Origin of the sequence: Variovorax sp. V15 (genome assembly GCF_041154425.1) — a bacterium.
GTDB lineage: Bacteria > Pseudomonadota > Gammaproteobacteria > Burkholderiales > Burkholderiaceae_C > Variovorax > Variovorax guangxiensis.
In genome coordinates this window covers 6,039,034-6,487,951 of record NZ_AP028659.1, presented here as the reverse complement: position 1 = coordinate 6,487,951, position 448,918 = coordinate 6,039,034, and the positions used below count along the sequence as shown (strand labels likewise).

General features: G+C 68.8%; 393 protein-coding genes and 3 pseudogenes (2 of these 396 running past the window's edge). 215 read left to right on the top strand and 181 right to left on the bottom strand.

Translation table 11 applies throughout. The features are described from left to right. The 3 genes in view from ACAM57_RS30655 to ACAM57_RS30645 are tightly spaced (at most 58 nt apart) and all read right to left on the bottom strand, a layout consistent with a single transcriptional unit that may run on beyond the window. Positions 1 to 482 carry the 5' portion of a PP2C family serine/threonine-protein phosphatase gene (locus ACAM57_RS30655; protein WP_369660047.1) on the bottom strand. 343 nt of this gene lie to the left of the window's left edge, so 482 of the gene's 825 nt are visible here — the first part of the coding sequence; the start codon lies at positions 480 to 482; the stop codon falls past the left edge of the window. Further along, the gene (gene tagH / locus ACAM57_RS30650) at positions 475 to 2,523 is read right to left on the bottom strand and encodes a type VI secretion system-associated FHA domain protein TagH (protein WP_369660046.1); all 2,049 of its coding nucleotides are present in this window, start codon (positions 2,521 to 2,523) and stop codon (positions 475 to 477) included. The genes ACAM57_RS30655 and tagH overlap by 8 nt, the downstream gene beginning before the upstream one ends. A 58-nt stretch (positions 2,524 to 2,581) precedes the next feature. Beyond that, positions 2,582 to 2,881: a TssQ family T6SS-associated lipoprotein gene (locus ACAM57_RS30645; protein WP_311737037.1), complete on the bottom strand. Its 300-nt coding sequence runs from the start codon at positions 2,879 to 2,881 to the stop codon at positions 2,582 to 2,584. Positions 2,882 to 3,129: 248 nt separating this feature from the next. Here ACAM57_RS30645 and tssJ point away from each other — a divergent pair, with 248 nt between their 5' ends. From tssJ to ACAM57_RS30615, 6 genes are all read left to right on the top strand, one after another. Beyond that, positions 3,130 to 3,648: a type VI secretion system lipoprotein TssJ gene (tssJ, locus tag ACAM57_RS30640; RefSeq protein WP_093206787.1), complete on the top strand. Its 519-nt coding sequence runs from the start codon at positions 3,130 to 3,132 to the stop codon at positions 3,646 to 3,648. Between the two features lie 172 nt (positions 3,649 to 3,820). After that, a complete protein-coding gene (tssK, locus tag ACAM57_RS30635; protein WP_126022475.1) occupies positions 3,821 to 5,200 on the top strand; it encodes a type VI secretion system baseplate subunit TssK in 1,380 nt (459 codons plus the stop codon). Positions 5,201 to 5,208: 8 nt separating this feature from the next. Next, complete coding sequence (locus ACAM57_RS30630) at positions 5,209 to 6,594, top strand: DotU family type VI secretion system protein (protein WP_369660045.1); 1,386 nt, start codon at positions 5,209 to 5,211, stop codon at positions 6,592 to 6,594. Continuing rightward, on the top strand, positions 6,594 to 10,256 hold the full coding sequence (tssM, locus tag ACAM57_RS30625; RefSeq protein ID WP_369660044.1) for a type VI secretion system membrane subunit TssM: 3,663 nt from the start codon (positions 6,594 to 6,596) through the stop codon (positions 10,254 to 10,256). The genes ACAM57_RS30630 and tssM (ACAM57_RS30625) overlap by 1 nt, the downstream gene beginning before the upstream one ends. A gap of 130 nt (positions 10,257 to 10,386) precedes the next feature. Next, positions 10,387 to 11,100 (top strand): type VI secretion system-associated protein TagF, encoded by a 714-nt coding sequence (gene tagF / locus ACAM57_RS30620; protein WP_126022472.1) that lies wholly within the window; start codon positions 10,387 to 10,389, stop codon positions 11,098 to 11,100. A gap of 118 nt (positions 11,101 to 11,218) precedes the next feature. Then, the gene (locus tag ACAM57_RS30615) at positions 11,219 to 13,282 is read left to right on the top strand and encodes a serine/threonine protein kinase (RefSeq protein WP_369660043.1); all 2,064 of its coding nucleotides are present in this window, start codon (positions 11,219 to 11,221) and stop codon (positions 13,280 to 13,282) included. A gap of 88 nt (positions 13,283 to 13,370) precedes the next feature. Here the strand turns inward: ACAM57_RS30615 and ACAM57_RS30610 are convergent, their stop codons facing one another. Continuing rightward, a complete protein-coding gene (locus ACAM57_RS30610) occupies positions 13,371 to 14,915 on the bottom strand; it encodes a YifB family Mg chelatase-like AAA ATPase (RefSeq protein WP_369660042.1) in 1,545 nt (514 codons plus the stop codon). A 214-nt stretch (positions 14,916 to 15,129) separates the two neighbouring features. On the opposite strand from ACAM57_RS30610, the gene ACAM57_RS30605 reads away from it, so the two are divergent. The 9 genes from ACAM57_RS30605 (at position 15,130) to ACAM57_RS30565 (ending at position 24,496) form a co-directional block, all read left to right on the top strand. After that, positions 15,130 to 16,008, top strand: a complete 879-nt coding sequence (locus ACAM57_RS30605) for a TorF family putative porin (protein WP_126022469.1) — start codon at positions 15,130 to 15,132, stop codon at positions 16,006 to 16,008. Between the two features lie 67 nt (positions 16,009 to 16,075). Next, on the top strand, positions 16,076 to 16,414 hold the full coding sequence (glnK, locus tag ACAM57_RS30600; RefSeq protein ID WP_007833403.1) for a P-II family nitrogen regulator: 339 nt from the start codon (positions 16,076 to 16,078) through the stop codon (positions 16,412 to 16,414). Positions 16,415 to 16,443: 29 nt separating this feature from the next. Continuing rightward, the gene (locus ACAM57_RS30595; RefSeq protein ID WP_126022468.1) at positions 16,444 to 17,880 is read left to right on the top strand and encodes an ammonium transporter; all 1,437 of its coding nucleotides are present in this window, start codon (positions 16,444 to 16,446) and stop codon (positions 17,878 to 17,880) included. A 212-nt stretch (positions 17,881 to 18,092) separates the two neighbouring features. Next, on the top strand, positions 18,093 to 19,025 hold the full coding sequence (locus ACAM57_RS30590; RefSeq protein ID WP_369660041.1) for an SMP-30/gluconolactonase/LRE family protein: 933 nt from the start codon (positions 18,093 to 18,095) through the stop codon (positions 19,023 to 19,025). Positions 19,026 to 19,050: 25 nt separating this feature from the next. Beyond that, positions 19,051 to 19,935: a LysR substrate-binding domain-containing protein gene (locus tag ACAM57_RS30585; RefSeq protein ID WP_369660040.1), complete on the top strand. Its 885-nt coding sequence runs from the start codon at positions 19,051 to 19,053 to the stop codon at positions 19,933 to 19,935. A gap of 127 nt (positions 19,936 to 20,062) precedes the next feature. Continuing rightward, positions 20,063 to 21,565: an FAD-linked oxidase C-terminal domain-containing protein gene (locus tag ACAM57_RS30580; protein ID WP_369660039.1), complete on the top strand. Its 1,503-nt coding sequence runs from the start codon at positions 20,063 to 20,065 to the stop codon at positions 21,563 to 21,565. 8 nt (positions 21,566 to 21,573) lie between these two features. Then, positions 21,574 to 22,686, top strand: a complete 1,113-nt coding sequence (glcE, locus tag ACAM57_RS30575) for a glycolate oxidase subunit GlcE (RefSeq protein ID WP_369660038.1) — start codon at positions 21,574 to 21,576, stop codon at positions 22,684 to 22,686. A 17-nt stretch (positions 22,687 to 22,703) separates the two neighbouring features. Beyond that, entirely contained in the window at positions 22,704 to 23,939 is a 1,236-nt protein-coding gene (gene glcF, locus ACAM57_RS30570; RefSeq protein WP_369660037.1) for a glycolate oxidase subunit GlcF, read from the top strand. Positions 23,940 to 24,040: 101 nt separating this feature from the next. After that, complete coding sequence (locus ACAM57_RS30565; RefSeq protein WP_369660036.1) at positions 24,041 to 24,496, top strand: carboxypeptidase-like regulatory domain-containing protein; 456 nt, start codon at positions 24,041 to 24,043, stop codon at positions 24,494 to 24,496. A 22-nt stretch (positions 24,497 to 24,518) separates the two neighbouring features. Here the strand turns inward: ACAM57_RS30565 and ACAM57_RS30560 are convergent, their stop codons facing one another. From ACAM57_RS30560 to lplT, 3 genes are all read right to left on the bottom strand, one after another. Beyond that, entirely contained in the window at positions 24,519 to 25,007 is a 489-nt protein-coding gene (locus ACAM57_RS30560) for a glutathione peroxidase (RefSeq protein ID WP_369660035.1), read from the bottom strand. 12 nt (positions 25,008 to 25,019) lie between these two features. Further along, the gene (locus ACAM57_RS30555; protein WP_369660034.1) at positions 25,020 to 25,913 is read right to left on the bottom strand and encodes a DMT family transporter; all 894 of its coding nucleotides are present in this window, start codon (positions 25,911 to 25,913) and stop codon (positions 25,020 to 25,022) included. A gap of 111 nt (positions 25,914 to 26,024) precedes the next feature. Further along, a complete protein-coding gene (lplT, locus tag ACAM57_RS30550; protein ID WP_126022459.1) occupies positions 26,025 to 27,329 on the bottom strand; it encodes a lysophospholipid transporter LplT in 1,305 nt (434 codons plus the stop codon). A 199-nt stretch (positions 27,330 to 27,528) separates the two neighbouring features. Between lplT and alr the strand changes: the two genes are divergently transcribed. Continuing rightward, positions 27,529 to 28,632, top strand: coding sequence for an alanine racemase (gene alr / locus ACAM57_RS30545; RefSeq protein WP_369660033.1), 1,104 nt, complete (start codon positions 27,529 to 27,531; stop codon positions 28,630 to 28,632). Positions 28,633 to 28,645: 13 nt separating this feature from the next. Then, a complete protein-coding gene (locus ACAM57_RS30540; RefSeq protein WP_369660032.1) occupies positions 28,646 to 29,410 on the top strand; it encodes a hypothetical protein in 765 nt (254 codons plus the stop codon). Here the strand turns inward: ACAM57_RS30540 and ACAM57_RS30535 are convergent. Further along, a complete protein-coding gene (locus tag ACAM57_RS30535) occupies positions 29,364 to 30,317 on the bottom strand; it encodes a LysR family transcriptional regulator (RefSeq protein WP_369660031.1) in 954 nt (317 codons plus the stop codon). The genes ACAM57_RS30540 and ACAM57_RS30535 overlap by 47 nt on opposite strands. Positions 30,318 to 30,435: 118 nt before the next feature. On the opposite strand from ACAM57_RS30535, the gene ACAM57_RS30530 reads away from it, so the two are divergent. Continuing rightward, on the top strand, positions 30,436 to 31,374 hold the full coding sequence (locus tag ACAM57_RS30530) for a DMT family transporter (RefSeq protein ID WP_369660030.1): 939 nt from the start codon (positions 30,436 to 30,438) through the stop codon (positions 31,372 to 31,374). 22 nt (positions 31,375 to 31,396) lie between these two features. After that, entirely contained in the window at positions 31,397 to 32,122 is a 726-nt protein-coding gene (locus ACAM57_RS30525) for an alpha/beta hydrolase (RefSeq protein ID WP_369660029.1), read from the top strand. Here ACAM57_RS30525 and ACAM57_RS30520 read toward each other — a convergent pair whose 3' ends face one another. The 28 genes from ACAM57_RS30520 to ACAM57_RS30385 form a co-directional block, all read right to left on the bottom strand. Continuing rightward, positions 32,123 to 32,797 carry a phytanoyl-CoA dioxygenase family protein gene (locus tag ACAM57_RS30520; RefSeq protein ID WP_369660028.1) on the bottom strand — a complete coding sequence of 225 codons (675 nt, stop codon included), beginning with the start codon at positions 32,795 to 32,797 and terminating at the stop codon, positions 32,123 to 32,125. It lies immediately after the preceding gene. A gap of 35 nt (positions 32,798 to 32,832) precedes the next feature. Continuing rightward, positions 32,833 to 34,089 (bottom strand): lipopolysaccharide biosynthesis protein, encoded by a 1,257-nt coding sequence (locus tag ACAM57_RS30515; RefSeq protein ID WP_369660027.1) that lies wholly within the window; start codon positions 34,087 to 34,089, stop codon positions 32,833 to 32,835. Between the two features lie 4 nt (positions 34,090 to 34,093). Next, positions 34,094 to 35,365 carry a hypothetical protein gene (locus tag ACAM57_RS30510; RefSeq protein ID WP_369660026.1) on the bottom strand — a complete coding sequence of 424 codons (1,272 nt, stop codon included), beginning with the start codon at positions 35,363 to 35,365 and terminating at the stop codon, positions 34,094 to 34,096. After that, the gene (locus ACAM57_RS30505; protein ID WP_369660025.1) at positions 35,362 to 36,444 is read right to left on the bottom strand and encodes a glycosyltransferase; all 1,083 of its coding nucleotides are present in this window, start codon (positions 36,442 to 36,444) and stop codon (positions 35,362 to 35,364) included. Before ACAM57_RS30505 ends, ACAM57_RS30510 begins: the two co-directional genes overlap by 4 nt. Before the next feature lie 21 nt (positions 36,445 to 36,465). Beyond that, positions 36,466 to 37,614 carry a polysaccharide pyruvyl transferase family protein gene (locus ACAM57_RS30500; RefSeq protein ID WP_369660024.1) on the bottom strand — a complete coding sequence of 383 codons (1,149 nt, stop codon included), beginning with the start codon at positions 37,612 to 37,614 and terminating at the stop codon, positions 36,466 to 36,468. Beyond that, entirely contained in the window at positions 37,611 to 38,711 is a 1,101-nt protein-coding gene (locus ACAM57_RS30495) for a hypothetical protein (RefSeq protein WP_369660023.1), read from the bottom strand. Before ACAM57_RS30495 ends, ACAM57_RS30500 begins: the two co-directional genes overlap by 4 nt. A gap of 131 nt (positions 38,712 to 38,842) precedes the next feature. After that, positions 38,843 to 39,622, bottom strand: coding sequence for a sugar transferase (locus ACAM57_RS30490; RefSeq protein WP_276312254.1), 780 nt, complete (start codon positions 39,620 to 39,622; stop codon positions 38,843 to 38,845). Positions 39,623 to 39,891: 269 nt separating this feature from the next. Continuing rightward, positions 39,892 to 42,153 carry a polysaccharide biosynthesis tyrosine autokinase gene (locus ACAM57_RS30485; protein WP_369660022.1) on the bottom strand — a complete coding sequence of 754 codons (2,262 nt, stop codon included), beginning with the start codon at positions 42,151 to 42,153 and terminating at the stop codon, positions 39,892 to 39,894. Then, entirely contained in the window at positions 42,150 to 42,605 is a 456-nt protein-coding gene (locus tag ACAM57_RS30480) for a low molecular weight protein-tyrosine-phosphatase (RefSeq protein ID WP_126022450.1), read from the bottom strand. The genes ACAM57_RS30485 and ACAM57_RS30480 overlap by 4 nt, the downstream gene beginning before the upstream one ends. Beyond that, the gene (locus ACAM57_RS30475; RefSeq protein WP_126022449.1) at positions 42,602 to 43,786 is read right to left on the bottom strand and encodes a polysaccharide biosynthesis/export family protein; all 1,185 of its coding nucleotides are present in this window, start codon (positions 43,784 to 43,786) and stop codon (positions 42,602 to 42,604) included. The genes ACAM57_RS30480 and ACAM57_RS30475 overlap by 4 nt, the downstream gene beginning before the upstream one ends. A 944-nt stretch (positions 43,787 to 44,730) precedes the next feature. Next, positions 44,731 to 44,934 (bottom strand): hypothetical protein, encoded by a 204-nt coding sequence (locus ACAM57_RS30470; RefSeq protein WP_026346788.1) that lies wholly within the window; start codon positions 44,932 to 44,934, stop codon positions 44,731 to 44,733. Positions 44,935 to 45,140: 206 nt separating this feature from the next. Next, positions 45,141 to 46,130: a 2-dehydropantoate 2-reductase gene (locus tag ACAM57_RS30465; protein WP_369660021.1), complete on the bottom strand. Its 990-nt coding sequence runs from the start codon at positions 46,128 to 46,130 to the stop codon at positions 45,141 to 45,143. Between the two features lie 18 nt (positions 46,131 to 46,148). Continuing rightward, on the bottom strand, positions 46,149 to 46,949 hold the full coding sequence (locus ACAM57_RS30460; RefSeq protein WP_184640418.1) for a class II aldolase/adducin family protein: 801 nt from the start codon (positions 46,947 to 46,949) through the stop codon (positions 46,149 to 46,151). Between the two features lie 146 nt (positions 46,950 to 47,095). Beyond that, positions 47,096 to 48,091 (bottom strand): Bug family tripartite tricarboxylate transporter substrate binding protein, encoded by a 996-nt coding sequence (locus ACAM57_RS30455; protein WP_184640416.1) that lies wholly within the window; start codon positions 48,089 to 48,091, stop codon positions 47,096 to 47,098. 37 nt (positions 48,092 to 48,128) lie between these two features. Then, positions 48,129 to 49,865: a dihydroxy-acid dehydratase gene (ilvD, locus tag ACAM57_RS30450; protein WP_369660020.1), complete on the bottom strand. Its 1,737-nt coding sequence runs from the start codon at positions 49,863 to 49,865 to the stop codon at positions 48,129 to 48,131. Between the two features lie 36 nt (positions 49,866 to 49,901). After that, positions 49,902 to 50,372 (bottom strand): nuclear transport factor 2 family protein, encoded by a 471-nt coding sequence (locus ACAM57_RS30445; RefSeq protein WP_184640412.1) that lies wholly within the window; start codon positions 50,370 to 50,372, stop codon positions 49,902 to 49,904. A 25-nt stretch (positions 50,373 to 50,397) separates the two neighbouring features. Continuing rightward, the gene (gene hpaI / locus ACAM57_RS30440) at positions 50,398 to 51,219 is read right to left on the bottom strand and encodes a 4-hydroxy-2-oxoheptanedioate aldolase (RefSeq protein WP_369660019.1); all 822 of its coding nucleotides are present in this window, start codon (positions 51,217 to 51,219) and stop codon (positions 50,398 to 50,400) included. Between the two features lie 12 nt (positions 51,220 to 51,231). Next, complete coding sequence (gene hpaH / locus ACAM57_RS30435) at positions 51,232 to 52,035, bottom strand: 2-oxo-hept-4-ene-1,7-dioate hydratase (RefSeq protein ID WP_369660018.1); 804 nt, start codon at positions 52,033 to 52,035, stop codon at positions 51,232 to 51,234. A gap of 27 nt (positions 52,036 to 52,062) precedes the next feature. Further along, complete coding sequence (locus tag ACAM57_RS30430; RefSeq protein WP_369660017.1) at positions 52,063 to 52,470, bottom strand: 5-carboxymethyl-2-hydroxymuconate Delta-isomerase; 408 nt, start codon at positions 52,468 to 52,470, stop codon at positions 52,063 to 52,065. A 13-nt stretch (positions 52,471 to 52,483) separates the two neighbouring features. Further along, positions 52,484 to 53,311 carry an extradiol ring-cleavage dioxygenase gene (locus tag ACAM57_RS30425; RefSeq protein WP_369660016.1) on the bottom strand — a complete coding sequence of 276 codons (828 nt, stop codon included), beginning with the start codon at positions 53,309 to 53,311 and terminating at the stop codon, positions 52,484 to 52,486. Next, positions 53,308 to 53,643 (bottom strand): aromatic ring-opening dioxygenase subunit LigA, encoded by a 336-nt coding sequence (locus ACAM57_RS30420; protein WP_184640402.1) that lies wholly within the window; start codon positions 53,641 to 53,643, stop codon positions 53,308 to 53,310. The genes ACAM57_RS30425 and ACAM57_RS30420 overlap by 4 nt, the downstream gene beginning before the upstream one ends. A 3-nt stretch (positions 53,644 to 53,646) precedes the next feature. Next, positions 53,647 to 54,615 (bottom strand): tripartite tricarboxylate transporter substrate binding protein, encoded by a 969-nt coding sequence (locus ACAM57_RS30415; protein WP_369662498.1) that lies wholly within the window; start codon positions 54,613 to 54,615, stop codon positions 53,647 to 53,649. Between the two features lie 74 nt (positions 54,616 to 54,689). Next, positions 54,690 to 56,156, bottom strand: coding sequence for a 5-carboxymethyl-2-hydroxymuconate semialdehyde dehydrogenase (gene hpaE, locus ACAM57_RS30410; protein WP_369660015.1), 1,467 nt, complete (start codon positions 56,154 to 56,156; stop codon positions 54,690 to 54,692). A gap of 29 nt (positions 56,157 to 56,185) precedes the next feature. After that, the gene (locus ACAM57_RS30405; RefSeq protein WP_184640398.1) at positions 56,186 to 57,166 is read right to left on the bottom strand and encodes a tripartite tricarboxylate transporter substrate binding protein; all 981 of its coding nucleotides are present in this window, start codon (positions 57,164 to 57,166) and stop codon (positions 56,186 to 56,188) included. A 69-nt stretch (positions 57,167 to 57,235) separates the two neighbouring features. Next, positions 57,236 to 58,006, bottom strand: coding sequence for a fumarylacetoacetate hydrolase family protein (locus ACAM57_RS30400; RefSeq protein ID WP_369660014.1), 771 nt, complete (start codon positions 58,004 to 58,006; stop codon positions 57,236 to 57,238). After that, complete coding sequence (locus tag ACAM57_RS30395; protein ID WP_369660013.1) at positions 58,003 to 58,641, bottom strand: fumarylacetoacetate hydrolase family protein; 639 nt, start codon at positions 58,639 to 58,641, stop codon at positions 58,003 to 58,005. The genes ACAM57_RS30400 and ACAM57_RS30395 overlap by 4 nt, the downstream gene beginning before the upstream one ends. After that, positions 58,638 to 59,075 carry a homoprotocatechuate degradation operon regulator HpaR gene (gene hpaR / locus ACAM57_RS30390; protein ID WP_369660012.1) on the bottom strand — a complete coding sequence of 146 codons (438 nt, stop codon included), beginning with the start codon at positions 59,073 to 59,075 and terminating at the stop codon, positions 58,638 to 58,640. Before hpaR ends, ACAM57_RS30395 begins: the two co-directional genes overlap by 4 nt. 116 nt (positions 59,076 to 59,191) lie before the next feature. Continuing rightward, complete coding sequence (locus ACAM57_RS30385; protein WP_369660011.1) at positions 59,192 to 59,704, bottom strand: MarR family winged helix-turn-helix transcriptional regulator; 513 nt, start codon at positions 59,702 to 59,704, stop codon at positions 59,192 to 59,194. Positions 59,705 to 59,809: 105 nt separating this feature from the next. Here ACAM57_RS30385 and ACAM57_RS30380 point away from each other — a divergent pair, with 105 nt between their 5' ends. Next, entirely contained in the window at positions 59,810 to 60,820 is a 1,011-nt protein-coding gene (locus ACAM57_RS30380) for a Bug family tripartite tricarboxylate transporter substrate binding protein (protein WP_369660010.1), read from the top strand. A gap of 35 nt (positions 60,821 to 60,855) precedes the next feature. Continuing rightward, positions 60,856 to 62,247, top strand: a complete 1,392-nt coding sequence (radA, locus tag ACAM57_RS30375; RefSeq protein ID WP_126022430.1) for a DNA repair protein RadA — start codon at positions 60,856 to 60,858, stop codon at positions 62,245 to 62,247. A gap of 52 nt (positions 62,248 to 62,299) precedes the next feature. Here the strand turns inward: radA and ACAM57_RS30370 are convergent, their stop codons facing one another. Further along, positions 62,300 to 62,755 carry a hypothetical protein gene (locus ACAM57_RS30370; RefSeq protein ID WP_369660009.1) on the bottom strand — a complete coding sequence of 152 codons (456 nt, stop codon included), beginning with the start codon at positions 62,753 to 62,755 and terminating at the stop codon, positions 62,300 to 62,302. A gap of 184 nt (positions 62,756 to 62,939) precedes the next feature. On the opposite strand from ACAM57_RS30370, the gene ACAM57_RS30365 reads away from it, so the two are divergent. After that, the gene (locus ACAM57_RS30365; protein ID WP_369660008.1) at positions 62,940 to 63,308 is read left to right on the top strand and encodes a VOC family protein; all 369 of its coding nucleotides are present in this window, start codon (positions 62,940 to 62,942) and stop codon (positions 63,306 to 63,308) included. Positions 63,309 to 63,343: 35 nt separating this feature from the next. Then, the gene (locus tag ACAM57_RS30360) at positions 63,344 to 63,769 is read left to right on the top strand and encodes a glycerate kinase (RefSeq protein ID WP_184640386.1); all 426 of its coding nucleotides are present in this window, start codon (positions 63,344 to 63,346) and stop codon (positions 63,767 to 63,769) included. On the opposite strand, the gene ACAM57_RS30355 is transcribed toward ACAM57_RS30360, so the two are convergent. Then, entirely contained in the window at positions 63,766 to 64,710 is a 945-nt protein-coding gene (locus tag ACAM57_RS30355) for a LysR family transcriptional regulator (protein WP_184640384.1), read from the bottom strand. The genes ACAM57_RS30360 and ACAM57_RS30355 overlap by 4 nt on opposite strands. Before the next feature lie 201 nt (positions 64,711 to 64,911). Between ACAM57_RS30355 and ACAM57_RS30350 the strand changes: the two genes are divergently transcribed. Both ACAM57_RS30350 and ACAM57_RS30345 read left to right on the top strand, forming a co-directional pair. After that, on the top strand, positions 64,912 to 66,231 hold the full coding sequence (locus ACAM57_RS30350) for an MFS transporter (protein WP_369660007.1): 1,320 nt from the start codon (positions 64,912 to 64,914) through the stop codon (positions 66,229 to 66,231). A gap of 38 nt (positions 66,232 to 66,269) precedes the next feature. Beyond that, the gene (locus ACAM57_RS30345; RefSeq protein ID WP_369660006.1) at positions 66,270 to 67,481 is read left to right on the top strand and encodes a M20 aminoacylase family protein; all 1,212 of its coding nucleotides are present in this window, start codon (positions 66,270 to 66,272) and stop codon (positions 67,479 to 67,481) included. A gap of 165 nt (positions 67,482 to 67,646) precedes the next feature. Here ACAM57_RS30345 and ACAM57_RS30340 read toward each other — a convergent pair whose 3' ends face one another. Further along, positions 67,647 to 68,636 (bottom strand): recombination-associated protein RdgC, encoded by a 990-nt coding sequence (locus ACAM57_RS30340; RefSeq protein ID WP_126022424.1) that lies wholly within the window; start codon positions 68,634 to 68,636, stop codon positions 67,647 to 67,649. A 134-nt stretch (positions 68,637 to 68,770) separates the two neighbouring features. On the opposite strand from ACAM57_RS30340, the gene ACAM57_RS30335 reads away from it, so the two are divergent. Together ACAM57_RS30335 and ACAM57_RS30330 are read left to right on the top strand one after the other, a co-directional pair. Continuing rightward, positions 68,771 to 69,724, top strand: coding sequence for a branched-chain amino acid transaminase (locus ACAM57_RS30335; protein ID WP_369660005.1), 954 nt, complete (start codon positions 68,771 to 68,773; stop codon positions 69,722 to 69,724). 29 nt (positions 69,725 to 69,753) lie between these two features. Continuing rightward, positions 69,754 to 69,963: a zinc-finger domain-containing protein gene (locus ACAM57_RS30330; protein WP_013538728.1), complete on the top strand. Its 210-nt coding sequence runs from the start codon at positions 69,754 to 69,756 to the stop codon at positions 69,961 to 69,963. A gap of 41 nt (positions 69,964 to 70,004) precedes the next feature. Here ACAM57_RS30330 and ACAM57_RS30325 read toward each other — a convergent pair whose 3' ends face one another. The 6 genes from ACAM57_RS30325 to ACAM57_RS30300 form a co-directional block, all read right to left on the bottom strand. Continuing rightward, positions 70,005 to 71,276, bottom strand: coding sequence for an O-antigen ligase (locus tag ACAM57_RS30325; protein WP_240650658.1), 1,272 nt, complete (start codon positions 71,274 to 71,276; stop codon positions 70,005 to 70,007). 77 nt (positions 71,277 to 71,353) lie between these two features. Beyond that, entirely contained in the window at positions 71,354 to 72,553 is a 1,200-nt protein-coding gene (locus tag ACAM57_RS30320; protein WP_126022423.1) for an ATP-binding protein, read from the bottom strand. 11 nt (positions 72,554 to 72,564) lie between these two features. Next, positions 72,565 to 73,287 (bottom strand): response regulator, encoded by a 723-nt coding sequence (locus ACAM57_RS30315; RefSeq protein ID WP_126022422.1) that lies wholly within the window; start codon positions 73,285 to 73,287, stop codon positions 72,565 to 72,567. Between the two features lie 117 nt (positions 73,288 to 73,404). After that, positions 73,405 to 74,262: a beta-ketoacyl synthase chain length factor gene (locus ACAM57_RS30310; RefSeq protein ID WP_369660004.1), complete on the bottom strand. Its 858-nt coding sequence runs from the start codon at positions 74,260 to 74,262 to the stop codon at positions 73,405 to 73,407. Positions 74,263 to 74,267: 5 nt separating this feature from the next. Then, positions 74,268 to 75,470, bottom strand: coding sequence for a beta-ketoacyl-[acyl-carrier-protein] synthase family protein (locus ACAM57_RS30305; RefSeq protein ID WP_369660003.1), 1,203 nt, complete (start codon positions 75,468 to 75,470; stop codon positions 74,268 to 74,270). 162 nt (positions 75,471 to 75,632) lie between these two features. Continuing rightward, positions 75,633 to 77,237, bottom strand: a complete 1,605-nt coding sequence (locus ACAM57_RS30300) for a hypothetical protein (RefSeq protein ID WP_369660002.1) — start codon at positions 77,235 to 77,237, stop codon at positions 75,633 to 75,635. Positions 77,238 to 77,314: 77 nt separating this feature from the next. On the opposite strand from ACAM57_RS30300, the gene ACAM57_RS30295 reads away from it, so the two are divergent. From ACAM57_RS30295 to ACAM57_RS30225, 15 genes are all read left to right on the top strand, one after another. Next, a complete protein-coding gene (locus tag ACAM57_RS30295) occupies positions 77,315 to 78,178 on the top strand; it encodes a M48 family metallopeptidase (protein ID WP_126022419.1) in 864 nt (287 codons plus the stop codon). Positions 78,179 to 78,417: 239 nt separating this feature from the next. Next, positions 78,418 to 80,148 (top strand): allophanate hydrolase, encoded by a 1,731-nt coding sequence (gene atzF / locus ACAM57_RS30290; RefSeq protein WP_369660001.1) that lies wholly within the window; start codon positions 78,418 to 78,420, stop codon positions 80,146 to 80,148. 14 nt (positions 80,149 to 80,162) lie between these two features. Continuing rightward, positions 80,163 to 81,170 (top strand): ABC transporter substrate-binding protein, encoded by a 1,008-nt coding sequence (locus ACAM57_RS30285; RefSeq protein WP_126022417.1) that lies wholly within the window; start codon positions 80,163 to 80,165, stop codon positions 81,168 to 81,170. Between the two features lie 5 nt (positions 81,171 to 81,175). Further along, the gene (locus ACAM57_RS30280; RefSeq protein WP_369660000.1) at positions 81,176 to 82,003 is read left to right on the top strand and encodes an ABC transporter permease; all 828 of its coding nucleotides are present in this window, start codon (positions 81,176 to 81,178) and stop codon (positions 82,001 to 82,003) included. Further along, positions 82,000 to 82,833, top strand: a complete 834-nt coding sequence (locus tag ACAM57_RS30275; protein ID WP_369659999.1) for an ABC transporter ATP-binding protein — start codon at positions 82,000 to 82,002, stop codon at positions 82,831 to 82,833. Before ACAM57_RS30280 ends, ACAM57_RS30275 begins: the two co-directional genes overlap by 4 nt. Positions 82,834 to 82,855: 22 nt before the next feature. Next, positions 82,856 to 83,062, top strand: a complete 207-nt coding sequence (locus ACAM57_RS30270; RefSeq protein WP_126022414.1) for an AtzG-like protein — start codon at positions 82,856 to 82,858, stop codon at positions 83,060 to 83,062. Continuing rightward, positions 83,059 to 84,534, top strand: a complete 1,476-nt coding sequence (locus ACAM57_RS30265; protein ID WP_369659998.1) for an AtzE family amidohydrolase — start codon at positions 83,059 to 83,061, stop codon at positions 84,532 to 84,534. Before ACAM57_RS30270 ends, ACAM57_RS30265 begins: the two co-directional genes overlap by 4 nt. Continuing rightward, the gene (gene hpxZ / locus ACAM57_RS30260) at positions 84,531 to 84,914 is read left to right on the top strand and encodes an oxalurate catabolism protein HpxZ (RefSeq protein ID WP_369659997.1); all 384 of its coding nucleotides are present in this window, start codon (positions 84,531 to 84,533) and stop codon (positions 84,912 to 84,914) included. The genes ACAM57_RS30265 and hpxZ overlap by 4 nt, the downstream gene beginning before the upstream one ends. Before the next feature lie 61 nt (positions 84,915 to 84,975). After that, a complete protein-coding gene (locus tag ACAM57_RS30255) occupies positions 84,976 to 86,100 on the top strand; it encodes a BMP family ABC transporter substrate-binding protein (RefSeq protein ID WP_369659996.1) in 1,125 nt (374 codons plus the stop codon). A 22-nt stretch (positions 86,101 to 86,122) separates the two neighbouring features. Further along, positions 86,123 to 87,187, top strand: a complete 1,065-nt coding sequence (locus ACAM57_RS30250) for an ABC transporter permease (protein ID WP_369662497.1) — start codon at positions 86,123 to 86,125, stop codon at positions 87,185 to 87,187. Continuing rightward, positions 87,184 to 88,107 (top strand): ABC transporter permease, encoded by a 924-nt coding sequence (locus tag ACAM57_RS30245; RefSeq protein WP_369659995.1) that lies wholly within the window; start codon positions 87,184 to 87,186, stop codon positions 88,105 to 88,107. Before ACAM57_RS30250 ends, ACAM57_RS30245 begins: the two co-directional genes overlap by 4 nt. A gap of 5 nt (positions 88,108 to 88,112) precedes the next feature. Next, complete coding sequence (locus ACAM57_RS30240) at positions 88,113 to 88,814, top strand: cysteine hydrolase family protein (protein WP_126022409.1); 702 nt, start codon at positions 88,113 to 88,115, stop codon at positions 88,812 to 88,814. 5 nt (positions 88,815 to 88,819) lie between these two features. Continuing rightward, positions 88,820 to 90,415 carry an ABC transporter ATP-binding protein gene (locus ACAM57_RS30235; RefSeq protein WP_369659994.1) on the top strand — a complete coding sequence of 532 codons (1,596 nt, stop codon included), beginning with the start codon at positions 88,820 to 88,822 and terminating at the stop codon, positions 90,413 to 90,415. Between the two features lie 36 nt (positions 90,416 to 90,451). Next, the gene (locus tag ACAM57_RS30230) at positions 90,452 to 91,123 is read left to right on the top strand and encodes a cysteine hydrolase family protein (protein WP_369659993.1); all 672 of its coding nucleotides are present in this window, start codon (positions 90,452 to 90,454) and stop codon (positions 91,121 to 91,123) included. Beyond that, the gene (locus tag ACAM57_RS30225) at positions 91,120 to 91,893 is read left to right on the top strand and encodes a GntR family transcriptional regulator (RefSeq protein ID WP_369659992.1); all 774 of its coding nucleotides are present in this window, start codon (positions 91,120 to 91,122) and stop codon (positions 91,891 to 91,893) included. The genes ACAM57_RS30230 and ACAM57_RS30225 overlap by 4 nt, the downstream gene beginning before the upstream one ends. A 12-nt stretch (positions 91,894 to 91,905) precedes the next feature. Here the strand turns inward: ACAM57_RS30225 and ACAM57_RS30220 are convergent, their stop codons facing one another. Beyond that, positions 91,906 to 92,874, bottom strand: coding sequence for a Bug family tripartite tricarboxylate transporter substrate binding protein (locus ACAM57_RS30220; protein ID WP_369659991.1), 969 nt, complete (start codon positions 92,872 to 92,874; stop codon positions 91,906 to 91,908). A 42-nt stretch (positions 92,875 to 92,916) separates the two neighbouring features. After that, a complete protein-coding gene (locus ACAM57_RS30215; protein ID WP_369659990.1) occupies positions 92,917 to 94,155 on the bottom strand; it encodes a flavin-dependent oxidoreductase in 1,239 nt (412 codons plus the stop codon). A gap of 104 nt (positions 94,156 to 94,259) precedes the next feature. On the opposite strand from ACAM57_RS30215, the gene ACAM57_RS30210 reads away from it, so the two are divergent. After that, positions 94,260 to 95,153: a LysR family transcriptional regulator gene (locus tag ACAM57_RS30210; RefSeq protein WP_184640342.1), complete on the top strand. Its 894-nt coding sequence runs from the start codon at positions 94,260 to 94,262 to the stop codon at positions 95,151 to 95,153. Positions 95,154 to 95,156: 3 nt separating this feature from the next. On the opposite strand, the gene ACAM57_RS30205 is transcribed toward ACAM57_RS30210, so the two are convergent. The 4 genes from ACAM57_RS30205 to ACAM57_RS30190 are packed head-to-tail and all read right to left on the bottom strand — an operon-like array spanning position 95,157 to position 100,004. Beyond that, positions 95,157 to 97,136, bottom strand: coding sequence for a DUF4034 domain-containing protein (locus ACAM57_RS30205; protein ID WP_369659989.1), 1,980 nt, complete (start codon positions 97,134 to 97,136; stop codon positions 95,157 to 95,159). 41 nt (positions 97,137 to 97,177) lie between these two features. Then, complete coding sequence (locus ACAM57_RS30200) at positions 97,178 to 97,954, bottom strand: DUF1266 domain-containing protein (RefSeq protein ID WP_369659988.1); 777 nt, start codon at positions 97,952 to 97,954, stop codon at positions 97,178 to 97,180. Further along, complete coding sequence (locus ACAM57_RS30195) at positions 97,948 to 99,183, bottom strand: hypothetical protein (RefSeq protein ID WP_369659987.1); 1,236 nt, start codon at positions 99,181 to 99,183, stop codon at positions 97,948 to 97,950. The genes ACAM57_RS30200 and ACAM57_RS30195 overlap by 7 nt, the downstream gene beginning before the upstream one ends. Before the next feature lie 17 nt (positions 99,184 to 99,200). Further along, positions 99,201 to 100,004 carry an exodeoxyribonuclease III gene (locus ACAM57_RS30190; RefSeq protein ID WP_126022399.1) on the bottom strand — a complete coding sequence of 268 codons (804 nt, stop codon included), beginning with the start codon at positions 100,002 to 100,004 and terminating at the stop codon, positions 99,201 to 99,203. 12 nt (positions 100,005 to 100,016) lie between these two features. Between ACAM57_RS30190 and pyrE the strand changes: the two genes are divergently transcribed. Next, positions 100,017 to 100,706: an orotate phosphoribosyltransferase gene (gene pyrE, locus ACAM57_RS30185; RefSeq protein WP_369659986.1), complete on the top strand. Its 690-nt coding sequence runs from the start codon at positions 100,017 to 100,019 to the stop codon at positions 100,704 to 100,706. 92 nt (positions 100,707 to 100,798) lie between these two features. Continuing rightward, the gene (locus ACAM57_RS30180; RefSeq protein ID WP_126022397.1) at positions 100,799 to 101,428 is read left to right on the top strand and encodes a DUF4124 domain-containing protein; all 630 of its coding nucleotides are present in this window, start codon (positions 100,799 to 100,801) and stop codon (positions 101,426 to 101,428) included. Positions 101,429 to 101,529: 101 nt separating this feature from the next. Here ACAM57_RS30180 and gatB read toward each other — a convergent pair whose 3' ends face one another. The 3 genes from gatB to gatC are packed head-to-tail and all read right to left on the bottom strand — an operon-like array spanning position 101,530 to position 104,835. Beyond that, positions 101,530 to 103,020: an Asp-tRNA(Asn)/Glu-tRNA(Gln) amidotransferase subunit GatB gene (gene gatB, locus ACAM57_RS30175; protein ID WP_369659985.1), complete on the bottom strand. Its 1,491-nt coding sequence runs from the start codon at positions 103,018 to 103,020 to the stop codon at positions 101,530 to 101,532. A gap of 1 nt (position 103,021) precedes the next feature. Beyond that, a complete protein-coding gene (gene gatA / locus ACAM57_RS30170) occupies positions 103,022 to 104,536 on the bottom strand; it encodes an Asp-tRNA(Asn)/Glu-tRNA(Gln) amidotransferase subunit GatA (protein ID WP_369662496.1) in 1,515 nt (504 codons plus the stop codon). Beyond that, the gene (gene gatC, locus ACAM57_RS30165) at positions 104,536 to 104,835 is read right to left on the bottom strand and encodes an Asp-tRNA(Asn)/Glu-tRNA(Gln) amidotransferase subunit GatC (protein WP_126022394.1); all 300 of its coding nucleotides are present in this window, start codon (positions 104,833 to 104,835) and stop codon (positions 104,536 to 104,538) included. Before gatC ends, gatA begins: the two co-directional genes overlap by 1 nt. A 215-nt stretch (positions 104,836 to 105,050) precedes the next feature. Here gatC and ACAM57_RS30160 point away from each other — a divergent pair, with 215 nt between their 5' ends. From ACAM57_RS30160 to mrdA, 4 genes are all read left to right on the top strand, one after another. After that, positions 105,051 to 106,094, top strand: a complete 1,044-nt coding sequence (locus ACAM57_RS30160; protein WP_007833435.1) for a rod shape-determining protein — start codon at positions 105,051 to 105,053, stop codon at positions 106,092 to 106,094. An 86-nt stretch (positions 106,095 to 106,180) separates the two neighbouring features. Then, positions 106,181 to 107,140, top strand: a complete 960-nt coding sequence (gene mreC / locus ACAM57_RS30155) for a rod shape-determining protein MreC (protein ID WP_369659984.1) — start codon at positions 106,181 to 106,183, stop codon at positions 107,138 to 107,140. Beyond that, the gene (gene mreD / locus ACAM57_RS30150; RefSeq protein ID WP_019655414.1) at positions 107,137 to 107,658 is read left to right on the top strand and encodes a rod shape-determining protein MreD; all 522 of its coding nucleotides are present in this window, start codon (positions 107,137 to 107,139) and stop codon (positions 107,656 to 107,658) included. The genes mreC and mreD overlap by 4 nt, the downstream gene beginning before the upstream one ends. A gap of 56 nt (positions 107,659 to 107,714) precedes the next feature. Next, the gene (gene mrdA / locus ACAM57_RS30145; RefSeq protein WP_184640322.1) at positions 107,715 to 109,685 is read left to right on the top strand and encodes a penicillin-binding protein 2; all 1,971 of its coding nucleotides are present in this window, start codon (positions 107,715 to 107,717) and stop codon (positions 109,683 to 109,685) included. 131 nt (positions 109,686 to 109,816) lie between these two features. Here the strand turns inward: mrdA and fahA are convergent, their stop codons facing one another. The 6 genes from fahA to ACAM57_RS30115 all read right to left on the bottom strand — a co-directional run bounded on the left by fahA (position 109,817) and on the right by ACAM57_RS30115 (position 116,522). Further along, the gene (gene fahA / locus ACAM57_RS30140) at positions 109,817 to 111,082 is read right to left on the bottom strand and encodes a fumarylacetoacetase (RefSeq protein WP_369659983.1); all 1,266 of its coding nucleotides are present in this window, start codon (positions 111,080 to 111,082) and stop codon (positions 109,817 to 109,819) included. A gap of 31 nt (positions 111,083 to 111,113) precedes the next feature. Further along, positions 111,114 to 112,088 (bottom strand): Bug family tripartite tricarboxylate transporter substrate binding protein, encoded by a 975-nt coding sequence (locus ACAM57_RS30135; protein ID WP_369659982.1) that lies wholly within the window; start codon positions 112,086 to 112,088, stop codon positions 111,114 to 111,116. Continuing rightward, positions 112,085 to 113,398 (bottom strand): homogentisate 1,2-dioxygenase, encoded by a 1,314-nt coding sequence (gene hmgA / locus ACAM57_RS30130; protein WP_369659981.1) that lies wholly within the window; start codon positions 113,396 to 113,398, stop codon positions 112,085 to 112,087. The genes ACAM57_RS30135 and hmgA overlap by 4 nt, the downstream gene beginning before the upstream one ends. Positions 113,399 to 113,570: 172 nt before the next feature. Continuing rightward, positions 113,571 to 113,768: a DUF2783 domain-containing protein gene (locus tag ACAM57_RS30125; RefSeq protein ID WP_126022388.1), complete on the bottom strand. Its 198-nt coding sequence runs from the start codon at positions 113,766 to 113,768 to the stop codon at positions 113,571 to 113,573. A gap of 12 nt (positions 113,769 to 113,780) precedes the next feature. Then, positions 113,781 to 115,418 carry an FAD-dependent oxidoreductase gene (locus tag ACAM57_RS30120; RefSeq protein WP_369659980.1) on the bottom strand — a complete coding sequence of 546 codons (1,638 nt, stop codon included), beginning with the start codon at positions 115,416 to 115,418 and terminating at the stop codon, positions 113,781 to 113,783. Between the two features lie 144 nt (positions 115,419 to 115,562). After that, on the bottom strand, positions 115,563 to 116,522 hold the full coding sequence (locus ACAM57_RS30115; RefSeq protein ID WP_369659979.1) for an MBL fold metallo-hydrolase: 960 nt from the start codon (positions 116,520 to 116,522) through the stop codon (positions 115,563 to 115,565). 146 nt (positions 116,523 to 116,668) lie between these two features. On the opposite strand from ACAM57_RS30115, the gene ACAM57_RS30110 reads away from it, so the two are divergent. Continuing rightward, entirely contained in the window at positions 116,669 to 117,526 is an 858-nt protein-coding gene (locus tag ACAM57_RS30110) for an IclR family transcriptional regulator (RefSeq protein WP_369659978.1), read from the top strand. Continuing rightward, the gene (locus ACAM57_RS30105; RefSeq protein WP_369659977.1) at positions 117,523 to 118,290 is read left to right on the top strand and encodes an NAD-dependent deacetylase; all 768 of its coding nucleotides are present in this window, start codon (positions 117,523 to 117,525) and stop codon (positions 118,288 to 118,290) included. The genes ACAM57_RS30110 and ACAM57_RS30105 overlap by 4 nt, the downstream gene beginning before the upstream one ends. Before the next feature lie 6 nt (positions 118,291 to 118,296). On the opposite strand, the gene ACAM57_RS30100 is transcribed toward ACAM57_RS30105, so the two are convergent. The 6 genes from ACAM57_RS30100 to ACAM57_RS30075 form a co-directional block, all read right to left on the bottom strand. Beyond that, positions 118,297 to 118,518: a hypothetical protein gene (locus ACAM57_RS30100; RefSeq protein ID WP_126022383.1), complete on the bottom strand. Its 222-nt coding sequence runs from the start codon at positions 118,516 to 118,518 to the stop codon at positions 118,297 to 118,299. A 37-nt stretch (positions 118,519 to 118,555) separates the two neighbouring features. Next, positions 118,556 to 119,221: an ABC-type transport auxiliary lipoprotein family protein gene (locus ACAM57_RS30095; protein ID WP_369659976.1), complete on the bottom strand. Its 666-nt coding sequence runs from the start codon at positions 119,219 to 119,221 to the stop codon at positions 118,556 to 118,558. 27 nt (positions 119,222 to 119,248) lie between these two features. Continuing rightward, on the bottom strand, positions 119,249 to 120,208 hold the full coding sequence (locus ACAM57_RS30090; protein WP_126022381.1) for an MlaD family protein: 960 nt from the start codon (positions 120,206 to 120,208) through the stop codon (positions 119,249 to 119,251). Between the two features lie 9 nt (positions 120,209 to 120,217). After that, positions 120,218 to 121,042, bottom strand: coding sequence for an ABC transporter ATP-binding protein (locus tag ACAM57_RS30085; RefSeq protein ID WP_369659975.1), 825 nt, complete (start codon positions 121,040 to 121,042; stop codon positions 120,218 to 120,220). 163 nt (positions 121,043 to 121,205) lie between these two features. Next, a complete protein-coding gene (locus ACAM57_RS30080; protein ID WP_369659974.1) occupies positions 121,206 to 122,372 on the bottom strand; it encodes an MlaE family ABC transporter permease in 1,167 nt (388 codons plus the stop codon). A 148-nt stretch (positions 122,373 to 122,520) separates the two neighbouring features. Continuing rightward, a complete protein-coding gene (locus ACAM57_RS30075; RefSeq protein ID WP_369659973.1) occupies positions 122,521 to 123,450 on the bottom strand; it encodes a LysR family transcriptional regulator in 930 nt (309 codons plus the stop codon). 120 nt (positions 123,451 to 123,570) lie between these two features. On the opposite strand from ACAM57_RS30075, the gene ACAM57_RS30070 reads away from it, so the two are divergent. Both ACAM57_RS30070 and ACAM57_RS30065 read left to right on the top strand, forming a co-directional pair. After that, positions 123,571 to 125,079 (top strand): CoA-acylating methylmalonate-semialdehyde dehydrogenase, encoded by a 1,509-nt coding sequence (locus ACAM57_RS30070; protein WP_369659972.1) that lies wholly within the window; start codon positions 123,571 to 123,573, stop codon positions 125,077 to 125,079. Between the two features lie 170 nt (positions 125,080 to 125,249). Continuing rightward, positions 125,250 to 126,878 (top strand): GMC family oxidoreductase, encoded by a 1,629-nt coding sequence (locus ACAM57_RS30065; RefSeq protein ID WP_369659971.1) that lies wholly within the window; start codon positions 125,250 to 125,252, stop codon positions 126,876 to 126,878. A 6-nt stretch (positions 126,879 to 126,884) separates the two neighbouring features. On the opposite strand, the gene tetR is transcribed toward ACAM57_RS30065, so the two are convergent. Continuing rightward, positions 126,885 to 127,538, bottom strand: coding sequence for a tetracycline resistance transcriptional repressor TetR (tetR, locus tag ACAM57_RS30060; RefSeq protein WP_369659970.1), 654 nt, complete (start codon positions 127,536 to 127,538; stop codon positions 126,885 to 126,887). Between the two features lie 80 nt (positions 127,539 to 127,618). Between tetR and tet the strand changes: the two genes are divergently transcribed. Next, positions 127,619 to 128,836, top strand: coding sequence for a Tet(A)/Tet(B)/Tet(C) family tetracycline efflux MFS transporter (tet, locus tag ACAM57_RS30055; RefSeq protein ID WP_369659969.1), 1,218 nt, complete (start codon positions 127,619 to 127,621; stop codon positions 128,834 to 128,836). A 123-nt stretch (positions 128,837 to 128,959) separates the two neighbouring features. On the opposite strand, the gene ACAM57_RS30050 is transcribed toward tet, so the two are convergent. The 7 genes from ACAM57_RS30050 to ACAM57_RS30020 are packed head-to-tail and all read right to left on the bottom strand — an operon-like array spanning position 128,960 to position 135,638. Beyond that, positions 128,960 to 130,009 carry an ABC transporter substrate-binding protein gene (locus tag ACAM57_RS30050; RefSeq protein WP_240650655.1) on the bottom strand — a complete coding sequence of 350 codons (1,050 nt, stop codon included), beginning with the start codon at positions 130,007 to 130,009 and terminating at the stop codon, positions 128,960 to 128,962. A gap of 21 nt (positions 130,010 to 130,030) precedes the next feature. Further along, positions 130,031 to 131,185: an NAD(P)/FAD-dependent oxidoreductase gene (locus ACAM57_RS30045; RefSeq protein ID WP_369659968.1), complete on the bottom strand. Its 1,155-nt coding sequence runs from the start codon at positions 131,183 to 131,185 to the stop codon at positions 130,031 to 130,033. Continuing rightward, positions 131,182 to 132,603: an FAD-dependent oxidoreductase gene (locus tag ACAM57_RS30040; RefSeq protein ID WP_369659967.1), complete on the bottom strand. Its 1,422-nt coding sequence runs from the start codon at positions 132,601 to 132,603 to the stop codon at positions 131,182 to 131,184. Before ACAM57_RS30040 ends, ACAM57_RS30045 begins: the two co-directional genes overlap by 4 nt. Beyond that, positions 132,600 to 132,905 (bottom strand): (2Fe-2S)-binding protein, encoded by a 306-nt coding sequence (locus tag ACAM57_RS30035; protein WP_369659966.1) that lies wholly within the window; start codon positions 132,903 to 132,905, stop codon positions 132,600 to 132,602. Before ACAM57_RS30035 ends, ACAM57_RS30040 begins: the two co-directional genes overlap by 4 nt. Further along, positions 132,906 to 133,700, bottom strand: a complete 795-nt coding sequence (locus tag ACAM57_RS30030; protein ID WP_369659965.1) for an ABC transporter permease — start codon at positions 133,698 to 133,700, stop codon at positions 132,906 to 132,908. It abuts the gene before it with no gap. A gap of 4 nt (positions 133,701 to 133,704) precedes the next feature. Beyond that, positions 133,705 to 134,568, bottom strand: a complete 864-nt coding sequence (locus ACAM57_RS30025) for an ABC transporter permease (RefSeq protein ID WP_184640282.1) — start codon at positions 134,566 to 134,568, stop codon at positions 133,705 to 133,707. After that, on the bottom strand, positions 134,565 to 135,638 hold the full coding sequence (locus tag ACAM57_RS30020) for an ABC transporter ATP-binding protein (RefSeq protein WP_369659964.1): 1,074 nt from the start codon (positions 135,636 to 135,638) through the stop codon (positions 134,565 to 134,567). Before ACAM57_RS30020 ends, ACAM57_RS30025 begins: the two co-directional genes overlap by 4 nt. A gap of 217 nt (positions 135,639 to 135,855) precedes the next feature. Here ACAM57_RS30020 and ACAM57_RS30015 point away from each other — a divergent pair, with 217 nt between their 5' ends. The 6 genes from ACAM57_RS30015 (at position 135,856) to ACAM57_RS29990 (ending at position 142,812) form a co-directional block, all read left to right on the top strand. Further along, positions 135,856 to 136,746 (top strand): IclR family transcriptional regulator, encoded by an 891-nt coding sequence (locus ACAM57_RS30015; RefSeq protein WP_369659963.1) that lies wholly within the window; start codon positions 135,856 to 135,858, stop codon positions 136,744 to 136,746. A gap of 14 nt (positions 136,747 to 136,760) precedes the next feature. After that, complete coding sequence (locus ACAM57_RS30010; RefSeq protein WP_184640276.1) at positions 136,761 to 137,180, top strand: MAPEG family protein; 420 nt, start codon at positions 136,761 to 136,763, stop codon at positions 137,178 to 137,180. 150 nt (positions 137,181 to 137,330) lie between these two features. Next, positions 137,331 to 138,869: an aldehyde dehydrogenase family protein gene (locus ACAM57_RS30005; protein WP_369659962.1), complete on the top strand. Its 1,539-nt coding sequence runs from the start codon at positions 137,331 to 137,333 to the stop codon at positions 138,867 to 138,869. Between the two features lie 100 nt (positions 138,870 to 138,969). Then, entirely contained in the window at positions 138,970 to 139,878 is a 909-nt protein-coding gene (locus ACAM57_RS30000; protein ID WP_369659961.1) for an amino acid ABC transporter substrate-binding protein, read from the top strand. Next, on the top strand, positions 139,875 to 141,104 hold the full coding sequence (locus ACAM57_RS29995) for a pyridoxal phosphate-dependent aminotransferase (RefSeq protein WP_369659960.1): 1,230 nt from the start codon (positions 139,875 to 139,877) through the stop codon (positions 141,102 to 141,104). Before ACAM57_RS30000 ends, ACAM57_RS29995 begins: the two co-directional genes overlap by 4 nt. 37 nt (positions 141,105 to 141,141) lie before the next feature. Next, entirely contained in the window at positions 141,142 to 142,812 is a 1,671-nt protein-coding gene (locus ACAM57_RS29990; RefSeq protein ID WP_369659959.1) for a thiamine pyrophosphate-binding protein, read from the top strand. Positions 142,813 to 142,819: 7 nt separating this feature from the next. Here the strand turns inward: ACAM57_RS29990 and ACAM57_RS29985 are convergent, their stop codons facing one another. Together ACAM57_RS29985 and ACAM57_RS29980 are read right to left on the bottom strand one after the other, a co-directional pair. Next, the gene (locus ACAM57_RS29985; RefSeq protein ID WP_026346475.1) at positions 142,820 to 143,113 is read right to left on the bottom strand and encodes a hypothetical protein; all 294 of its coding nucleotides are present in this window, start codon (positions 143,111 to 143,113) and stop codon (positions 142,820 to 142,822) included. Between the two features lie 35 nt (positions 143,114 to 143,148). Further along, positions 143,149 to 144,405 (bottom strand): ammonium transporter, encoded by a 1,257-nt coding sequence (locus ACAM57_RS29980; RefSeq protein ID WP_369659958.1) that lies wholly within the window; start codon positions 144,403 to 144,405, stop codon positions 143,149 to 143,151. A 356-nt stretch (positions 144,406 to 144,761) separates the two neighbouring features. Here ACAM57_RS29980 and ACAM57_RS29975 point away from each other — a divergent pair, with 356 nt between their 5' ends. Then, the gene (locus ACAM57_RS29975; protein WP_093206951.1) at positions 144,762 to 145,520 is read left to right on the top strand and encodes a TSUP family transporter; all 759 of its coding nucleotides are present in this window, start codon (positions 144,762 to 144,764) and stop codon (positions 145,518 to 145,520) included. A gap of 20 nt (positions 145,521 to 145,540) precedes the next feature. Beyond that, on the top strand, positions 145,541 to 146,905 hold the full coding sequence (gene chrA / locus ACAM57_RS29970) for a chromate efflux transporter (protein WP_369659957.1): 1,365 nt from the start codon (positions 145,541 to 145,543) through the stop codon (positions 146,903 to 146,905). A gap of 3 nt (positions 146,906 to 146,908) precedes the next feature. Here chrA and ACAM57_RS29965 read toward each other — a convergent pair whose 3' ends face one another. The 5 genes from ACAM57_RS29965 to ACAM57_RS29945 all read right to left on the bottom strand — a co-directional run bounded on the left by ACAM57_RS29965 (position 146,909) and on the right by ACAM57_RS29945 (position 150,380). After that, positions 146,909 to 148,420 (bottom strand): tripartite tricarboxylate transporter permease, encoded by a 1,512-nt coding sequence (locus ACAM57_RS29965; protein ID WP_126022357.1) that lies wholly within the window; start codon positions 148,418 to 148,420, stop codon positions 146,909 to 146,911. A gap of 12 nt (positions 148,421 to 148,432) precedes the next feature. Then, complete coding sequence (locus ACAM57_RS29960) at positions 148,433 to 148,921, bottom strand: tripartite tricarboxylate transporter TctB family protein (RefSeq protein WP_126022356.1); 489 nt, start codon at positions 148,919 to 148,921, stop codon at positions 148,433 to 148,435. A gap of 189 nt (positions 148,922 to 149,110) precedes the next feature. Next, positions 149,111 to 149,545, bottom strand: a complete 435-nt coding sequence (locus ACAM57_RS29955; RefSeq protein ID WP_369659956.1) for an RNA recognition motif domain-containing protein — start codon at positions 149,543 to 149,545, stop codon at positions 149,111 to 149,113. Positions 149,546 to 149,740: 195 nt separating this feature from the next. Beyond that, on the bottom strand, positions 149,741 to 149,977 hold the full coding sequence (locus tag ACAM57_RS29950; protein WP_369659955.1) for a DUF3820 family protein: 237 nt from the start codon (positions 149,975 to 149,977) through the stop codon (positions 149,741 to 149,743). A gap of 7 nt (positions 149,978 to 149,984) precedes the next feature. Further along, positions 149,985 to 150,380, bottom strand: coding sequence for a translation initiation factor Sui1 (locus ACAM57_RS29945; protein WP_126022353.1), 396 nt, complete (start codon positions 150,378 to 150,380; stop codon positions 149,985 to 149,987). A 59-nt stretch (positions 150,381 to 150,439) separates the two neighbouring features. Between ACAM57_RS29945 and ACAM57_RS29940 the strand changes: the two genes are divergently transcribed. Then, entirely contained in the window at positions 150,440 to 151,714 is a 1,275-nt protein-coding gene (locus tag ACAM57_RS29940; RefSeq protein WP_369659954.1) for a DEAD/DEAH box helicase, read from the top strand. A gap of 10 nt (positions 151,715 to 151,724) precedes the next feature. Here the strand turns inward: ACAM57_RS29940 and ACAM57_RS29935 are convergent, their stop codons facing one another. The 11 genes from ACAM57_RS29935 to argE all read right to left on the bottom strand — a co-directional run bounded on the left by ACAM57_RS29935 (position 151,725) and on the right by argE (position 165,626). Further along, on the bottom strand, positions 151,725 to 152,027 hold the full coding sequence (locus ACAM57_RS29935; RefSeq protein ID WP_184640258.1) for a Dabb family protein: 303 nt from the start codon (positions 152,025 to 152,027) through the stop codon (positions 151,725 to 151,727). A gap of 171 nt (positions 152,028 to 152,198) precedes the next feature. Continuing rightward, positions 152,199 to 153,365, bottom strand: coding sequence for an acyl-CoA dehydrogenase family protein (locus tag ACAM57_RS29930; protein ID WP_369659953.1), 1,167 nt, complete (start codon positions 153,363 to 153,365; stop codon positions 152,199 to 152,201). Positions 153,366 to 153,380: 15 nt separating this feature from the next. Continuing rightward, positions 153,381 to 154,541: an acyl-CoA dehydrogenase family protein gene (locus ACAM57_RS29925; protein ID WP_184640254.1), complete on the bottom strand. Its 1,161-nt coding sequence runs from the start codon at positions 154,539 to 154,541 to the stop codon at positions 153,381 to 153,383. Between the two features lie 38 nt (positions 154,542 to 154,579). Then, positions 154,580 to 155,890, bottom strand: coding sequence for a hypothetical protein (locus tag ACAM57_RS29920; RefSeq protein WP_369659952.1), 1,311 nt, complete (start codon positions 155,888 to 155,890; stop codon positions 154,580 to 154,582). Continuing rightward, a complete protein-coding gene (locus ACAM57_RS29915) occupies positions 155,887 to 156,813 on the bottom strand; it encodes an SDR family oxidoreductase (RefSeq protein WP_369659951.1) in 927 nt (308 codons plus the stop codon). The genes ACAM57_RS29920 and ACAM57_RS29915 overlap by 4 nt, the downstream gene beginning before the upstream one ends. Positions 156,814 to 156,850: 37 nt before the next feature. Next, complete coding sequence (locus ACAM57_RS29910) at positions 156,851 to 158,812, bottom strand: acetyl-CoA carboxylase biotin carboxylase subunit (RefSeq protein ID WP_369659950.1); 1,962 nt, start codon at positions 158,810 to 158,812, stop codon at positions 156,851 to 156,853. After that, the gene (locus tag ACAM57_RS29905; protein WP_369659949.1) at positions 158,809 to 160,419 is read right to left on the bottom strand and encodes an acyl-CoA carboxylase subunit beta; all 1,611 of its coding nucleotides are present in this window, start codon (positions 160,417 to 160,419) and stop codon (positions 158,809 to 158,811) included. Before ACAM57_RS29905 ends, ACAM57_RS29910 begins: the two co-directional genes overlap by 4 nt. 75 nt (positions 160,420 to 160,494) lie before the next feature. Further along, entirely contained in the window at positions 160,495 to 161,271 is a 777-nt protein-coding gene (locus ACAM57_RS29900) for an MHYT domain-containing protein (protein ID WP_369659948.1), read from the bottom strand. Between the two features lie 136 nt (positions 161,272 to 161,407). After that, positions 161,408 to 163,069, bottom strand: a complete 1,662-nt coding sequence (locus tag ACAM57_RS29895) for a hypothetical protein (RefSeq protein WP_369659947.1) — start codon at positions 163,067 to 163,069, stop codon at positions 161,408 to 161,410. A gap of 135 nt (positions 163,070 to 163,204) precedes the next feature. Then, positions 163,205 to 164,467, bottom strand: coding sequence for a DUF445 domain-containing protein (locus ACAM57_RS29890; RefSeq protein WP_369659946.1), 1,263 nt, complete (start codon positions 164,465 to 164,467; stop codon positions 163,205 to 163,207). After that, on the bottom strand, positions 164,460 to 165,626 hold the full coding sequence (argE, locus tag ACAM57_RS29885) for an acetylornithine deacetylase (protein ID WP_369659945.1): 1,167 nt from the start codon (positions 165,624 to 165,626) through the stop codon (positions 164,460 to 164,462). The genes ACAM57_RS29890 and argE overlap by 8 nt, the downstream gene beginning before the upstream one ends. Positions 165,627 to 165,732: 106 nt before the next feature. Between argE and ACAM57_RS29880 the strand changes: the two genes are divergently transcribed. From ACAM57_RS29880 to ACAM57_RS29865, 4 genes are all read left to right on the top strand, one after another. After that, complete coding sequence (locus ACAM57_RS29880; RefSeq protein WP_369662495.1) at positions 165,733 to 166,932, top strand: glycerophosphodiester phosphodiesterase; 1,200 nt, start codon at positions 165,733 to 165,735, stop codon at positions 166,930 to 166,932. A 22-nt stretch (positions 166,933 to 166,954) separates the two neighbouring features. Next, complete coding sequence (locus ACAM57_RS29875; protein ID WP_369659944.1) at positions 166,955 to 167,470, top strand: nucleoside deaminase; 516 nt, start codon at positions 166,955 to 166,957, stop codon at positions 167,468 to 167,470. Positions 167,471 to 167,573: 103 nt separating this feature from the next. Further along, positions 167,574 to 168,776 (top strand): M20 aminoacylase family protein, encoded by a 1,203-nt coding sequence (locus tag ACAM57_RS29870; RefSeq protein WP_184640240.1) that lies wholly within the window; start codon positions 167,574 to 167,576, stop codon positions 168,774 to 168,776. 45 nt (positions 168,777 to 168,821) lie between these two features. Further along, positions 168,822 to 169,916 (top strand): M14 family metallopeptidase, encoded by a 1,095-nt coding sequence (locus ACAM57_RS29865; protein ID WP_369659943.1) that lies wholly within the window; start codon positions 168,822 to 168,824, stop codon positions 169,914 to 169,916. Positions 169,917 to 169,934: 18 nt separating this feature from the next. On the opposite strand, the gene ACAM57_RS29860 is transcribed toward ACAM57_RS29865, so the two are convergent. Further along, entirely contained in the window at positions 169,935 to 171,059 is a 1,125-nt protein-coding gene (locus ACAM57_RS29860; protein ID WP_165909629.1) for an ABC transporter substrate-binding protein, read from the bottom strand. Positions 171,060 to 171,110: 51 nt separating this feature from the next. On the opposite strand from ACAM57_RS29860, the gene ACAM57_RS29855 reads away from it, so the two are divergent. From ACAM57_RS29855 to ACAM57_RS29845, 3 genes are read left to right on the top strand one after another with little or no spacing between them, the layout of a single operon-like run. Beyond that, entirely contained in the window at positions 171,111 to 173,174 is a 2,064-nt protein-coding gene (locus tag ACAM57_RS29855; RefSeq protein ID WP_369659942.1) for a molybdopterin-dependent oxidoreductase, read from the top strand. Continuing rightward, positions 173,171 to 174,310 (top strand): aminopeptidase, encoded by a 1,140-nt coding sequence (locus ACAM57_RS29850; RefSeq protein WP_369659941.1) that lies wholly within the window; start codon positions 173,171 to 173,173, stop codon positions 174,308 to 174,310. Before ACAM57_RS29855 ends, ACAM57_RS29850 begins: the two co-directional genes overlap by 4 nt. After that, on the top strand, positions 174,303 to 174,620 hold the full coding sequence (locus ACAM57_RS29845) for a polyhydroxyalkanoic acid system family protein (protein WP_184640232.1): 318 nt from the start codon (positions 174,303 to 174,305) through the stop codon (positions 174,618 to 174,620). Before ACAM57_RS29850 ends, ACAM57_RS29845 begins: the two co-directional genes overlap by 8 nt. A 12-nt stretch (positions 174,621 to 174,632) precedes the next feature. Here ACAM57_RS29845 and ACAM57_RS29840 read toward each other — a convergent pair whose 3' ends face one another. From ACAM57_RS29840 to ACAM57_RS29810, 7 genes are all read right to left on the bottom strand, one after another. Then, positions 174,633 to 175,370 carry an SDR family oxidoreductase gene (locus tag ACAM57_RS29840; protein WP_369659940.1) on the bottom strand — a complete coding sequence of 246 codons (738 nt, stop codon included), beginning with the start codon at positions 175,368 to 175,370 and terminating at the stop codon, positions 174,633 to 174,635. Continuing rightward, a complete protein-coding gene (locus ACAM57_RS29835) occupies positions 175,367 to 176,893 on the bottom strand; it encodes an FGGY-family carbohydrate kinase (protein WP_369659939.1) in 1,527 nt (508 codons plus the stop codon). The genes ACAM57_RS29840 and ACAM57_RS29835 overlap by 4 nt, the downstream gene beginning before the upstream one ends. Further along, positions 176,890 to 178,047 (bottom strand): alcohol dehydrogenase catalytic domain-containing protein, encoded by a 1,158-nt coding sequence (locus tag ACAM57_RS29830; protein ID WP_369659938.1) that lies wholly within the window; start codon positions 178,045 to 178,047, stop codon positions 176,890 to 176,892. Before ACAM57_RS29830 ends, ACAM57_RS29835 begins: the two co-directional genes overlap by 4 nt. Before the next feature lie 133 nt (positions 178,048 to 178,180). Beyond that, positions 178,181 to 179,164 (bottom strand): ABC transporter permease, encoded by a 984-nt coding sequence (locus ACAM57_RS29825; protein WP_369659937.1) that lies wholly within the window; start codon positions 179,162 to 179,164, stop codon positions 178,181 to 178,183. Then, positions 179,161 to 180,669 (bottom strand): sugar ABC transporter ATP-binding protein, encoded by a 1,509-nt coding sequence (locus ACAM57_RS29820; RefSeq protein WP_369659936.1) that lies wholly within the window; start codon positions 180,667 to 180,669, stop codon positions 179,161 to 179,163. The genes ACAM57_RS29825 and ACAM57_RS29820 overlap by 4 nt, the downstream gene beginning before the upstream one ends. A gap of 25 nt (positions 180,670 to 180,694) precedes the next feature. Further along, on the bottom strand, positions 180,695 to 181,624 hold the full coding sequence (locus ACAM57_RS29815; protein WP_369659935.1) for a substrate-binding domain-containing protein: 930 nt from the start codon (positions 181,622 to 181,624) through the stop codon (positions 180,695 to 180,697). A gap of 124 nt (positions 181,625 to 181,748) precedes the next feature. Then, positions 181,749 to 182,639, bottom strand: a complete 891-nt coding sequence (locus tag ACAM57_RS29810) for a helix-turn-helix domain-containing protein (protein ID WP_369659934.1) — start codon at positions 182,637 to 182,639, stop codon at positions 181,749 to 181,751. Between the two features lie 264 nt (positions 182,640 to 182,903). Here ACAM57_RS29810 and ACAM57_RS29805 point away from each other — a divergent pair, with 264 nt between their 5' ends. The 4 genes from ACAM57_RS29805 to ACAM57_RS29790 all read left to right on the top strand — a co-directional run bounded on the left by ACAM57_RS29805 (position 182,904) and on the right by ACAM57_RS29790 (position 187,083). After that, positions 182,904 to 184,154 (top strand): CaiB/BaiF CoA transferase family protein, encoded by a 1,251-nt coding sequence (locus ACAM57_RS29805; RefSeq protein WP_369659933.1) that lies wholly within the window; start codon positions 182,904 to 182,906, stop codon positions 184,152 to 184,154. A gap of 67 nt (positions 184,155 to 184,221) precedes the next feature. After that, the gene (locus ACAM57_RS29800) at positions 184,222 to 185,853 is read left to right on the top strand and encodes a S8 family serine peptidase (protein WP_369659932.1); all 1,632 of its coding nucleotides are present in this window, start codon (positions 184,222 to 184,224) and stop codon (positions 185,851 to 185,853) included. Continuing rightward, on the top strand, positions 185,850 to 186,101 hold the full coding sequence (locus tag ACAM57_RS29795; protein WP_126022327.1) for a hypothetical protein: 252 nt from the start codon (positions 185,850 to 185,852) through the stop codon (positions 186,099 to 186,101). Before ACAM57_RS29800 ends, ACAM57_RS29795 begins: the two co-directional genes overlap by 4 nt. A 67-nt stretch (positions 186,102 to 186,168) precedes the next feature. After that, entirely contained in the window at positions 186,169 to 187,083 is a 915-nt protein-coding gene (locus ACAM57_RS29790; protein WP_126022326.1) for a DNA/RNA non-specific endonuclease, read from the top strand. A 19-nt stretch (positions 187,084 to 187,102) separates the two neighbouring features. Here the strand turns inward: ACAM57_RS29790 and ACAM57_RS29785 are convergent, their stop codons facing one another. The 6 genes from ACAM57_RS29785 to ACAM57_RS29760 form a co-directional block, all read right to left on the bottom strand. Next, positions 187,103 to 187,360 carry an acyl-CoA-binding protein gene (locus tag ACAM57_RS29785; protein ID WP_184640215.1) on the bottom strand — a complete coding sequence of 86 codons (258 nt, stop codon included), beginning with the start codon at positions 187,358 to 187,360 and terminating at the stop codon, positions 187,103 to 187,105. A 71-nt stretch (positions 187,361 to 187,431) separates the two neighbouring features. Further along, on the bottom strand, positions 187,432 to 188,274 hold the full coding sequence (locus ACAM57_RS29780) for a hypothetical protein (RefSeq protein WP_184640213.1): 843 nt from the start codon (positions 188,272 to 188,274) through the stop codon (positions 187,432 to 187,434). 3 nt (positions 188,275 to 188,277) lie between these two features. After that, complete coding sequence (locus ACAM57_RS29775) at positions 188,278 to 188,991, bottom strand: TetR/AcrR family transcriptional regulator (protein ID WP_184640211.1); 714 nt, start codon at positions 188,989 to 188,991, stop codon at positions 188,278 to 188,280. A 148-nt stretch (positions 188,992 to 189,139) separates the two neighbouring features. After that, positions 189,140 to 189,628 (bottom strand): phasin family protein, encoded by a 489-nt coding sequence (locus ACAM57_RS29770; RefSeq protein ID WP_126022323.1) that lies wholly within the window; start codon positions 189,626 to 189,628, stop codon positions 189,140 to 189,142. A gap of 108 nt (positions 189,629 to 189,736) precedes the next feature. Further along, the gene (locus ACAM57_RS29765) at positions 189,737 to 190,186 is read right to left on the bottom strand and encodes an acyl-CoA thioesterase (RefSeq protein ID WP_369659931.1); all 450 of its coding nucleotides are present in this window, start codon (positions 190,184 to 190,186) and stop codon (positions 189,737 to 189,739) included. Positions 190,187 to 190,292: 106 nt separating this feature from the next. Next, on the bottom strand, positions 190,293 to 191,189 hold the full coding sequence (locus tag ACAM57_RS29760) for a LysR family transcriptional regulator (protein WP_126184069.1): 897 nt from the start codon (positions 191,187 to 191,189) through the stop codon (positions 190,293 to 190,295). Between the two features lie 122 nt (positions 191,190 to 191,311). Between ACAM57_RS29760 and gtdA the strand changes: the two genes are divergently transcribed. The 11 genes from gtdA (at position 191,312) to ACAM57_RS29705 (ending at position 201,932) form a co-directional block, all read left to right on the top strand. After that, a complete protein-coding gene (gtdA, locus tag ACAM57_RS29755; protein WP_369659930.1) occupies positions 191,312 to 192,373 on the top strand; it encodes a gentisate 1,2-dioxygenase in 1,062 nt (353 codons plus the stop codon). A gap of 64 nt (positions 192,374 to 192,437) precedes the next feature. Beyond that, a complete protein-coding gene (locus ACAM57_RS29750; protein ID WP_369659929.1) occupies positions 192,438 to 193,142 on the top strand; it encodes a fumarylacetoacetate hydrolase family protein in 705 nt (234 codons plus the stop codon). 27 nt (positions 193,143 to 193,169) lie between these two features. Beyond that, positions 193,170 to 194,435, top strand: coding sequence for a 3-hydroxybenzoate 6-monooxygenase (locus tag ACAM57_RS29745; RefSeq protein WP_369659928.1), 1,266 nt, complete (start codon positions 193,170 to 193,172; stop codon positions 194,433 to 194,435). Positions 194,436 to 194,492: 57 nt separating this feature from the next. Further along, positions 194,493 to 195,470, top strand: a complete 978-nt coding sequence (locus tag ACAM57_RS29740) for a tripartite tricarboxylate transporter substrate binding protein (RefSeq protein WP_184640201.1) — start codon at positions 194,493 to 194,495, stop codon at positions 195,468 to 195,470. 96 nt (positions 195,471 to 195,566) lie between these two features. Then, positions 195,567 to 196,544, top strand: a complete 978-nt coding sequence (locus ACAM57_RS29735; RefSeq protein ID WP_369659927.1) for a Bug family tripartite tricarboxylate transporter substrate binding protein — start codon at positions 195,567 to 195,569, stop codon at positions 196,542 to 196,544. 126 nt (positions 196,545 to 196,670) lie between these two features. After that, positions 196,671 to 198,017: an FAD-dependent oxidoreductase gene (locus ACAM57_RS29730; RefSeq protein ID WP_369659926.1), complete on the top strand. Its 1,347-nt coding sequence runs from the start codon at positions 196,671 to 196,673 to the stop codon at positions 198,015 to 198,017. Positions 198,018 to 198,058: 41 nt separating this feature from the next. Then, positions 198,059 to 198,772 carry a hypothetical protein gene (locus tag ACAM57_RS29725; protein WP_369659925.1) on the top strand — a complete coding sequence of 238 codons (714 nt, stop codon included), beginning with the start codon at positions 198,059 to 198,061 and terminating at the stop codon, positions 198,770 to 198,772. Between the two features lie 112 nt (positions 198,773 to 198,884). Beyond that, positions 198,885 to 199,784 (top strand): acyl-CoA thioesterase II, encoded by a 900-nt coding sequence (locus ACAM57_RS29720; RefSeq protein WP_184640193.1) that lies wholly within the window; start codon positions 198,885 to 198,887, stop codon positions 199,782 to 199,784. Between the two features lie 37 nt (positions 199,785 to 199,821). Further along, positions 199,822 to 200,430 carry a glutathione S-transferase gene (locus tag ACAM57_RS29715; RefSeq protein ID WP_369659924.1) on the top strand — a complete coding sequence of 203 codons (609 nt, stop codon included), beginning with the start codon at positions 199,822 to 199,824 and terminating at the stop codon, positions 200,428 to 200,430. Between the two features lie 163 nt (positions 200,431 to 200,593). Then, positions 200,594 to 201,307 carry an SDR family oxidoreductase gene (locus tag ACAM57_RS29710; protein ID WP_369659923.1) on the top strand — a complete coding sequence of 238 codons (714 nt, stop codon included), beginning with the start codon at positions 200,594 to 200,596 and terminating at the stop codon, positions 201,305 to 201,307. A gap of 7 nt (positions 201,308 to 201,314) precedes the next feature. Next, entirely contained in the window at positions 201,315 to 201,932 is a 618-nt protein-coding gene (locus ACAM57_RS29705; protein WP_369659922.1) for a class I SAM-dependent methyltransferase, read from the top strand. Positions 201,933 to 201,960: 28 nt separating this feature from the next. On the opposite strand, the gene atpE is transcribed toward ACAM57_RS29705, so the two are convergent. The 7 genes from atpE to ACAM57_RS29670 all read right to left on the bottom strand — a co-directional run bounded on the left by atpE (position 201,961) and on the right by ACAM57_RS29670 (position 212,918). Continuing rightward, on the bottom strand, positions 201,961 to 202,200 hold the full coding sequence (gene atpE, locus ACAM57_RS29700; RefSeq protein ID WP_012745530.1) for a F0F1 ATP synthase subunit C: 240 nt from the start codon (positions 202,198 to 202,200) through the stop codon (positions 201,961 to 201,963). Positions 202,201 to 202,462: 262 nt separating this feature from the next. After that, positions 202,463 to 207,169, bottom strand: a complete 4,707-nt coding sequence (locus ACAM57_RS29695; protein ID WP_369659921.1) for an RICIN domain-containing protein — start codon at positions 207,167 to 207,169, stop codon at positions 202,463 to 202,465. A gap of 229 nt (positions 207,170 to 207,398) precedes the next feature. Continuing rightward, on the bottom strand, positions 207,399 to 208,250 hold the full coding sequence (locus tag ACAM57_RS29690; RefSeq protein WP_369659920.1) for a class I fructose-bisphosphate aldolase: 852 nt from the start codon (positions 208,248 to 208,250) through the stop codon (positions 207,399 to 207,401). Between the two features lie 54 nt (positions 208,251 to 208,304). Further along, complete coding sequence (locus ACAM57_RS29685; protein WP_240650653.1) at positions 208,305 to 209,318, bottom strand: aldo/keto reductase; 1,014 nt, start codon at positions 209,316 to 209,318, stop codon at positions 208,305 to 208,307. Continuing rightward, on the bottom strand, positions 209,315 to 210,355 hold the full coding sequence (locus ACAM57_RS29680; RefSeq protein WP_126022307.1) for an ABC transporter permease: 1,041 nt from the start codon (positions 210,353 to 210,355) through the stop codon (positions 209,315 to 209,317). Before ACAM57_RS29680 ends, ACAM57_RS29685 begins: the two co-directional genes overlap by 4 nt. Further along, on the bottom strand, positions 210,352 to 211,866 hold the full coding sequence (locus ACAM57_RS29675) for a sugar ABC transporter ATP-binding protein (protein WP_369662494.1): 1,515 nt from the start codon (positions 211,864 to 211,866) through the stop codon (positions 210,352 to 210,354). The genes ACAM57_RS29680 and ACAM57_RS29675 overlap by 4 nt, the downstream gene beginning before the upstream one ends. Before the next feature lie 5 nt (positions 211,867 to 211,871). After that, the gene (locus ACAM57_RS29670) at positions 211,872 to 212,918 is read right to left on the bottom strand and encodes a substrate-binding domain-containing protein (RefSeq protein ID WP_369659919.1); all 1,047 of its coding nucleotides are present in this window, start codon (positions 212,916 to 212,918) and stop codon (positions 211,872 to 211,874) included. Positions 212,919 to 213,098: 180 nt separating this feature from the next. Between ACAM57_RS29670 and ACAM57_RS29665 the strand changes: the two genes are divergently transcribed. From ACAM57_RS29665 to ACAM57_RS29655, 3 genes are read left to right on the top strand one after another with little or no spacing between them, the layout of a single operon-like run. Next, on the top strand, positions 213,099 to 214,631 hold the full coding sequence (locus ACAM57_RS29665) for an FGGY family carbohydrate kinase (protein WP_369659918.1): 1,533 nt from the start codon (positions 213,099 to 213,101) through the stop codon (positions 214,629 to 214,631). Then, positions 214,628 to 216,397 carry a glycerol-3-phosphate dehydrogenase/oxidase gene (locus tag ACAM57_RS29660; protein ID WP_369659917.1) on the top strand — a complete coding sequence of 590 codons (1,770 nt, stop codon included), beginning with the start codon at positions 214,628 to 214,630 and terminating at the stop codon, positions 216,395 to 216,397. Before ACAM57_RS29665 ends, ACAM57_RS29660 begins: the two co-directional genes overlap by 4 nt. Beyond that, complete coding sequence (locus ACAM57_RS29655) at positions 216,394 to 217,149, top strand: GntR family transcriptional regulator (RefSeq protein WP_126022303.1); 756 nt, start codon at positions 216,394 to 216,396, stop codon at positions 217,147 to 217,149. The genes ACAM57_RS29660 and ACAM57_RS29655 overlap by 4 nt, the downstream gene beginning before the upstream one ends. A gap of 15 nt (positions 217,150 to 217,164) precedes the next feature. On the opposite strand, the gene ACAM57_RS29650 is transcribed toward ACAM57_RS29655, so the two are convergent. From ACAM57_RS29650 to ACAM57_RS29640, 3 genes are read right to left on the bottom strand one after another with little or no spacing between them, the layout of a single operon-like run. Continuing rightward, positions 217,165 to 218,055, bottom strand: coding sequence for a DMT family transporter (locus ACAM57_RS29650; RefSeq protein WP_369659916.1), 891 nt, complete (start codon positions 218,053 to 218,055; stop codon positions 217,165 to 217,167). Between the two features lie 49 nt (positions 218,056 to 218,104). Then, on the bottom strand, positions 218,105 to 221,218 hold the full coding sequence (gene uvrA / locus ACAM57_RS29645; RefSeq protein ID WP_369659915.1) for an excinuclease ABC subunit UvrA: 3,114 nt from the start codon (positions 221,216 to 221,218) through the stop codon (positions 218,105 to 218,107). 18 nt (positions 221,219 to 221,236) lie between these two features. Continuing rightward, positions 221,237 to 222,628: a chloride channel protein gene (locus ACAM57_RS29640; RefSeq protein WP_369659914.1), complete on the bottom strand. Its 1,392-nt coding sequence runs from the start codon at positions 222,626 to 222,628 to the stop codon at positions 221,237 to 221,239. A 108-nt stretch (positions 222,629 to 222,736) separates the two neighbouring features. Here ACAM57_RS29640 and ssb point away from each other — a divergent pair, with 108 nt between their 5' ends. Beyond that, the gene (ssb, locus tag ACAM57_RS29635; protein ID WP_184640175.1) at positions 222,737 to 223,276 is read left to right on the top strand and encodes a single-stranded DNA-binding protein; all 540 of its coding nucleotides are present in this window, start codon (positions 222,737 to 222,739) and stop codon (positions 223,274 to 223,276) included. A gap of 346 nt (positions 223,277 to 223,622) precedes the next feature. Here the strand turns inward: ssb and ACAM57_RS29630 are convergent, their stop codons facing one another. Continuing rightward, positions 223,623 to 224,276, bottom strand: a complete 654-nt coding sequence (locus ACAM57_RS29630) for a hypothetical protein (RefSeq protein WP_369659913.1) — start codon at positions 224,274 to 224,276, stop codon at positions 223,623 to 223,625. Next, positions 224,273 to 224,728: a phage integrase family protein gene (locus tag ACAM57_RS29625; RefSeq protein WP_369659912.1), complete on the bottom strand. Its 456-nt coding sequence runs from the start codon at positions 224,726 to 224,728 to the stop codon at positions 224,273 to 224,275. The genes ACAM57_RS29630 and ACAM57_RS29625 overlap by 4 nt, the downstream gene beginning before the upstream one ends. Positions 224,729 to 224,916: 188 nt before the next feature. Between ACAM57_RS29625 and ACAM57_RS29620 the strand changes: the two genes are divergently transcribed. The 7 genes from ACAM57_RS29620 (at position 224,917) to ACAM57_RS29590 (ending at position 235,029) form a co-directional block, all read left to right on the top strand. Beyond that, positions 224,917 to 225,918, top strand: a complete 1,002-nt coding sequence (locus ACAM57_RS29620) for a LysR family transcriptional regulator (protein WP_369659911.1) — start codon at positions 224,917 to 224,919, stop codon at positions 225,916 to 225,918. A gap of 158 nt (positions 225,919 to 226,076) precedes the next feature. After that, positions 226,077 to 227,624 carry an AMP-binding protein gene (locus ACAM57_RS29615; RefSeq protein ID WP_369659910.1) on the top strand — a complete coding sequence of 516 codons (1,548 nt, stop codon included), beginning with the start codon at positions 226,077 to 226,079 and terminating at the stop codon, positions 227,622 to 227,624. A 1-nt stretch (position 227,625) separates the two neighbouring features. Further along, the gene (locus tag ACAM57_RS29610) at positions 227,626 to 228,849 is read left to right on the top strand and encodes an acyl-CoA dehydrogenase family protein (protein ID WP_369659909.1); all 1,224 of its coding nucleotides are present in this window, start codon (positions 227,626 to 227,628) and stop codon (positions 228,847 to 228,849) included. Positions 228,850 to 228,910: 61 nt separating this feature from the next. After that, positions 228,911 to 229,897 (top strand): Bug family tripartite tricarboxylate transporter substrate binding protein, encoded by a 987-nt coding sequence (locus ACAM57_RS29605; RefSeq protein ID WP_369659908.1) that lies wholly within the window; start codon positions 228,911 to 228,913, stop codon positions 229,895 to 229,897. 68 nt (positions 229,898 to 229,965) lie between these two features. Then, the gene (locus ACAM57_RS29600) at positions 229,966 to 230,679 is read left to right on the top strand and encodes a response regulator transcription factor (protein ID WP_184640163.1); all 714 of its coding nucleotides are present in this window, start codon (positions 229,966 to 229,968) and stop codon (positions 230,677 to 230,679) included. 61 nt (positions 230,680 to 230,740) lie between these two features. Continuing rightward, positions 230,741 to 232,567, top strand: a complete 1,827-nt coding sequence (locus ACAM57_RS29595; protein ID WP_369659907.1) for a hybrid sensor histidine kinase/response regulator — start codon at positions 230,741 to 230,743, stop codon at positions 232,565 to 232,567. 209 nt (positions 232,568 to 232,776) lie between these two features. After that, positions 232,777 to 235,029 carry a LamG-like jellyroll fold domain-containing protein gene (locus ACAM57_RS29590; protein ID WP_369659906.1) on the top strand — a complete coding sequence of 751 codons (2,253 nt, stop codon included), beginning with the start codon at positions 232,777 to 232,779 and terminating at the stop codon, positions 235,027 to 235,029. 25 nt (positions 235,030 to 235,054) lie between these two features. On the opposite strand, the gene ACAM57_RS29585 is transcribed toward ACAM57_RS29590, so the two are convergent. Continuing rightward, positions 235,055 to 236,086: a LacI family DNA-binding transcriptional regulator gene (locus tag ACAM57_RS29585; protein ID WP_369659905.1), complete on the bottom strand. Its 1,032-nt coding sequence runs from the start codon at positions 236,084 to 236,086 to the stop codon at positions 235,055 to 235,057. A 217-nt stretch (positions 236,087 to 236,303) separates the two neighbouring features. Here ACAM57_RS29585 and ACAM57_RS29580 point away from each other — a divergent pair, with 217 nt between their 5' ends. The 3 genes from ACAM57_RS29580 to ACAM57_RS29570 are packed head-to-tail and all read left to right on the top strand — an operon-like array spanning position 236,304 to position 240,305. Then, the gene (locus ACAM57_RS29580; protein WP_369659904.1) at positions 236,304 to 237,656 is read left to right on the top strand and encodes a GntP family permease; all 1,353 of its coding nucleotides are present in this window, start codon (positions 236,304 to 236,306) and stop codon (positions 237,654 to 237,656) included. Between the two features lie 11 nt (positions 237,657 to 237,667). Continuing rightward, the gene (gene gntK / locus ACAM57_RS29575; RefSeq protein WP_369659903.1) at positions 237,668 to 239,227 is read left to right on the top strand and encodes a gluconokinase; all 1,560 of its coding nucleotides are present in this window, start codon (positions 237,668 to 237,670) and stop codon (positions 239,225 to 239,227) included. Positions 239,228 to 239,279: 52 nt separating this feature from the next. Then, on the top strand, positions 239,280 to 240,305 hold the full coding sequence (locus tag ACAM57_RS29570) for a helix-turn-helix domain-containing protein (RefSeq protein WP_369659902.1): 1,026 nt from the start codon (positions 239,280 to 239,282) through the stop codon (positions 240,303 to 240,305). Between the two features lie 37 nt (positions 240,306 to 240,342). Here ACAM57_RS29570 and ACAM57_RS29565 read toward each other — a convergent pair whose 3' ends face one another. Next, a complete protein-coding gene (locus tag ACAM57_RS29565; protein ID WP_369659901.1) occupies positions 240,343 to 240,744 on the bottom strand; it encodes a GFA family protein in 402 nt (133 codons plus the stop codon). Positions 240,745 to 240,749: 5 nt separating this feature from the next. Beyond that, positions 240,750 to 241,463 carry a YebC/PmpR family DNA-binding transcriptional regulator gene (locus tag ACAM57_RS29560; RefSeq protein WP_126022283.1) on the bottom strand — a complete coding sequence of 238 codons (714 nt, stop codon included), beginning with the start codon at positions 241,461 to 241,463 and terminating at the stop codon, positions 240,750 to 240,752. Between the two features lie 104 nt (positions 241,464 to 241,567). Here ACAM57_RS29560 and ACAM57_RS29555 point away from each other — a divergent pair, with 104 nt between their 5' ends. Further along, positions 241,568 to 243,274, top strand: a complete 1,707-nt coding sequence (locus ACAM57_RS29555; protein WP_369659900.1) for a M14 family zinc carboxypeptidase — start codon at positions 241,568 to 241,570, stop codon at positions 243,272 to 243,274. A 27-nt stretch (positions 243,275 to 243,301) separates the two neighbouring features. On the opposite strand, the gene ACAM57_RS29550 is transcribed toward ACAM57_RS29555, so the two are convergent. Then, entirely contained in the window at positions 243,302 to 244,219 is a 918-nt protein-coding gene (locus ACAM57_RS29550; protein WP_369659899.1) for a LysR substrate-binding domain-containing protein, read from the bottom strand. Positions 244,220 to 244,315: 96 nt separating this feature from the next. Between ACAM57_RS29550 and ACAM57_RS29545 the strand changes: the two genes are divergently transcribed. From ACAM57_RS29545 to ACAM57_RS29515, 7 genes are all read left to right on the top strand, one after another. After that, positions 244,316 to 245,728, top strand: coding sequence for an aspartate aminotransferase family protein (locus ACAM57_RS29545; RefSeq protein ID WP_369659898.1), 1,413 nt, complete (start codon positions 244,316 to 244,318; stop codon positions 245,726 to 245,728). Continuing rightward, positions 245,725 to 248,064: a N,N-dimethylformamidase beta subunit family domain-containing protein gene (locus ACAM57_RS29540; protein ID WP_369659897.1), complete on the top strand. Its 2,340-nt coding sequence runs from the start codon at positions 245,725 to 245,727 to the stop codon at positions 248,062 to 248,064. Before ACAM57_RS29545 ends, ACAM57_RS29540 begins: the two co-directional genes overlap by 4 nt. Further along, positions 248,061 to 249,356 carry an MFS transporter gene (locus ACAM57_RS29535; RefSeq protein ID WP_369659896.1) on the top strand — a complete coding sequence of 432 codons (1,296 nt, stop codon included), beginning with the start codon at positions 248,061 to 248,063 and terminating at the stop codon, positions 249,354 to 249,356. The genes ACAM57_RS29540 and ACAM57_RS29535 overlap by 4 nt, the downstream gene beginning before the upstream one ends. Positions 249,357 to 249,428: 72 nt before the next feature. Beyond that, positions 249,429 to 250,271: an isocitrate lyase/phosphoenolpyruvate mutase family protein gene (locus tag ACAM57_RS29530; protein ID WP_369659895.1), complete on the top strand. Its 843-nt coding sequence runs from the start codon at positions 249,429 to 249,431 to the stop codon at positions 250,269 to 250,271. Between the two features lie 42 nt (positions 250,272 to 250,313). Beyond that, on the top strand, positions 250,314 to 251,060 hold the full coding sequence (locus ACAM57_RS29525) for an energy-coupling factor ABC transporter ATP-binding protein (RefSeq protein ID WP_369659894.1): 747 nt from the start codon (positions 250,314 to 250,316) through the stop codon (positions 251,058 to 251,060). Further along, a complete protein-coding gene (locus ACAM57_RS29520) occupies positions 251,053 to 251,646 on the top strand; it encodes an energy-coupling factor transporter transmembrane protein EcfT (RefSeq protein ID WP_369659893.1) in 594 nt (197 codons plus the stop codon). Before ACAM57_RS29525 ends, ACAM57_RS29520 begins: the two co-directional genes overlap by 8 nt. Before the next feature lie 38 nt (positions 251,647 to 251,684). Continuing rightward, on the top strand, positions 251,685 to 252,278 hold the full coding sequence (locus ACAM57_RS29515; RefSeq protein WP_126022274.1) for a biotin transporter BioY: 594 nt from the start codon (positions 251,685 to 251,687) through the stop codon (positions 252,276 to 252,278). Between the two features lie 10 nt (positions 252,279 to 252,288). Here the strand turns inward: ACAM57_RS29515 and ACAM57_RS29510 are convergent, their stop codons facing one another. Continuing rightward, positions 252,289 to 252,768 carry a DUF6314 family protein gene (locus ACAM57_RS29510; RefSeq protein ID WP_369659892.1) on the bottom strand — a complete coding sequence of 160 codons (480 nt, stop codon included), beginning with the start codon at positions 252,766 to 252,768 and terminating at the stop codon, positions 252,289 to 252,291. A 186-nt stretch (positions 252,769 to 252,954) separates the two neighbouring features. Between ACAM57_RS29510 and ACAM57_RS29505 the strand changes: the two genes are divergently transcribed. After that, positions 252,955 to 253,335 (top strand): helicase SNF2, encoded by a 381-nt coding sequence (locus ACAM57_RS29505; RefSeq protein ID WP_369659891.1) that lies wholly within the window; start codon positions 252,955 to 252,957, stop codon positions 253,333 to 253,335. A gap of 82 nt (positions 253,336 to 253,417) precedes the next feature. Here ACAM57_RS29505 and ACAM57_RS29500 read toward each other — a convergent pair whose 3' ends face one another. Beyond that, complete coding sequence (locus ACAM57_RS29500) at positions 253,418 to 254,074, bottom strand: hypothetical protein (RefSeq protein WP_369659890.1); 657 nt, start codon at positions 254,072 to 254,074, stop codon at positions 253,418 to 253,420. A 244-nt stretch (positions 254,075 to 254,318) separates the two neighbouring features. On the opposite strand from ACAM57_RS29500, the gene ACAM57_RS29495 reads away from it, so the two are divergent. The 5 genes from ACAM57_RS29495 to ACAM57_RS29475 are packed head-to-tail and all read left to right on the top strand — an operon-like array spanning position 254,319 to position 260,100. Beyond that, on the top strand, positions 254,319 to 254,924 hold the full coding sequence (locus ACAM57_RS29495; protein WP_126022271.1) for a hypothetical protein: 606 nt from the start codon (positions 254,319 to 254,321) through the stop codon (positions 254,922 to 254,924). After that, the gene (locus ACAM57_RS29490; protein WP_369659889.1) at positions 254,921 to 256,714 is read left to right on the top strand and encodes a VanW family protein; all 1,794 of its coding nucleotides are present in this window, start codon (positions 254,921 to 254,923) and stop codon (positions 256,712 to 256,714) included. Before ACAM57_RS29495 ends, ACAM57_RS29490 begins: the two co-directional genes overlap by 4 nt. 16 nt (positions 256,715 to 256,730) lie before the next feature. Next, a complete protein-coding gene (locus ACAM57_RS29485; protein WP_369659888.1) occupies positions 256,731 to 257,327 on the top strand; it encodes a hypothetical protein in 597 nt (198 codons plus the stop codon). Positions 257,328 to 257,376: 49 nt separating this feature from the next. Continuing rightward, complete coding sequence (locus ACAM57_RS29480) at positions 257,377 to 259,062, top strand: FxLYD domain-containing protein (RefSeq protein ID WP_369659887.1); 1,686 nt, start codon at positions 257,377 to 257,379, stop codon at positions 259,060 to 259,062. Positions 259,063 to 259,107: 45 nt separating this feature from the next. Further along, positions 259,108 to 260,100, top strand: coding sequence for an LLM class flavin-dependent oxidoreductase (locus ACAM57_RS29475; protein ID WP_369662493.1), 993 nt, complete (start codon positions 259,108 to 259,110; stop codon positions 260,098 to 260,100). A 6-nt stretch (positions 260,101 to 260,106) separates the two neighbouring features. Here ACAM57_RS29475 and ACAM57_RS29470 read toward each other — a convergent pair whose 3' ends face one another. After that, positions 260,107 to 261,837, bottom strand: coding sequence for a long-chain fatty acid--CoA ligase (locus ACAM57_RS29470; protein ID WP_369659886.1), 1,731 nt, complete (start codon positions 261,835 to 261,837; stop codon positions 260,107 to 260,109). Between the two features lie 188 nt (positions 261,838 to 262,025). Here ACAM57_RS29470 and mnmA point away from each other — a divergent pair, with 188 nt between their 5' ends. Then, on the top strand, positions 262,026 to 263,138 hold the full coding sequence (mnmA, locus tag ACAM57_RS29465; RefSeq protein ID WP_369659885.1) for a tRNA 2-thiouridine(34) synthase MnmA: 1,113 nt from the start codon (positions 262,026 to 262,028) through the stop codon (positions 263,136 to 263,138). 14 nt (positions 263,139 to 263,152) lie between these two features. Here the strand turns inward: mnmA and ACAM57_RS29460 are convergent, their stop codons facing one another. The 3 genes from ACAM57_RS29460 to ACAM57_RS29450 all read right to left on the bottom strand — a co-directional run bounded on the left by ACAM57_RS29460 (position 263,153) and on the right by ACAM57_RS29450 (position 264,882). Continuing rightward, on the bottom strand, positions 263,153 to 263,641 hold the full coding sequence (locus ACAM57_RS29460; RefSeq protein WP_126022264.1) for an NUDIX hydrolase: 489 nt from the start codon (positions 263,639 to 263,641) through the stop codon (positions 263,153 to 263,155). A gap of 11 nt (positions 263,642 to 263,652) precedes the next feature. After that, entirely contained in the window at positions 263,653 to 264,087 is a 435-nt protein-coding gene (locus ACAM57_RS29455) for a DUF4019 domain-containing protein (protein WP_369659884.1), read from the bottom strand. A gap of 78 nt (positions 264,088 to 264,165) precedes the next feature. After that, positions 264,166 to 264,882 (bottom strand): response regulator transcription factor, encoded by a 717-nt coding sequence (locus tag ACAM57_RS29450; RefSeq protein ID WP_126022262.1) that lies wholly within the window; start codon positions 264,880 to 264,882, stop codon positions 264,166 to 264,168. A 444-nt stretch (positions 264,883 to 265,326) separates the two neighbouring features. On the opposite strand from ACAM57_RS29450, the gene ACAM57_RS29445 reads away from it, so the two are divergent. From ACAM57_RS29445 to ACAM57_RS29400, 10 genes are all read left to right on the top strand, one after another. Further along, a complete protein-coding gene (locus ACAM57_RS29445) occupies positions 265,327 to 266,457 on the top strand; it encodes a Re/Si-specific NAD(P)(+) transhydrogenase subunit alpha (RefSeq protein WP_184640116.1) in 1,131 nt (376 codons plus the stop codon). 32 nt (positions 266,458 to 266,489) lie between these two features. Further along, complete coding sequence (locus ACAM57_RS29440; protein ID WP_093203732.1) at positions 266,490 to 266,822, top strand: NAD(P) transhydrogenase subunit alpha; 333 nt, start codon at positions 266,490 to 266,492, stop codon at positions 266,820 to 266,822. Then, the gene (locus ACAM57_RS29435; RefSeq protein ID WP_126022259.1) at positions 266,819 to 268,243 is read left to right on the top strand and encodes an NAD(P)(+) transhydrogenase (Re/Si-specific) subunit beta; all 1,425 of its coding nucleotides are present in this window, start codon (positions 266,819 to 266,821) and stop codon (positions 268,241 to 268,243) included. The genes ACAM57_RS29440 and ACAM57_RS29435 overlap by 4 nt, the downstream gene beginning before the upstream one ends. Positions 268,244 to 268,343: 100 nt before the next feature. After that, complete coding sequence (locus ACAM57_RS29430; protein ID WP_126022258.1) at positions 268,344 to 270,023, top strand: long-chain-fatty-acid--CoA ligase; 1,680 nt, start codon at positions 268,344 to 268,346, stop codon at positions 270,021 to 270,023. 75 nt (positions 270,024 to 270,098) lie between these two features. Then, a complete protein-coding gene (locus tag ACAM57_RS29425) occupies positions 270,099 to 271,103 on the top strand; it encodes an ABC transporter permease subunit (protein ID WP_184640114.1) in 1,005 nt (334 codons plus the stop codon). An 8-nt stretch (positions 271,104 to 271,111) separates the two neighbouring features. After that, on the top strand, positions 271,112 to 272,026 hold the full coding sequence (locus ACAM57_RS29420; protein WP_369659883.1) for an ABC transporter permease subunit: 915 nt from the start codon (positions 271,112 to 271,114) through the stop codon (positions 272,024 to 272,026). A 131-nt stretch (positions 272,027 to 272,157) separates the two neighbouring features. After that, complete coding sequence (locus ACAM57_RS29415) at positions 272,158 to 273,183, top strand: ABC transporter ATP-binding protein (protein ID WP_369659882.1); 1,026 nt, start codon at positions 272,158 to 272,160, stop codon at positions 273,181 to 273,183. Continuing rightward, the gene (locus ACAM57_RS29410; protein WP_369659881.1) at positions 273,180 to 274,217 is read left to right on the top strand and encodes a dipeptide ABC transporter ATP-binding protein; all 1,038 of its coding nucleotides are present in this window, start codon (positions 273,180 to 273,182) and stop codon (positions 274,215 to 274,217) included. The genes ACAM57_RS29415 and ACAM57_RS29410 overlap by 4 nt, the downstream gene beginning before the upstream one ends. Before the next feature lie 67 nt (positions 274,218 to 274,284). Beyond that, a complete protein-coding gene (locus ACAM57_RS29405; protein WP_184640108.1) occupies positions 274,285 to 275,916 on the top strand; it encodes an ABC transporter substrate-binding protein in 1,632 nt (543 codons plus the stop codon). 116 nt (positions 275,917 to 276,032) lie between these two features. Further along, positions 276,033 to 276,815, top strand: coding sequence for a 5'-methylthioadenosine/adenosylhomocysteine nucleosidase (locus ACAM57_RS29400; protein ID WP_369659880.1), 783 nt, complete (start codon positions 276,033 to 276,035; stop codon positions 276,813 to 276,815). Positions 276,816 to 276,817: 2 nt separating this feature from the next. Here ACAM57_RS29400 and ACAM57_RS29395 read toward each other — a convergent pair whose 3' ends face one another. Both ACAM57_RS29395 and corA read right to left on the bottom strand, forming a co-directional pair. After that, positions 276,818 to 277,582: a YoaK family protein gene (locus tag ACAM57_RS29395; protein ID WP_369659879.1), complete on the bottom strand. Its 765-nt coding sequence runs from the start codon at positions 277,580 to 277,582 to the stop codon at positions 276,818 to 276,820. A 67-nt stretch (positions 277,583 to 277,649) separates the two neighbouring features. Next, entirely contained in the window at positions 277,650 to 278,636 is a 987-nt protein-coding gene (corA, locus tag ACAM57_RS29390) for a magnesium/cobalt transporter CorA (RefSeq protein ID WP_057593823.1), read from the bottom strand. A 239-nt stretch (positions 278,637 to 278,875) separates the two neighbouring features. On the opposite strand from corA, the gene ACAM57_RS29385 reads away from it, so the two are divergent. The 4 genes from ACAM57_RS29385 (at position 278,876) to hprK (ending at position 283,392) form a co-directional block, all read left to right on the top strand. Beyond that, positions 278,876 to 280,996, top strand: coding sequence for an ATP-dependent helicase (locus ACAM57_RS29385; protein WP_369659878.1), 2,121 nt, complete (start codon positions 278,876 to 278,878; stop codon positions 280,994 to 280,996). A gap of 351 nt (positions 280,997 to 281,347) precedes the next feature. Further along, a complete protein-coding gene (raiA, locus tag ACAM57_RS29380) occupies positions 281,348 to 281,677 on the top strand; it encodes a ribosome-associated translation inhibitor RaiA (RefSeq protein WP_125948955.1) in 330 nt (109 codons plus the stop codon). A gap of 191 nt (positions 281,678 to 281,868) precedes the next feature. Further along, positions 281,869 to 282,336 carry a PTS sugar transporter subunit IIA gene (locus ACAM57_RS29375; protein ID WP_019655574.1) on the top strand — a complete coding sequence of 156 codons (468 nt, stop codon included), beginning with the start codon at positions 281,869 to 281,871 and terminating at the stop codon, positions 282,334 to 282,336. 96 nt (positions 282,337 to 282,432) lie between these two features. Next, positions 282,433 to 283,392 (top strand): HPr(Ser) kinase/phosphatase, encoded by a 960-nt coding sequence (gene hprK, locus ACAM57_RS29370; RefSeq protein ID WP_019655575.1) that lies wholly within the window; start codon positions 282,433 to 282,435, stop codon positions 283,390 to 283,392. A 104-nt stretch (positions 283,393 to 283,496) separates the two neighbouring features. Here the strand turns inward: hprK and fur are convergent, their stop codons facing one another. Further along, the gene (gene fur / locus ACAM57_RS29365) at positions 283,497 to 283,916 is read right to left on the bottom strand and encodes a ferric iron uptake transcriptional regulator (RefSeq protein WP_126022248.1); all 420 of its coding nucleotides are present in this window, start codon (positions 283,914 to 283,916) and stop codon (positions 283,497 to 283,499) included. A 95-nt stretch (positions 283,917 to 284,011) separates the two neighbouring features. Between fur and ACAM57_RS29360 the strand changes: the two genes are divergently transcribed. The 4 genes from ACAM57_RS29360 to ACAM57_RS29345 all read left to right on the top strand — a co-directional run bounded on the left by ACAM57_RS29360 (position 284,012) and on the right by ACAM57_RS29345 (position 286,785). Beyond that, positions 284,012 to 284,578, top strand: a complete 567-nt coding sequence (locus ACAM57_RS29360; protein ID WP_184640104.1) for an outer membrane protein assembly factor BamE — start codon at positions 284,012 to 284,014, stop codon at positions 284,576 to 284,578. A gap of 143 nt (positions 284,579 to 284,721) precedes the next feature. Further along, a complete protein-coding gene (gene dapB, locus ACAM57_RS29355; RefSeq protein ID WP_369659877.1) occupies positions 284,722 to 285,567 on the top strand; it encodes a 4-hydroxy-tetrahydrodipicolinate reductase in 846 nt (281 codons plus the stop codon). A 24-nt stretch (positions 285,568 to 285,591) separates the two neighbouring features. Further along, entirely contained in the window at positions 285,592 to 286,287 is a 696-nt protein-coding gene (locus ACAM57_RS29350) for a MotA/TolQ/ExbB proton channel family protein (RefSeq protein ID WP_369659876.1), read from the top strand. Between the two features lie 27 nt (positions 286,288 to 286,314). Further along, positions 286,315 to 286,785, top strand: a complete 471-nt coding sequence (locus ACAM57_RS29345) for a biopolymer transporter ExbD (protein ID WP_184640097.1) — start codon at positions 286,315 to 286,317, stop codon at positions 286,783 to 286,785. Between the two features lie 19 nt (positions 286,786 to 286,804). Here the strand turns inward: ACAM57_RS29345 and ACAM57_RS29340 are convergent, their stop codons facing one another. From ACAM57_RS29340 to ACAM57_RS29315, 6 genes are all read right to left on the bottom strand, one after another. After that, positions 286,805 to 289,288: a glycogen/starch/alpha-glucan phosphorylase gene (locus ACAM57_RS29340; protein WP_126022243.1), complete on the bottom strand. Its 2,484-nt coding sequence runs from the start codon at positions 289,286 to 289,288 to the stop codon at positions 286,805 to 286,807. Positions 289,289 to 289,312: 24 nt separating this feature from the next. Further along, the gene (gene glgA, locus ACAM57_RS29335) at positions 289,313 to 290,782 is read right to left on the bottom strand and encodes a glycogen synthase GlgA (RefSeq protein ID WP_184640095.1); all 1,470 of its coding nucleotides are present in this window, start codon (positions 290,780 to 290,782) and stop codon (positions 289,313 to 289,315) included. An 11-nt stretch (positions 290,783 to 290,793) separates the two neighbouring features. Further along, positions 290,794 to 292,107 carry a glucose-1-phosphate adenylyltransferase gene (glgC, locus tag ACAM57_RS29330; protein WP_126022241.1) on the bottom strand — a complete coding sequence of 438 codons (1,314 nt, stop codon included), beginning with the start codon at positions 292,105 to 292,107 and terminating at the stop codon, positions 290,794 to 290,796. A gap of 92 nt (positions 292,108 to 292,199) precedes the next feature. Continuing rightward, the gene (gene glgX, locus ACAM57_RS29325) at positions 292,200 to 294,305 is read right to left on the bottom strand and encodes a glycogen debranching protein GlgX (RefSeq protein ID WP_369659875.1); all 2,106 of its coding nucleotides are present in this window, start codon (positions 294,303 to 294,305) and stop codon (positions 292,200 to 292,202) included. A gap of 823 nt (positions 294,306 to 295,128) precedes the next feature. Next, positions 295,129 to 297,300: a 1,4-alpha-glucan branching protein GlgB gene (gene glgB, locus ACAM57_RS29320; protein ID WP_369659874.1), complete on the bottom strand. Its 2,172-nt coding sequence runs from the start codon at positions 297,298 to 297,300 to the stop codon at positions 295,129 to 295,131. 17 nt (positions 297,301 to 297,317) lie between these two features. After that, on the bottom strand, positions 297,318 to 298,994 hold the full coding sequence (locus tag ACAM57_RS29315; RefSeq protein ID WP_369659873.1) for an alpha-amylase family glycosyl hydrolase: 1,677 nt from the start codon (positions 298,992 to 298,994) through the stop codon (positions 297,318 to 297,320). Positions 298,995 to 299,124: 130 nt separating this feature from the next. On the opposite strand from ACAM57_RS29315, the gene ACAM57_RS29310 reads away from it, so the two are divergent. Genes ACAM57_RS29310 through ACAM57_RS29300 form a run of 3 tightly spaced genes read left to right on the top strand, consistent with a single transcriptional unit; the run spans position 299,125 to position 301,714 of the window. Then, a complete protein-coding gene (locus tag ACAM57_RS29310) occupies positions 299,125 to 300,594 on the top strand; it encodes an NAD(P)-binding domain-containing protein (protein ID WP_369659872.1) in 1,470 nt (489 codons plus the stop codon). A gap of 14 nt (positions 300,595 to 300,608) precedes the next feature. Beyond that, complete coding sequence (locus tag ACAM57_RS29305) at positions 300,609 to 301,112, top strand: CMD domain-containing protein (RefSeq protein WP_369659871.1); 504 nt, start codon at positions 300,609 to 300,611, stop codon at positions 301,110 to 301,112. Then, on the top strand, positions 301,109 to 301,714 hold the full coding sequence (locus ACAM57_RS29300) for a peroxidase-related enzyme (protein WP_369659870.1): 606 nt from the start codon (positions 301,109 to 301,111) through the stop codon (positions 301,712 to 301,714). Before ACAM57_RS29305 ends, ACAM57_RS29300 begins: the two co-directional genes overlap by 4 nt. On the opposite strand, the gene ACAM57_RS29295 is transcribed toward ACAM57_RS29300, so the two are convergent. After that, positions 301,709 to 302,794: an NAD/NADP octopine/nopaline dehydrogenase family protein gene (locus ACAM57_RS29295; RefSeq protein WP_369659869.1), complete on the bottom strand. Its 1,086-nt coding sequence runs from the start codon at positions 302,792 to 302,794 to the stop codon at positions 301,709 to 301,711. The two genes, ACAM57_RS29300 and ACAM57_RS29295, sit on opposite strands and share 6 nt — an antisense overlap. Next, complete coding sequence (locus tag ACAM57_RS29290) at positions 302,787 to 303,761, bottom strand: Bug family tripartite tricarboxylate transporter substrate binding protein (RefSeq protein WP_369659868.1); 975 nt, start codon at positions 303,759 to 303,761, stop codon at positions 302,787 to 302,789. The genes ACAM57_RS29295 and ACAM57_RS29290 overlap by 8 nt, the downstream gene beginning before the upstream one ends. 206 nt (positions 303,762 to 303,967) lie before the next feature. On the opposite strand from ACAM57_RS29290, the gene leuS reads away from it, so the two are divergent. The 6 genes from leuS (at position 303,968) to ACAM57_RS29260 (ending at position 313,132) form a co-directional block, all read left to right on the top strand. Beyond that, complete coding sequence (gene leuS / locus ACAM57_RS29285) at positions 303,968 to 306,598, top strand: leucine--tRNA ligase (protein ID WP_369659867.1); 2,631 nt, start codon at positions 303,968 to 303,970, stop codon at positions 306,596 to 306,598. 35 nt (positions 306,599 to 306,633) lie between these two features. Beyond that, positions 306,634 to 307,152, top strand: coding sequence for an LPS assembly lipoprotein LptE (gene lptE, locus ACAM57_RS29280; protein ID WP_369659866.1), 519 nt, complete (start codon positions 306,634 to 306,636; stop codon positions 307,150 to 307,152). A gap of 19 nt (positions 307,153 to 307,171) precedes the next feature. After that, a complete protein-coding gene (gene holA / locus ACAM57_RS29275) occupies positions 307,172 to 308,245 on the top strand; it encodes a DNA polymerase III subunit delta (RefSeq protein ID WP_369659865.1) in 1,074 nt (357 codons plus the stop codon). 88 nt (positions 308,246 to 308,333) lie between these two features. Beyond that, the gene (locus ACAM57_RS29270; protein WP_369659864.1) at positions 308,334 to 309,635 is read left to right on the top strand and encodes a glutamate-5-semialdehyde dehydrogenase; all 1,302 of its coding nucleotides are present in this window, start codon (positions 308,334 to 308,336) and stop codon (positions 309,633 to 309,635) included. A 119-nt stretch (positions 309,636 to 309,754) separates the two neighbouring features. Then, complete coding sequence (gene gshA / locus ACAM57_RS29265) at positions 309,755 to 311,086, top strand: glutamate--cysteine ligase (protein WP_126022228.1); 1,332 nt, start codon at positions 309,755 to 309,757, stop codon at positions 311,084 to 311,086. Between the two features lie 177 nt (positions 311,087 to 311,263). After that, positions 311,264 to 313,132: a potassium transporter Kup gene (locus ACAM57_RS29260; RefSeq protein WP_184640069.1), complete on the top strand. Its 1,869-nt coding sequence runs from the start codon at positions 311,264 to 311,266 to the stop codon at positions 313,130 to 313,132. A gap of 13 nt (positions 313,133 to 313,145) precedes the next feature. Here the strand turns inward: ACAM57_RS29260 and ACAM57_RS29255 are convergent, their stop codons facing one another. Continuing rightward, a complete protein-coding gene (locus ACAM57_RS29255; protein ID WP_369659863.1) occupies positions 313,146 to 314,069 on the bottom strand; it encodes a polysaccharide deacetylase family protein in 924 nt (307 codons plus the stop codon). Positions 314,070 to 314,079: 10 nt separating this feature from the next. Next, positions 314,080 to 314,508, bottom strand: a complete 429-nt coding sequence (locus ACAM57_RS29250) for a nuclear transport factor 2 family protein (RefSeq protein ID WP_176665962.1) — start codon at positions 314,506 to 314,508, stop codon at positions 314,080 to 314,082. Positions 314,509 to 314,783: 275 nt separating this feature from the next. Between ACAM57_RS29250 and gshB the strand changes: the two are divergent. Then, positions 314,784 to 315,741: pseudogene (gene gshB / locus ACAM57_RS29245) on the top strand (glutathione synthase). An 18-nt stretch (positions 315,742 to 315,759) separates the two neighbouring features. On the opposite strand, the gene ACAM57_RS29240 reads toward gshB, so the two are convergent. From ACAM57_RS29240 to ACAM57_RS29225, 4 genes are all read right to left on the bottom strand, one after another. Continuing rightward, entirely contained in the window at positions 315,760 to 317,976 is a 2,217-nt protein-coding gene (locus tag ACAM57_RS29240; RefSeq protein WP_369659862.1) for a TonB-dependent receptor, read from the bottom strand. A 110-nt stretch (positions 317,977 to 318,086) separates the two neighbouring features. Continuing rightward, positions 318,087 to 318,854 carry a class II glutamine amidotransferase gene (locus ACAM57_RS29235; protein ID WP_126022222.1) on the bottom strand — a complete coding sequence of 256 codons (768 nt, stop codon included), beginning with the start codon at positions 318,852 to 318,854 and terminating at the stop codon, positions 318,087 to 318,089. A 53-nt stretch (positions 318,855 to 318,907) separates the two neighbouring features. Next, entirely contained in the window at positions 318,908 to 320,047 is a 1,140-nt protein-coding gene (locus ACAM57_RS29230) for an ABC transporter substrate-binding protein (protein ID WP_126022221.1), read from the bottom strand. A gap of 73 nt (positions 320,048 to 320,120) precedes the next feature. Continuing rightward, positions 320,121 to 321,608 carry a DHA2 family efflux MFS transporter permease subunit gene (locus tag ACAM57_RS29225; protein ID WP_369659861.1) on the bottom strand — a complete coding sequence of 496 codons (1,488 nt, stop codon included), beginning with the start codon at positions 321,606 to 321,608 and terminating at the stop codon, positions 320,121 to 320,123. Between the two features lie 134 nt (positions 321,609 to 321,742). Here ACAM57_RS29225 and ACAM57_RS29220 point away from each other — a divergent pair, with 134 nt between their 5' ends. Then, positions 321,743 to 323,035 (top strand): putative zinc-binding metallopeptidase, encoded by a 1,293-nt coding sequence (locus ACAM57_RS29220; RefSeq protein WP_369659860.1) that lies wholly within the window; start codon positions 321,743 to 321,745, stop codon positions 323,033 to 323,035. Here ACAM57_RS29220 and ACAM57_RS29215 read toward each other — a convergent pair. Genes ACAM57_RS29215 through ACAM57_RS29200 form a run of 4 tightly spaced genes read right to left on the bottom strand, consistent with a single transcriptional unit; the run spans position 323,026 to position 325,798 of the window. Further along, positions 323,026 to 323,268 (bottom strand): cysteine-rich CWC family protein, encoded by a 243-nt coding sequence (locus ACAM57_RS29215; protein ID WP_369659859.1) that lies wholly within the window; start codon positions 323,266 to 323,268, stop codon positions 323,026 to 323,028. The genes ACAM57_RS29220 and ACAM57_RS29215 overlap by 10 nt on opposite strands. Beyond that, entirely contained in the window at positions 323,265 to 324,521 is a 1,257-nt protein-coding gene (locus tag ACAM57_RS29210) for a 6-phosphofructokinase (RefSeq protein WP_369659858.1), read from the bottom strand. The genes ACAM57_RS29215 and ACAM57_RS29210 overlap by 4 nt, the downstream gene beginning before the upstream one ends. 57 nt (positions 324,522 to 324,578) lie before the next feature. Then, entirely contained in the window at positions 324,579 to 325,394 is an 816-nt protein-coding gene (locus ACAM57_RS29205) for an enoyl-CoA hydratase-related protein (RefSeq protein WP_369659857.1), read from the bottom strand. 32 nt (positions 325,395 to 325,426) lie between these two features. After that, positions 325,427 to 325,798, bottom strand: coding sequence for a DUF2917 domain-containing protein (locus ACAM57_RS29200; protein ID WP_369659856.1), 372 nt, complete (start codon positions 325,796 to 325,798; stop codon positions 325,427 to 325,429). Positions 325,799 to 325,880: 82 nt separating this feature from the next. On the opposite strand from ACAM57_RS29200, the gene ACAM57_RS29195 reads away from it, so the two are divergent. Continuing rightward, positions 325,881 to 326,816 (top strand): LysR substrate-binding domain-containing protein, encoded by a 936-nt coding sequence (locus ACAM57_RS29195; protein ID WP_369659855.1) that lies wholly within the window; start codon positions 325,881 to 325,883, stop codon positions 326,814 to 326,816. Positions 326,817 to 326,832: 16 nt separating this feature from the next. On the opposite strand, the gene ACAM57_RS29190 is transcribed toward ACAM57_RS29195, so the two are convergent. Continuing rightward, positions 326,833 to 327,345 (bottom strand): fasciclin domain-containing protein, encoded by a 513-nt coding sequence (locus ACAM57_RS29190; protein WP_369662492.1) that lies wholly within the window; start codon positions 327,343 to 327,345, stop codon positions 326,833 to 326,835. Positions 327,346 to 327,813: 468 nt separating this feature from the next. Between ACAM57_RS29190 and ACAM57_RS29185 the strand changes: the two genes are divergently transcribed. The 3 genes from ACAM57_RS29185 to ACAM57_RS29175 all read left to right on the top strand — a co-directional run bounded on the left by ACAM57_RS29185 (position 327,814) and on the right by ACAM57_RS29175 (position 329,311). Then, the gene (locus ACAM57_RS29185; protein WP_126183986.1) at positions 327,814 to 328,032 is read left to right on the top strand and encodes a hypothetical protein; all 219 of its coding nucleotides are present in this window, start codon (positions 327,814 to 327,816) and stop codon (positions 328,030 to 328,032) included. 2 nt (positions 328,033 to 328,034) lie between these two features. Next, positions 328,035 to 328,796: a hypothetical protein gene (locus tag ACAM57_RS29180; RefSeq protein ID WP_369659854.1), complete on the top strand. Its 762-nt coding sequence runs from the start codon at positions 328,035 to 328,037 to the stop codon at positions 328,794 to 328,796. Positions 328,797 to 328,873: 77 nt separating this feature from the next. After that, positions 328,874 to 329,311, top strand: coding sequence for an EamA family transporter (locus tag ACAM57_RS29175; protein WP_126022213.1), 438 nt, complete (start codon positions 328,874 to 328,876; stop codon positions 329,309 to 329,311). Here ACAM57_RS29175 and ACAM57_RS29170 read toward each other — a convergent pair. Then, positions 329,301 to 330,572 carry an MFS transporter gene (locus ACAM57_RS29170; RefSeq protein WP_369659853.1) on the bottom strand — a complete coding sequence of 424 codons (1,272 nt, stop codon included), beginning with the start codon at positions 330,570 to 330,572 and terminating at the stop codon, positions 329,301 to 329,303. The two genes, ACAM57_RS29175 and ACAM57_RS29170, sit on opposite strands and share 11 nt — an antisense overlap. 134 nt (positions 330,573 to 330,706) lie before the next feature. Continuing rightward, positions 330,707 to 332,881 (bottom strand): malate synthase G, encoded by a 2,175-nt coding sequence (locus ACAM57_RS29165; RefSeq protein ID WP_369659852.1) that lies wholly within the window; start codon positions 332,879 to 332,881, stop codon positions 330,707 to 330,709. A gap of 213 nt (positions 332,882 to 333,094) precedes the next feature. Here ACAM57_RS29165 and hisC point away from each other — a divergent pair. Beyond that, a pseudogene (gene hisC / locus ACAM57_RS29160) lies at positions 333,095 to 334,078 on the top strand (histidinol-phosphate transaminase); the annotation flags it as partial. Between the two features lie 29 nt (positions 334,079 to 334,107). On the opposite strand, the gene ACAM57_RS29155 reads toward hisC, so the two are convergent. Next, a complete protein-coding gene (locus tag ACAM57_RS29155; RefSeq protein ID WP_369659851.1) occupies positions 334,108 to 334,848 on the bottom strand; it encodes an IclR family transcriptional regulator in 741 nt (246 codons plus the stop codon). Between the two features lie 119 nt (positions 334,849 to 334,967). On the opposite strand from ACAM57_RS29155, the gene ACAM57_RS29150 reads away from it, so the two are divergent. From ACAM57_RS29150 to ACAM57_RS29115, 8 genes are all read left to right on the top strand, one after another. After that, the gene (locus tag ACAM57_RS29150) at positions 334,968 to 335,903 is read left to right on the top strand and encodes a hydroxymethylglutaryl-CoA lyase (protein WP_369659850.1); all 936 of its coding nucleotides are present in this window, start codon (positions 334,968 to 334,970) and stop codon (positions 335,901 to 335,903) included. Further along, complete coding sequence (locus tag ACAM57_RS29145) at positions 335,896 to 337,098, top strand: CaiB/BaiF CoA transferase family protein (RefSeq protein WP_369659849.1); 1,203 nt, start codon at positions 335,896 to 335,898, stop codon at positions 337,096 to 337,098. The genes ACAM57_RS29150 and ACAM57_RS29145 overlap by 8 nt, the downstream gene beginning before the upstream one ends. Positions 337,099 to 337,102: 4 nt before the next feature. After that, a complete protein-coding gene (locus tag ACAM57_RS29140; RefSeq protein WP_126022207.1) occupies positions 337,103 to 338,083 on the top strand; it encodes a tripartite tricarboxylate transporter substrate binding protein in 981 nt (326 codons plus the stop codon). 37 nt (positions 338,084 to 338,120) lie between these two features. Beyond that, complete coding sequence (locus ACAM57_RS29135) at positions 338,121 to 339,092, top strand: Bug family tripartite tricarboxylate transporter substrate binding protein (protein ID WP_369659848.1); 972 nt, start codon at positions 338,121 to 338,123, stop codon at positions 339,090 to 339,092. A gap of 8 nt (positions 339,093 to 339,100) precedes the next feature. Then, positions 339,101 to 340,045, top strand: a complete 945-nt coding sequence (locus ACAM57_RS29130) for an SMP-30/gluconolactonase/LRE family protein (protein ID WP_369659847.1) — start codon at positions 339,101 to 339,103, stop codon at positions 340,043 to 340,045. Between the two features lie 48 nt (positions 340,046 to 340,093). Beyond that, complete coding sequence (locus ACAM57_RS29125) at positions 340,094 to 341,020, top strand: LysR family transcriptional regulator (RefSeq protein ID WP_126022206.1); 927 nt, start codon at positions 340,094 to 340,096, stop codon at positions 341,018 to 341,020. A 61-nt stretch (positions 341,021 to 341,081) separates the two neighbouring features. After that, the gene (locus ACAM57_RS29120; RefSeq protein WP_093203932.1) at positions 341,082 to 341,534 is read left to right on the top strand and encodes a DUF2214 family protein; all 453 of its coding nucleotides are present in this window, start codon (positions 341,082 to 341,084) and stop codon (positions 341,532 to 341,534) included. A gap of 7 nt (positions 341,535 to 341,541) precedes the next feature. After that, positions 341,542 to 343,584 carry a spermidine synthase gene (locus ACAM57_RS29115; RefSeq protein WP_369659846.1) on the top strand — a complete coding sequence of 681 codons (2,043 nt, stop codon included), beginning with the start codon at positions 341,542 to 341,544 and terminating at the stop codon, positions 343,582 to 343,584. A 60-nt stretch (positions 343,585 to 343,644) separates the two neighbouring features. On the opposite strand, the gene ACAM57_RS29110 is transcribed toward ACAM57_RS29115, so the two are convergent. After that, complete coding sequence (locus ACAM57_RS29110) at positions 343,645 to 343,989, bottom strand: hypothetical protein (protein WP_184640027.1); 345 nt, start codon at positions 343,987 to 343,989, stop codon at positions 343,645 to 343,647. 131 nt (positions 343,990 to 344,120) lie between these two features. Here ACAM57_RS29110 and argS point away from each other — a divergent pair, with 131 nt between their 5' ends. The 7 genes and pseudogenes from argS (at position 344,121) to ACAM57_RS29075 (ending at position 352,319) form a co-directional block, all read left to right on the top strand. Continuing rightward, positions 344,121 to 345,806, top strand: coding sequence for an arginine--tRNA ligase (gene argS / locus ACAM57_RS29105; protein WP_369659845.1), 1,686 nt, complete (start codon positions 344,121 to 344,123; stop codon positions 345,804 to 345,806). An 11-nt stretch (positions 345,807 to 345,817) separates the two neighbouring features. Beyond that, complete coding sequence (locus ACAM57_RS29100) at positions 345,818 to 346,597, top strand: SPOR domain-containing protein (RefSeq protein ID WP_369659844.1); 780 nt, start codon at positions 345,818 to 345,820, stop codon at positions 346,595 to 346,597. A 175-nt stretch (positions 346,598 to 346,772) separates the two neighbouring features. After that, positions 346,773 to 347,420 carry a thiol:disulfide interchange protein DsbA/DsbL gene (locus ACAM57_RS29095; RefSeq protein WP_369659843.1) on the top strand — a complete coding sequence of 216 codons (648 nt, stop codon included), beginning with the start codon at positions 346,773 to 346,775 and terminating at the stop codon, positions 347,418 to 347,420. Between the two features lie 151 nt (positions 347,421 to 347,571). After that, positions 347,572 to 348,291 (top strand): lipopolysaccharide transport periplasmic protein LptA, encoded by a 720-nt coding sequence (lptA, locus tag ACAM57_RS29090; RefSeq protein ID WP_126022200.1) that lies wholly within the window; start codon positions 347,572 to 347,574, stop codon positions 348,289 to 348,291. Continuing rightward, positions 348,288 to 349,082: an LPS export ABC transporter ATP-binding protein gene (gene lptB, locus ACAM57_RS29085; protein WP_369659842.1), complete on the top strand. Its 795-nt coding sequence runs from the start codon at positions 348,288 to 348,290 to the stop codon at positions 349,080 to 349,082. The genes lptA and lptB overlap by 4 nt, the downstream gene beginning before the upstream one ends. 21 nt (positions 349,083 to 349,103) lie before the next feature. Then, positions 349,104 to 350,704, top strand: a pseudogene (rpoN, locus tag ACAM57_RS29080) (RNA polymerase factor sigma-54). Positions 350,705 to 350,714: 10 nt separating this feature from the next. Continuing rightward, the gene (locus ACAM57_RS29075; RefSeq protein WP_369659841.1) at positions 350,715 to 352,319 is read left to right on the top strand and encodes a phospholipase D family protein; all 1,605 of its coding nucleotides are present in this window, start codon (positions 350,715 to 350,717) and stop codon (positions 352,317 to 352,319) included. A 10-nt stretch (positions 352,320 to 352,329) separates the two neighbouring features. Here ACAM57_RS29075 and ACAM57_RS29070 read toward each other — a convergent pair whose 3' ends face one another. The 5 genes from ACAM57_RS29070 to ACAM57_RS29050 form a co-directional block, all read right to left on the bottom strand. Then, a complete protein-coding gene (locus ACAM57_RS29070; RefSeq protein ID WP_369659840.1) occupies positions 352,330 to 352,977 on the bottom strand; it encodes a LysE family translocator in 648 nt (215 codons plus the stop codon). Between the two features lie 16 nt (positions 352,978 to 352,993). Then, complete coding sequence (locus ACAM57_RS29065) at positions 352,994 to 353,641, bottom strand: YceI family protein (RefSeq protein WP_126022195.1); 648 nt, start codon at positions 353,639 to 353,641, stop codon at positions 352,994 to 352,996. 79 nt (positions 353,642 to 353,720) lie between these two features. Continuing rightward, positions 353,721 to 354,326 (bottom strand): YceI family protein, encoded by a 606-nt coding sequence (locus tag ACAM57_RS29060; protein WP_369659839.1) that lies wholly within the window; start codon positions 354,324 to 354,326, stop codon positions 353,721 to 353,723. Next, entirely contained in the window at positions 354,323 to 354,919 is a 597-nt protein-coding gene (locus ACAM57_RS29055; RefSeq protein ID WP_369662491.1) for a cytochrome b, read from the bottom strand. Before ACAM57_RS29055 ends, ACAM57_RS29060 begins: the two co-directional genes overlap by 4 nt. Before the next feature lie 87 nt (positions 354,920 to 355,006). Then, on the bottom strand, positions 355,007 to 356,821 hold the full coding sequence (locus ACAM57_RS29050) for an ATP-binding protein (protein WP_369659838.1): 1,815 nt from the start codon (positions 356,819 to 356,821) through the stop codon (positions 355,007 to 355,009). 91 nt (positions 356,822 to 356,912) lie between these two features. On the opposite strand from ACAM57_RS29050, the gene ACAM57_RS29045 reads away from it, so the two are divergent. Beyond that, positions 356,913 to 358,166 (top strand): class I SAM-dependent RNA methyltransferase, encoded by a 1,254-nt coding sequence (locus ACAM57_RS29045; RefSeq protein ID WP_369659837.1) that lies wholly within the window; start codon positions 356,913 to 356,915, stop codon positions 358,164 to 358,166. Here ACAM57_RS29045 and ACAM57_RS29040 read toward each other — a convergent pair. Beyond that, entirely contained in the window at positions 358,152 to 358,619 is a 468-nt protein-coding gene (locus ACAM57_RS29040) for a surface-adhesin E family protein (RefSeq protein WP_184640007.1), read from the bottom strand. The genes ACAM57_RS29045 and ACAM57_RS29040 overlap by 15 nt on opposite strands. Before the next feature lie 116 nt (positions 358,620 to 358,735). Here ACAM57_RS29040 and ACAM57_RS29035 point away from each other — a divergent pair, with 116 nt between their 5' ends. From ACAM57_RS29035 to ACAM57_RS29015, 5 genes are all read left to right on the top strand, one after another. Continuing rightward, complete coding sequence (locus ACAM57_RS29035; protein WP_184640005.1) at positions 358,736 to 359,164, top strand: putative toxin-antitoxin system toxin component, PIN family; 429 nt, start codon at positions 358,736 to 358,738, stop codon at positions 359,162 to 359,164. A 145-nt stretch (positions 359,165 to 359,309) separates the two neighbouring features. Further along, complete coding sequence (locus ACAM57_RS29030) at positions 359,310 to 359,792, top strand: T6SS effector amidase Tae4 family protein (protein ID WP_369659836.1); 483 nt, start codon at positions 359,310 to 359,312, stop codon at positions 359,790 to 359,792. A gap of 26 nt (positions 359,793 to 359,818) precedes the next feature. After that, entirely contained in the window at positions 359,819 to 360,034 is a 216-nt protein-coding gene (locus ACAM57_RS29025) for a hypothetical protein (protein WP_311737034.1), read from the top strand. A 32-nt stretch (positions 360,035 to 360,066) separates the two neighbouring features. Then, positions 360,067 to 360,315 carry a hypothetical protein gene (locus tag ACAM57_RS29020; RefSeq protein ID WP_369659835.1) on the top strand — a complete coding sequence of 83 codons (249 nt, stop codon included), beginning with the start codon at positions 360,067 to 360,069 and terminating at the stop codon, positions 360,313 to 360,315. Positions 360,316 to 360,454: 139 nt separating this feature from the next. After that, positions 360,455 to 360,697: a hypothetical protein gene (locus ACAM57_RS29015; RefSeq protein WP_184639998.1), complete on the top strand. Its 243-nt coding sequence runs from the start codon at positions 360,455 to 360,457 to the stop codon at positions 360,695 to 360,697. Here the strand turns inward: ACAM57_RS29015 and ACAM57_RS29010 are convergent. Then, positions 360,694 to 361,614, bottom strand: coding sequence for a hypothetical protein (locus ACAM57_RS29010; RefSeq protein ID WP_369659834.1), 921 nt, complete (start codon positions 361,612 to 361,614; stop codon positions 360,694 to 360,696). The two genes, ACAM57_RS29015 and ACAM57_RS29010, sit on opposite strands and share 4 nt — an antisense overlap. After that, positions 361,611 to 363,308 (bottom strand): FMN-binding glutamate synthase family protein, encoded by a 1,698-nt coding sequence (locus ACAM57_RS29005; RefSeq protein ID WP_369659833.1) that lies wholly within the window; start codon positions 363,306 to 363,308, stop codon positions 361,611 to 361,613. The genes ACAM57_RS29010 and ACAM57_RS29005 overlap by 4 nt, the downstream gene beginning before the upstream one ends. A 55-nt stretch (positions 363,309 to 363,363) precedes the next feature. Between ACAM57_RS29005 and ACAM57_RS29000 the strand changes: the two genes are divergently transcribed. After that, positions 363,364 to 364,158: a UPF0149 family protein gene (locus ACAM57_RS29000; RefSeq protein WP_369659832.1), complete on the top strand. Its 795-nt coding sequence runs from the start codon at positions 363,364 to 363,366 to the stop codon at positions 364,156 to 364,158. Positions 364,159 to 364,210: 52 nt separating this feature from the next. Further along, positions 364,211 to 365,395 (top strand): nitrate/nitrite transporter, encoded by a 1,185-nt coding sequence (locus tag ACAM57_RS28995; RefSeq protein ID WP_369662490.1) that lies wholly within the window; start codon positions 364,211 to 364,213, stop codon positions 365,393 to 365,395. Between the two features lie 103 nt (positions 365,396 to 365,498). Here the strand turns inward: ACAM57_RS28995 and ACAM57_RS28990 are convergent, their stop codons facing one another. From ACAM57_RS28990 to ACAM57_RS28980, 3 genes are read right to left on the bottom strand one after another with little or no spacing between them, the layout of a single operon-like run. Further along, the gene (locus tag ACAM57_RS28990) at positions 365,499 to 365,822 is read right to left on the bottom strand and encodes a GNAT family N-acetyltransferase (RefSeq protein ID WP_126022184.1); all 324 of its coding nucleotides are present in this window, start codon (positions 365,820 to 365,822) and stop codon (positions 365,499 to 365,501) included. Continuing rightward, entirely contained in the window at positions 365,819 to 366,313 is a 495-nt protein-coding gene (locus tag ACAM57_RS28985; RefSeq protein ID WP_126022183.1) for a nuclear transport factor 2 family protein, read from the bottom strand. The genes ACAM57_RS28990 and ACAM57_RS28985 overlap by 4 nt, the downstream gene beginning before the upstream one ends. Positions 366,314 to 366,351: 38 nt before the next feature. Continuing rightward, on the bottom strand, positions 366,352 to 367,248 hold the full coding sequence (locus ACAM57_RS28980) for a LysR family transcriptional regulator (RefSeq protein ID WP_369659831.1): 897 nt from the start codon (positions 367,246 to 367,248) through the stop codon (positions 366,352 to 366,354). Between the two features lie 78 nt (positions 367,249 to 367,326). Here ACAM57_RS28980 and ACAM57_RS28975 point away from each other — a divergent pair, with 78 nt between their 5' ends. After that, positions 367,327 to 368,511, top strand: coding sequence for a twin-arginine translocation pathway signal protein (locus ACAM57_RS28975; RefSeq protein ID WP_369659830.1), 1,185 nt, complete (start codon positions 367,327 to 367,329; stop codon positions 368,509 to 368,511). Between the two features lie 9 nt (positions 368,512 to 368,520). Here the strand turns inward: ACAM57_RS28975 and ACAM57_RS28970 are convergent, their stop codons facing one another. Both ACAM57_RS28970 and ACAM57_RS28965 read right to left on the bottom strand, forming a co-directional pair. Further along, entirely contained in the window at positions 368,521 to 369,033 is a 513-nt protein-coding gene (locus tag ACAM57_RS28970) for a CinA family protein (RefSeq protein ID WP_369659829.1), read from the bottom strand. Positions 369,034 to 369,070: 37 nt separating this feature from the next. Then, entirely contained in the window at positions 369,071 to 369,598 is a 528-nt protein-coding gene (locus ACAM57_RS28965; protein ID WP_184639985.1) for a phosphatidylglycerophosphatase A, read from the bottom strand. A 203-nt stretch (positions 369,599 to 369,801) separates the two neighbouring features. Here ACAM57_RS28965 and ACAM57_RS28960 point away from each other — a divergent pair, with 203 nt between their 5' ends. After that, entirely contained in the window at positions 369,802 to 371,274 is a 1,473-nt protein-coding gene (locus tag ACAM57_RS28960) for an MFS transporter (protein ID WP_369659828.1), read from the top strand. A gap of 10 nt (positions 371,275 to 371,284) precedes the next feature. Here the strand turns inward: ACAM57_RS28960 and ACAM57_RS28955 are convergent, their stop codons facing one another. Both ACAM57_RS28955 and ACAM57_RS28950 read right to left on the bottom strand, forming a co-directional pair. After that, complete coding sequence (locus tag ACAM57_RS28955; protein WP_369659827.1) at positions 371,285 to 373,000, bottom strand: FAD-dependent oxidoreductase; 1,716 nt, start codon at positions 372,998 to 373,000, stop codon at positions 371,285 to 371,287. 18 nt (positions 373,001 to 373,018) lie between these two features. Then, positions 373,019 to 374,062 carry a tripartite tricarboxylate transporter substrate binding protein gene (locus ACAM57_RS28950; RefSeq protein ID WP_369659826.1) on the bottom strand — a complete coding sequence of 348 codons (1,044 nt, stop codon included), beginning with the start codon at positions 374,060 to 374,062 and terminating at the stop codon, positions 373,019 to 373,021. A 97-nt stretch (positions 374,063 to 374,159) separates the two neighbouring features. Between ACAM57_RS28950 and ACAM57_RS28945 the strand changes: the two genes are divergently transcribed. Next, positions 374,160 to 375,056, top strand: coding sequence for a LysR family transcriptional regulator (locus ACAM57_RS28945; RefSeq protein ID WP_126022175.1), 897 nt, complete (start codon positions 374,160 to 374,162; stop codon positions 375,054 to 375,056). Positions 375,057 to 375,090: 34 nt separating this feature from the next. Then, positions 375,091 to 375,801: a DUF3053 domain-containing protein gene (locus ACAM57_RS28940; protein WP_369659825.1), complete on the top strand. Its 711-nt coding sequence runs from the start codon at positions 375,091 to 375,093 to the stop codon at positions 375,799 to 375,801. 120 nt (positions 375,802 to 375,921) lie between these two features. Here the strand turns inward: ACAM57_RS28940 and thiL are convergent, their stop codons facing one another. The 5 genes from thiL to apaG form a co-directional block, all read right to left on the bottom strand. After that, positions 375,922 to 376,878 carry a thiamine-phosphate kinase gene (thiL, locus tag ACAM57_RS28935; protein ID WP_184639977.1) on the bottom strand — a complete coding sequence of 319 codons (957 nt, stop codon included), beginning with the start codon at positions 376,876 to 376,878 and terminating at the stop codon, positions 375,922 to 375,924. A 31-nt stretch (positions 376,879 to 376,909) separates the two neighbouring features. Beyond that, positions 376,910 to 378,118 (bottom strand): YbdK family carboxylate-amine ligase, encoded by a 1,209-nt coding sequence (locus tag ACAM57_RS28930; RefSeq protein ID WP_184639976.1) that lies wholly within the window; start codon positions 378,116 to 378,118, stop codon positions 376,910 to 376,912. After that, entirely contained in the window at positions 378,115 to 379,386 is a 1,272-nt protein-coding gene (locus tag ACAM57_RS28925) for a cation:proton antiporter (protein ID WP_126022169.1), read from the bottom strand. The genes ACAM57_RS28930 and ACAM57_RS28925 overlap by 4 nt, the downstream gene beginning before the upstream one ends. Continuing rightward, complete coding sequence (locus ACAM57_RS28920; protein WP_369659824.1) at positions 379,383 to 381,368, bottom strand: site-specific recombinase; 1,986 nt, start codon at positions 381,366 to 381,368, stop codon at positions 379,383 to 379,385. Before ACAM57_RS28920 ends, ACAM57_RS28925 begins: the two co-directional genes overlap by 4 nt. Before the next feature lie 120 nt (positions 381,369 to 381,488). After that, positions 381,489 to 381,884, bottom strand: coding sequence for a Co2+/Mg2+ efflux protein ApaG (gene apaG, locus ACAM57_RS28915; RefSeq protein ID WP_369659823.1), 396 nt, complete (start codon positions 381,882 to 381,884; stop codon positions 381,489 to 381,491). Positions 381,885 to 381,953: 69 nt separating this feature from the next. Here apaG and rpe point away from each other — a divergent pair, with 69 nt between their 5' ends. Then, a complete protein-coding gene (rpe, locus tag ACAM57_RS28910) occupies positions 381,954 to 382,649 on the top strand; it encodes a ribulose-phosphate 3-epimerase (protein WP_126022166.1) in 696 nt (231 codons plus the stop codon). Here rpe and ACAM57_RS28905 read toward each other — a convergent pair. Next, the gene (locus ACAM57_RS28905; RefSeq protein WP_126022165.1) at positions 382,639 to 382,905 is read right to left on the bottom strand and encodes a hypothetical protein; all 267 of its coding nucleotides are present in this window, start codon (positions 382,903 to 382,905) and stop codon (positions 382,639 to 382,641) included. The two genes, rpe and ACAM57_RS28905, sit on opposite strands and share 11 nt — an antisense overlap. 179 nt (positions 382,906 to 383,084) lie before the next feature. Between ACAM57_RS28905 and ACAM57_RS28900 the strand changes: the two genes are divergently transcribed. The 3 genes from ACAM57_RS28900 to ligD all read left to right on the top strand — a co-directional run bounded on the left by ACAM57_RS28900 (position 383,085) and on the right by ligD (position 387,791). Next, on the top strand, positions 383,085 to 384,104 hold the full coding sequence (locus ACAM57_RS28900; protein ID WP_369659822.1) for a succinylglutamate desuccinylase/aspartoacylase family protein: 1,020 nt from the start codon (positions 383,085 to 383,087) through the stop codon (positions 384,102 to 384,104). Between the two features lie 75 nt (positions 384,105 to 384,179). Continuing rightward, positions 384,180 to 385,181, top strand: coding sequence for a Ku protein (locus tag ACAM57_RS28895; protein ID WP_184639966.1), 1,002 nt, complete (start codon positions 384,180 to 384,182; stop codon positions 385,179 to 385,181). A gap of 21 nt (positions 385,182 to 385,202) precedes the next feature. After that, positions 385,203 to 387,791 carry a DNA ligase D gene (ligD, locus tag ACAM57_RS28890; RefSeq protein WP_369659821.1) on the top strand — a complete coding sequence of 863 codons (2,589 nt, stop codon included), beginning with the start codon at positions 385,203 to 385,205 and terminating at the stop codon, positions 387,789 to 387,791. Positions 387,792 to 387,827: 36 nt separating this feature from the next. Here the strand turns inward: ligD and ACAM57_RS28885 are convergent, their stop codons facing one another. Beyond that, on the bottom strand, positions 387,828 to 388,646 hold the full coding sequence (locus tag ACAM57_RS28885) for a transglutaminase family protein (RefSeq protein ID WP_369659820.1): 819 nt from the start codon (positions 388,644 to 388,646) through the stop codon (positions 387,828 to 387,830). Between the two features lie 224 nt (positions 388,647 to 388,870). Between ACAM57_RS28885 and ACAM57_RS28880 the strand changes: the two genes are divergently transcribed. Together ACAM57_RS28880 and katE are read left to right on the top strand one after the other, a co-directional pair. Next, entirely contained in the window at positions 388,871 to 389,020 is a 150-nt protein-coding gene (locus ACAM57_RS28880; RefSeq protein ID WP_019655668.1) for a hypothetical protein, read from the top strand. Positions 389,021 to 389,054: 34 nt separating this feature from the next. Continuing rightward, on the top strand, positions 389,055 to 391,280 hold the full coding sequence (katE, locus tag ACAM57_RS28875) for a catalase HPII (RefSeq protein ID WP_369659819.1): 2,226 nt from the start codon (positions 389,055 to 389,057) through the stop codon (positions 391,278 to 391,280). Positions 391,281 to 391,293: 13 nt separating this feature from the next. On the opposite strand, the gene ACAM57_RS28870 is transcribed toward katE, so the two are convergent. After that, positions 391,294 to 391,521, bottom strand: coding sequence for a hypothetical protein (locus ACAM57_RS28870; protein ID WP_184639960.1), 228 nt, complete (start codon positions 391,519 to 391,521; stop codon positions 391,294 to 391,296). Positions 391,522 to 391,955: 434 nt separating this feature from the next. On the opposite strand from ACAM57_RS28870, the gene ACAM57_RS28865 reads away from it, so the two are divergent. The 3 genes from ACAM57_RS28865 to ACAM57_RS28855 all read left to right on the top strand — a co-directional run bounded on the left by ACAM57_RS28865 (position 391,956) and on the right by ACAM57_RS28855 (position 401,319). Continuing rightward, the gene (locus ACAM57_RS28865; protein ID WP_369659818.1) at positions 391,956 to 394,010 is read left to right on the top strand and encodes a CHAT domain-containing protein; all 2,055 of its coding nucleotides are present in this window, start codon (positions 391,956 to 391,958) and stop codon (positions 394,008 to 394,010) included. 1 nt (position 394,011) lies between these two features. Next, on the top strand, positions 394,012 to 395,751 hold the full coding sequence (locus ACAM57_RS28860) for a ShlB/FhaC/HecB family hemolysin secretion/activation protein (protein ID WP_369659817.1): 1,740 nt from the start codon (positions 394,012 to 394,014) through the stop codon (positions 395,749 to 395,751). Between the two features lie 162 nt (positions 395,752 to 395,913). Beyond that, on the top strand, positions 395,914 to 401,319 hold the full coding sequence (locus tag ACAM57_RS28855) for a filamentous hemagglutinin N-terminal domain-containing protein (protein WP_369659816.1): 5,406 nt from the start codon (positions 395,914 to 395,916) through the stop codon (positions 401,317 to 401,319). 15 nt (positions 401,320 to 401,334) lie between these two features. Here the strand turns inward: ACAM57_RS28855 and ACAM57_RS28850 are convergent, their stop codons facing one another. After that, positions 401,335 to 401,973 (bottom strand): cysteine hydrolase family protein, encoded by a 639-nt coding sequence (locus ACAM57_RS28850; protein WP_184639952.1) that lies wholly within the window; start codon positions 401,971 to 401,973, stop codon positions 401,335 to 401,337. A 100-nt stretch (positions 401,974 to 402,073) separates the two neighbouring features. Between ACAM57_RS28850 and ACAM57_RS28845 the strand changes: the two genes are divergently transcribed. Continuing rightward, positions 402,074 to 403,048 carry a GlxA family transcriptional regulator gene (locus tag ACAM57_RS28845; protein ID WP_184639951.1) on the top strand — a complete coding sequence of 325 codons (975 nt, stop codon included), beginning with the start codon at positions 402,074 to 402,076 and terminating at the stop codon, positions 403,046 to 403,048. A gap of 13 nt (positions 403,049 to 403,061) precedes the next feature. Here the strand turns inward: ACAM57_RS28845 and ACAM57_RS28840 are convergent, their stop codons facing one another. The 3 genes from ACAM57_RS28840 to ACAM57_RS28830 form a co-directional block, all read right to left on the bottom strand. Further along, entirely contained in the window at positions 403,062 to 405,065 is a 2,004-nt protein-coding gene (locus ACAM57_RS28840) for an ATP-binding protein (RefSeq protein WP_369659815.1), read from the bottom strand. Beyond that, positions 405,062 to 406,132 (bottom strand): ABC transporter substrate binding protein, encoded by a 1,071-nt coding sequence (locus ACAM57_RS28835; RefSeq protein ID WP_369659814.1) that lies wholly within the window; start codon positions 406,130 to 406,132, stop codon positions 405,062 to 405,064. Before ACAM57_RS28835 ends, ACAM57_RS28840 begins: the two co-directional genes overlap by 4 nt. A 174-nt stretch (positions 406,133 to 406,306) precedes the next feature. Continuing rightward, positions 406,307 to 408,196 (bottom strand): ATP-binding protein, encoded by a 1,890-nt coding sequence (locus tag ACAM57_RS28830; protein ID WP_369659813.1) that lies wholly within the window; start codon positions 408,194 to 408,196, stop codon positions 406,307 to 406,309. 161 nt (positions 408,197 to 408,357) lie between these two features. Between ACAM57_RS28830 and phnD (ACAM57_RS28825) the strand changes: the two genes are divergently transcribed. The 30 genes from phnD (ACAM57_RS28825) to ACAM57_RS28680 all read left to right on the top strand — a co-directional run. Further along, positions 408,358 to 409,395: a phosphate/phosphite/phosphonate ABC transporter substrate-binding protein gene (gene phnD / locus ACAM57_RS28825; RefSeq protein ID WP_369662489.1), complete on the top strand. Its 1,038-nt coding sequence runs from the start codon at positions 408,358 to 408,360 to the stop codon at positions 409,393 to 409,395. Then, on the top strand, positions 409,392 to 410,450 hold the full coding sequence (gene phnD, locus ACAM57_RS28820; RefSeq protein WP_184639945.1) for a phosphate/phosphite/phosphonate ABC transporter substrate-binding protein: 1,059 nt from the start codon (positions 409,392 to 409,394) through the stop codon (positions 410,448 to 410,450). The genes phnD (ACAM57_RS28825) and phnD (ACAM57_RS28820) overlap by 4 nt, the downstream gene beginning before the upstream one ends. 162 nt (positions 410,451 to 410,612) lie before the next feature. Beyond that, positions 410,613 to 411,944, top strand: a complete 1,332-nt coding sequence (tssK, locus tag ACAM57_RS28815; protein WP_184639943.1) for a type VI secretion system baseplate subunit TssK — start codon at positions 410,613 to 410,615, stop codon at positions 411,942 to 411,944. A 31-nt stretch (positions 411,945 to 411,975) separates the two neighbouring features. Beyond that, positions 411,976 to 413,340, top strand: a complete 1,365-nt coding sequence (locus ACAM57_RS28810; RefSeq protein WP_369659812.1) for a DotU family type VI secretion system protein — start codon at positions 411,976 to 411,978, stop codon at positions 413,338 to 413,340. Continuing rightward, positions 413,337 to 416,939 (top strand): type VI secretion system membrane subunit TssM, encoded by a 3,603-nt coding sequence (gene tssM / locus ACAM57_RS28805; RefSeq protein ID WP_369659811.1) that lies wholly within the window; start codon positions 413,337 to 413,339, stop codon positions 416,937 to 416,939. The genes ACAM57_RS28810 and tssM (ACAM57_RS28805) overlap by 4 nt, the downstream gene beginning before the upstream one ends. After that, complete coding sequence (gene tagF, locus ACAM57_RS28800) at positions 416,936 to 417,580, top strand: type VI secretion system-associated protein TagF (protein ID WP_369659810.1); 645 nt, start codon at positions 416,936 to 416,938, stop codon at positions 417,578 to 417,580. Before tssM (ACAM57_RS28805) ends, tagF (ACAM57_RS28800) begins: the two co-directional genes overlap by 4 nt. Positions 417,581 to 418,267: 687 nt before the next feature. Further along, complete coding sequence (locus tag ACAM57_RS28795) at positions 418,268 to 420,202, top strand: protein kinase (protein WP_369659809.1); 1,935 nt, start codon at positions 418,268 to 418,270, stop codon at positions 420,200 to 420,202. Between the two features lie 54 nt (positions 420,203 to 420,256). Next, on the top strand, positions 420,257 to 421,885 hold the full coding sequence (locus ACAM57_RS28790) for a murein transglycosylase A (RefSeq protein ID WP_184639933.1): 1,629 nt from the start codon (positions 420,257 to 420,259) through the stop codon (positions 421,883 to 421,885). A gap of 166 nt (positions 421,886 to 422,051) precedes the next feature. After that, on the top strand, positions 422,052 to 422,801 hold the full coding sequence (locus ACAM57_RS28785) for a hypothetical protein (RefSeq protein WP_126025720.1): 750 nt from the start codon (positions 422,052 to 422,054) through the stop codon (positions 422,799 to 422,801). Between the two features lie 27 nt (positions 422,802 to 422,828). Beyond that, positions 422,829 to 424,010, top strand: coding sequence for a hypothetical protein (locus ACAM57_RS28780; protein ID WP_369659808.1), 1,182 nt, complete (start codon positions 422,829 to 422,831; stop codon positions 424,008 to 424,010). Next, complete coding sequence (locus ACAM57_RS28775; protein WP_369659807.1) at positions 424,007 to 426,067, top strand: caspase family protein; 2,061 nt, start codon at positions 424,007 to 424,009, stop codon at positions 426,065 to 426,067. Before ACAM57_RS28780 ends, ACAM57_RS28775 begins: the two co-directional genes overlap by 4 nt. A gap of 62 nt (positions 426,068 to 426,129) precedes the next feature. Continuing rightward, positions 426,130 to 426,687 carry a type VI secretion system tube protein Hcp gene (locus tag ACAM57_RS28770; RefSeq protein ID WP_126025723.1) on the top strand — a complete coding sequence of 186 codons (558 nt, stop codon included), beginning with the start codon at positions 426,130 to 426,132 and terminating at the stop codon, positions 426,685 to 426,687. A gap of 37 nt (positions 426,688 to 426,724) precedes the next feature. Next, positions 426,725 to 427,564 (top strand): type VI secretion system accessory protein TagJ, encoded by an 840-nt coding sequence (locus ACAM57_RS28765; RefSeq protein WP_369659806.1) that lies wholly within the window; start codon positions 426,725 to 426,727, stop codon positions 427,562 to 427,564. Continuing rightward, positions 427,557 to 428,072 (top strand): type VI secretion system baseplate subunit TssE, encoded by a 516-nt coding sequence (gene tssE / locus ACAM57_RS28760; protein WP_126025725.1) that lies wholly within the window; start codon positions 427,557 to 427,559, stop codon positions 428,070 to 428,072. The genes ACAM57_RS28765 and tssE overlap by 8 nt, the downstream gene beginning before the upstream one ends. Positions 428,073 to 428,079: 7 nt before the next feature. Beyond that, entirely contained in the window at positions 428,080 to 429,972 is a 1,893-nt protein-coding gene (gene tssF, locus ACAM57_RS28755; protein WP_369659805.1) for a type VI secretion system baseplate subunit TssF, read from the top strand. Next, a complete protein-coding gene (gene tssG, locus ACAM57_RS28750) occupies positions 429,969 to 431,087 on the top strand; it encodes a type VI secretion system baseplate subunit TssG (RefSeq protein WP_369659804.1) in 1,119 nt (372 codons plus the stop codon). Before tssF ends, tssG begins: the two co-directional genes overlap by 4 nt. Next, complete coding sequence (tssH, locus tag ACAM57_RS28745) at positions 431,084 to 433,798, top strand: type VI secretion system ATPase TssH (protein ID WP_369659803.1); 2,715 nt, start codon at positions 431,084 to 431,086, stop codon at positions 433,796 to 433,798. Before tssG ends, tssH begins: the two co-directional genes overlap by 4 nt. Positions 433,799 to 433,823: 25 nt before the next feature. Beyond that, positions 433,824 to 436,889: a type VI secretion system Vgr family protein gene (locus ACAM57_RS28740; protein ID WP_369659802.1), complete on the top strand. Its 3,066-nt coding sequence runs from the start codon at positions 433,824 to 433,826 to the stop codon at positions 436,887 to 436,889. 19 nt (positions 436,890 to 436,908) lie between these two features. Further along, positions 436,909 to 439,503, top strand: coding sequence for a DUF2169 domain-containing protein (locus ACAM57_RS28735; RefSeq protein ID WP_369659801.1), 2,595 nt, complete (start codon positions 436,909 to 436,911; stop codon positions 439,501 to 439,503). Beyond that, on the top strand, positions 439,500 to 440,552 hold the full coding sequence (locus ACAM57_RS28730; RefSeq protein WP_369659800.1) for a pentapeptide repeat-containing protein: 1,053 nt from the start codon (positions 439,500 to 439,502) through the stop codon (positions 440,550 to 440,552). Before ACAM57_RS28735 ends, ACAM57_RS28730 begins: the two co-directional genes overlap by 4 nt. A 27-nt stretch (positions 440,553 to 440,579) precedes the next feature. Continuing rightward, positions 440,580 to 441,224, top strand: coding sequence for a DUF3540 domain-containing protein (locus ACAM57_RS28725; RefSeq protein ID WP_369659799.1), 645 nt, complete (start codon positions 440,580 to 440,582; stop codon positions 441,222 to 441,224). A 21-nt stretch (positions 441,225 to 441,245) separates the two neighbouring features. Further along, complete coding sequence (locus ACAM57_RS28720; protein WP_126025731.1) at positions 441,246 to 441,641, top strand: DUF4150 domain-containing protein; 396 nt, start codon at positions 441,246 to 441,248, stop codon at positions 441,639 to 441,641. A 69-nt stretch (positions 441,642 to 441,710) separates the two neighbouring features. After that, positions 441,711 to 442,685 (top strand): type VI secretion system Vgr family protein, encoded by a 975-nt coding sequence (locus tag ACAM57_RS28715; protein ID WP_369659798.1) that lies wholly within the window; start codon positions 441,711 to 441,713, stop codon positions 442,683 to 442,685. Further along, entirely contained in the window at positions 442,619 to 444,088 is a 1,470-nt protein-coding gene (locus tag ACAM57_RS28710; protein WP_369659797.1) for a type VI secretion system Vgr family protein, read from the top strand. The genes ACAM57_RS28715 and ACAM57_RS28710 overlap by 67 nt, the downstream gene beginning before the upstream one ends. Before the next feature lie 30 nt (positions 444,089 to 444,118). Further along, on the top strand, positions 444,119 to 444,613 hold the full coding sequence (locus tag ACAM57_RS28705) for a DUF6484 domain-containing protein (RefSeq protein WP_369659796.1): 495 nt from the start codon (positions 444,119 to 444,121) through the stop codon (positions 444,611 to 444,613). Between the two features lie 15 nt (positions 444,614 to 444,628). Continuing rightward, a complete protein-coding gene (locus ACAM57_RS28700) occupies positions 444,629 to 445,756 on the top strand; it encodes a DUF2169 domain-containing protein (RefSeq protein ID WP_369659795.1) in 1,128 nt (375 codons plus the stop codon). Further along, the gene (locus ACAM57_RS28695) at positions 445,753 to 446,796 is read left to right on the top strand and encodes a hypothetical protein (RefSeq protein ID WP_369659794.1); all 1,044 of its coding nucleotides are present in this window, start codon (positions 445,753 to 445,755) and stop codon (positions 446,794 to 446,796) included. Before ACAM57_RS28700 ends, ACAM57_RS28695 begins: the two co-directional genes overlap by 4 nt. Before the next feature lie 10 nt (positions 446,797 to 446,806). Then, entirely contained in the window at positions 446,807 to 447,955 is a 1,149-nt protein-coding gene (locus ACAM57_RS28690) for a PAAR-like domain-containing protein (protein ID WP_126025736.1), read from the top strand. A 13-nt stretch (positions 447,956 to 447,968) separates the two neighbouring features. Then, a complete protein-coding gene (locus tag ACAM57_RS28685; protein ID WP_369659793.1) occupies positions 447,969 to 448,856 on the top strand; it encodes a hypothetical protein in 888 nt (295 codons plus the stop codon). A gap of 10 nt (positions 448,857 to 448,866) precedes the next feature. Next, positions 448,867 to 448,918, top strand: partial view of a TIGR02270 family protein gene (locus ACAM57_RS28680; RefSeq protein ID WP_369659792.1) — the start only. 1,244 nt of this gene lie beyond the right edge of the window; only the first 52 of its 1,296 coding nucleotides appear in the window; its start codon is at positions 448,867 to 448,869; the stop codon falls past the right edge of the window.

Genomic DNA, 448,918 nt, shown 5'->3' with positions numbered 1-448,918 from the left:
GCGGCCGCATCGCCCGAGCGCTCCGACAGGCTGTGGTCCTCCGTGCGCTGCATCAGCGCGCCGCGACGGAACCAGTAGAGGCGGCTGTCGCCCACGTGCGCCCAGCAGGCCTGGTTGGTGATGCGGTCGACGAACAGCGACACGAAGGTCGCGCTCATGCGGCTCTGCTCGGTCAGCTCGCGCTGCTTGGCAAGGATGGCGTCGTTCGCCGCCTTCACGCAGCGCTGGATGTTGTCGGCCGCCAGCGAGGGCGCAGCGACGAAGGTGTCGAGTGCGGTGTCGACCGCGATGCGCGAGGCCAGCTCGCCGCCCGCGTTGCCGCCGACACCGTCGCTCACCACGAAGCAGCCGTTGCGTTCGTCGAGGTGGTAGCCGATGGCGTCCTGGTTGCCGCTGCGCTCGCCGACGCAGGAGAACTGCGAGGTCGAGATCGGCACGGCGAACGAGGAGGAGGACGAGGAAGAGCGTGTGGCTTCAAGCACGGCGCATCTCCTTCAGCCGTTCCATCTCCTTGTCGTAGGCCTGCTGGAAGGCCCGGCCGAACACGGCCTGGAAGTCGTCCTCGACGGCCGCCGTGGTCTCGGTGTGCAGCTGCTGCAGCTCGCGCCACAGGCGCGCTTCGCGGCCGCCAGGCAGCAGCTTCTCGCCGAGGCTGCCGTCGTGAGGGGTGTCGCGGCTGAGAGCGGCGGGGTCGAAGCGCTTGAGCAGCGTGAGCAGCGCCGCGCGCATGCCCGCGACCATGCCGAGCTGGTGCGACTGCAGGTCGCCGAGCGCGTCGTGCACGGCGGCCTCGGGCGGCAGGAAGCCGGGCATGCGCGCACCGAACATCTGCATCAGCACGGCGCGGCCATTGGGCAGGATCTTGAAGGGGTTGTTCTCCTCGTCCACGATCATCGTGATCTCGGCGCGCACCTCGCGCTTGAGCATGGCGCGCGAAGACAGCAGTTCGATGGTGCCGTCGGTGAAGGCACGCATGATGCGGCCGAGCCGCTGCATGGCTTCGATGTCGAGCGGCTGCTGGCCGGCGACTTCCGGAACGCCGGCGCCCTCGAGGAAAGCCCTGAAGAGGGCTTCCGATGACGACGATGGAAGCGCTGCTGTCCCGGGCTGCGGCGTGCTTGCTGGCGAGGGTGCTGACGTCGCCGCTTCGGGTGCCGGGACAGGTTCTGCCACCGGCGGCGGCTCCGTAAGGAGGGGCGGCTCGGGTCTTGTCTCCTGCATCACGGGCGCAGGCGGTGGCGCGGGAGGAGAGGGCGGCGGAGGTGGTGGGGGCGGAACCGGCGCGGGCGGAGGCGGGGGAGGCGGGGGCGTTGCTTCCACTCGCGGCGGCTCGACGACAGGTGCCGGCGCAGGTGCCGGCATCGCCACCGGATTCGGCGGACGGAACTGCGCCGCCACTTCGCGCGCATGGTTCGAATGACTGTAGCCCGGTGGGGCCGGCCTGTTGTTGTGCAGCAGGTCGACCGCCGGGTGCGTGTCGCCCGGCAGCAGCGGATCGGTATGGGTCAGTGCCGTGGGGCGCGGGTCGGAGAGCGGCGAATGCGCGCTCTCGTCGGACGCGAAGAAGGACAGTGGATCGACGCCGCGCTTGAGCGCAACGTCAGACATGTCCCTGGTCGCGTCGGGATTCAGCTCGGCGAGCGGGTCGACCGGATTGCGGCGTGCCTGCGACGGCAGCTCGAAGGGCTCGTGCGCCATCGGGTCGGGCATCGGCGCGGGCGTTGTGTCGACACGGCGCGGTGCGTTGGCGAGGATGGCGTCCCAGTCGGCCGCGGAGGGCATCTGCGACGAACTGGCGTTCGTGCCCTGGCTCTGCGTGGGCGGAGTCGATTGCGAAAGCGTCGCCCAGGGATCGGGCTGAGGCGCGGGCGCAGGCGGCTGCTGGTATTGCTGCTGCAGCGGTGGAACAAAAGCCTGGCTGGGTGGCGACGGGGCGAAAGCAGCAGGTGGCGGCGGCGCCGGCACCGCCTGGCGCGGCGGCGATGGCATTGCCACCGTGGGCTGCGTGTCTCCGATGGGCAGGGCCCCTTCGCCGAACAGGTCGGCGAAGACGTCGGATGCGCCGGAAGACGGAAGCAGCGCGTCGATGGGGCCTGCTGCCGATATCGGTGGCGCGGCCATCGGCGGCGGTGGCATGTACTGAGCCGGCGCCGCTGCCGGTGGCGGGGGAAAGGGCGGGGGTGGTGGTGCAACAGGGCGCGCGGCATGCTGAGCGCTAGAGGCCTCCAGCACATAGCTGCCGATCGTCACCCGGTCGCCATCGGCCACGCGCGATTCCTGCTCGTGCGCGAGCGGGCGTCCGTTCACGCTGATGGGCAGCACCGCGCTCATGTTGCGCAGCACCGCGGCGCCGTCGTCGTCGAAGCGCACGGTGGCCTGCAGGCGCGAGATCTGGCGCTGCTCGTCAGGCAGCACAAGATTGTTGTCGGGGCTGCGTCCGATCGTTCCTCCGGGCGCGGCGAGCAATGCCGAGGGGCCCGTGGCCACCGGCCTGCCTGCGTGTTCGATCACTGTCCAACGCATGGCTTCTCCGTGTTGGTCTTCTCGCGCCGCAGTGCCGGTGCGGCCGCGATGTTCTTCATCAACGCTTCATTCGCTTGGCGGCCTCGAACGCGGGGCCCCACACCGGATGCTTGCGCTCCGCCACGTTGAGCTCGAAGGTCGGGAACGCATCGAGGATCTTGCGGAACTGCAGCCGGCATTCGGGGATCTGGTTGGCCACGCAGTAGCTGAAGGCCTCGAGCTTCATCGCATCGAGGCGCGTGGCCGGCTCCGCGGCTTCGAACACCGAGACGCCGCCGCTCTTGAGCGTGCTGAGTGCCTTGGCATAGTCGCCTTCGTCATACGCCTGTTGCGCCTTCTCGAGCGTGGTGCGCGCCACTTGCTGGCTCAGTCGTTCGGGTTGGGGCGCGGGCTCCGGCGGCGGTGTGGTCGTGCAACCGGCGACCGCAAGAACAGCTAACGCCAGAGCAGGCAGACATGACTTCAATCTTCTCTCCTACCTTGCAAAGGGCAATGAAAAGGCAATGCTTGAGATAGTGTGCCGCTCAGTCGCGACATGCACGCCATGCGCCATCGTAAGGGCGCATGACTTCGATAATATAAGCCGCGAACCCTCGGGAGATTTCAATGCATCGACGAAGCTTGCTACAAGGCGCACTCGCAACCACACCGTTGTTTGCGGGCCTCATCAGCGGATGCGCATCGACGGCCAAGTCAATGCCCACGCCCTACGCCGTCACCATCAGGATCGACGACGGCGTCAATCCGGACGGGCGAGGACAAGCCGCTCCCATCCTGGTGAAAGTCTTCGAATTGAAATCTTCCGGTAACTTCGAGACAGCAGACTACTTCGCATTACAAGACCGTGACAGGGAAACGCTGAGCACGGAACTGGTCAACGCCGACCAGGCGATCATGCGCAGCGGCGAGGAGCGGGTGTTCAAGCGCGAGGCCGGTCTGGACTCGCGCGCCATAGGCATCATCGCCGGTTATCGCAAGCTGGAGGCCGCTCGCTGGCGCATCGTGCTGCCGCTGAAGGAGCCCAAGCAAACCAACCTGTACAAGGTGTGGCAGTTCTCGCCGAGCGAGCAGGCCGTGCATGTCGCTGTGCGCAAGACAGGCATAGAGCTGCTACCAAGTCGTTAACTTTGGACCGAAGGTATTGATTCGCTAGTACCAAAGTGCGAGAAATTCATAAGCGAAATGCGGTGCAAAACGTAAGACTCGACGTGTAGCATCGAGAGCAAAACAAGTGGACCGGGAGGCCGCTCTCCAGCGCATCTCCCGCTCCGGCGTGAGCACTCCCCAGGAGGACTTTTTGGTGACAGTTCGCAATCGGGGCGCCGCAAAGAACGGCGCTCATCCGCAGGCATTGGCGAATCGCGTTGTGTGGTCCGAGGGCATGTACCTGCGCCCGCAGCACTTCCAGCAAATGGAACGCTATGTCGAGCAGTACGTGACCCGGCGCACCGCGGGCCTGCAAGGCGCCTACTGGGGCTGGCTGCACCTGGACATCGATCGCGACGCCTACGCGCTGGGCCGCGTGTCGCTGCTCGGCGGCGCGGGCGTGATGCCCGACGGCACGCCCTTCTCGTTCGGCGCCGAAGACGCGCCGCTTCCTTATGAAGTGCCCAGCGATCTCACCGACGAACTCATCGTTCTCGCGCTGCCCTTGCGCAGGCCCGGCAGCGAGGAAGTCATCTTTTCGGAAGACGAAGGCTCCGCCGCGCGCTTCGGCGTGATCGAACGCGAGGTGAACGACGGCAATGCCGTCGCCTTGGGCCCGGCCGTGCTGCAGCTCGCGTCACCACGCCTGCGCCTTGCCCGTGCGTCTTCCCTCACTGCCGAATGGCAGGCCATCGGCGCGGTCCGCGTGATCGAGCGCCGCACCGACCACAAGCTGGTGGTCGACGCCAACTACATCCCGCCGGTGCTCGACGCCTCCGCGCACGCCATGCTGCGCAGCATGATCGCGGAGCTGCACGGCCTGCTCACGCAGCGCTCGGAGGCACTGGCCTCGCGCCTCTCGCAACCCGGCCGCGGCGGCGTGAGCGAAGTCTCCGACTTCCTTCTGCTCGAGCTGGTCAACCGCTATCTCGCGCTCACCTGGCATGCGCAGCAGGCCGTGCAGGTGCACCCCGAAGAGCTTTTCGTCGACTGGCTCAAGCTCGCCTGCCACCTCGCCACGCACACTTCGCCCACGCGCCGGCCGGTGCTGTGGCCGATCTACGACCACGACAACCTCAACGAATGCATTCGCCCGCTGCTCGAAGAGCTCCGGCGATCGCTCTCCGCCGTGCTCGAGCAGAGCGCGATCGCCATCGAGCTCGAGGAGCGCAGCCACGGCGTGCGCGTTGGCCGCATGCCCGACCCGGTGCTGGTGCGCAACGCGGGCTTCGTGCTCGCGGTGCATGCCGACCTGCCGGCCGACGCCATCCAGCAGCGCTTCCCCACGCAGGTGAAGATCGGCTCGGTCGAGCGCATCCGCGACCTCGTGCAGCTGCAGCTGCCGGGCGTGGTGGTGCGTCCGCTGCCGGTGGCGCCGCGGCAGATTCCGTACAACGCGGGCTACCACTATTTCGAACTCGACAAGAGCGGCGACATGTGGCGCCAGCTCGAGAAATCGGGCGGCGTCGCGATGCACCTGGCCGGTGACTTTCCCGGTCTGGCCATGGAGTTCTGGGCCATCCGTCCGTGAGGGACTCTATGAACGGTGTCAACGACATGGCCGTCGGCCCGGGGGGCTTCGTGCCGCCGAACCCGGGTGGCGGCAACGCCGATGCGGGCGGCATGCCCGCCGCGCAGCGCGGACTCGGTGCGCAACCCGACTCCTTCACCGCATGGCATGACGCGCGGCGCCCGCATGCGGGCGACACGGCGCTCGCGGGCAACAACCCGCTGGTGGCCGCGGCCAACCCGCTGCTCGACCTGATCCCGCAGATCCGCGCCACCGGCCACCATCCCGCACCCTCGCAGCTGCGCGAGCACCTCGTCGACGAGGTCCGCCGCTTCGAGACGCGCGCGCAGCAGGCGGGCATCGCGCCTGAAGTCATCATCGGCGCGCGTTATTGCCTGTGCACCGCGGTCGACGAGGCCGCGGCGCTCACGCCGTGGGGCGGCAGCATCTGGTCGTCGCAGAGCCTGCTGGTGATGTTCCACAACGAGACCTGGGGCGGCGAGAAGTTCTTCCAGCTCCTGTCGCGCCTGGTGCAGAACCCGCAGCAGCACCTGCACCTGATCGAACTCATCTACTTCTGCCTGGCCATGGGCTTCGAGGGGCGCTTCCGCGTCATCGACAACGGCCGCTCGCAGCTCGAGACGCTCAAGCAGCGGCTGCTGCAGATCATCCGGCAGACGCGCGGCGAGATCCCGGTGCCGCTGTCGCCGCACTGGCAGGACGGCAGCGCACCCGTGCGCCGTTCGCGCAACTGGCTACCGGTGTGGGCCGTCGGCGCGGTCGCAGCGGTGCTGCTGGTGGGCGTGTTCGCGTTTCTCACCTTCAACCTCGCGGGCCACTCCGACGGCGCCTTCGCGGCCGTCAATGCGGTGCGCCTGCCGCAGGCCGAGCGTGCCGTCGTCATGCCGGCGCCGGTGCCGCGCCTGCAGCGCTTCCTCGAGCCTGAAATTCGCGAAGGACTGCTCACCGTGCGCGACGAGGCGGATCGCAGTGTCGTGGTGCTGCGCGGCGACGGCCTCTTCGCCTCGGGCTCCGACCGCGTGCTCGACCGCTACGCGCCGGTGCTCGCGCGCGTGGCCGATGCGCTCAATTCCGTGGAAGGCAATGTGCTGGTCAGCGGCTTCAGCGACGACCAGCCGATCCGCAGCGTGCGCTTCCCCTCCAACTGGCAACTCTCGCAGGCCCGCGCCGACGCGGTGAAGAAGATGATCGCAGCGCGCATTGCGCGGCCCGAGCGCCTGCGCGCCGAAGGCCGCGGTGACGCCGACCCGCTGGTGCCCAACGACTCGCCCGCCAACCGCGCCCGCAACCGCCGCGTCGAGGTGACGCTGCTGGTGGCGCCGGTGGCTCCTGCGCCGCTCGTTGCGCCCGCACCCGCACCTGTGCCCGCACCGCGCTCCGGAGGCACCCGCTGATGCTGCGCGCCATCTTCCGTTTTCTCATCAGCCGCGACCTGTGGGTCTTCCTGGGCCTGGTCGCGCTCGCCTTCCTGATCTGGGTCATCGGCCCGGCCATCGCGGTCGGCCGCTACCGTCCGCTCGAGGACGAGATCGTGCGCATCGTGGTCATCGTGCTGATGTTCACGATCTGGATCGTGCGCGTCATCTACCGCAAGTGGCGCGAGCGCCGGCTCAACGCGCAGCTGCTCAACCAGCTGCGCACGCCCTCCAAGAGCGAGAAGGAGGCCAAGCCCGAGGACGCGCCCGAGATCAAGGAGCTGCAAAGCGGCTTCACCGACGCCACCAACATCCTGAAGAACATGCGCTTCGGCGCGGATGCCGACGGCAAGCCCGCGAGCCGCTTCTCGCTGTTCGACCGGCAGTACCTGTACCAGTTGCCCTGGTACATCTTCATCGGCGCGCCGGGCTCGGGCAAGACCACCGCGCTGGTCAACTCCGACCTCGACTTCCCGCTGGCCGACCAGCTCGGCAAGGCGGCGGTGCGAGGCATCGGCGGCACGCGCAACTGCGACTGGTGGTTCACCAACGAGGCGGTGCTGATCGACACGGCCGGGCGCTACACCACGCACGAGAGCAACCGCGAGACCGACGAGGGCGAGTGGAAGGGCTTCATCGAGCTGCTGAAGAAGTTCAGGCCGCGCCAGCCGATCAACGGTGCGATCCTCACCATCAGCATCGCCGACCTGCCGCTGGCCGACGACGCGCAGCGCGCGCGCCACGCGATGGCGCTGCGCAAGCGGCTGCTGGAGCTGCGCAACGACCTTGGCATCGACTTCCCGGTGTACGTGCTGGTCACCAAGACCGACCTGCTGGCCGGCTTCAACGAATACTTCGGCTCGCTGGGCCGCGCGGAGCGCCAGCAGGTGTGGGGCTTCACCTTCCCGATCCAGGGCAACCCGGCGAAGGCCGGCAAGGGCAACAAGGGCGCGGCGCCCGTGGGCGGCGACCTGCGCGAGCGCTTCCACCAGGAATACAAGCTGCTGCACCAGCGCCTGGACGAGCGACTGCCCGAGCTGCTGGCGGCCGAGTCCGACCCGATGCGCCGTGCGCAGGCCTACCTGCTGCCGCAGCAGTTCGCGAGCTTCGAGGACATCCTCGGTACCTTCCTGGCCGACGTGTTCAACCCGTCGAAGTTCGAGGCCGCGTCGATGCTGCGCGGCGTGTACTTCACCAGCGGCACGCAGGAGGGCACGGCCTTCGACCGCGTGATGGGCGCCATCAAGCGCTACCTGCAGGTCAACGCGCCGCCGGCGCCGCCGCCGGGCCCGGGCAAGAGCTACTTCCTGAAGGAGCTGCTGCAGCAGGTGATCTTCCGCGACGCTGGCGTGGCCGGCACCAACCTGCGCTGGTACCGGCGCAAGCGGGCCATCGACATCGCGGGCTACAGCGTGATCGGCGTGCTGCTGGTGCTGCTGCTGGGCGCTTGCGTGAACAGCTGGCGCAACAACAAGGAGTACGTGGCCGAGGTCGACACCAACGCCAAGGCCTTCAACAAGGCCGCCGCGCGCGGCGAGCTGCCCACGGTGGTCGACACCAGCGGCGACATCGCCAGTTCTCTGCTCATCCTCGACAGGCTGCGCGACCTGCCGAAGTCCAGCCACTTCGACATCGGCGATCCGCCCACCTCCTACCGCTTCGGCCTGTACCAGGGCGAGAAGCTGCAGGCGGCGACCGACGGCGTCTACCAGCGCGCGCTCGAGACCGTGCTGCTGCCGCAGGCCGCGCAGCGCGTGGAGCAGTCGCTGCGCGAAGCCGCCAAGAACGACGCCGAATACAGCTACGAGGCGCTCAAGGCCTACCTCATGCTGTACGACGCCGAGCGCTACGACGCCGACTTCCTGCAGGCCTGGCTGCTCACCGACGTGGACCGCAAGATCGGCGCCTCGCTCACGCGCGAGCAGCGCGCCAACCTGGAGTCGCACCTGAAGGCGCTGTTCTCGGGCCGCGTGGTGACCTCGCCCTTCGCGAAGGACGACAGGCTCATCACGCAGACGCGCGAGCGCCTGGCCGGCGTGCCGCTGGCGCAGCGCTCGTATGCGCGGCTGCGCCGCATCCTGCTGCAGACCAGCCAGCCCAATGCCTTCACCATCGCCGAGGCAGGCGGCGCCGAGTCGGCGCTGGTCATCCGCCGCGCGAGCGGCAAGCCGCTGACCGACGGCATCCCGACGCTCTTCACCTACCGCGGCTACTGGGACATCTTCGACAAGCGCATGGCCGAGACCGCGCTGTCGCTCGAGCAGGAAGACCGCTGGGTGCTGCAGATCCGCGCACCCGGCATCGCCGACATCACCTCGCGCGAGCTGCTGCTGCGCGAGGTGCGCCGGCTCTACCTCACCGACTACATCAAGGTGTGGGACGACTACCTCGTCGACATCCGCCTGGCCGACAGCCGCTCGCTGCTGCAGAGCATCCAGATGACGCGCGTGCTCTCGACCGCCGAGTCGCCGATGTCGCGCATCATCCGGGGCGCCGCGCGCGAGACCGACCTCCTGCGCAACCACGACGAGGCCGCGCGCAGCCTGCTCGACCAGGCGCAGAACCGCGTGCAGAGCACGCGCGAGCGCATCGAGCAGCTCATCGGCCAGCCCGACGGCAGCCAGCGCCGCAACACGCGCGTGGACCGCCCCGAGTCGCTGGTGGACAACCACTTCGAGCCGCTGCGCCGCATGGTCACCGCGCCCAAGCAGGGCGGGCAGGCGCCCATCGACGCGACGGCCGCACTCATCAACGAGCTCTACAACTTCCTCACCGCCACCGACACGGCGCTGCGCAGCGGCAACATCCCGCCGACCAGCGACGCGGTCACCAAGGTGCAGGCCGAGGCGGGGCGCCTGCCGGTGCCTTTCCAGGGCATGCTGAACGACCTTTCCGCCACCGCCTCGTCGAAGGCCGCGGCGGTGACGCGGCAGAACATCGGGCAGAGCGCGGCGGCCAGCATCGGCACCTTCTGCAACCAGGCGATCGCGGGGCGCTACCCCTTCACGCGCGGATCGAACCGCGACGTGGCCTCGGGCGACTTCGCGCAGCTGTTCGCGCCGGGCGGGATGATGGACGACTTCTTCCAGAAGAACCTCATCACGCAGGTCGACACATCGGTCAACCCGTGGGCCTTCAAGCGCGGCGTGGACGGCAGCGCGGCGGGACGCTCGGCCTACCTCGATTCCTTCCAGAAGGCTCAGGCCATCCGCGACGTGTTCTTCTCGGGCATGGCGGGCGGGCGCACGCCCTCGTTCACCATCGACATCCGGCCCGAGGACATGGACGCGGCGCTCACGCAGTTCACGCTCGACGTCGACGGCCAGACGGTGCGCTACGCACACGGCCCGCAGGCGCCCAGCACCATCAAGTGGCCGGGCCCGCGCAACAGCAACCAGGTGCGCCTGCAGGTGACCACCGCCAACGGCACGCCGGCCGGCGGCATCGTGACCGAGGGGCCGTGGGCGCTGCACCGGCTCTTCGACAAGGCTTCCATCTCGGCGGGCAGCTCGCCCGAATCCTTCAACGCCAGCTTCGACCTGCAAGGCAAGAAGGTGGTGCTCGCGGTCACCGCCAACAGCGTCTACAACCCGCTGCGCCTGCCGCAGATGAACAGCTTCTCGTGCCCCGGGAAATCATGAACACCCCCAGGCTTCGCGCACTTCGTGTCGCTTCTCCAACCCCCTTGCAGGGGGCAACACCAGCGGCCCGGCAAAGCCGGTTCCGCGGTGTTCCTGGCATATGCCGCGATGTTGTTTCGAGGCACATGCAATGAACAGCAGCATTCCTCCACAGGCATGGGTGCCGGTCGACGAGCAGATCGGCTGGTACGGCAAGCTGCCCTCCGCCGGCGACTTCCTCTATCGCCGCATGCCGCGCGAGCTGCAGGCCTGGTGGGACCGCTGGATGCAGAACGGCCTGGGCAGCTTCAAGCGCTGGCCCGACGCGATGACGCGCCACTACGCGGTGGCGCCGGTGTGGAACTTCGCGATTCCCGCCACGCAGGGCGTCGACGCGGTGCAGTTCGGCTGCATCGCACCCAGCTGCGACCGGGTGGGCCGCTATTACCCCGTGTGCATCACCCTGCAGGTGGCCGCGCGCAATTACCGCCCCTCGGTGCTCGAAGGCTCGGCCGAGTGGTACTGGCAGTGCGGCAGCGCGATGCTGCAGGCCATCCGCCACGGCGTGGCGCCCGACCAGTTCGACAGCCAGGTGCTGGCGGCCGGCCGCGCGGGCTTCCAGACGGCCAGCGGCGGTTCGGACGACATCCTTTCGATCCTCGGGCCTACGGCCGGTGGCGCCAGCGCCCAGCAGCGCCTGGGCTGGCCAGAGCTTCCACTGTGCTTCGACCCTTTCGGCAGCACCAGCTACTGGTGGACCAACCAGGCCGACGGGTCTCCGTTGCGCACCGCGGCCCATGGCGGCGGGCTCAACACGCCGCTGTTTTCCAAGTTGTTTTCGCAGGGACATGTGCCATGGGCATGAACAAGAAGAGCCATATCGGCCGGCAGGCCCGGAGGGGCCGAGAGGGTCATGGGGGCCGTGAGGACCATGAGGACCGTGAGGATCATGTGGGCGGCCGTCCCGCAGGAGGAAAAGAAGCATGACGACCACGCACGGCATCGGAAGCCCGGCGGCCGACGCGCAGGACGAGCGCCCGCATCCCCTGGGCGTGAACCACCGCCTCGACGAGTTCGAGCTGCTCGAGGTGATCGGCGAGGGCGGCTTCGGCATCGTCTACCGCGCCTACGACCACTCCCTGCAGCGCGAAGTCGCCATCAAGGAATACATGCCCGCGATGCTCGCGCGCCGCGTGGGCGACAACAGCGTGCACGTGCGCTCCGAGCGGCTCACGGCCACCTTCCAGGCGGGCCTGCGCAGCTTCATCAACGAGGCGCGCACGCTCGCGCAGTTCAGCCACCCGGCGCTGGTGCGGGTACACCGCTTCTGGGAGGCGAACTCCACCGCCTACATGGCGATCCAGCTCTACAAGGGCCGCACGCTGCGCCGCCTGGCAGAAGACGAGCCCGGCAAGGTCACCGAGCCCTGGCTGCTGGGCATGCTGGGGCCGCTGCTGGGTGCGCTGGAGACGCTGCACCGCAGCCAGTGCTTCCACCGCGACATCGCGCCCGACAACATCTTCATCCAGCAGGACGACCTGCCGGTGCTGCTCGACTTCGGCGCGGCGCGCAAGTCCATCGCCGACCTCGTCGACGAGGTGGCGGTGATGGTGAAGTCGGGCTACTCGCCCATCGAGCAGTACGCCGACGACAACACCCTGCTGCAGGGCGCATGGACCGACCTGTACGCGCTGGGCGCGGTGCTGTACCGCGCGGTCACCGGCCATCCGCCGCCTTCGGCCGTGGTGCGCAGCGTGCAGGATGCCTACGTGCCGCTGTCGTCCATGGGCCGCGACGACCTGAGCCCGGCCTTCTGCGCCGCCATCGACCACACGCTGGCCGTGCACAGCAAGGACCGCACGCAGACCGTGGCCGCCTTCGCCGCCGAACTCGGGCTGGTGAAGCTGGGCGATATCTACGTGAGCGGCATGGGCGTGCCGGCGGTGATCATTCCCGCCGCCCCCGTGTCGGCCACGCCGCCGCCTCCGCAGCTCACGCCGCAGCAGTTCTCGCCGGTGTCGGCGCCCGCGCCGCTGGAGCCGATGTCGATGCCCATGCCGGTGGCCGCGCCCGAACCGGTGCGCGCTCCCGCGCCGGCGCCCGCACCGCGTGCGGCGCAGGACGAGCGCGACAGCCGCGCCAAGGCCCGCAAGGCCGTGGCTGCCGCGCCCGCGCAGAAGCAGAAGCTCAAGCGCCCGCCCTGGGGCATGGTCGGCGTGCTGCTGATCGCGCTCGTCGCCGTGGGCGCGTGGATCGGCCTGCGCCTCACTTCGGGCATGCAGCCGCAGGAGCCCAAGACCGCGATGGTGCCGGTGCCGCCGCCCAGCGATCCGATGTCGACCAGCACAGCGCCGCCGGCAGCGATGCCGCCAGCGGCCACGACCGGTACCGCCACGTCGCCCGCCACCGACGGCGTGCCGCCGGCGGTGGCCGGCGGTGCCGCGGCGCTGCCCCCGGCCGCGGCGGCCAGCGCGCCCGCAGCATCCACCGGGCCTCTGGCGCCGCTCGAGAACGTTCCGGTCACCACGCCCGGGACTACGCCGGCGACGCCCGCAACACCGGCCACGCCGCCCGAATCCGCATTGGCCACCGCCGAAGCCGAGGACTGGAACCTCGCGCAGAGCGAGAACACGCGCGAAGGCTACGAGGCCTACCTGCGCCGCTACCGCCGCGGCCTGCACGCCCGGGAGGCGCGCAACGCCATCGCCGAGATCAACCGCGTCTCGCCGCCTTCGGTGCCCGTTGCCCCCGGCACACAGCCGCCCGGAACCACCGTGGCCGGCGCCACGCCCGGCACGCCTGGCGCCACCGCCACTCCGCCCGCGGCGGCGCCCGGCATGGGCCGTGTGCTGTTCAACGTGCGGCCTTGGGGCCAGGTGTTCGTCGACGGCGCCGACCGTGGTGTCAGTCCGCCGCTGAAGTCGCTGTCGCTGCGCCCCGGCATCTACAACATCGAAGTGCGCAACGGCGACCTCGAGGTGTACCGGCAGCGCGTGACGGTGCAGGACAGCAAGTCGGCGCCCGTGGTGAGCCACGAGTTCAAGTAGCCGGATCCTGCGGCCCTGCCGGCTCCGGGCCGCGACCCGCCTCGGGGTTACGTGCGCGAGGCGGGAGCGCGCTCTTGCATATCTCGCTTTAGGCGGCTCCTCGCAACGCCCTTCGATACTGCACCGCCTCCGCCAGGTGCCCGACCTGCACGGCCTGCGACCCGGCCAGGTCCGCGATCGTGCGCGCCACCTTCAGCGCCCGGTGCGTGCTGCGCGCCGACCAGCCGAGCTTGGCGGCCGCGTTGAACATGAACGCGCGCGCCGCGTCGTCGAGTGCCGCATGACGGTCGATGGCCGCGCCTTGCAGCGACTGGTTGGCATGGCCCTGGCGCAGCATCGCGCGCTCGCGCGCGGCGACCACGCGTTCGCGGATGCTGTCGGTCGATTCGCCCGCGGGCGCTTCGAGCAGCAGCTGCGCGGACACCGGAGGCACTTCGATGTGCAGGTCGATCCGGTCGAGCAGCGGGCCGCTGAGCTTGCTCTGGTAGCGCGAGACTTGCTCGTGCGTGCAGCGACAGGGCCTGGATGACGAGCCGAGATAGCCGCAGGGACATGGGTTCATCGCGGCGACGAGCTGGAAGCGCGCCGGGAATTCGGCGCGCCGCGCGGCGCGGGCGATGGTGATGGTGCCGGTCTCCAGCGGCTCGCGCAGCGCTTCGAGGGCGGATCTGGCGAACTCGGGAAATTCGTCGAGAAAAAGGACTCCATGGTGCGCGCGGGAGATTTCACCGGGCCGTGGCGGTGAGCCCCCGCCGACCAGTGCCACCGCGCTCGCCGTATGGTGCGGCGAGCATGTCGGCCGCACCCGCCATCGCTCGGTCGCGAAGCGCCCACCCAGGCTGGCCACGGCCGCGCTCTCCAGTGCCTCCTCGATGTGCATCGACGGCAGCAGCCCCGCGAAGCGCTGGGCGAGCATCGACTTGCCCGAGCCCGGCTCGCCCACCATCAGCAGGCTGTGGCCGCCCGCCGCGGCGATTTCGAGCACGCGCTTGACGCCCGTGTGTCCCTTCACTTCCGCAAGATCGGCGTAGCGGGGCGGGTTCGTGTCGGGCGCGGCCCGGATGCGCGCCCAGCCGTCGTCCGTGGTGTCGGGCAACTGTGAAGCTTCGTCATCGGTGGCCACGAACTGGCGCACCACGTCCAGCAGATGCCTGGCGCCGTACACCTCGCCGCCTGGTACCAGCGCCGCCTCCTGCGCACTTTCCAGGGGCAGCACCAGCCGCGTCGCGACGCCGCGCGTGTGCAGCGCGAGCGCCATGGCCAGCGCGCCGCGCACGGGCCGCAACTCGCCCGAAAGCGAGAGCTCGCCGGCGAACTCGTGGCCGGCGAGCTTCGCGTTGTCTATCTGGCCGCTGGCCGCGAGGATGCCCAGCGCGATGGGCAGATCGAAGCGTCCGGAGTCCTTCGGCAGGTCGGCCGGCGCGAGGTTGACCGTGATGCGCTTGTTGTTGGGGAACTCCAGCCCCGCGTTCTGCAGCGCCGAGCGCACGCGCTCTCGCGCCTCCTTGACCTCGGTCTCGACCAGGCCGACCAGCGTGAAGCTGGGCAGGCCGTTCGCCAGATGCACCTCAACCGTGACACTGGCCGCTTCAAGACCCAGCAAGGCGCGGCTTTGCACCAAAGACAGTCCCATTTCTCTCCCTCTCCCCAAGATGGTGCGCATTTTTTGAGCATTCCCGCGGTGGTGCGGCGCACCGTGCATCTGCAACCACTCGCAACAGCTGTTGTAACGATTTGGCTCTCAACCGCGCCGCGGACATGGCTGCAAGGGGCGGCATTCGTGCACTTTGGCACGCTCCCTGCTTTGAGCCTTCCGGTCCAACCACACACTTGCGAGGAGTTCCCTGATGACGCACCGTACCGCCGCCCAGGCGCTGATCGTTCTGGCCACCGCATTGACCGCGTCCGGCGCGGCCCTGGCGCAGACTGCAACGACCGACGCCGCAGCAGCGCCTGCGGCAGCTCCCGCCCCGAATCTGACCGGCAACGTGTCCATCACCACGAACTACAAGTTCCGTGGCCAGGACCAGGACATGATCGGCAAGAACGACTACGCCAAGACCAAGGGCTTCAAGCCCGCGATCCAGGGCGGCCTCGACTACGCCTTCGGCGACAGCGGCTTCTACGTGGGCAACTGGAACTCGAGCGTCAACTGGCTCAAGGGCAACAGCATCGAGATGGACGTGTACGGCGGCTACAAGTTCAAGGCCGGCCCGCTGGACATGGACGTCGGTGCGCTCACCTACATCTACCCGGGCAACTCCTCGGGCAACACCACCGAGCTGTACGTCGGCGCCACCTACGCGAACGACAGCTTCGGCTCCTTCACCGCCAAGTACTCGCACACCGTGTCGAAGGATTACTTCGGCTACGCCGGCAACAAGGCCGGCTCGGGCCTGAAGGGCACGAACACGGGCTACCTGAACCTGTCGTACAGCAAGGAGATCGTGCCCAAGGTCACGCTGAAGGCCGCGGTGGGCTTCACCAACATGTCCAGCGACATCCGCAGCCTGGGCTACAAGAGCTACGTCGACTACAACATCGGCGCGAGCTACGACTTCGGCAACGGCCTGTCGCTGACGGGCTCGGTGCAGGGCGCCAACAAGAAGAACTCGTACCTCGCGGTGAGCAACCCGGGCGTCGACTACGGCTTCGGCACCTTCGGCACGACCTACTACTCGCCGAACAAGGCACGCTTCATCCTCACGCTGACGAAGACGCTGTAATCCATACAACAACGAGGTGCGGCCCAAGCTGCCGCGCCATTTCATTTCCATCCGAAGGAGAAAACTCATGAAGCTGGTCACAGCCATCATCAAACCGTTCAAGCTCGACGAAGTGCGCGAGGCGCTGTCGGCCATCGGCGTGCAGGGGATCACCGTCACCGAGGTGAAGGGCTTCGGCCGCCAGAAGGGCCACACGGAGCTCTACCGCGGCGCCGAATACGTGGTCGACTTCCTGCCCAAGGTCAAGATCGAAGCGGCCGTCTCCGACGACCTCGTCGATCGCGTGATCGAGGCGGTGGAAGGCGCTGCGCGCACCGGCAAGATCGGCGACGGCAAGATCTTCGTCTACAACCTCGAACAGGTCGTTCGCATCCGCACCGGCGAAACGGGCCGCGAAGCCCTCTGATCGAGTCCTGGCCCGAAAGAACAACGACTATGAAAAAACTGCTTGTCTCTCTTGCGCTCGGCTTGAGCGTGCTGGCCGCCGGTACCACCGGCTTCGCGCAGACTCCCGCCGCGGCCACGGCCGAGGCCCCGGCCGCGTCGGCGCCCGCTGCCGCCGCGCCCGCCCCGGCTGCGGCGCCCGCAGCTGCAGCCCCCGCCGCCGCCGATGCAGCTCCCGCTGCGCCCGCCGCGGCTCCCGCTCCGAAGATCGACTCCGGCGACACCGCCTGGATGCTGACTTCGACCCTTCTCGTGATCCTGATGACCATCCCCGGCCTCGCGCTGTTCTATGGCGGCCTGGGCCGCTCGAAGAACATGCTGTCGGTGCTGATGCAGGTCTTCGTGATCTTCTCGCTGATCAGCATCCTGTGGGCCGTCTACGGCTACAGCCTGGCCTTCTCGGGTGACGGCAACTTCTTCGGAGGATTCGACAAGATCTTCATGAAGGGCATCACGCAGGAGACCTTCGGCGCGCTGACCACGATTCCCGAATACGTGTTCGTCGCCTTCCAGGGCACCTTCGCGGCCATCACCGTGGCGCTGATCGTCGGCGCCTTCGCCGAACGCGCCAAGTTCTCGGCCGTGCTGCTGTTCTCGGTGCTGTGGTTCACCTTCAGCTACGTGCCGATCGCCCACATCGTGTGGGGCGGCGGCCTGCTGGGCAAGGACGGCGCGCTCGACTTCGCCGGCGGCACCGTGGTGCACATCAACGCCGGTGTGGCCGGCCTGGTCGGTGCCTACATGGTCGGCAAGCGCGTGGGCTACGGCAAGGAAGCCTTCACGCCTCACTCGCTCACGCTCACCATGGTCGGCGCATCGCTGCTGTGGGTCGGCTGGTTCGGCTTCAACGCCGGCTCGGCCGGTGCTGCCAACGCCGTCGCCGGCCTGGCCTTCGTGAACACGGTACTCGCCACCGCCGCCGCGGCCCTGTCGTGGATCCTGGGCGAGAGCCTGCACAAGGGCAAGGCCTCGATGCTGGGTGCGGCATCCGGTGCCGTCGCCGGCCTGGTGGCCGTCACGCCCGCCGCCGGTTTCGTCGGCCCGATGGGTTCGATCGTGCTGGGCCTGCTGGCCGGCCTGGTCTGCCTGTGGGGCGTGGGTGGCCTGAAGCGCATGCTCGGTGCCGACGATGCGTTCGACGTGTTCGGCGTGCACGGCGTGGGCGGTATCCTGGGTGCCATCCTGACCGGCGTGTTCGCTGCCAAGGGCCTGGGCGGCACCGGCGGCGCGACGCCCGACACCTTCGCGATGGGCGCACAGGTCTGGATCCAGATCAAGAGCGTGCTGCTCACCGTCGTGTGGTCCGGCATCGTGGCCTTCATCGCCTACAAGATCGCCGACCTGACCCTCGGCCTGCGTGTGTCGGAAGAAGAAGAGCGCGAAGGCCTCGACATCTCCTCGCACGGCGAAACCGCATATAACAGGTAAACCCCCAGGCTACGCGCACTTCGTGTCGCTACGCCAACCCCCTTGCAGGGGGCAACACCTGCGGCCCGGCAAAGCCGGTTCCGCGGTGTTCCCCGACTGAAGAAAAAGTTTCAAGCGAGGTCTCCTTTGGATGTTCAGCCCGCCAGCGCTTCGGCGCCAGCGGGCATTTTTTTGTCCGGAGCCCCGGTGGCCGGGAGCAGAATCTCGCCACCATGTGGACCTCCATCGAAGACAGCCTCTGCGAGCTCGGCGAATCGCCGTTCTGGCACCCCGAAGAACGATCGCTCTACTGGCTCGACATTCCCGGCCGCGCCGTGCTGCGAACACGCGGCGAGATCGGATCGCCCGATGCGAAGGTCGAGCGCTGGCCCCTGCCCACCGAGCCCGGCTGCATGGCGCCCGCGCGCAGCGGCGGCCTGGTGATCGCGTTGCGCGACGGCATCTACCGTGCGCGCGAATGGGGTGGCGAACTCGCCGCGATGGCGCGCGTTGAGCACGACGTGCGCACCATGCGCTTCAACGACGGCAAGTGCGACCCGCTGGGCCGCTTCTGGGGCGGCTCGCTCAACGAGGCGAAGGACCGCGCCAACGCCGCGCTCTACTGCTTCGACGCGCGCCCCGGCACCGGCGTCTCGCCCACGCTCACGCAGATGGCCAATGAGTCCACCACCGCCAACGGCCTTGCCTTCTCGCCCGATGCGCGCACCCTCTACTGGGCCGACACGGCCGCGCACGTGGTCTGCGCATGGGACTGGGACGCCGAAGCCAACTCGCTCTCGCGCGCGCGCGTGTTCCACCAGTTCGACGCCAAGCCCGAGGGTTGGAGCGCCGATGCACCGCTGGGCTACCAGGGCCGCCCCGACGGCGCCACCGTCGACGCGCAGGGCCACTACTGGGTTGCCATGTTCGAGGGCGCGCAGCTGCTGCGCTTCGCACCCACGGGCGAGATCGTGGCTTCGGTGCCCGTGCCGGTGCAGTGCCCGACCATGCCCTGCTTCGGCGGCGACGACCTGAAGACGCTGTTCGTCACCAGCGGCCGCAAGGGCCGGCCTGCAGCCGAGCTCGCGCAGCGGCCGGCATCGGGCACGGTGATCTCGATGCGCGTCGACACGCCCGGCCTTCCGGTCAACTTCTTCGAAGACTGAAGAGAAGCCGGAGACCCGGGCGCGCATGGCCCTGCAGCACATCCCGCCGATCCAGTGCCTGCTGACCTTCGAGGCCGTGGCGCGGCTGCGGCATGCGGGCCGCGCGGCCGACGAGCTGTGCGTGACGCCCAGCGCCGTGAGCCACCGCATCCGGCAGCTCGAATCGCACGTCGGCTTCAAGCTCTTCGGGCGCGGCGACTTCAGCCTCACGGCCGACGGCGCGGCCTACCTCGCGAACGTGCGCACGGGGCTCGCCGCGCTGCAGGCGACGCCTCTGGGCGGCAGTGCTGCGCAGCGCGCCACGCGGCTGCGTATCGCGGTCACGCCCACCTTCAGCCGGCAGTTCCTCATGCCGAGGCTGGAGCTGTTCCGCAACATCTACCCCGACATCGAGCTCGTGCTGCAGGTGTCGATCCCGCTGCTCGACGTGACGGCAGAGCAGGCCGACCTCGAGGTGCGTTACGGCCCCGGCGGCTATGCCGACTGCGAGCACCGGCTGCTGATCGGCGAGCAGGTGGTGCCCGCCTGCAGCCCGAGCTACCTCAACGAGTTCGGCCCCTTCACTGGTTTCCGCAGCGCGGCCGAGATCGCCGCCGCGCGGCTCATCCGAAGCCCGCTCGAGCCCTGGGGCACCTGGTTCGCGAGCTGCGGCATCGACCAGCCCGAGCCCGCCATCGGCTCGCAGTTCAACGACCTGGGGCTGATGTACGACGCGGCCGCCAGCGGCTTCGGTGTGGCGCTGGTGCGGCAGAAGCTGGGCGCGGAGTGGTTCGAATCGGGGCGGCTGGTGGCGCTGTCCGACCAGGCCGTGACTTCGCCGCACCGGCACTACATCTGCTGGCAGACCGGCACGCTCGAGCGCTGGGAATGCGCAGCTTTTGCCGACTGGCTGGAACAGAGCCTGCGCTGAACCGGACGGCCTGGCGCGAAGTTCTTTCAAGCGGCCGGCAAAAATCCATCAACCCGGGGCTGCCGCAATGCCCGTAGAGTGCGGTACACCCGAGACATCCGCGAACAGAAGAAAAAGAGGCCGCCGCATGAACGCGCCGCTGACCCCCACGCAACACGATTCGCTACAGAAAACGCAGCGCCAGGCGCAGATCGTTCGCGCGCTGCAGCCGCACCTGCCGGCCCACGCGCTGATCTGGCACGACGAGGACACCACCCCTTACGAGTGCGACGGCCTCACCGCCTACCGCGCCCGCCCGCTGGTTGTGGCCCTGCCCGAGACCGAGGCGCAGGTCGCCGCCGTGCTCAAGGCCTGCCATCGGCTCGGCGTGCCGGTGGTCGCGCGCGGCGCGGGCACCGGGCTCTCGGGCGGCGCGATGCCGCACACCATGGGCTTGACGCTGTCGCTCGCCAGGTTCAACCGCATCCTGAAGATCGATCCGGTGAGCCGCACGGCCGTGGTGCAGTGCGGCGTGCGCAACCTCGCCATCAGCGAGGCGGCCGCGCCCTTCAACCTCTACTACGCGCCCGATCCGTCGAGCCAGATCGCCTGCACCATCGGCGGCAACGTGGCCGAGAACTCGGGCGGCGTGCACTGCCTCAAGTACGGGCTCACGCTGCACAACGTGATGCGCGTGCGCGGCTTCACGGCAGAGGGAGAGCCCATCGAGTTCGGCGGCGAGGCGCTCGACGCACCGGGGCTCGACCTGCTCGCGCTGGTCATCGGCAGCGAGGGCATGCTGGCCGTGACCACCGAGGTCACCGTCAAGCTCGTGCCCAAGCCTCAGCTCGCGCGCTGCATCATGGCCAGCTTCGACGACGTGCGGAAGGCCGGCGACGCGGTGGCCGCGGTGATCGCGGCCGGCATCATCCCGGCCGGGCTGGAGATGATGGACAAGCCCATGACCGCCGCGGTCGAAGACTTCGTGCGCGCGGGCTACGACCTCGACGCCGCCGCCATCCTGCTGTGCGAGTCCGACGGCACGCCCGAGGAGGTGGAGGAAGAGATCGGCCGCATGACCGCCGTGCTGCGCGCCTCGGGCGCTACCGCCATCGCCTGCAGCAACAGCGAGGAGGAGCGCATGCGGTTCTGGAGCGGGCGCAAGAACGCCTTTCCCGCCTCGGGCCGCATCAGCCCCGACTACATGTGCCTGGACTCCACCATCCCGCGCAAGCGCCTGGCCGACATCCTGCTGGCCATCCAGGAGATGGAGAAAAAATACGACCTGCGCTGCTGCAACGTGTTCCACGCGGGCGACGGCAACCTGCACCCGCTGGTGCTGTTCGACGCCAACGACCCCGACGAGCTGCACCGCTGCGAGCTCTTCGGCGCCGACATCCTGGAGACCAGCGTCGCGATGGGCGGCACCGTCTCGGGCGAGCACGGCGTGGGCGTGGAGAAGCTCAACAGCATGTGCGTGCAGTTCACGGCGGCCGAGAACGAGCAGATGCTCGGCGTGAAGCGCGCCTTCGACCCCGAGGGCATGCTGAACCCAGGCAAGGTGATTCCCACGCTGCAGCGCTGCGCCGAGTACGGCAAGCAGGTGGTGCGCGGCGGCAGGCTGCCGCATTCCGATCTGCCGAGGTTCTGAGGATGGCGATGGACAACAACGACAACGCCCTCCGCCAGACCGTCGAGCGCATCCGCACCGCTGCAGCCGACGCTACCCCGCTGTGCATCCGGGGAGGCGGCACCAAGGATTTCTACGGCGAGGCGCCGCAGGGCGAACTGCTCGACATGCGGGCGCTCGCCGGCATCACGAGCTACGAGCCGAGCGAGCTGGTCGTCACCGTGCGCGCGGGCACGCCGCTGGCCGAGCTCGAAGCGGCGCTCGCCGAGAAGGGCCAGTGCCTGCCGTTCGAGCCGCCGTGCTTCGCAAGCGGCGGCACGGTGGGCGGCATGGTTGCAGCGGGCCTCAGCGGCCCGGCGCGCGCCAGCGTTGGCTCGGTGCGCGACTACGTGCTCGGCGCCACGCTGGTCAACGGCCGCGGCGAGCTGCTGAGCTTCGGTGGCCAGGTGATGAAGAACGTCGCGGGCTACGACGTCTCGCGCGTGCTCGCCGGCTCGCTCGGCACGCTGGGCGTGATCGCGGAGGTCAGCCTCAAGGTGCTGCCGGTGCCGCCCGCCGAGGCCACGCTCGAATTCGCCTGCAGCCAGGCCGATGCGCTGCGGCTGCTCAACGAGTGGGGCGGCCGGCCGCTGCCGCTGAACGCGAGCTGCTGGTTCGAATATGCCGGTGCTGGCGCGCTCTACCTGCGGCTGCGCGGTGCGGTCGCCGCCGTCGAAGCCGCGTGCGAACACCTGGGCGGCGAGCGCAAGGACAACACGCGCGCCGCCGCCGACTGGCAATCGCTGCGCGACCAGCAGCTGCCCTGGTTCGCCATCGGCGAGGGGCCCGACGCGCTGTGGCGCGTGTCGGTGCCGCAGACCGCGCCCGTGCTCTCCATCGACGGTGCCGCGCCGCTGATCGAATGGCACGGCGGCCAGCGCTGGTACAAGGCGCCGCCCTCGCAGGCTGCGCGCATCCGCGAGATCGCGCGCGCGGCGGGCGGCCACGCCACGCTGTTCCGGCTGCCGGGTTCGGGCATGTACGAAGGGGTGCCGCGCTTCGATGCGCTGAGCGCGCCGGTCGAGCGCATCCAGCGCGCGCTGATGCGCGAGTTCGATCCGCATGGCATCTTCAATCGCGGCCGCCTGCTGAGCGCCAACTGAGAACAAGAACGCAAGACATGCAAACCGAGCTCGCTCCCGAATTCAAAGGCACCGACGAAGGCCGCGAGGCCGAGGCCATCCTGCGCAAATGCGTGCACTGCGGCTTCTGCACCGCCACCTGCCCGACCTACCAGCTGCTCGGCGACGAGCTCGACGGCCCGCGCGGGCGCATCTACCTCATCAAGCAGGTGCTCGAAGGCAAGACGCCCACGCGCAGCACGCAGTTGCACCTGGACCGCTGCCTCACCTGCCGCAACTGCGAGAGCACCTGCCCGAGCGGCGTGCAGTACGGCCACCTGGTCGACATCGGCCGAAAAATCGTCGACGAGAAGGTGCCGCGCCCCGCGATGGAATCGGCCCAGCGCTGGGTGCTGAAGGAAGGCCTGCCGTCGCCGCTCTTCGGCCCTGCGATGAAGCTGGGCCAGTCGGTGCGCGGCCTGCTGCCCGATGCGCTGAAGGCCAAGGTGCCTGAGAAGCAGGATGCCGGCGCTTGGCCCACCGCCACGCATGCGCGCAAGGTGCTGATGCTCGCGGGCTGCGTGCAGCCGTCGATGATGCCCAACATCAACAGCGCCACCGCGCGCGTGCTCGACGCGGCCGGTATCCAGGCCGTGATCGCGCCCGAGGCCGGCTGCTGCGGTGCGGTGAAGTTCCACCTGAACGACCAGGAGGGCGGCAAGGCGCAGATGCGCGCCAACATCGACGCGTGGTGGCCCTACGTGGAGCGCAACGAGGTCGAGGCCATCGTCATGAATGCATCCGGCTGCGGCGTCACCGTGCGCGAGTACGGCCACATCCTGCAGCACGACGCGGCCTATGCGCTGAAGGCTGCGCGCATCAGCGAGCTCACGCGCGACCTCAGCGAGCTGCTGCCCGACCTCGTGCCTGCACTCAAGGCCCGCGTGAAGGCGCCCGAGGGCGTGGTGGCCTACCACCCGCCTTGCACCCTGCAGCATGGCCAGAAGCTGCGCGGCGGCGTCGAGACGCACCTGCGCGCGCTGGGCTTCGACATGCGCGTGGCGATGAACGAATCGCACCTGTGCTGCGGCTCGGCCGGCACGTACTCGGTGCTGCAGCCCGAGCTGGCCTATCCGCTGCGCGACCGCAAGCTGGGCCACCTGAAGCAGCTGCGCCCGGTGGCGATCGCCTCGGCCAACATCGGCTGCATCACGCACCTGCAAAGCGGTAGCGACGACACGCCGGTACGGCATTGGGTCGAGCTGCTGGACGCTGCACTGCGGCAAAAGGCCTGAACGCAGGCGCCATCGGACAAGCAGGAGGGGGTTGGTCCGACTCGCGCGGGGCCGGTTCGGGGCGCATCATGGCTGCATCGAACCTGCAAGGAGCCAGTGCCATGCCTCGTGTTCTCGCACCTTCCATTCCTTACATTCCTTCCATTTCCGCCTCGCTGCGGGTCGTGCTGCTGGCCTGCGCCTGCGCGGCCGGCGCCACCGCCGCGCAGGCCCAGGGCGCCATGCCGCCCTGGCAGGGCGCGGGCCCGGCGCGCTACGTGTGCGGCGGCATCGGCTCCGACGAATCGACGGCCATGCGCGCCGCGATGAAGGAACATCCGCTCGCGCTGCTGTTCGCTCGCGCCGATGGCGCTTACCTGGCGAACGTCGACGTGACGATCAAGGGCGGCGACGCCGGCAATGCCGCCGCGCTGGCGTTCCGCGCGAGCGGCCCGGTCTGCCTGGTCGACGTGCCGAACGGACGCTACGTGATCGACGTCGCGGCGCCCGGCGGCGCCACCAAGAGCCAGGCCGTGACGGTGGGCGGCGGGCCGAAGACGGCCGATTTCAGGTTCTGAACAGGCCGGAGATCGAAGGCGCTCAGGCGGCGGCCAGCGCTGCCTCGACGTCGCGCTCGAGCGAGGCCGGCGTGTCCAGCGGCGCGTAGCGCTTGAGCACCGTGCCGTCGCGGCCGATGAGGAACTTCGTGAAGTTCCACTTGATGGCCGTGCTGCCCAGCAGGCCCGGCTTTTCCTTCGTGAGCCACTGGTAAAGCGGCGCTGCGTTGCTGCCGTTGACGTCGATCTTCTCCATCATCGGAAAGCTCACGCCGTAGTTCGTGGTGCAGAAGGCGCCGATCTCCTCGTTGGTGCCCGGGTCCTGCCCGCCGAACTGGTTCGAGGGAAAGCCCAGCACGGTGAGGCCCTTGCCGGCGTACTTCTCGTGCAGCGCCTCCAGCCCCGCGAACTGCGGCGTGAAGCCGCACTTGCTGGCGGTGTTGACGATCAGCAGCACCTTGCCCTTGAAGGCGGAAAGCTTGACCGGCTTGCCGTCGATCAGGTTGGCTTCGAAGTCGTAGACGCTGGTCATGCTGTGTCCTCGTCAGGAAGGAGAAGAAGAGGCGCGATCATCGCGCCGAGCGGGCGTTCGCGCAAACGCCGCCCAGACGGCGCCCAGCACGATCAGTGCACCGCCCACGAGGATGCGCGGGTCCATCTCGGCTGCGCCCAGCGCCACCGAAGACACGCTTGCGAACAGCACCTCCGACAGCATGATCACCGAGGTCGCGGAGGCCGTGAGCCGCGCCGCGCCGTACTGCAGGCACACGTTGGCGAAGACGAAGGCCGTGCCCAGCAGCGCGGCCCAGCCGAGCCAGCCCGGCGAGGCGCGCAGCGGCGAATCGAACACGCCCAGCGCGGTACCGATCAGCGCCGCGACGCCGGCCACGAAGGTGCAGCCGCAGAACATCGCCAGCGCGCGCGATTCGCCCGGCGCCTCGCGCAGGTGGCGCAGCGCGATGTTGGTGACGGCGAAGCCGAAGCCCGCTGCCACGCCCAGCCAGTCGGGCAGGCTCGAAGGCACGGGCCAGTCGGTGCCGGGCGCCTTCAGCACCACCGCCACGCCGGTGAGCGCGAGCGCCACGCGTGCCAGCGCGCCGCCGGTGGGCCGCTCGCCGAGCAGCAGCCAGGCCAGCAGCACACTCCACAGCGGCATCAGGTAGAACAGCAGCACAACGCGCACCACATCGCCCTGCGTGACAGCCCAGTTGAAGCCCACGTTGGTGAAGCCGGCCGCCAGGCCCAGCACCACCAGCATCGGAAAGGCCGCGAAGCCCTTCCACGCATGCCGGCGCAGCATGCCCATCAGCACGGCGATGGCCAGGTAGATCAGGCAGGTGGTCCACAGCGGATGCAGCCCGTGGCCCGCGATCTGGCGGAAGGGAAACCAGGACACGCCCCAGACGAAGGCGTTCAGTAGCAGGGCGAGTGCTGGCATGGTGGCGGAGTTTTCGTGGGGCACCGAGGAACCGGCTTTGCCGGGCCTCCGGTGTCGCCCCCGGCGAGGGGGTTGGCGCAGCGACACGAAGTGCGCGCAGCCTGGGGGAGGTCAATGATGTTTATCGCTACGGGCAATAGCCAGCAGGTGCTCCACTTCCTCGGGATATTTCTTGAGGTTGTTCTCGTGCCAGCGCTTGATGATCCACATGCAGCCGGCCACCACGAGGCCGAAGGCGCTGATGGCACCGTAGGCCGAGAGGCCGAGGCCCGTGCACACGCTGTAGAAGCCGCCCAGCAGAAGGATGCAGGCCTGCTCGTTGAAGTTCTGCACCGCGATGGAGCGGCCCGCGCCCATCAGGTTGTGGCCGCGGTGCTGCAGCAGCGCGTTCATCGGCACCACCAGGAAGCCGCCCAGGCCGCCCAGCAGGATGAGGAAGGGCACCGCCAGCCACACGTTGCCGATGAAGTTCATGCAGATCACCATCAGGCCCATCGCGATGCCCATGGGGATCACGCGAGTGGCCATGTCCAGGCGCATGCGCATCGAGGCGACGATGGCGCCCACGGCGGTGCCGATGGTCACCACGCCGGTCAGCGCAGAGGCCTGCGTGGTGTTGTAGCCCAGCGCCAGCGACGCCCATGCCAGCACGATGTACTTGAGGTTGCCGCCCGCGCCCCAGAAGAGGGTGGTGGTGGCCAGCGAGATCTGGCCGAGGCGATCGCGCCACAGGCGCGCGTTGCAGTGCCAGAAGTCGGGCAGCAGCGCCGCGACATTGCGCAGCAGGCCTTGTTCGGGATTGGCGCGCAGCGGGCGCATCTCGACGCCGGTGTGCGGGATGCGCGTGTTGAACCAGGCCGCCAGCATGTAGACGAAGATCAGCACCGCGAGGGCTGCTTCGGCCGGCGTGTCGATGCCGGTGTCGATGAGCGGGAGGTCGAAGGCCAGCAGCTTGCTGGAGACCGCATGCCCCACCAGCGCGCCGCCGAGCACGATGCCCAGCAGGATCGACGCGATGGTCAGGCCTTCGATCCAGCCGTTGGCCTTGACCAGTTGCGAGGCCGGCAGCAGCTCGGTGAGGATGCCGTACTTGGCCGGCGAGTAGGCCGCGGCGCCCAGCCCCACGATCGAGTAGGACAGCAGCGGATGCGAGCCGAAGAGCATCATCACGCAGCCCAGCACCTTGATGGCATTGCTGATGAACATCACCTTGCCCTTGGGCAGGGCGTCGGCGAAGGCGCCCACCAGCGGGGCGAGCACCACATAGAAGACAGCGAAGATGGGCACCAGCGCCGCGCGTTGCCATTCGGGCGCGCCCGAACTGCGCATGAGGTCGACCGCAACAACGAAAAGCGCTTGGTCGGCCAGCGACGAAAAGAACTGGGCCGACATGATCGTGTAGAAACCGCGCTTCATCGATGGGCTGGCTGGCCAGAGGAATAGGTCTGCTGGCGGTAGTGAAAAAGTGTCGCGTAGAGGGCGAATGGGCGGTTATAGCACGGGGGTGCGACGCGCAATCCCGCATCCCCACCGTGTTCGACCCCATTCCCGAAGATGCTAAAACGTGGTCTGCATTGTCCCCGAGCTCCCACCGAGCCTTCTCCGGAAACCCTTCATGCCGCGCCCGATCCTCGCCACCGTCCACACCGAAGCCCTGCGCCACAACCTCGAGCGGGCGCGCCGCTCGGCCCTCGAAGCCCGCGTCTGGGCCGTCGTCAAGGCCAACGCCTACGGCCATGGCATCGAGCGGGTCTATGAGGGTTTGCGAGGCGCCGATGGCTTCGCGATGCTCGACCTGGCAGAGGCCGAGCGCGTGCGCGCCCTCGGCTGGCGCGGCCCGGTGCTGCTGCTGGAGGGCGTCTTCGAGGCCCGCGACCTGGAGCTGTGCTCGCGCCTCGATCTCTGGCACACCGTGCACTGCGACGAGCAGATCGACATGCTCGCCGCCCACAAGACCCTCAAGCCGCAACGCGTGTTCCTGAAGATGAACTCGGGCATGAACCGCCTGGGCTTCACCCCCGAGCGCTTCGGCTCCGCCTGGACCCGCCTCAACGCGCTCACCCAGGTCGACGAGATCTCGCTCATGACCCATTTCAGCGACGCCGACGGCGAACGCGGCATCGCCCACCAGTTGGAGGCCTTCGAGCGCGCCACCCGCGACCTGCCGGGCGAGCGCTCCATCGCCAACAGCGCGGCCACGCTGCGCCACGCCGACCTCACGCGCGGCGACTGGGTGCGCCCCGGCGTCATGCTCTACGGCGGCGCGCCCGACTTTCCCCAGCACGACGCGGCGCACTGGCAGCTGCAGTCCACCATGACGCTGTCGACCCAGCTCCTGTCGGTGCAGACGCTGCAGGCAGGAGACACCGTCGGCTATGGCTCCAACTTCACCGCCGAGGTCCCCATGACCATCGGCGTGGCGGCGGTCGGCTATGCCGACGGCTATCCGCGCCACTGCGGCACCGGCACGCCGGTGCTGGTGAACGGCGTGCGCACCCGCATGGTCGGACGCGTGAGCATGGACATGATCACCGTCGACCTCACCAACGTGCCCGACGCGAAGTTCGGCAGCGAGGTCACGCTGTGGGGCAGGTCGGCGAAGACCGGCGCCGTGCTGCCCATCGACGAGGTCGCCAGGGCCGGCGGCACCATCGGCTACGAACTGATGTGCGCGGTGGCGCAGCGCGTGCCGTTCGCCGACATGGCGGACGCTGCCTGAACACCCTGAAGCCGTGAAGATCCTTTCCAACTGGCGCTCCGTGCGTCTTTGGGAAACGCAGGTTGAGCGCGAGCTCCACCGCAAGTACAGCCTGCGCACGCACGGCATTCTCATCGGCAGCTTCACGCTGCTGCTCATGTGGGGCGTGTCGGCGCTGCAGATGCACCTGCTGCACGTCGATTCGCTCGCGGTGCGCTACTTCCTCACGCTGGGCGTGGGGTACCTGGGCTACCTGCTGGTGCTGCGCTGGTGGGCGAAGCGGCTGGTCGAGGAACGCGGGCTCGATCTCAACGTCGATGCGCCCGACTTCGAGTTCGGCGGCGGACGAGGCGGCAGCGGCTCGCACGGCCACACGGGCATCGGCGAAGCCCGGGGCGACGGTGGCGGCGGCAGCGGCAGCGGCCTCTCGGACATCGCCGGCGGCGCGCTCGACGTGGCCGGCGGCGCCGACGAGGGCGCGGTCGTCGTCATCCCGGTGATTGCCATCTTCCTGATCTGCGCCGCCATCCTGTTCGGCGCGGGCTCGCTGGTGTTGCTGTATTTCAGCTGGGACGCGCTGCTGGCCGTGGCCATCGAGATCGCCTTCTCCTACGTCTCGGCTCGCGCCGCGGTGCGCGTGGCGCGCGAGGGCTGGCTCATGGCCGCCGTGCGGCTCACCTGGAAGCCGCTGCTTGGCGCGGTAATCTGCGCGGTGGCGCTGGGCGCGCTGCTCGACCACTTCATGCCGCAGGTCAACTCCCTGCCCGAGGCCGTGCGCGTCCTGCTGAAGAAGCACTGAGCGCGCCCATCAGGTGATCGACCAGCGCCCTGCACTTGGGCGCCATGAAACGGTTGGGCGGGTGGAGGATGTAGGCGTGCCCCTGGTAGTTGCCCCGGTACTCCCAGCCGGGAAGCACGCGCACCAGGCTGCCTGCGGCCAGAGCCTCGCGCGCGACGAAGGCCGGCACCACCGCCACGCCCAGGTCCGCCAGCGCGCCTTCGAGCCGCACTTCGCTGTGGTTGGAGACGTAGCGGCCGCGCACGATGATTTCCGTCTCCTCTTTCTCTCCTTTCTTGCCGAACCGCCAGTGGTTGTCCCGCTCGTGCTCGCCCAATGACAGGCAGCTGTGCGCCGCAAGGTCGCCCGGGTGCTCGATGGCCGCATGCGCCGACAGGTAGCGCGGAGAAGCGCAGAGGATGTGCCCCACCGGCATCAGCCGTCGCGCCACCAGGCCCTCGGGCGGCTTCGTCGTCAGCCGCACCACCAGGTCGACGCCCTCGCGGATCGGGTCGACGTCGCGGTCGGCCACGATGAGCTGCACGTCCACCTCGGGATAGCGCCGCAGGAACTCGAGGATGTGCGCGTGCAGCACGCGACGCGCAAAGGCCTTGGGCGCGCTGATGCGCACCAGCCCGCTGGGCCCGGCCGCGAACTGCTCGCCGATCTCCATTGCGCCCTGCGCCGCCAGCACCAGCTCGCGGCAGCGCGCGAAGGCCTCGGCGCCGGGCTCGGTCAGCCGCAGCTGGCGCGTGGTGCGCTGAAGCAGCTGCACGCCGATCTCCTTTTCGAGCCGCTTCACCTGCCGGCTCGCGGCCGACGGCGTCATGCCCAGCAGGTCGGCCGCTGCCGAGAAGCTGCCCAGCTCGGCGACCCGCACGAAGGTCACCATCTCCGGCAGCACCTTGAGAAATGAATTCGTTCCCACCACGCAATAGTCCTGTTCCGGCCGACGGCTGTGCGGCCCGGGTGCTGCCCGGAACAATTTCCTGCCCGGCGGATGTACCGGGTTTGTTTGAAATGTTCACGAACGGCGCAGGCGGAGTATGGATTCAAAGCGGAACAACAAGCTGGCGGGCATCGGCCTCGCCGAAGTCATGCTGCTGCTCGTGGCGGCGGTGTGGGGCGGCAGCTACGCGGTGGCCAAGCAGGCGACGCAGCAGTTGCCCGTGCTGGAATTCATCGCGCTGCGCTTCGGCCTGACCTTTCTGGTGCTGCTGCCCGCGCTGAGGCCACTCTTCGGCGCCGGGGCGCGGCGGGGCCTCGCGGTAGGCGGCCTGCTCGGCGCGAACCTGCTGGCCATCTTCGTGTGCGAGACCTTCGGCGTGTCGCTCACCACCGCCAGCAACGCCGCCTTTCTCATCAGCCTGTGCGTCGCGCTCACGCCTTTCGTCGAATGGTGGCTGCTGGGCCAGCGGCCGGCGCGGCGCATGTTCTGGGCGGCCGGCCTCTCGGCGCTGGGCGCGGCGATGCTGTCGGCCACCTCGCCCGCAGAGCTCTCGGTGGGCTGGGGCGACGGCCTGATGGTGATCGCCGCCTTCCTGCGCGCAGTGATGGTCTGCATGACGCGGCGCCTCGCCGGCCAGCACGCGATGCCCGCGCTGACGCTGACGGCTGTGCAGTCGGGCGTGATGGCCCTCGGCGCGGCGCTGCTCGCGCTCGCCGCCTCGCCAGCCGGCGGCGCGTGGCACATGCCGCCTGCCACCGCTTCGTTCTGGTGGGGCATGGCGTACCTCGTGCTGCTGTGCACCGTCTTCGCCTTCTTCGCGCAGAACCACGCCGCCTCGCGCTCGAGCCCGAGCCGGGTGTCGCTGCTCATGGGCAGCGAGCCGGTGTTCGGCGCGCTGATCGCGGCCTACGGCTTCGGCGAACGCATCGGGCCATGGGGGTGGGCGGGGGGCTTGCTGATCGTCGGTGCGGCGTTGTGGGTGACGATGCCGGTGAGGGAAAGGGCGGGCCGCGCCGCCGTCGGCGATACCGCCTGAGGCCGCGGCCACAGGCTGTGTCATGCTCGCGCCGATGGACGACGACTTCTCCGTGCCCTCGGGCGCTCACACGCTGCGCGGCACGATCACCGGCAACGCCGCGGGCGATGCACCCCGGCTGCTCGCGCTGCACGGCGGCGGCCAGTCCTCGCGGCGGGGCATCCAGTACCTTCTTGCGGGGCTCGCGCGCGCAGGCCTGGCCAGCGCTGCCTTCGATTTCTCCGGCCATGGAGAAAGCACCGGTCAGGTCGAAGGCTCCAGCCTGAACGGGCGCGTGGCGCAGGCGATGGCGGTGGCCGGGCATGTGGCGCCGGGGCGGCGGCTTTCCCTGATCGGCACGAGCATGGGCGGGCACGTCGCGTGCTCCCTCGTCGAGCGGCTGCGGCCGCCTGCGCTGATGCTCTTCTGTCCGGCTGCCTACGTGGCCGAGGCACAGGACGCGCCCTTCGGGCCGAGCTTCCAGGGCATCCTGCGCTCGACCGTGGACTACGCGAGTTCGCCGGCCTTCACGGCGCTCGAGAGCTACGAAGGCCGCCTGCTGCTGGTGTACGGATCGGAGGACGCGGTGATTCCCGCGCAGGTGCTGGCCCAGTACGAGCGCAGGGCCCGCAGGGCGAAGTCCGTCGAAGTGGTGCGGCTCGAAGGCGCGGGGCACAAGCTGCACGACTGGCTGCAGGCCCATCCGCGTGACCATGAACGCGTGCTCGGAGCCATGCTGCGAGCGCTGGAGGCCGTGCCTGCCGGCTGATCAGGAAGCGGCGCGGAATGCCTCGGGCGCAGCCAGCTGCCGGTTCAGTTGTCCCAGCGCCAGCAATTCATCGTCCGCGCAGAGGATGGCGAAGGCGCGGTGCTTCTCTCCGAAGCTCATGACGGGCCCCGAGTGGTGCAGCGATCGGTGGTTGAAGGCCACCACGTCGCCCGGGTCGACCTCGTAGCCCACGATGTCGAAGGCGCCGCGGTTGGACTCGATGTCGGGCAGCTCGATGGCCGGCGCTTCACCGGACTGGCCTGCGATCCGGTAGCCCGTCTTCCACAGGTGCGAGCCGCGCACCACTTCCGGCGCGGTTTCGCGCGGCATGTGGTCCACGGGCATCCACAGGTGGACGATGCGGTGGCTGTCGGCCAGGCCGCAGGACATGTCCTGGTGCCAGGGTGTTGCGGTCGCGGCGCTCACGTCCTTGTCGAAGAGCAGCTGGTCGCAGATCCAGCGCAGCCGCCGGGTCACGGTGAGCTGGCCGGCGATCTCGCTGGCACCCGATTCGGACACCACGCGCTGCAGCAGGCCGTCGCGGCGCTGCTCGATGCCGTCGCGCGCCAGCTCTATCCACCCGGGCGAGACGATCCCGCGCAGGCACACGACGCCGTCCCGCAGGAACCGGAGGCGCTCGTCGAAGCTCACGCCGCGAAGCAGTGGGTTGCTCATCAGGATCTCCTCGTCCGGCGCCGGCCCTTCGGGCATCAGGCGCGTTGCTCCCCTTTGTTCCCATCCACCCCGCTCGCCCGCACCAGGAAGAGCAGCCAGCCGACCATCAGCGCGGCCATGCAGGCGAAGCCCCAGGTCATGGCGTGGATGGTCTGGATGTAGGAGACGGGCCGTCCGGCAGCGAGCATCGCGGCAGCGAACACCACGGCGCCGACCACCGAGCACAGCAGCAGGGCGCCGGGTTTCGAAGCGGCCCTGAAGCCGGTGCGCAGGCACATGGTCAGGCCGAAGATCGCGGGCGCGTAGAAAAAGGGCGAGAAGTCCATGTCCCTGTAGTTCGCGCCGAAGGCCAGCACCACGAGGTGCGGCCCCAGCAGGCCCAGCGCCACGCCCACGGCCTCGGCGACCAGGAAACCGAGCAGCACGAAGCCGGTGAAGTCGCGAAAGGACTTCTTCCTCTGCGCTGCGTCCGCCGACTTCCAGCTGGCCGCCAGCTGCGGCAGCAGGTAGTAGCCCAGCGCCGACAGCACGTACTGCATCGGCAGCAGGAAGGTGATGTAGATCTTGAGCAGGCCGCCCTGCTCGGCATCGGCCGAGGAGCCCAGCAGCAGGATGGCGCCGCCGGTCATGATCCAGCTCATGAACTGCGAGAGGCTGGCCTTCCAGCCGTAGGCCATCGATTCACGCGTCGTCAGGCCCCGGTCGTCCTTCGCGGCCGGCAGCGGAAGAACCGTGTGGCGCGTGTTCGCGAGCACCAGGTAGAGAAACGGAAGCTGCAGCACGGAAACCAGCAGTAGGGCCTCCTTCCAGCTCGCGGGCCGTTCGGCGTTCAGCACGACGACATAGCCGATCGCGATCAGCGCGCCCGAAACGCAGAGCACGCCATAGCGCCGCCCCGCGAGCAGCAGGCTGCGCGAGATCCAGAAGATCTCGTAGCCCACGATCAGCGCCACGCCCACCCACTGCAGCTGCCCCGGGAACGCGGCGATCTGCCACGCGAGGAAGCCCAGCAGCGAGAACAGCACAACCAGCGCCCACGTCAGCCACGCCGTGGAGCGGTCGGCGTAGTAGCGCCGGATGAGCAGGGGCTCGTGCACCATGGCCATGTGCAGGATGTACTGGAAGCTGATCACCGCGAGGAACGCGGAGGCCACGCCGAAGTCGGCGGGCGAGAGCACGCGCGCCAGCGCGAAGCTGAGCAGCAGCTGGCTGGCGCTGTAGATGCACTGGTCGGCAACGGCATAGATGGGACCGCCGAGGCGTTTCCTGAGTCCTGACAGTCGCTGCTTCATCCACCTAGCCCGAGATGGAAAGCAGGACCGGACTGGAGGTCGCCTTCACGGTGAAGCCCTCACCCGAACGGCTGCCGCAGCTGCCTTCGCGCATCTGCGGGAAGAAGTCGACGCGGGTGCACTTCGCGCCGGCGCCCGCGGGCACCGACACGCTCTGCTGCGCACCCTGCGTCCAGACCACGTGCAGCATCGATTCGCCACGGCGCAGCACCAGCCGGCTCGCGCCGCGCGCGTCGTCGTAGGACACCTTCTGCGAGTGCCGCGCGATCTTCAGGAACTCGGTGAGCGCCGAGTAGGCCTCCTTCTTCTCGCCGGCCTTCGACTTGATGCCGAAGTTGTCTTCCTTCGAGAAGTACGACTGGCCGCGGTCGCGCCACGAATAGAGGTTCAGCAGCTTGATGCCGGCCGCGGCGTTGATCAGGTACTCCCTGAAGATCAGCGACGCCTGCGCGCCCTGGTTGCGCACGGGCATGTACGAGGCGTAGCCCCATTCGGAGGCGACGATGCCGGTCTTGTTCAGCTGGCGGCGGTCGAGCTGCGCGCGCAGCTTCTGGTAGTCGGCCAGTGCGGTCTCGGGCACGGAGCGGTAGGGGTGGATGGAGATGTCCGTCAGGCAGTCGCTGCGCGCGGCCGAGACGAAGGCATCTTCCAGCTCCGAGGGCACCTTCCCCGCACTGCCGCCGACGAAGGGCAGCTTCGCGAAGCCGAAGCCGACGATGATGTCCGGGCGGATCTGCTGCTGCGCGAGCTTCTCGCACAGCGCCGACGAGGCGGCGCCGAAGTCCGGCACCAGGGCGGGCTGCAGGAAGGTCTTGTTGTCGGGCTCGTTCCACACTTCCCAGACCGCGACGTCGGCCGAGTGCGCCTTGATGAACCCGGCCGCGAAGTCGGCGAAGCGGCTCTCCTTGCTGGCGGTGTCGCCGCCCCCGCCGCTGCGCATGTCGCCGGGCTCGTGGCCCCAGATCTCCTTGCCGCCGAAGAGCGTCACGATGGCGTTGAGCTTCGCCTTGCGCACACGCTGGATCAGCTTCGGATAGTCGGTCATCGCGGGGTTCACGCTCTTGATCGGCGGACGCACGCCGAAGCGCACGAACTCGAAGCCGGCGGCGCGGATCTCGTGCAGGTCCTCGTCGGTGATGGTCGCGGGGTCGATCTGCACGCTCAGCGAAACCGGGTATTCGGAGCTCAGGGTGCCGATGCCTCGCGCGTGGGCCGGGCCGATCGGCGCTGCGGCGAAGAGCAGGGCGCCCAGCAGGCTGGTGATGGTCTTCTTCATGGCAGTACCGACTCCTTGTACAGATCGACGATGGCGGTGTTCATGCGCTGCGAAGTGAACTTCTCCTCGAAGATCCTTCGCCCGGTCCGGCCCATCTGGCGCAGGGTCTCGACGGGCATGCGGTCGATCTCGCGCAGCATCTGGTCGATGTGCTCCAGCTCGAAGAGCCGGCCGCTGCGATCGTTCTCGACGATGTCCACGAGGCCGCCGACGGCGGACGCGAAGACGGCCTTGCTCCTGGCCATGGCCTCGACCGCGACGAGGCCGAAGCCCTCCCAGCGCGAGGGCACGACGATGGCGTCGCAGGACTGGTAGACCGCATCCAGCGCGTCCTTCTCGAGCCAGCCCTTGAACTCGACCCGCTCGGGCTGCGCGAGCTGCAGGTCCTTGCGCACCGCGTCGCCGACCACGATCAGCCTGAAGTCGGGCCGCACGCGGGCGTAGGCGTCGAGCAGCAGGTCGATGCCCTTCTGGCGGTCGAGCCGGCCGACGAACAGGATGGTCCGCGGCGCGGGCTTGCCGGCATCCGCAGGCGGCGGCTCGAAAGCGGGGGCTGGCGCCGGGTTCACCGAATCGATGCCGTTGGGAATGCAGGTGCAGCGCCTGATGCCCGATTCGGCAGCGATCCGCACCTCGTGGCGGCTGATGCAGATGATGGCGTCGCTGCGCGAGGACAGCAGCCGCTCGATCCAGCGGTAGGCCGACTTCTTGTAGCTCGACGCCGCCTGGTCGAAGGCCCAGCCGTGCGAGCAGTAGACGATCTTCACCTCGCGCGGTATCTGGCCCAGCAGCGCCATCGAGCGCACGATGCCGCCGGCGATCGAGCTGTGCAGGTGCAGCACCGAGGGCCGCTCCGACTCGATGATCTTCTTCACCCGCTTCGCATAGCCCACCAGCGAGAGCGGGCTGCGCGCGGTGGGCACCACGTGCGCGCTCTCGGGGCCCAGCCAGTCGACCTGCCCGGGCAGGATGAACTTCACCTGGCTGATCTCCGGCGAGTTGCGCTGGAAGTTCGAGACGATCCGGAGATAGGTCTCCAGCCCGCCCTTGAGCGTTTCCGCGACGTGCAGGACTTTCATGGCTTCTTCGCTCCTGGCTGCTCAGATCATTGCGTGGGTGCCGGCGATGACTTCGGCCTGGAGCTCGTCCAGCCGGCGCGGATCGTTGCGTTCCCGAAGCAGGTTCAGGACGGATGCCTTCAGCTCGTCGTGGCGCGGCGATAGGCCGAACAGGAACTCGGTGCGGTTCGTGAGCCGGAAGAAAGACTCGACCTTCTTGTCCCAGTTCATGCCGATGGACGGGATGCTCAGGCTGTAGGCGACGATGTTCGCGTGCAGCCGGTGCGCCGCGATGCAGGAGCAGGCACTGATCAGCGTGACCAGGTCGTCGGGGCGCCTCGGCACGGCGAAGGAGAAGTCGTCCGCGGCGGCGGTGCGCTCGGAGATCTCGGCGAGCACCCGGTTGTCTTCCGCCGCGCCGTTCGTGAAGTACAGCACCCGCGCGCCCTCGGCCCGCAATGCCTGCGCGAGGCCCGAGAAGAATTCGGCCGAACCGCCGGCTCGCTTGCCCCCGTATTCGGAATTCATCACCAGCGCGTCGAGGCTGCTGACGCAGATGCCCACGTCCCACTTCTTCTCGGGGGAGAGTTCTTCCGAGAAGGCGCTCGCGCAGACCAGCGCCGGATCGGGCACCACGTTGATGCGGCTGCGCGGAATGCGGAAGAAGGCGTGCAGGTTGTTCGCCGAATCCACGTCGCGCGTCGCGTAGAAGACCGGCGCGGCGTTCTTGAGGAACTTGCCGACGAGCCACTGTCCCCAGTAAGACCATTTGCCGGTGACGCCGACCGACACCACGGCCACCCTCTTTCCGCGCAGCAGCCGGCCCAGGAAGAAGAGTTTCGACGGGAAATTCAGCGCCACGTCGCAGAAGAGCTGCCCGCCGCCGATCAGCACCAGGTCGGCATCGGCCACCGCCGCCTGCCATTGCCTGCGCCAGCTCAGCAGGTAGTTCTTCAGGCAGTAGGCGAAAACGATTGCCGAACGCAGCAGCGAAGGCAGCTTCTGGAAGACGCCGAAGGCGCCGCCGCCGCGCAGGTTGGATTCGTCGAAGGCCACGCGCCCGGCGATGTCGAGGAACTCGACCTTCGCGTCGGGATACTTCATGGCCGCGATATGGGCCAGCGAGGCCGCGATGACCCCGTCGCCGAGGTTGTCGCTGAACGGCACCGCGCAGATCAGGATCTTTTTCATCTTTGAATACCCCGAATAAGCCTTTTATTTCCCGCGACCTTGATGGCGATCAGATAGAGCATCACGGAGGTCAGATGCCGGGTGAAACTGCCGAGGTCCGGTTCGAAAATCAATTGAACGAGGATGTGCGCGACGAAAAGACTTCCGAAGAAGCGTGGCTCGAATTGCGTCGGATCGCGCTTCGACCATCGCCGCGCCTTGTAGAGGATGATCAGCATCGCCGCGATCATCAATTGCATGAATGCGTCGCTAGGTGTCTGGAAATAGAGAACGGGCGTGATCAGCACCGTCGCGGCGTACACGTAATTCACCAGAAAGCCCGGGCCGGTGGCGGGCGAGGCGATATTGGTGAAGGCCGTGCGGTTGTCGCTGCCGATCTGCTCCGCATAGGCATTGGAGGTGTCGCGCGGCGACTGCAGCGTCTGCAGGATATTGGAGGGTGCCGCCATGATCGCGCCGGCAGCCAGGATTGCCGCCAGGAAATGGTATTTGAGCGGCCGCCGCCAGAGATAATGAACGGCGAAGAATGCGCCGACGATCAGCAAATAATAATTCCGGACGAAAACTCCGTAGATTGCGTATAGGCCGAGAAATGCGCCGACGGTGAGAAATCTGGAGGTGCGGAAATAGATCGTCGTCACCGTGATGCACATGGTCATGATGAGTACCACCGTCTCCTTCGACGGTGCGAACATGTTCAGCATGATGCAAGGCGCGATCAGCAGCAGCCTGGAGAAGAAATCGCCCGCCCGGCGGATATTGCGTGTCGCGAAGAAAAGAAATATCGCGCTGCTGATGCAGGTGAAAACGTCGAGATTGTCCGACCCGATGATGCTGAAAAGCGCGGCCGTGACGGCGAACGAATTGTCCATTTCGTCCGTTCCGCCGTAATTCAGGATCTCGAGGATCTTCGCCGAGTCCACGCTCCATTTCTCGGGGAGCATTTCCCGGAAATACGCATAGATGATCACGTAGACGAACACGATCAGCACCCCGGCAACGGAGTACTGGTTGAAGCGGCGCGTGCCCCTTCTTCCTGTCGTTGTCGTCGCGGGTGCCCGTGCCGGCGCCGCCGGAGCGGGAATGGCGTGGCTCATCGGCATGTGGATTCCGATCCGATCAATTCCAAAGCGAAAGAAGTTCTGTCCGGCCCGGTGGCGTGGACTTCATGAAAGGCGTACTCCGGCCGGCGCGGCCGGAGCCGGTCACCCGGGACCGGCGGTGGAATTCACCGCGACCCGTGACCGGCGGCAACCACCCAGATGGTTCTGAAGAAGATGTCCACGTCCTTCCCGACGGAAAGGGTTTCGACATACCTCACGTCTAGCGCGACGCGCGCGTTGTAGGTCAGCTGGTTGCGCCCGCTGACCTGCCAGAGGCCGGTGATGCCGGGCCGCACGGCGCAGTAGTGCGACCAGCTGTGGCCGTAGAGCTCCTTCTGCTCCAGCATGCAGGGGCGAGGGCCGATCAGGCTCATGTCGCCCACCAGCACGTTCCAGAATTGCGGCAATTCGTCGAGGCTGGTCTTGCGGATGAATTTGCCGAAACGGGTGATGCGCGGATCGTCGTCCAGTTTCTGGTATTCGTCCCATTGGCGGCGCGCCTCGGGATTGTTCTTCAGGTGCTCTTCCAGCACCTGCGCCGAATTGGCGATCATCGAGCGGAATTTGTAGAAGCGGAATACGCGTCCGTTCTTCCCGTACCGCGGCTGGTAATAGAGCACCGGTGCTCCCGAACTCGCGAAGACGCAAAGTCCGAGCAATACGAAAAGCCAGCCGAATGCGATGAAGAAAAAAAGAGCGGCGCCGATGTCCACCGATCTTTTCGCGACCTTCAGCAATGGGGAATGGTTGATTCCGGATTGCGATCCGCCGCGGGACATTTCGGCACCTGCGTCGGCAAGGTCCCAGCCCTGCGGTACGAGCGATTCTTCGGGATGGAGATTTCCCATGGGATTTTTCCATCCGGGTTTGAAGCGCGACAAGATTTCCCGTCGAAATGCTTTCATTTTTGACGCACCTTTCCTCATGCGGGCAATTGCCCGCAGATCCTCGGTTATGGCCCTTTGTTTTTGGCCGACACTACCCGCACAAATGCCTCTTTAGCGTCTGCAATGCAGAAACTATTGCGCGGCCAAATGACTCGATGAAGGCAGTACCAATGAATTAAAGATCATTTGTAGTGCCTTTTTATGCTGAATACTATTTGAGTATTTAATCGATGCGGGAGGTTGGAGGCCCACCGCATGATTTTGAATTTAACTCCAATTCAGGCGGTCTAAGTGGAATCCCTGTTGGTATTGTATGTGTATTGCAACTGCTTGTAAGCGCCGTATTTGTAACCCCCGCTTCCAGCGTGGCGGCGGCTTAAATCAATAGCATTCAGAATTACGCCATTTACCGTTCTGCCCGCATGGGCGAGCCTTCTGACGGTTTCATTCAATTCGCCGAGCTGGGTTTTCTCGGCGCGCGCCACCAGCAGCAGGGTGCTCGCCAGCGGCGCCACCGAGGCGGTGTCGGCGGCCACCAGCACCGGGGCGGTGTCGATGACGACCAGGTCGTACAGCGGCGAGAGCTGTTCCAGCACCTGAACGAAGGACTCGCTGGTGAGCAGCTCCGCCGGATTCGGCGGCAGCACCCCCGTCGTCATGATGTCCAGGTTGGGCAGCACGCCAGGGCGGATGGCCTGCTTGAAGTCCAGCGTGCCGGCGATCAGCTCCGACAGGCCGGATGAGCGCGGAATCGAGAAGAACTGGCTGACCCGGCCCTTGCGCAGGTCGGCGTCGATCAGCAGCACTCGCTTGCCGGTGGCCGCGGTGATCGCCGCGAAGTTGACCGAGACGAAGGTCTTGCCAACGCCGGGTGTCGCGCCCGAGATGAGCAGCCGGTTGTTGGTCGCCTCCAGCATCGCGAACTGCAGCGCGGTGCGCAGGCTGCGCAGGCTTTCCACCGCCGGGTCTTCCGGCTGCAGGTGCGCCAGCACGTGCTTGCCGGCCACCTTGTTCTCGATGTTCCTGTCGATGGTGCGCTGCGCGGCGCTCAGCGGAACGCTGCTGTAGACGTTGAGGCCGGTATGGCTCTCGATCTCGGCCGGATTGCGGATGCCGCCGAAGAAGGAACTCCGCGCGACCGCCGCGCCGAAGCCGGCGGCCAGCCCGAGGATCGCCGCCAGCGCGATCACCAGCGGCCGCTTCGGCCACACCGGCTCTTCCGGAACGATGGCCTCGTCGAGCAGGCGCACGTTGCCGACCTTGCCTTCCTTGGCCAGCCGCATCTGCAGCGAGCTGTTGAGCAGCGACACGTAGAGGTCGGTGTTTACCTTGATGTCGCGCTGCATGCGCACCGTGTTCTGCTGCAGCTCGGGCATCTTGCGGATGCGCGCGTCGACTGTGGCGAGCGCGCTCTTCCATGCGGCGACCTGCGCGTCGAGCGTCTGCACGTTGGGGTGCTCGTTCGTGAAGCGCGACGTGAGCTCGCGCCGCTTCTGCTCGGCCTCCAGCAGCTTGGACTGCAGGTCGACCGTCTGCGTCAGCGCGTTCTTCGCCTCGTCGTCGAGGCTGACGGTGCCGTTCTGGTTGCGGTAGCGGTTGTAGATGTCTTCCGACTGCTCCAGCTGCTTCTTGAACTGCGGCAGCGCGCCGTCGAGGAAGCCCAGCGTCTTCTCGGCCTCGGCGGCCTTGCGCTCCATGTTCTGGCGCACGTAGAGCCGGCCGATCTCGTTGAGCAGCTGCGTGAGCTTCTCGGGGTCGGGGTTCTTCCAGCTCACGTCGAGCACGCCCGACTGCTTGCCCTTCTCGACGACCTTGAGCGCGTCCTGCAGCGCCAGCAGCGTGAGCTGGCTGGACGAGCGCACGAGCACGAACTGCGCGCCGGGCCTGGCCTCGATGCTGGTGACCATCAGGCTCAGGCTGCCGTTGGGAACGCCCGGCACCTTGGCCTCGAGCAGCGTGCCGACGCGGCCCTTCATCGGCGTGTCGATGTCGGGGTTGCCCAGCTCGTATTGGCCGTCGGTGCCCAGGGTCAGCGTGAACTGCTTGTCCTCGAAGTCGGCGGGCACGTCGAACCTGGGCACGAGGATCTTCTCGGTGCCCGTCACGTAGCCGGACAGGCCCATGAAGCCGGGGTCGGACAGCTCGGTGGCGCGGCGTGCGAGCCAGCTCCCCACGAAGGGCGCGTAGCGCGGCCGCGCGCTGATGTAGAGCTTGGTGTTCTCCACCGCCTTGCCGAGGATGGCGCGCGAGCGCAGGATCTCGATTTCGCCCGCGGCCGGCGTCTTCACGCTCAGCAGGGAGGAGGCTGCGTCGCCCAGGAAGCTTCCGGCCGAGTTGCCGGTGTCTTCCACCTGCACGGCGACGTTGCCTTCGTAGACCGGCTTGCCGAGAAAGGCGTACGCCGTGCCCAGCAGCACGGCGACGAGCGCGATGGCCGCGACCAGCCAGCGGTTGTCGATCAGGATGTCCAGGTACTCGGCCAGGTTGATGCCATCGCCATCCTCTTCCATGGCTTGCAGCGGCAGCGCGGCTTGCTGGGGTGCGTTCATGTCGGTTGCTGCTCGGGTTTCGTGATTTTCAGAATGCGGTCGATCCACGCGCGCGCGCCGGCATCGATCAGCGCCAGGGCGTGCTCGAACGCGGCCTCGTCCTTTCCGTAGGGGTCGGGCACGTCGTGCCCCTCGAACTCGGCGATGCGGAACACCTTGCCGCGCACGAAGGGATAGGTCGACTCGAGGTAGCGGCGCTGGTCGCGGTCCATCACCAGGATCAGGTCGGCCTGCCGGCACAGCAGCTGGCTCACCTGCTGCGCGACGTGGCCCGAGATGTCGACGCCGCGCTCATGCATGAGCTTGCGCGCGGTGGCGTCCGCAGGCCGGCCGACGAGCGCGCCGGTGCCCGCGGAGAACACGCGCAGCCCCGGCAGTCCTGCTGCGAGCAGGCCTTCGGCCATGGGGCTTCGGCAGATGTTGCCGATGCAGACGGTCAGCACGGATCTCATCGGTGGTTCATGTAGACCTGGTCGGTGTTGTAGAGCGCCTGCGTCGCCGGCAGGATCAGGCTGGCCACGCGGTTCCAGGTGACCAGCGGCACGGAGTCGATGTAGACCACGTCGCGCGGCTGCAGCGGAAAGCGGTCGGCCAGCGCGAGCGCGGCTGGGTTCTTCGCGTTGAGATGGAAGATGGCCGGCGTGCTCCTGGCACTGCCGGCGTCATTGCTGCCGCCGCCGGTGTTGCGCACGACATAGATCTGCCCCGTGTTGGCAGTGCCCAGGTTCGCGCCGCCGGCTTCACCCAGCGCCTCGCTGAGGCTGAGCCTGCCGTTGTGCATGGTCAGCGCGGAAGGCTTGAGCACTTCGCCGGTCACGAACACCTTGCTCTCGTCGCGGTTGCGCACCTGCACCACGTCGCCGCTGTGCAAGGGGATGCGGCTGGCGCCGACGCCGATGTCCTGCAGCTTCGGCAGGTCGATGAGCGTGGTCTTGTCGCCGCGCGTGAGCGTGATGAACGAGCGGTCGCCGGCGGCCGTGATGCCGCCCGCGCGGTTGAGTGCCTCGGCCAGCGTCATCGGCACGTCGGTGAAGATCTGCAGCCCCGGCGAGTTCACCTCGCCTTCGACGAAGGCGCGGCGGCTCCTGAAGGACTGGATGCGCACCGTCACCTGCGGGTCCTTGATGTACCTGGCGATCTGCCTGGCGATGAGGTCGGAGGCCTCGATCTCGGTCAGGCCCTGCATCTTCACGCGCCCGATGTACGGGAAGCTGATCTGCCCCGAGGCGTCGACGATGAAGCCGGGCGCCACGCTGATGCCGGTGGGATCCACCTGCTGGGAGATCACCGCACCGGCGTGGGGCAGCAGCTCCGGATGGTCGTAGACGACGACGCCCACCACGTCGCCGGGCCCGATCGTGTAGACCGGCGCCTCGCCGAACAGCGCCTTCACGTCCGGCGGCACCGCCGTCGGCCGCGCATCGGCCATCGCCCGGATGAGACCAGGCGAGATCGGCACCAGCCCCCCTTCGGCCGGCATGCCGTCGGCCGACAGGGCCGGCGCCGGACTCTGGTCGGGCTCGTAGGCCACCACCGAGCCGAAGCCCGGCGCGCAGCCCTGAAGCGCCAACGCCCCGGCGAGGGCGGCACTCCAACCCGTCAGGTACAGGTAGCGTGACAAATGGAACTCCATTGCGAACTTGGTTATTTCAATAACTGCGATTGCCCATGCAAAGCCCGAGCCTGATTTGCGTCGATTGCGCCGGTTAATTCTTTTTATTGAGGAAGAGTTAATCCGGGCATCGGCGATTTATCGGCGAGCCAGCGAGAGCGCGAATTGTCGCTGCCTTCGCAAGGCGACTTTTTGGTGGAGTAGACGCAAATGACGTGTCTATTCGTGCGTCGACCACGCCATGCACAGGGTTATGCGGAGGCGAGTTGCCCGCAGCCCTGTTTTCACTGGGGAAAGGGGGGGCGGAATGCCTGTTTTTCAGGCACTCCGGAAAGCCGAAACTTGCGACCTATTTATTACCCCGGACAGCCGGGAGATTGTGGTTTTCGCTCCACAAAGTCAGGTTCCATAGGGTTTTTGATATTGCGTTCAATTTTGTAAAGAAATGTGTCCCGGTAGGAGATGGCTGACAAGCCGTGGGGCGGGAGCATCAATGTGCCTGCCGGAGGCAACAAACTACTTCGAAACGGCGTCGCGGCCGTACATAACTCGGAGGCAGGCGCGGAAGTACGTTTTTCTGATTAATCCTGAAATCGGGCGCCCTGCGCCGGGGCTTCGGGCACCAAGTACGTGCAATGCCGTTCCATCGGGGTCGGAATGATTTCAGGCTAATTGGGCGCGTATTTCGTGCAGGTTCCGATTTGCCCAGAGACAGGCAAGACTTTCGTATTGCCCTGCAATTTCAGGAATTCCGGGTGACGGAGAATGTTTCATATTTCGATCATTGAAACCGGCCCGGATTGCCGCAAAGATCGGAATAAATCAGAAAAAAGAGTTCATGAGCGGCCGGGCAGGGCCGCACAAAGGTGCGAATCAGGGAGAAATATTGTGCCGAGCGTCGGCGAATTGAATGCGAATGTTTCTGTGCCGCCGGTGCGGCGGGCAGGCCCGTTGCAGGCCCGCGCTCATTCTTCGCGGTCGTCGCCCGGGTGGCCGAGCTGCTTCTTGGCGGAGCGCACGCCCCGCACCACCAGATAGAGAGCGCCGCCGGCAACCACCACGAAGCCAGCCACCGCGAGGCCGCCCATGCCGAAGGCCCACCACCAGAACAGGCCGCTGATGGGCAGCAGCACCAGCGCCACCAGCAGCTCGATGAAGATCAAACGCATCCGTCTCCCCTTGTTCTCGGACATGCAGGCAGCCTTGGTGGTGTGTAATAAATCGCTACGTGCATTTTGAGTGGCGAGAGGATAGCCCAAGAAGAAAAGCGGGGGTACAGGGTTTGCGGCCCCCGCAACCCCACCCCCGTCTCTTCTTCAGTCTGCGGGCCGAACCTGTGCGCGGCCTGACTCTGGCCGGCGGACCGGCTCGGTACTCAGTACAGCCCGAGCTTGCGCGTGCGCAGCCGCGCCAGGCCCAGCAGCGCATCGGTGAAGGGCGTGGCCACCGCCGTCAGTTCGCCCAGTTCGCGCACCACCGTGACCAGCGCGTCCAGTTCCACCGAGCGCCCGGCCTCCACGTCCTGCAGCATGGAAGTCTTGAACGCGCCCAGCTTCTTCGTGATCTCGTGCCGGTCTTCGGGGCTCTGCGTGATCTCGATCCCGATGCGCCGGCCGATTTCCTTGGCTTCCAGCATCACCGCCGAGATGAAGCCGCGCACGTAGTCGTCGCCCATGATCAGGTCGGTGGTGCAGCCGGTGAGCGCGCTGATCGGGTTCACCGTCATGTTGCCCCACAGCTTGAACCACACGTCCTTCTGGATCTGCGGCGACAGCGTGGTGTCGATGCCGGTGCTCTTCAGCAGCGCCAGCAGTTTCTGCACGCGCGGCGTGGCCTCGCCCGAAGGCTCGCCGATGATCAGCCCGTTGCCGAAGTGGTGCCGCACCACGCCCGGCCCGTCGAGCGAGCAGCTCGCATGCACCACGCAGCCGATCACGTTGCGCGACGGGATCGCGCGCGCGATGGCCCCGTCGGGGTCCACGGCGGCGAGCCGGTGGCCGGTGATCTCGCCGCCGAAGCCGCCTTCCAGGAACCACCACGGCACGCCGTTCATCGCCACCAGCACGACGGTGTCGGCGCCGATCAGCGGTCCGATGCGCTCGGCCACGCCGGCCAGCGCGGGCGCCTTCACGGCGATGACCACCAGGTCCTGCACGCCGAGCGCCTCGGGGTCGGCCACCGCGTTGACCGGCACGCGCGTGCGCACCTCCCCACCCGCGCTGCCGCGCATCAGCGAGAGGCCGTCGCGCTGCAGTGCTTCCAGGGTGGCGCCGCGCGCCACCACGTTCAGCCGTTCGCCCGCCTGCGCGAGGCCGACGCCGATCCATCCGCCGATCGCGCCGGCGCCGTAGATGCAGATCTTCATGAGCTAAGCCGTTCCGGTTCAGTTGCGGTAGGAGGGATCGATGCGGTCCACCTGCCGCACCAGCGCGTTGAACACGTCCTGCCCCGCGCCGTGCTCGGGGCTGAACTGCAGCGCGTCGCGCGTGCAGCGCCGGGCGATCTCTTCGCTCACCGGAATGGCCTGGCCCATGGAGAAGGTGGCCATCTGGATCTCGCAGGCGCGCTGCAGCGTCCACAAAATCGCGAAGGTCTGCGGCAGCGTCTGTCCCCAGGCCAGCAGGCCGTGGTTGCGCAGGATCACCGCGTTGCGCTCGCCGATGCTCTTGAGCAGGCGCGGGCCCTCGTCGGCATGGATCGTGATGCCCTCGAAGTCGTGGTACGCCACCATGTCGTGCAACTGCGCCGTATAGAAATTGGTCTGCTGCAGGCCGCCCTGCAGGCAGGCCACGGCCACGCCGGCCGTGGTGTGCGTGTGCATCACGCAGTGCGCGCCCTCCAGCCCGTCGTGGATCGCGGCATGCACCGTGAAGCCGGCCGGGTTCACCGGGTACGACGAACCGTCGAGCACCTTGCCCTGCAGGTCGATCTTCACCAGGTTGCTGGCCGTGACCTCGCTGTAGTGCAGGCCGAAGGGGTTGATGAGGAACTGCTTCTCGCCGCCCGTCACGCTGTCGGGCAGCCGCACCGTGATGTGGTTGTAGATCATCTCCGTCCAGCCCAGCATCGCGAACACGCGATAGCAGGCCGCGAGCTCCTCGCGTGCGGCGCGCTCGTCGGGGTGGATCGAGGGATGGACCAGCGCAGACGTGGAAGACGGCGCGGTGGTGGCGATTGCGTTCATGGCAGTTCCTTCTATCTAGATGGCTTGCCCACCGCGCCGGCCGGCGCCCTTCGCGGGAAACACCGCGGAACCGGCTTTGCCGGGCCGCCGGTGTTGCCCCTTCAGGGGGATTCGGCTACACGAAGCGGGCAAGAAACGGGGTGGTCCTATCCCTCCGCCGTGAAGCCGACTTCCTTGACGATCGGCGCCCACTTGGCGGTGTCCTTCTTCAGCAGTTCCGTCAGCTCGGCCGGCGTGGAAGACATCGCTTCCAGGCCGAAGGTGCCGAGGCCGTCGATCACGTCCTTCTGCGCGAGCGCGTTCTTCATCGCGGTGTTCAGCTTCGCCACCAGCTCGGGCGAGGCCTTGGCCGGCAGGAAGAAGGCGAACCACTCGCTGTGCGCCATGTCCTTCAGGCCCTGTTCGCCGAAGGTGGGCACTTCGGGCGCGAAGCGGCTGCGCTTGGCGCCCGACACGCCCAGGATGCGCACCTTGCCCGTGGGCAGGTGCTGCGTGATGTCGCCGATGGGGCCCGAGACGGCCGAGATGTTGCCGCCCAGCAGGTCGAGCATGGCCGGCTGCGTGCCGCGGTAGGCCGCGTGCTTGAGCTCGACGCCGCCTTTCTTGCCCAGCAGCGCGCCGATGAAGTGGGGCGTGGAGCCGGCGGCCGGCGAGCCGTAGTTGGCGCCCGCCGGGTTGGCCTTGGCCCAGGCCAGGAACTCGGGCACGCTCTTCACGCTGGCCGGCACCGCCGGGCCCACCGCGAAGCCGAAGTCGAAGATGCAGGCCAGGCTCACCGGCGTGATGTCGACCATCGGGTCGTACGGCAGCTTCTTGTAGATGTGGGGGTAGATCGTGAGGATCGAGGTCGGCGTCTGCAGGATGGTGCTGCCGTCGGCCGGCTTGCCCTTCACGTAGCCCACGGCGATCTGGCCGCCGGCGCCGGTGCGGTTCTCCACCACCACTGTCTTCGCGTAGTCGCCGCCGAGCTTGGTCGCCAGGCGCCGGCAGGTGGTGTCGGAAGTGCCGCCGGCCGCGAAGCCGGTGACGATGGTGGCGGTCTCGATGTTCGTCGTCGCCTGCGCGAAGACGTTCTGGCCGATGCTTGCCAGCAAGGCGGATGCGCTGGTGGTCTGCAGGATCTGGCGGCGCGTGAAGCTCATGGTGTCTCTCTCCGGACGGTGGTTGTGGAGGGTTCGATCAAGACTCGTCGCGCAGCCAGGTGACCGCGCCCGAGTGGGTCACGGCGCCCTGGTGGGCAGGGCGCACGGTGAGCGCATATTTTTCCAGCAGGCCGCCGCGCGCGACCCCCGCGTTTACCTCACGTCCGGCAAGCCGCGACGCGATTTCCCCGGCCGTCAGGTCGACCGTGATGGAGCGCGCTTGCGCCCGCGCGTCGATGGACACCATGTCGCCGTCGCGCAGCGCCGCGATCGGGCCGCCGTCCGCCGCCTCGGGACCCGCGTAGCCGATGCACAAGCCGCGCGTGGCGCCCGAGAAGCGCCCGTCGGTCAGCAGCGCCACCTTGTCGCCCATGCCCTGGCCGTAGAGCAGGGCGGTGATGCCCAGCATCTCGCGCATGCCGGGGCTGCCCTTGGGTCCCTCGTTGCGGATCACGATCACGTCGCCTGCCTCGTAGCGGCGGTTCTGCACGGCGGTCTGCGCTTCTTCCTCGGAGTTGAAGACGCGCGCCGGGCCGCGATGCACCAGCGTCTTCAGCCCCGCGGTCTTCAGCAGCGCGCCGTCGGGGCACAGGTTGCCCTTGAGCACCGCCAGCCCGCCGTCGCGCGTGATCGGGTTGCCGGCTTCGCGCACCACGCGGCCGTCGGGTGCGAGCGCGCCGGCCAGCTCCTCGGCCATCGTGCGGCCGGTGAAGGTGAGGGCGTCGCCGTGCAGGAAGCCCTGCTCCAGCAGCGTGCGCAGGATCACGCCCGCACCGCCGATGTAGAACACGTCGCGCGCCAGGTACTTGCCGCCCGGGCGCAGGTCGGCGATGAGCGGCGTGCGCGCGAAGATCTCGGCCACGTCGTCGAGATGGAACCTGATGCCCGCCTCGTGCGCGATGGCCGGCAGGTGCAGCGCGGCATTCGTCGATCCGCCCGTGGCCGAGACCACGGCGCAGGCGTTCTCCAGCGCCTTGCGCGTGACGATGTCGCGCGGCAGCGGCCCGTCGCCCATGACCGCCTTCATGAGCTGCTTCGCGGCGCGGCGCATCAGCGGCGCCCGCTCGCTGAACACGGCCGGCACCATGCTGGAGCCGATGGGCGCGAGGCCCAGCGCTTCCGAAACCATGCCCATGGTGTTGGCGGTGAACTGCCCCGCGCAGGCGCCGGCCGTCGGCAGGCAGGCGCGGCTCATCGCGTCGAGCTCGTCGTGCGTGGCGGTGCCGGCCAGCACCTTGCCGATGGTCTCGTAGGTGTCGACCACGTTCAGGTCCTGCCCGTCGGGCCCCGGCATCTGGCCCGGCAGCGCCGAGCCGCCGTGCACGAACACGCTGGGCACGTTGCAGCGGACCATGCCCATCATCAGCCCCGGCAGGTTCTTGTCGCAGGCGCCGATGGCGAAGATGCCGTCCCACTGGTGGCCGCGCGTGGAGGCTTCCACGCTGTCGGCGATGAGCTCGCGCGAGATCAGCGAGAAGCGCATGCCCGAGTGCGCCATCGTCAGCCCGTCGCTGATCGACACTACCGGGCACTCGTGGGGCGTGCCGCCGCCGGCGTAGATGCCGGTCTTGGCGTGCTGCGCCTGCTCGCGCAGGTTGAGGTTGCACGGGCTCATCTCGCCGCCCGTGTGGAACACGCCGACGTGCGGTCGCGCGATGTCCTCGTCGTCCTGGCCCAGCGCGTGCAGGAAGCTGCGCGTGGTCGCGCGGATCGTGCCCTCGCGGATGGTGGCGGAGCGGAAGCGCTTGCTGTTCGGGTCGGTCGGCGTGGTCATCGGCTGGCGTGGGGCTGGCTGGGTTTCAGGAGGAGGTCAGAACATGCCGTTCTTGTTCGCGGCGGTCTCTGGCACCGGCTGCACCACGTCCCAGTGCTCGACGATCTTCCCGTTCTCGAGCTTGAAGATGTCGACGATGGCGCTGCCGCGCGTGCCCGGCTCGCGAATCGCGTTGACGTGCAGGATCACGTAGTCGCCGTCGACGAAGCTGCGCTTGATCTCGCTGCGCGAATTCGGGAACTTCTCGCGCAGGAAGGCGATGAACTTGCGGAAGCCCTCGGGGCCGTCGGCCGCCGTCGGGTTGTGCTGCACGTAGCGGTTGCCCACGTACTGCAGCGCCGCGTCGGCGTCCTTCTGGTTCAGGCCCTTCTCGTAGAAGGCGAGCACCGCACGGCGGTTGGCCTCCTGCTGGGCGGTGGCGTCCTGCCTGCCGGAGCCCATGGGCGCGCAGGCGGCGAGGAACAGGGTGGCTGCCGCGGCCAGGGCCGCGAGGGTGGTGCGTTGCATGGCGAGTGCTCCCGGGTGAAGAAGATCAATAACCGTTGGGTGTGGCCGCGCCCGGCGCTGCCTTGTACTTCGCCAGCAGCTGCTTCGCTGCCGCCGCCAGCACGACCGTGTCCACGCCCACTGCCACGAACAGTGCGCCGGCCGCGAGCCACTTGCGCGCCTGTTCCTCGGTGGTCGAGAGGATGCCCGGCGCCTTGCCGGCCTTGCGGATGCGCTCGATGGCGTCGGCGATCACCGCCTGCACCTCGGGATGGTTGGGCTGGCCCACGAAGCCCATCGAGGCCGACAGATCGGCCGGGCCGATGAACACGCCGTCCACGCCGGGCGTGGCTGCGATGGCGTCGAGGTTCTTCATCGCCTCCACCGTCTCGGCCTGCACCAGCAGGCAGGTCTGCGCGTTGGCTTCGTGCAGGTAGTTGGGGTAGGCCTGCCAGCGCGAGGCACGCGCCAGCGCGCTGCCCATGCCGCGGATGCCTTCGGGCGGATAGCGCATGCCCTGCACCAGCCGCGCGGCCTGCTCGGCGGTATCGACCATCGGCACCAGCAGCGTCTGCGCGCCGATGTCGAGGTACTGCTTGATCAGCGTGGTGTCGCCCACCGGGATGCGCACGATGGGGTGCGAACGGTCGGCCTCGGCCTGCGCCGACCATGCGCTGGAAATGCCCTGCAGTTGCGCGAGCACCGAGCGCACGTCGTTGGGCGCGTGCTCGCCGTCGACCAGCAGCCAGTCGTAGCCGGTGCCGGCCAGGATCTCGGCCGCGTAGCCGTCGGCCAGCCCGACCCACAGGCCGATCTGGGGCTTGCCGGCCGCGAGGGCCTGCTTGAAGGTGTTGATGGGTGTGTGCATGGCGGTTTTCTTTCAGGCAAGGCGAAACGAGATGGAGCCTAGCGGGCCGTAGTCGGCGTGGAAGGTGTCGCCGGGCACGGCCGTCGTGGGCCGCGTGAACGAGCCGCCCAGCACCACCTCGCCGGCCTCCAGGCACTCGTCCCACGGCGCGAGCTTGTTCGCGAGCCAGGCCACGCCGGTGGCCGGGTGGTTGAGCACGGCGGCGGCCACGCCCGATTCCTCGATCACGCCGTTCTTGAACAGCAGCGCGCTCACCCAGCGCAGGTCCACCGCGTCGGGCTTCACGGGGCGCCCGCCCATGACGATGCCGGCGTTGGCCGCGTTGTCGGAGATGGTGTCGAACACCTTGCGCGGCGCTTTGGTGTGGCGGTCGAACTGCTCGATGCGCGCGTCGATGATCTCGATGGCGGGCACCACGTAGTCGGTGGCGGCGAGCACGTCGAACATGGTCACGTTCGGGCCCTGCAGCTTCCTGCCGAGGATGAAGGCCAGCTCGACCTCGATGCGCGGCGCGATGAAGCGGTTGAAGGGGATGTCGCCGCCCTGCTCGAAGAACATGTCGTCCAGCAGCGTGCCGTAGTCGGGCTCGTCGATCTGGCTGGACTGCTGCATGGCGCGCGAGGTGAGGCCGATCTTGTGGCCCTTGACGGTGCGGCCCTCGGCGATCTTGGTCTTGACCCACTCGCGCGAGATGGCGTAGCCGTCCTCGACGGTCATCTCGGGAAAGCGCTTGGAGAAGTGCTCGACCTGCACGCGCGACTTCTCGCTTTCGTGCAGCTCGGCGGCCAGTTGGGCGATGGTGGCTTGGGAGAGCATGTGGGTCCGTTTTTCTCTTGTCGTCGTTCAGCTCTTGTTGAACAGCGGATGCAGGTTGCTGTGCTTGCCGTCGTACACCTGCCCCGGGCTTTCGTCGATCTGCAGGGTGATGCCGATGTGGCGCTTGTCGAAGATCGGCGCGAAGTGCGCGCGCACGGCCGCCAGCAGGTCGTCGCCGGCCCTCTTCTTCACGGCCTCCGAGCGCCCCGCGGCCATGCGCAGGTTGAGGTACACGAAGGCGTAGTCGGCCTCGCCGTCGGCCACCGCGTAGTGCGCGGCGGGGTAGGCCAGCACGCGCGTGCCGCCGGTGGGGTACACCGGCTTGTCCGCTTCGTCGCGCTGCGCGAGCATGGTGTCGGCCAGCGAGCGGCACAGGGCCTGCATGTCGGTCTCGGCCTCGATGTTCGGCGTGTAGAGGATCACCAGGTGGGGCATCGTCTTTGCTCTTTCATTCGACGGACATCACGGCGGCCGTGCAGGTCACCGCGAAGATCGGGATCGCCTTCATGTGGAAGATCTCGCCCTTGCCGCGCGCGGCCGCTGCCACGCTGATGAAGGTGCGGATCTCGAAGCCGCCCTGGCCCGCCTCGCGGTAGGTGGCCTCGTCGCCGTAGTCGTCCTGCGAGAGCAGGGCGTCGCGGTCGTTGGCGCACCAGCGGCGCATGAACTCGGCGTCCCACTCGGCGTTGACCTTGCCCGAATCGGGCGTGGCCGGCCAGTGCGAGATGCCGCCCGTGCCCACCAGCGCGATGCGCTCGGGCACCTTGTCGCAGGCGCGGCGCAAGGCCTCGCCGAAGGCCCAGGCGCGGTGCAGCGGTGTGAGCGGCGGGCCTTGGCAGTTGATGTTCACGGGGATGACCTTGGTGTCGAACTTCGGCGTGAGGAAGTTCAGCGGCACCATGATGCCGTGGTCGAACTTCCATTCCTCCGCGTAGGCCACGTCCACCGTCTGCATCACTTCGCGGATCAGCCGCTGCGAGAGCGCGGCGTCGCCGGGAATGCGGTGCTTCTCGATGCCCAGCCACTTCGGGTCTTCGATCGGGCCTTCGTAGCTGTCGGCCATGCCGATCGCATAGGCCGGCATGTTGTTCATGAAGAAGTTCGCGAAGTGCTCGGCGGCGATCACGATCACCGCGTCGGGCTTGGTCGCGCGCATCGCCTCGCCGAAACGATGGAACTGCGCGTGGAACTCGTCCTTCACGGCCGGGTCGGCCAGGTGCGCGCGGCCGGTGATGCCGGGGGCGTGGCTGCACACGCCTGCGAATACGAGACTCATACGCCCGCCACCTTTTCGTCTGTGCCTGTCGTCATTGCGTAGATGCCGGCGCGCACGGGACCGTACTTGCGCACGCCCTCGCGCATGGCTTCGAGGTAGTCGGCCCACGGAATGCCCAGCAGCGGCGCGAAGTGCATCAGCAGCTGCCCGTTGCAGCCGAGCACGTAGAGCTTGCCGATGTCGCCGGCGTCGATGGCCTCGCGTTCCTCCTCGGTGAAGTCGTAGGCGCCCAGCAGCGCCGCGCGCGTCTCGCCGCCTTCAGCATAGCGGCGCTGCACCTCGGGCTCGCGGTTGAGCGCGAAGAGGAATTTCTGCATCGCATAGAGGCTCATGGTTCAGCCCTCGATCTGGATGTTGGCCTTGCGGATCACCTCGGCGTACTTCGCGATCTCGCTCTGGATGAAGGCCGCGAAGCGCTCGGGCGTGCCCGACAGCGACGCGATGCCTCCCTTCTGGAAGGCCTCGGTCACCGCGGGGCTCGCGAGCGCGCGGTTCACCTCGGCGTTCATGCGCTGCACGATGGCGTCGGGCGTACCGGCGGGCGCCAGCAGGCCGTTCCACGAATTGGACTCGATGGGCACGCCCTGTTCGGCCAGTGTGGGTATGGCGCTCGCGTACTGCGAGCGCTGCGCGGTCGCCATGCCCAGCGCCACGAGCTTGCCGCTCTGGATGTGGCCGCGGAACTCGGGCCAGTTGCCGAACATCATCGTCACCTGCCCGCCGAGCAGGTCGGTGAGCGCGGGGCCCTGGCCCTTGTAGGGCACGTGCACGATGTCCAGCCCCATCTGCAGCCTGAGCATCTCGCCCGAGAGATGGGCCGAGGTGCCGTTGCCGAAGGATGCGAAGCTCAGCGTGCCCGGCTTGGCCTTGGCGGCGTCGCGCAGGTCGGCCAGCGTCTTCAGGCCGCTGCCCGGATGCGTGGCGAGCACGTGCTCCGACATGCCCATGAGCGCGACCGGGCGCAGGTCCTTCTGCGTGTCGTAGGGCAGCTTGCGGATCAGCGTCTGGTTGGCCGTGAAGCTGTTGGCCACGCAGACGAAGGTGTAGCCGTCGGGCGCTGCCTTGGCAGCGGCATCGACGCCGATCACCGTGCCCGCGCCGGGCTTGTTTTCGACGATCACCGACTGGCCCAGCGTCTTCGACAGCTCCGTGCCGACGAGGCGCGCGACGAAGTCGGTGGTGCCGCCGGGCGTGAAGGGCACGATCACGCGGATCGGCCTGGCAGGCCAGGTGCCCTGCGCGCGTGCGAGCGAGGGCAGGGCCGCCAGGGCGGCGGCGCCCTGCAGCAGCGCGCGGCGTTGCATGCTCACGCCACGCCCTTGCACGACTGTCGGATCGTGGCTCACGCCACGCCCTTGCACGACTGTCGGATCGTGGCTCACGCCACGCCCCAGTGCGGAATGTGGTGCGAGCCCAGCGACACCGCCACGTTCTTCGGCTCGCAGAACACTTCGTAGCTCCAGGTGCCGCCTTCGCGGCCGGTGCCCGAGGCCTTGGTGCCGCCGAATGGCTGGCGCAGGTCGCGCACGTTCTGGCTGTTGACGAAGCACATGCCGGCCTCTACTGCGGCGGCCACGCGGTGCGCCTTGCCGATGTTCTCGGTCCACACGTAGCTGCTGAGGCCGTACTGGATGTCGTTGGCCAGTTCGATGGCGTGGGCCTCGTCCCTGAACGGAATGAGGCAGGCGACGGGGCCGAAGATCTCGTCCTGCGCGATCTTCATGCGGTTGTCCACGTCGGCGAAAACGGTGGGCGCCACGTAGTTGCCCTTCTTCACGCGCTCGGGCAGGCTCGAGGGCGCTTCCAGCCCGCCGCACAGCAGCGTCGCGCCTTCCTTCGGGCCCAGCTCGATGTAGCTGCGCACCTTGGCCAGGTGGGCCTGCGAGATCATCGGGCCGACGATGGTCTTCTCGTCCAGCGGGTCGCCCACGGTGATGCGCTTCGCGCGCTCGGCGAACTTCGCGGCGAAGTCGGCGTAGATCGACTGCTGCACCAGGATGCGCGAGCCTGCGGTGCAGCGCTCGCCGTTGTTGCTGAAGATCATGAACACGGCCGCGTCGAGCGCGCGGTCGAGGTCGGCGTCCTCGAAGATCACGAAGGGGCTCTTGCCGCCGAGCTCCATGCTGAACTTCTTGAGGCCCGCGCTCTTCACGATGCGGTTGCCGGTGGCGGTGGAGCCGGTGAACGAAATGGCGCGCACGTCGGGGTGCGCCACCAGCGGCTCGCCGGCTTCCTTGCCGTAGCCGTGCACCAGGTTCAGCACGCCCGGCGGAATGCCGGCTTCCAGCGCCAGTTCGCCCAGGCGCGCAGCCGTCAGCGGCGAGAGTTCGCTCATCTTCAGCACTGCAGTGTTGCCGAAGGCCAGGCAGGGCGCGACCTTCCAGGTGGCCGTCATGAAGGGCACGTTCCACGGGCTGATGAGCGCGCACACGCCCACCGGATGGAACAGCGTGTAGTTCAGGTGCGTGGGCGTGGGGTAGGTGTGGCCGTCGACGCGCGTGCACATCTCGGCGAAGTAGTAGAAGTTGTCGGCCGCGCGCGGCACCAATTGCTTGCCGGTCTGGGCGATGACCTGGCCGCAGTCGTTGGTCTCGGTCTGCGCGATCTCGGGCACGTTCTTCGCGATCAGGTCGCCGAGCTTGCGGATGAGCTTGGCGCGCTCGGGAGCGGGCATGCCGGCCCACCTTGGAAAGGCTTCCTTGGCGGCAGCCACGGCGGCGTTGACTTCGGCCTCGCCGCCCGAGGCGACTTCGGCCAGCACTTCCTGCGTGGCGGGGTTGACGGTCTCGAAGTAGTCCGAGCCCTTGACGGACTTGCCGCCGATGAGATGGTCGATCTGTTGCATGGAAAAAAGTCCAAAAAGGTCCGGTTCAATCAGTCCAGTTTGATGTCGCGCGCCTTGATGAGCGCGTGCCATTTCTTGCGCTCCGAGTCGGTGTAGCGCGTCATTTCGGTGGCATCGGCGGGGCGTGCCTCCCAGCCGGCGTCGTAGAGCTTCTGCTTCACGCTGGCGTCGGCCATGGCCTTCTGCAGCTCGCTGCCCAGCTTCGCCTGCACTTCCTTCGGCGTGGCCGCGGGCGTCACGAGGCCCTGCCATGTGTAGGCCTCGACGTTGGCGAAGCCGAGCTCCTTGGCCGTGGGAACGTTGGGCAGCTGCGGCACACGCTCGCCCGACATGGCCAGCAGCGGGATCACCTTGCCGGCCTTGACCGCGCTCACGCCGCTGGGCAGGTCGAGCATCATCAGCGCGACCTGGCCGCCCATCAGGTCCTGCAGCGCCGGGGCGCCGCCCTTGTAGGGCACGTGCAGCATCGACACGCCGGCTTCGCGCTGGAACAGTTCGTAGGCGAGGTGGTGCGGGCTGCCGGTGCCCGGCGTCGCGATGCTGTACTTGCCCGGCGATGCCTTCAGCGCGGCCAGCAGCGCCTTCGCGTCGGCGATGCCTGCGTTGGGCGCGGCGGTGATGATGAGCGGCGAGCGCCCCATCATGCCGACGAGGGCGAAGTCTTTCTCGGCGTCGTAGGGCAGCTTCCTGTAGAGCGCGGGGTTGTAGACCAGCACGCCGTTGTCGGCGGAGAACACGGTGTAGCCGTCGCCCGGCGAGCGGGCCACGTTCTCCGACGCGATGATCGCGCCCGCGCCGGGGCGGTTGTCCACCAGCACCGGCTGGCCCATCTGCTGCGAGACCTGCGCGCCCACGGTGCGCGCGAGGAAGTCGGTACCGCCGCCGGCCGGGTAGCCGACCACCCAGCGCACGGGCTTGGCGGGGTAGGCAGTCTGCGCGAGGGCTGCGGCCGAGACGGCCAGCGCCAGGGCGGCCGCGGTGAACTGGAGGAGCTTTCTGCCGGTGATCATGTCGTGTCGTCTCCGCTGATCTGGTTTTGGATATGGCAAGGAAAAGGTGCGCTGCGACGGCGCACCGGCTCAGGCCGCCGCGATGGTGTTGACCAGCGCGCCGATGCCTTCGATCTCGGTGACGACCACGTCGCCCGGCTTGCAGTCGACCACGCCGTCGGGCGTGCCGGTGAGGATCAGGTCGCCCGGCGAGAGCGTCATGAAGCGGCTGAAGTACTCGATGAGGAAGGGCGCGTCGAAGATCATGTCGCGCGTGTTGCCTTCCTGCGTGACGGTGCCGTTCACCGTGGTGCGCAGCGCGAGCGCCATCGGGTCGGCGATGTCGGCGGCGTCCACGAACCACGGGCCCAGCGGCGTGCAGGTGTCGCGGTTCTTCACGCGCAGGTTGGGGCGGTACCAGTTCTCCAGGTAGTCGCGGATAGCGTAGTCGTTGGCCACGGTGTAGCCGCCGATGAAGTCGTAGGCGTCGTCGCGCTTCACGTTCCTCGCGGTCTTGCCGACCACGATGGCGAGCTCGCACTCGTAGTGCATGAACTGCACGCCGGCCGGGCGCCGCGTGTGCTGGCGATGGCCGATGAGCGCGCTCTGGCCCTTGACGAACACCAGCGGCTCCTCGGGCGCCTTGAATTCGAGTTCCTTGGCGTGGTCGGCGTAGTTGAGGCCCAGCGCGAGGATGGTGCGCGGGCGCGCAGTCGGTGCAAGCGGCGGCAGCCACACGAGCTGCTCCTGCGGCACGACGCGGCCGTCGTCCAGCCGCACGGCCGCGTCGGGCCGGCCGTCGAATTCGTGGCTGGTGCCGGTGTGCTCGCGGCCTTCGAAGATGACGCGTGCGTGCTTCATGCCGTGGCTTCCTTCACCAGCGTGTTGCTCAGGGTCTCGAAGCCCGGCGCGGAGATGTCGATGCGGTCGCCCGCGCGGGCCAGCGGACGGCCGGCGCCGCAGCCGAGCATCAGCACGTCGCCGTGCGCGAGCGTCATGAATTCGCCGACGTCGGCGAGCAGCTGCTGCGCCGGGCGCACGAGCTGCGAGAAGTCGAGCGACTGCCTGAGCTCGCCGTTGATGCGCACCTCGGCGCGGAAATTCGCGGGGTCGGCCACTTCCTGCGCGTCGCGCAGCACGGGGCCGATGCCGAGGAAGCCGTCGACGCACTTGAACTTGACCGGCGGGCGGAAGAAGCTCGCGTGGGGAATCGACAGGTCGTTCATCAGCACGAAGCCTTCGACGTCGCCCTCGGCGCCGATCACCATGCCGATGCTTGCGCCGACTTCGACCTCGGGTACGCCGGCCGGCACCGTGATGGCGCTGCCGTGCGGGCTCCAGGTGTTGGCCGTCTTCACGTAGAGCACGGGCGCCTTCGGCGGAGCCTTGTAGGGCGGTTGCATCATCTGCGGCGCGAGTGCCTCCACCTCCGCGCGGAAGTTGAGCAGGGTGCCGTACACCGTGCCCGTGGGCAGGAAATGGGGAGTGCTGCTCATGGCGAGGGTTGCTCCAGTGCGATGAGTTCGTCGAGCAGCCCGTAGAGCTGCGCGAGCTTGGCCTTGCCGAGGGACTGTTCCATCCAGTCGTAGTGGGCCTCGATGCTGCTGCCCAGCCGCTTCACCAGCTTCATGCCGTGCGGCGTGGCCTCGACCACGGTGCGGCGCTGGTCGGCCGGATCGCGCGCGCGGGTGATGAGGTTGTCGCGCTCCATGCGCGCGAGCACGCCGGTGAGGCTGGGCCCGAGGATGAAGGCCTCGCGCGCCACGCGGCCGGTGTCGACCGCGCCGTGCTCGCCCAGCACGCGCAGCACGCGCCATTGCTGGTCGGACAGCGCGTGCTCCCGCAGGCTGGGCCGCGTGTGGGCCATCACGGCCTCGCGTGCCTGCAGCAGCAGGCGCGGCAGGTTGCGATGAGTGAATGTGGTGCTCAAGGCTTGTCTCTTCCGAAATTACTTAACATGTTAAATGAATCGTCGCGGCTTTCCTAGCCGATTGCCGGGTCGATTCGCAAACCTAGGGTATGCACGGATACGCCGTGCGATGCGCTTCAGCGCGCGGCGGGTGCTTCACGGCGGCGCCGGTCGGCCTTGGGCAGGTCGGCTGCGGCAGCCACCATCGCCTCGCCGCGCGCATGCAGGCGCTGCAGCATGTCGTCGAGCAGCGCCACTTCGTCGGTCTTCAGCGCACCCAGCAGTTCGGTGTTGATCGCGCAGACCAGCGGATAAAGCTCCGAATGCAGCTTCGTGCCTCGCGCGGTCAGTCGCAGGAGCACATGGCGCCGGTCGCCCGCGGGCTGCTCGCGCGAGATCAGATCCTTTTCGACCAGCGAGCTCACGGCGCGCGACGTACGTGCCCGGTCGAGCTGCGCGTGCTCCGCCAGTTGCGACGAGCCCAGCGCGCCGTGCCCCGCAAGCGTGGCGATGAGCCGCCATTCACGCCGCGTGATGCCGAAGCGCCCCTCGCACAGCCGGATGACCATGCTGCCCGCGACCGACAGCAGCCGACTGGTGCGGTAGAGCAGCAGGTCGTCGAGCGTGCGGGGCTGCGCTTGCATCGGCATAGGGTTTGCCCGGGCAATGATTGATTAGATGAACCAATTGTCGGCGCTCTACAGTGGCCGCGACCCATCGCGCTGCGCAGACAGCAAGCAACGGAGACAAGACAGATGACGACAGACCCGCAGTTCCTGCATCTTCACAGGCGCCGCCGCATGCTGGCCGCGCTCGGCGGCATGGCCCTCGCGCCGCTGGCGACGGCCGTGCGGGCGCAGCCGGCAATCGCGCCGGGAACCCCCATCCGCGTGCTGATCGGCGTGCCCGCCGGCGGCACGCAGGACGTGCTCACCCGCGCCATCGCGCAGGAAGTGCGCGAGTCGCTCGGCCCGCTCATCGTGGACAACCGTTCCGGCGCCGCGGGGCGCATCGCGGTCGACGTGGTGAAGACCGCCGCGCCCGACGGCCACACGCTGCTGCTGGGCACCGCGAGCATGATGACCATGTTCCCGAGCGCCTACAGGAACCTGACCTACGACCCGGTCAAGGATTTCCAGCCGATCATCAACGCGGCCCGCTTCGAGCTCGCGCTGGTGGTGCACAAGGACGTGCCGGCCAACACGGTCGCCGAATTCATCGCCTGGGCCAAAAAGCAGCCCGGCGGCGTGAGCTTCGCGTCGTACGGCGCGGGCACGCCCTCGCACTTTCTCGGCGAGATGCTCAACCGATCGGCGGGGCTGTCGATGGTGCACGTGCCCTATCGCGGCTCCACGCCGGCGCGCCAGGACGTGATGGGCGGCATCGTTCCCGCCTACTTCGACACCGTCGGCGGCGCGCTGCAGCTGCTGCCCACCGGCCGCGTGAAGGTCATCGCCACCAGCGGCGAGAAGCGCTCGCCGCTGATGCCCAGCCTGCCCACTTTCGTGGAGAGCGGCCTGAAGGACGTGGTGGCGACCGCCTGGTTCGCCTACTACGCGCCGCTGAAGACGCCCAAGCCTGTGGTCGACCAGCTGCGCGCCGAGTTCACGCGCGCGGTGAATTCCCGCGAGGTGCGCCAGCAGCTGCTGCAGAACGGCATGTACCCGGTCGGCGATGGCCCCGAGGCGCTGCTGAAGACCATGCGCGAGGACACCGCGCGATGGGCGGCGATCATGAAGGCGGTGAACTTCCAGGCCAACGACTGAAGAAGCAGCATCGCCCGGCCACCTAAACTCGAAGGATGGCCAAGGACAAATCACTTTTCGTCTGCAGCGAATGCGGCGGCACCAGCCCGAAGTGGCTGGGCAAATGCCCCAGCTGCGGCGCATGGAACACGCTCGTCGAGCAGGTCGCGGGCGCCGGCAGCGGGCCCGCCAACAACCGCTTCGGCACACAGTTCGCGTCGCTTGCGGGCGCATCGGAGCTCGCGACGCTCTCGGAGATCGAGGCGACCGACGTCGCGCGCACGCCCACCGGCATCGACGAGCTCGACCGCGTGCTGGGCGGCGGCATCGTCTCCGGCGGCGTCACGCTGATCGGCGGCGACCCGGGCATCGGCAAGTCGACGCTGCTGCTGCAGGCGGTCGACGCGCTGCAGCACGCCGGGCAGAACGCGCTCTACGTCACCGGCGAGGAAAGCGGCTCGCAGGTGGCGCTGCGCTCCAGGCGGCTGGGCCTGGACCACTCGCAGGTGCAGGTGCTGGCGGAGATCCAGCTCGAGAAGATCATCGCCACGCTCGACGCCACGCGCCCGGCCATCGCGGTGATCGACTCGATCCAGACCGTCTACTCCGACCAGCTCACCTCGGCCCCGGGCTCGGTGGCGCAGGTGCGCGAATGCGCCGCGCACCTCACGCGCTTCGCCAAGACCAGCGGCACGGCGGTGGTGCTGGTGGGCCACGTCACGAAGGAGGGCGCGCTCGCCGGTCCGCGCGTGCTGGAGCACATGGTCGACACGGTGCTGTACTTCGAGGGCGACACGCATTCGAGCTTCCGCCTCGTGCGCGCCATCAAGAACCGCTTCGGCGCGGTCAACGAGATCGGCGTGTTCGCCATGACCGAGCGCGGCCTGAAGGGCGTGACCAATCCGAGCGCGATCTTCCTGAGCCAGCATGCCGAGCCCGTGCCTGGCAGCGTGGTGCTCGTCACGCTCGAAGGCACGCGGCCGATGCTGGTGGAAATCCAGGCGCTGGTCGACAACGGCGGGCCGAGCCCGCGCCGCCTCTCGGTGGGCCTGGACCGCGACCGCCTCGCGATGCTGCTGGCGGTGCTGCACCGCCACGCCGGCGTGGCATGCATGGACCAGGACGTGTTCGTGAACGCGGTGGGCGGCGTGCGCATCAGCGAGCCCGCGGCCGACCTGGCCGTGATGCTGGCCATCACCTCCAGCCTGCGCGGCAAGCCCATGCCCAAGGGCTTCATCGCCTTCGGCGAAGTGGGCCTGGCCGGCGAGGTGCGCCCCGCGCCGCGCGGGCAGGAGCGCCTGCGCGAGGCCGCCAAGCTGGGCTTCAGCGTGGCGGTGGTGCCGAAGGCGAACGCGCCCAAGAAGGGCGCGAAGGAAATCGAAGGGCTGACGATCCACGCGGTGGACCGCATCGAGGAGGCGATGGACGTCGTCCGCCGCCTCGACTGAAACCGGGAAAAAATGACCCGGCGCGCACGCTGTCGCGCCGGGCCTACCCTCCCTATCCCCCGATGTGCATCGTGAACGCCGGTCCGCTGTTGAGCACGCATTGGCCGCTACCCAGCGTGGCCGAGTTCATCGAATACTGGCAACTCAGGTTGCCGCCGCGGCTGCCCGTGGCGTTCGCCACGCCGTTGGCACGCGAGCCGGCGACCCGGGTTGCCTCTCCCTGGAACTGTTCTCCGCCGATCTGTGCGTTGAAGTGGCCGCGGCCGTTCATGTCGTTGGTCACGGTGCCGGCGACGACGCCGTAGCGCGAGGCCTCGGCATTCGACGGGTACAGCCGCGCGTTGAAGGTCTGTGCGACCGGGCCCGGCGCGACGGCGTAAGCCTGCGAAGGCGGCGCCGAGGGAGCGGGTTGCCCGAGCGGCACGACGTAGCAGCCGCTGAGCGCGGCGGCCGTGAGCGTGGCGGCGAGGGTGAGACGAACGAATGTGACGGAGCGCGGGATGGTCATACGCTTTTCGGTGGCCCGGGCGGATGCCCGTGCGGCGAAATGTGCCGCCTCTCGCCGCCGCCGTACGTGCCTTTCGCTGCGAGTACCGCCTTGCGCGCCCGGCGGTAGCCACGGCCGCTACCGCGATCGCTGCGGATGGGCCGGCACAATCACGCCCCTACCAACCGTTCGCCGAATGAAGCCGATGCCGTTCCCGATTGCCGCCGTCATGGTCCATGTCGCTGACGTGGAGGCGGCGCTGCGCTGGTACGAAGCGGCATTCGGGGGCGAGGCCGTTCGCGTCCGCATCGGGACGCCGGTGTTCGAATGCCTGTCGGTGCAAGGGGTCCTGCTCGAGATCGTGCCGAGCGACGGGAAGGTCGGTTCGGGCGCTTCGGGCTCGGTCGTGTACTGGAGCGTCGACCGTTTCGATGCCGCGCTGCGCCGCTTCGAATCGGCCGGTGCTGTGCTGTACCGGGGGCCGCTACGGCTGGACGACGCGCAGGGCGTGCAGTACATGTGCCAGGTGCGCGACCCCTGGGGCAACTGCATCGGCCTGCGCGGCCCGGCCTGAGGTCTTTGCCGGCCGCGATGTGCCGGGCGGCGACAATGCACGCCATGAATTTCAAGAACTTTCTGCTGCCCGTGGGCGCCATCGTCGTCATGGCGCTGGCCTGGCGCGCTGGCGGATGGGGCGGTGTCGCCCTGGCCGGTGGCGCGATCGTGATGTTCCTGCTGCTGCACTTCAACCGCGCCATGCAGGTGCTCAAGCGCGCGGCCGAGCGGCCGGTGGGCTACGTGGCCAGCGCGGTGATGCTCAACGCCAAGCTCAAGCCGGGCGTGACGCTGATGCATGTGATCGCGATGACGCGCGCCCTCGGCGAACTGCGCTCGCCCAAGGACGAGCAGCCCGAGCACTACCGCTGGACCGACGGCGGCGGCTCGTATGTCGATACCGTGTTCAACGGCGGCAAGCTGCAGAGCTGGACGATGACGCGGCCCGAGACGCCGGCCGACGAAGACAGCGCAGCCTAGGACGCACTCCCCTTGCGCCGGGGCTGCCGCCACGGCGGATTGGCTTTCGCCTGGTGGCGCGCCTCCTTCGCGAATTCGGCGCATGCGTGCGTCATCAGGTCGGCCGAGCGGTAGACCAGGAACACGTCGAAGTCCGGCAGTTCGTCGGTGATCGGCAGCTTCTCCAGCAGATGGGGCTGCAGCCGCAGCGGCCCCGCGCCGTGGAACACGAAGTCCGACCACATGCTGATCAGGTCGGTCTGCGTGGCCAGCTGCAGGCCCAGCAGGTTCGAGGCGCTGTGCACCATGCGCCTGGGCATCTCCAGTCCGTGCATGTTCATCATGCTCACCAGCGGGCTGCCCGCGTCGTCGATGGGGTCGAGCACGAGCCAGTCGGCGTCCACCAGCGGCTGCAGCCTGCGCACACGCCTAAGCGGATGGCCGGTGCGCACCGACAGGTGCATGGCCACCGAGAACAGCGGCTCCCACTGGAATGCGTTGGTTCCCGGCCCGTTGCAGGTGGAGACCATCCCCAGGTCGAGCCGGCCTTCGCGCAAGCCCTCGAAGATCTGCTGCGGCCGCAGCTCGAAGCCGCGCAGCGCCACGTTGGGAAAGCGCCTGCGGAAAGACGCCATCGCATCGGGCAGCGGCCCGCTCGATGCCACGGCGGTGAAGCCGATGTTGAGCTGCGCCTCGTCGTGCCCGCGTATCGCCTCGATGTCTTCCAGCGCGTGGCGCAGCTCCTGCTCGACCACGCTCGCGCGCTTGACCAGCGCCGTGCCGTAGGCCGTGAGGCTCACGCCGCGCGTGGAGCGCGACATCAGCGTCACGCCGAGTTCGCGCTCCAGCTCCGAGATGGTCTTCGACAGCGCGGGCTGGGTGGTGTGCAGGCTGCGCGAGGCCTCGTGGATGCTGCCGTGCTGCGCCACGGCCAGCAGTACGCGCAACTGTTGCAGCTTCATCGTGGTGCGCCGCTCCCGGAAAGAGGCCTCTTGGGGGTTGTCCCGATGGCCTCCGGCGCCTGTTTATGACGGGGATGCCGTTTGGTTATCAGCATGAAAATTTGTGATTCTTCGCCGCAGCGCTTTGCCTGAATACTCCGCCGCGAACGGGCCCGCAGTCGATGCACGCCCCCTCGCAACCTGTACGTGGAGTGACATTAGATGAGCGAAGCCGCATTGCCCGCAAGCCCGATCGGGGCCTCTTCACCGGCTGCCGTGGTGCAGCACGGCAAGGGAAAGAAGCAGAGCCAGTTCCGCCTGATCGCAGCCTGTTCGCTGGGCAATGCGCTGGAGATGTACGACTTCACCGTCTACAGCTTCTTCGCGCTGCTGATCGGCAAGCTGTTCTTTCCCTCCGACAGCCCCTACGGCTCGCTGCTGCTGGCGGTGGCCACCTTCGGCATCGGCTTCGTGATGCGTCCGCTGGGCGGCGTGATCATCGGCAACTACGCCGACCGCAAGGGCCGCAAGGCGGCGATGACGCTGACCATCGGCCTCATGGTGCTGGGCACGCTGTGCATCGCCTTCGCGCCCACCTATGCGTCGGCTGGCGTCTTCGGCTCGCTGATGATCGTGCTGGGCCGGCTGCTGCAGGGCTTCTCGCTCGGCGGCGAGGTGGGGGCCGCCACGTCGATGCTGATGGAAGCGGGCGGTGTGAAGGGCCGGGGCTTTCGCGTGAGCTGGCAGCTTGCGAGCCAGGGCGTTTCGGCATTGCTGGGCGCGCTCACCGGCGCCGCGCTCTATGCCGCGTTGCCGCAGGCCTCGCTGGAGAGCTGGGGCTGGCGCCTGCCGTTCCTGCTCGGGCTGCTGATCGCGCCGGTCGGGCTCTACATCCGCGCGCACCTGGAAGAGACACACGTCGCCGAGAACCACGAGTCCAGTCCCATCGGCCGGCTGCTGCGCGAGCACGGCGGACTGGTGCTCAAGGGCATCCTGGCCACCACCGCCGGCACGGCCACGATGTACCTCGTGGTGTTCTTCATGCCCACCTACATGATCCGCGTGCTGCACATGCCGCCGTCGCTGTCGCTGCTGTCGGGCTGCGTCACGGGCATCACGCTGTTCGCGGTGTCGCTGGTGGCGGGCCGGCTGGCCGACCGGCTGCCCAACCGCAAGCCGCTGGTGGTCGGCTCGCTGCTCTTCAGCGTGATCGCGGTGTGCCCGGTGTTCTGGCTCATCGGCCAGTACCCGAGCGTGCCGCTGGTGCTGGCGCTGTCGGCGCTGCTCACCGCGAGCGTGAACATCGGCACCACGCCCATGTTCCTGATGCTGCTGGAGATGCTGCCGGCCGGCGTGCGCGCCAGCGGCATCTCGGTGATCTACAGCGTGGGCGTGACGGTGTTCGGCGGTTCCTCGCAGTTCATCGTGACCTGGCTGCTCGCGAAGACCGGCAACCCGATGTCGCCTGCTTTCTACATGATGGTCTGCGGCGTGCTGAGCCTCGGCGCGCTGCTGAGCCTGCGCGAACGTAAGGCGGCCTGAACGCCATCCGCAGACGACGAAAGGAACAGATTTCTCAGATGACCCGCCAACTCAGCCCCCAGACCACCAAGCTCCTGTCGCGCCTGCTGCCGCAGGCCGACGTCGACACCCAGGCCTTCGTCGACATCCGCAGGCAGATCCACGCCAACCCCGAGCTCGGCTTCGAGGTGAACGCCACCAGCGAGCTGGTCGCGAACCTGCTGCGCAGCTGGGGCTACGAGGTGCACACCGGCATCGGCCGCACCGGCATCGTGGCGCAGCTCAGGCTCGGCAGCGGCACGCGCCGCCTGGGCATCCGCGCCGACATGGACGCGCTACCCATCACCGAGGCCACCGGCCTGCCGTACGCGAGCCGCAACGCGGGGCGGATGCACGCCTGCGGGCACGACGGCCACACGGCCATCCTGCTGGCGGCCGCCAAGGCGCTGGCGAAGGCGCGCGACTTCGACGGCACGCTGAACCTGATCTTCCAGCCCGACGAAGAGAACCTCTGCGGCGCGCGCGCCATGATCGAGGACGGCCTGTTCGAGCGCTTCCCCTGCGATGCGGTGTACGCGCTGCACAACGCGCCGGGCGTGCCGGTGGGCACGATGATGGCGATCGAAGGCCCGGTCACGCTGTCGTCCGACGTGGCCGACGTCACCATCAAGGGCGTGGGCGGGCACGGCGCCATGCCGCACCGCGCGCGCGATCCGGTCGCGGCAGCCGCGGCGGTGGTGACGGCCCTGCAGACGGTGGTGGCGCGCAACGTGGCGCCGGACGACACGGCGGTGGTGTCGGTCGGCTTCATCCGCGGCGGCGCCACGCACAACGTGATCCCGCAGTCGGTGTCGCTGGGCCTGAACGTGCGCGCGGCGCGGCCCGAGACGCGCGCGCTGGTCGAGCAGCGCATCCGCGAGATCGTGAACCTCACCGCGCAGGCGCACGGCGTGGAAGCCGAGATCGACTATCGCCAGCTCGTGCCGCCAGTGGTCAACACCGCCGCCGAGACCGAGCTGGCGGCGCAGGTGTGCGCCGAGCTGGTGGGCGAGGAGAACGTCGTCAGGCAGGCGCCCAAGGGCTTCTCGGGCAGCGAGGACTTCGCCTGGATGCTCTCCGAACTGCCGGGCTGCTACCTGCTGCTGGGCAACGGCGAGGGCGAATTCGGCGGCTGCATGGTCCACAACCCCGGCTACGACTTCAACGACGAAGTGCTGCCGCTTGGGGCCGCCTGTTGGGTGCGGCTGGCGCAGACCTATCTGGTGGCCTGATCGCAAGCTGCTGGAATGCGGGAGTGGGCAGCCGGACGCAGAGGACGCGAAGGTTTCGCGAAGGTCGCGAAAGGAAAACCAGAAATTTTTTCCTTGGTTTCTTTTGCGACCTTTGCGTAGTTTTTGTATTTCTTCTGCGTTCGGTTGTCCGTGTTCCTGACGGCCTTAGAACGGCGCGTCTTCCGTTTCGGCCCCTGCCGTAGCCTCGGATTGGGCGGCGGCAGGCTTGGCCGCTTCGTCCTGCGGCGCGGCGGTGAAGGCTGCCTCGCCGCCCAGCGCGTCGAGCAGCGCGGGCACCAGCTGGCCCAACTCGCCGGTGGCGATGGCCACGTCGGCGTCGAAGTTGTCTTCCTTCTTGCCGCCCGCCGCGCCGTCGCCCGTGCCTTCGAGGAAGGCGATCTTGCGGATCAGCAGGCCGTGCGTGAGCTCGAAAGACACGCGGTCGTCCCAGGTCAGCGCGAGACGGGTGGGGCGCTTGCCGTCGGTGATGTGCTGCTTGACCTCGTCGATGTCCAGCGGGTGCTTGGCGTAGCGCACCACGGCCTTGGAGTCGTCGCTGGCCTTGAGCTCGCACTCGCGGTCGATGGTGAAGCCGGCCGGCGGCTCCTGCGTGAGCAGCCAGTTGGCCATGGCGGCGGCGGGCTCGACCTGGGTGTTGATGAGGGCCACCGCGAAGCCGTCGAGCGACTTCACGAGGCTGGTGACCACTTCGTCGGCGCGCGAGGCGTTGCCGGTGTTGATCACCAGGCGGTTCTCGGCCTTGTCGATCCACACCGTGACGCGGGCGCTGCGGGTGAAGGCCATGGGCAGCAGCTCGAGGGTGATGTCTTCCTTGAGCTCCTTCTTTTCCTTCTTGCCGGGCTTGCGGCCGGTGGTGGCCTCGATGTGGGCGCAGCGCTCGTCGACCTTGCGGCGAACCACCGAGCCGGGCACCTGCTTGCTTTCGATCATGTATTCGACCAGCCACTGGCCGTCGATGGACTCCACCAGCGGGCCGTTGGCCTCGCCGCGCGGCTCGATCCAGCCGGCGGACTTTTCCTGCGAGGGGCCGCAGGGCTCGAAGCGCTGCCTGCCCAGGCCTTCTTCCGCCTCGGCCAGTGTCTGGGACCAGGCGGGTTCGATGCGATAGACGATGACGTTCTTGAATACGGACACGGAAACCCTTTTTCCAACGGTTTGGACAGCCGGCCATTGTCGGGCAGGCCGTTCGGCCCGGCGCCGTAAAATCGCAAGCTTTTGCGACTTCCCTTCCTGTCGCACCCCCACACCGATCCCAAAGGAATCAGGAAATGAGCTCGATCCCCCCCTCGCTGGACGACCGTGACGGCAAGATCTGGATGGACGGCGAACTCGTGGACTGGCGCGACGCCAAGATCCACGTGCTGAGCCACACGCTGCACTACGGCTGCGGCGCCTTCGAGGGCGTGCGCGCCTACAGGACGGCCGACGGCAGCACCGCGATCTTCCGCCTGGCCGAGCACACCGAGCGCCTGTTCAACAGCGCCAAGATCCTGCGCATGAAGATCCCCTTCACCCAGGAGCAGCTCAACGAGGCCCAGAAGCAGGTGGTGCGCGAGAACAAGCTCGAGAGCTGCTACCTGCGCCCCCTCATCTGGATCGGCTCCGAGAAGCTGGGCGTGAGCCCCAAGGGCAACAAGGTGCACGCCATGGTCGCGGCCTGGTCCTGGGGCGCCTACCTGGGCGAAGAGGGCATGAAGCGCGGCATCCGCGTGAAGACTTCGAGCTACACCCGCCACCACGTCAACATCACGATGACGCAGGCCAAGACGGTGAGCAACTACACCAACTCGATCCTGGCCAACATGGAAGCGCTGGACGACGGCTACGACGAGGCACTGCTGCTCGACGCGAGCGGCTTCGTGTCCGAAGGCGCGGGCGAGAACATCTTCGTGGTCAAGGGCGGCGTGGTCTACACGCCCGACCTGTCGGCCGGCGCGCTCAACGGCATCACCCGCAACACCATCCTGCACGTGTGCAAGGACCTGGGCCTGGAACTGGTGCAAAAGCGCATCACGCGCGACGAGGTCTACGTCGCCGACGAAGCCTTCTTCACCGGCACGGCCGCCGAAGTCACGCCGATCCGCGAGCTCGACCGCATCGAGATCGGCAACCGCGGCGACGGCGGCGCGCGCGGCCCGATCACCGAGAAGATCCAGGCGGCCTTCTTCGACATCGTGAACGGCAAGAATCCCAAGTACGCCCACTGGCTCACGAAAGTCTGAGCAGAAGAAGAGAACGAGAGAACGACCCCATGTCCACCAATGCAGTAGTCGAACTCCTGGCCAAGGAGCTCAATCATCAGGGCGGCGTGTTCTGCCCCAGTCCCAAGGCCGACATGAAGCTCTGGAACAGCCACCCGAAGGTGTACCTCGACGTGGCGCGCACCGGCGAGGCCAAGTGCCCGTATTGCGGCACGGTGTACCGGCTGAAGGCCGGCGAGGCGGTGTCGGCGCGGCACTGAGCCACGGCTGAACCACCCGGCCCCGGCCGCCAGGTGCCTCTTCAGGCAGCCGGGCGGGCGGGGTCTTTTTCCAGGCTCTCCAGGCCTTTCAGGCGCGAGGACAGCAGTCCGCGCCACGGATTCGGGTCGTTCTTCTCCTGCGCGAGCCGCAGGTAGACCATCGCGATGAACAGCAGCGCCAGGCCGATCTGCGCGTCGCGCATGGCCGAGTTCACGCTCGAGGCGATCAGCGCGATCAGCGTGGCCGCCAGCGCGTAGCGGCCCGCGATGTCGGGCCTCTTCCATGCCTGCCAGACGGCGGCGACCATGATGAAGAGCAGGCTCAGCAGCGCGGGCAGGCCGCCCTGGGCGCCGACCCAGAGGAAGTCGTTGTGGGGCATGTTCGAGTCGGCCAGCAGCGCCGGGCCGCGCTTGTGCCACTGGTCGGTCCAGCCGCCGATGCCCCAGCCGGTGAACGGGCGGTCGGCGATCATGAGGCCGGTGTCGCGGTACATGTAGTAGCGGATGGCCCAGCTGCCCTTGAAGACCGCGCCGGCCTGCGCCTCCTCGAGTTCCTGCACGCCCACTTCCACCTTGTGCTGCAGTTGCGGCAACTGGTAGAGCCCGGCGCCCATCACCACGGCACCCAGCACCAGTGCGCCCACCAGCATCTTCAGGTGGCTGCGCCACTGATGGATGCACACCACCGGGACCACCAGCAGCAGCGCGAGCACCGAGGTGCGCGAGGTCAGCGGCAGCGCCACCACCAGGCCCAGCCCGAGCATCAGCACGAAGGCGGGAACGGCGCGCAGCGGCTTGTGGGCGGCGATCTGCGCGATGCCCCACACGGCGGCGGTGGAAGCCACCACGCTGAACAGCAGCGCGTTGCTGATCGACTTGTTGCCCACCTCCATCACCACCGCGCGCAGCGGCGACCAGATGTTGAAGCCGCCGACCGCGTAGAAGACGATGACCAGCACGATGTTGAGCGCCGCCACCAGCAGGAAGCCGCGCAGCGCCCAGATGGCCTCCTCGCGCGTGAGCGCCATCGCCATGAGCATCGTGAGGCCGATGCGGATGCCGTGGAAGAGGTTGGAGCCAGTCTCGGGATAGTGCTGCCCGATGGCCAGCACGATGAAGGTCCAGGCGAAGTAGGCCATCACCGGCCACCACAGCGGGTTGGCGCGCAGCCGCGCATAGCGCTCGCCCAGGCCGCCGGCCACCAGCATGGCGAGCAGCAGCACGATGGCCGAAAGATAGGTGACGCCGACCGGCATGAACACCACCAGCCCCCAGAACATGGCCGCGGGCCGAACGATGTGCGATCTCTGCATAGGGGCGGGATTTTAGGTTGGCGTCCTCGGGCCAACCTGACCACGACCCCGCGCGGGCGGGGGTGGGCGGTGCGCGCTCAGTGGCTGCGTGCGGCGGCCGGCAGGCGGATCACGAAGCTCGCACCGCCGCCGGGGCGGTCCTCGCAGCGCACGGTGCCGCCGTGCCGCTCGGCGATCGACTTCACCAGCGCCAGCCCCAGGCCCACGCCGCCGTTGCGCTCGCTGGCGCCGGGCAGGCGGTAGAAGGGCTCGAAGATGCGCTCGCGCAGGGCGGGCGGCACGCCCGGGCCCCGGTCGTTCACACGCACGGTGGCGTAGCCGTTGGCGCTGCCCAGCTCCACCGCGATCTCGCCGGCGCCGTAGCGGCGCGCGTTCTCCAGCAGGTTGCGGATGGCGCGGCGCAGCAGGCGCGACACGCCCGGCACGGTGAGAGTGGCGTTGTCGGTGCCGTCGGCCAGGTCGAGCTCGGCGTTCACCTGCGAGCATTCCTCGGCCGCCAGGCCGGTCAGGTCGACCGGTTCGATGGTGCCCATGTCGGCCTCGCTGGCGTCGAGCCGGCTTGCCAGCAGGATCTCGTCGATGAGCTGGTCGAGCTCGCCGATGTTGCGCGAGATTTCCTCGCGCGCCGACTGGCTCGGGTGCTCGCCCATCAGCTCCAGGCCCATGCGGATGCGGGTGAGCGGCGAACGCAGCTCGTGCGAGGCGTTGGCCAGCAGCGACTTGTGCGAACGCACCAGCTGCTCGATGCGTTCGGCCGACGCGTTGAATCGTTTGGATAGATCAGCCACTTCGTCCTGCCCTTCTTCTGTCACGCGCACCGAGAGATCGCCCTCGCCCCACCGCTGCACGCCGCGCTGCAGCGATTCCAGCCGCTGCGTGATGCGCCGCACGATCGGGTACACACCCAGCGCCACCGCCACGCCCACCAGCGCGATCATCCAGCCCAGCCCGAAGGGCGTGCGCCACGGCGCGAAACCGCCGGTGCCGGTGGGCCGCTCGCGCGGCGCCACGCGCAGCGTGATGGCCTTGCCGTCGCTGAGCGTCACGTCGAACTCCAGGCCCTGGCCCGGCACGCGCAGCGCGGTGCCCGCGCCTATCGGCTTGTCCTGTGCGTCCAGCACCACCACGTTGCGCGGCACCGGCGCCAGCCGTTCGCGCTCGGCCTCGGCGGCCTCGCGCACGATCCAGTTGGCCATCAGCGTGAGGATGACGACCCCGCCTACCACCGCGAGCCAGATGCGGACGTAGAGGTGGCGCGAATAGAGACTGCGCAGCATTGGCGGTCAGCCTAGTCTTGCTGCTTGGCGAAGACGTACCCGACGCCGCGTACCGTGAGGATTCGCTTCGGGTTCTTCGCGTCGACCTCGATGGCGGCGCGGATGCGGCCCATGTGCACGTCGATGGAGCGGTCGAAGGCTTCGAGCTCGCGGCCGCGCACGGCCTCCATGATCTGGTCGCGCGTGAGCACGCGGCCCGCGCGCTCGGCCATCGCCGTCAGCAGGTCGAACTGGTAGGAGGTGAGGTCGGCCACCGCGCCGCCCACCGACACGGTGCGCGCGTTGCGGTCGATCTCCAGCGTGCCGAAGCGCATCACCGACGAGGCCTCGGCCTCGGTGGCGCTCTCGGCGCGGCGGCGCAGCACGGCGCGGATGCGCGCGAGCAGCTCGCGCGGCTCGAAGGGCTTGGGCAGGTAGTCGTCGGCGCCGATCTCCAGGCCGATGATGCGGTCCATCGGGTCGCCCTTGGCCGTGAGCATCAGCACCGACACCTTCGACAGCGGACCGGGCAGCGCGCGGATGCGGCGGCAGACTTCGAGGCCGTCGGTGTCAGGCAGCATCAGGTCGAGGATCACCAGGTCGGGCGCGTGCTGCTGCAACTGCTCGAGCCCGGCGGCGCCGTCGCCGGCATGGTTGAACGCGAAGCCCGACTGCGTCAGGTACTCGCCCACCATCTGCGCCAGGCGGGCGTCGTCTTCGATCATCAGGAGTTGGGGGGTGCTCATGCGCTTCATGGTCGTCCACCGGGAGCAAGAGGGCTTGAACGCTCCGTAAAGTTGGGTAAACCTCGGCAACCCCTGTCAACCGGCCATGCTGCGAAAAGCATAGCGCCGGTTGCAGTGGCCGTGGGCTCAGCCCCGTGCGAACGGCCGCAACTGCAGCCGCAGCGACAGGGTGGCGGAAAGCGGCAGGTCGACCGGCGAGCCCACGCCGCCGACATTGCCGTCATCCAGATGTGCCAGCGATTCGAAGAGGCCCAGCGACTGGGCCATGGGGTTGATCTCGGCCAGCGACTTCGCGGCTTCGGAGCGCGGCGGCGTGGCTGCCACAGCCTTGCCGTCTTCGCTGACCAGCGACCAGTCGAGCGCCGCCACGGTGCGCTCGCCGGGTTCGCTCGCGATCACCAGCGCCACCGCGAGCAGGCCGCGGCTGTCGGTGACGGAAGTCAGCGCGCCCAGCGTGGGGGTGTCGTAGCCCACCAGCAGAACAGGCTCCTGGTCGCAGGCGGACTGCACGGCCGCCTCCAGCAGGCCCGAGGCGAAGCTGTGCTCGTAGGCCGAAACCGCGTTGCTTGCCGCCATGCAGCCGGTGCCGATGGTCCAGTAGCCCACGGCCGCGTTGTGCACCGAGTTGTGGAACTTGGTGGGCGACAGCCCTTTCGGATCGCTCGCGAGCGTGCTGCACATGTAGTCGTTGATCGACAGGTCGCCGTGCGCCGACGTGAACACGCAGGGCACGTCGGCCGCGTTGCGGCCCGAGCCGGCAAGGGCGGCGGCCGCCACTTCGAGCGCCAGCGCCACGGTGTCGGGCGCGCGGCGGCGCTCGGCCGGGGCCAGCACCTGCGGCGACGGGCGCTTCGCGGGCGGATCGGCCAGCGCGCCTTCGCCGCGGAAGGCGGCACGGGCGGCGTCCCAGCCGGGCAGCGTGGGAGTCCAGAAGGCCGGGCCTTCGATGTAGAGGGTGGGGGGCTTGGGTGCGGCCTGGTTCATGTGGTTCATGCCGCCTTGCCGAAAACGAGGGAGCAGTTGTTGCCGCCGAAGCCGAAGGAGTTGCTCAGCGCATAGCGCACTTCGCCGCGCGCGGGCTCCAGCCGGATCTGCGGGCCGAAGCCCTCGTCCAGCGTGTGCGTGTTGACCGTGCCCGGCATCAGGCCGCGCTCGATCGCCAGCAGGCTGATGACCGCCTCGACGATGCCCGCCGCACCCAGCGTGTGGCCCATGAAGCCCTTGGTCGAGCTGGCGTGCGTGCGTGCCGGGAAGCGGCGCGCCACCAGCGCACCCTCGACCTCGTCGTTCTTCTGGCTCGCGGTGCCGTGCATGTTGATGTAGTCGATCGCCTCGGGTTCGAGGCCGGCGCGCGCCAGCGCCTCGTCGAGCGCGCGCTCGGCGCCCAGGCCCTCGGGGTGGGGCGTCGACATGTGATGCGCGTCGCTCGCTTCGCCGTAACCCAGCAAATGCAGCGGCGCGGCATCGGCGCCGGTCTGCACGCGCTCGACCAGCGCGAAACCCGCGGCCTCGCCCAGGCTGATGCCCTTGCGCGCGGCGTCGAAGGGCCGGCACGGCTCGCTCGATACAAGTTCGAGCGAGTTGAAGCCGAACAGCACGCTGCCGCACAGCGTGTCGGCCCCGCCGACCACGGCCGCGTCGGCCAGGCCCAGGCGAATGAGCCGCTCGGCCGAGGCGAACACCTTCGCGCTGGACGAGCAGGCGGTGGAAATCGTTTCGCTGGGTCCGCTGATGCCCAGCAGCTGCTGCGCGAACATGGCCAGCGAATGCGGTGTGTGCACCTCGGGGCGGCGCTGTCCGGGCGGGAACATGCCGTGCGCGTCGAGCTGCGTGTAGGCCAGCTCGGTCTCGCCGATGCTCGCGGTGGAGGTGCCCAGCACCAGCGCGATGCGCGATGCGCCGTATTTCTCGCGCGCCGCGGCAACGGCATCGATGAAGCCGTCGGCCTGCAGGCCCATCCAGGCCAGCCGGTTGTTGCGGCAGTCCCACTGCGCGAGCGATTCGGGGAGCCGGACCTCCTCGACGCCTTCGACGCGGCCGATCCAGGTGGGCAGCGGCGCATCGCCGAAATCGTTGGCGCGCAGCCCGCTGCGCGACTGCGCGAGCGCGTCGGCCAGCGCTTCCTTGCCGACACCGACGGCGCTGGTGGCCGTGTAGGCACTTATCTGAAGAGGAGAAATTCGGGACGGCACGATCTTGTAGGTGTTGGGCTGTCGGTCAGGCGGACGATGGACGCCGGCAGGAAGCGAAGCGCGCGGCGGGGAAAGAAAATTGAAAGAAACGAATGTATACCGGCACAGCCTACCAGTTGCGCGGCCCGCGCACCGTCGGCCGTTTCCTATAAGGCCCAGGCCCTATTGACGGCCCTGTGGGCTTGTGGTCGCCGTCAGCCGCGAGGCCAGCGCCACCAGCAACAGCACCGGCGCGCCCAGCAGGGCGGTGCCGACGAAGAAGCTGCTGTAGCCGTAGGCGTCGACGAAGGCACCCGAGTAGCCGGCCAGGAACTTTGGCAGCAGCAGCATCAGCGAGCTGAAAAGGGCGTACTGCGTGGCCGAGTAGCTGATGTTGGTGAGGCTCGACAGGTAGGCGATGAACGCCGCCGAGGCGATGCCGCCGGCGAGGTTGTCGGCCGAGACCACCGCGATCAGCGCAGTCAGGTCGTGCCCGCGCGTGGCCAGCCAGGCGAAGAGCAGGTTGCTGGCGGCGCTGAGCACGGCGCCGAGCATCAGCACGCGCATCACGCCCAGGCGGGTGGACAGCACACCGCCGATGAACGTTCCGGCAACCGTCATTACCACGCCGTAGATCTTGCTCACGGATGCAACTTCGCTCTTCGTGAATCCCATGTCCACGTAGAAAGGATTGGCCATGATGCCCATCACCACGTCACTGATGCGATAGATGGCGATCAGCGCCAGGATAAGGACTGCCTGCCACATATATCTGCGGAAGAAGTCGGCGAACGGCTGATAGAAGGCTTGAATGAACCAGGCCACCAGGGAGGCGAGGAACGGTGGCACCGGGACGCGCCAGCCCAACCTGGCCAGGCCCCGCAGTCCCAGGCCGAACAGCAACAGGACAGCCAGGACTTGCGCGAGGCCGATCAATGTCAGGCGAGCATCCGAAAGGCTGAATTCCACCAGGATGCCCAATGCTGGAAGCACGGCGACGGTCAGCAGTGCTCCCCAGAGCGAAATGCCGGTGCTGAGCACTTGCTCGCGCACCAAGAGGCTTGCAGCCGCTTGCTTGCTCCGGTCGACGGGCACCGGCTCGGGCGAAAGCAGCACCGTGACCACGCCGATGGCCATCGATGCCGCCATGACCAGGTAGGCCGTCTTCCAGGCGCCGTTCTGATAGGCCGCCGCGCCCGTGGCCGCTGCAGCGGGCGCCACCTCCGCCCAGGCCGCGACCCACAGCACGCCGGCGCCGGCCCAGATCATCGCGAGCCGGTAGCCTGTCTGGTAGGCGGCGGCCAGCGCGGCCTGCTTGCGTGCCTCGGCCGATTCGATGCGGAAGGCGTCGAGCGCGATGTCCTGCGTGGCCGAGCCGAAGGCCACCAGCAGCGCGCACCACACCAGCGGTGTGAGCCCGTGGCGCGGATCGTTGACCGCCATGCCCGCCAGCCCGGCGATGACCATGCACTGCGCCAGCAGCAGCCAGCCGCGGCGGCGTCCCAGCAAGGTGGTGAGCGGCGGCAGCGGCAGCCGGTCGACCAGCGGCGCCCAGACCCACTTGAAGCCGTAGGCCAGCCCGACCCAGCTCAAATAGCCGATGGTGGTGCGGTCGATGCCCGCTTCGCGCAGCCGGAAGCTCAGCGTGCCCAGCACCAGCAGCAGCGGCAGCCCGGCCGAGAAGCCCAGCGCCAGCATGCGCAGGGTGGCGGGCTCCAGGTAGACCTTCAGCGCGTCGCGCCAGGGCGGTGAGGTGGGCGTGGGGGTTTCTGCGGGCGAGGCGGACATGTGCCCTGGATTGTCCATGAGCGACGGTCCGGGTTCCCGGGCTTCTTGTCTTCATTTGTTCCTATCATCCCGCTCCTATGTGCACACGATGCGATCGCCCCTTCACCGACGTTCCCGCCCCCTCCGCAGCTTCCGCGTGGCATCCGCGGCGAGCCTTCCTGCTGGCGGCGGCCGGCGCGGTTCTCGCGAAGCCGGCCCTGGCGCAGGTCGACGTGGGCAAGGCCTCGGTGGCCCGGAACATCGTGCCGGTCGAGCAGATCGAGACGGCCGGCGTGCAGCAGTACGGCCAGCTGCTCGAGCAGGCACGCGCCAAGGGAGCGCTCGCGGGCGAGAGCAATCCGCAGCTGCAGCGCCTGCGGGCCATCGCCAGGCGGCTCATTCCGTTCGCGATGCCGTGGAATTCGCGCGCCCGAGACTGGAAGTGGGAGGTCAACCTGATCGGCAGCAAGCAGATCAACGCCTTCTGCATGCCCGGCGGCAAGATCGCCTTCTTCACAGGCATCCTCGACCAGCTGAAGCTCACCGACGACGAGGTCGCGATGGTGATGGGCCACGAGATGGCCCACGCCCTGCGCGAGCATGCACGCGCCCGCCTGGCCAAGAGCGCGGGCACGGGCGCCGCGCTCTCCATCGGTGCGCAGCTGCTCGGCTGGGGGCAGGTAGGCGACCTGGCCGCGCGCGCCGGCACGCAGCTCATCACCCTCAAGTTCAGCCGCAGCGACGAGACAGAGGCCGATCTCGTCGGGCTCGAACTGGCGGCGCGGGCGGGCTATGACCCGAAGGCGTCGGTCTCGCTGTGGCAGAAGATGGCCACGGCGTCCAGGAATCAGGGCGGCCTGAGCTTCCTCTCGACGCACCCGAGCGGTCCGGACCGCATCTCGAAGCTCGAAGCGAACCTGCCGAAGGTCGAGAAGCTCTACCGCGACGCAAGGAAGAGCTGACTTGCATGACTCCCTCTCCCCCGTGGGGAGAGGGCGGGGGTTAGGGCTACGGCCTCTAGATAAGAGTCGCGCTTCATCTTCCGCACCTGCCCTCACCCCAACCCTCTCCCCGAGGGGGAGAGGGAGCCAAGCCCGAGGGGAGCGGGCCAATCCCCGCACGATTCCGATCTGCGCCACGGTGCGCTTGCGCTGGCATGCCGCTTGCATCTCAACTTGTACACATGTTTGGATGCCTGAAGATGGTGCACGAAGAAAACCCGAAAAGCGGAACGCCAGAAGCGGCCTGGATCGCCAGGTTCGCCTCGCCTGTGGCACACACGCACGCCGCCGTGGCGCTGGATTTCGCCCTGCCGCTCGCGGGCCTGCGCTTCGCTGTCAAGGACAACATCGACGTGGCCGGCGTGCCCACCACCGCCGCCTGCCCGGCCTTCGAGCGCCTGCCCGAGGTGCACGCGACCGTGGTGCAGCGCCTGCTCGAAGCCGGTGCATTGCTGGCCGGCAAGACCAATCTCGACCAGTTCGCCTGCGGCCTGAACGGCACCCGCTCTCCTTATGGCGAGGTGCCCAACGCTTTCGACGCGCGCTATGTATCGGGCGGCTCCAGTTCGGGCTCGGCCTGTGTGGTGGCCACGGGCGAGGCCGACTTCGCGCTGGGCACCGACACCGCCGGCTCCGGCCGCGTGCCGGCCGGGCTCAACAACATCGTCGGCCTGAAGCCTTCGCGCGGCCTGCTGAGCGCCTTCGGCGTGGTGCCCGCCGCGCAGAGCGCCGACTGCGTCTCCATCTTCGCGCGCACCGTCGCCACCGCGGTCGACGTGCTGCTGGCAGCCGCCGGCCACGACGCGCGCGATCCGTACTCCCGCGAGATCGACTTGCGCCGCGAGCCGCTGCCCGCGCGCTTCCGCTTCGGCGTGCCCGACCGGCTGAGCTTCTTCGGCGACGCCGCCGCCGAGCAGGCCTTCGGCGATGCGGTCGCGCGGCTGCTCGCCATGGGCGGCACGCCCGTCACCATCGCCTACGCGCCGCTCGCGGAAGCGGCCGGGATGCTCTATGAGAGCGCATTGGTCGCCGAGCGCTACGCCGCGGTGCGCGAGTTCTTCGATGCGCATGCGGACGAAGTCGTCGAGCCCGTGCGCGGCATCCTCGCCAGCGGCCGGGGCTACAGCGCCGCCGACCTGTTCGACGCACAGACCAGGCTGCGCGCCATCGCGCAGAAGGTCGAGCCGATGTGGCGCGACATCGACCTGCTGCTCGTGCCCACCGCGCCCACGCACTACACGCGCGAGCAGATGCGCGCCGATCCGGTCGCGCTCAACCGCAACCTCGGCGCCTACACCAACTTCGTCAACCTGCTCGACTACGCCGCGCTCTCGGTGCCCAGCAGCCTGCGCGCGGACGGCCTGCCTTTCGGCATCACGCTCATCGGCCCCTGCGGCAGCGATCTCGCACTCGCCGAGCTGGGCCAGCGCTTCCACCACGCCACCGGCCTTGCGCAGGGCGCGACAGGCGAGCCTCTGCCGCCGCCGCGTGCGATTCCGGGGCTCGCGGCGGCGGGTGCCGGCACCTTGCCGATCGCCGTCGTCGGTGCGCATCTCTCGGGCATGCCGCTCAACAGCCAACTGACCGAGCGCGGCGCGACCCTGGTGCGCGCCACCACCACCTCGCCCGCCTACAGGCTGCACGCGCTGCCGGGCACCGTGCCGCCCAAGCCCGGACTGCGTCGCGTGGCCGAAGGCGATGAAGGCGCCGCCATCGCGCTGGAGGTGTGGGCCGTGCCGCTCGCGCAGGTCGGCAGCTTCCTCGCGCTGATCCCGCCACCGCTGGGCCTCGGCAGCGTGGAGCTGGCCGACGGCAGCTGGGTGAAGGGCTTCATCTGCGAAGGCCACGCGCTGGACGGCGCGCAGGACGTGAGCCATCACGGCGGCTGGCGCGCATACGTCGCGAGCCGCGCCACCCCGAGTTCCAACTGATCAGAGGAGTTCCGATGAGCATCCAACAACACTCTCCCGCCGCACGCCGGCGACGCCAGCTGCTGCAGGCCGGCGCCGCGGGCATGGCAGTGCTGGCCGCGCCCGCCATCGTGCGCGCGCAGGGCGCGGCTGCGAAGCTGCGCATCGGCTTCTGGCCGGTGGCCGCCGGCCTGCCGTTCTTCGCGGCGGTCGACAAGGGCTACTTCAAGGAAGCCGGCCTGGACGTGGAGCCGCTGAAGTTCGCCGGCGCGCAGCAGGTGATGGAAGGCATGCTCGCGGGCCGCTGCGACGGCAGCGCCAACGGCACGGGCTCCGCCAATCTCGCGATCGGCGAGATCGCGCAGCCCGGGCTGTTCAAGATCTTCTGCACCAACCCGAGCAACGCGAAGTACGTGCTCGACGAATTCATCGTCGCCAAGGACAGCCCCGTCAAGTCGGTGGCCGAGCTGGCCGGCAAGAAGGTCGCCTCGGGCCCCGGCATCCAGAACGTCACGCTGTGCAAGACCATGCTGGAGCGCGCGGGCGCCAAGGGCGCGACCGTGAGCGAGCTGCCCATCGGCCAGCACGTGGCCGCGCTGGTCGCGGGCCAGGTCGATGCCTGCTACACGCTGGAGCCCACCGGCACCGTGGGCCGCATGAACGGCACCACGCGCGTCGTCGAGGCCGGCGTGGTCGCGAAGTACATCCTCGGCGACCCGATGGCGCCGTGGCACGGCGGCGCGGCCAGCCTCACCAGCGACTTCATCAGGAAGAACCCCGAGGTCGCGAAGAAGTACATCGCCGCCTACGCACGCGGCGTGGAGCTGGTGCGCAGCAAGCCCGACGAGGCACGCCAGTTCATGAAGGGCTACACCGCCATCGAAGGCAAGCTCACCGCCGAGGTGCCGCTCGCGTCGTACATGCTCTACAACGAGTTCAAGCCCAGCGACGTCGCGTACTTCCAGAAGTTCTACGACCTGTTCACCGAGAAAGGCATCTTCGAGAAGAAGGTCGCGGTGGACACGCTGCTCTACAAGGCCTGAAGACCATGGCCGACGCAAGCTCGACCACGGCCGCGCCGTGGACCCCGCCGGCCAGCGCGGCCACGGCCGCGCCGAAGCCGCCGCTGCGCGACCGCCTGCTGCCCTTCATCGGACCGGTGGTGCTGTTCATCGTGTGGGACCTGGCGGTGCGGCTCGGTTTCATCAAGCCGATCCTGCTGCCCACGCCGGCCGACACCGTCGCGGCGCTCGTCACAGGCCTGGCCGGCGGCCCGCTGCTCACCGACTTCGCCATGACCGTGTGGCGCACCGTGCAGGCCTTCGTCATCGCGGCGGCCATCGGCGTGCCGCTGGGGGTGCTGCTGGGCAGCAACGAGCGCGCCTACCGCAGCGTGGAGTTCCTGATCGACTTCTTCCGCTCCACGCCGTCGTCCGCGCTCATCCCGCTGTTCCTGCTGATCTTCGGCGTGAGCGACGTCAACAAGGTGGCCATCGCCGCCTTCGGCGCGCTGCTCATCGTGGTGTTCAACAGCGCCTACGGCGTGATGAACGCGCGCAAGCAGCGCGTGATGGCGGCGCGCGTCATGGGCGCATCGCGCTGGCAGATCTTCAAGGACGTGCTGGTGTGGGAAAGCCTGCAGCCCAGTTTCGTGGGCCTGCGCTCGGCGGTGTCGATGGCGCTGGTGATCGTCATCGTGGCCGAGATGTTCATCGGCTCCGACACGGGGCTCGGCCACCGGATCATCGACGCGCAGCAGGTGCTCAACGTGAAGAGCATGTACGCGGCGATTCTGGCGGCGGGTGCGCTGGGCTATGCGCTGAACATCCTCTTCCTGGTCGCCGAGCGCCGCATCGTCCACTGGAGCGGAAGATGAAAGTCACGCAGGACATCGTCGTCAACGGCCCGGTGTACGCCGACGTGCCCAGGCCCGTGTTCAGGCCCGGCCCGGCAGGCACGCACATCACCATCCGAGGGCTCACCAAGTACTTCGCGGGCTGGCCGCTGTACGAGAACTTCGACCTCGACATCCCGAAGCACGCGATCGTCTCGGTATTCGGCCCCAACGGCTGCGGCAAGTCCACGCTCATCAACATGATCGCGGGGCTCATTCCCATCGACTCTGGCGAGATCCTGTTCGACGGCAAGCGGCGCTCGGACACCAAGATCGGCTACGTGTTCCAGAACTATCGCGAGGCGATGTTCCCGTGGATGCGCACCATCGACAACATCGCCTATCCGCTGAAGCTCGAAGGGCGCAGCAAGGCCGAGGTCGACCGGCGCATGGAAGAGCTGGTGGCCTCCTTCGACGTGAAGTTCGACCTCGCGCGCTACCCGTACGAACTCTCGGGCGGCCAGCAGCAGACGGCGTCGATCATGCGCGCGCTCGCGCCCAACCCGGAGGTGCTCTTTCTCGACGAGCCCTTCTCCGCGCTCGACTTCGAGATGACGCTCTTCATCCGCGAGAAGCTGCAGGAGGTGTTCATGCAGACCGGCACCACGATGCTGCTGGTGTCGCACGACCTCGAGGAGGCGGTGTACCTCGCCGACGAGGTGCTGCTCCTGACCAAGCGGCCCACCAAGGTCGCGGAGATCCTGCGCTACGGCGATGCGCGCCCCCGCACGGTGGAAACGCTCAGCACCGGGAGTTTCGTCGCCATGAAGAAGCTCAGCCTCGACATCTTCCAGCGCGAAGTCCGCCGCTAGGCATCGACCCGAGGAACCGTCCATGACACCCACGCAGATCGAGAGCTACGTCGACGCCGCCGCGGCGGCGCTCGCGTTGCCCCTGTCGCCCGCGCACCGCCCCGGCGTGCTGCGTTACTTCGCGCTCGCGGCCGAGTTCGCCGCGCTGGTGGAGTCGGTACCGCTGGCCATGTCGGCCGAGCCGGCGGTGCATTTCGCTCCGGTGGCGCCCGAGGAGAAGGACGCATGAGCGCCGCGGACCTGCTCCTGCGCGATGCGACCGCCATGGCCGAAGCGGTGCGCGCGGGCGCCGCGAGCGCCACCGCGCTGGTGCAGGCCAGCCTCGAGCGCGTGGAAGCCACCGACGGCCGGGTCAACGCATTCACTGCCGTGCTGGGGGAACGTGCGTTGCGTCGCGCGGCACAGGTCGATGCCTCGCTGGCTTCGGCGAACGGCGCGCGCACCCGCGAACTGCCGCTGCTCGGCGTGCCGTTCGCGGTGAAGAACCTGTTCGACATCGCCGGCCTGCCCACGCTCGCGGGCTCGAAGATCGAGCGCCAGACCGCGCCCGCGCGCGCCGACGCCGCGCTGGTGCGAAGGCTGGAGCGTGCGGGCGCCGTGCTGGTGGGCGCACTCAACATGGACGAGTACGCCTACGGCTTCACCACCGAGAACAGCCATGAAGGCCCCACGCGCAACCCGCACGACCTCCGGCGCATCGCGGGCGGCTCGTCGGGCGGCTCGGGTGCCGCGGTGGCCGCGGGGCAGGTGCCGCTCGCGCTGGGCTCCGACACCAACGGATCGATCCGCGTGCCCGCGTCGCTGTGCGGCGTGTTCGGCCTCAAGCCCACGTTCGGGCGGCTGCCGCGCACCGGGAGCTTCCCGTTCGTGTCCAGCCTCGACCACCTCGGCCCGTTCGCCCGGTCGGCGCGCGACCTGGCCTTGGTCTACGACGCGCTGCAGGGCCCCGAAGACGCCGGCCACCCGCACGACCCCGGCTGCGCGCAGCGGGCCGTCGAACCTGTATCAGGCGTGCTGGCGCAGGGCGCGCGCGGCCTGCGCATCGGCGTGCTCGGCGGTTATTTCCACCAGCGCGCAGGCGCCCAGGCTCTGGCCGCCGTCGATCTGGTCGCCGATGCACTGGGCTCGGGCGTCTCGCGGGCCAGCGTGGAACTGCCGCTGGTCGAGGCCGGGCGGGCCGCCGCCTTCCTCATCACCAACGCCGAAGGCGCCGCGCTGCACCTGGATGACCTGCGGCGCCGCGCGCATGACTTCGAGCCGCTGTCGCGCGACCGCTTCCTGGCCGGAGCGCTGCTGCCGGCCGCCTGGGTGGCGCGCGCGCAGCGCGTGCGCCGTGTGTATGCCGAGGCGGTGGCGCGCCTGTTCGCGCGCTACGACATCCTGCTGGCCCCGGCCACGCCCAGCGCGGCCACGCCCATCGGCGCGGAAAGCTTCGAGGTCAACGGCCAGGTGCTGCCGGTACGGCCCAACATGGGCCTGCTGACCCAGCCCTTCTCGTGCATCGGCCTGCCAGTGTGCGCCGTGCCGGTATGGGGCACGCACGCCAGCCAGCCGAACCAGCCCGACCTGCCGGTCGGCGTGCAGGTGATCGCCGCGCCGTGGCGCGAAGACCTCGTGCTGCGCGTGGCCGCGGCACTCGAAGCCGCGGGCGTGGCGCATGCGCCGGTCGCCGCACTCAGTTCGGAGGAAACACCCGCATGAACGCGAGCGACATCAACCTGCCCGACGTGCTGTCCGAAGTGCAGGCCGCCTTCGCCCGCTACGAGGACGCGCTGGTGAACAACAAGGTCGAGGTGCTCGACGAGCTGTTCTGGAACAGCCCGACCACGCTGCGCTATGGCGCCACCGAAAACCTCTACGGCTACGACGAGATCCGGGCCTTTCGCGCATCGCGCCCTTCACAGGGCCTTGCGCGCGAACTGCTCGTGACCGTCATCACCACCTACGGGCGCGACTTCGCCACCGCGAACTGCGAGTTCCGCCGCGAAGGCGCCGAGCGAAGCGGCCGCCAGAGCCAGACCTGGATGCGCACGCCCGAGGGCTGGCGCGTGGTCTCGGCGCACGTCAGCCTGCTCGGCTGAGCGCCCAGGCACTTCTTTTTCCTTCAGTCCTTCAACCTGTTTTCCAGCAACGGAGTACGTCATGACCAGCCAATTCAATCGCCGCGATTCCCTCAAGACCCTGGCCGCGCTCGGCGCGGCGGGCGGCCTCGGAAGCTGGAGCGCGCTTGCCGCCGCCCAGGCCAAGCCCAAGCCGCTCACCGTCGGCGTGATCTACGTCGGCGCGCGCGACGACTACGGCTACAACCAGGCGCACGCCATGGCCGCCGCCGAGATCAAGAAGCTGCCCGGCGTGAAGGTGGTGGAGGAAGAGAACGTGCCCGAGACGGCGGCCGTGCAGAAGACCATGACCGGAATGATCTCGCAGGACGGCGCGGGCCTGCTCTTTCCCACCTCGTTCGGCTACTTCGATCCGCACATCCTCGCGGTCGCGCCCAAGAACCCCGACGTGCGCTTCTCGCACTGCGGCGGCCTCTGGACCGAGGGCAAGCACCCCAAGAACGTCGGCAGCTTCTTCGGCTACATCGACGAGTGCCAGTACCTCAACGGCGTGATCGCCGCGCACATGACGAAGAGCAACAAGGTCGCCTTCGTCGCCGCCAAGCCCATTCCGCAGGTGCTGCGCAACATCAACGCCTTCACGCTCGGCGCGCGCTCGGTCAAGCCGAACATCACCTGCAGCGTGATCTTCACGGGCGACTGGTCGATGGCGGTGAAGGAAGCCGAGGCCACCAACAGCCTGGCCGACCAGGGCTGCGACGTGTTCACCATGCACGTGGACGGCCCCAAGGTGGTGGTCGAGACGGCCGCCAAGCGCGGCAAGATGGTCTGCGGCTACCACGCCAGCCAGGCCAAGCTCGCGCCCAATGCGTACCTCACCGGCGCCGAGTGGAACTGGCTTACCGCCTACAAGACCGCCATCGAGGCCGCGCAGACCGGCAAGCCGCACCCCAACTTCCTGCGCGGCGGCCTGAAGGAAGGCTACGTGAAGATGTCGGCCTACGGCCCCATGGTGCCGGACGCCGCGAAGAAGCACGCCGACGAGATCAAGGCGAAGATGATCGCGGGCAGCTTCGACATCTTTAAGGACGGCATCAAGGACAACAAGGGCGCCGTGGTGGTGCCGGCGGGCAAGGTCCTGAAGCAGACCGACCTGGAGCTCGAGAAGATGAACTACCTCGTCGAAGGCGTCGTCGGAAGCGTCTGACCGACACCCCGGTACCGTCATGCTGCGCCCCGCGCTCTTCAAGGAACTGGCCCTGCCGGTGTTCGCCATCGCGGCGGCGCTGCTGCTGTTCGGGCTGGTGGTGGCCTTCGCCGGCATCGATGCGGTGGAGGTGTGGGCCACGCTTTTCAAGGGCGCGTTCGGCGACTGGTTCTCGTGGCAGAACACGCTGCAGCGCGCAGCGCCGCTGATGCTCACCGCGCTGTGCGTGGCGCTGCCCGCGCGCGCGGGGCTCATCGTGATCGGCGGCGAGGGCGCGCTGGTGCTGGGCGGGCTGGCCTGCGCGGCGCTGGCGCATGCGGTGCCGCTGCCGGGCAATGTCGTCGGCACCGTGGCCGTGTGCATTGCCGGTGCGCTCGCGGGCGCGTTGTGGATCGTGCTCGCGGGCTGGCTGCGCCAGTATCGAGGCATCAACGAGACCATCAGCAGCCTGCTGCTGGCCTACATCGCCATCGGCATCTTCAAGCATCTGGTCGAAGGGCCGCTGCGCGACCCGGCCAGCCTCAACAAGCCCTCGACCTACGCGCTGGGCGACGGGCTGCTGATCGGCGGCATCGGCGGTTCCGACGTGCACTGGGGCCTGGTGGTCGGCATCGTGGCCTGCCTCGGGCTCGGCTGGTGGCTGCGCGCCACGGCCTCGGGTTTCTCGGTGCGGGTGGTGGGCGGCAATCCGCGCACCGCGCAGCTCGTCGGCTTGCCGGCCACGCGGCTCATTCTTTCGGCCTGCGGGCTCGGTGGCGCATGCGCGGGGCTCGCTGGCGCCATCGAGGTTGCGGCGGTGCACACCAACGCGAACGCATCGCTGATCGCGGGCTACGGCTACGCGGGCATCCTGGTGTCGTTCATCGCGCGGCACAACCCGGTGGCCATCGTGCCGGTGGCGATCCTGTTCGGCGGCTTCGGCGCGGCGGGCAGCCTGCTGCAACGGCGGCTGGGCCTGCCCGATGCATCGGTGCTGGTGCTACAGGGCATCGCCTTCGTGCTGATCCTCGCGAGCGAAGGCCTGCGCACGGTCGACTGGAAGAAGTTCGGCGACCGCATGCTTCCGGAAGCAAGGAGCTACACATGACGGCCGACCAATGGATCGCGCTGGTCGCCGGCATCATCGGCGGCGCATTGCGCGTGGGCGCGCCCTTTCTCTTCGTGAGCCTGGGCGAGTGCCTCACCGAGAAGTCGGGCCGCATCAATCTCGGGCTGGAAGGCGTGCTGGTGCTGTCGGCCATGGCGGCCTTCGGCGGCGCCTATCTCACCGACTCCGCATGGCTCGGCGTGCTGATCGGCGCGCTGGCCGGTGCCGCGCTCGCGCTGCTGCACGGGCTGCTGTGTTCGCTCGACCGCGTGAACGACGTGGCGACCGGCATCGCGCTGATGCTGCTGGGCACGGGGCTCGCGTTCTACCTGGGCAAGCCGCTGATCCAGCCGCAGGCGCCGCAGATCCCGGCGATCCCGCTGGGCTTCTGGAGCGGCAACCCCGTCGTGCGCTCGGCCCTGCAGCTCAACGCGCTGGTGCCCGTCGGCGTGGCGCTCGCGGTGCTGTTGTGGTGGGGCTTTGCGCGCACGCGTGCAGGGCTGCTGGTGCGCATGGCGGGCGACTCGGCACAGGCCACGCGCGCGCTCGGCTATTCGGTCTCGGGCCTGCGCATCGCGGCCACCACGGCGGGCGGCTTCATCGCCGGGCTGGGCGGCGCGTCGCTCACGCTCTTCTATCCGGGCAGCTGGAACGAAGGCATCTCCAGCGGCCAGGGCCTGATCGCGGTGGCGCTGGTGATCTTCGCGCGCTGGAGCCCGCTGCGCTGCGTCGGCGCGGCGCTGCTCTTCGGCGGCGCTGGCGCCATCGGCCCGGCGCTGCAGTCCATCGGCATCGGCTGGGGCTACCACCTCTTCAACACCGTGCCTTACGTGCTCACGCTGGTGATCCTGGTGTTCACCTGCAGGCCGGGCAGCGCCGCCGCAGGCAGCCCCGGCGAACTCTCATCGACAAGGAACTGAACGCCATGACGACAACGACAACAAAGACCGTCGCCGCCGAGCCCTACGCCTGGCCCTACAACGCGAACATGCGCCCCGACAACACGGCGCTCATCGTCATCGACATGCAGACCGACTTCTGCGGCAAGGGCGGCTACGTGGACGTGATGGGCTACGACCTCTCCCTGGTGCAGGCGCCCATCCAGCCGATCGCGCGCACGCTGGCGGCGCTGCGGCCGCTGGGCTATCACATCATCCACACGCGCGAAGGCCACCGGCCCGACCTCGGCGACCTGCCGGCCAACAAGCGCTGGCGCTCGCGGCAGATCGGCGCCAACGGCGTGGGCATCGGCGACGACGGGCCGTGCGGGCGCATCCTGGTGCGCGGCGAGCCCGGCTGGGAAATCATTCCCGAGCTGGCGCCGCTGCCGGGCGAGGTGATCATCGACAAGCCCGGCAAGGGCTCGTTCTATGCGACCGACCTCGAGCTGATCCTGCGCACGCGCGGCATCGAGAACATCATCCTCGCGGGCATCACCACCGACGTGTGCGTGCACACCACGATGCGCGATGCCAACGACCGCGGTTTCGAATGCCTGCTGCTGTCGGACTGCACGGCGGCCACCGACTACGGCAACCACCTCGCCGCGCTGAAGATGATCACGATGCAGGGCGGCGTGTTCGGCGCGCACGCCACCTCGCAGGCGCTGCTGGCGGCGCTCGGCTGACCGCCATGGGCGCCGCGTCTTCTTCCTCTCACGCCATCGGTGGCCTGCCGGCGGGCAGCGGCGCGCTCGCGCTCGACACCTACGAGCTCACCAAGCGCTTCGGCGACTTCACCGCCATGGACCGCGTGACGATGCGCGTCGAGCCCGGCACGGTGCATGCGCTGCTCGGCGAGAACGGCGCGGGCAAGAGCACGCTGGTGAAATGCGTGGCGGGTTTCCAGCGCGCGGAGGAGGGCAGCATCCTCATCGACGGGCGCGAGCAGGACATCGCCAACCCCATCGTGGCGCGCGCCCTGGGTATCGGCATGGTCTACCAGCACTTCACGCTGGCGCCGGGCATGACGGTGGCCGAGAACCTGCTGCTCGCCGGCGGCAAGACGCCCGCCGTCATCGACTGGAAGAGCAAGCGCGCGGAGCTGGAGGCCTTCCTGGCGACCACGCCGTTCAGCCTCGACCTCGACGCGCGGCCTGCCGAACTTGCGGCGGGCGAGAAGCAGAAGCTCGAACTGCTCAAGCAGCTCTACCTGAAGCCGCGCCTGCTGATCCTCGACGAGCCGACCTCGGTGCTCACGCCGCAGGAGGCCGACGAAGTGCTGGGACATGTGCGCGAGTTCGCGCGCGGTGGGCTGTGCACGGTGCTGATCATCACGCACAAGTTCCGCGAGGTGATCGCGTACGCCGACAGCGTGACGGTGCTCAGGCGCGGCAAGGCGGTGCACCATTGCCACGTGGCCGACACCAGCCCGGCGCAGCTGGCGCAGGCCATGATGGGGGGCGAACAGGTGGCTGCCTCGCCTGCGGCGCAGGCTTGCGTTGCAAGAACGCCCATGCCCGCCGGCGCGCCGGTCGCGCTGGAGGTCCAAGGACTGAAGGCGCAGGGCGATCGCGGAACGCTGGCGCTGCACGAGCTGAGCCTGTCGGTCCGCGCCGGGGAGATCCTCGGCGTGGCCGGCGTCTCGGGCAACGGGCAGCGCGAGCTGGTCGAAGCGCTGGTGGGGCAGCGCCCGCGCCTTGCAGGCAAGGTCACGGTGATGGGTCAACCATACGCTGCACGCCGCGCCGAGAACCACGAGCTCAAGGTGCGCAGCCTGCCGGAGGAGCCGCTGCGCAACGCATGCGTCGGCGACCTGAGCGTCGCGGAGAACATGGCGCTGCGCGACTTCGACCTGCCGCCGCTGTCACGAGCCGGCGTGCTGAGCTTTCCGTACTGGCGCAGCAGGGCGCGCGAGTGGATCGCCGAATACGGCGTGAAGACGCGGGGCGAGGGCGCGCCGATCCGCAGCCTCTCGGGCGGCAATGTGCAGCGTGCGGTGCTGGCGCGCGAGCTGGCGGGCGACATCAATGTGCTGATCGCGGCGAATCCGGTGTTCGGGCTGGACTTTGCCGCGGTCGCGGAGATCCATTCGCGCATCGTGCAGGTGCGGGAGAAGGGCGGGGCTGTGCTGCTCATCAGCGAGGACCTCGACGAGTTGCTCGAGCTGGCGGACCGCATCGTCGTGATGAGCGAGGGGCGGATCGTGTTCGAGACATCGGCTGCTGGAGCGCAGCGGCATGTGATCGGGGCGCATATGGGCGGTGGGCATCACGAAGGTGCGGCCTAGCCGCTGGCCCGATCCGGAACATTCTTGAGAACCAGCATGCACATCGACGAAGCCAACCCCTTTCCCTATGAGTTCCACGTTTCACGCACGGCGCTCGTGCTGATCGACATGCAGCGCGACTTCATCGAGCCCGGTGGCTTCGGCGAAACGCTTGGCAACGACGTGTCGTTGCTCGAAGCCATCGTTCCCGCGACGAAGGCTGTGCTGCACGCATGGCGGCAGGCCGGCGGGCTTGTCGTGCACACGCGCGAGGCCCACAAGGCTGACCTTTCCGATTGCCCGCCGGCCAAGCGCAATCGCGGCAACCCCACGCTGCGCATCGGCGACGAAGGGCCGATGGGCCGCATCCTCGTGGCGGGGGAGCCGGGCAACCAGATCGTCGAGGCGCTCGCACCCGTCGAGGGCGAGGTCGTGATCGACAAGCCGGGCAAGGGCGCGTTCTACGCCACCGGCCTGCACGAGCTGCTGCAGGCGCGCGGCATCACGCATTTGCTGTTCGGCGGCGTCACCACCGAGGTCTGCGTGCAGACCAGCATGCGCGAAGCCAACGACCGGGGCTACGACTGCCTGCTGCTGGAGGACTGCACCGAGAGCTACTTTCCCGCGTTCAAGGCGGTCACGCTCGACATGGTGCGCGCGCAGGGCGGCATCGTCGGCTGGACGGCGCCGGGCACGGCGTTGCTTTCCGCGCTGAAGAGCCTTCGATGAAGCGGGCGCCTGCGACTAACATTCCAGCCGTGTCCACAGCCCGATCCAGCCCAGAAACTCCCGTTGCCGCGCCCGACGCGGCGGTCTTCCGCACTCGGGCCGACGAGGTCTACGCGCAGCTCAAGCGCGACGTGGCCGATTTCATCCTGGTGCCGGGCGACCGCTTCACCGAGAGCGAGATCAGCGACCGGCTCGGCGTGTCGCGCACGCCGGTGCGGCAGGCGCTGTTCAGGCTGCAGCAGGAGGGGTTCGTCGAGGTGCTCTTCCGCAGCGGATGGCGCGTGCTGCCCTTCGACTTCGACCAGTTCGAGCAGCTCTACGACTTGCGCATGGTGCTGGAGACCACCGCCGTGCACCGCCTGTGCGAAACCGACCGCCACATCGACCGCCGCCTGCTGGAGATGCTGGCCGACATCTGGCTGGTGCCCGCGGCGCAGCGCAGCACCGACATGGCGCAGGTCGCGCAGTGGGACGAAGCCTTCCACTGCTCGCTGGTGGCCGCCGCCGGCAATGCCGAGATGGCGCGCGTGCACGGCGACGTGACCGATCGCATCCGCATCATCCGTCGCCTCGACTTCACCAAGCAGCCGCGCATCGACGCCACCTACGACGAGCACGCCAAGATATTGAAGGCGGTGCGCGCGAACCGCGGCGACCAGGCCGCGATGCTGCTGCGCGCGCACATCGAGACCAGCCAGGCGGAGGTGCGCAAGATCACGCTGCACCAGGTGCATCTGGCGCGGCATGCGGGGAAGGTGGCGCCGCGCTGAGCCGGGTCTGGCTCAATCCGCGGTGATATTGCCGCGCTTCACCACCGCGGCCCAGCGGTCCGCATCCTTCTTCAGCAGCGTGCCGAACTCCGCCGGCGTCGAGCTCGCCGGTACCATGCCCTGCGACTCGAACGACTTCGCCACGTCGGGCTGCTTCAGCACCGCCGCGATCTCCTTGTTGAGGCGCGCCACCACCTCGGGCGGCGTGCCCTTGGGCGCGAGCACGCCGTACCACATGTCGACGTTGTCGGCCGTCACGCCGGCCTCGGCGAGCGTGGGCACGTCGGGCAGCTGCGGCAGGCGCTTGCCGCTTCCGGTGGCGATGGCCTTGAGTTTGCCGGCCTGGATGTGCTGCAGCGCCACGTGCACCGGCAGGAACATGTAGTCGATGCGTCCGCCGAGCAGGTCGGTCACCGCGCCGGCCGTGCCCTTGTAGGGTACGTGCAGCATCTCGGTGCCCGTGCCCTGCATGAAGAGCGCCATCGACAGGTGGTGCGGCGTGCCCACGCCCGGCGTGGCGTAGGTCAGCTTGCCGGGTGCCGCCTTGGCCGCGCTCACCATCTGCTGCACCGACGAGGCCTTCTGCACGTTCGGGTTCGTCACCAGCAGCAGCGTGCCCCAGGAGGTGAGGGACACCGGGGCGAAGTCGGCCACCGGGTCGTAGCTCAGCGAGCGATACAGGCTGCGGTTCATCACCAGCGTGTTGACCTGCACCAGCAGCGTGTAGCCGTCGGGCTTGGCGCGTGCAACGCGCTCGCTGCCGATGTTGCCGCTGGCGCCGGCCACGTTCTCCACGATCACCGGCTGGCCCAGCTTGGCGGGCAGTCTCGCCGAGAGCTGGCGGGCGATCAGGTCGATGCCGGTGCCGGGGGTGTAGGGCACCACCAGCGTGATGGCCTGCTCGGGCCATGCGAATGCGGTGGTAGCGGTGCCTGCCATGACGAGCAGGGCGGCGAGGGTCTTCTTGATCAGCGATCGCATGGTCTTTTCAGTCTCCGTGTTCTTCCGGGGTTGCCTGTCGGTTCAAAGGTAGGAGGAGCGCGCCTTCAGGGCGGCAGGGTCGTAGCCCGCCACGCGCTTGTAGTTGTCCGAGATGGCCTGCAGCTCGGCAACGGGCACGACCTGCTCGATGCTCTCGAAGCGCTTTCCGCCCGAGCGCTCGAACACTTCGCGCAGGATGGCGTCGGGCGGATTGCTGCGGTTGGTCAGCACCACGTCGGTGGTGGCCTTGACGCGCACGCGGTCGTAGTCTTCGAGCGCGGCCGCTCCGACGCCCATCTTCTTCAGCGCACCCGCGAGGTAGCGCGCGTCGATGATGGCCTGCCCCGCGCCGTTGGAGCCGCGCGGAACCATCGGGTGCGCGGCGTCGCCCAGCAGCGTGAGGCGGCCGTGCGTCCAGCGCGGCAGCGGGTCCTGGTCGACCATCGGATATTCGAGGATGGTGTCGGAGGCGAGGATCAGCGCGGGCACGTCGAGCCAGTCGAAATGCCAGTCGGCGAAGGCCGGCAGGAAGTCTTCGAGCCGGCCCGCGCGGCTCCAGTCGCGCATGGCGGGCTGCGGCGCGTGGATTTCGGCGACCCAGTTCACCAGCTGGCGGCCCTCGGCGTCGATGTTGTCGCGGATCGGGTAGATCACCATCTTGCCGACCGACAGCCAGCCCGCGCGCACCATGCTGCCGCCGGAGAGGAAAGGCTTCCAGCGCGCGGTGCCCCGCCACATGTTGATGCCCGAGTAGCGCGGCGCGCCTTCGTCCGGATAGAGCTGCTTGCGCAGCGCCGAGTGGATGCCGTCGCAGCCCACGGCGACTGCGCCGCGCACAGGTGGCGCATCGGCGAAATGCACGGTGACGCCGTCCGCGTCCTGCTCCACGTGCGTGCAGCGGCGGCCGCACACCACGCTGTCGGGGCCGAGGCGCTTGAGCGTCTCTTCGTACAGCACCGTCTGCAGGTCGCCGCGGTGGATGGAGAACTGGGGCCAGTCGTAGCCCGCATGCTGGCCCGCCGCCTCGCGGAACACCAGCTGGCCGTGCTCGGTGAAGAACACGGCTTCCTTCGTGCGCACGCCCACCTTGTCGAGGGCCTCCAGCAGCCCGAGTTCGGTGAGTTCGCGCACCGCGTGCGGCAGCAGGTTGATGCCCACGCCCAGCGGCTTGAGTTCGGGCACGGCTTCGTACACGCGGCAGGGAATGCCGGCCTGGTGCAGGCTCAGCGCGAAGGTCAGGCCGCCGATGCCGGCGCCCAGGATGATGACTTCGTTGCTCATGATGATCGGTCGTTGCGACGCGTTGCTTTGTCTCGGCCCGCATTAGGAACGCAGACGGATCATTTGGGAAATTTAGATGTGATATGGATTTATCATGAATCAATATGAATCTATCGACCCGCCAGCTGCGCGCTTTCCTCCAGGTGGCGCGCGTGGGCAACTTCACTCGCGCGGCCGAGCAGGCGCACATCACGCAGGCGGGGCTCAGCATCCTGATCCGCGAGATGGAAAAGCAGCTGGGCTGCCGGCTCTTCGACCGCACCACGCGCGTGGTGAGCCTCACGCCCGCGGGCCGGCGCCTGCTGCCGGTGGTGGAGCGGATGGTGACCGACCTCGACGACGTGGCCGCCGAGCTGGGCGCCGAGGGCGACGCGGCACGCCAGACGCTGCGCATCGCGGCCACCCCGCTGGTGTCGTCGAACCTTCTGCCGCAGGTGTTCGCCAGCTTCCGCGCCGCGCATCCGCAGGTGAGCCTGCGCCTCTTCGACGCCGACCTGCGCGACGTGGAGGCGATGGTGGCCGCCGGCGAGGCCGATGTGGGCCTGGGCTTCTTCTTCAAGGCCGCGCCGGGGCTGTCGCGCGAGCCGGTGGGGCGCTTTCACCTGATGCGCGTGGAGGCCGGAGAGCCGCAGGCCACAGGCACCGCGCCCTGGTCGGCATTGCGCGGCGCCGAGCTCGTCGGGCTGCCGCCGGGCAACCCGATCCAGAAGGTGATCGACCAGCATCTCGCCGCCATCGGCCGCGCCGATGCGCAGCGCACCGCATTCAACTTCTTCGGCACGCTGATCTCGATGGTGGAGGCCGGCTTCGGCACCGCCGTGATGCCGACCTTCGCGCTCGCCGCCTGCCGCCGCCACCGCGTGCGCACCGACGTGCTGACCAAGCCGAAGGTGGGGCTCGACTTCTACCGCATCACCAAGCGTGGGGCGTATGAGACGGAAGCGATGCAGGCCTTCGTCGCCACGCTGGAGAAGGCGCTGCCGGAGCTGTCGCGCTGAAGCTCAGACCATCGCGTTGTCGGCGCCGGGAATCTCGTGTGCCTTGATCTGGCGCCGCGTGAGCTTGTAGAGCGTGGACGACAGGAAGCCGTCCTGGTGACAGGTCTTCGTCACGTTCCGGACGTATTCGCTTTCGGGGGCGACGGCCTGCGCGCCCATGATCCATCGCACGCTTTCGCGGTAGTCGTAGAGCTTCTTGTCGTCGCTGTCAGCCAGCAGCACCGACATCGTGGCCATGGCGGTGGCATCGCCTTGCTGTGCGTGTTCGCGTACCAGCTCGAGGTATTCATGGCGCGCGGGAACGTCCTCCAGTGCGCCGACGAACATCAGCATGCTTTCGAGGCCCTCGGAGTGCCCCAGTTCGTGTGCCTGGCGAGCGGCTTCCACGGCCTGCCGCAGGAGACGTGAACGCTCGGCCGGTTCCCGGGTGACCTGGCCGAGGTTGTAGCTGGCGTAACCCAGCTTGTATGCACCCATGTTGCCGCCGCCTTCGGCCGTCTGGCCGTAATAGCGAATGGCCTTGCCCAGGTCGGGCGCGACGTGCACGCCTTCCTCGTGGAACAGGCCGAGCAGGTAGTCGCAGGAATCGCCGCCCGCGGCCAGGCCCATGGTCGCCAGTTCGAATGCATCCGCTTCGCGATTGCCCCTGCGGAACGCGTAGGACACCTTGTTCCATGCGAGTGAGCCGGGGGCGTGCCGGCGCGCGGCCTCGAGCCAGGCTTCTGCGGCCTCCGCGTTCGGAACAAAGCCCAGCACGCCCTTCAGGCTGCAGTACCCGTGGAGGATCATCGCGGCAGTGCATTCCCCGGCATTGGCGCTGCGCACGATGGCCTGGCCCAGCCACGTCGGATCCTGCGGCTCGAGCTGGAACGACAAGAACACAGCCCGGACCATCGCGTCGTCGTCTTCGATGGGCCAGTGCGCCTCCGCTTCCTTGAGGAAGGCGAGAGCCTGCGGCTGATCACCGCGTCCGTAGTGGGCGCTGGAAATCCAGTACAGGGTCTCCCAGCGGTGATAGGGGTACAGGGCCTCTTCGGCGCGCTTGCGGGCGGCTTCGATCCACTGGCGAACGTCTTCGGGATCGTCGTCCTCGTCCACTTCGTTCCCCAGATGGTCGTCGCGCCAGATTTCATGGCGCAGCCGGTCTTTCTCTACCTCGTCCAGGTGCGCGCAAGTGGGCGAAGCGATGAAGGCCCGCACCCGGTCGTGGCTGCCGCCCCAGCGCGGCTGCATGAACCAGATGCATTGGCGCAGGAAGAAGAACAGGCGCGGATGCAGATGGATCGTGGCGTGCATCCAGTACTGCCTGCCGCTCAGCAGCTTCTTGCCTTGCATCGGTGGTGGCAGGGACTCGGGTACGGTCTGAGGACAGGCAATGCGTTCGTCGGCGCGGATGCCGGAGCGCGCGAGCATGGCCAGCAATTCGTCGCGCGCGTCGGTAGGCATGCCTTCGAGCGCCAGGTCGTGCGCCAGCTCGCCGGCCGGGCCGCGGCCGCTGCGCACCAGTTCCGACAGCCATGCGGGCTCCTCGAAGGCGGCCACGCTCTGCATCAGCAGGGCGGGCGCGCTCCACAGCGTGGGGCTTCGCTCCAGCGCCCGAATGGCGCAGACCGCCGCGTGCATGCAGCAGGCGTGGGCGCAGGTCCATCCCAGCTCGGTCACCGTGTTCGACCAGCCGGAGCCCCGGTACTCGTAGGCCCAGTGGAACCAGTAGTGCGCCTCGCACAGCCATGCGTGCGCCGACTCCGGTCGGGCCGCCTGCCAGGCGCGCAGAAGCGCCAGTCCTTCGGAGCCCGAATCGATGCAGTCCTTCAGGTCGGCGGGCAGTGCGGCGTAGTACCGCTCTTCGCTGGTGCGATCGTGAAAGCTCGCGGCGAGCGCCTCATCGAAGAGCTGGTCGAGCGTGTCGTAGTCGCCTGCGCGCAGCAGCGCACTGGCGTCGCAGACTTTCCACGGCGAAGGAATCGGGGCGATCGTGGTCATGGCGTGAGTTGCAAAAAAGGAAACGGAGACGCCAGCACTCGTCAGGTGGGCCGAGGCTGGGGGTCGAAGATGCGATAGTGCTTCCAGGGCAGCGCGAGCCAGCTGCCTTCGGCGTTGCGAAGGTGTTCGTGCACTTCCATCATGGCGCGTGTCGAGGCGGGGCCGTCCTGGTTGCTCATGCGCAGCCAGTACTCGCGCGCCCGGGCGTAGGCCAGGCCGAAGTCTTCCCAGCTCTCGAAGCTGTCCTGCGCGCGCTGCGCGTTGAGAAAGAGCACCAGCCAGGCGCGTGCCTCCGGCACCCAGCCGAGGTGGGCGATGCAACGCACCAGGAAGGCCGTGCGCGCGCAGTCGAACGCCAGCGCGTCGCGTACGCGGCCTTGTGCCGCGAGCTGTTCGTAGAAGCCGTCGTGCGAGCGCCCCAGGCCCCCGACCCAGCCGTCGAGCGCTTCCTGCATGCGTGCGCCGATGGCCGGAGCGGGGAGGTCGGCGGCGATGTTCATTTCGCGCAGCACCTGGCGCCCGAGCTGCTCGCGCCTGTCCGCGGGAAGGTCGAGCGCCAGCGTGTCGCCGTTGCATGGAAGGCCGTTGCGAATCGACAGAATGTCACAGAGCGCAAGAGCCCAGCGGCGGCGATTGGGCGGCGCGGCTTCGGCCCTGGCGCGGAGGGCTCGCAGCGCGGGATCGTCCCTGGCGGGCAAGGCCGTGTTGCTGCCGTCCTGACCGTCGCCTTCGCGCACCACGCCCCACAAGACGGCAGCTGTGCGCAGCACGATGAAGAGCACCACCAGGCCGGCGAGCCACGCGAGCGCCGTCAGCATGCGGCGCCTTTGCGGACGAGATCGAGCGGAATGCCCTCGATCTCGCAGGCCCCCGCGGGCATCTCCCGCAGTGTGGCCGGCAGCGCGTCTTGCGGCAGCGTGAGGCGCGCGGCTGCAGCCACTCCCGGGTCGATCTGCCGAAGCCGCGCCAGCTCGCCTGGCGCAATGCGCAGCAACAGCCATTGCAGCGCGGCCGGCGGTTGTTCGAAGTGCTCGGCCAGATGGAAGTTGGCGCTCATCACGCTGAGCAGGTAGTTGGCGTCGCCCACCTCGGTGACGAACTTCCATTGGCCGCCGGATGGGCCTTGCGCGGTCGCCTGGGGCTCGAACACCAGGCCCATGCCTTCGCAGTCGGGATGCCGTTCGCCCCGTGGCGCGACGGTGCGCAGGAACTGCAGCACGTCGTCCGCGTACTTGCGGATCGGGTGGCGGTTCTGCTTGCCCTTGATCTGGTCCACGCGCAGGCCGTCCGGATGCACGGCGAGGCTGATGGTCACGTGCGGCATGTTGCCCGCGCTGCGCAGCGTGAACAGGCGCAGCCGGCCGTCCTGCGCCGCCTGCGCGTACTGCTCTCCGTAGCCGCCGCTGAGCTTCTTGAGGCTCGCGAACTGGCCCAGGCAGTGCTGCATGTGGTAGGACTCGTACGCCATTTCCTCGCGCAGCGCGGCGTGCCGGCCGTCGAATTCGAAGATCACGCCGTTGGGCGTGCGCAGTACTTCGCGCAGGGCCAGACCGCTGCTGGGGACCCAGCCCTTGCTGCGGCGCGACTGCATGCGCTGGTGCTCCTGCTCCCACATCGTCAGCGCCATGAAGCAGTTGATGCGTTGCAGCTTCTGTTCGAGCCGCGTGCCACGCCGCGAACGCAGGAACTCGACCAGCACGCGCTCGCGTTCGATCAGCAGGAGATGCTCGGGGTCGAGATACCAGCAGTCCTTGCCGGCCCCGGCAGCGGACGGCCGCAGGAGCCTGGCCAGCCACTCCGGCACCGGATCGCCGGTGCCGGTCACGGCCTGATAGTCGGCAATCGATCGCAGCGGCACCACATGCTCGAAGCTGCCGATCGCCCAGCGGAAGAAATGGTTGCGCAGCCACGCCTGCATGTCGGGCTCGTCGCCCCGTTCGGTGCTGCGCCGGGTGATCGCTGCCTTGACCTCGGGCGCGTTGACCACGTCGCGTGGCAGATAGGCGTTGGCTGGCGAAGGATTGGGTGTGGGTGCTGGCAGCGGCATCGGACCCGGATGATGACCTACAGCTTGAAGTCGTAGTCCACCGTGATCGGCGCATGGTCCGAAAACTTCACGGTTTTGTAGATTTGCTCGGTGCGCGCCAGCGCCGCGATCTTCGGCGTGGCCAGGTGGTAGTCCAGCCGCCATCCCACGTTGTTCGCATAGGCCTGCCCGCGGTTGCTCCACCATGTGTAGGCCTCGGCCGTGGTGTCGGGCTTGAGCATGCGGTAGACGTCCACCAGGCCCGCGCCCTCGGCGCCGGCATCGAGCAGCTTCGTCATCCAGGCGCGCTCCTCGGGCAGGAAGCCGCTGTTCTTCTGGTTGCCGCGCCAGTTCTTCAGGTCGATCTCCTTATGGGCGATGTTGATGTCGCCGCACAGCACGAACTCGCGCTCCTTCTTCAGGGCCACCAGGTGCGGGAAGAAGCCCTTGAGGAAACGGAACTTGGCCTCCTGCCGTTCCTCGCCCGAGCTGCCGCTCGGGAAGTAGCAGCTGATCACGGAGAACTTGCGTTTGGGCGTGTCGAAGCGCAGTTCGAGGTAGCGGCCCTCGGCGTCGAATTCGGCGTCGCCCCAGCCCACCACGACCTGGCTCGGAGCGTGCTTGGTGTAGACCGCGGTGCCGGCGTATCCCTTCTTCTCGGCGAAGTGGAAATGGCCCTTGAGGCCGGCCATTTCCTCGAACCGGCCCTCGATGTCGCTGGCCTGGACGCGGATCTCCTGCATGCAAATACAATCCGGCGCAAGTTCGGCCACCCAGTCGGCCACGCCTTTGGTTGCGGCCGAACGCAGGCCATTGAGATTGAGACTGGTCAGTTTGAACACAAGGAATTTCCGATGGCTGTAGATGGTGAGAAAAGCAAAGGCAGCGCGATCGCCCAGGATTTCGTCCAGTTCGCCCTGGACGCCGGCGTACTGCGCTTCGGGGAGTTCAAGACCAAGGCCGGTCGGATGAGCCCCTACTTCTTCAACTCGGGGCTCTTCGACGACGGCGGCAAGATCGCCCGGCTCGCCGGATTCTATGCAGACCGCCTGATCGAGAGCGGCCTCGAGTTCGACATGATCTTCGGCCCCGCCTACAAGGGCATTCCTCTGGGCGCCACGGTGGCGGCCGAGCTTGCCCGCCGGGGCCGCAACTATCCCTTTGCCTACAACCGCAAGGAAGCCAAGGCGCATGGCGAAGGCGGCAACCTCGTGGGCGCGCCGCTCAAAGGACGCGTGCTGATCGTCGACGACGTGATGTCCGCCGGCACCGCGGTGCGCGAATCCATCGCCGCCATCGAGGCTGCAGGCGCCACGCCGCATGCCGTGGCCATCGCGCTCGACCGGCAGGAGAAGGCCACCGAGAACGGCGTCGACGTGGACCACAGCGCCGTGCAGTACGTGCGCAACCAGCTCGGCCTGTCGGTGATCGCCATCGCCACGCTGGACGACCTGCTGAGTTATCTCTCCGGCGACGCCGCGGCCGACCTGGGTGCTCACCGCGAGCGCGTGCTGGCCTACCGCGCGCGCTACGGCGCCAGCTGAAGACGCAGGGCCGCCGAATGCACCATCCTCATCCCGCACGCGACGCTCACGGTTCACCGGCCCGCCTGCTGGCGGCGGCATCATTTCTTCTAATGGCTTCCTCGTTTTGCGGCGCGCTGCAGGCGCAACCGCAGAAAGTGGAAGGCGCCTCTCCCGGCATCTACACCTGCACCGACGCCCGTGGCCGCACCCTGACGGCCGACCGGCCCATCGCCGAGTGCAGCGACCGCGAGCAGCGGGAGCTCAATCCGAGCGGCTCGACCCGCCGCAAGCTGGAACCCACCTACACCGCGCGCGAACTGCAGGAGCGCGAAGACCGCGCCCGCGAGGCCGCCATCGTGGCGGCGCGCCAGACCGACGAGCGGCGCCGCGAGCGGGCGCTGCTGGTGCGCTACCCCAACAGCGCCACGCACGACCGTGAACGCGCCGAGGCGCTGTCGCAGATCGATGCCGTGTCGGAGGCGGCGAAGAAACGCATCTCCGAGCTCAGTGAAGACCGCAAGAAGATCGACGAGGAGATGGAGTTCTACAAGCAGGACCCCACCAAGGCCCCGGCCGCGCTGCGCCGCAGGATCGACGAGAACACGAAGAGCGTGGCGGTGCAGAACCGCTTCATCGCGGAGCAGGAAGACGAGAAGAAGCGGGTGAATGCGCGCTTCGACGAGGAGCGCACTCGCTTGAAGGCGCTGTGGACTCCGCAGAACGGCGGAAATCCCAGGTAACCCGCCAGGCTGCGCGCACTTCGTGTCGCTTCGCCAACCCCCTGCGGGGGACAACACCTGCGGCCCGGCAAAGCCGGTTCCGCGGTGTTCCCCGAAAAGACTTAGCTGAGCTTGGCCTTCAGCAACTCGGTGACCTGCGCCGGGTTGGCCTTGCCGCCGCTGGCCTTCATGACCTGACCCACGAGGGCGTTGAGGGCCTTTTCCTTGCCGCCGCGGTATTCCTCGACGTTCTTCGCGTTCTTCGCGATCACCTCGTCGAGGATCTTGTCGAGGGCGCCGGCGTCGTTCATCGGCTTGAGGTCTTTCGCCTCGATGATCGCGTCGACGTCGCTGCCTTCGCCGGTCCACAGGGCCTCGAACACCTGGCGCGCAGCGTTGTTGGGCAAGGTGCCGTCGGCGATGCGCTTGACCAGCTGCGCGAGTTGCTGCGCCTTCACCGGCGCGGCCTCGATGCCGATCTCGGCGGCGTTCAGGCGGCGTGCCATCTCGCCGGTGATCCAGTTGCTCGCGAGCTTGGGCGTGGCGCCCGCCTTCACGGCTTCGTCGAAATAGCCGGCGAGCGCGGCGCTCTGCGTGAGCTGCGCCGCGTCGTATTCCGAAAGGCCATGGTCGCGCACATAGCGCTCGGCCATCGCGCGCGGCAGCTCGGGCATCTCGGCCTTCACGCGCTCGATCCAGTCGGCGGCGATGACCAGCGGGGGCAGGTCCGGATCGGGGAAGTAGCGGTAGTCGGCCGAGTCTTCCTTGGCGCGCATGGCGCGCGTCTCGCCGGTGTCGGGGTCGAAGAGCACCGTGGCCTGCTCGATGGCACGGCCGTCCTCGATCTCGTCGATCTGCCAGCGGATCTCGTAGTCGATCGCCTGCTGCATGAACTTGAAGCTGTTCAGGTTCTTGATCTCGCGGCGCGTGCCGAGCTTCTCGCCGGGGCGGCGCACCGACACGTTGGCGTCGCAGCGGAAGCTGCCTTCCTGCATGTTGCCGTCGCAGATGCCGATCCAGGTGACGATCTTGTGCAGCTCCTTCGCATAGGCCACGGCCTCGGCGGTCGAGCGCATGTCGGGCTCGGTCACGATCTCCAGCAGCGGCGTGCCGGCGCGGTTCAGGTCGATGCCGCTCTGGCCGACGAAGTCCTCGTGCAGCGACTTGCCTGCGTCTTCCTCGAGGTGGGCGCGCACCAGGCGCACCGTCTTCTGCTCTTCGCCGACGAAGAACGTCACCGCGCCGCCCTGCACCACGGGAATCTCGAACTGGCTGATCTGGTAGCCCTTGGGCAGGTCGGGATAGAAGTAGTTCTTGCGCGCGAACACGCTGCGCGGCGCGATGTGCGAGCCCAGCGCCAGGCCGAGCCTGATGGCGCGTTCGACCGCGCCCTTGTTCATCACGGGCAGCGTGCCGGGCAGCGCCAGGTCGACCGCGCAAGCCTGCGTGTTGGGCTCGGCGCCGAAGGCTGTGGAGGCGCGGCTGAAGATCTTGCTCGCGGTCGAGAGCTGCGCGTGCGTCTCGAAGCCGATGATGACTTCATAGCCGCGCACCAGCGGGCCGGTCGGGCGGCCCTGTTGTTGTGCTTCGAAGGTGTTCACTGTCTCGCTCATTTCAGAAGCCCTCCGGCGTGCGGGCGTGCCAGTCGGTGGCCTGCTGGAAGCGGTGGGCCGCGTTCAGCAGCTTCGCTTCGCCGAAGTAGTTGCCGATCAGCTGCAGGCCCACGGGCATGCCGCCGTCGAAGCCCGCGGGCACGCTCATGCCGGGCAGGCCGGCCAGCGATGCGGGCAGCGTGAAGATGTCGGCGAGGTAGTCGGCCACGGGGTCGTCGCCGTGCTCGCCGATCTTCCAGGCGGTGGTGGGCGCGGCGGGGCCGGCGATCACGTCGCACTGCCTGAAGGCCTGCTGGAAGTCGTCGGCGATCATGCGGCGCACTTTTTGCGCCTGCAGGTAGTAGGCGTCGTAGTAGCCGTGCGACAGCACGTAGGTGCCGATCATGATGCGGCGCTTCACTTCGTCGCCGAAGCCTTCGGCGCGGGTGCGCTCGTACATCTGCGTGAGCGCGCTCTTCCTGCTCGCGGGGTCGATGAAGTCCTTGGCGCGGTGGCCGAACTTCACGCCGTCGAAGCGGCTCAGGTTGCTCGAGGCCTCGGCCGCGGCAAGGATGTAGTACACCGGAATCGACAACTCGGTGCGCGGCAGCGTGACCTCGACGCGCTTCGCGCCGAGCTTCTCGTGCTGCGCGAGCGCCGCGTCGATGGCCGCGCGCACGCCGGGCGCCACGCCCTCGCCGAAGAATTCCTTCGGCACGCCGATGCGCAGGCCTTCGAGCGAGTCGTTCAGCGAGCGGCCGAAGTCCTCGGCGGGCTTGTCGAGCGAGGTGGAGTCGCGGTCGAGGTCGGGGCCGCAGAAGGCCGACAGCAGCAGCGCGCAGTCTTCGGCCGAGCGGGCCATCGGGCCGGCCTGGTCGAGGCTCGATGCGAAGGCCACCATGCCGTAGCGCGAGGCGCGGCCGTAGGTGGGCTTGATGCCGGTGATGCCGCAGAAGGAGGCGGGCTGGCGGATCGAGCCGCCGGTGTCGGTGCCGGTGGCCGCGGGCGCGAGGCGTGCCGCCACGGCCGCCGCGCTGGCGCCGGACGAGCCACCCGGAATGCGTTCGAGGTTCCACGGGTTGCGCACAGGCACGGCCTTGTCGTGGCCCACGGCGGGCACGGCGACGTTCTCGTTGGCCGAGCCCATGGCGAACTCGTCGCAGCTCAGCTTGCCCAGCGTGACCGCGCCGGCCTCGGCCAGGCGGCGCACCACGGTGGCGTCGAAGGGCGAGCGGTAGCCCGCGAGCATCTTCGAGCCGGCGGTGGTGGCGAAGTCGGTGGTGACGAAGATGTCCTTGTGCGCAATGGGCACGCCGGCCAGCGCCGGGGCGTCGCCCTTGGCGATGAGCGCGTCGGCGGCGCGCGCCTGGGCCAGCGTGACTTCCTCGTTCACGTCGACGAAGGTGCCCAGCGACTGGTGCGCCTTCATGCGGCCCAGGAAGGCCTGCGAGGCCTCGACGGCCGAAACCTTGCGTTCGGCCAGCGCCTTCGCCAGCTCGACAACGCTCAATTGGTGCAATTCACCGCTGCTGCTCATCATTCGATTACCTTGGGCACGAGGAAAAGGCCGGCTTCGACGGCCGGGGCGCTCTTCTGGTTGGCTTCGCGGTTATTGGGTTCGCTCACCACGTCGTCGCGCAGGCGCAGCGTGATGTCTTCGAGGGCGGCCACCGGATGGGCCAGCGGTTCGACGCCGGTGGTGTCGACGGAACGCATACGTTCGACTAAGTCGAAAAAGCCGTTGATCTGGCTGAGCATGCGCTCGCTTTCATCGGGAGCCAGCTGTAGCCTCGCCAGCGAGGCGATGCGCGCAATATCGGAAGCGGAGAGAGACATAGGTCGGAACGGCCCAAAAAAGCGAAGGTATTCGCACGCGGGAGCCGGTGCTAATACGGGAATCAGAGGGGATTCGGGTATTATCCCGCCTTTGCCGCAACCCCCGCGAACGCGCCGGCTTTTGCGCCAAAAACGATCAATTCACCCCGTCAAACGACCCAAAAAATAGAGCGACGACCTGCCGATGCGCAGGCCGTGCTCAGAGGATTCCGCACATGTTTGGAGCTTTCCGTCGGTACTTCTCCACCGACCTTGCGATCGACCTCGGCACCGCCAACACCCTGATATTCGCCCGCAACAAGGGCATCGTGCTCGATGAGCCCTCGGTCGTCGCCATCCGCCACGAAGGCGGTCCGCATGGCAAGAAGGTGATCCAGGCCGTCGGCCGAGAAGCCAAGGCCATGCTGGGCAAGGTGCCCGGCAACATCGAGGCGATCCGCCCGATGAAGGACGGCGTGATCGCCGACTTCGTGATCACCGAGCAGATGATCAAGCAGTTCATCAAGATGGTGCACCCGCGCACGCTGCTCACGCCGAGCCCGCGCATCATCATCTGCGTGCCCTGCGGCTCCACCCAGGTCGAGCGCCGCGCCATCAAGGACGCGGCCGAGGCGGCAGGCGCCACCTCCGTCTACCTCATCGAAGAGCCCATGGCCGCGGCCATCGGCGCCGGCCTTCCCGTCAGCGAGGCCTCGGGCTCGATGGTGGTGGACATCGGCGGCGGCACCACCGAGGTGGGCGTCATCAGCCTGGGCGGCATGGTCTACAAGGGCTCCGTGCGCGTGGGCGGCGACCGCTTCGACGAAGCCATCATCAACTACATCCGCCGCAACTACGGCATGCTGATCGGCGAGCCGACGGCCGAAGTCATCAAGAAGAACATCGGCTCGGCTTTCCCGGGCTCCGAAGTCAAGGAAATGGAAGTCAAGGGCCGCAACCTCTCCGAAGGCGTGCCGCGCAGCTTCACCATCAGCAGCAACGAAGTGCTGGAAGCCCTGACCGATCCGCTCAACAACATCGTCTCGGCCGTGAAGAACGCGCTGGAGCAGACGCCGCCCGAGCTGGGCGCCGACATCGCCGAGCGCGGCATGATGCTGACCGGCGGCGGCGCGCTGCTGCGCGACCTCGACCGCCTGCTGGCCGAGGAAACCGGCCTGCCGGTGCTGGTGGCCGAAGATCCGCTGACCTGCGTGGTGCGAGGCTGCGGCATCGCTCTCGAGCGCATGGACCGCCTGGGCAGCATCTTCACGAGCGAGTAAGGGGCGAAAGCCATCATCGGCCGGCCTCTGCTTGCGCAGGCCGGCTTTTTGTTATTTGATTCCGCACCACCGCCGAGTCTGAATTCATGCCCCTGGGCACGCTCGATCGCACAGCGCCACCCCTGTTCAACCAGGGCCAGTCGGCACTCAGCAAGCTGATCTTCTTCGGCGCGCTCTCCCTGTTCCTCATGGTGGCCGACGCGCGCTTCCACATCGTGCAGCCGATCCGGGCCGCTGTCGGGGCCGTGCTCTATCCGGTGCAGTGGGTGGCGCTGAAGCCGGTGCAGGCGGTGCTGGGCGGCGGGCGCTATTTCGAAGACCTGCAGACCGCCCAGCGCAACGAGGAAGACGCCCGCAAGGCGCTGATGGCGCAGGCCGAGCGCGCCGCCCAGGCCGACACGCTGGCGCAGGACAACGCCCGCCTGCGCGAACTGCTCGAGTTGCGCCAGACCACCACCACGCCGGGCCGCGCCGCCGAGGTGCTCTACGACGCTGCAGACCCCTACACCCGCAAGATCGTCATCGACCAGGGCATGGCCCAGGGCGTGCAGCCCGGCTCGCCGGTGATCGACGCGCGCGGCGTGCTCGGGCAGGTCACGCAGGTGCTGCCCTTCACGAGCGAAGTCACGCTGGTGATCGACCGCGACCTTTCCATTCCCGTGCAGAACACCCGCACCGGCGTGCGCAGCGTGGCCTTCGGCGACGCTTCGGCGCACGGCGGCGGGCTGGAGCTGCGCTTCATGGCCGCCAACGCCGACCTGCAGGAGGGCGACCTGCTCTCCACCAGCGGCGTCGACGGCATCTACCCCGCCGGCCTGCCGGTGGCGAAGATCGAGCGCATCGAGCGGCGTGCCGACTCCGCCTTCGCCCGCATCTACTGCCTGCCGCTGGCCCACGTGACGGCCGCGCGCTACGTGCTGGTGCTCGAACCCACCGGCACGCCCGCCGCGCCGCCGCCCCCGGCACCCACCGTCACCCAGCGCAAGCGCCCCGAGGGCAAGCCCGGCGCCGGCAAGAACGAGAAGAAACCGGGAGCGCGCCCATGATCAAGCGTCCAGGCCAGCAGCAGCTCCTGCTGCCCGTCAGCCCGGTCTTCATGTGGAGCAGCCTCGTGGTGGCGCTGCTCATCAACATGATCCCGATCGGCCGCGCCGTCTGGATGCCCGACCTGCTGGCGCTCGTCATCGTTTTCTGGGGCGTGCACCAGCCCGCGCGCGTGGGTATCGGCGCGGCCTTCGTGTTCGGCCTGTGCATGGACGTGCACCAGTCGTCGATGCTGGGGCAGCACGCGCTCTCCTACACCACGCTGGGCTTCTTCGCGATCACCATCCACCGGCGGCTGTTGTGGTATCCGGTGGCCTCGCAGGCGCTGCAGGTGCTGCCGCTTTTTGCGCTCTCGCAGCTGATCGAGGTGGTCACGCGGATGATCGGCGGCGGCGTGTTCCCGGGCTGGACGGTGCTGGCCTCGCCGGCCATCGAGGCGGCGCTGTGGCCCCTTGCGACCGCACTGCTGCTGGCCCCCCAGCGCAGAACGCCGGAACCGGACGAGAACCGCCCCCTCTAAGCCCAGCCCCTCCCGCATTTGCCTTCGCACCTGCGCGCGCCTAAGCTCCCATCGCCATGACCGAAATCCGCAACGTCGCCGCCGATCTTGCGCGCTTCAAGCGCCGCGTGATCGTCATCGGCCTGGCGGTGCTCTTCGCGTTCGGGCTGCTGTGCGCGCGGCTGGTCTACCTGCAGGTCACGCGCCACGAGGACCTGGCCGAGCAGGCCGAGAGCAACCGCACGGCGGTGGTGCCGGTGGTGCCGAACCGGGGGCTCATCCTCGACCGCAACGGCATCGTGCTGGCCTCCAACTACTCGGCCTACACGCTGGAGATCACGCCCTCGAAGGTGGGCGACGTGGAGGAGACCATCGACAGCCTCACGCAGGTGCTCGAAGTCTCTCCGCGCGACCGCCGCCGCTTCAAGCGCCTGCGCGAAGACTCGCGCAGCTTCGACTCCATTCCCATCCGCACCCGCCTGAGCGACGAGGAAGTCGCCCGCTTCGCCGCCCAGCGCTACCGCTTCCCGGGCGTGGAGATCAAGGCGCGCCTCTTCCGCAACTATCCGCAGGGCGAGTTGGCCTCGCACGTGCTCGGCTACATCGGCCGCATCAACCAGCGCGAGAAGACCGCGATGGAGGACTGGGACGAGGAAGACCAGGCCAACTACAAGGGCACCGACTACATCGGCAAGCTGGGCATCGAGCAGAGCTACGAGAAGACGCTGCACGGCCAGACCGGCGTGGAGCAGATGGAGACCTCCGCCGGCGGCCGCGCCGTGCGCCGGCTGGCCAGCCACCCGGCCACGCCGGGCAACACGGTGATGCTGTCGCTCGACATCAAGCTGCAGAAGCTGGTGGAGGACATGTACGGCGAGCGCCGCGGTGCGCTGGTGGCCATCGACCCGAAGACCGGCGAGATCCTCGCCTTCGTGAGCAAGCCCACCTTCGACCCCAACCTCTTCGTCGAGGGCATCGACAACGAGAGCTGGGCGGCGCTCACCGAATCCATCGACAAGCCGCTCTTGAACCGCGCCCTGCGCGGCACCTACCCGCCGGGCTCCACCTACAAGCCCTTCATGGCGCTGGCGGCGCTGCAGACCGGCAAGCGCGGCCCCAGCGTGGTGGTGAACGACCCCGGCTACTTCAACTTCGGCGGCCACCGCTTCGGCAGCCCCGAGGGCAACCTCGGCGGCGTCGACATGCGCCGATCGATCCAGCTGTCGAGCAATATCTACTACTACTCGCTGGCCAACGAGATGGGCGTGGACATGATCCACGACTTCATGAAGCCGCTGGGCTTCGGCCAGATCACCGGCATCGACCTCGGCGGCGAGGTGCGCGGTGTGCTGCCCAGCACCGAGTGGAAGCGCAACACTTACAAGCGCCCCGAGCAGAAGAAGTGGTATGCGGGCGAGACCATCTCGCTGGGCATCGGCCAGGGCTACAACAACTTCACCATGCTGCAGCTGGCGCAGGCCACCGCCACCATCGCCAACGGCGGCCTCAAGCACAAGCCTCACCTCGCGCTGGCCACGCGCGACACCGTCAGCGGCAACGTGGTGCCACTGCCGCAGCCCGCGGCGGAGAACCTTGGCTTCACGGCCGCCAACATCGCGGTGATCCGCGAGGGCCTGACCAGCGTGGTCACCAGCGGCACCGCGCGCGGCGTGTTCGCGGGCGCCAGCTACCAGGCGGCCGGCAAGACGGGTACGGCGCAGGCGGTGTCGATGGGCCAGAACACCAAGTACAACGCGCGCGCGCTCGAGGAGCACCAGCGCGACCACGCCCTCTTCATGGCCTACGCGCCGGTGAACGACCCGAAGATCGCCGTGGCGGTGATCGTCGAGAACGCCGGTTGGGGCGCAGGCGCTGCAGCCCCCATCGCTCGCCGGGTCTTCGACTACTGGCTCGCGGACCAGTACCCGAGCGAAGCCGACATGGCCGCCATCAAGATCGGCAAGGCGACCGCGCCGATCGGCAAGCCGCGCGTGGCGAGCGAAGTGGCCTGGCCGGCCGCTTCGGCCACGCCCGCCACCGCGCCCTGATGCCTTGCTCCCTCTCCCCTTGGGGAGAGGGGTGGGGTGAGGGCATCGGCGGCGGATTCGATGCGGCGCTTCATTGGAGGCACCTTGCCCTCACCCTGGCCCTCTCCCCAAGGGGAGAGGGAAGAAGACTCTCAGACCACCGTTCCGCTGACCTCACCTAGCCCGATCCGCACCGCGCCCGGTCGCTCGCAGTAACCGCGAATGGTCAGCGTGTCCCCGTCCTCCAGGAACGTCCGCTTCTCGCCGTTAGGCAGCGTGATCGGCTGCTTGCCGCCCTGCGTCAGCTCGATCAGCGAGCCGGCTTCGTCGGGCTTCGGGCCCGAGAGGGTGCCCGAGCCCAGCATGTCGCCCGGCTGCAGGTTGCAGCCGTTGACCGTGTGGTGCGCGACGAGCTGCGCTGCCGTCCAGTAGGCCGCCTCGGTGGTGTTGCCGCGCGTCAGGCGCACGGGCGCCACGCCCTCGGCGCGCATCTTCGCGGTCTGCAGCAGCACTTCGAGCGTGATGTCGAGCGCGCCGCTCTCGCGGTTGGAGGCCGAGTCGAGGTACGGCAGCGGCTGCGGGTCGCCGGCGGGGCGCTCGAACTTCGATCGGAAGGGCGCCAGCGCTTCCATCGTCACGAGCCACGGCGACAGCGTGCTCGCGAAGTTCTTCGACAGGAAGGGGCCGAGCGGCTGGTATTCCCAGGCCTGCAGGTCGCGCGCCGACCAGTCGTTGAGCAGCGTCACGCCGAACAGGTGCTCCTCGGCGTCGGCGATGGCGATGGGTTCGCCCTGCGCGTTGCCGCGGCCGATGAAGAAGCCCAGCTCCAGCTCGTAGTCCAGCCGCTTCGACGGCCCGAATGTCGGCTCGGCCGCGTCGGGCGCCTTGGTCTGGCCGTTCGGGCGCTTGAAGACCTGGCCGCTCACGCCGATGGACGAGGCGCGGCCGTGGTAGCCGATGGGCACCCACTTGTAGTTGGGCATCAGCGGCTGGTCGGGGCGGAACAGCTTGCCGATGGTGGTGGCGTGGTGGATGCCCGTGTAGAAGTCGGTGTAGTCGCCGATGCGGCAGGGCACCGTCATCTCGGCCCTGGCCTGCGGCAGCAGCGCCTTCGACCAGGCGGCCTGCTTGTCGCTGCCTTCGGCCAGGCCCCCCGAGATGGCGGCGCGCAGCGCCTGGCGCTCGTTCGTGCCGGCGTTCATCAGCACGTTCATGTCGTCGGTGTCGATCAGGCCGGTGGCGCGCAGGTCCAGCACCTGGTCGCCGATGGCGACGCCGATGCGGAAGGCTTCGCTGCTGCCGGCGGTGCGGAAGCGGCCGAACGGCAGGTTCTGGATCGGGAAGTCGGTGCCGGCCTCGTTGGCCGATGCGACCCAGCTGCGCAGCTTCGGGTCATGGGTGGCGTTCAGTGCGGTCATGGATGTCTTTCTGTACTTGATCTGTCTGTGTTCAGTCTGCGGTCATGCCGGCCTTCTTCGCCACATCGCCCAGGCGCTGGTATTCGGTCTCGGTCAGCGTGGTGAGCTCCTGCGGCGTGGAGCCGCGCGGCGAGAAGCCGGCCTGCGCCAGCTTGGCCTTCACATCGGGCATCGCGAGCGCTTCCACGAAAGCCTCGTTCAGCGCCTTCACCACCGGCGCCGGCAGCTTCGCCGGGCCGTACACGCCGAACCACGGCTCCAGCGCGTAGCCCTTCAGGCCCGCCTCTGACATCGTCGGCACGTCGGGCAGCGAGGGCGAGCGCGCCGGGCCGGCCACCGCCAGCGCGCGCAGCTTGCCGGCCTGGATGTGCGGCAGCGAGGCCGGCAGGTTGTCGAACATCACGCCGATGTTGTTGCCCAGCATGTCGGTGATGGCCGGGCCGCTGCCCTTGTAGGCGACGTGGACGAGCTCGGTGCCGGTCATCTGCGCGAACATCACGCCCGCCAGGTTCATCGAGGTGCCGGCGCCCGCGGTGGCGTAGGGCAGGCCGGGGTTCTTCTTCGCGGCGGCGATCAGCTCGGGCACCGACTTCACGGCCGAGGCCGCCGGCACTTCGAGCACGATGGTCGAGGTGCCAAGCAGGCTGATGGCGGTGAAGTCCTTGCGCGGATCGAAGGCCATCGACTTGTAGATGTGCGGGTTCAACGCATTGGTGGAGATCGCGCCGAAGCCGATGGTGTAGCCGTCGGGCGCGGCCTTGGCCACCGCGTCCATGCCGATGTTGCCGCCAGCGCCGCCGCGGTTGTCGACCAGCACCGGCTGGCCCAGCTTCTCCGACACCTTCTGGCCCACGGTACGCGCCACCAGGTCGGTGGTGCCGCCCGGCGTGTAGGGCACGATGAAGCGGATGGGCTTGGAGGGGTAGTCGGCCGCTTGGGCGAGGAAAGGCACGGCGAGCAGAGCCACGGCCATCGCGCGGCGTGTGAGAGTGAACACGGTCTTCATGCCTTGAACTGGTCTTTCAAGCCTGCCCAGCAGTCGGCGTAGTCGGTATCGAGCGCCGGACTCTTCAGCGCGAAGTTCGTCGGCACGAAGCGATAGCGGCTCTCGAACATGAAGGCCAGCGTGTTGTCCAGCTTGTGCGGCTTGAGGTCGGCGTGGGTGGCCTTGTCGAAGGCTTCCTCGTCGGGGCCGTGCGGCACCATGCAGTTGTGCAGGCTCGCGCCGCCGGGCTTGAAGCCGCCGGGCTTGGCGTCGTACTCGCCCAGCACCAGGCCCATGAACTCGCTCATCAGGTTGCGGTGGAACCACGGCGGGCGGAAGGTGTTCTCCATCACCATCCAGCGCGGCGGGAAGATCACGAAGTCGCAGTTGGCCGTGCCGGGCGTGTCGCTGGGCGAGGTCAGCACGGTGAAGATCGACGGATCGGGATGGTCGAAGCTGATCGAGCCGATCACCATGAAGTGCGCCGTGTCGTACTTCACCGGCGACAGGTTGCCGTGCCAGGCCACCACGTTGAAGGGCGACTGCTTCATCGGCGCCTGCCAGAAACGGCCGCCGAACTTCTTGACGATCTCGTAGCCGCCTTCCTCCGTCTCGAAGGCCGCCACCGGCGCCTGGAAGTCGCGCGCGTTGGCCAGGCCGTTCGAGCCGATCGGGCCCAGCTCCGGCAGGCGGAAGTGCGCGCCGTAGTTCTCGCAGACGTAGCCGCGCGAGAGGCCGTCGGGCAATGCGACCTTGAAGGCCATGCCGCGCGGCAGCACGGCGATCTCGCCGGGCTTCACGTCGAGCACGCCCAGCTCGGTCGTGATGACGAGGCGGCCCTGCTGCGGCACCACCAGCATCTCGCCGTCGGCGTTGACGAAGGCGCGGCGCTCCATCGAGCGGCCCGCGAGGTACATCAGCGAGCCGATGCCGACCTGCGACTCGGCATCGCCGTTGGCCGCGATGGTGCGCATGCCGTCGATGAAGTCTTCCTTGGCCGCCGCTTCGTCCAGCGGCTGCGGATGCCAGCGCAGCGGCTCGGGCGGCAGCGCGACCTCGCGGTCGGCGCCGGTGGTCCACAGCGGCTGCGCATAGGCCTGGTAGCGGCCCGACACCACCGAGGGCTGGCGGCGATACAGCCAGGTGCGGCGGTTCTCGTGGCGCGGTGCGGTGAAGGCGGTGCCTGAGAGCAGCTCGGTGTAGAGGTCGAGAGGTCCGCGCTGCGGATTGTTGCGGCCCTGCGGCAGCGCGCCGGGCACGGCCTCGGAGGCGTATTCGTTGCCGAAGCCGCTCTGGTAGCGGCGCTCGGTGGAAGAGGTTGCGGCGGTCATGTGGTCCTCATGGATTGACTTGAATGGGGGTGGAAGGCGGGGTCGGGACGCGGAGGACGCGAAGGTTTCGCGAAGAGCGCGAAAGAGACAAGGAAAGAAATTTTGAAATTCTTTTCTGCGTCCTTCGCGAAACCTTCGCGTCCTCTGCGTTCGGCTGTCCGCATCCGAGTGCCTACTTCGCAGCCGCGAGCGCTTCGCGCAGCACGGCGAGCGAGCCGATGTGGTTGGCCAGCACCAGCACGAGGCGCGCGTTGTACGCGTTGCTCTCGTCGGTGCTCAGGCCCTGGTGCGCGTCGATCAGCGCTTCATAGAAATCGTCGGGCGCCTCGAGGTGCGCTTCGGTGATCAGCTTGGGGGTGGATGCGGTCATGGGTTCGTTCCCTCAGTGTTTGCCGAGCGCACGATCGACGGCGTTGCGAACCTGTGCCGCCGACGGGGCGCGCCAGCGCGCGCACACGTGCTGGTCGGGGCGCAGCAGGTACACGGTGCCGGGGCGGGCGTCGTAGCGCTGCGCGGCGAACTCGCTGCCGCGGGCGCCGTCGTCCATGCGCACCACGTGCAGCGGCCGGTCGCTGGCCCTCAGCGCGGCCAGGCTGCGCTCGGCCGCCTCGCCCTGGCCGAATACCAGCGCGGTGAACTGCGCGACATGGCATTCGCGCAGCAGCCAGCCGGTGCTGCCGTCGGCATGAACCACGGGCGCGTCGGCGGCGGCGGCGCCGGGCACCATCGCGCCCGTAAAGGCGTCGGCGTCGGGCGTGTTCAGCGGCGAATCGCGCAGCACCGAAGGCACCGACAGCCGGCCGCTGTTGACCAGCGTGCGCGCGAAGGCGTGGCGCTTCGTCAGCTCCAGCACCGCGTCGCGGAAGAGGCGGCTCACCTCGCTCTTGGGCGTGATGAAGTCGGTGGCGCGGGTGGAGTTGCGGATGTTCTCGTCGGCGGCGTACTCGCGCTCGCTGGCGTAGCTGTCGAGCAGCGCATCGGGCGCGTTGCCCTGCACCACGGCGGCGAGCTTCCAGGCGAGGTTGTCGGCGTCCTGCACGCCCGAATTGGCGCCGCGCGCGCCGAAGGGCGACACGCCGTGGGCCGAGTCGCCCGCGAACAGCACGCGCCCGTGGCGGAAGCGCTCCATGCGCTGGCAGGCGAAGGTGTAGACGCTGGCCCAGCCGATGCGGAACTGCACGCCCTCGAAGCCGATGCTGTCGAGCAGCGCGCGCACGCGCGGCGTGATGTTCTCGGGCTTGCGCTCCTCCACCGGGTCGGCGTCCCAGCCGAGCTGGAAGTCCACGCGCCACATGCCGTCGGCCTGCTTGTGCAGCAGCACGCTCTGGCCGGGGTGGAACGACGGGTCGAACCAGAAGCGGCGCTCGGTCGGCAGGTCGGCGTCCATCGTGATGTCGGCGATCAGGAAGCGGTCGCGGAACACGCGGCCCTTGGCCTCCAGGCCCAGCATCTGGCGCGTGCTGGAGCGCGAGCCATCGCAGGCGGCCACGTAGTCCGCCCGCAGCCGGTAGCTGCCCTCGGGCGTTTCCACCGTCAGCACCGCGCCGCCGTCGCTTTGCTCGATGCCGGTGACCTTGTTGTTCCAGCGCAGGTCGACCAGCGGCAGCGCCGCCGCGCGCTCGACGAGGTAGCCCTCGACGTAGTACTGCTGCAGGTTGATGAAGGCCGGACGCTCGTGGCCGGGTTCGGGCAGCAGGTCGAAGCGGTAGACCTGCTCGTCATGGAAGAACACCTTGCCCACGTTCCACGACACGCCCTTGTCGACCATGCGGTCGCCGCAGCCCAGGCGGTCGAACACCTCCAGCGTGCGCTTGGCGAAGCAGATCGCGCGCGAGCCGCTGGAGAGCGTGTTGTCGTTGTCTAGCAGCACCACGGGCACCTGCTGCAGCGCGAGGTCGATGGCCAGCGTGAGGCCCACGGGGCCCGCGCCGACGATCACGACGGGATGGCGCGCCGGTGCCGCCGCGTCCTGGTCGGCGTGGCGCTTGTAGTCGAAGCGCAGGCTCTGATAGTCGATCACGTACTTGTCTCCGTGTCTTTTGTCCTTGTCTTGCTCCTTTCCCGCTGGGGGAAGGCCGGGGTGGGGGCACGACGGCGTTCACTTCGGGCGCTCTGCCTGCCCCCACCCCAACCCTCCCCCAGCGGGGGAGGGAGCAATGCGGAATCAGCCCTCGAGGGCCTTCCACATCTCGACGTCGCGCTCGGCCGTCCAGATGCGCGGGTCGGCGTGGCCCGAGGCCTCGTCGTAGGCGCGGCTCACGTCGAAGGGCATGCAGTGGTCGAAGATCACCCACTGGCTGTATTTGGGCTTGAGCTTCTCGTAGGTCTCCTTGTAGACCGCGTTCAGGTCGCGCCCGGCCTTCACGCCTTCCTGCACGCTGGCGTACACGTCGGAGATGAAGTCGCGCGTGCCGGTGAGACCCTCGGCCACCGCCTCGGGGGTGGTCAGCGCGGCGCCGCGGCCCGGCACCAGCGCCACGGGCTTGAGGGCGGCGATGTTGTCCAGCGTCTGCGGCCAGTCCTTGAAGTAGGCGTCGCCCGCGTACGGCGTGGCGCCGAACTCGACCAGGTCGCCCGACAGCAGCGTGCGCTCCTGCGGCAGCCAGACGACGGTGTCGCCCTTGGTGTGGCCGCGCCCGAGCTGGATCAGCTGCACCTCGAGCTTGCCCAGCCACAGGGTCATCTTGCCGGTGAAGGTCATGGTGGGCCAGGTCAGGCCCGGCGGCACGGTCTCGACGTTCTGGAACAGGCGGGGGAAGCGGCCGATCTCGCTGGCCTTGTCCTGCTCGCCGCGCTCGACGATCAGGTCGCGCGTGTCCTGGCTGGCCAGGATGTGCTCGGCACCGTAGCCGGCCGCGCCCAGCACGCGCACCGCGTGGTAGTGCGTGAGCACCACGTACTTGATGGGCTTGTCGGTCACCTCGCGGATGCGGCGCACCACGTCGGCCGCCATGGCGGGCGTGGCCTGGGTGTCGGCCACCAGCACGCAGTCGTCGCCGATCACGATGCCGGTGTTGGGATCGCCCTCGGCGGTGTAGGCCCAGGCATGTTCCGAGATCTGGCTGAAGGTGACCTTTTTCTCTTCCATGTCGGCCTGGCTGGCGAATTTCTTGGCTTGGCTCATCGGGGTGTCTCCGTCGGTGGGGTGGAATTTGAAATTCGTCTAAGTCGAACGAATTTGCAGTTAACGAATGGCTGCAGTGTAAGCCGGCGATCAGTTAATGTCTAATCCCTTCTTCATGAACGAACGACCAGAAGGCGAGGCCGGCCATGGCAGCCAGTGACAGCGACCGCGCCCAGCGCGGCATCCAGAGCATCGAAGTCGGCGGCCAGCTGCTGCGCGCGCTGGTGCATCACGGCCGGCCCATGGCGCTGAAAGACCTCGCGCGCGAGGCCGACATGACGGCCGCAAAGGCGCACCCGTACATGGTCAGCTTCGGGCGCCTGGGCCTCATCGAGCAGGACCGCGCCAGCGGCCACTATCTGCTCGGCCCGCTCGCCTTGCAACTGGGCCTCATCAGCCTTCAGCAGGCCGACCCGGTGCACATCGCCACCCCGCTGATCGGCCAGCTCGCGCAGCAGATCGGCCACACCATCGCGCTGGCCGTGTGGGGCGCGCGCGGCGCGACCATCGTGCGCACGGCCGAGTCGCCCTCGCCGGTGCATGTGAACATGCGGCACGGCACGGTGTTCTCGCTGACCAACACCGCCTCGGGACGCGTGTTCGCCGCCTACCTCGATGCCGAGGTGGTGCGCAGCCTGCTCGAGGAAGAACGCCAGCGCCAGAAGCAGCGCAGGGGCGGCGAGCCCACGCCGCCGGCCGGCATGCCGCCGGTGCAGCCGCTGCCGTCATGGAGCGACTTCGAGCGCCAGCTGAAAGAAGTGCGCGACCACGGCATCAGCCGTTCCGACGGCGAGGTCATCGAGGGCGTGAGCGCCATGGCCGCGCCCGTCTTCGACCACACTGGCGCCATCGTGCTGGCCGTCACCGCCATTGGCCCGGCCGGCATTTTCGATACCGCGTGGGACGGCGAGATTTCCCGTGCGCTCAAGGCCTGCGCCGATACCGTGTCGCAGCGCCTGGGCGCCGCAGCCGCCGCGCCAGCTTCCCCCAGAACAGAGAGATGACGACGCCAGTCACACCGGATATTTCTTCTTCCTTTTCCTCCCCTGTTCACGCGGCCACCGAACTGCTGGCCAACGCCCGCCGCATCGTCGTTTTCTCGGGCGCGGGCCTGTCGCGCGCCTCCGGCATTCCCACCTACCGCGATGCCGACGGCCTCTGGAAGAGCCAGAACGCCCTGCAGTTCTCCCACGCCGAAGACCTGGCGCGCGACCCGTCGGGCTTCACGAAGTTCTGGGGGCAGCGCCAGTCGGTCATCGAGTCGGCCCAGCCCAACCCGGGCCACACCGCGCTCGCGCTGCTGCAGCGGCTGCGCCCCGCCACGCGGCTGGTGACGCAGAACGTCGACGGCCTGCTCACGCTGGCCGGCGGCCAGGACGTGCTGGAGCTGCACGGCTCGCTGCGCCGCTGGCGCTGCGACCGCTGCGGCAACCGCAGCGGTCCCTGGCCTTTCCACCGCTGCCTGCGCTGCGGCTCGCACGCGCGGCCCGACGTGGTGATGTTCGGCGAGATGCTGAATGCCGGCGTGCTGCTCGACGCGCAAGTGGCGGCTCAGGAGTGCGACCTGTTCATGGTGGTGGGCAGCACCACCATCGTTTATCCGGCGGCCGAGCTGCCGCAGACCGCCCTCGCGCACGGCGCGCGGCTCATCACGCTGAACCTGGAGCCGCTGCCGCACCTGGACGACGCGGCGGCCGTGGTGCTGCGCGGTCTTTCCGAAGACCTGCTGCCGCAGTTGCTGGCGGGTGTGCCGGGCTCCAGAAGCTGAGGGCGCTCAGCCCTTCCGGCCCCCCAGCAGCACCAGCGCCCCGCCCACCACGATCACGGCCACGCCGGCCCACACGGGCAGGTTGACCGTTTCCTTCTCCTTCACCGAGAACTCCAGCGGCCCGAGCTTGGCCTGGTGGGTTTCCTTGGTGAAGCTGAAGCTGCCCATGGCCAGCACGGCGATGCCGGCCACGATCAGCAGGATGCCGACGATGCGTGTTGCGTTCATGAGGCGAGGCTCCTTCCTTTCCGTGTGGTGCCGCAGATTACTGCCGCGGCTGTTGCTGCTGCAACTGGTCCACCCACTGCACGACCTCGGCCACGGCCGCGTCGCTGGCCGCGATCAGCGCCTTCACGCCGCCGGGCGCATCCGCGCTGGGCGCGGGGCGGCGCACCGTGAACAGGCGCTGGCCCAGCACCCGGTCGCCGCCGGTCGTGGTGCGGACCAGCGTGGCGCGCAGGCGCACCAGCCCCATGCTGGCGCTCGCCGACTCGAAGTAGTGGCTGAACTCGTCCAGCGAGATGCGCAGCGTGTCCGGCGCCTCGCCACGGCCGCGCGAGATGGTGGCCGCCTCTTCGGGGCCGAGCACCATGCGGCGCTCCGAGAGCGTGTCGCGCAGCCGCTGGCGCAGCAGCTGCGAGGGCGGCAGGCTCCAGCGCGACTGGCCGTAGGGCCGCAGCTCGTTGGCGTCGGCGTAGCCCAGGCGGTAGAGGATCTGCGTGCCTTCGAGGCGGGTGTTGCTCTCGAACTCGGCCAGCGAGAGCGTCGGGAGGCTGGCCGGTGCGGCGGCCGGGGCCGGCATCGCCGGGCCGGGGCCGAAGTCGTAGAGCGTGGCGCGCGCGGGCTTGTCGGGCAGCGCGCCGCAGCCTGCGGCCAGCAGCAGGGCGCAGCCGAGCGCGAGGGCGGCGGGGGTCTTGCGAATGGCGTTCATGGTCGGTGATCCTCCCTCGGTCGGGAATCAGGGCCGCGTCGCGGCCGGCGCCTGGAAGCCCGGCTCGCCCGGGCCCGCGGCCGCGCCGCCGTTGCCGAACAGCAGCGATTGCGGGTTGTCGTTGATGCTGTCCGCCGCGCGGCCCAGCCGGCGCACCGCGTGCGAGGTGTCGTCGGCCACGCGGTTCACGCGCGGCAGCGTGGCGGCGTTGAACGAATCGACCGCCTGCGCCAGCGCCTTGGTGCCGTCGCTCAGCCGCTCGACCGGACCGTCGGGCGCGTTCAGGCGGCCCACGGTGGTGTTGAAGTTGTTGGCCACGCGCGAGACGTCGCCGGCGGCCTTCTTCACGGAGGCCATGGTGTCGGGCAGCTTCGTCAGCGCAGGGTTCAGGCCGGTCTTCACCGTGTTGTCGAGCGTCTTGAGCAGCGTGTTGGCGCTGGCCGAAGCGGCCGCGATGTTCTCCAGCGCGTCGGCCGCGCGCTTCTGGTTGGGATCGCTCAGCAGCTGGTTGGCGCGTTTGGTCACTTCCTCGACCTGGTTGATGATGGCCTCGCCGCGGTCCTGCAGCTGCGCCAGCATCGAGGGCTTGAGCGGAATGCGCGGCGGGTCGTCGTTGTTGGGCTTGAGCGCGACGGTCGATTCGCCCTTGTCGTCCAGCGCGATGAAGGCCAGGCCGGTCACGCCCTGGTAGCTCAGCGTGGCGAAGCTGGAGGTGGTGAGCGGCACACGCTCGTCGACCGTGATGCGCACCCGCACGTTGCCCTTGACCTTCGGGTCGAAGTCGATCGACGCCACCTTGCCCACCGCGATGCCGCGGTAGCGCACCATGGCCTGCGGCTGCAGGCCGCTGACCGCGTCGCGCGTGGAGAGCTCGTAGATGTTGCGCACGGTGTTGTCGCGCGTGAACCAGACCACCAGCGCGACGAGCGCGGCGATCAGTCCGAGCACGAAGGCGCCGGCGGCGAGTGCGTGGGCCTTGTTTTCCATGGTGGCTACCTACCTTTCAGCGGCCCGCTCGGGGGCCGGCTTGTCATGCAGCGCTTCGAGGGCGCGCTGGCCGCGCCCGCCGAGAAAGTATTCGTGGATGAAGGGATGCGGATACGCGATGACCTCGCGCGCCGCGCCCGTGACGATCACCTTCTGGTCGGCCAGCACCGCGATGCGGGTGCTCAGGTCGAACAGCGTGTCCAGGTCGTGCGTGACCATCACTACCGTGAGGCCCAGCTCGCGGTGCAGGCCGCGCAGCAGGTCGCAGAAGCTGTCGGAGGCCTCGGGGTCGAGGCCGGCCGTGGGTTCGTCCAGCAGCAGCAGCGGCGGGTCCATGATGAGCGCGCGCGCCAGCGCCACGCGCTTGATCATGCCGCCCGAGAGATCGGCCGGGCTCTTGTTTGCGTGCTGCGGGCCCAGGCCCACCATCTGCAGCTTCACCAGCGCCGCGTGGCGTATGAGCTCGTCGGGCAGCAGCTTCAGCTCGCGCAGCGGAAAGGCGATGTTCTCCAGCACGCTGAAGGCCGAGAACAGCGCGCCGTGCTGGAACAGCATGCCCACGTTGGCCGCGCCCGAGGCGCTGAGCTCGCCGGGCTCCTGGCCCAGCACCTCCACGTGGCCGCGCGTGGGCTTCTCCAGCCCGAGAATCTGGCGCAGCAGCACCGTCTTGCCCGTGCCCGAGCCGCCGACCAGCGAGAGCACCTCGCCGCGGTCGATGTGCAGCTGCAGGTCGCGGTGCACCACCTGCTCGCCGTCGGCGCTCTGGAACACGGTCCACAGCCCGCGGATGTCCACCACGGTGGCGTCGGTGTCGGGGCGCACGGGCATGCTCATGCGGCTGCTCCATTTCGCCAGCGAGGTGCGCGATCCGTGAACACCGCATGGCCGAGGCCAGGGACACCGCGGAACCGGCTTTGCCGGGCCGCGGGTGTCGCCCCCGGCGAGGGGGTTGGCGAAGCGACACGAAGTGCGCGAAGACTGGGGGAGTGCGTCATGTTCACGCTCGGAAGCCGATACCCTTGAAGAGCACGGCGAACAATGCATCGACCAGGATCACGGCAGTGATCGACGTCACCACCGACGAGGTGGTGCCGCGCCCGAGGCTCTCGGTGTTGGGCTTGACCTTCATGCCGAAGTGGCAGCCGATCAGCGCGATCAGGATGCCGAATACCGCCGACTTGGCCATGGCCAGCCACAGGTTCGAGATCGGCACCGCGCGCGGCAGGGCCGAGAGGAAATAGGCCGGCGAAATGTCGAGCGCAGCGTCGGCCGCGAGCATGCCGCCCGCGAGCGCGGCCATCGAAGTCCACAGGCTGATCAGCGGCATTGCGATGGCCAGCGCCAGCACGCGCGGCATCACCAGGCGAAAGCCGTGCGGGATGCCCATCACGCGCATCGCGTCGAGCTCTTCGGTCACGCGCATCACGCCGATCTGCGCCGTGATGGCCGAGCCCGAGCGGCCGGCGATCAGCACGGCGGCCAGCACCGGCCCCAGCTCGCGGATCAGCGAGAGCCCGAGGATGTTCACCACGAAGGTCTCGGCGCCGTACTGGCGCAGCTGCTGCGAGATCAGGTAGGCCAGCACCACGCCGATCAGCAGGCCGACCAGCGCCGTGATGTGCAGCGCCGTCGCGCCGAACTGATACAGGTGCCCGGAGAAATCGCGCCACGGTCCGCGGTGCGGCGCGCGTGCCAGCCGGCACAGGTCGAGCGCGAGCTGGCCGATCAGCGCGGTGAAGTCGCGCACCACGTACATCACGCGCGGCCCGTTGTGCGAGAACTCGCGGATGCGGTCGTTCAGCGTGGGCGAGGGCTCGTCGGGCGTCGCGACGGTGTACTGCGCCACCTGGTCGAGCACGGCCTTGTGCTGCGGCGACAACTCGATGGTGGCGGGCCACTCATGGCGCCAGTGCTCCCACAGCAGCTGCGCGCCGATGTGGTCGAGTTGCTCGATGGGCCGCAGGTCCCAGGCACGGTCGTCGGCCGGCGGGGCCGCCTTCAGGCTCTGGTCCAGCGCCTGCCATGCCGGCTTGGACGACATCGCCAGCGTGGTCCAGCGGCCGCTGGCCACCGTCCATTGGCGGCCCTCCTGCTCACGTTGCCCGACGCGGGGCCACGCGCTGTCGGCGGCGGAGGCGTCGGCAGGCGATGGAGCGGGAGACATGGCTGGATGAGAAATAAGTGAGGCGGGTGAGGGGGAAAGTTAACAAAACCCGTGCCGGGTGCGCGCATCGTAACCGCGTGCATCCGCGGTCAAGGTGCGCCAGACCCTTCGTTCGCGTAGGGCACCACGCCGTTTCTTCATGATTTCCTCAGGGCGCGAAGCCATCGGAGAGCGCCTCGCGCAGCCAGCCCACGAAGGCCGTCACCGCCTGCGGCACGTGCGTGGCGTAGGGCCGTATGGCATACAGGCGCTCGCCGAAGGCGCCCACCGAGCGCCATTGCGGCAGCACCTGCTGCAGCTTGCCCGACTGCAGCGCCGACTGCGCGCTGAAGTCGGGCACCAGCGCGATGCCCAGCCCGGTCAGCGCCGCGTCGCGCAGCGCCTCGCTGTTGTTGGCCACCAGCGGACCCGAGACCGGCACCGTGATGCGCGGCGCTGATGCCTTGGCCTCGAAGTGCCAGGTCGGCGTTTCCTGCGCGCGGGGGTAGTGCAGGCAGTCGTGACCGGCCAGGGCCTGGGGCTCGCGCGGGGTGCCGCGGCGGCGCAGGTAGGCGCGGCTGGCCACCAGCACCGAGCGGGTCTCGCACAGCGTCCAGGCGACGTGCGTGTCGGGCGGCGCGGCCGTGTGGCGGATGGCGAGGTCGAAGCCCTCCATCGCGAGCGAGCTGAGCCGATCGGACAGGTCGAGTTCGATGCGCACCTCGGGCTGCGCGCGCAGGAAGTCGGCCAGCCGGGGCACCAGCTGCTGGCGCGCGAAGGCCACCGGCGCGGTCACCCGCACCAGCCCGCGCGGCACGCCCGCGAGGTCGCGCACGCCGGCGAAGCTGTGGGCGATCTGCTCGAAGGGGCCGCGCATGTCTTCCACCAGCCGCTGGCCGGCCTCGGTGAGCCGCACGCTGCGCGTGGTGCGCTGCACCAACGGCGCGCCGGCCGCGCGCTCGAGCTCGGCGATGCGCTGGCTCATGGCCGCCTTGCTCACGCCCAGGCGCAGCGCGGCGGCGGTGAAGCTGCCCTGCTGCGCCAGCACCGTGAGCCAGTGCAGGTGCGTCCAGAGCGACTCGATATTTTGGGGTTTCATGCCTGCATTGTTCGCCAATGCGAACAATAAGTTCAAGCATCGTGACTAGGCGGGGAACAACGCGCTGCCTAAACTGGCCGCACTCCTCCTCCCGACACCGCCTCCATCAGGGTTCTCCCCATGCCTACTTCCATCGACCACTTCATCGCCGGCAAGCCCGCCGCCAACACCTCCGGCCGCACGCAGGACGTGACCAACCCCGCCACCGGCGCCGTCACCGGCAAGGTCGGCCTGGCCAATGCGGACCAGGTCTCGGCCGCCGTCGCAGCCGCGCAGGCCGCCTTCCCGGGCTGGGCCGACACGCCGCCGATCCGCCGCGCGCGCGTGATGTTCAAGTTCCTGCAGCTGCTCAACGAGCACAAGGACGAGCTGGCCCACATGATCACCGCCGAGCACGGCAAGGTCTTCACCGACGCGCAGGGCGAAGTCAGCCGCGGCATCGACATCGTCGAGTTCGCCTGCGGCATCCCGCAGCTGCTCAAGGGCGACTACACCGACCAGGTCAGCACCGGCATCGACAACTGGACGCTGCGCCAGCCTCTGGGCGTGGTCGCCGGCATCACGCCCTTCAACTTCCCGGTGATGGTGCCGATGTGGATGTTCCCGGTGGCCATCGCCGCGGGCAACACCTTCGTCCTCAAGCCCAGCCCGACCGACCCGACGCCTTCGCTGCGCATCGCCGAGCTGCTGAAGGAAGCCGGCCTGCCCGACGGCGTGTTCAACGTGGTGCAGGGCGACAAGGCCGCGGTCGACGCGCTGCTGGAGCACCCCGACGTCAAGGCCATCAGCTTCGTCGGCTCCACGCCCATCGCCAACTACATCTACGAGACCGGCGCCCGCCACGGCAAGCGCGTGCAGGCCCTGGGCGGCGCGAAGAACCACATGGTGGTGATGCCCGATGCCGACATCGACCAGACCGTGGACGCGCTGATCGGCGCCGGCTACGGCTCGGCCGGCGAGCGCTGCATGGCCATCAGCGTGGCGGTGCTGGTGGGCGACGTGGCCGACAAGATCATTCCCAAGCTCATCGAGCGCACGAAGACGCTGCAGGTGCTCAACGGCGAGAACCTCGCGGCCGAGATGGGCCCCATCGTCACCCGCGCCGCGCACGAGCGCATCACCGGCTACATCGACCTGGGCGAGAAGGAAGGCGCGAAGCTGCTGGTGGACGGCCGCAAGTTCGACGGCAACCAGGCGGGCGAAGGCTGCGGCGATGGCTTCTGGATGGGCGGCACGCTCTTCGACCACGTCACGCCCGAGATGCGCATCTACAAGGAAGAGATCTTCGGCCCGGTGCTCAGCTGCGTGCGCGTGGCCAACTTCAAGGACGCGATCGACCTCGTCAACGCGCACGAGTTCGGCAACGGCGTGAGCTGCTTCACCCGCGACGGCAACGTGGCGCGCGAATTCAGCCGCCGCATCCAGGTGGGCATGGTCGGCATCAACGTGCCGATCCCGGTGCCTATGGCCTGGCACGGCTTCGGCGGCTGGAAGCGCTCGCTCTTCGGCGACATGCACGCCTACGGCGAAGAGGGTGTGCGCTTCTACACGAAGCAGAAGTCGGTGATGCAGCGCTGGCCGGAAAGCATCGGCAAGGGCGCCGAGTTCGTGATGCCCACGGCAAAGTAGGCCCACCCCCGACTCTCGCGCACTTCGTGTCGCTCGCATCCCCCCTCGAGGGGGCGCTCCCGGCGGCCCGGCGGAGCCGGTTCCGCGGGAGCACTGGTACTGACAGATACTGGCATCGGCGTGGTGCGGCGCCCTGACCAAACAAGAACGAAGCAGAAGGAGACAACCACTTGAGCGAGACCACCTTCGACTACATCGTCATCGGCGCCGGCACCGCCGGCTCGCTCATGGCGAACCGCCTGAGCGCCGACAAGAACCGGCGCGTGCTGCTCATCGAGGCGGGCCGCAAGGACGACTACCACTGGATCCACATTCCGGTCGGCTACCTGTACTGCATCGGCAACCCCCGCACCGACTGGCTCTACAGCACCGAGCCCGACGCGGGCCTCAACGGCCGGGTGCTGCGCTATCCGCGCGGCAAGACGCTGGGCGGCTGCTCCAGCATCAACGGCATGATCTACATGCGCGGCCAGTCGCGCGACTACGAGCACTGGGCCGACCTCACCGGCGACGACGGCTGGCGCTGGCAGAACGTGCTGCCGGCCTTCAAAAAGCACGAAGACCACTACCTGGGCGCCGACGAGATGCACGGCGCGGGCGGCGAGTGGCGCGTCGAGAAGCAGCGGCTGCGCTGGGACATCCTCGACGCATTTGCCGAAGCGGCGGTGCAGGCCGGCGTGCCGCACTCCACCGATTTCAACCGCGGCAACAACGAGGGCGTGGGCTACTTCCAGGTCAACCAGAAGAACGGCTGGCGCTGGAACACCGCCAAGGCCTTCCTGCGTCCGACTTGCTACGGCAGGCCCAACTTCGAGCTCTGGACCGGCGCGCAGGTCTCGCGCCTGCTCTTCGAGACGCAGCCCGACGGCACGCGCCGCTGCACCGGCGCCGAGGTGTGGAACGGCAGCGAGAAGGTCACGGTGCGCGCCACGCGCGAAGTGGTTCTGAGCGCCGGCGCCATCGGCTCGCCGCAGATCCTGCAGCTCTCGGGCGTGGGGCCCTCCGAACTGCTGAGGCAGCATGGCATCGACGTGGTGGTCGACGCGCCCGGCGTCGGCGCCAACCTGCAGGACCACCTGCAGATCCGCGCGGTCTACAAGATTTCCGGCGCACCCACGCTCAACGTGATGGCCTCGTCGATGATCGGCAAGGCGAAGATCGGCCTCGAATACGTGCTCAAGCGCAGCGGCCCGATGAGCATGGCGCCCTCGCAGCTTGGCGCCTTCACGCGCAGCTCGCCAGACCGCGAATGGCCCAACCTGCAGTACCACGTGCAGCCGCTGTCGCTCGATGCCTTCGGCGATCCGCTGCACAGCTTCCCGGCCTTCACCGCGAGCGTGTGCAACCTCAACCCGACGAGCCGGGGCTCGGTGCGCATCCGCAGCAACCGCTTCGAGGACGCCCCGGCCATCGCGCCCAACTACCTGAGCACCGACGAGGACCGCAAGGTGGCGGCCGAGTCGCTGCGCGTCACGCGCCGCATCGCCGAGCAGCCCGCGCTCGCCAAGTACAAGCCCGAGGAATGGAAGCCCGGCGTGCAATACCAGACCGACGAGGACCTGGCGCGCCTGGCCGGCGACATCGCCACCACCATCTTCCATCCGGTGGGCACCACCAGGATGGGGGCGGACAACGACCCCGCGGCGGTACTCGATTCGCGCCTGCGCGTGCGCGGCGTGCAGGGCCTGCGCGTGGTGGATGCGGGCGCGATGCCCACCATCACCAGCGGCAACACCAACAGCCCGACGCTCATGATGGCCGAGAAGGCCGCGGGCTGGATCGTCGAGGACAACCGCTGATCGGCTTCAGCGGCGCGGTGCGGCAGTGCGGCGCTTGGGCGGCTCATTGCCCGCCATGCGCGCCTTCGCGCCTTCCAGCATGAGGTCGATGCCGATCTCGAACAGCGCGTCGGGCCCGGCCCGGCGGTAGTTGGCGAAAGCCTCGGCCAGCAGCGGGCGCGAGGCCGCGGCGGCATCGAGCGCCTGCTGCTGCTCGGCCGCGTCGGGCGGCGTCGCCTGCTGCTCCAGCACGCAGCCCACGGTGTAGCGGCCCAGCGCGATCAGCAGCGTCATCGCCTGCGGCGCGGGCAGGCCCAGCCGGACCACCGAAGCGAGCTGCGCCTCGACCATGTCGAGATCGGCCGGATCGGGCTCGGAGCCCGCATGCAGCCGCGCACCGTCGCGCCGTGCCAGCAGCGCGCGGCGGAAGCTGCGGGCGTTCTCGCGCAAAAAGGCGTCCCAGGTCTCGCCGGGCTGCGGCAGCTTGCGCTCGTGCACGCGGCGCAGGATCTCGCCGTTCATCGCGTCGAGCAGCGCGCGCTTGTTCCTGAAGTGCCAGTACAGCGCGGGCTGCTGCACGCCGAGCCGCTCGGCCAGCAGGCGCGTGCTGAGCTTGTCCATTCCAACCTCGTCGAGCAGCGTGAGCGCCGTCTCGAGGATCACTTCGCGGTCCAGTTTCATTCTTCCGATGTGCGTGCGTGCCGATGTCGACCGGAGAGCGTACTTCACAGCCCGGAATTTATCGCTGATAATTCTTATCAATGATAAATTCAAGCACCCTCCCAACCCCTTTCGCGAGCGGCCGCCATGCGCATGCCGTGATCCTCGCGATCGTCACGCTCGACGCGATCGGCATCAGCCTGGTCATGCCGATCGTGCCCAGCCTGCTACGCGAGGTCGGCCATACCGGTGACCTCGGCTGGCGCTTCGGCGCATTCCTCTCGCTCTACGCGTTGATGCAGTTCCTCTGCGCGCCGGTGCTCGGCGCGCTCAGCGACCGCTTCGGGCGCCGCCCGGTGCTGCTGGTCTCGGTGGCGGGCGCCGCCGTCGACGCGCTCTTCATGGCCTTCGCGCCGTCGCTGTGGATGCTGTTCGTGGGCCGCGCGATCGCCGGCATGACCGGGGCCAACATGGCGGTGGCCTCCGCTGCCATCGCCGACCTCACGCCCGAGAACCAGCGCGCGCGCTGGTTCGGCCGCATGGGCGCCTGCTTCGGCATCGGCTTCATCGCGGGGCCGGCGCTCGGCGGCGTGCTCGGCGACCACGGCGTGCGGCTGCCCTTCATCGCAGCCGCGGTGCTCAACGGCCTGACCTTCCTCGCGGCCCTGCTGCTGCTGCGCGAGTCGCGCCCGCCGAAGCTCGCCTCCCAGCCCTTCGACCGCGGCGTGCTGCACCCGCTCGCACCGCTGCGCTGGGCGAAGAGCTTTCCCGCGCTGCTGCCCATCCTCGGCGTGTTCACCGTGCTGATGCTGGTGGGCGAGGTCGCGGGCACGACCTGGGTGCTCTACGGCGAGGACAAGTTCGCGTGGAACGGCACCATGGTCGGCGTCTCGCTCGCGGTCTTCGGGCTGATCCAGGCGCTGATGCAGGGCTTCGTCGCGGGCCCGCTGGTCGAGCGCTGGGGCGAGCGCGCGGCCATCGCCATCGGCACCGCGGCCGACTGCACCGCCTATGCGCTGCTGGCCTTCGCCACGCAGGGCTGGATGGCGCTCGCACTGCTGCCGCTACTGTGCACGGGCGGCATCGGCGCGCCCGCGCTGCAGTCGATGCTCTCGGCCCGCGTGGGCGAGTCCGAGCAGGGACGGCTGCAGGGCGTGCTCGCGAGCCTGTCCAGCCTGGCCTCGGTGTTCGGGCCGCTGCTCATCAGCCAGCTCTACTTCGCCTTTCGCCTGCGCTTTCCCGGCATCGCGTGGCTGGCGGGCGCGGTGGTGTACCTGCTGTGCATGCCCGTGCTGCTGCGCAAGACTCCCAAGCCATAGCTCCGGTCTGACTTCGGTCCGATGCCAGAAACACCGAGGAACCGGCTTTGCCGGGCCTCAGGTGTTGCCCCCGGTAGGGGGTTGGCGAAGCGACACGAAGTGCGCGCAGCCTGGGGGCGAGCTTTATTTTTCTATCGTCTTGTTCCAGCGCGCGTTCCACGCCGGGCGGTTCGCGTTGATGCTTTCCCAGTCGATGGTCACGGCGGTCTTCATCCACTTGTTGATGTCGGCCACCTGGGCCACGCCGTCGCCCACCACCGGCGCCTTCGGGTTGGTGGGAATCTGCGCGCCGTACTGCAGCACGTTGGCCTGCGCCAGCGGACTCAGCAGGAACTCGGCGAGCTTCTGCGAGAGCTCGGGCTCGGTGTTGTTGGCGATCACGCACTGGCCGACCATGAGCACCACCGCGCCTTCCTTGGGCGGTGCGTATTCCACCGGAATGCCCTTGCTCTTCATCGCGGCCACGGCCGTGGGCGTGAGCGGGAAGATCGCGGCCTCGCCGGTCTGCACCATCTCCGAGAGCTTGGCCGAGCTCGGGATGTACTCCAGCACGTTCGGCCCGATGGTGGTGGGCCAGGCCTTGAAGCCGGGCTCCACGTTCTTGTCGTTGCCGCCCTGGATGCGGTTGAACATCAGGAAGCCGTGCAGCCCGAAGGAGGACGACGACACCGACTGGAACACCACCTTGCCCTTGTACTTCGCATCGGCCAGGTCCATCCAGGAGGTGGGCGGCGCCCAGCCCTTCTCCTTGAACATCTTCGCGTTGTAGGCCAGGCCCGTCATGCCCAGGCTCACGCCGCTGGCCATGTCGTCCTTGAAGCGCGCGGCCGGGTAGATTTCGCTGAGCGACTGGCTGGGCTTCTGCTTCTGGCACAGGCCCATGCCGATGGCGCGCACCATCACGCCGTCGTCGAGGAACATCACGTGCATCTGCGGCTTGTCCTTGTTGGCCTGCGCCTTGGCGAGGATGTCGGACGAGGTGCCCGGCACCACCACCACCTTCGCGCCGTAGGCCTTCTCGAAAGCCGGGAAGACGTACTGCGTGTACGCCTTCTCCATCGTGCCGCCGTTCATGCCGATGTAGAGGGTCTTGGTCTGCGCACCGGCGATGCCGGCGGCCGCGAGCAGCGCGGCCAGCAGCGGGAGGGTTCTGATCGATGACTTCTTGGACATGGCGATGCTCTCCATTCAGGTTCAGGTGGGGGATGCGGATGCGGTGAGGGATTCGTCGGCGCCGTCGAAGCGCTCGATGGCGAAGGCGTCGATGGGGGTGTCGGTGCGGCCGTCGCGCGCCAGCTCGGCCAGCACCTCGCCGGCGGCCGGGCCGATCTGGAAGCCCGCGCCCGCGAAGCCGAAGCCGTGGAACAGGCCCGGCGTGGTGCGGCTTGGGCCCAGCACCGGTTCGCGGTCGGGCAGGTAGCCCTCGGTGCCGCCCCAGGTGCGGATGATGTGCGCGTGGCGCAGCACCGGCAGCAGTTCGATCGCCTGCACCGCGAGCGTGGCGATGCCCTCGCGTTCTGCACGCGAGCGTTCGGCGTCGAGCGTGATGCCGGAGCCGCCGCCCAGCACCACGTTGCCGCGCTCCACCTGCCGGCAGTAGATGCCGCCGCCTTCCACGCCCAGGCTCCATTTCATGAAATGCGGCACCGGCTCGGTCACCGCCATCAGCGGGCTGCGCGAATACATCGGCGGTGTCTCGCCGAACTGGCTGGCGATGGCGCCGGCCCACGCGCCCGCGCAGTTCAGCAGCACCGGCGCCTGCACTTCGAGCGCGTTGCCGCTGCGCACCATGAACATGGCGCCGTCGTGCGCCACCTCGTCGACCCGGTGCCGCTCGAATACCTGCGCGCCCGCGCGCTGCGCCGCCAGCGCGAAGGCGGGCGACACCAGGCGCGGATTGGCCTGCCCGTCTTCCGCGCAGAGCGAGCCACCCACCGCGCGCGTACCCAGCCACGGGCACTGCTCGCGCAGTCGCGCGCCGGAGATCAGCTCCAGGCCCAGGTCGAAATCGCTGCTCAGCGCGCGGTAGCGCTCGAGCGAAGCCATGTCGGATTCGCTGCGCGCGATCTTGAAGTGGCCCGAGCGGATGTATTCGCCGTCGGTGCCCAGCAGCCCGGCAAGACCGCCCCAGATGCGGTGTGCTCGCTGCGCCAGCGGCAATTGGCTCACCGGCCGGCCCTGGCGGCGTACGCCGCCGTAGTTCACGCCGCTGGAACGTGAGCCGCAGAGGTCGCGCTCCAGCAGCACCACGCCGATGCCCATGCGGCGCAGGGCCAGTGCGGCGGAAGAGCCGACGATGCCGCCGCCGACGATGGCGACGTCGGTGCGAAGCTTCCTGATCGAACTCATGCGCCGCTCCCTTCGGCCGGCACGAGCCGGATCGGGATCGGCTTGATCGGCGCCTGCCCGCGCAGCCGGCCAACCTGCTGCAGCGGCTGCCGCGTCGCGTGCGCGAGGATCTCGGCCGCGGCCGCGCCGCACATGCGCCCCTGGCAGCGGCCCATGCCGACGCGCGACAGGGCCTTCAGGCGATTCATCTCGTCGGCGCCGGTGTTGGCGATGGTCTGGCGCAACGTGCCGGCGGTGACGTTCTCGCAGCGGCAGATGACGAGGTCGTCGGCCGCGTTCTCCGCCCAGTCCTGCGGCACGGGAAAGGCGCGCTCCAGGCCCTGGCGGAAGCCGGCGAGCTTTTCGAGCTTGCGTTCGAGCTCCGACGCACGCGCGGTGTCGATGGCGATGCCGGCATCCTGCAGCAGCGCCAGCGCTGCGCGCTCGCCAGCCCACTCGGCCGCATCCGCGCCCATGATGCCGGCTCCGTCGCCCGCGAGGTACACGCCCTGCACGCTGGAGCGCCCAGCCGCGTCGCGCACCGGCAGGTGCGCGCGGTGCAGCGGCGCGTAGTCGAAGCGGCAGCCGAGCAGGTCGGCGAGTTGCGTCTCCGAGCGCAGCGCGTAGCCGAAGCCGATCGCATCGCATTCGATCGTGCGCTCGTTCCCGCCGTCGAGCCAGGCCACGCCGGTGACGCGGCCCTGCGCCTCGTCGCCGAGCACGCGCAGCGGGCGCACGCCGCCATGCAGTGCAATGCCGTGCGCGCGCAGCCAGCCCACGTAGTACATGCCCTTCGCGAGCACGGCCGGCTGCGCCAGCATCGCCGGCGCGGCGGCGATCTGGTCGGCCAGGTGCGCCGTGTCGAGCACCGCGGCCACGTCCACGCCGGCCTTCGCATATTGATAAGCCACCAGGTAGAGCAGCGGCCCGGTGCCCATGAACACCACGCGCCGCCCGATGGCGCAGCCCTGGAACTTGAGCGCCACCTGCGCGCCGCCCAGCGTGTAGACGCCCGGCAGCGTCCAGCCCGGCAGCGGCAGCACGCGGTCGGTGGCGCCGGTCGCGACGATGAGGTGGCTGTAGGGCACGCGGCGGTTGCTGCGCGTGGGGTTGTGCATCACGTCGAGCGCCTGGTCCTGCGCGTTCCACGCGAGGCTGTCGGCATGGTGTTCGATGCGGCCCTGCAGCGCCTCGAAGGCGTTGTGCACAGCGTCGGCGCGCTTCGACTCGAAGCCGTAGAGCGTCTGCTTGTCGCGCGCCGTCAGGCCGGGAGGAGGACGGCGGTAGATCTGGCCGCCGGCGCGCGAGGCCTCGTCGATCACCACCGGCTTCAGGCCGTGCGCCACGAGCGTTTGCGCGGCGCGCACGCCGGCCGGACCTGCGCCGACGATCACCGGGCGGACTTCGCCTGTCGCTGCCGGTGTTGCTGTCGCGGTCATGCGCCGTCCTTTCCCGTGACCAGCGCCATGCCCGGCGCGATGAATGTCGAGCAGGCGCGAACGCGCTCGCCTTCGCCGGTGGAGATCCAGCAGTCCTGGCAGGCGCCCATCATGCAGAAGCCCGCGCGCGGCAGGCCGCTGAACTCGTTGCGGCGCAGTTGGCCGCACTGGGTGAGCACGGCGGTCAGCACGGTGTCGCCGGCCAGTGCGCTAGCCGGCTGGCCGTCGAGCGTGAAGGGCACCGTCGCGCGGCCGGTCTTCTCGGCCACGCGGTGGAGCAATGCGTGTGTTTTCATGGTCATCTATCTGCGCCCCACCAGCACGCGGTCGAGCCCGTAGACGCGATCGAGCAGCACCATCGCGAAGGCCGTCACCGCCACCATCAGCGCCGACACGGCGGCCATCAGCGGGTCGATGGACTCTGTCGCATACATGTACATGCGCACCGGCAGCGTCACCGTGCTCGGCGAGGTGACGAAGATCGACATCGTCACTTCGTCGAAGCTGTTGATGAACGACAGCATCCAGCCGCCGGTCACGCCCGGCAGGATCATCGGCAGCGTGATGCGGCGGAACACGGTGGCCTGGTTCGCGCCCAGCGAGAGCGCGGCCTGCTCGGCGCTGCGGTCGAAGCCCACCAGCGCCGCCACCACCAGCCGCAGCGTGTAGGGCGTGACGATGAGCGCATGCGCCAGCACCAGCCAGCCGAAGCTGCCAGCGCCACCCACCAGCGAGAACAGGCGCAGCAGCGCCACGCCCAGCACCAGGTGCGGCACGATCAGCGGCGAGAGGAACAGGCCGTTGAGGAAGTCGCGCCCCGGAAACTCGTAGCGCGTGATCGCCATGCCGGCCGGCACCGCGAGCAGCGTCGCGATGGTGGCCGAGCTCAGCGCGAGCCACAGGCTGTTCCAGAACGACTGCATGAAGTCGGGGTGCGCGAACACCGCCTCGAACCAGCGCAGCGAGAAGTGCGTGGTGGGGATGGTCAGCGTGTTCTCGGGCGTGAACGCCACGATGCACACCACCACCAGCGGCGCCAGCATGAAGACGATGACCAGCGCGTTGAACGCGAGGGCGATGGGGCCGTTTCTGCTCATCGGTTCACCCCAGCGCTTTCTTGTAGCGGCCTTCGACCAGGCGGTTGTAGCTGAGCATCACCGCCAGGTTGGCGACGAGCAGCACCAGCGCCACCGCCGCGCCCAGCGGCCAGTTGAGTTCGCTCAGGTACTCGTCGTAGACGATGGTCGCGACCATCTTCAGCCGGCGTCCGCCCAGGAGCCCCGGGATGGCGAAGGAACTCGCCGCCAGCCCGAACACGATCAGGCTGCCCGAGAGAATGCCCGGCATCACCTGCGGCAGCACGATGCGCCGCAGCGTGGTGAAGGGCGTGGCGTTGAGCGAGAGGGCGGCGTTCTCCACGCCGGGGTCGAGCTTCTGCAGCGAGGTCCACACCGGGATCACCATGAAGGGCAGCATCACGTGCACCAGCGCGATGACCACTGCCGCGCTGGTGTAGAGGATCTTCACCGGCCCGATGCCCAGCAGCTGCAGCAGCGCGTTCACCGCGCCCTCGGGCCCCAGCAGCATGCTCCAGCCGAAGGCCCGCACCACCACCGAGACCAAGAGCGGCGCGAGCACCACCAGCAGCAGCGCCGAGCGCCACGGGTTGCGCATGCGGCTGAGCACATAGGCCTCGGGCGCGCCGATCAGCACGCAGATCAGCGTGACCAGGGCCGAGACCCAGAAGGTGCGCCAGAAGATGCCGAGGTAGTAGGAGTCGGAGAACACCAGCGCGTAGTGCGCGAGCGTGAACTCGCCCGACTTCGGCCCCGTGGCAGGGTCGTAGACGTTGAACGACAGCACTGCGGTGAGCCCGAGCGGCACCACCAGCAGCACCGTGAACAGCAGCAGCGCGGGGCCGGAGAGCCACCATGCGGTGGCCTTGCTTTTCGATGCGCTGCTCATGCCGCGACAGCCCTTTCATCGGCCGGCAGAAGCCGCATGCAATGCGCCGGCCAGTCGATGCCCGTACGGCTGCCTTCGGCGAGGGCCTCGCGCCCGTCGTTGGGGCTCAGCACCATGAGCTCGCCCACCGAAGTCGCCACGCGGTAGAGCCACTGGCTGCCGAGGAAGAAGCGCTCCTGCACCTCGCCGTCGATGCGGCCCTGGCCCGGCGCCACCAGCTGCAGCTTCTCGGGCCGCACGCTCAGCAGCGCGGCGGCGTCGACACTGAAGCCGGTGTCGTCCACGTCCAGCGAGAGCGCGCCCACCTCCACGCAGGTGCGCCCGGGGCCGCTGCCCGACACGCGGCAGTCCAGCAGGTTGGCCTTGCCCACGAAGGTGGAGATGAAGCGCGTGCCCGGATGCTCGTACACGCGCTGCGGATGATCGATCTGCGTGGCGCGCCCGCCCTCCATCACCACCACGCGGTCGCTGATCGACATGGCCTCGCTCTGGTCGTGCGTGACCATCACCGTGGTGGTGCCGACCTTGCGCTGGATCTGGCGCAGCTCGAACTGCATCTCCTCGCGCAGCTTGGCGTCGAGGTTCGACAGCGGCTCGTCCAGCAGCAGCACCGGCGGCTCGATCACCAGCGCGCGCGCCAGCGCCACCCGCTGCCGCTGGCCGCCCGAAAGCTCGCGCGGGTAGCGCGCGGCATGCTGCTCGAGGTGCACCAGCGCCAGCGCCTGCTTCACCCGTTCGGTGCGCTCGGCCTTCGGCATCCTGCGCATCTCGAGGCCGAAGCTCACGTTGTCGGCCACCGTCATGTGCGGGAAGAGGGCGTAGGTCTGGAACACGATGCCCAGCCCGCGCGTGTTGGCCTTGGCGTGCGTGATGTCCTTGCCCGCGAGCTCGATGCGGCCGCTGCTCACCGCCTCGAAGCCCGCGATCATCTGGAGCGTGGTCGTCTTGCCGCAGCCCGAAGGACCGAGCAGCGAGACGAACTCGCCCTTTTCCACCGAGAGATTCATGTCCGTCACCGCACGGGTGGCGCCATAGAACTTGGTCACGTCGGTGAGCCGCAGGAATGACATGGAACGGGCCTTTCTTCGGGGGCGAAAAGATGGCTTCAGGCACCTTGCTTCGACTTGGTGCGGGCCATGGACAGCTTGCTGTCCTTGATTCACTCTATTGCAACGATTGAGCCACATCGCCTCGGGTATTCCATTAATCAGAATCTTTCTTCAATTTATTCCGTTCAATGGAATATCATGGCTTCGATCAATGAATCGAATTCCGCAGGAGGAAGGTATGGATAGCTCTTCGGCGAACACCCCGGCCGGCGCAGGGGCGAACGCGGCGGCCAGCGGCGGCGTGCCGCGCGTCTTTTCGGTGATCCGCGCGCTCGGCGCGGTGCAGGCCGAGGGCGGGCGCGTGACGCAGATCGCGCGCTCGGTCGGCCTCACCCAGGCCACCACGCACCGGCTGCTGCAGTCGCTCATCGCCGAAGGCATGGTCGAGCAGGACGAGCGCAGCAAGCTCTACCGCCTGAGCATCGATTTCTTCGCGCTGGCCGCCAGCGCGGGCAACCCCGGCGACCTGCGCTCCATCTGCCGGCCCGTGCTGCTGCGGCTGTGCGCTAGCCTCGGCGACAGCATCTTCCTGCTGGCGCGCAGCGGCTTCGACGCCGTGTGCCTCGACCGGAGCGAAGGGCCCTTTCCCATCCGCTCCTTCACCGGCGACATCGGCGGGCGCATCGCGCTGGGCGTGGGGCAAGGTGCGCTGGCGATCCTGGCCTTCCTGCCCGAGGCCGAGCGCGAGGAGGTGATCCGCTTCAACCTTTCGCGCGTTCGCGAGTACGGCGTGTACGACGAGGTCTACCTGCGCACCGAGATCGAGCGCGTGCGGCAGCAGGGCTACGCGGGGCGCAACACCGGCCTGCTCGAAGGCATGGCCGGCGTGGCCGTGCCCATCCTCGACCGCGAAGGCCGCGCGGTGGCCGCGCTGAGCGTGGGCACCATCGCCGACCGGCTCAACGCCGACCGCATGCCGACGGTGGTGGAGCTGCTGAAACGCGAGGCGGCGGTGATCGGGCCGAGGATCAACCCCTTCGATGCGACGCTGAGGCGGCCGGCGCAGAGCCTGGCGAGTTCGCCGGCGGGGCAGAAGATTCCGTTGCCTGAGCCCTCGGGGGCGGGCTGAGCAGGGAGCCGACCATGAACAACCCCTCGATCCTCTACCCCGTCTTCGCCCTCGCGGCCCTCACCGGCATGGTGCTGCTGCTCATTCCCTTCACGCGCGTGCGCGCCGTTCTGCGCCGCGAAGTCCGGGCGGCCGATTTCAGGCTGGGCGAGTCGGCGGCGGTGCCGGATGCGGTGCGCATTCCCAACCGCAACTACATGAACCTGCTGGAGCTGCCGGTGCTGTTCTACGTGGTGTGCCTGGTCTTCTACGTGGCGGCGCAGCCGACGCCCGCGGCCGTGTGGCTGGCCTGGGCCTACGTGGGGCTGCGGGCGCTGCATAGCGCGGTGCACCTGACCTACAACCACGTGCTGCACCGGTTGTACGTGTTCGCGGCGAGCAATGCGGTGCTGGTGGCGCTGTGGGTCCTGGCGGCGGCCCGGTTGGTGCGCTAGACGCACATCAAAAGGCCGGGATCCTTCCTGAAACGCATCAGGTCCTTCCATATTTTCATTAGGCAATCGCGCGGGATTCGCTGATATTGGCCGGATCAGGCCTCTCGCCGCCTTCCCGTTTTCCCTTCACCTGTCCCCCGGAGCGTGCTCATGTCCGAAGCCCAGACCTCTCATCCCGTCGCCACCGAAGTCGAACAGCTGCTGCAGCGCCTGGGCGTGCCCCGCGCGGCCCACATCGGCGGCGAGCTGACGGTGCGTTCGCCCGTCAGCGGCGAAGTGGTGGCGCAGGTGCCGCAGACCTCGCCGGCCGAAGCGACGGCGGTGATCGGCCGCGCGCACGAGGCCTTCAAGGCCTGGCGCAACGTGCCGGCGCCGCGCCGCGGCGAGCTGGTGCGGCTGCTGGGCGAGGAACTGCGCGCCGCCAAGGCCGACCTGGGCCGTCTCGTGACGCTGGAGGCCGGCAAGATTCCGTCCGAGGGCGCGGGCGAGGTGCAGGAGATGATCGACATCTGCGACTTCGCAGTCGGCCTTTCGCGCCAGATCTACGGCCTCACGCTGGCCACCGAGCGCGCGGAGCACCGGATGATGGAAACCTGGCATCCGCTGGGCGTGTGCGGCGTGATCTCGGCCTTCAACTTCCCGGTGGCGGTGTGGTCGTGGAACGCGGCGCTGGCGCTGGTGTGCGGCGACCCGGTGGTGTGGAAGCCTTCCGAAAAGACGCCGCTGACCGCGCTGGCCGTGCACGCCATCGCGCAGCGCGCCATCGCACGCTTCGGCGACGCGCCCGAAGGCCTGCTGGGCCTGCTGCTGGGCCAGCGCGACATCGGCGAGCTGCTGGTGGACGACCACCGCGTGCCCGTTCTCTCGGCCACCGGCTCGACCGCCATGGGCCGGCAGGTGGGGCCGAAGCTGGCCGCGCGCTTCGCCCGCGCCATTCTCGAACTCGGCGGCAACAACGCCGCCATCGTCACGCCCTCGGCCGACCTCGACCTCGCGCTGCGCGGCATCGCCTTCGCGGCCATGGGCACGGCCGGCCAGCGCTGCACCACGCTGCGCCGCCTCTTCGTGCACGAGAGCGTGTACGAACAGCTGGTGCCCAAGCTCGCCAAGGTCTACGGCAACGTGCAGGTGGGCGATCCGCGCGAGGCCGGCACGCTGGTCGGCCCGCTGATCGACCGCGCGGCCTTCGACGGCATGCAGAAGGCGCTCTCCGAAAGCCGCGAGGCCGGTGCCACGGTGCACGGCGGCCAGCGCGTGGACGGCATCGGCACGAAGGACGCCTACTACGTGCGCCCGGCGCTGGTGGAGTTGAAGTCGCACGAGGGCCCGGTGCTGCGCGAGACCTTCGCGCCCATCCTTTATGTGGTGCGCTACAGCTCGCTCGACGAGGCCATCGAGCAGCACAACGCGGTGGGCGCGGGCCTGTCGTCGTCGATCTTCACGCTGAACATGCGCGAGGCCGAGCGCTTCATGTCGAGCTCGGGCTCGGACTGCGGCATCGCCAACGTCAACATCGGCCCGAGCGGCGCCGAGATCGGCGGTGCCTTCGGCGGCGAGAAGGAAACCGGCGGCGGACGCGAAGCCGGCTCCGACAGCTGGAAGGCGTACATGCGCCGCGCCACCAACACCATCAACTACTCGACCGCCTTGCCCCTTGCACAAGGCGTGACCTTCGACATCGGCGACTGACCGACCGCTTCCGGACTGCCCGGGGCCTGCCGCTTCGCGCGCCAGGCGGGCAGCCGCATGCCTTCACTGCAACCAGAACCACAACCAGGAGACAGAAGAAATGAGGATTTCCTTCAAGACCATCGCCGCAGCAGGCGGCCTGCTCGCGTTTTCGTTCGGCGCCACCGCGCAGACCGCCGCCGCCGCCGGCGGCACGCTCGACAAGATCAGGTCCAGCGGCAAGGTGGTGCTCGGCGTGCGCGAGGCTTCGCCGCCCATGGCCTACATGCTGGGCGCGGGCGAGAAGTACGTGGGCTATCACGTCGAGCTGTGCGAGCGCGTGCTGAAGGACATCGCGCCGCAGGCCAGGCTCGAATACATGGCCGTGACCGCGCAGAACACCATCCCGCTGGTGCAGAACGGCACACTGGACATCGGCTGCGGCCCCACCACCAACAACATGGCGCGCCAGCAGCTGGTGGCTTTCGCGCTCACCACCTACGTGAGCGAGGTGCGCATGGCCACCAGGGTCGACTCGGGCATCACCAGCCTCGACCAGCTCGCGGGCCGCAACGTGTCGGCCTCCTCCGGCACCACCGCGGTGCAGCTTCTTCGCAAGCGCGAGCGCGCGCAGAACGTCTCGTACAACACCTTGCTCGGCAAGGACCACCTGGAGAGCTTCCTGCTGATGGAGGCGGGCCGCGCCGATGCCTTCGTGCTCGACGACAACCTGCTGGCCGGGATCATCGCGAACTCGAAGAACCCCTCGGCCTACCGCATCGTGGGCGAGCCGCTGGGCTCGGAGCCGATCGCGCTGCTGTTCCGCAAGGACGACCCGGCCTTCAAGTCGGCGGTGGACGACTCGCTGCGCCGCATGATGAAGAGCGGCGAGCTCGAGAAGATCTACGGCAAGTGGTTCGTCGCAGCCATTCCGCCGAAGAACACCAGCCTGAACCTGCCGATGAGCGCGACGCTGAAGCAGCTCATCGCCGAGCCCAACGACAAGCCGCTGGAGGCCTACGCCAAGTGACCGCAGACACAGTCGCCCCCGTCGTCTTTTCTCCTGCGCAGCGCGTGCGCGCCATCGGCGTCTCGGAGATCCTGCGCATCACCGACCACGCCAACGCGCTCAAGCGCGCGGGCCGCCCGGTGATCGTTCTGGGTGCGGGCGAGCCCGACTTCGACACGCCGCAGAACGTGCGCGACGCTGCCGTGCGCGCCATCGGCCTGGGCGACACGCGCTATACGGTGCTCGACGGCAGCCCGGCGATGAAGGCGGCGGTGCAGCTGAAATTCAGGCGCGACAACGCGCTCGACTTCGCGCTCGACGAGATCAGCGTAAGCGCGGGCGCCAAGCAGGTGATCTTCAACGCGCTGATGGCCAGCCTGGGCCCGGGCGACGAGGTGATCCTGCCCGCGCCGTACTGGACTTCGTACGCCGACATCGTGCAGGTCTGCGGCGGCGTACCCGTGCCGGTGGCCTGTACCGAAGCGAACGGCTTCAGGCTCGACGCGGCGCAGCTCGAAGCGGCCATCACGCCGCGCACGCGCTGGCTCTTCCTGAATTCGCCCTCGAACCCGAGCGGCGCGGCCTACAGCGCTGCGCAGCTCAAGCCGCTGTGCGAGGTGCTGCTGCGCCATCCGCAGGTCTGGGTGCTGGCGGACGACATCTACGAGCACATCCTCTACGACGGTCTGGCCTTCGCCACGCCGGTGGCGGTGGAGCCGCGCCTGCGCGAGCGCACGCTGACGGTGAACGGCGTGTCCAAGGCCTATGCGATGACCGGCTGGCGCGTGGGCTACGGCGCGGGGCCGCGCGCGCTGATTGCAGCGATGGCGGTGGTGCAGAGCCAGACCACCTCCTGCCCCTCGTCCATCAGCCAGGCGGCCGCCATCGAGGCGCTGACCGGGCCGCAGGACATCGTGGCCCAGCGCTGCGCCGACTTCCAGGCGCGGCGCGACTTCGTGGTCGCCGCGCTGAACCGCGCGCCGGGCCTGCACTGCCGCGTGCCTGAGGGCGCGTTCTACACATTCGCGAGCTGCGCCGGCGTGCTCGGCAGGCGCACGCGCGGCGGCACTCTGCTGCACAGCGACAGCGACTTCTGCCGCTACCTGCTGCAGGACTTCGAGGTGGCGGTGGTGCCGGGCAGCGTGTTCGGGCTGGCGCCGTATTTCCGGATCTCATACGCGACCTCGATGGCGCAGCTGCAGGAGGCCTGCGAGCGCATCGCCGCCGCCTGCGCCGCGCTCGAGTGAGCGACCCATCGGCCTGTTTCATTTCATCGGAAACCCCATGACCACACCCCGCACCGGCGGCCAGATCCTGGTCGACCAGCTCGTCACCCACGGCGTCGAGCAGCTCTTCTGCGTGCCCGGCGAGAGCTTTCTCGCCGTGCTCGACGCGCTGCACGACGCCTCCATCGAAGTGACCGTGTGCCGCCAGGAAGGCGGCGCGACGATGATGGCCGAGGCCCAGGGCAAGCTCACCGGCAGGCCGGGCGTGTGCTTCGTGACGCGCGGGCCGGGCGCCACCAATGCATCGGCGGGCGTGCACATCGCGCACCAGGACTCGACGCCGCTGCTGCTCTTCGTCGGCCAGGTCGCGCGCGACGCGCTGGGCCGCGAGGCCTTCCAGGAGCTGGACTACGGCGCGGTGTTCGGCACCATGGCCAAGTGGGTGGTGCAGATCGACGACCCGGCGCGCGTGCCCGAGCTGGTGTCGCGCGCCTTCCATGTCGCCACCTCGGGCCGGCCCGGCCCGGTGGTGATCGCGCTGCCGGAAGACATGCTGACCGAGGCCGCGACGGTTGCCGACGCGCAGCCTTATGCCGTCACCGAAACCCATCCAGGCGCCGGGCAGCTCGCCGAACTGCAGCAGCGCCTGTTGCAGGCGCAGCGGCCGGTGGCCATCGTGGGCGGCAGCCGCTGGTCGGAGAAGGCAGCGGGCCAGTTCGCGGATTTCGCGGTGGCGTTCTCGCTGCCCGTGTACTGCTCGTTCCGCCGCCAGATGCTGATGTCTGCCGAGCACCCCTGCTACGCGGGCGACCTCGGGCTGGGCGTCAATCCGAAGATGCTGGAGCGCATCCGCAACGCCGACCTGATCCTGCTGGCCGGCGGGCGCCTGTCGGAGGTGCCGTCGCAGGGCTATGAGCTGCTGTCCATCCCGCAGCCGAAGCAGGCGCTGGTGCACGTGCATGCCGACGCCGACGAGCTGGGCAAGCTGTATCGCCCGGCGCTGGGCATCCATGCCACGCCGCAGGCATTCGCCGAAGCCGTTTCCACGCTGCGCCCCGCGCAGGTTCCGGCCTGGGCAGCGGAAACGAAGACCGCTCGCCAAGACTTCCTGCGCTGGAGCGACCCGTCGCCGATCCGCATTCCGGGCGCGCTGCAGATGGGCGAGGTCATGCAGCACCTGCGCGAGGTGCTGCCGGCCGACACCATCTTCTGCAACGGCGCGGGCAACTTCGCCACCTGGGTGCACCGCTTCTGGCCGTTCCGCGCGTACGCGAGCCAGCTCGCTCCCACCAGCGGCTCCATGGGCTACGGCCTGCCGGCCGGCGTCGGCGCCAAGCGGCTGTGGCCGCAGCGCGAGGTGGTGGTGTTCGCGGGCGACGGCGACTTCATGATGCACGGCCAGGAATTCGCCACCGCCGTGCAGTACGGGCTGCCGATCATCGTGGTGCTGCTGGACAACGCCATGTACGGCACCATCCGCATGCACCAGGAAAAGCACTACCCCGGCCGCATCAGTGCCACGCAGTTGAAGAACCCGGACTTCCGTGGTTACGCGGAGGTGTTCGGCGGGCACGGCGAGCGCGTCGAGAGCACCGAAGAGTTCGGCCCCGCGCTGGCCCGTGCGCGCGCCAGCGGCAAGCCGGCGATCCTGCACTGCCTGCTGGACCCGGAGGCCATCACGCCGGGCAGCACGCTGCAGTCGATTCGCAAGGCTGCGCTGGAGGGCTGAGCAAGCCTCAGCGCAGGCCGCCTACGTACCGGGGTGGGGGCGTGGGCGGCTGGCCGTCGGGCTGGCGCGCCGCCAGGCGCGCGGCGCGTGCCAGCGGTTCCATCGCCTGCTCCAGGCGGGTGGCGAGCAGGTAGAGCTCCTCGTCCTTGGTGTCGGCGGCGTGCGCGCGCGTCATGCGCACGATCTCGGCGGCGTACTCGGCGTTGGTCGCCATCCATTCGGTGTCGGTCACGCGGCCGTGCTTTCGCCGCAGCGCCACGTGGAGGCGGGCGGCGAGGGCGATGCGTTCGCTTTCTGACATGGATGGGGACATGGCTTGTTTCCTCCGGCGGTGGGTCAACTGCTCCCGAGATGTTCCCTGTGCTGTGCAAGATCGAGGCCCAGCTGCTCGCTGTCGGCATCGACGCGCAGGCCGACGATGACGTGCACCAGGAACAGCACCACGGCCGTGCCCGTCGCACTGAAGATGGCCACGCTGCCGACCGCGATCGCCTGCGTCAGCACGTCGCCGGTGGCGCCCGAGATGCGTGCGTCGGCGAACACGCCCGTCAGCAGCGCACCCACGATGCCGCCGATGCCGTGCACGCCGAACACGTCGAGCGAGTCGTCCGCCCCCAGCAGGTGCTTCAGGCCGGTGGCGCCCCAATAGCAGGCCAGCCCCGCGATGGCGCCGATGGCCAGCGCGGCCGGCGGCGTGACGAAGCCGGCCGCCGGCGTGATGGCCACCAGCCCGGCCACGAGGCCCGAGCACAGGCCCAGCAGCGAGGGGCTGCGCCGCACGATCCATTCGCCGAGCATCCAGCTCATGGCGCCGGCAGCCGCCGCGATGTGCGTGACCAGCATCGCCAGCCCCGCGCGCCCGTCGGCCGCCACCGCCGAGCCGGCATTGAAGCCGAACCAGCCCACCCACAGCAGGCCGGCGCCGGTCATGGTGAAAGCCAGGTTGTAGGGCTCGAAGGCCTCGCGGCCGTAGCCCTTGCGCGAGCCGAGGGCGTAGGCGCACACGAGCCCGGCGATGCCGGCGTTGACGTGCACCACCGAGCCGCCCGCGAAGTCGAGCGCGCCCATCTGCGCGAGCCAGCCGCCCGGCTCCCACACCCAGTGCGCGACGGGCGCATACACCAGCACGCTCCACAGCAGCGCGAACCACAGGATCGCCGAGAAGCGCATGCGCTCGACGAAGGCGCCGAGCACCAGCGCCGTGGTGATGATCGCGAAGGTCAGCTGGAACATCGCGTAGACCGACTCGGGCACGTTGGGCGCCACGTGGCTCACCGCGAGCTGGCCGGCCTCCTTCAGGTAGTCGAAGCCCGAGAACCAGAAGCGCCCGGAGCCGCCGAGCCAGGGCCAGCCCTCGGTGAAAGCCAGCGAATAGCCCACCGCGAACCAGGTCAGCGAGACCGTCGAGGCGATCGCCACCACCGCGGCCATGGTGGCCAGCACGTTCTTGCGGCGCACCATGCCCGCGTAGAAGAGAGCGATGCCGGGCAGCGTCATCAGCAGCACCAGCGCGGTCGAGGTCATCATCCATGCGGTGTCTGCCGCGTTGATGGAGGCTTGCGGTGCCAGGGCCATGGTCGCTTTCTTCTTCATGTGGTGGACTCAGGCGCCCCGTGCACAAGTCGTGCCACGTCGTTAACTATCAGAAACACTTTGGTTTGCAAATCGGGCTTCCCGCGTAAGGCAAAGCGGGTAATTCCCTATGCACTGAGGCGGTGCGTGCCCCTAAAGTCTGCGCACTCGCGAACGGGCCCTGCTCGTGTGCCGAGGGTCCGAGGAGACAATCCCCCCTAGCAACAATAAAAATTCTTCAAAGGCTCCGTACGAGATGCCTGTTCGACTTTGAAAGGCGCCGCTGGTCGGCGCCTTTTTTATTTCCGCGAAGGCTTGAGGCCCGGGCCTTTTCAGCTACTTTTTCGATAGCGCCCGGGTGAGACAATCCAGCCCCTATGGAAATGCTGGTGGTGACAGGCGCCTCTGCGCTCGCGGGTTTTGTCGATTCGATCGTTGGCGGAGGCGGGCTGATCCTGGTGCCCGCGCTGTTCGCCGTTTTTCCGGGCGCACCGCCCGCGACCCTGCTGGGCACCAACAAGAGCGCGTCCATCTGGGGCACGGCCGCCGCCGCGGCCCAGTTCAGCCAGCGGGTGCAGATGCGCTGGGGCGCGCTGTGGCCGGCCGCGCTGCTCGGCTTTGCCGGCTCGATGCTGGGCGCCTGGGGCGTCACCATGTTTCCGGGCGACTTCCTGCGCAAGGCGCTGCCGCTCATCCTGCTGGGCGTGCTGCTGTACACGCTGGCGCGCAAGGACATGGGCCGCATGCACGCGCCGCGCTTCTCGGGCAGGGCGGAGACGCTGGCGGCCTGCACCATCGGCCTGTCGATCGGGCTGTACGACGGCTTCTTCGGGCCGGGTGCGGGCAGCTTCCTGGTGTTCCTCTTCGTGCGCTGGATGGGCTACGACTTCCTCAACGCCTCGGCTTCGGCCAAGATCATCAACACGCTGACCAACGCCGCCGCGCTGATCCTGCTGGCGGCCAAGGGCCACGTCTGGTGGCACTACGGGCTGGTGATGGCTGTGGCCAACGTGGCCGGCAGCGTGCTGGGCACGCGGGTTGCACTGAAGCACGGCGCGGGCTTCGTGCGGGTGGTGTTCATCGTGGTGGTGAGCGCGCTGATACTGAAGACCGCCTACGACGCATTCCTGAAATAGCGCAACACGAAAGTCGCCCGATGTCCTCTCCCCAAGATCCCGTCGAGCGGCCCGTTCCCGTCAGCTTCTGGCAGGCCTTCGGCTACTGGCTCAAGCTGGGCTTCATCAGCTTCGGCGGGCCGGCCGGGCAGATCGCGCTGATGCACCAGGAGCTGGTGGAGCGCAGGCGCTGGATCTCGGAGAAGCGATTCCTCCACGCCCTCAACTACTGCATGCTGCTGCCCGGCCCCGAGGCCCAGCAGCTCGCCACCTACATCGGCTGGCTCATGCACCGCACCTGGGGCGGCATCGCGGCGGGGGCGCTGTTCGTGCTGCCCTCGCTCTTCATCCTGATCGCGCTGTCGTGGGTCTACATGGCCTACGGGCAGGTGCCGGCGGTGGCGGGGCTGCTGTACGGCGTGAAGCCTGCCGTGACGGCCATCGTGCTGTTCGCGGCCTGGCGCATCGGCTCGCGGGTGCTGAAGAACGCATGGCTGTGGGCGATCGCGGCGGCGGCCTTCGCGGCGATCTTCGCGCTGAGCGTGCCCTTTCCGCTGATCGTGCTGGCGGCCGCAGCCATCGGCTATTTCGGCAGCCGGGTGGCGCCGGAGCGCTTCGCGCCCGGCGGCGGGCATGGCGCGGCGGTGGCTTCCGCCGGCCCGGCGCTCATCGACGACGACACTCCCACGCCCGCGCACGCGCGCTTCGGCTGGGGCCGCTTCTGGCGCGTGCTGGGCGTGTTCCTCGCGCTGTGGCTGGGCGCCATGGGCGCGCTCACCGCGCTCTACGGCTGGCACGGCACGCTCACGCAGATGGGATGGTTCTTCACCAAGGCCGCGCTGCTGACCTTCGGCGGCGCCTATGCGGTGCTGCCCTACGTGTTCCAGGGCGCGGTCGACCACTACGGCTGGCTGGGCGCCACGCAGATGATCGACGGCCTCGCGCTGGGCGAGACCACGCCGGGGCCGCTGATCATGGTGGTGTCCTTCGTGGGCTTCGTCGGCGGCTGGAACCAGGCGCTGTTCGGCACCGGTTCGCTTTTCACTGCGGGCGCGGTGGCGGCGACGGTGGTGAGCTTCTTCACCTTCCTGCCGTCGTTCCTCTTCATCCTGCTGGGCGGTCCCTTCATCGAGTCGACGCACGGCAACCTGAAGCTCACCGCGCCGCTCACGGCCATCACGGCGGCGGTGGTGGGCGTGATCGTCAACCTGGCGGTGTTCTTCGCCTGGCACGTGCTGTGGCCCAAGGGAGCCGGGGGAGGCTTCGACGCGGCATCGGCGGCGATCGGGCTGGTCACCGCCGTGGCGCTGTTCCGCTTCAAGGCCGGTGTGATCCCGGTGGTGCTCGCCTCGGCCCTGCTGGGGCTCGCGTGGCAGCTGTTGCTGCTGCCTTTGCTCGTGCGCTGAGGCTCAATCCTCTACAAACGCCTCTTCGCGCTTGGCCTTGATCGCCGGCAGCAGCACGATGCCCAGCAGCAGGACAGCAGCGATCAGGAGCCCCGCCGACAGCGGCCGCGTGACGAATACGCTCCACGCCCCGCGCGACAGCAGCAGCGCCCGGCGCAGGTTCTCTTCCATCATCGGCCCGAGGATGAAGCCCAGCAGCAGCGGCGCGGGCTCGGTGCGCAGCTTGATGAAGAGGTAGCCGATGAAGCCGAAGGCCGCCACCATCCACACGTCGAAGGTGTTGTTGTTGGTCGAGTACACGCCGATCGCGCAGAACAGCACGATGGCCGGGAACAGGAACTTGTAGGGCACCGTCAGCAGCTTGATCCACATGCCGATCAGCGGCAGGTTCAGGATGATCAGCATCGCGTTGCCGATCCACATGGAGGCGATCAGGCCCCAGAAGAGCTCCGGGTTGCTGGTCATCACCTGCGGTCCCGGCTGGATGTTGTGGATGGTCATCGCGCCCACCATCAGCGCCATCACCGCGTTGGGCGGAATGCCCAGCGTCAGCAGCGGGATGAAGGAGGTCTGCGCGCCGGCGTTGTTGGCCGACTCCGGCGATGCGACGCCGCGGATGTTGCCCTTGCCGAAGGCCACTTCGCCGGGGCGCATGCGGATCTTCTTCTCCAGCGCGTAGGAGGCGAAGGAGGCCAGCAGCGCGCCGCCGCCCGGCAGGATGCCCAGGGCCGAGCCGAGGGCCGTGCCGCGCAGCACCGCGGGCAGCATGCGCTTGAAGTCGTCCTTGGTGGGCCACAGGCCCTTGACCTTGTGCGTGAACACCTCGCGCTCGTCGTCGGGCTGCGAGAGGTTGCCGATGATCTCGCCGTAGCCGAACACGCCCATGGCGATGACCACGAAGCCGATGCCGTCGGTGAGCTCCGGAATGTCGAAGCTGTAGCGCGCCACGCCGGAGTTGACGTCTGTGCCCACGATGCCCAGCAGCAGGCCCAGCACGATCATCGCCACCGCCTTCAGCAGCGAGCCCGAAGCCAGCACCACCGCGCCGATCAGGCCCAGCACCATCAGCGAGAAATACTCGGCCGGACCGAACTTGAAGGCCAGCTCGGTCAGCGGCGGCGCGAAGGCGGCCAGGATCAGCGTGCCCACGCAGCCCGCGAAGAACGAGCCCAGGCCGGCGGCGGCGAGTGCCGGGCCCGCGCGGCCCTGCCTTGCCATCTGGTAGCCGTCGATGCAGGTGACCACCGACGAGGACTCTCCCGGCAGGTTCACCAGGATGGCGGTGGTGGAGCCCCCGTACTGGGCGCCGTAGTAGATGCCGGCCAGCATGATCAGCGCCGACACGGGCGGCAGCGCATAGGTGGCCGGCAGCAGCATCGCGATGGTCGCGACGGGGCCGATGCCCGGGAGCACGCCGATCAGCGTGCCCAGGATGCAGCCGATCAGGCAGTACAGCAGGTTGGTGAAGGTGAACGCGACGCCGAAGCCGGTCGCGAGGTTGTTGAAGAGTTCCATGGCGTGTGCTCCTCAACCTGCGATGAAGGTGGGCCAGACCTGGATCTGCAGCTTCAGCGCCCAGATGAACGCCACGTAGCTGCCGGCCGCCAGGATGGTCGCGAGGATCAGCACGTCGCGCAGCCTGAAGTGCTCGCCCGCCATGCTGGAGATGATGGTGAGCGCGTAGATCGCAATGATCATGCCCATGGCCGGCAGCCCGATGCTGGGCAGGCCGCCCAGCAGCACGCCGAAGGCGAGGTTGGCGCCGAGCACGAAGGCCAGAGGCTTCCAGGCCCACTTGCCGATCGGGTCGCCGTCGGTGGTCTCGACCACCATCGCCTGGAACATGATGATCGCGCCCAGCACCGCCAGCAGGATGCCCAGCATGAGCGGGAAGTAGCCCGGCCCCATGCGCGCGCCGTCGCCGATGGTGTAGGTGGTCGCGCCGATGGCGAAGGCGCCTCCCACGGTGGTGAACATGACTCCCGAAAAGAAGTCCGCCTGGCTCTTTATCCGCATGTCTCGCTCCTCTTGTATTGGGGAAACGAGGGTCGATCTGCGCGCCTGACCGTTGGCTGACCGGTGCGGTACGAACAAATGCGTACCGCAGGGCAAGGGTTCTCCCCGGGGCCGGTGTGTCCCGGAAACGAAAAAAGCTCCCGGAGGAGCTTTTCATTCAGAGGCCCGAGGGCCCTGGGGGGGGGCGACTCAGTAGCCGCCGCGGCCGCCGCCGCCGTAGCCACCACCGCCGCCACCGTAGCCGCCGCCACCGCTGCGGTCGCCACCGTAGCCACCGCGGTCGCCGCCGTAACCACCGCCACCGCTGCGGCCGCCGCCGCCGTAGCCGCCACCACCACCGCCGTAGCCGCCGCCACCGCTGCGGGGGGGACGGGCTTCCATCGGGCGGGCTTCGTTCACCGTCAGGGCGCGGCCCTGCAGGGGTTGGCCGTTCATGGCTTCGATGGCTGCGAGCGCTTCGGCATCCGTGCCCATTTCGACGAAGCCGAAGCCCTTCGAACGGCCGGTGTCACGTTCCATCATGACCTTGGCACTGACGATCGAGCCGAATTCGCCGAAGGCTTGTTCGAGATCGTTGTCGCGGATCGAGTAGGCGAGGTTGCCCACGTAAAGTTTCTTGCCCATTGAGGGACTCCTGATTCAAACCAACAAAAAAACAAAAAAGCGATGGAGTCCCAGAATCACAACAAACAAGAACTGCGCTGTGGCGCGAAACTGACCGATCACCAAATTACGTGCACGGGAGCCGCAATGCGACTCACTGACACGTAGCGGGCATTATCCAGCCCGATTTCGAAAAAGATGTGGCGAAATCGCGCCTTATCGGGAAACTCCCCGTTCCGGAGGGCGGTTTCGCAACGGTTTCAGCAGCCCGGAAAGCCCGTTGTGGTCTATTTCATGCATCAGGGCGAGCAGCCGGCCGATTTCTCCCGAGGGAAAACCCTCGCGTGCGAACCAGTTCAGGTAGTTGCCGGGCAGGTCGGCAATCAGCGTGCCCTTGTGCTTGCCGAAGGGCATTTCGAGCGTTACCAGCCGTTGCAGGTCTTCGGGGTTCATGGAGCGCTCAGCCTCCCGCGCGCTTGACCGTATGGCCCAGCTTCACCAGCGCTGCGATCACCGTTTCGCGGTGGTCGCCCTGGATCTCGATGGTGCCGTCCTTCACCGTGCCGCCCGTGCCGCAGGCCGTCTTGAGCTGCTTGCCCAGCGCCAGCAGGGCCGCCGCATCGAGCGCCATGCCCTTCACTACCGTCACGCCCTTGCCTTTGCGGCCCTTTGTCTCGTGCGACACGCGCACAATGCCGTCGGTGGCCGGCGTGCCGCGTGCCTTTTCCAGTTCCTTGCAGCGGCAACGGGCCACGGGCTCGCCGCAGCCGGGGCACATGCGTCCGCCCCCGTCGGTGGAATACACCAGGGTGCTGCCGCCGGACTGGCCGGTGCGCTGCTGTTTCATCGTCGACATCCGATACGCCTCTTTCTGCTTTCGATCTTTCTCTCTCTTCGCCCGCCGCGCTCATACACATGCCATTCGACTCACTGGGCCTGGTCCCCGCGCTCGTGCAGGCCGCCGCCCGAAGCGGCTTTTCCACGCCGACGCCCATCCAGGCCGCGGCCATTCCCGCCATTCTGCAAGGCCGCGACCTGCGGGGCTCGGCACAGACCGGCTCCGGCAAGACCGCCGCATTCTCCCTGCCCCTGCTGCAGCGCCTGACCGAGCAGCGTGAGGGCCCGCGCCGCGTTCGCGCGCTCGTGCTGGTGCCCACGCGCGAACTCGCGGGCCAGGTCGGCGACACCATGCACGACCTGGCGCAGCACCTGCCCAAGCGCCTGAAGATAGTCACCGCCTTCGGCGGCGTGTCGATCAACCCGCAGATGATGAGCCTGCGCGGCGGCGCCGACATCGTCGTCGCCACCCCCGGGCGGCTGCTGGACCTGGTGGAGCACAACGCGCTCAGGCTGGACGCGGTCGCCATGCTCGTGCTCGACGAGGCCGACCGCCTTTTCGACCTGGGTTTCGCCGAGGAACTCGGCCGCATCCTCGAACTGCTGCCGAAGCGGCGCCAGAACCTGTTCTTCTCCGCCACCTTCCCGCCGGCCATCCAGGCGCTGGCCGACGGCATGCTGCGCGACCCCGCCATCGTCGACGTGCAGGGCGAGCCGGGCACCGCGCCCGACATCGTGCAGCGCGTGATCGAGGTCGACGCGAGCCGCCGCACCCAGCTGCTGCGCCACCTGCTCGAGCAGCACGAGAACGAGTGGGACCGCGTGCTGGTCTTCGTCGCCACGCAGCACGCGGCGCAGACCGTGGCCGAGAAGCTCTACCGCAACGGCATCTACGCCGTGCCCTTCCACGGCGACATCGCGCAGGGCACCCGCAGCAACATCCTCTCCCAGTTCAAGCAGAGCCGGTGGGACGTGGTGATCGCCACCGACCTCGCCGCGCGCGGCATCGACATCGCGCAGCTGCCCGTGGTTGTCAACTACGACCTGCCGCGCTCGCCGACCGACTACATCCACCGCATCGGCAGGACCGGGCGCGCGGGAGAGCGCGGCCTGGCGATCAGCTTCGTGAGCGCGGCCACCGAGGCCCATTTCCGCCTGATCGAGAAACGCAACGGCCTGCGGCTGCCGCGCGAGCGCGTCGAGGGCTTCGAGCCGACGGAAACCGCGCCGCCGGTGGTGGACGCCTCGGGCACGGGGGGGATCAAGGGGAAGAGGCCGAGCAAGAAGGACAAGCTGCGGGCGGCTGCTGCGCTTGCTGCCGCGCGGGGAGACGCCCCCGAGGCGAGCGACTGACCGCGGCCGATCAGCCCACCGCGTAATCCACCTGATGCCGCGCGATCCGCAGATCGCCCAGCTCTTCACGCACGCGCAGGTGCGCCGGATGCGTGGCATAGCCGTCGAGCGAAGCCTGGCTGTCGAACTCGCTGTAGAGCACCACGTCGCAGGCGTAGCCCACGCGGCTCGAATCGACGCCGACCTCGATGTGCAGCAGGCCGGGTATCTGCCCGCGCAGCGATTCGAACTTGCGCTTGAGCAGCTGGGTGGCCCGCGCCTTTTCTTCGGGCGTGTCTGCGCGCAGGTCCCACATCACGATGTGCTTCAGCATGGCGCTCGCGTGCCCGTGGCGGGCTCGCCGAAAGAAAGATGGGGAATGAGGGTCACACGGGCTCCTGCTGCCTGGCTTGGCGCGACCGATGGTAAGCACGGCATCGCGCCCGGTGAGCCGCGCCTGTGAAGAACAGTTTTCCGCTTTCCCCGCTTCTTCCTTCTGTTGCCTTTACAGCCAGCCCAGCTGCTTCGCCGCCAGCTCCTTCATGACTTCCTCGGCCCCGCCGCCGATCATCATCACCTTCACTTCGCGGTAGATGCGCTCGCTCACGGTGCCGCGCATGAAGCCCATGCCGCCGAGGATCTGCACCGCGTGGTCGGCGCAGAACTGCATGGTCTGCGTCGCGTGGTTCTTCAGCATGCATATCTGTGCCACCCATTCGGGGGCGTTGTGGCGGCCGGCGGCTTCCAGCGCATCGCCCTGCGCCGACACCGCTTCGATCCACGCCTCGGTGGAGGCGATGCGCATCTGCATGTCGACGAGCTTGTGGCGCACGGCCTGGTGCCCGATGAGCGGGGCGCCGAAGGCCTTTCGCTCGCGCGCCCAGGCCAGCGCCTCGTCGAGGCAGGCCTGCGAGAAGCCCAGCGCGCCCGCGGCGAGGCCGATGCGCTCGCCGTTGAAGTTGCCCATGATCATGCGGAAACCTTCGCCTTCGTTGCCGAGCAGGTAGCGCGCGGGCACGCGCACGTTGTCGAAGTGCAGGGTGGCGGTGTCGGAGCACTGCCAGCCCATTTTCGACAGCCGCGTGCGCGTGAGGCCGACCGCGTCGCCCGGCACCAGCAGCATCGAGATGCCGCCCGCGCCACGTCCCTCGCCGGTGCGCACGGCCACGGTGATCCAGTCGGCGCGCATGCCCGAGGTGATGAAGGTCTTCTCGCCGTTGACCACGTAGTGATCTCCGTCGCGCCTTGCCGTGGTGCGCAGCGCCGCCACGTCGGAGCCGCCGCCGGGCTCCGTGATGGCGAGCGCCGCGATCTTCTCGCCGCGCAGCACCGGCGGCACGACCTCGCGGCGCACTGCGTCGCTGGCATGCAGCACCACGGGCGGCAGGCCGATGTTGTGCGAGAACAGGCTGGCGAGCACGCCGCCGCTCTTGCCATGGCGCGCGAGCGCGACCCAGGCCGGCAGCTTGAGCGAATACGAGGCCGGCGTGCCGCCGAGTTCTTCCGGATAGCCCAGGCCCAGCAGGCCCAGTTCGGCGGCGCGTGCATAGAGCGCGCGCGGAAACTCGCCCGCATCGTCCCAGGCCTGCACGTTCGGCGCGATCTCGCTTTCGGCGAAGCGCCGCACCGTGTCGGCCAGCGCGGCGCGGTCGGCTTGCAGCTCGGCGTCCATGCGACCGGCTTCCTGCTAGCCGCGCGGCGGGCGCTTGGCGATGCCCATGGTCTTGGCGAGGATGCCCAGCATCACCTCGTCCGCGCCGCCGCCGATGGAGCCCAGCCGGCCGTCGCGGTACAGGCGCGAAACGCGGTTCTCCAGCGTGAATCCCATGCCGCCCCAGAACTGCAGGCAGGTGTCGGCCACCTGCCGTGTGAGGCGGCCGGTCTTGAGCTTGGCCATCGAGGCGAGCTCGAGCACGTCCTCGCCCTTCACGTGCAGGTCGCAGGCGCGGTAGGTGAGCGCGCGCAGCGCCTCCACCTCGGTCTTGAGCTCGGCGAGCTTGAACTGCACCCACTGCTGGTCGGCCAGCGTGGAGCCGAACATCTGGCGCTGCTGCGCCCACTCGATGGTCTGGGCGATGCAGTCTTCCATGGGCTCCAGCGAGCTCGCGGCAGCCCACAGGCGCTCTTCCTGGAACTGCTGCATCTGGTAGACGAAACCCTGGCCCTCCTCGCCAATGCGGTAGCGCTGCGGCACGCGCACGTTGTCGAAGTAGATGAGGCCGGTGTCGCTCGAATTCATGCCGATCTTGCGCAGCTTCTTCGCCTTCTCGATGCCGGGGCTGTCCATCGGCACCATCACGAGCGACTTGTTTCGGTGCACGGGCCCGTCGCCGGTGTTGACCAGCATGCACATCCAGTCGGCTTGCAGGCTGTTGGTGATCCACATCTTCTGGCCGCTGATGAGGTAGTCGCCGCCGTCCTTGCGCGCATGGCTCTTCAGCCCCGCCACGTCGCTGCCCGCGCCGGGCTCGCTCACGCCGATGCAGCCGACCATGTCGCCTGCGATGGCCGGCGCGAGGAACTCGCGGCGCAGCTCGTCGCTGCCGAAGCGCGCGAGCGCGGGCGTGCACATGTCGGTCTGCACGCCGATGGCCATCGGCACGCCGCCGCAGGAGATGTGGCCCAGCGCCTCGGCCATGGCCATCGCGTACGAATAGTCCAGGCCCGCGCCGCCGAAGGCCTCGGGCTTGTTCAGGCCCAGAAGGCCGAGGTTGCCCAGCTTCTTGAAGACCTCGTGCGCGGGAAAGATCTCGGCTTCTTCCCACTCGTCCACGTGCGGGTTGATCTCGTCGTCGATGAAGCGGCGCAGGGTCTTCTGGATCTCGAGGTGTTCGTGGCTGTACTGCATGAGAGGTTTCCTTGATGAGGCCTGGTGTTCGTCGAATGTCAGGGGCTCGCGAGGCGCGACAGGCGGAAAGCGCCATCGGGTTCCACCGACAGGAAGGTGCGGTCAGTGGCGTGATAGGCACGCGGCTTCAGTGCGGTATCGCGATGAAGGCAGGCGCCGTCCGCGATGTCCCAGACGGATGTTCCGAAGCGATCGGAGCAGGCGAACAGGTGTTGATCGAACACCAGCGCGCCGCCCGGCCGAGCGATCGCGGCACGCCAGTCGGTGTTTTCTGCGGCCGCGGTTTCAGGTCCTGCGAAGCGGTGAAGCGCCTCGCCGCTGCGCACGTCGTAGAGCGTCACGGCAGGGATCATCCATTGGTCGTCTTCGCCGTAGCCCCACACGGCGAGGGTGTGGTCGGCCGTCCAGCACATGGGACTGGCCCAGCGGTAGGCTCGCCACGGCAGCTGTCTCACCGATGCGCCGTCTTCGGATTCCCACGGATTGCCGGCCACCCAATCGTGCAGATTCCACGTCCTCGGAAATCCTGTGGGCGACCAAACCCATCCGTCCTCGGCCACCCAACGGTCATCGGGCGAAACAAGGAGGCGACCATGGAAGTAGTCGAGGAAATGGGCGTCGCCGTTGCGGGGAGCGGCACGTGCAGTCAGCAGCTCGCCGGTGGCCGGGTCACTGACATCGAGCCGGTTCCAGTCGGTGGCATGTGCGAGCAAGGTGCGCCCCTCGTGGGTGAGGAAGGCAATGCCGAACGGCGAAACGTCGCAGTGGTAGTCGCCGCGCGCCAGCCGCATCGTGATCGGCGAAGGAGCGTCGCCGGCCAGATCGAAAACGATACCGTGACTGCCGATGCACTGCACGATCGCGACGAAGCGGCCGTCGGCCGATGCATGCAGTTCAAGTATTTCCTCCGGGCCGATATCTTCGGGCCAGCTTGCGCGCAGCAAGCTGGCTTCCTGGTGTTGGAAGTTCACGCGCCAGAGTTGTCCCCGGACATCGAGTGCGATCCAATTGCCTGGTGCCGCGAGGGCCCTGATATCGAGTACCTCTTCGGAGCGCAAGCCTGGCAGAGAAACTATGGTGCGCGAGAAGGTAAGTCCGCTGACTCGCTCGACGACTTCAGGCCGACCTTCGATGCCGTCCCAGCAGCTCTTCTCTTCGATACCCTGGAGGCATGTCGCGCAACTGCTGCGCCACGGCGGTACATCGGCCCTGCGACATGCCGTGCAGCACAAACGATAGTGCCAGCCTTCTCCGGTGAAACAGCGGATGTAGCTGTCGAGCGGCTTTGCCAGCAGATGCTCGCAGACGTCGCCTGCCGTGACGTCTTCGTGGCCACAGCCCAGCGTCATCCCTTGCCCTCCTGCGATTTCTCTTCGCTGCTGAACACGCGCGGCTGCTGCGCGAGGTGGAAGCCGTCGAAGGGCTTCACAGCGCGGCGCTGCTGCGCCTGCGCATCGGGAGTCGCCATCGGCCAGCCCATGCGCACCTGCGGGCGCGCGCCGTCCACGCGCAGCACGCTGCCGCTGATGAAGCTCGCGGCCGGGCCCAGCAGGAAGACGATGGCGGCGGAGGTCTCGGCCTCGTTGCCGAAGCGCCCGGCCGGCACGGTCTTGCGCATGGCGCGCAGCATGTCGCCGGCCTCGGGCGGGTAGTGGTCCATGCCGCTGGAGGCGATGTAGCCCGGCGCCACCGCGTTCACGCGCACGCCGCTCGCGGCCCATTCGAGCGCGGCCGTCTCGGTGAAGCTCACCATGCCCGCGCGCGCCGCGCCACTGTGTCCCATGTTGGGCATGGAGCCCCACATGTCGGCCACGATGTTGACGATGGCGCCGCCGTTGGCCTGCATGCTCTGCAGGTAGCACTCGCGCGCGACCAGGAAGCCGCCCGTGAGGTTGGTGTGGATCACCGCCTCCCAGCCCTTGGCCGAGATCGCATGCAGCGGCGTGATGTACTGGCCGCCCGCGTTGTTGACCAGCCCGTCGACGCGGCCGTGCGCGGCGACGACGGCGGCGATGGCCGAGCGCACCGCGTCCTCGTTGCGGATGTCGAAGGCCTGCGTGGAGGCCTTGCCGCCGGCGGCTTCGATCTCGGCGCGCACCGCGTCGAGCTTCTCGGGCTTGCGGCCGACCAACACCACCTGCGCGCCGAGTGCCGCGAGTTCGTGCGCGGTGCAGCGGCCGATGCCGGAGCCGCCGCCGGTGACGACGACGACCTGGCCGTCGAACAAGCCTGGAGCGAAGACGGAGCGGTAATGGGGGAGGGGAGCATTCATGCGGTTGACCTTCAGGAAGACGTGCGGGCTGTCTCTGTCATGCATCGGCGACCTGCGCGACCACATGGCGCGCCGCCACCTGCGCACCCACCGCGACGTGCAGGGCGACCTTGCCGGAGCGAGGCGCGCAGTGCACGTGCTCCATCTTCATCGCTTCGAGCGTGACCAGCGGCTGGCCCGCGGCGACGGCCTCGCCCTCGGCCACCAGCAGCGCGATCACGCGGCCGTTCATGGATGCGCGCAGCAGGCCATCGCCGCCGCCGGCATCGGCGCGGGTGGCTGCGACGTGGGTGAGGTTGTCGAGCCGGTGGGCCTGTCCGTCGTGGTGGAAGAAGACGTGGCCGTCGTGCCGCGCGACGAATGCCTGCGCGGACAGCCCGTTGCACGAGAAGCGCAGGCTGCCGTCGCCGGGCAATGCGAGCAGTGCGAGCTGCACCGGCTCTCTGCCGTCCAGCGCGATGTCGAAGCGTGCGGCGCCGCGCGGCGTCACGCGTGCGGCGTGCACCGTGCCGTCGAGTTCGAAGCGCAGGGAGTTTGGAAGCGTGTGCGCCAGCGGCGAGGGCCAGCCGCGTTCACCGAGCTGGAGCAGCAGTGCGGCGAGCAGCGCGGCGCGGGTCTGGTCCGATTCGTCGGCGGCGAGCAGCGCGTCGATGTGGTCGGCCACGAAGGCGGTTGTTGCCGCACCCTTCGCGAAGACTTCGTGCGACAGCGTGCGCTGCAGCAGCTGCTGGTTGGTCGGTATGCCGAGCGCGACGGTGTCCTGCAGGCCGGCGAGGAGCCGCTGCCTCGCGTCCTCGCGCGTGCGGCCGCTGGCCACCAGCTTGGCGATCATCGAGTCGTAGAAGGGCGGCACCTCGGCGCCGTCGCGCAAGGCGTGCTCGGTGCGCAGCGAAGTGGAAGGACGCCATGCCGCGAGCCTGCCGCTCTGCGGCATGAAGCCCTGCTGCGGATCTTCGGCGCACAGGCGCACTTCGATCGCGTGACCGGCGATGCGCACGTCCTTCTGCGCGATCGGCAGGGGCTCGCCGGCCGCCACGCGCAGCTGCAGCTCGACGAGATCGAGACCAGTCACCGCCTCGGTCACCGGGTGCTCCACCTGCAGGCGCGTGTTCATTTCCATGAACCAGTACTGGCCATCGGCATCGAGCAGAAATTCGAGCGTGCCCGCGCCTTCGTAGGCGATGGCCTTCGCCGCCGCCACGGCCGTGGCGCCCATGCGTTCGCGCAGCGCTTCCGAAACAGCGGGCGAGGGCGCTTCCTCCACCACCTTCTGGTGCCTGCGCTGCACCGAGCAGTCGCGTTCGCCGAGGTGGATGGCGTTGCCGTGCCGGTCCGCGAACACCTGCACCTCGACATGGCGCGGCGCGACGATGGCGCGCTCCAGGATCACGGTGGCGTCGCCGAATGCATTGAGCGCTTCCGACTGCGCGCTGCGCAGCTGCGCGGCGAAGTCGGCGGCCGATGCCGCGAGCCGCATGCCGCGACCGCCGCCGCCTGCGGTGGCCTTGATCATCACCGGCCAGCCGATGCGCGCGGCTTCGGCGGCCAGCGTCTTCTCGCTCTGGTCTTCGCCCTGGTAGCCCGGAATGCAGGGCACGCCCGCCGCCTGCATCAGCCGCTTGGCGCCGGCCTTGTCGCCCATGGCGCGGATGGCTTCGGGCGAGGGGCCGATGAAGACCAGCCCGGCATCACGGCAGGCCTGCGCGAAGGCCGCGTTCTCGGCGAGGAAGCCGTAGCCGGGGTGCACCGCGTCGGCGCCGCTGGCGCGCGCGGCCTCGACGATCGCGGCGATGTTCAGGTAGCTCTGCGCAGGCAGGGGCTCGCCGATGTGCACCGCCTCGTCGGCGAAGCGCACGTGTTCCGAGCCGGCGTCGGCGCTGGAGTACACGGCCACGGTGCGAAAGCCCATGGCACGGGCGGTGCGCATCACGCGCACCGCGATCTCGCCGCGGTTGGCGACGAGGATCTTGCGGAATCCGGTAGTGGTGCTGTTGCTCATGGCCGTGCCACCCCGAACTGCATGGGCTGGGGCGCGCGGGCATCGGCGTCGCGGCACACCGAGAGAACCTCGGCCAGCACGGCGCGGGTGTCACGCGGGTCGATCACGCCGTCGTCCAGCAGCAGCGCGCTGGTGGTGAACACGCTCATCTGCCGGTCGAAGCGCTCGATGACCTGCTGCTGCATCGCGTCGATCTTTGCCTGGTCGACCGCGCCCTTTCGTGCCATGCCTGCTTCCATCACGATGGCCATGGTCTTCGCCGCCTGCTCGCCGCCCATCACGGCGGTGCGTGCGTTGGGCCAGCTGAAGCAGAAGCGCGGCGCGAAGCCCCGGCCGCACATGCCGTAGTTGCCCGCGCCGTACGAGGCGCCGCACAGCAGCGTGACCTGCGGCACCGTGGCGTTGGAAACCGCCTGGATCATCTTCGCGCCGTGCTTGATGATGCCGGCCTCCTCGTGCGCGCGGCCCACCATGTAGCCGGTGATGTTCTGCAGGTAGACGATGGGCGTGCGCGACTGGCAGCAGGCCTGGATGAAGTGCGTGGCCTTGGTGGCGCCGTCGGAGTCGATGGGGCCGTTGTTGGTGATGATGCCCACCGCATGCCCTTCGAGCCGGATGTGGCCGCAGACGGTGGCGCTGCCGTAGTGCTCACTGAACTCCAGGAACTCGGAGCCGTCGGCGATGCGCGCGATGACCTCGCGCATGTCCACCGGGCGTCGGCCGTCGCTGGGCATGATGCCCAGCAGGTCCTCGGCGTCGTAGCGCGGCGGCGCGAACCGGCGCGGCGCCTCGTCGCGCGCCCAGTCGATGCTGCCGAGGATCGTGCGCGCGATGCGGATGGCGTCGCGGTCGTCCTCCGCGAGGTAGTCGCCCAGGCCCGAGATGTGCGTGTGCATCACCGCGCCGCCGAGTTCTTCCTCGGTGGCGATCTCGCCGGTGGCCGCCTTCAGCAGCGGCGGTCCCGCGAGGAATGCGCGCGTGCGGTCGCGCACCATCACGATGTAGTCGGAAAGACCGGTCTGGTAGGCGCCCCCGGCGGTCGAGGAGCCGTGCGTCACCGTCACCACCGGCAGCCCCGCGGCCGACAGCCGCGCGAGGTTGCGGAAGATGTTGCCGCCGCGCACGAAGTCCTGCACGCGGTAGTGCATGAGGTTGGCGCCGGCGCTTTCCACCAGCTGCACGTAGGGCAGCCTGTTCTCCAGCGCGATCTCCTGCACGCGCAGCTGCTTGTCCAGGCCCATGGGCTGCAGCGCGCCGGCGTCGATGCCGGAGTCGGAGGCGTTGACCATGCAGCGCACGCCCGCGACGTAGCCGATGCCGGAGATCAGGCCGCCGCCGGGCACGCTCTTCGAGAGGTCTGGGTTGTCCTGCCCGAGCCCGGCCAGCGAGGCCAGCGGCAGGAAGGGCGCGCCGGTGTCCAGCAGCAGCGCGATGCGCTCGCGCGGCAGCAGCTGCCCACGCCTGGCGAAACGCTCGGCCGATGCGCCGGAGGCCGCGACGGCGCGGGCCTCGTGCTCGCGCACCTGGCCGAGCAGCGCCAGCATGCTGGCCCGGTTGGCCTGGAAGGTGTCGCCGGCCGCTTGCAGCCGGGATTCGATGACTGGCATGTGAGAGTCCGTGCAGATCGTTTTTTTCGCTCTGCACGGACTCTAGGATGCGGGCGCCGCGCCCGCTTGCGCTTACTAGCTGGCGCGCACCCGGCGGCCGGCGACCGGCGGCGCGTCGAGGCTGCTGCCGGTGACCACCCAGTAGATGAAGATCAGCACCGCGCCGGCCGTGCCGAACACCGTGAGGCCCATGTAGCTGCCGCCGATGGCCAGCGCGTCGACCGGCGCGGCGGCGGTGCAGACCATGCTGGCCGCGCTCATGCCCACGTAGTGCATGGTGCATACCGCCACGCCCATCACTGCGGCGGCCGCGACCTTGTGCGTGAACTTGCGCAGGTTGAAGGCCAGCCACAGGGCCGCCGCGGCGGCGGTGACGGCGATGAGCACCGACAGGCCCACCGTCGTCAGGTCGAAGTTCATCGAGGCGCGCATGTTCATCGCGAACATGCCCATGTAGTGCATCACGCACACGCCGATGCCCGCCAGCAGGCTGCCGCCGAGCCAGCCCGAGCGGCTGAACTTGCGCCGCCCGCCGGCCATGTACAGCGCGATGCCTGAAATCAGGATGGCCGCCACCAGCGACACCACCGTGAGCGGCATGTTGTACGAAATGGCTATCGGCAGCCGGTACGCCAGCATGCCGATGAAGTGCATCGACCAGATGCCGATGCCGCCCAGCGCCACCGCCGCGCAGGTCACGACGGCGAGGTTGGGCTTGCCGTCCGCGCCGACCATCCGCCCGGCGCAGATCAGGGCCACCAGCGAGCCCGCGAAGGAAATGAGGAAGGAGAGCGCCACCATGCCCAGGGAGTACTCGGGCGACAGGATCTGGCCTACGACGAGCGGAGTCATGCGATGTCCCTTTCAGGTCAAAAGAGCGCCTCGCGGACCCCCCGCCGCCGGATGCGGACGGGACGCCACAAGACGTCCCGCGCAGTCTGTAATGTTTGTTTGTAAAAGTAAACTGAAATTTACACTTATTGTTACCCTACCTTACGGGGCGAATCCGATAGATCGCATTGTTGCGGTCGGCCGCCATGTAGATCGAGCCGTCGCGGCCCACCGCGACGCCCGTCACCACGTAGGGCGGAGGCAGCCCGGGCCCGGGCGCGAGGCCGATCGGCAGGTTCTCGGCGACGGTACGGCGGCTGCCGTCGGGCGCGATTTCGACCAGCCGGCGCGCCGCGCTCTCGGCCACGATGAAGCTGCCCCAGGGCGTCTGCGCCAGGCCCTCGGGCAGGGCCAGCCCCTCGGCCACCGCGCGCAGCAGAGCGCTGGCGTCCAGCGGAATGCGCAGCAGCCGGCCGGCCGCCTCGGTCACGTAGAGCGCGCCGTCATGGCCGACGATCATCTGCACCGGGCCGTTCAGGCCGCTGGCGAGCACTGACTTCTGCGCGAACTTCGGCCCGCTCGCGCGTGTGATGCTGCCGGTCGCGATCTCGGCGTAGATCACGCTGCCGTCCGGCATGGGAATGGCGTCGAACGGCGCCTTCAGCCCGTGGATGGTCTCGACCGTCTTCAGCGTCTGCCGGTCGACCAGCTGCACCGTGCCGGTGAACCACGAGCTCAGCGCGAAAAGCTTCGGCGACAGGCCGACGGCGAAGGGGTAGTCCAGCTCCGGGTCGCGCTGCATGCGGAAGATGTCGCGCACCTCGCCGGTGCGCACGTCGACCTGGCGGAAGCCGAAGACGTCGGCCACCCAGAGGTCGTTGCCGTCGATCTTCATGCCGGCCGGCGCCGCCACCTTGCCGCTGGTGAGCGTGCGCAGCTCGCCGGTGGCGGGGTTGAAGGCCTGCACCTCGTTGTTCGCCATGTTCGAGACGTAGATCGTCCCGTCGGGAGCGATCGCCAGGTTGTCGAGCGAGGGCCGCAGCTGCTTCGCGACCGTCTTGCGGCCGGTGGCCAGCTCCACCCGCACCAGCTCGCCGCTGCGCGCGTCGACCACCCAGAGGTTGCCCTTGCCGTCGAGGTTGGCGGCGGCCGGAATCTTGAAGCCGTCGGCGATCACGGTCGTGTTGCCGTTGGCCGGGTCGATCTTCACCACCTGGCCCTTGAACCACAGCGGCCCGTAGAGCATGCCGTCGGGCCCCACTTCGAAGCCGTTGAAGCCACCCATGTCCTTCCTGATGAGCCGCGGCGGCTTCTGGCCCTCGCGGTCGATCTCCCACAGCGCGTCGCCCAGGAACACCTGCGAGGCGTAGAGCCTGCCGTTGCGGCGGTCGAAGTCCAGCGAGTTGAGGCCAGGCAGGTCCTTGGCCAGCACGCGCATGGGCGCGGTGTCGCTCTCGCGGTAGCGCAGCATGCCCATCAGATAGTTGGTCCAGGCCAGCTCGCCCTTCGGGCCCACGGCGATGTCGTCGGCCTGGCCTTCGGGCGCGTCGATGAACACCCTGGCCGCGCCGGTGCTGCGGTCGACTTCCCACATCGTGTTGCCCAGCACCGAGCCCGCGAGCAGCCGGCCCTTGGCGTCGACGGCCAGCCCATGCACCCCGGCGAAGGCCGAGGGCGCGACCAGCGCCTCGGGCGCGGCCCAGGAAGCAGGTCGGGTGGGCGGACTGGTGGAGGCCGGCGGCGCGAGGCTGCTGCAGGCGCCCAGCAGGGCGAGGGTGGCGGTCAGCGCGATGGCGCCGAGGCTGCTTCGACGTGGCATGGTTGGCGTCTCCTCTTGTTGATGCGCGCAGCAGTCTAGGAGCGCGGCGGGGCCGCGGAGTCCCCACGGGGACAGGATGCGGACTTTCGTCCGCTGTGGATTACCCGCGGCCTTCAGCTGCGGTTCAGCCGCAACTCAGCCGCGCAGCAGCTGCGTCGCCGTGTGGATCAGCAGCCCCACCAGCCCGCCCACCAGCGTGCCGTTGATGCGGATGAACTGCAGGTCGCGCCCGATGTGGCGCTCGAGCTCCACCGTCATCTCCTGCGCGTTCCACTCGCCCACGCGCTCCTCGATGTAGCGGCGGATGTCCTCGCGGTAGCGCTCGATGGCCAGCGGCGCGGCGGCCTCGATCTGCTCGTTGATCCAGCGGCGGATGGCCTCGTCGCCCTGCAGCCGCGTGCCCAGCGCGCCGGCCATCGACGCGATGCGCCGGCGGATGCTCGAGTCGTTGCGGCCCAGGTCGTCGTGCAGCCACGCGAGCATCTCGCCCCACAGCCCGTGCAGGTAGTCGCCCAGGGCGGGGTGCGCAACCAGCTCCGCGCGGATCTGTTCGCCGCGCTGCTGGAACTCGGGGTCGAGCTTCAGGCGCACCACGAAGTCGTCGACGAAGTGGTCGAAGCGCCTGCGCATCGGATGCTCGGGCTCGGCCGCGAGCTCGCCGATGGTGCGCGCCACCGCCGCGACGATCTTGCGCGTGGCCAGCTTGGCCGCCACCTGGTCGAGGCCCACGTAGCGCAGCGTCCTGATCTCGCGCGCGATCGCGTCTGTGATGTGCGCCTGCACCTCCTCGCCTTCGAGCAGGCCGGCCACCTGCTGCAGCACGTCGTCGAGCAGTGCCTGGTGGCGCCCGCCGGCCGTGAGCGCGTCGAGCGCCTGGCCCGTGAGGCGCGAGAGGTCGATCTTCTGCAGCCCGGCCGCGGCGGCGCGGCCCATGAAGTCGCGCACGCGCTCGTCGTCGAAGGCCGAAAGGCCATAGCGCGTGGCGGCCACGCCCCATTCGCCGAGCTTGTCGCCGCTGGCGGGGCGCGCCAGCCAGTCGGCGATGCGCCCGGCCGCGTCGAACTGCCGCAGCTTGCCGAGCACCTGGGCGGTGCTCAGGAAGTTGTCGCAGATGAATCCCGCGAGCTTGGCGCCGATGCGGTCCTTGTTGCTCGGGATGATGGCGGTGTGCGGAATCGGCAGGCCCAGCGGGTGGCGGAACAGCGCCACCACCGCGAACCAGTCGGCGATGGCGCCCACCATCGCGGCCTCGGCGAAGGCCGCCACGTAGCCCCAGGCCGGATGCCGCGCATGCAGCACGCTCGCCACCGCATAGAGCAGTGCGGCGCCGCACAGCAGGCCGAGCGCGACGCGCTTCATGCGCCGCGACGCGTCGATGCTGGCGGCGCTCTCAGCCAATGCTCGGCGTGGATGCCAGGCGCTCCATGAACAGCTCGCAGCGCGCGAGCTGCTCGAGGCTCACGTACTCGTCGGGCTGGTGCGCCTGCTCGATGCTGCCGGGTCCGCACACCACGGTGGGGATGCCGGCGTTCTTGAAAAGACCCGCTTCGGTGCCGAAGGCCACCAGCGTGGTGCGCTCCTCGCTCGCCAAGCGCTGGGCCAGCAGCGTGATGGGGTCGTTGGCGGAGCCCAGGAAGCTCGGGATCTCGCAGATGGTCTCGAAGCTGAAGCCCGCGTCGGGCGCCACCTTCTTCATCGCGGGTTCGAGGCTGCCCGCGTAGGCGACCACCTCGGCCTGCATCTTCCCGGCGTCGGCGGTGGGAAGGTCGCGGAATTCATAGCGGAACTCGGCGTCGCGCGGCACCACGTTGTCGGCGATGCCGCCGTGGAACTGTCCCACGCTCGCGGTGCTGAAGGGCACGTCGAAGCCCTCGTAGCGCGGCTCGCTGCGCTCGAAGCCCTCGGCCATGTCGCGCACCTTGCCGATCACGCGGGCCGCCATCTCGATGGCGTTGACCGACTTCGGCGTGAGCGAGGAGTGCGCCTCCTTGCCGCGCACGCAGCACTTGTAGCGGTACACGCCCTTGTGCGCGATGGCGGGCACCATGCTGGTGGGTTCGCCCACGATGCAGGCCAGGGGCTTGATGCCGGCATCGCGCATGTCGGCGATGAGCTCCTTCACGCCGAAGCAGCCGATCTCCTCCTCGTAGCTGAAGGCGAAGTGCACCGCGAAGGGAGAGTCGCTCTCCAGGAAGCGCTTCGCGTTCGACAGCGCAATGGCGATGAAGCTCTTCATGTCGGCCGAGCCGCGCCCGTAGAGGCGCTCGTTTTGCACCACGGCCGAGAGCGGGTCGACGCTCCAGTCCTGCCCGTCCCAGGGCACCGTGTCGGTGTGGCCCGAGACGATCACCCCGGCCGGCTTGCCCTCGCCCAGCGTGGCGAAGAGGTTCGCCTTGGTGCGTTCGGCGTTGTAGGTGATGCGGCTCTTCACGCCCAGCGCCGCGAGGTGGCTCTGGGCGAAGTCGATCAGTTCGAGGTTGCTGTTGGCGCTGATGGTGTTCATGCGCACCAGCGTCTGGGCCATCAGCAGGCTTTGGGGGGAAAGCGTATGGGGCATGCAACACATTCTCCCGGAAGTCGGCGCCGCGCGTGCATGGATGTCGAAGCTGTCACGCGAAACGGGTACCCTGCGCCTCTTCATTCCGGACGGAGAAACCTCGACCATGCGCACCTCTCTTCAGATCGCCCTGACCGCCACCGCAGCCCTCGCACTGGCCGCCTGCAGCAGCACCGGACCTTCCGGCGGCAGCAGCAAGCTGCTCACGCTGGACGGCAACCCGCCGCTGGTCATCGCCCATCGTGGTGCATCGGGCTATCTGCCGGAGGAAACCCTCGAAGCCTACGCCCGCGCCATCGAGCTCGGCGCCGACGTGATCGAGATGGACCTGATCTCCACCAAGGACGGCGTGCTCATCGCCCGCCACGACCCCAATCTCGCCATCAGCACCGACGTGGCCAGGCACCCCCGCTTCGCCTCGCGCAAGAAGACCATCAAGGTCGACGGCGAAACCCAGACCGGCTGGTTCAGCAACGACTTCACGCTGGCCGAGATCAAGACCCTGGGCGCCATCTCCACCGATGCCGAGCGTCCGCAGGAATTCAACGGCAAGTACAAGGTGCCGACCTTCCAGGAGATCATCGACTTCGCCAAGGCCAAGTCGAAGGAAACCGGCCGCACCATCGCCATCTACCCCGAGACCAAGAACCCGACCTACTTCCGCGACCTGGGCCTGCCGATGGAGGACAAGGTCATCGCCGCCATCAACGCGGCTGGCTGGAACAGCAAGACCGCGCCCATCTACGTGCAGTCCTTCGAGCCGGGCAGCCTCAAGTACATGAAGAGCAAGGGCCTGAATACGAAGCTCATCCAGCTCATCGACGGCGACACCGTCGACCTGAAGACCGGCGCCGTGACCTTCGCCGTGCCCAGCGACCGCCCCTACGACTGGACCAAGGCCGGCGACAAGCGCAACTTCGACGCCATGGTCACGCCCGCGGGCCTGGCAGAGATCAAGAAGTACGCCGACGGCATCGGCCCCTGGAAGCGCTACATCGTGAGCATCAAGGGCACCATCGGTGCCGATGGCAAGCCGGTGGACGTCAACAAGGACGGCAAGATCAACGACGCCGACGCCACCTCTACGGCGCCCACCTCGCTGATCGCCGACGCGCACAAGGCGGGCCTGTTCGTGCACCCCTTCACCTTCCGCAACGAGTCGCGCCGCCTGGCCTCCGACTACAACAAGGACGGCAAGAACGAATACGGCGTGTACTACAAGCTCGGCGTGGACGGCGTGTTCACCGACTTCACCGACACCGCGCTGGCCGCGCGCGCCGACTACCTCAAGAGCATCGGCCGCTGATCGACCGGGTTATCGTCCGAGCATGACCACAGACGACACCTCCTCGCCCGACCTGTCCCCGCGCGACCTCGAACTGCTTCGCATGGCCATCCGGCTTTCGGACGAATCGAAGGCGCGCGGGCGCCATCCCTTCGCCGCGCTGGTGGCGAACGAGCGCGGCGAGGTCGTCGTCACCGCGGGCAACAACTCGATGCCGCCCGAGGGCGATCCCACGCAGCACGCCGAGCTGGTGGCCGCCGCGCAGGCCGCGAAGCTGCTCACCCCCGAGGAGCTCGCGCGCTGCACGCTCTTCACCAGCGCCGAGCCCTGCTGCATGTGCGCGGGCGCTATCTACTGGACCAACATCGGGCGCGTGGTGTACGCGCTTTCCGAACACGCGCTGCTCGGCCTGACGGGCGACCATCCCGAGAACCCGACCTTTTCGCTTCCCTGCCGCGAAGTCTTCGCGCGCGGGCAGCGGCGCGTCGAGGTGGTGGGGCCGCTGCTGGAGCAGGAAGCCGCCGCGCCGCACGTGGGCTTCTGGACCGGCGCGCACTGAGGAACTGAGGAAAGGCCCCGGCACCCGGCTGGGGCTGCGTGTTTCCCGAGGTGCCCCGAAATGCCAGAGTGGATAGACTGGCGTTTTGAGACGGTCTATCCCCATGAAACTCATCGACTCGATCGTCACGCAGGCGGCTGGCATCGCCGCCGTCCGACGTGACCTGCACGCACACCCCGAACTCTGCTTCGAAGAAGTCCGCACCGCCGACGTGGTGGCAGGCAAGCTCACCGAATGGGGCATCCCCATCCACCGCGGCCTGGGCACCACCGGCGTGGTGGGCATCGTCAAGAACGGCACCAGCAACCGCGCCGTCGGCCTGCGCGCCGACATGGACGCACTGCCCGTCACCGAGCTCAACACCTTCGCCCACGCCAGCAAGCACCACGGCAAGATGCACGCCTGCGGCCACGACGGCCACACCGCCATGCTGCTCGCGGCCGCGCAGCACCTGGCCAAGCACCGCAACTTCGACGGCACCGTCTACCTGATCTTCCAGCCCGCCGAAGAAGGCGGTGGCGGCGCCCGCGAGATGATCAAGGAAGGGCTCTTCGAGAAATTCCCGATGGATGCCGTCTTCGGCATGCACAACTGGCCCGGCATGAAGGCCGGCCAGTTCGCGGTGAGCCCGGGCCCGGTGATGGCCTCGGGCAACAAGTTCTTCGTCAACGTGGTGGGCAAGGGCGGCCACGCGGCGCTGCCGCAGACCGGCATCGACCCGGTGCCGATCGCCTGCGAGATCGTGCAGGCCTTCCAGACCATCCTCACGCGCAAGATGAAGCCGACCGATTCGGCCGTCATCTCCGTCACCACCATCCATGCCGGCGAAACCAACAACGTGATTCCCGACAACTGCGAACTGTCGGGCACGGTGCGCACCTTCTCCATCGAAGTGCTCGACATGATCGAGGCGCGCATGAAGCAGATCTGCGACCACATCTGCGCCGCGCACGACGCCACCTGCGAGTTCCGCTTCGAGCGCTACTACCCGCCCACCATCAACACCGAGGCCGAGGCCGACTTCGCGCGCCGCGTGATGGGCGGCGTGGTCGGCCCCGAGAACGTGCTGAAGCAGGAAGCCGCCATGACGTCGGAGGACTTCGCCTTCATGCTGCAGGCCAAGCCCGGCGCCTACGCCTTCATCGGCAACGGCGACGGCTCGCACCGCGACGTGCACCATGGCGAAGGCCCCTGCACGCTGCACAACGCGAGCTACGACTTCAACGACGATCTCATTCCGCTGGGTGCCACCTGCTGGGTGCAGATCGCGGAGCAGTTCCTCAAGCCCGGCGGCAGCGCCGCCTGACCGCCTTCCTGGTCGCCTGATTCACCGAGAGAGGTCCAGCGCCACATGATCGGAATCGCCGAAGCCTTTTCGCCGCGCTACGCGCAGGCGCGCCAGAAGTTCCTGCAGGGCTGCGTGAGCGCCGGCCTCACGGTCGAGCCGCATGCGCATCCGCTCAAGGGGCGCGAGGGCGAGGAGCTCTCGATGGACGTGGCGCTCGACGGCGCGCCCGATGCGCCGAACCTGCTGGTCGTCAGCAGCGCGTGCCACGGCGTCGAAGGCCACTGCGGCAGCGGCGTGCAGGTGTTCGCGCTGCACGACGCCGAGTGGCGCGAGAAAGCGAAGGCGCAGGGCGTGTCGGTGCTGTACGTGCATGCGCTCAATCCGCACGGTTTCTCGCACGGCCGGCGCGTGACGCACGAGAACGTCGACCTCAACCGCAACTTCATCGATTTCTCGAAGCCGGTGCCGGTCAACGAGGCCTACGCCAAGCTGCACGAGCTGCTGCTGCCCGACACCTGGCCGCCCACGCCCGAGAACCAGGCGGCCATCGAGAAATGGATCGGCAAGCACGGCACCACCGCCTACCAGGCGGCCGTGACCAGCGGCCAGTACCAGTTCGAAGACGGCCTCTTCTACGGTGGCAAGGCGCCGACCTGGAGCAACAGGACCATCCGCGAGGTGCTGCGCCGCCATGCGGGGCAGGCCAAGCGCATCGCGTGGATCGACCTGCACACCGGGCTGGGCCCGAACGGCCTGGGCGAACGCATCTTCGCCTGCCGCGACGACAAGGCCGCCTACGCGCGGGCCAACGCGTGGTGGGGCACGCCCGCGGCGCCCGTCACCTCCATCTACGACGGTTCATCCACCTCGGCGCTGCTGCGCGGGCTGATGTGGGATTCGGTGTACCAGGAGTGCCCGCAGGCCGAGTACACCGGCATCGCGCTCGAATACGGCACGCTGCCCATCCTCGAAGTGACCGGCGCCCTGCGCGCCGACCACTGGCTGCACAAGCACCCCGAGGCGCCGGCCGAGCTGGCGGATGGCATCCGCGCGCGCATGGTGGAAGCGTTCTACACGGACACCGACGCCTGGCGCGGGCAGATCGTCAGCCAGGCGCGCCAGGCGATGTTCCAGGCCGTCGACGGCTTGACGGGCTGACGCCGCGGCCGGAGAACCTCAGGTCCTGACGCGGCCGTCGCCCGTCAGCATCGAGAGCTCGACGAACTTCGAGCCCACGTGGTTCCTGGCCGAGAACGACACCTCGAAGCCGCCGAACTGCTGGCGGTCGATGCTTTCCAGGCCCGCGATCAGGCTCTCGCGCGTGGGCTTGCCCGGCGCCTTGCGCAGGCCTTCGACCAGCACCTTCGCGGCCAGGTAGCCCTCCAGGCTCGAGAAGTTGACGCTCGCGCCGTTGACCTTGCGCGCCGCCTCGGCGAACTCGCGGGCCAGCGCGTTGGCCTGGTTGTAGGGCGAGGGCACCACCTGCGTGATCATCACGCCGGCGCCGTCCTTGCCCAGCTCGTCCGCCAGCGCCTGCGTGCCCACGAAGGACATGTTGAAGAAGGTGCCGCCATAGCCTGCCTTGCGCGCTTCGCGGATGAAGGCCGCGCAGGCCTTGTACGCGCCCACCTGCACCACGGCGTCGGGCCGCGCCGCGACGATGGCCTTCACCGCCTGCGCCACGTCGGCCGAGTTGCGCTCCACGGTAGCCAGCGCGACCGGCTTGAGCTGCTGCTCGCCGAGCGCCAGCGTCACGCCGTCGAGGCCGGCCTTGCCGTAGGCATCGTTCTGATAGAAGACCGCGATCTTCTTCAGGCCCAGGTGGGTGAGCTGCTTCACCATCAGCGCCGTCTCGTCGTTGTACGAGGCGCGCAGGTGGAACACGTTCTTCTGGAAGGGTTCGCGCAGCGACATCGCGCCGGTGAAGGGCGCCACGAAGGGCACCTTGTCCTTCACCGCCAGCGGCAGCGCGGCCAGGCTGGTCGGGGTGCCGATGTAGCCGAAGAGCGCGAAGACGTCTTCCTCGATCAGCTTCTGCGTGTTGGCCGCGCAGCGGTCGGGCTCATAGCCGTCGTCCAGGTTCTTGATGACCACGTTGCGGCGGCCGGGCTGGGCGTTGTACTGGTCCAGGAACAGCTTGGCGCCCTGGTGGAACTGGATGCCCAGCTGCGCCGCCGGGCCGGTGAATGCCGCCGACTGGCCCAGCACCAGCGGCGTGTCCTGCGCCCGGGCGAGGCCGAAGCCCCCCAGCGTGGCGGCCGCGCCCGCGGCCAGAGAAAAACGACGTCGATTCAACAACATGATGAAAACCCACTCCTGCGCTCTGAATCGCGCACAAATTAGACTTGCCCGATGGCCCACGCACCGGATACCTCGCTCGAAGAAGCGCCCTCCCAGCCCGCAACGACCACCGTGCTGGGCGCATGTCCGCACGACTGTCCGGACACCTGCGCGCTGGTCACCACCGTCAGGGACGGCGTTGCCGTGAAGCTGCAGGGCAACCCCGCCCATTCGCACACGGGCGGGGTGCTGTGCACCAAGGTGTCGCGCTACATCGAGCGCAACGACCATGCGGAACGGCTGGTTCAGCCCCTGAAGCGGGTGGGCCCCAAGGGAAGCGGCCAGTTCGAGCCGGTGAGCTGGGACGCCGCCCTGGACGACATCGCGGCGAATCTTCAAGTATTACAGGGAAAACCCGAAGCTATTGTCCCCTATAGCTATGCGGGCACCATGGGCCTGGTGCAGGGCGAGTCGATGGACCGGCGCTTCTTCCACAAGCTGGGAGCCAGCCTGCTGGACCGCACGATCTGCTCCATGGCCGGCGGCGAGGCCATGCTCTACACGCTGGGCGGCAAGGTCGGCATGCGCATCGAGTTCTTCGCCGAGGCCAAGCTCATCCTGATCTGGGGCAGCAATTCCATTGCCAGCAACCTGCATTTCTGGCGCCACGCCCAGGCCGCCAAGCGCGCCGGCGCGCGGCTGGTGTGCATCGACCCGCGCAAGACCGAAACCGCCGACAAGTGCGACGAGCACATCGCGCTGCTGCCCGGCACCGACGCCGCGCTGGCGCTGGCACTGATGCACGAGCTGATCGTGAACGACTGGCTCGACCACGACTACATCGCGAACCACACGCTGGGCTGGGAGCAGCTGCGCGAGCGCGCGCTGCAATGGCCGCCGTCGCGCGCGGCGCAGGTCTGCGGCATTCCCGAGGAACAGATCGTCTCGCTCGCGAAGGCCTACGGCACCACGAAGCCGGCCGCGATCCGCCTGAACTACGGCATGCAGCGCGTGCGCGGCGGCGGCAACGCGGCGCGCGCCGTCGCCTGCCTGCCGGCGCTGGTGGGCGCCTGGCGCGACCGCGCGGGCGGCCTGCTCTTGAGCAGCTCGGGCCACTACCCGGTGGACCGCGCCGCGCTGCAGCGCCCCGACCTGCTGGCCGGGCGCAAGCCGCGCACCATCAACATGAGCACCATCGGCGATGCGCTGCTCGACACCGCCAACCCGGTGAAGGCCATCGTGGTCTACAACAGCAACCCGGTGGCGGTGGCGCCCGAGTCGGCAAAGGTGGCGGCGGGCTTCGCGCGCGAAGACCTCTTCACCGTGGTGCTGGAGCAGTTCCGCACCGACACCGCCGACTACGCCGACTACCTTCTGCCCGCCACCACGCAGCTGGAGCACTGGGACATCCACTGCAGCTACGGCCACACCGACGTGCTGCTGAACCGCCCGGCCGTGGCGCCGCGCGGCGAGGCCCGCAGCAACGCCTGGGTGTTCCGCGAACTGGCGAAGCGCATGGGCTTCACCGAACCCTGCTTCTCCGATTCCGACGAGACGCTCTGCCGCACCGCCTTCGCCGAGCGCAACATCGATTTCTCCGAACTGATGGCGCAGGGCTTCAGCAGCCTGAAGCTGCCCGAGGCGCCTTTCGCCGAAGGCGGCTTCCCCACGCCCTCGGGCCGCTGCGAATTCTTCAGCGACCGCCTGCAGGCCATGGGCTTGGACGGCCTGCCCGATCACGTGCCCAACTGGGAGCCGGCCGGCAGCTCGACCGAGTTCCCGCTGGCCATGATCTCGCCGCCGGCGCGCAACTTCCTCAACTCGACCTTCGTCAACGTGACGAGCCTGCGCGCCATCGAGGTCGAGCCGCTGCTCGAGATCCACGAGGCCGACGCCGCGGCGCGCGGCATCGAGGACGGCGCCACGGTGCGCGTGTTCAACAAGCGCGGCGAGCATCGCTGCCGCGCCGAGATCTCGCGCCGCGCACGGCAGGGCGTGGTGCACGGCATGGGCATCTGGTGGCGCAAGCTCGGCATGGACGGCACCAACGTCAACGAGCTCACCAGCCAGCGCCTGACCGACATCGGCCGCGGGCCGACCTTCTACGACTGCCTGGTCGAAGTCGAGAAGGTGTGAGGCCCCGACGCGTTCTTCCGGCCCTCGCACTGGCCGGCTCGCTGCTCCTGCTCACCGGCTGCGCCGACCTCGGCTACTACTGGCAGTCCGCCAGCGGCCACATCGGCATCATGCGCGCCGCCAAGCCGGTGCCCGAATGGCTGGCCGATCCGTCGGTGTCGTCGGCGCTGAAGGCCAAGCTCGAACTCACGCAGCGCATCCGCCGCTTCGCCTCGGCCGAACTCGGGCTGCCCGACAACGCCAGCTACAAGTCGTACGCCGACCTGCATCGCGCCGCGGCCGTCTGGAACGTGGTGGCGGCGCCGCACTACTCGCTCACGCTCAAGAGCTGGTGCTTTCCGGTGGCGGGCTGCGTGGGCTACCGCGGCTACTACACCGAGGAAGCGGCCAAGGCCGAGGCCGAGGAGCAGAAGAAGCAGGACCTGGAAGTGGCCGTTTACCCGGTGCCCGCGTACTCCACGCTGGGCTGGATGAACTGGGCCGGCGGCGATCCGCTGCTGTCGACCTTCATCGGCTACCCAGAGGGCGAGCTCGCGCGCATCGTGTTCCACGAGCTCGCGCACCAGGTGCTCTACGTGGCGGGCGACACGGTCTTCAACGAGTCCTATGCCACCGCGGTCGAGCGCATCGGCGGCGCGATGTGGCTGCAGCGCGAGGCCGGCGATGTGGCGCGGCGCGAGTACGCGCAGTTCGACGCGCAGCGACAGGAATTCCGCGCGCTGGCGCTCGACACCCGCCGCGCGCTGACGAAGGTGTACGAGTCGCCCGAAGCCAAGGCCAAGGACTGGACGAAGGTGGAAGCCATGAAGCAGGCCGCCATGGCCGACTTCCGCGAGCGCTACGCGAAGCTCAAGGCCGGCTGGACCGGCCCGCGCCAGAACGCCTACGACGCCTGGGTGGCGCGCGCCAACAACGCGGCCTTCGGCGCGCAGGGCGCGTACGACGATCTCGTGCCCAGCTTCGAGAAACTCTTCGAGCGCGAGGGCCGCGACTGGCCGCGCTTCTATGCCGAGGTGCGGCGCATCGCGAAGCTGCCGACCTCCGAGGAACGCCGCGTCGCCCTGCAGGCAGCGACGGGTATCCTCCAGACCCAGACCACACCTGAACACGACAAGACCGGAGATCGCGGTGCCTGACATCCACATCGAACGCAACCACACACTGGGCATCGCACGCGCGCGCGTCGTCGCGCGCAAGTGGATCCAGCAGGCCGAGCAGGAGTTCGGCCTCGAATGCGTCTACACGCAGGGCGAGGGCTGCGACACCGCCACCTTCACGCGCGCCGGCATCGACGGCACCGTCGAAGTCACCGACACCACCTTCAAGCTCGACGCGACGCTGGGCTTCCTGTTCAGCAGCTTCAGCGAAATGATCGAGGCCAAGATCACGCGCAACCTCGACGCGATGCTCGATGCGCCGCGAGGCGGCGGCACGCGTCTCGCCTGAGCGCGCTGAAGTTCAGACGATGGTGTAGCCGCCGTCCACCGGCAGCGCCGCGCCGCTCACCATCGAAGCGCCATCGCCCAGCAGGAAGAGGACGGGCGCCACCACTTCCTCCACCTGCGCGAAGCGGCCCAGCGGAATGTTCTTCAGAGCCGCAGCGCTCTTGGCCGGATCGGACCAGGCCTGCTCGGCCATCGGCGTGAGCGTGACGGTCGGGTTCACGCTGTTCACCCGGATGCCGTGCGGCCCGAACTCCAGGCACAGCGAACGCGTGATGGCGTCCATCGCCGCCTTCGAGGCGCAGTAGCAAAGATGCGCGTCGAGCGCCACCAGCGCAGCCTGGCTCGACACGTTGACGATGCTGCCGCGCACGCCGGCCGCGATCATGGCCTTGCCGCAGCGCGAGGCCACCAATGCCGCCGCGCGCGCGTTGACGGCCATCACGGCGTCGAAGCTCTCGGCCTGCATCTCGGTGGCCGGTTCGAGCAGCGCGATGCCGGCGCAATTCACCACCAGGTCGAAGGCGGGCAGGGGCGCGAGCGCGCGTTCCAGCGCGGGTGCGTCGGCCACGTCGAGCACCAGCGGCGTGCAGCCGGCTTCGGTGTGCAGCGCCGCCAGTGCCGCGGCATTGCGCCCGATGGCCGTGACCTGCGCGCCTGCCTGCGCGAGCCGCGCCGCCACCGCGCGGCCGATGCCGCTGCTCGCGCCGGTCACGAGGGCGCGGCGCCCGGAGAAATCGAAGGAAGTGGTCATTTCAGCCGCTGCATCGCATCGCGCAGCGCGGGGTAGAGCGATTTGTAGATTTCGAAGCGCTCGCGGTACGCGGCCTGCGCGCGGGGCTCGGGCCGCGCCCGCTCCACCAGCGTGACCCAGCCGCGCTCGGCGGTGGCCGCATCGACCAGCCCGGCGCCGAGCGCCGCGAGCATGGCCGCGCCCAGCGCCGCTTCCACTTCCTGCTCGATGGTGAACACCGGATAGCCCGTGATGTCCGCCACGATCTGCATCCAGAGGTCGGAGTGCGCCGCGCCGCCGACCACGATCAGGCGCTCGTCCAGCGGCTGGCCGCTCTGGCGCCCGGCCTCGATGTTGTGCTGCAGCGCGAAGCTCACGCCCTCGAGCACCGCGCGGTACAGGTGGGCGCGGCTGTGCGCCAGCGAAAGCCCGATGAAGGCGCCTTTGGCCTGCGCGTCCCAGATCGGGCTGCGCTCGCCCATGAGGTAGGGCAGGAACACCAGGCCCTCGGCGCCGGGCGGAACCTCGACCGCCTTGCGCTCGATCAGCGCGTGCGCGTCCTCGCCGGTGCGCGCGGCCTCGGCGATCTCCGCCTGGCAGAAGGCTTCGCGGAACCAGGTGACCGCGGCGCCCGCCGTGATCGCGCCGCCGAACACATAGCTGCGGTCCGCGCCGCGGTACACGTGCGGCATGGTGATGAGCCGGTGCCGCGCATCGACAGTGGGGCTCACGAAACCCCAGCACATGCTGGTGCCGATCATCGCCACGTGGTCGCCGCTGCCGGTGACGCCCGCGCAGAAGGTGGCCACCGCCGCATCGACGCCGCCCGCCATCAGCGGCATGCCCTCGGCGAGGCCCAGCTTCGCGGCCCATTCGGTGCTCAGCCCGCCGACCACGTCGCTCGACTCGACCAGGCGCGGCGGCATCATGCGCGACGGAATGCCGAGCATCTCCATTGCCTCTTGCGACCACTGCCGACGCGCCGCGTCGTACACGCCGCCGATGTTGCCGGCCGAGCTGTGGTCGACGGCGAGCTCACCCGTGAGCCGCCAGTTGATGTAGCTGTTGGGCGGCAGGAAGTGGCGCGTCTTCGACCACACCTCGGGCAGGTGCTCGCGCACCCACAGGATCTTGGTGAAGCCGTAGTAGCTGTCCACGCCGTTGCCGGTGATGGCCTGCAGCCGCGCCACGTCGACGTTCTCGTTCACCGAGTCGACCTCGGCGGTGGCGCGGCGGTCCATCCAGATCAGGCAGGGGTGCAGCGGGCGCATGGCCTCGTCGACCGGGATGCCCGCGCCGCCGTAGAGGCTGCTCACGCACATCGCGGCGATGTCGGCCGGCGCGACGCCGCTTTTCGCCACGCAGGCGCGCACGCTCTCGCACACCGCCTCGAACCACACCTCGCAGTCCTGCTGCGCCCACAGCGGCTTCGGCGTCTCGGGCTGGTAGGCCACGCTCGCCTGAGCATGCACATTGCCGTCGATGCCGACCAGCAGGCACTTGGTGCTTTGCGTGCCGATGTCGACGCCGATCACGTATTTCATGTTGTCCCCTGGCCGGTTGTCTCTCGGGATCGGGGCTGCGGTTTCAGCAGCACCTTGATGGAATCCAGCGAGTTTGCCAGCGCGAAGGCGCGCTCCCATTCGGTCAGCGGAAAGTCGTGCGTGACGATGCCCTTCGAGGTGACCAGCCCGCGCGCCAGCAGGTCGATGGCCACGGGGTAGCAGTACGGCCCCAGGTGCGCGCCGCGCACGTCGAGCTCCTTGCGGTCGCCGATGATCGACCAGTCGGCGCTGGTCTCGGAGCCGAACACGCTGAACTCCACGAAGCGGCCGAGCTTGCGGATCATCTCCAGCCCTTGCGTCACGCCGATGGGCGCGCCGGTGGTTTCGATGTACACGTCGCAGCCGTAGCCTGCGGTCAGGCCCTTGACGATGGCGTCGGCGTTCTCCGTCTTCGGGTTGACGACGACGTCGGCGCCGTACTGCTTCGCGAGCGCGAGGCGCTCGGGCACGAGGTCGATCACGACCAGCTTCTTCGGCGTCTTCAGCGCCGCCACCTGCGCCATCATCAGCCCCAGCGGGCCGGCGCCCGCGATCACCACCACGTCGTCGAGCTGGATGTCGCCGCGGTTCACCGTGTGGATCGCGCAAGAGAGCGGCTCGATGATGGCCGCGTCCTCCAGCGAGATGCCGTCGGGAATCCTGTGCACGCGCGCGGTGGGCGGCAGGCGCATGTAGTCGGCCATGCCGCCGTCGGCCACGATGCGCTGGAAGCCGAAGATGTTGTGCACCTCGCACATCCAGTACTTGCCCGAGGTGCAGAAGCGGCACTTGCCGCAGGGCACGATCTGCTCGGCGATCACGCGGTCGCCCTTCTCCACGCCGAAGTGTTCGGCCGCGCCTTCGCCCAGCGCCTCGACGTAGCCGAAGAACTCATGGCCCGGGATGACGGGCGCCTTCACCCACGAGGGCTGGCCGTCGCCGCCCCAGAACATCTTCGCGCCCGAATGGCACTTGCAGTCGGAGGCGCAGATGCCGCAGGCGGCGATGGAGATCAGCAGCTCGTTGGCGCCGATGACCGGCATGTCGACGGTCTCCAGCCGGTAGTCCTTGGGGCCGTGGCACACCACGGCCTGCATGGAGGCGAGCTGGGAGATGGCGCCCGAGGTGCCGGGCTGGAGTTTCTGATAGCTCATGGTTCTTTCTGTTCGAAGGGTTTGCGGTTCTTTCGCGGAACACCGCGGAACCGGCTTTGCCGGGCCGCTGGTGTTGCCCCCCCGGTAGGGGGTTGGCGTAGCGACACGAAGTGCGCGAAGCCTGGGGGCGAACTCATCGTTTTGCTTCTCGGCTGATGAAGATGGCGAGCAGCACGATGCCGCCCTTGATGATCAGCTGCAGGTACGGCGACACGCCGATCATGTTCAGCCCGTTGTTCAGCACGCCCAGCAGCAGCGCGCCGACCAGCGTGCCCACGATGGCGCCGCGTCCGCCCGCGATGGAGGTGCCGCCCATCACCACGGCCGCGATGGCGTCGAGCTCGAAGCCCACGCCCACGCCGGGCTGCCCGCTGGTCACGCGCGAGGCCTGCACGATGCCGGCCACCGCGGCGGTGAAGCCGCTGAGCGCATACACCAGCAGCTTGTAGCGCGACACCCGAACGCCCGAGAGCCGCGTGGCCTCCTCGTTGCCGCCGATGGCGTACACGTATCGGCCGAAGGGCGCCATGTTCAGCAGCACATAGGCGGCCAGATACATCGCCAGCATGATGAGGATCGGCACCTTGATGCCCGCCAGCACGCCGCCGCCGAGGAAGGCGAAGGAATCGGGCAGCCCGTCGATGGGGTAGCCGCCGGTGTAGATCAGCGCGATGCCGCGCGCGATGCCCATGGTGGCCAGCGTCACGATGATGGGCGGCATGCGCAGGTAGGCCACGCAGTAGCCGTTGAACAGGCCGATCACCACGCCCACGCCAAGGCCGAGAGGCACCGCCAGCACTGGCGGCAGGCCGAACTGCACCATCAGCCCCGAGGCCAGCGTGCCCGACAGCGCCACCACTGCGCCCACCGAAAGATCGATGCCGCCGGTGAGGATCGCCGCCGTCATGCCCACCGCGATGATCGCGTTGATGGACGACTGCAGCGCGATGTTCTGCAGGTTGCTCCACGAGAGGAAGTTGTCGGTCGCGACGATCATGAAGACCGAGATCGCGACCAGCCCCACCAGCGGCAGGAAGGCCGTGGAGCGGCGCAGCTGGGTGAAGAGGCCGCCCGCGGGAACCGGAGGCACGGGGTGATGGCTGGCGGTGGCGTTCATTGCAGGCCCCCTTTGGTTGCGTGGCGCATGATGTCGCCGGAGTTGATGGAGTCGCCCTCGAGCGTGGCGACGATGGAGCCGCCGGAGAACACCGCGACGCGGTCGCACATGCCGACTATCTCGGGCAGCTCGCTCGAAATCATCACGATCGACTTGCCCTGCCGCGTGAGCTCGCGCATGAGCCCGTAGATCTCGGCCTTGGCACCCACGTCGATGCCGCGCGTGGGCTCGTCGAAGATCAGCACTTCGCAGTCATGACCGAGCCAGCGCGCGATCACCACCTTCTGCTGGTTGCCGCCCGAGAGCGTGGCCACGCGCGTCTCGATGCCTGGCGCCTTCACGCCCACGCGGCGCGAGAGTTCGTTCGCCGAGCGCTCCTCCGAGGCCCGGCCGACCAGTCCCGCGCGGCGGTGCCTGCCGAGGTTGTTCAGCGAGATGTTGAAGCGGATCGTGAAGTCGGTGATGAGCCCCTCGACCTTGCGGCTCTCGGGCAGCAGGCCGATGCCGTTGTCCAGCGCCTGCGTCGGGTCGTTCAGCCGCACGGGCACGCCGTTGCGCAGCACCGTCTTGCGATGGGCGCGGTCGGCGCCCATCATGCCCAGCGCCAGCTCGGTGCGGCCCGATCCGACCAGCCCGGCGAAGCCCAGGATCTCGCCCTCGTGCAGCTCGAAGGCGTTGACCGGCCCGCCCCTGGCGAGCTGGATGTGCGGCACCTCCAGCACCTTGCGCCCGCGCGGCGCGGGCTGCGGTTTCGGCGGAAAGCTGTGCTCGATGCGCCGGCCCACCATCATCTCGACCAGCGCGTCCACGTTCGTCTCGCCCACCTCGGCATGGCCCGCGTTGGCGCCGTCGCGCAGCACGCTGATGCGGTCGCACACCTCGAAGATCTCGTCGAGGTGGTGCGAGATGAAGATCATCGCCACGCCCCTGGCGCGCAGCTCCCGCATGATCTTGAACAGGTGCCCGGCCTCGTTCGGCGTGAGCGTGGCGGTCGGCTCGTCGAGCACCAGCAGGCGCGCCTTCAGCGACAGCGCCTTGCCGATCTCCACGAACTGCTGCTGCGCCACCGAGAGCCGGCAGATCGGCGCGTCGAGATCGATCTGCACGCCCAGTTCGTCGAAGAGCTCGCGCGCCGAGCGCTTCATCGCCGCCTTGTCCATCAGGCCAAAGCGGTTCCTGATGTAGCGGCCCAGGAAGATGTTCTCCACCGCATTCAGGTACGGAACGAGGCTGAATTCCTGGAAGATGATGCCGATGCCCGCCGCGATCGCGTCGTTGTAGCCCGCGAAGCTGCATTCGCCGCCGTCGATGATGATGCGTCCCTCGTCGGCCTGGTGGATGCCGCCGAGGATCTTCATCAGCGTCGACTTACCCGCGCCGTTCTCGCCGAGCAGCGCGTGCACCTCGCCCTTGCGGATCGACAGGTCGATGCCCGAGAGCGCCTTCACGCCGGGAAAGCTCTTCGAGACGCCTTCGAGCCGGAGGATTTCGGCGGTGTCGTTCATGGCCGTGCGCTGCTTCGGGCGTGGGTTACCAAGTGAAGGTCTTCGCACCTTCGGCGTCGATCAGCTTCACGTCCACCGGCACGGCGGCCGGCACGTTGGCGCCCCACTTCTTCGCCAGCGCGATGCCGATGGCCAGGCGGATCTGGTCGCGCGGGTACTGCGCGGTGGTCGCGATGAACTTCGAGCCCGGCTTCTGCATCGCCTTGATGGCCTCGGGCGCGCCGTCCACGCTGGCGAGCTTCACGTCCTTGCCGCTGGCCTCGATGGCCGCGAGCGCGCCCATGGAGCCGCCGTCGTTCACGCTGAAGATGCCCTTCAGGTCCTTGTTGGCCTGCAGGATGTTCTCGGTCACGGTGAGCGCGGTGGCGCGCTCCTGCTTGCCGTTCTGCGTGCTCACCACCTTGATGCCGGGGTACCTGGAAAGCGCCTCGCGGCAGCCCTTCACGCGCTCCAGGATGGGCACCACCGGAATGCCGTCGAGGATGGCCACGTCGCCCTTCTCGCCGATGTTCTTCGCGAGGTAGTCGCAGGCCAGGCGGCCGGCGTCGGTGTTCTTGGAGCCCACGAAGGAATCGACCGGGCCCTGCGCGTTGGCGTCCACCGCCACCACCACCACATTCGCCTTCTTGGCCGAGCGCACGGCCGACTGCACGCCGGTGGAGTCGGTCGGGTTCAGCAGGAGGATGTCGACCTTCTTCTGGATCATGTCCTCCACGTCGCCGATCTGCTTGGCCACGTCGTGCCGCGCGTCGGTGGTGACCACGGTCGCGCCGATGCTGGCGGCGGCTTCCTCCAGCGCCTGCTTCATGGTCACGAAGTAGGGGTTGTTGAGCTCCTGGAAGGTCATGCCGATGCGCAGCGGCTGCTTCGCCGACTGGGCCTGCGCGGCCGAAGTGCCGCAGACCAGCGCGGCGATGCATGCGGCGAGGGCGGTGGCTTTGAGAAGTTTCGTCATGGTGGCTGTCTCCTTGAGGTTGTCTCGCTGTTTGAAAAAACGCTGGCAAAGGGCCGCCCCGCGCGACGCCTTTTTTTGCGCCGCGCCGGAAACGACGCGGGGGAACTCGGTGAGGTGCCGTGCGCTACGGCGGGCTGGCGGCATGCGAGGCGGCTGCCTGCATGCGGTGGAACTTGCGGAACTTGGTCGGCGGCATGCGCTTGTGCAGCAGGAACTGCCGGTTGAAGTTCGACACGTTGTTGAAGCCCACGTCCATGCAGACGTCGAGCACGGGCTTCTCGCTGTTGGTGAGCAGCTCGCAGGCGCGGCTGATGCGCAGCCGGTTCACGTAGCGCACGAAGGACTGGCCCGTGTGCTTGCGGAAGGAGCGCGAGAACGCGCTCGGGCTCTGGCCCACCAGCTCGGCCAGCATCGGCTCGCGCAGCTCGTCGCCGAGGTTGGCGGCGATGTGCGCCAGCACGTTGTTGATGGCATGCGACATGAAGGCCTTCGGGTCGGGCTTGAAGGCCGGGCTCGCGAGGCGCTGGCGGTCCTGACCGTCGGCCAGCAGCTCGAGCAGCGACAGCAGCAGGATCACCCGGCGCAGGCCGCGCGCCTGCAGCAGCGATTCCATGATCGGCTTGGCCGCCGCGGCGGTTTCGGCCGAGAACAGCAGGCCCGAGCCCGATTCGGCCAGCAGCGGCGCGACGCGCTCGAATTCGGGGAAGGCCGCGGCCATGCCCTGCACCAGCGAGGCCGGGAACTGGATCACGATGCCGCGCCGCTCCACGCTCTGGCCGGCGGGCACGTCGCTGATCCAGTTGTGGGGCAGGTCGGGGCCCATCAGCACCAGGTTGCCCGGCTCGAAGTGGCCGACGTGGTCGCCCACGAAATACACGCCCTCGGTCTCGACGATCAGCTGGATCTCGTACTCGGGATGGAAATGCCAGCGCACGGTGCGGTACGGGTAGCCGTGGGCCCAGCAGGTGAACGATTCGTCACCGCGGACTTCGACGATTTCCAGGTCGGGTTGCATGGGGCGGACTGTACGAATCGCTCCCGATGCCAACAACCAGAGATAGCGCCCTGAATTGATACTTTCTTGACCCTGGAAGGGCCGCTGAAGGCCGCCCCGCTGGCCCTCATTGCGCCGCAGCAAGGGCCTTCCTCCCCGGGGGAGCGGGCCGGACGGGGCTGTCGTTGCTGCACTGCGGAATCGGCGGGGCCTGCGGTGTCAAGAATTCATAGGTGTTTTCCCGCCCCGGCGGGGTGGCTGCGGCGGCGCGGCACACTCGGGCGCATGACGACGACCGCTTCAACCAACACCGTATCCGCTTCGCCGGCCGGCCCGCTGGCCGGCCTCAAGGTCATCGAGCTCGGGCAGCTCATCGCCGGGCCTTTCGCCGCGCGCACGCTGGCCGACTTCGGTGCCGAGGTCATCAAGATCGAGCCGCCGGGCGCGGGCGACCCGCTGCGCACCTGGCGGCTGCTGAAGGACGGCACCTCCGTCTGGTGGCAGGTGCAGTCGCGCAACAAGCGCTCGCTGGCGCTGGACCTGCGCGAGGCGGAGGCGCAGGCCATCGTGCGGCAGCTCGCTGCCGAGGCCGACGTGCTGATCGAGAACTTCCGCCCCGGCGCGATGGAAGGCTGGGGCCTCGGCCCCGACGAGCTGCTGGCCGCCAACCCCGCGCTGGTGATGCTGCGCATCAGCGGCTACGGCCAGACCGGGCCCTACCGCGACCGCCCCGGCTTCGGCGTGGTGGCCGAGGCCATGGGCGGGCTGCGCCACCTCACCGGCGAGCCGGGCCGGGTGCCGGTGCGCGTGGGCGTCTCGATCGGCGACACGCTGGCCTCGCTGCACGGCGTGATCGGCGTGCTGATGGCGATGCAGCACCGGCACGCGACGGTGAGCGCGGAATTCCCCAAAGGGCGCGGGCAGGTGGTCGACGTGGCGCTGTACGAGGCTGTCTTCAACTGCATGGAAAGCCTGCTGCCCGAGTACGGCGCCTTCGGCGCGGTGCGCGAGGCTGCCGGCAGCGCCTTGCCGGGCATCGCACCGACCAATGCCTACCGCTGCGCGGACGGCGGCTACGCCATCGTCGCGGGCAACGGCGACAGCATCTTCCGCCGGCTCATGGAATGCATCGGCCGGCCCGACCTGGCCGTCGACCCGGCGCTGGCGGGCAACACGGGCCGTGTCGCGCAGGTGGAAATGCTGGACGCCGCCATCGGCGACTGGGCCGCGCAGCGCACGGTGGGCCAGGTGCTGGCCGCGCTCGACGCGGCGCACGTGCCGGCCGGGCGCATCTACACCATCGCCGACATCGCGGCCGATCCGCACTACGCCGCGCGCGGCATGCTGCAGCAGGTGCGCATGTCCGACGGCAGCGATCTCGCGGTGCCCGGCTTCGTACCGAAGCTGTCGCTCACGCCGGCCAGCCACCGGCGCAACGCGCCCGCGCTGGGGGCGGACACCGACGCGGTACTGAAGGAGATCGGGTTGAGCACGCAGCAGATCGCGGCGCTGCACGAGCGGGGCATCGTGGGCTAGTTCGCCACGGGGCGATTCACGGGCGCGAAACCGTCCTCGTGCGATAAAGCGGCAAAGGAGAGAGTCCATGGCTGCAGCAGCGAACGAGCGACGGGAAGTCCACAGGCGCGACAACAACGGCAATCTTCCGTCCATGAAGAGCGAGCTTTCGGAATCGGACGAAAAGAAGCTGGAGCGCCTGCTGCAGGAGCTTCGCCTGCGCCGCATGGCGCTGGAGCCGAAATTCTCCGACGACGTGATCGTCTGGCCGCCCCGCACGGCGGAGGCCGGTGGCGCGGAGCTGGCGACGCTGAGCGCGATCAACCTCGGCAACGCGGCGGATGCGATAGGCGAGGGCGTGCGCGGCCGCGGCGCGCCGAGGATGAAGCTGCTCAAGCAGGTCGAGGGCGTGTCGGTGATGCGCGCCAATTCGTCGGCCCTGCTGGCCATGCGCCGCAACACGCCGGGGTTGCGGATCGCGCCGGCGGCGTGGGCCTATTTGCAATACATCCGCCCGCTGGGCGACGAACTGGAGGCGAGCGCGATCCAGGTCGCCGCGGGCACCAAGGTCAAGCGCTTCGAAGTGCGTTTTGCCGACGCGCAGGGAAAGCCGGTGGCGGGCGTGCGGGTGAAGGCGCTGGTGGACTGGGACGGCGCGCACGTCCCGGCCGTGACCGACGGCGACGGCGTCGCGAGCCTGGGGATTCCGGTGCTCTACCGGCGCGTGGAAATGATCCTGGTCGAGCCGGAGCACACGCACTGGTCGGTGTTCGTGAAGGGCTTCGAGCGGGTCGATGCGCCCAAGCGGCTGAACGTGCTGGCCGCGCCGCTGGCGCCCGACAGTTTTCAGCTGCTGGCGAACTACGCGCCCTACGATGCGCAGGCGGGCGAGGGCGTGACGGTGGGCGTGATCGACAGCGGCGTCGGGCCGCACGCCGGCATCGCGGTGGCGGGCGGAGGCTGCTTCGTCACCGGCGAGAACCCGGCGGATTTCCTGGACAACGGCATCGGGCACGGCACCCATGTCGCCGGCATCATCGCGGGCCGGGTGGCGGCGGACACCGGCATCTACGGCCTCGCGCCCGCCTGCCGGCTGATGGCCTACCGCGTCTGTCCGAAGAGCGGCGAGCGCGGGCGCGCCAAGTCGACCGACATCGCGAGCGCGCTCGACCGGGCGATCGCCGACGGCTGCCACATCGTCAACATCAGCATGGGCAGCCTGGAGCCGATGCCGGAGATGCCCGACATCCTCGAGAAGGCGCGCAACGCGGGCGTGGTGGTGTTCGCCGCCACCGGCAACGACGGCCAGTCGCTCCTGCGCTACCCCGCCCGCTACAGCCACACCCTGGCGGTGGGCGCGCTGGGGCGCGACGGGACCTTTCCGGCGGACTGCCCCGAGAGCTTCCAGGAAAGCGAGATTCGCCGCCGCAAGGAATTCGTCGCCGAGTTCTCGAACTACGGGCTTTCCACCGATTTCATCGGCCCCGGCGTGGCGGTGCTGTCGGCTTTTCCGGGCGACCGTTACGCCATGATGTCCGGAACTTCGATGGCCACGCCGTACTCCTCGGGAATGGCGGCCCGTTTGTTGTCAGGGGATAACAAGCTGCTTAACATGCCGGGAGGCCCTGAAAAGGCCGACGCCATCGTCAGGATGCTGTCCAAGGCAGCGAAAAAGGTGGGTTGGCCGGCCGAGTACGAAGGTTTTGGAGTTCTGAAGTGACCAGCATCGTGTTGACCTACACAGGCAGCCCGCGCAAGAAATTGTCGGCGGAAGCACGGCTGCGCCGCTGCGTGCCGGGCGTGGTGCTGACGGCCAAGACCAGCACCCTGATGGAAGCCCAGGTCGACGAGGAGCAGCTTGCCGCCCTCGAGCAGAACCCCGAATGGGCCGTCTCCCAGCCCACCTTCGCGGAAATCCGCAAGCCTGTCTTCAATCTGAAAAACGCACGGGCCAAGCTCGCGAAGTAGCCGCGCAGCGTGCACGCATCCAACGGGGCCGTTTTCGGCCCCGGTTTTTTTCAGGAGGAGGCTTTCCATGTCCGACGCAGACATCCAGGTCGTGAGCAGTTCGTGGGCCGGCATCCAGCGCGTCGCCGCGACGCCGAAGCCGCCGGAGTTCTTCAAGGGCCGCAAGGGCTATGCGCCCGGCTTCCTGGGGGATGACTGGCACGTGGAACTGCCGGCCATCGGCGAATCCATTTCCACGGACGACATCGCCACGCTCGAGGACGGCTCCTTCGAGCTCAAGTACCAGCACTTCAGCACGGTGCAGTGCATCTCGCGGCGTGTGCCGCTCTACTCTGCCTGCAACATCGACGGCTCGAAGTCGAAGAACGTCCCGCGCCACGACACCTGGAACTACGACGGCCGCATCAAAAAGGAATACCAGATGCTGCGCGAGGCCTACGGCCCCGGGCAGGAAGGCAAGTTCTCTCGCGGGCACATGACGCGCAGGCAGGACCCGAACTGGGGCCCGCTGGCGACGGCGCAGAGGGCCAACATCGACACCTTCTTCGCCACCAACGCCTGCCCCCAGTGGCAGCCCTTCAACGACGGGCTCTGGGGCGACCTGGAGGACTACGTCCTCGGCAACGCCCAGGGCGACGACAAGCGAATCAGCGTCTTCACCGGCCCGATCCTGCGGCAGGACGACCCGGAGAGATTCGGTATCCGCATTCCGCGCGACTTCTGGAAGGTAGTCGCCTTCATCAGCGAAGCGACCGGCGAGCTCAGCGCCATCGCCTACCTGATGAGCCAGGGCACTTACCTGGATTCGGGCGTGGCCCGCGACCTGGAAGACTTCGGCACCTCGCAGCGCCCGCTGGCCTTCATCGAGGCCGAAACCGGGCTGCGCTTCGAAAGCCTGGAAGGCCGCGACGTGCTCGACGGCGCGGACCTCGCCTTCGTGCAGCCCATCCGGCGCTTCGCCGATACGAAGCTGCCGGGCTGAGCGGGCCGCGAGTCGGCGTTCAGCCGCGCAGCGATTCGATCAGGTCGATGTACTTCTGCTTGGCTTCGTCGGCGCTCAGGCCCTTCTGGGCCGTCCACGCGTCCCACTTGGCACGGGCGACGATGTCGCTGAAGCTGGGCTTCTTGGCGGTGTTGTCGCCCTCGGTGGCCTGCTTGAACAGGGCGTAGATCTTCAGCAGCGTCGGGTTGTCGGGACGCTCGGCGAGCAGCTTGGAATTGGCCTGGGCGGCTTCGAACAGGGCGTTGAGGTCGGACATGTCGGTCAGGGGGATGTGAAGCGGAAAGCCCGCATCTTAAATCCTGCGGTACACGACCGTACCGACGCGGTTCAGTCCCGCAGCCCGGCCCTTGCCAGTTCCACGTCCAGCCGCTCCCGCGCATCCGCGGGCTTCAGCGCCGCCGCCTTTTCGTACAGCCGCGTCGCCTCGCCCATGCGCGATTCGCCGTGGAGCATCAGCTGCGCGCGGGCGTATTCCATCATTCCGGCGGCCGAATGGGGATGCAGTTCGAGCCCGCGCTCGAACAGCTCCAGCGAGGTTTCGGAGCGCACGCCGTAGGTCATGCGCCCGACCAGTGCGCCGACCTTGTCGATCACTTCGGCGTGGAACGAGGCCAGTGCGAGGTGCGCGTCCGCATGCCGGGGCTGCAGCTCGATCACCCGCTCCAGCGCGCCCTTGAGCTTGCTGCCCAGGCCCTGCGCCAACGCGCGCGCCACGCTGATGCCCTGGCTGTAGCGGCCCAGCGCATATGACTGCCAGTAGAGCGCCTGGCAGTTGTCGGGCTCGGAGTCGGCCTGCGCGCCGGCGCGTTCGATGACCTGGCGGAACATCGCGAGCCGCACCGATTCGCGCGGCTCCAGGTAGTTGGCGTAGATCGCGGTCGCCTGGTTGGCCAGCGCCATTCCCTCGGCGCCCTGCAGCAGCCCGATGGCCGCGGCGCGCTCGAACTCGCCGCTGTGATACAGCGCCCAGCCCTCGGCGAGCGCCGAGCCCTCGGCCGGCACCGGCAGTTCGTGGCCGGCATGCAGGCGCGCCCAGTGAGGCAGAACGCTGCGCGCGTCGTAGCGGGGAGAGTCGGCCCAGGGCAGGGGAGTCCAGGGTTCGGTGCCGGCATTGGTGCCGGGGGCGCCGGCGGACATCAGCGAAAGCGGTTTGAAATCGTGGTGGGGCATGTTCTAGACCGCCATATCGACAGGAGAAGCCGAGGCGCCGGCAGCGTTTGCGCCGCCGGGGTCTTCGCCGTTGTAGGCATTGCCGAGCGCCAGCAGGTGGCGCCGCTGTTCGGGCCCGAGGTAGGGCGCGAGCAGGTGCAATGCATGGAGGCCGCCGCGCATCAGCGCGCCCTGCGCATGTTCGGGTTCCAGTGCCTCGCGCGGGTTGCGCACGTATTCGTAGCTCAGCCAGTAGGTCAGCACCACCACCATGCTCTGCGCGAGCGTGTCGACCTCGTGCACGTCGATCTCCAGGTGGCCGGCGCGGCTCAGGCCGGCGATGAGCTGGCGGATGGCGCGCGCCTTGTTCTTCAGCACCAGCTGGAACTGGGTCTCCAGCCTGCGGTTCTTGCTGAGCAGGTCGTTGAGGTCGCGGTAGAGAAAGCGGTAGCGCCAGATCAGCTCGAACAGGCTGTGCATGAAGAACCAGGCGTCCTCCACGTCGTGCACGCCCTCGCTGGCGTGCAGCAGCTCGTCGAGCTCGGCTTCGTAGGCCTCGTAGAGCTTGTTGATCAGCTCTTCCTTGGCCGGGTAGTGGTAGTAGAGATTGCCCGGGCTGATGTTGAGCTCGCTCGCCACCAGCGTGGTCGAGACGTTCGGCTCCCCGAAGCGGTTGAACAGGTCCAATGCGGCTTCGAGGATGCGTTGCGCGGTGCGGCGTGGCGCCTTCTTTGCCATGTCGTGCCCCCGATGTCTCGTTCGTCTCTCTTGGGGACACTCTAGCGTATGTGCACCGCACCATGAAGGCACGGGCCATGTTTTGCCGCACCGGCTTTCTTGTGCAGTGCCGCAATCGCGGCCGCCCGGCGCGGCGGCCTGCGCGGGGTCAGCCGGCCTTGCTGCGGCGCAAGGTTTTCTTGGCGGCGGGCGCGGCCGCCTTGCGGGCCGCGGTCTTGCGCGCGGCGGTGGCGGTAGCGGTGCCCTGCTGCGCCTTTTTCAGTTGGGCTTCGAGCGCCTCGACGCGCGCCTGCAGCGCGGCCATGTCGGCGGCGCTGGGCGCGCCCAGCTTCTCCATCGCGCGCGCCACGCGCTCCTCGAAGATGTTCTCCAGCTTGCCCCACTGGCCGGCGGCCTTGGTGCCGAACTCGCTGGCGAAGCCCGCCATGCGCTGCTGTGCCTGGGCCAGGGTCTCCTCGGCGGCCTGCTGGGTCTTCTTCTGCATGCCGGCGCCGTCGCGCACCAGCGCCTCGAAGGCCTTGCTGCCTTCCTGCTGCATCTTGGCGAAGGCACCGAGGCCGGCAAGCCAGATCTGCTGGGCGGAATCCTTGATGCGGTCGGCGGCCTTGCCGTTGCTGTCGTCGTCCTGGGTAGCCATGCGATTCGTTCCTTTTCCTTTGCCTGCAAACAATCGCCTGACTCTAGCCGCCCGGCGGCCTCTTCATTAGAGCTTCGCGTCTATGGGGTGAAGCTCCCCGGCAGAGGCTCAGGCCGAGATGCCGGCCGCGCGGCTCGCGTCCAGGTGGGCCTTGGCGCGCTCGGCCAGCGCCATTTCGCCGGGGGTGCCGGGCACGTAGGGTACGACGGGCAGCGGACGGCCGTGCGAATCGACCGAGACGAACACGATCAGGCATTCGGTGGTCTTCTCCATCGAGCCGCCCTTCATGTCGCCGCTGCGCACCTCGACCGAGATGTTCATGCTGGTATTGCCGGTGTAGGCGAGGCGGGCCTCCACCTCGACGAGGTCGCCGATCATGATCGGCCGGTGGAAGCGGATGCTGCCGATGAAGGCGGTGACGCAGTAGCGCTTGGCCCAGCTCGTCGCGCAGGCGTAGCCTGCCTCGTCGATCCACTTCATGACGGTGCCGCCGTGGACCTTGCCGCCGAAGTTGACGGTGCTGGGCTCGGCGAGAAAACGCAGGGTGATCGAGGACATGGGAGGCCGCCTTTGGTGAATGTGGCTGTGACTATGGAGTGGGGAGCCGCGATTATGCGAGCGGGCGCCCGCTTGCGGACGCCGCCGGTCGTCCCGGCGCGCACGCTCAGCTGCCGCTGAACAGCTGCGCCAGCGTGCGCCTCAGCCAGGCATTGCCCGGGTCGGCATGGAAGCGCTCGTGCCAGTGCTGCTTCACCGCGTAGTCCGACAGCGCGAAGGGCGGCTCCAGCAGCTTCACCGGCTCCTGCGTGGCCAGCACCTTGCCGAGGATGCGCGGCACCACCACCAGCAGCTCGGTCTGCGCCACGATGCGCGCCACGCTCAGGAAGCTCGACAGCCGCACCACCACGTTGCGCTTCAGGCCCAGCCGCGCGAGCGTGGTGTCGACGATGGCGTGCCCCGTGCCCGAGGTCGACACCACCGCGTGCGCCTCCGCCTCGAAGCGCCTGCGCGTGAGCTTCGTGCCGATGCGCGGGTGGTTCCTCGCCGCCAGGCAGACGAAGTTCTGCATGAAGAGCGTCTGCTGGTAGAAGCCCGCGTCCAGCTGCGGCATGAAGCCCACGGCCAGGTCGACCTCGCCGTCCTGCAGCCGGCGGCCGCTGAGCGTGGAGATGATCTCCGTCTCGATGTGCACCCCCGGCGCCGCTTGCCGCAGGTGGTCGAGCAGGCCGGGCAGCAGCACCACCTCGCTGATGTCGGTCATGCAGATGCGGAAGCGCCGCTGCGCCTGCGCGGGATCGAAGCTGCTGCGGTTGCCCTGCGCCTGCGCGATCTGCGCCAGCGCCTCGCGCAGGTTCGGGTAGATGCGCTCGGCATGCGGCGTAGGCTGCATGCCCTGCGCGGTGCGGGTGAACAGGCGGTCGTCGAAGTGCGCGCGCAGCTTGTTCAGCGCGGTGCTGGCGGCGGCCTGCGCCATGCCCAGGCGCTCGGCCGCCTTCGACACGTTGCCGGTCTTGTAGACCTCGTCGAACACGGCGAGCCATTCGAGATCGAGCTTCGACATGGGGGCTCCTGCTTACGGCGAAAGGCACCATTATCGAAATTTCGAATTCCGTGTATTGGCTGCCGGTCTTGAGGAAATAGTGGTGCGGGCCAACAATGCCCGCCAACGGAGACAACCGCCCCATGAAACCAGCCCCCTCGAATGCGGCCGAGCGCCGCGACTACTACGACCGCATCCGCCCGCTGCATCTCACGCCGCTGTGGGAGTCGCTGCACGCGCTGGTGCCGCGCGAGCCGCAGACGCCGTGCGTGCCCGCCCTGTGGCGCTACGACGAGATCCGCCCGCTGCTGATGGAGTCGGCCGACCTCATCACCGCCGAGGAGGCCGTGCGCCGCGTGCTGGTGCTGGAGAACCCGGCGCTGCCCGGCAATTCGTCGATCACCCAGTCGCTCTACGCCGGGCTGCAGCTCATCATGCCGGGCGAGGTCGCGCCTTCGCACCGCCATGTGCAGTCGGCGCTGCGCTTCATCGTCGACGGCAAGGGCGCCTACACCACGGTGGGCGGCGAGCGCACCACCATGTACCCGGGCGACTTCATCATCACGCCCTCGTGGGCCTGGCACGACCATGGCAACGAGGGCATCGGCGGCAGCGTGGAGCCGGTGGTGTGGCTCGACGGCCTCGACATCCCGATGCTGCGCTTCTTCGACGCCGGCTTCGCCGAGAACGACGACTCCAAGGTGCAGCATGTCTCGCGCCCCGAGGGCAACAGCCTCGCGCGCTTCGGCCACAACATGGTGCCGGTGCGGCACGACCACGCATCGGCCACCTCGCCGATCTTCAACTACCCCTATGCGCGCAGCCGCGAGGCGCTGGTGCAGCTGCAGAAGCAGGAAGCGCCCGATGCCTGGCTGGGCCACAAGCTGCGCTACATCAACCCGCTGACCGGCGGCTCGCCGATGCCGACCATCGCCACCAACCTGCAGCTGCTGCCCAAGGGCTTCGCCGGCAAGGCGCACCGCGCGACCGACGGCGCGGTGTACAGCGTGGTCGAGGGCCACGGCACGGCCGAGATCGCCGGCCAGCGCTTCGTGTTCGGCCCGCGCGACACCTTCGTGGTGCCCTCGTGGGCAACGCTGAAGCTGTCGTCGCCGGCCGAAGACGCCGTGCTCTTCAGCTTCTCCGACCGCCCCGTGCAGCAGGCCATGGGCATCCTGCGCGAAGCCTTTCTCGAAGACGCCTGAAGCCACAGGCGATCGTCCCGTTTTCCGTCTGACCAAGTGCCGCCCCGAGCGGCAGGAGCTTCCCATGTCCTTCGCCTTCACGCCTCCTTCCATCGTCGGCCTGCCCATCGTGGGTTCCGACCAGCAGTTCCCCGTGCGCCGCGTCTACTGCGTGGGCCGCAACTACGCCGCCCATGCGCGCGAGATGGGCTTCGACCCCGACCGCGAGCCGCCTTTCTTCTTCTGCAAGCCCAACGACGACGCCTCGGTGGTGCCGGTGGCCGACGGAAAGGGCGTCTCGATTCCCTACCCGCCGCTCACCAGCAACTACCACTACGAGGCCGAGCTGGTGGTCGCCATCGGCAAGGGCGGCGCCAACATTCCGGTCGAGCAGGCCTCCAGCCACATCCACAGCTACGCCGTGGGCCTGGACATGACCCGCCGCGACCTGCAGATGAAGATGCGCGAGCAGGGCCGTCCGTGGGAGATCGGCAAGGCCTTCGACTTCTCCGCGCCCATCGCGCCGCTGCGCACCCTGGCCGACGTGGGCGAGATCAACGCCGGCGCCATCGTGCTGGAAGTCGACGGCGAAGTGCGCCAGAAGAGCGACATCACGCACCTGATCTGGTCGGTGAACGAAGTCATCGCCAACCTCTCGACGCTCTTCACGCTGCAGCCCGGCGACCTGGTCTTCACCGGCACGCCCGAGGGCGTGGGCGCGGTGAAGCCGGGCCAGACCATCAAGGTGAGCATCGAGCGACTGCCGTCGTTGACGGTGCACATCGAGTAAGTTTTTTCCGACCGCACAGGCCGCGCCATGACCCTTTCGAAGAACCCTCCCACAGTGCTGCTGGTCGGCGGCGGCATCGGCGGCATGGCCGCCGCGCTGGCGCTCGCGCGGCTGGGTGTTTCCATCGACCTGCTCGAGCAGAGCGCCACCATCGGCGAGATCGGCGCCGGCCTGCAGCTCGGCCCCAATGCCTTCGCGGCGCTCGACGCGCTGGGCGTGGGCGAGGCGGTGCGTCGGGGCTCGGTGTTCACCGACCGGCTCGTGATGATGGACGCGGTCGACTGCGGCGAAGTGGCCTCGGTGCCGGTGGGCGAGGCCTTCCGCGCGCGCTTCAAAAATCCTTATGCGGTGAGCCACCGCGCCGACCTGCATGGCGCGATCCACGAGGCGGTGAAGCAGCATCCGCTGATCCGCTTCCACACCTCGGCGCAGGTCGAGTCCATCGACCTGGGCGGCCAGGGAGTCACCGCCGTCACCCGCGACGGCCGCAGCTTCAAGGCCGACGCCATCGTCGGCTGCGACGGCGTGAAGTCGGTGGTGCGCGGCAGGCTCATCGGCGACGCGCCGCGCGTCTCGGGCCACGTTGTGTACCGCGCCGTGGTGCCGGCGGCCGACATGCCCGCCGACCTGCGCTGGAACGCGCCCGTGGTCTGGGCCGGCCCCGACTGCCACCTGGTGCACTACCCGCTGCGCCATGGCGAGCAATACAACCTGGTCGTCACCTTCCACAGCCGCGAGAAGGAAGAGTGGGGCGTGACCGACGGCAGCAAGGAAGAAGTGCTCTCGTACTTCGAGGGCGTGCACGCGCGCCCGCGCCAGCTGCTCGACCGGCCGACCTCGTGGCGCCGCTGGAGCACCGCCGACCGCGACCCGGTCGAGCGCTGGAGCGAAGGCTCCGCCACGCTGCTGGGCGACGCCGCGCATCCCATGATGCAGTACCTCGCGCAGGGCGCGTGCATGGCGCTGGAAGACGCCGTGACGCTCGGCGAGGCAGTGAAGGCCTGCGGCTTCGACATGCCTGCAGCCTTCAAGCTCTACGAGGCGGCGCGCGTAGCCCGCACCGCGCGCGTGGTGCTGTCGGTGCGCGAGATGGGGCGGCTCTATCACGCCAAGGGCGTGGAGCGCCTGGTGCGCAACAGCCTGTGGCCGGGCCGCACGCCCGAGCGCTTCTACGATGCGGTCGAGTGGCTCTACGCCTGGCGGCCCGAGCGCTGCCTGGACGATGCGCCCGAGGCGCTGCGGCCTTCGCCCGTGATCCGGGCCGAGGGCGCCGCCGTGCTTTCGCCGCTCTGAGGTCCGTTTCTTTCATCATTCATAACCATCGAGGCCGAAGGCCCAGGAGACAAAGACATGAATTTTTCGCGCGCCCTGCTCGCAGGCGTCCTCGCCCTCACGGCCGCTTCAGGTGTGCTGGCCCAGTCCGGCGACTACCCGAGCAAGCCCGTGACCCTGGTCACGCCCTTCGCCGCCGGCAGCGGCCCTGACGCGGTGCTGCGCCTCGTCTCCGACAAGCTCTCGCGCCTGTGGAACCAGCGCGTGGTCATCGACAACCGGCCCGGCGGCGGCGGCTTCATCGCCATCGACCAGGCCCGCCGCGCCGCGCCCGACGGCTACACGCTGCTGCAGCTCGACAGCGAGCACGTCGCCGCGCTGCCGCACCTGTACAAGTCGCGCAACTTCGTGACGCTGCAGCATTTCGATCCGGTGGCATCGCTCTTCCGCACGCCTTTCTTCGTGGCGGTGGGTACCGACTCGAAATGGAAGAACATGAGCGACCTGATCGCCGCCGCCAAGGCCAACCCCGACGGCATCGTCTACGGCTCGTGGGGCGTGGGCAGCCCGGGCCACCTGGGCGCGCAGCAGCTCGAGGCGCTCACCGGTATCCGCATGCGCCACGCGCCGTACCGCGAGGTGTCGCAGCTCTACTCGAACGTGGGCACCGGCGAGGTGCCGTGGGCCTTCGCGAGCATCCCGTCGAGCCAGGGCATCTACAAGGCCGGCAAGCTGCGCTACATCGCGGTGGCGGCCAGCAAGCGCATTCCGCAGATGCCCGACGTGCCGACGATGGCCGAGGCGGGCGGCCCGGCCTCGCTGGAGGTCAATTCATTCGTGTCGCTGCTCGCGCCCAAGGGCGTGCCGGCGGCCATCAAGGCGAAGATCAATGCCGACGTGGCCAAGGTCATCGCCGATCCCGAGATCCGCGCCCGCTTCGACACCTTCGCCTTCGAGCCGCTGGCCTGGTCGCCCGAGGAAATCGAGCGCAATGCCGAGGCCAAGTCGAAGGTGTACGGCGAGCTGGTGCGCAGGGGCAACATCAGCCTCGAATAGCGAGGGTGCGCCAGGCCCCGGCCTTGCCCGGTGTCTTGCTCGGCAGTTAAGCTGGCCCTCTTTGGTTTTTTGACGACTTTTTCACACTTTTTCTCCATGCACGCCACCAAGAGAGCCCTTCTGATCGCCTGCGGCCTGGCCGCCGCCGCCATGCTGCCCCTGAGCGCCAACGCAGACAACGCCGCCTGGCCGACCAAGCCGATCCGCCTGCTCGTGGGCTTCCCGGGCGGCTCCACGCCCGACATCGCCGCGCGCACCATCGCCGAGCCGCTGTCGAAGGCGCTGGGCCAGCCGATCGTGGTCGACAACAAGGCCGGTGCCTCGGGCAACATCGCGGCCGACCAGGTGGCCAAGGCCACCGACGACCACACGCTGGGCATCGTCATCAACGGCAACCTCACGTCGTCGAAGATGCTGTACCCCAAGCTGCCCTACGACCCGGTCAAGGACTTCACCTACCTGTCGCTGATCGCGACCGCGCCGCTGGTGCTGGTGGCGCAGAACAACCTGCCCTCGGGCGCGGCCTTCTTCGACGAAGGCCGCAAGGCCGGCGACAAGTGGAACTACGGCTCGGTGGGCATCGGCTCCGTCGGCCACCTGGGCATGGAACTGCTCAAGACCCGCGTGCCCGGCTTCAAGCCGGAGCACGTGCCCTACCAGGGCAACCCGCAGGTCATCACCGCGATGCTGGGCGACCAGGTGCAGATGGGCCTGATCCCGCCGGGCGTGGCCATGCCGCAGATCAAGGCCGGCAAGCTCAAGGCCATCGGCCTCACCGGCGGGCGCAGCGCGCTGGTGCCCGAGATCCCGCCGCTCGCCGACGCAGGCGTGAAGGATTTCAACCTCGAGGTTTGGGTGGCGCTGCTGGGCCCGTCCAACCTGTCGAAGGTGGCGCAGGCGCGCATCAGCCGCGAACTCGAGACCGTGATGAAGAACCCCGACGTGCGCCGCAAGCTCTTCGAGCAGGGCTGGCAGGCCGTGGGCACCTCGCCGGACGGCATGCGCACGCGCGTCAATGAAGAGGCCGCGATCATGACCAAGATCATCTCGGCCCGCGGCATCAAGTTGCAATAACCACACCCCCCAGGCTGCGCGCACTTCGTGTCGCGCGCGCCTTCCCCCTTGCAGGGGGCAACACCGACGGACCGGCCAAGCCGGATCCGCGGTGTTTCCCGAACAGACATCCATGGACCTATTTGAATGACTTCCACATTGCATGAACCGGCGCGCGAGCTGCCGGTGTTCGGCGAGTACGACGTGGTGGTGGTCGGCGGCGGCCCCGCCGGCATCGCGGCCGCCGTGAGCGCCGCGCGCCACGGTGCGAACACGCTGCTGGTGGAACGCTACGGCTTCCTCGGCGGCATGGGCACGGCCGGCGGCGTCACCAACTTCGCGGGCCTGTACGGCAAGCGCAAGGGCGAGATGATGCAGCTGGTGCGCGGCGTGGTCGATGAGCTCATCGAGCGCATTGCCGCGCTCAACGGCATGAACCAGCCGCAGAACGGCATGGGCGGGCGCATCTGCGTGCGCTCGTACGACACCTCGGCCTACAAGCTGGCCGCCGACCAGCTGCTGGGCGGTGCGGGCGTGAAGCTGCTGTTCCACGCGCTGGCGGCGGCCGTGGTGCTCGACGGCAAGCGCATCGCGGCGCTGGTGGTCGAGACCAAGTCGGGCCGCCAGGCGATCCGCGCCAACGCCTTCATCGACGCCAGCGGCGACGCGGACGTGGCCGCCTTCGCGGGCGTGCCCTTCGAGGTGGGCGACGGCCACGGCAGCGGGCTCTTTCCGACCACCATGTTCCGCATCGGCCAGGTGGACGCGCCGGCTGCGCTGGAGGCGGTGGGCGAGTTCAAGGCCATCAACGACTTCATGGCGCGCGCCGAGCAGCAGAAGCCGGGCGTCTACAGGTTCCCGCGCGAGGGTGCGATCCTGCGGCCCAACAAGGACCCGCGCGAGTGGCGCGCCAACGTCACGCAGATCCGCAACTCGCAGGGCCGCGCGATGAACGGCGTCGACGCGCGCGAGTTGACCGAGGGCGAGCTCGAGGGCCGCCGCCAGATCACCGAGTACTTCAGATTCCTGAAGGCCGAGGTGCCGGGCTTCGCCCAGTCGGCCATCGTGGAGATCGCGCCGCAGGTCGGCATCCGCGAGACGCGGCGCATCCAGGGGCTCTACGCGCTCGGGCGCGAGGACATCCTGGGCTCGGCGAAGTTCGACGACAACATCGGCCTGAACGCCTGGCCGATGGAGATGCATGCCGACGGCCGCATCGAATGGGCCTTCCCGCGCGACGAGGACAATGCCTACAACCACCTGCCCTGGCGCATGCTGGTGCCGCAGACGCTCGACAACCTGCTGGTGGCCGGGCGCTGCGCGTCGATGACGCACGAGGGCCAGTCGGCCGCGCGCGCCAGCGGCGGCTGCTTCGTCATGGGGCAGGCCGCGGGCACGGCGGCGGCGTCGGTGGGCGCAGGCAGCTTCGCGGCGGTCGACATCCCGGCGCTGCAGAAAAAGCTGGCGGCCGACGGCGTCGACCTCGACCGCTGAAGGCCCGCGGCGTGCGGGATGGCGCTAGAGTCCGGGGCTTGATGAACTCGAACCCCGGACCCAACGTGCACTTCCCTTCGCTGTCGACACCCGCGCGTCGCACCCTCCTGGCGCTGTCCTGCGCCGCCATCGGCCTCTCGCTGGCCGGCTGCGCCAGTACCCCCGAAGGCGAACCCGTCCACGGTAAGGACCGGCTGCTGAGCTTCCTGGCAGCCAAGGATGGCCGCAAGGTCGCCATCGTCGGCGAGAACTACCACTACGTGTTCGACGGCGATCCCTCCGTGGCTGCGCTGCTGCGCTGGGACGGGCGCACCAAGGTCACGCCCGCACTGCTCGGCGAGTTCAGGGTGGCGCGCAACCAGAGCTTCGAGGGCCAGTACGTGCTGGTGGCCTTCGACGCCGACCTGACACCAGAGGACCGCACCTTCCTCATCCAGACCGGCTTCGCGAAGACCGAGGTGAAGTACGGCGACCGTACGGGCCCCGCGCTGCGCTACTTCGGCACCGTCTACGGCAAGCGCTACGAGGCGGTGCCGCTGAAGTCGGGCGACAAGGTCGATTTCTCCAGGCGCCAGTACCTGAACTACGTCGAGCAGGAAACGCTCAGCGCTCCTTTCAGCAAGGCCGCGCCCTCGCCGCTGGTGTATGCCGACGACGGCTCGATGCTGCTGGGCGGCGTGCCGGTGCGCGTCGTGCAGGGCGGTACGGACTACAGCTGCCGTGCGGGCTTCATGGGCATGTGCTTCTACAAGTAGAAGAAGAGGGAGAAGAGGGAGAAGAGGGGGGCCTGCTGACAGGCCCGCGACAGCCGGCGGGCGCGGGCTTTGCTATGGTCGAGGGTCGCTTTCCGACCGCTTTTCCCCTCCGATGACCACCGATCCCGCCACCGCCGCCCGCCTCGTCAACGAACTCGTCGCGCTCATGCAGCTCGAGCCCCTGGGCGGCGACCGCTTCCGTGCCCAGAGCGAGGACATCGGCACGCCGGCCGTGTTCGGCGGCCAGGTGCTGGGCCAGTCGCTGATGGCCGCGAGCCTCACGGTGGGGGCCGAGCGCCCGGTGCATTCGATGCACGCCTACTTCCTGCTGCCGGGCGAGCATGCGCCCATCGAGTACAGCGTCGACCGCGTGCGCGACGGCCGCAGCTTCACCACCCGCCACGTGGTGGCGCGCCAGCAGGAGCGCATCATCTTCGAGATGTCGGCCTCCTTCCAGACCGTGGACGAAGGCGTCGAGCACCAGTTCGACATGCCCGAGGTGGATGGCCCCGACGGGCTCATCAGCGAGCTCGACCAGCGCATCGCACTCGGCGACCGCCTGCCCGAACCCTGGCGCACCAAGGCGATCCAGCCGCACGGCATCGAATACCGCCGCGTCGACCCCGAGGACCTGATCGCGCCGCAGGTGCGCCCGACCTCGGCGCAGAGCGCCATCTGGATGCGCGCCATCGCGCCGCTGCCCGACGACCCGATGGTGCACCGCGCGCTGCTGGCCTACGCCTCCGACCACGGACTGCTGCGCGCCGCCATGCTGCCGCACGGCCTGAGCTTCATGAGCGGGCAGGTGCGCCCCGCGAGCCTCGACCACGCGATGTGGTTCCACCGCGATTTCCGCATGGACGACTGGCTGCTGTACGTGCTCGACTCGCCCAGCGCGGGCGGCGCGCGCGGCCTGTGCCGTGGCAGCCTCTACGCGCGCGACGGGCGGCTCGTGGCCTCGGCTGCGCAGGAAGGCATGCTGCGCATCAGAAAGCCGGCGGCTCGCGCATAGTGCGTTCTGGCGATTCAGCTGAAACAAGGCCTCCACCATGAAAATCTTCTTCTCCCCCGCTTCCCCCTTCGTGCGCAAGTGCATGGTCGTGGCGCACGAGCTCGGCGTTGCCGACCGCATCGAGAAGCTGCCCAGCGCGGCCGGCCCGGTGAAGCGCGACGCCACCATCATCCCGAAGAACCCGCTGGGCCAGGTGCCCACCTTCATCACCGACGATGGCCAGGTGCTGTTCGACAGCCGCGTGATCTGCGAGTACCTCGATGCCATGCAGTCGGGCAAGCTCTTCCCGTCCGGCGGCAAGGAGCGCTGGGCCCGTCTCACCGAACTGGCGCTGGCCGACGGCATGACCGGCGCCGCGCTGCTCGCGCGCTACGAGAACGTGCTGCGCCCCGAGGAACTGCGCTGGTCCGACTGGACGGACGGCCAGCTCGCCAAGGTGCGCACCGGCCTCGAATGGCTGGAAACCGCCACGCCGGCCTTCGGCGACCGCGTGGACATCGGCACCATCGCCTTCGGTTGCGCGCTGGGCTACATGGACTTCCGCTTTCCCTCGGTGGACTGGCGCGCCGAAGCACCGAACAGCGCGAAGTGGTTCAAGGCGTTCAACCAGCGGGCTTCCATGCAGGCGACCCTGCCCACTGCCTGAGTCTTTTTTGCTCGGGGTGCGATCGCGCCGACGGCGGACATTCGTGCAGGGGAGTACCCGGCGGCCTGCGCATGCACCCCGGAGATGGCCGCAAGTCTCCACTTGGCAGGAGATCCGAATCCTTGGCTAAATGCGAGCTCTCGCATGAACCAAGGAATCCCGAATGTCTTCTGAAGACCAGAAAAAAGTAGCCATCGTCACCGCCGGCGGCAGCGGCATGGGTGCCGCCGCGGCACGCAAGCTCGCGGAGGACGGCTTCCGCGTGGCCATCCTCTCGTCGTCGGGCAAGGGGGAGGCGCTCGCGGCGGAGCTCGGCGGCATCGGCGTGACGGGCTCGAACCAGTCGAACGACGACCTGAAACGCCTCGTCGACAAGGTGGTGGCCCAGTGGGGCCGTGTCGACGTGCTGGTCAACAGCGCCGGCCACGGTCCGCGCGCGCCCATCCTCGACATCACCGACGAAGACTGGCACCGCGGCATGGACGTGTACCTGCTGAGCGCGGTGCGTCCGGCGCGGCTGGTCGCGCCGCTGATGGTGCAGCAAGGCGGTGGTGTCATCATCAACATCTCCACCTTCGCGGCCTTCGAGCCCGATCCGGTGTTCCCCACGTCGGGCGTGTTCCGTGCCGGGCTCGCGGCCTTCACCAAGCTCTTCGCCGACACCTACGCGGCGAAGAACGTGCGCATGAACAACGTGCTGCCCGGCTTCATCGACAGCCTGCCCGAGAAGGCCGAGTTCCGCTCGCGCATTCCGATGGGCCGCTACGGCAAGAGCAGCGAGATCGCAGCCGTCATCGGCTTCCTCGCGTCGGAAGGCGCGGGCTACATCACCGGACAAAACCTGCGCGTGGATGGTGGCATCACGCGGTCGGTGTGAGGCCTCCATGAAGACCCCGGCGCAGGCGCTGGAGAATTCGCGCCGCACAGTCCAGTCCTACGACGCGCATGCCCGCGAGTACAACGCGATCGTGGCCGGGCACCCGCTGCAGCCCGAAATCGCGGATTCGATGCGGCGGATGATGGAGTACGTGCCCGCGGGCGGCAGCGTGCTCGAGGTCGGTTCCGGTCCGGGGCGCGACGCCGACTTCGTCGAGTCCCTGGGCGGCGTGGTCCGGCGCACCGACGCGGCGCAGGCATTTCTCGATCTGCAGGCGCAGCGAGGCAAGAAGGGCGAGCTGCTCGACGTCGTGACCGATGCGCTGGGCGGGCCCTACGACGCCGTCCTCGCGATGTGCGTGCTGATCCATGTCGATCGCGCGCAGATCGCCGCGGTGCTGCGCAAGATCTTCGACGCGCTCCGGCCCGGCGGCGTCTTCCTGGTGTCAATGCGCGTCGGCGAAGGCGAGAAGAACGGCGACTACCACACGGTGTGCTGGGAGAAGGACCGGTTCGCCGCGGAGCTCGTGGCGGCCGGCCTGCACCCCTGCTGGGAGATGGAGCGCATCGGCCGCAACGACGAGGCGTGGGTCTACTTCCTCGCACGCCGCCCGCAGCAGCCCTGAACCGGCGAGCGCGTCGTCTCGTTCCCGCTCAGCCGAAGGGATTGGCCGTCGCGAACCACAGGCCGATGCCGGTCGCGATGATGAACGCCCCGTCGGTCACGCCCGCCACCAGGAAGAACTTGGTCTGAAGCGTGTCGACCAGCTCGGGCTGGCGCGCCGTGCTCTCCAGGAACTTCTGCCCGACCAGTCCGATGCCGAGGCAGGAGCCGAGGGCGGCGACGCCGATCAGCAGGGCCACTGCGAGGGGAAGGATGTTGAAGCCGGTCATGGTGTTTTCTCCTGGTTGGTTGGTGAATCGAGGCACTGATCGCTTCCTCGATGGACGTACTTTCCCAGAGCGGCTGCGCACGGTCCATGACGTGTGAGGTCATGGAGCAGGTGCCGAGGCACAAACAAAAAAGCCGCCCGTGAGAACGGGCGGCTCCTTCGCAAAACACCGCGGAACCGGCTTCGCCGGGCCGCAGGTGTTGCCCCCTGCAAGGGGGTTGGCGCAGCGACACGAAGTGCGCGAAGCCTGGGGGTTTGCCTAGCTACTGCAGCTGTGTCCAGTTCTGGTTGTTGCCGCCGTTGCAGGTCCAGGTGATCAGCGCCGTGTCCTGCGCGGTCGCATTGTTCGGCACGTCCAGGCACGAACCCGAGGCCCGGTTGCGCAGGGCCGCGCCGACCAGGCTCCACTGCGTCGTGTCGCCAGCCGTGCAGGCCAGTTGAACCACGGGCGCATTGGTCGTCGCGGTGCCGCTCTGCGCGAGGCACAGGCCGCTGTGCTCCGCCTTGAACTGCACGAAGCCGCCGCCGAGCTGCGTCACGGTGAAGCGCTCGTTGCCGGCGTTGCCGCACGGCCACTGCACCACCGTCGTGCCGCTCGTGGTCGCCGCGCCCTTGACGTTCACGCACAGGTTGCTGTGGTTGGAGCGGATGCGCGTGACCACGGGCGTCGGGTCGTTGTCGAGCGAGCGCACGTACTCGCGCAGCGCCACCACGTCGTTGGCCGGCAGGCTGGAGGCGTTGCCGTGGCCGCCGGTGAGAACGTCCTGCAGCGTGGCGGCCTGGCCGTTGTGGAAGAACGCGGTGGTGTTCCACGTGCCCAGCAGGGTCGGCGTGTCGAAGCCCACGCCCGCCAGCGGCTGGTTCATGCCCTTGCCCGAGGAGGCCTGGATCGTGCCCACGTCGTGCCGCACGCCGTCGCGGAAGGTGGCGCCGGTGTGGCAGGTCGCGCACTGGGCCGTGTTGAACACGGTCTGGCCGCGCGCCGCGTCCACGCTGAGGCTGCCGTCCGCCGCACGCGCCGGGCTGCGCATGTACTTGGTCAGCGAGGTCAGGTAGGCCGCCAGGTCGTCGAGCTGCGCGCTCTTGCCGGCCTTGGGCGCGCCCAGCGGGTCGGAAGTGGCCGCGAAGTCCGCGTTGGTCAGGAAGCCGGTGCCGCCGAACTCGTTGCGGATGTCGTTCTCGAAATCCTGCACCTCGTCGAAGTTGGCCGTCCAGTGCAGCTTGCCGTGGCCCAGGCCGCGCCGGCCCTGCAGGCTGATGGTGCGGCGCAGGCCTTCGCCGCGCTGGGTGAAGTCCCACACCATGCCGTCGTCGCCGCCGTCCGCATGGCAGCTCGCGCAGGAGATGTAGTTGTCCTTGCTCATGCGGCGATCCGACGCGTTGTAGAACACCTGCTTGCCGCGCAGCGCGGCCGGCGACATGGGCTCCGCCGCCACCGTCGACACGGTCTGCAGGAAGGTCGGCACGTTGGTCTCCGACGACAGCACCGTCGCCACGTCGTGCACCGTCACCGAGCGCGCCAGGAAGTTGTTGACGAACAGGCGCTTGCGCACCGTGTCGAGGTACAGGCCGTGCGGCGCGCTGCTGGCGTTGATCTCGCCGCGCACCGCGCGGCTGTACGGATCGACGATGGCGACGCGGTTGCCTTCCATCTGCGCGACGAACAGGTAGTCGCCCGAGGGAGAGAAGAGCGCCGCGCGTGCCGGCGCCCGGTCGTCGAAGTCGATCTGCTCGCCGAACTCCTCCGCCGCCGTCTGCAGGTTGACCTGCGACAGGATGGAGCGCACCGTCTGGTCGTGCACCAGGTTGTTGCCGTCGCGGAATTTGCCGCGCACGATGTTGTCCTTCTTCGAGGGCAGCACGGCGCGTGCGCCGTCGGGCGAGATCACCACCTGGCTCAGGTAGTTGGCCACGCCGCGCGCGCGGTTCTCGGTGTCGATGGTGGTGGTGTCGACCGGCAGCGCGATGGTGCTCATGGCGCTCATGCTCTGCAGGTTCACCTTGTGCAGCTGGCCACCCGTCATCTTCGACTTGAAGCGCGTGACGTAGGCCACCTGAGAGCCCGACTCGACCGCGATGCCGCGCAGCGCGCCGTCGAGCGCGACCGCGCCGGTGGTGGCGCCGGTGCTCGGGTTGAAGCTCATCAGCACCGACTTGCTCTCCATCGTCAGCAGGCCCTTCGTGCCGTCGGGCGTGAAGGCCACGCCGTAGGGGCCGCTACCGTAGGCCAGCGGCACGGTGGCCGAGAGGCTGCCGTCGGCGGCGTTGAGCACCACCAGCTTGTCCTCGCCCTGCACCGCGACCCAGATGCGCCCGTCGGGGCCGACGGCCAGCGTCTTCGGTTCGTCGCCCACGCGCACTTCCCAGCGCTTGACCAGGCTCTGCGAGTCGATGGCGGCGACCGTGCCGCTGTCGGGGTTGACCGAGTACACCGAGTTCGCGTCGCCCGCGATGTTGGTGGTGTGCGTGGGCGCCTTCGCCGTCACCGGCATGATCACCGTGAGGTTGTAGGTGTAGAAGGTCTCGCGGCCGTTGGCGTCCTTCACCGTCAGCGTCACCGTGAAGTGGCCGGGGCGCGTGTAGGTGTAGGTGTAGTTCGGCTGGTTCGAGTAGGCGGTCTGCGTGCCGTCGCCGAAGTTCCAGCGGTACTGCGCGCCGCTGCTGCCCAGCGTGGCCGGGTTGAACACCAGCTGGCCGTTGACCAGCTTGGGCCCGCCGCCGATGCCGGGGTCGCCGATGATGGCCTGGCTGCGCAGCGTGCTCACGTCGGTATCGCTGAGCACGCGGCCGTAGACGCGCACTTCCGCCAGCGTGCCCTTGAAGAGCGCCGCGTTGCCCTGGATCTGGCCCAGCAGCGCGAACTTGTTCGACAGGCCCTTGTTGCCCGTGGGGCCGGTGGATGTGGTCTTGGCTCCGTCGACGTACACGGCCTGCGCCCCGGAGGCTGCGTCGCGCGTCATCACGACGTGGTGCCAGGTGCCGTCGTTCACCGCCGCCGTGGAGGTGGTGCCGCCGTCGTTGCCCACCGAGAGCTTGATGCGCCCGCCGTTGTCGAGCCAACCCCAGAACACGTCGTCGGTGCCGGAGGCCTGGTCGCGGCCGAAGATGCCGGGCGCCGTCCAGGAGTTGCCGCCGCCGGTCTGCGTGGTCTTCATGTAGAAGCTCACCGAGGCGCTGCCGCCGAGCACGGTGGCCACGGTGTCGCTCTTGAGCGTCACGCCGGCGGTGCGGTTCGCGAAGTTCAGGCCGATGCTCTCGAAGGCGTCGCCGGTGGCGGGCGTGCCGTTGTTGGCGCCGATCTGGTCGGAGAGGTTGCCCGCCAGCGTCCAGTAGTGCATCAGGCCGATCTCGGCGGCGTTGCCGGTGTGGAACACCGACTTGTAGTCCGCGCCGATGGCGTTGCCCGCATAGTCCTTCACGCCGTTGGCCGGCAGGAACACTTCATAGCTGGTGCCCGGCTGCAGCGGCTGCGCGGGGTGGAAGTTGATGATGCCCAGCTGCACGCTGTAGGTGCCCGCCAGCGTGTTGCCGCCCACCGGGCGCACGATGAAGGTGTTGGAATTCACGCTCTCGGGCAGGATGCTGTCGCTCATGCCCAGGCCGATGCGCGAGGTCAGCGCCTGCTGCTTGGCGTTGTTGGCGGGCGAGACCTGCCGCACCTCCGGCTTGGTGGTGTCGGGGTCGACCTGGTGCACGACGAAGCCGCTGCCCGAGCCGTGGTCGTTGCCCACGAAGACCAGGTTGCCGAACATCGCGACCTGGCCGTTGTCGGAGTGCGAGAAGTTGGGGTCGTCCTCGCGCAGGATGCTGCCGCGGCCCACCTCGACGTGGTTCAGCGGATTGCTCACGTCGACCTTGTGGATGTACGTCTGCGCGCCCTGGATGACGTAGTTGTCCTGCGTGGCGCAATAGAGCTGCTCGTCGATGACGAGGCGGTTGTCCTCGGCCACGAACTTGGAGCGGTCGCTCAGGTCGTAGCTGTACATCTTCGCCCCGCCGCCGCGCGCCGAGGCATGCAGCGTCTTGCCATCGAAGCAGGTGGCGTAGTAGTTGGGGTTGGAGCCCACAGTGTCCAGCACCTTGGGGTTCAGCGGGTCGGATATGTCGAGGCTGGAGAAGCCCGCGGTGTTGTCCATCGAGGTCAGCACCATGTGGTTGCCCATCGTGAAGATCGGGCCGATGCGAAAGCCGCCGAGTTCCCCGGTGGGCACCGGGTTCGGCTTGCCTGCGCCGCGGTTCGCCACCACGGCGTTCGCGGGGTCGGTGGCATCGACGATGAAGATGCCGCGGCCGGCCGAGGCCACGTACAGGTAGGGGGCCTGCCACCAGAGCTGCCAGGCCACGTTCTCGTAGTCGCCGCCGTTGACGCCGGGCAGCGCGAGCTTCTTGACCTGCTTGATGTCGTTGACGTCGGTGAAGTCCCAGAACTCCACGCCGTTGATGCTGGGCAGCACCACGTACGTCTTGCCGCCGATCTTCGCGGTGCCGAAGGAGTGGGTCTCGCGGAACTCCTGCGTGCGGCCTTCGGGCTCGTAGATCTTCTTCACGAGCTTGATCTGCCGCGGGTTCGAGATGTCGTACAGCAGGAAGCCGCCCGGGCCGAGGCCGCTGTCGGGCGCGAAGGAGGTCAGGAAGTAGCCGTTGACCATGATGCCGGCGTTCATGCCGTAGTCCTTGCGGCCCGGGTAGGTGGCGGGCACCTCGCGCGACTCATAGGCGCTGCTGTGCGCGGGGTCGAGCGGGTGCGCGGCGCTGGTGATCATCGAGACCGGCTTGAACAGCTCGGCCGATGTGTAGGTGAGATTGCCCAGGCCCGGCCCCTGCAGCGGCAGCGGGTCGGCCACGGCTTCGGCCACTGCCGTCGCCATGTTGTTCAGGGTCGTCATCGGACTGACCCCGGTGATTGCCGCGTGCGTCAACAGCGTGACGAACGGCAGCAGGAACGCCATCAAGTAATACCGGATTTTCATCGTCGCCTCCAGGTTGTTTGAAGTCCGCAGGGGAACCGTTTTCTTCTTGGCCAGCTAACTCCGTGTTTGTCTTGTCTCGTTGTCTCTCTCGTCTCTTCCTTGCCCGCCTGCGCGCGTGGCAGGAAAACGCGCGCGCAGGACGCACCCCGGCGGGCGACGCATCCGTCGCCCGCCGTGAGCTCTCTTCCTTCTTTTTTCTTCCTCCTAAAGAGGGCGCGTCTTCGTCATGTCATTTCGCGCCACCCGATTCGTAGATGTCCCATGCCTCCTTGGCGCTGGCGCCCCGGTGGATCATGGCCATCAGCGCGTCCACCACCGCCGACGGATTGCCGTGCTGGTAGACGTTGCGCCCGTACACCATGCCGACGGCGCCTTCGTCCATCAGCACGCGCGAGCGCGCGAACACCTGTTGCAGGTCCTCGCGCCCGCCGCCGCGCACGAGCACGGGGCAGCGCGCGGCCTGCACCACGCGGTGGAAGTCCCTGGGGTCGGTGGTGGGGTCCGCCTTGACGATGTCGGCGCCCATGTCGCGCGCCAGGCGCACCAGCGTGACGATCTTCTCGGCGTCGCCGTCCACCGAGTAGCGGCTGCCGGCGGAGGGCGCCTGCATCACCAACGGCTCGATCATCAGCGGCATGCCGTAGCGGTCGCAGTCGGCGCGCACGCGGGCGATGTTCTGCACGCACTGGCGGAACAGGTCGGGTTCGTCGGGCAGCATGAAGAGGTTGACCACCACGCAGGCGGCGTCCTGCTGCACCGCCGGCAGCACCGGGTCGTGCTCGTTCTGCAGCACCGCCCACATCACGCGATGCCGCGTGGCGTTGTAGGGGTTGCCCATGTCGATGCGCATCACGAGGGCCGGCTTGTCGCGGCCCGGGCGGTCCTGCAGCAGGTCGGACTGGCCGTAGTTGAGCTGGATCGCGTCGGGGCCGGCGGCCAGCAGACGCTCCATCACCGAGGGCATGTCTTCCAGCCCGTCGAGGAAGCTGGGCTCATTGCACACGCCATGGTCGAGCGCGATATCCAGGCAGCGCCCGTTGTTGAGCAGCCGGTTCAGGCGTGCGGTCTTGTCCTTCGACATACGAAAAGAGTCCTTGCTTGTTGGTGTGTGACAGAAAAGAGGGAGGAGGGCTGCTCAGCCGAGCGAGCCCAGGTGCCTGCTCGCTGCGCTGTCGATCAGCTGCAGCGCAGCGTCGTGCAGGCGCACCGAGCCGGCGCCTGCGTTCTCGATGGCCTGCTTGCTGGCGCGCGCGCCGCACAGCGCGACCGACACGCTGCCGCGCGCCAGCGTCCAGGCGATCATGAGCTGGCCGAAGGAGCATTCGAGCTGCCTGCGCAGCGGCTCCAGTTCCTCGAAGAAGGCCGCGAGCTTCGCGCGGTTCTGCGCGCTGAAGCGCGGGTTGGTGGCGCGCTGGTCGTCGCCGGTGAATTTGCGCTCCGGGTCGATGGGGCCGGCGAGCAGGCCCAGCGCGAGCGAGGAGTAGCCCAGCACCGCCACGTCGTGCTCGGTGCACAGCGGCACCAGCGTCTGCTCGATCTCGCGGTCGATCAGGCTGTAGCGCTCCTGCGCCGCGTCGACGGGGCCGTAGCGAAGGTATTCGGCCAGCGTCTCGGGGCTCACGTTGCTCACGCCGATGGCGCGGATCTTTCCCTGCTTCTTGAGCTCGAGCAGCGCGTCCATGGTCTCGGCCACGGGCGTCGTGGCGTCCTGCCAGTGCGTGATGTAGAGGTCGATGTAGTCGGTCTGCAGGCGCTTCAGGCTCTCTTCGGCCTCATGGATGATCGACTCGCGCCCGAGGTAGCGGTACACCGGGTGGCCGTCTTCTTCGAAGAAGTGCGTTCCCTGTTGGGTGTGCCACACCAGCCCGCACTTGGTGGCGATTACCGCCTCGTGGCGGCGGCCCTTGAGCGCGGTGCCGACGATGCTCTCGGAGCGGCCCAGGCCGTAGGCCGGCGCGGTGTCGATCAGGTTCACGCCCGCGTCCAGTGAGGCCTGTATTGCGAGCACGGCGGCCGCGTTGTCGCCGCCGCCCCACATCCATCCGCCCATGGCCCAGGTGCCCAGGCCGATGGCCGAGCACTCGATGCCCGAGGGGCCGAGAACGGTCTTCTTCATGTCCGATGCGTTGATGGTGCTGCTGTTGCTCATCGCTTGGTCTTTCTCGTGTTCATGAGGTGGTCGATGGTCACGGCCGCGAGCAGGATCAGGCCCTTGATCACGTCCTGCCAGTAGGGCGACACGTCCAGCAGGATCAGCGAGCTGGTCACCACCGACAGCAGCGCCAGGCCCAGCACCGCGCCGAGCACCGTGCCCGAGCCGCCCTTCAGGCTGGCGCCGCCGATCACCGCGGCTGCGATCACGTTGAGCTCCATGCCCACGCCGAAGGTGGGCGTGGCGGCGCCGAAGCGCGCGGTGTAGATCACGCCCGCGAGCCCGGCCGACGCGGCGCACAGCACCGTGACCCAGAACTTGACGTGGCCCACGCGGATGCCGGAGTAAAGCGCGGCCTTCTCGTTGCTGCCGGTGTAGAACACGCGGCGCAGCAGCGAGGAACGGCGAAGCACGAAATCGCTCACCACCACGATGGCCAGGAAGATCAGGATCACCGCCGGAACGCCGAAGAGCGTGCCCTGGCCGATGAACTTGAACTCCGCCGGCAGCGAGAACAGCGACTGCGGCGTGCCCTGCGTGAGCGCCAGGCACAGGCCGCGCACGATCACCATGAAGGCCAGCGAGGCGATGAAGTGGTTCAGGCCGATGCGCGTGACGCAGCCACCGATCATCGCGCCGATCATGGCGCTGGCCGCGATGGCGATGAGCCCCGCCGTCCACGGATCGAAGCCCATGAGGAAGAGCTTGCCGGTGACCACCATCGCGAAGCACACCACCGAGCCCACCGAGAGGTCGATGCCGCCCACGATCAGCAGGATGGTCATGCCCACCACCACGATGCCCTCGATGGAGAACGACAGCAGCATCGCGCGCACGTTGTCCCAGGTGAGGAAGTAGGGCGACGCGAAGCTCATGCCCACGCACAGCGCCGCGATGATGATCAACAGGCCCAGCTCGCGCATGCTGGCGAGCTTGCTGGCGGGTTTCACGGGGCCTCCCTTTCCTCCTCCCTCGGTCGTCTGTCGTGGCGCAAGGCCGGCGGCTCCCGCGTCCAGTTGTGCTGGGTAGTTCATGCTGTCGTTTCCTCTTCGCAAAGTCCCGAGGCCAGCCGCAGCAGAGCCTCTTCCGTCATGTCCTTGTCTTGCACCTCGCCGGCGAGCCGGCCGTCGCGGATCACCAGCGCGCGGTCGCACAGGCCGATGATCTCGGGCAGCTCCGAGGAGATCACGATCACGCCCACGCCCTGGCTGGCCAGGTCGCGCAGGATGTGGTGGATCTCCGACTTGGCGCCCACGTCCACGCCGCGCGTGGGCTCGTCCATCAGCAGCACCGAGGGATTGGTGGCCAGCAGCTTGGCGATGGCCACCTTCTGCTGGTTGCCGCCGGAGAGGCTGGCCACGTCGATGTCCACGCCGTCCGACTTGAGCTTGAGCCGCGCGCCGAGGCTCACGGCCAGCTTGTGCTCGGCCGCGCGCTGCAGCAGGCCGAAGCGCGAGCTGACGCGCGCGAGCGCCATCGAGGCGATGTTCTGCGCGATGGGCAGATCGAGGTACACGCCCGCCGCCTTGCGGTCTTCGCTGAGGTAGGCGATGCCTTCGCGCAGCGCGTCGCTGTACTTGCGGATGGCGAGCGGCCTGCCGCGCAGCCGCACGCTGCCACCGCGCGGCGTGCGCAAGCCGCAGATGGTCTCGGCGAGCTCGCTGCGGCCGGCGCCCATGAGGCCCGCGATGCCGAGGATCTCGCCGCGCTTCAGCCTGAACGACACGCCGTGCACGCGTTCGCCGTCGGCGATGTCCGTCACCTCGAGCACGTGCTCGCCCGATGCGGGTTCTTCCTGCTTGGGCGGGTAGTAGTTGCCCAGGTCGCGCCCGACCATGCGGCGCACCAGGCCGTCGGCGTCGAGCTCGGCCAGCGGGCCCGTGTGTACGTTGCGGCCGTCGCGCAGCACCGTGACGCTGTCGCAGTTCGCGAAGATCTCCGCCATGCGGTGGCTGATGTAGATGATGCCGATGCCCTGCGCCTTGAGGTCGTGCAGCACCCTGAAGAGCGCGGCCGATTCGTTGTCGGTGAGCGCGGCGGTGGGCTCGTCGAGGATCAGCACCTTGCAGTCGAGCGTGAGCGCCTTCGCGATCTCGATGAGCTGCTGCGTGGAGATGCTCAGGTCCTTCACCAGCGCGGCGGGATCGACGTCCTGCCCCAGCCGCTCAAGCACCCTGGCGGCGCGTTCGTTGAGGTTCGCGTAGTTCATCCACGCGCTCCTGCCGGCGTTGATCTCCGGCATGAAGATGTTCTCGGCCACCGTGGCGTCGCCGCACAGGGCGATCTCCTGGTGCACCAAGCCGATGCCCAGGCGCATCGCATGCGCGGGGCCGTCGATGACAACCGCCTGGCCGTCCAGCGAGATGGTGCCTTCGTCCGGCTGGTGGATGCCGTCGATGATGTTCATCAGCGTGGACTTGCCCGCGCCGTTCTCGCCACAAAGGGCGTGGATCTCGCCGCGGCGCAGCGAGAAGTCCACGCCCGTGAGCGCGCGCGAAGCGCCGAAGCGCTTGCTGATGCCGCGCAGTTCGAGCAATGCGCCCACTGCGTTCACTCGCCGATTCCCTTGGTGCCGCGGCGGGCGAGGTACTTGTCCCAGTAGAAGTCGTCGGCGTTGGCCTTGCTGACCACCGACAGCCCGTTGTCCAGGAAGGGCACGGCCATCGGGTTGGTGCCGTTGCGCTTGGCGTCGTTCATCGGGTCGATGAGGCCGGGGTTCTTGGCCAGGAACAGCATCATCATGCCCATGTAGCCCTGCATGCCCTGGTTGGGGTTGATGGCGCCGAACACGTCGCCCGACTTGATCATGTCGAGGATCTTGGCGTTCACGTCGCAGCACATCACCTTGATGTTCTTCTTGGTCTCCACCTTGGCCTGTGCCGCGCCCAGGGCCGAGTTGGCCTCGGGCATGAAGAGGGCGCCCAGGTTCGGGTTGGCCTGCGCGAGGCTCAGCACCGCCTGGTAGGCCTTGTTCGGGTCCTGGTTGCTGGCGGCGCGGCCCACCAGCTTCATGCCGGGGTGCTTCGTCTTCATGCGGTTGACGAAGGCGGCGATGCGGCGGTCGTGGTTGTCCTGGCCCGGGTTCTCCAGCACCGCGTATTCGCCCTTGCCGCCCAGCGAGGCGGCTATGGCGTCGGCTGCCTGGTTGCCCTCGCGGTCGTTGTCGGAGGTGACGAACGAGGTGCGCTTGGAGTTGGGCGAGTCGGCCGCGAAGGTGACGACGGGGATGCCCATCGCCGCGGCGCGGTTGATCGGCTCGATGAACGGGTCGGGGTTCATCGGGTGCAGCAGGATGCCCGCGGGCTTGCGCGCCAGTTCCTGCTCGAAGGACGCCAGTTGCTTGTTCACGTCGTACTCGGGCGTGCCGGTGTAGCGCGTCTTCACGCCCAGCGTGCGGCCGAGCTGCTTCATCATTTCGTAGACCGGAAACCAGTACTCGACCCCCGACACCATCACGTTCATCACGTAGACGTCGCTGGGGTTGCCGCGCAGGCCGCCGCCGGCCGTGGGGGCAGCCGCCTGCTGCTGCGCGAACGCGCTCGCGCCGGCCAGGCCGATGCCGGCTGCGGCGGCGGACTTCAGGAAATTACGCCTCATTCTTTGTCTCCTCACGTTGGGTGCACAGCTTGTGGATGCCGCTTTTCAGGGCAGCTCTCGGAACCTTGTTGTCACATCAGTTGTTATGACAGGCTAGAATGTACGCGCTGGCCATTTGAAGGGATAACTAGGGGAAACGCTACTGGCAGGCCGCTTTTATTCAGCCGAAGCTGTTATGACATGAAGCCAAACATACTGATCGGCATCGACATGGGGTCGAGCAGCCTGAAAGCCCTGGCCCTGGAAGCCGGGAGTGGCCGCAGCGTCGCCCTGTCACGAATGCCATTGCCGCACGACCGGCTGCCCGGAGGGGGATGCGAAGTGGGGGCCTCGGCGATCCGCGCCGCGCTGACCCACGTCCTGCGCGACGTCGCCCATCAACTCGGAGACCGCGTGTCGGAGGTCCGCGCCATCGGCTGCACCGGCCACGGCGCGGGGCTCTACGCGCTCGATGCACGCAACGAGCTCGTGGGCGGACGCGCCATCGCCTCCACCGACCAGCGCGCCGACGCGCGCGCCCGCTCGCTCGCTCTGAGCCACGGCCCGGCGCTCTTCGCCGACGTGGGCTGCCAGCCCTGGCCCGGCCAGCCCACCGTGATCGCGGCCGAGTTGCTGGGCACCGACGCCGTGCAGCGCGGCGCGGTGCGCCGGCTGCTGTTCGCGAAGGACTACCTCGGCTTCCTGCTGACCGGCGAGATCGCCACCGATGCCAGCGATGCGAGCACGGCCGGGCTGGTGTCGATCGCGACGGGCACGTGGTCGCAGGCGGCCTTCGATGCTTCGGGCATCGCCGATCTCGGCCCTCGCGTCTTCGGCCCGCTGGTGCCCAGCGGCGAACTCCTCGGCAGGCTGCGGCCTTCCGAAGCCGCGCTGTGCGGCCTGCCAGCGGGCATTCCGGTGGCGATGGGCGCCATCGACCTGCTTGCATCGATGACCGCGATCTGCGCCGAAGGGCGTTCGCGCGCGGTGTCGGTCTTCGGCACCTGGTGCGTCAACGCCGTCATCGGGCCGGTGATCGAGCCCCAGCCCGCGGTGGCCGCCGTCGTGAATTTCGGCCGCGAGGACAAGCGGCTCTACATGGAGAACAGCCCCTCGTCGATGGCCAACATCGCGTGGCTGGCCGGCGTGCTCGGCCTGCCCGATGCGCGTGCGGTGGTCGACCTCGCGATGTCGGTGCCGCTCGGCGCGGGCGGCCTGCGTTTCCTGCCTTTCGTCAACGGCGGTGGCGGAGTGACGGCGGGCTTCGTCGGCCTCAAGAGCCATCACACGCGCGGCGACATGGCGCGCGCGGTGGTCGATGCGGTGGCCGCGCTGCATGCGCGCCACCTCGGGCGGCTCGCGGCCTGCGGACTGCCGGTGTCCGCGTGCACCGTGCTCGGCGGCGGCGCGAGCGACACGCGCCTCGTGCGTTTGCTCGCAGGCCTGCTCGGCCACCCGGTCGAGCGCTGCGCCGACGACGAAACCGGCGCGCGCGGCGCCGCCATCCATGCCGCCATGTCGCAAGGCATCGACCGCGCGGAGCAGGGCAGCGCCTTGCTCGCGCCCTGCGACATCGTCGAACCCGACGGCGCTCAGGCGCGCGCCCATGCCGACTTCAACGCCGGCTTCAACGAACTGATCGACACCATGTCTCCTGTGTTTTCCCATCTGGCGGGCGGCGTGACGGCCGCCGCCGACAGCACCGCAGCGCGCAGCGCGGAGGTCTCCCGATGAGCGCGTGGCAACTGCCCTTCGTGCGCCCTGCATCGCTCGCGGACCGTCATTTCTCCACCGTCATCATCGGTGCCGGCATCAACGGCGTGGGCGTGTTCCGCGACCTGTGCCTGCAGCGCGTGGACTGCCTCATCGTCGACAAGGGCGACTTCAGCGCGGGCGCCAGCAGCGCGCCCTCGCGCATGATCCACGGCGGCCTGCGCTACCTGGAGAACGGCAGCTTCTCGCTGGTGGCCGAGGCCACGCGCGAGCGCAACCTGCTGCTGCGCAACGCGCCGCACCTGGTTCAGCCGCTGAAGACGGTGGTGCCGCTGTCGAGCTTCTTCGGCGGCCTCATGAGCAGCGCGCTCAAGTTCTTCGGCCGCACGCCGCCGCAGCGCACGCGCGGGCTGCTGGCGGTGGCCGCGGGCCTGCGCCTGTACGACCTGCTGGGCCGCCGACAGCGCGTGATGCCCAACCACCGCATCAGCCGCGTGCCGCCGAATGACCGCAGCCTGTTCCGCTCCGCGGTGCGCTGGACGGCCACCTTCTTCGACGCATGGATCAGCCACCCGGAGTGGCTCATCCTCGAACTCATTGGCGACGCCTGCCGCGACCAGCCGCGCTCGGCCGCGGCCAATTACTGCCGCGTGATGGGCTGCGCGGGCAACATCATCACGCTGCGCGACGAGATCACTGGCGCGCTGGTGCGCGTGACGGCCGACACCGTGGTCAATGCCAGCGGCGCGTGGTTGGACCGCAGCACGGCGGTGCTCGGCGGCGCCGGCCCGCGCGTGATGGGCACCAAGGGCTCGCACCTCGTGCTCGACCATCCCGCGCTGCGCGATGCGCTGCAGGGCCGCATGGCCTACTTCGAGGCGGTGGACGGGCGCGTGTGCATCGTCTATCCCTTTCTCGACCGCGTGCTCGTGGGCTCCACCGACATCCCGGTGGACGACCCCGACAGGATCGAGACCGAGCCCGAGGAGGTCGACTACCTGCTCGAAGTGCTGGCCGAGGTGTTCCCCAACCTGCGCTTCGGACGTGGCGACGTGGTCTACACCTACGTCGGCGTGCGGCCCCTTGCGCGCTCCGACGCCGACAAGCCGGGGCAGATCTCGCGCGACCATTCGGTGGTGCTCGATCCGCCCAGCGCCACGCGCGACATTCCGGTGGTCGGCCTGGTCGGCGGCAAGTGGACGACCTTCCGCGCGCTCGCGGAGGAGGCGGTCAATGAAGTGCTGAAGCAACTTGGCCGTCCCCGCACAGCCTCGACCGACATGCTGCCCATCGGCGGCGGCGCCGAACTGCCGGTGGATGCGCAGGCCGTCGAGCGTTTTCTCGATCGCCTGGTCGCCGCCTCGGGCATGAGCCGCACGCGCGCGCAGGTGCTGCTGAAGCGCTACGGATCGAAGGCCCTGCCGCTGGCGCAGCGCCTCGCCGCATCGGGCGACATGCCGCTGCGCCACGCGCCGGGCTATTCGGTGGCCGAGCTTTCGTACCTCTGCCTCGAGACCGGCGTGGTGCATCTCGACGACCTCGTGATCCGCCGCACGCTGCTGGCCATCCGCGGGCTGGTCACCGATGCCGCGCTCGCCGAGATCGCAGGCATCGCCGCCGATGCGCTGGGCTGGGACGCCGCGCAGCAGCACGCGGAGCTGCAGGCCTGTGCCACCGCCCTGCGCGAACGCCACGGCGTGCGGCTTTCGCCGGTGGCCGCGGATGCGCCCGCATCTTTCGATGCATCATTGATGACTCCTCAGGCCCTGGGCCAAGCTTCGACGTGAACTCTCCGACCGAAATTTCGACCGTGCTCGACCGCGACTCCGAGTCCCCGCTGTGGGCCCAGTTCCGCGACGCGCTTCGCATGCAGATCCTGCAGGGCGTGCTGCCCATCGGCGCCAAGCTGCCGTCCGAGGCCGAGCTGGGCGAGCAGTTCGGCATCTCGCGCATCGTGGTGCGCGAGGCGCTGGCCGACCTGGTGCGCAACAACCTCATCTACAAGATCAAGGGCCGCGGCGCCTTCGTGTCGGCGCGCGAGCGCGACGAAGACTTCGTCTCCACCGTGCTCGGCTTCTCCGACGAGATGGAGCGCAAGGGCCGCTCGGTGCGCACGCAGATCCTCACGCAGGAGCTGCGCGCGCCCACCGAGCAGGAAGCCGCCTCGCTCGGCCTGACCGACGACACGCAGGTGGTGGCGCTCAAGCGCCTGCGCAGCGTCGACGGCGAACTGCGACTGCTGGTGGAGACCGTGGTGCCCGCCGACCTCGCGCCCGGCCTGCACCGCACGCGCCTGGACGACCGCTCGCTCTACGACGTGCTGCGCCGCCAGTACGGGCTGCGCCTGGTGCGCGCCGAACGCTGGATCGACGCCGTGCTGCCCGATGCCGATACCTGCGAGCTGCTCAACCTGCCACAGCCGGAGCCGCTGCTGCGCATCGAGTCGATCGCCTACGGCGCCAACGGCAGGCCGCTGGAGCACTACCGGGCGTTGCACCGCTGCAAGACCAGCCGCCTGCACGTGCAGACGACGACCTGAAAAAAGAAGGCGCGCTCAGGCCTTCGCCGCGCTGCGCGAGGGCCAGAGCACCGAGGCGATGGCGACCACCATCAGCGCGACCGCCACCCAGTCCTGCCAGTGCACGACCTCGCCCAGCCACACCGCGCCGCTGAACACGCCGAGCACCGGAATGAACATCACGCTCAGCGTCGAAGCGATGGGTGGCAGGCCGCGCGCGAGGTAGAACCATGCGGCGTGCGCGAAGCCGAAGATGAGCACCGCGTTGTAGCCGATGGAAGCCCACGTCACGTCGTTGGGCCAGTAGAGCTGGTCGCGCTCGAAGAGCAGCGACAGCACCGTCATCACCACCGCAGTCATCGCCGTCATCCAGAACGAGAGCGTGAGCGTAGGCAGGCCGATGCGCGTGTGGCGCAGAAGCTGCGTGCCCAGCGCCCATGTGGCTGCGGCCACCAGTGCCAGGGCCACGTAGCCGGGCCGGCCAGAGAGGTTCGTGAGCTCGTGCCACAGCAAGAGCCCCACGCCGATCGCGCAGGCACCCACGCCCAGCCATGCGCGCCGCGTGAGCGCCGCAGAGAAGAGCAGCGCACCGATGACGGCGGAGAACACCGGCATCGTGTAGCCCAGGATCGCCGCGCGCCCGCCCGAGAGCGCCTTCACCGCGAGGATGATGCAGGCGTGCCAGACGAACATGTTGGTGGCGCCCAGCCACACCAGCTCGGGCCATGCGCTGCGAGGCACGCGGAACGGCACCTTGAGCCACACCAGCGCGACGGCCAGCACCGGCAGCCCGAGCCAGATCGAGATCGCGCGGAAGCCCAGCGGCGGATAGTCGGCCACGCCGAGCTTCATCACCGGCCAGTTGAAACCCCAGGCGAGGGTCAGGAGAACGAGGATGACGAACTGGCGCGGGGTGAAGGAGGGCATGGGGCGCGATTGTGGCGCGGCCCGGCCATTCGTGCAGGGAGCGGCCTGGCTACAGCAGCCGCTTCAGATACCGCCCCGTATGGCTCGCCTCGTTCGCCGCGATCTCCTCCGGCGTGCCCTGGCCCACCACCGTGCCGCCGCCGGCGCCGCCTTCGGGGCCCATGTCGATGAGCCAGTCGGCGGTCTTGATGACGTCGAGGTTGTGCTCGATGACGACGATGGTGTTGCCCGCGTCGCGCAGCTGGTGCAGTACCTTCAGCAGCAGCTCGATGTCGGCGAAGTGCAGGCCGGTGGTCGGCTCGTCGAGGATGTAGAGCGTGCGGCCGGTGTCGCGCTTGCTGAGTTCCAGCGCCAGCTTCACGCGCTGAGCCTCGCCGCCCGAGAGCGTGGTGGCCGACTGGCCCAGCTTGATGTAGCTCAGGCCCACGTCGAGCAGGGTGCGCAGCTTGCGCTCGATGGTGGGCACGGCCCTCAGGAAGTCGTGCGCGGCCTCGACCGTCATCTCCAGGATCTGCGCGATGTTCTTGCCCTTGTAGAGCACTTCCAGCGTCTCGCGGTTGTAGCGCTGGCCGTGGCAGACCTCGCAGGGCACGTACACGTCGGGCAGGAAGTGCATTTCGACCTTGACCACGCCGTCGCCCTGGCAGGCCTCGCAGCGCCCGCCCGCCACGTTGAAGCTGAAGCGGCCCGGGCCGTAGCCGCGCTCGCGCGCGGTGTTGGTCTCGGCCATGAGTTCGCGGATGGGCGTGAACAGGCCCGTGTAGGTGGCCGGGTTGCTGCGCGGCGTGCGGCCGATGGGGCTCTGGTCGACGTTGATGACCTTGTCGAAGTACTCGATGCCTTCCACCGACTCGTGCGCCGCCGGTTCTTCGTGCGCGCGGTAGAGCGTGCGCGCCACCGACGTGTAGAGCGTGTCGTTCACCAGCGTGGACTTGCCCGAGCCCGACACGCCCGTCACGCAGGTCAGCAGGCCGACGGGGAAGGCGACGCTCACGTTCTTCAGGTTGTTGCCCGTGGCGCCGACCACGCGGATTTCCTGCAGGTCGGTCTGCGTGGCTAGATGCGCGGCCTCGCGCGCGGCGCGGCGCTCGGCGGCGGGGCTTGGCGGGAAGCGCGGGGGCTTCCTGCCTTCGTGGAAGGCGGGCTGCTTCGTCGACGGCAGCCATGCGGTCCGATGCTTCGGCACCTCGATCCTGCGTGCGCCCGAGAGGTACTGGCCGGTGAGCGAGTCGGGGTTGGACGAGACCTCGGCGTACGTGCCCTGCGCCATCACGCGTCCGCCGTGCACGCCGGCGCCGGGGCCCATGTCGATCACGTGGTCGGCGGCGTGGATCATGTCCTCGTCATGCTCGACCACGATCACGCTGTTGCCGATGTCGCGCAGGTGTTTCAGCGTGCCGATCAGGCGGTCGTTGTCGCGCTGGTGCAGGCCGATGCTGGGCTCGTCGAGCACGTACATCACGCCCGTGAGGCCCGAGCCGATCTGCGAGGCGAGCCGGATGCGCTGCGCTTCGCCGCCCGACAGCGTCTCGGCGCTGCGGTCGAGGCTCAGGTAGTTCAGGCCCACGTCGTTGAGGAACTTCAGGCGCAGGCCGATCTCGCGCACCACCTTGTCGGCGATCTCTGCCCTGGCGCCGCGCAGCTTGAGCTTCTGGAACCAGTCGAGGGAGTCGCGCAGCGTGAGGCGGCTGAGCTCGAAGATCGCCATGCGCGGGCGCTCGGCGCCGTTTTCCGCGCCGCTCTCGTCGACCAGGAAAACGTTGCGCGCCTCGGGGCGAAGGCGCGAGCCGCCGCAGTCGGGGCAGGGCTGCATGTTGCGAAAGCGCGCGAGGTCCTCGCGCACCATCACCGAGTCGGTCTCGCGGTAGCGCCGCGTCATGTTCGGGATGATCCCTTCGAAGGGATGCTTCTTCGTGAGCTTCTTGCCCGCGAAGTTGCCCGACTCCATGGTGTAGTTGAACTTGATCTCTTCCGCCGCCGAGCCGTGCAGCAGCACCTGCTGCACCGAGGCCGGCAGCGATTCGAAGGGCGCGTCGACGTCGAACTTGTAGTGCCTGGCGACGCTCTCGATCATGCTGAAGTAGTAGCCGTTGCGGCGGTCCCAGCCCTTGATGGCGCCGCTGGCCAGCGACAGCGACGGAAACGCCACCACGCGCGCCGGATCGAACACCTCGCGGCTGCCCAGGCCGTCGCAGGTCGGGCACGCGCCCACGGGCGAGTTGAACGAGAACAGGCGCGGCTCCAGCTCCGACAGCGAGTAGTGGCAGATCGGGCAGGCGAACTTGGCGTTGAACAGGTGCTCCCTGTCGGGCGCTCCCTCGGCGCCCAACTCCAGCGCGATGGCGCGGCTCTCGGCCAGCCGCAGCGCGGCCTCGAAGCTCTCGGCCAGGCGCTGCTGCATGTCGGGGCGCGCGCGAAGGCGGTCGATGACGACGTCGATGTCGTGCTTCTCGGTCTTCTTGAGCTTGGGCAGGTCGTTGTATTCGTAGATCTGCCCGTCGACGCGGAAACGCACGTAACCGGAGGCCTGCATCTCGGCGAAGAGCTCGACGAACTCGCCCTTCTTCTCGCGCGCCACGGGCGCCAGGATCATCAGGCGCGGCTCGTCGGGAATCGCCAGCACTGCGTCGACCATCTGCGACACGGTCTGCGCCTGCAAGGGCAGGTGATGGTCGGGGCAGTAGGGCGTGCCGGCGCGCGCGTACAGCAGGCGCAGGTAGTCGTGGATCTCGGTCACCGTGCCCACGGTGGAGCGCGGGTTGTGGCTGGTGGCCTTCTGCTCGATGCTGATCGCGGGCGAGAGGCCCTCGATCACGTCGACGTCGGGCTTGTCCATGAGCTGCAGGAACTGCCGCGCGTAGGCCGACAGGCTCTCGACGTAGCGCCGCTGCCCTTCGGCATAGAGCGTGTCGAAGGCCAGGCTCGACTTGCCCGAGCCCGACAGGCCGGTGATGACCACCAGCTTGTTGCGCGGGATGTCGAGATCGACGTTCTTCAAGTTGTGCGTGCGCGCACCCCGGATGCTGATGCGCTGCTGCGCCAGCACCGCGCCGAGGTAGGTGTTTCGTTCGAGTTCAGCGTCGCGAGCGCTTTCCGCGTCGGCTGCGGTGTGGGCTGTGGCTTTTGAATTCAAGGGAGGCGATCGTCCGAGGCAACCGGACATGATAGACCGCCGACGATTTCATGGCGAGCCGGAGGGAACCGGCGGTTCGGACTTCGGGGTTTCTGCCGGCGGCGGGTGCACCGCTTCGGTGCCGGTGGAGGTGCTGATCGCACGGCTCACCATGTGCTCGGCCAGCGTGTCGTACAGCGGCCGGCTGATCATGCGCGAGACCAGGCTGGCCAGCATCGCGGCGGCCATCAGGCTCAGCACCATCGAGTGGCCGTCGACCATCTCCATCACGATGATGAAGGCGGTCAGCGGCGCCTGCGTCACCGCCGCGAGGAAGCCGGCCATGCCCATGGCGATGAGCGCCGGCCCTTGCTCGCTGCTTGCGAACCGGGCCACCGCGTCGCCGATGCCCGCGCCGATGGACAGCGAGGGCGCGAAGATCCCGCCCGGCACGCCGCACCACGCCGTGAGCCAGGTGGCGACGAACTTGAGCACGGTGTACAGCGGCGTCAGCTCGTCGTGGCCCTGCAGCATCTGCTTGACCGCCTCCGAGCCCGCGCCGAAGGTGACGCCGCCCGTGACCAGCCCGATGACGGCCACAGCCAGCCCGCCGACCGCCGCGAAGCGCACCGGAAAGCGCGCCCGCCAGCGGTTGAAGCGCCCGGCGGTGCCGGTGAGCGAGGCGATCAGCAGCCGCGCGAAGAGGCCGCCCGCGGCGCCGCTCAGCAGCGTGACCAGCAGGCCTGGCCCGAGCACGTCCCAGCCCAGCCGCGGCACGCGGATCACGCCGAAATAGCTGACGTTGCCGAAGGCGGACACAGCTACCAGGCCTGCCAGCACGATGGCCGTGATGATCAGCCCGCTGGAGCGCGCCTCCAGCCGCCCCGACAGCTCCTCGATGGCGAACACCACGCCCGCCAGCGGCGCGTTGAACGCCGCCGCGATGCCGGCCGCGCCGCCGGCCACCAGCAGCGCGCGCCCGTCGATGGACGTGTTGGGCGACAGCCAGCGCCGCGCATGCTGCATCACGCCCGCCGCCACCTGCACCGAAGGCCCCTCGCGGCCGATCGACAGGCCGGCTGCGAAGCCCGCCACGCCCAGCCCGATCTTGGCGACCGTCAACCGCAGCGAGGCGAACACGAAGCGCCGCTCCCCGGGCAGGGCCGGGTGGAGCGCGGCCTTGATCTGGGGAATGCCGGAGCCTCCAGCTCCGGGGAAGAAACGCAGGGTGAACCAGACGATGCCGGCCGTGAGCATCGGCGTGGTCAGCAGCACCGCCCAGGGCCAGGCGCGGTAGAAGCGGTGGAACTGGCCGAAGACCCAGTCGCTGGCCAGCGTGAAGCCCACCACGAAGAGGCCCGCCGCGATGGCGTAGCCCAGCACGATGGCGCGGTCGAGCCAGACGCGGCCGCTGGACAGCTCGGCGCGCAGATGCTCGAAAAAGTCAGGTTCCCGGTTCATCGCAAGCGCCCATTCTGGCACCGGGGGAGAAAGAGAGCGGTCGCCTTGGGGCACAATCGAGGGTTCTTCTCAACCTTCTCCTCCATCTACTTATCAGGGGCAGTGCATATGGCATCGGTCAATAAAGTCATCGTCGTCGGCAATCTGGGGCGCGACCCCGAGATGCGTACATTCCCGAGCGGCGACCAGGTCGCGAACGTCACAGTGGCCACCACCGATCGCTGGAAGGACAAGCAAAGCGGCGAAATGCGCGAAGCCACCGAGTGGCACCGCATCGTCTTCAACGGCCGCCTGGCCGAAATCGCCGGCCAGTACCTGCGCAAGGGCTCGCAGGTGTATGTCGAAGGCAGCCTGCGCACGCGCAAGTGGACCGACAAGGACGGCATCGAAAAGTACACCACCGAGATCCGCGCTGACCAGATGCAGATGCTCGGCAGCCGCCAGGGCCAGGGCGGCCCTTCGGGTCCCAGCGATGACGACGGCGGCTACGGCGGTGGCGGCGGCTACTCGCAAGGCGGCGGTGGTGGTGGCGGCTACGCCCCGCGCGCACCCGCGGCCGCACCGCGCGCTCCGGCGCCGGCTCCGCGCCAGGCACCGGCCAAGTCGTCGTCGGGCTTCGATGACATGGACGACGACATTCCGTTCTGAAGCCGGACAAGTTTTTGCAAATAGAGAGCCGCTTTCCCTTTGGGGAAAGCGGCTCTTTCTATTTCGGAGTCCGGCGGGCGCCGTCGTGCATTGGCTCGCGGCGCGTGGAAGTGCGCCTACCCCGTCGTCCGTCCTTTTCCGTCTCGGCGCCAGCCAGGCGCTCGCTAAGGTTGCCGCTCCAATGAACAGGAGACCCCCATGAAAAGCATCATCCTCTGGCTGTGCGGCGTACCGATCGGCGTGATCATCCTGCTGAAGGTTTTCGGCGTCTTCTGATCGCAGCCCCGCCCGGCGGCAGGCCGGGTTGCCGGCCATCTTGCTGGTGTCGTCCTCCTTCTCCTGGGGATCACGCTGCCGGTCTGCCCAGCGTCGCCAGCCTCTTCCTCGCCGCCTGCAGCAGCCCGCCACGTTCCACGGGCAGCGCCGCCTTGGTGTCCCCCAGCGCGATGATCTCGTGCACCGTGGCCGCGGCGAGCTTCGACGCCAGCGGATCGCGCGGCGGCATGCCGTTGAGCCGCGTGAGCGGAACGACGTGCACCTTCAGATGCCTGCCCATGGATTTCGACAGTTTCTGGCAGGCCGCCGCCATGGCGGCTTCGTCGGGCACCAGCTGGCCGTGCGCGACCAGCAGTTCCAAGGTGCCCTGCTCGTCTTCGCCCAGCACGAAGGCGCGCACGACGGAGTCCTTGAACCTGGACCGCAGCATGGAGCGGATCGGCTCCGCCGCGGCGAAGGAGCGCAGCGCGATGCTGCGCAGCTGGTCGTGGAAGACGAAGGAGCGGTCGATCCGGATGGTCTCGGGCTGCTCGGCCTTCGCTGCCTGGCGCTTCACGATGCCGCTGCTGACCAGGTGCCCGACGGTCGCCGTGGCTTCGGGTTCCGCCAGCCTGGCGCGCCGCGCGAGTTCGGCGGTCGGGAACTGCTCGTCGGCTGGTGCCGCGTACAAGACCGCGAGCAGCTTCTGTACTTCGGGAGAAAAAAGAAAATCCGCGGCGCTCATCCTTGCCTTGTTGCTGCTGACACGAAGCCCGCATTATCCGAGCCGCACTCCACCGCAGCCTGCGCGCCTGCGCATGACGACGACCGCGCCCGCCCGTGTTCGCGCAGGCCGCGCAGGTTCACCTCCATGCCCGTGCTCTGCTGCTGCTCGTGCAGCCATTGCACGACGCGCTCGGCGCGCCTCACGCCGATGCCCCGCACCGGATACCACCAGGTCACGCCGGCATCGTTGATGCGTTGCGCCAGCTGCTCCAGCGTGCCGAAGCCGGCCTGCGCGAGCCTTTCGGACAGCAGCGGGTCGAACCAGGCGGCGACGCTGTCGTGCGCCTGGGGCGCGTCTGCGCGAGATTGAAGAAGAAGGGTGTCCATGGTGTCTCCAGGCGCGAAACGGGAAGAGCGGCGGCCCGCGATGATTCCGCGCGTGTTGTGGATCGGGTCGGCTGTGCTTTGCATGGGGCATGCCAGTGCGCCTGCGCGTTGATCCACAAGAGATTTCCCGATCTGTCGATCGGATGGTGTCGTCGATTCAGACAAATGGCGTGTCTGATTTTCAAACATATGTCTGATGACCGATCAGGGTTTGCCAGGCCCGCAAGTCCGTCGCCGCAGCCGCTGCGGCGCCGCGAGGCATAGTAGCCAGCATGGACCTGCGCACACTCCGCTATTTCATCGCCGTGCTTGAAGCCGGCAGCCTCTCTCGCGCGGCCGGGGCGCTGTACGTGGCGCAGCCGGCGCTCACGGCGCAGATCAAGAAGCTGGAAAGCGAGCTCGGCGTGCAGCTCTTCGAACGCTCGCATGCCGGCGTCACGCCCACGTCGGCCGGGCTGCGCCTGTATGACGACGCGCGCCGCCTGCTGAGCGACGCCGATGCCATGCGCGAGCGCATCCAGCGCCTGCCGCAGGGGCCCGAAGGCTCGGTCACGCTGGCCATTCCGTTCCTGCTCGCCTCGCTGCTGATGGGGCCGGTGCTGGCCGCGCTCAAGGAGTCGCACCCGCGCGTGCGCGTCTTCGTGCTCGACGGCCTGAGCCTGACGGTGTGCAAGGCCGTGCTCGAGCGCCGCGCCGACGTGGGCATCCTGGTCGACACGCCGCCTCTCGAAGGCTTGCGCTGCAGGCCGATGGCGCAGGAGGGCATGTACTTCTGCGGACGCGATACCGATGGCCGCGTCGCCCGGCTGCTGCGCGCGGCGCCCGCGGGCCGTCGGCGCTCCGCGACGAAGCCGGATGCCGGTGCGCTCGCCTATCCGCTGATCGACCTCGCCGACGCCGCCGCTCAACCGCTGGTGCTGCAGTCGCGCCGATTCGCGATCCGGCAGGCAGTGGAGGGCGCTGCGAGCGCTCGCGGCGTGCCGCTGAACATCGTCCACGAGCACGATTCCGCGCGCGTGATCCGCTCGCTCTACCTCAGCGGCGCCGGCTTCACCTTCGTGCCGGCCTGTGCTCTCAACGACAGCCCGGCGCCGCGCGAAGGCTGGCTGGTCGCGCGCGTGGTGAACCCGGAGCTTTCGCGCGCATACACGCTGGTCACCGCCGAGCGGCCGCTCGATGCCGTCACGCAGGTGGTGGTGGATGCGCTGACATCCCAGGCGCAGAGCCTGATCAGGCAGCGCAAGTGGATGGCCGAGTGGATGATGCGCGGCTGAGCTCACGCCGAGGCACAACGGGCCATCAATTCCGTTGATGGCCGCGGATCAGCAAACAGTATTTCTCCTGCGGCGCCGCTTCTGGAACAGTGCCGTGAACCGCAAAGGGCGGCACCCAGGAGACAAGCATCAATCCCCCATCCATTCCCCCAAGGCGCGTGGTCGCCAATGTCGGCGCTCTCGTGGCGCGCAGCGCGCGTGCCAACGGCCGGCGCATCGCGGTGATGAGCCCCGCGCGCACGCTCAGCTACGCCGAACTGGAACAGCGCAGCAACCGTCTCGCCAACGCGCTGCTGGGCCTCGGCCTCGCGCGCGGCGACCGCGTGGGCATCTACCTGGCCAACTGCGCCGAGATCGTCGAGATCGAGATCGCCTGCTACAAGGCCGGCCTGGTGAAGGCGCCGTTCAACTCGCGCCTGTCACCGAGCGAGGTGGGCGAGATCGCGGCCAACAGCGAGGCCGCGATCATCGTCACCACCAGCGAGCGCGCCGAGAGCTTCCGGGCGCACATCCGCGGCGAGATGCCCCGCCTGCTGCTGCTGGACGGCGATGCCGCGACGAACTACGACGCCGCGCTCGCCCGCGCCAGCGATGTCTTCGCACCGGTGGAAGTGCATGCCGACGAGCTCGCGGTGCTGCACTACACCTCGGGCTCATCGGGCGTGCTGAAAGCCGCGATGCAGACCTTCGGCAACCGGCTCGCGCAACTGCGCAAGTTCCTGATCCGCTCCGAGGGCATGCACGAAGGGCACATCCTCGGCCTGGTGGGTCCGGTCACGCACGCCTCGGGCATGCAGATCGTGCCGGCGCTTTGCAGCGGCGTGACGATCCGACTGTTTTCCGGCTTCGAGCCCGTGCGCTTCATCGCAGACATGCGCGCCGACCGCGTGACGCACACCTTCATGGTGCCGACCATGATCAACATGCTGCTGGGCGAGCTCGAGGGCCAATACCGCCCGCTGCCTGACCTGCAGCGCCTGGGCTACGGCGCCGCGCCGATGGCGCCGGCGCGCATCCTCAAGGCCATGGACGTGTTCGGCCCCGTGCTGTCGCAAGGCTACGGCGCGGGCGAGACCACCTCGGGCGTGTGCGCGCTGACCACGCACGACCACCTTCATGCCCGCGCCGCGCGGCCCGAGCGCCTGGCCTCGTGCGGGCGCCCATTGCTCGAATGCGACGTGCGCATCCTCGACGACGAGGGCCAGCCGGTGGCCACCGGCGAGATCGGCGAGATCGTGGTCGGCGGCGAGGACATCTTCGCCGGCTACTGGCGCGCGCCCGAGCTCACGGCCGAGGTGCTGAAGAACGGCCGCTACCACACGGGCGACCTCGCGCGCATGGACGAGGAGGGCTACGTCTACATAGTCGACCGCAAGAAGGACATGGTCATCAGCGGCGGCTTCAACGTCTATCCCTCCGAGGTAGAGGCGGTGCTGTTCCAGCACGAAGCGGTGCAGGAAGCCTGCGTGTTCGCCATTCCCGACGACAAGTGGGGCGAGTCGGTGGCGGCGCACGTGGTGCTCAAGCCCGGCCGCGCGGCCGAGGGCACGGCCATCGACGCTTTCTGCGGCGAGCGGCTGGCGGGCTTCAAGCGCCCGCGCCGCATCGAGTTCGTGGCCTCGCTGCCGAAGAACCCCAACGGCAAGGTGATGCGCAAGGCGGTGCAGGCGCCGTACTGGGCAGGCCAGGAGAGGATGGTGAACTGAGATGGATGCAATGACGACACCCGCCATCAACAACATGGCACCGATCTTCGCGGGCCCCTTCGAGGGCTCGGAGCACGCCGCCGAAGTCATCGGCCGCGTGCAGGCCTTCCTGAACGGCGAGCTGGCCGACCTCGCGCGCGAGCACGACATCGACAGCGAGCGCGGCGCGCCCCGCGAGCTGCTGCAGCGCGTGTGGAAGCGCTCGCGCGAGCTGGGCTTCTACGGCATGACGCTGCCCGAAAAAATGGGCGGCATGGGCCTCTCGGTGCTCGACCACGCGCTCATCAAGGAGGCGATCTACGCCACCGGCTCGCCCTTCGCGCCGCATGTGTTCGGCGAGCTGAGCGGCCCGCCGCGTGTGGGCGCGCTGGCACGCTTCGCGACGCCGTGGCAGATGCGGAACTTCATCGTGCCGGTGGCCGAGGCCGAGAAGGCCATCTGCTTCGCGCTGACGGAAGAGCAGGCCGGCTCCGACGCCGGCGCCGTGCAGACGCACGCGGTGCTCGACGGCGACGAGTACATCGTCAACGGCCGCAAGCGCTTCATCTCGGGCGCGCCCTTCGCCGATTTCGCGGTGCTGGTCGCCTCCACCGCCACCGACCCCGCGCAGCGCGAGGTGTCGGCCTTCTTCGTCGACCTGAAGGCGCCCGGCGTGCGCGTGGAGTCGGGCTACAAGACCATGGCCGGCCAGTCGGGCACCGGCAACATCGTGTTCGAGAACGCGCGCGTGCCGGCCGCCAACCTGATCGGCGAGCAGGGCCGGGGTCTGGCGCTGGCGCTGGGCCGCATCACCGTCAACCGGCTGCTGCATTGCCCGGCGATGGTCGGGCTGGCGCAGGTGGCGCTGCGCGACGCGCGCGACTACGCGCTGCAGCGCAAGCAGTTCGGCCGCGCCATCGGCCAGTTCCAGGCCATCCAGCACATGCTGGCCGACATGGCGACCGAACTCGCGGCGGCGCGCGCGCTGATGATCAACACCGCCCGCCAGATCGACGCAGGCTCGGACGCACGCGCCGAGGCCTCCATGGCCAAGCTGTTCTGCTCCGAGACCGCCTTCCGCGTGGCCGACCGCGCGGTGCAGATCCACGGCGGCGAAGGCATCGTGCAGGGCCGGCGCGTGGAGTTCCTCTTCCGCGTGCTGCGCATGTACCGCGTGCTCACCGGCACCAGCGAGATCCAGCGCAACACCATCGCCAAGGAGCTGCTGGCGTCCGAGGCGGGTTGAGAACGCCTTGCGCGTTCCGAAGAAGAAGCAGACAACGAGACAAGCGACAGGAGACAAGACAATGACCGATCCGCATCGCCGCAAGCTGCTTGGGCACGCCCTGGCCGCCATGCTGCTGCCCCTGGGCACGGGCCTCGTGCGGGCCGAAGAGGCCTACCCCAGCCGCCCCATCAAGTGGGTGCTGCCCTACCTGGCCGGCACCGGCCCCGACATCACCGCGCGCATCCTCGCCGAGGCGGTGGCGCCGGTCATCGGCCAGCCGGTGGTGATCGAGAACAAGGCCGGCGCGGCCGGCAACATCGGCGCGCGCATCGTCGCCAAGTCTCCGGCGGACGGCTACACCTGGATCTACTCGGCCGCGCCCATGGCCGCCAACATGCGCATGTACCGCAACCCGGGCTACGACGCGCTGAAGGACTTCCGCCACGTGATGCGGCTGGCCAGCTCCGACGTGGTGCTGGTCGTGAACGCCAGCTCCGACTTCCGCAGCCTGGCCGACCTTGTGGCCAGGGCCAAGGCGCAACCCGGGCAGCTGGCCTATGCCTCGGGCGGCGTGGGCACGCCTTCGCACCTGGGCGTGGAGATGCTGCTCTCGGCCGAGAACGTCACCGCGCTGCATGCGCCCTACAAGGGCGCCTCGGAGCTGGTCAACGCGGTGCTCGGCGACCAGGTCGCGTTCGGCATGCCGATCTTCAGCGTGGCCTATCCGCAGATCGTGGCCGGCAAGCTGCGTCCGCTGGCGGTGGCGGGAGCGAAACGCAACCCCGTGCTCCCGCAGGTGCCCACGCTGGCCGAGCTGGGCGTGAAGGGGGCCGAGCTCACCTCGTGGGGCGGCATCTCGGTGCCGGCTGGCACACCCGACGCCATCGTGCAGCGCATCCGCGCCGCCTTCGAGAAGGCGCTGGCGCAGCCCAGGGTGGTCGCGGCGCTGCAGGAGCAGGGCGGCAGGGTCGACATGCAGGACGGTTCGGCCTACACCACGGGCTTCACTAAAGAGATGGTATTCACCGAGGCCATGATGAAGAAGGTGGGGCTGGAGCCGCTCTGAGCCTGCCCGGCGCGGCCATGACTTTGGGCACTTACGGTGCCCCACGGGTCGCAAATAGCATCCGGGGGATGACAGAGACCGACAGGCCCGCATCCCCGGCCGAGGAGACCCGGCGACAGCGAGACCCCGCGCGGCCGCGCGCCATCCTGGTCGTGGACGATCACGACCTCGTGCGCATGGGCGTGTGCGCGCTGCTGGAGGCCAACGTGTCGGCCACGCCCATCGAGGTGCTAGAGGCCGGCAACCTGGCCGAGGCCATGGCGGTCTTCGAGGACAACCAGGAAGCGATCGAACTGGTGCTGCTCGACCTGGCGCTGCCCGACACGCAGGGCCTGAGCGGGCTCATGGAATTCCGATCGCGCTATCCCGAGGCGCGCATCGTGGTGCTCTCGGGCACCGGCAACACGACGCTCGCGCAAGACACGCTCGCGCAGGGAGCGATGACGCTGGGTGCCTTCGCGTACCTGCCGAAGTCGGCCACGCTGCGCGAAGTCGTGAGCTTCATCCGCGCTTGCGGCCTGCTGGGCGGCGACGCGGTGAACTACCAGCCTCCCGCCATGCCCGCGCCGTCCGATGCCGTGGCCCCTTCGTCCAGCAACGCCCGGCACAAGCTCACGAAGCGGCAGCTGCAGGTGCTCAACTGGCTGCTGGAGGGAAAGAGCAACCACGAGATCGCCTTGCTGGCCGAGATCAGCGAAGGCACGGTCAAGAACTATGTCGCGGGCATCCTGCTGCAGTTCGGCATGCGCTCGCGCGCGCAGTTGATCAGCAGCCTGCGCTGAGCCGGACCCTGCCGCGGCAGGCAACGGGGCGCGATGAAGGCCTCGAAGGGAGACAAGGGAAATGAAGAAGAACGATCCGGCCCCGGGGCGCTTGCCCGTCGACGCCACGCTCGAGTTGCGCGTGCTGCGCGAGCACGTCGCCTCGCTGTACGCGGGCCACACCACGGCCATCGTCGCGCACATGGGCTTCGCCATCGGCATCGGGTGCTTCGGCTACTTCTTCGTCGATCCGGCCTTCAGGCTGCTGATCGTGGCGCTGATCACCGCGATCGTGCTGGTGGACCTGTACGCCATCGTCACGCCGCGCTGGACGCCGCAGGTACCGCTGTCGGAAACGCCCGCGTGGGCGAAGAAGTACACCCGCATCGTCACAGCGGTCAGCACCGTGACCGCGCCCAGCAGCCTCTTCCTCGTGAGCATCCAGGACTCGATGCTGACCACTTTCGTCACGGTGGTCATCATGGGCAGCTGGACCCGCGCGGTGCAGGCGCGATGGCCGCTGCGCACCGCGATGTTCGGCTACGGCATTCCGATGATGAGCGGGCTCATCATCTCGCTGGCCTGGTACGGCGGCGCGCTCAACTGGTTCCTGGCCGGCTTCGCCTTCGTCAACCTCGTGCTGACGCTGAGCGAGGGCGTCAAGCAGAACAAGCGGCTGACGGCCACGCTGATCCTGCAGTTCGAGAACGAGGCGCTCGCCGCGCAGCTGCGAGAGCAGATCGCCGCCACCGAGCGCGCCAGCGCCGAGAAGACCCACTTCCTCGCCGCCGCCAGCCACGATCTGCGCCAGCCCATGCATGCCATCGCGCTGTTCGGCGCCGCTTTGGGCAACACGCTGCGCCACCGGCCCGAGGAGCGAAACGTCGAGCGGCTGATGCGCGCGGTGAATGCGCTCGGCGCATCGCTGGACACCATGCTCGACATCTCCCGGCTCGACGCCGGCGTGGTGCAGCCCGTGCCGACCGCGCTGGGGCTCGACGAGCTGCTGCTGCCGCTGCACAACACCTTTTCCGTGCAGGCCGAGCGCAAGCGGCTGCAGCTGCGCGTGCGCGCCAGCGGCCTGTGGGTGCGCAGCGACCCGCAGCTGCTGTACCGCATGCTCTCCAACCTCGTGGACAACGCGCTGAAGTACACGCGCCAGGGCGGCGTGACCGTGATGGCGCGCAGGCGCGGCGAGCAGGTGTGGATCGAGGTGCGCGACACCGGCATCGGCATCGCCCCCGAGCAGGCGGAGCGCATCTTCGAGGAGTTCTACCAGGTGAACAACCCGGGGCGCGACCGCTCGCGCGGCCTGGGCATCGGGCTGTCGATCGTGCGGCGCCTCGGCCGCCTGCTCGGCCACGGGGTCGAACTGCGCTCGCGCCCCGGGCGCGGCACGCGCTTCCGTCTCGTGCTGCCGCTGGCCGAACCCTCGGAGGCATCGCAGGACAGCCTGCCGCTGCAGGAATTCGAATCGCCGGTTCGCCACTTCTTCCAGGTGCCGGAACTCGGTGGGCGCGTACTGCTGATCGACGACGAGGAGGACATCCGCGAGGCGATGACCGAGCTCATGCGCGCCTACGGCATCGACGTCGTGGCGGTGGCCGACGAGGCCGAGGCAGTGGAAGTCCTTGCGCAGCCCGACGCGGACCTGAATCCGGTCGCATTGCTGATGTGCGACTACCGCCTGGGCGACGGTGCCGAGGGCCTGCAGGTGGGACTGCGGCTGCGCGAGCGCTTCAGGCTCGATGCGCCGATGCTGCTCATCACCGGCGAGACCGCGCCCGAGCGCCTGCAGCGCGTGCGCGAGTGGGGCGTGCCGGTGCTGTTCAAGCCGGTCAGCGCGGCCACGCTGATGCAGGCCATCATCGAGCTCGTGCATATGGATGCGCGCATGGAGGACGCCTGAACCCGCCACGCGTCCGGCGAACCGGCTGGCACTGACATTCCTGGGCGCGCCGCTTGCGGGAGTGACAGCGAATGTCACGCCACTGCATGCATTTCCGACGCAATGCAAGGCCATTGCATTCACCGCTGCGCGCAATGGCACGCCGCGCGGCGGCGCGGGCGCGCGGGCATGCCGATTGCTGAATCGACTCCTTACAGGTTTCTGCAAGGATGCACGCGTTGGACGACGACAAGAACGGCTTCTCCCTGGATCGCCGCGTTTTCTTTCTGGGCACGGCAAGTGCCCTGACCCTCGGGACCACGGCTTGCGGAGGAGGAGGGGGAGGCAGCTTCTTCTTTCCGGCAGCGGGCACCGGCACGCAGGGCTCCACCGCTGCCACCACCGGGCAGCCGCAGACGACGGTCACGGCCACCGATGCGGTCGACACGACAACAGCACCAGCAACGACAGAGCCGGTCACGCAGACACGAAAGTTCGTACATCCCGGCCTGCTGCACACCGAGGCCGACTTCGAGCGCATGCGCCAGAAGGTCGCGGCGCAGGCACAGCCCTGGCTCGACGGCTGGAAAGCGCTGACCTCCAGCGGCCGCTCGCAGCTCGGCGCCACGCCGCGGCCGCTGGCCACGGTGATCCGAGGCGGGGACGGCCAGAACTTCGCGCAGATGTACATCGACATCGCGCGCGCCTACCAGCTCGCATTGCGCTGGAAGGTCTCGCAGGACAAGCGCTATGCCGACCTCGCCGTCGTCTTCCTGAACGCATGGTCGTCCACGCTGACGCTGGTCACCGGCAACTCCGACCGCTTCCTCGCCGCCGGCATCTACGGCTACCAGTTCGCGAACGCGGGCGAGATCATGCGCAGCTACGAGGGCTGGGCCGCGAGCGATTTCGCGCGCTTCCAGAACATGATGCTCACGCTGTTCTACCCGCTCAACCACAGCTTCCTGATCAACCACAACGGCTCTGAAATCACCAACTACTGGGCCAACTGGGACCTGTGCAACATCGCCTCGATGCTGGCCATCGGCGTGCTGTGCGACCGTACCGACATCTACGACGAGGCGATGGGCTACTTCAAGGCCGGCCAGGGCAATGGCGCGGGCCTGCAGGCGGTCTACCAGGTGCATCCGGGCTACCTCGGCCAGTGGCAGGAAAGCGGCCGCGACCAGGGCCACTGCACGCTGGGCATCGGCCTGGCGGCCGCCTTCCACGAGATGGCGTGGAACCAGGGCGACGACACCTACGGCTACGAGAACAACCGCTTCCTCGCGGGCGCCGAGTACGTCGCCAGGTCGAACCTCGTCGACAGCAGCACCGGCACCTTCTACACCGTGCCCTTCTTCACCAACGTCAACAGGCAGGGCACGCAGTCGGTGCTGGCGACCGGGGGGCAGGGGCACCGGCGCCCCGTCTGGGAGAGCGTCTACAACCACTACGCGAACCGCCTGGGCGTCGCCGCGCCCTACACCTCGCTGCAGGCGATACAGATGCGCCCCGAGTCCGACGGCGGCAACGGCGACCAGCTGGGCTTCGGCACGCTGACCTTCACGCGCGATCCGTTCGCGGCGCCGGGCAAGCCGAGCGGGCTCACGGCGCACGTGCGCGGCACGCAGGTGGTGCTGTCGTGGTGGGGCTGCCCCGATGCGCAGAGCTACACCGTCAGGCGAGCGAGCACCGCGGGCGGGCCCTACAGCGACATCGCATCGGGCATCACCGACACGCTGACCTTCACCGACGCCGGTGTCGCGGCCGACGATGTCTGGTACTACGTGGTCGTCGCGGTCGGCGCATCGGGCGAGAGCGCCGCCTCCAACGAAGAGCGCGCGGCGATCAGGGCCGAGCTGCTGCTGCAGCTGAAGTTCGACGAATCCGCGGGCACGCAGGCTGCCGACGCCACCGGGCGGTTCGCGGCCGGCGAACTGCAGGGCGACGCGACCTGGACCGCCGGACGCAAGGGCAACGCGCTCGCCCTTGGCGGCACCAACGGCTGCGTGGCGCTGCCTGCCGGCGCGGCGAAGAACATCGCCGACTTCAGCATCGCGGCCTGGCTCTACATCGACACGCTCGCGACTTGGTCGCGCGTCTTCGACTTCGGCTCCGGCACGCGCCGCTACATGATGCTGACGGTGCGCAACGGCAGCGGCGTGCCGCGTTTCTCCATCACCACCGAGCACGGCTACAACGAACAGGTGATCGACGGCTCGGCGGCGATGCCCATCGGCCGGTGGGTGCATGTGGCGGTGACCGTGTCGGACACGCTGGGCACCCTGTACGTGGACGGCGTCGAAGCCGGCTCCAACGCGCAGATGGGCCTCGCGCCCGCCGACCTCGGCGCTACCACGCAGAACTGGCTGGGCCGCTCGCAGTATCCGAGCGATGCGTTCCTGAAGGGCCGCATCGACGACTTCCGCATCTACGGCGGTGCGCTGGGCAGCGCGGAGGTGGCGGCGCTGGCGCTGTAGGCCGCGCGCCTTCGGTTGCCTGGCCTCAGCTGCTTTGCCGGGCCATCAGCTCGAAGCCCAGGTCCACCGTTCGCTCGGCCACGGTCTCCCCGCGCATCAGCGCCAGCAGCATCGCGGCCGCGCGTTCGCCGATCTCGCGGCGCGGCGTGCGCACGGTGGTCAGCGGCGGCAGCATCTGGTCGCTGCCGCCCAGATCGTTGAAGCCGGCGATCGCCACGCGCCGGGGCACTTCGACGCCGTTGCGCAGCGCGGCCAGCAGCGCGCCCTGGGCGAGGTCGTCGTTGCAATAGAAGATGGCGTCCACGTCGGGGTGCCGCGCGAGCAGGTCCTCGAACTGGCGGCCGCCCAGCGCCATGGAAGTCGGCCCCGGCACCAGCAGTTCGAGCGCGGGGTCGTGGCAGCCCGCCGCGCGCAGCGCCTCGCGATAGCCTTCCAGGCGCATCATCACGCGCGGATCGAGCTGGCCGGCGGCATAGGCGATGCGCCGGCGGCCGCCTTGCAGCAGGTGCTGCACGATGGCGCGGCCCGCGTCGCGCTGCGAGAAGCCCACGCTGTGCACGCCCGCGTCGGCCGAGGTTTCCATCAGGTACACGCAGGGCGCGTTGCTGCGCTCCAGCATCTGCACGGCCGCGTCGCTCCGGTCGAAGCCCGTCAGCAGCACGCCGGCCGGGCGCTGCGAGAGGTAGCTGCGCAGCAGCGCCTCTTCCTGCCTCGGGTCGTAGTGCGTCACGCCGATGAGCGACTGGAAACCGTGCGGCGACAGCGCGTCCTGCACCGCCTCGAGCAGCTCCACGAAGAGCTGGTTGGTCAGCGAGGGGATCAGCACCGCCACGTGGGAGCTGCGCGCCGAGGCCAGCGCGCGCGCCGCCACGTTGGGCACGTAGCCGAGCTGGTCGACCGCCGCCTGCACGCGGGCCTGCAGCTCGGGCGCCACGTTGCGCGCGCCGCGCAGCGCCCGCGACACGGTGATCGGGCTCACCCCGCAGGCGCGCGCCACGTCGTCGAGGGTGACGTGGCTGGAAGAGCGGGAGCGCGGGCGGTCGGGGGTGTCGGCCATGGTCGGGCGTGTCTCAGGGTTAATACCAATCCGGATTTGGATAGCGCTGTCCTAGGATAGCGCTATCCCAGCCCCTGGCCGATTCGGAAAAACCCGAGCGCCCACCAGAGCGGGCTTTTTTTGAATCGTGCAGGATAGCGCTGTCCCGAAGCTGTCCAGCCCACCGGGCCGCCGCCTTGCCTTGTTTTCGCAAAGGCCCGGGTCCAGGAGACAACCCATGTTCGGAATGAGCCAAGAGATCTTCCTGCTCGTCGACGCCCTGGTGGCGATCCTCGGGCTGATCCTTCTGATCACGCGCTGGCGCGTGCACCCCTTCATCGCGCTGACGCTGGCCGCGGGCTTCCTGGGCCTGACCTCGGGCATGCCGGTGGACAAGGTGATGAAGTCCTTCCAGGACGGCTTCGGCGGCGTGCTGGGCTTCGTGGGCATCGTGCTCGGCCTGGGCACCATGCTCGGCAAGATGATGGCCGAGTCGGGCGGCGCCGACCGCATCGCGCGCACGCTGATCGACGCCTTCGGCCGCGAGCGCGTGCACTGGGCAATGATGTTCGCGGCCTTCCTGGTCGGCATCCCGCTGTTCTTCGAGATCGGCTTCGTGCTGCTGATCCCGCTGGTGTTCATCGTGGCGCGGCGCACCGGCGTGTCGCTCATCCGCATCGGCATCCCGCTGCTGGCGGGCCTGTCGGTGGTGCACGGCCTGGTGCCGCCGCATCCGGGGCCGCTGCTGGCCATCGGCGTGTTCAACGCCGACATCGGCAAGACCATCTTCTATGGCCTGATCGTCGGCCTGCCCACCGCGATGATCGCGGGCCCGGTCTTCGGCAAGTTCATCTCGAAGTACGTCCCTGGCGAGGCCTCGCCCGAGCTGATGGAACAGCTGGCGCGCGAGCCCGAGGCGCGCGAGCTGCCCGGCTTCGGCATCACGCTCATCACCGTGCTGCTGCCGGTGGCGCTGATGCTGCTGAAGACCTTCGCCGACGTGGCGCTCGACGAGAAGAACATCGTGCGACAGTGGATGGACTTCATCGGCCACCCGATCACCGCGCTGCTGGCGGCGCTGCTGCTGTCGCTCTACACCTTCGGCACCGCGCGCGGCTTCACGGCCAGGCAGATCATGAAGTTCGTCGACGACAGCCTCGCGCCCACCGCGGCCATCGTGCTGATCATCGGCGCGGGCGGCGGCTTCAAGCAGATGCTGGTGGCCAGCGGCGTGGGCAACGCGATCGGGCAGATGGCGCTGCATGCGCAGGTCTCGCCGATCCTGCTGGCCTGGCTGGTGGCGGGCTTGATCCGCATCGCCACCGGCTCGGCCACGGTCGCGACCATCACCGGCGCTGGCATCGTCGCGCCGCTGGCGACCATGGTGCCGGGCGTGAACCGCGAGCTGCTGGTGCTGGCCACCGGCGCAGGTTCGCTGATTCTTTCGCACGTCAACGACGCGGGCTTCTGGCTGGTGAAGCAATACTTCAACATGAGCGTGGCCGAGACCTTCAAGACCTGGACCGTGATGGAAACGCTGATCTCGGTCGTGGCCATCGTCTTCATCATGCTGCTGAACATGGTCGTCTGAGGAGAAAAAGCATGGGTCGCATCGTCATCGGCGTCGACATCGGAACCACCAGCACGAAGGCCGTGGCCTTCACGCCCGCCGGGCGCGTGCTGGCGCACGACGCGACCGAATACCCGCTGCTGCAGCCAGAGGCTGGCGCCGCCGAGCAGGACCCGCAGCAGATCTTCCAGGCCGTGCTCTCGGCCATCGCCAGCTGCGTGAAGCAGGCCAAGGCTTTGCCTGCCGACGTGCTCGCCGTGTCCTTCAGCGCGGCGATGCACAGCCTGATCCTGGTCGACGACGCGGGCGTGCCGCTCACGAACAGCATCACCTGGGCCGACCACCGCGCCTCGGCCTGGGCCACGCGCATCCGCGACGAGTGGGATGGCCTCGCGATCTATCGCCGTACGGGCACGCCGATCCATCCGATGTCGCCGCTGGCCAAGCTGGTGTGGCTGCGCCACGAGCGCGCCGAACTCTTCTCGCGCGCCGCGCGCTTTGTCGGCATCAAGGAGTACGTGTTCTTCCGGCTCTTCGGCCAGTGGCAGGTCGACCATTCGATCGCCTCCGCCACCGGCCTCTTCGACATCGAACGGCTCGAGTGGGACGAGGCAGCGCTCGCGCTCGCCGGTGTGCACGCCGAACAGCTTTCGCGCCCGGTGCCGACCACCTGGCACGTCGAGGGCCTCGCGAGCGACGTGGCGAAGCAGCTGGGGCTGGCGCGCGACACGCCCTTCGTCATCGGCGCGAACGACGGCGTGCTCTCCAACCTGGGCGTGAACGCGGTGGCTCCCGGCGAGGTGGCAGTGACCATCGGCACCAGCGGCGCGATGCGCACCGTGGTCGACCACCCGATGACCGACCCCGAGGGCCGCACCTTCTGCTATGCGCTCGCCGAGCGGCGCTGGGTGGTGGGCGGGCCGGTGAACAACGGCGGCATCATCCTGCGCTGGGTGCGCGACGAGTTCGCCTCGGCCGAGGCCGAGACCGCCAAGCGCCTGGGCATCGACACCTACGAGGTGCTCACGCGCATCGCCGAGCGCGTTTCGGCCGGCTCCGAAGGACTGGTGTTCCACCCCTTCCTCACCGGCGAGCGAGCGCCCTACTGGAACGCCGACCTGCGCGGCTCCTTCTTCGGGCTGGGCATCCACCACCGCAAGGAACACATGATCCGCGCGGTGCTGGAGGGCGTGATCTTCAACCTGCACAGCATCCTGCCGGCGGTCGAATCCATCGCCGGGCGCAGTGCACGCATCAAGGCCACCGGCGGCTTCGCGCGCTCGGGCATGTGGCGCCAGATGATGGCCGACGTGTTCGACCGCGAGGTGGTCGTGCCCGAGAGCTTCGAGAGCTCCTGCCTCGGCGCCGCGGTGCTCGGGCTCTACGCGCTGGGCCATGTCGATTCGCTCGACGCGGTCGCGGGCATGGTCGGCGCCACCCATCGCCACACGCCCAACGCCAAGAACGCCGCGCTCTACCGGCAGCTGCTGCCGGTGTACCACTCGCTGCCGCGCAAGCTCGGCGAGGAATACCGGCTGCTCGCCGCGTTCCAGCAGCAGACGGCGGTGCCACCGTCGCAGCGGCGAAGCTGACGGCCTGCCGGTCGTCGTTGTCCATCGGAGATTTGCTGAAGGAAAACCGGTCTTGCTGAACACGATGACACCCGCTTCCGTTCCACACGCGCATCCGCATCCGCACGCGAAAGCCGCGCGACCCCTGTCGCCGGCACGGCGGCATGGCGCGCGCGGCATCGAGGCGGCCGCATGGCGCAAGGCGGCGTCCCCCGCGCCGGTTCGCGCTGGCGAAACGGGCGACATCTGCGCCACGGTCCGGTGCGAGCCGGCCTCCGGGCCCGCGGCCCACGCGAGCGCAACGCGCTGCATGCACGACCACGAGCTGCACCTGATCGGCGCCGCGCCGGCACGCCTGCGCATCGGCAGCGGCGGGGACGAAGAGGTCCACAGCTTCGCACCCGGCACCGTCGTGCTGCTCGGGCCCCGGCTGCCGCGCAGCCTCGCGTTCGAGCATCGCGCGCTGCCGGGCAGCGGCTCCACGGATGGATTGGTGCTGCGCTTCGGCGACGAGCCGCTCAAGCGCGGCATGGCGCTCTTCCCGGAACTCGCCGACGCCGGGCCGCTGCTGGCCCGGGCGCGGCTGGGCGTGCGGTTCGTCGGCCTGGAAGCGGGCACCATCGCGCGTCTGCGCCGCGTGGAGGCGTCGAGCGGCCTCGCGCGCTTTGCCGAATTCGCCGCGCTGCTGAACGAACTCGCGCAGTGGCGCGACTACCGCGTGCTCTCCGGCGTCGCCCTGGCCGGCGAAGGCCTGGGCGAGGACGCCCGCGCGCTGCGCATGTGCAAGGCGATCGACCACATCCGCGACAACTACGCCGAAGACCTCTCGCTTGCCGATGTTGGCGCGATCGTGGGCATGCGCGAGAACGCCTTCTCGCGCAGCTTCCGCCGCACCACCGGGCAGACCTTCACCGACTTCGTGATCGGCCTGCGCGTGGCCAGGGCCTGCCGGCTGCTGGCAACGACGCGCCAGCACGTGAGCAGCATCTGCTACGAGGTGGGTTTCAACAACGTCTCGAACTTCAACCGGCACTTCCGGCGGATCGAGGGAATGACGCCGGGCGAGTTTCGCGCTCGCCATCCGGGAACCGCCGGCTGAAGCGCGCGGGTGGCAGCACGAAGCGCGACGCCCGGCTTCAGCCGACGTGGCCCTGGTACTGCGGCAGGTCGTCCGTGATCGTGAACCATGGCGCCTTCGAACCCACGAAGATGTGCGCGTCCGGCCGGATCGCGGGCGCGTCGACCAGCGTGCCCAGCGTGACGTGCACGTACTGCCCGTCGCGCACCACCGAGCACAGCAGCGAGCCGCATTTCGCGCAGTGCAGGTCGCCCGCGTCGGGCTTGCCGTAGATCGTGATGCCGTCTTCGCCCTGCGTGATCGCGAACTTGCTTCGCTCGATGCCCGCGAAGGGCTTGAAGGCCGAGCCGGTCGCGCGGCGGCAGTCGGCGCAGTGGCAGTTGAGCGAATAGGTGAACTCGTCTGCCACCGCGTAGTGGACGGCGCCGCACAGGCACCTGCCGGAAAGCACGCGCGGCATGGGGCTCAGCCCGCCAGCCCCACGTACACGTTCTGCACGTCGTCGTTCGCGTCGATGGCAGCGAGGAAGGTTTCGACTTCCTCCAGCGCCTCGGCGCTCAGGCTCGCCGGATCCACGGGGTTCTTCGGCTTGTAGCCCAGCTTGGCCGACAGCACGGTGAAGCCTTGCGCGGGCAGGGCGCGGCTCACGAGGTCGAGGTCGGTGGGGTCGGTGAGGAAGACGGCGGGGTGGTCCTCGCCGGCCGGTTCGAAGTCCTGCGCGCCGGCTTCGATGGCGGCCACTTCGGGGTCGGCGTCGGGGCGGGCGGGCTCGGCCTCGATCATGCCGACGTGGTCGAAGTCCCAGGACACCGAGCCCGAGGTGCCGAGCTGGCCCTTGCGGAAGAGCACGCGCATCTCGGGCGCTGTGCGGTTCACGTTGTCGGTGAGGCATTCGACCATCACCGCCACGCGGTGCGGCGCGAAGCCTTCGTAGATCACGTGCTCGTAGTTGACCGATTCACCCGTCAGGCCCGCGCCCTTCTTGATGGCGCGGTCGAGCGTTTCCTTGGGCATCGAGGCCTTGCGGGCCTGCTCCACCGCCAGCCGCAGGCGCGAGTTGGAGGCGGGATCGGCGCCGTTGCGCGCGGCCACCACGATTTCCTTGACGAGCTTGCCGAACAGCCGGCCCTTGGCGTTGGCGGCGATGTCCTTGTGCTTGGCTTTCCACTGGGCGCCCATGTCGTTTCCTTGAATGAATATGTATTGCTTGCGGCCTTGTCTGGCTCTTTTGAAGAAAGAAGGGCTCGATGACCGGGAGGGGCGACTACTGTAGCCTTCTTCCCATGACCGCTCCACAGGACACCTCGTACGTCACGCCGTTCGAAGCAGGCAACGGCAACCAGACCGCCACCTGGGCCGAATGCATCGCCTTCTACGAGCGGCTGGCCAGTGATTTCCCCGGCGTGCTGCGCTGGGGCGAGATAGGCACCTCGGACACCGGCGCCCCGATCCATGCGGGCGTGGTCACCGCCGACGGCGTGTTCGACCGCGAAACGCTCAAGCGCCAGGGCCGCCCGGTGTTCTTCAACAACAACGGCATCCACCCCGGCGAGCCCGAGGGCATCGACACCTGCATGGCGCTGGTGCGCGACTTCTGCACGCAGCCCGGCAGGCTGGCGGCACTGGGCGACACGGTGTTCCTCTTCATCCCGGTCTACAACGTGGACGGCTGCATCGACCGGCAGAACACTTCGCGCGTCAACCAGCTCGGGCCCGAGTCGTTCGGCTTCCGCGGCAACGGCCGGCACCTGGACCTGAACCGCGACTTCATCAAGTGCGACAGCCTCGCCGCGCAGGTGTTCAACCGCTTCTTCACCGCCTGGGACCCGGACGTGATGGTCGACACCCACACATCCAACGGCGCGGACTACAGCTACACCATGACGCTGATCCCGACCCAGCCCGACAAGCTCGGCGGCGGGCTCGGCGCCTTCCTGCGCGAGAACATGCTGCCCGCGGTCTACGTCGGCATGGAGCGGCGCGGCTGGCCCACCTGCCCGTACATGAACCTGCTGGCCGAGACGCCCGACGACGGCATCGAGGACTTCCTCGACACGCCGCGCTTTTCCACCGGCTATGCCGCGTTGCACCACACCATCGGCTTCATGCCGGAGACCCACATGCTCAAGCCCTTCGCCGACCGCGTGGCCTCGATGCGGGCGCTGGTGGAGACGGTGCTCGACTTCAGCATCGCGAATGCGGCGCGCATCCAGGAGCTGCGCCGCGAGGCAAAGGCTGAAGCCGCACGGCAGGCGCGCTGGCCCCTGACCTGGCGCAACGACCGCAGCCGGCCCGCGAGCCTGCGCTTCAAGGGCTACAGCGCGGTCCGCGCGCCCAGCCTGCTGGGCAGCTACGAGCGCCTGGCCTACGACCGCAGCCGGCCGTGGGAGAAGGACATCGTGCATTTCGACCGCTGCGTCGAGGAAGCGACGGCCGCCGCGCCGAAGGCCTATCTCGTGCCCCAGGCATGGCGCGAGGCGATCGAGCGGCTGGCGTGGAACGGCGTCGAGTTGCAGCGGCTCGAGGAAGACCGGCTCTTCGACGCGGCGCGCGTCTACCGCATCCGCGACGTGACCTCGCGCCCCGGTGCCTACGAAGGCCACATGTTCCACGACGAGGTGGTGCTGACCGAAGGCACCGAGCCCTTCCAGGCGCGCGCGGGCGACGTCCTCGTTTCGCTGGACCAGCCGCGTGCCCGCTACGCGGTCGAGACGCTGGAGCCGCTCGCGCACGACAGCTTCTTCCGCTGGGGCTTCTTCAACAGCGTTCTGGAGAAGAAGGAGAACTTCTCGGCCTACGTCTTCGAGGACACGGCGCTGCGGATGCTGGAGGAAGAAGCCGGGCTCAGGCAGCGCTTCGAGCAATGGAAAGTGGAGAACCCCGCTCTGCTGTCCGACCCGAAGGCGGTGCTGGGCTTCATCTTCACGCACGGGCGGCGGCATGCGGAGGCGGGGTGGCGGCGCTATCCGGTCGTCGCGCTGATGCGATAGCAGGGGTTTGGGGCCTGTGAACTGGCCCTAGTCAGCTGGCCGGAACCCCGGCAGCGCATGCATGCGCCGCCGCAGCGCCTCGACGAAGGCCGTGACCCGCGCCGGCCGGTACAGCCCCGGCGGCAGCGCGACGTGCACGCCGATGGGCTCCAGCCACCAGTTGGGCAGCACGCGCTTCAGGCGGCCGGCCTGCATGTCCTCGTGGCACATCCATGGCGCCGCCGCGCCGATGCCGGCGCTGTTGAGAATCGCGCGGTAGCTCGCGAGCAGGCTGTCGGTGCGGATGGGCGTATCGAGCGCCACGATGCGTGAGCGGCCCCTGCGGTCGATGAGCCGCACGTTGCCCGTCACGTACGGGATCAGGCCCACGCACGGCACCTGCGGCAGCCGTGCCAGCGTGACGGGGCCTGTGCGCTCGAGCAGCTCGGGCGTGGCGATCAGCACCCGCTCCATGCGGCCCACGGTGCGGCAGACGAGGCCCGGGTCGCGCACCTCGCCCACGCACACCCAGCATTCGGCGCCCGAGGCCGCCAGGTCGACCACGCGGTCGGTCAGCGTGAGCTCCACGCGCAGCTGCGGATGCGCGGCGCGCAGGTCGGTCACCGCGTCGGTGAGGAAGCCCGTGCCGTAGCCGGAGGGGCCGATCACGCGCAGCGTGCCCTCGGGCCGGCTCTGGCCGCCGCGCAGCCGCTGCGACAGGCCCGACCAGCGGTCGGTCAGGTCGTGCGCCTCGGCCAGCAGCGAGCGGCCTTCGTCGGTGAGCGAGAAATTGGCCGTGTTGCGGATCGCCAGCTTGCAGCCCAGCAGCCGCTCCAGCTCCAGCAGGCGGCGGCTCACCGTGGGCTGAGTGGTGTCGAGCAATCGCGCCGCCTTGCTGAGCGATCCGCTCTCGCCGATGCGGATGAAGGTCTGGAGCAGGTCGAGGCGGTCGTGGGTGTTCTTCATGCGCCAGACGTATAGCACTTCATCGGGCCATACGTCTACCCGCAAAGGCCTGTCATGCCTATCGTCCGGGGCTGCGAACGAATGGATTACCCACAGATGAATGCCTCGACCGAAGACAAAACCCCCCGTACCGTGGGCGACACGCCCAAGGGCGGTTCCGTGCTCGGCTTCTATGCCGCCAAGGGCTCCCCCCGGCCGCCGCGCATCGCGCGCGGCGAGGGCGTCTACCTGTGGGACGAGGGCGGGCACCGCTTTCTGGATGCAACGGCCGGCGCGGTGGTCGCCAACATCGGCCACGGCAATCCGCGCGTGCTGGCCGCCATGCAGGAGCAGGCGGCGCGCGTCACCTTCGCCTATCCGCGCTTCTTCGAGAGCGAGCAGAGCATCGAGCTGGCCGACCGCGTCTGCGCGCTGGCGGGCGAGGGCTTCGACCGCGCCTTCTTCGTCTCGGGCGGTTCCGAGGCCAACGAGTCGGCGATCAAGCTGGCGCGGCAGTACGCGGTGGTCACGGGCCAGCCCAGGCGCGCCAAGGTCATCTCGCGCAATCCGAGCTACCACGGCTCCACGCTGGGCGCGCTGGCCGTGACGGGCGATGCGCACACGCAGTCGATCTACGGGCCGATGGTGCGCGAGATGCCGAAGGTGAGCGCGCCGCTGTCCTACCGCGTGCCCGCGGGCCACACCGCCGAGAGCCATGCGCTGGCCTGCGCCGACGAGCTGGAGACCACCATCGTGCGCGAGGGCGCCGACACGGTGCTGGCCTTCATCATGGAGCCCATCGGCGGGCTCTCGACCGGCGCGGCGGTGGCGCCAGCCGCGTACTTCGAGCGCGTGCGTTCCATCTGCGACCGGCACGGTGTGCTGCTGATCTACGACGAGATCATGAGCGGCGCGGGCCGCACCGGCGCCTTTCTCGCGGCGCACCACTGGGCCGGCGCGCGGCCCGACCTCGTCACGCTGGCCAAGGGGCTGGCCGCGGGCTACACGCCGCTGGGCGCGCTGCTGGCGCCCGAGCGCATCGTCGATGCGGTGGCGGGCAGCGGCGGCTTCGTGCACGGCCACACCTACTTCACCAACCCGCTGTCGTGCGCGGTGGCGAACGCGGTGCTCGGCGAGGTGATCGAGCAAGACCTCGTGAGCCGTGCACGCGACATGGGCGAGCTGCTGATGGCGCGACTGCGCGAGGTTGCGGAGCGCTCGCCCATCGTGGGCGACGTGCGCGGCAAGGGGCTCTTCACCGCCATCGAGATCGTGGCCGACAAGACTACCAAGCGGCAGCTGCCGGCAAGCTTCAACGCGCCGGCGCGGCTCACCGAGCACGGCCTGAAGCACGGCATCGCGCTGTACAACCGGCGCGCCAACCTGGGCGCCTTCGGCGACTTCCAGATGATCACGCCTCCGCTGACCATCACGCCCGCCGAGATCGACGAACTCGCGGAGCTGCTCGAACGCTCGCTGCGCGGACTGGCCGACGAGATCGCGGCCAAGGGCCTGGCCACCGCGGCATGACGATGCAGCAGCAGAAGACCCTTCCGCCCCACCGCAGCCTGCGGGTGCCCGGCGTGCACGGCTACACCGACCGCAAGAGCGTGGCCGCCGGCGAGGTGGTGCGCTTCCACATCAGCAGCGACGTGCCCTACACGCTCTCGGTATGCCGGCTGGGCCCCGACACCGAGGGCCGCACCGCCGACACGGTGCTGCACAGCTTCGAGCCTTCCGCGCCGCGCGTGCATCCGATCCACCCCGGCTCCTATGTGCGCATCGAGCGCGGCCTCGACCAGCCGCTGCGCGCGCTCGCGCTCGAGTGCTGGGTGCAGGTGTGGAGCGTGGGCACGCGCCAGAGCGTGATCGGGCAGTTCGACCTGCCGGGCGCCTGCGGCTACGGGCTCTTCGTCGACGAAGACGGACGCGCGGTGTTCTATCTGGGCGATGGCGCGGCGTTCCGGACCGAGGGTCAGCTCTCGGGCGGCACGCTGCAGCCGAGGCGCTGGCACCACATCGTCGCGACGTGGGACGGCAGCGAGACGGTGCTGTGGCTCGACGGCGAGGCGGTCGCGCGCGGCCGCTTCGACGGCCCGATGCAGCCGGGTCGTGCGCCGCTGCGCCTGGGCAGCAGCGGCATCGACGGCCTGGCGGACGCGTTCCTCGAAGGCGACATCGCCATGCCCGCGATCTACTCGCAGGCGCTGCGGCTGGAGGAGGTGCGCGCGCGCTTCGCCGACCGCGGCCTGCACACGCCGCGCGGCCGCGCCGTGCTCGCCTGCTGGCCCTTGCGCGAGGAGCGCGGCGAGGCGGTGGCCGATGCCAGCGGCCACCAGCGCACCGGCCGCATCGTCAACCACGGCACCTGGATGATCGTCGGCCCGGCTTTCGAGCCGAGTCGCGTGAACGAGTTTTCCGACGAGGGCTACGACCCACTAGCAGACCCCACGCGCGGCCACGGCCTGCGGCTGGCGAGCGACGATCTCTACGACTGCCGCTGGCCCGAGAGCCATGCCTTCCGCATGCCGGCGGATGCGAAGTCCGGCGTGTACGTGGGCCGCGTGCGCTTCCTGCTCGACGGCCGGAGCGCCGAATACGACATCGCCTTCATCGTGCGCCGCGCCGCGAATCGTGCTCCCGCGCCGGTGCTGGTGCTGTGCGCCACCAACAGCTGGCTGGCCTACGCGGCCACGCCCTTCGCGAAGAACGTCGCGAGCGACCCGGTGTGGCCGCGCCGCTCGGCGGGCTTGGAGAACAGCCACCCCGAGGCGCCGGCCTTCTGCAGCTACACCTACCACCGCGGCGGCCAGCCCACCTACCAGGTCGGGCTGCGCATGCCCTGGCCCAACGCCAGCCCGAACGCGTTGTACGACCCGGCCGACGCCGGCTTCAGCCAGTGGACCCGGCTGGAGCGCCGCCTGCACGTGTGGCTCGATCGCTGCGGCTACGACTACGACGTGGTGGGCGACCTCGACCTGCACCGCGATCCGGGCCTGCTCAAGGCCTACAAGACGGTCTTCATCAACGGCCACAGCGAATACTGGTCGCTGCCGGCGTGCGACGGGCTCGACGACTACCTGTCGAACGGCGGTACCGCCATCGTGCTGTCGGGCAACACCATGTACCTGCGCGTGAGCTACGACGAGGAATGCACGGTGATGGAGCAGCGCAAGGTGCGCGGCCCCGGCGACGAGGACGGCGCGGAGTCGGTCGAGCTGCGCCCGCCCGCCGGCCCCTACGGCGAGCAGTACCACTCGCAGGACTGGGCGCGCGGCGGCCAGTTCAGGCAGGCGGGGCGTTCGTGCGCCGAGCTCATCGGGCTGGAATCGGCGGGCTGGGCCTTTGCCGATGGCGACGACTTCGGCGTTTACCACGCGACGCAGCCGGAGCACTTCCTGTTCACGCGGCCGCATCCGCTGGGGCTGACTGAAGGCGCCACTTTCGGCCACGCGCCGGGCGGGGGGCTGCCGAGAGCCATCGGCCACGAATGGGACCTGAGCGTCGCGACGCTGAACCGCATGACGCGCAGGCTGCCCGCCGGTGAAAGGCTGCCCGAGCCGCAGCGCGGCATCCAGGTCATCGCCGAGGGGCGCAGGCAGCGCCCCGGGCGCCTCGATGCCTACCTCGACTACTACTCGCAGCCGACCGATTCGCTTGGCGGGCTCTCGGCCGAGATGATCTATTGGGAGCGCCCGCAAGGCGGCCGCGTGTTCAACGCAGGCGCCGTCGGCGCGAGCTGGGTGCTCGGCGTCGACCCCTCATTCGAAGGGCTGCTGCGCAACGTGCTGCACCACTTCGGCGTCCGGCCCTCGACAGGCGCGGACCTTGCAGTTCAACCATCCCTGGAGCACGCAGCATCATGAGCACCATCGCCCCACGCACCGCCGACCTCTCGGAACCCGCCGGGCCGGCCTCCCGGCAGAGCACGCTGAGGGTCATCACCGCCATCTCCATCGGCAATGCGCTGGAGTGGTTCGAGATCGTGATCTACGGCTTTCTGGCCGTCACCATCTCCAAGCTCTTCTTCCCGGCCGAGAACGACACCGTGTCGCTGCTCATCACGCTGGGCACCTTCGGCGTGACCTTCGTGATGCGGCCCGTCGGCTCGCTGGTGCTGGGCGCGTACGCCGACGCCAGGGGGCGCAAGAACGCGCTGACGCTGTCGATGGCGCTGATGCTGTGCGGCACGCTGCTGATCGCGGTGGCGCCCACCTTCGCGCAGATCGGGCTGTGGGCGCCGGGCCTGGTGATCCTCGCGCGGCTGCTGCAGGGCTTCGCGGCGGGCGGCGAGTTCGGCAGCGCCACCGCGCTGCTGGCGGAGCAGGACCCGCGCCGCCGCGGCTTCTTCTCGAGCTGGCAGTTCGCGAGCCAGGGCGTCACCACCTTCCTGGCTGCCGGCTTCGGCATGGGGCTCAACGCGCTGCTCACGCCCGAGCAGTTGCTGTCGTGGGGCTGGCGCATCCCGTTCTTCTTCGGGCTGCTGATCGGGCCGGCGGGGCTTTACATCCGCCGCCATCTCGACGAGGGCATGGAGTTCAAGCGCGCCGCGCAGGAAGCCGCGCCGGTGCGCGCCACGCTGGTGGACCAGCGCGGCCGCACGCTGGCGGCGATGGGACTCATCATCCTCGCGACCATCGTGGCCTACACGGGGCTCTTCATGCCCACCTTCGCGGTGCGGCAGCTGGGCCTGCCGCCTTCGATGGCCTTCGCGGGCACATTCTGGTTCGGCGTGCTGCAGTTCGCGCTGGTGCCGCTGTTCGGCAGCATGTCGGACCGCGTGGGCCGCATTCCCGTGATGCGCGCCGCGGCGCTGGTCATGCTGGTGATGATCGTGCCGCTCTTCTACCTGCTGGTGAACCATCCTTCGGTGCCGGCGCTGATGCTGGCGCTCACGGCGATGGGCGTGGTGGCTTCGGCCTACTGGGGGCCGATCTCGGCGGCGATGTCGGAGCTCTTCCCGGCGGCCACGCGCGGCACGGGGCTGTCGGTGAGCTACAGCTTCGGCGTGGCGATCTTCGGCGGCTTCGCGCCCTTCATCAGCGCCTGGCTCATCACCGCCACGGGCAGCAAGATCGCGCCGGCGTTCTACGTGGGCTTCGGCGTGGTGGTGAGCCTGATCGCGCTGCGGGCGGCGCGCGGCTACGGCGTGAAATGAAATAGCAGTTTTTTCCAAGCCGGCGCGCCGCGGCGTTCCTAAGCTGCGGTCATTCCTCAACTTGCCGAACGGATGACCATGCGAGCCAGCGACGCGCAGCAAAAGACAGAAACATTCCACCGACTGCACGCCGGCCCCGCGCCGCTGGTGCTGGTCAACGCATGGGACGCCGCGAGCGCCCGCATCGTCGAGCGCGCCGGGGCCGGCGCCATCGGCACCACCAGCGCGGGCATGGCCTGGTCGCTGGGCTATGCCGACGGCGAGCGCATGCCGGTCGATGAACTGCTCGCGGCCTGCGCGCGCATCTGCCGCGTGGCGGGTGTGCCGGTGAGCGTGGACATCGAAAGCGGCTTCGGCGACAGCGCGCAGGCGGTGCGCGAAGTTGTGGCCGAACTGATCGGCATGGGCGCGGCCGGCATCAACATCGAGGACGGCACCCGGCCCGGCACGCGCGAGCTGGCATCGCCCGAGGTGCTGCGCGAGCGCATCGCGGCCATCCGCGGGCTGGATGCGCGCTTCTTCATCAACGCGCGCACCGACGTGTACTTCGTGCCATGGGACGACCCGGTGGCACGCTTCGAGGAGGCGCTGCGCCGCGCGAAGCTCTACGCGGCGGCGGGCGCGGACGGCATCTTCGTGCCGGGCATGTCCGACCCCGACGAGATCGCGCGGCTGGCCGGCGCGCTGGAACTGCCGCTCAACGTGTACGCGGGCTATGCGGGGGCGCCGTCGGCCGATGCCTTCGCGAAGGCCGGCGCGCGGCGCATCAGCCTGGGCTGCGGGCCGCTGCAGTCGGCGCTGGGCCTGGTGAACCGCATCGCTGCCGAGGCCTTCGGGCAGGGCCGCTTCGGCAAGATGGGCGAGGGGATGCTGTCGGTGGGCGAGCTCAACGCGCTCTTTCCCGCCACGGCCTGAGCCCCGCGCCGCCAGAGCGGCTTCGGGTACAGTGGGCGCCCCTTGCCGCAGCCCAGCCCGTCAGAAACCGTCTCTTCGCACAGCATCCGCCTCGATGCGGTGACGCTGGTGCGCGGCAGCCACCGCGTGTTCGAGGGGCTGACGCTCGAGCTGCAGGAGATGCGCATCGGCCTCGTCGGCGACAACGGCGCGGGCAAGAGCAGCCTGTTCCGCCTCATCAGCGGGCTCGACCAGCCCGAGCAGGGGCGCGTGGTGGTGCATGGCTGCGACACGCAGGCCGACCGCGGCCAGCTCGCGAAGCACGTGGGGCTGATGTTCCAGAACCCCGACGACCAGATCATCTTCCCGACCGTGGCCGAGGAGCTGGCCTTCAGCCTCACCGCGCGCGGCGAGACGCGGCAGGCGGCGCGCCGGCAGGCGCGCGACTTCCTCGCGCGGCGCGGGCTCGAAGCCTGGGCCGGGCGCGCGGTGAGCGAGCTGAGCCAGGGCCAGCGCCAGCAGGTATGCCTGCTGGCCCTGCAGATCAGCGAGCCGGCCACGCTGCTGCTCGACGAGCCCTTCGCCAGCCTCGACCTGCTGAGCCAGGCGAGGCTGGCCACGCAGCTGCAGGAGAGCGATCACCAGATCCTCGTGTCCACGCACCTGCTGGAGCATGTGTACGACTTCGAGCGCGTGCTGTGGCTCGAGCGGGGCAGGGTGCGCGCCGACGGGCCGGGCCGGGAGATCTGCGAAGCCTATGCCGAAGACGTGCGCGAGCGCGCGGCGGCCGAGCGGGGGCGCCATGCGTAGCCTCTATTCGGAACAGCCGACGTGGCTGCATGCGATTGCGGCGTGGCTGAAGCTCGCGGTGCTGTCGGTGTGCGGCACGCTGCTGGTGCTGGTCGAGCGGCCTGTCTATCTGGCGGTGGCCTGCGCGGTGGTGCTGCTGGGGTTCGCGTCGCTCGGCCGGCCGGCGTGGCGGCGCGTACACATGCTGCTCGGCGTGGCCATCGCGGGCGGGCTGATCGTCGGCTTCCACTGGGCAATGGGCACCACGCTGCTCGGCGTGGCGAGCGCGCTGCGGCTGGCCAGCGCGGCCACGCTCGCGCTCATGCTCACGCTCACCACGCGCTTCGAGGACCTGCTGGCGGTGCTCGAAGCCGTGCTGCATCCGCTGCAGCGCTTCGGCGTGCCCACGGAGCGCATCGCGCTCGGCCTTGGCCTGATGCTGCGCTTCGCCGAAAATTTCTATGTGCAGTGGCAGCGGCTGGACGATGCCTACCGTGCGCGCTCGGGCCATGGCGGCGGGCTGCGACTGCTGGCGCCGCTGACCATACGCACGTTGCAGACGGCCGAGCGCGTGGCCGATGCGCTGGCCGCACGGCTCGGGCGCTGAGCCATTTTTTCTTTTTTTTCTTCTCGATTGCCATCGCCATGACCACCACTTCAGGCTCCCTCGCTTCCTCCCGTTCGCTGGCGTACATCGCGCTCTTCGCGGCGCTGATGGCGGTGTTCGGCCTGATCCCCAAGATCGACCTGCCTTTCGGCGTGCCGATCACGCTGCAGTCGCTGGGTGTGATGCTCGCCGGTTGCCTGCTCGGGCCTCGCCGGGGCTTCCTGGCCATCGCGTTGTTCCTGCTGGCGGTGGCGCTGGGGCTGCCGCTCTTGCCCGGCGGCCGTGGCGGCTTGAGCGTGTTCGTGGCGCCGGCCGGCGGCTTCCTGTTCGGCTGGATGTTCGGCGCCTTCGCCTGCGGCCTGCTGATGCGCCTGGCCGTGCGCCGCATCGGCGGCGCGACGGGCCTTCCGCTGCTGGCGGCTGCCTTCCTCTCGGCGCTGGTCGGCGGGATCGGCGTGGTCTACGCCTTCGGCATCGTCGGGCTCTCGTTGATCGCGCACATGTCGCTGTCGCAGGCCGCGCTGGCCATGCTGGTGTTCATTCCGGGCGACCTCATCAAGTGCGGCATCTGCGCGATGCTCGTGCAGACGGTGATGCGCGGCATGCCGGGCTGGCGGCTGGACCGCGACTGAATGGCCTCGTTCAGCCCAGGCGGCTGAAGACCGTGTCCGAGAGGTAGTCCTTGCGCGGGCCGTGTACCACGTGGCGGATGCCGAAGGAGCCGTCGGGCAGGAAGCGGTAGCTGCTGTCGTAGGTGTCGGGCGTGCACAGGTGCGTGGCCGAACCGGCGAGCGTGCCGCCGTCGCGCACGATGGCGATGGTGTGGAAGAGGCGCGGCGGCGTTTCGGCGAAGTGCACGACGAAGCCGTTCGGCGCACGCTCGAAGACGTATTCGCGGTGCCCGTCGAACTCCTTGCCGTCGGCCAGGTGGATGCGGCCTTCCTCGCGGTACTTCAGCGTGTCGGCCGTTTGGAGCGGCGTGAAGGTGGCGACGCCGCTCATGGTGGCCTGGCCCTCGATGTTGCGCCACAGGCTCCATTCGCCCGCGAGCCGGTCGAACACGGTCCCGGGGCTGCCCCAGGGGGACGAAATCGGTGAAAGGGCGGGGGCCGGGTCGCTCATGCGGGGACTCTACGACAGGCGGTGATCTGCCTTCCTGGCGATCGATTGTTTCCGTGGCGTGAACACCGCGGTTCTATTGTCTAAGGGTTTTTACTTAGATAACGGCGCACAATTCTTCCCATGGACCAGCCCTTCAGCTGATCCAGACCAAGAACCAGAACCGAACCAATTGAAGGACCCATCCAAATGACCGCCTCGAAGCTCCTCTCCGCCGTTTCTCTCGCCCTGCTGGCCGTCGCCGGCGTTGCCCACGCCGAAACCTATGAAGGCGTGCACCAGCTGACCTCGGCCGCCAGCCGCGCCGACGTCGCCGGCCAGGCCGTGGTTGCCGCGCACAGCGCCAACCCGTACGCCACCGGTGCCAACGCCGGCCCGGCCCAGGCGATCGTCTCGACGGCCAGCCGTTCCGCCGTTCGCGCCGAAGCCGTGGCTGCCGCCCGCAGCGGTGACCCGTACGCCGAAGGCGCTTCGTCCGGCGTGGCCCCGATCGTGGCCAGCTCGGTGGACCGCGCCGCAGTTCGCGCCGCAGCCCGCGCTGCCGCTCACGGCGACGCACTGCCGCTGTAATCCGCTGCAGAGCTGAGGACAGACAGAGAAGGCCGGGCCATGCGGAATGCATGGCCCGGCCTTTTTGCGTCTGTGTTCAGGATCAGCGCGCGGGCAGCCGCCGCAGCGCGGCGGTGAGGATGGGCGCGCCGGTGTCGTCAGCCGCGTCGCGCAGTTCGACCGACCACAGCGGGGCATCGAGCCCAGGGGCCGTGCGCAGTTCGCAGGCGTAGAGAACCCGGCCGTCACGCGTTTCCTCGCGCGAGGCGATGGCCTCGCAGCAGCATTCGCCAACAGCATCGAGCGTGCGGTGCAGCATCAGTCGCATGGCGATGCGCTGCGGCGCCACCGTGCGCTCGCCTTCCTGCGCAGCGGGTACCGTTGCGCGCAGGCGCAGTTCCAGCGGCTCGCCGACGCGCAAGCCTTCCCCGCGCTCCAGCGACATGTTCTCCAGCGCCACCCGCACCCGGCGGCGCTCGCGCAGCCTCGTGGCGACGGCCGTCACGGCCAGCACGGAGAAGACGCCGAAGAACGGCAGCCCCACCAGCATCCAGAGCCAATGCCAGCCGCCTGCCAGCGACCAGCGCATCGCCTGCAGGCCGAACACCGCCATGAAGACCAGCACCGCCAGCGCGACCAGCCACGCGAGCCAGTCGGCGGCCGGCTTCGGCGCGCGCTCCGTGGCCTGCGGCATGGCGGAGGTCCACGCGGTGGGCGACTGTGCGTCGAGCGGCGGGGCTGGAAAGGAGGGCTGGGGCATGAAGAGCCGACGAGCATAGCCAGTCGCCCAGCGCAGGCCATCCGGCCGGGCAGCCTTCGCCTAAAGGCGCATTGCCTTGCCCTGAGGCATCCTTCATGATGGTGCGGTGCGAAAGGGTGGCCCAGGACATCATGCTTTCGCATTACTGCGCCATGGTGGTGCGCCCGGGTGAAAATACCAGCACGCTTCCGCCAGGAAAAAAGAAAGCATGACCCGTTGCCGCCAAGGCGGCAGCACAACACGCATGGCACTTACTCTCGACCCAGAAGACACGCGCGGACGCATCCACGACCTGGTGTGGAGCGGCTTTCATCCCGATGCCGATGTCGAGTGGATGATCACCGACGAGTACCTCGATCCCGACGAGATCACCTACGAGGACCGCGCCTGGGTCAAGGCCGAGGCCGCGAGCGCATGCGCCGCCAAGCGCGCCGCTGAGGCCGGCTGGCCCGAACAGACCGAATACGACCGGCTCGAAGCCGTGTTCGAGCAACTGCGCAGCGAGAAGATCATCGCGCTGCACCGCGCGGGCAACACGCTCGCCGACGGCCACGACGACGTGCGCGAGCAATGGCGTGCCGCGGGCCGCATGGAATCCGGCATCCGCGGCTGCTGCTTCTATCACGCACAGGATCTCGAACGCGCGGTGCGAACCGGCCGCCTCCACCTGGCCTTCAGCGGCGGGATGATTCCCGAGATCGAGCAGCGCGAAGCCAACACCATGGCCGTGGGCCGCCGCATCGTCGAGCTGCTGCGCGCGGCCGGTTTCGGCGTGCAGTGGAGCGGCAGCATCGAGGAGCGCATCGAGGCCGACCTCGGCCAGTGGCGCAAGCGAGGCCCCTCCGCGTGAGCGTGCAGGCCTGGCAGCCGCCGCGCCGCATCGACGCGATCGATTTCTGGCTGCGCTCGCGGCTGCTGGCCACGGCCCACGCGCTGCGCGAGACGCTGCGGCCATCGGCCCGCCGGTGGACCGCCGGCACAAGCCACGCACTGGCCGACGCGCCCGTGCTCACCCAATACCGCACGCCCCTGTGGACCGACGGCCGCGCGGACGAATTCCCCCTCGTGGCCGGCAAGGTGCAGAACCTGCGCGTGGCGCGCGGCGCCTTCGATGCCGTCGAGGTCCCGGCCGGTGAGGTGCTGAGCTTCTGGCGCCAGCTGGGCAGGCCGGGCGCATGGCGCGGCTTCGTGCAGGGCCGCGAACTGCGCGGCGGCTGCGTGGTGCCGACGCTGGCTGGCGGGCTGTGCCAGCTGTCGAATGCGCTCGCCACCGTGGCGTCGCGCGCGGGCTTCGAGCTGGTGGAGCGGCACGGGCACACGGCGCGCATCGAGCAGGCCGGCGAGCCGGGCTCGGATGCCGTCGACGCGACCGTGTTCTGGAACTACATCGATCTCAAGGTGCGCGCCAGGCATGCATGGCGGCTCGAAGTGGAGCTGACCGGGGCGGAACTGGTACTGCGCATCCGCAGCCGTGGTGCATCTTCTGCGCCATTTGTGCCCGTCACCATGCGCCGCGCGAACGAAGAAACCGCAGCCGCATTGCCGGTGGCGCGCGGCTGCCTCAGCTGCGACCAGACCGCCTGCTTCCGCCATCGTCCGCAGGTCGATGTGGGGCCGCAGGGGCTCACCGTCGCGCTGCTCGACGCATGGACGCCGGAGTTCGCGCGCTACCTGCGCGAAGAGCATCCACGCGCGCAGCGCATGCAGCCGGTGCCGATGCGGCTCGCCTTCTGGCGCCGCAGCGCGACGGGCTGGCATCGCGAGCCGGCGGCCGTGGCTTCACAAGCACCGTGGGCCACGAGCCTGCGCCGTGCGCTGTGGCTGCGGCTGTGGGCGCGGCAGGCGGGGCGGCGGCAGGCCAGCCTGATCGACGGCCAGCGCTGGCTCGCGCAGGCCTTCGCGGCTCGGCTGAAGCCGCAGCACACGCAGCTGGTGGTCGAGCAGTCGCTGCTGCCGTATCTACAGCGCCTTGGTGCGCTCGATGGCCGGAGCGTCGTCGTGCTGGCCAGCGCGCTGCCGATGGCGGAGATCGAGCGGCGGCTGGACGAGGCCTCCCGCCGCTGGCCCGACGACGCCACCTTGCGCGACTTCCGTGCCGATCCTTCGCTGGTGCGTGCGGAGTCGATGGCGCTGGCCCGCGCTTCGGTCATCGTCACGCCGCATGCCGAAGTTGCACGGCAATTGGCGGCGCTGGCTCCGCTGGCGGTGCTGCGGAAGCTGGAATGGGCGCTGCCTCGGGCCAAGGCCGTTGCCCGCACGAATTCAGACCTTCCGCTCGTCGTCTTCGCCGCGAGCGCGCTGGCACGCAAGGGCGCGCGCGAACTCGCCGCGGCGCTGCAAGGCTGGCCATGCCGCCTGCGTGTGCTGGGCTCGGCCTCGGACGATGCGCGGCTCTGGCAGGGCATCGGCCACGTCGAGCACATGAACTGGCAGGGCGACTGGCTGGCCGGCGCCGATGTGGTGGTGCTGCCCGCGCATGTGGAGCACGCACCGCGCGCGCTGCTGCGGGCCGTGGCAGCGGGCGTTCCGGTCGTCGCATCGACGGCCTGCGGCCTTGGCGCTCCGAGCGGCGTGCGCGAGATCGCGCCCGGCGACGTGGAGGCGCTTCGCACCGCGCTGCGTGCGGCCTGCGCTTCCTGAACGAAGAGGAACACAGGTGGCATCGACAGAACAGGCTTGCGCGGCACTGGCTCCGCACGGCGCGCTGGCGCCGCAGCTCGCCGCCGACCACTGGCACGGCGAGATCCCGCTGCCCGAAGCCATCGCGGCCTTCTACGAGCAGGTCGGCCCGCTGGGCAACTGGGTCAACGAGCGCGTGGGCCACGCGGGCCTCACCGTATCCACCGCGGGCAACCCGTTCAGCATTCCTCCGTTGGCGCGCCTGTGGTCGCAGCAGGCCGGCTACCGCTGGCATGGCATCACCGGCGAACGCCTCGCTTCATGGCCCGACCACTGGCTGGTGGTGGCCGACCAGGGCGCCGATCCCTTCATCTTCGACCTGCGCAGCGGCGCGATACAGTTCGCCCGGCATGGCGCGGGCGCGTGGGAAGACGACGGGCCGCTCTTCGCAGACATCTTCGAAATGGCCGCGTGCCTCGGCACCATCGGCCAGGTGTGGGACGAGGCGGGCGACGACATCTTCATGGACGACTTCTCGGTCAACCCGCTGCACCGCGCGCGCCTGATCGAGCGGCTCGCGCCGCTGGTCGGCGCAGGCCGGGCCGACGATCTCGCGGACCTCTTCGACTGGTAGAGAGCCGCGGGGACCGCGGCAAAAGAAAAACGGGAGCAGCATTTCAGACATGACCATCGATCTCCAGACGCTCAAGTGCGGCGAGTGCGGCAGCAGCGTGCTCAAGCGCACGGGCCTCAACGAATACACCTGCGAGCACTGCGGCTCCGTCACGCTGGTGGAAGACAACGTCTCCGACCGGCTGGAGCGCGTGCTCAACCAGGTGAAGAACGAGGCCGGCCGCCGGCTCGCGGCCGAGGAGGCGCGCAGGCAGGCGCTCATGATGCGCAAGGTCGGCATCGGTGTGGGCATTGCGGTGGGCGCGGTGCTGCTCTTCAGCCTGGTGGGCGTGTTCCTCGGCAGCCGCAATGCCGACACGCGCGCTGCATCGGGCTCGCAGCGTGTGGTGGCTGCGGTCGACCGCACCATTCCCGTCGACGGACTCAAGCTCGACGAGCCGCGCCAGGTGCTCGTGGGCAGCGGCAGCTCTGCCAGCCCCAAGCTGCTGGTGGTGGCGCGCAATGAAACCGGCAAGCCGCTGTCGCGCGCCGGAATCCGCGCCGTGTACTTCGACGGCGAGAGCAAGCTCGACGAGCGCAGCGAGATGCTGCCCGTGGCCGTGCTGGAGCCCGGCGAGAGCGCCCCCGCGCTGATCGACATGCCCAGCGGCAAGAACGTGACGCGCCAGGAGCTGCGCGTGCAGAAGCTGGCCGAGCCCTACAGCGCGGTGAAGGGGCCGCGCATGGCGTTCTCGCGCGTGCGGCTGGTGCAGCAGGGCGACCGCGTCCGGCTGGTGGGCCGCATCGTCAACGACCGCAAGGACGCCACCGTGCTCGGCGGCTTCGAGGTGCTGGCCACGCTGTACGACGACGCGGGGCAGGTGATCGGCTTCGGCCACGGCTACGGGCAGGCCAACGAGATCCAGCCCGGCGCACGCACCTCGGTGGACGTGAGCATCGCGCGCTTCGGCCGCGCGGCAGCCATCGCGGCGTGGGACTACCGCATCGGCTACAGCACCGTCGAGGCCTCGGGCGGGCGCACGCCGGTGCTCAACGCCGACCGCGTGATCCGCACCGCGGGCGGCCCGGAAAGCTTCAACCCCGAACTGCGCCTGGGCACCGACGACCTGCTGGCCGACGACAGCGAGCGCTTCGACGACAAGCTGCTCGAGCTGCTGCCGCTGGTGGACGGGCGCAACAACATCCAGCAGCGGCTCTTCCTGGGCGAACTGGTCAACCGCAGCACCGATGCCGTGGTGCTCGCGCCGGGCGGCGTGATCTCGCGCTTCAGCGGCAGCAAGGCGCACGGCACGACCACGATCTCGGGACTGTCCTACCTGTATCCCGGCGAGCGCTTTCCCATCTACCTGGAGCCGCAGGACATGGAGCGCATCACCGACACGCGCATCGAATGGAAGCCGATGCGCCGCGCGGCGCTGCCCGGCCCGCGCAAGCCGCTGGAGGTGAAGGTGACGGGCACCAAGGCCGAGATCGGCAGCGTGCTGCTCAACTTCAGCCAGCGCTTTTCATACAAGTACGTGGTGGTCAGCGGCAGCGTGAAGAACCCGGGCACGGGCATCGTCGGCAAGGTGCGGCTGTGGGTGAGCCTGCGCGACCGTAACGGGCAGCTCACGGGCTTCAAGCTGGTGGACAACCTGCCGGCCATCGCGCCGGGCGAGAGCGTGCCCTTCCAGGCGAGCGTGGAGCAGAACGGCCGCGACTTCGCGAGCGTGACCACGCTATACCAAACCGAATAGCCCCTGGGGCGACGGAATTGGGCAGTTCGCGCCATGATCGCGCCCATGATTCCGTTCTCCATCCTCGACCTTTCCCCGATCACCGAGGGCAGCGACGCCGCGCAGTCGTTCCGCAACTCGCTCTCGCTGGCGCAGCATGGCGAGAAACTGGGCTACACGCGCTACTGGCTGGCCGAGCACCACGGCATGCCGGGCATCGCGAGCGCGGCCACCGCCGTGCTGCTGGCCTACGTGGGGGCGGGCACTTCCACCATCCGCATCGGCGCCGGCGGCGTGATGCTGCCGAACCACTCGCCGCTGGTGATCGCCGAGCAGTTCGGCACGCTGGAGTCGCTCTACCCGGGGCGTGTCGACCTCGGCCTGGGGCGCGCGCCCGGTTCCGACCAGCGCACCGCGCGGGCCCTGCGGCGCAACCTGGAGTCGGACGCCGACCAGTTCCCGCAGGACGTGATCGAGCTGATGGACTTCATGTCGAAGAATCCGCAGCAGCCGGTGCGCGCCGTGCCCGGCGCGGGGCTGGAGGTGCCGGTGTGGATCCTGGGCTCCAGCACCTTCGGCGCGCAGCTCGCGGCCCATCTGGGGCTGCCCTACGCGTTTGCCTCGCACTTCGCGCCGCAGCAGATCATGCAGGCCATCCAGATCTATCGCGAGACCTTCAGGCCCTCGGCGCAGCTGCAGAAGCCGTACGTGATGCTGGGCTTCAACGTGTTCGCGGCCGACACCGACGAGGAGGCCGAGTTCCGCGCCACCTCATGGCAGCAGGCCTTCGTGAACCTGCGCAGCGGCCGTCCGGGGCGCCTGCCGCCGCCGGTGGAGGGCTACCGGCAGAAGGTCGGTCCGGCGGAGAACGCGCTGCTCGACTCGGTGCTGTCGTGCTCGGCAGTGGGTTCGGTCGAGACGGTGAAGAAGGGCGTGGAAGCCTTCGTCGCGCGCACCGGCGCGGACGAACTCATGATCACCTCTCAGGTGTTCGACCACGCGGCCCGGCTGCGCTCCTACGAGCTGCTCGCCGAGGCGTTCGGGCAGACGAAGCGGTAACTGCGGTCAGGCCGCCCGCTTGCGGGCTTCCTCGTCGACGAGGTCCTTCTTCGAGAGCTTGCCCACGGGCGTCTTGGGCAACTCTGCGCGGATCTCCAGCGCGCCGATCATCTCGTGCTTGCCGAGGCGGTCCTTCAGGAAGGCTTTCAGCGCGTCGAGCGTCAGTTCGGGCGCGCCTTCCTTGAGCTTCACGAAGGCCTTGGGCGACTGGCCGCGGTACTCGTCGGGGATGCCGATCACGCAGACCTCGGCCACCGAGGGATGCTCGTACAGCGCCTCCTCCAGCACGCGCGGATAGACGTTGTAGCCGCCGCACAGCAGCATGTCCTTGGTGCGGTCGACGATGTAGAGGTAGCCGTCGGAATCCATCTTCGCGACGTCGCCGCTGCGGAAGTAGCCGTCGGCCGTCATCGAATCGGCCGTGGCCTTGGGGTTGTTCCAGTAGCCCTTCATCACGTTCGGGCCCTTGATGCAGAGCTCGCCCGCTTCGCCGAAGGTGGTGATGTCCTTCGCCGGATCGTCCAGGCTCACGAGCTTGATGCGCACCTGCGGCAGCGGCATGCCGCACGAGCCCGCCTTGCGCAGGCCGCGCGCGGGCGTGAAGGTGCCCACGGGCGAGGTCTCGGTCATGCCCCAGCCTTCGTTGAGATGGCAGCCTGTGAGTTCGAAGAAGCGCTGCTCCACTTCCACCGGCAGCGGCGCGCCGCCCGAGCCGCAGAACTTGAGCGAGCGCAGGTCCATTTCCTTCGCCTTGGGGTGCGAGAGGATGGCGGTGTACATCGTCGGCACGCCGGGGAACACGCTGATGCGGCTGGCGGCGAGCTCGTTCATCACCGCGTCGACGTCGAAGCGCGTGTGCAGCACCAGCGCCGCGCCCAGGCGCACGCCGAGCAGCATCGCGGCGCTGAGCGCGAAGATGTGGAAGAGCGGCAGCACCACCAGGAAGCGCTCCTTGCCTTCCTCCAGGATCGGCGGTTCGCCCCGGGTCGATTCGTAATACTGGGCCGAGGCCGACGTGAGGTTGGCGTGGGTGAGCATCGCGCCCTTGGGCAGGCCGGTGGTGCCGCCGGTGTATTGCAGCACCACGATCTCTTCCGTGAGGTCTCCCAGCGGATAGGTCTTGTGCCTGCCTTCGCTCTTGAGCAGGTCGGTGAAGCGCACGTGCCGGTCGTCCACCGGCACCGGGGCGATCTGGCCGGCTCCCTGCAGCTGGGCCTGCACCTTGTCGCCCATGGCGCCGTAGTCGCCGAGGCTGCCGACCACCAGCTTCTTCAGGCGCGAGTTGTCGAGCAGGCGCGCCATCTGCGGGTAGAGGTTGACGAGGTCGAGCGTGACGAGGATGTCGGTGCGGCTGTCCTCGATCTTGTGGGCCAGCACGCGCTCGGCGTCCAGCGGCGAGTAATTGACCACCGTGCCGCCAGCTTTGAGCACCGCGAAGAAGGCGATCGGGTAGTGCGGCGTATTCGGCAGGTAGAGGCCGACATGCACGCCGGGCTTCACGCCCAGGTCCTGCAGGCCCTTGGCGGCGCGTTCGACGGCGGCGCCAAGCTCGCGATAAGTGATGGCCTGGCCCATGAATTCGACAGCAGACCGCTCGGGCCAGCGCTCCACGGCTTCGTCGAGCATCTGCTGCACCGGCTTCACGGGCAGTTCGGCGTCCCAGCGCATGCCTTCGGGGTAGGCGCGTGTCCAGGGGAGGGGGTCGCCGGCATTGGCGGCGGTGGAAGGTGTGGCCATGCGTCTTGTCTCCGCTTGCGGTTGTCTCGTGAATGGCGTGGCGGGTCTTGCTGCCGCCTTCGTCCGGAATCACTTTAGCGCCGGCCCTCCCGTCGATGGCCTTCGGGCTGACAAACCGGCGACACGGGTTTTCCCGATTTCCCACACGCCGGAAGCCCCTTGCGCGGGGCTGGGACAATAGCGGGCTTATGGCAAAGCATCGGATCGTTGTGGGACTGAGCGGCGGAGTGGACTCCGCGGTGACGGCGCACCTGCTCAAGCAGCAGGGGCACGAGGTGGTCGGCATCTTCATGAAGAACTGGGAAGACGACGACGACAGCGAGTACTGCTCGTCGAACATCGACTTCGTGGACGCCGCCAGCGTGGCCGACGTGCTGGGCATCGAGATCGAGCACGTCAACTTCGCGGCCGACTACAAGGACCGCGTGTTCGCCGAGTTCCTGCGCGAGTACAAGGCCGGCCGCACGCCCAACCCCGACGTGCTGTGCAACGCCGAGATCAAGTTCAAGGCCTTCCTCGACCACGCCATGCGCCTGGGCGCCGAGAAGATCGCCACCGGGCACTACGCCCGCGTGCGGCTGAACGAGGCCACCGGCAGGCACGAGCTGCTCAAGGGGCTCGATCCGGCGAAGGACCAGAGCTACTTCCTGCACCGCCTGAACCAGGCGCAGCTGTCGAAGACGCTGTTCCCGGTCGGCGAGCTGCACAAGACCGAGGTGCGCCGCATCGCCGAGGAAATCGGCCTGCCCAACGCGAAGAAGAAGGACTCGACCGGCATCTGCTTCATCGGCGAGCGGCCGTTCCGCGAATTCCTGAACCGCTACATCTCCAAGGAACCGGGGCCCATCAAGGACGATCGCGGCCGCAAGCTGGGCGAGCACCAGGGGCTGAGCTTCTACACGCTGGGGCAGCGGCAGGGGCTGGGCATCGGCGGCGTGAAGGAAAAGGGCGCGCAGCGCGGCTCGGGCGACCATTCGCCATGGTTCGTGGCGCGCAAGGACGTCGAGAAGAACACGCTGTGGGTGGTGCAGGGGCACGACCATCCCTGGCTGCTGTCGTCGGAGCTGAAGGCGGACGACGCGAGCTGGATTTCCGGCGAGGCGCCGGTGCCGGGCGCTTACGGTTCCAAGGCGCGCTATCGGCAGGCCGATGCGGCTTGCGAGATGGAGGCGGTGGAGGGCGGCGTGAATCCGGCCGCCTTCGGACTGCGCTTCGGCGACGCGCAATGGGCGGTGACGCCGGGGCAGTCGGCCGTGCTCTATGACGGTGAACGCTGCCTTGGCGGCGGCGTCATCGTCTGACGAAGCTTTTCAACTCAGGGCACTGATCGCACCGATTCGTCGACGTGGACCACGTCGAGCGGGTATCGCTTGCCGGCCAGATGGTCTTCCACGCACTGCAGCAGCAACGGGCTGCGGTGCCGCGCGACGCTCGCGCGGATCTCGTCGGCCGTCATCCAGACGGTGCGAACGATGCCTTTGTCGAGCGGGCGGCCTTCCTCGAACCCGCCAAGCGTGCCCATGAAAGCAAAGCGCATGTAGGTGATGTCTTCGCCGCCCTCCGCGAGCGGACGGGAACGTGCCATGTAGATGCCGATGAGCGCAGTTGGCATGAAATGATGGGCAGTTTCTTCCAGGGTCTCGCGGGCGCAGCCTTCGGCGGGTGATTCGCCGGGGTCGAGATGGCCTGCCGGCGTGTTGAGGCGCAGGCCGTCGGGAGTCTGCTCCTCGACCAGCAGGAAGCGCCCGTCGCGCTCGATCACCGCGGCGACGGTGACATTGGGCTTCCAGCGTGGAGTTGGCATCGTTTGGCCTTTTATTTCAATACATAGCCGCTGAAGCGCCAGACGCGGTCCTGGTCCAGGTGGAAACTGACGAGTTCGCGAACGGTCCCGTCAGGTTTGCCCGTGAAGCGGGTTTCATATTCGATGCTGATGTACTGGCCAGCAATGCCGGCATCAGCGTCGGCGACGACCTGTCGGTTGACCGCGACCCAGGTGCGCATCTGGGGCACGCCGATGGGCGCCCGGCTTCGGCTGACCTGGCTGGTGAAGTCGGCGCGCGTCACGCGATTGCGGGTCGCCGGCGTGGCGCCGTCCCAGAGTTCGGCGGCGCGGCCCTGGTCGATCATCTGGATCGCCATCAGGCCGCCGCGCACCATTTCGCTTGCTTCGACCTCTTCCGCGGTGGCGGGCCCCAGCCAGCTCCAGAGCAATGCGGTGGCGAGCAGCAGCCGGATCATCGGATTCATTCGTCTCGTTCCTTGGTGCGGCGCGCGCAGGGCGCAGGCCGTTGGAGAGACTACTGTAGCTCGCCCGGAATTCCGGGCTCAGCGCGCGCCGACCACTCCAGGCAGCGCGTCGGCCTCGATGGTTTCGAGCCGGTAGCCCAGCCCGTAGATGGCCAGCAGCAGGAAGCCGTTGGCCGGGCGCAGGTCGAGCTTGGTCCGCAGGCGGGAGATGTGGGTGTCGAGCGAGCGCGACAACGCCTCGATTCCCAGACCCCAGACGGCCTCGTGCAGATGCTCGCGCGAAAGCAGGCGGCCGAGGTTCTGGAACAGGAAGAGTGCGAGCTCGTATTCCCGATTCTTCAGTTCGACCTGTACGCCACGCACCTTGAGCACGCGCGAAGGTGGATAGAAGTGGTAGGGGCCGAAGATCAGCTCGTTTTCGTGCTGGGCCGGGTAGGAGCGGCGCAGCAGCGCATTGACGCGGGCTTCGAGCTCGCCGGCGCGGGCGGGCTTGGCCATGAAGTCGTCGGCGCCGGCATTGAGGCCCTCGACCATGTCGGCCTCGCCGGGCTTGTCGGAGACGAAAAGAATGGGAAGGCGGCTGTTGAGATCCCGGCGGATGGTCGCCACCACCTCCGAGCCCTTCATGTCGGGAAGATTCCAGCCGAGTATCAGCAGGTCGAAGGTCTGGCGGCGCATGGCCTGCAGCAGCGCCCTTCCTTCCGTATACGGGTGGCACTCGTGTTCGAGTGCAGTCATGGTTCGATTGATCTGCTTGATCTGATCAACACCGTCGTCGAGTACCGCGATTCGCATTCGAGCCCCTTTTTTCCTCCCTTCGTCAGCTTCCGTGAACTGGCGATTGATGAGGGGAAGTGTATCTATCTGCGACTAAGGTAAAGTTTTCGGAATTGCAACTAATGCACGCAATTCGCCGATTTCTGAGGGCTTGTTAACGAAGTTGAATGCAGTTGGATACAAATGGGGATTTTGGTCGGCGAACCTCTTCCGGTTCCCGTCCATGCCGTCGCCGTAGCAAATCACATGGAATGTAAATCAAAGGTATTCGCTCCTTTGCCGGTCGTCTCTATCGGATACCCGAATTCGCTATCAATTGAATAGCTGAAGTTATAGTATCCATAAGCTCCTCAACGCTTTGGGATGAAAACGACAGAGCGCTCCGGCGACAGCGATCGGCTGTAATCTTGCTGTAAGCTGCCGGCACATTCCCCCTGTGCCCCTTGCTCTGAGGAGATCTCTATGCTGATAGGCGTGCCCGCCGAGACACTGGCAGGCGAAACCCGCGTGGCTGTTACACCTGAGACGGTGAAAAAACTGGTGGCCTCCGGGCATACCGTAAGGGTGCAGTCGGGAGCGGGCGTGGCCGCCAGCGCCACCGATGCGGCCTACCAGGCCGCAGGCGCGGAGATCACCGACCAGGCAGGCGCCTTCTCCGCCGACATGGTCCTGAAGGTGCGCACGCCCACCGAGGCCGAGACCGCGCTGCTGAAGTCCGGCGCCGTCGTGATCGGCATGCTCAACCCCTTCGACGCGGCCGGCCTGCAGCGCCTGGCCGCCGCCGGCGTCACCGGCTTCGCGCTCGAGGCCGCCCCCCGCACCACCCGCGCCCAGAGCATGGACGTGCTCTCCTCGCAGGCCAACATCGCCGGCTACAAGGCCGTGATGATCGCGGCCGACAAGTACCAGCGCTTCTTCCCCATGCTCATGACGGCAGCCGGCACGGTGAAGGCCGCGCGCGTCGTCATCCTCGGCGTGGGCGTGGCGGGCCTGCAGGCCATCGCCACCGCCAAGCGCCTGGGCGCCGTCATCGAGGCGTCCGACGTGCGCCCCAGCGTCAAGGAGCAGATCGAGTCGCTGGGCGGCAAGTTCATCGACGTGCCCTACGAGACCCAGGAAGAGAAAGACGCGGCCGAAGGCGTCGGCGGCTACGCGCGGCCGATGCCCGCGAGCTGGCTCAGCCGACAGCAGGCCGAGGTCGCCAAGCGCGTGGCGCTGGCCGACGTGGTCATCAGCACCGCGCTCATTCCGGGGCGCGCCGCGCCGACCCTCATCACCGAGGACATGGTCAAGTCCATGAAGCCGGGCTCCGTCATCGTCGACATCGCGGCCGGTAAAGGCCCGGATGGGGTGGGCGGCAACTGCCCGCTGTCGGAGGCCGACAAGACCGTGGTCAAGCATGGCGTGACCATCGTGGGCGAGACCAACCTCGCCGCGCTCGTGGCGGCCGACGCCTCGGCGCTGTATGCGCGCAACGTGCTCGACTTCCTCAAGCTCATCGTCACCAAGGAGGGCGCGCTGAAGATCGACCTCGAGGACGACATCGTCGCCGCCTGCCGCGTCACGCACGACGGCCAGGTCACGAAGAAGTAACGCAACAAGCAACGCCCGTCGAGGAGAAGAACATGGACATCGTCTCTCACACAGTCATCAACCTGATCATCTTCGTGCTGGCCATCTACGTGGGCTACCACGTCGTGTGGACCGTCACGCCCGCGCTGCATACGCCGCTGATGGCGGTGACCAACGCCATCTCGGCCATCGTGATCGTGGGCGCCATGCTGGCGGCCGCGCTCACCGACACGCCCCTGGGCAAGACCATGGGCGTGCTGGCCGTGGCCCTGGCCGCGGTGAACGTCTTCGGCGGCTTCCTCGTCACGAGGCGCATGCTGGAAATGTTCAAGAAGAAGGACAAGAAGGCCGCACCCGCAGCCAACGCCGAGGGAGCTGCCAAGTGAGCATGAACCTCGTCACGCTGCTGTACCTCGTCGCCAGCATCTGCTTCATCCAGGCCCTGAAGGGCCTGAGCCATCCCACCACCTCCATCCGCGGCAACATCTTCGGCATGACCGGCATGGCCATCGCCGTGCTGACCACAGGAGCGTTGATCTACAAGCTCGCCAGCGGCAACCTCGCCGGCCTGGGCTACGTGCTGGTCGCGCTGGTCGTCGGCGGCGGCCTGGGCGCCTACATGGCCAACAAGGTCGAGATGACCAAGATGCCCGAACTGGTCGCTTTCATGCACAGCATGATCGGCCTGGCGGCGGTGTTCATCGCGGTGGCCGCCGTGGCCGAGCCGCATGCCTTCGGCATCGCGCTCAAGGGCGATCCGATCCCGAGTGGCAACCGGCTGGAGCTCTTCCTGGGAGCGGCCATCGGTGCCATCACCTTCAGCGGCTCGGTCATCGCCTTCGGCAAGCTTTCGGGCAAGTACAAGTTCCGCCTGTTCCAGGGCGCGCCCGTGCAGTTCTCGGGCCAGCACATGCTCAATCTCGTGCTGGGCCTGGCGACCATCGGCCTGGGGCTGGTGTTCGTCTTCACCGAAAGCTGGCCGGCCTTCTTCGCGATGCTGGCGCTGGCCTTCGTGATGGGCGTGCTCATCATCATCCCCATCGGCGGCGCCGACATGCCGGTGGTGGTGTCGATGCTCAACAGCTACTCCGGCTGGGCGGCCGCGGGCATCGGCTTCAGCCTGAACAACGCGATGCTGATCGTGGCCGGTTCGCTGGTGGGCTCCTCGGGTGCGATCCTGAGCTACATCATGTGCAAGGCCATGAACCGCTCGTTCTTCAACGTGATCCTGGGCGGCTTCGGCGGCGACGCGGCCGCGGCCACGGGCGGCGCGAAGGAGCAGCGTCCAGTGAAGAGCGGCAGCGCCGACGACGCGGCCTTCGTGCTCGGCAACGCCGAGACGGTGGTGATCGTGCCCGGCTACGGCCTCGCCGTGGCCCGCGCCCAGCACGCGGTGAAGGAGCTCGCGCAGAAGCTCGTAGAGAAGGGCATCACCGTGAAGTACGCCATCCACCCGGTGGCAGGCCGCATGCCCGGCCACATGAACGTGCTGCTGGCCGAGGCCGAGGTGCCCTACGACCAGGTGTTCGAAATGGAGGACATCAACGGCGAGTTCGGCCAGGCCGACGTGGCGATCATCCTGGGCGCCAACGACGTGGTGAACCCGGCCGCGCACACCAAGGGCAGCCCGATCTACGGCATGCCGATCCTGGAGGCCTACAAGGCCAAGACCGTCATCGTCAACAAGCGCTCCATGGCCGCGGGTTATGCCGGCCTGGACAACGAGCTCTTCTACATGGACAAGACGATGATGGTCTTTGGCGATGCCAAAAAAGTAGTGGAAGATATGGGCAAGGCCATCGAATAGGCCGAAGGTCCCCGTCCGCGCAGCGGACGAGTTCTTCGCGGCGCCATCAAGTGCGCCGTTTTCGTTTTCAACAGTCCGACTCCCGGAGGAGACAAATCCAATGACCGATCGTCCCTGGCTCAGCAGCTATCCGCAGGGCGTGCCCGCCGATATCGATGCTTCGCAGTACCCCTCGCTGGTCGCGCTCATGGAGGAGAGCTTCAGGAAGTACGCCGACCGCACGGCCTACAGCTTCATGGGCAAGGACATCAGCTACGGCGAGACCGACAGGCAGAGCAAGTCGTTCGCGGGCTACCTGCAGAGCCTGGGCCTCGCCAAGGGCGACCGCGTGGCGGTGATGATGCCCAACTGCCCGCAGTACCCCATTGCGGTCGCGGGCATCCTGCGCGCCGGCCTCATCCTGGTCAACGTCAATCCGCTGTACACGCCGCGCGAACTGGAGCACCAGCTCAAGGATTCGGGCGCGAAGGCCATCGTCATCATGGAGAACTTCGGCACCACGCTGCAGCAATGCATCGCGAGCACGCCGGTCAAGCACATCGTGCTGGCTTCCATGGGCGACCGCCTCGGCTTCCTCAAGGGCGCGCTCGTCAACTACGTGGTGCGCAACGTCAAGAAGATGGTGCCCACCTTCAGCCTGCCGGGCGCGGTGCGCTTCAACGATGCGCTCGACAAGGGCGCGAGCGCTTCGCTCAAGCCCGTGGCCATCGGACCCGACGACGTGGCGGTGCTGCAGTACACCGGCGGCACCACCGGCGTGTCCAAGGGCGCGGTGCTCCTGCACCGCAACGTGATCGCCAACGTGCTGCAGTCCGAGGCGTGGAACGAGCCGGTCATGAACAAGGTGCCGGCCAACGAGCAGCCCACGGGCGTGTGCGCGCTGCCGCTGTATCACATCTTCGCGTTCACGGTCGGCATGATGCTGAGCATGCGCACGGGCGGAAAGCTGATCCTTATCCCGAATCCGCGCGACATTCCCGGCGTGCTGAAGGAGCTGTCGAAGCACACGATCCACAGCTTCCCGGCCGTCAACACGCTCTTCAACGGGCTGGCGAACCACCCCGACTTCAACACCGTCAACTGGAAGAACCTGAAGGTGTCGGTGGGCGGCGGCATGGCGGTGCAGGCCGCGGTGGCGAAGCTCTGGCTCGAGAAGACGGGCTGCCCGATCTGCGAGGGCTACGGCCTTTCCGAGACCTCGCCCTCGGCCACCTGCAACCCGACCAACAGCACGGCCTACACCGGCACCATCGGCCTGCCGCTGCCGAGCACCTGGCTCAGGCTGCTCGACGACGACGGCAACGAGGTGCCCGTCGGCGAGCGCGGCGAGATCGCCATCAAGGGCCCGCAGGTGATGGCCGGCTACTGGCAGCGCCCCGACGAGACCGCGAAGGTCATGACGGCCGACGGCTACTTCAAGAGCGGCGACATCGGCGTGGTCGACGAGCGCGGCTACTTCAAGGTGGTCGACCGCAAGAAGGACATGATCCTGGTGTCGGGTTTCAACGTGTACCCGAACGAGGTCGAGGATGTGGTCGCACTCATTCCGGGCGTGCTCGAGTGCGCCGCGGTCGGCGTGCCCGACGACAAGACGGGCGAGGCCGTGAAGCTCGTGATCGTCAAGAAAGACCCTTCGCTCACGGAGGCGCAGGTGCGCGAGTACTGCAGAGCAAACCTTACGGGTTACAAGCAGCCGCGCATCGTAGAGTTTCGTACCGACATGCCGAAGACGCCGGTCGGCAAGATCCTTCGCCGCGAGCTGCGCGACACCAAGAAGTAAGTGCGCGAGCACGCGCTGGAGTAAGGGTTCGGCCCGGGTGGGGCCAAGGCATCGATCTTGCATATTCGCGGGTCGATGCTCAGGTTTGTCTTTACCCGTTTGAGTCTGTTGGTGCCGACCTTCTTCGGCATGACACTGCTCGCCTTCTTTCTCATCCGGCTCGTGCCGGGCGACCCCATTGAAACCATGGCCGGCGAGCGCGGGATCGACCCCGCGCGCCATGCCGAACTGCGCACCGCCTACGGCTTCGACAAGCCGGTGATCGTGCAGTACGGCATCTACATCGCCCGCGTGCTGCACGGCGATCTCGGCAAGTCGCTCATCACGCAGGACACGGTGATGAGCGAGTTCCTCTCGCTCTTCCCGGCCACGGTCGAGCTCGCGGTGTGCGCCATTCTTTTCGCGCTGCTGCTCGGGCTGCCGGCGGGCATCCTCGCGGCGGTGCGGCGCAACTCCATCTTCGACCACGGCGTGATGGCCACCTCGCTCACCGGCTACTCGATGCCGATCTTCTGGTGGGGGTTGCTGCTGATCCTGTTCTTCTCGGTGCAGCTCGGATGGACGCCCGTATCGGGCCGCATCGCGGTGCAGTACTACGTCGAGCCCGACACCGGCTTCCTGCTCGTCGACGCGCTGCGCGCCGGCGAGACCGACGCCTTCTGGTCGGCGCTGCACCACCTCGTGCTGCCGGCCGTGGTGCTCGGCACGGTGCCGCTCGCGGTCATCGCGCGCATGACGCGCTCGGCCATGCTCGAGGTGCTGGGCGAGGACTACATCCGCACCGCGCGCGCCAAGGGGCTTTCGCGCTTTCGCGTGGTGGGGCTGCATGCGCTGCGCAACGCGCTCATTCCGGTGGTGACGGTCATCGGGCTGCAGGTGGGCGTGCTGTTCACGGGCGCGATCCTCACCGAGACCATCTTCTCCTGGCCCGGCGTCGGCAAGTGGCTCATCGAGGCCATCGGCCGGCGCGACTACCCGGTGCTGCAGGGCGGCATGCTGCTGCTCGGCGGCATCGTGATGCTGGTCAACCTTCTCGTAGACGTGGCGTACGGCGTCATCAACCCACGCATCAGGCGCTGAGCTTCCCCATGGCGACAACCACGCAGATCACCGTTTCCGACGGTGCGGGCAAGAGCACCGCACCCCCCGGCCCCTGGCGCGAATTCTGGACGGCCTTCTCGGCCAACCGCGGCGCGGTCATCGGGCTCGCCACCATCGTCGTGCTGCTGCTGGTCGCGCTGTTCGCGCCGTGGATCGCGCCGCACGCACCGAACGAGACCAACAGCGCCGTCTTCCTGCAGCCGCCGGCGTGGCAGAAGGGCGGCTCCATGAGCTACCTGCTGGGCACCGACGCCATCGGCCGCGACATTCTTTCGCGGCTCATGTACGGCGCGCGGCTGTCGCTTTCGATCGGCGTCGCGGTGGTGGCGCTGTCGGTGATCGCGGGCGTGGTGCTCGGGCTCATCGCGGGCTTCTTCCGCGGCGTGCTCGAGATCGCGATCATGCGGCTGATGGACATCGTGCTCACGCTGCCCAGCCTGCTGCTGGCCATCGTGATCGTCGCGATCCTCGGGCCGGGGCTCGTCAATGCGATGCTCGCGGTGGCCATCGTGGTGCTGCCGCACTACGTGCGCATCACGCGTGCCGCCGTCATCGCCGAGGTCTCGCGCGACTACGTGACCGCCGCGCGCGTGAGCGGCGCCGGCACGCTGCGGCTGATGTTCCGCGAGGTGCTGCCCAACTGCGCCGCGCCGCTGATCGTGCAGGCTTCGCTCGGCATTTCCACTGCCATCCTCGACGCGGCGGCGCTCGGCTTCCTGGGCCTCGGGGCGCAGCCGCCGTCGCCCGAGTGGGGAACCATGCTGGCCGACGCGCGCGAGTTCGTGCTGCGTGCGTGGTGGGTCGTCACCTTCCCGGGAATGGCGATCCTGGCGGCCGTGCTCGCATTCAATCTCCTGGGCGACGGGCTGCGCGATGCGCTCGACCCCAAACTGAAACGCTAGCATGAAGCACACCCCCGGGCTTGCCCACTTCGTGTGGCCTCCTACCCCCTTGCAGGGGGCAACACCAGCGGGCCGGCAAAGCCGGTTCCGCGGTGTTCCTGGAACAGGCCGTTCGGGCCGGAGTCACTGATATGCCTTTGCTTGAAATAGAGGACCTGCACGTCGAGTTCCCCACTCAAGGCGGTGTGCTGCATGCGGTAGACGGCGTGAGCCTCAGTCTCGAAGAGGGCGAGGTGCTCGGCATCGTCGGCGAATCGGGCTCGGGCAAGAGCGTCACGATGATGGCGCTGATGGGGCTCGTTGGCTTCCCGGGCCGCGTGCGCGCGCAGCACATGCGCTTCGCCGGCAGGGACCTGCTCGGCATTTCCGACAAGGCGCGCCGTGCGCTGGTCGGCAAGGAAGTCGCGATGATCTTCCAGGAGCCGACCACCAGCCTCAACCCTTGCTTCACCATCGGCTTCCAGCTGATGGAAACGCTGCGGCTGCACCTGAAGCTCGACAAGCGCGAAGCGAAGAAGCGCGCGACCGAGTTGCTGGAGCAGGTGGGCATTCCGGCCGCGTCCTCGCGCCTGGGGAGCTTTCCGCACCAGCTCTCGGGCGGCATGAACCAGCGCGTGATGATCGCGATGGCCATCGCCTGCAATCCGCGCCTCCTGATCGCCGACGAGCCGACCACCGCGCTCGACGTGACCATCCAGGCGCAGATCCTCGACCTGCTGCGCGACCTGCAGAAGGAGCGCGGCATGGCGCTGGTGCTCATCACGCACAACATGGGCGTGGTCAGCGAGATGGCGCAGCGCATCGCCGTGATGTACGCGGGCCAGGTGATGGAGCACCAGCGCGTCGACCGCCTCTTCGCACAGCCGCAGCACCCCTACACCGAGGCGCTGCTCGCGGCACTGCCCGAACGCGCCGCGCCCGAGGGGCGCCTCGCCACCATCAGCGGCGTGGTGCCCGGCGTGCACGACCGGCCCGCCGGCTGCCTGTTCGCGCCGCGCTGCGGCTACGTCACCGAGCGCGCCTGCCAGGTGCGGCCGGCGCTGCGCGAGTCGCACGGCGCCGAGGTGCGCTGCCACTTTCCGCTCGGCGATCCGGGGCGAGGAGAGGCCATCGCGGGCGATCCGCCGAAGCAGCGGGTCGTGGAGGTCGCGGCATGAGCGAGGCATCGACTGACGTGGTGGTCGAGGCCAAGAACCTCCAGCGCACCTACGACATCCGCCGCGGGCTGTTCCGCGCGCCTTCGCACTTGCGCGCCGTGGGCGACATCTCCTTCCGAATCGAGCGCGGCCGCACGCTGGCCGTGGTCGGCGAATCGGGCTGCGGCAAGTCGACGCTGGCGCGCATGGTCGCGCTGATCGAGAAGCCGACGGCGGGCCAGCTCACGCTGGTCGGCGCCGACGCGGTGAGCCCGCCGCCCGAGCGCAGGCGCGAGCTGCGCCAGGCTGTGCAGCTGGTGTTCCAGAATCCGTACGGCTCGCTCAATCCGCGCAAGAAGATCGCGACGGTGCTCGAAGACCCGCTGGCCATCAACACCACCCTGGGCAAGCAGGAGCGCGCTGCAAAAGCGCGCGACATGCTCGCGCGCGTGGGCCTGCGGCCCGAGTACGCCAACCGCTACCCGCACATGTTTTCGGGCGGCCAGCGCCAGCGCATCGCCATCGCGCGCGCGTTGATGCTGAGCCCGCGCCTGCTGGTGGCCGACGAGCCGGTGTCGGCGCTCGACGTGTCGATCCAGGCGCAGGTGCTGAACCTTCTGGCCGACCTTCAGGCCGAGCTGGGCCTGGCGTATCTCTTCATCTCGCATGACCTCGGCGTGGTGCGGCACATCGCGCACGAGGTGCTGGTGATGTACCTCGGCCATGCGGTGGAGCAGGGACCGAAGTCGCGCATCTTCTCGCGGCCGCTGCATCCGTACACGCAGGCGCTGCTGGCATCCACGCCGGGGCTCAGCAGCCAGCGCATCGTGCTCAAGGGCGAGCTGCCGTCGCCGCTGAATCCGCCTTCTGGCTGCGTGTTCAGCACGCGCTGCCCGCATGTGGAGCAGCGCTGCCGCGAAGAGCGCCCGCTGCTGCGCATGCTCGACGAGCGGCAGGTGGCCTGTCACTTCTCCGAGAAGTTCCTGGAAGGCGCGCCGCTCGCGCGCGCCGACGTTCCCTCCGCCGCCTCCATCGCGATGGCGACGAATCCCTAGCGTTCCTTCGGTTCCTGTTTCCGTTCCCGTTCTCGCAGTTCTTTCAACCGTGTATCAAGGAGTCCAAATGAAGACCCAGCCCACCGTTTCGCGCCGCTCACGAAGCCTGGCGCTCCTGGCACCTGCAGCGCTCGCAGCCCTTACCCTGGCCTGCGGCGCGGTGTCCGCCAAGACGCTGGTGTATTGCTCGGAAGGCAGCCCTGAGAATTTCTATCCGGGCATGAACACCACCGGCACCTCTTTCGACGTGACCACGCAGGTCTACAACACCATCGTCGAGTTCGAGCGCGGCGGCACCAAGGTCGTGCCCGGCCTTGCCGAGAAATGGGAGATCTCCCCCGACGGTACCGTCTACACCTTCCACCTGCGCAAGGGCGTGAAGTGGCACACCACGAGCAAGAGCTTCAAGCCCACGCGCGACTTCAACGCCGACGACTTCATCTTCATGATCGAGCGCCAGTGGAAGGAGAGCGACCCCTTCTTCAAGGTCACGAGCCAGAACCACTCCTACTTCAACGACATGGGCATGCCCAAGCTGCTGAAGTCTGTGGACCGCATCGACGACTACACCGTGAAGATCACGCTCAACCAGGCCGAGGCACCGTTCCTCGCGAACCTGGCGATGCAGTACGCGGGCATCCAGTCGAAGGAATACGCCATCGCGATGCTGAAGGCCGGAACGCCCGAGAAGGTCGACCAGGACCCGATCGGCACCGGCCCCTTCTACCTCGTGCAGTACCAGAAGGACGCGATCATCCGCTTCAAGGCCTTCCCGCAGTACTGGGGCGGCAAGGCCAAGATCGACGACCTCGTGTTCGCGATCACGCCTGACGCGTCGGTGCGCTGGGCCAAGCTGCAGAAGGGCGAGTGCCACGTCATGCCCTACCCGAACCCGGCCGACCTCGACGCGATCCGCAAGGACCCGAACGTGCAGCTGCTGGAGCAGCCCGGCCTGAACGTGGGATACCTCTCGTACAACACGACGAAGAAGCCTTTCGACGACGTGCGCGTGCGCAAGGCCATCAACATGGCGATCAACAAGAAGGCCATCATCGACGGCGTGTATCTGTCGACCGGCGTGGCCGCGAAGAACCCGATCCCGCCGACCATGTGGTCCTACAACGACGCGGTGAAGGACGATCCGTACGACCCCGAAGCCGCCAAGAAGCTGCTGGCGCAGGCCGGCTTCCCCGACGGCTTCTCCACCGACCTGTGGGCCATGCCGGTGCAGCGCCCGTACAACCCGAACGCCAAGCGCATCGCCGAGCTGATGCAGGCCGACCTCGCCAAGATCAACGTCAAGGCCGAGATCAAGAGCTTCGAGTGGGGCGAGTACCGCAAGCGCCTGCAGGCCGGCGAGCACCAGATGGGCATGCTGGGCTGGACCGGCGACAACGGCGACCCGGACAACTTCCTCTACACGCTGCTGGGCTGCGCCTCGGCGAAGTCGGCCAGCGGCAGCAACATCTCGAAGTTCTGCTACCAGCCGTACGAAGACCTGGTGGTGAAGGCCAAGAGCGCGACCAAGCAGGCCGACCGCGACGCGCTCTACAAGAAGGCGCAGCTGATCTTCAAGGAGCAGGCGCCGTGGTTCACCATCGCGCACGCGGTGCAGCTGAAGCCGGTGCGCAAGGAAGTGATCGACTTCAAGCTGAGCCCGTTCGGCCGCCACACCTTCTACGGTGTGGACATCAAGTGAACGAGTAAACCCCCAGGCTCCGCGCACTTCGTGTCGCTTCGCCAACCCCCTTGCAGGGGGCAACACCTGCGGCCCGGCAAAGCCGGTTCCGCGGTGTTCCTGGAAAGAGAAATACTGTGAGTTCCCTGTCGCGTCCGCCTGTTGCCATCGTCGCTGCGATGCACGAGGAACTGGGCGCGCTGCTCGCGCTGATGCCCGACGAGCAGCGCGTGCGCGTCGCGGGCCGCGACTTCTGGGTGGGCCATCTGCATGGCCGGCCGGTGGTCGCGGTGCTGTCGCGCATTGGCAAGGTCGCGGCGGCGATCACGGCCACGGTGCTGCTGGAGCGCTTCGGCGTGCGGGCCATCGTGTTCACCGGCGTCGCGGGCGGACTGGCGCCGGGCGTGAACGTCGGCGACGTGGTGGTGGCCACGCAGATGCTGCAGCACGACCTCGATGCCTCGCCGATCTTTCCGAAATACGAAGTGCCGCTGATGGGGCTGTCGCGCTTCGCGGCCGATGCAGCCATCGGCGATGCGCTTGCGACGGTTGCGCGGGAGACGCTGCGCGATCCAGTGGCGCTGGTGGGGCAGGAGGCCGTCGACGAGTTCGGCTTGCGTTCGCCGAAGGTGCATCGCGGCCTGCTGGTGAGCGGCGACAGGTTCGTCTCGACCACCGTCGAGAGCGAGGCGCTGCAGCGCGCCTTGCCCGACGCACTCGCGGTCGAGATGGAAGGCGCCCCGGTGGCGCAGGTGTGTCACGACTACGGCGTGCCTTTTGCGGCGATGCGCACGATTTCCGACCGGGCCGACGATGCCGCGCACGGCGACTTCTCGCGCTTCGTCGCCGCGGTGGCGAGCCGCTACAGCCTCGCGCTGGTCGACGCGTGGCTGGCTTCGCTGCCGGCCGAGATCAGCTGAATTCAGCCGAGCGAGGGCGTGCGGCGGCGCGGGATGTCGCGCAGCAGCGGCGGGATCGACAGCGCCAGCAGCAGCGCCGCCAGCGGCACCACGCAGACGAAGCCCACGTACTTGAAGCCCAGCGCGCCCGCCGCGCCGCCGAGCACGAACATGCCGACCAGCCCGCCGGCGCGGCGCATGCGGCTGCGGTCGTGGCGTACGGGCAGGGCGTGCGCCGGCGCCGATTTCGAGCGGCGGTTCCAGTAGAGCATCTTGCCGATCTCGATGCCCATGTCGGTGATGTTGCCGGTCATGTGGGTGGTGCGGATGCTGCCGCCCGAGGTCTTGGAGGCCACCGCGTTCTGCAGGCCCATGATGAAGGACAGCAGCAGCACGGTGAGCGGCACCGCGAAGGGCGTGGCCCAGGTCAGCGTGATGGCGCCCATGAGCCCGAAGGGAAACATCAGCGCCGCCTCCAGCATCAGCGGCAGTGCGTACACGCCGTGCATGCGGTGCTGGCGGGCCCAGTTGACGAGCACCGCGCACACGGCTGCGCCGGTCAGGAAGGCCAGGATCGCGCCCAGTGCGTTCAAGAGCAGCTTGACGTTGCCCAGCACCATGCCGTCGGCCAGCTGCGAGGCGAAGCCGGTCATGTGCGAGGTGTACATGTGCAGCACGAGAAAGCCGCCCGCGTTGATGGCGCCGGCATTGAAGGCCAGCAGGAGGCCCAGCGCGGTGTTGGTCGACGGCGCGCGGTGGCGGTTGGTGAGAAAGCGAATTCTGCGCAAGATGGCTCTCCGGTCGGCGCTTGGGGCCGGAGCCACTCTAGCACCGGGGCCGCCCGGGGAGGCTCTGCTACTTGAGCCAGCCGCGCCGGCGGAAGTACCACATCGGCACCAGCGCGCTCGCCGCCATGAGCACGATGGCGTAGGGGTAGCCCATGGCCCAGTCGAGCTCGGGCATGAACTTGAAGTTCATGCCGTAGATGCTGGCGATCAGCGTCGGCGGCAGCAGCGCCACGCTGGCCACCGAGAAGATCTTGATGGTCTTGTTCTGGTTGATGTTGATGAAACCGACGGTCGCATCCATCAGGAAGTTGATCTTGTCGAAGAGGAAGGCCGTGTGGTTGTCCAGCGACTCGATGTCGCGCAGGATCTGGCGGGCCTCCTCGAACTGCTCGGCGTTGAGCATCTTGCTGCGCATCATGAAGCTGACGGCGCGGCGCGTGTCCATCACGTTGCGGCGGATGCGCCCGTTCAGGTCTTCCTGCCGCGCGATGGCGCCGAGCACCTCGCCGGCCAGCTCGTCGCTGACGTTGCCCGACAGCACCTTCTTGCTCGCGGCCTCGAGCTCGTCGTAGATGTTCTCCAGCGAGTCGGCCGAGTATTCGGCGTCGGCGTCGAAGAGCTTGAGCATCACTTCCTTGGCGTCCTCGATCAGCCCCGGCGCGCGCCTCGCGCGCATGCGCAGCAGGCGGAACACGGGCACGTCCTCGTCGTGGATCGAGAACAGCACGCCGCGGCTGCGCAGGTCGGTGTTGTGCTGGTTGAGGATGAAGGCCACGCGCACGGCGCGCGGGGCTTCGTCGTCGTCGATCAGGAAGTCGGAGCGGATGTGCAGCTCGCCGTTGTCTTCCTCGTAGAAGCGCGCCGATTCCTCGATGTCCTCGTCCATCGCGTCTTCGGGGATGGACAGGCCGTAGTACTGCTTGATCCAGCGCTTCTCTTCGAGCGTGGGCGACTCGAGGTCGACCCAGATCGGCTGGAATCTGGAGAGCTCTTCGAGGGCCTCGATTTCTTCCTGGACTAGGCGGCCGTTGGCGAGCGTGAAGATGTTGAGCATGGGGCTCACTCCCGGGAATGACTGACTGGACGGTGGGCGAGGGGAGGGGCGCTTTCAATTCCCCGGCCCGACGTGCGCAGGAAGCGCGAAAAAAGCGTCAGCGAAAGGGAGTTGAAAGCTGCCGAGACGGGGCGGTTTCCATAGGAAAAATCTCCGGTTGCAGCGTGGCCCGATTATGTCACCGGCCACATGTCGGCGAGGTGGCCGGACTGGACGGGCATACAGTAAAGTCACGGTCCATGCAGAGCACTGCGCTTCCCGTTTTTTCCGCCGCGCCGAAGACCCAGGCCGAACGCCTGGCGCAGGCACTGGCCTCGCTCAACGAGGCGCAGCGCTCGGCGGTGGAGCACGGTGTGGCCGCGGCCACCGCCGGCCCGGACGAACGGCCGCTGCTCGTCATCGCCGGTGCCGGCTCGGGCAAGACCAGTACGCTGGCGCATCGGGTGGCCAGCCTCATCGCCGGCGGCGTCGATCCGCAGCGCCTGCTGCTGCTGACCTTCTCGCGCCGCGCCGCGCAGGAAATGGAGCGCCGCGCCGGCCGCGTGCTGGCGCAGGTGCTGGGGCTGAAGTCGGAGGCGCCGCCCGCGCTGCCGTGGGCCGGCACCTTCCACGGCATCGGCGCGCGGCTGCTGCGCGAGTACGCGCCGCAGATCGGGCTCGACGAGAATTTCACCATCCACGACCGCGGCGACGCCGAAGACCTGATGGGGCTGGTGCGCCACGAGCTCGGGCTTTCTTCCACCGTCAACCGCTTCCCGCGAAAGGGCACCTGCCTGTCGATCTACTCGCGCTGCGTGAACACCCGCGCGCCGCTGGCCGACGTGCTCAAGGAAGCCTTTCCCTGGTGCGGCGAGTGGGAGGCCGAGCTGAAGAAGCTCTTCGGCGCGTACGTCGAGGCCAAGCAGCGGCAGAACGTGCTCGACTACGACGACCTGCTGCTCTACTGGGCCGAGATGGCGGCCGAGCCTTCGCTGGCCGCGCACATCGGTGCGCGCTTCGATCACGTGCTGGTCGACGAGTACCAGGACACCAACCTGCTGCAGGCGGCGATCCTGCTGGCGCTCAAGCCAGACGGCCGCGGCGTGACGGTGGTGGGCGACGACGCGCAGTCGATCTACTCCTTCCGCGGCGCCACGGTGCGCAACATCCTCGACTTCCCCTCGCAGTTCACGCAGCCCGCGCGCGTGGTCACGCTGGAGCGCAACTACCGCTCGACGCAGCCGATCCTCGACGTGTCGAACCGCGTCATCGCGCAGGCCGCCGAGCGGCATGCCAAGACGCTGTGGACCGACAAGCCTTCGGCCGGCAAGCCGCTGCTCGTGCTCGTGCCCGACGAGGCGGGGCAGGCGCGCTGGGTGGCCGACAAGGTGCTGGCGCACCGCGAGGGCGGGCTGGCGCTGAAGTCGCAGGCGGTGCTGTTCCGCACCTCGTCGCACAGCGCCGCGCTCGAACTCGAGCTGGCGCGGCGCAACATCCCGTTCGTGAAGTTCGGCGGGCTCAAGTTTCTGGAGGCCTCGCATGTGAAGGACCTGCTCGCGGTGCTGCGCTTCGCGCAGAACCCACGCGGGCGCATGGCGGGCTTTCGCGTGACCCAGCTCATCCCCGGTATCGGGCCCGCCACGAGCGCGCGCCTGCTCGATGCGATGGAGCAGGCGGCCGACCCGGCCCAGGCGGTGCGCGAGTTCGTGCCGCCTTCCGCTGCGCGCGCGCAATGGGCCGACTTCGCGAAGGCCTACGAGGCGCTGCGGGAGCCCGCGCTGAAGTGGCCGGCCGACGTCGAGCTGGCGATGGACTGGTATCTGCCGCATCTGGAGCGCCTGTACGAAGACACCTCCGGCGTGCGGCGCGCCGACGTGGAGCAGCTCGCGCGGCTCGCGGCCGGTTACGCCTCGCGCGAACGCTTCCTTACCGAACTCACGCTCGATCCGCCCGAAGCCACCAGCGACCGACCGGGGCCGCCGCTGCTGGACGAGGACTACCTGATCCTCTCGACCATCCATTCGGCCAAGGGGCAGGAATGGAATTCGGTTCACGTGCTCAATGTGGTCGACGGCTGCCTGCCGGCCGATGTCGCGCAGAGCGCGCAAGAACTGGAGGAGGAGCGGCGCCTGCTCTATGTGGCGATGACACGGGCGCGCGACCACCTGCACCTGCTGGTGCCGCAGCGCTTCCATGTCACGCAGCAGGCGGCGCGCGGCGACCGGCACCTGTATGCCAACCGCACACGCTTCATCGCCGATGCCGACCTGGAAGGCTTCGAGCAGCAGACCTGGCCGCCCCCGCCGGAGCGTCCGCCGGCGGTGCCGCCGCCCAGCTCGGTGATCGATCTGCGCAACAGGATGCGGGCCGCCTGGCGCTGAGCCGGAGACGGCATGGACAGGCCCTTGTGCCGGCATGGTCACCGGCGGGCCGGCATTGAAACACTTGTTTCCAAATCGCGGTATCGCCAGCCCCGCGCGTGCCCGCAGCTATCGATTCGCTAGCGTGTAAAAAGCTGCTCACGAAGCTGCAAAACCCCGGGCAACTCAGGTATTGCAATACCGTGACAGCTTGGGCATAGTGAATCGACCTTCCCTTCTTTCTCACCTCTTCCCACCTCCCTCTTTTCTTTCTCAAGACCCCCCAGAGAGAACTCCCCGTTTCGTTTCGCCGGCCAAACCGCATCCTGCGGCGCGGTCATTTCCCCAACCGTCAATTCCAGGAGGTCATTCATGAATTTGACGATCAGCGGTCATCACCTCGACGTCACACCTGCCTTGCGCACCTACGTCACGAGCAAGCTGGACCGGGTCATCCGACATTTCGACCAGGTGGTCGATGTGAAGGTGATCCTCACGGTGGAAAAGCAGAAGGAAAAGGAACGCCGCCAAAGGGCGGAATGCAACATCCACGTCAAGGGCAATGACATGTTCGCGGAGTCGAGCCACGCTGATCTCTACGCTGCGGTCGATGAACTGGTCGACAAGCTCGACCGCCAGGTGGTGCGCCACAAGGACCGCCTGCAGGACCACCATCACGCGGCGCCCAAGCGCGTGATGTAAGGAGCCCCCGGGGCTCGCATATCAAGGCCGCCTTCGGGCGGCTTTTTGTTTTCCGACTGTCACGGTCGGGCTTTTGGCAGTCGCCCAGAGGAGAGCGAGAGGCCTCTGGGCAACATGTAGACAGAAAGTAAATAGGGGGACTGGGGGTTTTTACCAAGCGGGTGCATAATCGCCCCCGCTCTGCACCCACCATGAATCGACTCGCGTCCATCCTGCCGCCCGCTCAAGTGCTTGTGAGCGTTGACGCTACCAGCAAGAAGCGTGCTTTCGAAGAAGCCGGCCTGCTGTTCGAAAGCCTTCACGGTCTGGGCCGTGCCCTCATCACCGACAGCCTCTTCGCGCGCGAGCGCCTCGGCTCCACCGGGCTGGGCCATGGCGTTGCCATTCCGCATGGCCGCATCAAGGGCCTCAAGTCGCCGATGGCCGCTGTGTTCCAGCTGGCCAATCCGATCGGCTTCGACGCCCCCGACGAGCAACCCGTCGCACTGCTGATCTTCCTGCTGGTTCCCGAAGCGGCCACGCAGAAGCACCTCGAAATCCTCTCCGAAATCGCCGAACTGCTGAGCGACGCCAGCCTGCGCGAACAGATCAAGTCCAGCACGGACGCCACGGCCCTGCACGACCTGATCGCCGGCTGGCAATCGACGCAAGTCGCCTGAGCGCATGCGTTGGCGCGCGCGGCTGCTGATAAGCTGCGCGGCTTCTTCCCTCATTTCCAACGCAAAGCCGGCGCCTGCGCGCCGTCTCCTGAACGCATGAAGCCGACCGTCATCAGCGCCGATGCCATGTTCGAGGAGTTCCGTGGCTCGCTCCGCTGGGAATGGCTGGCGGGGCTGGGGGCATCGGAGCGTCAGTTCGATGCGGAGGTCATCAGCCGCGCGCAGTCGGCGGCGGACCTCGTCGGCTATCTCAACTACATCCATCCGTACCGGGTGCAGATCCTCGGCGCCCGCGAGGTCGCCTACCTGACGCGCGGCAGCGAGGAAGACTGCGCCCGGCGCATCGCCCGCATCGTCACGCTGGAGCCGCCGATGCTGGTGCTGGCCGACGGCCAGGCCGCGCCCGACGAGCTGCTGTCGATCTGCGAGCGCGCCCAGCTGCCGCTCTTTGCCACGCGCGAGTCGTCGGCCTTCGTGATCGACCTGCTGCGCGCCTACCTGTCCAAGCACTTCGCCGAGCGCACCTCGATGCATGGCGTGTTCATGGACATCCTGGGCATGGGCGTGATGATCACGGGCGAGTCGGGTCTGGGCAAGAGCGAACTGGGGCTGGAACTGATCTCGCGCGGAAACGGCCTGGTGGCCGACGACGCGGTCGACCTCTACCGCATCAACCAGAACACCATCGAGGGCCGCTGTCCCGACTTGCTGCTGAACCTGCTCGAAGTGCGCGGCATCGGCCTGCTGGACATCCGCGCCATCTTCGGCGAGACGGCGGTGCGCCGGAAGATGCGGCTCAAGCTGATCGTGCACCTGGTGCGGCGCGACAGCTTCGAGCGCGACTACGAGCGCATGCCCTCGGCGCCGCTCACGCAGGACGTGCTGGGCATTCCAGTGCGCAAGGTCATCATCCAGGTGGTGGCTGGGCGCAACATCGCCGTGCTGGTGGAGGCCGCGGTGCGCAATTCGATCCTGCAGCTGCGCGGCATCGACACGTACGCCGATTTCGTGGCGCGGCACCACAAGGCGATGGAGAACTCCCGCGACGGCGATTGATTGATCGCAGAGTGCGGCCGCCGCCGGGCCGCCTCAAGGCGGGCCGCGCCTCCCCCTCGGGGGGTGGAGTTACACGCAGCGAAGCGAAGTGAGAAGCCGGGGGGTCAACGCTTCTTCGCGCAGTCTCCGCACAAGCCGTAGAGCGACATGGCGTGGTCCTGCAGGATCCAGCCCTTGTCCTTGGCGATCATCTGCTGGCGGCGCTCGATCTCGGCGTCGTAGAACTCCTCGACCTTGCCGCAGGAGGTGCAGATCAGGTGGTCGTGGTGGGTGCCTTCGTTCAGCTCGTAGACGGCCTTGCCGCTTTCGAAGTGGCTGCGTTCCAGGATGCCGGCCTGCTCGAACTGGGTGAGCACCCGGTAGACCGTGGCCAGACCGATGTCGGAGTGCTCGTTGAGCAGCACGCGGAACACGTCTTCCGCCGTCATGTGCCGCTGGGCGCCGGTCTGGAAGATCTCCAGGATCTTCAGGCGCGGCAGGGTGGCCTTGAGGCCGGTATTCTTGAGTTCGTCGATGTTGGCCATGTTGGTTCCTGCGCCCCTGGCGGGGCCGCGGCGAAAGGCCCCGAAAAGGCCAGCCGCTACAATGGCCGATCATATCGCTACCCCCTTTTCCTCCCATGCCTGCCATCTTCCAACGCCGGCCCTGGCTGCTGGCTGCCGCCGTCGCGGCAACGCTCGCCCTCGGTGCCTGCAGCGGTTTCACCGAGCGCACGCGTGGTGCGCTGGCCGCCGTAACTCCCTACAAAGTCGAGGTGGTCCAGGGCAATTTCGTGTCGAAGGAACAGGTTGCGGCGCTCAAGCCGGGCATGTCCCGCCAGCAGGTGCGTGAAATCCTCGGAACCTCGCTGCTGAACGACGTCTTCCATTCCAACCGCTGGGACTACGTCTTCACCATCCGCCGCCAGGGCGTCGACCCGCAGGAACGCCACCTCACGGTGTTCTTCAACGGCGAGCTGCTCGACCGCTTCGAGGGCGACGAGATGCCCAGCGAGGAAGAATTCGTCGCCACGCTCGACACCCGCAAGAAATCCGGCAAGGTGCCCACGCTCGAGGCCTCGGAAGACGAGCTCAAGAAATACGCGCCCAAGGACGGCGACAAAAAGGCCGATGCCGACAAGGCCTCGCCGTCGGCCTCCCTGCCGCCGCTGCCGGCCGCCTACCCCCCGCTCGAAGCCGCGCGCTGAGCGCTCGCTGGAGCATCGGCGGCAACGGGGAGGCCGCCGAGCCGAGAGGCCAGGCGGCCGTCCTTTTCGTGTCGATCCATGCTCCCGGCCGTTCCTGACCGCCTCGGGCCGTTTCGAAAACCTCGAAGACTGACTGAATCCGCGTGACCGAATCCACCTCCACTTCCTCCGCCAATTCCGCCTCCGCGCCGCGCCGCGTCGCCATCGCCGGGGCTTCGGGCCGCATGGGCCACATGCTGATCGAGGCCGTGCGCAATGCGCCCGACCTGCGCCTGGCCGGCGCCCTCGACATCGTCGGCAGCCCGGCCCTGGGCTCCGATGCCGGCGCCTTCCTGGGTTTCGACAGCGGCGTGTCCATCGTGTCCGACCTGCGCGCAGGCCTGAAGGACGCGCAGGTGCTCATCGACTTCACCCGGCCCGAGGGCACGCTCGCGCACCTCGCGGTCTGCCGCGAGCTGGGCGTGCAGGCCGTGATCGGCACCACCGGCTTCAGCGACGCGCAGAAGGCCGAGATCGCCGAGATCGCCAAGGACATCGCGATCATGATGGCGCCCAACATGAGCGTGGGCGTCAACGTCACCTTCAAGCTGCTCGAAATGGCGGCCAAGGCCATGGCGACGGGATACGACATCGAGATCATCGAGGCGCACCACCGCCACAAGGTCGATGCACCCTCGGGCACCGCGCTCAAGATGGGCGAGGTCATCGCCGACGCGCTGGGCCGCGACCTCAAGGACTGCGCGGTGTACGCCCGCGAAGGCATCACCGGCGAGCGCGACCCGTCCACCATCGGCTTCTCGGCCATCCGCGGCGGCGACATCGTGGGCGACCACACCGTGCTGTTCGCCGGCACTGGCGAGCGCATCGAGATCACCCACAAGTCGTCCAGCCGCGTCACCTACGCCCAGGGCAGCCTGCGCGCGGTGCGCTTCCTGGCCGGGCAGCGCGCGGGCCTGTTCGACATGTACGACGTGCTCGGCCTTCGCTGACCGAGCGACGAAGAAGGACCGCCGATGAGCGTGCTCGAACTGCTGGCCCACGGTGACGGTGTCAGCCGTTCGGTGGCCGCGCTGCTGCTCGCGATGTCGATCGCGAGCTGGGTCATCATCCTCTGGAAGGCATGGCTGCTGCGCGGCGGCACGCGCGACGTGCTGCGCAGCATCGCGGCGTTCTGGCAGTCGTCCTCGCTGGCCGATGCCGAGCAGAAGCTCAGGGCCTTCGACCGGGCGACGCTCGTGTCTCCCGCTGTCTCGGCCATCCGCAGCGTGGCCGCGGGCGAGCCGGCCGGCACGCTGGGCGCCACGGTCGACCGCAACCAGCGCCTCACGCGCGTGCTGCGCGACGCCCTGCACGGCGCCCTGCGGCGGCTGCAGGCGGGGCAGATCCTGCTGGCCACCGTTGGCGCCACCGCGCCCTTCGTCGGGCTGCTGGGCACGGTCTGGGGCATCTACGGCGCGCTGACGGGCATCGCCGGCCAGACCGGCGGCTTCACCATCGACAAGGTGGCCGGCCCGGTCGGCGAGGCGCTCATCATGACGGCCTTCGGCCTGGCGGTGGCCATTCCGGCCGTGCTGGCCTACAACGTCTTCGGCCGCGTCATCGGCCGCATCGAAGCCGAGCTCGAAGGCTTCGCGCACGACCTGCTGGGCAGCTTCGGCGCCCCGCCGGCATCCGCCGCGCCGCCGCCCGCGCGGCCGATGCCAGTCTAGCCACATACCGAGAGGCACAACACCGCCATGGCCTTCGGTCGCACATCACTGGGCAGCGCTGCCGGCGGCGGCGGGCGCGCCATGGGTGGCGGGGCGCAGCGGCCGCTGTCCGACATCAACGTCACGCCGCTGGTCGACGTGATGCTGGTGCTGCTGGTGATCTTCATCATCACAGCGCCGCTGATGGCCAGCTCGATCAAGCTCGACCTGCCGCAGACCGACGCCGGCCAGCCCAACGACGCGCCGAAGTTCGTGAGCCTTTCGGTCGACGCCTCGGGCAAGGTCTTCCTCAACGACAAGGCCGTGACCGACGAGGAACTGGCGCAGCAGCTCGAAAAGGCCGCCGCCGACAGCAAGGACACCGAGGTGCAGCTGCGTGCGGACCAGACCGTGCCCTACGGCAAGGTGGTCGCGCTCATGGGCATCGCGAACAAGGCCGGGCTGAGCCGCATCGGCTTCGTGACCGAGGCCGAGCCGGCGAAGAAGCCCGGCAGCTAGCCCCTGTAGCCGGGCCGGGTCAGCCCAGCACCACTGGCTTGGTGTGCCAGATCTCGTGCGCATACTGCGCGATCGTGCGATCCGACGAGAACACCCCCATCCCCGCCACGTTGAGGATCGCCATCCGCGTCCACGCGTCCGAGTCGCGATACAGCGCGTCGACTTCCGCCTGCTTCGCCACGTAGCTCGCGTAGTCGGCCAGCAGCAGGTAGTGGTCGCCCCAGTTCACTAATGCGTCGTAGATGCCCTGGTAGCGCGAGGGCTCGCCCGGCGAGAAAGCGCCGTCGCGGATCGCGTCTAGCACGCGCTTGAGTTCGGCATTGCCTTCGTAGATCTCGCGCGGCTGGTAGCCCCGGGCACGGATGTCGGCCACCTCGGGCGTGGTGTTGCCGAAGATGAAGATGTTCTCGGGCCCCACGCTCTCGCGCATCTCGACGTTCGCGCCGTCCAGCGTGCCGATGGTGAGCGCGCCGTTGAGCGCGAACTTCATGTTGCCAGTGCCCGAGGCTTCCGTGCCCGCCGTGGAGATCTGCTCCGACAGGTCGGCCGCCGGCATGATGATCTCCGCCAGGCTCACGCTGTAGTTCGGCAGGAACACCACCTTCAGCAGCTTGCCCACGCGCGCGTCGGCGTTGATGGTGGCCGCCACGTCGTTGATGAGCCGGATCACCAGCTTGGCCATCGCGTACGCCGACGCCGCCTTGCCCGCGAACACCACCACGCGCGGCACCATGTCCAGCGGCGTGCCAGCGGCCTGTGCGTCGAGGATGCGGTGGTAGCGCGTCACCACGTGCAGCACGTTGAGCAGTTGCCGCTTGTATTCGTGGATGCGCTTGACCTGCACGTCGAACATCGCGTCGGTGTCGATGTCGATCTTCAGGTGCTGCTCCACCCAGTTGGCCAGCCGCAGCTTGTTCTCGCGCTTGGCGTGGCGGAAGGCGCGCACGAAGGCCGGCTGCGCGGCCATGGGCCTGAGCGCCTCCAGTTGCGAGAGGTCGCGCCGCCAGCCCTTGCCGATGCGCTGGTCGAGCAGCGCCGCCAGCGGCGGGTTGGCCTGCGCGAGCCAGCGCCGGGGCGTGACGCCGTTGGTCTTGTTGTTGAAGCGCTCGGGAAAGATCTTCGCGAAGTCCGAGAAGATCGACTGCTTCATCAGCTCCGAGTGCAGCCCCGACACGCCGTTGACCGAGTGGCTCGCGAGCACCGCCACGTAGGCCATGCGCACGCGGCGCTCCCCGGTCTCGTCGACCAGCGAGAGGCGGCGCATCAGCTCCACGTCGTTGCCCACCTTCTGCGTCACCGTGGCGAGGAACTTCGCGTTGATGTCGTAGATGATCTGCAGGTGCCGCGGCAGGATGCGCCCGAGCATTTCCACCGGCCAGGTCTCCAGCGCCTCGTGCATCAGCGTGTGGTTGGTGTAGCTGAACACCTTCTGCGTGTGCGCCCAGGCCACGTCCCACGAGAGCCCGTGCTCGTCGAGCAGCAGGCGCATGAGCTCGGGCACCGCCAGCACCGGGTGCGTGTCGTTCAGGTGGATGCTGACTTTTTCCGAGAGCTGGTCGAATGTCTTGTGGTTGCGCAGGTAGCGGCGCAGCAGGTCCTGCACGCTGGCGCTGCAGAAGAAGTATTCCTGGTGCAGGCGCAGCTCTCGGCCCGAAGGCGTGGAGTCGTCGGGGTAGAGCACGCGCGAGACGTTCTCCGAGTGGTTCTTGCTCTCCACCGCCTGCATGTAGTTGCCGCGGTTGAAGGCCGAGAGGTCGATCTCCTCGGTGGCGCGCGCCGACCACAGCCGCAGCGTGTTGGTGGCCTGCGTGCCGTAGCCCGGGATGATGGTGTCGTAGGCCACGGCGAGCACGTCGTGTGTGTCGACCCAGTCGGCCGCGCCGCTGGGCACGCCGGCTCCCTCGCGCTTCTGCACATGGCCGCCGAAGCGCACGCGGTAGTTCACCTCGGGCCGCTGGAACTCCCAGGGGTTGCCGCGCGTGAGCCAGTAGTCGGGCGTTTCCACCTGCTGGCCGTCGACGATGCGCTGGCGGAACATGCCGTACTCGTAGCGGATGCCGTAGCCCATGCCCGGCACGCCCAGCGTGGCCATCGAGTCGAGAAAGCAGGCCGCCAGCCGGCCCAGGCCGCCGTTGCCCAGCGCCGCGTCGGGCTCGCGCTCGGACAGCGCCGCCATGTCCACGCCGAAGTCGGCCAGCGCCTCGCGCACCGTGTCGTAGAGGTCGACCGCCAGCAGCGCGTTGGTGAAGGTGCGCCCGATAAGGAACTCCATCGACAGGTAATAAACGCGCTTCAGGTCCTGCGCGTAGTTGGCGCGCGTGGTCATCATCCAGCGTTCGACCAGCTGGTCGCGCACGGCCTGCGAGGTGGCGTTGAGCCAGTCGTCCTGGCTGGCGGCGACCGGGTCCTTGCCGACTGCGTAGATCAGCTTGTTGGCCACGGCGCGCTTGAAGGCCGCGACGTCGCGGTCGGGGTGGTCGTAAGCGAAGTCCTTGATCGTCATGGGGCGCTCCCGGAAGAGGGTTGTCTATTTCAGGCTTTGCCGGTACACGTCGATGTACTGCGCGGCCGCGGTAGCCCAGTCGGCCGGCCGGCGCATGGCGTTGCCGCGCACGCGGCGCCAGTCGGGCGCGCGCTCGTAGAGCGCGAAGGCGCGGCGCAGCGCGCGCTCGTAGTCGGCGGCCTCGAAGCGGTCGAACACGAAGCCGGTGGCCTCGCCGCTGGCCAGGTCCTCCAGCGAGCTGTCGACCACCGTGTCGGCCAGCCCGCCGACGCGGCGCACCAGCGGCAGGCTGCCGTACTTGAGGCCGTACATCTGGGTGAGGCCGCAGGGCTCGAAGAGCGAGGGCACCAGCGTCACGTCGCCGGCGCCGAAGAGCTGGTGGGCCAGCGTCTCGTTGTAGCCGATGGTCACGGCCACCGACTGTGGCGCGGCCGCCGCGCGCTGGCGGAAGGCTTCCTCCAGCCAGGCTTCGCCGCTGCCCAGCAGCGCGAGCTGGCCGCCCTGGGCGAGCAGCGCGTCGAGCCCGCCGAGCACCAGGTGCAGGCCCTTCTGCTCGGTGAGGCGGCTCACGACGATGAAGAGCGGCGCATCCGGCCGTTCGGCCAGGCCCAGCTGGTGCTGCAGCACCGACTTGCAGCGCGCCTTGCCCGCCATGTGGCGGCCTTCGGGCGTGTGATAGCCCTGCACCAGCGCACTGTCGCCGGCCGGGTTCCAGACCTGGTCGTCGACCGCGTTGAGGATGCCGCTCAGCACCGCGCTGCGCTGGCGCAAGAGGCCGTCGAGTCCGCAGCCCTGCTCGGGCGTCTGGATCTCCAGCGCGTAAGTGGGGCTGACGGTGGTGAGCCGGTCGGCGAAGCACAGGCCGCCCTTCATGAACGAGACCTGTCCGTGGTACTCGAGGCCGTTCATCTGGAACGCGGCGCCCGGCAGGCCCAGCTCCGTGAAGTGCCAGGGCGCGAAGATGCCCTGGTAGGCCAGGTTGTGCACGGTGAAGACGCTGCCCACGTGCGGGGCGCCGGACTGCCGCGCGAAGTGCAGGTAGGCAGGCGCGAGCGCGGCATGCCAGTCGTGCGCGTGCACCACCTCGGGCTGCCATGCCGGGTCCAGCCCCTGCGCCAGCCGCGCCGCGGCCCAGCCAAGCAAGGCGAAGCGGCGGTGGTTGTCGCCGTAGGGCTGGCGCGAGCTGTCTTCGTAGGGGTTGCCGGGCCGGTCGTACAGCGCCGGCGCGTCGATCACGTAGGCCGGGATGCCCGGCGCACCCTCGATGTCGATGTGTCCCAGCCGCAACCCGAAGCGCTCGCCCCATGGTGCGTCGAAGCCGGCCACGGGCGCGAGGTCGCGCACGCCGGCCACGATGGCCGGAAAACCCGGCAGCAGCACGCGCGCGTCCTGCCCGGCCGCCATGAGCGCCAGGGGAAGTGCGCCGGCGATGTCCGCCAGTCCGCCGGTCTTGAGGAGGGGAAAGAGTTCTGCGCTGACCTGGAGGATTCGCATCGTGGGGTGGATCAGGCCGGGGTCAGCCGTTTCAGCATCTCGCGGGTGACGAGCACGACGCCGTTCTCGGTGCGCTCGAAGCGCGCGGCGTCCGCCTCGGCATCTTCGCCGATCACCATGTCCTCGGGGATGACGCAGGCGCGGTCGATCACCACGCGGTTCAGCCGCGCGCCGCGGCCGACTTCCACGTCGGGCAGCAGCACGGCCTCGTTGATCTCGCAGAAGGAATGCACGCGCACGCCCGAGAACAGCACCGAGCTGCTGACCTTGGAGCCCGAGACGATGCAGCCGCCAGAGACGATGGTGTTGACCGTCATGCCGTGGTGGCCGTTGCGGTCGAGCACGAACTTGGCCGGCGGCAGCTGCCGCTGGTATGTCCAGATGGGCCAGTCCGTGTCATAGATGTCGAGTTCCGGGGTGATGGAGGCCAGGTCGAGGTTGGCTGCCCAGAATGCATCAATCGTGCCCACGTCGCGCCAGTAGGTCTTGGCTTCCGGCCCGCGCGAGGCCCGCGTGACGCACGACATGCCGAACGGGTGGGCCAGCGCCCGGCCCTGGGCCACGGCGCGGGGAATGATGTCCTTGCCGAAGTCGTGGCTCGAATCCGGGTTGGCGTTGTCTTCCTCGAGCAGCTGGTAGAGGTACTCGGAGTCGAACACGTAGATGCCCATGCTCGCCAGCGCCGTGTCGGGCTTGCCGGGCATGGCGGGCGGGTCGGCGGGCTTCTCGAGGAAGTCGGTGATCTGGCGGCCGTCGTCCACTGCCATCACGCCGAAGGCCGTGGCCTCCATGCGCGGCACCTCGATGCAGCCGACCGTGCAGCCCAGGCCGTGCTCGGCATGGTCCTTCACCATCAGCGAGTAGTCCATCTTGTAGATGTGGTCGCCGGCCAGCACCACCACGTAGTCGTGCTTGGTCGAACGGGTCTGGATGATGTCCAGGTTCTGGAACACCGCGTCGGCGGTGCCGCGGTACCAGTGCTCGTCGCCCATGCGCTGCTGGGCGGGCAGCACGTCGACCATCTCGTTGAGTTCCGCGCGCAGGAAGCTCCAGCCGCGCTGCAGGTGGCGCATGAGCGAGTGCGACTTGTACTGCGTGACCACCGCCATGCGCCGGATGCCGGAGTTCAGGCAGTTCGACAGCGCGAAATCGATGATGCGGAACTTGCCGCCGAAGTACACGGCCGGCTTGGCGCGCCGGTCGGTCAGCTGCTTGAGGCGGGAGCCGCGTCCGCCGGCCAGCACCAGGGCGATGGTGCGGCGTACCAGTTGATGGGCCTGCAGCTCGTGCTGCGGCAGCTGCGCTTGCGGTGTGGGGTTGTCCATCCTGAGTCTCCGTCTTGTTGGTCGTTCGCCTGGCTGGAATACGCCGTCAGAGTTTCTGCATCGAGACTAGCACCGCGCCGGGCGGCTGGCTTCTACGTTCTTGCAATCCCGATGCTCGAAAACGGCACTTGTGCCGTGCCTTCCAGCGCCCGGGGGCCGTCGCCCGTGTCGGCCTCCGGATCGGTGCTCAGGCAGAGAAACCACGCGCCCGGCGGCAGCGTGAACGACACGGCCTGCGCTCCCGCGTTCACCATCACCAGCCATGAACTGCTCCCGTCGCCTTCCTTTGCCGTTGTCCCATGCCCGAAGTGGATTGCAAGGGCCGTGCCCGTGTCGTTCCAGTCGGCGGGCGTCATCGGCTCGCCGTCGGGGCGCAGCCAGCGGATGCCGGGGGACGACGAGTCGCCGGGCGCCGGTTCGGCCGGCCACCAGCGCGTGCTGCGCAGGGCAGGGGCCTCGCGGCGCAGCGCGGCGAGGCGCGCGATGAAGGCGCCCAGGCGCGCCGCGTCGCTGCCGGGGGCGGAGGTGCCGATCCATGCAAGCCAGGTGGTGTCGTTGTCCTGGCAATAGGCGTTGTTGTTGCCCTGCTGGCTGTGGCCGAGCTCGTCGCCGGCCAGCAGCATCGGCGTGCCCTGGGACAGCATCAGCGTGGCGAGCAGCGCGCGCTGCAGCCGGGTGCGCAGGGCCAGCACGGCAGGGTGGTCGCTCGGCCCTTCCGCGCCGCAGTTGTTGCTGAGGTTGTGGCCGTGGCCATCGCGGTTGTTCTCGCCGTTGGCGAGGTTGTGGCGCTCGTCGTAGCTCACCAGGTCGCGCAGCGTGAAGCCGTCGTGCGCGGTGATGAAGTTGACGCTCGCCGTCGGCGCCCGGCCCCGGTGTGCGAACTCGGTGCTGGAGGCCGCGAAGCGATGGGCGAAATCGCCAAGGCCGGCCTTGTCGTCGTGGCCCTGCCTCAGCCAGAAGCCGCGCTGCGTGTCGCGATAGCGGTCGTTCCATTCGAGCCAGCCGGGCGGGAACTCGCCGAGACGGTAGCCGCCGGGGCCGATGTCCCAGGGCTCGGCGATGAGCAGCGTGCGCGAGAGCACCGGGTCCTGCGCGATGGCGGCGAAGAAGGGCGCTCGCGCATCGAAGCCGCGCTGTGCGTCGGCGCGCCCGAGCACCGGGGCTAGATCGAAGCGGAAACCGTCGACGCCCATCTCGCAGGCCCAGAAGCGCAGGCTGTCCATCACCAGCTGCAGCACGCGCGGCTCGCCGAGGTTCAGGCAGTTGCCGGTGCCGGCCCAGTTCTCGTAGAGCGAGCGGTCGTCTTCGCGCAGGTGGTAGTAGAGCGCGTTGTCGATGCCGCGCATCGACAGCGTCGGGCCGAGCTCGTCGCTCTCGGCGCTGTGGTTGTAGACCACGTCGATCACCAGCTCCATGCCGCGCGCGTGGATCGCGTCGGCCATCGCGCGGAACTCGCTGGCGGGCGTGGTGCCGGGGCGGCCGCTCCAGTAGCGGGCCTCCGGAGCGAACCAGCCGATGGTGTTGTAGCCCCAGTAGTTGCTCAGGCCCATGCGCAGCAGGCGGGGCTCGTCGGCACGGTGCTGCACGGGCATGAGGCTCAGGGTGGTGACGCCCAGGCGCTGGAGGTGGTCGAGCACGGCGGGCTCGGCGAGGCCGGCGTAGGTGCCGCGCAGCGGTGCGGGGACCGCGGGGTTGAGCTTGGTCTGGCCCTTGACGTGGAGTTCGTAGAGGACGCGGTCGCTTGGTGCGATGCGGGCGTGGCCTGCTGTTGCTGCCGGGGCCAGAGGGGTTGCTACCCGTGCCTTGAGAGCGACTGCTGCGTTGTCTCGAGGGTCTCTTTTTTCCGGGTTCGCGGGGTCGTGGCCGAGGAAGAGGTCGCTGCCGTCGTAGGTGCCTGTGATTTCGCGGGCGTAGGGGTCGAGGAGGAGCTTCGATGGGTTGAAGCGGTGGCCTGTTTTCGGATTCCAGGGGCCGTGGACGCGGTAGGCGTAGACGAGGCCTGGCTTGCCGCTCGGGAGGTGGGCGTGCCAGATGCCGTCTGTTTGTTCTTTCAGGCTCAGGCGTTGTTGTTCGTTGTTGCCTGTGGTGTCGAAGATGCACAGGTCTACGGCTTCTGCTGAAGGGGCTGCGAGGGCGAAGTTGATGCCTTGTTGGGAAGGGGTTGCACCCAGGGGGTAGGGCTTGCCTGGGCTCAGCATGCTGTTGGCTCCTCAGGGCGGTTGCTTCCCGAAGCCGGGACTCGCCCCGGCGGGCGACCTACTTTCTTTTGCTTCGCCAAAAGAAAGTAGGCAAAGAAAAGGCGACCCCACTGTCTGCGACCCCTTCGCTTTGCGAAGGGGCAACCTGCGGTGCTCGCGTTTCGCGGGGTCTCGCAGAACTCGCTTCGCTCAGACAGCTGCGAGCCCTTATCCGCGAAACGCTGCGCTCCTCGGCGCAGCCAGAGGGGAGGGGGAACGGGCGGGCCATCGCTGCGCTCGGCCACCAAGGCACTGCAAGCGCTTTGCGCCTGCAGTGCTTGGAATGAGACGGTGGGATGTTGGGGCTGTGAGGTCGTTGGACCTGTGTGCGATATCAGGTGCGCGTTGCTGAGGACGGGAGCATGTGAACAAGTTCGTGACCCACATCCTCGGCCGAGCAAAGCGAAGGCCAGTCCAGGCTGTTCCCAAAGCCGAGCGAAGCGATGGCGCGGATCGCTCCCTTCTGGCTGCGCCGAGGAGCGCAGACGTAGGAGGGATAAGGGCCGCAGCTGTTTGAGCGCAACGTAGTGGAGCGAGTTCTGCGGCCCCCCTCCTACGTCGAGCACCGCAGGTTGCCCGTAGCGAAGCGAAGGGACGCAGACAGTAGGGTCGCCTTTCTTTTGCCTACGTTTCTTTGGCGAAGCAAAGAAAAGTAGGTCGGCTGCCGGGCCGAGACCCGGCCTCGGGAAGCAAACACCCAACAGCGTCTCACTGAGGCAAAGCCAGCGCAATGAGTCGCCCGCCGGGCCGAGACCCGGCCCCGGGAAGCAACCTACCCAAGAAGTCAAACCAGCACCCACATCAAGGTACCCAACGGAGGCAAATCGATCAAAACCGAATCCGCCCTCCCATGCCAAGGCACGGGCGAACTCTCCACAACCCCGTTCCCCACCCCACTCCCTCCATAAACAATCCCATCGGTATTGATGACCTCCCGATAGGACCCAGAAGAGGGAACGCCTAGCCGATACCCCATCCGAGGCACAGGCGTGAAGTTGCAGACCACGACAACAAACGCCCCATCCCGAGCCCTCCGCACAAACGCAAACACCGACTGATCCGAATCGTCATGCACGATCCACTCGAACCCCCGAGCCTCATGGTCGAGCTCATGCAGCGCCGGAAAGTGCCGATAAACGTTGTTCAGGTCCCGCACCAGCCGTCGAACCCCCTGGTGCGACGCATGCTCCAGCAGATGCCAGTCCAGGCTGCGATCCGCATTCCACTCCGCGTACTGCGCAAACTCCCCACCCATGAACAGCAGCTTCTTTCCCGGATAGGCCCAGAGGTACCCATACAGGTTGCGCAAGCCCGCGAACTTCTGCCATTCGTCACCGGGCATGCGCCCGATCATCGACCCCTTGCCGTGCACAACTTCGTCGTGCGACAGCGGCAGCACGAAGTTCTCGCTGTGCGCGTACATCAGGCCGAAGGTGATCTGCCGGTGATGGTGCTTGCGGTAGACCGGGTCGGTGCCGGCGTACGCCAGCGTGTCGTTCATCCAGCCCATGTTCCACTTGTAGTGGAAGCCCAGGCCGCCGTCCTCGGGCGGGCGGGTCACGCCGGGAAAGCTGGTCGACTCCTCGGCGATGGTCACCGTGCCGGGCCGCTCGACGCCGACCACGCGGTTCATGCGGCGCAGGAATTCGATGGCTTCCAGGTTCTCTCGGCCGCCCAGTGCGTTGGGAATCCACTCGCCCGACTTGCGGCTGTAGTCGCGGTAGAGCATGGAAGCCACGGCGTCGACGCGCAGGCCGTCGACGCCGTAGCGCTCCAGCCAGTACAGCGCGTTGCCGACGAGGTAGTTGCGGACTTCCGTGCGCGCGTAGTTGAAGATCAGCGTCTGCCAGTCGTTGTGGAAGCCTTCGCGCGGGTCGGCGTACTCATAAAGTGCGGTGCCGTCGAAGCGGCCCAGGCCGTGCGAATCGGTCGGGAAGTGCGCGGGCACCCAGTCCAGGATCACGCCCAGCCCGGCCGCATGCGCGGCTTCGACGAAATGGCGGAAGTCGCCCGGCGTGCCGAAGCGGGAGGTTGGCGCATAGAGGCCGATGGGCTGGTAGCCCCACGAGCCGTCGAAGGGGTGCTCGCTCACGGGCAGCAGCTCGATGTGCGTGAAGCCCATGTCGCGCGCGTACGGCACGAGGGTGTCGGCCAGCTCGCGGTAGTCCAGCCACTCGTGGCCGTTCTTGCGGCGCCACGAGCCCAGGTGCACTTCGTAGATGCTGATGGGCGCGTCGCGGCCATTGGCGGCGGCGCGGCCTTCGGGCATCTTCACCGGCGCGGGCAGGGGCTGCACCACGCAGGCGGTGTCGGGGCGCAGCTGCGCGGAGAAGGCGAATGGGTCGGCCTTGCGCAGCACCTCGCCTTGCGCCGACAGGATCTCGAACTCGTAGCTGTCGCCAGCCGAGACGTGCGGCGCGAAGATCTCCCACACGCCGCACTCGCGGCGCAGCCGCATCATGTGGCGCCGGCCGTCCCAGTTGTTGAAGCTGCCGACCACCGACACGCGCTTCGCATTCGGCGCCCAGACCGCGAAGGCCACGCCCTTCACGCCGTCCATCTCGCGCAGGTGCGCGCCCAGCCGCTCCCACGGCCGCAGGTGCGTGCCCTCGGCCAGCAGCCACACGTCGGTCTCGCCGAGCACGAACGGAAAGCGGTAGGGGTCTTCGAGCCGCGAGGTGTGCGTATCCCAGTCGACCTGGAAGGAATAGCCCATGCGCGCCTCGGCGGCCGGAACGAGGCCGCTGAACAGGTCGGACTCCGGGTGGCGCGTGAGTATCGACAGCGGCCAGCCGGTGCGCGAATGCACCACCGCCACATGCTGGGCGCCGGGCAGCAGTGCGCGCACGACCAGGCCCTCGGGCGTCTCGTGCGGGCCGAGCACGGCGAAGGCATCGCCATGCTCCGCGCGCATCAGCGCGTGGATTTCGGACTCTGGCAGCGGCTTCAAGGGCATGGTGATCGGGCTCGGCTTCATCCTTCCCCGGCGGACGCGCCGAAGAAGACGCCGTACGGCGCCAGTTGCAGCATGCGCTTTCCGTCGGAGGTGTGGATGACGGAGGTCGCCGCCAGCGGCTGTCCGACAAGAGGTGTCAGTCCGTCCGGCAGCGGCATCGACAAGGGCTCGCCGCTGAAGTTGAAGATCGCCTGCGGCGGCGAAGCGCCGTCGCCGTACCGCTCGAAGTGCAGCAGCCGCGGCTCCTGCGTGTCGAAGAAGCGGATGCCGCCGGTGCGCAGCAGTGGCTGGGTGCGCCGCCAGTGCAGCAGGGTGCGGCTGAAGGCGAGCATCGAATCGGGGTCGGTGGCCTGGCGTTCGATGGCCAGCGGCAGGTGCGGGCCGTATACCGGCAGCCAGGGGGTGCCGGTGGTGAAGCCGCCGTTGGGCGCCTCGCCGGTCCAGGGCATCGGCGTGCGGCAGCCGTCGCGGCCCTTGAACTCGGGCCAGAAGGCGCGGCCGTACGGGTCCTGCAGCAACTCGAAAGGCACCTCGGCCTCGGGCAGGCCCAGTTCCTCGCCCTGGTAGATGCTGGCGCTGCCGCGCAGTGAGAGCAGCAGCGCGAGCCAGAGCCGGTCGCGGCGCGTGTCGGGCGCGGCGCCGCCGCTCCAGCGGGTGGCGACGCGCGGCACGTCGTGGTTCGACACCGCCCAGCAGCCCCAGCCGCCGGTGGGCGCCAGCGCGCTGTCGAGCGCCTCGACCTGGTGGCGCAGGTGCGCGGGGCTGTGGTCGGCCGTCAGGAGGCTGAAGCTGTAGGCCAGGTGCAGGCGCTTGCCGAGTTCGGTGTACTGGGCCATGACCGGCGGCGCGTTCTCGTCGCCGACCTCGCCCAGCGCCACCGCGCCGTACTCGTCGAGCAGCCGGCGCAGCCCTTCGAGGAACGCCAGGTTCTCGTGCTGGCTCTTGTCGTACAGGTGCTGCTGCATCGCGTATGGGTTGTCGGCGCGCACCGTGCTGACCTCGCCGATGGAGGCCAGCGAGGCCGGCGGGTTGTCGCGCAGCAGCGCGTCGTGGAACTGGTGGTTGCAGGCGTCGAAGCGGAAGCCGTCCACGCCGCGCTCGCACCAGAAGCGCACCTCGCCCAGCAGCGCCTGCTGCACCTCGGCGCAGTGGAAGTTCAGGTCGGGCTGCTCGGCCAGGAAGCTGTGCAGGTAGTACTGGCGCCGGCGCGAGTCCCACTGCCAAGCCGAGCCGCCGAATACCGAGAGCCAGTTGTTCGGCGGCGTGCCGTCGGGCTTCGGGTCGGCCCACACGTACCAGTCGGCCTTGGGGTTGTCGCGGGAGCTGCGGCTTTCGGAGAACCAGGCGTGCTGGTCGGAGGTGTGCGAGAGCACCTGGTCGATGATGAGCTTCAGGCCCAGCGCGTGCATCCGCGCCAGCATGGCGTCGAAGTCGGCCAGCGTGCCGAAGAGCGGATCGACCGCGCGGTAGTCGGACACGTCGTAGCCGAAGTCCTTCATCGGAGAGCGGAAGAAGGGCGAGACCCAGACGGCGTCGACGCCGAGGCCGGCCACGTGCTCCAGCCGGGACGTGATGCCCGGCAGGTCGCCGATGCCGTCGCCGTTGCTGTCCATGAAGCTGCGCGGGTAGATCTGGTAGATCACCGCGCCGCGCCACCATTCGCTGTCGCTGCCGTCGGTTTTGCTGCTGGCCATGCCGGTCCCTGTGGTCTGAAAATCATTGTGGCATGCGAAATCCGGGCCAGTGATACGGTCATGCGAGCGTCGGAGCACGGCATGGGGGGCGTGAAGCTTTCTACACTGAGCGCCGTTCCCGGTTTTGAAAATGACGATTCCAGATCCCGCTTCCCCTTCTTCCTCCCTGGCCGCGCTCGAGGCCCGGCTCGCCCAGGACCTTTCCTACCTCGGCTGGCCCGCCCGCAACTGGATGCCGCCGCGGCAGGCCGCCAATGGCGAGGCCATGATCGACGTGGCCATCATCGGCGGCGGGCAGGCCGGGCTGGCCGCCTCGGTGGCGCTGGCACAGCTGGGCATCCGCGCCGTGGTGTTCGATCGTTCGCCCGCCGGCAGCGAAGGCCCCTGGGCCACCACCGCCCGCATGGAGACGCTGCGCTCGCCCAAGGAGCTCACCGGTCCCGCGCTGGGCCTGCCCGCGCTCACCTTCCGCGCCTGGTTCGAGGCCCAGTTCGGGCTGGAGGCCTGGGCGGCGATGGACAAGATCCCGCGCCTGCAGTGGATGGACTACCTCGTCTGGTACCGCCGCGTGATGAACGTGGACGTGCGCAACGGCATGACGGTCACGGCGATCCATCCCCTGCCCGACGCGACCGGCGTGCGCCTCGACCTGCGCTCGAGCGAAGGCGAAGTCAGCAGCGTGCTGGCCCGTCGCCTGGTGCTGGCCACCGGGCGCGATGGCCTCGGCGGCCCGGCCGTGCCGGCCTTCGTGGACGCCCTGCCGCGCTCGAAGTGGGCGCATTCCTCCGACGAGATGGACTACGGCAAGCTCAAGGGCCTGCGCGTGGGCGTGATCGGCGCGGGTTCCTCGGCCATGGACAGCGCCGCCACCGCGCTGGAAGCCGGCGCCCGCAGCGTCGAGCTGCTGATCCGCCGCCCCGACCTGCCGCGCGTCAACAAGGGCAAGGGCGCGGGCGTGCCGGGCCTCACGCAGGGGCACTACGATCTGCCCGACGAGCTCAAGTGGCGCATCCGCCACTACATCAACGTGCTGAACGTGCCGCCGCCGCACGGCAGCACGCTGCGGGTGTCGCGCCATCCCAATGCCTTCTTCAACTTCGGCTGCCCGGTGCTCTCGGTCGAGCCGAAGGGCGACGCGATGGTGGTGTCGACGCCCAAGGGCGACTTCGAGTTCGACTTCCTGATCGTCTCGACCGGCTTCAAGGTCGACTGGCCGAACCGCCCCGAGTTCGCCGCCATCGCGCCCCACGTGCGAACCTGGAAGGACCGTTTCACGCCCGCCCCGGGCGACGAAGACCAGGAACTGGCCGACTCGCCCGACCTAGGCCCGGCTTTCGAGTTCAAGGAGCGCGCGCCCGGCGAATGCCCGGGGCTCGGCCGCATCCACTGCTTCTGCTACCCGGCGGCGCTGTCGCACGGCACGGTGTCGGGCGACATCCCGGCCATCAGCGACGGCGCCAGGCGGCTGGCCGGCGGCATCGCGAGCCTCTTCTACCGCGAGGATTTCGACCAGCACTGGGCCTACCTGCAGGAGTTCGCGGAGCCGGAACTCTTCGGCGACGAATGGACGCCCGCGCTGCCGCCCAAGGAAAGAAACTGAGAAAAGAACGAACCATGACAAGCACTACCGATGTGATCGATGCCGTCGTCCCCCTGGCGCCGGACCAGCCCACCTGGACGCTGCGCCGCCAGCGCGAAAAGGTGCTCGCCGCGACGCAGGGCAGCTACGACGCGATGTTCTCTCCTTCCGTCGAGGGCATCTCGGTGACCGAGCGGCTGCTGGTGGCGCTGCACGCCTGCCGCGTGTCGAAGGCCGACAGCCTGGCCGCGCACTACCGCGACCGGCTCCTGGCCGAAGGCGCCGACGCGGCCGCGGTCGCGTCGGTCGATGCCGGCGAGCCCGTGGCCGACGCGCGCCTGCAGGCCATGCTGGCCTTCACCGGCAATCTGATCGAGCGTCCCATCGAAGGCGATGAGGCCGCCGTGCAGTCGCTGGCCGCCAGCGGCCTGTCGACGCCGGCCATCGTGGCGATGAGCCAGCTGATCGCCTTCCTGTCGTACCAGATCCGCGTCGCGGCGGGCCTGAAGGCGCTGGCCGCGCTGGAGGTGTCGGCATGAACGCCCCGATCCGCATCAAGGGCTTCACCAACGAAGTGCTCAAGTGGAAGCCGTGGCTGGACACGGTGAACGTGGATACCGCCACGCCCGAGCAGCTCGCGGCGCTGGACGAGATGAGCCCGCAGGCGCGCACCTCGCCCTATTTCCTGGTGCTGGCGCACCAGCCCGAGATACTGCTGCAGCGCTCCATCGCCTTCAACGCGATCATGTTCGCGCCGGGCGGCATGCCGCGCGCCGAGCGCGAGCTGGGCGCCACGGTGGAATCGCGCGTCAACGGCTGCGTGTACTGCGCCTCGGTGCACGCGCAGCGCTTCGAGCAGCTGGCCAGGCGCAACGACGTGATCTCGCAGGTGTTCGAGGAGCCGGAGGGCGCCGGCACCACGGAACGCGAGAAGGCCATCGTCGAGTTCTCGATCCGCCTGGGCGCCGAGCCCGACAAGGTCACGGCCGACGACATGCGCAAGCTCAAGGACGTAGGGCTGGGCGAGCTGGAGATCCTCGACCTGATCCACTCGGTGGCCATCTTCGCCTGGGCCAACCGGCTGATGCTCAACCTCGGGGAGCCGGTGTTTCCCGAGGCCGAGGCCTCCGACGCCTCATAGGCGGGCGAGCAGGCCGGCGACGGTTTCGTCGGCCAGGCCCAGCGGCCCGACCAGGTCGTTCTCGCGGCGGTAGTCGATGCCGTTGACCAGCGAGGCCGCATCCACGATGGTGCGGGTCGCGGGCGTCGGCACTCCGGCGATGGCACCCAGCGCCTCGACGAAGGCCAGGCCGTAGGGCATGTCCTCGCTCAGGTAGCGCGTGTCCGTCTGCGTGGGGCCGGGCGGGCCGCCGCGCTTGGCGTGCAGTTCGGCGGCGATGTCGGCGAGCTTCTCGGCGGTGGTGCCGAAGGAGCGCGCGAAATGCGCCTCGATGGGGCCGAGCTCGATGCCGAAGGCGGCCGCCACGGCGCGGCGCTCGGCATCGAGCGCCTCGATCGCGCGCGACACGCCGGGCGTCATGCAGTGGTACTGCGGCCAGTTCTCGGCGCGCTCGATGCGCGTCCAGTTGAAGACCGCGAGCGGCCCGTGCGACTGCGGGTTGACGTTGCCCAGGGCACTGGCGAGCGCGCTGCCCTGCGCGGAGAAGCCTTCGCCGAAGAGACTGGTGCACAGCGCGACAGCTTCGTCGACCCGGCCGGCGGGCAGGGCGGAGACGCCGACCGCCTTGCGCCGCGTCATCACGCGCACCTGCGTGCCGGACTCGCGGCGCGCTGTCAGCACCGTGGTGCCGAAGCTGGCGACGGTGAGCCGCTGCAAACCCGCGCGTACCGCGGCCTCGTGCAGGTAGAGCGAGGACAGCGAGGCCATCGAGCTGACGATGACCGTCTGGCCGTCGCGCAGGAAGGGCAGCAGCGCGTCCATCACGCGCCTGTGGCCGTTGACGGGCAGGGCGATCAGCAGCACGTCGCAGGCGGCACAGAGCCCGGCTGCGTCGTCTGCGACCTCGACGTTCACCGAGAAAGACTCGATGCCGCCGGCTTCCAGCGGCTGCGTGCGCAGGGCATCCGCGCCCCGGCCGCCCGGCGACCAGATCGTGACGCCATGGCCTGCCCGCCGCAGCCAAGCTGCGCTGGCCAGCGCGATCGCTCCGGCACCGGCGATGCCGACGCGGTACTTCTTGCCTGCAGCGGCCTCAGTCAACCTTGATTCCGCCCTGTTTGATCACCTTGGCCCAACGCTGGCTGTCCTCGGTCACGACCTTGCCGAGCGCTGCAGGCCCGCCGCAGGTGTTGACCGCGCCCAGTTGGGCGAAGCGCTGCTTCGTCTCCGGCAGGTTGCACACCTCGACCAGCGCCGCGGAAAGCTTCTCGACGCTCGCCGCCGGCATGCGCGCGGGCGCCATCACGCCGACCCAGACCGGCACTTCCATGCCCGGCAGGCCCGTCGCCTCGCCGATGGTCGGGGCGGAGCCCATGCTCGGCAGCGCCGCGCGCGAGAAGGTACCCAGCACGCGGGCCTTTCCGCTGGCGACCATGGGCTCGATCGAGGCCACGCTGGTCACGATGGTCGCCACCTGGCCGCCGAGCAGGTCGGTGAGGGCCGGCGCGGCGCCGCGGTAGGGCACGTGCAGCAGGTTCACGCCGCTGGCCTGGGCCAGCAGCGCACCGGTCAGGTGCGAGACGGTGCCGTTGCCGGTCGAGGCGTAGGTCACCTGGCCCGGCCTGGCCTTGGCGTCGCGCAGCACGTCTGCCACCGTCTTGTAGGGGCTTTCGGCGCGCACCGAGAGCGTCATGGGCGTGTCGGCCACCAGGGCCACCGGCACCAGCTCGTGGACCGGGTCGTAGGGCAGCCTGGCCTGCAGGTGCGGCGCGATGGTTACCGCGCCGCCCGTGGCCAGCAGCACCGTGGCCCCGTCGGTCGCCTTGGCCACCGCGTCGGCGGCCACGATGCCGCCTGCGCCGGCCTTGTTGTCGATGATGACCGGCTGGCCGAGCTTGTCGGTGAGCTTGGCGCCGAGGTAGCGGGCGATGACGTCCTGCGCGCCGCCGGTGGCGAAGGGCACGACGATGCGCAGGGGCTTGTCGTTCTGCTGGGCCCAGACGGAGGTGGCGGCAAGGCCGGCGGCGGCCGCCAGGGTCAGGGCGAGGTGTTTGAGGCGCAGTTTCATGGTGTGTTTTTCGTCCGCGTCAGATAACGGGCAGGCATGCATTCTTCGCGAAACGCCGCGGAACCGGCTTCGCCGGGCCGCAGGTGTCGCCCCCGGAAGAGGGTTGGCGCAGTGCACGAAGTGCGCGCAGCCTGGGGGCGAGTCTAGTCCGGCGCGATAATCCCGCGTTCCCGGCCGCTTCCGAGCCGGGCTCTTGCCGAACCGCCATGAATCCCAGCTACAAACCCAGCGACGTCGAGTCCGCTGCCCAGGCGCAATGGAGCGCCGCCGATGCCTACCGCGTCACCGAGGACGCGAGCCGCAAGAAGTACTACGCCTGCTCGATGCTGCCGTACCCCAGCGGCAAGCTGCACATGGGCCACGTGCGCAACTACACGATCAACGACATGCTCACGCGCTACCTGCGCATGAGCGGCTACAACGTGCTGATGCCCATGGGCTGGGACGCCTTCGGCCTGCCGGCCGAGAACGCCGCGCTGAAGAACGGCGTGCCGCCGGCCAAGTGGACCTACGAGAACATCGCCTACATGAAGGGCCAGCTCCAGGCCATGGGCCTGGCCATCGACTGGAGCCGCGAGATCGCCACCTGCGACCCCAGCTACTACAAGTGGAACCAGTGGCTGTTCCTGAAGATGCTCGAGAAGGGCATCGCCTACCGCAAGACCCAGGTGGTCAACTGGGACCCGGTCGACCAGACCGTGCTGGCCAACGAGCAGGTGATCGACGGCAAGGGCTGGCGCACCGGCGCCACGGTCGAGCGCCGCGAGATCCCTGGCTACTACCTGAAGATCAGCGACTACGCCGAGGAACTGCTCGAGCACACCCAGCACAAGCTGCCGGGCTGGCCCGAGCGCGTCAAGCTGATGCAGGAGAACTGGATCGGCAAGAGCGAGGGCGTGCGCTTCGCCTTCACGCACGACATCAAGGGCGCCGACGGCAAGCTGATCCAGGACGGCCGCATGTACGTGTTCACCACGCGTGCCGACACCATCATGGGCGTGACCTTCTGCGCCGTGGCGCCCGAGCACCCGCTGGCCGCGCACGCCGCCACGCTCGACCCCAAGGTCGCGGCCTTCATCGAGGAGTGCAAGAGCGGCGGCACCACCGAGGCCGAGCTGGCCACGCAGGAGAAGAAGGGCGTGCCCACCGGCCTCACGGTGATGCACCCGATCACCGAGGAGCAGGTGCCGGTGTGGGTCGGCAACTACGTGCTGATGAGTTACGGCGACGGCGCCGTGATGGGCGTGCCCGCGCACGACGAGCGCGACTTCGCCTTCGCCAACAAGTACGGCATCGAGATCATCCAGGTGGTGCTGGTCGACGACGAGCCGCACTTCGACTATCACAAGTGGCAGGACTGGTACGCCGACAAGCAGCGTGGCGTGACCATCAACTCCGACAACTTCAGCGGCATGACCTACAAGGAGGCCGTTGCAGCCGTGGCGCATGCGCTGGGCCAGAAGGGCCTGGGCGAGATGCAGACCACCTGGCGCCTGCGCGACTGGGGCGTGAGCCGCCAGCGCTACTGGGGCACGCCGATCCCGATCATCCATTGCGAAGAGCACGGCGCGGTGCCCGTCCCGGAGAAGGACCTGCCGGTGGTGCTGCCCACCGACTGCGTGCCCGACGGCTCGGGCAACCCGCTGCACAAGCACGAGGGCTTCCACGCCGGCGTGGTGTGCCCCGTGTGCGGCAAGCCCGCGCGGCGCGAGACCGACACGATGGACACCTTCGTCGACTCGTCGTGGTACTTCATGCGCTACTGCGACCCGAAGAACGACGAGGCGATGGTGGCCGAGGGCGCCGACTACTGGATGCCGATGGACCAGTACATCGGCGGCATCGAGCACGCCATCCTGCACCTGCTGTACGCGCGCTTCTGGACCAAGGTGATGCGCGACCTCGGCCTGCTGAAGGCCGACGAGCCCTTCAGCAAGCTGCTGACGCAGGGGATGGTGCTCAATCACATCTTCTACTCGCGCAACGAGAAGGGCGGCAAGGACTACTTCCCGCCCTCCGAAGTCACGCCCGTGCTCGACGCCCAGGGCCGCATCGTCGGCGGCACCGCGGCCGACGGCACGAAGGTGGAATACGGCGGCGTCGGCAAGATGGGCAAGAGCGAGCGCAACGGCGTCGACCCGCAGGACCTCATCGAGAAATACGGTGCCGACACCGCGCGCCTGTACACCATGTTCACCGCGCCGCCCGAGGCCACGCTCGAGTGGAACGACGCGGCCGTCGAAGGCAGCTTCCGCTTCCTGCGCCGCGTGTGGAACTTCGGGGCGGCGCTGGCGGAAATGCCCGTTTCGCTGGGCGGCCCGCCGGTGTATGGCAAGAGCGCGCAGGCGCTGCGCCGCGAAGTGCATACCGTGTTGCGCCAGGTCGACTACGACTATCAGCGCATGCAATACAACACGGTGGTGTCGGGTGCGATGAAGCTGCTCAACGCGCTGGAAGGCTTCAAGTCCGAAGGAACGCCGGGCGACCTGGCCGCGCTGCGCGAGGGCTTCGGCATCCTGCTGCGCTGCCTCTACCCGGCCACGCCGCACATCGCCCAGCAGCTGTGGAGCGAGCTCGGCTACGACAAGGACCTGGGCGGCCTGCTCGACGCGCCCTGGCCCGTGGTCGACGTGGGCGCGCTGGTGCAGGACGAGATCGAGCTCATGCTGCAGGTCAACGGCAAGCTGCGCGGCAAGCTCAGCGTGCCGGCAGGCGCCTCGAAGGACGAGATCGAGAAGCTCGCGCTGGCCTGCGACGACTTCGTGGCCTTCGCCGAGGGGGCGTCCGCCAAGCGCGTGATCGTGGTTCCGGGCCGCCTGGTCAACGTGGTCATCTGAAACGCCGCACGAACGGCTCAATCAACCAAGCAAGCATGAACACTCGCAATGTCTCGCTGCCGCGCCGCGGCCTCCTCCTCGGGCTGGCGGCCGGCGCCTCGCTGGGCCTGGCCGGCTGCGGCTTCAAGCTGCGCGAGGCGCCCGTCTTCGCGTTCAAGTCGCTGTCGGTGTCGGGCAACTCGGCCATGATCAACCAGATCCGGCGCGAGCTGCGGGCTACTGGCACCGTGACGGTGATGTCGGCCGAGGACGCATCCAAGGCCGACGTCGTGCTCGAGATCCTGGGCGAGGACCGCAACCGCATCGTGATCTCGACCAATTCGGCGGGCCTCGTGCGCGAGCTGCAGCTTCAGCTGAAGGTGCGCTTCAAGCTGCGCACCCCGGGCGGCAAGGACCTGCTGCCGCCCACCGACGTCTCGCAGACGCGCGACCTGAGCTTCAACGAGACCAACGCGCTGGCCAAGGAAGGCGAGGCCGACCTGCTGTTCCGCGACATGCAGTCGGACATCGCGCAGCAGCTGATGCGGCGGCTGGCTGCGCTCAAGGAAATCTGAGCCCGGCTTTTCCGATTCCATGCAACTTGCCAGCGCCCAGCTCGGGGCCCATCTGCAGAAGGGCCTGAAGCCGCTCTACACGATCCACGGCGACGAGCCGCTGCTCGCGCAGGAGGCGGCCGACGCCATTCGCTCGGCGGCGCGCGCGCAGGGCTACACCGAGCGCAGCTCCTACACCGTGGCCGGCGCGCACTTCGACTGGAGCGCGGTGCTCGCGGCCGGGGGCTCGCTGTCGCTCTTCGCGGACAAGCAGATCGTCGAGATCCGCATTCCCTCTGGCAAGCCCGGCAAGGACGGCAGCGCAGCCCTGCAGCAGCTGGCGGAGGCGGCGCCGGGCAACGACAGCACGCTCACGCTGGTGATGCTGCCGCGGCTGGACAAGGCCACGCGCACCGGCGCCTGGTTCTCGGCGCTGGAGAACAACGGCGCGAGCATCCAGGTCGACCCCATCGAGCGCAACGCGCTGCCGCAGTGGATCGCACAACGCCTGGGCCAGCAGGGCCAGCGCGTGATGCCCGGCGACGAGGGCCAGCGCACGCTGCAGTTCTTCGCCGACCGCGTGGAGGGCAACCTGCTGGCCGCGCACCAGGAGATCCAGAAGCTCGCGCTGCTGCATCCGGCCGGCGAGCTGAGCTGGGAGCAGGTGGAAGGCGCGGTCAACAACGTGGCGCGCTACGACGTCTTCAAGCTCTCCGAGGCCGTGCTGGCGGGCAATCCGCAGCGCGTGGCGCGCATGCTCGACGGCCTGCAGGCCGAGGGCGAGGCCGAAGTGCTGGTGCACTACGCCATCGCCGAAGACATCCGCGCGCTCAAGCGCGTGAAGGACGCCATGGCCGCCGGCCGCCCGCTGCCGATGGCGCTGCGTGAGAACCGCATCTGGGGCCCGCGCGAGCGTGCCTTCGAGCGCGTGCTGCCGCGCCTGGACGATCGCATGCTGGCGCGCCTGCTGCGCGCCGCGCACGTGGTGGACGGCATCGTGAAGGGGCTGAAGCAGCCCGACTGGCCCGCCAGCGGCTGGCGGGCCCTGCAGCGGCTGGCGCTGATGCTGTGCCGCGCCTGCGGCAGCGCGGGCGGCACGCCGCGGCGCGCCTGAAGGCTTTCCGGTCGAAGCGGGCTGGCGGCTTCAGCCGCCAAAAGGCCTGCGCCAGCCGGGCGGCGGGTCGGCGTGGGAAAATAGCTCGATGAACGCGTTCAACGTAAGCGAACACATGCAGACCCTGGGTCTGCAAGCCAAGACCGCCGCATTCCTCATGGCCCGTGCCGATGCGGCCAGCAAGAACAAGGCGCTGAAGGCGCTGGCCCGCCGCCTGCGCGAAGCCGGCCCGGCGCTCGCCGAGGCCAACCAGAAGGACCTGGAGCGCGCCACCGCCGCCGGCCTGCCAGCGCCGATGGTCGACCGCCTGAAGCTCACGCCCAAGGTCATCGAGACCGTCGCCCAGGGCTGCGAGCAGCTCGCCGGGATGGCCGACGTGATCGGCGAGATCATCGGCATGAAGCAGCAGCCCAGCGGCATCCGCGTGGGTCAGATGCGCGTGCCGATCGGCGTCTTCGGCATGATCTACGAGAGCCGGCCCAACGTGACCATCGAGGCCGCGAGCCTGGCGATCAAGAGCGGCAACGCCGCCATCCTGCGCGGCGGCTCGGAGGCCATCGAGTCGAACAAGGCGCTGGCGCTGCTGGTGTCCGAGGCGCTCGGCGAGGCCGGCCTGCCGGTCGAGGCGGTGCAGCTGGTGCAGACCACCGACCGCGAGGCCGTCGGCCAGTTGATCGCCATGCCGGAATTCGTCGACGTGATCATTCCGCGCGGCGGCAAGGGCCTGATCGAGCGCATCAGCCGCGACGCCAAGGTGCCGGTCATTAAGCACCTGGACGGCAACTGCCACGTCTACGTGGACGACACCGCCGAGTTCGAGATGGCACTGCGCATCGTCGACAACGCCAAGACCCAGAAGTACAGCCCCTGCAACGCCGCCGAAGGCCTGCTGGTGTCGGCCGCGGTGGCCGAGGACTTCCTGCCCGAGATCGCCGCCATCTTCGCGGCCAAGGGCGTGGAAATGCGCTGCGACCCGGCGGCCGCTGCCATCCTGCGCGAGAGCGAGGCGCTGGGCGCGGTGAACCCGCCGGCGAAGATCGTCGACGCGGTGGAGTCCGACTGGTACGAGGAGTACCTCGCCGCGGTCATCAGCATCAGGGTGGTGGCCGGCGTGGACGAGGCCATCGCGCACATCAACCGCTACTCGAGCCACCACACCGACGCCATCGTCACGCGCGACCACGTGCATGCACAGCGCTTCCTGCGCGAGGTCGATTCGGCCAGCGTGATGGTCAATGCGAGCACACGCTTCGCGGACGGCTTCGAGTTCGGGCTGGGTGCCGAAATCGGCATCAGCACCGACAAGTTCCATGCGCGCGGCCCGGTGGGCATCGAAGGACTGACCTCGCTCAAGTACGTGGTGCTGGGGCAAGGCGAAGTCCGGACCTGATGAGCCGCACGGGAGCGGTCGATCCGATGCGTTCGCGCGCGGTCTTGTCATTGGGGCGACCAGCCCCAAATCCTACAATTCCACTCCACCTTTAAGCACAAAACCAACAAGGCCGCTGCATGGTTCCGCATCTAGTCACCGCCCTGACCGGCCCGATCAACGAACTGGAGCAGCGGGTGCTCGACTCGATGCCCGCCATCGAGCGCTGGTTCCGGCTCGAGTGGATGGAGCACACGCCGCCGTTCTACAGCGCCGTCGACATCCGCAACGCGGGCTTCAAGCTGGCGCCGGTCGACACCAACCTCTTTCCGGGCGGCTGGAACAACCTCACCAAGGAAATGCTGCCGCTGGCGGTGCAGGCCGCGCAGGCGGCCATCGAGAAGATCTGTCCGGAGGCGCGCAACCTGCTCGTCATTCCGGAAAACCACTCCAAGAACACCTTTTATCTCGCCAACGTCGCGCAACTCGTGCGCATCTTCCACATGGCGGGGCTCAACGTGCGCATCGGGTCGATCGATCCGGCGATCAAGTCGCCCAAGAAGATCGAACTGCCCAATGGCGAGACCGTGACGCTGGAGCCGGTGGTGCGCACCAAGCGACGTCTGGGGCTCAAGAACTTCGATCCGTGCACAATTCTCCTTAACAACGAGCTTTCTGCGGGAACTCCCGGCATCCTCGAAGATTTGCACGAGCAGTACCTGTTGCCACCGCTGCATGCGGGCTGGTCGGTACGCCGCAAGAGCAACCACCTGCACAGCTACGAGGAGCTGTCCAAGCGCTTCGGCAAGCTGCTGGGCATCGACCCGTGGCTCATCAACCCGATCTATGCGCGCGCCGAGGGCGTCGACGTGGCCGAGGGCCGCGGCATCGACGTGCTCACCAGCCATGTGGATGCGGTGCTGACCAAGGTGCGCCGCAAGTACAAGGAATACGGCATCAACGAGAAGCCCTTCGTGGTCGTCAAGGGCGGCCACAGCGGAAGCGGCAGCCCCGGCGTGGTGACGGTTCGTGACGCCAAGGACGTGGAGTCGCTGATCGGCAAGCCGCGCGGCGGCGCCAGCGCCAGCGTTCCGGCGGCATCCGCGAGGAACGCCGCCGGCCGCGACCTGCGCGAGCCGACGGAACTGATCGTCCAGGAAGGCGTGCTCACCAACGAGCGCGTGCACAACGGCGTGGCCGAACCGGTGGTCTACATGATGGACCGCTACGTGGTCGGCGGCTTCTACCGGGTGCACGCCGAGCGCGCCGCCGACGAGAACCTGAAGCTGCCGGGCGCGAGCTTCGTGCCGCTGGCCTTCTCTGAAAGTGCGCACTTGCCACAGCCGGGCGCCAAGCCTGGCGCCAGCGCGCCGAACCGCTTCTACATGTACGGCGTGGTCGGCCGGCTGGCCATGGTGGCCGCCAGCTACGAGATGGAAGCGACCGATCCGGATGCCGAAATCTACGAGTGATTGGCCGGGGGCTCCCCGCCTCGGCTTGCACCGAGCGCAGGCGGCGGCAAAATAGCGGCCCCACAGCAACGGAAACAAAAGGGCGGGAGGGCGATCCGGGTGAACTAAAGTTCGCCGTTCGCGCCCGGCGTGCCTGACGCGTCGATTCCAGCAGCCTGCCCTTTTCCCATCGACTTCGTGTCAGCCCCCAAAAATCTCTCAGCCGGCCTGATCGTCGGCGCCATCGGCGTCGTCTATGGCGACATCGGCACCAGCGTGCTGTACGCCGTCAAGGAAGTGTTCGGCCACGGCCACGTGCCTTTCACCGTCGAGAACGTCTACGGCATCCTGTCGATGTTCTTCTGGACGCTCACCGTCATCGTCTCCATCAAGTACGTCGTGCTCGTGCTGCGGGCCGACAACGAAGGCGAGGGCGGCCTGGTCGCCATGCTGGCGCTGGCCTCCCGAGCGGTGGCCGACAAGCCCAGGCTGCGCCACCTGCTGCTGGTGGTAGGCATCTTCGGCACCTCGCTCTTCTATGGCGACGGGGTCATCACCCCGGCCATCTCGGTGCTCTCGGCGGTCGAGGGCCTGGAGGTGGTGTCGCCGCACTTCACGCACTACGTCATTCCGCTCACGCTGGTCGTGCTGTTCTGCCTGTTCGTGGTGCAGAAGCGCGGCACCGCCGGCATCGGCAAGTTCTTCGGGCCGGTGACGCTGACCTGGTTCATCGCGATCGCGGTGCTCGGGGTGTCGCAGATCCTGCACCACCCCGAGATCCTGAAGGCGCTGAACCCGTTCTACGCGCTGAAGTTCATGTGGGACAACCCCGGCACCAGCTTCATCCTGCTGGGCGCGACCGTGCTGTGCGTGACCGGCGCCGAGGCGCTGTACGCCGACCTCGGCCACTTCGGCAAGAGCCCGATCCGCATCGCGTGGTTCTCGGTGGTGATGCCCGCCCTCACGCTCAACTACTTCGGCCAGGGCGCGCTGCTGCTGGAGAACCCCGAGGCGGTGAAGAACCCGTTCTTCATGATGGCGCCCGAGTGGGCGCTCATTCCGCTGGTGCTGCTTGCTACCGCAGCCACGGTGATCGCATCGCAGGCCCTCATCACCGGCGCCTTCAGCGTGACGCGCCAGGTGATCCAGCTGGGCTACCTGCCGCGCCTGAACATCGAACACACCAGCGTGCGCACGGCGGGCCAGATCTACATTCCGCTGGTCAACTGGGGCCTGTTCGTGGCCATCGTGCTGGCGGTGGTCATGTTCCGCTCGTCGAGCAGCCTGGCCGCGGCCTACGGCATCGCCGTGACCACCGACATGCTGATCACCACGGTGCTCACTTTCTTCGTGATCCGCTATGCGTGGAAGCTTCCCCTGGCGCTGTGCATCGCCTCCACCGCGGTCTTCTTCGTGGTCGACTTCCTGTTCTTCGCGTCGAACCTGCTCAAGCTCTTCGAGGGCGGCTGGTTCCCGCTCTTGATCGGCGGCTTCGTCTTCACGCTGATGATCACCTGGAAGGAAGGCCGCCGCCTGATGGGCGAGGCGCAGCACGCCGACGCCATCGACCTGAAGTCCTTCCTCGATTCCGTGTTCGTGAGCCCGCCCGCGCGCGTCGACGGCACGGCGGTGTTCCTCACGGCCGAGCCGGGCGTGGTGCCCAACGCGCTGCTGCACAACCTGAAGCACAACAAGGTGCTGCACGAGCAGAACATGTTCGTCACCGTGCGCAACCACGAGGTGCCGTGGATCCCGATGGACAAGCGCATCGAGATCGAACCGCTGGGCCACCACTGCTGGCAGATCATCGTCCACTACGGTTTCAAGAACGACATCGACCTGCCGCGCGCGCTCGAGAATGCGCGCATGCGCGGCTGCCAGCTGGAGCAGATGACCACCAGCTACTTCCTGTCGCGCGACGTCGTCATTCCCACGCTGGGCAGCGGCATGGCGCCGTGGCGCGAGAAGCTGTTCGCGCAGATGCACCACAACGCCAGCGGCGCGGCGGCCTTCCTGGGGCTGCCGAACAATGCGGTGGTGGAGCTGGGGTCGAAGATCGAGATCTGAAGCCGCGCTCGGCTCAGTCGAATTCCCCCGGCCGCTCCTTCTCGAGCCCGGCCACGTGCGAGGCGATCGCACCCGGCGTGGTGAACCAGACATCGCCCCGGTCGCGCGCCTGCGCCAGCCGCGCCAGCGCCGTGCGCAGGTGCCTCAGCCGGTAGGGCTGCCCCACGATGTAGGGGTGCAGCGCCACGCCCATCACCAGCGGCTGCGCGCGCGACTGATCGAGCATTTCCTCGAAGTTGTCGACCACCATCGCGCTGAAATCCTTCGCGTCCATCAGGCGGCCGACGATCATCGGGATGTCGTTGAGCTCCTGCGGATACGGCACCGACCACAGCGATCCGCCGCCGCGCGTGCGCATGCGCAGCGGCTGGTCGTCGTGGCACCAGTTGAGCGTGTAGCCGTAGCCGGTCTCGGCCAGCAGGTCGGGCGTGAGGGCGCTTTCGGAGATCCACGGCGAGAGCCAGCCCGCGGGCGCCTGCCCGCTTTCGCGCAGCATGCGCTCGCGGCAGCGCAGCAGCAGGGTGCGCTCGTGTTCCTCGTCGAGCACGCCCTGGCGTTCGGCGTTGCTGTGGCCGTGGCCGATGAGCTCGTCGCCGCGCGCCACCAGGGCCTGGACCAGCTCCGGGCAGTGGTCATACAGCGCGGTGTTGACGAGCGCCCCGGTCGGCAGCGCGAGCGAATCGAACAGTTCGAGACAACGCCAAGCACCCACGCGGTTGCCATACTCGCGCCAGCCGTGGTTGAGCACGTCCGGCTGAGGCGAGGCCGGGCCGATGCATGCGCCCAGTCCGTCGCCGAAGGCGAAATGCTCGACGTTGAAGCCGATGTACACCGCCAGCCGTGCGCCGTTCGGCCACGCGTAATCGGGCCGCCGCGTTATCGGCCGGTAGTCGAAGCGGTCGTGCGTGGGGAGCCGGTCGGGCCAGCGCGTCGTCATGCCGCCGGCCTCACAGCACGGCGAGCCCGGCGCGCACCAGCAGCCATTCGGCGCTGTCGTTCCAGACGTCCATCTGCACGATCAGGCCGTGGCGCACCACGTAGCGGTCGACGTACCGGTTGCCTTCGAAGGCCGTGCCGTCGGGCCACGCACCGTAAAGCGTGCCGAGGCTGTAGACCACCGTTTCCTCGGGCGTGCCGCCGGCCACCGTTTCGGTGCGCTCGATCTTCTTCTTGACCCAGGCGTAGCGCCGGGCGTTGAAGGCCGAGGTGTCGGCCGGCGCATGCATCGGGCGGTTGCCGGTGAAGCGGATGCGGATGTCGGGCGCGGTGAAGCGCGAGGCCGACTGCGGGTCCGGAATCATCACCAGGCGAAGGAATTCGTCGACCACGGCGGCGGGATCGAGCGCAGGGCCGCCCTGCGAAATGGATGTGTCCACGAGGTTCTCCGGGAGTTGTCGGAGGTGGAGACACGCAATTCCCGTGCCGGATGGTTGACTTTATGGGAGTCAGATTGTTGACCATCCTGAGCCATTGGGCGCCCGGCACAATCGCCCGGATGCGCGCTGCGCGACAAGGCCGGACGCGGTGGGCCGAAGAGAAAAAAGCCCCCGCCGGCAAGGACATCGCCGCTTCCGGCAACATCGCGCCCCGTACCAACGCAATGCCAACGCCAATGGCCGCCGCGCCCCGGCAACGCAAGAAAGAACGCCTGATGAAAAACATCCTCTTCGTCGCCGATCCGCTCGACCACTTCAAGATCTACAAGGACACGACCTTCTCGATGATGCGCGAGGCGCAGCGCCGCGGCTACCGCATCGCGGCCTGCCTGCCGCAGGACATCCAGTGGAAGTCGGGCGGCGTGGTCACGGCCACGGTGCAGCAGATCACGCTGACCGGCGAGGCGAGGGACTGGTACCGCGTCGACATCTCCGAGGCCAAGGCGCTGAAGGATTTCGACGCCGTGCTCATGCGCAAGGACCCGCCCCGACGCCGAGTACATCTACGCCACGCACCTGCTGGAGCAGGCCGAACGCGAGGGCGCTCAGGTGATCAACAAGCCGCGCGCGCTGCGCGACCACCCCGAGAAGCTCGCGATCATGGAGTTTCCGCAGTTCACCACGCCCACGCTGGTGACGCGCAGTGCGCAGGCGGTGCGCGACTTCCACGCCGAGCACGGCGACATCATCCTCAAGCCGCTCGACGGCATGGGCGGCATGGGCATCTTTCGCGTGAAGCAGGACGCGCTGAACCTCGGCTCCATCGTCGAGACGCTCAACAAGGACGGCGCCGAAACCATCATGGTGCAGCGCTTCGTGCCCGAGATCTCGCAGGGCGACAAGCGCATCCTCATCATCGCGGGCGAGCCGGCGCCCTTCGTGCTGGCGCGCATCCCCCAGGGCACCGAGGTGCGCGGCAACCTGGCAGCGGGCGGCAAGGGCGTGGCCCAGCCGCTCACGCCGCGCAACCGCGAGATCGCCGAGACCGTGGGCCGCGCGCTGGCGCCGCGCGGGCTGCTGCTGATCGGGCTCGACGTGATCGGCGACTCGGTCACCGAGATCAACGTGACCAGCCCGACCTGCTTCCAGGAGATCACCGAGCAGACCGGCTTCGACGTGCCGGCGATGTTCATCGACGCGCTCGAGGCGAACCTGCGCGAGCAGGGCCGCTGAGCGCGCCGCGGCGGTCAATCAGAAGTCGATCGTGCCGCTCACCGCGAAGGTGCGCGGCGCACCCAGCACCAGGTAGTTGCTGCCCTGCGTGCCGCCCACCGAGGCCCAGTACGACTTGTTGAAGAGGTTGTCGATGCGCGCGCGCAGCGTGAGCAGGCGGCCGTTGCCGAGGTCGACCAGGTAGCGCGCGCCTACGTCGAAGCGCGTCCACGACGGCACCGACTGCGTGTTGGCGGCATTGGCGTACTGCTTCGAGGTGTAGAGCAAGCGGGCGTTCAGCGACAGGTTGCGCACGCCGGGCACGTCCCATTCGGCGCCGATGTTGGCCTGCTGCTTCGCCACGCCGATGGCGGTGAGGCCGTCGGTGGCGCCGCCTTGCGTGTTCTTCTGCTTGGCGTCGAGCAGCGTCAGGCCGCCGAGCAGGCGCAGGCCCTTGGCGGGCTGGCCGAACACCGACAGCTCCAGCCCTTGGTTGCGCTGCTTGCCGTAGAGGCCGTAGGTCTGGCCCGAGGAGTAGTACGTGGGCTGGTCGGTGGTGAAGAACGCGGCGCTCGCACCGAGCGTGCCGCCGTCGTACTTGACGCCGATTTCCTTCTGCCTGGCCTGGTACGGCGCGAATATCTCGCCAGCATTGGCGACGGGCAGGCCGTTGACCGTACCCGGTGCCACGTTGCCCTTGACGAGGCCTTCGATGTAGTTGGCGTAGGCCGAGACGGTCGGCGTGATCTTGAACACGACGCCGGCTACCGGCGTGGTCTTGCTCTTGTCGTAGGTGCTCGACTGCTTGAGCGTGGTGTAGGCGTAGCTGGTCTGCTCGATGGTCTGGCGGCGCGCGCCGAGCGTGACGAGCAGGCGGTCGTCCATGAACGGCATGGTGTCGGCAATGGCCACGCTCGAGGTGTCTATCTTGTCGGTCAGGCGCGGGTCTTCCAGCGTGTTGCCGGTGAAGGAATTGGCGACGGGGTAGGGCGACGCGTAGGGTGCGTAGATGTTGTTGCGGATGGTGCCGCGGGAGATCGTGTAGGCGTTGTCGCGGTCGTTGCTGTACTTGGCCGCCGACACCACCACGGTGTGCTTCACCAGGCCGGTCGCGAAGTTGCCGCGCACGCCGATCTCGGCGGTGCCGATGCGGTCCTTGCGGGTGTTGCTGAAGCGGGTGTTGCTGGTGTTGCCGAAGGCGTCGGCGAGCGTGGGGTTCGACAGCACGTTGTCCTCGTCGCTGCGGCGCACCCCGCCGGCGGCCCAGGCCGTGATGTTGTCGGTGATGTCGACCTCGCCGCGGAAGGTGGCGAACTTGTCCTTTTCCTTCGAATAGGTCCAGGGCTGGGCGAAGTTGGTGCGGGCGTCGGGCGCGCGCGGGATCGGCAGCGTCGACGAGGGCGTCAGGCTCGGGCGTCCGTCTTTCAGGTCGTAGTCTTGATAGCCGAAGTCGGCCGACAGACGCACGTTGCGGTTGTGCCAGTCGAGGCCGACGTTGAAGGCGCTGAGCTGCTGGCTCTCGTTCTTCACGCCGGTACCGCCTTCGCGGCGCACCGCGTTCACGCGCACGCCCAGGCTGTCGTCGGGGCCGAAGCGGCGTGCCAGGTCGAGGTTGACGTAGCCCTGTCCGCCTGTCTGCACGCCGAAGCCGACGCGGGTGAGCGGCTCGTTGGGCGCGCGCTTGGGCAGCAGGTTGATCGCACCGCCGATGCCGCTGCCGCCGGGCGCTGCGCCGTTCAGGAAGGTGTTGGCGCCGCGGAAGACTTCCACGCGCTCGAAGAATTCCGAAGCGATGTACTGGCGCGGCAGCATGCCGTACAGGCCGTTGTAGGCGACGTCGTCGGAGTACACGGGGAAGCCGCGCACCACGTACAGCTCCTGGAAGTTGCCGAAGCCGCGAGCCTGGCGCACCGACGGATCGTTGAGCAGCACGTCGGCCACGCTCTTGGCCTGCTGGTCCTGGATCAGCTCGTTGGTGTAGTTGGTGCTGGAAAACGGCGTGCTCATCATGTCCTGGTTGCCCAGGATGCCGACCCGCCCGCCGCGCGACACCTGTCCGCCGGCGTAGGGCTTGGTCAGTCCCTCGGCCGAGGCGTCGGCGCTGGCTTCGACGGTCACGGTGGACAGCGTGCCGCCGCTCGAAACCACCGCAGCCGCCGGCTGCGTTGCGGTGGTCTGGGCCAGAGCTACCGCGGCATTCAGCGCAAGCAGCGTTGCGACCACGGTCGGCCGGAGATGGAAGAAGGAAGCGGGCATGAACGGTTCAATTTGCAAATGAGAACCGTTATTGTTTACTCGTATGCGCCCACCCGTCGATACTTTCTTGCAATGTTGCGAAAAAGTGTCAGTCGAAAGACTGACTCGCCTCAGTTTCCGACGCGCTGCCCGTCCACGAACACCTGCAGCTCGCCCGGCGCGAACTGTGTCCATGTCTCGTTGGTGGTCAGCGGCGAGGTCACGACCACGGCCACGCGGTCGTTGGGCGTGGTGTGCTGTGCGAAGTCGATCTCCAGGTCTTCATCCGACAGCTGCGCCGTCACGAAGGGATGGCGGCGCTCCACGTACCAGAGGTTGGTCGAGGCGTGTGCCCACAGCGCCTGCCCGTTGGACAGCATGAAGTTGAAGGTGCCGTGGCTCGCCAGCTGCGGGGCCAGCTCGCGCAGCGTGAGCGTGAGCTCCTCGATGCTCGGCACGCCCGCGTGCGACTTGGCCAGTTCCTGCATGATCCAGCAGAAGGCGTGCTCGCTGTCGGTGTTGCCCACCGGGTGGAAGTTGCCGTGCAGGCGCGGGCGGAACTCCTTCAGGTCGCCGTTGTGGGCGAACACCCAGTAGCGCCCCCACAGCTCGCGCACGAAGGGGTGGCAGTTCTGCAGGTTGACCTCGCCCTGCGTCGCCTTGCGGATGTGCGCGATGACGTTGCGGCTCTGTATGGGGTAGCGCCGGATCAAATCTGCCACCGGCGATTCGCAGGCCGGCTGGTGGTCGACGAAGTGCCGCAGCCCGCGATCCTCGAAGAATGCGATGCCCCAGCCGTCGGCATGGTGGTCGGTGCGGCCGCCGCGCTGCGCGAACCCCGTGAAGCTGAAGGTCACGTCGGTCGGCGTGTTGCAGTTCATTCCTAGCAATTGGCACATGGCGCTATTAGAGCGCGAGTGCCGGCCGGCCGTGCGGCGGATCCGCTCGCCGCTCAGCGCACGAAGCGGCCCTCGGGCGTGACGCGCACCATTTCGATGAAGCGCGAGCCGGTGGTGTTGCCGGTCGAGAAATCGATGTCCATGCCGGCCAGGCGGAACTTGAGCGCGCGCAGCGTCGCATGCAGGCGCGCGCGCGTCAGGTCGCGGCCGGTGCGCTTGAGCGCCTCGATCATCACCAGCCCGTTCAGGTAGCCCTCGAAGCTGCCGTAACCCACCGGCACCTGTGCCCGCTCCGCCAGCCGGCGATAGTCGCGCGTCACGGTCTCCACTTCGCCCCAGGGATAGGGCATGACTTGCGAGATCGCGAGGCCGCCTGCCTGCAGGGCCACCACCTTGGCCGTGACTTCGCCCGGCACGATCGACATGCCGTAGAACATCGGCTTGCTGCCGGCGGCGTAGGTGGCCTTGATCACCTCGCCGGCCACGGTGCCGGCCAGGTACATCAGGATGGCCTGCGATTGGCTGTCGGCCAGCGCCTTGCCGGCGGCGGCGGCGTCGGAGCCGTCGCCCTTGGCGACCACCTTGGCAGTCGGCACCAGCTTGTGCGGGACCATGGCCGCCTCGATCAGCTTGACCGCCTCGGCGCCGCCGGGGTTGTCGAGGTGGACGATCGCGATCTTGTTCACGCCGATGGTCGCCAGGTGCTCGACCAGGGCCTGCGCTTCACGGGCGTTGCTGGCGCGCACGAAGTAGGCCGAGCCCGCGACGCGTTCGCGCGCGCTGTCGCCCACCCCGTAGCCGCCCACGCTGGGCGCGCCGCTCTGCTGCAGCAGCTTCGCCGCGGCGGCCGTGGTGCCCGAGCCCACGCAGCCGAAGAAGGCGAACACGCGATGGTCGTTCAGCAGCTTGGTGTAGTTCTCCAGCGCCTTCTCGGGCTTCAGCTCGTCGTCCAGCGCCACCATCTTGATCTTGCGCCCGTTCACGCCGCCCTGTTCGTTGACGGCATCGAACGCCAGCGCGGCACCGTTGTGCACGACCTTGATCTGCGATCCGAGCGGACCGCTCAGGACAGCCGAACTGCCGAGCACGACTTCGCTGTCGCTCACCCCCGTTTCGGCGGCTTGCGCGCAGGAGAGCCGAGCGAGCCCGGCGGCGGCCACGGCCGTCGATGCGATAAAACTTCTGCGTTGCATGTAAGACCCATCCCAACTGACTTAACAAATTCTCACAATTAGAGACGATGGGTCCTTTCGTATTACTTGGTGCTTACCCTGACTGTGGCGGGCGGCGCAACTGCCACGCCGCGCAAATGGCCAGCGCGCAGAGGCCGGCGAGCATCGCGAACACCTCGTCGAACGCCGCGAGCCGCGCCGGGCTGGTCATCGGGTTGGCCAGCGAATCGCCGTGCGCCGCGAGCCGCCACTCCAGCACGATCGCGCACAGGCTCACGCCGGCCGCGCCGCCGAGCATGCGCACGAAGTTGATGGCGCTCGCGCCCTGCGGGATCAGCGGCTTGGCCAGCGGACGCATCGAGCCCAGGTTGAGCGAGGGCAGGATGAAGCCCAGCCCGATACGCCCGATGATCGCGAAGGCCACCAGCAGCCACAGCGCGCTGTCCAGCCGCAGCACCATCATCAGCGCGAACGAGGCCGCCAGCAGCGCGAGGCCGATGGTCACCAGCACCCAGGTCGGATGCTTGTCGGCCAGCCGGCCCACGCCCGCGATGGTGAGCGCCAGCACGATGCCCGCCGGCAGCAGGATGGTGCCCACGTGGGAAGCGGAGAGATGCAGCCCCACCTGCATGTACACCGGCAGCAGGTAGGTCGAGCCGAAGAGCGCCGTGCCGTAGATGAATGCGACCACGCTGCCCATCGCGAACTGCCGGTAGCGGAAGAGCGCGAGGTTCATCAGCGGCGTGCCGCCCGAGGCCGCGAGCCGCCGCTGCCACCATACGAAGACGCCGAACGAGAGCAGCGCGCCCGCCAGCAGCAGCGCCGCCTGCAGCGGCGAATCGCCGCGCAGCGCCACCAGGCCGTTGAGCAGGCACAGCGTGCCGACCGTGCCCAGCGCCAGTCCGCGTGCGTCCAGCCCGTCGCCGCGCGCGGCCGCCACGCCGCCGGGCGCGGTCTTGGGCACGAACTTGTAGGCCAGCCAGAGCGAGGCGAGGCAGAACGGCACCACCATGAAGAAGATCGAACGCCAGCCGAACAGGTCGACCAGCACGCCGCCGATGCTCGGCCCGATGGCCGGCGCCAGCACCACGCCCATGCCGAAGATGCCGCTGGCGCGCCCCTGCTCGTGCGGCTCGAAGGCGCGCAGGATGATGATGGCCGGAATGGGCTGAACCACGCCCGCGGCCAGCCCCTCGGCCACGCGCGCGAACAGCACCAGCGAGAAGTCGTTGGCCACACCGCCCACGATGCCGCCGATCAGCAGCAGGAGCATCGTGCCCACGTAGGTGCGGCGGTAGCCGTAGCGCGACAGCAGCCACGGCGTGGTGAGCATCGACACTGTCATCGCCACCATGAAGCCCGAGCTCACCCATTGCGCGCGCTCCTGTCCGAGCGAGAAGTGGTGGCTCATGCCGGGGATGGCCACGTTGACGATGGTCGAGGACATGATCGACGCCATCGTCCCCACCATCACCGACAGCAGCAGGTACCACCGGTAGCGTTCGCCGTAGCGCTGGCGCATCGTGCCGATGGAGGGCGGGGCCGGCGTGCTCGCGGCTTCTTGGGGCGGTGGGGAGGTCATGGGGCGGCGGAATGTCTCGGGTCCGTCGTCCTACAAGCATATCGGGCTTTGCGCGGCGGCAAATGAAAGGGGCGACCGCAAAATGCACCCGCTGTCCCTTCCGCGTCAGGAAGATCAATCAAGACAACTGCCGCATGAATGCTCCATCCGACGATCAAGCCAACGCCCAGCCGGTTGCCTCCGGCGAAGCGCAAGGGGAAGGCGCGCCCACCCTCGCCGCTGAGTTGGCCGCGCCCACCGTCAGCCGCGCCTACCGCTGCCAGTGCGAGCGCCCCGTGTTCCTGCGCAACAGCGAATGCCTGGCATGCCACACGCCGCTGGGCTACGTGATCGAGCGGCTCGGCGTGATGCCGCTCGCGCCCGCGGAAGGCGCGGGCGTGCAGCCTGGCACCTTCACTGTGTTCGGCGATCCGCACGGCAAGACCTACAGCCGCTGCGTGAACTTCATGACGCCGGCCGGCTGCAACTGGATGGTGCCCGCCGCGCGTGAAGGCGAGCAGCAGCCGCCCGACACGCATGGCCTCGCGCCCGGCTACTGCCTGGCCTGCAGCGTCACGCGCACCATTCCCGATCTCTCGGTGGAAGGCAACGGCGAACTCTGGCGCAAGCTCGAGACCGCCAAGCGCCGGCTGCTCTCGCAACTGCTCGCGCTGGGCCTGCCGGTGGTGAGCCGCCACGCCGATCCCGAGCACGGGCTGGCCTTCGACTTCCTCAGCAACACGCCGGGCGGCCCGCACGTGATGACCGGCCACCAGCACGGCGTGATCACCCTCAACGCCGAGGAGGCCGAGGACGCCGTGCGCGAGCGCATCCGCGCCGAGATGCGCGAGCCCTACCGCACCCTGCTGGGCCACTTCCGCCACGAGATCGGCCACTACTACTGGGACCTGCTGGTACAGCCCACGCAGTGGATCGACGACTTCCGCGCCCTCTTCGGCGACGAGCGCGCCGACTACGCCGCCGCGCTGCAGACGCACTACGAGCAGGGCCCGCCGCCCGACTGGGCCGACCGCTTCGTGAGCAGCTACGCCAGCACCCACCCATGGGAGGACTGGGCCGAGACCTGGGCCCACTACCTGCACATGGCCGACACCGCCGACACCGCGATGAGCTTCGGCGTCGACGCGACCAACGTCGAGCTCGCGAGCGACCTCTTCACGCCTGCCGACCTGTGGCAGCCCGACGACCCCGACGCCGGCAGGTTCCTCGACTTCATCAACGGCTGGGTGCTGCTCACCAACGTGCTCAACGAGCTGTCGCGCAGCATGGGCCAGCCCGACTACTACCCCTTCGTGCTGCCGCGCGTGGCGGTGGGCAAGCTGCAGTTCATCCACCGCGTGGTCACGCAGCAGCGGCCGGGCAATGCGCCCTCGATGGTGGTGGCCGGCGACATCGAGCCGGCCCAGGAGAGCCCCGCTCAGTCCTGAGGCGAGGGGTTGCCCATCGCGCAGCGCATGCAGATGCACGCGAGCCCGCGCATTTCTTCCGGCAGGTTGGTGAGCGGCGCCTTGCTGAAGTCGACCTGCATGCACCAGCAGGGCGGCTGCGCCTGGCCCGTCTCGCGCTCCATCTCCATCGCGCAGCGGTTCGCCTCGCCGCACAGCGGGCAGCGCGTGGCGTCGATCAGGCCGGCCGGAGCCTCTGCAGTGGTGGACATCATGAAATCTCGAAGGCCGGCAGCTTCTTCGCGACGACGTCGTTGCGCAGCGTCGCGTACACCGGCAGCCCGCCGCTGTAGGCGGGGTAGTCCTCGCCCTCGATCAGCGGCAGCAGGTAGCGGCGGCACTTCTCGGTGATGCCGTAGCCGTCGTCGGAGATGAAGTCGCGCGGCATCGGCTTCTCGACGTTGGCGACCGATTCGAGCGGCGCGCTGCCCAGGCGGTAGGCGTAGGGCGCGTCGGAGATGCGTTCGATGGTCGGCATCACCGCGTTGCGGCCTTCCAGCGCGAGCTCGACCGCACGCTGCCCCAGTTCGTAGGCCTGGCGCACGTCCGTGGCCGATGCGATGTGCCGCGCCGCGCGCTGAAGGTAGTCGGCCACGGCCCAGTGGAACTTGTGGCCCAGCGCGTCCTTGACCATCTGCGCCACCACCGGCGCCGCGCCGCCGAGCTGCGCATGGCCGAAGGCGTCGCGCGTGCCCTGCTCGGCGAGGAAGGTGCCATCGCGGTGGTGGCAGCCTTCGGATACCACCACCGAGCAGTAGCCGTGCTGCTTCACCAGCTCGTCCACGCGCGCGAGGAAGCGTGCCTTGTCGAACTCGATCTCGGGGAACAGCACCACCACCGGAATGCCCTGGTCCGCCGCGAGCCCGCCGGCCGCCGCGATCCACCCCGCATGCCGGCCCATCACCTCGAGCACGAACACCTTGGTTGAGGTGGCGGCCATCGAGCGCACGTCGAACGAAGCCTCGATGGTCGACACCGCCACGTACTTCGCGACCGAGCCGAAGCCGGGGCAGCAGTCGGTCAGCGGCAGGTCGTTGTCGATGGTCTTGGGCACGTGGATGGCCTGCAGCGCATAGCCCATCGACTGCGAGAGCTGGCTCACCTTGAAGCAGGTGTCGGCCGAATCGCCGCCGCCGTTGTAGAAGAAATAGCCGATGCCGTGCGCCTTGAACACCTCGATCAGCCGCTCGTACTCGCGCCGATTCTTCTCCAGCGACTTGAGCTTGTAGCGGCACGAGCCGAAGGCGCCGGAAGGCGTGGTGCGCAGCGCCGCGATGGCTTCGGCCGATTCGGCGCCGGTGTCGATCAGCTCTTCGGCCAGCGCGCCGATGATGCCGTTGCGCCCGGCGTACAGCTTGCCGATGCGGTCGGTGTAGCGGCGCGCCGTCTCGATCACGCCGCAGGCCGAGGCGTTGATGACCGATGTGACGCCGCCCGACTGGGCGTAGAAGGCGTTGGGGATGGACATGCGCGGCATTGTCGTGCAGCCCCCCGGGCGGCGCCAGTGGACGCCGGTGTCCGGATGTCAGCGGCTCTCGAACACCGGCGCGCGCTTCTGCAGGAAGGCGCTCACGCCCTCGCGGAAGCTGGGCTTGTCGATTAGCTCGCGCTGGCGCTCGCTCTCGTAGTGCAACTGTTCCTTCAGCGTGTGGTGCTCGGAGGCTTCGAAGGCTTCTCGCGCTTCCAGCACCGCGTGCGCGGGCAGGCGGGCCAGGCGTTGGGCGATGCCCTTGGCCTCTTCGAGCAGTTGCTCGTCGTCCACGCAGGCCCAGATCAGGCCCCACTGCACCGCACGTCCCGCGCCCACGCGCTCGTCGAGCAGTGCCATGCCCATGGCGCGCGCACGGCCCGCGCGGCGCGGGATGGCCCAGGTGCAGCCCAGGTCCGGCACGATGCCCAGCTTCGGCAGGAAGGGCAGGTAGAAGTAGGCGCTGCGTGCCGCGATGGTCACGTCGGCCGCGAGCGCCAGGCCCACGCCCGCACCGGCGGCCGGGCCGTTCACCGCCGCGACCACCGGCACCGGCAGCGTGCGCAGCGTCTCGATCAGCGGGTTGCTCAGGCTCTGCATCCACTCGGCGGTCTGCGTGCCGAGCGACTTGCCCTCTTCGGGCGGCGCCATCGCGCTCAGGTCGGCGCCCACGCAGAAGGCCTTGCCGGCGCCGGTGAGGATCACGGCGCGCACCGAGCGGTCGTCGCGGATGCGCTCCAGTGCGTCGCGCAGCTCGATCTGCAGGTCGCGCGCGATGGGGTTCAACTTGGCGGGCAGGTTCAGCGTCAGCGTCGCAATGCCGTCGGCCTGCTCCTGGAGGATAAGGGGTTGTGCAGCGGTGTCGGAACTCATGGCATCGATGGTTCGATGCGCATGGAGACCGGTCAAGCCGGGGACAACCCGTGGGAGCGAAGTCGCCATTGCGACCATGCGCTGGCATCCCGCGAACGCAGCGGCATCGCGGCCGGCTGCGCGTCGGACACGGTAATGCACGACGACTCCAGCGCCGACACCAGCACGCGCCGGTGGTCGGTGCTCTCGAAGCGTTCGCCGGGCTCCAGCACGATGTCGCGCGTGTCGCTGTCGATCGTGACCCACACCGAGCCGCTGCGGCATTCGATGCCCACTCCCGCGCCGTCGGGCACGGCGAAGACCGAGCGCTTCGGCAGGCTCACGTGGAAGCGGGAAGTGCTGGACGAGAAGGTCACGGCGGGAGAAGAAGAGGAGGTGATCGAAGAGGAAGAAGAGGTGCTCATGGCAAGCTCCATTGCATTCACTATGCGAATGAATATAGTGAACCGGAGCCCTTCTTACACACGGTCATTCGGAACTCGTTGCATGCGTACAGAGAATGCGAAAGCCGCCAATGCCACCGGCGTCGAGCTTCCCCCGCTCGAACTGCTGCGCAGCTTCGAGGCGGCTGCGCGCCGGCTGAGCTTCACGCTGGCGGCCTCGGAGCTGCACCTCACGCAGTCGGCCGTGAGCCGGCAGATCCAGCAGCTGGAAGCCAGCCTGGGCGTGCTGCTGTTCGAGCGGCGCCACCGCGCGCTGTCGCTCACCGAGGCCGGCGGCGTGCTGCAGCGCGCCGTTACCGACAGCCTCGAGCGCCTGCGCGACGCCACGGCGCGGGTGCGCGCGAGTTCCGCGCCCCGGCAGGTGGCGATCACCACCACGCCGGGCTTCGCGTCGATCTGGCTCATTCCGAAGCTGGCGCGCTTCACGGGCAGCCATCCGCAGGTCGACGTGCGCGTGTCGGCCACGCTCGACGTGCTCGACCTGGAAAGCAGCCGCATCGACCTGGCGGTGCGCTTCGTGCCCGTCGGGCGTGGCGTGGGGCCGGCGCTGTTCGAGGAGTCGGTGATCCCGCTGTGCTCGCCGCAGGTGGCTGCGTCGCTGCGCGAGCTTTCCGATTTCTCCAAGCTCACGCTGCTCACCGTCGAGTACCCCGACCACAGCGAGGCGCCCACTGCCGATTGGGAACCCTGGCTCAAGGTCATGGGGCTGGAAGACCTGCGCATGAAGAGCACGCTGCGCTTCACGCAGTACGCCGATGCGGTCTCGGCCGCTGTGGCGGGGCAGGGCGTGGTGATCGGCCGGCTGCCGCTGCTGAGCGATCTGGTGCGCGACGGCCGGCTCGTGGCGCCGCTGGGCGAGGGCGTTGCCTCGCACCGCGGCTACTTCATCGAGATGTCCAGGCGTGCCGCAGGCAACCGCGACGCGCAGGAGTTCGCGCAGTGGCTGCGCGACGAGGCCGAGGCCGCGCAGCGCAGTTGACGCACAGCGATGTCGATCAACCTGGCAGCAGCACCTTGTTCACGACATGGATCACGCCGTTGGACTGGTAGACGTTGGCGATCGTCACCGTCGCCGTGCCGCCCTTGGCGTCGGTCACCGTCACGTTGCCGCCGCTCATCGTCGCGGTGAGCGTGCCGCCGCTTGCGGTCTTCAGCGTGGCCTTGCCGCCGCCTGCGTTGATCGCGCTCATGAGCGCCGCGCTATCGAGCTTGCCGGGCACCACGTGATAGGTCAGCACCTTGGTCAGCGTGGGCTTGTTCTCGGGCTTGAGCAGCGTGTCGACGGTGCCGGCGGGCAGTGCCGCGAAGGCGGCGTTGGTCGGCGCGAACACGGTGAACGGGCCGGGGCTCTTCAGCGTGCCGACGAGGTCCGCGGCCTTCACGGCGGCGACAAGCGTGGTGTGGTCCTTCGAGTTCACCGCGTTGTCGACGATGTCCTTCGTCGGGTACATCGGCGCGCCGCCGACCATCGGGTTCGATGCCCCGCTGCCGTTGCCGCTCATGCCCATGCCGCCCGCGCAGGCTGCGAGGAGGACAGAGACGCTGGCTGCGATCACGAGTTTCTTCATTGAAGTCTCCTGGAAAGATGATGGATGGTTCTCGAGGCTCTCTGTGGAAACCGCCAGCAGATCGGAGGCGCAATGCGCTTGAACCTGATACGCCGCCTGCGCGCGATTGGATTCATCGGCCCTCCACGTAGGCTTTGCGCCACACAGGCGATGCGCGACGCTTGCGCATCGAACGCGCGAGCTACAGAATCCGCGCTTCGTTTTTCAGCAACAGTTTTTGCTCCCCGCGCGCCCGGCGACGATCGACCTCCCTGGCGACACACCCATCCAATGAACCGTTACCTGAACACCTGACCCGCACACCGACCGCCCCGGCCGGACGTGCATCCACGCATCCGCCGAGGCCCATCGACAAAGGCCCCGCGCAGCCATTCGCCGGGGCCTTTTTGTTTTTCGGAGTGTGTGCACATGAGTGCTCAACGAAGGGCCCGCGACGACGACAAGCGTCTGGGCCGGTTCTATTTCTCGGTGCCGAACGCGGCACCCCGCAACCCCGTGGTGGCAGCGCTGGCGCGCCGCGAAGCAAGCCAGAAGGCGGGCCGCCACCTGCGCACCCACAGCGCCGAGCGGCGCGCGCAGAAGGTGGCGCTGCAAAAGGCAGCGCGCAACATCGTGCAGGAGGACTGACCATGCGTGAAGACATGGACAAGGTCATCGTCGAACGGCCGCGCCGCGGTGGCGGCGTGCAGGGCGATGGACGCAAGTGGCGCAACAGCAAGGAGCGCGGCTCGCGACTGGGCATGAAGCAGGGCTACGAATACCCCAAGGGGCTCAACGAGAACCTCGCGCCGCTCAAGCGCTGGCTGCACAAGCAGGTGCACCGGCCTTGGGACAAGGTGTATTCGGAGCTTTGCAGCACCATCGATCGACGCAGCGTCGTGCAGGCGCATATCTTCGAGCACATCGACGACTTCGTCGAACGCGATGCGGTGATGCACGACGGGCAGGTGCTGGTGCGTGCAGGATGGTGGGGCCGCGGTGAGCGCGTGCCGCTGGAGGAGGCTTCGCGGGTAAAGCTTTTCGTGCACCCCGCCACCGGCATCCTTCTGCCCAACCGCCGGTTTTCACAGGCTCGACGGCGTGAGCGCGGCGGCACGAAGGCAGAGCTGTCGTTCGTCGTGATCGACGAACTCACGCAATGGCACCGCGTGAACGGCGACTGGTTCGAGATCACCTTGGCAGCCACGCCGCCCATGAAGGCCCCGGGTGTCTGGGACAAGCGTTTCGACGTGCTGCGGCGCTGCTTCGTCAGGACCACGTGTGCGTGGGGCCGGCCGGAGTTCGGCGTGTCGAGCAACCGGGCCATGTACGGGCGCGACGACGTCTATGCCGCAACCAAGCGCCAGCTCAGCCGCAAGGAGATCCGCGCGCGCCTGGGCGAAGACGTCTGAAGCCGTTCGTCAGGTAGAGGCAAAGTCGCATCGCGCATGATGCAGGCGCCGCGCCACCCGCGATGAAAGAAAGCACGATGAATCTCACCGCCTCCAACTGGTTCCTCTGGGCCGCCCTCTCGGCCGTCTTCGCCGCGCTGACGGCCATCCTCGCCAAGCTGGGCCTGGCCGGTGTCGATTCGGACATGGCGACGCTGGTGCGCACCGTGGTCATCTTCGCGGTGCTGCTGGTCTTCGTGAACGCCACCGGCAAGTGGACGAACCCGCTGCAGCTCTCGCCGCGCACCTGGCTCTTTCTCGTGCTCTCGGGGCTTGCGACCGGCGCGTCGTGGGTCTGCTACTTCCGCGCGCTCAAGGTGGGCGATGCCTCGCGCGTCGCGCCGGTCGACAAGCTCAGCGTTGTGCTGGTCGTGCTCTTCGCCGTGATATTCCTCGGCGAGCGACCCTCCGGCCGCGAATGGGCGGGCGTGGCGATGATCGCGGGCGGCGTGCTGATGCTCGCGATCAAGCGCTGAACTGCGCTGCCGGCCGTGCTGCCGCGCGCGGCAGAAGGAGGAATGCCAGGTTGCCCGCAGCCAGCATGCCCGCCACCGTGAAGAACACCGCGCGGAACGGCTCGACGCCGTTCGCCACGGCCCACGACGCGGCCACGCCGGTGGTCCACTGCATCAGCGAGACGCCGAGGAACATCGCCATGTTCATCAGCGCCATCGCGCGCCCCGTCATGGCTGCCGGGTAGGCGTTCTTGGTGTAGGCGTACTGCAGCACGCTGTAGCCCGAGAGAAGGCCGTAGACGATCGGCAGGCCGATGTCGATCGTGCGCGAATGCGTCAGTGCCATCGCGCCGAACATCAGCGAGCCCGCGAGCGCGCAGCCCATCATCCAGCGCGTGCGCCGCGCGCCGCCCGGGTCCATGCGGCCGAAGAGCGTCGGGCTGATCATGCCGGCGACGGTCATCACCAGCGCGACGTTGCCGCTGGCCACCAGCGAGAGGCCGTGCCGCTCGTGCAGCACCGGGCCTAGCCACAGGCCGCGCAGCGTGATGAAGGCGGCATACGACACGCATGCGAAGCACAGCAGGCCCAGCGTGTGCGGCATCGCGAACAGCGGCAGCAGTTCGCGCACGGCCTTGCGCAGCGACTGTCGCTCCGCCCGTTCCGGCAGCGCGATATCGGCGGCACGTGCAGGCTCGCGCACGCGCCAGAAGATGATCAGCCACGACAGCACAGCGAACGACCCCAGCACCGCATAGCCCACGCGCCACGACGAAGCCTCGATCAGCAGCGCCAGCGGCGTGCCCGTGAACAGGATGCCCATGCCGGCCAGGCTCATCACCAGCCCCGACATCGCGGTGAAGCGCGAGGCATCGAAGTGCCGCGCGATGAACACCGTGCAGGCCAGGAAGGCCGGCGCGCAGCCCACGCCGATCAGCGCCTGCCCCAGCAGCAGCGCGTGGAAGTCCGGCGCCATCGCGCACAGCACCGCACCCGCGATCGCCAGCGGAAAGGCCGCCAGCACCGTGCGCCGCACGCCGAAGATGTCGATCGACACGCCCATCGCGAGCTGCATGATCCCGAACATGAAATGGAAGGTGCCCGCCCAGGTGCCCAGCTGCTGCGGCGTGAGCCCGAAGTGGTTGCCGAGCGGCGTGGCCATCATGGCGCCGACGGTGCGGAAAGCCTGGCTCAGGGCGAAGGCGGTGGCCAGGGCCACGAGCATGGCGGCCGCGGAAGAAGTCCAGCGCGGCGGAGGCGGCGATGCCGCGTTCGTGTTCATCGGGGAGGAGGAGCGGGAGGCGAAGGGGACCCCGTCGATGCTAACGGCAGGCCGCCCATCATGCAGAACGGCGCCCTCGGGCGCCGTTCGTTGCGTGCGTCAGGCCCGGCGCGATGCCGGGCCGGGCAAGGCAATCAGGCTTCGCCCTTCACCTTCAACCGCCACGCATGCAGCAGCGGCTCCGTATACCCGCTCGGCTGCTCGATGCCCTTGAACACCAGGTCCTGCGCCGCCTTGTAGGCCGCCGAGGTGGTGAAGTTGCCGGCCATCGGCTTATAGAGCGGGTCGCCTGCGTTCTGCTCGTCGACCACCTTGGCCATGCGCTGGAAGGTCTCGTCGACCTGGGCCTTGGTGACCACGCCGTGCAGCAGCCAGTTGGCGATGTGCTGGCTGGAGATGCGCAGGGTGGCGCGGTCTTCCATCAGGCCGACGTTGTGGATGTCGGGCACCTTCGAGCAGCCCACGCCCTGGTCGATCCAGCGCACCACGTAGCCGAGGATGCCCTGCACGTTGTTGTCGATTTCCTGCTGGCGCTCTTCGGCGGTCCACTTGGCCTCCGCCGCGATCGGCACCTGCAGCAGGGCGTTGAGGATGTTGTCGCGCTCCGCGTCGGCGTCGATCTTCTCCAGCTCCTGCTGCACCGCGGTCACGCTGACCTGGTGGTAGTGCAGCGCGTGCAGCGTGGCGGCGGTGGGCGAGGGCACCCAGGCGGTGTTGGCGCCGGCCTTGGGGTGGCCGATCTTCTGCTCGAGCATGGCGGCCATCAGGTCGGGCATGGCCCACATGCCCTTGCCGATCTGCGCCTTGCCGCGCAGGCCGCTCGAGAGGCCGACCAGCACGTTGTTCTTTTCGTAGGCGCCGATCCATGCGCTGGACTTCATGTCGCCCTTGCGGATCATCGGGCCACCCTGCATGGCGGTGTGCATCTCGTCGCCGGTGCGGTCGAGGAAGCCGGTGTTGATGAAGGCCACGCGCGCGGCGGCCTCGGCGATGCAGGCCTTGAGGTTCACGCTGGTGCGGCGCTCCTCGTCCATGATGCCCAGCTTCACGGTGTTGGCGGGCAGGCCCAGCAGCTGCTCGACGCGGCCGAAAAGTTCGCTGGCGAAGGCCACTTCGGCCGGGCCGTGCATCTTCGGCTTGACGATGTAGATGCTGCCGGTGCGCGAGTTGCCCTTGCGCTTGAGGTCGATGGTGGCGATGGTGGTGGTCACCACGGCATCGAGGATGCCCTCGGGGATTTCCTTGCCATCTGCGTACAGCACGGCCGGGTTGGTCATCAGGTGGCCCACGTTGCGCAGGAACATGAGCGAGCGGCCGTGCAGCTTCACGGGCTTGCCGTCGGCGCCGGTGTATTCGCGGTCGGCGTTCAGGCCGCGCGTGAAGGTCTTGTCGCCCTTGGTGACTTCTTCCGTGAGCGTGCCTTCGACGATGCCCAGCCAGTTCGAGTACGCCACCACCTTGTCGGCGGCGTCGACCACGGCCACCGAGTCTTCCAGGTCGAGGATGGTGGAGAGCGCGGCTTCGAGCACCAGGTCGCTCACGCCGGCGGCATCGCTCTTGCCGATGGGCGTGGAGCGGTCGATGCGGATGTCCAGGTGGATGCCGTTGTGCTTGAGCAGCACCGACGACGGCGAGGCGGCGTCGCCCTGGAAGCCGACGAATTGCGATGCATCGGCCAGGCCGGTGCTGCTGCTTTGCAGCGCGACGACGAGCTTGCCGTCCTTCACGCTGTAGCCGGTGGCGTTCTTGTGCGAGCCGTTGATCAGCGGCGCGGCCTGGTCGAGCACGTTGCGCGCGAACTCGATGACCTTGGCGCCGCGCACCGGGTTGTAGCCCTTGCCCTTCTCGGCTCCGCCGGTCTCGGGAATCGCGTCGGTGCCGTAGAGCGCGTCGTACAGCGAGCCCCAGCGCGCGTTGGCCGCGTTCAGCGCATAGCGCGCGTTGAGGATGGGCACCACCAGCTGCGGACCGGCCTGCAGCGCGAGTTCGGAGTCGACGTTGGCGGTCGTGGCCTTCACGCCCTTGGGCTGGGGCAGCAGGTAGCCGATCTTCTCGAGGAAGGCGCGGTACGCCGGCATGTCGGCGATGGGGCCGGGGTTCTTCCTGTGCCAGGCGTCGAGCTCGCTCTGCAGGCGGTCGCGCTCGGCGAGCAGGGCGATGTTCTTCGGCGCGAGGTCGCTGACGATGGCGTCGAAGCCCTTCCAGAAGACGTCGCTGGCCACGCCGCTGGCGGGGAGGACCTTCTCTTCGATGAAGCGGTGCAGTTCGGTCGCGACCTGGAGTCCGTGGGCGGTGGTGCGGGCGGTCATGTGGGTTTCTCCTTGAGAAAAATGCAATCCTGGGACGAACTTTATTCGATACTTTGCTGGCGAGTAAGAGCCTGAATCGGGATTTATCCGTGACAAAAATAGAGGTAATGAATGCGCGGCCCTCAGGAGCGCAAAGGGTAGGCACTGATAAGAAGGCCGCAGGCGCCGGATATATTTAACTTCTTAAATAAATCCGTCATCTTCAGCACGTCAGCTTCCATGATCCTCCTGGCCTCCAACGAAAACCCCCTGGGCATGCCCGACTCGGCCCGCTGCGCGGCCGCCGAAGCGCTCGCGGGCGCCGGCAACTATCCCGACAGCAACGGCACGGCGCTGAAGAACGCGCTGGCCGCCCGGCTCGACGTGCCGGTCGACTGGCTCACGCTGGGCAGCGGATCGAGCGAGATCCTCGAACTCGCGGCGCAGGTGAGCCTGAAGCCGGGCGAGGGCGTGGTCTATTCGCAGTACGGCTTCATCGTCTACGCGCAGGCCGCGGCGCATGCTCATGCGCACGCAACTGTCGTGCCCTCGCGCAACTTCGGCCACGACCTCGACGCCATGCGCGCCGCCATCGGCGAAGACACGAAGCTGGTGTTCGTCGCCAACCCGAACAACCCGACCGGCACCTTCATCGACGCCGCGCCGCTGGCGGCCTTCCTGCAGTCGGTGCCCGCGCACGTGACGGTGCTGCTGGACGAGGCCTACACAGAATACCTTTCGCCCGCGCAGCGCTACGACAGCATCGAATGGGTGCGGCGCCTGCCCAACCTGATCGTGGCGCGTACCTTCTCCAAGGCCTTCGGGCTGGCGGGGCTGCGCATCGGCTACGGCGTGTCGCAGCCGGCGCTCACGTCGCGCATGAACGCGCAGCGCCCGCGCTTCAACGTGACGACCCCGGCGCAGGCGGCTGCGGTGGCCGCGCTGGGCGACGCCGATTTCCTTGCGCGCACCTACGAGCTCAACACGGCAGGGCGCGACCAGCTCGCGGCCGGCTTCAAGGAACTGGGCCTCGAATACGTGCCCTCGTCCGGCAACTTCTTGATGGTGCGGGTCGGCGACGCACAGGCCGTGCACGCGCGCCTGCTGGCCGCCGGCATCGAGGTTTCGCTGCTCGGCCCCTACGGCCTGCCCGAATGGCTGCGCATCAGCATCGGCCTGCCGGAGCAGAACCGCGCGGTGCTGGCCGCGCTGCACTGACCGGGGCTGGGCCCTGCTTCTTCGCTCGGTCAGACCTGTCCGCTCAGTTCCCTGGCCGCCGCGCGCACCGGCTCGATGTAGCGCTCGTCATAGCGGTGCGTGGGCATGGTCAGCGTGACCGCGGCCGCGAGGCTGCCGTCGGCGTGGAGCACGGGCGCCGAGATGCCGGCCAGCTCGGCAGTGCGGTCGCCCACCAGCGCGCACCAGCCCTGCGCACGGATGGTGTCGTAGAGCTTGCGTTCCTTCGTGCCGCGCGGCAGTTCGGCTTCGGGGCCGAAGGCGATCAGCACGCGCGCGCCCGCGCCGCGGTCGTTGGGCAGCAGGTCGCCGGCGCGCACGTGGTCGCGCACCACGTGCGGCGAATCGATGCGGAACTGGCACAGCCGCACCCAGCTGTCGCCCTGGGGCTGCCGCACGTGGTATGCCGCGCTTTCGCCGGTGGTTGCGACCAGCGCGCGCAGCACCGGCAGCACGATCCGGTCGAGCGACTGCGAGGCCGCGTAGAGGCCGTGCAGCCGCGCGATCTCCATGCCCAGCGCATAGCGGCCGTCGTCCTGCCGGCGGATCAGCCGCGCGTGTTCCAGCGAGGCCAGCAGCCGCAGCACTGTGCTCTTGTAGAGCTGCGTGCGCTCGGCGAACTGCGCGAGCGACAGCGCCTCGTCGCCCGGCTGGAAGGCCGAGAGCAGGCTCAGCGCGCGGTCGACCGCGGCGGCGCCGCCGGGGGCGGCGTTGAGATCGGAGACGGATTCGGTCTGGGCTTTTCGGGGCATGGCTGGGGAGGGCAGGGAATGGCGCGGCTTGACAGTCGGGGTGGATCGACGGTCTAATTCTGTTTAACGGAATGTAGTTCTATAAGACAGAACAGTCAAGCGCAAGGAGACAGAATCCGATGACAACCCCCGACGTCCTCATCAGCGAGGTCGGCCCGCGCGACGGCCTGCAGTCGGTCAAGGCCACCATGCCCACCGCCGACAAGCTGCGCTGGATCGACGCGCTCTACGCCGCCGGCGTGCGCGAGATCGAGGTCGCCTCCTTCGTGCCCGCGAAGCTGCTGCCGCAGATGGCCGATGCCGCCGAGGTGGTGCGCCACGCCGTCACGCTGCCGGGCCTCGTGGTGATGGCCCTGGTGCCCAACCGCAAGGGCGGGCAGGCCGCGCTCGAAGCCGGCGCGCACAAGCTCACCATGCCGGTGTCGGCCAGCGTGGCGCATTCGCTGGCCAACGTGCGCAAGACGCCCACCGAGATGGTCGAGGAGGTGCGCGCCATCTCCGACCTGCGCCGCGAGATCGCGCCACAGGCGAAGCTGGAGGCCGGCATCTCCACCGCCTTCGGCTGCACGCTGCAGGGTCTGGTGCCCGAGGACGACGTGATCCGCCTCGCCGCGCAGTGCATCGAAGCGGGCGCCGACGAGTCGGGCCTGTCCGACACCGTGGGCTATGCCAACCCCGCGCAGGTGCGCCGCCTCTTCAAGCGCCTGCGCGCGGAGATCGGCAAGCACGCCGGCGCGGCCCACATGCACAACACGCGCGGCCTCGGCCTGGCCAACTGCCTCGCCGCGTGGGACGAGGGCGTGCGCACCTTCGACGCATCGCTGGGCGGCCTGGGCGGCTGCCCCTATGCGCCGGGCGCCTCGGGCAACGCAGTCACCGAAGACCTGGTCTTCATGTTCGAGGCCATGGGTGTGCGCACCGGCATCGACATCCAGAAACTCATCGCGGCGCGCGCGCCGCTCATGGCCGGCCTGCCCGGCGAACCGGTGTACGGCATGACGCCCGAGGCCGGTCTGCCGAAAGGCTTTGTCCAGGAACCCGTCGCTCATGCCTGAAGCCAATTCCCCGTCGAATCCGTTGCCCTACGCGGGCGTGCGCGTGGTCGAGTTCACCCACATGGTCATGGGCCCGACCTGTGGCCTGCTGCTGGCCGACCTCGGCGCCGAGGTCATCAAGGTCGAGCCCATCGAGGGCGACAGCACGCGGCGCCTGCTGGGCTCGGGCTCGGGCTTCTTCCCGACCTTCAACCGCAACAAGAAGAGCATCGCGCTCGACCTTAAGAAGCCCGAGGGCGTGGAGGCCGCGCTGCGGCTGATCGCCACCGCCGACATCGTGAGCGAGAACTTCAAGCCCGGCACCATGAAGAAGCTGGGGCTCGACTACGACACGTTGGCCAAGCTCAACCCGCGCCTCATCTACGTGAGCCACAAAGGCTTCCTGCCCGGCCCCTACGACCACCGCACCGCGCTCGACGAGGTGGTGCAGATGATGGGCGGCCTCGCCTACATGACCGGCCGCTCGGGCGACCCACTGCGCGCGGGCACCAGCGTGAACGACATCATGGGCGGCATGTTCGGCGCCATCGGCGCAATGGCCGCGCTGCGCCAGCGCGACATCACCGGCAAGGGCTGCGAGGTGCAGTCGGCGCTGTTCGAGAACAACGTGTTCCTGGTCGCGCAGCACATGATGCAGTTCGCCGCCACCGGCAAGGCGGCCGACCCGATGCCCAGCCGCATCTCGGCCTGGGCGGTGTACGACGTGTTCACCGTGAAGGACGGCGAGCAGATCTTCCTGGCGGCCGTGAGCGACAAGCAGTGGGCCATCTTCTGCAAGGCCTTCGGCCTCGACGAGATGCTGGCCGACCCGCGCCTGAAGACCAACAACGACCGCGTGCTGGCGCGCGAATGGATGATGCCCATCCTGCGCTCGCACCTCGCCAACCACAGCGCGGCCGAGCTCGCCGCGGTGTTCGAGAAGAACGAGCTGCCCTTCGCGCCCATCACCCGGCCGCAGGAGCTGTTCGACGATCCGCACCTCAACGCCACCGGCGGCCTCGCGCCGGTGCGCATGAACGACGGCAGCATGGCGAAGGTGCCGCTCATGCCGTTCACGCTCGACGGCGAACGCCCGGGCATCCGCCTGCAGCCGCCGCGCACGGGCGAGCACGGCCGCGAGCTGCTGAAAGAAGTGGGCTACAGCGACGAGGAAATCGCCGCGCTCGAAACACAACACATCACCCTCGGAGACTGACCTCATGTTTTCCAATGCACGGCGCGCCTTGCTGGCGTGCGCCGCGGCCGCCGCATGGCTGAACGCCGCACCCGCCCTCGCCGATACGGCCTGGCCCGACAAGCCGGTGCGGCTCATCGTTCCCTACACGCCCGGCGGCGCCACCGACATCGTGGCGCGGCTGGTCGCGCAGAAGCTGGCCGACGACACCAAGTGGACCTTCATCGTCGACAACCGCGCTGGCGGCAACGGCAACATCGGCATGGACGTCGTGGCCAAGGCCAAGCCCGACGGCTACACCATCGGCCTGGGCCAGACGGCGAACCTCGCGATAAACCCGACGCTCTTCCCGAAGATGCCCTACGACGCATTGAAGGACCTGGCGCCGGTGTCGGTCGTGGCCTCGCAACCCGTGGTGCTCGTGGTACGCGCGGACGCACCGTTCAAGTCGCTGGCCGACCTGGTCGCCGCCGCCAAGGCCAAGCCGGGCGAGATCCGCCAGGCGCTCGCGGGCACCGGCACGCTGGGCCACATGGCCGGCGAGGTGCTCGCCAAGCGCGCGGGCTTCAAGGTGCTCAACGTGCCGTACAAGGGCGCCGCGCCGGCCATCACCGACCTGCTCGGCGGCCAGACCGACTACATGTTCGCCACGCCGCAGGGCGCGCTCTCGATGGTGAAGGGCGGCCGCCTGCGCGCGCTGGCCGTCACGTCGGCCAAGCGCCTGCCGGTGATGCCCGACGTGCCCACCGTGGCAGAGAGCTACAAGGGCTTCGAGGCGGTGGACTGGAAGGCGCTGGTCGCGCCGGCAGGCACCAGCCCCGAGATCGTGAAGAAGCTCAGTGCCGCCGTCGACAAGGCGCTGGCCAAGCCCGCGACCATCTCGCAGCTGCTGGCCGAAGGCAGCACGCCCGTGGGCGGTACGCCGGAGCAGGCGGCGCAGTACATCAAGGCCGAGCACGCGCGCTGGGGCGCGGCGGTGCGCGACGCGGGCGTGCGGCCCGAATAAGCGGGCCCTGCCCAGAAGAACAAACGAAGGAAGACAAATGATGAAGCTGCACTCCTGGCTCGCCGCCATCGCGCTCGCGGTTCCATTCATCGCCCAGGCGCAGTCGCCCGCCGGCAGCTGGCCTTCGAGGCCGGTGCGCCTCGTGGTTCCGTACGCGCCCGGCGGCACCACCGACTACGCGGCGCGCCAGATCGCGCAGAAGCTCACAGAGCAGACGGGTGTGTCCTTCTACGTCGACAACCGCGCCGGCGCGAGCGGCACCATCGGCTCCAACTTCGTAGCCAAGGCGACGCCGGACGGCGGCAGCTTCCTCATCAACGACACCACCTACGCGATGCTGCCGCACCTGTTCAAGAAGCTGCCGTGGGAGCCGGCCGACCTGGTGCCGGTGACGGCCATCGTCGATGCGCCGCTGGTGCTGGTGGTGGGCGCGAACTCGCCCTACAAGACGGTGCAGGCGCTGATCGACGACGCGCGCGCGAACCCGGGCAAGCTGACCTTCGGCTCGGGCGGCGTGGGCAGTTCAACCCACCTGGGCGGCGAGCTGCTCAAGCAGAACGGCAAGCTCGCGCTGACGCACGTGCCATACAAGGGCGCGGGCGAGGCAATGCTGGGCGTGGTGTCGGGGCAGGTCGACGTGCTGGTCACCGCTGCGCCCACGGCCATTCCGCAGGTCAAGGGCGGCAAGGTGCGCGCGCTGCTCGTGACCTCGCCGCAGCGCCTGGGCGCGCTGCCCGATGTGCCGACCAGCGCCGAAGCCGGCCTGAAGGAGTTCACCGCCACCAACTGGTTCGGCATCGCCGCGCCCAAGGGCACGCCGCAGCCCATCGTCGAGAAGCTGCAGGCCGAGGTGAAGAAGGCACTGGCCTTGCCCGACCTGGCGAAGCGCTTCGCCGAGCAGGGCGCCAGCCCCGGCGGCGCTTCGACGGCGGACTTCGGCAAGTTCGTGCAAGGCCAGACGCAGAGCTGGGGCGCGGTCATCAAGGCTGCCGGCGTGCAGCCCGACTGAGCGACACCATGTGGAACCTGGACTTCCAGCCGCCCGAGGTGATCGAGGCGCGCGTGCTCACCCGCTTGCCCGACGCCTTCCGCAAGCCGCGGCGCACCGACTGGGTCGACGCCAACAAGCCCGGCCACGTGATGGACAGCTTTCTCGAAGGCCCGGTGTTCGACCGGGCTGGCAACCTGTACCTCACCGACATTCCCTACGGCCGCATCTTCAGGATCGCACCTTCGTCGCTCGAATGGGAACTCGTCGAGGCCTATGACGGCTGGCCCAACGGCATGGCGATCCATGCCGACGGCAGCCTCTGGATCGCCGACTACCGGCGCGGCATCCTGCGGCGCGACGCGGGCGGCGGCCCGATCGAGACGGTGCTCGGGCATCGCAACAGCGAATCCTTCAAGGGCGTGAACGACCTGAGCTTCGACCTCGAAGGACGCCTCTACTTCACCGACCAGGGCCAGACCGGCCTGCACGACCCCACCGGGCGGGTGTACCGGCTGCATGCCGATGGCCGGCTCGATCTGCTCCTGTCCAACGCGCCGAGCCCCAACGGCGTGGCGGCGAGCGCCGACGGCAAGGTGCTGTTCGTGGCCGTCACGCGCGGCAACCAGGTCTGGCGCGCGCCGCTGCTGCCCGACGGCAGCCTCTCGAAGGTGGGCGCGCTGCAGACCTTCTTCGGCACCAGCGGCCCCGACGGGCTGGCGGTCACGGCCGACGGCGGGCTGGTGGTGGCGCATGCCAGCCTGGGCGGCGCCTTCCTGCTCAACGCGCGCGGCGAGGTCACGCACATGGTCCGCAGCCCGGCAGGGCAGACCGTGACCAACATCGCCTTCCGGCCCGGCACCCGGCAGCTGGTGCTCACCGATTCGGCCACCGGAAGCGTGCTGGAGGCGGAACTGCCCGTGGGCGGCGCGCCGCTCTTCTCGCACGCCACCGACTCCCGGCATCAAGCCTAGAACCGGAAGAGCCGGTGCGGCAGGGAGCGGGGCTATAGTTCCCGCCCCATGGACCGCCTGAAGCAACTCGAATCCTTCGTCTCGGTCGCGACCCGCGGCAGCCTGACTGCCGCGGCCAAGGCCGAGGGCGTGGCGCCCGCGATCATGGGGCGCCGGCTCGACGCGCTGGAGGAGCGCCTGGGCGTCAAGCTGCTGGTGCGCACCACGCGGCGTATCACCCTCACCCACGAAGGCAGCGCCTTCCTCGAAGACTGCCAGCGCCTGCTGGCCGAGTTCGCGAACGCCGAGGCCAGCGTGAGCGCCGGCGGCCTCAAGGCCAGCGGCCATCTGCGCGTGACGGCGCCGGCCGGCTTCGGCCGCCGCCACGTCGCGCCGCTGGTGCCGCGCTTCCATGCGCTGCACCCGGAAGTGACCATTTCGCTGAACCTCAGCGACCGCGTGGTCGACGTCACCGGGGAGAGCTTCGACTGCGCGGTGCGCGTGGGCGACCTGCCCGATTCGTCGCTGGTGAGCGTGCGGCTGGCGGACAACCGCCGCCGCTGCGTCGCCACGCCGGAATTCGTGCGCCGCCACGGCAAGCCCAGGCACCCAAGCGAGCTCTCGCGCTTTGCCTGCCTCACGCTGTCGAGCGACGCCTCGCAGACGCGCGGCTGGGCCTTCCGCGTCGTCAACGAGGAGGGCAACCAGGAGCTGATCCACCTGCGCCCGAGCGGCCCGCTCGACTGCTCCGACGGCCAGGTGTTGCACGACTGGTGCCTCGCCGGCCACGGCATCGCGTGGCGCAGCACCTGGGAGGTCGAGGCCGAGATCGACGCCGGCCTGCTGGTGCCGCTGCTCGAGGAGTTCGCCGCGCCGCCCAACGGCATCTACGCGGTGTTCGCGGGCGCCAAGCACATGCCGCTGCGGGTGCGACTGTGGCTTGATTTCCTCAAGGAGCAATACGGCAACCCGGATTTCTGGGGCGGGAGGGCCTGAGGCGCACCGTCGGCGTCACAATCTGTTTGCATTTGCAACCCACGAGTAGAAAGCTCCACCGATGACGCTAGAAGCCATCCTTGCGTACCTTCACCTGCTCGCCATCCTCACGATGGTCGTCTTCATTTCCAGCGAGGCCGCGCTGTGCCGCGTGCAATGGCTCAACGCGGCGGTGGTCGAGCGGCTGGCCAAGGTCGACATGGTCTACGGCATCGCCGCCATCGCGGTGCTCGCCACCGGCATCGCGCGCACCTGGTGGGGCGTGAAGGGCACGGCCTGGTACTGGACCAACCCGCTGCTGCACGTGAAGCTGGGGCTGTTCATCATCGTGGGGGTGGTGTCGATCTTCCCGACGCTGACCTACTTCCGCTGGCGCAAGACGCTGCGCGCCACCGGCAAGCTGCCGGCCGAGGCCGAGATCCTCAAGACCCGCAAGCTGGTGATGATCCAGGCGCATCTGATCGCGCTGATCCCGCTGGTGGCGGTGTTCCTCGCACGCGGCTTCGGCAAGTAGGCGCGGCATGGGGCGCGCCGGCATCCAGCTCCTGTTTGCCGGAACCATCTTCAGCAGCGCGTTCCTGCTGTTCCTGGTCCAGCCGCTGATCGCGAAGCAGATCCTTCCGTGGTTCGGCGGCTCGGCCGCGGTGTGGTCGATCTGCATGGTGTTCTTCCAGGTCGTGCTGCTCGCGGGCTACGCGTATTCCGACTGGGTCGCGCGCCACCTGCGCATGCGCACGCAGGCCGTGCTGCATGTCGGGCTGCTGCTCGCGAGCCTGGCCTTCCTGCCGATCGTGGTGAGCGCCCACTGGAAGCCGGTGGGCACAGAGGACCCGGCCTGGCGCATCCTCGGGCTGCTGGCCTGCACCATCGGCCTGCCTTACTTCCTGCTCTCGACCACCGGGCCGCTGGTGCAGTCGTGGGTGGCGCGCACGCCGTGGGGCGCGCAGGTGTACCGGTATTTCTCGCTGTCGAACCTGGCCTCGCTGCTGTCGCTGCTGAGCTACCCGGTGCTGATCGAGCCGCGCAGCACGCTGCTGCAGCAGGCGCACGGATGGTCGTGGGGGTACGGCTCGTTCGCGCTGCTGTGCGCGGGCACCACGCTGTACATGGCGCGGCGCTGGCCGCAAGACGTCCGGCAGCAGGCCGCGCCGGAGTCCGCCGCGGCGCTGGCGGAAGAAAGGCCGCCGCGCGCGCTCGACTGCTTCCTGTGGCTCGCGCTGCCGGCGCTGGCGTCGTGGCTGCTGCTGGCGGTGACCAACCACATCACGCAGAACGTCGCGGCCGTGCCCTTCCTGTGGGTGCTGCCGCTGTCGCTGTACCTGCTGACCTTCGTGCTGTGCTTCGAGAGCGACCGCTGGTACCGGCGCGGCGTGTTCCTGCCGGTGGGGGCCGCCATGCTGCTGCTGTGCGCCTTCGGGCTGCAGCACTCCATCGGCGCCAACGTGCGGATCGCGCTGCCGCTGTACGTGTCGGGGCTCTTCGTGCTGTGCATGTTCCTGCACGGCGAGACCGCCCGGCTGCGGCCGGGGCCGCGTTATCTCACGCGTTTCTACCTGATGCTCTCGCTCGGCGGCGCGCTGGGCGGAGTGATGGTGGGGCTGGTCGCGCCGCATGTTCTGGCGGCGTACTACGAGCTGGGGCTCGGCCTGATGCTGACCGCGCTGGCGGCGGCGGCCGTGCTGCGCCGGCGGGCATGGCTGCGGGTGGGCTGCGTGGTGCTGGCCGCCGGCTGCACTTTCTTCCTGCTGCGGCAGATCGCCAGCGACAACCTGGGCGCGCGCAGCCTGCAGCGCAATTTCTACGGGGCGCTGCAGGTGTACGACATGAAGCGCGATCCGCCCTCGGACAGCACGCGCCAGCTGGCGCACGGATCGGTCAAGCACGGCTCGCAGTTCACCGACCCCGCGCGCCGGCGCGAGCTCACCACCTACTACGGCCAGACCTCGGGCATCGGCCGCGCCATCGCCGCGGCGCCGGCCGGGCCGCGCCGCGTGGGCCTGATCGGGCTGGGCGCCGGCACGCTTGCGGTCTACGGGCGCAGCGGCGACGTCTACCGCTTCTACGAGATCAATCCGCTGGTGTTCGCGTTGGCGGACAAGGAATTCAGCTTCCTGCGCGGCAGCGCCGCGCGCATCGAGCGCGTTTCGGGCGACGCCCGGCTGGCGCTGGAGCGCGAACCGGCGCAGGGCTTCGACGTGCTCGCGGTCGATGCCTTCTCGGGGGATTCGGTGCCGGTGCACCTGCTCACCGTGGAGGCGATGGACGTCTACCTGCGCCACATGCGGTCCGATGGCGTGATCGCCTTCCACGTCACCAACCGCTTCCTGGCGCTGGCGCCCGTGATCGCCAGGGTGGCCGCCGCGCGCGGCCTGCACGCGGTGCTGGTGCACGACCTGGCGGAGCAGTCCGACTGGCTGCATCGCACCGACTGGGTGCTGGTCTCGCGCGACCCCCAGGCGCTGGCGCGCGAGCCCATACGAGCGGGCGCGGCCCCGATCGCCACGGAGCCGGGGCAGAGGCCCTGGACCGACGATTTCAACAATCTGCTGGGTGCGCTGAAGTAAAAGAAAAAGGCCCGCGGACGCGGGCCTTTTTCACAGTTGTGAGCTCAGCGCGGTGCCGTTTCAGGCCTTGGCTGCGTCAGCGGTGCACTTCTTGATGAAGCTGTTCTTGGCGGCACCGGCGAGGGCCTTGCCGTTCTTGTCCACGGCCTTGGCCGCGCATGCGGGACCTGCGGCCGCCTTGGCTTCCTTCTCGCACTTCTTGATGGAGCTGGCCTTGGCGGCACCGGCGAGGGCCTTGCCGTTCTTGTCCACGGCCTTGGCTTCGCAGCTTGCGCCGGCGGCGGGGGCTGCTGCGGGGGCGGCAGCCGCGGGTGCCGCGGCCGGAGCGGGAGCCTTGTCTTGAGCCTGTGCTGCGCCGAAGGAAAGGCAGGCGCCCAGTGCGACCAGGGAAAGGAGCTTCTTCATGGTGATATGTCCTCGCTAGGTTGATTTGTGACAGGTTCCCCGCCTCGGGGCCGACCATCGTAACGGGCCAGCTCAACGATCGGATGACGATCGTCAACTGCGCCCGGGTTTGCCCCCGGTAAAATTTCCGGATGCTATTGGTCAAACAAGAGCTGCTCGCGGCGCTCGCGAACACGCTCGAATCCCTCTCGCCCGGCGCCGGCTCCAAGGCCGCGTTCGAGTCGCCCAAGATGGCCGCGCACGGCGATTTCGCCTGCACGGCAGCGATGCAGCTCGCCAAGCCGCTGGGGCGCAAGCCCCGCGAACTGGGCGAGGAACTGAGCGCAGCGCTGCTCGCCACCCCCGCGTTCGCCCAGTGGGTCGACGCCATCGAGATCGCCGGGCCCGGCTTCCTCAACATCCGCCTGAAGACGGCTGCCAAGCAGCAGATCGTGCGCGAGGTGCTGTCGGCCGGGAATGCTTTCGGCCAGCAGCCGGCCACTGGTGAGAAGGTGCTGGTCGAGTTCGTCTCGGCCAACCCGACCGGCCCGCTGCACGTCGGCCACGGCCGCCAGGCGGCGCTCGGCGACGCCATCTGCAACCTGCGCGCCTCGCAGGGCGAGAGCGTGTGGCGCGAGTACTACTACAACGACGCCGGCGTGCAGATCCAGACGCTGGCCAACAGCACCCAGCTGCGCGCGCGCGGCTTCAAGCCCGGCGACGCCGAATGGCCCAGCGGCGAGAAGGCGCCTGCATACAACGGCGACTACATCGCCGACATCGCGGCCGACTTCAAGGCGAAGAAGACCGTCAAGTCGGAAGACCGCGAAGTCACCGCCAGCGGCGACATCGAGGACATCGACGCCATCCGCGAGTTCGCCGTGGCCTACCTGCGCCGCGAGCAGGACCTGGACCTGCAGGCCTTCCGCGTTCGCTTCGACCAGTACTACCTGGAGTCCAGCCTCTACACCAGCGGCCGCGTCGAGGCCGCGGTGCGCAAGCTCGTGGCCGCGGGCAAGACCTACGAGCAGGACGGCGCGCTGTGGCTGAAGTCGACGGACTACGGCGACGACAAGGACCGCGTGATGAAGAAGCAGGACGGCACGTACACCTACTTCGTGCCCGACGTCGCTTACCACATCGCCAAGTGGGAGCGCGGCTTCCACAAGGTCATCAACATCCAGGGCACCGACCACCACGGCACCATCGCGCGCGTGCGCGCCGGCCTGCAGGCGGCGGGCGAAGGCATTCCCGAGGGCTACCCCGACTACGTGCTGCACACCATGGTGCGCGTGATGAAGGGCGGCGAGGAGGTCAAGATCAGCAAGCGCGCCGGCAGCTATGTCACGCTGCGCGACCTGATCGAATGGACCAGCACCGACGCTGTGCGCTTCTTCCTGCTGAGCCGCAAGCCCGACACCGAGTACACCTTCGACGTCGACCTCGCGGTGACGAAGAACAACGACAACCCGGTCTACTACGTGCAGTACGCCCATGCACGCATCTGTTCGGTGCTGGCTGGCTGGGGCGGCGACGCCGCCTTGCTGAAGGACGTCGACCTGTCGCCGCTGGAAAGCCCGGCCGCCCAGGCGCTGATGCTGCTGCTGGCCAAGTACCCGGCCATGCTGACGGCCGCCTCGAAGGATTTCGCCCCGCACGACGTCACCTTCTACCTGCGCGAACTGGCCGCCAGCTACCACAGCTACTACGACGCCGAGCGCATCCTGGTCGACGACGAGAAGGTGAAGCTGGCCCGCCTGGCGCTGGTCGCCGCCACCGCGCAGGTGCTGCACAATGGCCTCGCGATTCTCGGCGTCAGTGCGCCGAGCAAGATGTGAACTCCCTCACCATGAAGAAGACAAGAAGTCAACGCGGCAACATCGTCATCGGCCTGATCATCGGGCTGGTGCTCGGCCTGGGCGTCGCGCTGGGCATCGCGGTCTATGTGACCAAGGTGCCGATCCCGTTCGTGACCAAGACGCAGCGTGGCGGCGCCGAGCAGGACGAGGCCGAGGCCCGCAAGAACCGCGACTGGGACCCGAACGCGCCGCTCGCCGGCAAGGCGGGCGCTCCCAAGCCGGCGACGCCGGCGGCTGCGACCGGCCCGGTCAACCCCATCACCGGCGAGCCCGCCACCGGCAACACCGCCGCCGCTCCGGCCACCGCTTCGCCCAACGCCGCGCCGCCTGTGCCCGTGGTGGTGGCGCCCAAGCCGCCGCGCACAGCGCCGGTGCCGGCCGAGGCCAACGCCCTGCCGCAACAATCGAACGATCCGCTGGGCGATCTGGCCCGCGCGCGTTCGGGCCAGGTCTCCGGCTCCGGCGGCACGACCACCGCGTCGGCCGCGCCGAGCAGCAGCAACAGCAATGCTGGCAGCAGTTCGGGCCCCGATCCCTTCATGTATTTCGTGCAGGCCGGCGCCTTCCGCACCACCGAGGACGCCGAGGCGCAGCGCGCCAAGCTGTCGCTGATGGGCGTCGAGGCCAAGGTCACCGAGCGCGAGCAGGCGGGCCGCACCGTCTACCGCGTGCGCGCCGGTCCGTTCAGCAAGAAGGACGACGCCGACCGCCTGAAGGAACGTCTGGACGGCGGCGGCATGGATTCCGCGCTGGTCCGCGTGCAGCGCTGAGCGCCGCACACAACAGCCGGAATAGCCCTCAAGCCCCGCCGGGCGGCGTTTGCCGCCACCATTCGTCGCCTTTCATATCGCCTTTCATGGCTTCGGGCGCGCCGTCGAGCAGGGGAGTGGAACTCCCCGCCGCGCGCCGGCTCAGTCTGCCGTACCAACTGGAGAACCCTTTCAAATGAAACGTCGTGACTTTTCGCTGGCCGCCACTTCGCTCGGGCTGATGTCCCTGGGTGTCAATACGGCCCATGCCCAGGCGCGCGCGCCCAAGGCCGGTTCCGAGTACCTGGTGCTCGACAAGCGCGTGCCGGTCGACGCCCCCGCGGGCAAGGTCGAGGTGGTCGAGTTCTTCTCGTACAACTGCCCGCACTGCAACGACTTCGAGCCGACGCTGGAAGCCTGGCTCAAGACCATCCCGAAGGAGGTCTCCTTCCGCCGCATTCCCGTGCCCTTCGTGGGCAACGACGTCGAGGCCAAGCAGCGCCTCTACTACGCGCTCGAAGCCATGGGCAAGGTCGACGAGTTCCAGCCCAAGGTGTTCAACGCGATCCACGCCCAGCGCCAGAACGTGAACGGCGACGCCAACATCATTGCCTGGGCCACCGCCAACGGCCTGGACGCCACCAAGTTCAAGGAAACCTTCACCTCGTTCGGCGTGGCCAGCAAGGCCAAGCGCGCTTCGCAGCTGACCGATGCCTACAAGGTGGCCGGCGTGCCCGCGATGGCCGTGGCCGGCCGCTGGTATGTCGACGGTGAAACCGCAGGCAACATGACCAAGGTGCTTCAGGTCGTGAACTATCTCATCGGTGAAGCAAAGAAGGGCTGAGCGCCAAAAGCCGAGCCGTACCGCGCGGTTGCGCGTGTTTCTGGGAGAAAACCAGAAAGAAAGTCAAGCCCGCCTAGGCGGGCTTTTTCATCTGTGCGTGCGGGGCTGGAGCACTCAGCCGCATACAATGCCGAGCAAGTTTCGTGCCTCTATGACATTGCACTCTTACCCCACAACCCCCTTCCTGCGTCGCATCGGCCGCCTGGCCGCCGGCGCGCTGTTGCTGGCAGGCCTCGCATCGGGAGCCGTGGCGGAGACCGCCGACCGCTCCAAGCCGATGAACATCGAGTCCGACTCGATGCGCTACGACGACCTGAAGCAGACCAGCGTGTTCACCGGCAACGTTTTGGTGACAAAGGGCACGATCATCATCCGTGGCGCACGGCTGGACGTGCGCCAGGACGCCGAGGGCTACCAGTACGGCGTGGTCACGGCGGCGCCGGGCAAGCGGGCCTACTACAAGCAGAAGCGCAACGCGCCCGACGAGTGGATCGAGGGCGAGTCGGAAGTCATCGAGTACGACAGCCGCGCCGACAACGTCAAGTTCATCCGCAATGCCGTCATGCGCCGCCTGCTGGGCGCCACGCCGAACGACGAGAGCCAGGGCGCCCTGATCGTCTACGACCAGAGCAACGACACCTACACCGTCAACGGATCGACCGTGCCCCCAAACACCGCCGTGAACGCCTCGGCACCGGGCGGACGCGTCAGGACCATCCTCACCCCGAAGGCCGCCACCGCGCCGGCCGCGGGCGCCTCGGCCCCGGCCGGTGGTGCCAAGGCACCGCCGCCGGCAGTCACCCCGGCACCCGGCAAGGGCCTGCGCCCGAGCACCACGCTCGGAAGTGACCAGGGAGACACGCGCAAGTGATCGAATCCGCAGGAACGCAGGACGCCAGCGGCGCACCGGGCAGCCGCCTGGTCGCGCGCGGCCTGAAGAAGAGCTACGGCAGCCGCACGGTGGTGAAGGACGTTTCGCTCGACGTGCAGAAGGGCGAAGTCGTCGGGCTGCTCGGGCCGAACGGTGCGGGCAAGACCACCTCGTTCTACATGATCGTGGGGCTGGTGCGCGCCGATGCCGGCGACATCACCATCGACGGCGAGCCGATCGCCCACATGCCGATCCACCGCCGCGCCCGCATGGGCCTGAGCTACCTGCCGCAGGAAGCTTCCATCTTCCGCAAGCTCACGGTCGAGGAAAACGTGCGCGCCGTGCTCGAGCTGCAGAGCGAGCCCGACGCGAAGGGCAAGATGGTGCCGCTGTCGAAGGAGCACATCGAGGAGCGCCTGAGCGACCTGCTGGCCGACCTGCGCGTAGACCACCTGCGCGATTCGCCCGCGCTGGCGCTGTCGGGCGGCGAGCGCCGCCGCGTCGAGATCGCGCGCGCGCTGGCCACGCAGCCGCGCTTCATCCTGCTGGACGAGCCCTTCGCCGGCATCGACCCGATCGCGGTGATCGAGATCCAGCGCATCATCAGCTTCCTGAAGGAGCGCGGCATCGGCGTGCTCATCACCGACCACAACGTGCGCGAGACGCTGGGCATCTGCGACCACGCATTCATCATCAGCGACGGGCACGTGCTGGCACAAGGCACGCCTTCGGAGATCGTCGACAACGCCGAGGTACGCAGGGTGTACCTGGGCGAGCACTTCCGCATGTAAGGCGCGGGGGCGGTTTCCATCATGAAGCAAGGGCTGTCCCTTCGCGTTTCGCAGCATCTGGCGCTCACGCCGCAGCTGCAGCAGTCAATCAGGCTGCTGCAGCTCTCCACGCTCGAGCTGAGCCAGGAGGTGGAGCAGATGCTCGACGAGAACCCGTTCCTCGAGCGCACAGCCGAAGAAGCGGTGCGCGAGGAATTCGGGCTCGACACAGCCGACGCGCCGGTCCCCCGCGACGACGGCGGTGAAGGCGGCGAAGGCGAGAGCGACTTCACCCCCTCGGCCGCGAGCAGCAGCACCACCAGTTCGTCCACGGAAAGCACCGCCGCCGCCGACTCCGACGGTCCCGCCGCCGAAGTCGCCGAGCGCGAACCCGACTGGGAAGGCGACGGCACCGTCGACATGGCGCCCGACGACAGCGAATGGGGCGGCGACGCGCCCGCGCGCCAGAACAACGCCGGCGACGACGAGCGCGCGGATGCCACGGAGCTCGCGCGCAGCCAGGAGTCGCTGCAGTCCTTTTTGCACCGCCAGGCGCTGAGCCTGCGGCTCAACGAGAGCGACAGCGCCGCGCTGCGCTTTCTCATCGAATCGCTCAACGACGACGGCTACCTCGAAGACTCGCTGCCCGCGCTGGCCTCGGGCCTGGCCGGCGACGACAACGACGAGTTCGACGACCTCGTGCACCACTTCCAGGTGGCGCTCGGCCTGCTGCAGAGCCTGGAGCCCGCCGGCGTCGGCGCGCGCGACCTCGGCGAGTGCCTGAGCATCCAGCTGCGCGCCATGGCCAGCGACGAGGAGACCGAGGAAGAAGAGCTGGTCCGCAAGACCGCGCTGGCCATCTGCAAGCAGCCCATGGAGCTGCTCGCGCGACGCGACTTCAAGCGCCTGGCCACGCTCACCCGCAGCAGCGAGGAGCTGGTGCGCTCGGCGCTGCAGGTCATCGCGCGGCTGGAGCCCAAGCCGGGCCGCAGCTTCGTCGACGTGGAACGCAACGTCGTCATTCCCGACGTGATCGTCACCAAGACCGGGCGCGGCACCAACGTGAAGTTCCGCGTGATGCTCAACCCGGACGTGATGCCGCGGCTGCGCGTGCACGACATCTACGCCGGCGCGCTCAAGTCGCACAAGGGCGAGGGCAGCCAGGCGCTGTCGCAGCGGCTGCAGGAGGCGCGCTGGTTCATCAAGAACATCCAGCAGCGCTTCGACACCATCCTGCGCGTGAGCAACGCCATCGTCGAACGGCAGAAGAGCTACTTCGTGCACGGAGAGCTCGCCATGCGCCCGCTGGTGCTGCGCGAGATCGCCGACGAGCTGGGCCTGCACGAGTCCACCATCTCGCGCGTGACCACCGCCAAGTACATGGCCACGCCCTTCGGCACGGTCGAGCTCAAGTACTTCTTCGGCTCGGCGCTGGGCACCGAGACCGGCGGCAACGCGTCGAGCACCGCGGTGCGCGCGCTCATCAGCAGTTCGTCGGCTCGGAGAGCGTGAAGAAGCCGCTGTCGGACAGCCAGATCTCCGAGATGCTGAAGGAGCAGGGCATCGAGTGCGCGCGCCGCACCGTGGCCAAGTACCGCGAAGCATTGCGCATCGCCCCTGCCAACCTGCGCAAGGCACTCTAGAAAGAAGCCGATGAGCCATGGCCTGATGTCGCGCGCCGGGCATTGGGTCTTCGCCATGGCGGCGGTGCTGCTGTTCGCCGGCTGTGCCACCCTGCCCGACGAGGCCCCGCGCCCGCCCACCAAGACCATCGCCGTCTCGGCCGACACCGCTCTTGGCAAGATCGCGCTGGCCTCCCAGCCCGACCCTGACCTCAGCGGCTTCCGCCTGATGCCCGGCGGCGATTTCGCCTTCGACACGCGCATCCAACTCGCGCGCCGCGCGCAGCGCACGCTCGACGTGCAGTACTACCAGATAGAGAACGACGAGACCGGCCGCTACCTGCTGCGCACCCTGCGCGACGCCGCCCAGCGCGGCGTGCGCGTGCGGTTGCTGATGGACGACCTCTACACCTCCGGCGAGGACGAGCTGCTGCTGGGCCTGGCCGCCACGCCCAACGTGGAGCTGCGCCTGTTCAACCCCTTCCCGGCCGGCCGCGGCAGCCTGCTGAAGCGCTTCACCGCCTCGCTCTTCGACTTCAGCCGCGTCAACCGCCGCATGCACAACAAGCTGTTCATCGCCGACGGCGCGATGGCGGTGGCGGGCGGGCGCAACATCGGCAACCAGTACTTCAGGCGCACCTCGGGCGAGAACTTCATCGACCTCGACACCTTCGTCACCGGCGCGCTGGTCCCGCGCCTGGGCAGCCTGTTCGACCAGTACTGGAACAGCGTCTACGTGCGGCCGATCCAGTCCGTGGTGGCCAGCGACCTGCCGCGCGAGGAACTGCAGAAACGCTTCGAACTGGCCACCGGCCCCGACACCACGCCGCCGCCGCCGAAGCCCGCGCCCAACGATCTGCTCGGCTACAGCCCGATGGCGGAAGACCTGGACGCCGGCAAGCTCGGCCTGATCTGGACCACCGCCGAGGCGTACGCCGATTCGCCCGAGCGCGTGATCGGCAAGACGGCCTCCTACGGCGGCGTGCCGCTGCTGAACGTCGACAGCGTGCGCTACAACGTGGTCGAGCAGATGCGCCGCGCCCGCTCGGAAGTGACCATCGTCTCGCCCTACCTGATCCCGGGCGCCTCGGGGCTCGAGGTGATGCGCGAGATCCGCGGGCGCAACGTGAAGATCAGCGTGGTCACCAACTCGCTGGCCGCCACCGACGAGCCGCTGGTGCACACCGCCTACCGCCGCTACCGGCCCGACATGCTCAAGCTCGGCGCCGACCTCTACGAGCTGAGCACCAAGCGCACCCGCAGCAGCGTGCGCCTGGGCCTCTTCGGTACTTCGGTGGGCCGGCTGCACGCCAAGTCGGCGGTGATCGACCGGCGCATTCTTTTCGTCGGCTCGATGAACTTCGATCCGCGCTCGGAAACGCACAACACCGAGATCGGCCTGTTCATCCGCAGCCCCGAGATGGCGCAACAGGCGCTGAAGCTCATCGACGTGCTCAAGCAGCAGGGCGCCTACAGGCTGCGCTTCGCCGAGGGCAGCAACGAGTCGCGCATCGAATGGGTCAGCGACGAGGGCGGCGGCAAGGCCACCGTGCTGACCGAGGAGCCCGACTCCGGCTTCTGGGACCGGACCATGCTCGAAATCCTGGCGCCGCTGACGCCCGAGAGCCTGCTGTAGCTCTGCAGCCTCAGGTGCCGCGAACTGCCGACCACACGAGCCGCAGCCCCAGCAGCCCCATCACGCCGCCGGCTGCGCGGTCGATCCAGACCTTGTAGCGCAGGTAGGCCGAGCGCGGCGCCGCCGAGGACAGCGCCAGCGCCACGATCGAATACCAGCCCGTCTCGATGCAGAAGATGACCGCCGGCACCGCGAGCGCCAGCACCAGCGGCACCTCGCGCGGCAGGAAGGCCGCGAAGATGCTCGCGTAGACCACGGCCGTCTTCGGGTTGCTCACCTGCGTGGCCAGGCCCAGCAGGAAGGTGCGCTTTCCCCGACCCTGCGGGCGCTGTGCCGGATCGCCGGCTTCCTGCGCCACTGCCAGCGGCTGCCGCGCGCCGCGCCAGATGCGCAAACCCAGGTACACGAGGTACGCACCGCCCAGTCCCTTGATCGCCAGGTACAGCGCCGGCACCGCGAGGAATGCCGCCTGCAGCCCCGCCAGCGCGGCGATCGCGAAGACCAGCCCGCCCGCGCCCATGCCCAGCGCGGCGGCGAGGCCGTCGGCGCGCGAAGTCACGGCGGTGCGCGCCACCATCACGAAGCTGGGGCCGGGGCTCATCGCGCCCACGGTCATGGCGCCGGCGATGCCGAGCAGGGCGAGGGTGGTGTCCATCATGGTGTCGCCTCCGGTGTCACTGCACGTTGACCGCCTCGACCTGCACCAGCAGCTTCACCTTGTTCTCGAAGCCGAAGTTCAGGCCCCAGGTGATGCCCCAGTCGCTGCGCTCCACGGTGGTCTCGAAGTCGCCGCCGCACACCTGGCGATTGATGAGCGGGCTCAGATAGCAGTTGAAGCGCACGGCCTTCAGCGTCACCGGGCGGGTCTGGCCCATCAGCGTGAGCTTGCCGGGCACATCGACCACCTTGTCGCCGGAGAAGTCGATGCGGTCGGCCACGAAGCGGCCGGTCGGAAACTCGGCCACGTTGAAGAAGTCCTTGCTCTGCACGTGGCGGTTGAGCAGGTCGACGCCGGTGTTGATGGAGCTGATGTCCATCGTGATGTCGACCTTGCCGCTGGCGCCGGTGCCGTCGATCTGCACCGAGCCGTCCTTGGTGCTGAAGCGGCCGCGGTTGGTGGTGGTGCCGTAGTGGCCCATCTCGTACATCACGAAGGTGTGGGTCGGGTCGATCACGTAGTTGGCGTTCCGGGCCGGCCCGCCCGCGGGCTTGGCGGCGGCCGCCGGCGCGAATTCCGAGGGCAGCTGCGCTTGTTGTTGCGCCGTCACGCTGCCGGTGAACGCGGCGGCCGACAGGGCCGCGGCGAGAAGAAGCTTTTTCATGGCTTTGTCTGCCTGTGTCATGAAAGAGAGGAAAGAAGAAATTCGGGACGTCCGTGTGAGGAAGGAAGGGGCTGCGGCCTCACAGGGGGCCGAGCCCCGCGAGCGTGAACCTGAAGCGCACCTGCACCTCGTTGCCGACCACCGAGGTGTCGGTCCATTCGCCTTCGCCCACCTTGTAGTCGAGCCGCTGGATCGTAAGGCTTCCGGTGGCCACCGAGTAGTTGCTCCCCTGCGCCGGTGCGATGCTGACCGGCACCGTCACCTGCCTGGCGATGCCCTTGATGGTGAGCTTGCCCGCCATCTCGAACCTGCCTTCGCCCAGCGCCTTGATTGCGCTCGACTGGAAGCTCGCCTGCGGAAAGTGCGCGGCGTCGAACCACGGCTGCCTGGGCAGCTCGGCGTCGCTCATCGGCACGCCGAAGCCGGCGCTGGCCGTGTCGATCTGCAGCGCGACGCTGCCGCCCTCGGGCTTCTTCGGGTCGAAGGCCACCTGCGCGTCGAACTTCCTGAAGCTGCCTTCAACGGGCACGCCCATCTGCCTGGTGACGAACACGATCTGGCTCTTGTCGGCGACGAGCTTCGCGCCGGGCGGCGTCGCCGGGCCTGCAGCGGCCGGAAATACGGTTGCAAGCGCGAGCAGCGGCGGGAGAAGTCGGGAAGGAAGGCGAGAAGTAAGTGAGCTCATGATCCGGCAGATTCCTGGCGTGGCCCCGGCCACATGCGTTTGAGCAGACCGTCGCGGTCGATCCAGTGGTGCTTGAGTGCAGCCGCCACGTGCAGCAGCGTGATGCCCGCCAGCGCGAAGGCGCAGTTGCGGTGCAGCGGCTGCAGCACCGCCTCGGCGAAATCATGGTCGGCGGACACGAAGTCGGGCAGCGCCAGCATGCCGAACCACGAGACCGGCATGCCCATGGCCGAGCTGTAGGCCCAGCCGGACAGCGGCACCGCGAAGAACAGCAGGTACATCAGCGTATGGCTGACGCGGGCGCCCGCCTTCTGCAGGCCCGAAGTGCCCGGCGGCAGTGCCGGCGGCCGATGCCCCAGCCGCCACAGCAGCCGCAGCGCCGACAGCGCGAGGATGGTCACGCCCGCCCATTTGTGCCAGTTGTAGACCTTCAGCCGCAGCGGCGAGAAGGGCAGCCCTGTCATGTAGAGCCCCACGCCGAAGGAGCCGACGATCAGCACCGCGAGCAGCCAGTGCAGCGCGATGGCGAACGGGTCGTAGCGCAGGCCGCGCGAGCCGGCGGCAGGAAGGGTGGAAGGCGTGTCGGTGGACATCGGAGGCAGGGCGGCGGCCTGTGCGCGGAGCATATCCCGGAAGCGATGTCAGCACGGGCCGTGCCAGGTCGATCCCCGGCGCCTGTGTCAGCCGCGCGCCTGTTGCTGTGCGCCCAGCAGCAGCCGGCGCAGCTCTTCCGGCTGCACCGGCTTGCGCAGCGCATGCCAGCCGCGCTCGGCGGCCAGCCGCTGCGTGGCCTCGTTGATGTCGGCCGAGATCAGCGCGATCGCCAGCGAAGGCTTCTGCCGCTGCAGCCGCTCGGCCAGCGCGATGCCGTCGAGCGCGCCCGGCAGGCGGATGTCGCACAGCGCCGCGTCGAGCGCATGCAGGTCGGCCAGCGCCAGCGCCTCGGCCGCGCTGCCGTAGACGCGCGGTTCCACCTCCCATTGCCGCAGCAGGGCCGTGAGGCTGTCGGCCACCACCGCGTTGTCTTCCACCACCAGCACCGCGAGGCTGGGGCGCAGCGTGCGCGCAGTGTTGGTGCCGTCGTCCTGCCCTGCGGCCGGCGTGGCGGGCGGCGGAGACACCGTCGCCCCCATCGCTCCCTCGGGCGCGGCAGGCAGCTCGAAGGCGAACACGGAGCCCCGCCCCGGCGCCGAGCGCAGAGTCACCTCGATGCCCAACTGCGCCGCCAGCCGCCGCACGATCGCCAGGCCCAGCCCGTGGCCGCGCTGCAGGTTGCGCTCCACGTTGCCGATCTGCTCGAAGTCGTCGAACACGCGCTGCTGCGCTTCGGGCGCGATGCCGATGCCGCTGTCGCGCACTTCCACCCGCCAGGCCTGTCCGGTGCCGCGACGGCGGGCCCGCACCGCCAGCAGCACGCGCCCGCGCGGCGTGAACTTGACCGCGTTGTCGACCAGGTTGGCGAGCACGCGGCGCAGCGAGACCGTATCGCTCCAGGCAATGGCATCCGGCGGGCAGCGCACCAGCACCCGGCCGTTGCCCGCCTGCCGCGCCAGTTCGTGCAGCAGGGGCGCCAGCGCCACGCTGGTGGGGCGCAGCGGATCGACGGCGGCCTCGATGCGGCCGATTTCCAGCAGCTGGTTGGTCAGCCCCTCCAGCGCCTGCTGGGCGCGGGCCAGCGAGCCCACCGTGTGCTGCACCGCCTCCATGCTCGCGCCGTCGTTCAGCTGCTGGCGCAGCACCTCGGCCTGCAGGCCGATGGCCATCACCGGCTGGCGCAGGTCGTGGTTGGCGGCCGAGAAGAAGCGCAGCCGCTCTGCCTGCGCCTGCTCGGAGGCGCGAAGGCCGACCAGGGCCTGTTCGCGCAGGCGGTGTTCGTTCAGGCGCAGGCCGATGTTTTCCTCGAGCTGGCGCGACCGCTCGGCCACCAGCTTCCACATCATCGCGGTCAGGCCGATGCCGATGACCGCCACCGCCGCCATCACCGGCGCGCCCAGCCAGAGGCCGGTGACGATGATCGGCGCCAGCAGCAGCGTGATGGCCAGCTGCGTGGCCGGCGTGTAGAACGACACCGAGAAGGCCGACGACAGCGTCATGCCCATGATGATCAGGCCCAGCAGCAGCTGCAGGTCGGCCCTGGCCGGGTCGAACAGCAGCACGCCGGCCAGGCCGTGCGCTAGCTCCCAGACGGCGGTGCGCAGCGTGTGCGTGCGCTGGGCCTCGCGCAGGCTGGCGGGCGTGAAGGGCTCGGGCAGGCGCTGCGGGAAGAAGCCGCGCATCACCGTCACCCCGGTGATGAGCGCGATCCACGCCAGCGCTCGCGCCAGCGACACCTGCCAGGCGAAGAGCGCCGCCACGCCGCAGTTCAGCAGGTACTGGGCCAGCAGCACCGGCCCGATGGGGCGGATCGAAAGCCGCAGCACCTCGCACTGGATCGCGAAGCGGTCGCCGTTGCCGGCGGCGGCCGGTGCGGGCGGAGATGCGGGCGTGGGGGTCATCGGCAAAATTGACTATATAGAGGAAGGTTCGCGTCGCGGCGACAATGGAGTCCCCTAGTCGGGCTTCGGGCTTACCGGTAGCCAGTTTTCCGTGAACGATCTCTCCTTTTTCCTGCCTTGCGCCGCCGGCGTCGAGGAATTCCTTGCCCAGGAGGTGCACGCCCTGACCGGCCGCGCCGGGCAAGACCTGCTCTCCCTGCGCGGCGGCGTGCGCGTGCGCGCCGGCTGGCGCGACGGCCTGAAGCTCAACCTGCACAGCCGCTTGGCACAGCGCGTGCTGGTCGAGCTGGCCCACGCCCCCTACCGCAACGAGAACGACCTCTACGCCATCGCCAGCGGCGTGGCCTGGGAGATCTGGTTCACACCGAAGCAGACCTTCAAGATCGAGACCACCGCCCAGCACAGCCCGCTGCAGAGCCTGAACTTCGCCACCCTGCGCATCAAGGACGCCATTGCCGACCGCTTCCGCGCCAAGGCCAACGGCGTGCGCCCGAGCATCGAGACCCAGTGGCCCGACTGCCGCGTGTTCGCTCACCTGACCACAGACACCTGCACGCTGTACATCGACACCAGCGGCGAGCCGCTCTTCAAGCGCGGCTGGCGCCAGGACAAGGGCGACGCCCCGCTGAAGGAAACCCTGGCCGCCGCCATGCTGGCCGCCAGCGGCTGGTGGAACCCCGAGACCGGCGAGGTGTCGGGCCAGCCGCTGTACGACCCCTGCTGCGGCAGCGGCACCATCGCCATCGAGGCGGCGCAGATCGCGAGCGGCATCGCAGCCGGATCGCTGCGGCGCTTCGGCTTCGAGAAGCTGCTGCCGTTCCAGGCGCACGTGTGGTCGGCGATCAGGCAGGAGGCCAAGGACGCCGAGGCGGCCGTGGCCGGTGACGGCGCCCCGGCGGTTTTCGGCTCCGACGTGTCGCACCGCATGGTCGATTTCGCCCAGCGCAATGCCGAGCGCGCCGGCGTGGCGCGGGCCGTCGAGTTCCGCGGCGGCGACGCGCTGCAGCGCATGCCGCCCGTGGAAGGCGGCGGGGTGATCATGCTCAACCCTCCGTACGGCGAGCGCATCGCCGTGGGCGGCGTGGCTGGCGCAGGGGGAGGAGGTCGCCCTGGTGCGCGCGAGGCGGCGCAGTCTTCCGAAGGGGACGGCAGCGATTTCTTCCCCCAGCTCGCCGCCCACTGGAAGAAGAACTACGCCGGCTGGACCGCCTGGGTGCTCACGCCCGACCTGAAGCTGCCCAGGCAGATGCGCCTGAAGGAGTCGCGCCGCGTGCCGATGTGGAACGGCCCCATCGAATGCCGCCTGTTCCGCTTCGACATGGTCGCGGGCTCAGCGCGGCGGTGATTCGCCGCCGGCGTCCTCGGACCGGGGCGCCTGCTTCGGCCGCACGGCGCACGCCGCGTTGACCATGCGCGCGGCCATCTCGGTCGGCGCGCCAGGCAGTGTCACCGGGCGAACGTCGCCTTCCTCGAAATGCTTCACCTGGACCGGTTCGCCCACGAAATTGGGCAACGAGAAGTAGCTCGCGCTCACATAGCGGGCGCTGCGGGCGTCGCAATCGACCGTGGCGACGCCCTGGAACGAGCGGAACCTGACACCGTCACGGTTGAGGCGGCCTTCCCTCAGGTTCATGCGCAGCGCCACGTTGCGGCGCGAGCCGTCCACCTCGATGCTGCTCGGATCGACCTGCACATAGCTGCTGGCGGCGTCCCCGGGCGTGCCCGTGAGGGTCAGCCACTCGGCCCTGACACCCGTCGAGGCGAGCAGGGCGAGGCAGAGCAGCGGTATTCGTTTCATGAAGGAAGGCGTGGTCGAAGGAAGGCGTATGCGGACGGGTATTTTCGCGTACCGGCGGCATGGAACTGGCGCCGGCCTCGTATGGTGCAACATCGGCCGGATTTCCTGAACATTCCATGACGTTGACAGAACCCGGCCCCGTCGTCATCGACACCAACATCGCCCTCGACCTGCTGGTCTTCGAAGACCCCGCCTGGGCCCCGCTGGCCGCCCGGCTGGCCGCCGGCGAGCTGCGCTGGCTCGCCACCGCCGCCATGCGCGTCGAACTGGAGCGGGTGCTGGGCTACCCGCTGATCGCCCGGCGCATGGCCCAGCGCGAACTGCAGCCGCCCGCGGTGCTCGCCGACTTCGACACACGCGTGCGCATGCTCGACGGCACGCCGCCGCGCGCGCCCTGCGTGTGCAGCGACCCCGACGACCAGATCTTCATCGACCTCGCCGTGGCGCACAGGGCGCTGCTGCTGAGCAAGGACCGGGCGGTGCTGTCGATGAAGAAGAGGCTGGCGCTGCGCGGGGTGGTGGTGCAGGCGGCGTACGCGGGCTAGCGGCGATGTTGGTTCCTGGCGTCAGGAATCAATTGACAACCTTTTCATCACCGAATTTGCTGGAAGCGGCTCTACATTTTCAGCAGGGCGAGGGGTTGCGGTGACGGCATCGCGGGGTTCCGCTTGCCTCGAGCAACTGGAAATCATGCAGCCATCCTTCGCGGCCCTCTGGGCAAACCACCCGACGATCAAGGGCGACGATGCCTTGCTGGACAAGAACATCTACAAGGATCAATGTGCCATCAACGTTGGAGCGGCATTCATCCGCTCCAGCCTGAGCCTCGGCAGCTTTCCGGGCGTCTACTCGTGGCAGAAGGACAGCCCGAAGTACCCGATCAGGGCCCAGGAGCTGGCGAACTGGCTGGACTCGGGCAAGGCCGGTCTGATGTCTCGCACCGAGAAGTACTCGGGCAAGGATGGGTTCGAGAAAGTCGCGGGGCGCACGGGTATCGTGTTCGTCCAGAACTATTGGGGCGAGGGGCGGCAGGGTGACCACATTGATCTCTGGAATGGTTCGCGGATGACGAAGCGGTCTTCGTGGTTTCTGATTCAGTGGCACATCTCATGGGAAGGAGTGTTGACCGACATGCGCCAAGCACAAGCCATATGGTTCTGGCCTGTCTTATGAAACTACTTGCTCGAGTGCTCTGCATCGTGGCCGGCGCGCTGGCGCTCAGCTTTCTCGTTGCGGTATGCGTGCTCATCCCTGCGGGTCAATGGTACGAAGTGAATCGGGCTCGGAGTTTCGACGACCTGTCTGATCTCTATGCACTCTCGCTTGCTGTCCAGGCGATTGCCGCCGCCATCGGCGGCTGGCTCGGCGATCGGCTGTTTCGCAAGTGGCGTAAGAGACAGTCCGACCGCGTATAGAGCCTCTGCCAAGCGTCGCCACTGCAACGCATATGAATCCGGGATATCACTCGAAAGCTCTGCTTCGCCTCATTGGCATCGTGCTGGGCGGACTCGGACTCGGCTTTGTTGTGACCAAGGGACTCCTCGTATCCATTGGCCACTGGTACGAAATGAACAAGGCTCAAAGCGAGAGCGATCTGACGCAAGCCTTCGCAATTGCCCTTGCAATACAAGTCCTTTGTTTCATCGCTGGGGGCTGGCTTGGCGATTGGTTGGTTCGCAAATGGCTGAAGAAATGAGCCGATCGGCAATAGCCGTCTTGACGCTTCGGTTGCTTTTGGGCCTTGCAAGGAGGCTGCCGCGCCGCTGCCAGTTTCCGCATGTCGAAGGGCGCCCGGCGACACCCCGCCCCGTGTGCAGCTCCTTCCGAATCGCGTCATGAGCCTTGCAATCCGAGTGCTTTCCATCCTTGCCGGAGCGGGCATGCTCGGCCTCTTTTTCTACAAGCTCATCGGCCAGGCGGGCCAGTGGTACGAACTCAACTTCGCGAAGAATGACGACGACTTGAGTCGCGCGTACATGGTTGCGCTTGCCATCCAGCTTGTCGCATTGCCTGCTGGAGGCTGGCTCGGCGACCGGCTGTTCCGCAAGTGGCGGCAGAAGCGCCTCGACCGCCGCTAGTGCTGCACCCCATTGCCAGGCTGCAGATGCCACCGCCCCAGCAGCCGCGCCACCGCCCGCACGCGCTGCGTGTCGCGCCCCCAGCGCCGGCTGGCCGGCAGTTTCTGCGCCCACTTCATGCGCCTTGCCGCATTGGCGATGCGCTCGCGCACCTCTTCGCCCACGCCGGCCAGGGCCGCGTGCCAGTGCTGGCCTGCGGCCTGCGGCGCGGCGGCCTCGAGCATCATGGCGGTGGAGTGCAGGTAGCTGAGCCAGTCGCGGGCCTGGCATTCGGCCAGGGTCATGACCTCGGCGGGGTCGTCCTCGAAGTCGATGTAGCCGATCACGCCGTCGGGGCACTGCACGAGGTTGCGGTCGAAGGCCTGGCTCAGGTGCTGGCCGCGCACGTGCACGGCGGCGATGGCGGCGAGGCCTTCGCGCCATACCGACAGCAGCGCGGCGGGGCCGGCGGCCGCGGCCTGGTCGAGCCGCTCCTGCAGCACGACGGTCGCGCGGCCGCTTTCGCCGAGGTCGGAAATCAGCAGGCCGTCGGGCTGCTGCGCCAGCACCACCGGCACGCGCAGGCCGGCGGCGGCGAGCTGCTTGAGCCGGCGCGCCTCGGTGGCGATGGCGGCCTCGCCGCCGGGGTTGGGCACGGGCTTGATGATGTCCAGCCGCGCCATGCGCGCGACTGCCGCCATCACGCGGTAGCCCCACTTGCCGTGGCGCGGGCCGGCCTTCTTGAGCCACACGCGCTCGCTGCCGAAGCGGTGGCTGGCCACGTTCTTCTGCTGCTGCGGCAGGGTCGCGCGCAGGAACTCGGCGTAGTCGCCGGGCGCGGGCGGGCTGGGAGAAATCGCGTCAAGGGGCGCGGGCGCCGAAGCTGCGCCCTTGCGCGTTTGCGGGCGCCGGCTGGCGCCTCTACTCAGTGGGTTCATGCGGCCATTGCGAAACCCGCCACCAGCCCCTGCGGGCCCTGCGTGACGGGCTGGAAACTCTCTGCACTGGCCAGCGGCCAGTAGGTACGGAAGACATTGTGCTGCTCGTCGAGCGGGCCGAGCAGGGCGCCCGGCTGCACCTGCATCACCAGGTTGCTCAACAGGCGCACCTCGGTGTCGGAAATGCGGCGCACGATGTGGTGCGCGGTGATCTGCTGCGGATGGTCCAGGCCCGCGGCCTGCACCAGCTCCTGCAGCGCGTGCAGCGTGCTGCGATGGAAGTTCTGCACCCGCTCGGCCTTGGTCGGCACCACCAGCGCCTTCTGGCGCAGCGGGTCCTGCGTGGTCACGCCCGTGGGGCAGTGGCCGGTGTGGCAGCTCTGCGCCTGGATGCAGCCCAGGGCCATCATGAAGCCGCGCGCCGCGTTGCACCAGTCGGCGCCCAGCGCCATCATGCGCGCCACGTCGAAGGCGGTGATCACCTTGGCGGCGCAGCCGATCTTGATGCGGTGGCGCAGGTTCACGCCCACCAGCGTGTTGTGCACCAGCAGCAGCCCTTCCTGCAGCGGCGCGCCCACGTGGTCGCTGAACTCGACCGGCGCCGCGCCGGTGCCGCCCTCGGCGCCGTCGACCACGATGAAGTCGGGCGTGATACCGGTGGCCTGCATCGCCTTGACGATGCCGAACCATTCCCACGGATGGCCCAGGCAGAACTTGAAGCCGGTGGGCTTGCCGCCCGAGAGTTCGCGCAGCCGGGCGACGAAATGCATCATTTCCGTAGGCGTGGAAAAGGCGCTGTGCGAGGCGGGCGAGATGCAGTCCACGCCCACCGGCACGCCGCGCGCTGCCGCGATCTCGGGCGTGACCTTGGGGGCCGGCAGTACGCCGCCGTGGCCGGGCTTGGCGCCCTGGCTCAGCTTGATCTCGATCATCTTCACCTGCGGGTCGCGCGCGTTGGCGGTGAAGCGTTCCTCGCTGAAGCTGCCGTCGTCGTTGCGGCAGCCGAAGTAGCCCGAGCCGATCTCCCAGATCAGGTCGCCGCCGTGCACGCGGTGGTGCTGCGAAATCGAGCCTTCCCCGGTGTCGTGCGCGAAGCCACCCATCTTCGCGCCCTTGTTGAGCGCGAGGATGGCGTTGGCCGACAGGGCCCCGAAGCTCATCGCAGAGATGTTGAACACGCTGGCGCTGTACGGCTGCGTGCAGACCTGCGCCGGGTTCGCGCCGGCCGGCTGCGGCGTGCCGCCGATCACGATGCGGAAATCGTGGCCGGCCAGTTTGGTCGGCCGCATCGAGTGGTTGATCCACTCGTAGCCCGCGATGGTCACGTTGATCTGCGTGCCGAAGGGGCGGTTGTCGGGGTCGCCCTTGGCGCGCTGGTACACCAGCGAGCGCTGGGCGCGCGAGAAGGGCGCGGCCTCGGAGTCGCTCTCGATGAAGTACTGCCGCATTTCGGGGCGGATGAACTCCAGCAGGAAGCGCAGGTGGCCGATCACCGGGTAGTTGCGCAGGATGGCGTGCCGGGCCTGCCGAAGGTCGTGTACGCCGGTACCTGTGAGTACCGCGAAAACCGCCACCCCGATCCAGGCCAGCCACAGGTGCGGCGAAACCAGCACGAAGGCCAGGCAGGCCGCCAGACCGACCACGCACAGGGCGAAGGCGCTGTAGCGCGTCGGAAACGGAATAATCGTGGGCATAGAAATAGTCTCGACCGTGGCCTGCTGCATCATAGAGGGCTGCCTCGAACTTGCCATGACGACCATTCCCGACCCCATTTCGCCTCCCGACAGCACCCCCGCAGCCCGCACTCCCCTCGGTCCCGACGATTTCGACGCCCTCGACCAGGCCCTCGACGCCATGCGCGAGCATGACGAGGAAATCCCCCAGTGGGAGTTCTGCGAGGGCTTCATGGCCGCCCTGATCTGCACCCGCCGGCCCATCATGCCGTCCGAATACTGGCCCGTCCTGCTGGGCGACAACTTCTCGTCCGCCCAGCACATGGAGTTCGTCTGGAACTGGAAGCGCCGCTGGATCGAGATCGAGGAGGGCCTCGACGCCCCCGTCGAAACCCTCGACGACGAACGCAGCTGGCAGCCCGAGGTGCTCGACACCCGCGGCGCCATCGCCTCTCTGCCCGAGGAAGAGCGCGCCGAAGTGGCCGGCGAGGCCATTCCCTCCTTCGCCCAGGTCTGGGCGCTGGGCTTCATGTACGCCGTGGAGAACTGGCCCGAGGACTGGGCCGAGCCGCGCGACAAGGACGCCGCGCGCATGCTGAACGACGCGCTGGACAACATCGTCGCCCTCACCGAGGACGACACCGGCAAGCCCACGCTGTCGATGTACAGCGACGAGGCACCGCCCAGCGTGAGCCAGCAGCGGCTCGACGACTTCGGCGCCGCCATCTGGGCGGTGTACGACCTGCGCCAGCTCTGGAAGAGCCTCGGGCCGAAGGCCGAGACCATCCGCAAGGAAGCAACCCCTGGCCGCAACGATCCATGCCCCTGCGGCAGCGGCAAAAAGTACAAGAAGTGCCACGGTGCCACCTGACAGCGGCACCGCCGGCGATGCTGCGCCCCTGACGCCGCGCGCGGCCTGGGCGATGGTCCTGGCGCTGTGCGCCGGGGTCGCGCTGAGCCAGGCGTTCCGCACGGTGGGCGCCATCATGGCGAGTCCGCTGCAGGCCGATTTCCATCTTTCGGCACAGGCCCTCGGGATCTTCTCGGGGGCTTTTCATTTTGCGTTCGGCGCGATGCAGCTCTTCATGGGCATCGGCATCGACCTGCACGGCGTGCGACGCACGGTGCTGGTTGCCTTTCCTGTCGCGATCGCGGGGGCGCTGCTGTCGGCGGTGTCGTCCAGCTACCTGGTGCTGGTGGTGGGGCAGGCGCTGATCGGCGTGGGCTGCGCGCCGGCTTTCCTGGTGTGCACGGTGTTCATCGCGCGGCACTTTCCGCCGGCGCGCTTCGCGACCGTGTCGGGCATGGTGCTGGCCATCGGCGGCGTGGGCATGCTGGTCACCGGCACGCCTCTGGCTTGGCTGGTGCAGGCGTATTCATGGCGCGCGGGTTTCCTGGTGCTGGCCCTCGCCGCGGCGCTGGCGTGGCTGGCGATCTGGTTCTGGGTGCATGAGCCCGCCACGGCCTCGGCGGGCAAGCGCGAGTCGGTCCCCGAGGCCATCCGCCAGTTCGGCGCGCTCTTCGCCATGCCGCACACGCTGGGCATCATGGTGCTGGGCGCCGTCACCTACGCCGCCTTCATCTCGCTGCGCGGCCTCTGGCTGGGCCCGCTGATGATGGAGCGCCACGGCTACTCGCTGGTGCAGAGCGGCAACGTGGCGCTGGCGGTGTCGGTGATCTCGCTCGTCGGCGCGCCGCTGTTCGGCCGGCTTGACCGCAGCGACGCCGTCTCGCGCCGCCGCTGGATCCTGGTCTGCGGCCTGGGCTACGCGGGCCTCTTCGCGCTCATCGCGGTGCTGCACTCGGCCTGGCTCGACATCGCCGGCATGGTGCTGATCGGCGTGCTCTCGGGCTTCATCGTCTGGCAGTACGCCGACGTGCGCGGCGCCTATCCCGCCACGCTCACCGGCCGCGCGATGGCCGTGTTCACGATGGCGATGTTCCTCGGCGTGGCATTGATGCAGTGGGGCACGGGCGTGGCCGCATCGATTGCGGCGGCGCATGGCGCCGATCCGCTCACGGCCGTGCTGGCGACCATCGCCGCGCTGCTGGTCGCGGGCATCGCGGCCTTCGCGTGGCTGCCCGCGCCGAAGAATTCTTCGGCCTGATCAGGGAACACCGCGGAACCGGCTCTGCCGGGCCGCAGGCGTTGCCCCCGGTAGGGGGTGGCGCAGCGACACGAAGTGCGCGCAGCCTGGGGGCGAGCCCTGTTCAAATCTTGAAGGCGCGCTGGATGTCGGGGCGCACCAGGTCGACATAGTCGCGGTGCTTGCGGATGTAGCCCGCGATGAACTGGCACACCGGAATCACATGCAGCCCCTTGGCGCGCGCCTCTCCGAGCACGTGCTTCGCGATGCCCGAGCCCACGCCCTTGCCCTCGAACTCGGGCAGCACTTCGGTGTGGGTGAACATGATCGCGTCGGTCAGCAGGTTGTATTCGGCGTAGCCGGCCAGCTTGCCGTCGAGCGTGGCCTCGTAGCGGTGCTGGGCTTCGTTGTTGGAGAAGGCGAGGGCGGTGTCGTTGGTGTTGCTCATGGCTGTCGTGCGAGAAAGGTTGCGAGGTTGGCTGCGGCGGTGGCGCGCACCTTCTTGCGCAGCATGGGCGACCAGCCGAGCAGCAGGCCCGGCGTGCCGAGCGCCTGGCGCGACCAGGTCCAGAAGGGGAAGCTGTCGCGGTGCGTGGCGATCAGCCCGTCGGGCGTGAAGGTGAAGCGCGCGTCGATGCTGTTGTCCACGATGCGGCCGGTGGCGGTGAAGCGGTAGTGCGCGTCCCAGTGGGCGCTGCCGGTGCTGTCGTCGGCCTTCACGTCGCGCCAGGTCAGCTTCCACACGTCGGCGCCCTTGGCCCTGGTACCGCCGGCCAGCATGCGCCACATGCCGCCCACCTCGCGGCGCCCGCGCAGCGAAAAGGCCTCGTCGTCGAACACCGCGTCGGGTGCGTAGCAGGCTTCCATGGCGGGGGCGTCCAGCTTGGCGAAGGCGCTGTAGAAGCGCTCGATGGTCTGGGCATTGGTGGCTGCGGTCATGAGGCCTCTTGGCGTTGGTTGTGGGCGTGGCGCGGCGTCTAGATGGACGCGGGGATGTTGCGCGCCAGGAAATCATAGACGGCGCGGATGCGGCGGTCGGTGCGGATCCCGCGGTGCACCGCGAGCCACACCGGCAGCGACCTGATCTTCAGCTGCGGCAGCACCCGCACCACGGCGCTGTCGGTGCGTGCCAGCGATTCGCTGACGAAGCCGATGCCCATGCCCTGGCGCAGCGCCTCCCAGTAGGCGCCCATGTCGTCGGTGCGGAAGCAGAAATGCTCGCGCTGCAGCGGCGTGCCCAGCTGGGCCGACATCCGGATGATGGTGTCGATGCTGTCGTAGCCCAGCACGTCGTGCCGGTACAGATCGGAGGTCTGCCGTGGCGTGCCCCGGCGGCGCAGGTAGTCGGAATGGGCGAAGGCGCCCAGCGCGAAGCTGCCGATGCGGCGCGCCACCAGCGTGGCCGTCGTGGGCTGCGACATGCGGATGGCGATGTCGGCCTCGCGCTGCAGCAGGTTGCTGTTTTCGCTGGTCGACACCAGGTCGACCTGGATCTCGGGCAGTTCCTGGCGCATGCGCACCAGCAGGCTCGGCAGCATCTGGCGCGCGGTGGCCTGGCTGGCCGAGATGCGCACCGAGCCCGCCGTCTGCGCGCTGGCGCCCGACGCGCTGCGCGACAGCGCCTGCGCGCCGCTTTCCATGGCCCGGGCCGAGTCCGCCAGTCGCTCGGCCATGGCTGTCGGCTGCAGGCCGCGGCCGGTGCGCTCGAACAGCATCACGCCCAGCTGCGACTCCAGTTCCGCGATATGGCGCCCCAGCGTCGGCTGGCTGGTACCCGTCGCGCGCGCAGCCTTCAGCAGACTGCCGTGGTCGAGCGCGGCCAGGAATGCGCGCACCAGCCGCCAGTCGAAGCCCAGGTCGTTGTCCGCTCTCATCGGGTATTCAGTTCTGCATAGCAGTTATGGAAGCTTAAGCCATTGTTAACTGGCGGCCCGCTTTCGATAATCCGCGCAATGGATGAGCGTAGAAACTTTGTCCGGCTGCTGGGAGGCGGCGTTGTCGTGGCGGCGGGTGCGGCCGCGCTGGCGACCTGGTGGCTGAACTCGGAAGTGCCGGCCGCCGCGCTGGAGATATGGAACGGCCCCGGCGACGAGCCCGACCTGCGCAAGCGCGCGGTCGCCTACGCCGTCACCGCCCCCACCGCCTACAACCGCCAGCCCTGGCTGGTCGACCTGCGCGAGCCCGACGCCATCGCGGTGTATTGCGACCGGGAGCGCGTGCAGCCCGAGACCGACCCTTTCGGCCGCCAGGTGCTCATCGGCCATGGCGCCTTCATCGAGCTGCTGGTGATGGCGCTCGCCCAGCACGGCCTGCAGGCCAGCGTGCAGCTGTGGCCGCAGGGCGAACTGAGCGGCGAGCCGCTGCGCTGGCCGCACATTCCGGTGGCGCGGCTGCGGCTGGCGGGCGGCGGCGTGCCCGATCCGCTCTTCGCGCAGGTGCTGCGGCGGCGCACGCCCAAGCAGCGCTTCGACCTCACGCGGCCGGTGTCGGCCGACATCCTGCAGGGCCTGGCCTCGATGGTGCCCACGGGCGGCATGGTCAGCTCGGCCGGCACGGTGGACATGGCGCGGGTGCTGCCGCTGCGCAAGCTCTGCGCCGAGGCCGCCCGGGTGGAGCTCACCACCCCCGGCACGGCGATGGAAAACCTGCGGCTGCTGCGCGTCGGGCCTCAGGAAATCCTCGCGCACCGCGACGGCTTCTCGCTGAACGACCCGGCACTGCGCATCGCCGTCGCGCTGGGCCAGTTCGACCGCCGCACGCCGGCTTCCGAGGAGAGCCTGTCGTTCCGCCAGACCCTGCAGCTCTTCGAGGACCAGGCCAACACCGCGATGGGCTTCATCTGGCTCAGCACGCGCGGCAACAGCCGAACCGAGCAGATCGCGGCAGGCCGCGCCTACGTGCGCCAGCAGCTGCGCGCCACCGACCTGGGCCTGGGCATGCACCCGATGAGCCAGCCGCTGGAGGAATTCGCCGAAATGGCGCCGCACCACGCCGCCGCGCACGACATGCTGCTGGGCACCGCGCCGCCGCGCGACAGGCGCAGCCCCACGGTGCAGATGATGTGCCGCCTCGGCTATCCGATGGCGCCGGTGCCGCCCGCGCCGCGCCGGCCGCTGGCCGACTTCATGACGGCCTGAATTCCAGGCTCAGCGCGCGAGCAGCAGCTCGACCAGCGTCTGCAGCGAGTGGTGCACCGTCGCCGCGCGCACCGTGGCCCGGTCACCATCGAAGCGGCGGCGCTCGGTGCGCACCGAGCCATCGACCGACCAGCCGAACCACACCGTGCCCACCGGCTTGTCGGGCGTGCCGCCCGTGGGGCCGGCCACGCCGGTTACGGCCAGCGCCACGCGCGAGGGCGGGGAGTGCGCGATTGCGCCCGTGGCCATGGCCCGCGCCACCGGCTCGCTGACCGCGCCGTTCGCGGCGATCACGCCGGCGTCCACGCCAAGCAACTCGGTCTTGGCCTCGTTGGAATAGGTGATGAAGCCGCGCTCGAACCACGCGCTCGAGCCCGCCAGGTCGGTGCAGGCCGCGCCGATCAGCCCGCCGGTGCAGCTCTCGGCGGTGGCCAGCATCCAGCCCTTTTTCTGCAGCAGCTCGGCCAGCACCACGACCAGTTCGGGCGTGTCGTGGTCCGCGAGGGCTTTCTTCAGTTGCATGGGAGAGGAGAAAGGGAAGAAGAGGAATCGATGATGCTCACCACGCGCGCCACAGCGCGATGACCAGCAGCGTGCAGAAGGCCGCCACCAGGTCGTCCAGGATGATGCCGAAGCCCGCGCGCCACCAGCTCACGCGCACGGCGTCGCGCTGCTTGAAGAGCGCATCGGCCCAGGCCACCGGGCCGGGCTTGGCGGCATCGAAGTAGCGGAAGAGCAGGAAGGCGACGGTCTGCGCGAGCAGGCCTGCGGGGGTCACCAGCCACAGCACGATCCAGAAGGCGATCACCTCGTCCCACACCACGGGACTGGGGTCGGCCACGTTCATGTCGCGCGCGGTCACAGTGCAGGCCCACCAGCCGATGGGCAGCGAGGCCGCGATGATCCAGCCGATGGTGGCCGTCGTGAACCACAACTGCATCACCGAGAACGCCACCCAGGCCCACAGCGTGCCCACCGTGCCGGGTGCCAGGCGCGAGAGGCCCGAACCGAAGCCCAGCGCGATGAAGTGCGCGGGGTGGGACAGCAGGAAGCGCAGCGTGGCGCGGCGCATCGGTGGTCGGGGCATGGCGCCGGAAGTCGTGGTGGACGAGGAGGAAGACGGGGACGAAGTATTGGGGGAAGCGGCTTGCATCGGGAAAGGAGTGTCGCGCATCCGGAGGTGGGGCGGTCCGGTGATGTTTTATTTATCAAAGCAATAGCTTGTTTAATTCATTGGCGGCGCCTAGTATCCGGGCTCGTTCCGCTTCTTCTGGCCTTCCGGCCTGCGCCATGGCTTCCGCGTCTTCTCCTTCTTCCTCCTCTTCTTCCGCCGCCCTGCATCCCCCGTCCTCCACCGCCGCCTGGAGCGAGCTCTTCAGCGGCCGCAACGGCTGGCGCGCGCTGGCGCTCACCGGCGGTGTCGCGCTGCATGCAGTCAACGTCCACATCGTGACCACCGTGCTGCCCTCGGTGGTGCGCGAGATCGGCGGGCTCGACTGGTACGCCTGGAGCACCACGCTCTTCGTGATCGGCTCGATCCTCGGCGCCACGCTGTCGGTGCGGCTGCTCGCGGTGCTGGGCCCGCGCGGCGCCTGCCTGGCCGCACTGGCGGTGTTCAGCGCCGGCTCGGTCGGCTGCGCGCTCGCGCCGGCCATGCCGTGGATGCTTGCCGGCCGCACGGTGCAGGGGCTGGGCGGCGGGCTGCTCGCGGCGCTGAGCTACGGGCTGATCCAGCTGGTGTTCGAGCAGCGGCTGTGGCCGCGCGCGGTGGCGCTGGTGTCGGGCATGTGGGGCGTGGCCACGCTGTGCGGGCCGGCCGTGGGCGGGCTCTTCGCGCAGGCCGGGCATTGGCGCTGGGCCTTCTGGTTCCTGCTGCCGGTGGCGGCGGGGCAGGCGCTGCTGGTGCTCGTGCAGCTGCGGCCTTCGATGGGCGTGAGGCACGAGCGGCCCGCCGCCGCGCCGCGCGTGCCGGCATTGCAGATCGGCCTGCTCGCGGCCTCGGTGCTGGCGATCGCGGCCAGCGGCCTCGTGCCCGACCTGCGCTGGCAGGCCGCCGGCGTGGCGGCGGGGCTGGCCATCGGCTTCGCTGCCATCCGCATCGACAGCCGCGCCGCCGTGCGCGTGCTGCCGCGCGGCGCCTACGCCGTGAGCGCGCCGCTGGGCGCCATCTACGCCAGCGTGGCGCTGCTGCTGATCGGCAGCACCACCGAAATCTTCGTGCCGTACTTCCTGCAGCTGCTGCACGGCCACTCGCCGCTGGCGGCGGGCTACCTCACGGCCGCGATGGCGGGCGGCTGGAGCGCGGGCTCGCTGCTGTCTTCGGGCCGCATCGGCGCGGGCGCCGACCGCATGCTGCGCGCCGGACCGGTGGCCTGCACCCTGGGGCTGCTGGCGCTCGCATGGCTGCTGCCTTCGCCGGGTGAGATGGACGCGGGATTCGAGACCGTGCTGATCGCCCTCGCGCTCGCGGCCGTGGGGCTCGGCGTGGGCATCGGCTGGCCGCACCTGATCACGCGCGTGATGTCGCTGGCGCCGAAGGGCGAGCAGGGGCTGGCCTCGGCCTCGATCACCACCGTGCAGCTCTACGGCATGGCCGTGGGCGCGGCGGTGGCGGGGCTGGTGGCGAACGCGGCGGGGCTCAGCGTGCCGGGCGGCGCTGAGGGGGCGAAATCGGCGGCCGTGTGGCTGTTCGCGGGATTCGCGTTCGCGCCGGCCGCCGCGGCATGGCTCGCGTACCGCGTCGTCGCGCGGCGCAGCTGGTGAAAGCAGTAGCTCAGGCCACCACGCCTTCCCAGGCCAGCGCCTTGCGGCGCGCGCGGATGCGTTTGCCCTCGCCGCGCAGCATGCCCACCAGGTCGTAGACCTCGGCCGGCAGGTGCGCGCCGCGCCAGGCCACGTGCTGGTCGGCGCGGCACAGCACGAGGCGGTGGGTGTAGGCCTTGGGCACCTCTTCCGTCTCGATGTCGAGCACGGTGAGCGGCATGTTGTAGGCGGCCGCGGCGCGTTCGAGCGGCCGCACATCCACGCTGCGGTCGAAGCGCAGCATGGTGTAGCCGGGGCCGAAGGCGTCGTAGAGCGAGCGGCCGTCGGCCAGCCAGAAGTGCGGCGCGCGGCAGCCGGGCACGGTGGAAGGCGTGAACTCGCCCATGGAGTAGGGCGGCGCCATGTGCTCGCCGTCCGCGATGATGATCGGCGAGCCGCTGTAGAAGTAGCCGAAGTTCAGGCCCCCGCAGCAGAACTGCTGCACGTTCAGCTCGTAGGCCTCGTGGCCGATCTCGGCGCGCAGCGCGTCGCCGGCGGGGCCGGGTTCCTCTATGTTGTGCGGCACGGCGCGGCGCGCGCGGATCATCTTCTGCGCGTGGTTCATCGCGAAGTTCGACACCTGCTCGGTGATCGGCAGGCGCTCGGCCTCGTAGGCGTCGAGCATGGCCTCGTCGCCCCAGCCCTGCACCACGGCGCCCAGCAGCCACGAGAGATTCAGCGCGTCGGCGATGCCCGCGTTCATGCCGTAGCCCGCGTAGGGCACCCACAGGTGCGCCGCGTCGCCCGCGAGGAATACGCGGCCCTCGCGGAAGCGGTTGGCCACGAGGCGGCGGCCGATCCAGTCTTCCTTGCTGATGATCTCGTACTCGAAGTCGGGGCCCACGCCGAGGATCTCGCGCAGCGAGCGGTCGCGATCCACCGAATCGAACTCGGGCTCCTCGGCGTTCAGGTGGTTGTGCACCAGCCAGGTCTCCCGCCCGTCGATGGCGAACATCGTGCCGCAGCGGCGCGGGTTCATCGCGTAGTACGACCACGCCGGCTTGCCCGGAATCAGCGCGCGCAATCCCGGCGCGCGGATGAAGGTCGACTGCACGCGCTGGATCACCGCCGTGCCCTCGAGCTTCGCGCCGATCTGCTTGCGCACGGCCGAGGAGCCGCCGTCGCAGCCCACCAGGTAGCGGCAGCGAATGCTGCGCGTGACGCCGCTGTCCATGTCGGTGGCGATCGCGGTCACGCCCGTGTCGTCCTGCGTGAAGCCCGCGAACTGCGTGCGGTTGAGCAGCTGCACGCCCGGCAGCGCGGCCGTGTGCTTCAACAGGATGGGCTCCAGGTAGATCTGGTTGATGCGGTGCGGCGGCTCGGGCGTGGGCCACCATGCGTCGGGGCCCTCGGTCTCGGTGTAGCGGTCGCGCCGGCACGGAATGGGAATGCGCGTGAGCTCCGTGCCGGTGACGCTGGTGCGGAAGACCACGTCGTTCGGGTAGTCGGCAGGCAGGCCCGCATCGCGCAGCTTCTGCGCCACGCCCAGGCGGCGGAACTGCTCCATGGTGCGCGAGGCCACGTGGTTGCACTTCACGTTCGGCGGCTCTGCGAAGCGGCGCGTCTCGCAGATCGCGACCGAGACGCCGCGCGAGGCGAGGTCCATGGCCAGCGTGAGGCCCACCGGGCCGGCGCCGATGATCAGTACGTCGGCTTGCAGTGCGCGGGTGTGGTCGAGGTCGGTCATGTTCTGGCGGCGGTGTCGTCAGTCGAGCCGGATGCGGGCGGTCTGGATCACCTTCGCCCACTTCTTCGTCTCGGATCGGATGTAGGCCTCGAAGGCCTCGGGCGAGGTCGGCGCTGGCTCGGCGCCGAGGTTGCGCATCGTGGCCTTGATCTGCTCGTCGCCCAGCGCCGCGTTGATCTCGGCGTTGAGCCGCGCGACGATGGGCGCCGGCGTGCCTGCGGGCGCGACCACGCCGAACCAGCCGGTGGAGTCGTAGCCGGGCAGGCCGGCCTCGGCAACCGTGGGCACCTCGGGCAGCATCGGCACGCGCTGCGCGCTGGTCACCGAGAAGGCGACCAGCTTGCCGGCCCTGATCTGCTGCAGCGAGGCGGGCAGGTCGACCAGCGCGAGCGGAATCTGCCCCGCGATGGCGTCGAGCGCCGCCGGGCCCGAGCCGCGGTAGGGCACCTCGACGAACTTCACCTCGGCCATCTGCGCGAAGAGCGCCGCCGACAGGTGCATGGCCGTGCCGTTGCCGCCGTGGCCGATCGAGAGCGTGCCGGGGCTGGCCTTGGCCAGCGCGATCAGCTCGCGCTGCGTGCGCGCGGCGATCGAAGGGTGCCCCACGATCACGAAGGGCGTGGCCGCGACCATGCCCACGGGCTTGAAGTCTTTCACCGGGTCGAAGGGCATCTGCGGATAGAGGCTCGCGTTGGCCGTCAGCGCGCCTGCCGCGCCAAGCCCCAGCGTGTAGCCGTCGGCGGGCGTCTTTGCCACCAGAGAGAGGCCGACGTTGCCGCCCGCGCCGGGCTTGTTGTCGATGACCACGGGCTGGCCCAGCTTCTCGTTGAGCCGGGGCACCAAGAGGCGCATCACCGCGTCGGCGCTGCCGCCGGGCGGGAAGGTCACGACGAGGCGGATGGGCTTGTTCGGGAAGTCGCCAGCGGGAGGCTGGGATGGCGGCGGCGAGGACGAAAGCGTTTGCGCGAAGCTCCTGCCGCCGGTCAGCGCCGCGCCCGCCGCGGTGAGCAGCAGCTGCCGGCGAAGCGCGCTCTTCCCGGGGGCAAGAGGTGCAGCGGCCATCAGGACTCCTTGAATGTGATGTGTCTTTTCGATGATTGAACGATGGGCGGATTCATTCGTAAATCAAGAAATTTCTAATGAAATATCATCTTTGCTGATGAATGCGAACTTCAGTCCTACGATCCGCCAGCTGCGCGCGTTCCTCGCCGTCTACCAGCTGAAACAGCTCAGCGCGGCGGCCCAGCGGCTGTTCGTCACGCAGTCGGCGGTGAGCATGCTGATCCGCCAGCTCGAGGAGGGGCTGGACACCCGCCTCTTCGACCGCACCACGCGTTCGCTCAAGGCCACGGCGGCGGCCGAGCAGATGGTGTCGACGGTCGAGCGCATCCTGCGCGACGTGGATTCGCTGTCGAACGACTTCCGCGAGCTGGCCGCGCTCGAACGCGGCCGCGTCACGCTCGCCATCACGCCCACGCTCGCGGCCCTGCTGCTGCCCGATGCCATGCGCGCCTTCAACGAACAGCACCCCGGCGTGCGCGTGCTGGTGAACGACTGCGCGCCCGACCAGTTCATCTCGCGCATCATCGGCGAGCACGTGGACTTCGGCATCGGCACCCCCGAGCGCCCCGGCGCGGAGGTCGAGGTGCAGCGCCTCATGCGCGACCACCTCGCCGTGGTCTGCCGCGAAGACCACCCGCTGGCCAAGCCCCGCGTGGTGCGCTGGAGCGACCTGCGCGGCCACCCCGTCATCACCGTGCGCCCCGGCTACGGCGTGCGCCCGCTCATCGACGGCACCGCCGCCGAGGCGGGCGTGGCGCTCGACGTGGTGAACGAGGTGTCGTTCCTCTCCACCGCCATCTGGATGACGGCAGCCGGCATGGGCGCGTCGATCATGCCCTCGGCCTTCGCGCGCGCGGAGGCCGACTCCTCGCTGGTCATCAAGGTACTGAGCTCGCCGCGCGTGGCGCGCGACATCTCCATCGTCACCAAGCGCGGCCACTCGCTCTCGGCTGCCGCGCGCGCATTCATCGACGCGCTGAAGCGCTCCCTATAATTTTTCCGGAACAACTACAGAGGGGGCCCGGCCCATGAGAACTTTCATTCAACGTCTCGGGGCCATGTCGCTCCTCGTCGCCTTCAGCCTCGCGCTGGTGGCCTGCGGCAACAAGGAGGCCGAGCAGCGCAAGGCCTTCATCTCCTTCCTGCAGACCCGAGTGCTCGACAAGCCCGGCCTGCGCGTGCCGGTGCCCACGGCCGAAGAGAAGGCCTCGTTCGGCGACTACGCGCAGCACTACGCGGTGATCACCGACTTCAACGAAGGCATGAACAAGTCGGTGAGCCAGCCCATGACACAGATCATGGCCAAGGGCGCGCTTCGCTCCATCGCCGACCTGCCCGCGCGCCGCGACGACCTCAAGGCCGCGAAGGACGGCCTCGGCGGCCTGCGCACCGCGCTCGACCAGCAGTCCGCCAGGGCGGACGCCGCGCACGCGCAGCTCAAGCAGCCCGACGACCTGAAGCAGGTCTACGACAAGGCCTACGCCAAGACCGTGACCACGCCCTCGGCCACCTTCAAGGAAGTGTTCCCCGCGCTCGACACCGTGTTCGACAGCGCGCTGGCCATCGGCGACTTCATGGAGAAGAACAAGTCGAAGATCCAGGTCAGCGGCAGCAGCGTCGCCGTGACCGACCCGACGGTGCAGGCCGAGCTCAACAAGATGCTGCAGCAGCTCAACGGGCAGTCGGCGGCCATCAACGCGGCTCAGCAGAAGATGCAGGCCGTGGTGCGCGGAGGATAGGCTCTCCCCCAGGCTGCGCGCACTTCGTGTCGCTTCGCCAACCCCCTTCCGGGGGCAACACCTGAGGCCCGGCAAAGCCGGTTCCTCGGTGTTTCCCGAAAGAGAGGGATTGCAGGAAAACTAGACGAAGTGGTCGAACGAGCCGAAGCGCTGTGACACCGGCGCGCCGGCCGCGTCGACGATGCGCAGGCCGGCGTCGGCCTCGATGCGGCCGATGCGCGTGACGCGCGTTGAACTGTCCATGCCTGCCTGCCCGACCGCGTTGCGCGCCGAGGCGGGCGCGGTGAAGACCAGCTCGTAGTCGTCGCCGCCCGAAAGCGCGCAGGTGCGGCGCAGCTCCTCGCCCAGGTTGCCGGTGTCGACCGAGATCAGCGCGGTGGCCGCGTCCACGTCGAGCGTGGCGCCCACGCCGCTCGACGCGAGGATGTGGCCCAGGTCGCCGATCAGCCCGTCGCTCACGTCCACCGCCGAAGTGGCGATGCCGCGCAGGGCCTGCCCGAGCGCCACGCGCGGCGTGGGCTGCTCCATGCGCCTGCGCGCCGTATCGAAGGCGTCCGCCGGCAGCGCGATCGTGCCCCGGAACACCTCGAGTGCCAGCCGAGCCTCGCCTGGCGTGCCGCTCACCCAGATGTCGTCGCCCGCGCGCGCGCCCGAGCGCAGCAGCGCCGCGCCGGCCGGCACTTCGCCGAACACCGTGATGCAGATGTTGAGCGGGCCGCGCGTGGTGTCGCCGCCTACCAGCTCGCAGCCGTGCGCGTCGGCCAGCGCGAGCAGGCCGCGCGAGAAACCTTCGAGCCACGGCTCGTCCACGCCGGGCAGCGCCAGCGCGAGCGTGAAGGCCAGTGGCTTCGCGCCGCAGGCGGCCAGGTCACTGAGGTTCACCGCCAGCGCCTTGTGGCCCAGCCGGGCCGGCTCGACGGTGGAAAGAAAGTGCCGTCCCTCGACCAGCATGTCCGAGGAAACGGCGAGCTGCATGCCCGCGGCCGGCGCGAGCAATGCGCAGTCGTCGCCCACGCCCAGCGGCGAGCGCTTGGCGGGGCGCTTGAAGTAGCGTGCGATCAGGTCGAATTCACCCATGGGGGTGAGAGCATAAGCGCTGCGGCGCGGCTCAGCCCTGCCCGCGGAACCTCAGCGCCGCCTGCCGCACGACCTCCGCCAGCAGCCGTTCCTTGCCCTGCTTCTCGCGCAGCCAGCGCGCGTCGTTGCGGTTCGACTCCACGCTGGTGCGCAGCTCGCCCAGCGCCTTGGTGGCGTTGAGCGCCTCGCTGTGCCATTCGAGCTGGGTCATCGTCATCAGGATGTGGTCGCGCAGCGGCATGTGCTGGCCGGTGGCCGGGTCGACGTACACCGCGTCGAGGCCGAAGCGGCAGGCCTGGAAGCGGTTGTAGGTGTAGACGAGGTAGTCGTCTTCCGTCGGCTCGAAGGGTTGCTCCTGCAGGAACCACGCGGCCAGCGACTGCACGTAGCCGGCGAGCGCGGCGGCGCGCTCCACCGTGAGGGGCGTGTCGAACACGCGGATCTCGATGGTGCCGAACTCGGGCTTGGGACGGATGTCCCAGTAGAAGTCCTTCATGCTGCGCACGACGCCGGTGCGGGTCATGCGCTCGAAATACGCCTCGAACTCCTTCCAGCTCAGCGTGAAGGGCGCACGGCCCGAGAGCGGGAATGCGAACACCGAGTTCAGCCGCGCCGAGTCGAACTGCGTGTCCTGCCCCTGCACGAAGGGCGACGACGCCGACAGCGCGATGAAGTGCGGGATGTAGCGCGACATGCGGTGCAGCATCAGCAGCGCCGCGTCGGCGTCGGGGCAGCCGATGTGCACGTGCTGGCCGAAGATGGTGAACTGCTTGCTCAGGTAGCCGTACAGCTCCGAGAGCTCGCGAAAGCGCGGCTTGTCGTAGATGCGCCGCTCGTGCCACTGCTGGAAGGCATGCGTGCCGCCGCCCACCACCGCGATGTTGAGCTTGTCGGCGTTGCGGATCAGCGCCTCGCGGATCGGCGAGAGCTGCGTGATCACGTCCTGCGCGGAGTGGCAGATGCCGGTCGAGATCTCGATCATGCTCGACGTCATCTCGGGCACCACGCTGCCGGGCAACGGGGTCTGGGCCATCAGGCGCAGCATGTCCTCGGCGTAGGGGGCGAGGTCGTAGTCGTGCGTGTTCACCAGCTGGAGCTCGAGTTCCACGCCGAGCGAGAGCGCCTCCGATTTGTTGAAGGGCTCCAGCTTGACCGCGCGGCTCGCGGGGTCGGCAGGCAGCGGCGCCGAGCGCACGTCGTCGCTGTCCGGGTCGATGGGTGTGGTTGCGGTGGTGCTCATCGCTGCGTGTCCTCGGTGATGCTGAAGGCCCGTGGCGCCCAGGGCACCGAACTTTCTCCCACCGCGTGGATGGCCAGCGTGGCGAGCACCGCGCCCACCACCTCCATCAGCAGGATCGAGGGCAGCGCCACCTGCGTGATCATCGTGCCCAGCAGGGGCGAGGCGGTGGCGAAGTTGGAGGCGATCAGCAGTGCGATGGAGGACAGCGGCGACATCGCGCAGCCGACCCAGAAAGCCTGCTTCCAGCTCGCGCCGCTGCCGGGGTTGGCCACGGCCACGCCGGCGATCTTGGTCAGCAGGCGGATGCCGATGACGGCCAGCACCACGCTGGCTACCGGCAGGGTCCAGTCGGCCTGCGCCGCGACGATGGACACCAGCACGAACATCAGCATGGTCAGCAGCGAGGAGGCCGTGCCCAGCTGCCGCTGCCAGGCCCAGGGCTTGGGGTTGAGCGTCTTGAGCAGCACGCCGCCGATCAGCGCCGCCAGCGGCGCGGAGCCGCCCACGTGCGCGGTGAGCGCCGCGCCGGCCGCGATGATCGCCAGCAGCAGGATGGAGGTGTTCTCGCTCGACGGGCTCATCACCCGCAGCGCCGAGCGCAGCGCCAGCGCCATGATCGCGCCCACCACGAACGACAGGCCCAGCACCACCGCCACCGGGTAGAGCTTCTGCAGCATGGTCTGCGGTGCGCGCTCGATCAGCCCGGCCTGCGCGTAGCCCAGCGCCAGCGCATAGAAGGTGTTGAGCGTGGCCAGCGTCATCGCGCGCTCGGTCACGGGGCCGGCGGCGCGGGTGTCGATGATCACGCGGCTGAGCACCGCCGGCGAGGCGACGATGGCCATCAGCGCGATCGGGTTGGCCACCGGTTCGGGCAGGCCCAGCAGGGTGAGCATCCAGTACACGCCGAAATAGGTGAGCGTGGCTTCGAGCAGGCTCTGCACCAGCACCATCGGGTTGTGGCGGAACCAGCGCAGCGGCAGCCGCCCGCCGGCTTCGAACAGCACCACGGCCGCGCCGAGCTCGAGCAGGAAGAGGCTGATGCCGCGCAGCGGCCAGATCGCGCCCTCGAAGCCGGCGAAGCCCACCACCGCCCCGACCAGCGAGTAGCCGATCACCTTGGGCAGCCCGAGGTAGCGTTGCACGAGATGGCCGGAGGCCGCCGCCGCCGCCAGCAGCAGCGACCACAGCACGGTGGGCAGGCCGGCCGAGGGGCGCACCCACTCGGACCAGAAACCCAGCAGATCGTTGAAGAAGCTCGTCAAATTCATCCAGGAAGGAAAAAGCTCACCGGACGGCTGCGCCAGCGGGCCCAGATCGCGCTGCGGATGCGCGCGCGGTCACCGAGGCTCACGCTGTGCGCGCGCAGCGCCAGGCGGAAAGCGAAGTAGAAACTCACGCTCACATTGAGCGCGCCAATGACCGGGATCGCTGCCACCGCCCACCACAGCGCAGGCTGCTGCAACACAGCCAAGCCGGTGGATGCCGCCGCGGCGGCGATCTGTCCGGCCGACAGTGTCACGTGCCGCACGTCCAGCCCGAGCCCGAAGAAACCCGCGAACGCGGGCAGCAGCCCGAGCATGAGTCCCAGCGAGATGTTGGAGGCGAAGCCTGAAATGTTGGTGCGCATGAAATCGGCCCAGCGACGAGCCCGTGCGGCGCCGAGAAAAGCGCCGATGCGGGGGTTGTAACGCATTGCAGAGTCCAGTCGATGCAGGACAAAGGCGTTTTCTGTCCATCCGGCGATGATGCTGGCCGAAAACAGCAGGATGCCGGTGATTGCCGCATAAAGCGCGGTCGGCCCGGCCAGCGAAAGCGATTTCAGCGTGGCCGTCGCATGGGCCGCGTCCAGCAGGGGCCGTTCCAGCGCGAACTGGAACAGCAGCGTGACAGCCGCCATCGCCGGCACCACCACCAGCACGTTGCCCAGCACCGCCGCCACCTGCGAGCGCACCAGGTTGGCGACCTCGTCGACGAAGTCGTCCACGCCCGCGTCCGACCTGATGTCGCGAAGCCGCGCCGCCATGGCCGGCGCGGTCATCGCGGGCTGCTTGGTGGCCAGCGTCAGGTGCAGCAGCTGGATGGCGACGAAGCTGGCCGCGTACATCAGCCCCGCGCTCAGCCCGCTCCAGAAGGCCGACAGGCCCAGCGCGTAGATGCCGAACTTCAGCAGCACCGTGAGGGCGGTGAAAGCGCCGCCGCCAGCCGCCTTCTTCACCATCTGCAGGTAGCTGGCACGGTCGCGGGTGATGTAGTGCTCGCCGGTCTCGGCGCTGCGCTCGGTCACCTTGGCGGCCAGCATCGAGGAGTTGGAGGCGATCAGCGCCCGGATGCTGTTGCGCTCGCCGCCGGCCAGCACCAGCCGGCCGACCAGCCGCGCCACGCTGGGCCCGGGGTTGGCCGCCATCAGGCAGTCGAGCAGCTCGCGGATGCGCAGCACCCGCTCGCGCAGCTGGCGCAGCCGGAACACCAGGCCGACGGAGATGCCGTTGTCTTCCAGGTGCGTGTAGACCGAGGCGGCGGCCGCGCGGCAGGCGTCCAGCCGGTCGCGGAAGGCCACGAAGGCGGCCTGCAGCGCCTCTTCGTCGTGCGGCTCGCCGGGGCGGTCGAACATCTGCTCGCGCAGCTCGTCGAGGTCGGCCATCAGCGCGTGGAAGGGGCGTGTTTCGCCGATCGCGTCGGTGCTCATGCGCAGGCGCAGCTCGGGCGAGAAGCCGGCGGCCACGACCTGGCTGCTGCAGTAGGTGACGGCGTCCATCACCGTGTGGCGCCAGCGCGGCGCGCCGTCTTCATCGAGTGCGGCGTCGGCCAGCAGGGCGCCGATGCGGCCGAGCTGCGTCTCGTCGAGCAGGGCGATCCAGCCCGCGTCGAACACGCCGGGCAGCACCATGCGGAACAGGTCCGATGCGTCGGTGGTCTCGGGCGTGCCGGGCAGGATCTTGCGGCGCAGCCGCTCGCTCAGCTCGCTGGCGAAGGCGGTGCGCGGGGCGAAGCCGTAGTCGGCCAGGAGCGTGGTGAGGTCGACCGTCTGCGTGAAGACGCGCCACCAGGCGCGCAGCCGCTCGCGCAGCTCGGGCCGCGCCTCGACGGCGTCCAGCAGCAGCTGCACGCGGCCGATGGCCGCCTGCGGGGAGGCGCGGTCGCCGCGCACCCAGTCGAAGATGTCGATGAGCCAGATGTGGCGCTGCGCCACATCGGCCGTGGGATCGAGGCCGGCAAGCAGCCCCTGCAAGTCGCGCGATGCGGCAGCCATGGGTGTGAGTGGGGATCTATGCGGTGAACACCGCGGAACCGGCTTTGCCGGGCCGCCGGTGTTGCCCCCGGCGAGGGGGTAGGAGAAGCGACACGAAGTGCGCGAAGCCTGGGGGAGTGCCTAGTGCAGGACGCGGGAAACTGGAGCGCCGCCCATGTCGGCTTCGAGAACGAACATCGGAATGGGCACGTCGAAGCGCTCGCCTTCCTCGGTCACCACGAAGTAGCTGCCGTGCATCGTGCCGCTCGAGGCCTGCAGGCGGCATCCGCTGGTGTAGCGGAAGGTCTCGCCGGGCGCCAGCAGCGGCTGCTGGCCGATCACGCCCAGCCCTTTCACCTCCTGCGAATGCCCCGAGGCGTCGTTGATCAGCCAGTGGCGGGCAATCAGCTGGGCGGACACCGGGCCGGTGTTCGTGATGGTGACGGTGTACGAGAAAGTGTAGATGTTGTCCTTGGCCGAGGACTGGTCGGCAAGGTAGCGGGGTTCGACCTGTACGCTGAAGGGGCTGTGTGACATGGGGCGGATGGTAACGGAGGCTAACGCAGGCCTTTTGTCGGGCTTGCGCCGGCTGCGAGAATGGGGTCCATGAGCACCCCGTTCCGCATCGCGCCCTCCATCCTGTCCGCCGACTTCGCGCACCTCGGCCAAGAACTGACCGACGTGATCGCGGCCGGCGCCGACTGGATCCATTTCGACGTGATGGACAACCATTACGTGCCGAACCTGACCTTCGGCCCGATGATCTGCCAGGCGCTCAAGCCCTACGCCAAGACCGCCGACGGCACCCCGGTGCCGATCGACGTGCACCTCATGATCCAGCCGGTCGACGCCCTGGCGGCCTCCTTCGCGCAAGCGGGCGCCGACTACATCAGCTTCCACCCCGACGCCTCGCCCCACACGCACCGCAGCATCCAGGCCATCAAGGCGGCCGGCTGCAAGGCCGGGCTGGTGTTCAACCCGGGGCTGGGCCTGGAGGCGCTGGACTGGGCCATCGACGACATCGACCTCATCCTGATCATGAGTGTCAACCCCGGCTTCGGCGGCCAGAGCTTCATCGACTCGGCCCTGCGCAAGATCGAACAGGCCCGCAAGCGCATCGAGCAGAGCGGGCGCGACATCCGCCTGGAGGTGGACGGTGGCATCAAGGCCGACAACATCGCGCGCGTGGCCTCCGCCGGCGCCGACACCTTCGTGGCCGGCAGCGCGATCTTCAACGCCAAGGACTACGGCGCCGTCATCTCCGAGATGCGCAAGCAGCTCGCGGGCGTCGTCAGCGCTTGAGCTTCTCGTTGTAGACGCGGTCGCTGGGCGGGCCGCGGTCGGTGTCGACCACGCCGCGCTCCACGTCGTCATGGGCCTTGCGGCCCATCTCGGGCTGGCTGCCCTCCCTGGCCTGCTGGCTGTCCGACGACTGGTCGCGCTCGTGCGGCAGGCGTGGCGACGACTCGCCGCCCTGCTCCACCTTGGTGTTGCCGCCGCCGGCATCCTTCAGCGGATCGGTGGGCTGCGCCTTGCCGGGGTTGCTCTTGCTGTTCATGCATGGACTCCTTTCGACAGCCACAGAGCCTGCGCCGGCGCTTCGGCCTGCCCGGTAGGACGGCCGAGTCACTCCCTGTAGGCCTTGCCTCGGCCTCGGCCTTGGCGGGGCCGCGGCCTGCTGCTATCGAACGCATAGCGCTTTTGCCTGCGGGCGAGGGGCTCCGCAATAATCCCCGGATGTCTTCCGATCCTTTCGCCGGCGCGGCAACCGACAGCCTGCGCATCCATTCGTTCGCCTCGCTGAACCCCGGTCCCCGGCTGCTCGTGATGGGCGGCGTGCATGGCGACGAAATCTCCGGCACCCTGGGCATCGAGCGCGTGCTGGGCGAGTTCGAGTCGGGCTCGTTGCGGCTTTTGCGCGGCGAACTCACCATGGTGCCGGTGGCCAACCCGCTCGCGCGGCGCCGCCTGCAGCGCGAGGGCGAGCGCAACCTCAACCGCATGTTCCGGCCGACCGGATCGCCGGCCGACTACGAAGCCCGCGTGACCAACGTGCTGGCCCCGATCATCGAGCGCCACGAGGTGTTGCTCGACCTGCATTCCTTCCAGAGCGAGGGCGAGGCCTTCGCGATGATCGGCCCGCGTGACAACGCCGGCACGCTGGAGCCTTTCGCCCGCTCCTACGAGGAAGGCCAGCTCGCGCTGCACATCGGCACGCCCATCGTGGTGGAGGGCTGGCTCGACATCTACGCCGCCGGCCTCGCGCAGCGCGCGGGCGGCACACCGGCCAGCGAGGCCGAGCTCGACTTCGGCCGCGGCACCAACGAATACATCCGCAGCCGCGGCGGCTATGGCGTGACGCTCGAATGCGGCCAGCACCTCGACCCGCAGGCGCCCGAGGTGGCGTGGCGCGCCATCCGCCGCACCCTGGCACTGCTGGGCATGGCCGCGCTGCCCGAGGGCCTGTCGGGCGGCCCCGCGCAGCCGCCGAAGCTGCTGCGCCTTGCCAGCGTGACCGACCGGCTGCACGAGGAAGACAGCTTCGTGCGCGACTGGGCCACCTTCGACGAAGTGCAGCGCGGCGAGCCCATCGGCATGCGCCACGACGGCACGCTGCTGAGCGCGCCGGACGACGGCTTCATCGTGTTCCCCAACGCGATGGCGCTGCCGGGGGCGGAGTGGTTCTACTTCGCGCGCCCCAGCGAGCGCCAGCTCGGACCTGTCGCCAGGGCCGCCGGAGCCACCGGCGCGGCCTGACGGCGCCTGGGGCCGCGCTCCTACATCGCGCGCGCCGGGGCGGCGCACATTCGAGGGGGAAGGAGTGTGCAGCACATGCCCGTCTCGAAAAAAGCACCCGCGCCGCGCGTCCTGTGGAAGGGCGCCATCAGCTTCGGCCTCGTCCACATACCGGTGGCGCTGTATTCGGCCACCGTCGACCACGGCATCGACTTCGACTGGCTCGACAAGAGGACCATGGACCCCGTCGGCTACAAGCGCATCAACAAGAAGACCGGCCGCGAGATCGCGCGCGAGCAGATCGTGAAGGGCATCGAGTACGAGAGCGGCGAGTACGTGGTGCTCAGCGACAAGGAGATCGCCGCCGCCTACCCGAAGACCACGCAGACCATCGAGATCGAGAGCTTCGTGCCGGCCAACGGCATTCCCTTCGTGTACCTGGAGCGCCCCTACTACGTGGCGCCCATCAACCGAGGCGCAAAGGTGTATGCGCTGTTGCGCGAGACCCTGCAGCGCAGCGGACGCGTGGGCGTGGCCCGCGTCGTCATCCAGACCAAGCAGCATCTGGCCGCGCTGGTGCCCGTGGGCCCCGGCCTCGTGCTGAACCTGCTGCGCTGGGGCGCCGACATCCGCCCGTGGACCGACCTGCCGCTGCCCTCCGAAGACGCGAAGAAGGCCGGCCTGCGCCCGCGCGAACTGGAGATGGCGAAGGAACTGGTCGAGGACATGAGCGCCGAGTGGGACCCGGAGGAATTCCGCGACGAATTCAAGGACGAGATCCTGCGGCTGGTCGAAAAGAAGGTGAAGGCCGGCCAGACCGAGACCGTGACGCAGCCTGAGCCGGAAGAAGGCGAACAGGCCGAAGGCCGCGGCGCCAAGGTCATCGACCTGACCGAGCTGCTCAAGCGCAGCCTGCGCAAGGGCGGAGGTGCCAGGTCCAGGAGCGAGGATGCCGAAGAAGAAGAGGAGGAGCCGGAGGAGGAGCCGCGACCCAGGCGCCCCGCCGCGAAGAAACCCAAGACCGGCAAGACCGCCGCGAGAAGCACCGGCGGCACCACGCGCAGCAGGGCGCCGGCGCGCCACCGCCGCGCCGCCTGAGCCCGCCGAGGACCGCACGCCATGGCACGCACCCCATCCTCCTCGTCTTCGTCTTCGTCCACCGCTCGCAAGGCGCTCGCGCGCTACCACGGCAAGCGCGATTTCTCCCGCACGCCGGAGCCCAGGTCCGGTGGCCGGCGCGGCAAGGGCGCGCTGGGCTTCGTCATCCAGAAGCACCACGCGAGCCACCTGCACTACGACTTCAGGCTGGAACTCGACGGCACGCTCAAGAGCTGGGCGGTGCCCAAGGGGCCGTGTCTCGATCCCGGCGTGAAGCGCATGGCGGTGCATGTCGAGGACCATCCCATCTCGTATGCCGACTTCGAGGGCACCATTCCGCCCAAGCAGTACGGCGCGGGCACCGTCATCGTCTGGGACCGCGGCGACTGGCTGCCCGACGGCGACGCGCGCAAGGCGCTGGCGGCCGGCAAGCTCAAGTTCGAGCTGCGCGGCGAGAAGCTGCATGGCCACTGGACGCTGGTGCGCATGCATGGCAAGGGCGACGAATCGCACGAGCCCTGGCTGCTCATCAAGGAGCGCGACGGCGAGGCGCGCGCGCTCGACGACTACGACGTGGTGGAGGCAGAGCCCGCGAGCGTGATCACCGGCCTCGGCGTGGACGAAGTGGGGCAGGCGCCGAGGAAGAAAGCCAAGGCGAAGACAGGAAGCAGCGCGCCGGCGAAGAACGCGGAGCCCAAAAGGAAGAAGGCGGCGCTGCCCGCCACCCTCGAACCCCAGCTCGCCACCCTCGCGTCCTCCCCGCCTTCGTCGCCCGGCGAATGGCTCTACGAACTCAAGTTCGACGGCTACCGCCTGCTGGCGCGCATCGAGGGCAAGGGGAAGGTGCGCTGCTTCACCCGCAACGGCCACGACTGGAGCGCGAAGCTGCCTGCGCTCGTCGAGGCGCTTTCCAGGCTGCCCACCAGTTCGGCCTGGCTCGACGGCGAGATCACCGTCGACGGTCCCAATGGCGCGCCCGACTTCCAGGCGCTGCAGAACGCCTTCGACCGCGGCGCCACCTCGTCCATCGTCTACTGGCTCTTCGACGCGCCCTTCATCGACGGCGAGGACCTGCGCGACCTGCCGGTCGAGGAGCGCCGCGCGAGGCTGGCCGCGCTGCTCGGCGCAAAGCCGCCCGCGCCACTGCGCCTGAGCGATGCCTTCGACGCCTCGCCCCGCGACCTGCTCGCGTCGTCCGCGCGCATCGGCTTCGAGGGCATCGTCGCCAAGCGCAAGGGCTCGCCATACGTGTCGCGACGCTCGCCGGACTGGATCAAGCTCAAGAACCAGCAGCGCCAGGAATTCGTGATCGGCGGCTACACCGCGCCCAAGGGCACGCGCGCCGGCTTCGGCTCGCTGCTGCTGGGCGTGTACGACGAGGCGGGCGGCCGGCTGCGCTACTGCGGCAACGTGGGCACCGGCTTCGACGCGAACCGCCTCGCCGACATCAAGGCGAAGCTGGACAAACTGGCCACCGACGACTGCCCCTTCGAACCCGTGCCGCGCGGCGTGAAGGCGCAATGGGTCAGGCCTTCGCTGGTGGCCGAGATATCGTTCGGCGAATGGACGCGCGAACACCGCGTGCGCCAGGCCGTGTTCCAGGGCCTGCGCAGCGACAAGCCCGCGCGCGAGATACGGCGCGAGCGGCCGCAGCGGGTGCGCGTGATCGAGGCCGAGGCTGCCAGGTCGCAGCCCGCGAAGAGCCGCAGTGAAGGAAAGAGCAAGTCCATGTCCCTGAAGATCACCCACGCCGACCGCGTGATCGACAAGCACAGCGGCATCACCAAGGGCGAGCTCGCCGCCTATTACGACAGCGTGGCCAAGCTCATGCTGCCGCACCTGCGCGGCCGGCCGGTGTCGCTGGTGCGCGCGCCCGACGGTGTGGGCGGCGAGCTGTTCTTCCAGAAGCATCTGCAGGCCCGCGAGATTCCCGGCGTGAACCAGCTCGACCCCGCGCTGGACCCGGGCCACGAGCCGCTGCTGCAGATCGACACCAAGGAAGGCCTGCTCGGTGCTTCGCAGATGAACGTCATCGAGCTGCACACCTGGAACGCCACCTCCGACGACATCGGCAGGCCCGACCGCATGACCTTCGACCTCGACCCCGGCGAGGGCGTGGAATGGCCGCAGGTGCAGGAGGCCGCGATGCTGGTGCGCACGCTGCTCGACGAACTGGGCCTGCCGTCCTTCCTGAAGACCAGCGGCGGCAAGGGGCTGCACGTGGTGGTGCCGGTGCGCCGGCAGTACGACTGGGATACCGTCAAGGGCTTCTCGCAGGCCGTCGTGGCGCATCTCGCGCAGACCATTCCGGCGCGCTTCGTCGCCAAGAGCGGGCCGCGCAACCGCGTGGGCAAGGTCTTCGTCGACTACCTGCGCAACGGCTTCGGCGCGACGACAGTGAGCGCATGGTCGGCGCGCTCGCGCCCGGGGCTCGGCATATCGGTGCCGCTCGCGTGGGACGAACTGCCCTCGCTCACCGGCCCCGCGCAGTGGACCGTCGCCAACGCCGCCGAGCGCTTCGAAACCGGCAACAAGCCATGGGCCGGCATGGAGCGCAGCCGCAAGAGCCTCGCTGCCGCGATGAAGCTGCTCGGCTACGGCGGCAAGTAAGGTATTTCTCCCTCCCCCTTCCGGGGAGCGCAACGCCTACCGCAGCACTTCCTCCGTCGTCACCTCGAAGCGCTTCAGCGTGTTCGCGCCGAACACCATGGTGATCGGCACGTCCGCCGCGTCGCGTCCGCGCGCAATCACCACGCGGCCGATGCGCGGCGTGTTGTGCCGCGCGTCGAAGGTGTACCAGCGGTCGCCCAGGTAGACCTCAAACCATGCGCTGAAGTCCATCGGGTAGGGCGCGGGCGGAACGCCGATGTCGCCGAGGTAGCCCGTCACGTAGCGCGCCGGAATGTTCATCGCGCGGCACAGCGTGATCGCCAAGTGCGCGAAGTCGCGGCACACGCCCGTGCCTTCGCGCAAGCCTTCGAGCGCGGTGCGCGTGGGCCGGGCGTTTCCGTAGTCGAAGCGCAGGTGCCGGTGCACGAAGTCGCAGATCGCCTGCACGCGCGGCCAGCCCGGCGCCGTGTGCGCGAAACTGGCCCACGCGAACGCCAGCAGGTCGCTGTCGACCTCGCAGTAGCGGCTGGGCAGCACGAAGGGAAGCGTTTCCACCGGCAGGTCGGCCGCCATGTGCTGGAGCGCGTCGAAGTCCACCGGGTCGGGCTGGCCGGTGTCGTAGATGAGTGCATGGTTGCGCAGCCGCACGCTGGTCACGCCCTGCGGAACGTGCACGCGGGCGCAGCGGTTGCCGAAGCCGTCGAGGTAGTTGTCGGTGGACAGCGAGGGGCTGAGCACGAGGTTCTCGCCGCCCTGCAGATCGCCTTCGCGCGAGGGGTGCACCTGCAGCATGTGGATCAGCGCCGTGGGGGCCGTCACCTCCAGTTCGATGTCGAAGCCGATTCTGATCAACATGGTCAGGCCATGGTAGGCAGCCGCACGCGCGGCTCCCACGAGCGGGACCCGCGAAGCTTCGTAGGCGGGCGCGATGCGCTGTCGGCGGGCTCCTACCGCGCCCACGCGTTTTCTCCCACAGCGGGGAAAGGGGCGCCACTACGGGGCGCGCACCGCCTGAAACATAACCTTCGGATTCTTGCAAGTGAGTTCGCCAACAGAGGGGCGAAATACGGAGGGGAACCATGGAGTTTTCGACACTTTTCGACTCGTTCACCAGCACCTGGGGCGACGAGATCCTCGTATGGGGCGTGGCCGCGGTCGCAGGCTGCATCTGCCTGATCGCCCTGGTCAACGTGCTCGACATGTTCCTGGACAACGGCGAAGCGGGCTGATGAAACCCGCCTTCCTTTGCATGAACCATCAGCGATGAAAGATCCGAGCAAGTCCACGATGTCACCTCAGAACAAGGCCGCCGCGGGCCGCCGCGCCAGCGCCGTGAAGGCGGGCGCCGCCGATGCCGCCAACCCCAAGCAGCAGCAGCTCGAAGGCTTCACCGTCGAGCACCCCACGACCCTCACCACCAACCAGGGGCTGCAGCTCCCGGACAACCACAACTCGCTGAGGGCGGGCGTGCGCGGTCCCACGCTGCTGGAAGACTTCATCCTGCGCGAGAAGATCACGCACTTCGACCACGAGCGCATTCCCGAACGCGCCGTGCATGCGCGCGGCTCCGCGGCGCACGGCTTCTTCCAGGTCTACAAGTCGATGTCGCAGTTCACCTGCGCCGACTTCCTGCAGGACCCGGATGCGAAGACGCCAGTGTTCGTGCGCTTCTCCACCGTGGCCGGCTCGCGCGGCTCGGCCGACACCGTGCGCGACGTGCGCGGCTTCGCCGTCAAGTTCTATACCCGCGAGGGCAACTACGACCTGGTGGGCAACAACATCCCGGTGTTCTTCATCCAAGACGCGATCAAGTTCCCCGACCTCATCCACGCCGTCAAGCCCGAGCCGCACCACGAGATGCCGCAGGCCGCGAGCGCGCACGACACCTTCTGGGACTTCGTCTCGCTGATGCCCGAGAGCACCCACATGCTGATGTGGGCCATGAGCGACCGTGCCATCCCGCGCAGCCTTCGCATGATGGAAGGCTTCGGCGTGCACACCTTCCGCTTCATCAACAGCCGCGGCGAGAGCCACTTCGTGAAGTTCCACTGGAAGCCCAAGCTCGGCGTGCACGGGCTGGCTTGGGACGAGGCGCAGAAGATCGCCGGCAAGGACCCCGACTTCCATCGCCGCGACCTGTGGGAAGCCATCGAGAACGGCGACTTCCCCGAGTGGGAGCTCGGCGTCCAGCTCATACCGCAGGACAAGGAACACTCGCTGGGCTTCGACCTGCTCGACCCCACCAAGCTGATTCCCGAAGAGATGGTGCCGGTGCAGAAGATCGGCCGGCTGGTGCTCAACCGCAACCCCGACAACTTCTTCGCCGAGACCGAACAGGTGGCCTTCCATCCCGGCCACCTCGTGCCGGGCATCGACTTCACCAACGACCCGCTGCTGCAGGGGCGCCTGTTCTCGTACACCGACACGCAGATCTCGCGACTGGGCGGCGCCAACTTCCACGAGCTGCCCATCAACAAGGGGGTGTGCCCCTTCCACAACTTCCAGCGCGACGGCATGCACCGCCAGACCATCGCGCGCGGCCAGGTGGCCTACGAGCCGAACACTCTGGGCAGCGGCACCGAGTTCCGGGTGGACGGCGGCAGCCACGGCTTCCAGTCCTTTCCCGAGGAGATCGACCCGCCCAAGGTGCGGCGGCGCAGCGCCTCCTTCGACGACCACTTCACGCAGGCGCGCCTGTTCTTCGAGAGCCAGAGCGCGGCCGAGAAGGAGCACATCATCGCGGCCTTCCGCTTCGAGTTGTCGAAGCTGGATGTGCCCGCCATCCGCCAGCGCATGGTCGACAACCTCGCGCACGTGGACGAGAAGCTCGCGCGCCGCGTCGCCGAGCCTCTGGGCATCGGCGAGCCCGATGCCAGGGCGGCCGCGGGGCGGGCGGGCTTCCGCGACCACCGCATGTCGCTGCCCATCGACGAGTCGCCCGCGCTGAGCATGGCCGACACCGGCGACGGCTCCATCCGCACGCGCAAGATCGCGATCCTGGTTGCCGACGGCGTCGACTCGGCCTCGCTCAAGCCGATCCGCGACGCGCTCGAGCAGGCCGGCGCGCAGTGCAAGGTGGTGGGGCCGCGCCTGGGCACCGTCGCCAGCGCATCCAGGCGGCAGATCGAGGTGGACGCGACCTTCGTCAATACGCCCTCGGTGATGTTCGACGCGGTGCTGGTGCCCGCCGGTGCCGAGGGCGCCGCGGCGCTCGCGGGCATGGGCGACGCGGTGCACTTCGTGCTTGAGGCCTACAAGCACTGCAAGGCGATCTGCACGGTGGGCGAGGGCGCACGGCTGCTGGCCACGCTGGGCATCGACGAGCAGACCTCGCCCGATGACGCGCCCGCCGGCGTGGTGGTGGCCGAAACGCCGGTCACCAACCTGGGCGACAGCACGGCCGCCTCGGGCATCGCGCAGCGCTTCGCCGCCGCCATCGCGAAGCACCGGCACTGGGACCGCGCGAACATCGACGCCGTGCCCGCCTGACCGGCGATCTCGGCTAGCCGCCGCCCGCGGCCTGCTGCCGCGGCGGCCATTCGATGCGCTCGGCAGGCATCGCCGGCGGCCGGTTCTTCCAGATCTTCAGGCAGGACTTCGAGCAGCACGGCCACCAGCCGAGCGGTCCGCATTCGACGGCCTGGCCGCACCCCGCCATGCACAGGCTCGACCTGCGGCGAAGCTTGCGTGCATCGGTGGGCGGGGGTGTGGCCTCGTTGCGCCGCTTCATGCGTATGCGCGGGCGCGCGCAAGCGCCCGACCGGCCCGGCTGTGATGTGACATGGAACCTCCCTGATGCGGCCCGCTGCGTTCATGCGCGGGCTCTGAGGCGCGCATTATGTAAGCCGATGTGTATTCGCCGCGATGCCCCCCGCACCCTTTGCGGCGCGCCGTGACCGAATGCGCAGGGCAGGCCCTTCGGCTGCCTGTTAGTTCTTTAGCCCTAGACCGTATTGCGAATAGGCGCGCCTGGGGGCCGCTCCTAGACTTTCTCCCCGAGGCCTGAACGGCGCGCACTCCCGCGACGTCGATGGTCCGCCGCGGCGGGCCCACAGGGCCAGACGCGGGGGTCCAATGGCGTGGTTTTCGAGATGGGGAAGGGAGCGCCCTGCACGTCATCGTGCTGGCATGGCAGGTGCGCTCGGTCTGGCTGGCGTTCTTCTGATGGGCTGGAGCCTTCCGGCACCGGCGCAGCAGGCGACGAGCGCCGAAGCCGCCGCCAGCAAGGCGGAGCAGGCCCGCCTTGCGGACACCGACACCCTGCTGGCGCTGACCAGCGAAGGCGCGGTGCTCTACGGGCAGGACTCGGTCAAGCTCTCCGGCTATCAGTACTGCAGCCAGGCGGTCGCGCTGGCCGAGGCGGGCGAGTTCCGCCAGAGCGTGCGCGCCGCGAGCAAGGCGCTGCACCTGGCCAACGCCACCAACGATCCGAACCTGATGGCCATGGCCAACCGCGACCTGGCCATCGTCTACAGCTACTCGGGCCAACTCGAGAAGGCCGAGGAGTTCGCACGCGAGGCTCTCAAGCATCAGGCGCGCGATCCCAAGCTGGTGGTCGGTCCGGTGCAGAAGGTGATCGGCGATGTGCGCTCGCGCCGCGGCGACTATTCGGGTGCCGTGCTCAGCTATGACGAGGCGCTGGCCAACAGCTCGCAGCGCTATGCGCCGCTGGTGCAGGCATCGCTGGTCAATGCGCTCATCGAATCGGGCGACCCCGCCCGGGCGCGCGAGGTGCTCGGCAGCATGGCGCCGCCCAAGGATGCACCGCTGACCGCGCAGCTCGACCGCACCCGCGCCCGGCTGCTGCTGGCCGAGAACAAGCCGGCCGAGGCGCGCGATGCGTATCGCGCTCTCACCGCGCGGCAGGTGGGTGCCGACACCGAGTATTACCGCCTATGGGCCTGGGACGGCGTGGCGCGCAGCGAACTCGCGCTGGGCCAGAAGCAGGCGGCCGCAGAGGCCGTGGGCCGCGCGCTGGGCGACGTGGACAAGGTCCGCGCGCGCTTTCGCAGCGAGGAATTCAAGATGGGCCTGTTCTCGGACCTGCAGACGGTGTTCGAGCGCGGCGTGTCCATCTACAGCGACGCGGGCGATGCGCGCCAGGCCTTCGAGGTGAGCGAGCACAGCCGCTCGCGCGCGCTGCTCGACGCGGTGCGCGGGCGCGCGAAGATCAACGAGCAGGCCGCCAACACCGTCGACCTCGCCACGCTGCAGCGCACGCTGGCGGCCGACGAGCGCGTGGTGCAGTTCCACTCGCTGCCCGACCGCCTCGTGGTGTGGGTGGTGAGCCCCGACAGCATCGCGGAGAAGACGGTGGCGGTGAAGCGCGACGAGCTCAACGAACTGGTCGAGACCTTCCGCAATTCCATCGTGCGCGGCCGCCGCGCCGCCATCACCAACGCCGACAAGCTGGGCGCCGCGCTGCTCGGGCCGCTGGGCCTCGCGCCGGGGCAGCGGCTGGTGGTGGTGCCGCACGGGCCGCTGCACTACCTGCCGTTCCAGGCGCTGCGGCTTGACGGGCGCTACATCATCGAGACGCATCCGGTGGCCGTGGCGCCGTCGATGAGCATCGCGGTGCAGCTGGCGCAGCGCACGCCGCGCGTGAACGCATCGCTCACCGCCTTCGGCAATCCTCGCATCGAGGACAAGTACGACCTGCCCGGCGCCGAGACCGAGGTGAAGCAGCTCGCGCGGCTCTTCCCGCGCAACACGGTGTACATGGGCGCGGCCGCCACCAAGACCCAGTTCCGCGACGTGGCCGCGCGCTCGCCGCTGATGCACGTGGCGGCCCACGCCGAGGCCGACGCGGTCGATCCGCTGTATTCGCGCATCCTGCTGGCCAACGAGGGCGGCAAGCAGAACTTCCTGGAGGCGCACGAGATCCTCGGGCTGCCGATGGACGGCACCGCGCTGGTCACGCTCTCGGCCTGCGAGTCGGGCCTCGGGCGCATCGCGCAGGGCGACGAGGTGCTGGGCTTCACGCGCTCGTTCCTCTCGGCCGGCAGTTCCAGCCTGATCGCATCGCTGTGGCCGGTGTCGGACGACGCCACCGCCGTGCTCATGAGCACGCTCTACGGCGAGCTCTCCAAGGGCCGCGACATCCAGAAGGCCATGCAGGCGGGGCAGCTCGCGGTGCTGAAGGATCCCAAGATGTCCCATCCCTTCTTCTGGGCGCCGTTCAACCTGATCGGCAACTGGCGTTTGACGGTGGGAGGCTGAAATGAAATCCTGCCAACGCCCCACGCCGATCACGCCGATCGCCTTCGCGGTCACGGCCCTGGTCAGCGCGACGCTGCTCGTCGCGGCCCAGCGCACCCATGCCGCCGAAGCGGACGGCAACGACACCCAGCTGCTGCCGACCAAGGACCCTTGCGGAAGCTGTGACCGCCCCATCGCGCAGGCGCCCACGGGGGCCGTCGCCCCGCAGAGCCTGCCCGCGCCGCCGCGCAACACGGGCGGCGCCGCCGGCGCGACCTTCAAGCTCAACGACCTGCGCCTCAACGGCGTGAAGGCGCTGAGCAACGAGGAGCTGCAGGCCATCACCGGCCCCTACATCGGCCGCGACGTCACGCTCTCCGACCTGGAGGAGCTCGCCAAGGCGATCACCGCGCGCTACAAGGAGCGCGGCTACTTCCTCGCGCAGGCCGTGGTGCCGGTGCAGACCGTGCGCGACGGGATCGTCGAGATCAGCGTGATCGAGGGCCGCCTGGGCAAGGTCGACGTGACCGTCGCTCCCGATGCGCCCATTGCCGAGTCGCGCGTGCGCGGCTTCCTTGCGCCGCTGCAGCCCGGCGCGGCGGTGAGCGCGCCGGACTATGAACGCGCGATGCTGCTGCTGTCGGACCAGCCGGGCATCAAGGTGTCCTCGGGCCTGCAGGAGGGCACGCAGCCCGGCACCACCGACCTCTCGGTCGAGGTGGCCGCCGCGCCGCGATGGGCCTTCACGGCCGAGGGCGACAACCACGGCACCAGGGAGTCGGGCCGCTATCGCGTGGGCGGCACGGCGCGCTGGCTCAGCCCCTTCGGCATCGGCGACAACCTCGACATGCGGCTGATGGTCTCCAACAGCAACGCGCTGCAGTTCGGCCGCATCGCCTACGAGGCGCCCATCGGCACCAGCGGGCTGCGCGCGGGCGTGGGCCTTTCGCGCGTGAGCTACGAGCTGGGCGGGCAGTTCGCCGACCTCGACGCGCGCGGGCGCGCCAACGTGCTCGACTTCTCGCTGAGCTATCCGCTGATCCGCCAGCGCCAGCAGAACCTGTTCCTGCGCCTGGGTGTGGACGTGAAGGACCTCACCGACGAGCTGCGCGCGGCCGACTTCAACTCCAAGAAGCGCGTCAACGGCCTGAGCCTGGGCTGGACCTGGGAACGCCGCGACGAGCTCCTCGGCGGCGGCTACTGGGCCAGCTCCGGCACCCTGTACCACGGCAACCTCTCCATTCGCGACCCGGAGAGCCGCGACTTCGACCGCGGCATCACCGGCCACCGCACCGAAGGCGGCTTCACCAAGCTGAGCTTCCAGTTCTCGCGCCTGCAGTCGATCGTGCCGCGCCATTCGCTGTACCTGTCGGTCGGAGGCCAGTGGGCCAGCAAGAACCTCGACGCGTCCGAGAAGCTCGCGCTCGGCGGCGCGCGCGCTGTGCGTGCCTACCCTTCCGGCGAACTGCTGGTGGACCAGGGCGTGATCGGCACCGTCGAATGGCGCTGGTCGCTCAACGAGGAGCTCACGCCCTTCCTGTTCTACGACGCCGCGCACGGAAAGATCGTGCGCAACCCGACGCCCTACGACGGCGTCAACAGCCACAGCCTGCGCGGCTACGGGGTGGGCCTGAGCTGGTCGCGCCCGGGCAATTTCTCGATCAATGCCACGCTGGCCTGGCGCGCCGGTACGCCGCCGGCGCAGACCGACGGTGGCGGGCGCAACCCGCGCCTTTTCGTGCAGCTCATCAAGGCGTTCTGAAATGGCACTCCCCCAGGCCTCGCGCACTTCGTGTCGCTTCGCCAACCCCCTCGCCGGGGGCGACACCGGCGGCCCGGCGGAGCCGGTTCCGCGGTGTCCCGCGAATCGTCCGGGCCGGTTTCAAGCATTGCGGGTCACGCGAAAGCGTGGTGGAACACTGAAATGAAGCAACGCAACCCATCCTCGCGCGCGCAATTCCGGCGCCTGCAACTGCGGCCCATCGCGCTGTCGCTGATCTGCGCGGGCGCCGCGCCGGCCATGGCGCAGGTGCTGCCTACCGGCTTCAACTCCATTGCCGGCGGCGTCACCATGACGCAGAACGGCAGCGTGATGAACATCAACCAGCCGTCGCTGCGCGGCATCGCGAGCTGGCAGACCTTCTCCATCGGCGCGGGCGGCACGGTCAACATCGCGCAGCCGAGCACGCGCGCGGTGCTGCTCAACCGCGTGGTGGGCGACGGCATGAGCATCCAGGCCTCGCGCATCGACGGAACGCTGCGGACCTCGCTGATCGGCAACCCGAACCTGCCGGGCGGCAGCGTATTCCTCATCAACCCGAGCGGCATCGTGTTCGGCAAGGGCGCGTCGGTCAACGTGGGTGGGCTGGTGGCTTCCACGCTGGACATCGCCAACGACAACTTCATGCCCGCCGGTTCGGAGAACAAGGCCTTCGACAAGAGCGAGCAGCTGGTCTTCGCCGGCCCGGCCAACAGCCTGGCGCAGGTGCGGCTGGAGCAGGGCGCGTCGATCACCGCGGGCCCGGGCGGCACCGTGGCGCTGGTGGGCGGTTCGGTGCGCAACGACGGCGAGATCAACGTCGCGCGCGGTTCGGTGGGCCTGGTATCGGCCAGCAAGCTCACCATGAACCTGGACTTCGACGGCGACGGCCTCACCACCTTCAAGGTGCCGCTGGACGGGCAGACCACCTTCAAGCTGGCCGACCTGCAGGCCACCGACAAGACCACCACCGCGCAACTGATGAACACCGGCAACGTCGCGGCCGACGGCGGCCGCGTGGTGCTGATGGCCGCCGCGGCCGACGTGGATGCGCGCCAGCTGGTGGTGAGCCAGACCGGCGTGATCCGTGCCCGCTCGCTGAGTTCCCGCAACGGCGAGATCGTGCTCGACGGCGGCCAGTCGGGCGCGCGCAGCAACGAGATGCTGCTGGGCGGAACCATCGACGCGAGCGGCACCGAGGCCGGCGTGGCAGGCGGATCGATCACCGCGAGCGCGGACTACGTGCGGCTGTCGGGCCTGGCGGCGGACGCCAGCGGCAGCAACGGCGGCAGCATCCAGGTGACGGGAAACGCCGCGGTGAGCATGTCTGCCGACTCGGTGCTGCGCAGCAACGCCACCGGCGCGAGCGGGCAGGGCGGCACGGTGGACCTGAGCGCCGGCTACGTTCACGTTTCCGGCCAGATCCAGGCGCGCGGCGCCGGCAGCGGCGCGGGCGGCACCATCACCACCACCGCGCGGCAGGTGGAGGTGACGGAGCTCGCGCAGATCGATGCGGCCGGCGGCGCGAGCGGCGCCAACGGCAAGTGGGTGGTCGAGTCGAAGGGCACGCTCAACGTCGACAACACCGTGCCGGCCTACGAACCCGCGGACTACGGACTGAACACCGCCGACACGCGCGTGAGTTCCGTTGCCATCGGCAACGCGCTGGGCCGCTCGACCGACGTGACACTGCGCACCGGCTCCAACGACGGCGAGTCGAACGACGTGGTGTTCCAGGACGGCGCAGGCATCGTCAAGACCGAGGGGCGCGACGCGCGGCTCACGGTCGATTCGCTGCGCGACATCCAGATGTTCAGCGGCTCGTCGATCCGCTCGGAAAGCGGTGCGCTGCACGTCGACTTCAACGCCAACGCGACCGGCGGCTCCGACGGCGGCGTGATCGAACTCAACAACGCGAGCATCGCCACCAACGGCGGCAACATCCGCTTCTACGGCCAGGGCGACGCGGCCAACGGCTACGCGGTCGGCGGCATCGCGCCCACGGACGGCGGACCGAATGTCGGACGCGCGGGCGTCTCGCTGTTCGACAGCTCGCTGAACACCTGCGCGATGGCCTCCGGCAACTGCGGCGGCAGCGGCTCGATCGTGCTGCGCGGGCAGGGCACCAGCAGTTCGGCCGGCGACCCGAACTACTACGTGAGTTCGGACGGCGTGCAGGTCTCGGGCACCAGCCTGACCACCGGCGGCGGCAACATCGCCATCACCGGCGTGGGCGGTATCGGCGCGGGCGGCGTGCTGCTCGACAACACCGAAGGCAACGGCACGGTGCTGCGCACCGGCACCGGCGACGTGAGCATCACCGGCAGCTCGCGCAGCTGGACCGCCACCGATCCGGTCGCCGTGTACGGCGGCGCGGTGGACTTCGTCGACAGCTCCTTCCCCGACGTGACGACGAGCAACATCGGCGGCATCTCGATGCGCGGCGCGACCATCGACTCCGGCGGGCGCGTGGCCATCGACGGCACCGGCGGCGACATGCAGGGCCTGACCGCGAACAGCGCCTTCCTGACCTCGGCATCGGCCGCCAACGGCGGTGGCGGCGTGTCCTACGCCGCGGGCAACGGCGTGACCATCTTCGGCGGCAGCATCACGGCCGGCGCGGGGCGCGACATAACGATCTCCGGCACGGCCGGGGGCAAGAGCTTCACGGTGGATGGCGCAGTCGCGACCATCGGCGGCGACGCATCGGCGGTGGCGCTCGCGATGGAGGCCGGCGGCACCGTGCGCGCCGAGGGCGGGCGCATCGCCATCGACGGTCGCGGCGGCGACGTGCTGGTGGGGCGCGTCAATGTTCGCGACGTGCCTTCGGGCACCGTCTTCGTGCCGGTGCTCGACGTGTCGAGCAGCACCGGCGCGGGCGGCACCGTCAGTCTCGCCGGGCGCAACGTGCTCGTGATCGATGCGTTCGACGACGTGACCACCATCGACGCCGGCGGCGCGGGCCAGTCCGGCACCATCGACGTGCGAGCCACCAACAGCATCGCCATCAGCGACCAGGCCAGCCTGCGCGCCGACGCGAAATCGGCCTCCGGCAATGGCGGCACGATCAACGTGATCGCCGGCGACACGCTGCGCGGCTACGGCAGCATCTCGGCGCGCGGCGGCGCGAGCGCAGGAAACGGCGGCAGCATCGAGACCTCGGCACCGCACTTCGACCTGACGGGGCTGCGCGTGGATGCGTCGGCGCCGGTGGGTACGGCGGGTACCTGGACCATCGACCCGTACAACGTCAACATCGCGCACGGCACCGCATCGGGCAGCCTCACGGGCAACCCCTTCGACCCGCTCGCCAACTCGACCATCCAGGACGGCGACATCAACAACGCGCTGGACGGCGGCACCAGCGTCACGATCACGACGGGCACCGGCGGCCTCGCGACCGACGGCAACATCACCTTCGCCACCGATGCGGCCATCGTGCGCAGCAAGGGCTCGGCGCCGCTCACCTTCGAGCTCGACGCGGCGCACAACATCAGCGCCTTCAACAACAACTCGATCCAGTCCAACTCGGGCGCGCTCAACGTGGTGCTCAACGCAGGCGTGGGCGGGCAGAACGGAGCGATCTTCCTGAGCGGCGCGAAGATCGCCACCAACGGCGGCGACGTCGTGATGACGGCCGATACCAGCCCCACGGGCAACCAGGCGATCGGCATCACCAACACCACGATCGATACGCGCACCACCGCGCTGGGCGACGCTGGCCCCGGCGGCGCGGTGCAGATCACGGGCAAGCGCGGCACGCCCACTTTCTCGGGCTTCACCGCCACGGTGCAGCTGAGCGGCGCCACCATCCAGAGCAGTACTGGCGACGTGACCATCTCGGGCACGGCGCCCGGAGGCACCGGGGTGCGCATCGGCGCGAGCACCGGGCCGGGCCAGATCCTCACCACCAGCGGCGACATCTCCATCGTGGGCATCGGCAGCGGCGTGACGGACCCGAGCACCGGGCCGCTGGCCGTGCAGGCGGTCGACCTGAGCAACGTCACGGTGCGCAGCGTTGACGGCAACATCGGCATCAAGGGCCTGGTGACGCCGGGCGTTTCCAGCGACAAGTCGGGCGGCGTGCTGATCGCCAACAACGCGTTGGTCACCACGCTGGGTGCCGGCGACATCGACGTGGCGGGCGAGTCGCAGGCCAACGGCACGGGCATCACGCTCGGCACCGGAGGCCGCATCGACGGCAACCGCAACGTGGTGCTGCGCGCGAGCAACGACGGCAGCACGGACGCGGTGGTGCTGACCGGCACGGTCCGCGCCGGCAGCGTGCTGAACCTGCGCCCCGGCGGCGTCGACGCCGCAGGCAACGCGGTCGACCGTACAGCCAACCCCATCACGCTGGGCGGCACCGCGGCCAACGGCTTCGCGGTGTCGGCCGACGAGTTCACGCGGCTGGACGCGCCCGCCATCGTGGCCGGCAGCAATGCGCATGCGGGCAGCATCAACGTGGTGGGCCCGCTCACCGTGCCCGGCGCGCTGACGTTGCAGAACACCGGCGGTGGCGGCGGCATCCAGCTCGGCGGCGCGCTCACGGCCGCGACCGTGGGGCTGATCTCGGGCGGGAACATCACCCAGACGGCTGCAGCACCGATCACCGCCGGCACGCTGCTGGCGCGTTCCACCGGCGGCAGCGTGCTGCTGGACCAGGCCGCGAACAACGTCAGCGCCGACACGCTCGGCGGCAGCGCGGCCGGCGCCTTCCGCTACGTGGACGTCGACACCGTCAAGCTCGGCTCGGTGAGCGTCACCGGCTACGACGCGGCGGGCAACCTGCCGCAGATCGTGTCGGCCACCTCGATGGCCGCCGAAACCGTGGCGGTGCGCACGCTCAGCGGCGACCTGCTGCTGGGCACCAACGTGAGCAGCACCGGCGGGGTCGACCTGGTGGCGGGATCGCGCTTCCAGAACACCGGCGGCTACACCATCGCCGGCGCGCCGTGGCGCGTGTGGGCCGACACCTGGGTGGGAGAAACGCGCGGAGGCCTCGCGGGCTCGGGGCTGTACCCCAACCTGTACCACTGCTCCTACTCGGGCCTGTGCGCGGTGAGCATCCCGGCGGGCGCCAACCACTTCATCTACGCGCAGCAGCCGGTGGCCACGGTGCTCATCGGCAATGCGAGCAGGCCCTTCGGCTATCCGAACCCGCTCTTCAGCTACCTCGTCACGGGGTTGATCCTGGGCGACACGGGCGCAGGCTTCTCGGGCTTCATGTTCTCGCCCGCGCTGCAGGCGAGCCCGCCGGGCGTGTATCCGATCAACGGCGCCTTCACCTCGGCCGAGGGCTACAGGGTCAACGTGGTGCCGGGCAACCTGTTCGTCAACCAGATGCCCGACCTGCCGCGCCCCGACGCGCTGCGCGACCTGCCCGCGACCTGGGTGTACGACCGCAACATCGGCCCGCCGCCGATCTGCTTCGCCACCGGCCCGCTCGACGGCGACCGCGCGACGCAGGGCGGCGACGTGCTGGCGCGCGAATGGTCGCGCGTGCGCTCGCGGCCCAACCTGTCGAGCTGCGTCGATACCGAGAAGCGCAACGGCTGCGCCGATTTCTGACGCAGCGCGCCGGCCTCAGGCGACGCCGCGTGCGCGGCGGTTGGACATCACGACGTTGTCCTTCGGGATGACCTGGCCTTCGCGCATTGCCGTGATCCATGCATCGGTGGAAGTCACGGCCGCGAAGTTGCTGTGGAACACCACGCTGAAGACGCGGTGGATCTCCTCGGCCGTCACCTTGCCCGCCGCGTTCTCGTAGGGCAGCGCGCCGCTGGCGTCGGACAGGAACTCCACGGCCAGGCCGCGGTGCATGGCCTCGTACACGGTGGAGGCGTCGCAGTTCTGCGTCATGTAGCCGGCCACGCTCAGCGTGTCGATCTCGTTGCGCGCGAGCCAGTCGGCGAAGTCGGTGCCGGTGAACACGCTCGGAAAGCTCTTGGTGACCAGGTGGTCGTGCGGCCGCTTCGCGATCTCGGGGTGCAGCTGGCCGTTGTGCGCGTCGGCCTGGAACACCGGCGCGCCCTTGGGCGCATGGTGGCGCACCACTACCACCGGCGTGCCGGCGGCGCGCGCGGCGTCCATGGCCTTCGTCACGTTCGGCAGCGTGTCCAGGATGGGCGGGTACTCGATCGGCAGGCCGCCGCCCTCGAAATATTCGTTCTGCACGTCGATCACGACGAGGGCGCGGCGCGGCCTGGTTGTGTTGCTGCTCATGATGGGCTCCTTCTCTTGTGTGGTTCGGATGACTGGATTCTTCCCGTGGGCCCCATTCCTCGAAAGTGGCCCGAAAGCCATTCATCGATAAGATCGGGCCATGAGCACCGCTGCCACCGAAACCGTCGCGGTCGTCGCCTTCGACGGCATCAGTCCCTTCCACCTGTCCGTGCCCTGCATGGTCTTCGGCGAGGACCGCACCGAGGCCGGCGCGCCGCGCTTCCGCGTGCAGGTGTGCGCGCCCGAGCCCGGCGAGCTGCGCACCAACGCGGGCTTCTCGCTGGTGGTGCCGCACGGGCTGGAGGCGATACGCCGCGCGCGCATCGTGGTGGTGCCCTCATGGCGCGACGACTGCAGCGCGGCGCCGCCAGAGCTCGTCCGCGCGCTGCAGGCCGCGCACCGGCGCGGCGCCACCGTAGTGGGCCTGTGCCTGGGCGCCTTCGTGCTGGCCGAGGCCGGCCTGCTCGACGGCCGCCCGGCCACCACGCACTGGAAGCTGGCACCCGCCTTCGCCAGGCAGTACCCGAAGGTGAAGTTGCAGCCCGAGGTGCTCTACGTGGAAGACGGCAACGTGCTCACCTCCGCCGGCACCGCGGCCGGCATCGACTGCTGCCTGCACCTGCTGCGCGTGCGCTACGGCGCCGAGACCGCCAACCGCGCCGCGCGGCGCATGGTGGTGGCGCCGCACCGGCAGGGCGGGCAGGCGCAGTACATCGAGCAGCCGGTGCCCGCCACCGCCGAGCGCGACCGGCTCGCGCCGCTGCTCGAATGGCTGGGCCGGCACCTCGACAGGCCGCACGAGCTCGACGACCTCGCGCGGCGCGCGCTCATGAGCCGGCGCAACTTCACGCGGCGCTTCCGCGAATCCACCGGCACCACCGTCGGCCAGTGGATGCAGAACCAGCGCCTGGCGCTCGCGCAGCGCCTGCTCGAAACCACCGACCATCCGGTGGAGCGCGTGGCCACCGGCGCCGGCTTCGGCTCGGCGGTGTCGCTGCGCAAGCATTTCCTCTCGGCCTTCAAGGTGTCGCCGACGGCGTACCGGCAGCAGTTCTCGCGGGCCGGTATCGACTGACCGGCGCCTGCGCTCAGTGCGCCGGCACCTGTCGCCGCGTGGTGAGCAGCGCGCGCAGCTTGGCCGGCGCGACCGGCTTGGTCAGCAGCATCACGCCGCCGTGGCGCAGCCGCTGCAGCACCTCGGGCCCGGTGGCGCCCGAGACCAGCACCGCCAGCGCCTCGGGCTGCAGCCGCCTGGCGGCGTCGATCACGTCCACGCCGTCGCCGTCGCCCGCGAGCTGCAGGTCGCACAGCACCGCGTCGTAGTGGATGTCGCCGGTGCCCAGCCGCGCGATGGCCTCGGCGCCGGTGCTCACGCACTCCACCTGGCAGCCCCATTGCTCCAGCAGCGCGCGGCTGCCGTCGAGGATGGCGGGGTCGTCGTCCACTACCAGGCAGCGCAGGCCCACCAGCGGCGCGGGCGCCATCGGCGCCGGCTGCGGTGGCGCCACGTCGGCCAGCCGCGCGGCCGGCAGCGTGAAGGCGAATGTGCTGCCCGCCTGCAGCGCCGAGCGCACCGTGATGCGCGTGCCCAGCAGCGCGGCGATGCGCGCGCAGATCGCCAGCCCCAGCCCGAAGCCGCGGCGCCGGTCGCGCTCGGTGTTGGCCACCTGGTAGAACTCCTCGAAGATGCGGCCCTGGTGGATGGGCGCGATGCCCACGCCGTTGTCGCGTACCTCGATGCGCACGCCGCCCGCGCTGCGCCGCGCCGCCACCAGCACCGTGCCGCCCTCGGGCGCGTGGCGCAGCGCGTTGGTGACGAGATTGCCGACGATGCGCCGCAGCATCGCCGCGTCGGTGCGCACCGCCAGGCCCCGGTCGCTCCAGCGCAGCCGCACGCGGGCCTCGACGGCGGCCGCGGCGTGTTGCGCGTCGAGCTGGTCGAAGAGTTCCGCGAGCGGCACCTTCGCGATCGCCGGCGTGAGCACCTGCGCGTCGAGCCGCGAGATTTCGAGCAGGTCGTCGAGCAGCACGCCCATGAACTCGGTGCTTTCCTGCAGCCGCAGCACGGCCGGGCGCTGCGCGGGCGTGGCGCCGGGCAGCAGTCCGTCGATGAAGAGGCCCATGGCATGCAGCGGCTGGCGCAGGTCGTGGCTCGCGGCCGCGAGGAAGCGCGCGCGCGAAAGAGCTGCCTGCTCCGCCTCGGCCATGCGCTGCAGCGCGACGGCGGTGGCCTCGCGCACGCGCTCTTCGCTGATCTGGCGGTTGCGCTGCAGGCGCTCGGCCAGCCGGTCGATGTCGTGCGCGAGCACCGCGAGCTCGTGCGTGCCGCGCGTGCCGCCTTCCACGACGTCGCAGCGCACCTCGAAATGTCCGGCCTCCAGCGCCGCGACCGTGCGCGACACGCGCCGCAGCGGCCGCGCCACCGTGCGCGCCATGTGGCGTACCGAGGCCCATGCCGCCATCAGCGCCACCAGCGCGATGCCGATGCCGGCGATGAGCGAGCGGCTGCGCTCGCGCGTGTAGGCGGTGGTGTCGCGGAAGGTCTGCACCAGGCCGATGGGCGTGTCGCCCGCCGCGGTGGAGCCGGCCGGTGCGAAGGCGCTGGCGCGCGAGGCCTCGCGCAGCGTGACCGGCGAGGTGAACATGCGCAACTGCGCGAGCGACGCAGTCTTCGGCCCGGCCGTCACGTAGATGCCCGCGCTGTTGCTGATTTCCACACGAGTGACCTGCCCGCCGCGCAGCGCGGCATTGGCCACGTTCTGCAGCGCCGGCACGTCGCCCGCGTAGAGGCTCAGGTCGGACATGGCCGCGACCTGCCGCGCCACGGCCTGGCCCTCGGCGTCGAAGGCGGCTTCGAGGGTCTGCAGCCGGTTGTGCGTGAACCAGCCGGTGAGCGCCAGCGCCACCGCCGCGCACGGCACCACGCCAAGGCGAAACAGGTCGCGCTGCAGGTTGCCGCGCACGACCAGCGTGTGGGGCGACTGGAAGGATGCGGGCGGCGGGGATGGCGATGGCGGGGACTGCGATGGCGCACCCGCGCCCTCCGTCCCCGAGGGCCCAGCCGGGTCGTGGGAGGGCGGAACGCTGCTCATCGCGGGGCCGCGAGCCGGTCGGTCAGTTCCCGTTCCTCCGGCAGGCGCAGGCCGAGTCCGCGTGCCACGGTCGCGTTGACGCGCACGGTGGCGGGCGTCGCAGCTTCCACCAGCGGTGCGTTGTTGCTGTTGCCGCTGCCCGTGCCGGCGCTCGCGACCTTCTGGCCGAGCTGCCGCGCCTGCTGGGCGAGCTGCGAGGGCGTGGAGACCGCCGCCGCCAGGCCGCCCGAGCGCACCAGCCCCTCGCTGGCGCCGAACACCGGCAGGCCGGCGGTCGCGGCGGCGCGCAGCACCGAGAGCGTGGCGGCCTGGTTGTCGCCGATCAGGTCGGGCAGCACCATCAGCGCGTCGCTCTGCGGCACCACCTGGCGCAGGGCCGAGGCGATCGACCGCGCGTCGGGCGCGTATTCCACGCGCAGGTCCCACGCCGGGTTCGCGCCCTGCGCTGCGCGCTGAAGCTCGCGCACCAGCGGCTCCGACTCGGGCGTGGCGACCACGCCAACGCGGTGCTTCTGCGGCAGCACCGCGTTGACCAGCGCGAGCTGGTCGGCCATGGCCGGGTCGCGCAGCAGCACGCCCACGCGGCGGTCGCCGCGCCGCAGCGCCGGGCTGGAGGCCTTCAGGGTTTCGTATTCGAGGCGGCTGAGCATCGCCAGCACCAGCGGCTCCTGGCCCGGGCGCTCGACCGCGGCGCGCGCGGCGGCGGGGCCCACGGCCATGGTGAGCGGCGTGTCGGCGGCGCTGGGGCGCAGGCCGCGCGTGCGCACACCCGCGTTGGCGGCGCGTTCGGTGTCGGGAGCCGCGGCCGCCTCGGGTTGCGCCGCGCCGGGTGCGCCGGGCGAGACGCGCACCAGCTCGAACCTGCCGCCCGGCTCCTGGTCCGCGCGCAGCTGCTGCACGAACTCCGAAGACGCAGCCATGTCGTCGCCCATCAGTACCGTGAGGCTGGCAGCCGCGACGCTGCCGCCAGCCGCAGCCCACGCGAGCGCCGCCACCAGCGCGCTGCGGGCGGCGCGCCACAGCCTTCTCGAGGAGGGCGGGAGAACGGAGATCACGGCAACAAACATGGACTGCTTCCGCAGCGAGGAGCGATGATCCAATGTAAGGACGACCCCCTCTTCGCGCGATAAGGCGGAGGGCTTATGTCAGCGTCGACGGTGGCCTGCCCGCGTGACGAATTCCACGCGGCGATGGCCGCACGGCCTATGCCCGATGGAGTACCCAGGCACTTACCGCAGGCCCTATGCCCCCACCGCCTGCGCCGCCGCCGCACGCTGCGCCTGTATCGCCTGGCGCAGCACGCGCGGCGACACCGGCTTGTAGAGCACCGTGATGCCGGCGCTCGCCACCTCGCGCAGGCGGTCGGGCTTGGTCTCGCCGGTCACCAGCAGGCGCGCGGTGCCGGCGCCGATGCCGCGCGGGTGGCGCTCCAGCGCGGCGATCACGTCCAGGCCGTTGTCGCCGCCCTGCAGCAGCAGGTCGCTGATGACCACGTCGGGCGGTTGCGCCCAGCCGTCGGCCATGGTCAGCGCCTCGGCGCGGGTCTGCGCGGGCAGCACCTCGGCGCCCCAGTTGGAGAGCACCACCGTCAGGCCCTCGAGGATGGTGCGCTCGTCGTCGATCACCATGATGCGCACGCCGGCCAGGCTTTCCTCCTCCTCGATGGCGGCGACGGCGGGCGACGCCGCGAGCGCCGGCAGCGCGGCCGGCGCCGAGCGCACCAGCACCCGCACGCAGGTGCCCTTGTGCAGCTTCGAACTCAGCTCCACGCGCGTGTTGAGCAGCTCGGCCAGCCGCTGCACCGTGGCCAGGCCCAGCCCCATGCCGCGCGTGCCGCGCGATGCCTGCCGGCTCGCGGGCTCGACCTGGTAGAACTCCTCGAACACCCGCGCCTGGTGGTGCGCGGCGATGCCCACGCCGGTGTCGACCACGTCGATGCGCACGCCCCGGCCGCGCCGCCTGGCGCCGATGAGCACGCCGCCCTCGATGGTGTGGCGCAGCGAGTTCGACACCAGGTTGTTCAGGATGCGCGAGAGCATCACGTAGTCGCAGCGCACCCACACGTCGGTCTTGCGCACCACCAGCCGCAGGCCCTGCTGCTCGGCCACCGGGCGGAAGTTGCGGCTGATCTCCTCGAACAGCCGGTCGAGCGGAAAGTCGATCCACTGCGGCTGCAGCACGCCTGCGTCGAGCTGCGACAGGTTCAGCAGCTCGGAGAAGAGGCGGTCCAGCGAATCCACGCACTCGCGGATGTGGCCGATGCGCTGCAGCTTCACCGGGTCGCTCTCGCCGTTGGCCAGCCCGTCGGAGAACAGCGTGAGCGCATGCAGCGGCTGGCGCAGGTCGTGGCTGGCGGCTGCCAGCAGCCGGGTCTTGGCCTGGCTGGCCACTTCGAGCAGCTGGTTCTTGCGCGCCAGCTCGGCCGTGGCCTCGTTGATGCGGCTTTGCAGCAGCCGGTGGCTCTCGGCGAGCGCGCGCGCGGCCTCGTTGAAGCCCTGCTGCAGGTGCCGCACCTCCGCCGTGCCCTCGATGGCCACGCTCGCGTCCTCGCCCGCGCCCAGCCGGTCGACCGCCTTGCCCAGCGCGCGGATGGGCTCGCTGATGCGCCGCGCCGCCCACCAGCCCGCCAGGCCCACCCCGAAGAGGCTGATCGCCAGCACCAGCCCCACGTTGAACCACACCGAGCGCCGCGCGCTCTGCACGGCCGCCAGGCTCATCTCGACCATCACCTTGCCGTTGTGGCGGCCGTCGTCGCTCACGATGGGCACCACCACCTGCAGGCCCTCGGCGCGGGCGCGGTCGATGGTCTCGGAGTTGGCGACGATCTCGCCGTCCTCCGTCCAGATCTGCACCTGCTGCACGTTGGGCTGGTAGGTGCCCGACTGGGCGGTGCGCGCCAGCGCGCGGCGGTCCATGCGCGCCAGCGGCGCCTGCGCCACGGTGGCCACCTGCAGCGCCACGGTCTGCGCGTTGGCCCGCATCAGCTCGGTGAGGTTGCCCAGGTGCTGGCGCGTCAGCACGGCGATCGCCGCCAGCGTGGCCAGGGCCGCCGGCACCATCGCCAGCAGGATCAGCTGCTGGGCGAAGGTCAGGCGGGCCAGGCCTCGGATGACGCGGAAATTCCAGTTCATGGGCGCATCGGACGCATGGGGGCCGAGCTTATTGGGGCCGTCCGGAGCGGGAAAGCTAGGTAAAACATCACAAAAAATGCTTGTAATTGATATTTAATGACGTCCGCGCTGCCATGTTAGACCCGCCGATGCGCGCCGGCCCTATGTCTTTCGCTCCAGAAATGCTGGCTTCCATGCGCCGATTCGCCGAGTTTCCAGCCGCCTGGCTCCGCGCGGCCGCCTTGGCGCTGCTGGCGGTGCTGCCCCTGGCGGCGCCGGCGCAGGGCCATCCGCTGGACGGCCCGGTGCGCTTCGGCATCCTGCCGCTGGGCGGCGCCTTCGAGTCGCGCAGCGACTGGGACCCGCTGCTGGCCGAGCTCAGCCGGGCCATCAACCGGCCGGTGAGCGTGCTGTCGGTCAATTCATATGAAGCGCTGGAGCAGGCCATCCAGCGCGACGAGGTCGACATGGCCTTCCTCTCGGGAAAGATGGCGCTCGACGCCGTCACCCAGCGCCGCATGAAGGTGGTGGCGCAGGTGGTGCGCCACGACGGCCTGCCCGGCTACCGGGCACTGCTGCTGTCGCGCAAGGCGCCGCCCTTCAATTCGCTGAAGAACCTGCTCGACCAGCCCGATCGCTGGCGGCTCGCGCGCGGCGAGAAGCAGTCGGTGTCGGGCTTCATCGTGCCGCAGCTGCAGCTCTTCCTGCCGAACCACATCGCGATGGAGACGCGCTTTCGCAGCGAGATCGTGGGCACCCACCAGGCCAACGCGCTGGCCGTGGCCAACAACGAGGCCGACGTGGCCACCAACAACACGGCCGACTTCGAGCGCTTCAAGACGCGCTTTCCGGCCGAGACCGAGCGGCTGCAGGTGCTGTGGGAGTCCGAGCTGATCCCGCACGCGCAGATCGTGGTTCGGCGCGAATACACGCCCGAGCTGCGCAAGCGCGTGCAGGCCTTCCTGGTCGCCTACGGCCGTGCCAAGGGCCCGCGCGGCGACGCCGAGCGCGTGGTGCTGAAGTCGCTGCACGACCTGGCCGGCTTCGTGGCCGCCGACAACAGCTCGCTGCAGCCGGCCGCCAGGCTGGCCTACCAGCTGGCGAAGCAGAACGCCATGACCGCGCAATGGGTGAACGACGCCGCGCGCGAAGCCCGGCTGCAGCGCATCGAGAGCAGCTACGCCGACCAGGTCAGCGTGCTCAAGGACGTGTCGCCATGAGCGCGGGAGCCGGGTTCAGGCGAGCGGCCGCTGTGCTGCTGGCCTTCTTCTTCATCGCCCTGCCTGCCGTGGCCCAGCAGGCGCCCGCGGCCGCCGTTTCGCCTGCCGAGAAGGGCGCCTCTTCGCCGGCCATCCGGATGATCCGCTTCGGCGTGCTGCCGCTGGGCGGCACCGTCGAGTCGCGTGCGCTGTGGACGCCGCTCATGAACGACATGGGCCGTTCGCTCGGCATGCCGGTCAGCATGTATTCGGTGCCGACCTATGAAGAACTCGACCGCGCCATCGGCCGCGACGAGATCGACATGGCTTTTCTCTCCGGCAAGATGGCGCTCGACGCCGTGATGCAGCGGCGCATGAAGGTGGTGGCGCAGATCGCGCGGCACCCGGGGCTGCCCGAACACCGCGCGGTACTGCTGGTGCGCAAGGCCGGTCCGCTCAATACGCTCGAGGGCCTGCTCGCGCAGCCCGAGAAGTGGCGGCTCGCGCGCGGCGACAGCCGCTCCGTCACCGGCTTCATCGTGCCGCAGAGCCAGCTCTTCCTGCCGAACCACATCGAGATGGAGACGCGCTTTCGCAGCGAGTTCGTCGGTACCCACCAGGCCACCGCGCTGGCCGTGGCGAATGGCGATGCCGACGTGGCCACCAACAACACCACCGACTTCGAGCGCTTCCGCCAGCAGTTCCCCATCGAGGCCGAGCGGCTGCAGGTGGTGTGGGAGTCGCAGCCGCCACCCGGCGCGCAGATGGTGGTGCGGCGCGACTTCCCGCCAGAGTTCCAGGCGCGGCTGCAGAACTTCCTGACCGGCTACGGCAAGGCCAAGGGCGCGCGCGGCGACGCCGAGCGCGAAGTGCTCAAGAGCCTGCGCGCGGCCTACGGCTATGTCGCGGCCGACGACAGCGCGCTGCTGCCGCAGGCGCTGCTGGAGCGCCAGCTCGGCAGGCAGCACGCCATGGCCGCGTCGTGGGTCAACGAGGCCGCGCGCGAGCAGCGGCTGCAGCGCATCGAGAAGACCTACGCCGAGCAGGTCGAGACGCTGCGTTCCGCCGCGCGCTGAGCGGACAGGCCCCGCGCGCCGGGCGAATCTCTACTCCCTTCGCCGTAGCTCCAGAACCCCGCCTAGGCCATTAGCTAGGCCTTAAGGCGGATTTGCCACCAGCCCCCCGAGCCGGAAACTTCGTGTTTCTTTCAGGCAACCCTTGCCGTTGACGGAGTGCGGATGAGTTGGCGAACAAAAGTGGTCTGGAGCGAGGGGATGCTGTTGCAGCCTCAGCACCTGCAGCAGAGCGAGCGTCATGCCGATCACGCGCGGCACGTGCTGCTGCGTTCCACGACGCCCTACGCATGGGGCTTCGCCGAACTGGAGATCGACCCCGCCGCGCTCACGCTGGGCAAGCTGGCGCTGGTGCGCGCGGTCGGCGTGTTCGGCGACGGCACCGTCTTCGACATGCCGGCAGTCGACCCGCTGCCCGAGCCCATCGACATTCCCGCCGCCATGCGCGACGAGGCCGTGGTGCTCGCGCTGCCGCTGCGCCGCGCGGGGGCGCGCGAGGCCGACGCGGAAGAATATGAAGAGCTGGTGCGCCACCGCGTGCTCGAGTCGGAAGTGCCCGACTCCAACACCGCCGGCGAGCGCACCGCGATGCTGCAGCTGGGCCAGCTCCACACGCGCCTGATGCGTGCGAGCGAGGCCACCGACGCCTGGACCACCATCGGCGTGGCCCGCGTGGTGGAGCGCCGCGTCGACAACCAGGTGCAGCTCGACCGCGCCATGCTGCCGCCGCTGCTCGACGTGGCCGGCCATGCCGTCATCCGCGCCTGGCTCGACGAGCTGCTGGGCCTGCTGCGCCAGCGCGGCGAGGCGCTCGCGGGCCGGCTCACGCAGGGCGGCACCGGCGGCGTGGCCGAGATCGCCGACTTCATGCTGCTGCAGGCCGTCAATCGCAACGAGGCCATCTTCGCGCACCTCGCGAAGAGCGCGATGCTGCACCCGCAGCACTTCTTCGAGCATGCGCTGGGGCTGGCGGGCGACCTCGCGAGCTTTCGCGACTCGCGCCGCGTGTCGCGCTTCGGCCCCTACATCCACGACGACCTCGCCATGAGCTTCCGCCCGCTCATGGACGATCTGCGCCGCAGCCTGTCGATGGTGTTCGAGCAGTCGGCCATCCGCATCGACCTGCACGACCGCAAGCATGGCGTGCGCGTGGCGGTGGTCACCGACGTGGAGCTGCAGCGCAAGGCCACCTTCGTGCTCGCGGTGAGCGCCAGCATGCCCAGCGAGGCGCTGCGCGCGCGCTTTCCCACGCAGGTCAAGATCGGGCCGGTCGAGCGCATCCGCGATCTCGTGAATCTCGCGCTGCCGGGCGTCACGCTCACGCCGATGCCGGTGGCGCCGAGGCAGATTCCCTTCCACACGGGCGCCAGCTACTTCGAGCTGGAGACGCGCAACAGCGACCTGTGGCGGCAGCTCGAGCAGTCGGGCGGCATCGCGATGCACATCGCGGGGGACTTCCCCGGCCTCGATCTCCAGTTCTGGGCGATACGAGCATGACCCCCAGTGGCACCGTCAGCGTGGAGCCATCATGAGCACACCTCCCGATCCTTTTGCCGCCTTCGAGTCGGAGCGCACGGTCATCAAGCCCAAGCCGCGCACGCCCGCCGGCACACCTGCCGCGCCCGCTGCGGCGCCTTTCTTCGGCGGGGCCGATCCGACGCCGGCCGCCGATGTCGGCGAACTCGGCTTGCTCAACCCGCTGGTGTCGGCCGCCGGCAAGCTGCTGGTGCTGATCGGAAAGCTGCGCAACCTCGCGCAGCCGCCCAACGTGCCGGCGCTGCGCGCATCGACCGCCGATGCGGTGAACCAGTTCGATGCCAGCGCGAGGCGCGCGGGCGTGGGCAATGAATCCGTGCTCGCCGCGCGCTACGTGCTGTGCACCGCGCTCGACGAGGCCGTGGCCAACACGCCCTGGGGCGTGCAGGCCGGCTGGAACAAGCAGAGCCTGCTGGTGCAGTTCCACAACGAGACATGGGGCGGCGAAAAGGTTTTCCAGCTTCTCGCCAAGCTCGCGCAGGACGTGCCCACGCACCGCCAGCTGCTGGAGCTGATCTACAGCGTGCTCGCGCTCGGCTTCGAGGGCCGCTACCGCGTGATCGACAACGGCCGCGCGCAGCTCGACTCTGTGCGCCAGCGCCTGGCCGACCTGATCGCCAAGGACCGTCCGCCCGTGGAAGCCGAGCTCTCGCCGCACTGGCGCGGGCAGGGCGCGGGCACGGTGCGGCTGCGCGAGTCGCTGCCGCTGTGGGTGTTCGCGGCCGGCTTCGCGCTGCTGCTGGCGCTCGCGTGGTTCGGGCTGCGGCTCACGCTCAACTACCGCTCCGACACCACGTACGCCGCGGTGTCCAGCCTGCGCGCGCCCAACATCCAGATCGCGCCGCCCGCGCTGCCTGCGAAGACGCCGCGCCTCGCGCGCTTCCTGGAGCCCGAGGTGAAGCAGGGTCTCGTCACCGTGACCGACGAGGCCGACCGCAGCGTGGTGCGCCTGCGCGGCGACTCCTTCTTCGGCTCCGGCAGCGCCGAGCCGATGCCGCAGTCGCTGCCGGTGCTGCGCCGCATCGGCCAGGCGCTGGCCGAGGTGAAGGGCGAGGTGCTGATCACCGGCCATTCCGACAACCAGCCGATCCGCTCGCTGCGCTATCCGTCGAACTGGCACCTGTCGGCCGCGCGCGCCGACGCGGTGAAGGGGGCGCTATCCACGCTGGTCGACCCCGCGCGCATGCGCGCCGACGGCAAGGCCGACGCCGAGCCGGTGGCGCCCAACGACACACCGGCCAACCGCGCGCGCAACCGCCGCGTGGAAGTGGTGCTGCTGACCGGGCCCGAAGGCGTCGTCGCCACCGCTCCCGCCGCCGCGCCGGCCGCTGCTCCAGCCACGGGAGCGACGAAATGATCAAGAAAATCTTCGGCTTCCTTTTCAGCCCGCTGCTGCTCACGCTGCTGGCGCTGATCGTCGTCGCGCTGCTGATCTGGTGGATCGGCCCGCTGGTGAAGATCGGCTCGCTCGCGCCGCTCGAAAGCGAGACCACGCGCGCCATCGTCATCGGCGTCATCGTGCTCGTCGTGGTGCTGCGCGCGCTGTACCGCCGCTGGCGCGCCCGCCGTGCGAGCCAGCACCTGACCGACGGCTTGATGAAGGCGCCCGCCGCCAAGGCCGACGCGCCGGTCAACGGCGAACAGAAGATCCTCGACACCCGCTTCAGCGAAGCCGTCGCCACGCTCAAGCAGATGCGCATGCACGCCGCCGGCAAGAAGCCGGGCTGGCGCGACTGGCTTTCCATCTCGGGCGGCAGCTATCTCTACGACCTGCCCTGGTACGTGTTCATCGGCGCGCCGGGCGCGGGCAAGACCACCGCGCTGGTCAACTCGGGCCTGAGCTTCCCGCTGGCCGAGAAGTTCGGCCCCGGTGCGATCCGCGGCGTGGGCGGCACGCGCAACTGCGACTGGTGGTTCACCGACGAGGCGGTGCTCATCGACACCGCCGGGCGCTACACCACGCAGGACAGCCACCAGTCGGAAGACAAGAGCGCGTGGGAAGGCTTCCTGGGCCTGCTGAAAAAGGTGCGCCCGCGCCGTCCGCTGAACGGCGTGTTCCTCACCGTCAGCGTGGCCGACCTGCTGAGCCAGGGCCCCGAGGCGCGTACCCAGCTTGCCGCATCGATCCGCGCTCGCCTGCTGGAGCTCGACGGCAAGCTCACCACGCGGCTGCCGGTGTACGTGCTCGTCACCAAGAGCGACCTGCTCTACGGCTTTACCGACTACTTCGACGACCTCGGCAAGGAACAGCGCGCGCAGGTCTTCGGCTTCACGCTGCCAGCCGACGAGAACCTGCAGGTCGAGGAGAAGGGGCTTTCCGCTGCCTTCAACCGCGAGTTCGCGCTGCTGCACAACCGCGTGAACGACGGCCTCATCGCGCGCATGCAGCGCGAGACCGACGGCAACCGCCGCGCGGCGATCTTCGGCTTTCCGGCGCAGTTCGGCTCCATCGGACCGCTGCTGTCGGACTTGCTCGAGCAGGTGTTCACCGGCTCGCGCTTCGCGCAGCCGCCGTGGGTGCGCGGCGTCTACTTCACCAGCGGCACGCAGGAGGGCAGCCCCATCGACCGCGTGATGGGCAGCCTGGCGCGCAGCTTCGGCATCGAGCGCGCCATGCTCGCGCCGCAGAAGTCCAGTGGGCGCAGTTATTTCCTCACCTCGCTGCTGCGCGAGGTGGTGTTCCCCGAGCAGCGCCTGGCCGGCGCCGACGTGAAGCTGGAGCGCCGCCGCCACACGCTGCGCGTGATCGGCGTGACGGCCATGACGCTCGTCACCGTCGGCCTGCTCGCGGCCTGGGGCTACAGCACGCTGCAGAACATGAACTACCTGAAGTCGGTCGAGGCCCGCGTGGAGCCCGCCCGGCAGAACCTCGCGGCGCTGCCCGCGCGCGTGCAGAACCTGGTGGAAGCGGCGCCCGTGCTGCAGAGCCTGCGCGACATCTGGAAGACGCCCGACAACCGCCAGGGCGACGAGCCGCTGTCGATGACGCTGGGCCTCTATCAAGGCGACAAGCTCGACGCGGCGGCCATGCTCACGCACCAGCGCGCGCTGAACGACGCGTTCCTGCCGCAGATCGCCAAGCGCATCGAGGACCAGCTGCGCACCGCGCAGAAGGACAACCTCGAATTCACCTACGAGGCGCTCAAGAGCTACCTGATGCTCTACCAGCCCGAGCACTTCGACGCCGAGGCGCTGAAGGCCTGGATCACCCTCGACTGGTCGCGCAACCTCGACCGCGGCATTCCGGAAGACCAGCGCAAGCAGCTCGAAGACCAGCTCGACGTGCTCATCGCCCAGGGCCCGCCACGCTCGCCGCTGAAGATGGACGAGAACCTGGTGCGCAGCGTGCGCGCCGTGCTCGCGAGCTATCCGCTGGAGCAGCGCGTGTTCAGCCGCCTGAAGCGCCAGCGCGCCAGCAAGGACATCCCGGCCTTCAGCGTGGCCACGGCTACGGGCCCCTCGGGCCCGCTGGTGTTCGAGCGCATCAGCGGCAAGCCGCTGTCCGAGGGCGTGCCGGGCATGTTCACTTACGACGGCTACCACAAGCGCTTCCAGAACGAGGTGGTGGTGCTCACCGGCCTGCTCGCCAACGAAGATCCGTGGGTGCTCGGACAGGACCGCAACGCCGCCGACCGCCTGCGCGACGCCGCCGCGCTCGGCGCGCTGACCGACCGCGTGCGCCGCCTCTACCTGGAGGAATACGTCAAGCAGTGGGAAGCGCTGCTCGCCGACGTGCGCCTGATCCGAGTGAACGGCCTCGAGAAGAACATCGAGACCGCGCGCATCCTCTCGGGCGTCGATTCGCCGCTCGCCAACTTCCTGCGCGCCGTCGTCAAGCAGACCACGCTCATCCCCGCCGCCGACGCCAACAAGGACGTCGTCAGCAAGGCCACCGAGACCGTGCGCAACACCCGCAAGGGCCTGGAAGACCTGTTCGGCGGCGATCCCGGCCGGCAGGTGGCTCCGGGCAAGCGCATCGAGAGCATCGTGGACGACCGCTTCGAGGCGCTGCGCCGCCTCGTCACCGCGGGCGGCCCCAACCAGCCCGCGCCCATCGACGACGCGCTGAAGCTCTTCAACGAGGTGTACGTGTACCTCAACGCCGTCGACACGGCCGTGAAGGGCCGCACCTCGCCGCCGCCCGGCGACGTGGCCGGCAAGCTCAAGTCCGACGCCGGCCGCCTGCCCGAGCCCGTGCGCTCCATGATCGAGAACCTGAGCCAGGCCGGCGCCGCGCAGGCCCAGGTGGCCGAACGCGGCAACCTGAGCCAGGACCTGCGCCCCGTCACCGAGTTCTGCGCGCGCGCCATCGCCGGCCGCTACCCCTTCGTGCAGAGCAGCAAGCGCGACGTGCTGCCCGAGGACTTCGGCCAGATGTTCGGTCCCGGCGGCCTGATGGACGACTTCTTCCAGAAGCGTCTGGCCGCCATCGTCGACACCAGCACCCGCCCGTGGCGCTACAAGCCCGTGGCCGAGCGCGGCGCCATCACCACGCAGGCGATTGCCCAGTTCGAGCGCGCCGCGCGCATCAAGGAAATCTTCTTCCGCGGCGGCGGCCGGGGCCCGTCGATGCGGCTGGACTTCAAGCCGGTGGAAATGGACGCGGGCATCACCCAGTTCATCCTCGACGTCGACGGCCAACTCGTGAAATACGCGCACGGCCCCGTCGTGCCCATGGCCGTGCAGTGGCCGGGGCCGAAGGGCAGCAACCAGGTGCGCATCCAGGTCAGCCCGCCATCGACCACCGGCAGTTCCGGCGCAGCCGTGGACGGGCCGTGGGCCCTGTTCCGCGCGCTCGACGACGGGCAGCTCGAAGCGGGGGACGCGCCCGAGAAGTTCTTCATCACCTTCCAGATCGGGGCGCGCAAGACGCGCTTCGAGGTGACGACCAACAGCGTGCAGCATCCCATTCGCTTGCGCGAGCTGCGCGAGTTCTCATGTCCGGAGGGGCTGTGAGCATCGAGCCTTCCCCGCTTCTTGCCGCCACCGCCGTGCTGCCCGGGTGGTTCGGGAAATTGCCGGGCATGGGGGACTTCGCGCATCGGCGGCTGCCTGAGCCGTTCCGTGCGGTGTGGGACCAGTGGCTCCAGCGGGGCATGTCGCGGCTGCGGGATCGGGCGGATTGGACCGAGCGGTATCTGGAGGCGCCTATCTGGTGCTTTGCGCTGGGACGGCAGGTGGCTGGCGACCGAGCCTGGATCGGGGTGCTGATGCCTTCCGTGGATGGGGTGGGGCGGTACTTTCCGTTTGCCATCGCGGTGGAGCTGGAGGCGGATTCGCCCGGGACCCTGCGAGGCGAGGCGCTGGCTGTTGCGTTGCGGTGGTGGGCTCATGCGACGCAGGCTGCGTTGGAGGGGCTGGATGGGGATCTGGATGCGGTGCGGTTCGATGCTGTGCTGCAGAGGCTTTTTGTCGAAGAGGCTTCTTTGTCCGATGAGCGGGTTATTGCTGTCGAGTCGCTTGATCTGCCGCTGGCGGGGGCTTCGCTTTGGTTGAGTGATCCTTCTGCGGAGGCGGGGATTCGGATGTTGAGTACCGGGTTGCCTCGGGATGAGCAGTTTGATGCGCTGTTTCTTGGGTTTGCGGAGGAGGGGTGAGATGAATGCCTCTTGCCGTGTTGCTTCCCGAGGCCGGGTCTCGCCCCGGCGGGCGACCTACTTTCTTTTGCTTCGCCAAAAGAAAGTAGGCAAAGAAATGGCGACCCTGCTGTCTGTGTCCCTTCGCTTCGCTACGGGCAACCTGCGGTGCTCGGCGCAGGAGGGGGTCCGCAGAACTCGCTTCGCTCAAACAGCTGCGGCCCTTATCCCTCCTGCGCCTGCGCTCCTCGGCACAGCCAGAAGGGAGCGATCCGCGCCATCGCTTCGCTCGGCTTCTGAACAGACTCCTCGGGCCTTCGCTTTGCTCGGCGGTGCCTTTCGTTCCCATGGCCTGAGCAACCCCAACGGCCCATTCCAAGCCCAGCAGGCGCAAAGCGCCTGCTGGGCACCCGCAGCCGAGCGCAGCGATGGCCCGCGTGTCCCCAATCCCCTCTGGCTGCGCCGAGGAGCGCAGCGTTTCGCGGATCAGGGCTCGCCCTTGTCTGAGCGAAGCGAGTTTGGGCGAGACCCCGCGAAACGCGAGCACCGCAGGTTGCCCCGTAGCGCAGCGAAGGGGTCGCAGACAGTGGGGTCGCTTTTTCTTTGCTTACTTTCTTTTGGCGAAGCAAAAGAAAGTGAGTCGGCCGCCGGGCCGAGACCCGGCCCCGGGAAACAAACCCCAAGCACAACCCAAAAAGGAGCCAGTCAATGACCGACTCCAACGAAGACGACCGCACCCGCGTAGTCCCCAAGTCAACTCCGCCATCGCAGCCCACGACGACAGGCGACACCTCCGCCACGGTAATCACGGCAGGTGCCCCCACGAGCATGTCCGGCACAAACCCCGTAACAAGCCCCGCCACCGGCGCAACGGAAGCCGGCCTCCTCCCCGTAGGCAGCCGCCTCGCAGAATTCGAGATCACAAGAGTCATAGGCCAGGGCGGCTTCGGAGTCGTCTACGAAGCCTGGGACCACACGCTGGAGCGCGTGGTGGCGATCAAGGAGTACCTGCCGACATCGCTCTCGGCGAGGCAGCAGGACGGCACGGTCATCCCGCTGTCGGAGAAGCACCGCGAAACCTTCGACCTCGGCATGCGCAGCTTCATCAACGAAGCCCGCCTGCTCGCCCAGTTCGACCACCCGTCGCTCCTCAAGGTCTACCGCTTCTGGCAGGAAAAAGGCACCACCTACATGGTCATGCCCTTCTACCGGGGCGAGACGCTGCGTGAGGCCCTGGTGTCGATCCCCGCCGGCGTGGACGAGTCCTGGCTGATCCGCATCATGGACGGCGTGACCCAGGCGCTGGCTGTGATGCACAACGCCAACTGCTATCACCGCGACATCGCCCCCGACAACATCATCCTGCTCGAAGGCTCGGGCCGCCCGGTGGTGCTGGACTTCGGCGCCGCGCGCCGCGTGATCACCGACAAGACGCAGGCGATCACGGTCATCCTGAAGCCCGGCTACGCGCCGATCGAGCAGTACGCCGAGATGCCCGACATGTCGCAGGGCGCGTGGACCGACGTGTACGCGCTCGCGGCGGTGATGCACGTGGCGGTGTGCGGCCGCGCGCCGCCGCCTTCGGTGGCGCGGCTGCTGTCCGACAGCTATGTGCCGCTCGCGGGCAACGAGATCCTGCGCAAGCGCTACAGCCCGCGGCTGCTGGAGGCGATCGACGCGGGGCTGGGCGTGCGGCCCGAGCAGCGGCCGCAGTCGATGGCGGAACTGCGCTCGGCGCTCGACCTGGAGGTGGGGCACAGCATCGCGCCGGTGCCGCGCACGCAGCCGCCTTCGTCGTCCGGCGCGCGCACGTCGATGGGAACGAATGCGGACGCCGCCACGGTCATCGCAGGCAAGGCAGGCGGCGGTGCGAAGGCGCCTGCGCCCGCGCCCGCTCCGACGGGCAACAAGGGGGGAGGAAGTGGCGGCAGCAACAAGACCGCCGTCGCCCTCGCTTCCATCGCCGTGCTCGCGGCAGCGGCCGGTGGTGGCTGGTGGTGGTTCCAGGGGCGCGGCGGTGCAGACGACAAGCAGGTCGTCAGCACCACGCCGGCTCCGCCGCCCGACACCAAGGTCGCCGAGGCCCCACCGCCCCCGCCGCCTCCACCACCACCGCCTCCCCCTCCGGCGCCGCGCACGCCGGCCGAGTCGCTGCAGTCGCTCGCCACCGGCGCAACGCCCGGCTTCGACGTTACGGCCACGCCGAAGAAAGCCGAGGTCGCCATCGGCAAGGACCGGCTCGCCTTCGAGGTCCGCAGCAAGCGGGAGGGGTTCGTGTACGTGTTCCTGCTGTCCAGCGGCGGCGAGATGTTCCTGCTCTTCCCGAACCTGCTGGACAAGTACAACAAGATCACCGCGGGCGGCACGCTCTCGCTGCCGCGCGCCTCGTGGCCGATGGACGCGGGCGGGCCGGCCGGCACCGACCAGTTCGCGGTGCTGGTGAGCGAGCACGAGCGCGACTTCAGCGCCGCCGGCGTGCAGAACGACGGCGTGTTCCCGGTGTTCCCGCTGCCCGTGCTGGCCGCGCTGGAGGCCACGCGCGGCACCGGTCCGTCGCCTCTCCTGGGCAAGCCGGTGTGCGCGCCCAACACCCCGTGCAACGACGTCTACGGCGTCGGCAATTTCAAAATCGTCGAGAAGTAATCGTCTGCAGAGCGTCGGCCTACGGGCCGTGACTCTCAGGACAAGGAGGCTTTCATGATGACCGCATCGCAACCGCAGCAGAAGCAGCAACTCCAGGCACGCAGAAGGCCGGAGACCGGCTGGAGCGCTCTCGCAACCGGCGCCGCCATCGCCGTGCTGGCAGGCTGCACCACGCCGCCGCCGGCCGCCACGGACACCGGCGCAGCCACCGCCGACACCAGCGCGAGCAGCACCGCCGCCTCGCGCCCGGCACCCACCGGCGCCAGCGTGGCCGGCCAGGCCCGCACTTTCTCGACGCAGCTGGCCACCTACACATCGGTGAGCTTCGACTCGGTGCCGGGCTGGTCGCGCGACGATTTCTCGGAGAGCTGGCCCGCCTTCCTCGGCAGCTGCAAGGTGCTCAATGGCCGCGGCGCCGAATGGAAATCGGTGTGCGACCGCGCGCTGAAGGTCGACAGCAAGAACAACAACGCGATCCGGGGCTTCTTCGAGGGCGAGTTCTCGGCCTACCAGATCCGCGACGACGACCGCCGGCCCGACGGCGTGGTCACCGGCTACTTCGAACCCGAGATCGCGGGCGCGCGCCAGTACGGTGCGCCCTTCATCTATCCGGTGTACGGCCAGCCAGAAGACATGCTCTTTGCCGACGCGCGCAAGCTGCCGCCGGGCAACGGCACGGTGGCGGCCCGCGTGGAAGGCCGCAACGTGGTGGTGCAAACGGGCCTGAGCACGCGCGACATGGGCGCGCCGGGCCTCTATGCGCTGGACCTTTCGGGCATCTCGCGCGACACGCTGGACCGCAAGGTGCGCCTGCGCATCGAGGGCAAGCAGCTGCTGCCGTACTACACGCGCGAAGAGATCGAGACCAAGGGTGCGCCCAACGCCAAGGTGCTTGCGTTCGTGAGCAGCGCCACCGCGCTGTACGAGATGCAGATCCAGGGCTCGGGCCGCATCCGCATGGCCAACGGCGACATCGTGCGCGTGGCCTACGCCGAGCAGAACGGCCAGCCCTTCCGTCCGACGCTGGCGCAGGCCGCCAACGGCAAGCCGCGCAGTCCGGTGAAGGTGCGCGGCTCGTCCATCGAACTGCAGCTGGACGACGGCGACGACGACGACAGCGACACCGGGGCCGTGGCCAACGGCACCATCCGCACGCGTGGCTTCACGCTGGCACGACCGGTGGCCAGCGGCCCGGTGGTGGTGCCGGGTCGGCGGCCGACGGGTGGCGCGGTGACGGGCTCGGGCATCAAGGACCCGAGCTACGTGTTCTTCAAGGAATCGCCATCGCCGGTGGGCGGACCGGTGGGCGCCTTCGGCGTGCCGCTGTCGGCGGGGCGCTCCATTGCGGTCGATCCGCGCAGCACGCCGCTGGGCTACCCGGTGTTCGTTTCCACGCGCACGCCCGGCAGCGGCGCGCCGATGCAGCGCCTGACCATCGCGCAGGACACCGGCGGCGCCATCCGTGGCGCGGTGCGGGCCGACTACTTCTTCGGCAACGGCCAGCAGGCCGCGACCAACGCGCGCCGCATGAAGGAGCGCGGCCAGCTCTGGATCTTGCTGCCGCGCGGCCTCGCCGTGGCGCAGGCGGCCACGTCCTCGGCCATCCGCACGCGCGGCGGTCCGGTGGGCGCGAACCTGCCGCAGTGCCTGGTGCCTTCGGAGGGCACCTGCGTCGACGACTGAAGGATCGAGAGATGCGAGACGCCGGGCCCATGGCCATCCCGCCGGCCCGCGAAGCGGGGCCCGTTCGGGGAACACCGCGGAACCGGCTTTGCCGGGCCGCCGGTGTTGCCCCCTGCAAGGGGGTGGGCGAAGCGACACGAAGTGCGCGCAGCCTGGGGGTGAGCCAATGATCGAAACGCTGTCGTCCGCGGAAAGCAGTGAACTCGTTCGCCTTTGGCGACGGCGCCAGACGCTGTCCCCGGGCGAGATGGGCGCCATGTACCGCATCGTCGGCGACGCGCTGGTGGCCTGCAATCCGCCCGAGCTGCAGGTGCTGGGCGAGGGCCGGCAGGAGCTGGTGGCGCAGTTCATCTACGTGAAGGTGCTGCGGCTCGACGCCGACCCCGACGAGGCCGACGAACGCGCGGGCCACAGCGCACCGTCCACCGCCTTCGCGCTGTGCGCGTATTTCCGCCGCTATCTCATCGACTGCACGCGCGCCAGCTCCTTCCGCCGCAAGCTCTCCATCGGCGACCAGATCACCGAGGCGCAGCTGGAAGACGAGATCGGCGCCGACGAGGACCTCGAAGGCTGCCTGGCCGAGCACGGCCTGAGCATGCAGGCGGTGCAGCAGGCCGCGCGCGAGTTCATCGCGGGGCTGCCCGAGCCCGAGCGCCTGCTGCTGTGCGAGGGCTTCGGCAAGGAGGCCGAAGGCGGGCTCTCGGGCATCGCCTCGCGCCACGCCATCGCTTCCTACCACTACCGCGCGGGCCGGCTGGGCCTGGTGCACAAGCGCGAAGGGCTCACGGCGGACTACGCCAGGACCCGGCTCGGCGGCTGGCTCCAGCAGACGCTGGGCATCGCCATCGAGCCCGACAACATGGCGGCGATCCTGCAGGTTTTCAAAATCCTCGGTGCTGAAGCGTCTTACGCCTGAAGACATAGCCATTCAGGAACAGACGCCATGACCCACGACCTCTGGCCCCCGCTCAGCGTGATACGCCACGCGCTGGAAACGACCGGCGCGGCCGCGATGCCGGACACCGGGCCCGAAGGCGAGCCCGGCACGGCCACCGTGGCCATGCCCGGATCACCGCCAGGAACGCCGGCCACGCCCGTCGTTGCCGCGTCCGACCTGTTGATGCCTCTCACCGAATTGGCCCGGCGCCGCGAGGCTGTCGCCCAGCGAGCCTTCCCGGCCCGCTGGGCGCCGGGCCGCCTCGTCAGCGTGGTCTACAGCGGGCGGCTGCTTGGCGTGCTGCTCGACCGCTGCATCCACGACGACCTCTGGCAGGGGTGGATGGCCGTCGGCGAGGCCGACTGGGCCGGTGCATTCGACGTGCTGCTCGAGCCCGAGGACGAGCCCTTCGAGCCGATGTTCGGTGTCGTCCAGACGTGGAACGTGCTCACGCTCGAACCCAGCCCGCAGCTCTGCGCGCGCGTGCTGGGCGAAGTCTCCGCCACGCGGCTCGCGGCCATCCGCGCGGTGCACAACGAGTGGGCCGCGCGCACCGCGTTGGCCATCGCGCCGCAGCCCGGGCGCATCGCGCTGCGCGGCGTGGGCGGCGGCGTCTTCTCGGTGCTGTCGGGCACGCCGCTCGGGCCGGAAGACCCGCGCACCGACTACCAGGATCTGTACCGCGACGTGGGCCTGGAACTTGGCGCCGCGCTGACGCGGCCGCAGAGCGACGAGGCCGCCCCTTCTTCTTCTTCTTCTTCTTCTTCTCCATCGCGCGCGCGGCCGCAGCCCGGCCCCGAGGGCGGCTGGTGGGGCAGCATCCGCCGCTGGTTCGGCGCCGAAGGCTGGGCGCGCCCGGCCTTTGCCGTGCTGGCGCTGGTCGTGGTGGTCCAGAACGTCGGGCTCATCGGCGGCCGCGGCGCGCCCGAGGACGACGAAGTGCGCTTCCGCGCCGTGCCCACCGCACCGGCGCCCATGCGCGCAGACCTCGTCGTGCGCTGGAAGCCCGGCGTGCGCATGGACGAGGCCGACAGGCTGCTGCAGTCGGTCTCGGCCGACGTGGTGGGCGGGCCGGGCGGCGATGGCGCATGGCGCCTGCGCGTGCCGGAGCCCGTCGAGGCGCTGGCAGTGCTCGCGGCCTCGCCGCTGGTGGAATCGGCCGGGCCGGCCAGCGAGCGGCGGCCATGACCGCGCATGCCGCCCGCCTGTATCCGCACCTGCGGCCCAAGGGCAGGGGCCTCACGCAGCTGCGCTTTCTTCAGGTGCTGCTGGTGCTGTGGCTGCTGGCCTGCTGCAGCCTCGCCCTCGCCACGCAACGCGCGCTGCTTGTCGGCGTCTCCGAGCTCGTCAACCAGCCGCAGGCGCTGTGGCTGCAGGCGCCGCGCAACGACGTGATGCTGATGCGCGACGCGCTGCTCAGGCAGGGCTTTGCCGCGCCCGACATCGCCGTGCTCGCCGACGGCGTGAGCGGCGCGGCGCTGCCCGAGTCGCAGGCCATCCACGAGGCGCTGGCGAAGCTGCTCGCGCAGTCGAGGAGCGGCGACTTCGTGCTGCTGTATTTCTCGGGCCACGGCACTCGGCTGCGCGACATCGTCAAGCGCTACCAGGAGCCCGACGGGCTCTCGGAGAACTTCCTCGCGCGCGACGTACGCGGCACGCTGGGCAGCGACAACGCGCTCGCGGGCGACCTGCGCGACGTGGATTTCGATGCGTGGATCCAGTCCTTCCTCGCGAAGAACGTGTTCGTGGCCTCGGTGTTCGACACCTGCTCCGCCAACTCCATGACGCGCGGCACGGCGGACGCACCCGCCACCGCCGAGGGCCCGCCCGACGACGAGGTGCGCTGGCGCGGACTGCGCGCCACGCAGCTCACGGGCGGCGCGCCGCCCGCCCGGCAGCCGGCGCCACCCGCGCCGGCCGAGTCCGTTCCGCGTGCCCGCTACGTCGCCTTCTTCGCATCGGAAAGCCACCAGATCACGCCCGAGTTGCGGCTGCCGCGCAAGGCGCGAAACGCGAGGCCGCAGGGCCTGCTGACATGGGCGATGGTCGAAGCCCTTTCGCGAAAACCAGCCACCTGGCGGGAATTGTTCGATGGCGTGCTCGCGCTGTACCCGCCCGTCATCGACGAACTTGCCCAGCGTTTTCCGACACGCGAGCTGCCGTCCCCGGTGGCCGAAGGCAACCTCGATGCGCCGCTGTTCGCCAACAGCGGCGCTCCCGCATCCACGCGCCCCGTGTGGCGCGCGCAGCGCAGTGGCGACAGCCTGGCCATCAAGGCGGGCCTGCTCGACGGACTCGCGCAGCAGCAGGAGCTGCGCGTGCTCGCCACGCTGGACGACGGCACCGTGCGCGGCGCGCCGGCCGCCGTGTCGCAGATCAAGCTCGGCAACGCATGGCTGGCCGTGCCGGCAGCGCTGAAGGACGTGCCGGGCAGCGCCTTCTGGAGCGTCACGCCGATGGCGGAGCCGGCCGCCACCACGTTGCGCGTGCGCGCCGAAAAGCCGCTGCCAATTGGCCTGAGCCTCGACTACCCGGCCGCGATCCGAGCGGCGGACGACACGGCCACGGCCGACGTGCGCTGGACCGACCTCGGCGCCTCGGGCCAGCGCCTCGAACTGCTCGCGCCGCTCTTCGGCGCGAACGTCTCCACCGTGGTGCTGCCCGACACCGCCGCGCTGCGCCGCCGTCTGCAGGCATTGGCGCAGCTGAAGTGGCTCTCTCAACTGCAGGGCTACGGCAAGGACGGCCAGCTCGACGGCTTCGACGCTGCGCTGGAGGTGTGGAGCGGCGAGCGCATGCTGCGCAGCGTGCCCGTTTCCCAGGCCGCCAGCGGGCTGCCCGCGACGCGCGCCGGTGAGCGGGTGCGCCTGAACGTGCGCAACACCAGCGGCCGTTCGCTCGACCTCGTCATCGCGGGCATCGATGCTCGAGGCAACCTGCAGCCGGTCTATCCCGACGAGTCCGGCGAAACCAACCGCTTCAAGCGCGGCACGCCCGAGCAGCCCTCGGTGAAGCGCTTCGACCTGCCCTGGCTCGATGCGGCGGGCGACGCGCGCCTGCTGGTCATGGCCGTGCCCGCCACGCCCTACAGCGCGCCGCGCCTCTTCGGCGTGGGCTATGCGCAGGCCGACGTGTCGGAAGTGCGCGTGCGCGGCGGACAGCCGCCGGCCGAGAGCGCCGAGCGCCAGGTGTTCACGGCCCTGCTGCGCAGGAGCGGCACGGCGGACGCGGGGGCCAGGCCATGACGGTTCAGTTCCCCCCTTTTCTTTTTTTTTGTTCCTGTTCCATCGATTTCCGGAGGTGAGAAATGGCATTCCTAGACGACGGCTCCTGGAGCCCTGAAGACGCCCGCCAGTTCTACGAACTGATCGGCACCGGCTCGTCCGAGACCGACCTGGTCATGCTGATCGAGAACAAGGGGGCGCCGGTCGAAGGCGAGCTGGAGCGCAGCTTCGACGACGGCAAGGCGCGCCTGAACATCGGCGGCTACTACTGGTCGGTGCAGGTGCCCGAGTCTTCCAGCCAGAACCAGGTGGTGCCCAACAACCTGATCGTCGCGCGCCGCAGCGACGCCGCCACCGCCACCATCGCCAGCCTGCTGCGCGCGCAGGAGAAAGACCTGAAGGTGATGATCAGCGCCTTCAAGTCCGGCGGCGACGAGCGCTCGCCCGATGCGCAGTCGACCTTCGAGCTGGTGCTGGAGAACGCGCGCATCTGCCGGCTGGTGCTGAGCTCGGGCGGCCACTGGGGCGTGCCCTCGGAGCTGATCTCCATCAGCTACCGCACGGTGAAGGTGCGCTCGGCGCCGCAGAAGACCACCGGCCTGCGCGGCGCGGTGCGCGAATGCCAGTTCACGCGCGCATGAGCCGCGCACTCAGTCCAGCCACAAGGAGCCGCACACCATGACCACCGCCGCCGAATTCCTCAAGGCCGCCGACCCCGCTGCAGCCCTCAAGGCCCTGAGCGACGACGTGCGCGCCAGGCCTTCCGACAGCAAGCACCGCGTGTTCATGGCGCAGCTGCTGTGCGTGCTGGGGCAGTGGGAGCGCGCGCTCAACCAGCTCACCGTGGCCGCCGAGCTCGACGCGCTGGCCGTGCCCATGAAGCAGGTCTACGGCGAGGCCGTGCGCTGCGAGGGCCTGCGCGCCGAAGTGTTCGCCGGCACGCGCACGCCGATGATCTTCGGCCAGCCCGACGAATGGCTGGCGCTGCTCATCGAGTCGCTGCTGCGCCAGGGCCGCGGCGAGAGCGAGCTGGCGGAAGACCTGCGCCAGCGCGCCTTCGACGGCGCGCCCGCCATCGGCGGCACCGTCGACGGCAAGCCCTTCGAATGGCTCTCCGACGCCGACATGCGGCTGGGCCCTGTGCTCGAGGCCTTCGTCAACGGCAAGTACTACTGGATTCCGTACGCGCGCCTCGCGCACATCAAGATCGAGCCGCCCGAGGACCTGCGCGACTGCGTATGGATGCCCGCGCACCTGCAGTTCGAGAACGGCGGCGAGACGCTCGCGCTCATTCCCACGCGCTACGAAGGCACCGAGAAGCAGGAAGACGGCGAGCTGCGCCTGGCACGCAAGACCGAGTGGCGCGAGCTGCGCCCGGAGGTCTGGGCGGGCTTCGGCCAGCGCGTGCTCAGCAGCAGCGACGGCAATGAGTACGCGCTGATGGACGTGCGCGAGATCCTGTTCACGCCGGCCGAAGCCGAGGCGCAGGCGCCGGCCGAAGGTGCCGTCGATGGCTGAGCTCACGGCGCAGGAGCGGCTGCAGCCCTCACTGCTCGACCGCCTCGTCGACAACGCGCCCGACGAGAAGCGCGAGAGCGACGACAAGCGCACGCTGACCAAGCAGGCGCTGCGCCAGGCCGTGCTGCGCGACCTGGGCTGGCTCTTCAACGCCACCGGCTACGGCCTCTCGATGGACGACAGGCAGTACCCCAACGCGGCGCGTTCGGTCATCAACTACGGATTGCCTATGCTGTCTGGCCAGTTCACCTCGTCGGTGCAGCGTGTCAGCATGGAACAGGCTTTGAAGAACGCAATCCTGCAGTTCGAGCCGCGCATCCTGTCCCGAACACTCGAAGTCGAACTCATCATGGAGGGCCCGGCACTTGACTCGCACAACAGCATCGGCCTGCAGATCCGCGGCATGCTGTGGGCGCAGCCCGTGCCGCTGGAGTTCCTCATGCGAAGCCGCGTAGACCTGGAAGAAGGTCGCATCGAGATAGTGGACATGGCGCAAAACCCGAGATGAGTCCGCCATGGACCCCAGGCTGCTGAGTCTGTACGAACAGGAACTGCGCTACTTCCGCGAAAGCTCTTCAGAGTTCGCACGCGCATTTCCAAAGATTGCGCATCGACTTGGCATCGAAGGCCAGGAGGTCGCCGATCCGTACGTGGAGCGGCTCATCGAGGCCACCGCATTCCTCTCGGCGCGCGTGGGCCTGAAGCTCGACGCCGAATACCCGCGCTTCACCGGTCACCTGCTGGACATCGTCTATCCGCACTTCCTCGCGCCGACGCCGGCGATGGTGGTGGTCTCGTTCGCGCCCGACCCCGACGACGCCAACCTCGCCACCGGCCCGAGTCTGCCGCGCGGCAGCGGCCTGCGCGCGCGACAGGCGGTGGGGCAGAACACGCACTGCGAGTTCCGCACAGCCAGCGCATTGCGCATCTGGCCCATCGAGGTGCAGCGCGCGCAGTACTTCACCTACGCGCCCGACCTCCCGCTGAACACGCATCCGCAGTCGCGCGCGATCCGCGGCGGCCTGCGCATCGTGCTGCGCACCACGGCCGGGCTGGACTTCAGCCAGATCGCGCTCGACGACCTTGTGCTGCACTTCGGCGGCGCGGAAGACGTGGCCTGGCAACTGCACGAATGCGCGCTGGGCCAGCCCATCGGCGTGCTGGTGCGGCCGCTGGGGCCGGGCGGCGCCCTGCAGGGCTCGCCGCGCAGCCTGCCGCCGAGCGCCATCGGTGCGGTCGGCTTCGAGGACGACGAGGCGCTGCTGCCCGTCACGGCCACCGGCTTCTCGGGCTTCAGGCTGCTGCAGGAGTACTTCGCCTTTCCCCAGCGCTTCCAGTTCGTGCGTATCGGCGGGCTGAAGGCGCTGCTGGCCCAGATGCCGGTGGGCGAGGTCGAGATCGTGCTGCTGTTCTCGCGCGGCGACGCGGCCCTCGAAAAACTCGTGAGCGCCGACAACGTGCTGCTGCACTGCGTGCCCGCGGTGAACCTCTTCAGCAAGCGGCTCGACCGCGTGCCGCTGAACGAGGGCGTGAGCCAGTTCCACCTGGTGCCCGACCGCACGCGGCCGCAGGACTTCGAGGTGCACACCGTCACCGAGGTCATCGGCCACGGCACGCCGGGCGCCGACGCGGCGGCGGCCGAGCAGCCGTTCCGGCCCTTCTACTCGGCCTTCCATGGCAGCCGCCTGAGCCATCCGGCCTACTTCACGACCACGCGCGAGCCGCGCATGCTGTCGGTGCGCCAGCGCACGGAGGGCAACCGCAGCAGCCACATCGGCTCCGAGGTCTATATGCAGATCGTCGATCCGCAGCAGGCGCCGTACGCGGCCACGCTGCGGCAGCTGGCGGTGACCGCGCTGTGCACCAACCGCGACCTGCCCCTCTTGATGCCGCTGGGCCGCGAGAACGACTTCGACTGCGTCGATTCATTCCCCGTGCAGCGCGTGCGCATGGTGCGCGGTCCCTCGCGGCCGGTGTCGCCGGTGGTGAGCCAGGGGCTGGGCTGGCGCGTGGTCGACCACCTCGCGCTCAACTACCTGTCGTTGTCCGACAGCACGCCGGAGCAGGGCGCGGCCGCGCTGCGCGAGACGCTGATGCTCTACGCGGTGCATGCGGACGAGATGCGCCAGGGCCAGGTGCGCGGGCTGCTTTCGGTGAAGTGCAAGCCGGTGGCGCGCCGCCTGCCGCTGAAGGGGCCGATCGCCTTCGGCCGCGGGCTGGAGGTGACGCTGGAAGTCGACAAGGATGCCTTCCACGGCCACAGCAGCTTCCTCTTCGGTGCCGTGCTGGCGCGCTTTCTCTCGCGCCACGTGGAGGTGAACCATTTCGTCGAGACCGTGCTGCGCATCGCGGGCAAGGGCGAGACCATGCGCTGGAGGCCGCTGTGCGGGACGCGGCAGATCCTGTGACCGGCAACCTGGCCAGCGCTGCCCGCGCGCCCGGGCAGGGTGCGGGCACCGTGCAGGCCCGCGTCGATGCCGCGCTGCGCGGCTGGTCGGCCGAGCCCTGGGCCTTCGACTACTTCGCGGTGATGCGCCGGCTGGAGTCGGTCGCGAAGACCACGCCGCGCTGGGGTCGCGCCTTGCTGCCCGGTGCCGAGCCGGTGCGCGTGGGGCAGGAGCCTTCGCTCTCGTTCGCGCCCGCGAGCTTCAGCCGCTTCGAGCCCGCCACCGTGCATTCGCCGCCGCGCCTGCGCCAGCAGTTCTTCGGCTACATCGGCCCCAACGGGCCGCTGCCGGTGCACCTGAGCGACTTCATCCGCGAGCGCAGCCTGAACCATGGCGACCCGACATGGCTGGCCTTTCTCGACAGTTTTTCGCACCGCTTCTCGCTGCACTTCTACCGCGCGTGGGCGCAGTCGCGTCCGGCCGTGGCGCTGGACCGGCCGGGCGAGGACCGCTTCCGCCTGCAGATCGGCGCGCTGGTGGGCATCGGCGCGCCGGGCCGCGTGGAGCGCGACGAGATTCATGACGACGCACGGCTGCACTTCTCGGGCTGGCTCGCGCGCCGCGTGCACAACGTGGAGAGCGTGGAGTCGGTGCTGTGCTGCTACTTCGGCGTGCCGGTGAGGCTGGAGCGCTGGGTCGGCCACTGGATGAGCCTGCCGGCCGGCGAACTCACGCGGCTGGGGCAGGGAGAGAGTTCGCGATCGATGGGCATGGGCGCCATGCTCGGCACCCGGGCGTGGGACCGCCAGCACCGCGTGCGCCTGCATCTAGGCCCGCTCACGCTCGAGCAGTACCGCATGTTCCTGCCCATCGGCGATGCCCGCCCCGTGCTGCAGCGCTGGATGCAGCAGCTGCTCGGCGACGAACTCGAGTGGGACGCAGAACTCGTGCTCGAGAAGGCGCAGGTGCCGCTCACGCGACTTGGCGACGCGAAGGGCAGCGCGCCCCGCCTCGGCTGGGTGTCGTGGCTCGGCCAGCGCCCGCGCTCGCGCGACGCGGCCGACGTGCGCATCGGCAGCCAGTCTTTCAACAAGCCCACCTTCATTCGTTCAGAAGAGATACGGAGTCCCTCATGAGTGAAATCAGCCGCACCGCCCTTTTCGGCAAGCTCAACTCGCTGGCCTACAAGGCCATCGAAGGCGCCACCGTGTTCTGCAAGATGCGGGGCAATCCGTACGTGGAGCTGGAGCACTGGTTCGCGCAGCTGCTGCAGGCGCAGGACTCCGACCTGCACCGCGTGATCCAGCACTACGGTCTCGACGTGTCGGTCATCGCCAAGGACATGACCGCCGCGCTCGACCGCCTGCCGCGCGGCGCCACCGCCATCAGCGACTTCTCGCCGCACATCGAGAACGCCATCGAGCGCGCATGGACCTACGCCACGCTGCAGTTCGGCGAGGCGCAGGTGCGCACCGGCTACCTGCTGGTGGGCATGCTGAAGACGCAGAGCCTGCGCAACCCCCTGTTCGGTCTGTCGAAGCAGTTCGAGAAGGTCAAGGTCGAGGACCTGGCCGACAACTTCGCGAAGATCTGCGATGCCTCGCCCGAGGCGCAGATGCGTGCGCAGGACGGCACCGGCATGGGCAGCGGCGCGCCCGGCGAGGACTCCGGCGCGATGGCGCCGGCCGCCATGGGCAAGGGCGATGCGCTGAAGAAGTTCGCGGTCGACCTCACCGAGAAGGCCAAGAAGGGCGAGATGGACCCGGTGACGGGCCGCGACGAGGAGATCCGCCAGATCGTCGACATCCTCATGCGTCGCCGCCAGAACAACCCGCTGCTCACCGGCGAGGCCGGTGTCGGCAAGACGGCCGTGGTCGAAGGCTTCGCGCAGCGCCTGGCGCGCGGCGACGTGCCGCCGCAGCTGAAGGACGTGAAGCTGCTCACGCTGGACATCGGCCTGCTGCAGGCCGGCGCGAGCATGAAGGGCGAGTTCGAGCAGCGCCTGCGCCAGGTGATCGACGAGGTGCAGAGCTCGCCCACGCCCATCATCCTTTTCATCGACGAGATCCACACGCTGGTGGGCGCGGGCGGCGCGGCCGGCACCGGCGATGCGGCCAACCTGCTGAAGCCCGCACTCGCGCGCGGCAACCTGCGCACCATCGGCGCCACCACCTGGGCCGAGTACAAGAAGTACATCGAGAAGGACCCGGCGCTCACCCGCCGCTTCCAGGTGGTGCAGGTGCCGGAGCCCGACGAGACCAAGGCCATCCTCATGCTGCGCGGCGTGGCCAGCGTGCTCGAGAAGCACCATCGCGTGCAGCTGCTCGACGAGGCCATCGAAGCTGCGGTGAAGCTGAGCCACCGCTACATTCCCGCGCGCCAGTTGCCCGACAAGGCCGTGAGCCTGCTGGACACCGCCTGCGCGCGCGTGGCCGTGTCGCAGCACGCGACGCCGCCCGAGGTGGAAGACTGCATGCGCCGCATCGAGGGGCTGACGGTGGAGCAGGAGATCATCGGGCGCGAAGAGGCCATCGGCATCGACGTGACCAAGCGCGCGGCGCAGGTGGCCGCGCTGCTGGCCGAGTCGAAGGTGCAGCTCGATGCGCTCAACGCGCGCTGGCAGGAAGAGAAGGGGCTGGTCGACCGGCTGCTGGAGCTGCGAAGCAAGCTGCGTGCGGGGAACAAGCCGGTGGATACGCCTGCTGCCGCCAATGCCGATGCGGCCGCACCTGCCGCCGCCGCCGAAGCCGCACCCGACCGTGCCGCGCTGCTCGCCGAACTGCACGAGCTGCAGGCGAAGATCCATGCGGTGCAGGGCGAGTCGCCGCTGATCCTGCCTTCGGTTGACGAGCAGGCCGTGGCCTCGGTGGTTGCCGACTGGACCGGCATTCCCGTCGGCCGCATGGTCAAGAACGAGGTGGAGGCGGTGCTCAAGCTCGCCGACACGCTCAACCAGCGCGTGATCGGACAGAAGCACGGCCTGGAGATGATCGCGCGGCGCATCCAGACCTCGCGCGCGCGGCTGGACAACCCGCAGAAGCCCATCGGCGTGTTCATGCTGTGCGGCACCTCCGGCGTGGGCAAGACCGAGACCGCGCTCGCGCTGGCCGAGGCGCTGTACGGCGGCGAGCAGAACATCATCACCATCAACATGAGCGAGTTCCAGGAGGCGCACACCGTCTCCACGCTCAAGGGCGCGCCTCCGGGCTACGTGGGCTACGGCGAGGGCGGCATCCTGACCGAGGCGGTGCGTCGCCGCCCGTACAGCGTGGTGCTGCTCGACGAGGTGGAGAAGGCCCACCCCGACGTGCACGAGATCTTCTTCCAGGTCTTCGACAAGGGCTGGATGGAAGACGGCGAGGGCCGGATGATCGACTTCAAGAACACCATCATCCTGCTGACCACCAACGCCGGCAGCGAGCTGGTGATGAGCATGTGCCGCGACCCCGAGCTGCTGCCCGAGCCCAACGCGTTGGCCGATGCGCTGAAGGCGCCGCTGATGAAGGTGTTCCCGCCCGCGCTGCTGGGCCGCATCGTCACCATTCCCTACTACCCGCTGTCGCCCGAGATGATGAAGAAGATCGTGCGGCTGCAGCTGGGCCGCATCAAGAAGCGCGTGGAAACCAACCACGGCGTGCCTTTCGAGTACAGCGACGCGGTGGTCGACCAGGTGGTCGCGCGCTGCCAGGACCCGGAGTCGGGCGGGCGCGTGATCGACGCGATCCTGACCAACACCGTGCTGCCGACGATCTCGGTCGAGTACCTGCAGCGGCTGGCATCGGGCGGGGAGATCCGCCGGGTCGCGCTCGACGTGAAGGACGCGGACTTCACCTACGCCTTCGACTGACAAGCCTCCACCCCAAGAGAAAAAGATGGCCGACAACGAGTTCCGCATCGAGAGCGATTCACCCGCCAAGGACGACCTGATGTTCTGGCGCATCGTGGGGCACGAGGCGCTGGCGCGCCCGTCGGCCTACGAGCTCACGGTGATCTCGACGAACAAGGCCATCGACGCGAAGGACATCCTCGGGCATGCCTTCGACGTGGTGATCGGGTTCAAGGACGCCGATGGCGCAACGCACGAGCGCCACTGCCAGGGCCATGCGGTGCGCTTCGTGCGCGCGGGCCACATGGGGCGGCACTACGAATACCGCATCACCCTGCGCTCGTGGTTCTGGCTGCTCACCAAGCGCGCCAACTCCCGCATCCTGCAGGAGAAGAAGGTGCTCGAAGTGCTCGACGCGGTGTTCGAGGACAGCCCCATCAAGCGCTTCAAGAAGACCAAGGCCGACAACGTGGTCGGCACGCACAACCCGCGCCGCTACTGCGTGCAGCACCAGGAAAGCGACTACAGCTTTCTCTCGCGCCTGCTGGAGGACGAGGGCATCTACTACTGGTTCGACGCGCACGACGCGCCCGGCACCATGCATCTTTCGGACGCCAGCGACATGGCGCACGAGAAGCTGCCGGCGGCCGACACCCTGCGCCACATGGCCGTCAACGCCGCCGAACCGCGCTTCAACGAGATCTCGCGCTGGGTGAGCGGACGCCAGTTCGACACCGGCAAGCACGCCTCGCGCGACAGCGACTTCAAGGCCATCAAGAAGAAGCTGGGCGCCGACATCGATGCGTCGGACGACCACGAGCTCGCAAGCCTGGAGATGTTCGAGTTTCCAGGCGGCTACTTCAGCGGCGACGACGCCGAGACCCGCGCCAAGCTGCGCGGCGACGAGCTCAACGCGCGCCGCGACCGCCACTGGGCAGTGACGCCGTGGCCCGACGTCACGGCCGGTCGCGGCTTCAAGTACGAAGGCGACCCCGACGGCACGCGCAACGGCGACTACGTGATCGCGGCCTGCACCTTCGTCGCCAGCCATCGCGGCTACGAGGGCGTCAGCGGCAACACCCTGGCGCAGCCCGTGCATGCCGCGCTGGCCGACGTGCTGCGCGACGACGCGGTGAACGCCGACACGCTGCCGGTGCTCGAAGAGATCATCGCGGCCACGCCCGCGCTCTCGGCCGCGCAGACCGGCAGCAGCATCTTCCTGCTCACCGTGATGCCGGTCGAGCGCCTGTTCCGCACGCCCCGCCTCACGCCACGCGTGACCATGCCGGGCCCGCAGACCGCCATCGTCGTCGGCCCCAAGGGCGACGAGCTGCACGTGGACGACCACGGCCGCGTGAAGGTGCACTTCCACTGGGACCGCTACGACGAGAGCAACGAGAAGTCGACCTGCTGGATCCGCGTGTCGCAGCCCTGGGGCGGCAAGGGCTGGGGCGGCTACTTCATTCCGCGCATCGGCCAGGAGGTGATCGTCGACTTCCTCAACGGCGACCCCGACCGGCCCATCATCATGGGCCGCGTCTACAACGACGACCAGCCCATTCCCTACAAGTCGCCGACGCAGAGCGGCTTCAAGACCCGCTCCACGCCCGGCGGCGGCTCTTCGAACTACAACGAGATCATGTTCGAGGACAAGAAGGGCGAGGAAAAGATCAACATCCACGCCGAACTCGACATGAGCCGCAGCGTGGAGCGCGACGACTCCACCACCGTCGACCGCGACCAGAGCGTCACCGTCAAGCGCGACCAGACCAACCACGTGGACCGCGACCGCAAGAGCACGGTGACGCGCAACGACACCAACATGGTGGTGGTGGACCAGAAGAACACGGTCAAGGGGAAGCAGAACAACCAGGTGGTGGGCGACCGCACCACTTTTGTCGACAGCAACGACAAGACCATGGTGACCGGCACCAGCCTGAGCGACGTGACCGGTGCGCGCACCGACACCTCGCGCGCGGGCGAGACCCGCAACGTGATCGGCAACCAGACCATCACCGTCAGCGGCAACGTCACCTACAAGGCCGCGAAGATGAGCTTCGAGGCCGGGCACATCGACTGGATGGTGACGGGGTCGAGTTCGAAGTACATCACGGTGCCTACCGGGCCGCTGCACCTGATGGCCAACAAGATCAAGCTGATGAGCAACACCGGCATCGAGATGATGGCGGTGGGCAGCATCGACGCGACCTCGGTCGGCTCCAACACGACCATCCTGGGGCCGAACACCAGCGGCTACATCGGCACCAACAGCGAAGCCAACCTGGGCATAGCGCGCTCGACCTTCATGGGCATGAGCATCGACAACGCGCTGGCCATTGCCATCTCCAACTTCGGGGGCGTGGCGATCGATACCGCGCTGGGTGTCAAGCTGTCGTCCGGTGTTGCGCCGGAGATCCAGGCGTTTCCGATCGACGTGGAGCAGGCTGCGCTGCATACCTTCACACCGGGCGCGGGTGCCGGTGGTGCGGGCGGCGCGGCTATCGCCGGTGCGCTGGGAGCAGTCGCGGGCCTGGCCAGCGCGGACGCGGATATTGCCGCGACGCTGAAGCAGTACGCGGACGCCGCCAATGCGCTGGACAACGCTGCCAATGAAGCCGATGCCGCGCACCTGCCCGGGCTTGCTGGCCGCTTGCGCTCTCTCGGTGCGATCACGCGCAACCGTCGCATGGAAGGTGTGATCGGCAGCATTCCGGTGATCGGTGCTGTCGCCATCGCTGGCGGCGAACTGATCGTCGGCGCCTTGGGCGCCGCCGGTGTCGGCACAGGCGGCGAACGCCTGGCGGCCGATGAATCGGTCAATGCGGACGGTTCCGCCGCACCGCCCCCGCCTCCGCCGGCTCCACCCGCGCCGCCTCCGGCGCCCGGGGTGGGCGCGCCCGCTGAGCCGACACAGGAGTGGAGCCCGACGCCCCCGGCGCCGCCCCCTGCGCCGCGGCCGCCGCCACCGCCACCGCCACCGCCACCGCCGCCGCCGCCACCGCCACCGCCGCCACCGCCACCGCCGCCACCGCCACCGCCACCGCCACCGCCACCGCCGCCGTCATCCGATCCGCTGGACGGAGGGGTGCCGCCGAACGACGACTGGGAATAGGGATCGGCGCCAAGCGACCATGCAAGTCCTCAAACCCCAGGCGCTCGGCCTGTCGACGCGCCCCATCGAATTCCGCAAGCGCTTCGGGCTCAGCATCAGCGCCTGCCTGCACCTGCCGTTCGCACAGGGCGAGCGCGGAACGCTTTGGGCGGAGCAGTCGATGTGGTCCTTCCTCGGGAAGGAAATGGCGCAACCCCTGATCGACGAGGGCGTGGCCAAGCTCACGCCGGAGTTCCTGGTGCATGGCAAGGCCTTCCCGCCGCCGGACCGCACTGACGGTTGCGCCGTGCGGGCCCGGTTCGGCACGCAGGAGAAAACCCTGCTGGTGCTCGGGGACCGCTACTGGGATGGCTCTAACCCGAGCAAGGCCCGGCCTTTCCCGGAGATGCCGCTGGACTGGTCCAGGGCCTACGGCGGCGCGGACTTTCCCCTCAACCCAGGCGGGCGGGGCAGGCAGAAGATCGATGGCGTGGCATGGCTGCCGAACATCGAACTGCCTCATGACCGCCTGCTGCGCCCCGACCAGGCCATCGCGCCGGCCGGCATGGGGGCGCTGGACGTGATGCACCCGCAGCGCGTGCAATACCGCGGCACCTACGACGCCGACTACCTGAAGCAGCATGCGCCGGGGTTCGCGCCCGACACCGACTGGCGCTACTTCAACCTGGCGCCGCCCGACCAGTGGATGGGTGCGGCGCTCACCGGCGACGAGCCGTTCTCATTCGAGAACATGCACCCGCACAAGCGCCTGATCGAAGGCCGCCTGCCGGGCATGCGGGCGCGCGTGTTCGTCGGCTACAGGATGGCCGTGGGCGAGCCCAAGGTGCGGGAGGTGCCGCTGCGGCTGACCACCGTGTGGTTCTTCCCGCATGCCGAACGCTGCATCGCGATCTTCCAGGGGCTAGCCGAGGTCGGCACCGACGACGGCTCCGACGTGGTCAGCCTCATGGGCGCGGTCGAGCGCATCGGAGAAATCCGCTCCGACGCGCACTACCTCGACGCCGCAGCGAAGCGGGCCGACCCGAAGCTGGGCCCGATCTATGCCATCGTCGACAGCGACCTGCTCCCGGAAGGCGTGAGCACCGCCGATCCGGACGTGGAGGCTGCGAAGGCGCCCTTCGGAACCGAGGGCCTGCAGGGCGAAGCCCAGCGGCGTCGCGCCGAGATGGATGTGGTGTTCGCGCGCGAGAAGGCCATCGCCATGGGCAAGGACCCGGATGCGCTGGGAATCCGCATGCCGCCGCGGGAGAAGGTTCCGGTCGGCGACGAGCTTCCGCCCTACCTGGAGAAGAAGATGAAGGAGGCCGAGGCCCAGCGGTGGGCGGCGGTCGAGGATGCGGTCACGGTCGTCGAGCGGGCGCTGGCGATGTCGCAGGAGCAGAAGATCGATCTCGCCAAACTGCAGCACCGCGGTCCGCCGAAGTACGACCCCGACAGGCACATGGCGGAAATGCAGGCACAGGCGGCCGTGGGAACGCGGCCTGTCAACCTGGCGCCGATCTACCCGAAGCTGTGCCAGATCGAGGACGCGCATCGCGCCGGCTATCTGCAGTCCGCGCACATGCAGCCGCCAGCCTTCCCGATGCCGGCGCGCGAGGCCGGGAAGCTGCGCGGCGAGATGGCGCGTGCCAGCGCGGCGGGCATCAAGTTCTTCGCGGGCATTGATCTCACCGGCGCCGATCTCTCGGGCCTCGACCTTCGGGAGGTGAACCTGGAAGGCGCGTGGCTGGAAAGCGCGAACCTGGCCAATACCAATCTCTCCGGCGCCAACCTGACGGGCGCGGTGCTGGCGCATGCGAACCTGGAAGGCGCGATCGCCATCGGCGCGAAATTCGCCAGGGCCAATCTCGGCAAGGCGCGGCTGGCTCGCGGTGTCTTCGACGACGCCGACTTCAGCGGGGCGACGCTCATGTACTGCGCGTTCGCCGGCACCCAGATGCGACGCGCGAAATTCGCCAAGGCGAATCTGCTGCAGACCACATGGGGCGATGCCGACTGGGCCGGTGCAGACCTTAGCGGGCAGGTCTTCCACAAGCTGGACCTCAAGGGCATGCGGTGGCCGGAGGCGAACCTGTCCGTCTGCAACTTCATCGAGTCCGACCTCTCGGGCGTCGACATGCATGCGGCGAAGATCGAGAACGCGACCTTCGTGACCAGCAAGCTCGACGGCGCGAAGCTGATGGCGGCGCGCTGCGCCGGCACCGTGGCGGTCAAGGGAAGCAGCCTGGCCGGTGCGGACATGAGCCAGGCCGACCTGCGCAACTTCAATTTCGGTGCCTCCGATGCGCGGGAGGCCAGGCTGATCCGTGCGGTGCTCGATGGCGCCAACCTCTGCGAAGCCCGGCTCGAAGGCGCGGACCTGCGACTCGCCAGTGCCAAGGGCGTCCTGATGCGCAAGGCCGTCTGCTCGAACGCGCTACTGTCGGGCGTGAACTTCAGCGACGCGATCTTCCAGTCGGCGGATCTGCGGGGGGCCGACCTGCGGCGCAGCAATCTCTTCGGTGCCGACCTCGGACGGGTGCGGCTCGACGGTTCGACGAACTTCGACGGGGCGTTGCTCAGGCGGGCGCGCACCTGGCCCCGGCTCACCCCGGAACAGCAGGCGGCGGCATGAGCCCGAACCTCCTGTCCATTGCAATCAGCGTCGGCGAGGCGCTGGAAGGCCTCGACCTGCACAAGGGACGCTACGCAGGCCTTGCGCTCGGCGGCGGGATCTTCTCGCGAGTCAATTTCGCCGAAGCGGATTTCCGAGGGACCGATCTGCGCGAAGCCGTATTCGACTGCTGCGACCTGCGCGGCGCCATCGCATCCGGCGCCAATCTCCGCAAGGCCGTCTTCAACCGCTGCAAGCTCGATCACGTGGACCTGCGCGAGGCCAACCTGCACGGCGCCGTGTTCACGGAGTGCGACCTGACGCATGCGCAGATGGCGCAGTCGGCGATGACGATGGCCACCGTCACTCGCTGCAGGCTGGACCATGCCGTGCTGCGCGGCGTGCCGCTCGACTCCGCGGTGATCAGCCAGTCGGTGCTGCTCGACGTCTGCGCCGACGACACCAGCTGGCAATACACCACCGTCAACGAATGCGATCTCTCGCACCTGACGTGGGTCGGCGCGCGCATGCTGCGCAACGTGTTCTTCAAGACCTCGCTCAAGGGCATGTCGTTCGCCGGGCTGGAGCTGAACGGCTGCCAGTTCTCGTCCGCCGACCTGAGCGGCGCCGACTTCAGCGGCGTCACGCTGCAGCAGTGCAACTTCCAGGGCGCGACGCTCGATGGCGCGAAGTTCGTGAAGGCCGTCGCGCCGTCGGCGATCTTCTGCGCGGCCAGCGGCAAGGCTGCAGACTTCTCTGGCGCAAGGCTGCGTCAGGCGCTTTTCACTGGCGCCGTCCTGCCGCAGGCCAGCTTCGCAGGCTGCGACCTGTACCAGACCCATTTCGCGGGCGCGAAAGTACAAGGCGCCAAATTCACCGGCGCCGAGCTGACCTACGCCGACTTCCGCCACGCCGACCTCACCACGGCCGACCTGCGCCGCGCCACCATGGTGCGTACCGTGCTGCATGCCGCCGTCACCGAAAACGCCCAGATGACCGACCGCGCGCGTGCGCTCGAGACCGACTCGGAGCTGTCCGAATCGGAGCGCTGGCAGCCGCTGGTCGCCTGACACGACGAACACAGAGGGACCGCCATCATGAACAACGAAACGACGACGCTGACGAAAGCGCGCACCGGCAGGAAGAGCCAGGCCGCGAAGGCCATTCCCGGCGAATGGTGCGTAGGCATTCTCGGCTCCGGGGCAAAGGGCCGGCTGGTGGTCGCCAGCGGCGAGCTGAAGCTGCGCGCACGCCGCGCGGCGAGCTGCCTGCTGGAGCCGGCGGCCGGCGACAGCGTGGCCTGCCTGCGCATCGCGCCCGATGAAGTCTGGATCATGGCCGTGCTGCAGCGCGAGGAAGGCACGGCCAACGTCGTGAGCTGCGAGGGGGGCGCCGGCATGCGCATCGCTGCCGAGGGTGGACGCATCGAACTGGCTGCCGAAGAACTCGACGTCGCCACCCAGCGCACGCGCCTTGCCACCGACACCGCCGACGTCGTCGGCCGCCAGCTCAGCGTGGTCGGCACCAGCCTCAAGCTCGTGGGCTCGGTACTCTCCTCGGTGATGGACCGGGTGCAGCACTTCAGCAGGCACTACCTGCGCACCACCGATGGCATCGACCGCGTGGCGGCCACGCACGTCGAGTGCGAGGCGAAGCAGCTGATGCGGATCGAAGGCGAGCACACGCTGGTCAACGGCCGCGAGCTGGTGAAGGCGCGCGGCGCGCAGATCCATTTCGGCTGAGGCGACGGGGGAGACGAAAAAATGTTCGCCAACTGCCAGCTGATGGGCACGGACATGGGCTTTCCCGATGTCTGCATCACGCCCGCCGCGCCGTCGCCCATTCCGGTGCCGTACCCGAACATCGCCATGGGCCCCATGGCGATTCCGAACTGCCCCACGATCCTCATCATGGGCGGCCCGGCCCACAACCTCGGCACCACCATTCCGATGACCAACGGCGACAACTCCGGCGTGCTGCTGGGCGTGGCCTCGGGAACGGTGATGGGGCCGAGCCGGCACCTCACGGGGGCCTTCACCGTCCTGATGATGGGCATGCCTGCGTCGCGGCTGACCAGCGTGTCGCTGCAGAACAGCACCAATTGCCCGGGCGTGCGCACCGTGCCGAGCCAGCCGCTGGTGTTGCTGCTGGCGCCGTAGAGCGCATCGCAGATGCCTAGGTGGCGCGGAAAGAGCGCCGCTCGTACAGAACAAGGGGAGTAGCCATTCATGGCAGACCAGGAGTTCCGCATCGAGAGCGACTCGCCCGTCAAGGACGAGCTCATGTTCTGGCGCATCGTGGGGCACGAGGCACTGGCGCGCCCGTCGACATACGAACTCACGGTGCTGTCGGAGAACAAGGCCATCGATGCGAAGGACATCCTGGGGCGCGCCTTCGACGTCGTCATCGGCTTCGAGGACGCAGATGGGGGCAGCCATGAACGCCATTGCCAGGGCCACGCGGTGCGCTTCGTGCGCGCGGGCCATGCGGGGCGCTACTTCGAATACCGCTTCACCTTGCGCTCGTGGTTCTGGCTGCTCACCAAGCGCAGCAATTCGCGCATCCATCAGGAAAAGCCCGTGCTCGACGTGCTCGATGCGGTGTTCGAGGACAGCCCGATCAAGCGCTTCAAGAAGACCCGCACCGACAACGTGGTCGGCACCCACAAGCCGCGCCGCTACTGCGTGCAGCACCAGGAAAGCGACTATCAGTTCCTATCGCGCCTGTTGGAAGACGAAGGTATCTATTACTGGTTCGACGCGCACGATGCGCCGGGCACCATGCACATGTCGGACGCGAGCGACATGGCGCACGACAAGCTGCCGGCCGCGGACACCCTGCGCTACGTGACGAGCGACGCCGCCGAAGCGCGCTTCAACGAGATCTCGCGCTGGGTCAGCGAGCGGCAGTTCGACACCGGCAAGTACGCATCGACCGACAGCGACTTCAAGGCGATCAAGAAGAAGCTGGAGGCCGCCGGCGGCACGCCCGACAAGCACGAGCTGGCCGAGTTCGAGGCCTTCGAGTTCGCGGGTGGGTACTTCAACGGTGGCGATGCCGACGACAAGGGCAAGCTGCGCGCGAGGAGATCGGCGCGCGCCGCCAGCGCCACTGGGCGCTCACGCCCTGGCCCGACGTGGCGGCGGGCCGCAGCTTCAAGTTCGAGAACGACCCTGACGGCACGCGCGACAGCGACTACGTGATCGCCGCCTGCACCTTCGTCGCCAGCCACCCGGGCTACGAAGGCGCGGACATCGAGGAGCCACCGGCCCCGCCGACACGGCTTCTGAGAGAAGCTCTCGCGGACGACGCCGTGCTGGCCGACACCTTGCCGGCCTTCGAGGCGGTCGCCGCCCGGATGCCGTCGCTCGATGCGAGCCGCCCGGGCGCAAGCGCTTTCCTGTTGACGGTGTTTCCGGTCGACATGCCTTTCCATCCGCCGCGGCTGACACCGCGCGTGGTCATGCCGGGCCCGCAATCGGCCATCGTAGTAGGCCCCTCGGGCGAGGAGATCCACGCCGACGACTTCGGCCGCGTGAAGGTGCACTTCCACTGGGACCGCTACGACAAGAGCAACGAGAAGTCGACCTGCTGGGTGCGCGTGTCGCAGCCCTGGGCGGGCAAGGGATGGGGCGGCTACTTCTGCCCGCGCATCGGCCAGGAGGTGATCGTCGACTTCCTCAACGGTGACCCCGACCGGCCGCTGATCGTGGGCCGCGTCTACAACGACGACCAGCCCATTCCCTTCGGAACTCACACCCAGAGCGGCTTTCGCACGCGCTCCACGCCCAAGGGCAGCGCGGCCAACTGCAACGAATTCCGCTTCGAGGACAAGAAGGGATCGGAGCAGGTGTACCTGCACGCCGAGAAGAACCAGGACATCGAGGTCGAGAACGACGAGACGCACTGGGTCGGCCACGACCGCGCCAAGACCATCGACCACGACGAGACCACGCACGTGAAGCACGACCGCACCGAGACGGTCGACAACAACGAGACCATCACCGTGCACGGCCAGCGCACCGAGACGGTGGACAAGAACGAGACCATCACCATCCACCAGAACCGCACCGAGACGGTGGACCTGAACGAGACGATCTCCATCGGCCAGAACCGCACCATCACGGTGGGCGCGAGCGAGAGCGCCACGGTGGCGCTGCAGCGCACGCACACGGTGGGCATCAACGAGACCATCACCGTGGGGGCAGCGCAGGAGATCACGGTAGGGGCGATGCAGGCGGTGACGGTGGGGGCGAGCCAGACGATCAGCGTGGGGGCGAACCAGTCGAGCAGCATCGGGGCCAATCGGTCGGTGGATGTGGGCGCGAACCTGTCGACCAACGTGGGCGCGGACGAATCGCGAAGCGTGAGTTCGGGACGGACTACCAGCGTGGGCAAGGACGACTCGCTGTCCGTCGGAAAGAACCTGGTGATCGACGCGGGCGATTCCATCTCCATCACCACGGGCAGCGCAAGCATCACGATGAAGAAGGACGGGACCATCGTGATCAAGGGGAAGGACATCACGATCGATGCCTCCGGAAAGATCAACCAGAAGGCCGGCGGGAACATTCTCATGAAGGGTTCGAAGATCCTTCAGAACTGAGCGCGGGCGAAGAAATTCAAGGAGAGAACCATGAGCGGCAGGGACTCGATCGAGCAAGAACTCAGGACGGAAATGGAGGAGCCGGCGGCCATCGCGCTCTGGAATTCCGTGACGACCGCGGAGCTGGTCGCCATCGCGGACGAGGGACAGACGCCGCTCGTCGTGCTCGGGGGGCGTCCCGGCACGACCGCGGTGCGTGCGCGCAGCGTGGTGGACCTGCACGGCGCCCATATCGGCCGGCAGGTGGTGCTGATGTTCGAGAACGCCGATCCGGCGCGCCCGATCGTGATCGGCGTGCTGCGTGGCGCGCACGGATGGCCGCTGCCGGATGCGCCGGCGCAAGTGGAAGTCGATGCGGATGGCGAGCGCATGCTGGTGAGCGCCAGGGACGAGCTGGTGCTGCGCTGCGGCAAGGCCAGCATCACGCTCACGCGGGCCGGCAAGGTGCTGATCCAGGGTAGCTATGTGTCGAGCCGCTCGACGGGCGTGAACCGCGTCAAGGGTGGCTCGGTGCAGCTGAACTGAGCGGGAAGAGGGTACGTGGAACTCCTCAATGCCACCCGCATGGTCGCGGGGTTCAACCTGGGCGTCGAGCCGAGCGGACGGGAACTGCTCGTGGTGGTCGCCAAGGGAACCTTCCGCATTCCGCCGCCCGACGCGCCGGACGGCATCGTGCTGCACGAGGCGCAGCTGCCGCTGGTAATGGCAGATACCTTCACCGGCGCACCGGGGCTCTCGGCGCCGGTCTACGAAGTGGACTTCGCGCCGCGCAAGCCGCGCTGCGACATTCTCTTGCTGGGTAGCGCGTACGCGCCGGGCGGCCGGCCCGCGTCGCGCGTCGAGGTGGGATTGCGGGTCGGCAGCTGGAGCAAGACCTTCGCGGTGGTCGGGCCGCGCCAGTGGGAATGCGGAATCGCCGGCGTCGGCTCGACACCGCCTGGCGTGTTCGTGCGGCAGCCGATCTCGTACGACGTGGCCTTCGGCGGCGTCGACCTCCTGCATGAGGACCCTGCCCAGCACGCCGCCTTCATGGCCAACCCGGTCGGGCGCGGTTTCCACAGGCACATGCGGGTGGAATGGGTCGAGGGCTGGCCGCTGCCGGCCACGGAAGAAATCGATCACGCCGTGCGCGCGCCCGACGGTAACTACCGGCCCGTGGCCCTCGGACCCGTGGGGCGCGGGTGGGATCCGCGCCATCGCTTTGCCGGCACCTACGACGACGCGTGGCGCCAGAAGCACTTTCCCTTCCTGCCGCCCGATTTCGACGAGCAGTATTTCCAGGCGGCACCGCTCGACCAGCAGGTGCCGCTCGACCACTTCCGCAACGGCCCCGTCGAGGTGCTGATGGCCAACCTGACGCCCGGTGGACTGACGCGCTTCACCATTCCCCACCTGGTGGCGCCGGTGCACGTATTCACTCGCGATGGCGAGCGGGAGGACCACACGGCCACGCTCGACACGGTGGTCATCGAACCCGACGAGGGGCGCTTCAGCCTCACCTGGCGCATGACGCGGCCGTTGAAAAAGGACATCTTCGAGGTCGCGCAGGTCATGGTCGGCAAGAAAGGGCGCGAATGGTGGCAGCAGCGCGATGCCGCGCCTTTCCCCATTCCCGTGATCATGGTGCCGATGGTGCCGGACGACGAAGAGCTGGACGAGGTCGCATGAGCATGCCGACCTCAGCCATCTGCATCCGGCGCACGGGTCTGGTCACCAGCGTGGGGCTGAACGCGGCCGCATCCTGCGCGGCGATCCGCGCCAAGGTCACCAACCCGAGCGAGACGCGCTTCATCGATTCGGAGGGCGAGCGGATCATGGCGCACGCCGTGCCGCTGGAGAAGCCATGGCGCGGACGAGCCAAGCTGGTCCGCATGGCCGCGCTGGCGGTGCAGGAATGCCTGGCCGGCGTGGCGCGCGAGCGATGGGACGAGATCCCCCTGCTGCTGTGCGTGGCCGAACACGAAAGGCCGGGGCGCCTGCAGGGGCTCGACGATCTGCTCTTCGAAGAGCTGCAGGATCTGCTCGGGGCCCGCTTCTCGGCGGATTCGCTCGTGGTCGCGCATGGCCGCGTGAGCGTGGTGGTGGCGCTCGCGCAGGCGCAGCGATTGATCGGCGGCGGCGTGCCGCTGGTGCTCGTGGCCGCCGTCGACAGTCTGCTCGAGTGGCCGACGCTCGGCGCATACGAACGCGGCAATCGCGTGCTGACGGCGGGGAACTCGAACGGCTTCATTCCCGGCGAGGGTGCGGGGGCGCTGCTCGTGGGCGTCCCCGGCGGCCCGGGCGGCGAGGGAGGGCTGGTGTGCGCGGGCATCGGCTTCGGCATCGAGAAAGCGCACATCGACACCGAGGAGCCGTTGCGCGGCGACGGCCTGAGCGCAGCCATCGAGGCGGGGCTGGCGCAGGCCGGCTGCGGCATGCACGACATCGACTACCGCGTCACCGACCTGTCGGGCGAGCAGTACTACTTCAAGGAGGCGACGCTCGCGCTTGCGCGTACGCTGCGCCAGCGCAAGGAGAGCTTCGACATCTGGCATCCGGCCGAATGCATCGGCGAGGCGGGGGCCGTGGCCGGAGTCGCCGCGCTGGCCGTGGCGGATGCGGCGGGCCGCCGCGGGTATGCGCCGGGGCCGGCCGTGCTGGTGCACATGGCGAACGATGCGGGGCAGCGGGCCTGCACCGTGATGCGCTTCGAAGAGGCCGCGGTCTGAGGAGCGCGCGATGAGCAACAAGGTCTTCGCCAACGCCCTGGAGATCTCGTGCAAGGCCGCGAGCGGAAAGACCATGTGCGCCTTTCCGGACGTCTGCTTCACTCCGCCGCAGACGCCGGCCACGCCGCCGGGCGTGCCGCTTCCGTATCCGAACACGGGCTTCTCGTCGGATACGACCGACGGCTCGACCAGCGTCGAGATCTCGGGCCAGCAGGTGATGCTCAAGAACAAGAGCTACTTCAAGCGAAGCAGCGGCGACGAAGCCGGCTGCGCGCCCAAGAAGGGTCTGGTCACGAGCACCAACATGGGAAAGATCTATTTCTCGCGCTGGTCGATGGACGTGCTGGTGGAGGGCGAGAACGTGGTGCGCCACCTCGACATCACCACGCACAACCACAGCTCGTATCCGGGCAACGAGTCGATTCCGTGGCCGCATCTGGAATCGATGGCGCCCGGCGCGGCCAAGGCGGCGTGCGACAAGGAAGTCAAGCGCGAGAAGGCCGCCTGCAAGGATTTCAAGAAGCAGGGCACGAAGAACGTGTGCGCCGCCGCCGGTATGAACATCGGCATCAAGAAGCAGCGGGGGCGCGGGGCGGACTGGAACAAGATGTCGCTCGACGCCATCAAGGGCAAGGAGGCGGCCGACAAGTGCCTGCGCGCGCGCAAGTGCAGGCTCGTGCCCTACAACGCGCAGAAGGACGGCGTGAAGGGCTGCTGCCCGAGCCAGACGCCCGATCACGTGATACCCAAGAGCTCCTTCTACACGGCGGCGGTCTCCAAGGGCAAGAAGCTGCCCGGCTGGAAGAACTACAAGATGAGCGCTGCGCCCTGCATGTGTGCGGAGGGGCCGAGCAACACCGAGGGCAGCCACGGGCTGCGCCATGCGGCCCACAAGTTCATGGGCAAGAAGGTGGGCGCGGGAACGACGCAGTCCTTCGCCAAGGAGATGAACCTCTGCGTGAAGAGCGCGCAGAAGGTGTTCAAGTCGTCCAACTGCAGCAACAAGTGCCTGAAGGCGCAGCTCACCGAGGGGCACAAGGACATGTGCTCGAAGGACCTGAAGGACGCCGAGGTGAAGCATTCGCCTTCGGGGTCCGACGTCGCGAGCGAGGCGGCTCTGGATCCGCTCAAGGCGCTGGGCAACAAGAGATCCCGCTGAAAGGAGAGCGTACATGGCACAACGGCTGGGACTGTCGAAGGACAACCTGATATCGCGAGGCGCAGCGCGCTTCAAGGACCTCGTCTATCTTGCGCTTCAGGACAAGAAGCTCCAGAAGAAAGGCATCGCCCACACTCGATTGGGCAGCGTGGACGAAGGTGAGATCGCCAATGTCAAGGATCTGGCATGGCGTGCGGCCGGTATCTGCGTTGTGCGCAAACCCGCCGAGAAGCTCGTCGCCGTCTCCGGCGACGGCCAGGTATTCACCTACGTGGGTGGACAGGAGGGCAGCGAGAAGATCCGCGACGCCTTCGACCTGCGCGCCTGTGCCGCCATAGACGGATACGCCTATGCCTGCGGCATGAACCGCGAGGTGTTCAGGCGCGCAGGAGAAGGAAAGTGGACCGCCATGCACGCGCCGGCTGCGGAGGGCGACGACGAGGTCGCCGGCTTCGAAGCCATCGACGGCTTCGGCGCGGACGACATCTATGCCGTGGGCTGGGAAGGCGAGTTGTGGCATTGGCAAGCCGGCGCCTGGACCCAGGGGCCGAGTCCGGTCAACGTGGTGCTCAGCGGCGTGTGCTGCGCCGGCGAGGGGAATGTCTACGCCTGCGGCCAGGCAGGCACGCTGCTGCGAGGCCGCGGGCAGGACTGGGAGGTGCTCGAGACCGAGGGGCTCATGGACGACTTCTGGGACCTGCGCTGGTTCATGGGCCGCCTGTACGTGGCGAGCATGAGCGCACTGTACGAGCTGCAGGGCGATGCGCTCGTGCCGGTCGACTTCGGCCGCGACGCTCCCGACAGCTGCTACAAGCTCACCGATGCGGAGGGTGTGCTGTGGTCGGTCGGGCAGCAGAACATCTGCTCGTTCGATGGCGCCGCCTGGCGCCGCTGGGAGTGAGGGCGAGGCCATGAGCATCGTCGCGGCGAACAACACGGAAGGCATGGCCCTGAACAGGCCCG

What these genes read in the sequence shown, in the direction of transcription:
- tagH (WP_369660046.1), bottom strand. Translation starts at nt 2,523, where the DNA reads ATGCGTTGGACAGTGATCGAACACGCAGGCAGGCCGGTGGCCACGGGC.
- tssJ (WP_093206787.1), top strand. Translation starts at nt 3,130, where the DNA reads ATGCATCGACGAAGCTTGCTACAAGGCGCACTCGCAACCACACCGTTG.
- ACAM57_RS30630 (WP_369660045.1), top strand. Translation starts at nt 5,209, where the DNA reads ATGAACGGTGTCAACGACATGGCCGTCGGCCCGGGGGGCTTCGTGCCG.
- tssM (WP_369660044.1), top strand. Translation starts at nt 6,594, where the DNA reads ATGCTGCGCGCCATCTTCCGTTTTCTCATCAGCCGCGACCTGTGGGTC.
- tagF (WP_126022472.1), top strand. Translation starts at nt 10,387, where the DNA reads ATGAACAGCAGCATTCCTCCACAGGCATGGGTGCCGGTCGACGAGCAG.
- ACAM57_RS30615 (WP_369660043.1), top strand. Translation starts at nt 11,219, where the DNA reads ATGACGACCACGCACGGCATCGGAAGCCCGGCGGCCGACGCGCAGGAC.
- ACAM57_RS30610 (WP_369660042.1), bottom strand. Translation starts at nt 14,915, where the DNA reads ATGGGACTGTCTTTGGTGCAAAGCCGCGCCTTGCTGGGTCTTGAAGCG.
- ACAM57_RS30605 (WP_126022469.1), top strand. Translation starts at nt 15,130, where the DNA reads ATGACGCACCGTACCGCCGCCCAGGCGCTGATCGTTCTGGCCACCGCA.
- glnK (WP_007833403.1), top strand. Translation starts at nt 16,076, where the DNA reads ATGAAGCTGGTCACAGCCATCATCAAACCGTTCAAGCTCGACGAAGTG.
- ACAM57_RS30595 (WP_126022468.1), top strand. Translation starts at nt 16,444, where the DNA reads ATGAAAAAACTGCTTGTCTCTCTTGCGCTCGGCTTGAGCGTGCTGGCC.
- ACAM57_RS30590 (WP_369660041.1), top strand. Translation starts at nt 18,093, where the DNA reads ATGTGGACCTCCATCGAAGACAGCCTCTGCGAGCTCGGCGAATCGCCG.
- ACAM57_RS30585 (WP_369660040.1), top strand. Translation starts at nt 19,051, where the DNA reads ATGGCCCTGCAGCACATCCCGCCGATCCAGTGCCTGCTGACCTTCGAG.
- ACAM57_RS30580 (WP_369660039.1), top strand. Translation starts at nt 20,063, where the DNA reads ATGAACGCGCCGCTGACCCCCACGCAACACGATTCGCTACAGAAAACG.
- glcE (WP_369660038.1), top strand. Translation starts at nt 21,574, where the DNA reads ATGGACAACAACGACAACGCCCTCCGCCAGACCGTCGAGCGCATCCGC.
- glcF (WP_369660037.1), top strand. Translation starts at nt 22,704, where the DNA reads ATGCAAACCGAGCTCGCTCCCGAATTCAAAGGCACCGACGAAGGCCGC.
- ACAM57_RS30565 (WP_369660036.1), top strand. Translation starts at nt 24,041, where the DNA reads ATGCCTCGTGTTCTCGCACCTTCCATTCCTTACATTCCTTCCATTTCC.
- ACAM57_RS30560 (WP_369660035.1), bottom strand. Translation starts at nt 25,007, where the DNA reads ATGACCAGCGTCTACGACTTCGAAGCCAACCTGATCGACGGCAAGCCG.
- ACAM57_RS30555 (WP_369660034.1), bottom strand. Translation starts at nt 25,913, where the DNA reads ATGCCAGCACTCGCCCTGCTACTGAACGCCTTCGTCTGGGGCGTGTCC.
- lplT (WP_126022459.1), bottom strand. Translation starts at nt 27,329, where the DNA reads ATGAAGCGCGGTTTCTACACGATCATGTCGGCCCAGTTCTTTTCGTCG.
- alr (WP_369660033.1), top strand. Translation starts at nt 27,529, where the DNA reads ATGCCGCGCCCGATCCTCGCCACCGTCCACACCGAAGCCCTGCGCCAC.
- ACAM57_RS30530 (WP_369660030.1), top strand. Translation starts at nt 30,436, where the DNA reads ATGGATTCAAAGCGGAACAACAAGCTGGCGGGCATCGGCCTCGCCGAA.
- ACAM57_RS30525 (WP_369660029.1), top strand. Translation starts at nt 31,397, where the DNA reads ATGCTCGCGCCGATGGACGACGACTTCTCCGTGCCCTCGGGCGCTCAC.
- ACAM57_RS30520 (WP_369660028.1), bottom strand. Translation starts at nt 32,797, where the DNA reads ATGAGCAACCCACTGCTTCGCGGCGTGAGCTTCGACGAGCGCCTCCGG.
- ACAM57_RS30515 (WP_369660027.1), bottom strand. Translation starts at nt 34,089, where the DNA reads ATGAAGCAGCGACTGTCAGGACTCAGGAAACGCCTCGGCGGTCCCATC.
- ACAM57_RS30510 (WP_369660026.1), bottom strand. Translation starts at nt 35,365, where the DNA reads ATGAAGAAGACCATCACCAGCCTGCTGGGCGCCCTGCTCTTCGCCGCA.
- ACAM57_RS30505 (WP_369660025.1), bottom strand. Translation starts at nt 36,444, where the DNA reads ATGAAAGTCCTGCACGTCGCGGAAACGCTCAAGGGCGGGCTGGAGACC.
- ACAM57_RS30500 (WP_369660024.1), bottom strand. Translation starts at nt 37,614, where the DNA reads ATGAAAAAGATCCTGATCTGCGCGGTGCCGTTCAGCGACAACCTCGGC.
- ACAM57_RS30495 (WP_369660023.1), bottom strand. Translation starts at nt 38,711, where the DNA reads ATGAGCCACGCCATTCCCGCTCCGGCGGCGCCGGCACGGGCACCCGCG.
- ACAM57_RS30490 (WP_276312254.1), bottom strand. Translation starts at nt 39,622, where the DNA reads ATGAAAGCATTTCGACGGGAAATCTTGTCGCGCTTCAAACCCGGATGG.
- ACAM57_RS30485 (WP_369660022.1), bottom strand. Translation starts at nt 42,153, where the DNA reads ATGAACGCACCCCAGCAAGCCGCGCTGCCGCTGCAAGCCATGGAAGAG.
- ACAM57_RS30480 (WP_126022450.1), bottom strand. Translation starts at nt 42,605, where the DNA reads ATGAGATCCGTGCTGACCGTCTGCATCGGCAACATCTGCCGAAGCCCC.
- ACAM57_RS30475 (WP_126022449.1), bottom strand. Translation starts at nt 43,786, where the DNA reads ATGGAGTTCCATTTGTCACGCTACCTGTACCTGACGGGTTGGAGTGCC.
- ACAM57_RS30470 (WP_026346788.1), bottom strand. Translation starts at nt 44,934, where the DNA reads ATGCGTTTGATCTTCATCGAGCTGCTGGTGGCGCTGGTGCTGCTGCCC.
- ACAM57_RS30465 (WP_369660021.1), bottom strand. Translation starts at nt 46,130, where the DNA reads ATGAAGATCTGCATCTACGGCGCCGGCGCGATCGGCGGATGGATCGGC.
- ACAM57_RS30460 (WP_184640418.1), bottom strand. Translation starts at nt 46,949, where the DNA reads ATGAACGCAATCGCCACCACCGCGCCGTCTTCCACGTCTGCGCTGGTC.
- ACAM57_RS30455 (WP_184640416.1), bottom strand. Translation starts at nt 48,091, where the DNA reads ATGAGCTTCACGCGCCGCCAGATCCTGCAGACCACCAGCGCATCCGCC.
- ilvD (WP_369660020.1), bottom strand. Translation starts at nt 49,865, where the DNA reads ATGACCACGCCGACCGACCCGAACAGCAAGCGCTTCCGCTCCGCCACC.
- ACAM57_RS30445 (WP_184640412.1), bottom strand. Translation starts at nt 50,372, where the DNA reads ATGCAACGCACCACCCTCGCGGCCCTGGCCGCGGCAGCCACCCTGTTC.
- hpaI (WP_369660019.1), bottom strand. Translation starts at nt 51,219, where the DNA reads ATGCACACACCCATCAACACCTTCAAGCAGGCCCTCGCGGCCGGCAAG.
- hpaH (WP_369660018.1), bottom strand. Translation starts at nt 52,035, where the DNA reads ATGCTCTCCCAAGCCACCATCGCCCAACTGGCCGCCGAGCTGCACGAA.
- ACAM57_RS30430 (WP_369660017.1), bottom strand. Translation starts at nt 52,470, where the DNA reads ATGCCCCACCTGGTGATCCTCTACACGCCGAACATCGAGGCCGAGACC.
- ACAM57_RS30425 (WP_369660016.1), bottom strand. Translation starts at nt 53,311, where the DNA reads ATGAGTCTCGTATTCGCAGGCGTGTGCAGCCACGCCCCCGGCATCACC.
- ACAM57_RS30420 (WP_184640402.1), bottom strand. Translation starts at nt 53,643, where the DNA reads ATGAGCCTCTATGCGATGCAGAAATTCCTCTTCGCGCTCAACCGCGAG.
- ACAM57_RS30415 (WP_369662498.1), bottom strand. Translation starts at nt 54,615, where the DNA reads ATGCAACGCCGCGCGCTGCTGCAGGGCGCCGCCGCCCTGGCGGCCCTG.
- hpaE (WP_369660015.1), bottom strand. Translation starts at nt 56,156, where the DNA reads ATGCAACAGATCGACCATCTCATCGGCGGCAAGTCCGTCAAGGGCTCG.
- ACAM57_RS30405 (WP_184640398.1), bottom strand. Translation starts at nt 57,166, where the DNA reads ATGATCACCGGCAGAAAGCTCCTCCAGTTCACCGCGGCCGCCCTGGCG.
- ACAM57_RS30400 (WP_369660014.1), bottom strand. Translation starts at nt 58,006, where the DNA reads ATGAAGCACGCACGCGTCATCTTCGAAGGCCGCGAGCACACCGGCACC.
- ACAM57_RS30395 (WP_369660013.1), bottom strand. Translation starts at nt 58,641, where the DNA reads ATGAGCAGCACTCCCCATTTCCTGCCCACGGGCACGGTGTACGGCACC.
- ACAM57_RS30385 (WP_369660011.1), bottom strand. Translation starts at nt 59,704, where the DNA reads ATGCCGATGCAAGCGCAGCCCCGCACGCTCGACGACCTGCTGCTCTAC.
- ACAM57_RS30380 (WP_369660010.1), top strand. Translation starts at nt 59,810, where the DNA reads ATGACGACAGACCCGCAGTTCCTGCATCTTCACAGGCGCCGCCGCATG.
- radA (WP_126022430.1), top strand. Translation starts at nt 60,856, where the DNA reads ATGGCCAAGGACAAATCACTTTTCGTCTGCAGCGAATGCGGCGGCACC.
- ACAM57_RS30370 (WP_369660009.1), bottom strand. Translation starts at nt 62,755, where the DNA reads ATGACCATCCCGCGCTCCGTCACATTCGTTCGTCTCACCCTCGCCGCC.
- ACAM57_RS30365 (WP_369660008.1), top strand. Translation starts at nt 62,940, where the DNA reads ATGCCGTTCCCGATTGCCGCCGTCATGGTCCATGTCGCTGACGTGGAG.
- ACAM57_RS30360 (WP_184640386.1), top strand. Translation starts at nt 63,344, where the DNA reads ATGCACGCCATGAATTTCAAGAACTTTCTGCTGCCCGTGGGCGCCATC.
- ACAM57_RS30355 (WP_184640384.1), bottom strand. Translation starts at nt 64,710, where the DNA reads ATGAAGCTGCAACAGTTGCGCGTACTGCTGGCCGTGGCGCAGCACGGC.
- ACAM57_RS30350 (WP_369660007.1), top strand. Translation starts at nt 64,912, where the DNA reads ATGAGCGAAGCCGCATTGCCCGCAAGCCCGATCGGGGCCTCTTCACCG.
- ACAM57_RS30345 (WP_369660006.1), top strand. Translation starts at nt 66,270, where the DNA reads ATGACCCGCCAACTCAGCCCCCAGACCACCAAGCTCCTGTCGCGCCTG.
- ACAM57_RS30335 (WP_369660005.1), top strand. Translation starts at nt 68,771, where the DNA reads ATGAGCTCGATCCCCCCCTCGCTGGACGACCGTGACGGCAAGATCTGG.
- ACAM57_RS30330 (WP_013538728.1), top strand. Translation starts at nt 69,754, where the DNA reads ATGTCCACCAATGCAGTAGTCGAACTCCTGGCCAAGGAGCTCAATCAT.
- ACAM57_RS30325 (WP_240650658.1), bottom strand. Translation starts at nt 71,276, where the DNA reads ATGCAGAGATCGCACATCGTTCGGCCCGCGGCCATGTTCTGGGGGCTG.
- ACAM57_RS30320 (WP_126022423.1), bottom strand. Translation starts at nt 72,553, where the DNA reads ATGCTGCGCAGTCTCTATTCGCGCCACCTCTACGTCCGCATCTGGCTC.
- ACAM57_RS30315 (WP_126022422.1), bottom strand. Translation starts at nt 73,287, where the DNA reads ATGAAGCGCATGAGCACCCCCCAACTCCTGATGATCGAAGACGACGCC.
- ACAM57_RS30310 (WP_369660004.1), bottom strand. Translation starts at nt 74,262, where the DNA reads ATGAACCAGGCCGCACCCAAGCCCCCCACCCTCTACATCGAAGGCCCG.
- ACAM57_RS30300 (WP_369660002.1), bottom strand. Translation starts at nt 77,237, where the DNA reads ATGTCCGCCTCGCCCGCAGAAACCCCCACGCCCACCTCACCGCCCTGG.
- ACAM57_RS30295 (WP_126022419.1), top strand. Translation starts at nt 77,315, where the DNA reads ATGTGCACACGATGCGATCGCCCCTTCACCGACGTTCCCGCCCCCTCC.
- atzF (WP_369660001.1), top strand. Translation starts at nt 78,418, where the DNA reads ATGGTGCACGAAGAAAACCCGAAAAGCGGAACGCCAGAAGCGGCCTGG.
- ACAM57_RS30285 (WP_126022417.1), top strand. Translation starts at nt 80,163, where the DNA reads ATGAGCATCCAACAACACTCTCCCGCCGCACGCCGGCGACGCCAGCTG.
- ACAM57_RS30280 (WP_369660000.1), top strand. Translation starts at nt 81,176, where the DNA reads ATGGCCGACGCAAGCTCGACCACGGCCGCGCCGTGGACCCCGCCGGCC.
- ACAM57_RS30275 (WP_369659999.1), top strand. Translation starts at nt 82,000, where the DNA reads ATGAAAGTCACGCAGGACATCGTCGTCAACGGCCCGGTGTACGCCGAC.
- ACAM57_RS30270 (WP_126022414.1), top strand. Translation starts at nt 82,856, where the DNA reads ATGACACCCACGCAGATCGAGAGCTACGTCGACGCCGCCGCGGCGGCG.
- ACAM57_RS30265 (WP_369659998.1), top strand. Translation starts at nt 83,059, where the DNA reads ATGAGCGCCGCGGACCTGCTCCTGCGCGATGCGACCGCCATGGCCGAA.
- hpxZ (WP_369659997.1), top strand. Translation starts at nt 84,531, where the DNA reads ATGAACGCGAGCGACATCAACCTGCCCGACGTGCTGTCCGAAGTGCAG.
- ACAM57_RS30255 (WP_369659996.1), top strand. Translation starts at nt 84,976, where the DNA reads ATGACCAGCCAATTCAATCGCCGCGATTCCCTCAAGACCCTGGCCGCG.
- ACAM57_RS30245 (WP_369659995.1), top strand. Translation starts at nt 87,184, where the DNA reads ATGACGGCCGACCAATGGATCGCGCTGGTCGCCGGCATCATCGGCGGC.
- ACAM57_RS30240 (WP_126022409.1), top strand. Translation starts at nt 88,113, where the DNA reads ATGACGACAACGACAACAAAGACCGTCGCCGCCGAGCCCTACGCCTGG.
- ACAM57_RS30235 (WP_369659994.1), top strand. Translation starts at nt 88,820, where the DNA reads ATGGGCGCCGCGTCTTCTTCCTCTCACGCCATCGGTGGCCTGCCGGCG.
- ACAM57_RS30230 (WP_369659993.1), top strand. Translation starts at nt 90,452, where the DNA reads ATGCACATCGACGAAGCCAACCCCTTTCCCTATGAGTTCCACGTTTCA.
- ACAM57_RS30225 (WP_369659992.1), top strand. Translation starts at nt 91,120, where the DNA reads ATGAAGCGGGCGCCTGCGACTAACATTCCAGCCGTGTCCACAGCCCGA.
- ACAM57_RS30220 (WP_369659991.1), bottom strand. Translation starts at nt 92,874, where the DNA reads ATGCGATCGCTGATCAAGAAGACCCTCGCCGCCCTGCTCGTCATGGCA.
- ACAM57_RS30215 (WP_369659990.1), bottom strand. Translation starts at nt 94,155, where the DNA reads ATGAGCAACGAAGTCATCATCCTGGGCGCCGGCATCGGCGGCCTGACC.
- ACAM57_RS30210 (WP_184640342.1), top strand. Translation starts at nt 94,260, where the DNA reads ATGAATCTATCGACCCGCCAGCTGCGCGCTTTCCTCCAGGTGGCGCGC.
- ACAM57_RS30205 (WP_369659989.1), bottom strand. Translation starts at nt 97,136, where the DNA reads ATGACCACGATCGCCCCGATTCCTTCGCCGTGGAAAGTCTGCGACGCC.
- ACAM57_RS30200 (WP_369659988.1), bottom strand. Translation starts at nt 97,954, where the DNA reads ATGCTGACGGCGCTCGCGTGGCTCGCCGGCCTGGTGGTGCTCTTCATC.
- ACAM57_RS30195 (WP_369659987.1), bottom strand. Translation starts at nt 99,183, where the DNA reads ATGCCGCTGCCAGCACCCACACCCAATCCTTCGCCAGCCAACGCCTAT.
- pyrE (WP_369659986.1), top strand. Translation starts at nt 100,017, where the DNA reads ATGGCTGTAGATGGTGAGAAAAGCAAAGGCAGCGCGATCGCCCAGGAT.
- ACAM57_RS30180 (WP_126022397.1), top strand. Translation starts at nt 100,799, where the DNA reads ATGGCTTCCTCGTTTTGCGGCGCGCTGCAGGCGCAACCGCAGAAAGTG.
- gatB (WP_369659985.1), bottom strand. Translation starts at nt 103,020, where the DNA reads ATGAGCGAGACAGTGAACACCTTCGAAGCACAACAACAGGGCCGCCCG.
- gatA (WP_369662496.1), bottom strand. Translation starts at nt 104,536, where the DNA reads ATGAGCAGCAGCGGTGAATTGCACCAATTGAGCGTTGTCGAGCTGGCG.
- gatC (WP_126022394.1), bottom strand. Translation starts at nt 104,835, where the DNA reads ATGTCTCTCTCCGCTTCCGATATTGCGCGCATCGCCTCGCTGGCGAGG.
- ACAM57_RS30160 (WP_007833435.1), top strand. Translation starts at nt 105,051, where the DNA reads ATGTTTGGAGCTTTCCGTCGGTACTTCTCCACCGACCTTGCGATCGAC.
- mreC (WP_369659984.1), top strand. Translation starts at nt 106,181, where the DNA reads ATGCCCCTGGGCACGCTCGATCGCACAGCGCCACCCCTGTTCAACCAG.
- mreD (WP_019655414.1), top strand. Translation starts at nt 107,137, where the DNA reads ATGATCAAGCGTCCAGGCCAGCAGCAGCTCCTGCTGCCCGTCAGCCCG.
- mrdA (WP_184640322.1), top strand. Translation starts at nt 107,715, where the DNA reads ATGACCGAAATCCGCAACGTCGCCGCCGATCTTGCGCGCTTCAAGCGC.
- fahA (WP_369659983.1), bottom strand. Translation starts at nt 111,082, where the DNA reads ATGACCGCACTGAACGCCACCCATGACCCGAAGCTGCGCAGCTGGGTC.
- ACAM57_RS30135 (WP_369659982.1), bottom strand. Translation starts at nt 112,088, where the DNA reads ATGAAGACCGTGTTCACTCTCACACGCCGCGCGATGGCCGTGGCTCTG.
- hmgA (WP_369659981.1), bottom strand. Translation starts at nt 113,398, where the DNA reads ATGACCGCCGCAACCTCTTCCACCGAGCGCCGCTACCAGAGCGGCTTC.
- ACAM57_RS30125 (WP_126022388.1), bottom strand. Translation starts at nt 113,768, where the DNA reads ATGACCGCATCCACCCCCAAGCTGATCACCGAAGCGCACCTCGAGGCG.
- ACAM57_RS30115 (WP_369659979.1), bottom strand. Translation starts at nt 116,522, where the DNA reads ATGAGCCAAGCCAAGAAATTCGCCAGCCAGGCCGACATGGAAGAGAAA.
- ACAM57_RS30110 (WP_369659978.1), top strand. Translation starts at nt 116,669, where the DNA reads ATGGCAGCCAGTGACAGCGACCGCGCCCAGCGCGGCATCCAGAGCATC.
- ACAM57_RS30105 (WP_369659977.1), top strand. Translation starts at nt 117,523, where the DNA reads ATGACGACGCCAGTCACACCGGATATTTCTTCTTCCTTTTCCTCCCCT.
- ACAM57_RS30100 (WP_126022383.1), bottom strand. Translation starts at nt 118,518, where the DNA reads ATGAACGCAACACGCATCGTCGGCATCCTGCTGATCGTGGCCGGCATC.
- ACAM57_RS30095 (WP_369659976.1), bottom strand. Translation starts at nt 119,221, where the DNA reads ATGAACGCCATTCGCAAGACCCCCGCCGCCCTCGCGCTCGGCTGCGCC.
- ACAM57_RS30090 (WP_126022381.1), bottom strand. Translation starts at nt 120,208, where the DNA reads ATGGAAAACAAGGCCCACGCACTCGCCGCCGGCGCCTTCGTGCTCGGA.
- ACAM57_RS30085 (WP_369659975.1), bottom strand. Translation starts at nt 121,042, where the DNA reads ATGAGCATGCCCGTGCGCCCCGACACCGACGCCACCGTGGTGGACATC.
- ACAM57_RS30080 (WP_369659974.1), bottom strand. Translation starts at nt 122,372, where the DNA reads ATGTCTCCCGCTCCATCGCCTGCCGACGCCTCCGCCGCCGACAGCGCG.
- ACAM57_RS30075 (WP_369659973.1), bottom strand. Translation starts at nt 123,450, where the DNA reads ATGAAACCCCAAAATATCGAGTCGCTCTGGACGCACCTGCACTGGCTC.
- ACAM57_RS30070 (WP_369659972.1), top strand. Translation starts at nt 123,571, where the DNA reads ATGCCTACTTCCATCGACCACTTCATCGCCGGCAAGCCCGCCGCCAAC.
- tetR (WP_369659970.1), bottom strand. Translation starts at nt 127,538, where the DNA reads ATGAAACTGGACCGCGAAGTGATCCTCGAGACGGCGCTCACGCTGCTC.
- tet (WP_369659969.1), top strand. Translation starts at nt 127,619, where the DNA reads ATGATAAATTCAAGCACCCTCCCAACCCCTTTCGCGAGCGGCCGCCAT.
- ACAM57_RS30050 (WP_240650655.1), bottom strand. Translation starts at nt 130,009, where the DNA reads ATGTCCAAGAAGTCATCGATCAGAACCCTCCCGCTGCTGGCCGCGCTG.
- ACAM57_RS30045 (WP_369659968.1), bottom strand. Translation starts at nt 131,185, where the DNA reads ATGAGTTCGATCAGGAAGCTTCGCACCGACGTCGCCATCGTCGGCGGC.
- ACAM57_RS30040 (WP_369659967.1), bottom strand. Translation starts at nt 132,603, where the DNA reads ATGACCGCGACAGCAACACCGGCAGCGACAGGCGAAGTCCGCCCGGTG.
- ACAM57_RS30035 (WP_369659966.1), bottom strand. Translation starts at nt 132,905, where the DNA reads ATGACCATGAAAACACACGCATTGCTCCACCGCGTGGCCGAGAAGACC.
- ACAM57_RS30030 (WP_369659965.1), bottom strand. Translation starts at nt 133,700, where the DNA reads ATGAGCAGAAACGGCCCCATCGCCCTCGCGTTCAACGCGCTGGTCATC.
- ACAM57_RS30025 (WP_184640282.1), bottom strand. Translation starts at nt 134,568, where the DNA reads ATGAGCAGCGCATCGAAAAGCAAGGCCACCGCATGGTGGCTCTCCGGC.
- ACAM57_RS30020 (WP_369659964.1), bottom strand. Translation starts at nt 135,638, where the DNA reads ATGTCATTCCTGCGGCTCACCGACGTGACCAAGTTCTATGGCGCCACC.
- ACAM57_RS30015 (WP_369659963.1), top strand. Translation starts at nt 135,856, where the DNA reads ATGGATAGCTCTTCGGCGAACACCCCGGCCGGCGCAGGGGCGAACGCG.
- ACAM57_RS30010 (WP_184640276.1), top strand. Translation starts at nt 136,761, where the DNA reads ATGAACAACCCCTCGATCCTCTACCCCGTCTTCGCCCTCGCGGCCCTC.
- ACAM57_RS30005 (WP_369659962.1), top strand. Translation starts at nt 137,331, where the DNA reads ATGTCCGAAGCCCAGACCTCTCATCCCGTCGCCACCGAAGTCGAACAG.
- ACAM57_RS30000 (WP_369659961.1), top strand. Translation starts at nt 138,970, where the DNA reads ATGAGGATTTCCTTCAAGACCATCGCCGCAGCAGGCGGCCTGCTCGCG.
- ACAM57_RS29990 (WP_369659959.1), top strand. Translation starts at nt 141,142, where the DNA reads ATGACCACACCCCGCACCGGCGGCCAGATCCTGGTCGACCAGCTCGTC.
- ACAM57_RS29985 (WP_026346475.1), bottom strand. Translation starts at nt 143,113, where the DNA reads ATGTCAGAAAGCGAACGCATCGCCCTCGCCGCCCGCCTCCACGTGGCG.
- ACAM57_RS29980 (WP_369659958.1), bottom strand. Translation starts at nt 144,405, where the DNA reads ATGAAGAAGAAAGCGACCATGGCCCTGGCACCGCAAGCCTCCATCAAC.
- ACAM57_RS29975 (WP_093206951.1), top strand. Translation starts at nt 144,762, where the DNA reads ATGGAAATGCTGGTGGTGACAGGCGCCTCTGCGCTCGCGGGTTTTGTC.
- chrA (WP_369659957.1), top strand. Translation starts at nt 145,541, where the DNA reads ATGTCCTCTCCCCAAGATCCCGTCGAGCGGCCCGTTCCCGTCAGCTTC.
- ACAM57_RS29965 (WP_126022357.1), bottom strand. Translation starts at nt 148,420, where the DNA reads ATGGAACTCTTCAACAACCTCGCGACCGGCTTCGGCGTCGCGTTCACC.
- ACAM57_RS29960 (WP_126022356.1), bottom strand. Translation starts at nt 148,921, where the DNA reads ATGCGGATAAAGAGCCAGGCGGACTTCTTTTCGGGAGTCATGTTCACC.
- ACAM57_RS29955 (WP_369659956.1), bottom strand. Translation starts at nt 149,545, where the DNA reads ATGGGCAAGAAACTTTACGTGGGCAACCTCGCCTACTCGATCCGCGAC.
- ACAM57_RS29950 (WP_369659955.1), bottom strand. Translation starts at nt 149,977, where the DNA reads ATGAACCCCGAAGACCTGCAACGGCTGGTAACGCTCGAAATGCCCTTC.
- ACAM57_RS29945 (WP_126022353.1), bottom strand. Translation starts at nt 150,380, where the DNA reads ATGTCGACGATGAAACAGCAGCGCACCGGCCAGTCCGGCGGCAGCACC.
- ACAM57_RS29940 (WP_369659954.1), top strand. Translation starts at nt 150,440, where the DNA reads ATGCCATTCGACTCACTGGGCCTGGTCCCCGCGCTCGTGCAGGCCGCC.
- ACAM57_RS29935 (WP_184640258.1), bottom strand. Translation starts at nt 152,027, where the DNA reads ATGCTGAAGCACATCGTGATGTGGGACCTGCGCGCAGACACGCCCGAA.
- ACAM57_RS29930 (WP_369659953.1), bottom strand. Translation starts at nt 153,365, where the DNA reads ATGGACGCCGAGCTGCAAGCCGACCGCGCCGCGCTGGCCGACACGGTG.
- ACAM57_RS29925 (WP_184640254.1), bottom strand. Translation starts at nt 154,541, where the DNA reads ATGCAGTACAGCCACGAACACCTCGAGATCCAGAAGACCCTGCGCCGC.
- ACAM57_RS29920 (WP_369659952.1), bottom strand. Translation starts at nt 155,890, where the DNA reads ATGACGCTGGGCTGTGGCCACGAAGACGTCACGGCAGGCGACGTCTGC.
- ACAM57_RS29915 (WP_369659951.1), bottom strand. Translation starts at nt 156,813, where the DNA reads ATGAATGCTCCCCTCCCCCATTACCGCTCCGTCTTCGCTCCAGGCTTG.
- ACAM57_RS29910 (WP_369659950.1), bottom strand. Translation starts at nt 158,812, where the DNA reads ATGAGCAACAGCACCACTACCGGATTCCGCAAGATCCTCGTCGCCAAC.
- ACAM57_RS29905 (WP_369659949.1), bottom strand. Translation starts at nt 160,419, where the DNA reads ATGCCAGTCATCGAATCCCGGCTGCAAGCGGCCGGCGACACCTTCCAG.
- ACAM57_RS29900 (WP_369659948.1), bottom strand. Translation starts at nt 161,271, where the DNA reads ATGACTCCGCTCGTCGTAGGCCAGATCCTGTCGCCCGAGTACTCCCTG.
- ACAM57_RS29895 (WP_369659947.1), bottom strand. Translation starts at nt 163,069, where the DNA reads ATGCCACGTCGAAGCAGCCTCGGCGCCATCGCGCTGACCGCCACCCTC.
- argE (WP_369659945.1), bottom strand. Translation starts at nt 165,626, where the DNA reads ATGCCCCATACGCTTTCCCCCCAAAGCCTGCTGATGGCCCAGACGCTG.
- ACAM57_RS29880 (WP_369662495.1), top strand. Translation starts at nt 165,733, where the DNA reads ATGCGCACCTCTCTTCAGATCGCCCTGACCGCCACCGCAGCCCTCGCA.
- ACAM57_RS29875 (WP_369659944.1), top strand. Translation starts at nt 166,955, where the DNA reads ATGACCACAGACGACACCTCCTCGCCCGACCTGTCCCCGCGCGACCTC.
- ACAM57_RS29870 (WP_184640240.1), top strand. Translation starts at nt 167,574, where the DNA reads ATGAAACTCATCGACTCGATCGTCACGCAGGCGGCTGGCATCGCCGCC.
- ACAM57_RS29865 (WP_369659943.1), top strand. Translation starts at nt 168,822, where the DNA reads ATGATCGGAATCGCCGAAGCCTTTTCGCCGCGCTACGCGCAGGCGCGC.
- ACAM57_RS29860 (WP_165909629.1), bottom strand. Translation starts at nt 171,059, where the DNA reads ATGTTGTTGAATCGACGTCGTTTTTCTCTGGCCGCGGGCGCGGCCGCC.
- ACAM57_RS29855 (WP_369659942.1), top strand. Translation starts at nt 171,111, where the DNA reads ATGGCCCACGCACCGGATACCTCGCTCGAAGAAGCGCCCTCCCAGCCC.
- ACAM57_RS29840 (WP_369659940.1), bottom strand. Translation starts at nt 175,370, where the DNA reads ATGACCACTTCCTTCGATTTCTCCGGGCGCCGCGCCCTCGTGACCGGC.
- ACAM57_RS29835 (WP_369659939.1), bottom strand. Translation starts at nt 176,893, where the DNA reads ATGAAATACGTGATCGGCGTCGACATCGGCACGCAAAGCACCAAGTGC.
- ACAM57_RS29830 (WP_369659938.1), bottom strand. Translation starts at nt 178,047, where the DNA reads ATGAGCTATCAGAAACTCCAGCCCGGCACCTCGGGCGCCATCTCCCAG.
- ACAM57_RS29825 (WP_369659937.1), bottom strand. Translation starts at nt 179,164, where the DNA reads ATGAACGCCACCGCCAGCCATCACCCCGTGCCTCCGGTTCCCGCGGGC.
- ACAM57_RS29820 (WP_369659936.1), bottom strand. Translation starts at nt 180,669, where the DNA reads ATGAACGACACCGCCGAAATCCTCCGGCTCGAAGGCGTCTCGAAGAGC.
- ACAM57_RS29815 (WP_369659935.1), bottom strand. Translation starts at nt 181,624, where the DNA reads ATGACGAAACTTCTCAAAGCCACCGCCCTCGCCGCATGCATCGCCGCG.
- ACAM57_RS29810 (WP_369659934.1), bottom strand. Translation starts at nt 182,639, where the DNA reads ATGCAACCCGACCTGGAAATCGTCGAAGTCCGCGGTGACGAATCGTTC.
- ACAM57_RS29805 (WP_369659933.1), top strand. Translation starts at nt 182,904, where the DNA reads ATGACGACGACCGCTTCAACCAACACCGTATCCGCTTCGCCGGCCGGC.
- ACAM57_RS29800 (WP_369659932.1), top strand. Translation starts at nt 184,222, where the DNA reads ATGGCTGCAGCAGCGAACGAGCGACGGGAAGTCCACAGGCGCGACAAC.
- ACAM57_RS29790 (WP_126022326.1), top strand. Translation starts at nt 186,169, where the DNA reads ATGTCCGACGCAGACATCCAGGTCGTGAGCAGTTCGTGGGCCGGCATC.
- ACAM57_RS29785 (WP_184640215.1), bottom strand. Translation starts at nt 187,360, where the DNA reads ATGTCCGACCTCAACGCCCTGTTCGAAGCCGCCCAGGCCAATTCCAAG.
- ACAM57_RS29780 (WP_184640213.1), bottom strand. Translation starts at nt 188,274, where the DNA reads ATGCCCCACCACGATTTCAAACCGCTTTCGCTGATGTCCGCCGGCGCC.
- ACAM57_RS29775 (WP_184640211.1), bottom strand. Translation starts at nt 188,991, where the DNA reads ATGGCAAAGAAGGCGCCACGCCGCACCGCGCAACGCATCCTCGAAGCC.
- ACAM57_RS29770 (WP_126022323.1), bottom strand. Translation starts at nt 189,628, where the DNA reads ATGGCTACCCAGGACGACGACAGCAACGGCAAGGCCGCCGACCGCATC.
- ACAM57_RS29765 (WP_369659931.1), bottom strand. Translation starts at nt 190,186, where the DNA reads ATGTCCTCGATCACCCTGCGTTTTCTCGCCGAGCCCAGCACCGTCAAC.
- ACAM57_RS29760 (WP_126184069.1), bottom strand. Translation starts at nt 191,189, where the DNA reads ATGTCGAAGCTCGATCTCGAATGGCTCGCCGTGTTCGACGAGGTCTAC.
- gtdA (WP_369659930.1), top strand. Translation starts at nt 191,312, where the DNA reads ATGAAACCAGCCCCCTCGAATGCGGCCGAGCGCCGCGACTACTACGAC.
- ACAM57_RS29750 (WP_369659929.1), top strand. Translation starts at nt 192,438, where the DNA reads ATGTCCTTCGCCTTCACGCCTCCTTCCATCGTCGGCCTGCCCATCGTG.
- ACAM57_RS29745 (WP_369659928.1), top strand. Translation starts at nt 193,170, where the DNA reads ATGACCCTTTCGAAGAACCCTCCCACAGTGCTGCTGGTCGGCGGCGGC.
- ACAM57_RS29740 (WP_184640201.1), top strand. Translation starts at nt 194,493, where the DNA reads ATGAATTTTTCGCGCGCCCTGCTCGCAGGCGTCCTCGCCCTCACGGCC.
- ACAM57_RS29735 (WP_369659927.1), top strand. Translation starts at nt 195,567, where the DNA reads ATGCACGCCACCAAGAGAGCCCTTCTGATCGCCTGCGGCCTGGCCGCC.
- ACAM57_RS29730 (WP_369659926.1), top strand. Translation starts at nt 196,671, where the DNA reads ATGACTTCCACATTGCATGAACCGGCGCGCGAGCTGCCGGTGTTCGGC.
- ACAM57_RS29725 (WP_369659925.1), top strand. Translation starts at nt 198,059, where the DNA reads ATGAACTCGAACCCCGGACCCAACGTGCACTTCCCTTCGCTGTCGACA.
- ACAM57_RS29720 (WP_184640193.1), top strand. Translation starts at nt 198,885, where the DNA reads ATGACCACCGATCCCGCCACCGCCGCCCGCCTCGTCAACGAACTCGTC.
- ACAM57_RS29715 (WP_369659924.1), top strand. Translation starts at nt 199,822, where the DNA reads ATGAAAATCTTCTTCTCCCCCGCTTCCCCCTTCGTGCGCAAGTGCATG.
- ACAM57_RS29710 (WP_369659923.1), top strand. Translation starts at nt 200,594, where the DNA reads ATGTCTTCTGAAGACCAGAAAAAAGTAGCCATCGTCACCGCCGGCGGC.
- ACAM57_RS29705 (WP_369659922.1), top strand. Translation starts at nt 201,315, where the DNA reads ATGAAGACCCCGGCGCAGGCGCTGGAGAATTCGCGCCGCACAGTCCAG.
- atpE (WP_012745530.1), bottom strand. Translation starts at nt 202,200, where the DNA reads ATGACCGGCTTCAACATCCTTCCCCTCGCAGTGGCCCTGCTGATCGGC.
- ACAM57_RS29695 (WP_369659921.1), bottom strand. Translation starts at nt 207,169, where the DNA reads ATGAAAATCCGGTATTACTTGATGGCGTTCCTGCTGCCGTTCGTCACG.
- ACAM57_RS29690 (WP_369659920.1), bottom strand. Translation starts at nt 208,250, where the DNA reads ATGTCGAAGGACAAGACCGCACGCCTGAACCGGCTGCTCAACAACGGG.
- ACAM57_RS29685 (WP_240650653.1), bottom strand. Translation starts at nt 209,318, where the DNA reads ATGAGCAACAGCAGCACCATCAACGCATCGGACATGAAGAAGACCGTT.
- ACAM57_RS29680 (WP_126022307.1), bottom strand. Translation starts at nt 210,355, where the DNA reads ATGAACTACCCAGCACAACTGGACGCGGGAGCCGCCGGCCTTGCGCCA.
- ACAM57_RS29670 (WP_369659919.1), bottom strand. Translation starts at nt 212,918, where the DNA reads ATGAGGCGTAATTTCCTGAAGTCCGCCGCCGCAGCCGGCATCGGCCTG.
- ACAM57_RS29665 (WP_369659918.1), top strand. Translation starts at nt 213,099, where the DNA reads ATGAAGCCAAACATACTGATCGGCATCGACATGGGGTCGAGCAGCCTG.
- ACAM57_RS29660 (WP_369659917.1), top strand. Translation starts at nt 214,628, where the DNA reads ATGAGCGCGTGGCAACTGCCCTTCGTGCGCCCTGCATCGCTCGCGGAC.
- ACAM57_RS29650 (WP_369659916.1), bottom strand. Translation starts at nt 218,055, where the DNA reads ATGCCCTCCTTCACCCCGCGCCAGTTCGTCATCCTCGTTCTCCTGACC.
- uvrA (WP_369659915.1), bottom strand. Translation starts at nt 221,218, where the DNA reads ATGTCCGGTTGCCTCGGACGATCGCCTCCCTTGAATTCAAAAGCCACA.
- ACAM57_RS29640 (WP_369659914.1), bottom strand. Translation starts at nt 222,628, where the DNA reads ATGAACCGGGAACCTGACTTTTTCGAGCATCTGCGCGCCGAGCTGTCC.
- ssb (WP_184640175.1), top strand. Translation starts at nt 222,737, where the DNA reads ATGGCATCGGTCAATAAAGTCATCGTCGTCGGCAATCTGGGGCGCGAC.
- ACAM57_RS29630 (WP_369659913.1), bottom strand. Translation starts at nt 224,276, where the DNA reads ATGAGCGCCGCGGATTTTCTTTTTTCTCCCGAAGTACAGAAGCTGCTC.
- ACAM57_RS29625 (WP_369659912.1), bottom strand. Translation starts at nt 224,728, where the DNA reads ATGCAAAGCACAGCCGACCCGATCCACAACACGCGCGGAATCATCGCG.
- ACAM57_RS29620 (WP_369659911.1), top strand. Translation starts at nt 224,917, where the DNA reads ATGGACCTGCGCACACTCCGCTATTTCATCGCCGTGCTTGAAGCCGGC.
- ACAM57_RS29610 (WP_369659909.1), top strand. Translation starts at nt 227,626, where the DNA reads ATGGATGCAATGACGACACCCGCCATCAACAACATGGCACCGATCTTC.
- ACAM57_RS29605 (WP_369659908.1), top strand. Translation starts at nt 228,911, where the DNA reads ATGACCGATCCGCATCGCCGCAAGCTGCTTGGGCACGCCCTGGCCGCC.
- ACAM57_RS29600 (WP_184640163.1), top strand. Translation starts at nt 229,966, where the DNA reads ATGACAGAGACCGACAGGCCCGCATCCCCGGCCGAGGAGACCCGGCGA.
- ACAM57_RS29595 (WP_369659907.1), top strand. Translation starts at nt 230,741, where the DNA reads ATGAAGAAGAACGATCCGGCCCCGGGGCGCTTGCCCGTCGACGCCACG.
- ACAM57_RS29590 (WP_369659906.1), top strand. Translation starts at nt 232,777, where the DNA reads ATGCACGCGTTGGACGACGACAAGAACGGCTTCTCCCTGGATCGCCGC.
- ACAM57_RS29585 (WP_369659905.1), bottom strand. Translation starts at nt 236,086, where the DNA reads ATGGCCGACACCCCCGACCGCCCGCGCTCCCGCTCTTCCAGCCACGTC.
- ACAM57_RS29580 (WP_369659904.1), top strand. Translation starts at nt 236,304, where the DNA reads ATGTTCGGAATGAGCCAAGAGATCTTCCTGCTCGTCGACGCCCTGGTG.
- gntK (WP_369659903.1), top strand. Translation starts at nt 237,668, where the DNA reads ATGGGTCGCATCGTCATCGGCGTCGACATCGGAACCACCAGCACGAAG.
- ACAM57_RS29565 (WP_369659901.1), bottom strand. Translation starts at nt 240,744, where the DNA reads ATGCCGCGCGTGCTTTCCGGCAGGTGCCTGTGCGGCGCCGTCCACTAC.
- ACAM57_RS29560 (WP_126022283.1), bottom strand. Translation starts at nt 241,463, where the DNA reads ATGGGCGCCCAGTGGAAAGCCAAGCACAAGGACATCGCCGCCAACGCC.
- ACAM57_RS29555 (WP_369659900.1), top strand. Translation starts at nt 241,568, where the DNA reads ATGACCGCTCCACAGGACACCTCGTACGTCACGCCGTTCGAAGCAGGC.
- ACAM57_RS29550 (WP_369659899.1), bottom strand. Translation starts at nt 244,219, where the DNA reads ATGAAGAACACCCACGACCGCCTCGACCTGCTCCAGACCTTCATCCGC.
- ACAM57_RS29545 (WP_369659898.1), top strand. Translation starts at nt 244,316, where the DNA reads ATGAATGCCTCGACCGAAGACAAAACCCCCCGTACCGTGGGCGACACG.
- ACAM57_RS29540 (WP_369659897.1), top strand. Translation starts at nt 245,725, where the DNA reads ATGACGATGCAGCAGCAGAAGACCCTTCCGCCCCACCGCAGCCTGCGG.
- ACAM57_RS29535 (WP_369659896.1), top strand. Translation starts at nt 248,061, where the DNA reads ATGAGCACCATCGCCCCACGCACCGCCGACCTCTCGGAACCCGCCGGG.
- ACAM57_RS29530 (WP_369659895.1), top strand. Translation starts at nt 249,429, where the DNA reads ATGACCATGCGAGCCAGCGACGCGCAGCAAAAGACAGAAACATTCCAC.
- ACAM57_RS29520 (WP_369659893.1), top strand. Translation starts at nt 251,053, where the DNA reads ATGCGTAGCCTCTATTCGGAACAGCCGACGTGGCTGCATGCGATTGCG.
- ACAM57_RS29515 (WP_126022274.1), top strand. Translation starts at nt 251,685, where the DNA reads ATGACCACCACTTCAGGCTCCCTCGCTTCCTCCCGTTCGCTGGCGTAC.
- ACAM57_RS29510 (WP_369659892.1), bottom strand. Translation starts at nt 252,768, where the DNA reads ATGAGCGACCCGGCCCCCGCCCTTTCACCGATTTCGTCCCCCTGGGGC.
- ACAM57_RS29505 (WP_369659891.1), top strand. Translation starts at nt 252,955, where the DNA reads ATGACCGCCTCGAAGCTCCTCTCCGCCGTTTCTCTCGCCCTGCTGGCC.
- ACAM57_RS29500 (WP_369659890.1), bottom strand. Translation starts at nt 254,074, where the DNA reads ATGCCCCAGCCCTCCTTTCCAGCCCCGCCGCTCGACGCACAGTCGCCC.
- ACAM57_RS29495 (WP_126022271.1), top strand. Translation starts at nt 254,319, where the DNA reads ATGGCACTTACTCTCGACCCAGAAGACACGCGCGGACGCATCCACGAC.
- ACAM57_RS29480 (WP_369659887.1), top strand. Translation starts at nt 257,377, where the DNA reads ATGACCATCGATCTCCAGACGCTCAAGTGCGGCGAGTGCGGCAGCAGC.
- ACAM57_RS29475 (WP_369662493.1), top strand. Translation starts at nt 259,108, where the DNA reads ATGATTCCGTTCTCCATCCTCGACCTTTCCCCGATCACCGAGGGCAGC.
- ACAM57_RS29470 (WP_369659886.1), bottom strand. Translation starts at nt 261,837, where the DNA reads ATGGCCACACCTTCCACCGCCGCCAATGCCGGCGACCCCCTCCCCTGG.
- mnmA (WP_369659885.1), top strand. Translation starts at nt 262,026, where the DNA reads ATGGCAAAGCATCGGATCGTTGTGGGACTGAGCGGCGGAGTGGACTCC.
- ACAM57_RS29460 (WP_126022264.1), bottom strand. Translation starts at nt 263,641, where the DNA reads ATGCCAACTCCACGCTGGAAGCCCAATGTCACCGTCGCCGCGGTGATC.
- ACAM57_RS29455 (WP_369659884.1), bottom strand. Translation starts at nt 264,087, where the DNA reads ATGAATCCGATGATCCGGCTGCTGCTCGCCACCGCATTGCTCTGGAGC.
- ACAM57_RS29450 (WP_126022262.1), bottom strand. Translation starts at nt 264,882, where the DNA reads ATGCGAATCGCGGTACTCGACGACGGTGTTGATCAGATCAAGCAGATC.
- ACAM57_RS29445 (WP_184640116.1), top strand. Translation starts at nt 265,327, where the DNA reads ATGCTGATAGGCGTGCCCGCCGAGACACTGGCAGGCGAAACCCGCGTG.
- ACAM57_RS29440 (WP_093203732.1), top strand. Translation starts at nt 266,490, where the DNA reads ATGGACATCGTCTCTCACACAGTCATCAACCTGATCATCTTCGTGCTG.
- ACAM57_RS29430 (WP_126022258.1), top strand. Translation starts at nt 268,344, where the DNA reads ATGACCGATCGTCCCTGGCTCAGCAGCTATCCGCAGGGCGTGCCCGCC.
- ACAM57_RS29425 (WP_184640114.1), top strand. Translation starts at nt 270,099, where the DNA reads ATGCTCAGGTTTGTCTTTACCCGTTTGAGTCTGTTGGTGCCGACCTTC.
- ACAM57_RS29420 (WP_369659883.1), top strand. Translation starts at nt 271,112, where the DNA reads ATGGCGACAACCACGCAGATCACCGTTTCCGACGGTGCGGGCAAGAGC.
- ACAM57_RS29415 (WP_369659882.1), top strand. Translation starts at nt 272,158, where the DNA reads ATGCCTTTGCTTGAAATAGAGGACCTGCACGTCGAGTTCCCCACTCAA.
- ACAM57_RS29410 (WP_369659881.1), top strand. Translation starts at nt 273,180, where the DNA reads ATGAGCGAGGCATCGACTGACGTGGTGGTCGAGGCCAAGAACCTCCAG.
- ACAM57_RS29405 (WP_184640108.1), top strand. Translation starts at nt 274,285, where the DNA reads ATGAAGACCCAGCCCACCGTTTCGCGCCGCTCACGAAGCCTGGCGCTC.
- corA (WP_057593823.1), bottom strand. Translation starts at nt 278,636, where the DNA reads ATGCTCAACATCTTCACGCTCGCCAACGGCCGCCTAGTCCAGGAAGAA.
- ACAM57_RS29385 (WP_369659878.1), top strand. Translation starts at nt 278,876, where the DNA reads ATGCAGAGCACTGCGCTTCCCGTTTTTTCCGCCGCGCCGAAGACCCAG.
- raiA (WP_125948955.1), top strand. Translation starts at nt 281,348, where the DNA reads ATGAATTTGACGATCAGCGGTCATCACCTCGACGTCACACCTGCCTTG.
- ACAM57_RS29375 (WP_019655574.1), top strand. Translation starts at nt 281,869, where the DNA reads ATGAATCGACTCGCGTCCATCCTGCCGCCCGCTCAAGTGCTTGTGAGC.
- hprK (WP_019655575.1), top strand. Translation starts at nt 282,433, where the DNA reads ATGAAGCCGACCGTCATCAGCGCCGATGCCATGTTCGAGGAGTTCCGT.
- fur (WP_126022248.1), bottom strand. Translation starts at nt 283,916, where the DNA reads ATGGCCAACATCGACGAACTCAAGAATACCGGCCTCAAGGCCACCCTG.
- ACAM57_RS29360 (WP_184640104.1), top strand. Translation starts at nt 284,012, where the DNA reads ATGCCTGCCATCTTCCAACGCCGGCCCTGGCTGCTGGCTGCCGCCGTC.
- ACAM57_RS29350 (WP_369659876.1), top strand. Translation starts at nt 285,592, where the DNA reads ATGAGCGTGCTCGAACTGCTGGCCCACGGTGACGGTGTCAGCCGTTCG.
- ACAM57_RS29345 (WP_184640097.1), top strand. Translation starts at nt 286,315, where the DNA reads ATGGCCTTCGGTCGCACATCACTGGGCAGCGCTGCCGGCGGCGGCGGG.
- ACAM57_RS29340 (WP_126022243.1), bottom strand. Translation starts at nt 289,288, where the DNA reads ATGACGATCAAGGACTTCGCTTACGACCACCCCGACCGCGACGTCGCG.
- glgA (WP_184640095.1), bottom strand. Translation starts at nt 290,782, where the DNA reads ATGCGAATCCTCCAGGTCAGCGCAGAACTCTTTCCCCTCCTCAAGACC.
- glgC (WP_126022241.1), bottom strand. Translation starts at nt 292,107, where the DNA reads ATGGACAACCCCACACCGCAAGCGCAGCTGCCGCAGCACGAGCTGCAG.
- glgX (WP_369659875.1), bottom strand. Translation starts at nt 294,305, where the DNA reads ATGCTGAGCCCAGGCAAGCCCTACCCCCTGGGTGCAACCCCTTCCCAA.
- glgB (WP_369659874.1), bottom strand. Translation starts at nt 297,300, where the DNA reads ATGCCCTTGAAGCCGCTGCCAGAGTCCGAAATCCACGCGCTGATGCGC.
- ACAM57_RS29315 (WP_369659873.1), bottom strand. Translation starts at nt 298,994, where the DNA reads ATGGCCAGCAGCAAAACCGACGGCAGCGACAGCGAATGGTGGCGCGGC.
- ACAM57_RS29310 (WP_369659872.1), top strand. Translation starts at nt 299,125, where the DNA reads ATGACGATTCCAGATCCCGCTTCCCCTTCTTCCTCCCTGGCCGCGCTC.
- ACAM57_RS29305 (WP_369659871.1), top strand. Translation starts at nt 300,609, where the DNA reads ATGACAAGCACTACCGATGTGATCGATGCCGTCGTCCCCCTGGCGCCG.
- ACAM57_RS29300 (WP_369659870.1), top strand. Translation starts at nt 301,109, where the DNA reads ATGAACGCCCCGATCCGCATCAAGGGCTTCACCAACGAAGTGCTCAAG.
- ACAM57_RS29290 (WP_369659868.1), bottom strand. Translation starts at nt 303,761, where the DNA reads ATGAAACTGCGCCTCAAACACCTCGCCCTGACCCTGGCGGCCGCCGCC.
- leuS (WP_369659867.1), top strand. Translation starts at nt 303,968, where the DNA reads ATGAATCCCAGCTACAAACCCAGCGACGTCGAGTCCGCTGCCCAGGCG.
- lptE (WP_369659866.1), top strand. Translation starts at nt 306,634, where the DNA reads ATGAACACTCGCAATGTCTCGCTGCCGCGCCGCGGCCTCCTCCTCGGG.
- holA (WP_369659865.1), top strand. Translation starts at nt 307,172, where the DNA reads ATGCAACTTGCCAGCGCCCAGCTCGGGGCCCATCTGCAGAAGGGCCTG.
- ACAM57_RS29270 (WP_369659864.1), top strand. Translation starts at nt 308,334, where the DNA reads ATGAACGCGTTCAACGTAAGCGAACACATGCAGACCCTGGGTCTGCAA.
- gshA (WP_126022228.1), top strand. Translation starts at nt 309,755, where the DNA reads ATGGTTCCGCATCTAGTCACCGCCCTGACCGGCCCGATCAACGAACTG.
- ACAM57_RS29255 (WP_369659863.1), bottom strand. Translation starts at nt 314,069, where the DNA reads ATGACGACGCGCTGGCCCGACCGGCTCCCCACGCACGACCGCTTCGAC.
- ACAM57_RS29240 (WP_369659862.1), bottom strand. Translation starts at nt 317,976, where the DNA reads ATGCCCGCTTCCTTCTTCCATCTCCGGCCGACCGTGGTCGCAACGCTG.
- ACAM57_RS29235 (WP_126022222.1), bottom strand. Translation starts at nt 318,854, where the DNA reads ATGTGCCAATTGCTAGGAATGAACTGCAACACGCCGACCGACGTGACC.
- ACAM57_RS29230 (WP_126022221.1), bottom strand. Translation starts at nt 320,047, where the DNA reads ATGCAACGCAGAAGTTTTATCGCATCGACGGCCGTGGCCGCCGCCGGG.
- ACAM57_RS29225 (WP_369659861.1), bottom strand. Translation starts at nt 321,608, where the DNA reads ATGACCTCCCCACCGCCCCAAGAAGCCGCGAGCACGCCGGCCCCGCCC.
- ACAM57_RS29220 (WP_369659860.1), top strand. Translation starts at nt 321,743, where the DNA reads ATGAATGCTCCATCCGACGATCAAGCCAACGCCCAGCCGGTTGCCTCC.
- ACAM57_RS29215 (WP_369659859.1), bottom strand. Translation starts at nt 323,268, where the DNA reads ATGATGTCCACCACTGCAGAGGCTCCGGCCGGCCTGATCGACGCCACG.
- ACAM57_RS29210 (WP_369659858.1), bottom strand. Translation starts at nt 324,521, where the DNA reads ATGTCCATCCCCAACGCCTTCTACGCCCAGTCGGGCGGCGTCACATCG.
- ACAM57_RS29205 (WP_369659857.1), bottom strand. Translation starts at nt 325,394, where the DNA reads ATGAGTTCCGACACCGCTGCACAACCCCTTATCCTCCAGGAGCAGGCC.
- ACAM57_RS29200 (WP_369659856.1), bottom strand. Translation starts at nt 325,798, where the DNA reads ATGAGCACCTCTTCTTCCTCTTCGATCACCTCCTCTTCTTCTCCCGCC.
- ACAM57_RS29195 (WP_369659855.1), top strand. Translation starts at nt 325,881, where the DNA reads ATGCGTACAGAGAATGCGAAAGCCGCCAATGCCACCGGCGTCGAGCTT.
- ACAM57_RS29190 (WP_369662492.1), bottom strand. Translation starts at nt 327,345, where the DNA reads ATGGGCATGAGCGGCAACGGCAGCGGGGCATCGAACCCGATGGTCGGC.
- ACAM57_RS29185 (WP_126183986.1), top strand. Translation starts at nt 327,814, where the DNA reads ATGAGTGCTCAACGAAGGGCCCGCGACGACGACAAGCGTCTGGGCCGG.
- ACAM57_RS29180 (WP_369659854.1), top strand. Translation starts at nt 328,035, where the DNA reads ATGCGTGAAGACATGGACAAGGTCATCGTCGAACGGCCGCGCCGCGGT.
- ACAM57_RS29175 (WP_126022213.1), top strand. Translation starts at nt 328,874, where the DNA reads ATGAATCTCACCGCCTCCAACTGGTTCCTCTGGGCCGCCCTCTCGGCC.
- ACAM57_RS29170 (WP_369659853.1), bottom strand. Translation starts at nt 330,572, where the DNA reads ATGAACACGAACGCGGCATCGCCGCCTCCGCCGCGCTGGACTTCTTCC.
- ACAM57_RS29165 (WP_369659852.1), bottom strand. Translation starts at nt 332,881, where the DNA reads ATGACCGCCCGCACCACCGCCCACGGACTCCAGGTCGCGACCGAACTG.
- ACAM57_RS29155 (WP_369659851.1), bottom strand. Translation starts at nt 334,848, where the DNA reads ATGCCCCGAAAAGCCCAGACCGAATCCGTCTCCGATCTCAACGCCGCC.
- ACAM57_RS29150 (WP_369659850.1), top strand. Translation starts at nt 334,968, where the DNA reads ATGACAACCCCCGACGTCCTCATCAGCGAGGTCGGCCCGCGCGACGGC.
- ACAM57_RS29145 (WP_369659849.1), top strand. Translation starts at nt 335,896, where the DNA reads ATGCCTGAAGCCAATTCCCCGTCGAATCCGTTGCCCTACGCGGGCGTG.
- ACAM57_RS29140 (WP_126022207.1), top strand. Translation starts at nt 337,103, where the DNA reads ATGTTTTCCAATGCACGGCGCGCCTTGCTGGCGTGCGCCGCGGCCGCC.
- ACAM57_RS29135 (WP_369659848.1), top strand. Translation starts at nt 338,121, where the DNA reads ATGATGAAGCTGCACTCCTGGCTCGCCGCCATCGCGCTCGCGGTTCCA.
- ACAM57_RS29130 (WP_369659847.1), top strand. Translation starts at nt 339,101, where the DNA reads ATGTGGAACCTGGACTTCCAGCCGCCCGAGGTGATCGAGGCGCGCGTG.
- ACAM57_RS29125 (WP_126022206.1), top strand. Translation starts at nt 340,094, where the DNA reads ATGGACCGCCTGAAGCAACTCGAATCCTTCGTCTCGGTCGCGACCCGC.
- ACAM57_RS29120 (WP_093203932.1), top strand. Translation starts at nt 341,082, where the DNA reads ATGACGCTAGAAGCCATCCTTGCGTACCTTCACCTGCTCGCCATCCTC.
- ACAM57_RS29115 (WP_369659846.1), top strand. Translation starts at nt 341,542, where the DNA reads ATGGGGCGCGCCGGCATCCAGCTCCTGTTTGCCGGAACCATCTTCAGC.
- ACAM57_RS29110 (WP_184640027.1), bottom strand. Translation starts at nt 343,989, where the DNA reads ATGAAGAAGCTCCTTTCCCTGGTCGCACTGGGCGCCTGCCTTTCCTTC.
- argS (WP_369659845.1), top strand. Translation starts at nt 344,121, where the DNA reads ATGCTATTGGTCAAACAAGAGCTGCTCGCGGCGCTCGCGAACACGCTC.
- ACAM57_RS29100 (WP_369659844.1), top strand. Translation starts at nt 345,818, where the DNA reads ATGAAGAAGACAAGAAGTCAACGCGGCAACATCGTCATCGGCCTGATC.
- ACAM57_RS29095 (WP_369659843.1), top strand. Translation starts at nt 346,773, where the DNA reads ATGAAACGTCGTGACTTTTCGCTGGCCGCCACTTCGCTCGGGCTGATG.
- lptA (WP_126022200.1), top strand. Translation starts at nt 347,572, where the DNA reads ATGACATTGCACTCTTACCCCACAACCCCCTTCCTGCGTCGCATCGGC.
- ACAM57_RS29075 (WP_369659841.1), top strand. Translation starts at nt 350,715, where the DNA reads ATGAGCCATGGCCTGATGTCGCGCGCCGGGCATTGGGTCTTCGCCATG.
- ACAM57_RS29070 (WP_369659840.1), bottom strand. Translation starts at nt 352,977, where the DNA reads ATGATGGACACCACCCTCGCCCTGCTCGGCATCGCCGGCGCCATGACC.
- ACAM57_RS29065 (WP_126022195.1), bottom strand. Translation starts at nt 353,641, where the DNA reads ATGAAAAAGCTTCTTCTCGCCGCGGCCCTGTCGGCCGCCGCGTTCACC.
- ACAM57_RS29060 (WP_369659839.1), bottom strand. Translation starts at nt 354,326, where the DNA reads ATGAGCTCACTTACTTCTCGCCTTCCTTCCCGACTTCTCCCGCCGCTG.
- ACAM57_RS29055 (WP_369662491.1), bottom strand. Translation starts at nt 354,919, where the DNA reads ATGTCCACCGACACGCCTTCCACCCTTCCTGCCGCCGGCTCGCGCGGC.
- ACAM57_RS29050 (WP_369659838.1), bottom strand. Translation starts at nt 356,821, where the DNA reads ATGACCCCCACGCCCGCATCTCCGCCCGCACCGGCCGCCGCCGGCAAC.
- ACAM57_RS29040 (WP_184640007.1), bottom strand. Translation starts at nt 358,619, where the DNA reads ATGAAACGAATACCGCTGCTCTGCCTCGCCCTGCTCGCCTCGACGGGT.
- ACAM57_RS29035 (WP_184640005.1), top strand. Translation starts at nt 358,736, where the DNA reads ATGACGTTGACAGAACCCGGCCCCGTCGTCATCGACACCAACATCGCC.
- ACAM57_RS29030 (WP_369659836.1), top strand. Translation starts at nt 359,310, where the DNA reads ATGCAGCCATCCTTCGCGGCCCTCTGGGCAAACCACCCGACGATCAAG.
- ACAM57_RS29020 (WP_369659835.1), top strand. Translation starts at nt 360,067, where the DNA reads ATGAATCCGGGATATCACTCGAAAGCTCTGCTTCGCCTCATTGGCATC.
- ACAM57_RS29015 (WP_184639998.1), top strand. Translation starts at nt 360,455, where the DNA reads ATGAGCCTTGCAATCCGAGTGCTTTCCATCCTTGCCGGAGCGGGCATG.
- ACAM57_RS29010 (WP_369659834.1), bottom strand. Translation starts at nt 361,614, where the DNA reads ATGAACCCACTGAGTAGAGGCGCCAGCCGGCGCCCGCAAACGCGCAAG.
- ACAM57_RS29005 (WP_369659833.1), bottom strand. Translation starts at nt 363,308, where the DNA reads ATGCCCACGATTATTCCGTTTCCGACGCGCTACAGCGCCTTCGCCCTG.
- ACAM57_RS29000 (WP_369659832.1), top strand. Translation starts at nt 363,364, where the DNA reads ATGACGACCATTCCCGACCCCATTTCGCCTCCCGACAGCACCCCCGCA.
- ACAM57_RS28995 (WP_369662490.1), top strand. Translation starts at nt 364,211, where the DNA reads ATGGTCCTGGCGCTGTGCGCCGGGGTCGCGCTGAGCCAGGCGTTCCGC.
- ACAM57_RS28990 (WP_126022184.1), bottom strand. Translation starts at nt 365,822, where the DNA reads ATGAGCAACACCAACGACACCGCCCTCGCCTTCTCCAACAACGAAGCC.
- ACAM57_RS28985 (WP_126022183.1), bottom strand. Translation starts at nt 366,313, where the DNA reads ATGACCGCAGCCACCAATGCCCAGACCATCGAGCGCTTCTACAGCGCC.
- ACAM57_RS28980 (WP_369659831.1), bottom strand. Translation starts at nt 367,248, where the DNA reads ATGAGAGCGGACAACGACCTGGGCTTCGACTGGCGGCTGGTGCGCGCA.
- ACAM57_RS28975 (WP_369659830.1), top strand. Translation starts at nt 367,327, where the DNA reads ATGGATGAGCGTAGAAACTTTGTCCGGCTGCTGGGAGGCGGCGTTGTC.
- ACAM57_RS28970 (WP_369659829.1), bottom strand. Translation starts at nt 369,033, where the DNA reads ATGCAACTGAAGAAAGCCCTCGCGGACCACGACACGCCCGAACTGGTC.
- ACAM57_RS28965 (WP_184639985.1), bottom strand. Translation starts at nt 369,598, where the DNA reads ATGCCCCGACCACCGATGCGCCGCGCCACGCTGCGCTTCCTGCTGTCC.
- ACAM57_RS28960 (WP_369659828.1), top strand. Translation starts at nt 369,802, where the DNA reads ATGGCTTCCGCGTCTTCTCCTTCTTCCTCCTCTTCTTCCGCCGCCCTG.
- ACAM57_RS28955 (WP_369659827.1), bottom strand. Translation starts at nt 373,000, where the DNA reads ATGACCGACCTCGACCACACCCGCGCACTGCAAGCCGACGTACTGATC.
- ACAM57_RS28950 (WP_369659826.1), bottom strand. Translation starts at nt 374,062, where the DNA reads ATGGCCGCTGCACCTCTTGCCCCCGGGAAGAGCGCGCTTCGCCGGCAG.
- ACAM57_RS28945 (WP_126022175.1), top strand. Translation starts at nt 374,160, where the DNA reads ATGAATGCGAACTTCAGTCCTACGATCCGCCAGCTGCGCGCGTTCCTC.
- ACAM57_RS28940 (WP_369659825.1), top strand. Translation starts at nt 375,091, where the DNA reads ATGAGAACTTTCATTCAACGTCTCGGGGCCATGTCGCTCCTCGTCGCC.
- thiL (WP_184639977.1), bottom strand. Translation starts at nt 376,878, where the DNA reads ATGGGTGAATTCGACCTGATCGCACGCTACTTCAAGCGCCCCGCCAAG.
- ACAM57_RS28930 (WP_184639976.1), bottom strand. Translation starts at nt 378,118, where the DNA reads ATGAGCACCACCGCAACCACACCCATCGACCCGGACAGCGACGACGTG.
- ACAM57_RS28925 (WP_126022169.1), bottom strand. Translation starts at nt 379,386, where the DNA reads ATGAATTTGACGAGCTTCTTCAACGATCTGCTGGGTTTCTGGTCCGAG.
- ACAM57_RS28920 (WP_369659824.1), bottom strand. Translation starts at nt 381,368, where the DNA reads ATGGCTGCCGCATCGCGCGACTTGCAGGGGCTGCTTGCCGGCCTCGAT.
- apaG (WP_369659823.1), bottom strand. Translation starts at nt 381,884, where the DNA reads ATGTCACACAGCCCCTTCAGCGTACAGGTCGAACCCCGCTACCTTGCC.
- rpe (WP_126022166.1), top strand. Translation starts at nt 381,954, where the DNA reads ATGAGCACCCCGTTCCGCATCGCGCCCTCCATCCTGTCCGCCGACTTC.
- ACAM57_RS28905 (WP_126022165.1), bottom strand. Translation starts at nt 382,905, where the DNA reads ATGAACAGCAAGAGCAACCCCGGCAAGGCGCAGCCCACCGATCCGCTG.
- ACAM57_RS28900 (WP_369659822.1), top strand. Translation starts at nt 383,085, where the DNA reads ATGTCTTCCGATCCTTTCGCCGGCGCGGCAACCGACAGCCTGCGCATC.
- ACAM57_RS28895 (WP_184639966.1), top strand. Translation starts at nt 384,180, where the DNA reads ATGCCCGTCTCGAAAAAAGCACCCGCGCCGCGCGTCCTGTGGAAGGGC.
- ligD (WP_369659821.1), top strand. Translation starts at nt 385,203, where the DNA reads ATGGCACGCACCCCATCCTCCTCGTCTTCGTCTTCGTCCACCGCTCGC.
- ACAM57_RS28885 (WP_369659820.1), bottom strand. Translation starts at nt 388,646, where the DNA reads ATGTTGATCAGAATCGGCTTCGACATCGAACTGGAGGTGACGGCCCCC.
- ACAM57_RS28880 (WP_019655668.1), top strand. Translation starts at nt 388,871, where the DNA reads ATGGAGTTTTCGACACTTTTCGACTCGTTCACCAGCACCTGGGGCGAC.
- katE (WP_369659819.1), top strand. Translation starts at nt 389,055, where the DNA reads ATGAAAGATCCGAGCAAGTCCACGATGTCACCTCAGAACAAGGCCGCC.
- ACAM57_RS28870 (WP_184639960.1), bottom strand. Translation starts at nt 391,521, where the DNA reads ATGAAGCGGCGCAACGAGGCCACACCCCCGCCCACCGATGCACGCAAG.
- ACAM57_RS28865 (WP_369659818.1), top strand. Translation starts at nt 391,956, where the DNA reads ATGGGCTGGAGCCTTCCGGCACCGGCGCAGCAGGCGACGAGCGCCGAA.
- ACAM57_RS28860 (WP_369659817.1), top strand. Translation starts at nt 394,012, where the DNA reads ATGAAATCCTGCCAACGCCCCACGCCGATCACGCCGATCGCCTTCGCG.
- ACAM57_RS28855 (WP_369659816.1), top strand. Translation starts at nt 395,914, where the DNA reads ATGAAGCAACGCAACCCATCCTCGCGCGCGCAATTCCGGCGCCTGCAA.
- ACAM57_RS28850 (WP_184639952.1), bottom strand. Translation starts at nt 401,973, where the DNA reads ATGAGCAGCAACACAACCAGGCCGCGCCGCGCCCTCGTCGTGATCGAC.
- ACAM57_RS28845 (WP_184639951.1), top strand. Translation starts at nt 402,074, where the DNA reads ATGAGCACCGCTGCCACCGAAACCGTCGCGGTCGTCGCCTTCGACGGC.
- ACAM57_RS28840 (WP_369659815.1), bottom strand. Translation starts at nt 405,065, where the DNA reads ATGAGCAGCGTTCCGCCCTCCCACGACCCGGCTGGGCCCTCGGGGACG.
- ACAM57_RS28835 (WP_369659814.1), bottom strand. Translation starts at nt 406,132, where the DNA reads ATGTTTGTTGCCGTGATCTCCGTTCTCCCGCCCTCCTCGAGAAGGCTG.
- ACAM57_RS28830 (WP_369659813.1), bottom strand. Translation starts at nt 408,196, where the DNA reads ATGAACTGGAATTTCCGCGTCATCCGAGGCCTGGCCCGCCTGACCTTC.
- phnD (WP_369662489.1), top strand. Translation starts at nt 408,358, where the DNA reads ATGCTGGCTTCCATGCGCCGATTCGCCGAGTTTCCAGCCGCCTGGCTC.
- phnD (WP_184639945.1), top strand. Translation starts at nt 409,392, where the DNA reads ATGAGCGCGGGAGCCGGGTTCAGGCGAGCGGCCGCTGTGCTGCTGGCC.
- tssK (WP_184639943.1), top strand. Translation starts at nt 410,613, where the DNA reads ATGAGTTGGCGAACAAAAGTGGTCTGGAGCGAGGGGATGCTGTTGCAG.
- ACAM57_RS28810 (WP_369659812.1), top strand. Translation starts at nt 411,976, where the DNA reads ATGAGCACACCTCCCGATCCTTTTGCCGCCTTCGAGTCGGAGCGCACG.
- tssM (WP_369659811.1), top strand. Translation starts at nt 413,337, where the DNA reads ATGATCAAGAAAATCTTCGGCTTCCTTTTCAGCCCGCTGCTGCTCACG.
- ACAM57_RS28795 (WP_369659809.1), top strand. Translation starts at nt 418,268, where the DNA reads ATGACCGACTCCAACGAAGACGACCGCACCCGCGTAGTCCCCAAGTCA.
- ACAM57_RS28790 (WP_184639933.1), top strand. Translation starts at nt 420,257, where the DNA reads ATGATGACCGCATCGCAACCGCAGCAGAAGCAGCAACTCCAGGCACGC.
- ACAM57_RS28785 (WP_126025720.1), top strand. Translation starts at nt 422,052, where the DNA reads ATGATCGAAACGCTGTCGTCCGCGGAAAGCAGTGAACTCGTTCGCCTT.
- ACAM57_RS28780 (WP_369659808.1), top strand. Translation starts at nt 422,829, where the DNA reads ATGACCCACGACCTCTGGCCCCCGCTCAGCGTGATACGCCACGCGCTG.
- ACAM57_RS28775 (WP_369659807.1), top strand. Translation starts at nt 424,007, where the DNA reads ATGACCGCGCATGCCGCCCGCCTGTATCCGCACCTGCGGCCCAAGGGC.
- ACAM57_RS28770 (WP_126025723.1), top strand. Translation starts at nt 426,130, where the DNA reads ATGGCATTCCTAGACGACGGCTCCTGGAGCCCTGAAGACGCCCGCCAG.
- ACAM57_RS28765 (WP_369659806.1), top strand. Translation starts at nt 426,725, where the DNA reads ATGACCACCGCCGCCGAATTCCTCAAGGCCGCCGACCCCGCTGCAGCC.
- tssE (WP_126025725.1), top strand. Translation starts at nt 427,557, where the DNA reads ATGGCTGAGCTCACGGCGCAGGAGCGGCTGCAGCCCTCACTGCTCGAC.
- tssF (WP_369659805.1), top strand. Translation starts at nt 428,080, where the DNA reads ATGGACCCCAGGCTGCTGAGTCTGTACGAACAGGAACTGCGCTACTTC.
- tssH (WP_369659803.1), top strand. Translation starts at nt 431,084, where the DNA reads ATGAGTGAAATCAGCCGCACCGCCCTTTTCGGCAAGCTCAACTCGCTG.
- ACAM57_RS28740 (WP_369659802.1), top strand. Translation starts at nt 433,824, where the DNA reads ATGGCCGACAACGAGTTCCGCATCGAGAGCGATTCACCCGCCAAGGAC.
- ACAM57_RS28735 (WP_369659801.1), top strand. Translation starts at nt 436,909, where the DNA reads ATGCAAGTCCTCAAACCCCAGGCGCTCGGCCTGTCGACGCGCCCCATC.
- ACAM57_RS28730 (WP_369659800.1), top strand. Translation starts at nt 439,500, where the DNA reads ATGAGCCCGAACCTCCTGTCCATTGCAATCAGCGTCGGCGAGGCGCTG.
- ACAM57_RS28725 (WP_369659799.1), top strand. Translation starts at nt 440,580, where the DNA reads ATGAACAACGAAACGACGACGCTGACGAAAGCGCGCACCGGCAGGAAG.
- ACAM57_RS28720 (WP_126025731.1), top strand. Translation starts at nt 441,246, where the DNA reads ATGTTCGCCAACTGCCAGCTGATGGGCACGGACATGGGCTTTCCCGAT.
- ACAM57_RS28715 (WP_369659798.1), top strand. Translation starts at nt 441,711, where the DNA reads ATGGCAGACCAGGAGTTCCGCATCGAGAGCGACTCGCCCGTCAAGGAC.
- ACAM57_RS28705 (WP_369659796.1), top strand. Translation starts at nt 444,119, where the DNA reads ATGAGCGGCAGGGACTCGATCGAGCAAGAACTCAGGACGGAAATGGAG.
- ACAM57_RS28695 (WP_369659794.1), top strand. Translation starts at nt 445,753, where the DNA reads ATGAGCATGCCGACCTCAGCCATCTGCATCCGGCGCACGGGTCTGGTC.
- ACAM57_RS28690 (WP_126025736.1), top strand. Translation starts at nt 446,807, where the DNA reads ATGAGCAACAAGGTCTTCGCCAACGCCCTGGAGATCTCGTGCAAGGCC.
- ACAM57_RS28685 (WP_369659793.1), top strand. Translation starts at nt 447,969, where the DNA reads ATGGCACAACGGCTGGGACTGTCGAAGGACAACCTGATATCGCGAGGC.